Source organism: Acidicapsa acidisoli (assembly GCF_025685625.1).
In the GTDB taxonomy this organism is placed as follows: Bacteria; Acidobacteriota; Terriglobia; order Terriglobales; family Acidobacteriaceae; genus Acidicapsa; species Acidicapsa acidisoli.
On the sequence record NZ_JAGSYI010000003.1, the window covers coordinates 113,713 to 575,085 of the forward strand.

Sequence of the window (461,373 nt, forward strand, 5' to 3'; positions counted from 1 at the left end):
CAAGCCTGTTCAAGACTGGTTCCAGAGAGTCCCAACCGGTTACGTGGCTGTATACGGCCTTTTGCCCGTAAACTCCATTATCGGGATAGTCCCGGAAGCACAATTCGTCTCTGCAGAAAGACGCGCTCCGGTTCACAAACCTGACTTCGTACTCCGTATCGCGAGATGCCCGAAAGAATACCGCCTGCGGAGGTCCGAGATGCGAACACCACTTATCCAATGTCAATAGCCGCGGGAAATCATCTTTGTTACGGAGGGAACGAAGATATACATCGGGCAGCATGTCCCAAAGATGCTTCCTGTCTGCCTCACCCGCATAGTAAGCCCCGGGATGAAGGCTCGTTCCACGGTTGGAGGAAGAGCGTTTTAGATGCGATAACTCAGGTGTATTGTTTATCAGGAAATCGGAGACTTCAACGGTCACCGCCTCGGGAACCGGGAGCCCCAAGATCCTGGCGAGGCGCGAGCCGACGAAGGCGGAGATCAACTTCGGCTCTTGTACAGATGTCTGAAACCTGACGACGTAAAGGCTATTGTCCGTGCACAACATCAAATGGGCATCAGAGCGACAGCCCATAGGTCGAATGTGTTGAATAGCCCGAAGCGGCGAATTTAGCGATGTACTCATATCCCCCCAAAAGAATCAGCAGTAGAGTCAATTCGTGCTGAGACGCTCGGCTGCTCGTGGCAGCTTGACGTGTCTTCTCACAAATCCTTGATATGACAACGCACAAGTTTGCGCGATCATCATCCAGTCGCTTATCGAACTACGCAGCCATGGGAGGAAATTAAACAGCAAAAGCCGTTCGAAATTTGATGCAACATATTTGTGGTTTTGGTGTCTAGAGGGAGTTTACACGGCCTCGTGCAGATGTCAAATTTCATCAGTCGCGAAGACAGATAAACATGGATACCTCATCCTGAAGCGGGAATTGCTGCCAGCTGTAGTTCCGCATTCAGGAAAGGCCGCACGAGACCGCCGTTCAGGTCCGGATCTGCATGCTTCTTCCAGAAATTAGGCTCTGCAGGCTGATCCCATGCTTCGACAAACCTCAACTACTGTCTCACGGGCTCCCCGTCTCTCAGGACGCGCAAAATCTCCTCTTCGCTATGACCCTTCCTCGCCATCTCCAGGCTCTCCTCGATCTACATAGAACCACTACAGCCTTGAGTCTCTCAACTTCCAAATGGCTTAGCTTTTGGGGTTTTGGGTCTTTTCAGTACGCATCAATAGCGGACTCCCTGAAACGACAGACCGCTGCTCTCAGAGAATGTCCTACAGCCAACCTAAAATAACTGATTAAGCTGCAAAGTTGATGTCGCCCCCAACGGACTGACGACGGAGAACTCATGGATCGATTGAAGGTTAGAAATGTGCCAGCGATGTATCGGAGGGTGGATGGCCTCGTCAGTGTGATACAGGTACACATCGTTGCCATTTGAAACAGTTGTGAATCTCCTGATGTTTCCGGCTTGCCCGGTCGGTGGGTTTCCGACAGGGGTGTTACCGTAAGGGAACTGATTTCCAAACTGTCCAACAAGCAGGCCATCTTCCCAGTAATGGTAAATTTGGTCTCCATATGAGGCGTACTGGCCGTCATACATCAAGAATATATTTCGCCCCTCAGTTTGTTCGGGGCCAATTCCGTTGTGATCACCATAACTATTCGTACATGGGAAGCCGCCGTGATTGTCCGGAACTGTCATGCAGACTTCTGGCATTGTCGTCCACGCGTAGTTCTGCAGTCCAGATTTTATCGCTCCAAGATGAGGGTAACGTGTTGTTGATGATGAGTTGAATGGCGAGCCAGCCTGATATACAGGGTAGTAGCCACCCGTAGTAGGCTCAACTCCAGTCAAATTCAAACTCCATCCTGAGTTACCAACCGGTTGATTCGTCGAGTTAATTTCTGCGACAGCCACAGGAGTGAAACTACCCCACTGTGGATTGTCTTGACTGTCGAACCCTATCAAGGGTGCGTTATACACGGTGTCGATGATGTTGGGCGCTTGGCCAGACTTCTCCGTGTATCCCAGACTCCCATCGCGAAACAATTGTTTCCACCCCCAATTTAGAAATGACACGGAAGTCATCCTCATCGGAGATGTGCCGCTGGAGGGCAGTTCGTATACGAGGAGGTCGCCGGAGCGACCGATTTCAACATAAGCCTGTCCATTAGTCAGCTGCTCCGCAGTTACGATTCCTAACTCCTGTCCGGACGCGCTGAAACCTTCGTAGGTTGATCCACCAGCGCCGTCCGCGCACACACCCCAATTCTTTACCAAATTCCAACTGCCGTTTCCACCCAGATTCGGGTCGGGGTCGCCTGGCTGAAGCGGGGTCTCAGGATCATAACTGACGGCGTATTCAAAGAGACGCACAAAGAGCCTGGTGGGCATCGTCTTCGAAGTCGCCAATGCATAATTTGGAAAATGAAACTGTATCTGATTCACGTACTTGTAGGTGTTAATCCCATTGCTCGCGGAGGCCAGGGTGAGATGCAAAATACGGGACATATTTCCCCCATCCTGAATCCAAACATCCCCAGTAGTCTCTTCTACTCGAATCCATGATAGGTTGGAAGAATTCTGTCCCGTTATGGCTGAATTATCCAACATCAAATGATCGTTTCGAATCGTCGGGTTGCAATCGTTATATCCGCCAAGAACTCCGTAGGTTCCAACCAAATGAAAATTAGAGTCAAATTCCTTCATCTGCTGGCTCGTTCCACCGTCCAGAATAAAAACATGATCAGTGGCGGAGTTGGTGGCCAAGGAGACTGGATTCGAGAGCGACGGGATTGGTTGCGTTACCGTATTGCTCCCTCCAGGATTGCTGACAAGATAGACAGAACCATTGGAAAGGACCCAGAGCCCCTGCGAGTTGAAGGCCATCTGGGTTGGGTTGGAGATCGATGTAATGACTCCCAAAGATGTTCCCCGGCGCTTGTCAAACAGCCGAATCATATTTGATTGATAAGCCGTCAAATCAGACCCCATAAAGGATGTGCCATTCGAGGTGTAGTCGCCATGAGCGACGGCGAGAATGTTTCCATTTTTTTGAACGGCAATTCCCGTCGGAGGTAGTTGTCCGGCCGGCTCTGAATCGATGTAGCTCAGCGTCGTATTGAACCAAGCTGTGGCGCCTGGAGTTGTTATCCCACAAGAGCTTTCCGGATATAGAGAGCACGACGGACCGCTCGTGCTAGCTCCGTTTCCAAAAACAGCCGGAATCGCCGAATTGGGATCCGAGGCAGAGACGTCAAATGCGGTGACATATGACAACAGCCCTGACCACATGGGTTGTGATGCAAAATATAACCATTGTCCGTCCGTCGCAACGTCGACCAACATTAAATCCGAGTCGAAGTAGGGAGATGTCACGGCCCCTCCCGGGAGATTCGAGTTGGGTGGATTGACCATCATCGGCCTGTTGGGATCCGTGTCCTCAAAATATCCGAAATTGAACGGACCTTCTGCATATCCAGTGGAGAACCATCCGGTAGTGCCGACAAACGCCATCCGCAAATTCCCGTTCCAGGCGAACGATTCCCATCGCTCCGGAGTAAGCCAGTTCTCACTGGTCGAACCGATCATGCCGTCCCAGTTATAGTTGACGTTATTGGTAAGCAGTTTGACTGTATAAGAGCCGTTAATCGGTACCGGGGCGCCGAGATCCGTAGTTCCATCCCATCCACCGGTGTAAGTACCCGGGGCAAAGACGGTGTTTGCCCATAGCGTCTTGACCAAGACCCCGGAGGAGTTGTACACACCAGCACTTGTGTGAGTTTCTTGGTTGCTGATGGAAAATGAAAAGGTGATCTGGGCCTGGCTTACTTGAAGGTTCAAGTTTTGATTTTCTAAGAGGCCATCACCGGAGGCAGTCACGGTGATCGGAGTGGTGCCCAGTGCGGCGGAGGGCGCCGCGGTCAGCGCCAGCGTGCTGGCGCCGCCTGACGAGGAAAGCGTCACCGGATTGCTGCTCCAGGATGCGGTTACCCCAGCCGGCAAACCCGAGACACTCAGACTCACAGGCCCGTTGAACGAGCCACCTCCCTTGATGCTGAACTCGTCGCTGGCCATGGCGCCTTGCACCACCTTCATCTGCTGAGACGTCGAAGTGAAACTCAGAGTGGGAGGCGTGAGCTGCACGCTCAACGCTACATTCTGGCTGGCCGAGTAGACCATGCCACTGACCGCATCGGTCACCTGTGCGACCAGATTCAAGGTCGAGGAGCCGACCACCGCAGTGCTGCTCCCCTTCAGGTTCACGGTCCATGCGACGATCCCCGAGGAGTATATGGTTGGTGCACTAATCGAGAAGGTCACACCCGGGGGCAGTCCGGATACCAGGTTCAGCATCGCCCCGGCTGCGCTGGCCGGACCGTGCCCTCCATCTTGCGGATTTGAGGTCACGACGATCGAGGCCTGGCCTAGCGTTTGCAGAATCGGAGTTGCAGGCGAGACCGAAATCCGGATGCCCGATGGGATATTCAAGCTCACAGTCTGGATCTCCGTCAGGCCATCGCCGGAGGCAGTCACCGTGATTGGCGTGGTGCCCTGTGCGGCGGAGGGAGCCGCGGTCAGCGTCAGCGTGCTGGCGCCGCCACCTGACGACGAAAGCGTGACCGGATTGCTGCTCCAGGATGCGGTTACACCAGCCGGCAGACCCGAGGCGCTCAGACTCACCGGCTCGTTGAACGAGCCACCCCTCTGGAAGGTAAACTCGTCACTGGCCGTTGCGCCCTGCACTACCGTCATCTGCTGGCTCGCCGGAGTGAAGCTCAGCGTGGGAGGCGTGAGCTGTACATTCAACGCCACACTTTGACTGGCCGAGTAGACCACGCCGCTGACCGAATCGGTCACCTGCGCAACCAGATTCAAGGTCGAGGATCCGGCCACCGCCGCGCTGCTCCCCTTCAGGTTCACGGTCCACGCGACGATCCCCGAAGAGTATATGGTTGGCGCACTGATCGAGGAGGTCACGCCCGGAGGCAGACCGGCGACCAGGTTCAGCATCGCGCCGGCTGCGCCGGCTGGACCGTGCGCTCCATCCTGCGGATTCGCGGTCACGACTATCGATGCCTCGCCTGCCGACTGCATGGTAAGAGCCGCTGCCAGGGGAAAAATCTGGATGCCTGATGGTATTCTCAGGTTCACGGTCTGAGTCTCTGTTAGGCCATCGCCGGAGGCAGTCACCGTGATTGGCGCGGTGCCCAGTGCAGCGGAGGCCGCCGCGGTCAGCGTCAGCGTGCTGGCGCCACCCGACGGGGAAAGCGTCACCGGATTGCTGCTCCAAGATGCGGTTACACGAACCGGCAGTCCCGAGACGCTCAGACTCACCGGCCCGTTGAACGAGCCACCTCTCTGGAAGATGAACTCGTCACTGGCCGTTGCGCCCTGCACTACGGTCATCTGCTGGGAAACCGGAGTGACGCTCAGCATGGGAGGTGTAAGTTGCACGTTCAACGCCACACTCTGGCTTGCCGAGTAGATCACGCCGCTGACCGCATCGGTCACCTGCGCAACCAGATTCAAGGTCGAGGATCCGGCCACCGCCGCGCTGCTCCCCTTCAGGTTCACGGTCCATGCGACAACCCCCGAAGAGGATATGCTCGGCGCACCGATCGAGGAGGTCACACCTGAAGGCAGTCCGGAAACGAGACTAAGTGTCGCACCAGCTGCGCTGGCCGGACCGTGCGCGCCATCCAGCGGACTCGAGATCACTTTAATTGAGGCCTGTCCTGCTGATTGCATGGTCAGAGATTCGGACGAGGAAACTGTTATCCGCGGAACATCTGTCACGGCTAGATTCACCTTCTGAGTCTCCGTCAGGCCATCGCCGGAGGCAGTCACGGTGATTGGCGTGTTTCCCAGTGCGGCGGAGGGAGCCGCGGTCAGCGTCAGCGTGCTGGTGCCGCTCGACGAGGAAAGCGTCACCGGATTGCTGCTCCAGGATGCGGTTACTCTGGCCGGCAGGCCCGAGACACTCAGGCTCACCAGCCCGTTGAACGAGCCACCTCTCTGGAAGATGAACTCGTCACTGGCCGTTGCGCCCTGCACTACGGTCATCTGCTGGGAAACCGGAGTGAAGCTCAGCATGGGAGGTGTAAGTTGCACGTTCAACGCCACACTCTGGCTTGCCGAGTAGATCACGCCGCTGACCGCATCGGTCACCTGCGCAACCAGATTCAAGGTCGAGGATCCGGCCACCGCTTCGCTGCTTCCCTTCAGATTCACGGTCCACGCGACGATCCCCGAGGAGTATATGGTCGGCGCACCAATTGAGGAGGTCACACCCGGGGGCAGTCCGGAGACCAGTTTCAGCATCGCATCGGCTGCGCTGGTCGGACCGTGCGCTCCATCTTGCGGATTTGAGGTCACGACTATCGATGCCTGGCCTAGCGTTTGCAGAATCGGAGTTGCAGGCGATACCGAAATCCGGATGCCCGATGGGATATTCAGGCTCATGGTCTGTGTCTCTGTCAGGCCGTCACCGCAGGCAGTCACAGTGATCGGCGCCGTGCCCAGTACGGCCGAGGCCGCCGCGGTCAGCGTCAGAGTGCTGGCGCCGCCACCTGACGACGAAAGCGTCACCGGATTGCTGCTCCAGGATGCGCTTACTCCAGCCGGCAGTCCCGAGACACTCAGACTCACCGGCCCGTTGAACGAGCCACCCCTCTGGAAGGTAAATTCGTCGCTGGCCATTGTGCCCTGCACTACCGTTATCTGCTGAGACGCCGGAGAGAAGCTCAGCGTAGGAGGCGTGAGCTGTACGTTCAACGCCACACTCTGGCTCGCCAAGTAGACCACGCCACTGACCGCATCGGTCACCTGCGCAACCAGATTCAATGTCGAAGATCCGGCCACCGTTGAACTGCTTCCCTTCAGGTTCACGGTCCATGCGACGATCCCCGAGGAGTATATGGTTGGCGCACTGATCGAGGAGGTCACGCCTGAAGGCAGTCCGGCGACCAGGTTCAGCATCGCACCGGCTGCGCTGGCCGGACCGTGCGCGCCATCTTTCGGATTCGCGGTCACGACTATCGATGCCAGGCCCGCCGACTGCATGGTAAGAGTCGCTGCCAAGGGATAAATCTGGATGCCTGATGGGACTCTCAGGTTCACGGTCTGAGTCTCCGTCAGGCCGTCGCCGGACGCAGTCACCGTGATTGGCGCCGTGCCCAGTACGGCCGAGGCCGCCGCGGTCAGCGTCAGCGTGCTGGCACCGCTCGACGAGGAAAGCGTCACCGGATTGCTGCTCCAGGATGCGGTTACTCTGGCCGGCAGGCCCGAGACACTCAGGCTCACCGGCCCGTTGAACGAGCCACCTCTCTGGAAGATGAACTCGTCACTGGCCATTGCGCCCTGTACGACCGACATCTGCTGGCTCGCCGGAGTGACGCTCAGCATGGGAGGTGTAAGCTGCACGTTCAACGCCACACTCTGGCTCGCCGAGTAGACCGCGCCGCTGACTGCATCGGTCACCTGTGCGACCAGATTCAAGGTCGAGGATCCGGCCACCGCTGTATTGCTCCCCTTCAGGTTCACTGTCCACGCGACGATCCCCGAAGAGTATATGGTTGGCGCACTGATCGAGGAGGTTACACCCTGGGGCAGGCCAGAGATCAGGTTTAGCGTCGCACCAGTTGCGCTGGCCGGACCGTGCGCTCCATCCTGCGGATTCGAGGTTACTTCAATTGAGGCCTGTCCTGCCGATTGCATGGTAAGTGCCTCCGAAGAGAACACTGCTATTCGCGGTGTGTTTGCCACACTGACCTCGACGGTCTGAGTCTCCGTCAGGCCATCGCCGCAGGCAGTCACAGTGATCGGGGTAGTGCCCAGTGCGGCGGAGGGCGCCGCGGTCAGCGTCAGCGTGCTGGCGCCACCGCCTGACGACGAAAGCGTCACCGGATTGCTGCTCCAGGATGCGGTTACCCCAACCGGCAGACCCGAGACGCTCAGACTCACAGGCCCGTTGAACGAGCCACCCCTCTGGAAGGTGAACTCGTCGCTGGCGATTCCGCCCTGCAATACCGTTATCTGCTGGCTCGCCGGAGAGAAGCTCAGGGAGGGGGATGCAATCGAGTATTTGGCACTTGCAACGGGGCTAGTTAACGAATCGACGGTGATGGCTACAGCACTGAGCGTCACATTGGAGTTGACCAAGATTGGGCCCGAGTAAACTGCCGAGACCGCAGTGGGCGGGGTACCGTCGGTGGTGTAGTGGATTCTGGCTCCCTCGGCCGCATAGCGAATAGTTACTTGTTGCGAGTTCCCATAGGTCCCGCTCGCAGGAGAGAATACCGGTGTTACTGCAGGCGAGAAATGAACGAATCCGCACCCGGTCAAGGCAAATAAAGAACAAGACAAGATCTTCCTACCCCAGGGATTGAAGAATGCATCTAGGACAGATCCTTTTCCATAACTGTTTTTTCCCGAGACAGACCGCGCGAGATCGAATAGGACCATTCCGATAAACTCCCTGAGGCCAATGGCGATCACAACACCGGCGACTCTCGACTTATCGGAGATTGGGAGAAATGGTTTAACAGCAGAACTAACACCGGACGGCTCGGTACCCTACGGCTTGCGCCATAATGATTAACAACATCCAATGCAATCCACAGCGGTAACATCGATTAGAATCGCTTAATACCCTCTAATAACAATTGCAAAGTACATTAAGGCTATACTCAGTTCATCTTTTTGAAATACAGTGAACCTTCATTGATTGCCGTCCTGACAGGAAATACTTAACTAAATCTACAAACAGCGCCGTCGACTCCAAACAGTCGCCATTCTGAGATTGATCTGCGATGAAGTCCAGGCTACAGGCCTGATCAGATCCTGTCGTCCGGAACCGTTCTTCACGGTGCCGCACAGCTTTGCTTCGTATATATAGCCTTTTCTTCAGGGCGAGCCCTTCTTTCTTGTACAGCCGGTACAACAAGTTCTGCCCGCTTGAAGGGCCCGGAACACTTGTGCAGTCCGAGAGTTAAGAACCGGCTTGTTTTGGTGTCAATCAGATCGCTGTTAACCGCAATCTGACTGACGAACTCTGTTGGCGTACTCTCGACGAGAGCCCTGTGAGGGCGACTCTCATTGTGCCCCGTTCTATAACACCGTCAGGCCGCACTACGCGCCTGATTACATGCACCGCACCGGAGACTTGGCTGACAAACAACCTGGGGTGTGGAGAAGTGGAAACCGCTACACGCTTCCGACAAAGATAACTGCCCTGCACTACCAATCTCCATGGTACAAAAGATCGGCCAGATTAAGAGGGTTGCACATCGATAATCACCCGACGAGTGAGTCGTAACTTTAAAATCTTTTGAATCGCGGTGCGATGTTCACTACAATATCGAAAAATCATGGTTAGCGATAACGAAGAGCTTTATTCATTCCGCATCTACATCCGACAGGAAATAGCCACCCACGTCGCTACAACTATTTTTCTCTATTGGGACACGCGGTTCAAGGATCGCGCTCTCATTGGACCATGGTTTTATGAGCACGCAGCTTACAACGACCTCGAAGGCCGTTTGTGGATAGGTCGCATACTCGATTCTTGCAATGGCCAGTTTCGCTATGACTGGGCGGTTTTGAGGTCTGAAGAGATTGACCGAGTCATTAAAGATAAAATTCAGACTTTAAGCAACAGTCGAGCGTCCGAGTTACAGGACTTCCTCGAACACAGTTGGAAAATGGCAAACGACAACCCAAGCCGAGCTTCAAGAGCGGTTTTCATTTGCCAGACCGAGTTGCAGCCTCCGTTTGTAATCTCTTGAGTCACTATTTTCTTGTACACTCTCTGGCGTATGCTTCTTTGCTCGCGCCATAGATAGTTCCCTTCTGATGGACCTGGCGGCCCCTCTTTACCAAGCGCTTCGCCGGGAGGATCTGTGTAAGCTAGGGGTTTTGTGACTTTACGCATGAACGGCGCGGCAGGCCCCATCTCAAAGCGTCCACCAAAGGAGAAAAGACGCCCTACATCCGGCAATGAGAAGCGGGACGCAGGAGAGAAGGTAGCCACTCTCCTGTTGAAGCAGGGCAAGGCAGCTTCGCTGCCGAATGACCCCTTGCTTGCCCCACTCAGCTTTCAACCTTCTTATTGGCTCCAGAGTTTCGTGCTATTTGCTTGATTTATTTGGTGGAGCTGAGCGGGATCGCACCGCTGGCTTCCCCGTTGCGAAAACGATGATGAACGTATTTTCAAGAACTTAGCGCAACAAAACGAAGTGTTTTTGAACGGAAAAGAACGGGCCACAATCCTTATTGGACCCATATTGGACCCACGCTTAATCAGCAACGATCAAAACCCGGCATGACCGACAAAATCGACATTCCTCCGGCCTTCACACTCGTTGCATTTTCGTCAACCGATACCCTTCGGCTAACAGAGCAATAAACAACTTAGTATCAACGACTTACGCGAATCGGCTGGCAGCCTAAAGTATTGAAAAGAAACGATAGGTAGTTCTTGTTGAGGAGACATTGTGGGGTGAAAAAGAGCGAGTTCCCTGCCCTTCTTTGCACCGAAGAATTCCCGAATGGTCGCTGTCTACTGATTGAAGCGGTGCTTGGGCATTCGAGGACTCGGATGGCAGGCGCTTCAGCATACCTACGCACGCTGCTGTACGAGACCGGAGTTCCCGTAGGAGTGCGGCAAAAGCTGATGCGCGACGTAAACATGAGGACGACGATGAACGTCTACGGCTCGTCCAGTCTCAGAGCAAGGACAGAGGCAAATAGCCGCGTTGTGCATATGCTGGTGGCAAAAGAAAAGCTCACCGATTTTGCAGAATTCAAGGGCTTGGAGCAGACAGAACGCTTATTGTGGGGTCGTGATTTCCTAAGTGGTTGCGGGGATAGGGTTTGAATCAGCGACATATGGGTTATGAGAGCAACTAACAACGTAATATCAACAACTTACGGGGAGCGGTCGGCAACCTAAACCCTTGAAAAGTAATGGTAGGGAATCCTTATTGTGGGGCTATTGTGGGGTTGTATTTTCGTTTCCGGGGGCAGCATGATGGCCTTCCGAATCCCTGTGGTCATGCACGCTTTTCACTCGATATGCTGTTTTCAACATTTGCTGAAAGCATCACATTCGGTGAAAAACCTCAAATAGGCCTGGTCATTCCTGCGCAATAATAATTGTTCCCACGATTGGGAATGATTATAATGGAAGGCGAGGTGAAATGCCATGGTGATGACTCTCGAAACGCTCACAACGAACGAAGCGGCTGTGGTCGCGGGGGTCTCCGTCGATGACGTGAACCGGGCGATTGATCGCAAAATCTTACCCAAGAATCTCTACCGGACAACGGCGGTTCGCACACTCAAGAGAGACGCTTGTCTTTGGATTGCATTCTGGTTCGAGACCTCCGAGTCCCTTACGCCCACCGCCCGCCAACGGGTCATCGCGGCAGGTTCGCAACGCTGCCCATCTTGGGCAGCATTACGAAACTGCAAGCTGCAGGAAACGCGAAACATTGAGGTGGGAATTCAAGACATTTGGGAAGAAGTGAACAACCGGTTAGAGGAACTAGAGAGAGCGCAGCAAATGGTGATTGAAGATCCCGAAATTCTTTCTGGAACACCAGTCATACAAGGAAGCAGAATCCCGGTCTATGACGTTGCCAGTCTCGTAGAAGAAAGGACTCCGATGGACGAACTCAAAGAGCTCTACCCCAGGTTGTCCGAGGAGCAGTTTCGTCTTGCTTCTGTGTACGCAAAGGCTCGGCCTCTCCGAGGTCGGCCAAAGCGGAAATCGCTGCCTGACTCGAGTAGGATTTCCGTCTCGAAGAAGAATCTTCGAGAGGCCTCCATAGGAGGACCTAAACGTGCAAAAGTTGCTTCTCGATGAAAACCTTAGTCCAACGCTGGTTGATGTTGCCCACGCGATGGGATTCGTGTGCTCGCACATCAACTTTCTTGGTCTGAATTGCGCCAAAGATTGGGAGTTAAAATCTACGATCCTCGATGGTGATTACACGTTCGTCACGAATAACAGCGTCGACTTCCGTGGCCCCGCGAAAACCCCAGGAAGCCAGGGTGTTTATTCAAGCATCTCCCTCCATGCCGGCCTCGTCTGCATCGACGCTACGGGGGGTCTCAATCTGGATAGACAGAAGCGTCTGTTTGTACTCATTCTTTCCGACATCGAAAAGCATGGTGATCTGACAAATCAGGTGTTGCAGGTGACGCTTACACCCGATGGAGCAGTGGAACTCAGCCGTTATTCGATGCCGCGCTAGGGCACGATGGATCCAACGATGAATCCCTGTTCGTTAAGGACCCAAAAACAACGGTCGATTAAGATTAGCTAGATGGTGCACACGGCCAGCCGCGTCCTTCACGCAATAGCTGATCGTCTTCTTGTGAACATCCAGTCCAATGAAGTACATAGTCTGAGGAGCCTCCAAGGTCGTTCTCTGAATCAGCTTGGTGATGAGTTCAGCATCTTGCAACACCTCGTGCTCCTCCTCGACTTATCATTCAAACATTACAGCCAAGTGACTCGCTTTCCATTATCGATGAGCGCATTGGCGATAAATCACTCATCGATTGTGCGCTAGTCGAGAAAACAGGCGGCTCGACAAGACCGCTTACTCGCGAGTGCGATGCCGTCCTGCTTCACCTCCACTTGCTTTCCCAATGAAGCTGTGCCATACTCCGTTGGGCAACCAAATGGAACGCGTGGAGCGTAGCCTAATGAAGCAGAAGAGGGATGTACAGCAGGGGACATTAGCGTTGATGGTGCTGAAGACGCTTCAAGTTCTGGGCCCGCTGCACGGATACGCAATTGCACGACGCATCGCGCAGATCAGCAATGAACTTCTCTCAGTTAACCAGGGAACGCTCTATCCGGTCCTGCTGAGACTTGAGCAAGAGCGCGCGGTCGCATCGGAGTGGGGACCTTCAGAGAACAACCGGCGTGCCCGTTTCTACCGGCTCACTCGCGCCGGTGAAAAACTGCTCCAAACGGAGAAGCGCGATTGGGAACAGACAGCGGCGATCATTGCGCGTTTTTTTGAAGTGAAGGCAGAGGATTTGGCATGAGAATCCTGAACCGGCTCTTCGTGCGTCTGTGGAATTTCTGCCTAGGCATCCGTGATGATGAGCGCCTGCGTGAGGAGATGGGGACGCACGTCGCGATGCAGGCAGAGGAGAACGTCCGAGGTGGGATGACTCCGATCGAAGCTCACCGTCATGCGGTGCTCACACTGGGAGCTGTCGAAGCGATTCGAGAGCAATACCATGAGGAAGAAGGACTGCCGCTACTCGAAAGTCTGCTGTATGACTTCCGCTATGCACTGCGTCAGTTGCGCAGATCACCTGCCTTTACGCTGACGGCGGTGCTCACACTGGCGCTGGGCATCGGCGCAACCACGGCGATCTTCACGCTGGTCGAGCAGGTGATGTTGCAATCGCTGCCGGTCACGCGACCGGATCAGCTTTGGCGCATCGGCTTCCGGCCCCATTGCTGCGAATGGGCTGGATACAGCGAGGACCAAGACGACGACGCGCCGGGCAATTGGAATCTGTTTCCGTATGAGGCATACAAGCTATTCCGGGCAAACACGACAGGATTCCAGGATCTGGCAGCGCTGCAGGCGGGTAACCAGCCGGTGGCAGTGCGACGCGCCGGCTCAGCGGGACTGCCGGAGACGGCGAATGGCGAGTTTGTTTCCGGAAACTTTTTCCAGACGCTGGGTGTATCGGCGTGGCGCGGAAGACTGCTTGTCGACGTCGATGACCGAGAGGGCGCGCCTCCGGTGGCGGTGATGAGCTTTCACGCGTGGCAGGAGAAGTACGGCTCCGATCCTTCGGTGGTGGGAGCGACATACCAGATCAACGACCGTGCATTCACGATCGTCGGCGTGGCTCCGGCTGGTTTCATTGGAGCGAACATGACGAGCTGGGGCGTGCCGGATCTGTGGATGACGGTCGCGACGGAGCCGTTGATGCTCGGTAAAACGGCGCGAATGAAAAATCCGCGGGTCGACTGGCTGGACTTGATCGGACGTGCGCGTCCCGGAACCAATCCGAGAGCGCTTCAGGCAGAGCTGCAGGGCGAATTGCACGGCTGGCTGGCCAGCCACGTGGCGGATATGAGTCCGCAGGAAAGAGCTGTGTGGCAGAAGCAGACGCTTCGCGTGTCGCCTGGCGGTGCAGGTTTCTCCAGTTTGCGGAGGTATTACAGCGAGAGCCTCCTGCTGCTGATGGTCACGGCTTGCTGCGTTTTGCTGGTGGCTTGCGCTAACATCGCCAATCTGCTGCTGGCGCGCGGTCTGAGAAACCGGCAACAGACGGCGGTGCGCGTGGCGCTAGGAGCATCGCGCGGACGCCTGGTGAGGAATGCGCTGCTGGAAAGCGTTACGTTATCCCTGATCGGCGGCGTGGCCGGCTTGGCTGTGGCCTGGGCGGGGGCGCGCCTGATACTTTATCTCGCCTTCCACATGCTGGAGCGAAGCACCTGGATTCCAGTGCATGCTTCGCCCTCTGTTCTGGTCGTGCTCTTCGCGCTCGGAGTCTCTGTGCTGACCGGAGTGATCTTTGGCGTCGCGCCGGCGTGGATGACTTCGCACGCGGAGCCGGTGGAGGCGATGCGTGGCGCCAATCGCGAGGTGGGAGGCGGCCGTCATTGGGCACAGAAGGCGCTGGTGATTGCGCAGGTGGCGGTATCGCTGGTGTTGCTGAGCGCCGCTGCGATGCTGGGCGGCAGCCTGCGCAATCTGGAGCACCAGAACTTCGGGTTCGATCCGGAGGGGCGTTATCTGGTTTCCATCAATAGCCCCATACTGTCGGGCCATAAGCAGGAACAACTGGTCCCGTTCTATCGTGAGATTCAGGACCGGCTCAGCTCCATCCCCGGGGTGCGCGGCGTCAGCGCCACCACCTATGCGCCGATGGCCGGTGGTCAATGGGGTCACGACATTCGGATTCAGGGCAAACCAGAGCCCGGTCCGAAGGACGATGTATCCGCAGACTGGACCCGCATCACTCCGGGGTTCTTCGATTCGATCGGCGTCCGAATGCTGGCAGGGCGCACCATCAACGAAGACGACAACGGGAATGGGCGGCACGTGGCTGTTGTCAACGAAGCCTTCGCGAAGAAATTCTTCGGTAATCAGAATCCCATCGGCCAACACTTCGGACCGGGTCCTATAAAGAATTCGGGGACCTACGAGATTGTCGGCGTCGTCCAGGACATCCATTACGTAACTTGGAGTTTCGCAGATCCAGACCGGCCCATGTATTACGTCCCCGAGGCGCAGACCGTTGCCTTCGATCAGCGAGATCTCCAGAGTGACGAGCTTTTGTCGCAGAACCTCTTTAACATCGTCGTCTGGGCACCGGGGCAGCCGACCAACATTCCCATGCAGGTGAAGAAGGCCCTGGCTGCGGTCGATCCGAACCTGATGATCCGTGACATTCAGCCGTATATGAGAGTGATTCAGGGAACTTTCGACCAGCAGAACATGATCGCCAGCCTTACTTGGCTGTTTGGCGCGGTTGGCCTGGTGCTGGCTGCGATTGGCCTTTATGGCGTGACCGCATATGGCGTGGAGCAACGCAGGAGCGAGATTGGAGTGCGCATGGCGCTTGGGGCGGATCGCGGCTCGGTCGTTGCGATGGTGTTGCGCGGAGCGTTCTGGCAGGTTGGCATCGGATTGGGGATCGGGATTCCGGCGGCTATTGGAGCGGGATATCTAATGGCGAGCCAGCTTTTCGGAGTCACGCCGTGGAATCCATTATTGTTGGCGGTGGCGACGGTACTTCTCGGATTGGCGGCGCTGTTTGCTGCAATGATTCCCGCGCGGAGAGCTGCCAGCATTGATCCGATGCAGGCGCTGCGCAGCGAATGATCCACACATTTAATAGTCCCGATCATACTCATTGAATGTTGCCGATTCATTCACCCATACCGATCGTAAGAACCAAGTATTCAATAGATGCATTCAGGCTTTAGCGCTCATTGATCCTATCCAGGTTGGCTCACGTGCTCTCGTCGATGCTCCTGCGCAGACAGGAAAAAATCTGAGGTTAATCGAGATGTACCGTAACCATTCCGCGCAACGAGAACTATGGTTGGCGGATGAGTTGAGAGACTAGTCCAAGGCAACAACATTGCCGAGCTGTTTTCCATTGAAGGAAAGCTCGATCTCGATGAAGATCTATTCAGGCGAGCACTCGAGCATACCTTCCGCGAAGTTGAGTCGTTACGAATAAGGTATCTTCGGCGAAAGGGAGCAGTTCTTCAACGGTTAGATCACTCCTTAGTGCTGAATTATGCGGCCATTGATCTTCGGAGCCAGTTCTTCACCTCGGTTGGCAATGATGGAATGGATCTCACAGGATCTTCGCCAGCATGTGGACTTGACGGTTGGCAGGTTGCATGCGATAGCACTGTTCCGCTTGGCGGACACGAGATACGCTTGGTACGTACGAGCCCACCATATTTGTATAGACGGCTACAGTGGGATGCTGTGGGCTCACAGGGTTGCGGACGTCTATACAGCGTTCGTTAATGGCGATAATCCTTCTCCATCACCGTTTGCATCGCTTTGCGCTCTGCTTTCCGAGGAGGAATCCTACCGCAGTTCCGAACAAGTGCGGCGTGACCGTGCCTCCTGGATTGCTGAAATGGAGGGTGCACCGGATGCGGCGACGCTGGCCTCGCGGAAAGCCGCACCGTCCGTACGATGTATCCGAGTGCAAATAGAACTCTCTCCTAAGACAGAAGCGCACTTGCGCCAGTTAGCGCAGGAGTCCGGAGTGGAGATATCAAGCCTTCTATTTGCGTTTGTAGCGGTGTACTTGGCGCGGATGGAGGGCATGGGTGAGGTTGTAGTTGGGCTTCCGGTAACAGGGCGATTGACCGACTGGAGCGGAGAACAGTTGTGGCGTGCATACATCCAACTGACAGAAGCAGAGGAAGCCTTTCGACTCTACAAGAGCGACCTGGTCATGAGGCCTGTCTGGCACCAGAAAGAACGCCGCGTGCAAGCCCACATCCTGGTCTGCTTTCTTGCCTATGTGCTCTGGAAAACCCTGAGCCTATGGTGCCAGCGCGCCCAGCCGGGCTGGGCATCGCGAGTATGCTGGCGACCGACTTCCGCGCCTCGACAGCGTCGGAATACTGGTCCACCGTCCCGATGACGCGCTTCCGATAGACACGTCTTCCGTTCCCGCCTGTTTCTGACCATCGAAACTGCCAGACGTCCGGACCATGCTTTCGAATGCTTCTTATAAGGCTTCCATGTTGCATGTTTCCCTCCTGGATCGCAGTGGAGATCAAGAGGAATGTTCCGTGCGTCAGTTCTATTGAGTCCAGCATTTGCTGAGGTTCTACCTCATCGTGTCGCTTTGCGTCGACAGTGATGTAGATTGTTGAGCTGAGTTCGACTCTTGGGCCTTACCCCGTGTCTGGATGAGCACTGATGGCAAGAGTTGAGATTTCACGGCAAGAAGGACAAGTGCAAACCCAAACTGTCGTGCGTCTACTGCGACCAGCCACACTGCCCCAGAGCGGGGTTCACGGAAGTGGGGTAAGATGAGTGCGAATTCCACCTTCGACTCGACCCACGCTCTGTCACGAGGACGGCCGCGGGTTCGAGTCTCGTCGCTCCCGCCAGAACTTCTGAGTCTCGCTCTCTGGTGCCGCCGAATGGCCGAAGAACCCCCGAGGCCGGCCGCTCTCTTTCAGGCGAATCGCTCGATTCTGCGTGAGAGTTGTGAGTCCGGATCGGCTCAGAGTGGTCGACGCAAAGTTGAGACTATTGGAAGGGTGGCCCGGCGTCCTCTAAGGCTGTACGGGAGAGGCGAATTCCAAGCCTCCGCATTTTGTGCTGGAGCGTCGAACGCTTGACTCCGAGGCGATCAGCTGCTCCGTTTGGTCCTGAGACCACACCATTCGTCTCCTCAAGGGCGCGGAGGATTTGATTTCGCTCCGTCCACTCCACCATGTCCTGAAGGTTTTCCTGCCGGGCGGACCTGGGGCTGACCGGAGATGGACTGGGCACGGAGTTCGGCTCCGGTTTCAGCTCCGCCAGAGATACATTCAGGATGGGACTCTTTGAAATGAGCACCGCGCGCTCGATCACGTTTTGAAGTTCTCGAATATTCCCAGGCCAGTGATAGCGGATTAACGCCTGCATGGTTTCAGAAGGGATGGTGCCGATCACGCGCTGATTCCGGCGGCTGAATTCCTTGACGAAGTGACGCACCAGCACGGGAATATCGTCCTTTCGCTCGCGCAACGCCGGCAATCTGATGGGGAACACATTCAGCCGATAGTACAAATCGGATCGGAACATCCGCTCCTCTACCATCGATTTCAGATCGCGATTGGTTGCCGCAATCAGCCGGGCATCCGAGCGGAGAGTTCGTGTACTCCCCAGGCGCTCGAACTCACGCTCCTGCAGAACTCGCAAGAGCTTTGGTTGAAGCTCCAGGGGGATTTCTCCGACTTCATCAAGAAAGATGGTTCCACGATTCGCCAGCTCGAAACGGCCCACGCGCTGGTTGATGGCGCCGGTAAACGCACCCTTCTCGTGACCAAACAGCTCGCTCTCGAGCAACCCCGTCGGAATCGCCGCACAATTCAGTTTCACAAAGGCATTCGATTTACGAGAGCTGAGATTGTGCACGGCCCGAGCGATCAACTCTTTCCCAGTGCCCGTCTCTCCATAAATAAGCACAGTGGAATCGGCCGGCGCGACCGTCTCAATCTCTTTGAGAACACGGCGCAGTGGCTCGCTATCGCCTACGATATCCTCGAAGTGAAGCTCGTTGCGGATTTCGGATTCGAGATAGACGTTTTCTTGTGCGAGCTTATCCTTAAGTCCGGAAACCTTCTCATACTTGAGGGCATTTTCAATAGCGAGAGCGACTTGATTCGCGACTAGGCCAAGGAAGGTAACATCATCCTCGGTGAAAGCGTTCTCGCGCGAACTGGCAAAACCAAATACGCCGACCACGCGTTCCCGGACGGTCAGAGGGTAAATGCAGAGGGACATGTTCGGATTGGAGCCCTGGGGATCAGCAGCGACTTCCTCCTTGGTCGCGATAAGTGGCTTGCCCGTCCGGAAGACGGTCTGGGCTCGCCCGGATGCGCGCTCGCCAGAAAACTCCTCATACTCGGCATAATCTCGAGCATAGCGACGCAGTTCGCCATCTTCCGGATCGGGCAGAGCGACACTTACGTTGTCGTAATTTGTAAAATGACGAATACTCGCGGCAATTTCACGAAGCAGGTCGCACAACTCCAGCTTGGTCACAATCCGATTGGTGATGTCCAGCAGCAATCGCAATCGGGCCTGCGCACGAGCGTCGTCGATTGCGACGGCGATCTGATCAGCAACTACGGACAAGAACTGTTGATCTTCGTCGGAGAATGCATCGTCGAGATGGCTGGCAAAAGCGAGACTTCCAAGCCTCCGGTGCGCCGTGCTCAGCGGAAAGGCGCACAGCGAGCGAAGCCCTAGCCTGGCAAACCGCTCGACCACAGGACGAAAGCCCGTTTCGAGATCGATGTTGGGAATGACCAGAGGTTTTTGATTCTCGTACACCCACCATACAACAGTTTCTTCTTTTTTTATGCTGCTAACGGGGAGTGCCTCACGGGCACGGTCATAAGGGTCGCGTAAATGCCAGTGAACCCAATTGGCTGACGGATCGAACATGGCTACGCCGTCGAATGCAACCACTCGATGCAGTTCGCTCGCACAGGTCTGGAACAGATCCCTTTCCTCGGAGTGAGATCGGATGAGCCTCGTGAGACGGGCGAGCGCCTCACAACGGGCGACAGCCCCTCCTGCTTTTTGCGCATTTTCCGTGGATGACTCCGGCATACCTGAGGCCACTGACTTCCTAGGTTACAGGTCCTCCTAAATAAGATTCCCGCACTTCGCAGTTTGGTTCACGCAAGTGATCATTTGCCCATTTCTGGGCTGCATACTGCCCTGTTTTGGGCGCGCAATGGGGTGTCCTCGCTTGTAATCTCTGCTGTTCCTGAGGCTTAGCAATCCGCCGAATTTGGCGCGCGCCGTGCCTTACACCTTTGTGGCGCTATGTTACGCATCACGGTTCACGAAGACGACAAGGTGTGCAGGATGGAACTCGCGGGCAGGCTGGACGGCCCATGGGTAGCCGAAACAGAAAAAGCCTGGCGTGGCTCGCTTGGCACAGACCGAATGATCGAAATGGATTTGAGACAGCTGACCGGGATCGATGATGCCGGACGCGATCTTCTCGCCGCCATCCAGAGGGCGGGGGCCAGTCTCTTCGTCGAAGGCGTGTGGATGACCGCGCTCCTCGACGAACTTATTTCCCAGCAGCCCTGCGAAGGCGCCAAGCCGCAATCGCTGGCGAAAAGGGCCCGCCGGAGGCCAGCATCCCGGCAACAGGAGAACAGCAAATGAAGATCAATTCCGTTCTGAAAGTTAAGCACGTGGCATGGGCGTCAGCGGCTCTGCTGGCGATCATCCTGCTCATCGTGGTGACTCACTCAGCGGCCAAATCATCGACGCCGTCCTCGCCATTGGCGATGGTGGAAATCGCTGTCGCCGAACAGCGAGACGTTCCCATTTACGGAGAGTGGATCGGTACCCTCACCGGGCAAGTCAATGCCGATGTAAAAGCGCAAGTTACGGGGTACCTGCTTACGCGGAACTATAAGGAAGGATCGTTCGTCCACAAAGGACAAGTTCTCTTTGAGATCGATCCTCGCACATTCCAAGCGGCACTCGACCAGTCAAAGGGCCAGTTAGATCAGGCGCAGGCACAGCTGATTCATGCTGAGGCGCAGCTCGCTACTGCGGACGCAAATCAGCTCAAGAGCCAGTTGGATGTGGAGAAGTACGCACCGCTGGCCAAAGTCGATGCCGTAAGCAAGCAGGATTTCGATAATGCCTCGCAGACGAATCTTGCCAACAAGGCTCAGGTGCGGGCCGCAGAAGCAGCAATCGCTTCTGCGAATGCTCAAATTAGGACCAACCAGGCCGCGGTCGAAACCGCTGCAATCAATCTCAGTTTTACCCGAGTCGTTTCGCCAATCGACGGCATCGCCGGCATCGCACACGCGCAGGTGGGCGACCTGGTCAGCACCACCAGCGACGCACTGACTACAGTCTCCACACTCGATCCGATCCGAGACTATTTCACGGTCAGTGAACAGGAATATCTCGCGCTGCAAAAGCGGTTTTCAGACTCCGGAGTAGATCACTGGAAGCTGCAGCTCATCCTCGCCGATGGAACCACTTATCCCCAAGAAGGCCAATTCTATTTCGTCGATCGGCAGGTGAATCAAAACACGGGCGCGATCCAATTGGCAGCACTCTTCCCGAACCCTGACAACGTTTTGCGTCCCGGGCAGTACGGCAAGGTTCGTGCCGTGACCCGAGTGCAACAGAATGCTTTGTTAATTCCTCAGGCCGCTGTGAACGAGCAACAGGGAAGCTATCTCGTTGCTGTTGTCGATAAAGACAATCACGTCAATATGCGTCCCGTGCAAGTCGGAGAGCGTACTGGCACAATGTGGGTCATCCAGGGAGGCCTGAAGGCTGGTGACCGCGTGGTCGTCGAAGGACAGCAGAATCTCAAGCCGGGAATGACGGTACAAACCAAGCCATTCAAAAGCAATGTCGAGTAAGCGCTGACTCTGATTGCCAAAACGCAAAGGAATCGAAAATCATGTCAAAGTTTTTCATTAATCGACCCATTGTGGCGATGGTTATCGCGACCCTTATGGTCATCGTCGGCGCAGTCACCATCGCAACCCTGCCGATCGCGCAGTTTCCGAACATCGCACCGCCCGAAATCAGGCTGCAAGCCAATTACCCCGGCGCCGATGCCCAGACCCTGGAGGATGCGGTCGCGGTTCCCATCGAGCAGCAGGTCAACGGCGTGGACAACATGTCGTATATGTATTCCCTAAACGCCACCGCCAACCAGCAAACCACGTTGCTGGTTGATTTTGATCTCAAGACTGATCCCAACACGGACCTGTTGCTCACGCAATCGCGCGAGCAATTGGCAACTGGTCAGCTCCCACCCGAGGTGAACAGCTACGGGGTCACGCTGAAGAAGTCAGCTACAGCTCCGCTCATGTTGATCGCCTTATACTCGCCGCGCGGGACTCACGACGCGAACTATCTGGCTAACTATGCCTATATCAACCTTAATGATCCAGTCGCGCGTTTGTACGGGGTGGGCCAGACTCAGATTTTGGGTTCGGGCCAGTATGCGATGAGATTGTGGATCAAACCCGATCAGTTGGCCAAGCTGGGCATCACCGTGACCGACATCACCAACGCGATCCACGCGCAGAACACAGTGAACCCGGCAGGTCAAGTCGGAGGTGAACCGGCCCCAAGCGATCAGCAATTCACTTATGCCGTACTTGCTCAAGGGCGCCTGAAATCGCCCGAAGAGTTTGGCGACGTGGTCGTCCGCGAATCGCCGAATGGTGGCATCGTCCGGGTGAAAGACGTGGCCCGCGTTGAATTGGGCTCACAGGACTACAGCATGCACAGTCGCTTGAATGGCAAGCCCGCTGCAGTCATTGCCATTTACCAACTGCCCGGAACCAACGGAGTGCAAACGGTGCAGGGTGTCCGCAAGCTCATGGCCCAGATGAAACAACGCTTCCCCGGGGACATGGACTACGCCATATCACTCGATCAGACAGCATCGGTCACAGCAGGCATGAAAGAGATTCTCATAACACTGCTGATCGCAATTGTGCTGGTGATCCTGGTGGTCTATCTCTTTTTGCAGGACTGGCGCGCTACATTGATTCCATTGCTGGCCGTACCTGTCTCCCTGGTAGGAACCTTTATCCTCTTTCCGCTGTTCGGCTTCTCCATTAACACGCTTTCGTTGTTCGGGCTGGTGCTCGCTATCGGCCTGGTGGTCGACGACGCGATCGTCGTCGTTGAGGGCGTGCAACGTCACATCGAAGAGGGTCTCTCCCCCAAAGACGCAGCCCGGAAAGCTATGGAGGAACTTAGCGGACCGGTGATCGGCATTGCCTTGGTTCTCTCTTCGGTCTTTGTGCCGACAGCGTTCATACCGGGAATCACTGGAAGGCTCTATCAGCAATTCGCCGTAACTATCGCCATCTCGGTTGTGCTGTCCGCATTCAATGCGCTCACGCTCAGCCCAGCGCTGGCCGGACTCCTGCTGCGGCAAAAGAAAGAGAGCCATGGGCTCTTGCAGCGTTTCTTCAACTGGTTCAATCGCCTGTTCGAACGCGCTACGGGAGGCTATGTCCACTGGTCCGGTGTGCTACTTCGCAAAGGAGCAATGGTATTGGTGCTGCTGGTGATTTGCGGCGCGGCCGGATTTTTCTTTGCCAGCCGTCTACCGTCCAGCTTCCTGCCCGATGAGGACCAGGGATATCTCTACATCAATATGCAACTCCCCAATGCGGCCTCGCTTGAGCGAACCAGCGCAGCTGCGAGACAAGTAGAGCAGATTCTCGCCGACACTCCGGGCGTCCAGTACACCACCAGCGTGATTGGCTTCAGCCTGCTCAGTTATGAACGAATCAGTTACGACGGCTTCTTTTGGGTCAGTCTAAAGCCCTGGGACGAGCGCAAAAGTCGCGCTGAACAATATCAGACCATTAAGGCACGTTTGAACCAGGAGCTCAAGAACCTTCCGGTCGGAACGGTCTTCAGTTTCTCGCCGCCGGCGATCCCGGGCGTAGGCACTGCCGGAGGTGTCTCGTTTGTCCTCGAAGACCGCGCCGGGAGGGACGTCCCATTTCTTGCAAATAACCTGGCGAAATTCCTGGCAGCCGCTCGCAAGCGTCCTGAGATTGGCTCAATCTTCACCACATTCATACCGAGCGTGCCGCAAAAGTTCATCCAGGTGGACAAAGAGAAGGTGCTGAAACAAGGCGTTCCTTTGACGGATGTTTACGACACGATTCAGGCGAACATGGGCGGCTTGTTTGTTAACTATTACAACGAATTCGGCAGAACGTGGCAGGTGTACATCGAGTCCGAAGCTCCCTACCGATCGAATACGGATAACCTTGGGCAGTTCTACGCGCGCAATAACCAGGGCGAGATGGTGCCGTTATCCGCTCTCGCGTCGTTTGAGACGCGGTCGGGTCCTGAATTCACCATGCGCTACAACGAGTACCGGTCAGCGCAGATCAACGCCAGCGCGGCGCCCGGTTACAGCGCGGATCAGGCGACAGCGGCTCTCGAAGAGGTGTTCAAACAAACCATGCCTCATGAAATGGGCTTTGATTACATGGGCATGTCTTACCAGGAGCAAAAAGCAAAAGAGGGTGTTCCGTCATGGGTCATCTTTGGATTCTCGCTGCTCTTCGTCTTCCTGATCCTCGCGGCGCTCTATGAAAGCTGGAGTCTGCCGTTCAGCGTACTGCTCAGCACGCCAGTGGCGATCCTTGGTGCGTTTGGCGTGCTGTGGCTGCGCCGCGTCCTCCTGCGCCTGTTCCTGCCGCCTTACATGGTCCAGATGGAGAACGATATCTACGCGCAGATCGGCCTTGTGATGCTGATCGGCCTTGCCGCCAAGAACGCGATTCTGATCGTCGAGTTTGCCAAGGAGCAATTCGAACAGGGCAAACCGTTGATGGACGCGGCGCTGGAAGGTGCGCGTCTTCGCCTGCGGCCCATCATGATGACGTCTTTCGCCTTCATTCTCGGTTGCGTGCCTCTCTGGACAGCCTCCGGCGCGGGCTCGGTGGCGCGCCAGATTATGGGCACCACCGTGATCGGCGGCATGACCGCTGCAAGTGTGCTCGGCATCTTCACGGTACCGGCGATCTTTTACCTGGTGGAGCGATGGTCCGCTTCAACCCGCGAACGCTCTCTGTCGCCTGCAACTGAGTCCGGCGCAATTGCGGAGGGGGAACAAAATGCATAACAGTCTGCAAATAAAATTCGTCGCAAAAGTAGCGCCGATCCTGTTGACGGCACTCGCACTTTCGGGCTGCGCGGTTGGACCCAACTATCATCGGCCGGTTGTACAGACGCCGCCGGCCTTCCACGGCGCTGACGGATCTCCACAGAGTGAACCCCAAACCGCGTCGTTAGCTGATCTGCCCTGGTGGCAAGTCTTCCACGATCCTCAATTGCAGGAACTCATCGGCACGGCGCTGAAAGAGAACTATGACCTGCGAATGGCCGTGGAGCGTGTCAATGCCGCCAGGGCGCAGGTTGGTATTACCCGCTCGAATGAGTTTCCGCAGGTTTCACTCAACCCGACTTTCAGCGGTGGAAAGACCGATGAGAACATCAAGTCCAATGTTTTTCAGCTCGCTGGGGACGTTGTCTTTCAAGTGGACTTGTTCGGGCGATATCGGCGCGAAACAGAAGCGGCCCGGGCCCAGTTGCTGGGCACAAAGGACGCACAGCAGGCCGTAATCCTCACGCTGGTGAGCGATGTGGCGAGCGATTACTTTCTCCTGCGCGACCTCGACCTTCAGCTTGAGATCACAAAAGAGACCGTGCGGACACAGGAAGACTCTGTCAAGCTAACCGATGCGCGTCGCCAGCACGGGATCGCCACGACCCTCGACGTACTTCAGGCACGGCAAGTGCTCGATGCTGCCAATGCACAGATCCCGGATCTCGAGCGGCAAATCGGCCAGACCGAGGACGCGGTTAATATCCTCCTGGGCAAGTATCCGGACAACGTGCCGCGCGGAATGCCTTTGGGCATTGCGGCCCCGGACGGAGTGACGTGGAGCGAGACTCTTCCTCCACAACTGCCCGCCGGGCTGCCTTCGGAACTGCTCGAACGCAGGCCCGATATCCTTGAAGCGGAGCAAAACCTGGTTGCCGCGAACGCCAATATCGGCGTGGCCAAGGCGATGTACTTTCCGCAAATCTCACTGCTGGGCACTGGAGGCGGAGCATGGGGACACAGCGAATCTTCGGGAACGAATATTCCGGCTCCTATCGGAGTAGAAAGCTACGCAGCGAGCGCATCGCAGCCGATCTTTAACGGTGGCTACCTGCGCAACAATCTGCGCAACGCCAAGTCGCAGGAGCGGCAAGCACTAATCGACTACCAGCAGACCATACAGCACGCATTTGGCGATGTTTCTGACGCCCTGATCGGCTATGACAAATACCATACCGTCCGCGAGTGCCAGGAACAGTCAGTGAAGGATTTGCAGGAATCGGTCAACGTGTCGCTCATGCGTTATCGCGGCGGCACGTCGGATTACCTCGAAGTGCTTGACAGCCAACGGTCTCTCTTTAGCGCCGAACTAACGTTGGCGCAGGCACGAAACAACGAATATCAGAGCCTTGTCCAACTTTATAAAGCCCTAGGTGGCGGATGGAAATAACCCGGGCGTTCGAGAGGGAGAACTGATGCTGTTTCATCAAGTTGTCGCGGAGTTGCCTCTAATAACTCTAACCCTGTGGTTACAGTCTGCGGGAGTCGCAGCTCTCATAGCCTGGGTGCGACGCGCGTTGCAAAACGAGATGCGCACAGTGGGCGCCTTTCGGCTGGCTGTAGTCGTTGTGCGAGTCGCAATGGCCGTTGTCGTTTTGCACGGATTGGAAATTCTGCTGTGGGCCGGTTTCTATCGCTGGCGTTGTTTGCGGTCGTGGGAGTCCGCGATTTACTTCTCGGCAAGCAGTTATTCAACTCTTGGCTGCAGTGACGTAAGCCTCCCCTCGAACTGGCGCACATTAGCGCCCCTTGAGAGCGTCATCGGCATGTTGATGTGTGGCATATCGGTGAGTCTTCTGTTTGCGATCGTCACGCGGCTTATGAAAAGTGAGGAGCAATTGGCATGCCCGATGCTTTGCACCAGTGAGATTGTTAGTGTAGCGCAGCGTTTGGTTTAGTTATCTCGCCGCAGTCGGGGGTGTGGAAAAGTGGGAAGCGTTCTTTGCTTTCCACTTTTCCATACCCCTGGGATGTTTCGGTCGGCCATGCTTCTGGTGCTGGCGGTCTGTAGCCCAGCGAGGAGTGGGGCCTGACGGTGTTGTAGTGGACGCGCCAGCGTTCAGCAAGCACGCGGATTTCCTTCATGGAGTAGAAGATCTCGCCGTTCAGGAACTCGTCTCTTAGTTTCGAGTTGAAGCTTTCGCAGTAGCCGTTCTCCCATGGTGAGCCGGGTTCGATGTACAGTGTTTTAGCTCCAGTTGCGGCCAGCCATTCGCGCAGATCTCTGGCCACGAACTCAGGGCCATTGTCTGATCGAAGGTGTTCAGGAACTCCCTTCATGACCATCACATCAGCCAGCGCGGCGATCACTCGGGCGCTTGACCAACTCCGCTCACATCGGATCATCAGGCACTCTCGGCTGTGTTCATCGATCAGATTGAGCATCCGTACGGTGCGTCCATCGTGCGTCCTGGCGCTGACGAAATCGTAGCTCCATACGTGGCGCACACGCTCCGGCCGGAGGCGTACGCACGACCCATCGTTGAGCCACAACCGTCCTCTTGGCTTCTGCTTCTTCGGTACTTTCAGCCCTTCGCGACGCCAGATTCTCTCAACCCGATCCTTGCCTACTCGCCAGCCGGTTCGCTGCAGCAGAGCCGTGATTCGCCGATACCCATAGCGGCCATATTGGCTGGCCAATACGATGATGGCCTGGGTGAGTCGATCTTCGTCTTCCCGCTGTGTCGGTTGATAGCGTTGCGTGCCCCTTGGCTGGTTTACCAGTTGGCACGCACGGCGCTCACTCATGCCCTTCTCCTGCGCATGATTCACCGCACATCGTCGTCGTTCAGGGCTTAGAAACTTCCCGAGGCGATGTCCTTCAACACCAGCTTATCCAGGCTCAGTTCTGCCACCAGCCGCTTCAGCTTCGCGTTCTCCTGCTCCAACTCTTTCAGACGGCGAGCCTGATCCACCTGCAGCCCGCCGAACTCCTTGCGCCAGCGGTAGTAGGTCTGCTCCGTGATCAACGCCTCTTTGCTGGCTTGTGAAGTCGTCTTTCCGTTCGCCACCGCTACTTCAATCTGCCGAAGCAAGCTCACGATCTGCTCCGGACTATGCTTCTTTCCTCGTGCCATTCAAGGCTCCTCTCATACCACTTTGTCTCATCGACTCTGGTACAAAAGCAGCCGGGCATTCCAGCTCGGGGCACACCGAAATCCTGGCGCGAAGTTGTCGTCGCGGCTTCGGTGATCCTTCTCTTGGCGTTGGTGGGCTACATGTCCTGGCGGCACTATCAGTCCACGTCACTCCCCAAAGCGGGAAAGGTTATGCTCGCGGTCCTGCCGTTTGAGAATCTAACAGGCGACCCCAATAAGGAATATCTTGCGGATGGTCTGACGGAAGAGATGATCTCCCAATTAGGCCGGCTCAACCCTGAACAATTGGGCGTGATCGCGCGAACCTCAGTCATGCGGTACAAACACAGCGACGAACGCCTGGAACAGATTGGCCGTGATCTTTCTGTCCAGTACGTGCTGGAAAACAGCCTCCGCGAAAGCGGGGACCACATACGCCTTACTAGTCAGCTGATTCAAGTGAAGGACCAAACCCATCTGTGGTCCCACGATTACAACTATGCCGCGACAGACATTCTTAATGTGGAAGACGATGTAGCCAAGGAGGTTGCACGCGAGATCGAACTCCGTTTGACCTCACAACAACGAGCAGAGTTATCGCGGCCGCACCCAGTAAATCCGGAAGCCTTTGATGCTTACTTGCAGGGATACTACTTCTATCAGCGGGATACCGACAAGGATACAGACATGGCTGCAAGGTATTTCGAACGGGCCACTCAACTTGATCCGAGCTATGCGCTGGCTTGGGTCTGGTTGTCTCGGACTCGCAACTGGCAGGCAGAGGAGGGTCTTATCCCTCGGGAGGAGGGTCGCAGCCTTTCCCGTGAGGCGATCGAGCGGGCCTTGGCGCTGGACCCGAACCTGGCACAGGCATACTCCCAAATGGGACGAGTTAAGTTTGTTGATTTCGATTGGGTTGGCGCAGATGACTCCATCCGGCGGGCAATTGCTCTCGAGCCCGGATATCCCGAGTATCTGGATCAGGCGGCCTTTTCCGCAGCAAAATTTGGCCGTTCTGACGAGGCTCTGGCATTAGCTCGCCGAGCCGTCGAGTTAGATCCGCTCAATGCCTTCAGCTGGGGAACACGTGGAGAAATTGAATATTACGAGGGTCAACTTGCGGGAGCCGAAGCGGATGCCAAGAAGTCCCTTGAACTAAGTCCCGATGTGTGGCCTGGTCCTTTTCTGTTAAGCGAAATCTATTTGACGCAGGGGCGACCGGAGGATGCTTTGCCTGAAATCAAACTAGTGCGATCTGATTACCTGCGTACGTATTTATACGCTCTTGCGTACGCCGCGATTGGCAAGGAAAAACAATCGGACGCGGCTTTGAAAGAGCTGATTGCGAAATATAGTACACGCAAAGCATTTTTTGTCGCCTCGGTTTATGCGTTTCGAAACCAGCCATACGAAGCCTTCGAGTGGCTAGACCGGGCTTATGCTCAACGTGAAGATGACGTAGCCGACATGAAGTTCTGGCCGATGCTAAAGAACTTGCACGGGGACCCACGCTATAGCGCGTTCCTGAAGAAGATACACCTGCCGACCTGATACGCGCAGCTGAGGAACTTGATCTGGGTACAGACTGAATGGATCCACTCCATTAGCGGCCAGGTTCCACAACGTAACACATGTTCCGGTACACTCACCCCTTAGCCGCTTTTGCTGTTGCTTTTGCTTTTCAGGAAATCAGGGCCTGTATTGCGGATCGGGATAGCCAATCAGCAGACCGCTCAGTGAGGTGCTGGCGACAGACGCGATGCGACCGGAGACCAGGGGATCTATTCTCAAAAGGAAGGCGTTTCCTGATGAAGCGATTGTCGCCACGCTGTGGCGACAATGAGCTGGTCCCGTTTCGGGAACTTCTACCGTTAGCCAAGCCTCATCAGCCTGAGTTCGACTCCGAAATGTGTCGTATCGAGGGGTGGAGCGTCCGCACACTCCACGAACCGCCTACTTCAATCAGGAGTTTCTAAGAGAGACTCTAGCTCAGGAAAGCAGAGTTATCTCAAGTTCAGAGAGACGGAAGCGCGAGCAGACGCCCAGAGTTTACTCTTTCTGTCGAGGACACTCGCGCTGGGACACCTTTTACTCATTTGAAATCAAAACCTTGCATCCGTTGCAGGTGTTCACGCATCTTCAGGGAAGCTTGATTTCGCGCCGAGTTTTGGGACACAATTCCAGAAAGAGTTATCGAAGAGCAATAGCTCTCGCGGCAATTCGATCCTGATTTTCTGATTGTTGGTGAGTTGGCAACTCCTATGCCGAGATTCCGTTGAGGAGACCGTCTCATTGTGTACAAACCTGTCCCCCGTGGTGAAATTGCAGACGCACTCATTCATCTCCGCGAGTTGTTCCGGCAACGCAATCCTTCCAACGAGAGGGAGCACCTAACGCATGAACGGCGGGAGATCGTTACCAAGAACTTGTTGTCAAACCTGTTCCGTACCAAAGAACATCCCACGCTTCATGCTGTGCTGGAGTTGGCGGACATCTTCTCGTTAACCGTCGACGGAGCACACCGGCTTTTCGGCTATGACCTCGAAGAAATTCGCGAATACGACTTCCGGTTAAACGGCGGGCGCACTCACATCGTCGAGTCGTATCCATTTGGGCGCGATCTCTTGATTGACCTCCCCGTGCGTTTAGGAGGCCGCGAGGTGTTCGGCTGGAATGCGATGCTGCATGACCTGGTCCAGGAATGGCAAACCGATATCCCGATCCGTGCTTTAGAAGAGGAGGGATGGGATCGGCCCGGCGCATTTTACGTGCATGTCGGAACCGAAGACAGCCTCGGCTCCAGCCTTCCTCCAGGAGCGGTCGCGCTGGTCGAGTCGATCTCGGAAGAGGAGCAACAGCGTCCCAACCCAAGGGCAATCTACCTGCTGCAATACGGCAACGGGTACCGTTGCAGCCGTTGCGTGGTAACGCGAGGGAAACTGCTGTTGCTGGTCTCCGCCAGAAGCTACACGGGCCCACAGGAGTTTTCTTATCCGGGACAAGTACGCATTGCAGGCCGGATACGAGTCTTCGCTCTCAGTCTTCCTCTTCCGGAGTATCCGCTTTTGCGTTCCTTGCCGTTGTCATCGCAAGGCGCGCCTTTGGTTCTGCCTTGGGAGCATTCTTCGTTGGATAGATTGTTTGCAGCCAAACACCTGCGTTTCCAAAGATCGAGACAAGACGATCCGCTGGTTCGGAAGATTCTGGAGGACGTATTTCACACCACGTTCAGTCGGCGGACGGAGCGGCGTTACCGATCCCCCACGCTCTCGCAGCCTCATGTCGATACGCTCATTCAGTTAACAGTGATGAATGTCGCGCGATATACGGACTCTCTACGTGCCAAGCGCTCGTTGACTTCAGACCTGGGGCGTTTTTCTCTCGAAGCGCTTCTCAACGCGAGGCATCTCGCCGATATGCCAAACAGATCTCCCAGAGCACAGTTCCCTACGCCGGGAGATATTTGGGAGGATAGGCGCAAGGAGTTCGTAGAATGGCCGACGCTGTTGTCCTCGAAATTTCCGCAGCTGCGGTCGTGGAGCGGGAAGGTGATCCGCCTGGCACAGGGTAACGCCATCCGAGGCATCGAACCATCGCTCTCGCCTGGATCGCTGATGGTGCTCGACGAACTTTCAGGCATTCCCGATCTAGAAAAGGAAGCGAAGAAAACAGGTTGGAGTCGGTCTCTTTACGCACTTCGACGCGGCGCGGATTTTCTGTGCGGTCATCTCGACAAGGACGGTAATCAATTTGCGCTGCTTTCGAATCCTCCCAGCGGGGGACCGCCTGTCCTGTTCGGAGCTGAAGAATTTATTCAATTGAGCCGGGTTGCCGGTGTCGCGGTTCCTGTATAAACTCGGCGTGCCAATGCGGTGGAGAAACACTGTAAATTTGGCCACCGTCTTTCCCTATCGCCAACCAAATGAGGCGAATGCTGAATCACACAGCACTCATGTTTCTCCGCCTAAGAGTAAGTTTGGCCATAATGCCGATTCCTCCGTGCAATTCATGTTTTCGGCGTTAAGCTCACTCTCATTGCTGTGATGGTGCACCGACGACCGACATCCAGAGGGAGCCACAATGGCCGAGGCAAATCCTAATTTCCATTCGGTAGTTGACCAGGATGGCGCTGCCATCCTAGATATCGATCGTGGCCTGATCTCTACACTCAATCCCACTGGAGCCTATGTGTGGCAACGGTTGGAGAATGGCGAATCCCTCGCGACGATCATTGCCAATCTTGTGCGTGAGACTGGTGAAGAACACCTCGTCGTAGAAAAAGACGTACATGAGTTTGTGCAGGCACTCAGGGAAAACCATTTGGTGGCTCACTGATTGCGGAGGTGCCGAATGACACTCCAGGAAACAATTCTCGAAACAATCGAGTACAGGCTTGTTCTTGTGCAGCCTGAAACCCGCAAGATACTGGCGCTCGATTCAACCGGTGCTTGCCACCTGCCGACCGTACGCGTTCCGCCATGGACACGGCCAGCGGAGCAACTGTGTAAGGCAGCCAAGAACGCATGGGGTTTGCAAATCTTTGTGCTCGACCTGCTCATAGATGGGACCTCATCACCGAACTGCGCCGTCGCCGAAGTTCTATTCGCGAACCGCAGGACGGACTTGAAAGCGGTTCGGCTCGATATGATTGAAGATTCCAAGTTAAACGAAGAGGAGAGAGTCCAGGTTGCAAAGGTGCTGTCCGATAAGACCGAAAGCCCATTGTCGAGGGTTGGTTGGATCGATCAAGCGATCCTATGGATTGAAACTGATACCGGGAAAAAGCTTGCGTCGAGAAGCGGCATCGAGCAATACAATGCAGGCTTCGCATTTTCGCTCATCCGCTTTCGCACCGAAGATGACTGGCACTATTGGTTGAAGGCGACAGGGGAGCCAAATGCTCACGAGTTCGCAATCACTCGTCTCCTGTCAGAGCTGGGAGGAGCCTATCTGCCGGAGATGATCTCTTCCCGGTCCGAGTGGAACGCGTGGCTGATGTCGGGCGAAACGAATCCGGTCACGGAACTGCCGAGCAATCCGCTCGAACTCTTCCGACTGTTGGGGGATGCCGTCGAGTCCATGGCAGAGCTTCAAATGCGGACACACGGGCGCGGCGTTGATCTGCTCAAGGCCGGAGCCTACGATCAAGGCATCGGAGTCTTTCGCGGGCATTCCGAGGAGCTATTCGAATATATCGGCGAATCGATGGCCTCACAGACTTCGACGAAAGCAGCGCGTCTCGACAAGACCCGCCTCCAGGAAATTCGGAGCATCTTTGAAGCCGTCTGCTGCCGTGTGGAGGAACTCGACTTTCCTGAAACGATCGTGCACGGAGACATGAATGGCGGCAACATCCTGACAGGTTGCGGGCACTGCCAGTTCATCGATTGGTGCGAGGCGTATGTCGGCAATCCCCTCATCACTTTCCAGCATCTGCTGCTGTTCAACAGAATCGAGAATCCGGAACTTAAGGATTTCGTGACCGCCGTCCTGAAAGACAGGTACAGAAATGTATGGCTTGCCGCGTGTGATCCGACAGCAATAGACGAAGGGTTTCTCTATATGCCCATGATCGCCGTTGCCTCGTCACTCTACGGCAGAGGAAATTGGCTAGACAGTTCCACTCGCAATGCTTCTCATCGCCAGAAATACGCGAGGAACCTTGCGCGCCATATGGATCAGGCGGCAAGAGATCCGGAGTTACTTGAAGCATTGGGTTTTTGAAGCAGATGCAATCTGGTATATGACTCACACCTGATGGAAAGAGCCACGGGCTTGCGGAGATCTGCGCGGCAAGGAGTGTGCTGTGAAAAGAATGGTCCTTGAAAGCTGGCTAATGCTGTTCTATTTCGATTGTGTCATGCGGTTCCGTGACTTCAAACGGCTGCACACAGTTGTTCGCGAACAGACCGTTCATGCTGTTGCTAGGACCGAGGTCACCAGCGAGCAACTCTGTCATGCGGTCGATCTCGCATGTGTCTTCTACTTCAAGCGCGTGCAATGTCTGCAACGGTCGGCTGCAGCGGCTGTGGTATTGCGCCGCCGCGGGTGGGAGGCAGAGATGGTGATCGGCGCACAGTTGTTGCCATTTCTTTCGCACGCTTGGGTAGAGATCGACGGACGTGTAGTGAACGACAAGCCCTACGTAACCGAAATCTTCCATGTGCTGGAACGCTGTTGAGTGAGGGTTTGCCATGAGCATCATCTTCGGGTTGCTGAAAGAACGGAATGAGACGGTCTCCGAATCGGAATTGCTGCGTGCCTCAGTTGTCACCGAATGCTACGCGACTGGCCCAGGTCACACGTATGTGAAAGGCCGGCTTGGCATGGGCTTGCAGCCCTACTTCAGCCATCAGCGCTCCGAATTTGAACTTCGGCCTCTTGCAGATAGTCATCGTCGGGTGGTCAGCTTCGATGGTCGCTTGGACAACTACAAAGAATTGATAACCGAACTCGCTCTGTCCAATGCCGATCAACTCGATTCGCGGATTGTCCTTGCCGCATTCGACCGCTGGGGCGAAGAGTGCTTCTCCCGCCTCGTCGGTGACTGGGCTTTAGCACTGTGGTCTGAAGGGGATCAATCGCTCTATCTTGCCAGGGATCACGCGGGAGCCAGAACGCTCTACGTTCGTCAGGAGCACGGAGCCCTACATTGGTCCACGCACCTCGATACCTTTGGAGCCTTCGGTACTGAACTGTGCCTCGCGGACGAGTATGTGGCCCGTTATCTCGCTTTCGTACCGATGCGTGAAGTGACTCCGTACAAGGGCGTATCGTCTGTACTTCCGGGGCACTATGCAACTTTTCGCAATGGAGCGATCTCATGCCGTGCTCATTGGAACGCGATCGTTCGAACCACGACTCGCCACAAAAGCGACGAGGAGTATGAAGCCCACTTTCTGTCCTTGTTCCAACAATCGGTTGAGCGGCGCACTGGACCTGGCGCACCGATTCTCGCGCAACTGAGCGGCGGGATGGACTCAACATCGATCGTGTGCATGTCGTCCTCACGGAGCAAAACGCATGAGTTCAAGATCAATGCGCTTGTGAAGGCGCTCGCTGAATCCCACAGGCAGTTCAAAGACCCGATCGTCGGCAGTCAGGATGATGATGTTGCGCGTAGAGTCCAGTATCGCCGAGCAAATCTCACAGTGGTCAAGGTGCTTTTGCACCGTGACACGTATCTCCTCGGGAAGCGCTCCGTCGATAAAATCAGAGATGTAGTTCCAAACATGCTTGCAGTCTATAACCATGGGAGCAACCTCCTCTTCGGCGTTCGATTTACTGTCCTTAGCTGAGGGGCCAGTTGCTTTTGTAGTATCAAATGCGCTCGATGCAATCGGACCTTGACGCTCGGGATACTGATTTTCAGTGCTTCCGCCGCTTCGTTGATCGAGAGTTCCTCAACATCCCGCAGAAGGAAGACCTCCCGATAGATATCGGGAAGTCGGTCAACGGCCTGCTGAATCAACTTTCGGACCTCGTCCCGTTCAATGGCCTCGGAGGGTATTTCGTGCCAATCCCGTAACAAGGCGGGTGACAAGCCGTTGCCCTCGTCCGGCAATTGATCAAGAGACTCCATTCGAACCAAGACCTGCCGGCGCAAACGGGTTCTCGCTTCGTTGAGCGTGATGCTGATGAGCCACGTACTGAACTTTGACTCGGCGCGAAATGAAGAAAGTTTCCGGAACGCTCTGACGATGGCTTCCTGCGCGACGTCTTCAGCATCCGTTTCGTTCTTCATATACGACAGAGCCATGACGTAGACGCTACGTTCGTAGGGACGGATCAACTCGTGATAGAGCTGAATATCTCCCGCAAGAATAGCGGCTATCATTTCAGGTTCTGGGCGATTCATCACTTGAGGCACTTTCACTGCTCAACAGCTTTCAGCCGTCTCGCAATGTATGTGTCGACGGCAAAGTAACCTGCCCCAAAGATCAGAACCATCAGAGACGCAAACAGAAAGGTATAGGGATCAGCGACGTAAAATTTCCCCGGGTCTGAGAAGATCGCGGAGAGCGCCTCTCGGTCGGCGGTCCAATACGCCACGAACATATTGCATGCCAACAGAAGTGCTATCGGGCGCGAGCACAGGCCCAGGATTAAGAGGATACCGCCGACGAACTCCAGCATCGAGACACAAGGGGCTGCGATACCGGGAAGCGGAATATTAAGACTGGCGAAGAAGCCTGTAATTTTCGCAAGGTTATGTAATTTGCCCCATCCCGTCTGAGCGAACTGAAATCCCCAGTAGAGACGAACGAGCAGGAGCATCGGGGATTGAAGGGACGAAAACGCCGATGCAAGACGGCGATACAGGACAAACAGAGGGCTCATCGTTTCCTCGCGCATGGCTCGCTGACTGACTGCGGGCACATTGTTTTGCCTCGTTAGAAACGCGGAGGTGCGATTTGGTTACAGGGGTCTTTTCGTGCGAACTGTGTAACTGTTTCAACGCTCGCACGTCAGATGTTCACCGTCTGGCTGGAGGTACTCTCATGCAGATCCGTTTCGTTTATGCAGTCTCGATTGCTCTCCTGGCTGCCCCATTAAAGCCGCATGCCGCTGCTCCTGATAGTTCGGGGAGCACAGCGCCTTCGTCTGTCGCAATCGTTGAGCTCTTTACTTCAGAGGGATGTTCGAGCTGTCCGCCAGCCGACTCACTGCTGCGGCAGATCAATTTGAAGCAGACAGATGCCGGGCAACTCATCATCGGTATCAGCGAGCATGTAACGTACTGGAACGATCTCGGCTGGAAAGATCCGTACTCCTCGCCCACGTTTACGGAAAGGCAGAGCGCTTACGCGTCCCGCCTATCCTCTGAGGGTTCATACACGCCCCAGATGGTTCTGAACGGTCGCGACCAGTTTGTCAGGAGCGATGGGTCTGCGCTTGAACGGGCCCTGCGCGACGACACTCGAAGAGAGCATGTGGCGCTCCACATCGTCTCCTCCACGAATAGTTCCGATGGAGTCGATGTGAGATTCTCAGTGGCCGGAAAGCCCTCAAAGCCATTCGAAATCATCGCCGTACTTGCTGACGATACGGACCGCTCTAATGTCCTTCGCGGCGAAAACGGTGGAAGGCAACTCCAGCATGTCTCCGTCGCTCGCTCTCTGACGCGCGTGGCCACGCTTCGGGATGACGGAGAGCAATCTGTGCACGTTTCTCTCCCGGGAGGGTTTGCGACGAACGGCTCCGCAGGCCATCACCTGATTCTCTTCGCCCAGGAGCCGCACCAGGGAGCAATCCTCGGAGCGGCCACCATGCCTCTTTGAGAAAAGAGAGGCGCAATGTAACTATCCTTCTCCTCGTGCTTCAAACTGGCGGATCGGTAGGGGCACTCACTGAGGTTCGAATGCACTCATCCGGGCCAATCGCTCCATTTCGTAACCCATTTTCTGTGGCATAGGGTCTATGCCCAACCGAAGAAAGGAACTCTTCATGAAGAGCACCAACGTTAACAGCCTCGTCCTTGCGGCGGCCTTCGCCGGCCTTCTCGGCGGCACTTCCGCACGTCTCAACGCCCAGCCGGTCTCGGGTCAATCCACAACCGCCGCAAGCTCCTCCGCCTTCGCAGGTGTCATGGTCGCAGCTGACCAGAAGGACCTGCCCAAGCACGCCTGCAAGGGCCAGAACGACTGCAAGGGCCAGGGCGGCGGCGACAAGAAGCATGCCGGCAAGAACGCCTGCAAGGGTCAGGGCGCCTGCGCCACCGACGGTTCCAAACCCCCTAAGAACTAACCTCAACCGCGTGTAGGGGGTCCACTTTCTCAGGTGCCTCCTACACGGATTTCATGCTTCACTCAGCATCGGAGTACATATGCCTGCTAATCGTTTCAATGGGTACACCGACTACGGTATCGGCATCGGCTTGAGAGTTCCGCATTACGATCACATCCTCTCCAGGAAGCCGGTGGTCGATTGGTTTGAGATTATCTCGGAAAACTACATGGTGGACGACGGCCGTCCGCTGAGGATTCTCGATCAGATTCTCGACCAGTACCGCGTTGTGCAGCACGGTGTCTCCATGTACTTCGGAAGTGCGCAACCGCTGAACCGCGACCACCTGAAGCGGATCAAGGAACTGACGAAACGAACCAAGACGCCTTGGCTCTCTGATCACCTTTGCTGGGGCAGCGTTGATGGCCGCTATACGCACGACCTGCTGCCTCTGCCGTACACATTCGAAGCCATCCGCATTACCGCCGAGCGCGTGCGTATGGTGCAGGACTATCTTGAAATCCCCGTGGCTGTAGAGAATGTCAGCAGTTACGCGGAGTACCACGATTCGGAAATGACGGAGTGGGAGTTTCTGAACGAAGTGGTGCACGCAGCCGACTGTGGCATCCTGCTCGACGTGAATAACATTTACGTTTCTTCTCAAAATCACAACTTCGATCCGATGGACTACGTGAATAGCATCCCCGTCGAGCGCGTCGCTCAGATTCACCTTGCCGGCCACTCTAAGTTCGAGAAGTATACGCTCGACACACACGATCATCCTGTCCTTGATCCTGTATGGAGGCTGTACGCTCGTGCGATCGAGCGGTGCGGACCCACCGCAACCCTTCTCGAATGGGACGACAATATTCCGTCGTTCGAAGAGGTCCACGGCGAAGCGCTCAAAGCGAACCGATTCCTGTCGGCCGCGGAGTTCGAGAACGTACCTGCAGAATTGCCCCTACTCGAGGAGGCACACGTATGAGGCTCCTTGAACTGCAACGCCGGATGGCTGAGGATGTGCGACGGCCTCTAACGGCCGACTTCCTGATGCAGGAGACCGCGGACGACGGTGCGTCGGTCAGTTCCATCGCCGCAAGCTATATCAGGCCCAATGACCGGCTGCCCTCATTTGAGCGTCTGGAGATCTACAATCGGCAATACTGGTTCCGCCTCATCAGCGCGGTATCCGAGGATTTCCCTACGCTCAACGCCCTTCTTGGCTCGCGCCGCTTCGAACAGCTGATCCTCGCCTACATAAATGAGAACCCATCGACATCCTGGACGCTCCGGGACCTGGGCGCGAAGTTGCCGCAATTTCTGGAGTCGCATCCAGAGTTCGCGGGGCGGCGTCATCGCCTCGCGGTAGAGGTCGCGAGGCTTGAGTGGGCGTACGTCGATGCATTCGACCGAAAACACCGCACCCCACTGACGGCGGAAGAGGCGCAAAATATTAGACCGGACTCACGGCTGTCCCTTCAGCCGCATCTGCAGTTGCTTGAGTTGAGCTATCCGGTCGACACCTTGGTGTTGGCGGTAAAGAAAGGCGCTCCGGAGGCGGAGATCGTGAGCAGCGCTGCCACTCGGCTCGAAGCGAAGACTAGTCTAAAGCTACCCTCGATGAGACAGCAGCGGGTCTGGTTAGCGGTTCACCGTTATGAGGATTCCGTCTACTATCGGCGGCTTCGCCGCGAGGCTTTCCTGCTGCTGAGCTCTTTGCACTCCGGTGCGACTGTGTCTGAGGCCGTCGGGCATGCCTTCGAGAAGGCGAAGCTGAATGTCGAGCAACAGGCAGAAGTTTTGCGCGAAAGTTTTGTTCACGCCTCCGAATTGGGATGGTTTTGCCTTCCTGAGGCAAAGGAAGATTCCAGGCTTCTTGTCATGTGATCCAAGCGAGGGAATGGGTGATGAGTAATGAGCGAGATCAATGGTTGAAGAGCATAGGAATGTCCTATGCTCTTTTGCGTATCGCGTTGGGTTTGAACATCTGCCTACATGGCTTCGTTCGTTGGACGGTAGGACTTAGGAGCTTTGCTGATTCGCTGTTGCCGATGTTTCAGAAGACCCCTCTACCCGGATGGTCCGTCTACACCTTCGGCTATGTGCTGCCGATTGTCGAGACTCTGGTGGGCGCCTCGATGCTCTTTGGCTTCCAAACCCGACGCGCTTTGATCTCAGGGTCGGTTCTCATGCTTGTCTTGACGTTCGGTTCGACCCTGCGGCAAGACTGGCCCGCTGTCGGAATACAACTCACGTATTCCTGGGTTTATTCTTTTTTGCCGGCGGGGATTCGATTTGATTCCTACGGCATAGATCAGATGTTGGGGTCATCAACCCGAGGAGAGACATAACGATTCCCACGAGGGCAATGGATAAGTACCGAGCTTGACAGGCTGAGCAGTCCAAATAGGGATCAGTGTGCCTCATGGTCGCGCTTGACCTTGACAAGCATATAACTTGTGCCTTCACTCTTCCAGAACATCAACGGTTCATATTGGGCTGCAGTCGCTAAGTACTGCCTGCTATCAATGCTCCATTCTATCTTCCGTTATCCATTCGCTTATCAGCGTCACGAGCCAATTCAATTCAATCGTACCGCTCTACGATGGGGGGCAAGTGCAACACGAAAAATCAATGTAGCGCCGTGTTGCTGCGCAGACCACTTTGTAGACCAATTGACACGTGAACAGTTATTAACCGAAGTCATATATATCTACTTCACCCAGTACTGATCAACAGCAGATTAAATGTAAATATAGTTGCTATGTCATGTAACTAAATGTGGGCCGAATATTCCTATGGGCACACGGCCAGGTGTAGAGGTACTTACTCGACATCTCGCCGTGTATCCCCTAAGAAAAAGGAGTCCGACCATGGTTACTGCATTTCGCGGGTCCTCCCCTTGTGGAAGTGACCTTGATGTGATCGCTCTGCGCTCACGCATCTATTCCTCGACGAAGCTCTTCATTCTGGCCAGCGCCACGATGATGAGTAGCCTTTTACCTTCAACCCTCTTTGCGCAGAATGTTGTTGTGACGAGGCCGCCGGTGTCTCCGGAGGCGATGGCCCTGCATGTCCTCGCAAAGCGTCCTGTTGCAAAGTTGCCAAGGACGATAGACCTGGCTGAGAGTTCGTCCGGGTTCAACTCGGCACAAGGGTTCGGAGCCTTAGCGCGCGATCTGGGGCAGCCCGGGTGCGACCTGTTTCCTGCGCCTGCGAATATCGGCACGAATGTAGGCCTTTCGTACTTCGGTCCCCCGCCTTCCACAGTCAACCAGAGCCTAGTCGGTCCCGTGCAGTTGCTCAACACCGGACAAGTCGACGCCACTGCCGGCACGATTACCATTCCTCTGTATAAGGGAACGGTCAAGAGCACCGGCAAGACGGCCTGGTACATCCTCACCGATGTTTCTGATCCGGGGATTGCCGCGGAGCTAGGCCTGAACTTCTCGGCTAAGATGAATAACATCACCGCCGCCGCCAGGACCGGTAACTTGGGTCCCGATGGAAACATCATATTCGACAAGGGCACTGTCAATTTCGCTCCGAATCGGAATATTGTTCCCGGGCCGGAAGGTGACGAGTTTCCCCCCAAGTCTTTTACGCCCGGCGAAGTCGGGGATGCGAACTACAGCCCCTACGTCCGAATCGCCAATGGCGGAGGCGTGGTCTACAACGCACCGATGATAGCCTACAATGTCGATGCAAGCCAGATTAACTTCCCTAACGGCAACGTCGACTATACCAAGGTTCATGACGCGGTCCAGGCGATCGATCCAATCGGCATGACCGTCACCTTGGCACTCGTCAACGGCTTCAGCTTCGGCCGCCCGGTGTGGTACATCTCGATGGACGCCAGTATCCCCCTTGCGGCCGCGATCGAGCACAACACGTACGCTCCACTGATGGGTAAGCTTCTGCTGGGCAATGACGACAGCGCCGGCAGCCCGATCGAGCGCATCTTCATCGCCACCAATGGCCAGGAAGGTTGCGATAATCCTCAGCGTCAAGGGCTGTCCGCCGACCTGAACGACGGACACCGGCCGAACAACACTCTGGGCGGCATTCCCACCCTCGCGCTGGACTACAGCCCCGCATGGGACGCAAACCTGTACACCTGGACCGACGACGCCATTAACAAGGGTTATCGCCAGCAGCTTCGCGAAGAGTTCCAGATCCTCACCTACGCGGCAGACGGCCTGATCATGGGAGCGTCGCAAACGGCACCGTTCGGCAGTGCTGGTTTCTCCATCAATTGCCCGATCGTCCAAAGACTAGATTGATCAAAGGACTTCTTCAGGGATTGTTCAAGCCTGACTTCGTGACGCTTGAACAATCCCTGCTTTTCTTTCAACGGTCCATCTGACACAAGCTCTTTATCCTTTAAGCTCTTCGATTAGCGCCCACACTTTAACCTGCCCTGCTTTTATTCGCCACAAGGCGAATAAAAGCAGGGCGCTGTAACTTTTTCCGAACCGGCTTGTCAGATTGGCATTCTACAAGAGGAGTGCCTCGTCATGTCCGCTTTCACCCTTTCATCCAGTAGAGCCCAGAAGGCCGCCGGACTTCGCCTGAATCAAGCGTGGAGCGTGCTCCTCGCCATTACCTGTGCGTTGCTTTTGGGAAGATCCGTGCTTGCCGAGACTCCGGCGGTAGGTGCTAAGGCAGCCGATTTTACTCTGTTGACGCCTACCGGGAAGTCCGTAACGCTTTCCGCCGAGCGGGGAGGGCACCTTCTTGTGCTTGTCATCTTGCGCGGTTTCCCCGGCTATCAGTGCCCCTACTGCGTTAAGCAGGTTCACGATTTCGTCGAGCGTGCGTCAGACTTCAAAGCAAAGAACACGCGGGTGCTTCTGGTGTACCCTGGACCGCCGGCCGACCTCGATCAACACGCAAAGGAATTCCTCGAGAAGCAGGCTGAGTTGCCTTCTAACGTTGTTCTTGTCACTGACCCTGACTATAAGGTCACCAACCTGTACGGGCTGCGCTGGGATGCACCGCACGAGACAGCGTATCCATCTACCTTCATTCTCGATGGAAGTGGCACCGTGGTGTTCGAGAAGGTCACTCACAGCCACGGCGATCGCCTGTCAGCACTGGATGCACTCGATCACCTTTCCACAAACTAACGTGGGGGCTGCGCCGAGAAGTTTCCGGCGCAGGCTTTCCTCAACCGTCGCGGGTCGAACATGCAAAACCTTATCAAACGACTCTTGTTCCTCCTCCTCCCTGTCTTCATTGCACTTCCTTTCTTTTGCCAGCTCAGTTGCGTGAAGTGGGCACGGGTGCACCGGGCCCCGTCAAAGCCCCGCATCTCACCGCGGAACTGATCTCCGATTCCGGGACTATCAATCCTGGGGGGCTGGCTCCCTGGAAGACATGTGACTTTCTCGTCAGTCTCTGGAAGGAGTTCGATGCGGGTGAGTCTTACGAGGCCTGCTTCGCGAAAGCTATCGATCGCAGCATGCCCGTTCTGCTGAATCTCAACAATAACGGTGGAAGCTGGGGCGAGAACGGCGTCAGCTATGAGCGCGTAGTCAAGCGAGTGCAGCCGGAGATCGAGGGAGGGTGTCCTGAGCTCTGGGAATATCTGACACCTCAGCTGGAAGCGGGACGTCACAAAGGTTCCTTCGCAGCGTCCGCGTTGTAGTAAGGAGGCTTGCCTATGAATGGGTTAAGGCTATTATTCCTTGAACAGATGTGAGGCGTGCGTGATGGCGCCGCCGGCACGCATCGCGGCAGCAATGATCGCCGCTTCAACGAGCATTGCGTCGGTCGCACCTTCTGTACGAGCAGACTGAACGTGCAACTCGACACAGTATGGACACTGCGTCGTCAGAGCCACAGAGACCGCGATGAGTTGCTTATGGATGACGTCGATCGCGCCGGGCGCAAACGTCGCCTTGTCGAACACCCAAAACGCCTTCATGGCGTCAGGAGCGTTCTCATCAAGGCGCTTCAGTTTCGTGAGATTTGAGCTGTTATACATTGCTCTCTCCGGAAGAATTGGAAGCATTCGAGTCAGATCGCCAGCTTGCGACAACAAGTGAATCTTCGTTGAAAATCTGACGAGCCAGCTGGCCCGAAGTTACAGCTAAGGGAAGCCGTTCAGAGACAACCTCCCTCAGCCTGCGCGAACGTGTGAATTGAGTGGTGCCAGCATCTCAGCCCGGAGAACACCTATTGGAAAATCCGTGTCGCGCGACACGGCTCACAGAAGACCGTCCTGGTGCTGGCCTGTGACACTCAGAGTGCTCTGAGGTTAGAGCTTTTCGACAACGATATCCACGGTCTTAATCTCGGGGTGAGTAATGAACAGTTCGTCAGCCTTCGCGAAGAGCGCCTTGGCAATCTCCCCGTTGACGTGCGCATTCCTTCCGGCTTCATCCTGAAACGTATCGAATATCCCGAACGTCGCGGGGCCGATCCTGAAGGCGAACCACGCTGTCGTCCCTGTTTCCGCCTCGACAAGCGGGCCTGCAGAGCGCAGAAATTCTTCTACCTCAGCTTCCTTACCGGGGCGAGCCTGCAATGTTGCTAGTATTCCGACTTGGTTCACGCAATTTCTCCTTAATGGGTTGTGCGAATAGACTTTTTGATTCCAGTGGTGCTCGAGTGAATGGCGACCCGTCTGCCGAGTTGAGCACAGAGAGGCCCTCCCCCACAAACGAGGCTGAACATTAGAAGCAGACACGGGAAGAAAGTTACGCTAACGTCGAGTGAACAAGTTCGGTTCTGGGGGCGGCCATATTCCCTTCACTGATACGCGGCTGGGAGCGCTGATGTGATCACTTCATCCTCAAGGGAGATCGCTAGAAACGGATCAGCAATCCTCCGGTGAACGCAACGTTGTTCTGAAGACCGCCGCGAGTGTCTACTCCGTAGTGACCGACCTGCAGTTCACAGCTCAGTCCTTCAACGTGAGCAACACGCCCAGCTACATCATTCCTCTGGGCAGTGGAAACGCACAGCTTGGAAACGCCGCCTTCGGAACGGTCACCAACTACGATCCGAATTACAACCCTCGTCAGTATCAATTCGCTCTGAAGTTTCAGTTCTGATATCTCAGGCCAGACTGCAACGCAAAGGGTATGCCGCTGCAGCTCTTCCTTTTTGGGGGAGGAGTTGTAGCGGCATGGATTCGTGTACTGAAGTGCGCGTACACGCGACCGGCGTGCCTGGATTGATTCGTGCTCTGGTCTTCTCCTAGTCGATTGTCGGCAGGCAAGGCTTTGAATCGCCTCACAAGATCAGTGGCCAAGAGCGGAATTTAATTAGACTCCGCATATATTGCAAATGAAAGCGCCCCACTGCAAAAGAATTATTCATTTTTCGCAGTAGAACTTTTTCACCGATCGTTGTAACCTTCACCGACTCCGCCATTCATACAACCGCGCAACCTTAGGGTCATCTTGTGCATTGCTGATTCATCAATGCATGGAGGCTCCTGCGCAAAAGGGGTCTTACCCCCCAAAGAGGAGTAAGCAGCATGATGAAGTCGATTCCTGGTCTTTTGGCCGTCACGCTTTGTATCGGAGCATCCGCATCGCCTGTGCTCGCACAAGCCGGCGGAGGCAACACATCCGTTTTCGTTATGACGAACGATAAGGTCAAAAACGAAGTCCTGACCTATCAGCGCGGTTACGATGGACAGTTTGTCCTGAGAGAGCGCGCTGCAACCGGCGGCCGTGGCAGCGGCGGCGAAACCGATCCTCTTCAGTCTCAAGGCTCGCTGACCATCAGTGGAGATCACACTCTCTTGTTTGCTGTGAACTCGGCAAGCGGGTCAGTCTCAAGCTTCCACATTCTCAACGGCATTCCGGTTCTGGTCGACAAAGAACCTTCCGAGGGCGCCTTTCCCGTCGCAGTGACGGAGCACAACGGCACGGTTTACGTCCTGAACGCAGGCGGAAGTGGTGCGATTGTTGCATTCAAGGCAGATGGCTTCGGACGGCTCCACGAAATTCAGAACTCATCTGCTTTCCTCACTGGCACGAACTCCGGCGCTTCATCCATCTCGGTGAGCCCGAACGGCAAGTGGTTGATCGTGATAGAGAAGGCTTCGAACAGCATCGATGTGTTCCCGATCCTTGTGGATGGCACATTAGGCACTGTTGTTGCCAACAAGAGCGTCACTGCAGGAGTATTCGCAACGGTGTTTACTCCTGGTGGTCAACTCATCGTTTCCGAGAATCAGCCAAACAGCGGAACTGACACATCCTCGATTTCCTCGTATACGATCAACGCCAACGGCACGCTCACTGCGATCACCCAAAGCATTCCAACTTTTGGCAACGGCAACTGCTGGAATGCCATTACTCCCAACGCAAAATGGGTATTTGTCGATAACTCTGCCACATCCTCGGTGGCAGGATTCTCGATTAGCTCGGCTGGCGCGTTGAGCCCCATTGCCAACACTGTCGTTAGCACCCTTCCTGAAGGCTCGACCAACCTCGACATGGCTATCAGCGCTGATGGAAAGTACCTGTTCAACGTACTGTCCGGCGCCGGCGAAATTGGTGTGTTTTCCATCAATGCCAACGGCACCGTCAACCAACTCGGCAGCATCGAGGGTCTTCCCAATACTGTCGGTTTCAACGGCATCGCTGCTCTCTAACCCAAACAAAACGATCGCCCGCGCCAATGAGTGATCCAGGCGCGGGCGACACAATCTCTCCAATTGGCAGCTCATCGGGATTGTTGGGGCTGCGATGGCCTTGACGTGATGGCTCGCCGGAGCTGCGCAAGCGGCGCATCATCATCGAAGTCAATTCCGTTCGGCCTGGGTCGAACGCCCAATTCTTCCCAGAGTTGATCTAAATCCACACTCACTGGCATGTCTTTCCATCGCTGGTACAAGTCACTCAGCACGGTGGTCCCAGTGGCTTGGTCTCCTATGTGAAGAATGGGAGGCAGTGCGGATTCGGTATTGATCGTAGCCCTTGCCGCAACGATGGCACGAAGGGCATCCTGTAGCCCCTTGCGATTCTCAGTCGCTCGCCGGATCTCCACATCCGCGACCAAACAGAACATCGCGCCTCCCCAATACGTGCGGCCCCAGGTGTGGATCCGGTCGATTCCTCGATCGGCTCGTTGAGGCTCTCCCTGGGGCATTCCCGAAACCATGTCTTTCCATACTTTTTTGCAGGTAGTTGGCCATCCTGGGCTCTTGCGATTGGCTCAACGTAGGTTGCAATACCCTCCTCAAGTCAATGGTGCTCGTCGGCGAGTGAAGCGATTCCCATGTGCACCAGTTCATGGGTCATGGTCCAATCGGCCTCAAGATCAGTTTCCGATACCGCCGCCCCAAGGGGCATCCTCGAGACACCTTGAAAACCGTCAATATCGCCCCAGGTGGTCCCATGGATCGACTCATCATCGTCCTCGCTCTGAGTAACACTCACCCGGGTGCGTCGAACCGGAAATCGTCCATAGTACACGGCGACCGACTCAGCTGCTCGACGCACCCATTGAAGGACATCGTCCGCTTGGAGGGACGACGGCTGAAGCTGGATGTCGACCTCGATATCAGATTGCCCGATCTTCAGGAAATATCGAGGGCTTTGGAGCTGCTGTCGTCCGGCGGCGATGGGGTGAGACGAATCACGCTGGTACCTAGGGGATTCGCACCGAAGCTTAAGGCAGCTGTTAACAATAAAGTCGCCAACATCGCTGCCCCTGAGACCACCGATACAGGATTATGGTTACAGGCGGCGCCTGCACCTCAGGTATTGAAATTTTGCCTGTATCTTTGCCGGGATTCATGCGTCCAATGCAAGTGGCTATCGAGCGCGCATTGAACACCCGTCCTGAAGGTTCTGAAAGTAAGGTGCTTCAGCCTTCCAATGACCGCGGAGTTCGCCGTTGGGCCGTCGGTCTAACCAGCTTGGCCTTCATCGTGCTGCAAAGCGCCTGCACCATGATTATGGCGCTCAGCGGCTTCAGGCTGGCCATGGGATTAGGAGCCCTCGCCGCAGCTGCGGTGGGAGTGAAGGGTCCCGCAACTGGTTTTCATCAGGATGCGATCCGCATTCCGATGATGATTCTTGCAGTGGTAGGGTCGATCATCAATCTTTACATGATCTGGAGAATTCGCTCACTCCGGAAAAGGGCATCTTCTCAGTGGAGACGGCAGCCCGTTTCACCGCGTCGCTCGTGGGGAGAACGAGTGCAACTCACACTCGCGGTCTTGACTTTAGTTCTTGTCCTGGCCGAATTTCTCTCTCATCACTATGTCTTCCGTCTGGTTGGATAGTGCGCAGATTTATGTCTCGATCTGTGAGACGGGATGCGATATCGCTTCCAAGAGCTGTTAACAGAAGTCTGTTTTAATGCCATCCATGTCCACCTCCCGTCGCGCTTTGTGAAGTTTGCTGCTCTGCTTTCGGGCGCAACCGGCATCTCCGGCTTTGTGCCTTCCTCTATCCAGCGAGTCTTTGCCATTGAACCCACGCCGGGAACAAGCTTCGTGGACGCGGAACACATTGTGATCCTCATGCAGGAAAACCGTTCGTTCGACCACGCGCTGGGAAGCCTGAAAGGCGTGCACAGAGCCGATTAGTCCGGATAAGACTCGCCCCGATAGAAGGCAAAAGTCGGCCATTTTCACTGTGTGGGATTTTGTGGGTACACAGTCTCAAGATCCTGAGCAATTGTGGGCAATCTCCACGGTCGTACTGGCGAACCTAGCGACCGCAAACCGCTGAAAATGCGTAATATAGAGCACTCCTGAGCAATGCTGAAAACTGCAACTTCCTAGCTGTTAACCGAAGCGTCCTAAGCTGGAATTCTGTTCGAAGGAGCGAAGTCTAAAGGCTTCGCCAACGGCGAGTACTTCAACCGCCGAAGCAATTTCACGACGAGGACGCTGTCACCTGGGCAGAGGTCTGCGGGACAGAGGTCGCGGGTTCGATAAGGGTGCAATAAAGGCTTCCAATCGTGCCGCAGGGCGCTAAAAGGAGCCATCTGTTACGCCTGATTTCAATAAGTTACCGGTTTTTGATTTTTTGTCACGGCGGAGGTCAACAACCACATAAACGTGTAGTCGCCATCTCGTACAGCTGATACGTGTGCGTGATTCGATGATTGGGAGACCGTCTACTCGGAAAATGGAGCATTCGCGACGACATCGGCAAAGTTGGGGGATCTGTACCCCTCGACATATCGAACGCCGAAATCCCGAACTATGTTGTCAAAGGTGGACTCCGGCTTCAGACGAGCGATGTTGCAAAGGCACTCTTTGAGACCGTTTTTAAGTGCCAGGCGCGGAAATTCGGCTAGGATCGCGCTTAGTTTGTCCTGCGGAATTCGATCAAGGCCTACCCCCAAAATATCCGCCGTTATTCCCGAATGGGTCATAGCCACTTCGGGCTCTTTGTGAAGAGCGATAGATCGTGTGGTATGAAGCGCGATGGCATCCCAAACAACTTGCATCTGCTGCGTCGAGATGCCTCGCCCCTTCAGAAACGAGCGCGCCGCATTGGCGCCATCCACCTCGAAACGATTTTCCGCCGTATAGCGGTCAGTCAAGCCCAGATCATGCAGAATCGTGGCTACTGCCAACAACTCCGCATCCGGAGCACATTCAGCGCTTTCTGAAAGCAATACGCCGAATAGCCAGGAGCGCATCGCATGGTTGAAGAGAAATGGCTCTGACGCGCTGCGTGACAAATCAGTCGCATCGCGAACCAGAACTGTATCGGGTACTTTGATTCCTGCTAGGACCATTCCCTACCTCCCTCGCTTTCATATAGTCCGTGGCCGGCGATTGGCTTAATTCCGCTTGTCTCATCGGTGACAAGTGCGATCCTTCCATCGAGCTTGCCCGCCCTTTTTCTCGTCGGTCGTCATTCTGTGCCTCTTTCAGCGATGTCATCATCGCCAATCCGTTCGAGCTTTCTCTTCCTGCTGCTCCCTGGACATCCACTCCTGGATATAAGGTGAGCAATGCAACACCGAGATACCTTCGTCCTCGCGGGCGTTGAGGAACAGAATTGCTTCGATGTCCACGAGATCGACCTCCTCCAAATCAAGCGCGATCAGCTCTCCGCGGCTAATCTCTGCCTTTACCTGATCGAGATGGTGAGATCGAAACTCTCCGCTCAGCCGAAGTCGAACTTTACGTGAATCCCGAATTCGTTCGATCTTCAGAATCATGGCTCCTGACTCCTAAGCGCACTCTTCCATCAAGCAGCGAACTGTCTTAGGTGATAGTCCACGTGAATCTGCAGCAGTTTCCCCCACTCTTTCGGAGTCATGTTGCCGAACATAGGGTGAGGTTTCCAGGCATCCTCAGTTCTTGCGTTCCAATCAACCTCCAGAATTTTCAGCAATTGTGATTTCTCATAAGCAAACTCAAATCTCTGTGAATGGGGGATTTTGAAGCCGGTCGGGAGCCTTAACCCGACCGGCTGTTCTGGATACCAATCCACGAGAATCCATTTGAAAAGCGTCCTCGAAATCAGATAAACGATTGATCGACGCCGAGAACTCAAAGGACTTTGAAACCGTCAAGGCAATGGTATGGGAGTCCCCGTCAGCTCTGTTCGTCGCCAAGACCGCAACTGCCGCAGAGGGAAATTGGGCGGGCTTCTGGGGGCACGATGTTGTCGTTCAACATCTTCACGATGTTATCTACGGCGGTCCATTTCGCATCGATCCGGATTACACGAAGGCTAAAGCTGTACTGCTGAAACCGGATGTCGCCGAGACGTATGTGCCGGTGCAGATCACCGTTGGCTATGCGGGCCAGCAGGCGGTTCCGAAACCATTCCTGCTCCTAATCGATTGGGTAAAGACGTCATCAGGATGGAGAATGGCAAGCGACATCGCGATTCCCGTTCCGCCTGCTCCTACGCCGGAGCGCAAGTAGCAACACCGAACGCGCATCCACTCGTGGGTAACGCGCCGCATGGCCATCGCATCGCCAACAAGGCGGCCTAATTGCCACGCCGCGGTTCGATAACGAAAGTCGAAGCAACGACTTTAGCAAGAATGAGAAATGAAGGCTATCCAATATTCCGAGTTTGGCGACCGCGGTGTACTCCAATATCTCGATCTTCCAGAACCGGTGGCGAAGGAAGACGAATTTCTGATCGATGTTACAGCGTCTGGAGTGAACTACGTCGATATTCGTGAGCGGCAAGGGGTATATCAGCGTCCTGAGACCCACGTTGGATCCGACAAGATGCTTCCACGTATATCCGGGCTACAGGTGACTGGGCGGGTGAGGGCAGTTGGGCCGCAAGGGACGAAAGCCTAATAGGGAAGAAAGTTGTCGCGGAGTTGAGCGGAGGCGGATATGCCCAGGTCGTAGCGGCTCCGGCATACTCGACCGTTGTAGTTCCAGAATTCGTCGACGACGTCAAGCTCGCTGCTCTACCGACGCAGTGGCTGACGGCGTGGCTCATGCTGAACGCATCCACGCAGCTACTCCCAGGGGAGAGTGTTCTTGTTCATGGCGCCGCAGGCGGCGTCGGCTCAATTGCCGTACAGATCGCTAAGGTCATGAGCGCTGGACTCGTCATCGGTTCCGCGAGCACGGAGGAGAAGAGGGAATTCGTTCGCGGGTTGGGCGCCGACGCCGCCATCGACTATAGCGATCCCGCCTGGGTCGGCGAAGTGCTACGCATCACAGGCGACCTAGGAGTTGATGTCATTCTGGAGTCGATCGGGGGCGAGATATTTCAACAGAACTTCGAATGCCTCGCTAAGTTTGGCCGGCATATTATCTTTGGATCGACCCGGGGCCCCGGCAATCCTCTGCCGCCGAGACAGCTCATGGCGAAGTCTCAGGCTTTGATTGGTATCTACCTGCCGGTATACTTCGCGCGTCCAAACCTGATCCGCAAGAGCCTTGAGGAAATGGTCGAGAAGTTTATCGGCGGCGCTGTGCAGGCGCATCTAGCTTCTGTCCTGCCCCTGAGCCAAGTGGGCGAAGCCCATCGCCTGCTCGAGGAACAAAAGGTCTCCGGTGTTATCGTGCTCGATCCCCGCAACTAGACAAGGAATCTACCATTCTCGATGGCGGACCGCCTTGATCACATCATTTGACCAATTCAACAACCCAAGGACAATGCTTCCCATGATTCGAAACTTCTTAGCCTCAGCCATTTCCGTTCTATTGTTCACCGATTCCGGTGCTCTTGCACAAACCTCAACCTGGACTATCGATACAAACCAAACACAGGTTGAATTTCAGGTCCGTCGGGTGCCTGTCAGTAATGTGCGCGGATTCTTCAGTGGCATCACCGGGACCGTGAGCTGGGACGAAAAAAAACCATCTAAGTCCCACGTTGATGTCACTATCCCAACAACTTCTATCTCGACGAACAACGCGACGCGTGATGCGGACCTCAAGTCGCCGAACTTTTTCAATGTCGAGAAGTTCCCGACCATGACCTTCAAATCCACTACCGTCTCCGGTACACCCGGAAAGCTTCAGATCACTGGGGATCTGACGCTCGCAGGCATCACAAAGAGCGTTACGCTGATGGTCGATGGACCAACTCCTCCGACGAAGATGGGCAAGCTAATCATCGGTTTCGCTGCTACGGGCACCCTGAAGCGTAGCGACTTCGCCTTCGCCCCAAAATATCCGACGGTCATTTTGGGCGACGAAATCAGATTCACCATTGACCTTGAGGCTGATCAATAGTTGTTAGTCGCAACTGACCATTGAGCTAGAGTTCCTTCGTTAGACAATGCAGCCCTGACCACTTTTGCTGCCAGGTCTGAAGGAACGCACGAAGCCCGAAAGACTAGTGATTATAGCAGCGCTGCCCCTGTAAGCCCATTTGGTGCGCGGACCGCTCGACCGTCCCCTGCTGACCGAAGCTCCTGCTTCCTAATGGCCTATCGCTGCGACGTGGCTAACGCTTGTCAGCATCTTGTCGTCTGTGCCACGGAGCAGTTGTTGGGAGAGATTCGGATCCAGAAGTGGACATCGTTAGCAGGCGCCGCAAAACTGTGTATACGGCAACTGCGAAGAATTATGACCGCAACCCATTAGCTTGTCAGTTGTCCCGGTATGGAGCCTCATCACTGAGCGCTCTTACCGGTATCGTTGAGAAAGCCGTAACGAGCCAATTGGTAGCCATCACTTGTGCGGATAGCCGGTTATACAGCAACTTGCCCAAGACACAGAGCGATCTCGATAGGTCAATGAGCGCTAAGGCCTGATTGCGTCAGTTGACACACGATTTCCACGCAGACCGTAACCTCGGGAGGCTGTCAGTTGTTTTAGGAGCGCCGTTATCAATCTGGCAATGCGGTGAAGGTTGGAAATCTTACTTCCTGGTCCGTTGTAAGAAGCGACGGAAGGTTCACCCTTAAGGCGCAACAATCGTTGCCTGCCGAGCAATCAATACCCAATGACCACCCTCCATCTTCCATACATCGGTAAACCTCCGCCGGACCTCTTTCCCAGACATTGGAGAATCGCCCTTCGGCACTACCCGCTCGTCTCCCATCAGCAATACCATCTCGCCAAGCATCCCTGCGTACTCGATGGACCGCACATAACTGCTGTAACTTATCAGCCCTGAAGTGTTTCTTCGTCCCGTCGCCCCCCGGATCGAGACGGTATTCTGTGGATTGTTGACCACAAGATCCTTCGCCAGCAAGGCCGCAAATGCGGCATGGTCATCCTTTATCAGCGCCGTATCTATTCCATTGACGGCCTCCAGCACAGAAGCGATCTTCGGTTCTTTCGCGGCGGCGGCAACCTCTGAATTCGCTGCCTTCCACTCCGCCATCGCAGATGCCGTCAGTGTCAGCACAATCAGCGCCACACGAATTGCGTTCCTTGATAGACGTTCGTATGTCATAGCCAGTTCCCCTCAGGTGCCATCTTATCGCGGAGTAGCCGGCCCCTCTTTGTGCCAATTCTCATGATAGAGACTGCACACCAAAGAACGGAGCGAGGCCAAAGGGAAAAGCACAATCCTGGGCAGACTTTGAGGTTGTTGGGGCAGATCGAGGTCGAACCAGCTTCACTGATGCTGGACTCAACTCGTGAAAATCGCCAAGTATCAAATCGAGGTGGTCATCGAACCTGCCGCGCCTTAATGAGCGACTCGCCCTGAAGTCGACTGTTGACCACCACGCAGCCGTATGGTGCCAAAGAACGGCTTCATTGTACCCAGGAACCTCAAAGAGTTTTCAGGAATGCGATGAGCGCTCGGCGGTCCTGTTCGGACAAATCCAATCCAAAGGGATGGCCCTTGACCGGATAGCTCTTGGCGCCATAAGGTTTGAATCCTGTCGGCTCATAATTGTCATCCAGGCGTTTGGGATCGAACCAATCTTCGAGAGACGCGCACCAGCCGCTGTGGCCGAACATGCTGCGGTACCAGACTCCCTTCAGCGACGGCACCTTGTAATAGCCTGTACCTCGTCTCGTCTTTAAGGTCATATTTGGATCTGTGCCGACCGAGAAAGGTGCGATGTCGAACTGTTGCCGCGCCTCAGGAGGCACACGGAAGCCTTCAGCCGGAGTGAGCTTGTTGTTGGTGTAAAGAGGAGGTGTGTGACAGGTACCACACCCTTCGGTCTCAAAGATCTTCTTACCGCGACGGGCGAGTGCATCGAACTTGTTTGGATTGGGTGGCGGTTCGAGAGCGTACAGGTACATCGCCAAGGCATAAAGCTGCTCGTCACTATATCTGCCGCCAACGGCGATCGGATCGCCGGGTTCCGGACGCTTCGTCGAGTAGTGAAAATCGGCGGGCACAAATCCATCGTAGGATGCAAGATCGTCCGCGCCCTGATTTAATGCCGCGTAGCGCATCAGATCCGCGATCGAACCGTGCTGCTGCAGTCCGGTGTGATCCAGGTAGCGGCGATCTTTCACGCCAATCAGGTCCGGGATCTGGAGGGGGTCGAACAGGCCGCTTTGATGTCGAGCTGTGACCTCCGCAAGCATTGCCGCGTGCGCCGCGATCAACTGATCCGTGGTCATGCTGTCTATTTGCGCCGATGGATCAGGCTTTAGCCATGGAGCTGCGAACAAAGAATGGTCCAGGTGTCGAAGGTCGGCGTCAGCCTTCCGGGCATCATCGGGATTGGCCAACCTACTGCGGAAGAGCCACGCTTTGCTTTTCTCAAACGGGAAGTTCCCCTGGACACCCTCCAATACGCTTCCCTCCGGCATGACGCGCGTGTGGCAAAAGCCGCAGGCAAAATCGCCGAGTTCGACTTCGCCCTTCTTTCGAATGACATATCGGACAAACGGCACGGTCCCATCTTTGGCACCAGGAACTCCGGTCGCTTGATACCATTTTGGATTTCGCACGTCGTCCATGCTGACGATCCGGTGCGTTGTGTAATAGATCGGCGTATTGAAGACGATTCGTCCGGCCGCGATCCAGTCTTCCCTGGAGCTGAGATTGGGCTTGTAAGCCGATTCGTCCCACAGGACCTCGGGATCCTGTTGCCTGAGCCACTCCATATAATTCGGTGGTTCATGCCCCGGAGCGTAGACCGGGTAGCTCTTGTAAATAGGGCGAACGGGAATCCGATAGTAGTAGTCGGAGGATATGTGCCTGGGCGACCCCATGGGGTTCGCCAGCGGCACTTCCAGCGTGGCAATCGCTTCATCATCCCACACCCGCGGAATCGACGGTTCAAAACGGGAGCGTTTCTCCTGGGCAGGAGCGTGGAGAAAGACCCAGAACGTAGCCACACTCACGATCGAGAGATATGCGAGTTTCGTCTTCAGGATTGATCTGCTCATGAATGCCTCCGGGAAGCCGTCACTCGGATTGAGGGGTCCGCGATGACACATGCAGGCACATCTTCGTATCCCGTTGATTCTTTGGGCAATGGAGATTCCCTGTAGAAACCTGTATTTTTCCTTTATCACTTGATTGGGGTACGTTCGAATCCAGACGTGCCGGGTCACCGGAGGGAGCGATGGAAGTTCAACCGAAATCCGGCGTTCTGCAGTTTGGAGAATTCGAACTCGACGTCCGGAACTACCGGCTGCGCCGGTCGGAGGAAGAGTTGAAGCTCGAGCGTATCCCCATGGAGCTTCTGATCCTGCTGGCCAGCCGGCCGGGCGACCTGATCAGGCGCGAGGAGATCGTTCAAAAACTTTGGGGAGATGACATCAACGTCGACACCGAGAATGCGATCAACACCGCCGTCCGAAAGATCAGGCAGGTGCTGGGAGATGATTCATCGAACCCCCGATTCGTGCAGACTATCAGCAAGCGGGGGTACCGGTTTCTTGCGCAGGCAACACAACCAGCATCGCCGGCCCAGCCGCCGGCACCGGCCTTGAAGGCGATCCGAGTGACACGGGCCTGGCAGTTCCTCGCCGGCACCGCAGCTCTGTTTTGCATCAGCCTTGTCTTTTGGAGTCTTATTCGATCCGGGCAGGTAATGCAGGTTTCCCACTATCAGCCAATCACGCACGACGGTGAGCCGAAGCAAGGGCCACTGTTGTCGGACGGCGTTCGGATCTATTTCGTCTCCGGGACCATGAATCAGCGCCGGATCTCCGAGATTTCGATAAATGGAGGGGAACTGTCAACTCTCGCCAGCAGGCTTGAGTCTCCTCGACTCCTGGATCTCTCGCCGAATAAAGGCGAGTTGCTGGTGACCTCCTTCGGGCCTCATCCCGATCTTTCCATTGGAGAAGGAAAAGGTTTGAAGGAGTCGATGTTGTGGAGCATTTCGTTGCCTTCCGGAACCGCAAGACGCGTTGGTGACGCGATAGCGGATGCAGCCGCCTTCAGTCCTGACGGCCAGAAGATCGCTATTGGCTGGAACGATGGCCTGTCCCTGGTTAACAGCGACGGCACCAATCAAAGAACACTGACGCGACTGCCTGGAGCCATTTCAGCGATCCGGTGGTCGCCGGACGGAAGGCGACTGCGCATGACAGTGATGAGCGCAACGACGCTGCATACGTCGTTGTGGGAAGTTGCCGCAAACGGGACATCCCCGCATGAAGTCCTGGGCGGATCGAATCCATCTCCCGCTGAATGCTGCGGCCTATGGAGTCCGGATGGCCGGTGGTACATCTTTCAATCCACGCGCGACGGCAAGACGGACATATGGGTTCTCCCCGAGTCTTCGGGACTGATCGGGCGCAGGACCCACTCGCCGAGTCAGCTTACTGCCGGACAGATCAATTCTCTCGCTCCGGAGATGAGCCCCGATGGAAGCAGGCTGTTCATCATTGGCCAGCAACTTCGCGGAGAGCTGGACAGATACGATGCCCGATTGAAACAGTTCGTGCCGTATCTAAACGGCATATCGGCCGAATTCCTTGACTTTTCTCGAGACGGAAAGTGGCTTGCCTATGTCAGCTTTCCGGATCACTTGCTTTGGCGCTGCGACGTTCACGGGGAACAGTGCCTCCAGCTCACACAACCTGCCATGCAACCGGCTGCGCCGCGTTGGTCTCCGGACTCAACAAGGCTTGCATTTTTCGATACATCGCCGGGAAAGCCTTTCAAATTATTCGTTGTGCCTGCAAATGGCGGGTCGCCAGCGGCAGTGGTCGACCAGCCTTGGAACGAAATCGATCCCAACTGGTCCCCGGATGGACACACTCTTGTCTTCAGCCACTTTCACACGTTCGACCGGCAGCCAGAACTGGGTATCTATTCCATCGATCTCGACACGCACCGGCTCATCAAGCTCCCCAGATCGGATGGGCTCTGGATGCCACGGTGGTCGCCGGACGGGGCCTTCATCCTGGCGAGATCGGCTGACTCTCTCTCGCTGCTGATGTTCAACAAGCACACACAAAAATGGAATGTGCTCGCCGATGGCGAAAGCTTCGGCTACGCCAACTGGTCTTCCGACGGCAAATTCGTCTACGTGCTCAAACGAGGAAACGAACCGGCCATCGAACGCATTCGGATATCCGACGGAAAGACCGAGATAGTAGCTAGCCTCGCTGGTGTAAGGCAAACTGGGTTCCGAGGGGCCATTTGGACAGGGCTCGCGCCAAATGATGATCCCTTGATCCTGCGCGACACCGGTAGCGAGGAACTCTATTCTCTCGACACGACCGTTCACTGAATTGTGGACGAAATCGAATTAGAGGCAAAACGAAGGTCATCGAGCACGCACTTCCGACTCTGCGGATTATGGAAAAGTGGTAAATCTCTAGTGCAAATCGCCGATTCACGTTTCCAGCCGATTCGGGTCTGGAAACGCGAATTGCCCTGTTCCCGCCAATCCACGCGCGGAATCGGTGCAGATCCGTAAAAATCTAGCTGCGGCTTGACAATTTCCATTGATACCTGTTTACTCTAGGCTTGTAGCAAACATGCCTATGGCCAACAGCGGTACTCGCGATTTGTTTCCTGGGGCGCTCGAGATGATGATTCTCGAGTCGCTTCGACGTCAACCGGCGCACGGATATGCGCTGGTACAGCATATTCAACAGCGATCGAAGAACCTGTTGCAGGTGGAAGAGGGATCGCTATATCCGGCACTTCAAAGGCTTCTGAAAGCAAAGCAAGTCAAAGCCGAATGGGGTGTTTCCTCCACCAACCGACGGGTGAGAACCTATCAGATCACTGCATCCGGCCTTCGCCATCTGGAGCAGCAGATTTCCACTTTTGAACGCATGTTCGAGGGCATTACGCTTGTCCTCAACCCGGGTAAATCGCCAGCCTTTTAACTGGGGGCTCACATGCAATGGACCTCAAAGTTTCAAGTTTTCGGTAAATCTCGTCGCCACAAAGCTCTTGACGACCTCTCCGATGAGATGCGGCTCCATATTGAGGAACGTGTGGAACAGTTGCAGCGTGAGGGCTTAACCGTTAAGGAGGCTGAACGACAGGCGCGTATCGCTTTTGGCAATGTGGCGCTGGTGCAAGAGCGCAGTCGGGACGTATGGCACTGGCCCACGCTGGAGTCGATCTGGAGCGACGCACGGTTAGCGATGCGCCAGTTGCGGCGATCTCCGGGATTCACCGGTGCAGCGATCTTGACGCTGGCTCTGGCGATCGGCGCAAACGCTGTGGTCTTCAGCATTTTGAATGCATTTTTGCTGCGGCCTTTGAACGTGGCGCATCCGGAAAGGCTTTACCAGCTTCAGCATGGTGACGAAGCGTCAGCGTACCAGTCCTATCCCGACTATCTCGATTTGCGCGATCGCAATCGCAGCTTCGATAACTTGATGGCATACACAGTCGATGAAGTGGGGCTGGAGTCCGGCGGAGATCCAACCGAAGTTTGGGTGGAAGAAGCTACCGGGAATTACTTTGACGGGTTAGGACTGAAGCCCTACCTGGGGCACTTCTTCCATGCAGAGGATGAGCATGGAGCCGGAAGCGCACCGGACATCGTGTTGAGCTACGAGTATTGGCATACACACTTCCAGGATGATCGAAGCATAGTAGGCCGCGTAGTGCGGCTGAACAGGCATCCGTTCACGATTCTGGGCGTGGCTCCGAAGGATTTTAACGGTACGTTGCTGTTTTTCAATCCGGCGATGTGGGTGCCCCTGATCGAACATCCGGCACTTGGAGCCGCCGACAATCATGATTTGGAGACGCGCGGATCTCGCTGGATCTTCGAAACGATGGGAGAACTGAAACCGGCTGTGACAACGGCGCAGGCGACTGCTGATTTAAATGCGATCGGAGCCCAGCTGGAAAAGGCTTACCCCAAGGACGAGAGCAAGATGACGTTTAAGCTGGCTTCTCCAACCCTTTACGGCGACTATCTGGGTGGGCCAGTGAAGGCTTTCATGTCCGGACTGATGCTGCTGACCTCGCTGATTTTACTGGCGGCATGCGCGAACCTGGGCAGTCTGTTTGCCGCTCGGGCCGCGGATCGCTCGCGGGAGGTTGCCCTGCGGTTAGCGCTGGGCGCCACGCGAAGACGCATCCTGAGGGGCCTGTTTACCGAGGCGATCTTGATTTCGATCGTCGGCGGCTGTGTCGGCGTACTTGGAAGCGTGGCGCTGCTGAGGATGATGAGCGCCTGGCGGCCGTTCCCAAACTGGCCGATTCATCTGGCGGTAAATCCGGACAGTAAGGTGTACCTGATCGCGTTGCTGCTGGCGTTGGTGAGCGGGTTGCTCTTCGGTGCGGTTCCCGTGCGCCAGGTGCTGCGGACCAATCCTTACGAGACCGTGAAAGCGAGTTCAAGCGGCCGTGGGGGCAGGGGCGTGAATCTGCGCGAAGTGCTGCTCGTGGCGCAGATTGCGATTTGTGCGGTGCTGGTTACGTCTTCTCTGGTGGCAGTTCGGGGGCTGATCTATTCGCTGCACGCGCATCTGGGATTTGACACCGAGAACACCATGCTGGCGGAGACAGACCTGAGCATGGCCGGCTACGGCGAAGATCGAGCTTCGGCGATGCAGAAGGAAATGATCCACGCGATGGAGAGTATTCCGGGGGTAGAGGCAGTGGGACTGGCCGATACTGTTCCCTTCGAGACGGGTGCGAGCGATACGACTGTGTTTGCCGACAACACCACAGACCTGCGACCGAAGAACGCAACCGCGCACCCTGTAATCTTTCATGTTGCACCTGGGTACTTTCGCGCTGCGGGCACCGCCTTGCTGTCGGGTCGCGACTTCACCTGGCAGGATGACAAAAGTGCGCCGCAGGTTGCGGTGGTCAACAGCGAGTTCGCGCGCAGGCTGTTCGGGTCTGTCTCCGGCGCCCTCGGCCGATTTTACAAGACGAAAGACGGAAAGCGGATGCAGGTGGTGGGCGTCACGGAAGATGGCAAGTATGACCACCTTTCAGAAGACCCAAGCGCAGCAGTCTTCGTTTCCATCCTGCAGTCTCCGGTCGTAGCGACGACCCTGGTGGTTCGCGCTCGCTCACATCAAGGCAGCGCGAACAACACTGCGTTTGATGTTGATTCCTTAGCTGACGCGATGCGAAGCAAGCTGCGGCAACTGGATGCAGGGATGCCCGTGATCATTCAGACCCGGACCGCGTCGATCCAGGTGAGTATGTTCGCCCCTCGCATGGCGACGGTAGCCTTGGGCGTCTTAGGGATCATGGGCGCCATGCTGTCAATCACTGGAATCTTCGGCATGGCGGCCTACTCAGTGAGCAGGCGACTGAAGGAGTTGGGAATTCGGGTCGCCCTCGGCGCCCAGCACTGGGAAGTGCTGCAGGCTGCACTGGGGCGAGCGGTGAAACTGCTGGCGATTGGTTCGGTTGCGGGTCTGGTGCTGGGACTCTTCGCGACGCGTGTGCTGGCGTTCATTGTGTTCCAGGCAACGCCGCGCGATCCGCTGGTGCTGGCTGGAGTGGTACTGGCGATGGGGCTGGTGGGATTGGTTGCGACATGGATTCCGGCGCAACGTGCGCTGTCGGTGAATCCACTGGTTCTGCTCCGGGAAGAATAGACCAATTCATCTCAAATTCGACACTGAGCCTGTTGCATGCCACACTGACACTCCATCAGTTGGTGCATAATCGCCAAGTCACTCACCAACGATGGCAGCGAATTCACGTGTCTGTATAGTCGCCAACATGGACACTTGCCGGTTATACGGCGACTTGCTGAAGACGCGACGGCACAGAATTTCTAGCGGAGGATGCGGACTGATACCTGGGAGAAGTGCAACTTTTCAATTCGAGCTGCCGACCATGATTCCCAGTGGCAGCTGATTGCCACCCTGAACATGTGATTCGCAAACAATATCGGTTTTCTCATTGGCGGTTCTTTCACATCGTCAGCACAACACGAAACTCCGCGGTGCCGTTCATCATGCGAGCGCTGTTTCAGCAGCTCTTTCCAGTGGATAGGTTTCGATCATGGCGCTTACCCCGCGCGGTGCCGCAAAGCGAGGGTGTAACCCGAATCCGTCGGCGTACCCCTGCCCATCCTTCGATTGTCTTTCCGCCCCTGGACTAAGTGTCAATCGATACCAACGTCTTGGCCGATACCATAGTCCAATTGATTTCATCCCCATGTTTTGGTTTCATTTCCTAGTAGCAGCCTTAGCTCGTGCTGGCTCGCATCTGTCACGCGGTGCCGCGGATCAGAATTGCAAGTGAATGTGTGCGAAATCCAATCTAATGAGCGGTAGAAATCTCTAGAACTGACTGTAGGAGTATCGAATATGCCCACTTCATCGCAATCCCATACCGAAAATGTAGCACGCATGGTTTCACTCTCAGGCTTCGATCTGATCAATACTCCGCGGCTCAACAAAGGCACTGCCTTTACCGGTGAGGAGCGCGATGTCTTTTCCTTGCACGGACTATTACCGCCGCATGAGGGCACGCTTGAAGAACAGCTTGAGCGGCGCATGCAGGCGCTTGACACCGAGGCAACGCCGTTTACCAAATACGCATTCCTGCGTGATCTCCAGGACATCAACGAAACGCTTTTCTATGCATTGGTCGTGGGCAACGTGGAAAAGTTGCTGCCGCTCGTCTACACGCCTACGGTTGGCGAGGGCTGCCAACGGTTCAGCGAAATCTGGAGAAAGCCGCGCGGCTTGTTCATCAGCTATCCCAACAAAGACCGTATTCCGCAGATTCTGAGCCACTCGCGCTACGATGAGATCCGCTGCATCGTGGTCAGCGACGGTGAGCGTATTCTCGGGCTCGGCGATCAAGGGGCAGGGGGAATGGGCATTCCCATCGGAAAGATGGCGCTGTATACGGCGCTGGGTGGAATTCATCCCGAGCACTGCCTGCCCATCCTTCTCGACGTCGGCACAGATAACGAGGAACGGTTGAAGAGCCCGATCTATATTGGCTGGAGGAGCCACCGCGTGCGTGGCCAGCAGTATGACGACTTCGTCGATGCCTTCGTGCAGGCCGTCAAGGCGCGTTGGCCTCATGTGCTTCTGCAGTGGGAGGACTTTGCTGGCAACAATGCCGCGCGGCTCCTGGCGCGCTATCGCAATCAGCTTTGCACCTTCAACGATGATATCCAGGGAACCGCGGCCATAGCGACGGCGACGCTGATCTCCGCCATCAACGTCACCGGAGTTCCACTCGAAAAGCAGAAAATTGTGGTCTTCGGCTTCGGTAGCGCAGGCCTCGGCATCACCGAGTTGCTGACGCAGTTCATTGAGGACCGTGGCCTCGGAAAAGACCAGGCGCGGGCTTGCTTTTATGGAATCGATCAATACGGTCTCATCACCGGGCGCCGAGCAAACGTGAATGCAGAGCAGCTGCCTTACGCGCGCAACGAAGAGGAAGTGCAGAGTTGGCGGCAACCCAATGGAGAGATCACATTGATTGACGTGATTCGCCACGTGCAGCCCACCGTGCTGATCGGCGTCTCAGGACAGGCTGGTGCCTTTACTGAAGAAGCTGTGCGCGAAATGGCCAAGCATGTTGAGCGACCGGTGATCTTTCCACTCTCCAACCCTACATCGCGCAGTGAAGCCACTCCACAAAACCTGATGGACTGGACCGAAGGACGGGCGTTGGTCGGTACGGGCAGTCCGTTTGAGCCAGTGAATGTAGGCGGACGGCGAGTCCCTGTCGCGCAAACCAACAACTCCTACATCTTTCCTGGACTTGCCCTGGGAATCGTCGCCTCCCGGGCGAGGCATGTCACCGACACTATGGTCAAAGCCGCGGCGACGGAACTGGTGCGGCATCTGCCGACGCAGGAGAATAAGTCAGGGAGCCTATTGCCGCCTCTGTCGGACGCGCGAACACTCGGCAAGCTCATCGGCGAAGCGGTCGGCAGGCAAGCCATCCTCGACGGCGAGGCGCAGGTAACCAGCGACGAGGAACTTACGCGCGGGATCAAGGCCAACATTTGGGAGCCGGTGTACGAACATTACGTGCGCGAATCTTAAACAGGCAGTAGGAGAACCGGCGATATGGCGGAAAACGAAACAGCGGCACGTTCTTTTCGCATCGAAGAAGATGCTCTTGGAGAGGTCGAGGTTCCTGCGGACCATCTCTGGGGCGCTCAGACGCAACGCTCGCATTTGAACTTCACCATTGGCGTGGAACGATTCCGGTGGGGACGCCTGGTCATCCGCGCGCTCGGCATCTTGAAGAAATCTGCAGCGCTGGCCAACGGTGAACTCGGCCAGTTGCCCGAAGACAAAGTTGAGTTAATCGTGCGTGCGGCGCAGGAAGTAATCGAAGGAGAGTGGGATGCGGAGTTTCCGCTGGTCGTATTTCAGACCGGATCCGGAACGCAGACCAACATGAACGCGAACGAAGTGATCGCCAATCGTGCCATCCAGCTTGCGGGAGGCGTTGTGGGTTCTAAGATTCCCATTCATCCAAACGATGATGTGAATCACAGTCAATCGTCGAACGACACGTTTCCAACGGCCATGCACATCGCCGTGGTCGAAGCAGTCGAAAATTTGCTGGTACCAGCCGTCAGCGAGCTTCGTGCCACTCTGCACGCGAAGTCGCAGGCGTATCACGAAGTTGTCATGATTGGCCGGACGCACCTGCAAGACGCAACCCCACTGACTGTGGGGCAGATGATGTCGGGCTGGGTCGCGCAACTGGACGAGACTCTTGAGGGTATACACGGTTCGCTCGCCTTTATCTATCCACTGGCAATCGGCGGAACTGCGGTAGGCACAGGGCTGAACGCGCATCCTCGATTTGGTGAAGTGACTGCCCGGCGCGCAGCGGAGGAGACAGGAAAGCCATTTACTTCCGCGTTAAACAAATTCGCTGCTCTTTCTGCGCACGACGGCCTGGTCGCCGTGAGCGGCGCTTTGAGAACCCTCGCTGGCGCACTGATGAAGCTCGCCAACGACGTGCGCTGGTACGCTTCCGGACCGCGCGCAGGAATTGGCGAACTGAACATTCCGGAAAACGAGCCCGGCTCGTCGATCATGCCCGGGAAAGTAAATCCAACGCAGTGCGAAGCGATGACTATGGTCGCGGTTCAGGTATTTGGTAATGACCACGCTGTCGCCTTCGCCGGTTCGCAGGGCAACTTTCAACTGAACGTGTATAAGCCCGTGATCCTGCATAACGTGCTCACATCGGTCGAACTGCTCGCTGACTGCTGCCGAACTTTCAACGAGCATTGCGCCAAAGGAATCGAACCGAATTCGAAGCGAATTCGGGAGCACGTCGACAATTCGCTGATGCTGGTTACGGCGCTCAATCCACACATCGGCTACGAAAAGGCAGCCAGGATTTCCCGCACTGCTTACCTGGAAGACATCAGCCTTCGGGAGGCCGCTTTGAAGCTTGGCTTCCTGACTGCCGACCAATTTGACCACTGGGTACGGCCAGAAGACATGACCCATTCCCTTGACAAGAGCGAGTCCTCACACTGACGCGATCGGCGCGGATACCTTTCTTGATGGCCCCCGCATGGCGTTCAGATCCCCGCTGCTGACCGCTACTGCGAAAGTCTCCGATGCTTGGGAAAACTGAGCGTTCGCCCCAGGTTCTTAAGTCTATGGAAAAGCTCAAAGTGCATGACTATCACGGCGTGGGTTAAGATTCCACATCGACGAATAGTCGCCATCTCGGACATATGACTCCAAAACCTTCCGCCGGCTTGCCGCTAAGCAATGCAGGGGAGCACGTCTCATTCAAGACGATATAGTCCGGTCCAATATCCTCAGAGTTTCCATGCCTATACGTTATGCCAAACCAATTGTTCCTCACTTCATTTGCTGATTTGAATGCCCGAACTATCCGCGTGTGTGTTTTTCAGATGCCGCCATACCTCATACTGATCGTGCTTGGCTGGATCGGGATCTTCATACCCTTGCAACCAGAATCGAAGCCAGTCAACGTTTCCTTGTTGTGATTCAAGCCTTTCTAACGGCTTCTGATGTATATGCGTGCCTTCGGGAAAATAGATCAGGTCAACAGACTTGTGTTGGAGTCGGAGTGAAGTATAGAGTTCCCATTCCTGTAGCACTGACAAGGGATTGATCGCTTCTATTCGTACCGGCGTTTCCACTTTGTCCAGGTTGAATCCGGGTGCTTCCTCCACCCATCGTTTCAAGCCGTTTCCAAAAGGACTCGTCCCACGAATTGTGTCCATTTGCCGTTGGATATCGCCATCGAACAAGATGTATTGCATATAGCTGTTGTCCAAACCATCCGCGATTGTGGCCGCCGCGAAAAGCTTTGGATCTTTGATGAGAGCGTTCACCACATACCAGCATGTCCAACTAAAGCCCACCACACCCACACGGCTCGGATCAATGAGTCCGGCCTTATCCAAGGTCTCGATGGCACTTCGATATCCCTCCAGATGAGTTTGTGGATCAGCCTCGGACAAAGTGCTTGGCTTCTTCTTGATCTGCAGGACGACAAAACCTGCACTGGCGAGGTGTCTGGCAGCGAATGCGCTCGGAGCCACACCATCCGTCACGAATTCATCTTCCGTAAAGGAATACATCTGGAGGACCATAGGATATCTCTGTCCGGACATGTAACCGACCGGCTTCACGAGTACACCGTTCCACTCTCGCCCAGTGCTGTCTTTCCAGTTGTAAGAGGCGGCTTCGCCGAAACGAATATGAGTGAATTGGGGGTTGGGGTCCCAAAGTTGACGCAACTTCCCTGTAGTGAGATTGGACGCCCAAAGCATGGGAGGATCGTTGTAGCCTTGTCGGACAGAGACTTGGAGCTCTTCGTGCTCTAGTTTCTCAGGCGACGCTAACTCATGAAGCCGGTTGGTGATTGCATTGAAGTGGCTACTAGAGAGTAGATACCAGTGACCGTTTTCCCGACGATATCGCTGAAAGATCTGCTCATTCGGTCCATTTCTCAAAAGGACGAGGGCTTCGTTGTCGTCAGTTCCGAAGGACACGTCCAACACATGCTTATCTGAAGGTTGCTGCCCTTTGTCTTCGAAAAAGAGACAACTTGTCTGAAGTGACGGAAGATCTACGCTGGCAACAGCACATGGTGTATTGCTTTGGGCGGACACCGTGTCGGCAGACAAGAATGTGTTGGTCAGGAGAACGCGTTTTCCGTCTGCTGCCCACGCCAGCCGATTTCGATCATAGTATCCCAATATTCTCGCGTTCGGAGCATCGAAGAGCGCGATGCTCCGGCCGTTCATCAAATTGATCAAGGAATACCTTTCGGGCCGGAGAAGATTATCCACGCTGGTTCGACCTGGGACGTTGCCGTTCATCCGCAAATTCTCGTAACCGGAGGCGGGATCGTAGCCCTTCCACGCAACGGGGATACTGGAAACCGGGGTGAGCGCAATGAGTTGGTCCGCTCGCGGAGAAACCGCGAATGGAAATAAGTGAGACATGGTAGGGATCTCTTGGAGCGAGTATTGAGGTAAATGATTCGTGACCCACCGACCATGGGCGCGGTGCAGAACCGACAGCGTGAAAGTCTCGGGAGCAAGAGAGTTCATTTCTCCGGGGAAGAGCACATCTTCCAAGCTGTAGCCTGTCAGTCTTTGGGCGTCCGTGTTGATGATGTCGCCATGAGGAGTACGACCGACGCCAGCTCTTGAAGCCGAGTAGACAATCGTTTCCTTTACAACGTCGAAGCGGTTGACACTGATATTGGCTGGCGTCAGCGTTTGAAAGCCGCTTCCGTCAAGCCTAGCCTCGTATAGCTGATAAGCGCCCGTGGGACTCTCCCCTTTGAAGTAGACACTTGTCTTGTCTGGGGACCACGAGAGGTCTTGAATCACCGGTGCATATTCTTCGACCGGGGCGCGATGTGGAAATGAAACAATCTTCGCGATGAGCCGCGGGCTGGGCGCGTGCACAGAGTCGGTTTTAAGAAATGCCGCTACCTGCTCGACATCAAAGACGGAAATATCCGATTCGATTTGGTCGGACGCCAGCAGCCCTTTGGTAGTGACAACAACAACATATCGTCCATCCGGGGATTTGCGGGCGATCTCACTTCCAGGAATGCCGTGCTCAGGGTGTGGATCGCTAAACCGACGCATGGCAATATCGTCTTTGACAGAAAACAAATGCTCCTGCGAAAAGACGTGAGTTGGGGCGAGAACCGCCATGCCGGTGGCGGCCCAGTACACAAGGGATTTCATGATTTGACTCCGTAAGGTTGCGGGAAACGGCGAAGGACGCTTGTCTTCACTCCGGAATGGACGCTGGCTAGAAGGTGAGCCTCAGCGCAAACTGCATGGATCGAGCTCCACCCTGCTGATACTGGGAGGCCACGGTTCCAAGACTGGAATTCAACATCTTGGTCGCTTGACCGAAGGTGGCGTCGGTGTAGTCCGGATCGATGTATCCGAAGTTCGGATGATTCAAAAGATTGAATGCTTCGGCACGGAAGTGAAGCACTGCTCCATCATGGATTGGAAAGTCCCGCCTTGCCGCCAGATTGAGTTGGGTAGCCCCGAAACCCCGCACGAAGTTGCGTGGCGCATCCCCTTGAGAATTGCCCGCGGGCAAACTGAATCCGGCAGGGTTGATCGCTTTTCCACCTGGGAAGGATGACCCATATAAATACGTCGGCTCGCCTGGAACGAGGTTCAATCCGCCGGCATATATGCCACCGGTCGTAGGATTGATTTGTTGATTTCCTCCGAGCGTGACCGGAAAGGCGCCGCGGGTGTTGAGGCGTGCATCCAAGCCCCAATCGTTTAATACGAAACCGGTACTTCGCGGGCGGGAAAGAGAAGGTAACTCCCAGCTGACTCCGGCTTGGCCATTGTTTCTTACGTCAAAGTCTGAATCGCTTCGTTGCAGGGAGAGGGCGGTCGAGTTCGATCCGAAGTCGATCGAGTGCGACCAGGTATACGATCCGAGGGCTTGGATCCCCTTTGCAACTGAGCGCTGGAATTGAATTTGCAGAGCTTGGTAATTGGAAGTGATCCCGGTAGCAAAATACTCAACCGTCCCAAAATTCGGATTGAGGGCGGTCAGAGATTTTTCCTGTAGTTCAAGGAGCCGTCGCCCGGCCGCAGCCACATAGGAGAGAGTCAGCGACTGGTTTTTGCCGAGTGCCTGCTGCAGGCTGACATTCCATTGCAGCGTATAGGGAAGTTGCAGATGGGACGGGAAAGCCACAATCACGGAGCTTGTATACGGAGGAGTCACCGAAATCGGAACTGTCAGTTGACTCGTTGTGAAAGGAAGCATAGCCCCGGTTTCGACCGCATAAGACCCAAAACCCAGGTTGCTGTATCCCAGAGCCGCTACTTCATTGGCGGAATCGAAAAACACACCCCCACCGACTCGAACAACCGTTTCCGCGCCTTTTCGATCGTGCGCCGTCCATGCCATTCCAAGACGTGGAGCCAGGTTATACCAAGTCGTCCTCCACAAGGATGTTCCGCGTGGGGCTACGGACAGGGATGCCGGATCGTCGATGTTGCCTAAAAGCGTGTACGCATCGTCTCCGTGCTGTTCGGTAGGCGGCGGGTTTAGCTCCCAGCGAAGGCCCATAGACAACGTGAGCCGAGGATGAGCTCGCCATTCGTCCTGGGCGAACAGAGCGGTCTGGTTGAAGAGGGGTGTTGCCGGTAAGTAGTTAAAGACGTAAGGCACGCTCGGTGTATCGTTGAGGATCTCAGACGGGCTTAAGAAGATGACATACGGTTCCACGGTAGCCGTGGCGATCACGGATTTGATGTGACGGAAATCGATGCCGAACTTCAACGTGTGGTGCCCTGCAAGGACGCTGAGCGAGTCAACAAGATTCCACTGCCGGTTCAAGTTGCCGCCGGCATAGGTCGAAATCAGAGGCGTTCCGATACCCGCTATCGAAAAGACAACTGCTGGCAAGACTTCCCGGAAGGCGCCGGCTCCCATCGCTGCTGCCAGATTGATTGGTGTGGCTCCTCCAAATCTGTCCAGGACGCCGGTTTGTGCCGAATCGGACCGAGCATATCCCAATCGAAATTCGTTGGTAAGGTGATTCGAGAGCTGACTGGTAGCGCCAAGAGTGTAGCTCTGAGCATTGCTGCTCGTTGTATCGCGAGCAAAGTAAGGGCGCGATCCAGTAGCACTGGGCGTGTCTCCGAACCGAAAGAATAGGGATAACTTGGAGCCGAGGGTGTGATCGATACGCACGCTCGTCGAGTCGATCGAACTGGGGAGAGAGTAAGGGGCGATAAACTGGGCGAGATCGGGACTCTCCGCATTCCCGTAATCCAGTCCATTTGGCAACGGGAAAGCATTCAGAATAGGCTGTATTCCCGCCGCGGCCTGTTGCCTCATAAACAGATCGGGAACGTATTGAATGCTTGCTGCGATGGGTTGCGCTAAACGAAGTCCCTCATAGGAGGTGAAGAAAAATGTTCGGTCTTTTCCGTTGTACAGTTTTGGAATCCATATTGGGCCGCCGAAGGTCCCACCAAAGTCGTTCTGACGAAGGGCTGGGATGGGAGTACCGTAGTGATCATTGAACCAATCGTTGGCGTCGAAGAAATTGTTGCGAAGATAGTCAAATGCGCTTCCATGCGCGAAGTTCGTACCGGAACGAGTCAGAAGAGAAAACTGGCCTCCGGGCGATCGGCCGTATTCAGCGGAATACGTTGAGCTTTGGACTCGAAACTCCTGTAAGGCGTCCACTGAGAGCAGGGTCTGTGTCGTCCCAAGAGCGGTAGAACCAGGGAGTGTACCGCCTGTGGATGCCTCACCTACTCCCCCACCGTTGCCGGCGCCAATATTTGCGCTTATCCCGTCGACGGTGTAGTAGTTGGATTCGGTGCGTTGCCCATTCACACTAAAGTCGCCGCCGGTGCCTACAACCTGCAAGGAGCTCTGAGGACTTTGCGTGACCACTCCTGGAGTCAGAGAAATCAAATCCTGGAAGCTACGACCATTGAGCGGAATGTTTTCGACAAACTTCCGGTCGATCACCGTGCTCACCGATGCGTCGCTGGTGTTGATCGAAGACGAAGCCGCGTCGACGGTAATGCTTTCCGACTTTGCTCCCACTGGCAGAGAAAAATTCAACCCTACAGCACTCTGCACATTCAAGATGACATCGGGTTCGATGATCGTCTTGAAGCCTACCTTTGAAACCTGCACATGGTAGTGGCCAGGTGGCAGAATAGGGACGAAATAGATCCCTGAACTATTGGTTTTGACCGAATAGATGACGCCTGTCGTGTCGTTGGCTATATCGACTTCGGCATCCTCAATGAATTTTCCGGAGGAATCGGTTACGCCGCCACTGATGGTGGCGTTCGTGGATTGACCGAGCAGGCACGAGGGGACGAGACACAGGCCGAATAGGAGCAGACAGACAAGAGACTTCATGCAGCGGCACTCCAGGAGAGTGAGGATGAATTAGGTTCATCCTGTCTACGGATGACTGCCGAAATGTGTACCAACAGATGTGGACGATCACGGATGGTTCGGTTGCACCTGCAAGTAAGCCAGCAGGAGCGGCTTGCCTGTCGGCTTCGTGCTGCCGCCTTGTGGTTCGGCGGTCACGAAGACCATGTTCAATCGTGCGAGGGTCTTGGTGTCATTGAATCGCAACACCCATCGCTTGTGCGTATCGTCTTGATAGAAGAGGCCAAGGCTTACATTCTGTTTATCGTCGCCGCTCCCCCAAGCCTGGAAGGCGACCGATTGCTTGAGACCAGCTTCCTTGTCCAAATCATAGCCATAGAAGACCAGCGAGCGGTCTTTGGTATAGAAGATGCGGCCAACCGGAGGCTTGGTCTTTCCGTTCTGCCCCACGTCGTATATATCGACCATGTACAGGTTGCGGGCCGCGATCAGGTCCCGTATCTCTCGATCGTGGGCAAGAAACTCCTTATCGAGCTCCAGCATCCGGTCCTTCTCGTTAAGAGAGGACGTTAGATCGTGAATTCTTGTTTCGAGGGCGACCGTCCGGGTCATTTGCTGTTCCGTCTGGCTGCTGGCCTGGTCGGACTTGTCCCGAAGCGATTGCGCCTCGGACTGTGCGACGCTCAGTTGTTGGCTGAGTGCGTCTCTCTGATCGCTGATCTTCTTTTGCTCAGCCTGCTCTGACTCCAACTGCCGCTCCATGCTGGCCACGGTCGCATTTGACTGGCGGTATCGGCCCTCAGCAACGCTCACTTGCTGCCGTAGGGTTGCGACTTCCTTCAGGGCAAGTTCCAGCTTGGGTTGCAGGTCGGTTTCTGTTGGGGTCGATGCGGTCGGTTGAGCAGGGTGCTCAGGATTCTTGACCGTTTCCTGCCGTGACGCATTCTCCGTCTTGGGATGCATCCAGTAGAAGCCGACAAAGGACGCCAGGCCAACCGCGCAGGCGGCAATCAACCCCAACAATGGCAGGGTGAAGATCTTGCGCCGAACCGGGGATTGTTCTTTGGCTGGCAGGGAATCCAGTTGGTTCATGAGCTTTTTCTCGGCAGCCGCCAAAGAAAAAGGCAAAGATTCCGATTTGTCTTCTATTTCCGAGTAGGCGCTGGCTGCCAGGACCGGAACTACATCCGAGCTAAGCTGCTTGTATTGCTCGAACACCACGCGGCAGGAGTCGCAGTAGGCAAGATGTACTTGCAAGAGTGCCCACTCTTCTTCGGTAAGTTCTCCCGAGGGGAAGAGGGCGCATAGGGCAACGAACTCGTCATGCCATTGAGGGTTCACCGGTCCAGCTCCTGCTGGGAGCTATTGTGTATCAATTCTCTCACTTTGGGCGTGTTTTTCCGGGGAAGACAAAGGAGCGAAGCCGTTCCAGACCCCGATAATAATGATGCCTGACATTGCCGAAACCCTGCCCAGTCCTCTCCGCGATTTCGTGAAAAGTATAGCCCTCAAAGAAATGAAGTTCCAGCGTTTGCCGTTGCTCTTCGGAAAGCTCGTCTCTGAGTTTGTTTAGTAAAGTTCTGCCGGCAACGTCATCGATTGAGATATGTCCTTCGTTGGTATGCTGCCGCTCATCAACCAATTCCTGAGAATTATAGTGTTGGCGAAAAGCTAAATATCTTCGTCGATCGATGGCCCGGTGGTACGTCATTTGAATAATCCACGATATGGCAGAGCTCTTCTTTGCATCGAAGGTCCCTGCTTTTTGGAAGAGGAAGAGGAAAACGTCTTGAAGCAGGTCTTCAGCCTCCGCGTCGTCTCTCAGAATACGTCGAGCGACATGAAAGACTTGGCGGGCATGGCGCTGAAACAGATTTGACAGCGCCTCTTTGCTTCCGCCGCTGACCTGAAGCAATAGGTATTCGTTCGAGTGCTCCTCGGAATGTCTGTCGATTGTGCCGATTGCGGTTGATGAGTCCTTCTCAGAACGCGCCGCGGCGACGGATTCAGGCACAGGTAAGGCGATCTCTGTGGTATCCGGCAGTGCGTTCGAGAAATATGCAGCGGTCTCAGAACTCATACAGCATCCTTCAGCGCTGATCAAGCTGGCACAAATACGGCACCATGCATGTCTGATCAATCATTGCATGATTAGTCGATTTTGGACTATTCGAATTTCGGATTTATGGTTGAGCGTCAGTCGACGCCCATGCCTCGCGAAAAATCAATTTTTACTCGCGAATACGCAATCTTTTTGTCCACCCTTCGTCGTCTCCGAATAGAGGCCGGGGTGACACAATCGGCTGTGGCCAAGGCGATGGGTCGAACTCAAAGTGTCGTTAGCAAATGTGAGAGAAGTGAACGAAGGCTAGATCAGATTGAAACCATGTTTTATTGCAAAGGGATTGGAATCGACTACGAAGCCTTCGTTCAGATTTTGATCGATGATTTGAAAGGAACTCGGATTGGCAGAAGGTCTACGCGACCCAAGAAATAGTCACGGAACTAAAGCAGCTGGAATTCTCAAAAGTGATGTTTACCCACTAAACGTTACTTGGCGGCCTTCTTCTGGTTTGCCCACCGCCGTTTTACCGCTTCCGCAATCCGTGCTCGCCCTTCGGGACTCAGGTTCCGTTTTTTCTTAGCCGTTGACGAGTTAACTGGCGGCCTACCTGGTCCGCGCTTGACGGGAGCGTCCGACAAGAGATTTCTAGCTTGTTGAAGACGAGAAATCTCCGCGTCCAGTTCAGCGAGAATAGAGGTTAATTCCATAGAAAAAATTCTATCGCATGAATTTCCCGAATCCTTCGGTCTGGGTACTCGTGTGTAGTCACTCTCACTGTGCTGTGAGCAAAATCTATCGTTTGTATTTGGTTTTTTGCCCTCCCACGAACGGCACCTTGCTTCCCCTTTGTTTATTTTCTGCCTGCGCGCAACTCATTTCGGGACCTCCTCGTCTCCCGGTGCATACCATGGCACCTCCTTTTCAGGAAACAGTTCGGGGTAGCGGCCCGTGAGGTGGGACATGACAATCTTCGCAATACGAACACTGTGCTCAACCTCTTTTTCAAGATCGGCGTTCGCCAGGCCATCGCTGTGGGTCGGACTCCATCGCGCCGTCCTGATAGCCAGAACGAGACTCGACGCTATGAGCAAGGCGGGGCCGAGCTTCTGCTGATCCACTTCGCGACGAACCCCGCCAATTCGCATTCCGCCGTTAGTGGAAGACATGGGAACGGACCTCCAGCGTCTGATCGAACATCGAGCGGAGGCGAACAGCTTTCACATGAATTACGCCATCCTGATTCTGTAACAGGCCCTCAGCAATGATGAATTTGCAATTCTCCACGATAGCTCTCTCACGTTCGTAAAGAGACGGGGTCACGATGACACTTGCTACTCCGTTCTCATCTTCCAAAGAAATGAATATGAACCCCTTGGCCGTACGGGACGGCGTCGATCTATGACCAATCCGGCGATCTTTACATATTCACCGTCGTGCCCATGTAGCAATGCGTCTGAAGAGAGGACATGCTGACGCGAAAGCACCGCCCGGCGATAGGCCATCGGATGCTTTCCTATGGTCAGGCCTGTTCCCGAGTAATCTGCGGTCAAGCGTACGCTGATGCTCATTTGCTGCAACGGACGCACGTTGGATTCTTCATTCAAGAACTCGCTATTTTGTCGTAGAAGCGGACCTTCCAATTTCCCAGCGCGCTCGGCCTGCCAGAGGGCATCTCGACGATGCTCGACGCCTTGGAGGTTGTTCAGGGCACCGATCCGTGCGAGAAGAGTCAGTTCCTTCCGGTTGAGCATCGGCACCCTCAGTGCGAGGTCTTCCACCGATAAGAACGGTCCAGACATCAAACGTGATTCTGTAATGGCATCGGCGACTTGCCGACGTAGGCCTTTTGCATATCCAAGCCCGAGACGAAGCGATAGCGACGCATCCTCTTCATGCTCTACCGCACAGGCCCAATCGGATATTTGGACATCGATTGGTTTTACGCGGAGGCCGTGCCTTTGCGCGTCTTTGACTAGACTAGACGGGCTGTAATAGCCCATGGGCTGATTGTTCAGGATGGCGCAAGTGAAGGCTGCAAGATATTTGACCTTGAAGTAAGCAGAGGCATAAGCGATGAGGGCAAAACTTGCGGAATGGGACTCAGGGAATCCGTAGAGCGCGAATGCGCTGATGTGCTCGATGATATTGTTTTGGGTCTTGTGGTCTATTCCGTTTGTGGTCATACCTGCTCGAAGCTTGCCTTCGAGATTCTTCATCCTTTCCCACGAACGCCGCATTCCGACTGCCCGCCGTAATTCTTCGGCTTCAGCCCCCGTGAAATTGGCGACGACCATCGCCATGCGCAATAGCTGCTCTTGGAATAACGGTACGCCGAGCGTGCGTTTCAACGCTTCTTCCAGCAATGGATGCGGATACGTCACCTCTTCCTTCCCTTGCCGCCTTCGCAAATAGGGATGGGTCATTTTGCCAACGATCGGGCCGGGCCGAATGAGGGCAATCTGCACGACGAGATCGTAAAACCATCTTGGAAAGTTACGCGGCAGCGAGGCCATTTGCGCACGGCTCGCGGGTGTACGGTCAAGTTCGGTTGGGACGTAAATAACTCTTCTGCTGCGAGACGGAACCCACGCTTCTCGAGAATCTTCAGCAAATATCGGAAATGACGAAATTCGGCCCAATCGTACATATCCCTCCAGCTCAGCTAACGAAGAGCAATTCACTAGAAGTGGAAAACAACGATCTACCTGTGGAAATCTTGCCAGCGGATGCTAGAAGGCGCAATAAAAGTCGAGCATTTTGGCCAAATTTACGCCAATGATCGACGAGGCCTGGGTCTGTCCGACCATTCCGAGAACTCTAACTTCAATGCTTTATTACAATTAAGGGACCCCGATAACTGACAGCTATACCCCGATAAATACGAAGTATTGGACTTCGCTCTTATCGAGCGACAGTCTAGCTTTATTCATGCTGTCGCTAGGGACTCCTGGGACGACTAGACGCTGCAGCAAGAGAGGTGACTCTACATGGACAATGCCGAACACTTCGAACCATTGCTGACTTCAGAGGAAGCCGCTCATCATCTACGCATGCACGTAAAGACACTTCAGCGGTTGGCAAGGGAAGCCCGTATACCGTGTGTCCGCATGGGCAAATATTGGCGGTTCCGTCTCACGTCCCTTGACCATTGGGTAGCGACACAGCACAATCGGATCAGCCGACCGTTCCGCTTGGAAAGAGGTAGAGACCTTGAAATTCCCGCGTAACAGATACCAAGAAGGAAGCTTACGCAAGGTGCGCAGAAAATCTGGAGATCACGTTTGGGAGTACCGATTCCGCAATCACGCGGAGACCGGAAGCCCTATGCGCCAGATCACGCTGAGCGTCCTTGAGTATCCAACCACAACCACGGCACGTCTTCGTCTTCACGAAGAACTGCTCCGGATAAACGGCCCAGACTCGTTCCGGGCCCACGTTAAGCCAACCATGGGAGTCCTCATCAATAGATTCCGAACCGAGGAGCGCTTCGAGGAAATCATGAAACAGCCTCCAGGTCCGGCCCTTATCGCGGATGGACTCTCTTACAGTACCGTCGCGGGTTATCGATCTTACCTTGCAAAGCACATCGAACCTCGCTGGGCCGGAAACACTCTCGCCGATATCAAACCCCTCGAAGTGAGCGAATGGCTGAAAAGTCTGCCGCTTGCCGCCAAGACCAAGGGCCAGATCCGCGCATTGTTTCATCTGCTTTTCGAAAAGGCGATGCTGTGGGAGTTAATCGACCTTCAGCGCAATCCCGTTGAGCTGGTGAAACTGAAGGGCACGAGCCGGAGAACCCGCCGGCCACAAGTCGTCACACCTGAGAAGTTCCAGGACTTGATAACCGTGCTTCGCGAGCCATACCGAACGATGGCAATCGTCGCGATGTGTACCGGGCTCAGGGTTTCTGAGATTCTGGCCCTGCGCTGGGAACATATCGACTTTAAAGCCGGGCTGATGCTGGTCCAGCAAGGTGTCGTTAACGGGCGCATCGGGAAGGTAAAGACCGAAGCTTCCCAAGACGATATTCCGCTTGATCCCGTATTTGCTCATCTTCTGCTTGATTGGAGGGGAGACCCAAAAACCGGGCTCGTCTTCCCATCCCATGTCACTGGGCAGTGCTACTACTCGGGCATCATCCAACGGCAGATTCTAAAGCCGAAAGGCGAGGAAGTCGGGATCTTCGGCCTTGGGTGGCACACGTTTCGTCACACATACCGCTCATTGCTGGATGAGACCGGCGCGCCGGTGGGCGTCCAGCAGAAGCTGATGCGTCATTCCAACGTCGCAACGACCATGAACGTGTACGGAAATTCCACGCTGCGCGCGAAGCAGGACGCGAACAGCAAAGTGGTCCAGATGCTCATCAGCCCGAAGCCTGAAAACGGGGCTGCGGCAGGCGTTTCTGCTTAATGTGGGGTTCTGTGGGGTTGAGAAATTTGAGGAAGTCTGTAAGTTATTGATTTATTGGCTCCTCAGGTAGGACTCGAACCTACAACCCTTCGGTTAACAGCCGAATGCTCTGCCATTGAGCTACTGAGGAGTGTCTAGCGTCGATGTGCGACCTTCTAAAAATATCAAAGCCGGGCGCGCACGTCAAAGTGGCGCAGTGCCGGTTGGATAGCTTCGATCCAGCCGCTTGTCGAGCGAGCAACACTTGCGTTGATTCGGCGGCCTTCGCGCTTGAAATCCATGCGCGTCGGATCGACTCCTTAGCCACGGCTTGAATACACGGTCCGGTCCAATTCCGGGTTCCGGGGAGTGAAATTTGTCCCGGCAGTTGGCCGACGCTGCCTGTCAAAATTGGACGAGGAGACGACAAATACTACATAGGGGTGGGGGGTACGGCCGTTCCCCTTGTAACCCATTGCACGGGAATGATTTATGCACATAATTATGCCGTCAAAAGGCGCTTAAATGCGCTTTAAATGCGCACAAAATGCAGTACATTTCGCTCTTAAATTACGGCCGGAGCGGCAAAGGCAGTGTTTGTCTGTTTCGATTATGCGCTTTCGCGGGGAAATTCTCTGCAATCGAGTTGGCGGATTACCATAGGAGGGACAACTCAGGATCGCAATTGGGAGGAAATCCATGTCCCGCATCTCCAAGGTAGAACGCAGCGAAGTCACCCCCGACCTGGCCGTGCTCTTCGACAAGATCTATGCGCAACGCGGCAACGTGCCGAACATGTTTCGCACTATGGCTCACCGGCCTGAGATTTTCTCGACGATGATGGCCCACTTCGCCGCCGTGCTCAATACCGGCACTGTCTCGACAAAATTGAAGGAGCTGATCATCGTCCGCACCTCGCAGATCAACTCGACGCCATACTGCCTGGCTTCGCACACGATTCTGGCCCGCAATCTGGGCTGGAGCGATGACCAGCTCTCGAATCTCGCCCAGTGGCCGACCCGCGAAGACTTTACCCTGGCAGAAAAGGCAGCGCTGCGGCTCGCTGAGACCGTCACCCTCGACGCCAACAACGTGTCGGACGAGCAGTTCGCAGAGTTGAAATCCTACTATGATGACGGCGAGATCGTAGAACTGCTTTGTTCTATCGGACTCTTCAACTACTTCAACCGCTTCAACAATGCGCTACAGATGGAACCGACCAAGCCCGGCGAGGGCGGTTGCGCCGCTCTGAGCATTGAGAAGGAATCGACAGCGCCGCCGGTGGAGACGGTAGCTTCCTGTTGAATTCGGCCAGCTCACAACTCAATAGAGCAGCACCGCCACCCGATATCCGCTGAAGATCGGCCCGCCAGCCACCGTCCCGCTGCCCTTCGGCTCGCAGGCTCCCACCGCAGCCTGCTTGAACTGCCCGCCGGCCAGCAGCCGGTCCAGTTGCGGCGGCAGCTTCGAAATATCCGCGCTCTGCCAGCGCATGAGGGATCGCGCCTTCAGACCTAAACCCGCACCAGAAGCTCCATCATCCAGCGCGCAATACTGCCGAGCGCCTGACGCATCGGACAATAGGGTCAGCCCCTTGTCGGTAATGATTTTACCCACGGTGGCCTCCACCTGCGCCGACGTTAGCGACTGCACCGACTTTGTGAAATCCACCACCGCATACAGCGTCCCACGCGCAGCAATCAGCGCCACGCCGATGTGATCGATATTCACATTCATCAGATTGTCGTGATGTAAGCGCGATACCATCCATGCGCCATGAATCTGTTCCGGAGATGTGCCGCCGGCGATGTTCTCGGCGATCACGCTGAAGTGTGCCCCGGCGCTTGCAGCCCGCTCCGGCAGGTCGGCCTCTCCACTGTAACGGTGCGAAATTTGCCCCTGTTCGGCCATGAGGACAGCATGAGCATGGGCGGCAGCAGCCAGATTCGCATCCCAAACCACCGGCTTCAGACCAGCCTGGGCGCGCGCCTCGTTGGTCAGGTCCACCAGCCTGCGCTCATCCGTGTTCTGGGCCATCGCAGCGGCCGCGCTCAACACAATCGTCAACATCAGGGCAATCCACAAACGCGACCGGCGATCAAAACTCATATTCGCATCCATCCTGTATTCGTAACCATTTTGTCACCCGCCTCTCGCCGAGCCGATCCCCGCACCCCGCCAGACTCGCGATATGCTGTCCAGAGAGCAATGGCAACTGTCGCCTCCATTTCGCGCTTATCTCGCTCATCTGGCCGTTGGATGCGCCGCCAGCCCCTGGCGGCTATCGGACTGGCGCTCCTGAGCATCTTCGTCCTCGCCGGCCTGCTCGCGCCCTGGCTGGCTCCGGCCAATCCCGCCGCCATCGACCTGCTTCACCGCCTGCAAGGCCCCTCATCGGCGCACTGGTGCGGTACGGACGAACTGGGCCGCGACACACTTTCCCGCCTGTTGTGGGGAGCGCGGCTTTCGCTGGCCGTTTCGGTTTCGGTGGTCAGCATTTCGCTGGCGCTTGGCCTCGCCATCGGCGGCCTTGCGGGATACAAAGGCGGATGGATCGACCACGCCTTAACCATCTTTGCGATGAACACATTTCTGGCGCTTCCGGGCATCCTGCTGGCCATTGCCTTCGCCGCATTTCTCGGTCCCGGATTTCAAAATCTTGTGCTGGCGCTGGCGATTGGCGGATGGGCCGGATACGCGCGGTTGGTTCGCGCGCAGGTGCTGGCGGTGAAAGAGCGCGAGTTCGTCGAGGCTGCGCGCGCGCTGGGGGCCGGTGGACCGCGCATCTTCTTCCGCCACATCCTGCCCAACATGATGCAGCCGCTGCTGGTGCAAGCCGCCATCGGTATGGGCGGCGTCATCCTCGCTGAAGCCACGCTTTCGTTTCTTGGCCTTGGCATTCCCGCGCCCGCTCCCAGCTGGGGATCGATGCTGAACGACTCGCGTTCGCACCTGTTTGACTCGCCGCACCTTGTGCTCTTCCCTGCCCTGGCCATGGCGCTCGCCGTGCTCAGCTTCAACTTCCTTGGCGACGCGCTGCGCGACTATCTCGACCCGCATACGCGCATTCAGATGGGGTTGTAGATGCGCATTGGCGTAGTCTCTGATACGCATGGCCTGCTGCGGCCGGAAGTGCTTCCGCTGCTGGCAGGCGCGGATCACATTCTGCATCTCGGCGACGTGGGCGACCCGGAGATACTCGGCAAGCTGGCAACGGTTGCTCCAGTCATCGCGATCCGAGGCAATATCGACACACATGGCCCGTGCGCGAGGCTGCCTGAGACGGAGGTCGCAACCATCGCAGGACACAACTTCTACATGCTGCACAACGTGCAACGGCTAGACCTCAATCCAGCAGCTGCAGGATTTGCCGCAGTGCTCTATGGCCACAGCCACAAGCCGGAGATCCATTGGAAAAAGGGCATTCTTTATCTCAACCCAGGCTCCTGCGGACCAAGACGCTTCAAGCTTCCTGTCACCTGTGCCCGGATCACGATAGACGACAATGGGCGGATCGAAGCCAAAATCCTCGAACTGCCCATAACTCCCGTATGAAGTGCCAACCGTACCAGAGAATCAAACCACCGGTTGATCCGGCAACCGACGGCGCCATCGATACGCAGTAATCGAGTTCTTCCAAAAGTATTTCTCCATAGCAACCGCGCCTTTCTCCGAAACATATCGATGGACGATGCCAAGTGTTTCCGCATAACCTGCGACATGGTCGCTGTTCGGCCAATCACTGCCAAAGAGAATACGATCTTCCCCGAAGAGATCCCACAGCGCGTCCAGTCTGTCTCGGTAGAACGATGGGTCTGTCTGCAACCGATTGCCTACGCGAACAGGAACCTCCGATAGCTTCATGAACACGCCCGCGTTCTGACTCAGCGATTTAAGAGTTGTCCAGTACTGCCTGCGTGCGGTTGGTTCTGCTGGAATCACGGCATTGGGCAAGTGATCAATCACAATCCGCAGCTCTGGAACCTGCTGCGAAACGGCGAGAATAGCTTCGATCAATCGCGCATCGGGATTTGCGCTGTCAAGTTCAAGCCCTGCTGCGGCAAGCAGCCGAAGATCGGCAATAAATCCCGGCTTCTTCGCATCCGCATATAGATCTCGATCCCATAGGTTGCCATATCGAATTCCAACGAAGAGCGGGTTCGCATGTAGCCTCTCCAACTCTCGCGCAAAATCCGGAGTCCCCGGAACGAGATTTCCGACTACGCCAACAATCACAGGGTTTTCGGCTGCTTGTTTCAAAACCCAGTCATTATCAGATTCGATTGGGCTGGCTTCCACTGCGATAGCGCCGACCACTCCGAACTCCCGAGTGATCCGCTCATAGCGGTTCGGACTCGCCGGCTTATATAGAACCTCATCCGTCTTCGGCGGCCACGGCACGCCAGCTACTCGCGTGGTATCGAATAAGTGAATGTGGCTGTCGATGATTGGAATTGTGCGTTGTGCCTCTGCTATCACGCCAGCAGCGCGTGTAAGGGCAACTCCCGCCACTATTTTTAGAACTTCTCGTCTGTCCATTTGCCGCCCGAGAGAATATCAACCAGAGAGCTAAATATATCTCATGGAAGATAATTCTCTCGAAGCGTCAGTGAGGGTTGCCCTGCCTTGTCAACAAACAGAATCGAGATTCCGTATCACGATTGTCGATGCTGACCGGCTCCTAGAACGGCATGCGTGCCGTGAAAACCAGGAGATGATTCTGGCTGTGGAAGTGGGTTACGGCGATTTCCTCGCCGGCGCCAAAGGTCAGCCCCAACCTGCCGGGTTTGCCGCTTGCGTCATGCGTCAATGGAACGCGCCCAATGATCAAACCAGGGGTCACATAGGAAGTTGTTTTGCCGTCGCTTGATCCGCCCTTGAAGAAGCTCGTATTAGACTCGACCTCGGGCCAGAAGAGACGCGCAACGCCCGTGCTGGCCAGACGATATTGCGCCACGTTGTTCCAGGTGATGGTGTGCCCCAGTCCCTTGGAGTTGGTTACGGGCAGCGAGCCACCGGCCGTCGATGTCAGGTCGAACAGACCCCATCCCTTGCCCACCGCCAAAGTTGGAGTCACGACCGCGCAGCAGCTTCCATTGCCGCTTTGGCTGGTTGGCAGCGTGGCCGCGAAAAAGCCTGTGACGATGGCATTGCCGTGCTCTTCGTTACGCGCAAAAAATCGAAATTTTGAATTGAAGGAGACGTCGCCCCAGCCACTCTTATCGCCAGGCGCGTCGTGTGTTTCATACGGCGGAAGATTGAAGAGTAATTCGATGCGCCGCGCCGGAATGATCTCCAGTCCCTTGCTGTTGTCGTAGAGCCAGGTGGCATAGCCCGCGCCGTTGTACTGGCGCAGAAAGTCAGTGCGGAACTCCTGTTCGAGACGCGGCGTCACGGTCACGAGCGGCGTGATCCAATGCGGCTGCTCTGCCTGGGTAGCGCTTACGCGAGCCTGATAGCGGGCAAAAAAGGAATCCTGAGCTTGTGCGGAAGCAAGGCCGGAGGCGAGAAGCGCGGCTAGACCCAGCCGGAGGAAGAATGCTGGCCTGCAAATGCAGGCGACTGCGGGGCGAAGAATTGTGCTGCTCATTTAACGATTTTATATGCTTTGTATTATCGAATCTAGCTAAATGTTCGTAATACGATCCATCCGTGATCTGCGGATTACCTGGACGCTCGAAGGACACCTGTACCGCTTCGAACCGCAATCGGTATATTCTTCGGTCATCGCATCTCGCAGGGGCGCATTGCCTGTGAGTTTCGATACGAGGTGGTTCGATGCCGGATGTGAATCTTCTTCTCAAGCCCCGTGAGGCTGCCGCAGCTCTCGGCGTAAGCTACGCAACGCTCAAACAGTGGATTCTCGCCGGAAAGATCACAACAACCAAGACGCCGGGCGGACATCATCGCGTGCCGCAGAGCGCGCTTACGCCGATGCTCAAGTCCGCTCCGACCAAGCCTCGCATCGAGTCCCGCGAACGCTTCCGCAATGTCAGCGGGCGCAATCAGCTGATTGGCAAGATCGTTGAAGTGAAGTTCAGCGGACTGCTGGCGCAGGTCGTGCTGGCGATCGGCGATCAGCAGATCACCTCAATTATCACGGCTGACGCAGCCCGCGAAATGCAGTTGCGCAAAGGGCAGACTGCAGCGGCGCTGATGAAATCGACGGAAGTGATGATTGTGCGCGTATAGGATTGCGGCTTCGAGCTTTGCCTCGGCTCTGCTAAACTCCGCCCATGCGTCTCTTCCATTCAGCCAGCGCTGTTATTGCTATTGTTGTTGCGGTCTTGTCGTTCGCCGCAATGCCCCTCCCCGCACAACAGGCGCAACTCGACGTTACGGTCAAGGATGTCACTGGGGCGGTTGTGCCAGGCGCGGTTATCCAGATCGATCCGACACCTTGTGCAGCCGAAACCACCGAGAAGGCGGATGTCCAGGGTAAGGCGGTGATCGGCGCGCACCCAGGCAGGCATACGATCGTCGTAAAGGCGCAGGGTTTTGTGCCTTGGTCGCAGCAGATTGATGTGATGGATGGAACCAGGCAGCCCGTCATTACCGCGCTCGCGATTGGAGGGGGAAGCACCGTTGAAGTGCAAGTCATGCCAGAGCTGATCCTTTTCGGTGGGACGATTCTCACCGGGAACTGCCTTGCCGAAAACAAGCCGCAGATTGTTACCTCAATAGCCTTTGCAAATGGCAAAGTGCTGGCCGTCGGCTCAGACGATGACATCAAGCGAATCGCTGGGCCACAGACGTGGCTCCACGATCTCAATGGAGCATTTGTTATGCCGGGGTTGAATGATGCGCATGTGCACCTTGGCGGCGCGGGGCAGACCAAGCTCAATGTGGACTTGACCGGCTCGAAGTCGCTCGACGAAATGCTGCGACGCGTTCAGGCGAAAGCAAACGAAAGCCCGGCTGGACACTGGCTCACTGGCGGAGGATGGGACCATACGCTTTGGGCGAACAAGACACTACCCACGCGGCAGGATCTGGATCGAGTTACAAGTGGTCATCCGACGCTGCTGGAGCGGATCGACGGGCACATCGCCGTGGCCAATTCTGCGGCCCTGGCTGCGGCGGGAATCACGGGCAAGACGAAAGCTCCGCAGGGCGGCGCGATTGATCTCGACGCAAGCCGGGAGCCTACCGGCATTCTGCGCGACACGGCGATGGAAGTGGCAGAAAAGACCATTCCGCCGCCCTCGCATGAGGATCGGCGGCACGGACTGGAACTTGCCATTCAGGATGCCGTTTCGCATGGCCTTACTTCGGTGCAGGATTACTCGGATTGGCAGGATTTTCTCGTCTTCGAGGAACTTGAAAAAGAGAACAAGCTTCCGCTGCGCATCAGCGAATGGCTGACTTTCAATGATCCGATCGACGTGTTGAAGGAGCATCGCTCGCATCATGACGTGAACGATCCGATGCTGCATACGGGCATGTTGAAGGGCTTCATGGATGGCTCGCTCGGCTCGCACACAGCGGCGATGAAAGCGCCTTATGCCGATGAACCAAATAACTCCGGACTGCCGCGATACGACCAGGCGAAGCTGAATGCGATGGCCGTTGAGCGCGCTCAGGCTGGCTTCCAGCTTGGCTTTCACGCCATCGGCGATAGGGCCGCGGCCATGGCTCTTGACGCTTTCTCGCAGACTTACGACGCTTGCCCCGAACTTGCACCGCAGGACAAGAATCCATACAAGGTTTCGCGCTGCTGGCCTACCGTGTCGCAGGGCCACCGTGACCGCGTTGAACATGCGCAGGTCGTCGATCCGGCGGACATTGCGCGCTTCGCCAAACTTGGTGTGATTGCTTCGATGCAGCCGAATCACTTGCTCACCGACATGAACTGGGCGATGGATCGACTGGGCCCGGAGCGCGCTACGCATTCGTATGCTTGGAAAGCGTTTCTTGATGCGGGTGTGGTTGTAGCCTTTGGCACCGACTATCCTGTGGAGCCGGTCACACCGTTTCGCGGCCTTTATGCGGCTGTAACGCGAACCAACGAAGACGGGACGAAGAGCTATTTCCCCAAGGATGCGCTGACTCGCGCCCAGGCTCTTTATGCTTACACGCAAGGTTCTGCTTATGCCGAATTTGCGGAGAAGCGCAAAGGAAAGCTGGAACCGGGATACGAGGCCGACTTCATTCTGCTGGACCGCAATCTGCTCACAGTTCCTGCGCATGAGATTCTCGGAACCAAGGTGCTTGAAACCGTTGTTGGCGGCAAAACTGTCTACAAGGCACAACCGTGAAACTCCGCGCGTATCTTCTGATGCTCTTCACGGTCGCCGTATGGGGCACGACGTTTGTGCTGGTCAAGGACGCGCTTGCGGATGCAACGCCGCTTGCCTTCAACCTGGCGCGCATGGTGTTGGCGTTCCTGGCGCTTTCGATTGCTTATCGGCGTCACTGGCGTGAGGTGAGCCGAGGCCAGTTGATAGCGGGCGCGGTTGTCGGATTTTTCCTGGCGATGGGGTACCAGTTTCAGACGGCTGGTCTGGTCAAGACGACTCCTTCGAAGTCCGCGTTCATTACTGGCCTGGTGGTGGTTCTGGTGCCTCTGTTTTCGGTGATTCCGTGGCTGCGGCCGCCAGGCGCGAAGGCTCCGCGCTGGAATTCGTTTCTTGGCGCGCTGCTGGCTTTCGCGGGCATTTTGTTGTTAACTCTGCCAGCCAATGCTGTTGGTAAACAGGCCGGTCTGTTGCCGGATTTTACTTCGGTCAATATTGGCGATCTGCTTACCTTTGGCTGTGCGATTGGGTTTGCCTTTCACTGCCTGGCTCTGGGTCATGCTTCGCCGCGCATCCACTTTCAACCGCTGGCTTTATTGCAGGTGGGCTTCTGCGCATTTTTTATGGCGGTTAGTCTGCCGTTGATTGAGCATCCGCAGATGCATCTTACTTTGCGTCTTTGCGTGGCACTTGCAGTTGCGGCGGTACTGGCTACGGCTGCGGCGTTCTCTATTCAAAGCTGGGCTCAGTCGGTGCTGCCGGCGACGCACACAGCTCTGCTGATGACGCTGGAGCCGGTCTTTGCGTGGATCACCTCTTTCCTTGTGATGGGCGAACGGCTGGGTGTTCGTCCGGCGTCAGGCGCGATTCTTATCCTGGCTGGAATTGCGCTGACGGAGCTGGTTCCTCAGCCTCATGTGCCGACGGCGCATGAGGCTTGATGCGGGTGTGAAACATCGGAGTGTTCCACGTGGAACAATTCTCTTGTGTTTTTTGCCTCAAGAGATGTCAAGCGAGTCATGGTGGATGTGGTTGGATGCGAATGACTTATATTTGCAGGGAATTTCGGGTATTTGTGCCTCCGTTTTTATCGGCATTTGCGGATATCGCGCGCACGCTATATTCGCACTGAGCGGCCGAATGTCACGCCTCATCGATCGCCCCGGGCAATGATGTCTACGGAATGATGAAGGCTCCGGGAATCTTTGCGTCCAGGGTTGCCAAAGTCGCGCCGTGAGCCTTTGCCAGTTGCACAAGGTGACCGTCTGTGGTTTGGCTGGCGGTCTTGACCCATCCAGGAAGATGCGAGATATCCTGACCGTCCTCGATCAGGCTGATTGAGTAACCGGGAGCTTCTTTGAGTTGCACCAGGAGCATTTTTGCTTGTGCCACGGTAAATCCGTAGGCCTGTGCCTGCACAAGTATTCGGACAAACCCGAGTTCCGTGATCGAACAGGTAAGCAATTGCAACGACGGTTGCGCTCGCAGCCAGACAGCCACCCTTTCATGAAACGCGTGTTCCAAGAGGCCGAGGGCGATTAAGGCGTTCACGTCCAGCAGATACTTCACGGAAAGTCCGCTAGCATCTCTGCTACTTGTTCGCTGGTCAAAATCGGAGCGTCAGGACCAGCGGTCAATACGGGCAAGCCCGTGATCGGATCGGTAATGATCTTGAGTTCGCGCTTCCCCTGCCGCTGGGGCGTGAGAACAATGCGGCCTGACTCGATGCTGGCATCGAGCGGATCGCCGGCGCGAATACCGAGTTTTCTGCGCAGCGGGCCGGGGAGAACGATTTGGCCTTTAGTGGAAACGCGCGTCTGCATGGTAAGACAATCTTACCCTCGCGGGCTTCCTGCGGCAAGGAGCGGAGTTCGCGGGGAAGATTCCAGCACCTCGCAAGTTTCCGTTGCGAGATGCGGGCTTGTTATTTTTCCTCTGCCACCTGAACTGGCCGGTGGTCAGGAATTTCCTCTTAATCTGTGTCGGGCGGCCGGTTGGATGGCTTCTGGTGCAGGAAGTGATCGGTCGGAATGGTCTGAGTGATCGGTTCGAATGCCCGCGGCTTTTGCAAGAGATCGAAGCAGTCTCCGAGGTTGTTGGCGCGGCTGTCGGCGACTCCCAGGGTGGACAATCCAAAGATCGATTCGATGAATGCCGCGACGCTCGTGCTTTCGTACTGCACGTGAGAGACGTAGCCACGTTTTGCGTAGGGTGAGATGACCATCATCGGAACCCGGACGCCGAGGCCCCAGTCGTCGAGTTGCGGCGGCGGGACATGGTCGTAGAAGCCGCCCCAATCGTCCCAATAGACGACGATTGCGGTCGAGTCCCAGAACTGACTTTGGCCGATTTCGTTCACGATGGATGCGACCCAGGACGGCCCTGCGGGGCTGCTTGTGCCGGGATGATCGGAGTTGGCAAAGTCCGGCACGACCCAGGTGACTGGGGCGAGAAAGCCGCCCTGAACGTCGCTGAGGATCTGCGTTTCGGGAGAGATCACTTTGGTGGTCCAGTCGCTGCTGTAACGGATGGTGGAGAAAGCATCATAGGCGGACCAGATATCGCCTAAATCGTCGATGGCCGGCGCGTAGAATCTCCAGTCCATTCCTTTGGCATCGAGTTCGCTTCCGAGTGTCGCATCGCTGAAGCACGGAAATACGCCCGGCCCCAGTTGGCGATTGGGGAGGAGAGTCGGCACGGTAGTTCCTGGAGGAGCGTCGCAGCCCCAGATGCTGGAATTCGGCAGATTAACAATGCTTGACCTGGCGGCGACAAGAAACTGGTGTGCATCGAAGCTGGAGTCAATTTGCGATGTGAAGAATCTGTCTGCCAGGACGTAATTACTTGCCATGGCGAAGTAGGGCACGGTTTCGGATGGCTCGACGTAGCTGAACTCTGCGTTTGCCGGAATGCTGGTTGGACAACTCCCGCTATAACAGGCCGGCGTGGGGCCGCCGTCCTTGTCGAAGCCGTTCATTGCGCCGTTGTTCCAGTCGGTGAGGAAGTCATTCAATTCGTGGCCGAGATCGTATCCGCCTTCGATGGGCAAAGGTTGCAACGGGATTGTGGAGCCGGAGGAGAGAGTTGCAGTCGAGACAGTATCGGCGCCGGGGAAGCCATGGAAGAGGTTGTCGAAGCTTCGATTTTCCTGAACGATCACCACGACGTGCTTGATCTTGCTGGAAAATTCGGGGCTCAAGCTAGTCCTGGGGTTCAGGGTAGCAGTCTTCGTGTTACATCCCAGGCAAGTGGAAAGTAATGCTGTTGTAACCAGAAGCAGCGCGGGCCTTGCCGGGAAATACCGGCGCGCTTTGCTTTGTAAGTAAGTCAGGCAACTCAAGTTAGGTAATTCCTTTTTTTTGAATTTTTTTTGCATACAGGTACGACTTTCTTGCATGACAAATGCTGCGGCCGCGATTGACGAGCAGGGAATCACCGGGAACTCGCGAGCAAGGAGTTCCCTCAAGACGGTGATTGGGGGGAGAGTCACAGGGGAGTCCACTCCCCTGTGATGGGACGGGGAATGGGCTGGCGAGTTTACATGGCGCAGAACTAAATTTCTTCTGTATCTATAAGAAAGAGCGGGAGATGCCGAGACTTGCTGAATTACCTCGGCGCTGGCTCGGCTGAATCTGCGAGGGCGTAGGCGAGGACGGTCATGACCGCTGCGTTTTCGCTCAGTTCGCGGGGGTTGACCTTGTCGAAGGTGTCGGCCGGGGTGTGGTGATAGTTGAAGTAGAAGCGTCCGTCTTGCGATGGGGCGAAGCTGGGCACGCCTTTTTCGGTGAGAACGTTGATGTCTTCGCCGGTCTCGGGGGAGCTGCGGAAGGTGTTGGCGCCGATTGGTTCGAGGGCCTGAGCTACGGGGCGAAGCCAGTCTTCGAGGGCTGGTTTGCCTGCGAAGAGGACGCCGTCGGGGTGGCCTGCGCCGAGGTCGGATTCGATGGCTCCGATGTGATTGGCGGCTTCGGCGGCGTGCTCCTTGATGTAGGTGGCTGCGCCTTGTGAGCCTTCTTCTTCGCTCATCCATGCGATGAAGCGCACGGTGCGTTTTGGGTGAATGCCGAGTCTGGAGAGCAGATGGATGGCCTGCATGGAGACGACTACGCCCGCGCCGTCGTCGATGGCTCCGGTGCCGAGATCCCAGGAATCGAGATGGCCGGATACGATAACGACCTGCTCGGGATGCTCGGCTCCCTTCCAGTCAGCGATGACGTTGTAGCTGGGAGCGTCGGGGAGGGTTTGTGGTGTGAGGGTGAGGTGCAGTTTGACGGGGCCTTGGCTGGCGAGGTCGGCGAGTAGGTCGGCGTCTTCGGCGGTGACTGCTGCGGCGGGGATCTTCTGGATGCCGTCGGTGTACATGGTCATGCCGGTGTGCGGGATGCGGTAGTCGGCTCCGCCGACGGAGCGGACCAGGACGGCGGCGGCTCCGACGGATGCTCCGGCGATGGGCGCCGCGGCGCGGTACTGGACTGCATCTCCGTAGGCGTAGATGCCGCCTTCCTGGGCGGCGAGCTGCTTGTCGAATTTCTTGTTGAACAGGATGATCTTGCCCTTTAGCGATGTGGCTGCCGGGCCGTCGCTGAGGGCTTTGAGGTCGGCCCAGGAGTTGACGACTACGACCTCGGCTGTGATGCCGTCGGCGGGAGTGGCGACGCTGCCGCCGAGGGCGGTGAGGACGATTTTCTGCGTGGTTCCGGGCGTCATTCCTTTCCAGTCGACGAGGGAGCCGGTTTCGATGCCGCGAATCCAGTGGGGAACGCTGGTTTTTTCGAGGGTGACATCCGCGCCGAGGGAACGCATTTCGGCGGCGACGTATTCGACGGCCTGCTGGGCTTGTGGGGAGCCGCTGATGCGAGGGCCTATGTTGTCGGAGAGATGGCGGAGTTCGTCCAGAGCGTACGGATCGGCGATGGCGGCGTCGCGGAGGCGGGCCATGTTGGCGATCTGGGCGGGAGTCCAAGCGCTGGGGCCGGAGTTGAGGATGCGGGCCATGACGCGATCGCGGAGGGAGGTCGGAGCTGGTGCGGAAGCCGGGGCTGACTGCGGCATTTGGGCGGCAAGAATGGCCGGCCCCAGGGCGACGGCGCAGGCGATGAACCGGATGTGGCAGGAAAAGTTACGGATGGTGACCAAAACGAATCGGAAATTGGTTCGATTTGCAGAAAACATGCCAGATAGTAGCACGATGAAAGCCGGGCTTTGTGACGATGCGCCATCGGACGGGGTCAATTCCGTCTAACAGTAGGACGGTGTTTCGACTGGCGCATCAACGCCGGCACGACACTGGCTGAACCGAATCGCTATACTAAGGAATGGCCCAGCGCAAGTTGTGCCGCCATTTTTGGACCGCGTTGTACACCGGACTGACCCAGATGGATTGGGCAGAGGAAAGAACCCGAGGTTGAACGACTTTATGCCATCACTCCGACAGACTTTTGACCGGCTCCGCACGCGCCGGCTTGCTTCGACATTTGCAATACTTGCTACCATTTCCGCCGCCATTTTGGTGGGGTCCTATACAGCGCACGGCGTGCATGGGCAAGACAAGACAGACAACAGTACGGATGCTACTCCGCTGAAAATACCGACCTCTACGGTTGCGCCGAACGCTTTTGCGCAGATTGCGAAGCAGGTAGGTCCGGCAGTGGTGAATATCAACACGCGGACGCTGCCGAAGGATGCGGGCAACCGGAGACAGCGGATGAATCCGCACACGCGGAGCGCGCCTGTGCCGCAGAACCCGGATGACGACGATCAGGACGGCGGCCAGGGACCAGGGCAGGGGCAGGGTGTTCCGCAGGGTCCGGATAGTCCGGGGTTTCAGGACTTCTTCAACCGCTTTTTTGGCGGGCAGGTTCCGGGCGATGGGGACGATCAGGGAGCTGAGCGCGATTCACTTGGCTCTGGATTTATAGTCGACCCCAAGGGGTACATCATTACCAACAACCACGTAGTCGAGAAGGCGGACGAGATTTATGTAAAGCTCTCGACCGACCCTGACACCTCAGATCTTGGCCGGAAGGCGCGCGTAATCGGCGTGGACAAGGCTACCGATCTGGCTGTGATCAAGATCGACACCGACAAGCCGCTGCCGACGGTCAAACTTGGCAACAGCGACACGACATCAGTCGGCGATTGGGTAATCGCAATCGGCAGCCCGTTTTCGCTTTCGCAGACGGTGACTGCGGGAATTATCTCGGCTAAGAACCGCACGATTGAGCCGGGCGTTGCGGGGCAGTTCCAGCACTTCCTGCAGACGGACGCGGCGATCAATCCAGGCAACTCGGGCGGTCCGCTGCTCAACATGAATAGCGAAGTGATCGGCGTAAATACGGCGATCTTTACGCAGTCTTCAGGGTACCAGGGCATTGGATTCGCGATGCCTTCGAACACAGTGGTGCAGGTCTACAACGATCTGATCTCGCCTACGCACAAGGTTACGCGCGGAGCGATTGGCATCTCCTTCCGCGAAGGATTGTCGGGCGCGGTGGGCCGGGTTTACGGCTTCAAGAACGGCGTGCTGGTGCAGACGGTTTCGCCGGGTGGTCCGTCTGACAAAGCCGGCCTCAAACCTAGGGATATTATCCTCACGATCGACGGGCGACCAATCAAGGACGGGAACGATCTGGTGGAGGAGATTGCAAGCCGGCATCCCGGCACGACGGTCCGAATTGGATATCTTCGGGATGGAAAGCAGGCGGATACGGTTGTGACCATTGGCGACCGCGACAAGGTGACGGCGGAGCAGGTTGCCGACCAGGAAGAAGCGCCGACGGACAACCATGATTCGGGTCAGAACAAGCTCGGAATCGCGGTCCGCGAGATTACCCCAGCCACGGCGGCGAAGCTTGGAACGGGTGGCATGGTGATCCAAACCGTGCGCCCCGGCAGCTTTGCCGATCAGCAGGGTCTGGAGCCGGGATTGGTCATTACCCGCATCAACAAGCTGCCGACGACGACCAAGGAACAGTTCGATAAGGTCGTAGACGGCCTGAAGTCAGGCCAGGATGTGGTGTTCGAGGTCGTGAATCCGAAGCGGCCAGGCGATGGAATCAGCTTCCCGGGCGGAACTCTGCCATAATCTGGCAGTTTTTGCCGATAGAATGGAAAAAGGGGTTTGAACGTGGAAACGCGTCAAACCCCTTTTCCAAATTTCTCGAAAAGGTGACTTTTCCTTCGGATTTTCTTGTCGGCGGCGATTTCACGGCATAGACTATCCGGGAAAGCCCTATCGACCCACTCGAAGAGGTACACAACGGCGTGATTCTACGTGCGACTTTTACATTCGTATTGGCTGCCGGTTTGATGGCGGCTCCGGCCATAGCTTCGCGAGTCCACCGTGCTCCTACCAGTGGGCATTCGCATGGAAAGCGCCGCACCCCCACTGCCGCACCCAAGGCGCACAAAATACATGGGCAGCAGTCGATCGATTCCGACCGTGTAACCGCGATCCAGCAGGCCCTTATTCGGGAGCACTATCTTAGCGGCGAGCCCTCCTCCAAGTGGGACGCCGGAACCCAAGCGGCGATGCTGAAATTCCAGGCCGATCAGGGCTGGCAGACTAAGCTCACTCCCGACTCCCGCGCTCTCATCAAGCTCGGCCTCGGTCCTGACCATTCTGATGCGATCAACGCAGGAGATGGTGCAAATTTCAATCAACTGAATGCACCCGCCCCGATGCCATCGACCCAGGCGCAGGGCTTTACAGCCGCCTCTGGGATCAGCCACTAGATTCTGTATTCCTCTACTCGCAGAAAGGCCGAATGGCAGACGCCGTTCGGCCTTTCTGTTTCCAATTGGGTTATCCCTCAGTTCAGGATCTTCGGGTAGGATGCTTGTTGAGGTTTCCTTCCCAGTGAACAAGCTATTTGGTTTTGCCCTTTTGGTATTCGTCTGCCTGCCTGGCGGCTGCTTGTCCGCAACTGCTCAAACCCCAAAAGTAAATGTGGAAACAGGCGTGCTTGACAATGCGTCCTATCGCATTGACATGCCGGAAAAGTGGAATGGCATTCTGATCGTTTACTACCATGGCTATTCGGAAAAGCCGGTTGTTTTCGACAAGGACAAGCCCAACGAAATCAGCTCGTTGTTTGCTTATGCGGGGTATGCCGTTATCCAATCCGGCTACTCGGAGATTGGATTGGCCATCGAGCACGCGGTGCCGGAGACTGAGGCGCTGCGGCGATACGCGATTGCCAAATACGGCCAGCCCAAGGAAACGTATGTTACCGGCCACTCGATGGGCGGAGAGCTCACGATGATCACGATGGAGAGCTATCCCAACCGCTATGATGGCGCGCTGCCGCTGTGCGGGCTGCTGGAGCCGACGACCTGGGCAATCGGGCGGGCATCGGCGATGCGGGCCGCGTTTGACTACTACTATCCGGGGCTGCTGCCGGGGCCGATTGGCATTCCGGCAACGGTGGAACTGAACGATGCGCTGGCGGATAAGGTGCTGAAGGCGCTGCCGGGGAACCCAACAGGTCTCACGGAGATGATGGCTCTCAATGGATTCAAGACAAAGGAAGACCTGGCGTGGGGCGTGGTCTTTGCCACGTATATTCAAAGAGACCTGGAGGAGAAGATCGGCGCTTCAGCGATGGACAATCGCAACTTCATCTACACGGGCGGGCCGGACGATAATGCGCTCAATGACGGCGTGAAGCGCTATACGGCGAGCGATGCCGCGCTGGGCTACCTGAAGAGCTGGTACACGCCGACGGGCATTCTGCTCAAGCCGACGCTGGCGGTGCATACGACGTACGATCCGATCATTCCCGCGGACAGCGTACGGCTCTATGCCGATCTGGTGCAGCGCAATAGGAGTGCGGACAACTTTGTGCAGCAGTATGTGAAGGCGGATGGGCATTGCCATTTCTCCGACGTGGAGACAATGACTGCGCTGGATGAGTTGATCCAGTGGAACCACAGCGGCGTGCGGCCGGATGGCGGGGTTGTGCCGGTCAAGGCGAAGTAGGGTTCGGTAAGTCGATCGCTGGAAATGTAGAACGGGCAGCAGCACTTTCTATTGCGCGGCTGCCCTGCTTTGCGTTTGTGTATGTTGATTGAGGTTATTAGAGCTACTTCTTTTCCTGGGCCATCAGGAAGTCGTAGCGGGCGCGGTTCTCGTCGGGCCGTGAGGTGATCGGCGCATCGAGATGCAGGACTGGGTCGCCTTCGCCGTACTTAGGCCATGTGGGCACGCCAGGACCATTGGGATCGCCTGATCTGGCGAAGTTGGTCCAATAGGTCATCATCTGATCGCTCAGCTTGCGGTCTTCGTCGCGCCAGACTGCTCCGGGACGGGTATCGAGAGTACCGAAGATGTACTCGATGTCATCCGAGTGGAAGGCGAAGGAGCCGGGGTGGAATTTGCTGGGTGGGGCGGCGAGATCGAGTTTGTAGCGATAGATGTCGGGATTGCCCGTCTTTCGATCGATCTCGATCCACTTCCAAGTGCCGTAGGCGATGAACGAGTCGCCGCCGTAGTCGACAGCTGAACGCTGCGCTTCAGCATCGGTTGCTCCGGGATAGAGCTTGAGGAATTCCTCGGTCTTGTCGGGGAAGCGATCCGCGGCTGTTGTCTTCCACTTCTCGGCGGTCATTCCATTACCGAGGAAGAAGCCTTCATCGCGATTGAAGCCAGCAAGCAAGGGTACGTGGGCCTGTTTGCCTGCGTTGTAGGTATCCAGCGGCGACTCGGTGAGGAACTTGCCATCGATCACGGGGCCGAAGCGAACTATGCCCTTTTTCCCGGCTTCGTCGAGGACTTTGTCGGTGGGCAAGGCGCGCAATTCAGCGAGGGACTTGACACCGATCTCTTTGACCCAGTCTGCGTCTTTCGGGCCGACTATTGAAAGAGGCTGGATGGACAGCGTACCGGTGGCCAGTGCGCCGCCGCTTTCGCCGATGGCTCGTTGAAAGAGGCCTTGCGCGGAGGGCGCGGCCATCAGCGTGCTGACGGCGAAAGAGCCTGCGCTCTCGCCGAAGATGGTGACGTTGTTGGGATCGCCGCCGAATTCGCCGATGTTTTTCTTCACCCATTGGAGAGCGGCGACCATGTCCATGAGGCCGTAGTTGCCACTTGAACCGCCTTGTTCGGCGGCCAGCTCGGGCAGAGCGAGGAAGCCGAAGACGCCGAGGCGGTAGTTGATGGTGACGAGCACTACGCCCTTGGCGGGCAGGAAATCACCATTGTGGCGTGGCTCGGAGGAGCCTCCGCCGGAGTAGCCGCCGCCGTGAATCCAGAACATGACGGGGAGCTTGGTTTTGGATTTTTCATTCGCAGGCGCATAGACGTTGAGGTTGAGGCAGTCTTCTGAGCCGCGGTCATCGGGAGTGGCGCTGTCCTGAAAGATCATGTCGTCGAAGACGTGATTCTGCGCGCAGTGATGGCCGTACTTGGTTGCGTCTAGTTCGCCGCTCCATTTGGCCGCGGGCTGCGGGGCTTTCCAGCGAAGATCGCCGACTGGAGGAGCCGCGTAGGGAATGCCCTGGTATGCGCGAACCAGGCCATTGTTGATGAGTTTGCCGTGTACTTTGCCATTGTCCGTCTTGACGACCAGCGAATCGGCCATTGCCATTGTTCCCAGCGCCAGCGCCGCAATCGCAAGTGGCGCAGCTTTATACATAAGTCTGCCTGCAAACATGCTTGATTCCTCTCGAAGAACGATACAGTAAGGGTCTTTCTAGAGACTAGTAACGATTTGTAACGTCGTGCAGTTCGGGCGCGAGCAAATCGGCTATTGTTTCGCGGCGCCGGATGAGGGTTGCCTTGTCGCCGTGGAGAAGCACTTCGGCGGGACGCGGGCGGGTGTTGTAGTTGGAGCTTTGCACCATGCCGTAGGCGCCTGCATCGAGTATTGCGACCAGATCTCCGGGTTCCAATGGCTTCAATTTGCGGTCGCGGGCAAAGAAGTCGCCTGTCTCGCAGACTGGACCGACTACGTCGACCGCCGAGGCGCGTCCTGGGCGCGGCGACACTGGCACGATCTCGTGAAAGGCCTGATAAAGCGCGGGGCGGATAAGGTCGTTGGTTGCGGCGTCGGTCACGACGAAGGTCTTTTTGCCATTGCGCTTGACGTAGAGGACACGCGCCAGCAGGGCTCCAGCCTGTGCTACGAGAAAGCGACCCGGCTCAAGCAACAGCTGCACATCCAGACCGGTCAATGCGGCCTCCAACGCGGAGGTGTATTCCAGCACCTTGGCCTGCGGATCGAAGTTGCTTGCCGCGTGATAGTCGATGCCGAGGCCGCCGCCGGCGTCGACGGACTTGATGCGGATGCCGTCGCCGGCCAACTGCTGTACAAGTCTTGCGACGCGCTGCATGGCTGCACCGAACGGATCAGCCGAGCGGATTTGTGAGCCGATGTGGACGCTCACTCCATGAGCGCTGAGCCAGCGATTGGCTGCGGCTTCGTTGTAGATGCTGCGTGCCTGGCGAATGTCGATGCCGAACTTGTGTTCGCGGAGGCCGGTGGAGATATATGGGTGCGTTTCGGCAAACACGTCTGGATTGACGCGCAGGGCGAAGCGCGCCTTGCGCTTGCGTTTGGCGGCGCGGCTGGCAAGCAAAGCGAGTTCGGATTCGCTTTCGACGTTGAAGGCTAGGATGTTGGCTTCGAGGGCGAGGTCGATCTCGCTTGCGGTCTTTCCAACTCCGGAGAAGACAACGCGCGCGGCGGCTTCCGGAGCGACGGTAAGCACTCGCTGTAGTTCCCCGCCGGAGACGATGTCGAAGCCCGCACCGTGGGCTGCAAGGAGCTTGAGAATCGCGAGTGAGGAGTTGGCCTTTACCGCGTAGCAGACCAGATGAGGCCGAGCGGCGAGGGACTGCTGGAAGAGCGCGAGGCGTTCGAGTATCTGATCGGCGCTATAGACGTATAACGGCGTTCCATACTGCACTGCTAGGTCGGCGAGCGAGTGCGGGCCGCAACTTAATGGGGCGGCGGCTGATGGGTATTGGAAGGGGCGCGAGAGAGATTTGGACGATGAATGTGACACGGATTTGGACAAGGAAATCGCCTGGAATGACTGCGTGAATTCAAGTACAGGTCTGTCTGCTTTTGAGCCTAGCAGATCGTGCGGCATTCCAGAGCAGGGTGCGCGTTCCTTGTCTACGCGCACCCTCGGTTGCCACTCCGGTTGGGGTTGCGGGTCACGGCTGCGGCGGTGGTGGGACGTCTTGAATTTGCTCTTCTGGTATGCCGATCCAGCAGGCAATGTAGAAGATTTCGGGGAACGGGCAGAGGAAGATGCCGCTGATGACTGCGAGAATGCGCACCAAGCCCACATCCCAGCCGTAGGTTCGCGCGAGGCCTACGCAGACACCGGCGAACTGCCGTCCGAAGATGGGACGCACCAGACGCGGCGCGTAGGGCGGGAATCCAGCTGGCGGGAATCCTGCGATGACGTTTCCGCATACGGAACAGAAACGGGCCCCTGGCGGCAAGGCACTTCCACAATTGTTACAGAAGGCAGACATAACGCACTCTCCAAAATGGCCTTACTGCAGCCACTCTTTCATACGTTTGGGCTGGGCGGAAGGTTCCGTGGCTTTCGCCTAAGGCTCTCGGTAGGGGGTTTTCAGCAGGCGACGGGCGATTTCGCCCTGCGTGGTGTCGGAGCCGTTGGCGATTGCCCACTTGTAGTCCTGAACGGCCTGGGTTCGCTCGCCATTCAGGTCACGGGCTTTGCCTGCGGCAACGAGCGAACGGCGCTTCAGCTCCGCGCCTGAGCCTGGTGCGAAGGCTGCCTGTTCGTAGGCCTGGGCAGCGTCGGCGAAATGACGCTGGCCGCTAAGCGCTTCGCCGAGTCCGAAATACGCTAGTTCGAGATGCGCTGATGGAAAATATCCGGGTTTGCGTGCATCGTTGAGAAGATTCTCATACGCATTCACCGCGGCCATGCCTTCGCCGGCATCCTTGCGGAGATTGGCTTCTTCGAGGCAGAAGAGAAAATCGTGCGGATACTTTGCTTCCAGGCTTCGCACAACGCCGATCGCTTCTTTGTACTTCCCTTCCCTACGCAGGAAGAGCGCGATCACGGTTCCTGCTTCGACGGAGGTCATTGGTCCGCGGGCGAAATCGTCGTGCAGCATCTCCATACCTCTGGACTTGGAGCCAGTGATACCCGCGAAGCCGAAGAGCAGTTTGAATCCCCAGGGCAGCGCGCCGATCACGTACTGGTAGGTTCCTACGACAAGTTTTGCATCCACATAGTTGGGATCGATCTGCAATACCTTTGCTTCGTCGCTATGGGCTTGCAGCGCTATGTGAAAAGCCGCGCTAAAACTGCGTTCGACCATGGCCATGTAGGAAGAGCGCAGGCTGCGCGCCCAGCCACGTGCATACAAGGCATCGGCATCCCGAGAGTTCCTGGCGAGGCGAGCGGATGCTTCTCGCTCCACTTGCTCTTCGAGAGAAAAGATCTGGTCGCGCGTGGCGGGGTCTTCCGGCGTGGGATGCTTGCCGGTGAGAAAGCCGTCGTTGGCGTAGAAGGTGGTATCGAGAAGATCCTGCCGGTATAGCTCTTCGAAAACGCGGGCTTCGAGCAGCATCGCTGTCGCGCCGGGATCGCCGGGATGTGCTTCCTGAACCTTCTTCAGTTCAGCGACGCATGACGGGTAATCGAGCACGTAGAAGTGTTCGTAGGCATCGCGCACGGATGGATCGGCGTAGAGGGGATTTGCATGGACATCGGGTAGCAGCGCTGCCGCACCTGCAGACGAGACTGATTGCAGGACCAGAAACCCTATCAGGATCAGGAAAGACTTCCGAAGCAGCAAAACGCCTCCGTATGACAAACCGGCCACGTTTTGCGCAGCCTTGCCGAGTTTACTTCTGGATTCACTCCGCTTTCCCAATCCTAAACTCCACTGAGCGGCCGGATCGGATTCCCGAAGCGCCGGAGATTGCACAAGGATGCAGGCAGGTGCCAAAGTTTTCTTGACACTCAAAAGGAGGCCAGCATGGTTTTGACGTTAATACATGGCAGAGGCGGGTTTGTTTTCCAGAACCGAAACTTTTCCCTTTGCCTGGCCGAATTCTCCCCGATTGGCGTCAAAGGGCGCAGGAAATTTTGACTAGCACATACGGGAAAGGTCGAATGACACGCAAAGAGATACTGCTCATGCTGCTCAATCAGGCCTACTCCAACGGCTTTGAGTTCCGCCGCTGGTTTACGGCGAATTTTTCCACTGAGTGGCCCGGCGCCGAGGAAGCGGTTTCGCTTCTCACGACTGAAGGCCGCTTTTATGCCTTGGTTTTCTCACACGACTTTGCCCGCGCCTTTTGGAAGAAGGGCGCTCAAATGAATTTCATTGTGCCTGCTTCGACCTACTCCCGCATGAACGGAAAAGGCGAAGTGGTGACGATTAACCGAAAGCCCTTCACGCGGCGGACCATTAAGGCCGATGTGTGGAAGTACCACCTGCGCCAGATGGCCATGAGCGAAGATCCGATTCGCTATCTGAAACGGTTTCTGCCCACCCAGGAAGACTTCAATTATCAGCCTTCGGACGCTGAGAGCCTCTCAGCGGTCGGTTGATCCCCAAAAAATGGCGGTTCGATCCTCACAGCCGGCGGTTCTCCCAAAACCGCCAGTTGAGCTGCAAGGCGAGCCTATGTTGCAAATTACGCCAATATGCAAAACCTCTCTCCCAAAAGGACTTAGCTACCCCAAAAGTTGTATTTACTGTTTTTCTATTATCTTTTTAGTTACTATTTATGGACTATGGATCTCCTGTCAAGCAGCAATTTTCCCTGTGCAAAACTGGCCATAAAATGCTTCAAATCTTTGACTTGAGCATTCATCCCCGGTATGCTTGCAAGAGTTACTTATGCAAACAAACACACTATGCAACGCACGCAATCGTCGCCCATTTACCGCAGCCGCTTTTGTGCTGCTGGTAACCGTGGCCGGCGCAACGGCGCAGGGCAATGAGAGTTCGCATGCACAGAGTGACCCTCATGCGCCGAAAGCGCACAAGTGGATTCAGGTTGGCAAAGCCTCCTGGTACGGTCGCCGCTTTCAGGGCCATCGCACAGCAAGCGGCGAAGCCTTTGACCTGAACATGCTCACTTGTGCCCACCGCACCCTGCCGATTGGAACGCTGCTGCGAGTGACGAATGTGAGCAATCGCCGTTCCATCATGGTCCGCGTGAATGATCGGGGACCGGTGCCGGCTGGACTCATTGTGGATCTTTCTTACGCAGCGGCACGGTCGCTTGGTTTCAATGGAAGGGGAAGTGCGCGCGTGCGCCTGGAAAGGGTCGACGGCGCGGAGGCGGCGCAGTTGAACTGGCCTAACCTGGGCCGGCCGGAGTCTCTGCCTGCCAGTCGGTAGCAAACTGTCCCGCTGAATACACCAAAGACTCCGGAGTAGACGCGATGAGTGAGCAGGCTCCTGAAGCTTCCAAAGCATCGTCTCAATTCTCTCCGTTCGATCTGGCCAGACAGCGCCTGATCGTGGCTCTCGATGTGCCCACGGCAGACGCTGCTCTGACGCTTGCAGATCGACTGGAAAATCAATGCCAGTGGTTCAAGGTCGGCCTCGAATTGTATGTTGCCGCAGGGCCGGCGATCGTGGAGATGCTTGCAAGCCGCGGTCATTCGATCTTTCTCGATCTGAAGCTGCATGATATTCCCAACACTGTGGCGTCGGCGGTGCGGGCGACGGCCTCGCTCGGCGCTGGAATGTTGACCATCCACGCTGCGGGCGGCCCGGCAATGCTGGCCGCGGCGCATGAAGCTGCTTTGTCATTGGCCGCGCCGCCGCAACTGCTTGCCGTTACGGTGCTCACCAGCATGGACCAGCCGCAGCTCAGCGCCATCGGCGTCGCGAAGAGCCCGAAGGAGCAGGTTGCGTTGCTTGCCATGCTCGGGCTTGAGGCTGGAATTCGCGGGTTTGTCTGTTCCCCGCAAGAAGTGGCGATGGTGCGAGCCATGACTGGGCCCGAAGGCGTGCTGGTAACTCCGGGAATTCGACCGAGCGGTGCGGATAAGGGCGATCAACAGCGCATCGCCACGCCAACTTATGCTCTCGACCAAGGCGCAAGTTATCTAGTAGTGGGCCGCCCAATTACGCAGGCCGCAGATCCTGCGCTGGCTATGGAAGCGATCGTGCTGGAGATTGCGGAAGCTCTGGCGATTGCGCCTACGGAGTAATGTGCCAGTGGCTATCGCTTCGTGATGAAGCGCGTTACTCTGGCCACAATACTTACATTGCGCCTTTGCCCCACAGAACTGCCGGGACAGTGCCGATCAGGATCTTGAAGTCCAGCAGCAACGACCAGGAATCGATGTATTCCAAGTCCTGTCGAATCCAGTTATCGAAGTCGGTGTTGTTTCTGCCGCTCATCTGCCAGATGCATGTGATGCCAGGCAATACGCTGAAGCGTCGCAACTGCGCGGAGTCTTCGATCTTGAGCACGTCGCGCACGCTCAATGGCCTTGGACCAACCAGGGACATATCTCCAAGAAGAACATTCCAAAGTTGAGGTAACTCATCGATGGAAGACTTGCGTAGAAACGCTCCGATCTTTGTAACTCGCGGATCCTGGCGCATCTTGAAAGCCGGCCCAGCCAACTCATTGCGGTGCTCCAGTTGAGCCAGGAGCCCTTCTGCATTTACGACCATGGTGCGCAGCTTGAACATGCGGAAGCGCCTGCGATGCAATCCGTATCGATCCTGAGAAAAGAGGATGGGGCCGGGGCTGACGACTTTGATCGCAATGCCGGCCGCGATGAGAATCGGCAGCGAGAGAATCAGCAGAGTTGCCGCTCCGACGACATCGATGGCGCGCTTTACATAGCGCGTGGAATCGTCACGAACCATGCGAAGGATGGAGTAGTTCTTGCATGGCCTGCCGTCGAGTTGCGCGATCTTGGTCTGGAAGAGATGTGAAGAGTGCCGGACTTCTACTCCGAACTGTTCGCATACTGCGATGACCTGCTGGATCGGTTCATACATCGACTTCACAGGCAGAGAGCAGTATACGACAGACACGGGATTTTCTTTAAGAAGCGGATCAAGCAGTTCGAGGCCACCCAGGTAGCGACCTCTCATCTCCGCAGGTCCAACAAATGTATCGTCCAACACGCCAACCACGTTGTAGACAGGCGAATCGACCATTTCGTTGTATGCAGCCTGTCCGCCGCGACCGGAACCGATGATCAACACTTCTCGTTTGGGGATGATGGTGTCGATAGAGATCCAACCGATAACGCAGGCGACCGCGAGAAACACGAGGCTGGCCAACGATGTGGCAAGGAAGAATCCTGCATCGACGCGCAGCGCCTCTTGCCAGTCGAGTTTGGCCAGCAGGCCAGGATAGATAGCCAGGCCGCACAGAAAAGCCGCCAGAAATGTGGCAGACATTTCCTTGTGCAGTAACTCCTCTTTGGGGCCGCGTCCACGGCCTGTTGCAACACGAGAGACCAAGGTTACGCCTGCGAGCATGCCAATCTCCAGCAGGCTTATGCGCGGAATGTACCACCAGTCAGAACCGTGAAACATGAGTCCGGGGTGCTTGAAAAACCAGTATCCACTGAGCACCATCGCGGGCGCGAGGTCGCGCGCCAGCCGATAAATGCTCGTGTGCAGAGTTCCGATCTCCTGCAGATGCTGTTCCAGTTTCGTCCAGTCCAATTTGTTTTTCTCTGCTTTGGCCGAGATCGTTCTGGGACTCGCGTCAACCGTCCAGTTTCCCATGAGTTAGACCACCTGCTGAGCATTCCACAATTTCGAAGCTAACCACAAACCCGATGTCTTGTCCGGGTGAATCAGGACGATTTATTCCCCTTTGCCGCGATGGGCGTGGAGAACACTACTGGCTGTTCGCACTCATTCTCTCACTGGCGAAGGATAGAAAATACAAGAAAAGCAGGGACATCCCCCGAAAGCCGTAGACCGATACGACTTCAAGGGAAATCGTGTTCCTCTTCAGGAAGCGTTCCCGCAAGGTAAACGTTGCCAGTCTGGATTGAGCAAAATGGGGCTGCAACTTCAACACCTTGCGAGCACTATAGGCGTTGTAACTTGAGGTGCAGATTATGGAGACAGCAGTTGGACTTTTCGAGCAGGCAAGCACGGCTGATGCAGTGGTGGACGCGCTTCGCCAAAATGGCGTTCCATCGACAGGAATACGAATTATCGCGAAGCCCACATCTTTGCCGGTCGCCAGCGCAACCAGTACTCCCTCGATCGATTTTGCCGCTGGACTTGCGCGGGATCTGAGTTCCATGGGTATGACCAAGCCGGAGTGCGAGGCTTATCTTGCCGGCGTACAGAGTGGGAATGTGTTGGTGTTCGCTAGCGGTACCCCCGAACAGGCAGACACAGCTGTCAGTGTCATGAACTCCTATAAACCAATTGAAGTAGAAGAGTTCGCAGGCTCGGCGCCGAAGGTTCCCGCGGCCTCTCTTGGCGCAACGGGGGCAGGCAATGTCAGCGCCAAGGTCGATAACTCGCGCGCGACTAGCGAAGGCGTTCGCGTCTTCAGCTGGTGAGATAAGACAGTTCACGGCTGAAGTAACTCACTGGGTAGCTTGAGTTATATGGGAGTTACATCAGGCGAAGCGCATCCACGTCGATGACAAGGTTGCGGCGTGGAATGCCAACCTCTTCGGCGTGCGCAAGAGCGCCGCGCAGGGCCGTATTCAATGCCCGGCGTGAGCCGGCTTTCAGAATCATGTGAAAACGGTAGGTTTCTTTGATGCGCGCGATGGGTGCTGCGCAAGGACCGAGCACGCGAACGCCTTCGGGCGCGGTCTTTTGAAACCACTTGCCCAAAGCTGCAGACCATCCTGCTGCTTCCTCCAGCTTTTTGGATTGGATCAGGAGATTTGCGAGCACGCCGAAGGGTGGGTAGTGCATCCAGCGGCGATACTTCAACTCTCGCGCTACAAATCCCGCGTAATCGTGCGTAGAGGCGGCAAGAATCGCGTAGTGGTCGGGATGATAGGTTTGCACTACGACGCGGCCCGGAAGTTCGCCGCGACCGGCCCTGCCGGAGACTTGCGTCATCAACTGAAAGACGCGCTCGGCGGCGCGAAAGTCGGGCATGGACAGCGCATGGTCGCAGCCAACGACACCGACCAGTGTGACTCCATGAATATCGTGCCCCTTGGCGATCATCTGCGTGCCGACGAGCAGGTTGATTTCGCCGGAGTGAAGGCGGGCGAGCAGCCGTTCCATATCGTAACGGCCACGCACGGTGTCGCGGTCCATGCGACCGATGCGCGCTAAGGGGAAGATGGCCTGCAGGCGCTCTTCGCCTTGCTGCGAGCCTGCGCCGAGGTAGTAGAGATGTTCGCTGTCGCATTTGGGGCAGCGCTTGGGGACGGTGCGGCGGAATCCGCAGTAGTGGCATTCGAGGCGCTGGCCAGCGCTCGCGATCGCTTCGGGAGAATCGACCGGCTTGTGGTGCGTGAGGCTGATGGCGCAGTTCTGGCACTCAAGTTTTTCTCCGCAGGCGCGGCACATGGCTACGAAGGAATAGCCGCGCCGATTGAGCAGAATCACGGCCTGTTCGCCGCGATCGAGCGCTGCCTGAGTCTCGGTAATCAGCAAGCGAGAGAACAACTGTTCCTGGCCGGTTTGCTGGAACTCCTGGCGCATGTCGACGATTTCGACGCCGGGGAGCGGACGGTTGTTCACGCGCTCGGCCATGGTGATGCGCTTGTATTTGCCGGATTCGGAGTTTTGCCAGCTCTCGAGCGATGGCGTGGCTGAGCCGAGCACGACGGGTGCGTCGACAAGTTTGGCTCGCATGACGGCGACATCGCGCGCGTTATAGCGCGGAGTTTCTTCCTGCTTGTAGCTCTGGTCGTGCTCTTCGTCGATGAGAATGAGTCCCAGATTGGGGACTGGCGCGAAGATTGCCGAACGAGTGCCGACGACAATCGGAGCCTCGCCGCGGCGGATGCGATGCCACTGTTCGGAGCGCTCGGACGGAGTCAACGCGGAGTGCAGCAGGGCGACACGATTGCCGAAGGTTGCATCGAGCTGGGCGGCGGCGGCGGGCGTCAGGCCAATCTCTGGGACGAGAAGAATTGCGGCCATGCCGCGATCAAGTATGCGTTGCATGGCCGCGAGGTAGACAGCAGTCTTGCCGGAGCCGGTGACTCCGTGCAGGAGGAATGGCTGGAAGCCGGTCGCGGTGGTTATCGATGCGAGAGCGTCGAGTTGCTGCTCATTGAGCGCGTGATTGGGATTGACGTGCCCCAGGCCGCTGAGGCTGAAGCTCGCCGGGCGTTCGTCGATACGAATGAGGCCACGCCGGACGAGGGTTTGCAGCGTGCTAGGCGAGCTTCCCTTCTCGCGAAGGGCGGCGAGTGAGATTTCGCCGCCGCAGGCTGCCAATTCAGCGAGGATCGCCTGCTGATTGGCGGTAAGCGTGGGCAAGCGGGCTTCGGGGATGAGAACGGCGAATCGCTCCATACGGCGCGCATCGCGTTCTGTGGCTGAGGTTTCTCGCGCGATCCACTTTTTTCGCACCATTGCGGCAAGGAGGGGCAGACTGGCTGCTGTGGCGGTGCGTAGCGTGGAGAGCTTCACCTGTTCGCCATCGGCCAGGCGGGTGAGGACTTTGTGCTCCAGGTCCTGATCTTCGGCAGATAGCTTGCTTTGGCTGCGTTTTATGAGCGGGCTGCCCGGATGGCTATCGAAGCTGCCGGCCAGTGTGTCGCGTCCGGCGTCGGTGATTCGGTAGTAGACGGTTCGCTGCACCTCAGCGGTCAGCGGCAGCATTCCGCGCAGGACTTCGCCGAGTGGGGCTAGGTAATACTGGGCGATCCACGCGGCCAGTTCCAGAAGATGGGCTGAGATGAGCGGTTCCTCATCCAACACAGTTTCGACGGGCTTGGCTTCGAACTCTGTTGGAGCCTTGCTGTGAAGCTGCGTCACCACGCCGATGAGCTTCTCGTTGCGAAAAGGGACGATGACCCGCGCGCCGACTTGCGGCGTCGAATTTGAATTCGCGCTGCCACCTGCCAGGTAGGTGAAGGTGCGATCCAAGGGAACAGGTAGCGCGACTTCGCAGTAAAGGGGCATAGCGGCCAATCCCCAGTGTATGGGATGCCGTTGGCCGGACCCGGGCCGGATGGTTACCCCTGCATTCTCTGTACCGCCAGGCGTCTGTACCCGCCGAGGATTTTCGGAAACCGCCTCCATGTACTCAAAGTCAGCCACGGAATACGACGTCTGAGAGGTATCGCGGTCATTCGCAACTCTAAAAACCATGCCTTTGCATACGGGAGCAATGACGCCGCTCCCAGATCCCAGGGCTTAGGACTCCCGATGTAGTGCAGAACGGCCTCGGAGGGTATGTGCTCGCTCCGGCTGGTTATCGCTGTGTTGTATTGATTCGGCAGGTGTATGCAGCTCGTCGCGAAAAGGACGTTGAGAATGGTCTGATCAACGACCCGTATCTCGTTTCTATATTCAAGGCCAAATCTCACGCATTCTTTGAGTAACTGCTGCCTTCGCCACATAAGACAGTCGAAGAGCAACACTCCGGAATTGAATGCCGGATCTGTCAAGGATTGATCGAGCGATAAACGCAACTCCTTGTCCAGAGTGAACTCGGCAGTTCCGCCGACGATTGCACCTAAAGCCGAACCTTTCATATCCAGCTCAAACAACGGCGAAAGATCGCATCGAATCAGAATGTCCGAGTCAAGGTACAGGAGCCGATCCTCTTGCACTAACTCCGGCAGAAGCAAACGGAAATAACAGGATCTATTTCCGTGCAACGCGGGAAGGCTCGCAAACATATCCGGGTCCGGCTCCAGATATGTCAGGTCATATTTCCGGCCCGTGGCATCCAAAGTTCGCGCGAGACGCGCCCTGTCAGCACTGGAAAAATGCTCGACCATCGCGTAAATGTGAGGACAACAGCCGGGCTTGAGATTTACAAGTGCGGACCTCATTGCGACGTGGAGGGCGGACTCCATCATCTTGTCTGCGCAGAAAGCGATCGCTATGGGATGCAAAGTGATTCCTGTCTCGAGAGTGCCCTTGCCGACCTTGGCAATGGGTGACTTCTGGCTGACTGCATCTGATTCAGACAGTATCCCTCGTAACTGTCAGACAACTGTCTTACAAGCCGGACATCTTACAGTTATCTCAATCGGCAGACAAAGGAAGTCAACTCGATATTTGAAGTTTTTTGGCAACCGGGATTGTAGCATATGTTCTCTAAGAAACTATTAGCAGGCTTTGTAACTCTTTTAGAGTGTTATGTTCGACTTGCAATATTTTTCGAAACTCGCATTCTCCCGACAGAATCGCAATAGCTATCGGCTGCCGCGACTGGTATCCCATCAGACAGACCACCTTGCCAATGCTGTGCGCTTCTGCTTGTACCAGGGCCTTCCATAAGAAGGCTCTGCCTGCTCCCTATTCGTGCCCCCAAACGTACGGTCCGCACATTTACAATCTTGTCCTGATGAAAAAGCGCATCTCCAAGCCCACTCCAACCGCTCTCCAAGCAACAACTTCGCCTGCAACCCCGATTACTCTCTCCGTCGACATCGGGGGAACAGGCATCAAGATGATGGCCCTCGACGCTAGCGGTAAGCCGGTTTCAGAACGCTTCCGGGCTTTGACTCCGCCGGATCCAACACCGGATCGGGTTTTGGCGGTTCTGGACGATCTGCGCGCCCAGGTGCCGTCGTTCGACCGCGTTTCGGTGGGATTTCCCGGCGTCGTCAAGAACGGCGTCACGCTTGCGGCGCACAACCTGCATCCCAAATGGGTTGGATTTCCGCTACAGGAGACGCTACAGGAGCATTGGAAGAAGGTTGTACGTGTGGCGAATGACGCGTCGGTGCAGGGCTATGGATCTATCTACGGCAAAGGGGTAGAGCTTTGCCTGACGCTCGGGACCGGGCTCGGCTCTTCCCTGTTTACCGGCGGCCGCCTCTGCCCCGGTCTGGAGCTGGCCCATCACCCATGGCGCAAGGACAAGACTTACGAGGATTACCTTGGGCTGCGAGGACTCGAAAAATACGGCAAGAAGAAGTGGAATGATTTGGTTCAGCGGGCCATCGAACAGACGAACCAGCTCTTTAACTGGGATTATCTGCACTTGGGCGGCGGGAACTCCAAGCACATACGATTTGAGCTGGCGCACAACATTCGCATCGTGCCGAACGAAGAGGGATTGCTTGGCGGGGTGGCGCTTTGGCGGAATGAGTCTGGCTGCTGGTAGAGCATTCAATCGCCAGCGAAGTTGATCAGGCGCTTCTTACTACTTGCGCGCGGGTGAGGTTAAGCCGAGTTCGCGCATGGCGATTTGCAGGTCGGCCCAGGCGTGTTTTTTCTGATTAGGATCGCGGAGCAGAAATGCGGGATGGTAGGTGACGATGAGCTTTGCGCCTACTCGAAATGGATGCACCGTGCCGCGCCAGGCTGAGAGCGGACGCTTTTCGCCTGTGAGATACGTCACGGCTGTCTGGCCCAGAGCCACGATCACCTTCGGGCGAACCACGTCGATCTGGCGGAAGAGAAATGGCGAGCAGGTGTGCGCTTCGTCGGGCTCCGGGGTGCGATTGTTGGGCGGGCGGCACTTGACTACGTTGGCGATGTAGACCTCTTCGCGCTTGAGGCCCATGGCGCCGATCATGTTGTTGAGCAGTTGCCCGCCGCGGCCTACAAAGGGCAGACCGGAGGCGTCTTCGTCTGCACCGGGGCCCTCGCCGACAAACATCAGCTTTGCGTTGGGGTCACCGTCGCCGAAGACCAGCTTGTTGCGGCCTTTGGCGAGGGCGCAACGGGTGCAGTCTCCGATTTCTTCACGGATCAGTTTGAGCGCGGCGAAGTGCTGCTCGGGCGGCACAGGCTCAGCCTGCGCAGGCGCGGCGGGAAATGGCTTGCGGGGTGCGATGTCGATCTCCTGATTCAGTTGCGGAAATAGCTGCTCGGGTGGTGCTGGCGGCGTGGCCTGGGTTTGCGCAGGCGCGGGTTGTGGCTCGGATTGCGGGTTGGGCTGCGCCCAGAGAGCCGAGTCGACTTCGCGGCGGTAGAACTCGCCGATGCCCAGATCGCGATAGAAGCGCAGGCGTGCGTGCAGAGCGTCGCGCGTGGCCGGATCATTCAGATTGATGGGATTCGAAGGTGGCGTCACGATTCCCTATTCGATCATAATGCGCGGACGGCTGGCGACGGTCGACTCGCGCTCAGAGTCAAATGGCCCGGATTCATCCGGTTCGGATTCGAGAGACGAATCCATGCCGGAGAGTTCGACCAGAAGGGACTGCGGCCGGCGCAATCCAACTACCTCGTCCAGAATGCGGTCGGCTAGCTTGCGCTTGGACATTTCGGGGAAATCGATAGCGGTTGTCGCGGTCAGGAATGTGGCTCCGTTCCAATCGGAATCGAAGCCGACGCCTTCGCGGGAGACGTCGTTGACGACGATGGCGTCGACGCCTTTGCGCAGCAGCTTGGCGCGGCCATTTTCGAGCTGATTCTCGGTTTCGGCCGCGAATCCGACGATGAGCTGACCCGGACGGCGCTTGCGGACAACTTCGGCAAGGATGTCTTCGGTGGGCTGAAACTCGATAGTCATGGGACCGGTTCGCTTGAGTTTCTGGCCTGCGACGATGCTGGGTTTGTAATCGGCGACCGCGGCGGATTTGATGACCAGTGTGGCCTCGGGCATGCGGTTCAGGACGGCCTCGCGCATTTCGTCGGCTGTCGTAACCTTTACCAGCTCGCAGTGGGCCGGAGGGTACAGAGCGGACGGCGCGGAAACGAGAATGACTTTGGCGCCGCGGCTCTGAGCTGCCTCCGCAAGAGCGTAGCCCATTTTGCCGCTGGAACGGTTGCCGAGGAAGCGCACTGGGTCGAGGGCTTCGCGTGTTCCTCCGGCAGTGATGAGAACGACTTCGCCTGCGAGATCGTGGCTGCGTCCGAGGGCGTTCAGGACTGCCGTGGCGATGAATTCAGGCTCGGCCATGCGGCCGGGCCCAACCATGCCGCAGGCGAGTTGCCCTGAACCTGGCTCGATGACTCGGACTCCGCGCTGGCGCAGCGTCTCAAGATTGGCCTGGGTTGCGGGGTGCTCCCACATGTTCACGTTCATCGCCGGCGCTACGAGCACGGGTGCGGTGGTGGCGAGATACATCGTGGTCAGGAAGTCGTCGGCGAAACCATGGGCAAACTTGGCCAGGATGCCAGCAGTGGCTGGTGCTACGACGAGCGCATCGGCCCATTGGGCCTCGGCGATATGCTCGATGCTGGCGTCGAAGTTGGCGTCGCCTGAGCCGGTGCCGTCTTCGGGAGACGGCCAGAGACTTGTGATGACTTTGTGGCCGGTGAGCGCCGCGAAGGTGAGCGGTTGGATGAATCGCTGGGCTGAATCGGTCATCACGACGCGCACTTCAAGTGCTTGTTTCTGAAGGGCGCGCACCAATTCCGCCGCCTTGTATGCCGCAATTCCACCCGAAACGCCGACCATCACCTTCATGCTTCGATTGTAACGCGAATGCAGATCGCGAAATTGAACGCTATGCAAGGTGACGACGCCGCCGGATTTGACTCCTTGCGGCGCTGATGGAACGCCCGCAAAGGTCTTCTGAGTTGACGTTAGTGGCTATCGCCTCTGCCTTTACAGGCGAGTCATAGGAGAACGAGGTGAGCGTCAGATTGCTTCTTGATCAGAAAGGAAAGGGCCGGTTGGGAAACCGGCCGTGATCTTAGGCTATATACCTGGTGGGCGACGTTGTCGGGGTGACGCGGCAGCGATTAGATGGCGAGGATTGGGATTCCTGGATCTTCGATTGCCGGCTTTTCCGGTGGTGGACCGGTGTGAACGTAAGCGATCTTCCCCGCCTGAATCTCTTCCTGTGCCAGGCGGCAGGCCTTGTTCGATTGGCTGCGGACCAGGGGGCTGGCTCCGCTTTGTATTTGACGGGCGCGACGTGCCGCCACCATGACTTTGCGATAGTTGGAGTCGAACTTGGTCTCAATCGGTAGATCGGGTGTCATCAATTGTCCTCCAAAACTTTGCTTTGCTATGGTCACAAAAGTGGATATTGGTGTGGGCCATCTCCAGGATCAATGCCAAAAGATTCAAGAACCGGTCGCAGGCGCTCCCGGGAGTTCACTTCGCGGCAGCCTTCCGCAATCTCAAGCTCCCGCTTTGTGCGCGGGTCGAGCGGCATGCCGTCCTGTTTCATTCTCTCCACCTGGACGATTGCTTCCAGTTGCGCTACGGCTCGTTCCAGGACGTCGTTAATCAGAATATATCGGTATTGGCGGTAATTCTCAATTTCCTTGCTGGCCTCGTCCTGCCGCAGCTTCAGAACAGCTTCGTCAACGTGGCCCTCGGCACGGCTCCGATTGCGCAATCGCGTGCGTAAGACCTTTGGATTGGGGGGCATGACGAAGATACTGACGGCTTCGGGGATTTTTTGCCGCACCTGTTGCGCGCCCTGCACGTCGATATCGAGCAGCAGATCGCGTCCGGCGGCCGTTGCATCATCCAGCGACCGGCGTGCGGTTCCGTAGTAATTGCCGAAGACTTCGGCGTGCTCCAGGAACTCGCCGGCGGCGATCATTCGCTCGAACTCTTCGCGAGTGGTGAAGTAGTATTCCCGGCCGTTTTGCTCGGAGCCGCGCGGCTGCCGCGTTGTCCACGAGATGGAGAAATCAAGGCCGCCCAACTGCGAACGCAGCGCGTTCACCAGTGTGCTCTTGCCCGAGCCCGAGGGCGCCGAAATGATAAAAAGAATTCCTGCCACAGTCTCCTGATCTTTCTTACTAATCTTGTGATTCTAGCGAACCGGTTGTGCTGCGGAATGGGTGAAGAGAGAGTTGTCGTCCTACTCCAGGTTCTGAATCTGCTCGCGGGCCTTCTCAATCTCCGCCTTCATGGCCAGGCCCAACTCTGTTATGACAGTTCCCTTGCCCGCAATTCCAGCGGTTTTTGAGAGTAGTGTATTGGCTTCGCGATTCATCTCCTGCAAGAGGAAATCGAGCTTCTTGCCAGTTTCGCCGCCAGCTTCTAGAACGTCGCGGAAGTGCTGAATGTGCGTCTCCATGCGCGCAATTTCTTCGGAGATATCGCTGCGTTCGACCAGTAGGGCAACTTCTTCGAGCAGGCGCTGCCTGTTCACTCCAGCGCCGTTTCCGTCCGTGCCTACTGCTGCCTCGAGGCGTTCGGCGAGGCGCTGCTGATAGCGTAGTTCCACTTCGGGGCGCAACTCGGAGACGCGCTTGACCGCTTCCGAGAGCCGGTCAAGCGTAGCGTGGAGAATCGCAGCGAGCGCCGATCCTTCGCGGAGACGCATCGTCTTGAGAGATGCAATGAGCGGGAGCACCTCTTCGAGGACGCTTGCTGTCAGCGCTACGTTGTCTTCGTCGTTTGAACGCGACTCGGCTTGCATGACGCCAGGCATGCGCAGAATGACATTCAAATCCGGCTGCCCTTGCAGTTCAAACTCCTGCGCCGCGGCCTGGAATGCCTCGACGTAGCCGGCGACGAGTTCGCGATTGTAGCCGCCTTGCTGGTGGGCAATTCGATCGACGATGAGAGTAAGTTCGATGTGGCCGCGCAGCAGTTGCTCCTTGAGCACGCGACGCAACTCCATCTCGAGCGCATCAAGGCCCAAAGGCAGCCGCAGATGCAGATCGAGGAAGCGATGATTGACGCTCTTGATGGTGAGTGAGTAGTTCACGCGGCCATTCAACTCGACGGCGACACGCGCAAACCCGGTCATGGACGAGACCGGGGATGATCCAGCGGCTGCAACTTTGGGGGAAATGGGGGGAGTCGGCATAGACGTGTTTATGTGGCGGCCTCCATTGGCACTACAGTCTCCGGTAGGATACCTTCTACTCCGCCCAGGAATTGCAGCTCGTAGAGACGCTGGTAAGTCGGCGAAGTCTTGAGCAGTTCCTCGTGTGAACCGATTGCGGTGATGCGTCCACTTTCAAGCACCACGGTGCGCGTAGCGCGGCGAACGGTGGAGAGACGATGTGCGATCACCACGACCGTCCGGCCCTGCATGAGGTTGCTCAGGGCGGCCTGTACGAGCGATTCGCTTTCTGTATCGAGCGCGGAGGTTGCTTCGTCGAGGATAAGGATCGGCGCGTTCTTCAATATGGCGCGCGCGATGGCGATTCGCTGCTTTTCGCCGCCGGAGAGCCGGAATCCTTTTTCGCCGATGACCGTATCGTAGCCCTGCGGCATGCGTAGGATGAAGTCGTGCGCCAGTGCGTGCCGCGCCGCCTGCTCGACCTGATCGCGCGGCTTCTCGGGCTGGCCGTATGCGATGTTGTTGTGCACGGTGTCGTTGAAAAGAATCGTTTCCTGCGTAACCTGGGCGATCTGCTTACGCAGGGAGTCAAGCGTCAGCGAACGCACGTCGTGGTCGTCAATCACAATGCGGCCGCCGCTTACATCGTAGAAGCGCGGGATGAGATTGACCAGGGTGCTCTTGCCTGCGCCGCTGGGGCCGACCAGTGCCAGCATCTCTCCGCGGCGGACTTCGAGATTAATCTGATGCAGAATCTCGCATTCGCCCTCGTCGGTCGAATAGGCGAAGGTGACATTTTCAAAGGCGATCCTGTCGTGAAAGGGCTTGAGCGCGTGAGCAAAGGACTTTTCGCGCACGTCGTCTTCGATGTCCAGGAAGTTGAAGATCGAGAAAGACGCCCCCATGGCCTGCTGGAAGCTGTTATAGAAGAACGCGAACTTGCGGACCGGATCGTAGAGCTTGAAAAGCGCGATGATGAAGACGACGAAGGTCCCAACATCCATCCTGCCCGCTTTGATCTCGTTGCGCCCAACAAGGAGGAGCAGCGCAATCGCGACAGAGCCAATGACGTCCATGAGAGGTGAACTGATGGACTGAATGCGCACGGAGTGGAGGTTGGCGCGGAAGAGACGGCGCGCGGCTTTCTTGAAGCGCAGAATCTCCCATAGCTCGGTCGAAAAGGCCTTGACGATACGATTGCCGGTGATGGTCTCGTGAAGGATGTTCTGAATTTCAGCGACGCGGTCCTGACCGGTTCTTGTGCGCGTGCGGACGGAGCGGCCGATCTTGCGCGCGGAGGTGATGACGACCGGCACGAACAAGAGCAGGACCCAGCTCAGGCGGCCTCCGTAAGCGATGACCAGCGCGATGGTGAAGACGAAGGTGAAGGCCTGCTGCAGGAACTCGCCGAGCACGGCGGAAACGGCGGTCTGCACGCGCTCCACGTCATTGATGAGCGTGGAGAGAATCGTTCCGGTCGGGTGCTTCGAAAAGAAGCCGGCGGAACTCTTCATGATGGTTTCGTAGAGATGATTGCGCAGGTCGGTGATCATGCCGTAACCGGCGTAGTTCACCAGATAAGTGCCGATGTAATCGCAAATGCCTTTTAACACCGTGGAGGCAATCAACGCGAAGGCTACAACTGTCCACGGATTATGGAAGTGCGACGGAACGATCTTCATGAGATCGAACTGGTATGGACCGGGCAGCTTGGGAAACAGGGGAATGCTTGTGGTTCTGGCCCCTGGATTCAGGACGGGGCCGAAGATCGGCTGCAGAATGGCAAGCCGTAACGCCTCGAACAAGCCCACAGCGGCCAGCAGCACCACGCCAAGCAGCGACTGGAACCAGTACGGCGCCGCATAGAGGCCGAGGCGAAAGAATCGCTTCATTTCGCGCCGCTTTCGCCGGCGCTATCCCGGGGAACCGGTGGAATTGGCGCGAACTGTGCGGTTTGGCCCCACTGCATCTTTTTATTGTATCCGCGAACGGAAGATTCGCCGCAGCCGCCATTGGCAACAGGCCGCAAAACGGCGCGCCTCGCGGTCGCTCCGCAATATCTGCGGAGCGACCGCGAGGACAAAGGCGCTTTACACCTGCACCATTCCACCGTCTACGAAAAGTTCAACGCCCGCGACGTAGCTTGAGTCGTCGGAGGCCAGGAAAACAACGGCTTTTGCTATCTCGTCGGGATCCCCCATCCGGCCTAAGGGAACCTGGGAGACGAGCGCGGCCTTTATTTGTTTGGCCTGCTCGATATCATTTCCGGCCAGGCCGTCGATTGCCGGGGTGTCGATGGGGCCGGGGCTGACGACGTTCACGCGAATTTTGCGGTCCTTGAGTTCGTTTGTCCATGTGCGGGCAAAGGAACGGACAGCTGCCTTGGTTGCATTGTAGACGCCGAACGCGGGCATGCCTTTCACCGAGACGATGGAGGCGTTGAGCACAATCGTTCCTCCGTCAGGGATGAGCGGGAGGGCCTTTTGCACGGTGAATACAACGCCCTTTACGTTGACGTCGAAGGTCTTATCGAAGTGTTCTTCGGTGACCTGGTCAATGGTCGCGAATTCGCCGCTTCCGGCATTGGCGAAGAGAACATCGATGCGGCCGTGCTGCTGTTTGATTTCCGCATAGAGCTTATCGAGATCCGCCAGTTTTGCAGAGTCCGATTGAACTCCGGTTGCGCCGGGACCAAGCTGCTGGAGAGCAGCGTCGAGAGCCTCCTTGCGGCGTCCGGTGATGATTACTTGCGCTCCCTCGGTGAGAAAGCGCTTTGCGGTGGCAAGACCAATGCCGGAGGTCCCGCCTGTGATGAGTGCGATCTTTCCTTCAAGTTTTTTTGCCATGAAATCTTCTCTTTCCGGCTGGATGCCGCCTTCTCTGTTGAATTGTTGACCCATCGGACCTGCAAAAAGGACATCGGCCCGATATTTCTTTAGTTCTGAATTTATGAACTATTGAACTACTTGTCAAGCACGGATATGATGAAAATCCATGAGGCCCCTGTTTCATCCTTCGGTTGAAGATGTCAGCGTGGAAGCGATTCTCCACGCGCTCAGCGACCCTGTGCGCGTCGCCATCTTTGCCCAGATCGTGGGCTCGGATTGCTCGCACAATTGCTCGGAGTTTCTCAGCGTGAGCGAAAAGACTATCCCGAAGTCTACTCTTTCGCAGCACTTCAAGGCGCTGCGCGAGGCTGGGCTTATTCGCGGCGAGCGGAAGGGCGTTGAGATACACAACACCTCTCGCTGCACCGAGGTGGACAAGCGGTTTCCCGGCCTAATCGCCGCAATTGTAGATGCGCATAGGATTCAATCGCAGGACAAGCAACGTCCGATACGCCCGAATGGCAAAAAGACGGATTCGCCGAAGGTAAAGGGCTAGGAAACAGCGCCTCGCCGACCATTGAGGGAACGGGTCGGGGGATGGAAGCGTATAGGTCTCTGTTCAGCGGTCGAAGGACCGGGCGCGTTGTCGTGTTCGTTCGTGGGCACGAGTGTCCGTTCGCGGACAGCGGAAGGTGTTGGACCGATTCGTGGATCACGCCCGAACTATGCCAGATTTGCGCCATATCTATGCCATCCGACTGAATTCATGGGAGATGCGCTCCCGGACCATAACTTGATCGCAGCTGGGCCTTTGGAAGGCGACCTGCTGGAGGATGGAAGAGGAATTTGCCGGAGGTGCAGGGCTGGATGAAGCAGTTTGGGGAGTTTGAGCTGGACATGCTGAATGAATGCCTCGTGTGCAGCGGCGCGCAGATTGCGCTGCCGCCAAAGCCCTTTGCGGTGCTGCGATATCTGGTCGAACATCCCGGGCGCCTGATTACCCACGATGAGCTGATGGAAGCTCTCTGGCCGGAAACGTATGTGCAGCCCCAGGTGCTGCGGACTTACATGCTGGAACTGCGTAAAGTTCTGCGCGACGATGCCGGGCAACCTCGTTATATTCAGACGCTTCCCAAGCGCGGCTACCGTTTTGTCGCTTCCGTCATGGAGTTGGCGCATCCAGATACGCAGCCAAAATCCAATTCCGCCCCCATCACAGTCGTGGCAGTCGCGACGGCTGCGCCGGCGGAAATGGGAACCCGCATTGTAAATCGAGACGAGGAGATGGCTTGCCTGAAGACTCAGTTTGAGTTGGCGGCAGGCGGGCATCGGCAGGTGGTCTTTGTGACCGGAGAAGCGGGGATCGGCAAAACCGCGTTAGTGGATGCCTTTTGTGAGCAAACCAGCCGCGAGCAGACTGGACGCGATCAATCTGGACGCGATCAGGCAATTGCCACAGCTCGGGGGCAATGTGTGGAAGGGTTTGGCAGGAAAGAAGAGTATTACCCGGTAACTGAGGCGCTGAGCCAGTTGTGCGCCTCGCGGGAAGGCGACAACGCTTGCCGCGTTCTGGCGAAGATGGCGCCGGTCTGGCTGGCTGCGATTGGGAGGGAGTGCCTGGACCCGGCGCAACCGGCGGCGCGGGAACGGATGCCGGGCGACCTGTGCGCAGCGCTTGAGGAACTGGCAGCGGAGAAGCCGCTGATCCTGGTCTTCGAGGACTTGCAGTGGGCCGACGACTCGACGTTGCATCTGATTTCGGCTCTGGCGCGGCGCAGGGCGCAGGCCAGGCTGCTGATCGTGGCGACATGCCGGACGCAGGATGTGGCTGCCGAGCCTTCGCTGAAAGGGTTGAAGCAGGACCTGCGGCTGCGGCGATTATGCAGCGAGATTGCGCTCGCGCCGCTCGGCAAGCCGGCGGTGCGCGCGCTGTTGAGCCGCGAGTTGGGCCAGGAGGAGCTGCCGGCGGGGCTGGCAGGCTTTGTACACCGACGATCCGAAGGCAATCCGCTGTTTGCGATTGCGATTGTGGAGCATTTGATGGCGCAGGGCTTCCTGAAACGCGAAGAGGCGCGGGGCGAAAAGCAAGGTTTGGCCCGGTGGGTTCAGACTGCCGCGGTCGAAGAGATGGAAGCTGGGGTGCCAGACGGGCTGGCGCAGATGATCGAGATGGAGCTGGATGGCCTCGATGTAAGGGACCAGAGAATGCTCGAGGCGGGAAGTCTGATGAACGTTGCCTTTCCCACGTGGGCCGTGGCGGCCGCGTTGGAGATGGACCCGGCAGAAGCCGAAGAGGCATGCGAAGAACTCGCGCGGAGGTTGTATTTTGTCGAACCGGCCGGCACGGATGAGCTTCCGGACGGATCACGGTCCACGTTTTATGCCTTTGCGCACGGACTCTACCGCGAAGTGCTTTGGCGCAAACAAACGGAAGCGCGGCGCGCCAGGAGGCACGTCCGGATCGCGGAGCGGCTTGGGGGGCTTTTCGCGGGCCGCGTGGGCGTGGTGGCGCGCGAGATGGCGATGCATTACGAAGCGGCGAGCGACTGGCAGCACGCAGTGAGCGCATTGCGCATGGCAGCAGGACATGCGTTGGAGCGCCGTGCCCATACAGAAGCCGTGGAGTTGCTGGAACGGGCGCTCCGGATGGTGGAGAACGTGCGCGAGAGCGAGCGCGAAGCAGCTGCGTTGGAGATTTGTGCGGAGATTGCAATTGCGGGCGAGGCGATGAATCAGGCGCGGGAAGCTGTGGAAACAACGTCCACAAAAGCTTGACGAATTCTGGATGGGAACTTGACGACTTTAATTTTTGGAATCGCTAAGGTGATCTTCGTAAAGGGAGGACACAGATCATGCGATTCAATCTTCGTTCTATCATCCTGACGTCGGCAGTGATGGCGGCAGCAGCAGCTTTGGCAACCACTTCGGCGATGGCAGAGGCTATCGTTACCGTTCCCTTCAGCTTTACCGCTGCCGGCAAGACCTGCCCTGCGGGACGGTATATCGTTCTGAAAGACACAGGTCACAACTTCGTGATGCTGAGGGGCAAGGATGCTCCGGTCAGCTTCCAGTGGCTTCTTCAGGTCGGGGATGATTCACGGAAGAGCTCCGAAATAACGCTGCGCTTTGACGGACAGGACAAGAGCTACGCGCTGGAATCCGTTCAGTACGGACGCATGACAACTCACCGTCTGGATAAGACTTCTCCGCACTCCGAGCACAAAACAGTGCTTTCAGCGACAGGGGAGTAGGACGGATTCGGTTGCCCGCCTGCGGGCATTCGAACCAGAGTTGAGTAGCAAGCACGAGGGGCGCCGGGTTGCCGGTCGCCCCTTTTGTGTTTTTGGCTGAGCGGGAGTTGCGAAGCGCGTCTCAATTTTCTTTTTTTCATTCGGAATGCTTCTGCGTACTTGCGATCGCAAAGAGTGTTCCGCAGACGACTCCCACCGCATCTACCAGCACATCTTTCCACTCCAACCCGCTGTGGAAGATGAGGTGTTCTCCAATCTCTATTCCGAATCCAAAGATCAATGCGCCGAAGAAGACAAGGACACGCACCCAGAGCGAGTGAGATGTTCTACCGGCAACATACCCGACAACGCTGAAGGCAACGAAATGTCCCAGGGAATGCAGCCTGCCTTCGGAGTGGAGAGCCCGCTTGTCGGCGCCGGGAAGAAACGAGACAATCAATACCGCTGCCACGACAACGGCTGCGATGATTGCGGAGATGGTTCTTCGATTGCGCGCGTCGCGGTCGGGCGTCGGATGTGTAAGAGCAGTCACAGATTCATCCTAACGTCTGCAGAGTTTGCTTTGGTTGAGGGGCTTTGCTCTCTGCAACTTTGCATTGTTTTGTGCACTACGAACGGCCATAATAGGCGATGTTTCACCAAACTTAAAACTCGAGATATAACAAATGAGCCGGACTAGCGCCAGCAGTGCGTCCTTGATGAGCCGTAAACTCTGGAGGCAGCGCGGACAGGTGCTTCCCTGGCCGATGCTTGTGATAACTATGATCTTCGGGTCGTATGGGCTTGCGATGTGCATCGGTTGTACCGATTCCAGCAATTTCAACACCCAGACTTCAATGATCGCGGCCATGTTGCCCATCGAGCATGGGACTGTCGATCTACCGAATGCCTCTATCTATTGGCGGCGGAGGCCCAACAGCGTTCGCTAGTCTCTTCGGCAGGCGTCATTCAACGCATAATGTGGCAATTATCGTGGATTCGACAGCATCGATGAACGGAAGGAACTCCAGCCTCCCTGGCACATTGGCCAGTGTCCGGACTCTGCTAGGCGAGCTTTCACCATGTCGGTCAAGCGGATCAACCTGCCGCACAGCAAAAGATGGCAGTTCGACGGATGCCATCGACGAAATCAGCCTCTTCACGTTTCCAAACATAGACATGGAGACCATAGGGAACGAATACGACTGTGGGAAGAGAGCTTCCAGGACTTTGCCTTACACCTTCCCTGCTCCGACAGCAACGAGCTATTCGCCGATGACAGTGACCTACCCGACCAGAAGGAATCCGGGAAGTCAGCAAGCCAGTATGACCTTCCAGGCGACCTATCAAATCGTCCCATATTCAAACGACTACCGGACTTCCGATTCGGACAAGACGCTGAACCCGGATTCCGCTCTTGTGAGAGCTCTAGGCGGAAAGGAAGGATGCTACGGGTTGCGGGCTCCCGGCGGCGAGTCAACTTACCTTGCAGGCGCGATCTATGCCGCTCAGGCATCGCTGGTAGCTGAGAGAGCAGCGCGGCCTGGTTCGCAAAATGTACTCATTCTCATCAGTGATGGAGACGCAAATTCCAGCCAAAAGCAGATGCAGTCGGATGCGACTGGTTCGGGAGCCTACCCCTCCTGGTTCAACGAGTGCGGTCAGGCAATCACAGCAGGTAGAGCCGCCGCCGCTGCGGGAACCAGAGTGTATTCGGTCGCTAGAGACGCTGAGCCCACCGGATGTCCTTTCGATGTTTCCGGCGAAACCAAAGGCTATTCTCCATGCCAAACGATGCGCGCCATTGCGTCCTCTCCGGCATATTTCTTCTCGACTTCGGGCTCTCCTGATAATCCTTGCATCTCGTCTGCCAATCCTGACCTAGACGCGAAGCAGATCTTTGCGCAGATTGCGGAGTCGATCCAGTCCTACCGGTCAGTCTCAAAGAAACGCCCAAAGATCTGATCCCAAACAACTTCTATTTACGTGGTTCCTTGTTGCCTGCTTTACCGCGGCATGTCGCGATGGACGGCTTTTACGCGGAAGCCGGCTTTGCCGAGGCGTTTGGCCATCTCTTCGGCCATCATCACGGAACGGTGCTGCCCGCCGGTGCAGCCGAAGGCTATCGTCAGGTAGCTTTTGCCCTCTTTCTCGTAATACGGCAGCAGAAAGAGCATCAATTCCGTTACTTTGTTCAGAAATTCCGTGGTCTGGGGAAAATCGCGCACGTACTTGGCTACTTTGGGATGGCGGCCGGTGAGTTTGCGGAACTCGGGCACGAAGTGGGGATTGGGCAGGAAGCGCACATCGAAGACCAGATCGGCGTCAAGCGGAACTCCGTTCTTGAAGCCAAAGCTGAGGCAGGACACCAGCAATTGACCGATCTGCGTCGAGTCGCCATTCTGGGGGCCGAACTTGGCCTGAACATAGGCCCGCAACTCGTGGACGTTGAAGCCGGAGGTGTCGAGGATGAAATCGGCCACATTGCGGACGGCGTCAAGCATCTGGCGTTCGGAGGTGATAGAGCGCGCCACCATTTCGGAGCGGCTGAGCGGATGCGGCCTGCGCGTCTCGGAGTAGCGCCGCACGAGCACTGCGTCGGTTGCATCCAGAAAGACGACACTGGTATGCAGCGTCTTCTTGACCTTTTGGAGAATCGACGGCAGCCGGTCGAGCGTTGGGCCTTCGCGGACGTCCACCACAATCACGGCGCGTTCCATTTCGGGCGAGGCCACGACAAGATCGGCAAAGTCCGGGAGCAGCTCAAGAGGAAGATTGTCGACGGCGTAAAAGCCCAGATCCTCGAAGGCCTTCAGCGCCGAAGCCTTCCCCGAACCCGAGGTTCCGGTTACGATCACCAGTTCTTTCGCTGCTTTATCGTGTTCTCCAGGCTCTGGCTGATCCGCTTCGATTGCGACTCGCGTCATCTTCGGTCTAGATTTCTGCTTGCGGGCTGATTTGCCGTTGGACGCTGGGCTGGATTTGCCATTGGATTTGGAGATTCGGGGCATAGCCCCATGCTAACCGAATCCCTCCCATGATTCGATCCAGGATTCCATTCAGGATTCGATCCCACTTTCGTACGGTTCGTGATTGGGAATCCCCACGGGTAGATATAAGCCCGTGGAGATTGGCCTACGGTACTTCTACCAGTTCCATCTTCCCGTCCCGGCGGCGATGGAGAACAAACAGCTCTCCCGACATATTGCGAAAAACGAGGAGGTCGCGGTCGCGAAATTCAGCCTCTTTGACCGCCTCTTCTATGGTCATGGGGCGGATCGCGAGAGCCTCATGAGCGCTGAGTATATGCGGCTCGACGACGGCAGGCTTGCCCGGAAAGGAATGTACGGTGATTGCGGCCTTGGTTTGTTTTCCCGGCGGACGGGCGATTGCCGGGCGATGTCCGTTTTGCTCCGGCTCGGGTTCGGCGGCTACCGCTTCCAGTCGCGCCCGGGCCGTTTTGCGTGGAGCCCGCGCCTCGGCGGTAGGAGCGACTTTGGGGAGCCGCTTACGCGTCCTCACCCGGTCGCGAAAACGCTGCGCCTGCAACTCGGCATGCGCCAGTGCTTCGCGCAGGGCCGACTCCTGGCTCGCGGATTCGCCTTTTGACACGATGCTGTGATGGCGGCTTTGCAGCGCGATTTCGACGATCTGCAAGTGCCGCTCTGCCCGAAACGTTAGCGCGGCGGAGGTAATTCTGCCCAAAACCAAGGCAATTCGTTCAATTCCCTCTTCCGCGCCAGTCTTCAAAACCTTGGAAATCTTGACCTGTCTTGCTGTGAATTCGACTTCCATCGATCCCTCCCCGATTCTGTGTTGGGGTCGATCTTCGTGCGTACTCATCAGTCAGGTGCCTGCACTGCGGAGCGGCAGAAGACCTAGTGAAGAGATATTAAACCCGCCGGTTGCCATCCGTCTGTGAAGGACGGCACAAGTTGCGGCGTGCTCGTTCCGAAATGGAGACTAGTGGCCGCGGCGAACTGTTCCCTCAGGGGCGGGTTTCTGGGGAGCGGCAAGCGCCCTCCTCTGTCCTCGACGGCCCAGAATATACATCGTTCCGCCAAAGACCAGCAGCACCAGCCCCCAGTCGAGATTGGCGTTGATGCCGAGAGACCTGGCGTAGATGTCGCTGCCGGTGGTCGCCGCGCCGAAGACGGTAAGAATCAGCCCCACAAGGGTAAACATCAGGCCCATCGGTATGCGTAAGTCGAGATTCATTGGATTCTCCTCTACTGCGAATCATCTGGGAACAGCCGTCAGCGAATTCCTACCGGAAGATCAGATTCAGGGTGACGACCATAACAAGCAGCACCACTGCGAGCGTCTCAGGCCGCCGCCACCATGTGAGATGCCCGAGCTCCGGCTTTGGCGTCAACGAATGCACCAGTCCGACAAGTTCCGACTCGGGCTTTGGGGTTCCAAAGAGGCTGACCGCGATGGTTACGAGGAAATTCGTCGAAAAAGCCCAGATGGCGGTCCAGAAATTCTGGGCCATATCGCTCGGGTAATGGTGAAGCACTGCGATCCATCCGCCGTGCAGCCCCGGATGCGCCTCGATCGGCAGTGTCAGGCCGTGATGCATGATGGCAGCGAAGGTTCCAGAGATCAGGCCGATGAAGGCGCCATTGCCGGTGGCGCGCTTCCAGAACATGCCGAGCAGGAAGGTCGCAAACAGTGGGGCGTTCACGAAGGAAAAGACCAGTTGCAGCGTGTCCATGATGTTGTTGAAGCCGGTCGCGGCGTAGGCCGTCGCCATCGAGAGCAAAATGCCTCCGACGGTAGCCCAGCGACCCATGGCCAGGTAGTGCTTGTCGCTGGCTCCTTTGTGGATGTAGGACTGGTAGAGATCGTACGTCCAGACAGTGTTAAAGGCGGTGACATTGCCGGCCATGCCGCTCATGAAGCTGGCCAGCAGCGCGGTCAGCCCGAGACCGAGGATTCCAGTCGGAAAGTAGTGCAGGAGCATGGACGGGATGGCGAGATCGTAATCCAGGAGCGGCTTGCCGCTGGCGTCGAACACGATCTTGCCGGTGATGGGATCAGCTTTCGCGGGCACCAGGCCCTGGCCCATCCTCTCGACCTCGGTCGGAATGTTGGTTTCGCGGATGATCGCGCCGTTTACGGTCCTCTCGGTGGTGGTGATATGCGGAGTGGTCGCGCCGATGGCCAACAGGCCGGGCAGGATCACCAGGAACGGGAAGAACATCTTCGGGATGGCGGCAATCAATGGAACGCGGCGCGCATTCTCCTGCGTGTCGGTGGCCATGGCTGTCTGGATTACCAGAAAGTCCGTGCACCAGTAGCCGAAGGACAGCACGAAGCCAAGACCCATTGCCAGGCCAAACCATTCAACGCCCAGCGGATTTGTATTGGCGTGCGCCATGCCCTGCCATGAGTGAAGATAATGCGGGTTGGGCATCTTCGCTTTAAGACCTTCCCATCCGCCGACGCTTTTCAAGCCGATCAGTACCAGCGGCAAGAAGCCGGCGATAATGAGGAAGAATTGCAGAACCTCGTTGTAGATGGCGCTGGTGAGGCCACCAAGAAAGATATAGCCGAGCACGATGATGGCCGAGAGAAGGATCGAAAAGTGAAAGATCCAGCCCAGGGGCAGCCCGGCTGAGAGGAAGATGTAGTCGAAGACATGCAGGGTCTGGATGAGGCGAGCCATCGCGTACATCGAGATGCCGGACGAGAAGACTGTCATCACAGCAAAAGAGCAGGCATTCAGCGCCCGCGTCTTTTCGTCGAAACGCAGCCGCAGAAACTCCGGCACCGAGCGAGCCTTTGACCCGTAATAGAAGGGCATCATGAAGATGCCGACAAAGATCATCGCCGGAATCGCGCCAATCCAGTAGAAATGGCTGGTCGCGATGCCGTACTTGGCACCGGAGGCGCCCATGCCGATGACTTCCTGCGCGCCGAGGTTGGCGCTGATAAACGCCAGGCCGCAGATCCAGGCCGGAAGCGCGCGCCCCGCCTGAAAAAAGTCCTTGCTGGTCTTCATGAAGCGCTTGAGGGCAAAGCCGATGCCCAGCACAAAGACGAAGTACAGCAGCATGATCAGCCAGTCGACATAGGTAAGGTTGGTATGGGTCAAAAGAGGCAACTCCATGCGCCAGAGAACAAAGCGCCGATGTTCACTCTACTGAGATGGCTGGCCACTCGTCCAGTGCAAAATGAAAACATTTTCATTCCGGACGTCGCAATGCGAGAATTTTGGCTGGTTTCCGGTATCTGTGAAGTGCGCGGGCGTAAGGCAAGCACCGAAAACGGTCAATCCGAAGCTGCTGTAAAAACGGGCGCGGAGAAAACAGTTAAACTGAAAGAGCATGATTCTTACTCTCGAATGGACCTCCGAAGGCGTCCGGTTTATTGACCAGACCAAGCTCCCACTGGAAGAAACCTACGTGCTGGCGACCAGCTACCAGCAGGTGGCGGACATCATCGTCACCATGGTGGTGCGTGGAGCGCCTGCCATCGGCGTCTCCGCAGCCATGGGCATCGCCCTTGGCGCGAAGCAGACCAAAGCTGCGACGACCGAAGAGTTTGTTCCCGAGTTCGAACAGATCTGCTCCCTGCTTGCGGGAACTCGTCCCACGGCGGTCAATCTCTTCTGGGCGATCGACCGGATGAAGGCGCTTTTCGCAGAGTTACGCACGCAGGGGACGAGCCTTGCCGAAGTGCAGCAAGCGTTACTGGCCGATGCGCTCGCCATGTACGACGAAGACATCGCCGCCTGCAAGGCTATGGGGGCATATGGCGCGGAGCTGATGCCGGATGAGGGCGGAGTCCTTACGCATTGCAACGCGGGCGCACTGGCCACCTGCGGCTACGGAACGGCGCTGGGAGTGATTCGCGGAGCTGTCGAGCGCGGCAAGCAGATTCACGTGTACGCCGACGAAACGCGGCCGTTTCTGCAAGGCGCGCGACTTACCGCCTGGGAGCTGATGGCGGACGGGATTCCAACTACGGTCCTATGCGATAACATGGCGGCGAGCATGATGCGCCAGGGCCGCATTCAGGCTGTTGTTGTGGGAGCGGATCGCATCGCGGCCAATGGTGATGTGGCCAACAAGATCGGCACTTACTCGGTCGCCATCCTGGCTAAGGAGCATGGAATTCCGTTCTATGTGGCTGCGCCATGGTCCACGATTGACCGTGCGACCGCAACTGGTGACGCCATTCCGATCGAAGAGCGCAATGCGGTGGAGGTTACCCACCACGGCGGCAAGCAGCTCACGCCGCATGGCGTGGGCATCTGCAACCCGGCCTTCGATGTTACTCCAGCGAAGTATGTGACGGCCATCATCACGGAGCGAGGCGTGCTGCGCGCTCCATATTCGGAATCGCTCGAAACTATGGAAATGGCGACGCGATAAAGAGCCTGTGGCGGATTTACCGTAAGTGTCCCGTTCTCAAAGGAAAGCTGGTAATTGCTGGCAGTCAGGGTTCCAGCAGTTATCGCAATCGCGTAGGTGCCTGATTTCGTTGTATCCGCCGTGGTGGTCAGAGCAGGGACGCCGGTCGTTGCCGAGGCGAGCGTATCTCCGTTGACTAATCCACTTACGGTGTAAGTCAACTGCGGCAGCGGGGATGCAATCCGCGCGCTGAGAGCGTTCGCCTTCACGATCAACGGCGCTTTGTTCACTGTTAGAATTCCCGCCGCAAACAGAAAGCTGTAATTCTTCGAAGCCAACGTGCCCACGGAAACGTTGATCGGATACTTGCCAACCGAGGAAGCGGATGTTGCAGTTGTCGCAATCTTCAGCGCTCCCGTCAGTGCGGCGTTACTATCGCCATTCATAAATCCGCTGTAAGTGTAAGCGAGGGTAGGAAGTTTCCCTCCATAGGTCATCGAGAGCGCCGTCGGAGTGACCGTTAGTGCGGCTTTGCCAATTGTCAGCAGACCGTTCACAAAATCGAACGCATAGTTCTTCGAATTGAGCGACCCAAGGGAGGGGACGATGATGTAGCTCCCGGGAGCGGATTTCGCGTTGGCCGCCACGCTCATGCTGGGCGTCCCTTGAATCGCAGTCGCTGCAGCGTCTCCGTTCAAGAAACCAATCATGCTGTACGGTAGCGCCGATATGTTCGATCCATAGGTTGAAGAGACGTTGCCCGCCGTCACAACGATGGTCGCTTTGTTGATCGTGAGCACACCGGCTGCAAACGCGAATCGATAATTCTCGGCGGCCAATGTTCCCAGAGAGGCTTGAATCGAGTAACTCCCCGCTGCCGACTGGCTATTCGCGGTCGTGGCCAACATGGGCTGTCCACTTACTGCGCTAGATAGCGTGTCGCCATTCATGACTCCTGAAATGGTGTAGCTCAAGAGAGGAATAGAAGTTCCGTAGGTTGCAGATACTTTCGATGGTGTCACCGTAAGGATGGCGGGATTCACGGTAATGGACCCATTGATCGCGGTGAAGGCATAGTTCGCCGCACTCAGAGTTGCTACTGAAACAGAAATTGAGTACATCCCCACGGACGAGCCGGAGTTTGCAATTGTCGTCAGCATAGGAGTACCGGTGACAACGCTCTGGCTGTCCCCGCTCAAAAAGCCGCTCATCTTCCATGTCAGCGCCGGCATCGGACCGCCATATGTGCGCGAGAAGGATACCGCCTGCACTTGAACCGAAATCTTGTTCACGGTGAGTGTGCCGGGAAGGAAGACAAAGGTGTAGTTCGATGATGCAAGGGTCCCCTGCGCTATCGTGAGCGGATAAGTTCCGGCGTCAGAGGTGCTGGTCGCGGTACTGCTCACAATCGCCTGCCCTGTTACTGCGGAAGATAGCGTGTCCCCCCGGACGTACCCTACGACTGTGTAGTGAAAAGACGTTGGGATCGATCGATAGGCACAGGTCACGTTGACTGGTGATATCGTCAGGACTGCGGGCGTGACCTGGATGCTCATCTGCACATTTGGCGCGGGTGAGAATGCTGTGTTTCCAGCCTGGCTTGCCTGTAGCACGATTGTGCCTGCGCCCGTCACGCTCAACTCGTCTCCATGACTTATCGTCCCCGGCCCGCTGATAACGGACAGTGTTACAGGCAATCCGGAAGATGAGGTAGCGGCCACAACGAGCGGCGCCACGCCATAAACCACACTGGGAACCGATGGCAGCGTTATGGTCTGGGCGGTCCTGGCGAGGCTCGATCCGGAGAGCGACAAGGTGTGTTGCGCGCTCGTCGCTCCGAGGGAATTGTCTGCGATATCCACCGATTCGTTGAGCGGCGAACCAACTGACTGTGGCGTGAAATCGATGGCCACCTCACACGCCAGGCCTGGCCCCAGCGAAGCGTTGCTGAAACATGAGTTGGCTGTGGCCGCGCTTTCTGGAAAATCCACTGGAAATGTGAGGGAATCAAGAACCAGGGGCTGATTCCCGACATTCTCTATGCGAACCAGATGTGCGGTGTCCTGGCTAGTTGTTCCAAGAAAAGTATTGTCGAAGTTTTGCACGGCCGGAGCAGATAGTTCGATCTTCACAACCCGATTGTTGCCGGTATCTGCTACATATAGGTTTCCGTTACTGTCCGCAGCGAGACCGTATGGAGCGTTGAAGCCGGTCGCCACTGTGACCTGCGGTCCGAAACCCGTCCCTAGCCACGGAAGCATCACGACTTGATTGCGCACGGCGTCAAGCATATATAGATTCGAGTTCCCATCGACGGCAAGCGCTGGGGCAAAGGTGGCTGTCAAGCCCGGCACATTGCCCTGACCAAGATAGGCGCTCCCCGTCCACGCCACTTCTGAGACGCTGTACTGGTAAGGGTCGGAAAAGAATACGTTCCCGTTCCCACTGACGGGAATGCCCGTAGGACTCCAATGGGTATTGCCCAGGGATATCTCCGCGGCAAAACCAGTTCCCGTCCACGGCACCTTATTGACTCGTTCATTGAGGGTGTCTGTGAAATAGAGGTTGCCTACGGCATCTGCCGCAACTGCCGCGGGCGTGTTCAGTCCTGTTCCCACCTTTGACTGCAATCCGAAGCTGGCCCCGGTCCAGGCGAGCCGCACTACCTCGGCGTTTCCATTTGAGGCGATATACAGATTCCCCGCGCCATCCACAGCCAATCCCATTGGACTGCTCAATCCGGCAACGGCGACGGTGGTCTGCTGCCCGTACTCACTTCCTGTCCATGGAATTTCCACGATGCGGTTGTTTCCAGTGTCGGCGATGAAGATGTCCCCGTTGCCATCTACTGCGACGCCCTCTGGCCCGCTAAGTTGCGAACCGAGAGTCATGGTTGTCCCGGGGATAAATGCGATCTGTGGTTCGTCGCCTGCGCCGGAAGTAAAGGTCGATGCCAGGGGCTTTCCGGAAGCATCTGACAACACAACAGCCCCCATACGAGCACCCGATCCGAGAGGCCTGAAGAGCACGCTAACGCCGCAGACCGTTGCCGAGGAGTAAGTCTTCACCACGCATGTGCTTTGACCGGCGTCGACAAAATCCTTGCCGCTAAACCCTTGCGAGACGATGCCGATAGCGCCGAGCGTAGTACCCGCGGAAATGCTGAAGTTGTAAATCAGCGGCGACGCACTGGACCCGACGCCGGCAGAGCCAAAGGGCACGCTGGCTGCAACGAGTTTCACTACCTGGTCGTTTGCCGAGTCTGCAACATAAACATTTCCGCTGGGGTCCGTGACCACTCCAGCCGGCGAGACAAAGCCGCTGCCTAGAACGACCTCCCCGTTATAGCGATTGGCGCCCGCTTCCCAAGGCACTTCGATCAATCTTTCGCTCACACTATCGACAAAGAAAACGTCGTAGCTCTTGTCCACGTATACGGCGACAGGCGATATCCCCGCCCCTCCCATATACGTCGGCGTCGTGTAACCTCCCGCCAACAACGGTTCCTTGGCTATGCGCTTGTTGCCAGTGTCTGCAACATAGAGAGTCCTGGCAGCATCCACTGCTACGCCCAATGGATTGCTGAATCCGGAAGCGACCACAAAGGGCGCACCATATGCGCCGGCTGTGGACGGAATCTCGATGACGCAGTTGCTTCCGGAAACTGCGATATAGAGATTGCTACCTGAATCAATCGCCACTCCGCTCGGAGTGCTCAATCCGGTGGCGAGGGTGACAGACGAACCAAATCCGGAGCCTGTAAGAGGCAGCATCAAGATGCGGCCGTTACCGGTATCCGCAACGTACACATTGCCAGTCCAATCCGCCGCTACTCCCGCCGGGCCGGAAAGTCCACTTAGGATAGTCACCGGCGCGCCGAAATTGCTGCCCGAGGGCGATAGTTCAACCACGCGATTGTTGGCTCGATCGGCGATGAAAATATTCCCCGAACCATCTGAGGCCACTCCGGTAGGCGTGGCCAGCACGCCAGCATCGAGAGCAATCTGGGTTCCGCTGAACGTCACTTGCGCCTTGACGGTTGCTGACGAGAGGGCTATGGCAACGAGTATGAGCGCGCGGCCCAAACAAAACACTGCGGCCCCAATGCGCTGGTTATGGCAGCGCTGGCTATTCATTGGCAACGATGCACCCTTGGGTCTTTAGAATCAGTCCACGTAAGCCTGCCTGCCAGCAGCTTCTATGGTCACTGATTTCCTACATCGGCGACAGCGTCGGGTGACTTTAGACTGGCCCTTTGCGCGGAAAGAGCGGACTCGTCCACTAAGACTCGCCCTTCCTTTTTGCGTGATTGACGATCTGGCGATTTGCCTGCGTTTACCGGATCTCGCGCCCTAATTGGATTCCGCAGCGTGACCGCCGTGCCGTAGAGTAGAGTTCTGTGCTTCGCCGCCTCCCCATCCTCCAGTTGCGCAAGAAGTCTCTCATTCGAGGCACCGTTTTGGCTCTCGTTTCGCTTTGGGTGAGTTTCCGGCTCTCCGGCTTTCCTGAAGTGCATATTTGCCTGTGGCTGATCGCGCCCTTCCTAATCACCTGCGCCGCCACATGGGATACAACACGCTGCCTGCAAAAGCGATGGAGCTTTTACCATGGCGGCGTGATTCTGTTGATCTACGTCGATCTCATGATCCTGCTAATGATCTCGTTTCTGCTGATCGCGCCCTTCTCCGGCGTTCTTCTATAACTTCGGTCTTGACTCAATGTCGATCATGACAAAACTTAGCGTCCGTAGCGCCATACCGGCGTGTAAGATGGGCGAGTCAGGATTCTAGGGTTGAGAGGAGATAGATCAGATGCTCAAAGGATTTCGTGACTTTGTTTTTCGGGGCAACGTCGTCGACCTTGCGGTTGCCGTCATCATCGGCGCAGCTTTCAACGCTATCGTCGGTTCGATGGTGAAGGACATTCTGGGCGGATTTATCGCAGCCATCGTCGGCAAGCCGGACTTCAGTGCCCTGGCTCTCGATATTCACGGCGGTCACATCGCTTACGGTAACTTCCTGAATGCTCTGATCTCGTTTGTGACCGTTGCCGCCGTGGTTTACTTCTTCGTCGTGCTACCCATCAACAAAATCTCGGATCGAGCGAAAGCACTCAAGCCTCCTCCGCCGCCCCCGGAACCCACCACCAAGGTTTGCCCGGAGTGCCTCAGCGAGATTCCGCTGGCCGCGAAGCGCTGCAGCCACTGCACGCAACTCGTCGCCTGATTTCCAGCCCTGTATGTGGAACAGGGGTGGTGTTACGAACGTATCTGCTGGAACGGAGGCTCTTTGGTGTCTCGACAGGCTCTCACCTTCACTCTTCTTTCCGCTATCTGCCTGACAGTGCTGATGATTGTCGGATTGGCGAAGGCGCCAGTGACCGTCTCAGCCGCAGCACACGCCGGAAGCACTCCTGCTTACTCACCCACTTATACAAAGGATGGCGATCTCGTGCCGCCGCTTCAGTATCGAGAATGGGTGTACCTGACCAGCGGTCTCGATATGAACTACTTCCCTAAGACGAACAGCGATATGTCGAAGTTCGACAACGTCTTCGTCAACCCCGAGGCCTATCAAGCGTTTGTCGCTACCGGAACCTGGCCTGACAAGACAGTCCTGGTGCTCGAATCCCGTGGGGCCGAAAGCAAGGGCTCCATCAACAAGGCTGGTCATTTTCAGAGTGGCGCCGTCATGGGACTGGAGTTACACGTCAAGGACGAAAGCCGTTTCCCCGGAAAGTGGGCCTTCTTTGACGTTGCCAATGAGAGCAAGGCGACGCTGATTCCGTCGACTGCGACATGTTACTCGTGTCATACCGATCATGCTGCCGTGGATACTACCTTTGTCCAGTTCTATCCGACACTGCTACCCATTGCACAGCAGAAAGGTACCCTGAGTGCGAACTATCTCAAGGATGTTGCGACCGAGCCGAAACACTAAGAAAGACGCAATCCATGCCGCGACGGCGATTCCGTCAGCGAGTAATCGGAGATAAGGTCGTCCCGATCCCCTGGAACAGGATGTAGAGGTAGCAGGCAAGGCTAAGAGCGGGCGGAACAATCAGCAACGTATACTTGCGGATCAGATACTTAACCACCTTGCTGCTTGGATTTTCGGCCGGCTCAAACTTCCAGCGGTCTTCCCTCGAAGCGATGCGCGCAAAGTCAAGATTGACCTCGACTTTCAACAACGCAAAGTGCGCCTTATTTGGAAACCGGAGAATCCCCCGCAGCAGATGGTCTGAATCGATCCAGTAATTGCGGTCGCGATCTGCCTCCACCACCGCATATGACAGGGCGCGCTTGGCTTCCGCATCCAATTCGAGAGATTCGTCGATCGCCTTCGTTTGGAGGTCCGCGATCGGACGCACTTCCATGGCCGGCAATGCGGGCAAGCCAACCAGCCAGCGGAGATAGAGGGCATTCGCTTTAAGCGAGCCGACACGCTCTGCCCTGGAATCTTCATCGATGCTCAGGCCAACGAGAAGATCAGCTACCGAAATCTCCAATCCGCCCCGACGCATGGTTTCTTTCCACGCAAAGTCGACCGCCCTACGAGACGGATTGGTGAACCTCTCAAATACCGACGGATGATTCACACTCTTCCCGAGAGCCAGCCCCCCCCACTTGCCCATGCCTCTAATCTCCTTTGGAAACCCTCATCTAGATAGTGTTGGCAACCGCGAAAATGTAGCAATCCCACGTTTGGTGTGTCAATACCACCAAAAGGTCGCAAGACAGCCGTGGATGTTTTGAATTAGTCCAGATGCCGCGCCGGTGTTGAGAACAGAAAGGCCGACGAGGAACTCCAGGGCATGATTGCCAGAGCATGACTGGTGGGAATATGTCGCGATAACTCCCCTGTCATCAATGCGCCGAGTGGCGGCAGCCCCAGAAAGCAGGTCGCGTAGAAGCTCGCACACGGCCGCGCATCGCGTCGGAAGAACATTGCTGCATCGACAAATTGATTGCCGAGATAGATTAGAGTCATTCCGAAGCCTTCCAGTAGCATGCAACATTCAGACAGCAGAAAGCTCTGCAAATAGCAGAAGACCACCACGACGGCCATTACTGCATGCGCCGTAAAACGCGATAATTCGCCCACGATGGCGCAGCGAGCCATTCAACACTTTCCAGGCAGCCACCACTGCGCCCAATACCGCGATCATCAAGAGGAGCACTTCCACCTGAGGGCGGCTCCTAGACGACTGCTGCATTTCTGCAACATCAGCAGTTCCGGTGGATCTGCCCAGGGATTGGCCGAGCGGCTCCATCACTACTGCAGCCGAATCGGCGGCCTTTGTCCCTTGAATTCGGTCAGAAATGCCCTCCACGCAGAGATTGCGGCAGACCCTAGTGTAAGCTGATGCTCTTAGCGCTATTACGAACTACTGTTACCGAGGATTCCCGTCTATGACTCTGCAACGCACCGTTGGAGCCGCCCTGCTGCTGGCATCTGCCGCCTTGGTTCCGGCTCTCGCCCAGTCTCCATCTGTCTTTGGATATATCGACTTCACCCAGCAGTCCAGGATCGATTCTGAATTCCTCGCAGTTCCCGACGCGAAGCTTGCCGGGCAGGAGCTCAAAACGCTTACGGCGAAGCCACACCTCGCCAGTTCCAAAGAGGATCACGAGACCGCGGAATACGTGGCCCAGAAGTTCAAAGCCGCGGGCCTCGATACCGAGATCGTCCCGTATCGCGTCCTGCTCAACCAGCCGCGCAAGGTGAGCTTTGAAGCGCGCGATGACTCGGGAGCGGTGATTTCAACCGGCCCCACGCGCGAGCATGTCAGCAGCGATCCGTTTCAGGATGATCCCCGCGTGGTGATGCCCTTCAACGGCTCTTCGGGATCGGGCGATGTGACAGGCGAAGTAGTCTACGCCAACTACGGCCGGCTTGAGGACTTCGACGAGCTCGCTGCGCAGCACATCGATTTGCACGGCAAGATCGTGCTGGTTCGCTATGGCGCCAACTTCCGTGGCGTCAAGGTCTATATCGCGGAACAGCGCGGCGCCATCGGCGTGCTCATCTACTCTGATCCGCAGGACGATGGTTACTTCCAGGGCGATGCTTATCCCAATGGCCCATGGCGTCCAGAGACCGGCGTCCAGCGCGGCTCGGTGCAATATCTATTCAAATATCCCGGCGATCCGCAGACTCCCGGCGTGGCCTCGACGCCTGATCTGCCTGACTCGGCCCGCCTTGATCCACTCAAGACCGGCAATCAGCCGAGTATCATCTCCATCCCGATCAGCTATCACGACGCCTCGCCCATCCTGCAGGCATTGAAAGGTCCCAGCGTTCCAAAAGGATGGCAAGGAGCGTTGCCCTTCAGCTATCACATCGGCGGAACTGGAGCCAGCGTTCATCTCATCTCAGACCAGGATTACCAGGTGAGAACCATCTGGGATGTGATCGGAAAGATCAAAGGCACGCAGGCCCCCGACAATTGGGTCGTGATCGGCAACCATCGCGACGCATGGGTCTATGGCGCTGTCGACCCGAACAGCGGCACGGCGGCCATGCTTGAGGCCGTGCATGGCTTCGGAGCTTTGCTCAAGACGGGCTGGAAGCCAAAGCGTACCATCGTTGTCGCGAGCTGGGATGCGGAAGAGGAAGGCCTGATCGGTTCAACGGAATGGACCGAACAATATGAAAAAACACTGGAGCATGCGGTCGGATACTTCAACGTCGACGTAGCCGTGGCCGGGAGCGAATTCGGCGCGGAGGCCGTACCGTCTCTGAAGCAGTTCATCCGCGAGGTAACGAAAGAAGTTCCGAGTCCGAAGGGCGGCACTGTGTACGAACAGTGGAAGCTGGCTGCAGCGGGTGAAGCGCGCGACTCCAATACCGGCCACATCACCCATGCGAATGCTCCGTCGGAAGATGTTACCGTAGGCGATCTTGGCAGTGGTTCGGATTTCACGCCATTCTTGCAGCATGTCGGCGTCCCCTCGACGGACATCGGCTCCCACGGCAGCTATGGCGTTTACCACTCGGTCTTCGACAACTACGCATGGTACGTGCAGAATGCCGATCCGAGCTTTGTGTACCTGCAGGAGATGGCGCGCGTTCTCGGCCTCGAAGCGCTGCACATGGCCGACACGGACGTGCTGCCCTACGACTATGTGACCTACGGCAAAGAGATCTCTTCTTACCTCGACACCGCCAAGCACAAGGCGACGGCCAAGGGAATTGACTTCGCATCCGCTGAGGCTGCCGTTGCCCGATTCAGTAAAGCGGCAGAAGCGGTTCGAAGCCGTCAACTGGCTCCTGGATCCGATCTCTCTCGGCTCAACGCCACTTTGCGCGAAACGGAGAGCGACTTCATCTCCCAGGCCGGACTGCCGAATCGTCCCTGGTATAAGCACACGATCTACGCGCCAGGCGAATATACGGGCTATGCCGCAGTTGTCATTCCCGGCGTCAACGAAGCACTCGACGCTAAGAACGCGGCCGTGGCAACGCAGCAACTAGCCGTGCTGACACAGGCCCTGAACCACGCCGCGCAGACTCTCGAATCCGCGCAATAGGGGACGGGAGCAGAAAAAAGCCCCAGGTCTCAATGACTTGGGGCTTTTTCTGCGGATAGCACGAATCCCCCACCCGCATCTACAACTTTCGCATAAATCCGATTACACGAAAGTTTTTGAAAACCCAAATTTTTACTGGACTCTTTCTCAAAAAAGATGCACAGTAACATTACTAAAGATCTCCACAAGCGCTTTGGTAGGTTACCAACGAATCCGCCGAAATTCGTGTGTGCATTGGAGATGGAGAAAAGGCTTTTCATGCATGACTTTCTGATTGCTCTGGTCTTCGTCGCGATGGTTGCCTCCCCTGCCATCGTCACATCCTCCCCCAAATTTTCACAAAGCGAAGACCAGTAACATTTTTGTCCCTTCCGCGGCCGATATATGCGGAAGGGCCTCAACAAGGCGGTTCAGGTAGTTCCCTCCCCCGGTTCTTCCTGAAGACGTCCGCAGATGTAGTAATTCAACTTCCCTCCCCCTGGCTGCACGCAGAAATGTAGCACTCTGTTTGCAGCCAGATCTTTTTCTACCTCCTCTTGAATCTCCCCAATCATCCTGTCTCCATCCCGAGTTGACCCCGCCCACGCTGGCTCGTAGAGTAAAGAGTGGTGTCCTAATGGTCTTCAGGCAGTTCGGGATGCCCGGAATTTGGGGTTGCAATGAAACTCTCGAAACAGCAGATCCGCATCACCGTCGCTTCCGTCATCATCCTGGGCACCATCGGCTACCTCGCGTACACGGGCGCCGCAGCCAACAAGAGTTACTATGTGACCGTTGCTGAGATGCAGGGCATGGGCAACAAGGCTTACCAGAGCCATCTGCGCGTCGAGGGCTTCGTCAAACCGGAGAGCATCCAGCAGAGCGGCACGCATGTCACGTTTGTCCTGACCGAGTTCGAGAGCCACAACCCCAAGGCGACCGCCAATCCGCGCTCGATCATGGTCAACTATCAGGGTTCCGAGCCGCCGCCGGATACCTTCAAAGGCGACGCCCAGGCTCTGGCTATCGGCACATTCGGCCAGGACGGCATCTTCCACGCAACGCAGTTGCAGGCCAAGTGCGCCTCCAAGTACGCTCCCGCCGCTCCCGGCAGCACTCAGCCCGCCCAACCCGGTCAGGCTCCGGCAAATCCGACGCCGGGAGATAAGCGCGCCTCCTCTGACGCTGCTTCTACGGTCAAACCCGCCGCGTAAGAAACGCAGAATCCCGTCTCGCGTCTCTGGCTAGCTTATCCAGTGCGAGAATTCTTGCATTGACACCCCTATACATCTATGGGTACTCTCATCCATACAAAGACAGCTAGGGGATATCAAACATGGCAAAGAATGATTTGCAGGGTGCGCTGGATCTGCTCGTTTTGAAGACGCTCGCGCAGGCGGGATCTTTGCACGGCTATGGAATCGTGCTTCATGTGCAGCGCGCCTCCGATGACCTGCTGCGCGTTGAGGAAGGCTCGTTGTATCCGGCGCTCCATCGCATGGAGCAGGCTGGATGGATCCGCTCGGAGTGGGCTCTGACCGAGACAAATCGAAAAGCGAAGTATTACGAGCTGACATCTCCCGGACGGAAACAACTGGAGCAGGCAGAGTTGAGTTTCGAGCAACTCGTGAGGGGCGTTCGCGCCGTTCTTCGCTACGCGTGAGGTGATCTATGTCGGTTTTTCGCCGTATATCGAATCTGTTTGTACGTTCGCGGGTTGAGCGCGAGATCGAAGCCGAACTCAAATCGCATGTTGAGATGCGAATCGAGGACAACGTCGCGGGCGGTATGTCGCCGCAGGAAGCTCGACGCGATGCTTTGCTGCGATTCGGGAACCGGACTGCCATCCAGGAACTGGTCGCCGGCGAGGATGCCGCGCTGGTCCTCGAAAATATCTGGCGGGATATTCGTCTGGCCTTTCGGCAATTGCGCAAATCTCCCAGCTTCACCATCACGGCAATCGTCACTCTGGCGTTGGGAATCGGCGCGAATACCGCGACCTTCAGCGTTGTCGACGCAGTCATGTTACGACCGCTGCCGTACGACCATCCGAATCAGCTCGTGGATGTGGTCTCGCTGAACCGCCGCTTTCCGGATGGCGAAGGCGGGTCGCTCTCTTATCCAGATTACCTCGACATGCGCTCGGGCAATCACACCCTGTCGAATCTGGTCTCCTATCACGACAACTCGTATACGCTCACGGGCGATGGAGGGCCGGTGCATGTGGACGCGCAGGTCGTCTCATGGGACCTGTTGCCTGCGCTTGGGGTTCGTCCGGAGTTGGGACGTGGATTTGCGCATGAGGATGAGAAGGCTGGAACCCGTGTAATCCTGATCAGCCACGCGCTGTGGATGTCGCAGTTTGGCGGAGACGCGTCTGTAGTTGGACGGACCGTGCGCCTGAGCGGCGATTCCTTCCAGATCATCGGCGTCATGCCGTCGTCGTTCCGCTTTCCGGTTACCGCGCCTAAAACCGGCATGTGGACGACGCTGGCCGTGGATGACGTTCCGACCGACTCCATGTTCAAGCAGCGTGGCGCACACTTCTTGAACGCGATCGGAAGGATGAAGCCGGGCGTTACGGTCGCCGAGGCCAACCAGGACGCCACGGCGATTGCCGCGAACCTGGCCCGGCAATATCCAAAGACCAACATCCGGCACGACGCGGCCAGGGTGCGTTCGGAACTTTCCGCACTGGTTGGAAACACGCGAACGGCATTGATGATCGTGCTGGGAGCCGTGGCGCTGGTTCTGCTGATTGCCTGCGGCAACATCGCCAATCTGCTGCTGGCGCGGATGCGCGAGCGGCAACGTGAGATTGCGATGCGCGTGGCGCTCGGAGCGGGACGCAATCGCATCGTCCGTCAACTGCTGATTGAGAGTCTGACGCTGAGTGCGATTGGCGGAATCGCGGGATGCGCGCTGGCCTTTGCCTCCACGCCGGTGATGCTGTCTCTGATCGGAGACCGGGTTCCACGCGCCGCTGATGCCGGGGTGGACCTGCGCGTTCTGGCTTTCGTCGCGGGCGTATCGTGCCTGTCGGGGCTGATCTTCGGCATCGCGCCGGCTATCAGCGGCTCAAAGACAGACCTTGTGTCGGTGCTGAAGGAAGGCGGCCGAACGGAGATTGCAAGCCGCGACTGGCTGCGCTCGGGTCTGGTTGTCGGGCAGGTTGCTCTGGGTCTTGTGCTCGCTTCTGCGGCGGGATTGCTGATCACCAGCTTCCTGCATCTGCGAAGCACTGACGAAGGTTTCAATCCCAGCCATCTCTTGACTTTCCTCTTCGAGACACCCGACTCGCGGTATAAGGAGACGCGTCCGCAGTTTTATCGGGAGTATTTCGAGAAGGTTCGCGCAATGCATGGGGTGGATTCGGCAGCCGGGGTGATGATCATGCCGATGACCGATGACAGCGCGGACATCAGCTTCGAGGACCCGGAGCATCCGGCTCCCGAGGGCCAGCGCGCCGGGGCGAACGTGACTTTGATTACATCGGACTATTTTCGGACGATGCAGATTCCCTTCTTACAGGGCCGTGATTTCTCCGATCAGGACACTGCGGATTCGCCGCAGGTGATGATTGTCGATCAGGCCTTCGCGCAGAAGTATTTTCCGGGAGAGAATGTCGTCGGAAAGAGGCTGAAGCCGGGTGCGGGCAATGGAGGGGAGCCGGCGTGGCGCGAGATTGTTGGCGTAGTGGGCAGTGTGCGGCTCTCTGCGACGCAGCGCGAGATGCGTCCGGTGATGTACCTGCCCTCGTCCCAATTGAGCCACTGGTGCTGCCTGCATACGGTGTTGCGCACATCAGTCGAGCCACTCAGTCTGGAACCGGATGCGCGGCAGGTAGTGGCTTCGATGGACAAGGAGATACCGGTCACCGATGTTCGCACGATGCAGGATCTGGTCTTCGGCGAACTCGCGCAGCCACGCTTTGCGATGGTGCTGCTGGGTATCTTCGCAGGGCTTGCCGTGCTGCTCTCCGTCATTGGCCTTTACGGGGTGATGATGTACTCCATTTCGCGGCGAACCCGCGAGATCGGCATTCGCATGGCTCTCGGCGCCCGGCGCGGCAAGGTGCTCTGCGGGGTGATGCGCGAAGCAGGCGTGCTGCTCGCGGTCGGAGTCGCCATCGGAGTCGTCGCGTCACTGCTTTCAACTTCCGTGCTCAAGACGATGTTGTACGGCACAGGGGCGCGCAACCCGGCAGTGCTGGCGCTGGTCACAGCCATTGCGGCGGTCACCGGCATGATCGCTGCATTCCTGCCTGCGCGGCGCGCGGCATCGGTCGATCCGATGCAGGCGCTTCGAACGGATTGAGTGGACGCGGAACCGGACCTGTTGCATTCGCTTGGTCCTGCGGGGAAATTCATCGAACCAGGGGTTCCGATCAGGGACTGCGTCTGATATCTTCGCTCACAAATGAAGCGGCCTGGGCCTGACCGGGCCGCGCGTGAGGCGAGCCATGCCATGCAATCCCGAGGAGTTACGTCACATTCCTCTTTTTGAACTGCTGGATGACGATGAAGCGCAGATCCTGGCGGCGCAGATAGAGATCAGAAAGTTTGCTCCGCGCCAGCGCATTTACAAGGCGGGCGAGTCCGCGAACCATGCCTACGTGGTGATGACAGGCAAAGCGCGTCTGACAACCATGGACGAAGATCAGCAGGAAGTGGTGATCGACGAGCCGGTCCACGGAGACTTCTTCGGCTTTGCCTCCATGCTGCAGCAGGTGGAGCACCATACCACGGCCATGGCGATGGAGGAGACGGTTTGTCTCGAGGTCGGACGCGACGACATTGCCGCTCTGCTCATACGCAAGCCGATGGCCGGTATGGATATGCTGACGGTGCAGGCGCGTCAGTTCCACGCGGCGCAGAAGCTGGTGCGCACGCGCACGGCTCGCAATGCCAACGAGGTCATCGAGGAGCAATCGACCCTGGGAGAGCGCATCGCGGACACAGTTGCGCGATTTGGCGGCTCGTGGTCGTTCATCATCCTGTTTGGCATCGTGCTTGCCGTTTATTCGACCGCGAATGTGGCATTGCAGAACCGCGCGTGGGACCCATATCCGTTTATTCTGCTGAATCTTTTTCTGTCGATGCTGGCGGCGATTCAGGCTCCCGTGATCATGATGAGCCAGAACCGCCAGGATCTGAAGGACCGAGTTCGAAGCGAGCTGGACTACCAGGTAAATCTGCGCGCGGAATCAGAGATTCAGTCGCTCTCGAACCGAATGAACCTGCTCATGGAAAAGATGGACGACGTGATCGAGCAAACGGCGAGCCCAGAGAGCAGAAGCACCCATATTGAGAACGCAGCGGGGGTCAAACCCTGACGGCACATCCGCTGCGGTATTCTTTTCGAAGGCCTGCCCCAAGTCTGCGGGTGTCGTTTCGTTACGCCCGCAAGCTGGGCAGAATCCATACAACATGACCGATTCCGACCACGCAGCCCTTGTACCGACGCCAGAAGCACTCTCAACCCCGCTGGCCCGTCTGGAATCCGTTTCACGGCTCTTCGGCTCGTTCGCGGCATTGCGGCAGGTCTCCGTGGAATTCGCACCGGGCCGATGCTACATTCTGCTTGGGGAAAACGGCGCGGGGAAATCAACTCTGCTGCGAATCCTGGCCGGTCTGCTCCATCCTTCGACCGGGAAGGTTTCTGTTTTCGGCGATTTCGCCCCCAGCGCCGCACGCCATCGCATCGGCTACATGAGCCACGCACCGATGCTGTATGACGAACTCACTGGGGTTGAAAATCTCGCGTACTTCCGCAGCCTTTATCAGGGAAACGATTGTCTTGCCCCAGACGAAGCCCTGCGTCAGGTCGGCCTCGATCCGACGCTGACGCGCACCCTCGGCCAATACTCGCAGGGCATGCGTCAGCGCACTTCGCTCGCTCGCGTGCTGCTCTCGCAACCAGAGTTGTTGCTGCTCGACGAGCCGTTTTCCAATATGGATGTGGAGAGCGTCGGACAGATGGTGCAGCTTCTTGCCAAATTTCGCACCGGCAGCCGGACAATCGTAATCACCACACATCAGCGGGAACTCGCCGCGCCCATCGCCGACTTCGTTCTGACCCTCAAGGCCGGACGCGTCGCCTCGCTCGAACGCGGTGCTCCCACGCTCTAAACCTGATCCCGAGTGAACAGGTTCGGCCCGGATTCGGCCAAGGTTCGGCTTTCCCGTTCCAACAATCGCGCATCCTACAAAATGGCTCAACCTTTCGTCGATTCTGCGACAGGAAGGGTCCAGCAAAGGAGAAGCAATGGCAGACCCAAAGAAATGCGCGAACCCAGCCTGTAGTTGCGTGCCAGCCAACAAGGAAAAATATTGCAGTCCTCACTGTGAGGCCCTTCATGGTGCATCGGAAATTGTTTGCCGGTGCGGCCACCATACCTGTGCAGGCGAGGCGACACTTGCCTGATTGACAAATCAGCCGGCCGATAATCTCCGCCGCTCCTGACCTTACGATCTTTCGCCTTATCCCTGCCTCGGCGTCCTTCGATTCCGAGGCAGTTCTGTGTTTGTTGCCGTCTCACAGGTCCTGCTCTGCAAGCGGAAAGGATATTCTCAGATGAGCAACGATTTGCACTCAAATTGAACATCGAGAATTCCCGATCAGGCTTCATGAAGACCAACGGCGCACGTTTCCTCGACAGTCTCGGCATCCTCTACTCGTTGCGCGAGTATGAAGTCGACCCCGAAGATCTGACTGCCGTCACTGTCGCGAAGAAGATCGATATGCCGATCGAACAGGTCTTCAAGACGCTGCTTACGACGGATGGCGCAGGCAGCCATTTCTTCGCCGTTATTCCCGGTGACGCTGAACTAGATTTTAAGAAACTGGCTCGCGCAGCCGGCGTCCGTAAGACTGAGATGGTTTCGCTAAAAGAGGTGCAGCCGCTGACGGGATACATTCGCGGTGGCGTCACTGTCTTCGGCGCGAAAAAGGCGTATCCGGTTTTCGCCGACGAGACGATTGAATTGTTCGACGAGGTCAGCGTCTCAGCAGGCGTGCGCGGCACGCAGCTTATTCTTTCACCGGCGGATTACCTGCGCGCCGCGGAAGCCACCGTCGCCGACCTGACGAAAGAGGTAAAGCCACCCGAATCCCGCGAGGTTCACTCCTGATGCCGCAAACGGGAAACGAGCCGAGCTTGACCCCAAGCTGGACCGGATTGGTCTGGTCCCATCTGCGGAAAGACCTGCGCATCGAGTGGCGCTCCCGCGACGCCATCAACTCCATGCTCTTTTTCGCGCTGCTGGTCGTTGTGCTCTTCAGTATGGCCTTTGACCCGAGCGCCGACACTTCGCGCGAGATCGCGGGCGGCGTCCTCTGCGTGGCTACGCTCTTCGCCAGCGTTTCGGCGCTCAATCAGGCGTGGGCGCGCGAGATTCGCCATCAGGTGCTCGACGCGCTGCGTATGACCGAAGGTGGCGGCGCGGCATTGTTCTTCGCCAAGGTGCTGGCGAACTTCCTTTTCGTGAGCATCGTCCAGTGCATTCTCGGACCTATCTTCTTCATTTTCTATAACCTCCATCCTTTGGGGGATGCCTGGCTATTGACGCTGGTGATACCACTTGGAACATGGGCGCTGGTCGCCAACGGGACTTTTTTCGCCGCTCTGTCGATCCGCAGCCGCAATCGCGAACTGTTGCTGCCGTTAATCCTCTTCCCCATTTTTCTACCTGCGCTTCTGGCCATGGTTCAGTCCGTCAAAACGATCCTCACCGGCGACGGAAGCGACCCAAGCCTGGTTTGGATCAAAATGCTGGGCGGCTACGACATCATCTTCACCACCATCAGCCTGCTGCTCTTCGATACGGTTCTCGAAGCCGAGTAACGGCGGTTACGACAAACCACTTCCCTGCGCGATAAACTAAGCACGTCCGTCGAAGCATGTGAGGCACACAATACGATGAAAAAGTTGATGATCGCGCTGGGAGCTGTGGGTGTCGCGGCGCTCATGGCGTGGGGTTACTATCAGGCCATGTACGTTGCCCCAACCGAGGCGACGATGGGCGAGGTGCAGCGCATTTTCTATTACCACGTTCCCAATGCGATGCTCTGCTTCCTCTTTTTTGCAATCAGCTTTGTCGCGTCGATCCTATTTCTGGCATGGCGGCGCAGCGCCCCGGCCAAGGCGCTGGCTGCGGATGCCTGGGCGCTCGCAGGAGCCGAGGTTGGAGTCGTTTTTTGTACCGTCGTGCTGATTACTGGGCCGCTCTGGGGCAAGCCTGTCTGGGGAATCTGGTGGACCTGGGATGCGCGGCTGACAACGACTCTGGTTCTCTGGCTGATCTACGTAAGCTATTTGCTGTTACGGAAGTTCGCGGCTGGACCGCAAATGAAAACTTTGGCTGCTGTACTTTCGATCTTTGGCGCGCTGGATGTGCCGATTGTATACATGGCAAACCGGTGGTGGCGCACCCAACACCCCTCGCCGGTCTTCTTTGGCGGGGACGATTCCGGCATCAAGGACCCGCAGATGCTGGCGGCTTTTGGTTGGAATGTGCTCGCCTGGGGGGTTTGGGGACTGGCGGCATTGCTGATCCGTGTGTATGTTGAGCGGCGTCAGCAGACCATAGAAACAGCTGAAGCCTCGGCGGCTTTGATGGCCGATTGAGATCGGAGTAAAAGCGCCGGACTTCCCCAGTAAGTTTCATTTTTTCTGACACTTGCAAGCAAGCTCAATGACGATCGGCTTCCTGATGGAAGGCAAAAGGAAGCGCGAGAAAAGGTGGTTTCGAATGGGGCATAAATTTCTGGTAGCCGCGTATTGCGTTACGTGGGCTATCCAATTGGGATACGTTTTGTGGATGGTAGTGAAGTGGCAGGGGCAGCGGAGCAAACTCAAGACCGGTGCTGGTCGCTAACCCCAGGAGTCTAAACCAGATAACACTAAGGTGGGTACGGCAGTAACACGGATTTGATTACTATCGCTGTCTTCGTGGGATGTAAGAAAACTCTAATCGGGCCGATGATCAGGGTGTTGAGAAGTTCATGAGAGCTTCTACAGAGGAGACACCCCCATGCATGATGTTCTGATTTGCCTCGCCTTCATCGGAATGGTTGTAGCACCTGCAGTTGTCGCCGCAAAGTCCGGCAGCGCGGAATCGAAGTTCGACTAAGCTGGTCCGCGCACGCTACCCGGCCAGTAGACGTGACCGGCGATGATTCTCGTTTTCTGCATCGGTGAACATGCCCGGCGAGTAGTCTGTTCCGGTCAATTCCCTACAATTTCCGTTAAGGCCCCAAGATGGAAGCCCGGCTTGACCTGACAAGGTGGCGTTGAAGGATCTTCTCTTGCTGCTCCATTCCCCTCCAAATCTCCCGGAATTGCCAGTTCCCTCCCACTTTCCCGCTGAATCCTTCGGTTGTCTCCTTCATCCCTTTAGTAGCGGAATGGCGAGCAGTGCGATCGTGCTCCGTTTGAGATGCGACCGCGAAGGAGAGTAATGTCCGATACAAAAATTCCCCTAGTGCCGAGCGTAAACGGCGGTTTCGACTTGCAGGCCCTTGCCAAAACCCTGCCAGAAAGCGCCGATACGATGTTGCTGGATCTGCGTCTTACGGACGAACCGGCTGCGAGCGCGCGGCTTTTTCGCATCTACACCCATGTTCCGGCTCACTACCATAAGGGCTGTGACGAATATCTGGTAGTAGTCAGCGGACGGGCGAAGTTTATCGTGGGCGATGCAGAGCCGGTCGTGCTGTTACCGGGGCAGATGCAGTTCTTCCGTCGCGGCGTCGTGCACGGCTTCCCTGAAATTGTCGAACACCCCTTCGTTATCTTTTCCGTGGATGCTCCCAGACGGGAGCCGTCGGACGTGCACTTCGTCGATGTCAACGCAGGCACGCCGGAGAGCTTCATCCGGACGATTCCGGCACGATAATCCGATTACATGGTGGAAGCATACTGTTCGACCACCGCATAGTTGATTGGTGCGGAGCAGTGAGCGCAGGTTGTTTCCTGAAGCGAGTGGCGGGACTCCGATGCATAGGGAAACGCTCTTAGACATTCCGGGCAGCCGATGAAGACTTGTGAGATGTCGGGAGAATGTCTCTTGCTGAGCGGAACCCAAATCGGCGTTGCCTTGCGCGAGGCCCAAATTGAGAGGCGATCGGAGATCACCCCGCTTTTGACCGCCTCAAGCAGCGCAACCACGCCCGAGGCCTTCTCATAGAAGCCGTCTGCGGCAACTCCATTGGGAATATCGCTGCGCGGGTTGTCGCCGCTCATGGCGATGACGTAGATGGATGGAAATCTGCGCCGGACAACCGAGAGTAGTTCAAAGCCCGACATCCGAGGCATATTGAGATCAGAGAGCAGAATGTCCGGAAGCGACGCTCTCATCTCGTGTAGCGCGTGGAATCCGTCTTCCGCGGTGCGCACAAAGTGCCCCATGCAGGCGAACATCTCATACAGGTAATCGCGAATCGACGGATCATCGTCCACGATCAGAAGAGATGCTTTGACATCCGACACTTGTCACCCGCTTTTGATGTTGCTCTTGGATTCCGACAAGTATGGAGGCGTCGCGAGAACGGAGTCTGTGCAATTCTGCTCAGACCAGCCTCGCTCTTGTAGCCTTTCGCGCTTTGGGTAGCGGAGGTTCGAGAACTGTAGGCCTCATTGCGTTCTGTTCAGGCAGCAGGTCGTGCAGAACGACATTCAATAGCGCCTTGTGCACCTGAATGCGACCGTTGTAACTAATGTAGCCCAGCTTGCGGAAGCGGTTCATGAAGTAGCTTACCCGCGACCGCGTTGTGCCAATCATTTCGGCCAGCGTTTCCTGAGTGACAGCGGGGATCAACGTCTCCGGCTCGCCGGGTCTGCCGAATTCAGCCATCAACAGGAGCGTTCGGGCCAGACGCTTTTCGCTCGAATTGAAGAGCTGATCGATCAGATCGGCCTGCGTTCGCATGCCACGCGCCAGCATGAACTTCAAAAAGAAGTCGGAGAAGGCGTGCTCCTCGTGCAGGATCTTGAGCATATGGTCCCTGCCGATTCTAGTGACCACGCAAAGAGTAATGGTGCTGGCCGTAGCTATGCGAATCCGCCCGGTTCCGGCAATTGCCTCCTCACCTACGAAATCACCGGCAGAAAGCAGGGTCACTGTGGCTTCTTTGCCCCGCTTGGAAACCACGGTAAGCTTTGCGCGTCCGGAGTGGATATAGAACACAGTTTCGGCCACGCCCCCTTGAGAAAAAAGCGCGCGTTTCGGCTTGAATTGGATGATTGTGCGACCGACCCCCGGAGTGCGGAGAAATGTTGCGGAATCGAATGGTATCTGCGTTAACCCATCCATAAGGACGGCCTTGTCTGGAGGGCCCTCTCACCTCTACTTTCGGCGAGTGAGTTTCGAACTGTAGAACTTCCCCATATTTCCTGATACGAGCACGCGATGATTCGCACGCCTATAGAACATCTCAATTCGCGAAATCTTAAGTCTGAGCAATAATGCTCACATTATGTGTGCTCGCTACACGCATAGGTTTGGCAGCAGCGAGTTTTGGGCCTTCTTTCGACGTATCAATTCAAGAGGGGGAGGTTCTAAGAAACTCGAAATAGATCTGACACTTTCGTGGTATTCGGGGTAACACTGTCCTGATTTGGATCAAAGTATTAGTGCTATTTAGTAATCATGTGACTTGAGTCATCCTTAGGTTGTGGATGAGTTCAAGCGAACCCCACAGAAGAGGAAAACCAAATGCATGATCTTCTGATCGGTCTCACCTTCGTAGCAATGGTTCTCAGCCCAGCCATCGTAGCCGCCTGCTCTGGCACCTCTGAAACCAACGCCGACTAATTGAAATCTCCGGCCTTGAGCTGGTCCAGTAGACGTTCTGAGCTGGTTTAATAAGCATTCAGTCTTCATTTGGAACGTCATGAAAACAAATCTGATTCGAACGGCCCTCGCTCCTACGAGCGAGGGCCGTTCCTTTTGCCGATCAGCCTTGCAGTCCTGGCGAGGAAGTCTCAGAGCGCGGCTTACACCTAAGGGGTATCGTGAGGTAACACTGTCCTGATTCGAATCAGGGTAATAGTGCTATTTAGTAATCATGTGACTTGAGTCATCCTTGGGTTGTGGACAAGTTCCGAGGAACCCCACAGAGGAGAATCCCCCAATGCATGATCTTCTTATCGGCCTTACCTTCGTAGCCATGGTCCTCAGCCCCGCTATCGTCGCTGCCTGCTCCGGCACCTCTGAAACCAACGCCGACTAATCGCTGCTACGATCCGCAGGACCGCCGATCTTCTGAAGCGAAACTGGCGGCGGCATTTTGATCGAAGCATACCGCAAAATCCCCAGCATTGCCCCGATTCCCGGCACCCGTTACACTTAATCTTTGGGGGCAATGGCCATGCTGGTAGTCATGAAAGCGCATGCGACGCCTGAACAAGTGCAGGCAGTTTGCGAACACATTGAACAATTGGGATTTCGCGCACACGCACTGCCCGGAGCACAGCGCACCGCAATCGGCATCACCGGTAACCAGGGCGAAGTGGATCGAGGCAATCTCGAATTCCTGCCCGGCGTAGCCGAGGTCATCCGGGTCTCCAAACCATACAAGCTGGCCAGTCGCGACGTGAAGGAAGAGGATACGATTATCCGTTTCCCGGGCACGGATGCGATCATAGGCGGCGGCAAAAACGTAGCCATCGTGGCCGGTCCCTGCAGCATCGAGACGCGGGAACAGGCCTTTACCATTGCCGACCAGGTGGCAGCCTCAGGAGCGCAGTTCTTCCGCGGAGGCGCATACAAGCCGCGGACCTCGCCGTATGCCTTTCAGGGGCTTGGACTTGAGGCTCTGGAGATCATGGCCGAGATTCGCGAGCGCACCGGAATGCGGATCATCACCGAAGCCATCGACAACGAGACCCTCGAGCTGGTGGCCGAGTACGCGGACGTAATCCAGATCGGCGCGCGCAACATGCAGAACTTCTCGCTGCTCAAGAAAGCCGGGAAAACGCGCAAGCCGGTGCTGGTGAAGCGCGGCATGTCGGCGACACTGGACGAGTTTCTGATGGCCGCAGAGTACGTGATGAGCGAGGGGAACTATCAGGTCATTCTATGCGAGCGCGGAGTGCGCACCTTTGCCGACCACACGCGCAACACCCTCGACCTGAGCATTGTGCCGGCCGTGCAACGGTTGAGCCATCTGCCGATCCTCGTAGACCCGAGCCACGGCACCGGCAAGCGGAACAAGGTCGTTCCTATGGCGCGGGCCGCTGTTGCCGTTGGCGCGGACGGCGTCATGGTCGAAGTCCATCACGAGCCCGACAAGGCGCTCTCGGATGGGCCGCAGTCCATCTATCCCGACCAGTTTGCGACGATGATGGACGAACTCGAGCAGATTGCGGCTGTGCTGCACCGGCGAGTGCCGCGTGGCATCCATGTCGGAACCGCGACCGCGTGAGGGCCAAGCCTGTGCGCCGCCACAATACTGTTGCCTTTGGGTTGGCGATGGGAACTCTTGCCCTAATCGGCTGCCGCCATCGCGATTTTCCTGAATACCCGGCAAATTATCGGGAATATGCCTACGTGACGAATGGCGGCAGCGACACCGTCTCTGTTTTCGATGTGGTCAATGTACGGCTGGACCGCGTGGTTCCAGTGGGACAGAACCCGACCGGGGTGATCGCAAACCCGAAGCGCAACGAAGTGTATGTCGTTAATTCAGGAGCTACCCCTGCAAATGGGGCTAACGGTTCTGTTTCCGTCATTGACGCGGAAAAGAACGCTGTCGTAGCTACCATTCCAGTGCATCGCCAGCCTTATTTTCTGGACGTCGATCCAGCGGGCGACCTGGCGTATGTGGCGAACTCGGGGTCGAACTCGGTTTCGGTGATCGATCTGAAGACGCGCAGGGAGATTGCCGTGGCCGGAACCGGGGAAGGACCGGGCATGGCGCGAATCTCTCCCGATGGCAAATCCCTCATCGTGACGAATCGGCTTGGCAACAGCGTAAGCATCTTCAGTGCGGGCGGGCAGGATATTCCGCGCATTCGTAAAGTCATTGAGGGCTGCCCCGGCGCAACCGACGCCGTAATTTTGCCGGACTCAACCAAGGCTTTCGTGGCCTGTTCAGGCGGGCACCAGATCATGGCCATTGCGCTGGCGCGACCGGCCGAGGCGGGCGCCCCGGCACGAACTGATGCCCTGGAGGCTTTGCTGGACGTAGGTCGCTCGCCGGTGCATCTGGCGTTGAAGCCGGATGGTGGCGAGTTGTTTGTCTCCAATTTCGACTCGGACTCGATTTCCGAAGTCGTAACCGGCACCGATGAGGTCGGCGGGGCTTACCTGATGGGCTCGCACCCGGTGCGAGGCTTGGTGAGCTCGGACAATTCCCTGCTGTACGAGAGCAATTTTCGTTCGCAGGAGATCTCGGTCTACTCGATTGACGACGGCAAGCGCACGGCGTCGATTCATGTCGGCGACGGACCGGATGCGCTGGCGTTTTCCGCGACGGGAAATCTCCTCTTCGCCGTGGACGCGCTGTCTGGCGACGTAGCGGTGATTCGCACCAACAATAGTTCGACGACAGGAACAGGCCTCGTCCCACGATCCGTGTTTACACTGCTACCGACCGGACGAAGTCCGAACGCCATTGCTGAAAAAGCCTTCCGATTGCAGTAGTCAAGTTGCCAGAGTCTGGGCGTCAGCCGCGAATGCTCCCGTAATTCAATCTAAGGTAGACGATTCGTGCGGATTCCCAGTCCGGGCTCGATCTGCGAAACTCGGGTGCATCGATTTACTAATTGAAGACCGGAAATCCTTTTCTTAAGAAAGCATTCACAAACTCTATTGGTTGCGAGTAAAATTCAACTGCGGATTCAAACGCTTGAATCGCGTTCGCTACCTCGCCCGACTCGAACGGCAGAGGATGCAAATAGAGTAATTTCATTCGGTGTATCCCGGTGCTTCAAGGATTTTCTCCGCAGATTAATGCGCAATTGTTCGTGGAATAGCATAGGTATTTTCCATTACGCGAAGTTCGATACGCGAAAACATTGTGTACCATTTTATTGCCTTAGAGGTTCTGCATGAATGATGTGTCTCTCAGTGTCGCTGCCCCTCCCCACCAGATTGCGCTCTTTACCAATCATGCGCATGTTCTGGTGCTCATCGCCCAACAACCCGATCTCCGAATGCGCGAGATCGCAGCCACCGTCGGAATTACGGAACGAGCGGTACAACGAATTGTCGACGATCTGACCGCAACCGGGTATGTCACCGTCAAGAAAGATGGCCGCCGGAACCGGTACGAGATATTGCACAACAGCCCGGTGCAACATCCAATTGCAAAGCATCGCAATATCGGGGAGTTGGTCCGATTCGTGTATCCGCAATTTGCAACTCAGAGTTAAGCGAAATGATCGCGAAGTTTCACGGTTGACCAGATCTTGAGTTACCGCTGGATTGCATAGCTCTTGTGGTTAAACCCTGACTCGAAGGTCATGACTCAAAAACTGACTCAAAGACGCTGGCGGTGGCATCTCTTTCAGGAAAAGCCACCGCCAGAAGCGTCGTGAGCTACCTGACTCCGAGAAACTCCCTTGCGGCTGTTATGGCGCATTGCGCTGAATTGCGCACCGGCAAACAGCAGCAATCCCGAGACATAGGCCCAAAGCAGCAGTCCGACGGAGACGGAAAACGGCCCGTAGAGGCCGCGAAGATCCAGCTTCGGCAAAAGCGCCACGAAGACATACTTGGCCGCCACCCAAAGCAGGCCTGTGACAATGGAAACGCGCAGCACCGGCCGGGGTGGCAACTTGCGATTGGGCAGAACCCAATAGATCGAAAAGAAAAGCAGAATGCTTGCTGCTGCGGTCGACAGAGCCAGCCACGACTCTTTCAGAGCCCGATAGGCGAAGTTGTCGACATGTCCGAAGAAGAGCATGTTCAGAATCGTGCGTTCGCCTGCATTGAGAAAGATGCAGGTCAGGCCGAGAACCACCATCCACAGCGCGAGGCCAAGCGCAATAAGCTGATTCATCAAGTAGTTACGGCTCTGTGCTACTCCCCAGGAGCGATTGAGCGCCACCTCGAGCGGCAGAAAAATGCCGGTGCATGAGACCAGAATCATGAGGAGAGAAAGTGCGCGGACGCCCGATTTCGGAGCGACCGCAGCCAAGTGCGCTGCTACCCAATCCTGATTGGATGGCAGCAGATACTTGATGAAATCTCCGATGACATCCATCATCTCGTGGGAATGGAAGACGCTGTTTGCGATCGTGTACAGCATCACGATGAAGGGGATGCAAGAAAGGATCGCATTCGCGGCAACACTGAAAGCGAAGGTATGCACCTCGCTATCCATCAGGTAGTGCAGCAGCACCTTTCCGTCCCGCTGCCATTGGAAGCCGTAGATGGGCAGAGGACCTTCGTCGACGGCCCGGGCAGGGGACGATTCCCCTGACTGCGGCACGGTCATTTCCGGGGATTGGGCAAGCCCCTCAGTCTCGGATGTTGAAATAGAGGACATATCGAACTCTAGTTTCGATGCTACCAGAGGCATCGCGTTTGACCGCGTAAACACTGGGAAAGATGCAAATTCAAGGTAAGTGCGCCTTGAGAACGTGAGGTTTTTTCTTGCATTTTCGTCGGAATCCTGACATAACCAGAGCACAGTACCCCTTAGAGGCGGCGACGCCAGATTGCTGAATTGGTGAGCAGTCTCAAATTTATTGGACGCAGTGTCAGGTACATTCCGGGAGTCACTCCGAGCTGCCGCCGCGCCCAATAAGGGATCGACTGGTAGCTCTCGGTGTCTTGCAGGATAGTTGTCACCAAACGGTTTTCATCGGCAACGGACTCTTATCGGCAGTTCATGAGGAGTGTGGCAGTGAAGGAAAAAGGCATAGTGAAATGGTTCAACGGCGCAAAGGGATACGGATTCATACAGCGTTCCACGGGCGAGGATGTCTTTGTGCATTTTTCTGCAATCCAGGCAGATGGATATCGTTCGCTGAATGAAGGCGAGGCGGTCGAGTTCGAGTTACAGCAGGGCCCCAAAGGGCTGAATGCAATTGAAGTAACTCGACCGGCATAAACCCGGTCAGGCCCTAACTTCCGGCCTTTCCTGTCTCTCGATTACCTCCAGCCGGCGAAGAGCCCAATCGGCAGCTTCCCGTAAGGCGGCTTGAGCCGGATTCGGAACCGGATCGGGAGCCGAACCATCGCCGGTTTCGCGGCTTGGCTTGGGTTCGGACTTGGTTTCGGCTTCGGCGAGCGACCAGCGCTTCAGCCATGGCGCCCAGCGCGTCAGACCGCTGTTTCCCATGGCGATGGCGATGTTCCTGCGCAATCCCAGAAAACCAGCACGGCGGATTGGCGACCCGTTGAAGAGCCGCTCAAAATCCGCGTTCTCAAGGTCGGCCAGCCACGTCAGATCCGGATTGATAAGTTCCGGGCGAGGAGCGAGGTCCGGATTACCGAGAGTAATCGGGGCTTTTCGATTCCATGGGCAGACATCCTGGCAAATATCGCAGCCGAAGATCTGACGACCTATCCCGGCCTTCAGGTCTTCGGGAATCTCCCCGCGATGCTCGATGGTCAAGTAAGAGATGCAGCGAGTCGCATCCATCTGATATGGCTCGACGAGCGCCTGCGTAGGACAGGCGTCGAGGCAACGGCGGCAACTGCCGCAGCGGTCGGGGACGGTGAGCGCCGCTTCATCGGGCGGCAGTTCAAGCGCGGTCACGAGAACCGCCAGAAAATTCCAGCTCCCCAGCTTTGGGTGGATCAGGCAGGTATTTTTGCCGGTCCAGCCGAGGCCCGCAGCGCGGGCAACATTGCGCTCGACCACTGGACCGGTATCCACATAGGCGCGGGATTCAAACTCGCCGAAGGCCGCGTGCAGCGCGGCGTCCAGTTCGCGCAGCCGTTTGAGCAGGACTTTGTGGTAATCGCTGGGCCGAACTACCCCTTTTTCATCCCGGCGGCTCGACCACGCATAGCGGGCGATCCAGCCGGCTTCCGGCGGCGCAGGCGCGGTGGAAAGTGGTGCATCGGCATGGTAGCTGGCCATGCACACGACAACCGAGCGGGCCCAGGGGAACGGCAGGTCGACCCGGCTGCGCAACGGCTCCCCGCTCTCGTTGCGCCGGGCAAGGTAAGCCATGCTCCCGGCACGGCCTTTTTCGAGGAATTCGGCGAATCGGGCCGCATCGCGCCCAGTTTCGGGGTAGGGCAGGCTGACGATGGCCGCCTCGGTGAATCCAGCACGCAGTGCGAGTTCGCGGACGGCCTTTTGCGAGGGCACTCGACCAGTCTCTGCAATCGCGAAGGATTCGCGATCCGGCGAGAAGGAAGTATTACGAATGGAACCTCGGGGGGGCATCTTTGCGTATCCAATTCTCAAGACGGGTTCAGTAATCGGTGCAACATGGCAGAACGGCGTGGTCGATCTACCGTAGCTATTTCCACCCAGGCCCGATCTGGAGGACATTTATGAATGTATCGCCTTTTTTGAATATTTCCTCGGCTTCCAATTCCCCGGTCGTCGTGATTGCTGTGAATTGTGAGTTGGTGCGTGGTTCGGAAGCGTATGTGGTGGAGAAAGTACTGCCGCGTGTGAAGCAGGAATCTGTAGCGCTGGATCTTTCCGGTGTCGAACGAATTGACGCTGCGGGCATCGCCGCGCTGATTACGCTGTATTGCACATCGGTCGAAGCGAAAACGGACTTCTTCGTGGTCGACCCCTCGGCCCACGTGCTGGAACTGCTGCGTATTGTCGGTCTGGACTCGATCCTGGTCGCCGTAGACAGGCGGCTCGGTGCGGAAAGGATTCTGGTGAACTGCGCCGCAGCCTGAGACCGTGGCTAGTTCTGCGAGTAATACCCTTCGCGGGTGATCACCTGCAGCTTGTCATCCTTCGCCTTCAATGAGATTTTGTGAAATCCGTCGGAATCGTCGCTGCTCGCAGGCTTATCCGGTGTGTAGGTGAGCAGGTATTGGCCGTGCAACTCTTCGCCGATCTGGGCGTAGATCTCATCGAAGCTGTCTTTCTTCTTAGCTTCGAAAAACAGGCCGCCTGTTCGGGTTGAGATTTGCTCCAGGATCTTCTTGCCGTCGACCTTGGGCTCGCTTGACCCCGGCCTCTGTCCACCCCGCCCACCTGGATAACCTCCGCCGCCCGGGTAGCCGCCACCGCCTGGATATCCCCCGCCCATGCCGCCGCGTCTTCCCGAGCCGGGAAATCCGCTGCCGTCGTGTTCCTCTTCCCCCTTGAAGTAAACGGTGTACACGGTGAGGTTCGCCTTTTCCGCAGCGTCAATGGCGTCGTTCAGCGATTCCTTGCTGCCGCGGTCAACGCCGTCTGAAAGCAGGATGACTGCTTTGCGGCCATGCTCCTTGAGCATTAACTCGTTGGATGCCAGATAGATGGCGTCGTACATCTGCGTACCGCCGCGCCTCCGGCTGCTTCCGCCTCTGCCGTTGTCTCCGCTGCCGCTCTGGCCACTGCTTTGGCCGTCGTCCCCGCCCGAGGAGTTTGAGCTACTCATATCGTCGAGTTCGTGATGCAGCTTGGATTTAGAGGCGGTGAAGTCCTGAAGCAGCTCAACTTCGTGATCGAAATGGAGAAGAAACGCCTTGTCGGCCGGCTGGGAAAGCATCTGATCGATGAATTTTCCGGTCGCCGTGCGCTCGTCGGGCAGTGCGTTTTGCTGGCTGCGGCTGGTGTCGACCAGCAAACCAAGACGGAAAGGCAAGTTCGTCTCGTGAGAAAAACTCTTGATCGTCTGCGGGTGGCTATCTTCCGTGAGGGTGAAATCTTCCTGTTTCAGATTAGGCACGACCTGGCCCTTCTTGTCCCGGACGGTCACTGGCAGGATGACCTCGTTGACCTGGACCTTCAATGTCGTAGATGGCGTCGCCGAGGTCTGGGTCGGAGTTTGGGCTGACGTCTGGGCCGGGCTGGACGCTTGCGGAGCAGCCGCGAACGCTACACCGAGCGAGACGGGCAGGAAAAGCAGGGCGGCAAGATGCGTCTTTGAAAGCGTAGTCATAAGGTTGGATGAATCCAGTCAAATTCGGGATCGAGAAGCCTGACGGTTAGACGACGATGGGCCGATCTAGTTGACTCAATCGCCATCGAGAGCCGCAAAAACGCGGGCTTCCCCTAATGAGAGTTTTGACGATACGCTTGCAGGGAATATCCGTAGCTTAAATTCTTCCCGGAGAACCCAGTTGGCCGTCTGGAATCGGTTCCGATCCGCGCTTATTATCGCTGCAATCCCCTTTGTACTAGCTCTCGCTTTTCTTCTCGGCTCCGTAGCCGCGCAAGCGGATGCTCCTCCTGCGCAGCTTGCCGGTAAGCAGTGCCTTCCGGTCTCCGAAGCGGAACAGGACCAACACCGCAATAAGGACATTTGTGTCGCGGCGCATGTTTACGATGTTGTGGAACTTAAAGACGGCACGCGCTTTCTGGATGTCTGCCCCGCCGACCTGCCTGACGATCAGTGCCGGTTCACGCTGGTGAGCATGAATGCAGACCGCGACGATGTCGGCGACCTGCGCAAGTATCGCGACCAGAACATCGCGCTGCGCGAGTCGTTCGTGTGACGCATGGGCGAATGGGCATTGTGATCAGCCATGTACGCCAGTTCAACGGAGGACCGGAGAAGTTTCGGCCTAACCCCAAGCTGCTGCGCGACTTCAACGGCCAGTCGGATAGGATGCCGGTGCGCGATCCAAATCTGAACGCCGGGGGAAAGCACCGCAGCTTTATGAATACCGGCGACAAGGAGGCGCTTCCCAAGCGCTGAGCGGCGTCACTGCGGCTGTCCCCACATTTTCCCGGCGTGATCGCGAAGATCTTTGAGTGGATAAAGAGTTCCTCGCCACACGACTCCACCGCGCAGGAGAGCAAGTGTCATCGAGCGCAGCATGGCGAACAGAAACAGGCTCACAGCCAACGGATACACGAGCACATACATTGCCGAAACGCGTGTGACCTTGCGGCTAACGATGTAGATTCCGGCGACGCAAGCGTAGAGAACGATGGCTGCTATACGCGACCAACCCCCAGTCCAGATTGCGACGATTGGGAAGACAATCTGAATGGCGAGTCCAAGACACGATAGCAGCGTCAGTCCGATCCCGTAGCGATACAGGGCGAAGAGGTTTTTTTCGAGGTTTCGGACGACGCCCCAGGCTCCGTGCGACCAGCGGACGGAAGCGAGCCCCGCTCCAAGCGCGAATCTCTGGCGATACCCGGCCCGCTTGAGTTTCCAGCCAAATCTCAGGTCTTCGATTACCTCCATGCGCAGCGCAGCGAAACCGCCAAGCGCCTCATACGTGCTTCGCCGGACAAGGTTGAAAGCTCCCACGCCGATAAAATCACGCGCACTTGGATCAGCAACGCGCCAGGGGTGAAACGTCCACGTAGTAAGCGCGTGCATGGCTCCGTGCATCGCCGCTTCTCCATGAGAGGCCACGATCCAGTGGGGCATCAGCACTAGGTGGTCGGCCTGCTCCGCGAGCGCATTGCGCAGCGCCAGAGCTAACGCCTCAGGCGCGAAGAGGACATCGCCGTCGGTGAAGAGAATCCAGTCCGATTGAGCAGCTTCGGCAGCCATCGCCAGGGCATGTGGTTTTCCAAGCCAGCCATGCGGAAGTTCCCGGACGCGCACGACCTGAAGAGTGTGAGCGGCTTGCTGACTCGCCTCAATACCCACTCTTTCCATGATTGCGCCGGTCCGGTCCGTGGAGCGATCATCGACCGCGATGATTTGCAGGCGAATTCCCCGAGAAGCGAGGAGCGAACGAAGAGTGGCCTCGATGCAATCCTCTTCGTTGCAGGCGGGAACGATTACGGTCAGATCGGGGATGGAAGCCAAATCGACCGGCAGAGGGACAAGTTGCTCGATGGGAAGCTGTGTGAGATCGGTAAGACGGGGAGAATTGCGGACCCACTGAACGAGTTGCCAGAGCCATCCGAGGGCGAGCAGCCACACGGAAACGGGCAAAAACCAAGCCCAGATTGTCGAAAAAGTCACAATTCGATTAGAGCACCCTCACGGGCATCAGCTAATCGTTGGGCGGCTGCGGCTGGGCCTGCGGATTTTGCTGAGGCTGTCCCGGCTGTTGTTGCGGCTGTCCTTGCTGCTGCTGAATCTGCTGTTGTTGCTGTTGTATCTGCAGCTGCCGCTGTTGCATCTCGTTCATAATCTGCTCGGGGCTGCGGCCTTGCCCCGGCTGTGCTGCGGGCGAGACCCCGAAAGGCCGGTGCGGAACGGGATTGGTTTGCTCGGGGGGTTCCGGATCTTCCTGCGCTTCGTCGTCTGCGTTCTGTCTCGTCGGATTGTCTGCGGCGGAAGGCTTGGGGGCGGAATTGGTTCTGACCGTCAGCACCAGTTCTCTGGGCGTTCCTTCGCCCTTGTCGCCAACCATCAGGACGTTGTAGCCGGTGCCGTCAAGGAGTTTGGCGAGAACTTCGCGCGCGGGGGCCGGTCCATAGCTTCCGTAGATACGCTCATCTGCCGCTTCGCCCTCCACCTTGACGCCAGTAGCCGTCGAGACGTCGCGCAGAATCTGCTGCAGGCTGGAGTTTGTGGCGGCAATACGGAGGTTGCGGCCATTCCAATCCACGGAGGCCTCTTGAGCCTTGTCGTTGACTGGCCAGTCCGGCGGCGGAGGTGGTGGAGGCGGAGGTGGTGTCTCAGCGACCGGGGACAATGCTTTAGCTTTCGCCGCGCGGCGATGCGCCGGATGCTTTGCGGAATTCGGGGTGATCTGGGAATGCTGTCCCTGAGCCTGTGCTGGCGGGGTGGTTCCATTTGCGCTGGCCTGCGCGCCTACGGCAATGGGCATAACAGCAGCGCATAACGCCGCAACAGATATCGTCCTTGCCGCCAATCCGGTATGCCGAAGAATGGAATCCAATGCCATTGCAAACTTCCTGACCGATTGCCCGCGTCCTGAAAACAGCCGCAGCACCCACTGTACTAGACTAGCAAGAGTTGGCCAACGCTCACAGCATGCCGGGGCTGAAGTCATGGCGGGAGTTGAACAAATGGTGCCCGATTCGGGACTGGGATTGCAAGAACAAGGCGTATTCGCGAACGGGGCTCCTTCCCGTAGGACTCTTTCACACAGCTCGAAGCTGCACCGCCTCATTCTTCTGCTGGCCGTCGGCGTGCTCGCTGCGCTGCCTGCCTTCGCGGTCAATTGCACCACCCAGGCTTCGTTCAAGCCAGCCGACCGGGATGCCTTGCTCGCGGCAGGAAACTCCATTGCCGACGCCGTAGCAGTTCAAAACTTCGACGCTCTGCAAGCCTCCCTGCTGCCGGCTGTGATCGGGGATTGGGACAGCATTCGCGGTGTCGCCCAGAGTGCGGCGCCGATTCTAAAGGGTGGCAAAGCCTACTGGAGCGATGGCTATCTGCTTGATGCAACAGATCTGAAAGCCCCCGAAGACACCCAGTTTTTCTGCACAAATGCAGACAGCTCCGTAACGATGACCGTCAGCCTGCGCAGCCTGCCGGCGGGACGCTACGCCTTGCTGATCGCGGATTACGAAGGCGCACCGCTTGCTGGGCAACTGGCGCTGATTCTGGGAGCGGACTCGAACGCGGGCGGGAAATGGAAGCTGGGGGGAATGTTTGTTCGGGAGGGCGCGCTCGACGGGCATGACGGCATCTGGTACTGGCGCCATGCGCGGGAACTTGCCGCGAAAAAGGCCGTCTGGAGCGCCTGGTTCAGCTACGACACGGCGCGCTGGCTTCTGTTGCCTGTGGATTTTCTTTCTTCGCCGCATCTCGACAAGCTCAACCGGGAACAGTCCCAGCTCGGAACGAACCCCTCCGACACGCTGCCGTTGACGGTCAGCGGTGCCGGAGCCGATGCCGGAAAGATCTGGAGAATTACTGCGGTTCACCTCGACACGACTCTGCATAGCCCGGATCTCGCGGTCGTTTATGAAGGCACGGGTTTGACTGATCCCGCAGCCTCGCGGGCGGAAGCCACTGCGGTGATGAGCGCGTTCCTGAAGCTGCACCCGGAGCTGCGGGAGAATTTCCACGGTTTGTGGGCGTACGCCGAAAAAGATGGCCGTCGAAGCTTCGCCATCGAGCTGGCGATGCACGATATTCCCTGAGAAGCGTCTAAGCTTTCAGATCACAGGCCGACATCAGGAGTTGCTGTTTGGCGCAACGGGAGTTTCCCTCGAACCCGCTGGTCGGCGTGGGCGCCGTCGTGGTCGATGATCGCGGCCGGGTGCTGCTGATTAGACGCGGAACCGAGCCGATGAAGGGCCATTGGTCGCTTCCAGGAGGACTTCTGGAGCTGGGTGAGACCCTGATTGCCGGGGTTAAGCGCGAGGTTTTGGAGGAAACCGGGCTTATTGTGAGGCCTGAGGCTATCGTTGAGGTCATAGACCGCATCTATAGAAATAGCGATAGTAACGAATCGCTGGTTCGCTATCACTATGTAGTTGTGGATTACTGGTGTCGAGTGATTAGCGGCGAGATCCAGCCGTCAAGCGACGCGTTAGAAGTTGCCTGGGTAAGTCGAGCTGAGTGGAAGGATACGAATTTCTACTCGCTGGAATCCATTACTGTGCAGGTCATCGAAAAAGGATGGCAAATGGCACAAGAGGCAGGCAATTATGGCTAGGAAAAAGCTTTTTTGGACACTTTCCGTCGCGTTCCTCGCCGGTTTGACATGCGCAGGATCGGCCTTTTATTCGTGCCCGACCTGGGTGTTCGGCCATATTCAGGAACTGCGGATGCGCGCCACCGGCGCCGAAAGCCGCGTTGTGATGATCGACGGCCACCGCATTCACTACTACGTGAGCGGCCCGGTTTCAGGCTCGCCCATCGTACTGATTCATGGACTGGGCGGCCGATCCGAGGATTTCGTCAGCCTGACGCCGTATCTCGAAAAAAGCGGATATCGCGTCTACGCCCCTGATTTGCTGGGCTTTGGACAATCCGAAGAGCCGATCAATGCCACCTACTCGATCAGCGATCAGGCTAGTCTGGTTGCGAACTTTTTCGACGCCATGGGCTTGAGGCGAACGGACCTGGCAGGCTGGTCCATGGGGGGATGGATCGCACAGAAGGTTGCGGTTGATCATCCCGAGCGCGTGAGCCGCTTGATTCTGATGGATAGCGCCGGGCTGACGATGCCGCCCACGTGGGACACGCGGCTCTTCACCCCTACAACTCCTGCCGAGCTGGATCAGTTGGACGCTTTGCTGATGCCGCATCCCCCAGCAGTTCCCCGGTTTGTGGCGAAGGATATTCTGCGCATCTCGGCCAGCTATGCATGGGTGGTCAAGCGAGCCGTGGCATCGATGCTCACGGCGAAAGATGTGATGGATGAGGACCTGCCGTCGCTGAAGATGCCGGTACTGATTCTGTGGGGCCGATTGGACAGGATCACTCCGCTGAGCGAGGGCGAGGCAATTCACCTGTTGATTCCACAATCGCACATGGTGGTCGCCTCGGGCTGCGGGCATCTGGCTCCGCTAAGCTGCTCTAGTGTGTTTGGTCCGGCAATCACACGGTTTCTGGAGACTTCGTATTCCCGGCCTGCGAGCCAGCCCATGATAGTTGGGGAATAGTTATCGCGGAGACGAGTTGGATGCTACTATTCGCCGGGCTTCCAGATATACGCGTCCTTCTGCGGCAAACCGATGTGGGCGAGGACGCGATAGACAAATTGCCGCGCCATCTCGGTCGAATCGATGGGCCGATTATAGAAAGCCGGAATAACCGGAAATATCACCGCGCCCGCATCCGAAGCTAACTGCATATTGCGCAGATGAATCCGGTTGAAGGGCGTTTCGCGCACGCAGAGAATCAGCGGACGGCGCTCTTTCAACGTAACGTCCGCAGCGCGGCTGATGAGTGTGTCGGCGAAACCGCTGGCGATCGAAGCGAGCGTACCCATGCTGCACGGCAGCACGATCATTCCACTCGATGGATAGCTGCCGCTGGCAATCGACGCGCCGATATCGTGATCGGAAAGCTGGATGGTCTTCGCCGGCGCGTGGCCCAGCAGCTTTTCGACTAAGTTGTTGCGCCCGCTGATCTGAAGCTCTTCAGCAAGCACACGAAGCGAGTTCTCCGAGGGCAGAAAATGGACCCGCGCTGCGCGCGCATCTTTTTCTAAGACGCACAAAAGCTCGCGCGCAAAGACAGAACCGGACGCGCCCGTCATGGCGACTATGAGATTTGCGGCCTCCACTTACGCAACCTCCGCGTCTTCGATAGGTCTATCCAATTCCGGCTCTGGCAGCGGCTTCTTTAAGGAGTCTGATTTCGCCCTCACGACCCTGATATGGAGCTTTTCTGAGGTTAGCATTCGGTGGCCATGAGGGATGAGTAATTGCAGTACAGACCGCGACTCTACAGTCTAAACTGACCTCTGCCATTGGTATTTCATCCATGGAAGTGGTCGAATTACCTCCCCATGCCTCTAACTCTCTGGGCCATATTCGGCTCAGAAATATTGGCGCCCCAGTACCTAATGCCACTATGAGTCTAGGCTGAATCGTGGAAAGCGTCTCTTTGAAGAAACGGACACCTTCCTTCATAAGGGAATCATCTCGCAACCAAATAGAGATTAGCCCCTTCGTAAGATTGCTTTTACCCTCGTGCAAGTAGGGCCAAGCGTTCGTAAAGAAGCACTCGTCAAATTTGATCGGGGTTTTCGGAAGAATACTCCGTAACCCTTTCCATGTAGCACTGCTGAATGTCTCGTCAAGTCGCACTAGATTTCCAGCTTCATCGATGAAATCTGCAACGCAGCCAAAATTGGAACCGAGAACAAGAATCCCATCCCTAGGCAGAGTGCCTCCACTCCCCTCAAACAATCCGTTGCCACCGGGAAAGAATGCTTTATCCATCACCGGAAGCCCCTTGAATGGACGTATTTTTGTCCCTTTCAAGTCCAGCTGATCAAGTTTCTTTCGTAATGAATCAATTTCCTCTGGTGGCATAATTCCTTACTTTTGCGATTCGCCTTTAAGTACACGAATAAAGATAGCGTCTACATTACCGAGTTGCCGCGTCATGTCAAAAGTCTTGGCGAGCTGGTCGGTCGAAAGCAGCGCGGTAATCTCCGCATTCCGCGCTACTTCGTCGCGAAAGACGAGATCCTCTTTCCACGCGCGCATGGCGTGGCCTTGCACAAGGCGATAGGCATCCTCGCGCATCATGCCAGCCTCGGCGAGATCGAGCAGTAGTTGGCCCGAAAAAATGAGGCCGCCAGTGCTTTCCAGATTGCGCATCATGCGTGCCGGGTACACGAGCAGCCGGTCGATCAGCGATGAGGTCTTCGTCAGAAGATAGTGCGTGAGGATCGTCGAATCCGGGAAGATGACCCGCTCGACCGACGAATGCGAGATATCGCGTTCATGCCAGAGCGGAATGTTTTCAAACGCCGCCTGCGCATTGCTGCGCAGCACGCGCGCCAGGCCACTGATCTGCTCCGACGTGATGGGATTTTTCTTGTGCGGCATCGCCGAGGAGCCCTTTTGCTTTTCGCTGAAGTACTCCTGCGCCTCGCGAACCTCCGTGCGCTGCAAATGCCGCACCTCGACCGCAATTTTATCCAGTGTTGACCCGATCAGCGCCAGCACCGAAATAAATGCGGCATGACGGTCGCGCTGGATCACCTGCGTCGCTACCGGAGCCGGTTTGAGACCAAGCCGCGCGCAGATGCGCTCCTCATGTTCCGGCTTCAGGTGACCAAATGTCCCGACCGCGCCCGAAAGCTTGCCCACACGCATATCTTCCGCCGCGGCGTCGAAGCGCACCAGATTGCGCTGCATCTCGGCGTACCAGTTGAGGATCTTGAGGCCAAACGTGGTCGGTTCCGCGTGGATTCCATGCGTGCGTCCAATCGTTGGCGTGTGCTTGAACTCGATAGCGCGGCGTTTGAGCACTTCCAGGAAAGCGACCAGAGCTTCCCGAATCAGAATCGCAGCTTCCTTCACCTGCAAAGCCTGCGCGGTATCGACGATGTCATTGGAAGTGAGGCCGTAATGCAGCCAGCGGGACTCGGCCTCTAGCCCTTGCACCTTGAGCGACTCAGCGACGGCCGTGGTGAAGGCGATCACGTCATGCTTCACTTCAGCTTCGATGGCCTGAATGCGGCCTACCTCAAAGCTGGCGCGGGTAGCGATGGCCTCCGCAGCGGCGGCTGGAATGACGCCGTCCTCGGCAAGAATGGTGCTCGCTGCAGACTCCACCTGAAGCCAGCAGCGGTACTTGTTTTCTTCGGTCCAGATGCGGCCCATCTCGGGCAGCGTATAACGATCGATCAAAAGAGGTCTTCTCCCCAGGCCGGACGCATCCAAAGGCGACGCGGCAACCCTTTATTGTAGCGGCTTTCCGGAACAGAGACCTTCGACGGCGCGGGCGGCTTCTGTATTTTCATTGACAAATCAGCCTGCGATGGACCAGAGTACTGCCACACAATCCTCGGGCCTACCGCTGGTTTCAAGCTCGACCCCTGACTCAATCCAGGTCTTCGCGGCTTAAGCCGATTCGCTTCCGCCGCGCGCCGCGGAGACGCGCGCTCGTCCTCCCCCAATCGTTGCTTCCATCCTGCTTCCGTGAGTACATCCTCGGGTCGCGGACCTTGCTAACGAGTCCGGCATTTTAGGCAAACTGGGAGGTTTGCAAACATGAAGAAAGCAACATCCATTCTTTTGGGAATCTCGTTCGCGGCTGCCTGCGTTGGCATCGCTGCCGCACAGGAAACTACTCCGTCAACCGCGTTCGTACCCAAGGTCTTGCAGATTACGCGGGAGTTCACCAAACCAGGCAAAAGCGGCGCGGCGCATGACACCACTGAAAGCGCCTTCGTCCGGGCCTCGGCCAACGGCAAGATACCCGCTCACTACATCGCCATGAACTCGCTGACCGGCAAGAGCCGCGCGCTCTACCTCACCTCGTACGACTCGTATGAGGCTTGGCAAAAGGTCAACGATTCCGTCAACAAAAATCAGGCGCTCTCCGCCGAGTTTGACCGCGCTGCAATGGCCGACGGGGAGTTACTCGATAGCATGGACTCGATGGTCCTGACCTACCAGGAAGAAATGAGCTTTCATCCCATGGCTGACCTATCGAAAATGCGCTACATGGAGGCATCCGTCTATCAGGTTCGCCCCGGCCACGGCCAGGAATGGCGAGAGTTGGTCAAGATGGTCAAAACCGGCTATGAAAAGGCTAACCTCGGCGCTCACTGGGCCATGTTCGAGATGGAGTTCGGAGCCGACGCTGGCGAATATGTCGTGTTCACTTCAAGGAAGTCGCTCGACGAACTCGACAAAGGGCCGATGGAGGATAAGCAATTCGTGGCGGCCATAGGCGAAGACGGCATGAAAAAACTGGATGAGCTGGTCGCGGCATCGGTCTCGTCATCGCGCCACGAACTGTTTTCGTTTAACCCAAAACAGAGCTACGTCCCCGACGAGTGGGTCAAGAACGACCCATTCTGGGAACAAAAATCAGCCCCTGTGCAGGCGGCTAAACTCACCACCGAGAATAAGTAGGCCACGGCCTAAGCAGTCAATTTCGCCAGACCAGGCGGAATACGGAGCGGCTGTGGCCCATCCCAGCCGCCTTCCATTCCTGCGTCTGGATTGCCACGTCTGGATCGCCGGATCTGGGCCCTGGCTACAGTCTCGTGTTGATTCCAAAGCGAGCGTCAAGCTCGTCGTAGAGGATTCCGCGCCCCGGCTTGTACGGCTGAAACCACTCGCCGTCCAGCACAAGCTGCGGAATGGCGCGTTTGCCGACATGGCGCAACACCTCGGCGGCAGCGGCAGGTTCAGCCTCGATGTCGATCTCGGTAAAGGCGATGCCGTGCGTGTCGAGATAGCGCTTCGTCTCGCGACAGTCGCGGCACCACGGCGCGGAATACATGAGAATTTGCATGCCAGCAATTCTAGCCTGAGCATCAAGATTTCGTAATGGCCATGCGCGTCAAAGCCATACAACAATAGGATCAGACCATGACCACCCCACCCCATTTGACAGCCGCCCAGATCAAGGAGCTGCTACGGCTTAGTACCCACCCAATGGAAGGCGGCTTTTTCCGCCGGACCTACACCTCAGAGCTGACCGTCGAACTGGAACGAGGCCAACGAGCCGCAGGCACCGCGATCTACTACCTCCTCGAACCCGACACCTTCTCTGAAATGCACATGCTCGCATCGGACGAACTGTTCCATTTCTATCTCGGAGACCCGGTCGAGATGCTCCAGCTCTGGCCGGACGGGCGCTCCGAAATCGTGGCCCTGGGCCCCGACCTGGCCGCCGGTCAACATGTGCAATTGCTGGTTCCGGCGGGCGTCTGGCAAGGAACTCGCCTGATCGGAGACGGCAAAGTGGCGCTCCTGGGCTGCACCGTCGTTCCTGGCTTCGATTTTGCGGACTATACGCGCGGAAATTTTGCGGAGTTGGCTGAGCAATGGCCGGACCAGGCTGAGCGAATCCGGTATCTGACGCGGAGATGACTATCTACTGACTACCGCCGCTCGCGAAAAAACGCCCGCAGCAATTCACTCGACTCTGCCGCCAGCAGCCCCGAATCAAGCTGCATCTGGTGATTCAGCCGGGGGTGGTTGATCACCGAAAGCACCGAACCGGCAGCGCCAGCCTTCGGATCGGCGGTCGCATAGACCACGCGGTCCAGCCGCGCATGCACCAGCGCCCCGGCGCACATGGAGCAGGGCTCCAGCGTCACAAACATGGTGCAGCCATTGAGCCGGTGATTGCCCAGCGCCTGCCCGGCAGCACGCAGCGCCACGACTTCAGCGTGGGCCGTCGGGTCATTGTCGCGCAGAACGCGATTCTGTGCCCGCACCAGCACTTCGTCCTGATAGACAAGCACAGCACCCACCGGCACTTCGCCTGCCTGTCCGGCGGCAATAGCCTCATCGAGCGCAAATTGGAGATAGTCGAGATCGTTCATTCCGCTTCAATCATTCTTACATTTCGCCTGCGAAGCGAACGACGTCAGAACCCGGCGGGCTGCTGCTGAGTCATGCAGTGCAGCGTTCCCAGACCCCAGACGAGATCCACCGAGTGGATTCCGATGACCTCCCGATCCGGGAAAAGCTCGGCCAGAATGCCCAGCGCAACGCGATCATTTGGGTCATGGAAGGTCGGCACCAGCACCAGCCCATTGGCGATGTAGAAATTCGCGTAGCTGGCCGGCAATCGCTGTCCTCGAAAGACTACCGGGCGCGGCAGCGGCAGCTCGACAATCGTCCACTGCTTGCCGTCGGGAGTGCGTGAAGCCTTAAGCCGCGCCAGATTCTCAGCCAGCGGCGCGTGATTCTCGTCGGCCGTATTCGGTTCAACTGCGGTAACGATCGTCGAGGGACCGACAAATCGGGTAATGTCGTCGACGTGCCCGTGGGTGTCGTCGCCTGCAACGCCGCGATCCATCCACAGGACCTGCTCAATGCCCAGGTAATCGCGAAATGCCGCCTCAAGCTGCTCGCGGCTGACGCCAGGGTTGCGCTGCTGAACCTCGCTCAGCAGGCACTCTTCCGTCGTAATCAGCGTTCCCGCGCCATTGACGTCGATGCTTCCACCCTCCAGAACAAGGCGGTGCTTTGTTCCATCAGCGAGCGTCACCTTTGGCTGCCATCGCTGCATATCGAGCAGCTCTGACACGTGCCCCGGAACCTGATCGTCGAGCCGCCAGTCGTCATACTTGGCCCAGGCGTTGAACTTCCAGTCCGTGATCGCCAACTCGCCAGACGGGTTTTTCACAAAAATCGGCCCAGAATCCCGCAGCCAGACGCGATCGGTCGGCCACCGGTGAAAGCTGACCTGACCAAGATTAGCCCCGGCGCGCTTCAAAATCGAAGCCGCCCGCTGCTCCTGCGCCTCGCCATGCACCAGGATATGCACATTCTCCCGCTGCGAAAGCAGCCGAACGATCTCCGCATAGACCCACGGAATCGCCGCGAACTTTCCGGGCCAGTCCGACGCATTGTAAGGCCAGCCGATCCAGGTTCCCTCGTGCGATTCCCACTCGGCGGGCATCTTGTACCCAAGTTCGCGCGGCAATGACGCTGGCGTATCTCCCATCCCCATGCTTATTTCAGCTCCGCCAGCAAGGGATCGGGGTCCAGGAATCGTTGCGTAACGCCACCGTAGGCATCGATGCGGCGGTCGCGCAAGAAGGGCCAGTTGCGGCGCGTGTCTTCAAGCAGCGCAGGATCGATTTCTGCAATCAGCACTTCTTCGGCGTCGTGCGAGGCCTTGGCGATGATCCGTCCAAACGGATCAGCTACAAATGAACCGCCCCAGAACTCCAGCCCCGGTCCCTCGACGCGATTTCCAAGCACATCGCCCTGCTCATGTCCGACGCGGTTTACGCCCATGACATACACGCCGTTGGCAATTGCATGGGCTCGCTGGATCGTCTGCCAGGCGTCATACTGCGCCGCGCCAAACTCAGCCTTCTCCGCCGGATGCCAGCCGATAGCCGTCGGATAGAAAAGGGCTTCCGCGCCCTGAAGCGCAGTCAGACGCGCACCTTCCGGATACCATTGATCCCAGCACACGAGCGTCCCGATACGCCCGAATGCCGTATCGACAGCCTGGAAGCCCCGATCGCCCGGCGTGAAGTAGAACTTCTCGTAATACAGCGGATCGTCCGGAATGTGCATCTTGCGGTAAACGCTCGCTATGTTGCCATCCGTATGAAAGGTGACTGCCGTATTGTGATACAGCCCGGCGGCGCGGCGCTCAAAGAGCGAAGCAATCACCACGGTGCGCGTCTCTCGCGCCACTTCGCCGATGGCCGCGGTGCCGGGGCCGGGTATAGCCTCCGCGAGATCGAAAAGCCGAATATCTTCGCGCTGGCAGAAATATTGCGCCTGAAAAAGCTCCGGCAGACAGACAACATTGGCACCCAGGCGCGCGGCTTCACGAATGTGATTCAGCGCCGCAGCCAGATTGGCCTTGGGGTCAGGCCCCATGTGCATCTGGACCAGTCCGACGTTGTATTTTCTTGATTTGGTGCTTGCGAGGTGTGACATTTCCTGTATTTCTCCGGACGTTTCCGCTTGAAAACACGACAGCTCAGACCTTCGAGTTTATCGCATCGCTGATGAGCGGAACCTATCTTTAGATGCGAAGCCGGCGCGTTCGATGCGAGATTGACCCGGCGTTCACAAATACGACCCGTAAGACAGGTTTCCGTCGGAATTGCCACCTCTAAATTCAGAGTGTTAGCCTCTTCTTTCGGCTTAATAATGGCGTGTTTTTGTTGTGAAGAGCTGAATATCGAATCTGAATCGTCGAAAGGAAACGGGGAGATCAATGCAGAGTAGCTACAACGGATTGGCTTTACCGGCAGATGGCGCGCCGATCGAATATACAAATGGACAATTCACTGTTCCCGACAACCCAATCATTCCCTTCATCGAAGGCGACGGCACCGGCCGCGACATCTGGAAAGCATCGCAGCGAGTCTTTGATGCAGCTGTCGAGAAAGCCTACGGCGGCAAGCGGGCAATCAAGTGGTTCGAAATCTACGCAGGCGAAAAAGCCTTCCGTCAGTTCAGTACATGGCTGCCCGACGACAGCGTAAACGCAGCCCGCGACCTGCGCGTTTCCATCAAAGGACCGCTGACCACCCCCGTAGGCGGTGGCATCCGCTCTCTGAATGTGGCCCTCCGGCAGATTCTGGACCTCTACTCCTGCGTCCGCCCGGTCAAGTACTACTCCGGCGTGCCGTCGCCCGTGAAGCATCCCGAGAAGCTGGACATCCTGCTCTTCCGCGAAAATACCGAAGATGTCTATTCAGGCATTGAATTCAAGCAGGGTTCGGCCGACGTCGCGAAGCTCATCGACTTCCTCAACAACGATCTGCTGAAGGGCGGCAAAAAGCAGGTGCGCACTGATTCGGGCGTCGGCATCAAGCCGATCTCGATCTTTGGCACCAAGCGGCTCGTTCGCGCTGCCATTCGTGCTGCCCTTGATACCGGGCGCAAGACCGTCACCCTCGTCCACAAGGGCAATATCCAGAAGTTCACCGAAGGCGCATTCCGCGAATGGGGCTACGAGGTCGCGGTGCAGGAGTTCCGCGAGCAGACCGTCACCGAGCGCGAGAGCTGGATTCTGGGCAACGTCGAAGCCAACCCGTCGATCACCATCGAAGAGAACGCAGCGCTGATCGAGCCCGGCCTTGAGTTCGGCACCGATGACTTCCGCAAGGAGCTCTATGCCGAGATCAAAGCCGTTCTCGATTCGATCGGCTCAACCCACGGCAATGGCCAGTGGAAGAAGAAGATCCTCGTCAATGACCGCATCGCCGACTCGATCTTCCAGCAGATCATTATTCGCCCCGAGGATTACAGCGTTCTGGCCACCTCGAACCTCAACGGAGACTACATCTCCGACGCAGCCGCAGCGCAGGTCGGCGGCCTCGGTATCGCTCCCGGCGCGAACATCGGCGACGGCTTCGCCGTCTTTGAAGCAACCCACGGCACCGCGCCCAAGTACGCGGACAAGGACATGATCAACCCCGGCTCCGTCATTCTTTCCGGCGTGATGCTGCTCGAGTTTCTGGGCTGGAAGGAAGCCGCGAAATTGGTCGAAAGCGCGCTCGAAAAGACCATCGTGCAGAAGACCGTCACCTATGACTTCGCGAGGCAGCTCGAAGGCGCAACCAAGGTTGGCACCAGCGAATTTGCCACACGCATGATCGCGAACATGTAAGTGCACTTATAACTTGTGCGCAAAGCACAAATGAGGAGAAGTATGCGGAAGAAAGTAAGTATCGTAGGCGCCGGTAATGTGGGCGCCACAGCGGCGCATTGGATTGCCGCCAAGGAACTAGCTGATGTTGTTCTGATCGATGTCGTCGAGGGCATTCCTCAGGGCAAGGCGCTGGACCTGCTCGAAGCCATGCCCATTGAAAAACGCGACGTGCACGTGACCGGCGCGAACGACTACGCCGCCACGGCGCACTCCGACATTGTGGTGATTACGGCGGGCATTCCGCGCAAGCCCGGAATGAGCCGCGACGACCTGCTGCACACCAACTACAAGATCATGTCCGACGTGGTCGCAAAAGTCGTGGCGCAGTCGCCCGAAGCGATTCTCATCATCGTCTCCAACCCGCTCGACGCCATGGCGCAGGCTGCTTTCAAGCAGTCCGGATTCAACCGCGAGCGTGTCATCGGCATGGCAGGCATCCTGGACTCAGCCCGCTTCCGCACCTTCATCGCGGAAGAGCTGAACGTCAGCGTCGAAAACGTGACTGCCTTTGTCCTCGGCGGCCACGGCGATACGATGGTCCCTCTGCCGCGCTACTCAACGGTTGCTGGCATTCCCATCACTGAGCTGATCGCCGAGGATCGCCTCGCTGCTATCGTGCAGCGCACGCGCGACGGCGGCGCGGAGATCGTGAAGCATCTCAAGACCGGCAGCGCGTACTACGCTCCTTCCGCTGCCGCAGTCGAGATGGTCGAAGCGATTCTCAAGGACAAGAAGAAGATCGTGCCCTGCGCGGCTTTCCTGCAAGGCGAATACGGCATCGAGGGCTATTACATCGGCGTTCCCTGCAAGCTGGGCGCGGCTGGCCTTGAGCAGATCATCGAAATCAAGCTCACAGCCGAAGAAGATGCAGCCCTCAAGAAGAGCGCCGATGCAGTCAAGGAACTCTGCGCAGTGATCGGCGTCTAGCCTTTCAATATCTCCCGAACTGATTACGAAGGGGCTGCTCAATCCAAGAGCGGCCCTTTTCCTTTCTTCCTCGCATCTCTCCGCCTTTCGGTGGATGAAGGCGTGCACCTTTCGACCCAAGACAATCGCGCACTGCAACAGTAGCGTAACCCTCATATCTCTTTTCGGAAACGTGTCAGCGTTGAGCTTGTGGGAATGCACTCCCAAGCTGAAGTTCCGCGGAAAAATCGGACTTTGCACGAAGAGGATGCATATAGGCCAACACGTCAGGCCTTTTGGGAGGATCAATGCTACGCAGATGCCTGTTGTCCGTCCTCGTTCTGCTGATGCCGTTCGCGGCGCATGCTCAAAGCAATTACGGCCTGATTCGGGGTTCGGTCCTCGATCCGCAGCATCACCCGATTCCAAATGCACAGGTGAGGTTGACTGCGAACGCCACCGGTGCATCCCGTGAAGTTACCGCCAACGCAGTCGGACTCTTTGAAGCAGCCGGCCTGCAACCGGACAGCTACGAGTTAAAGGTGCAGAGCTCCGGTTTCAGCGACGCAATCCAAACGGTCAATCTCGAAGTTGGCCAACAAACGACGCTCGATATCGTCATGGCCATCGGCACTCAGACCCAGACCGTGAGCGTCTCCGAGCGGGGCGAACTTCTCAAGACACAGGACTCCAGCGTCGGCGAAGTGGTGGATGAGAGATCCGTGGAGAACCTGCCCCTGAATGGGCGCATGCTCATTGATCTCGTCCTCACCGTCCCAGGAGCCCACGTAAGTCACGGAGCAGCAACCGGCGACATGAATCCCCTGTATTGGCGCCCCGGACAACGATCGGCAGTGAGCATCGGCGGCAATCGCCCCAACGCCAACTACTTTCTGCTCGATGGCGCAACCAATACCGATCCGACATTCAGCACCCAGAACCTTAGCGCCTCTCCGGATGCCGTGCAGGAGTTTCAGGTGCAGACCGGTAGTTATTCAGCCGAAATGGGCGGGGCAGGAGGCGGCCAGATCAACATCGTCACACGCTCCGGTTCCAGCCATTTCCACGGCACCGCGTATGAGTTCCTGCGCAACGGCGCAATGGACGCGCATTCATTCAACCAGATGGGCGGATCGAATTTCCTCGTGCAGAACAACTTTGGCGCCTCGCTCGGTGGTCCCTTGTGGCACACAGGCAAGACCTTCTTCTTTCTGAACTACGAGGCGCTGCGAAACGTGGAGACCATGTCCATGGTGGACACCGTGCCCACTGCAGCCGAGGCCGCGGGAGATTTCAGCCAGAGCGGCGTCGACATCTTCGATCCGAATACGACGCGAGCCAACCCCGGCTATAACCCAAGCCTGCCAGTGAGCAAGAGCAATCCTCAATACATTCGTGACCAGTTCTCCTATAACGGAGTGCTGAACGTGATCCCGCCAGAGCGTCTGGGCTCGGCAGCCAAAATCATGCTGCAGAAGTACACTCCCCAGCCCAACACCTCAGGCATGATGGGCATGACGATGATGGGTCAACCCACCGTTGTGGGTGCGGGAAACGACGCCAATAACTACCTGGACGCGCGCAAGAGCCAGATGATGGACGACCAGGGCACAGTGCGCGTCGATCACGATTTCGCCGGGGGAGACGTCGCCTTTATCCGTTACAGCGCGGCCGGCGAACACGGTTTCATGCCAGAGAATCTGCCAGGCTTCGGCTTCTACCACGACGATCTGTCGCAGCAAGGAACAGGCGCTTGGACTCACCTCGTTTCGAACCAAATGGTCAACATTGCGTCGGTTGCCGTTTCGCGTCTGGTAATGATGCACACCACCGAGAGCGCGAACAAGAACGACATCGTGTCGGAACTCGGCATCACCGGCACGGGATTTGGAGGCCCCGGAGCGTGGGGTGCGCCTTACTTCACTGTGCAGGGCTATTCTCCGATGGGCGACAACTATCTGGGCACACCCATGCACGCCTGGGACACGGTAGTCGAAGGCCGCGACTCGCTGGGCTGGCAGCTTGGGCGGCACAGTCTGAAGTTTGGCGCAGCCTATCAACGCTTCATCTGGCCGATGTGGGGGTTCTTTCAGAATCGCGGCTACTATCAGTTCACCAACGGGTACACGACCAAAGACGCTCTGAACGACGGCACGGGTTCGGCGATGGCCAGCTTCCTCCTTCAACTGCCGGCAGCGCGCCAAGGCCAGGTGGGTGTTCCGCAGATGAACCTGCGGCAGTGGTATGCGGACGGCTTCGCGCAGGATGCATGGCGGCTGACGACCACAACTACGCTGAATTACGGCGTCCGCTACGAGTACATGAGCCCCCTGGTGGACATTCACTACACGAACAGCAATCTCGTGATTACAGACGGCACTCCCCAGGTATTCATCGGCGGCCAAAACGGATATCCCAGCGGATTGATGTACTCCAACAAAGCGAACTTCGCGCCGCGCCTTGGCCTCGCGCAGAGCCTGCCCCGGCTTGGACTGGTAGCGCACGTCGCCTACGGCGTCTTCTACACGCCGGTGGATATGAACACCTGGTGCAATCAGCGCCACAACGTCCCTTACGTCTTCCCGGAAACCTCGCAGAGCGATCCCTACATTCCTTCGATCACAACACTGAACTTCCCTGCCCCGGTTCTGGGCACCACCGCCGTGAGCTTCACCGGATTGCAGTTGCACGCTCCGGCCCAGTATGTCCAGCAATGGAGCGCCTCGCTTGAGAAGCAACTCGGCAAGGACACTACCGTAGAGGTCGGCTATCTCGGCGCAGGCGGCTTCCACCTGCAGCGCTCGCATCTGATCAACAACGCTTTGCCCGGCGCAGGGTTGATCCAGCCGCGGCGACCATTTCCCAAGATCAGCTTCGTTCCCAACACCGTCTTTCCGGCTACAACGAAAGTGACCAGTACCACGTTCCCAGTCAGCACCATCAACCTGCTCGAAAATACGGCGCAAAGCTGGTACGACGCAGGCTACATCAATGTACGGCGGCGCTCGTCTCATGGATTGAGCCTGCTCGCCAATTACACCTTTGCGAAGGCGTTGGAGAACGCACCGGATTTCCGCTCGCCGATGTTTGAGGCCGCCACGCCGCAAGACAACGACAACCTGGATGCCGAGAAAGGACCGGGCTGCGACATCCGGCACAGATTCTCAGCCAGCGCCGTCTACAGCACTCCAACCTGGTCGCAGTCGCGGCTGACCAGAGCTATCACCAGGGACTGGCGCACCTCTGCCATTTACCAGGTGGAGACCGGATTCCCCCTCACAATCTCCGTCTTTGGCGACACGGCAAATGCTGGAACGGTCGTGGGCGAGAACCCCATTCGCGCCAATGCGACCGGTGCCGCGATCTTTGGCAAGGGAACGCGAAATTCAAATACGTGGTTCAACCCCAGCGCATTCGCCGCCCCAGCCGCCTATACCTACGGCAATGTTGGACGAAACAGCGTGTACGGTCCGGGAATGCAGACCATGGATCTGGCTGTTGTGCGGGAATTCGGCATCAGTGAAAAGGCGAGGTTTGAAACGCGAGCGGAGTTCTTCAACGCATTCAACCACACCAATCTCGGCACGCCAAATCGCTTTGTAAACACGGCAAATTTCGGAAGCGTCACCGAAGTCTCAACCCCTGGCCGGGAAATTCAACTGAGCGCAAGGCTGTCGTTCTGAAATACTCCAGCCTTGAAGGTTTCACGCGCGTGTTCCTTCCCCAGATACACGCACGGCCTTTCCTCAAGGAAAGGCCATGCGTGGCTAATCTGCACACTTGTCACAGACGGATATCTATTAAGCGACGCGCTCGATCACGACAGACTCAAGCACTACCGGCTTGTGCGGCTTGTCCTGTGAGTTGCGCGGAACACCGGTGATCTTGACCGCGATGTCCTGGCCTTCTACGACTTCGCCAAAGATCGTGTGCTTGCCGGTCAGCCACAGAGTTTCCGCCGTGGTGATAAAGAACTGGCTGCCATTGGTGCCTGGGCCGGCATTGGCCATCGCCAGCTTACCGGGCTTGTCAAAGCTGTGCGGAGAACCCTTAGTCTCATCCTGGAAGCGATAGCCGGGGCCGCCCATGCCAGTGCCCGCCGGGTCGCCGCCCTGGACCATGAAGTTCGGAATCACGCGATGAAAGACCGTTCCGTCATACAGCTTGTTCTTCGATTTAACGCCGGTCAGCGGGTGCGTCCATTCGCGTGTTCCCTCCGCCAGCTCAACGAAATTGGCGACGGTGATTGGGGCGACTTCGGGAAAGAGGCGAACGGTGATCTTGCCTTCGGTGGTGTTGAAGATGGCGTAGGTGCCGGTGGTCAGTGCCATGGAATACTCCTGTGAAGTGTGTTTGCCTGTAGACGCATCCGTTCGCGTCGTAAGGGTTGAGTGATTACGGAAACGCACAATCGCGATGCCGGGAAATTCTGGTCTGTCTCTATTTAGTCTGCGGGGTGGGCTGTGCCGAGGGCTTGGAATCCGTCGCGCTGGCAGCCGGTGCAGGCGGAAGCGGCTTCCCTTCTGGCACAATCGTGACCTTGCGCAAAATCACCGGCGTATCCGGCTTGTCGTCCGAGTTGCGCGGAACGCGGGCAATTGCTTTCACTACCTCAATGCCATCCTGATCGCACTGGCCAAAGAGCGAATAATGCTGATTGAGCGATTCATAAGCCTGTTCAGTGATAAAGAATTGGCTCCCGTCTGTGTTGGGGCCTGAGTTGGCCATGGCCAGGCGTCCGGGAACGTCAAAATTCAAGTCGGGATCGAATTCATCTTCAAACTGATAGCCGGGGTCGCCCATGCCCGTGCCCGCCGGATCGCCGCCCTGGATCATGAACTCGGGAATCACGCGATGGAAAATAGTGCCGTCATACAGCGGCTTGTTGTGCATTTTCTTGTGGGTGGTCGGGTCAGTCCAGTCCTTGGTGCCCTCGGCGAGGGCAATAAAGTTGGCGACGGTCTTTGGAGCCTGCTTCTGATAAAACTGGCAGGTAATTCGCCCCATCGAGGTATCGAAGACCACTATTGGACCATTGGGATGAATCAGCGCCGCAGCCTGCGGAGTGGGCGAATCGGGCAATTCCTCAGCCGGTGGTGTAGCAGGCTTGGTCTCGGGAGGCGGCGGAGTCGACTGAGCCAGCGCGCCTAAAGTGGCGGCAAGGGTCAAAGCAAGGACAAGACTATTGCGGGCTTCGGCTTTCATACTCCTAACAAGGTAAATCACTGCAGCAGCCCTGTGCCAGTATGAGCACGGAACCTTCCAGCCTGTGAAATGGTCTTGCGAAAAGGCTTAATGGAAACTTAGCGGAAACTGGATGCGCTCAGGGTACAGCCAACACACTGGCCGCGATATAGATCACCTAAGCCCTGTTGAGCCGAAGCCCTCAGGCGCGATGCTTCCCCGTGCGATCCGGATTGATCGAGAGCCTGGGAAAAGAGAATCTCTCCCGTCAGATATCGCGGCGATTTGCGTCCCTCAGTTTGCTCCAGGATCGTAAGTCCCTCCCGCATATTCATCAGTGCTTCCTCTATCTGATCGTTTGCCGCATAAGCCCTGCCAAGAATCAGATAGGACCATCCGGTAAGTGGAAAGTGGTCCCCGTGACTATGTTTCCTCAGGTCGAGGGTATGCTGATACCCTGCAAGCGCCGATTTGCGGTCGCCCTTTGCGCTCACAACCCATGCCTGGATTTCGCAGATCAGGGCAAGATCGTCCTCGGTAAAACCCTTTGCCGCCTTTGCTTCGATAACTGCCTTTTCGATGGCTGATTTCGCGGCTCGGATGTGATTTTGCTCCATTGCAAGCCCAGCCAGATTGGCGTAAATTCTCGCAATCCCTCGGTGGTCATTCTGCTCCTTATAGATATCGAGAGCTTGCAACCACATCCTGGAGGCGGCTTCGGCCTGGCCGGTACTTCGGCTAAGTCCGGCGAAGCAGTAGAGTGCATTGGCGTAGTCTTTGCGATTTTGTCTATCTCCCTCGAAGATGCGTAGAGCGCGCTCGTACGCGCTCTGTGATTCTTGATAACGTCCAATTTCCTGATAGGCATATCCCAACAGAGTCCACGCTCTGCCTCGCTCCGGCAGGCTCAGAGCATCGGACTCGACGAGAGGTTGAAAGCCGCGAATAGCTGAATCGAATTGCCCCTGCTTCTCAAGAAGAAGCGTTTGACTGAGTTGCTCATGCACGCTCTCCTGACCTGAAATGGCTGGAGTGAGAATGCCTGCGATCAACAGAAGTAAGTAGATGCGCGCCATAATCGGACCCTCCTTGGGGGAAACGATTTCTCCGACATCGCTGAGGGCGACGCGGCACCGCATATCGCCTGCCGATTTCTCTATGCGCGCACCATGCCATAACGGCTGTCTATGTAACCCCTTTTATATGTTGGTCATCGACAAGCCGCATCGCCCGGCCAAAAGTCGACGCATGTTCGCTTCCGACCGCTTTATTCCAAAAATGAACATGCGACTAAGAAGACCTATCCAGTTATACCGATCTCGCAAGTTCCTGCGCTTCCGGTATACACTTGAGCAGAATTCCTTTTGAATCGCCGCTACAATCAGCAGGATTCGTCTATGCGCGTGACCGGCAAACGGAGCGATGCCTCCTTCTATGCAGACCATCTACCGGCGTTTTAGTGTTGTCTCTGGATTCTCCTTTTTGTTGATCTTGCTGGTCGCGAACGCCCTGATCGTGAGACGTCAACTCGCGGCCCAGATCAGCGATCAGGAATGGATGGCACATACTCGTCAAGTTCTTTTCGAGTTGTCGGAGACCGAGTCCCTTCTGAACGATGCCGAATCCGGCCAGCGCGGCTATCTCTACACCGGCGACACAAAATACCTCGTGCCCTACAACCAGGCCATCTCCCAGGTCATGCCGCACATCGATGAAATCGCGCGGATGACCATGGATAATCCACGCCAGCAGGAGCACATTCCAGTCCTGCGCAACCTGACGCGGGACAAATTGAGCGAGCTGGCCCGAACAATCGATCTTTACCGGTCAGGAAAAACCGAAGACGCCAAGGCTCTTGTAGTTGCCGACTCCGGTCTCTTTCTGATGAACGCAATCCGGGAACAGGCCGAAGCGATGGAACAGGAAGAGCGTTCCCTTGAAGCCATCAGAGAGCCAGCCTACCAGCGAAGTCTGCAGATCACCATCGCTTCCATTTACCTCGCCAGTCTTCTTGCGGCTATCGGCCTGATCCTGCTTGCATATTTCGTACTTCGAGAGATGGACCTTCGCGAAAGACACGCAGCCCAGATTCGTGAGCGAGAAGAATGGTTCCGCGTCACACTGACTAGCCTTGGCGACGCGGTCATTGCCGCAGACAAAGACGGAAAGGTGACCTTTCTAAACCCGGTCGCCGAGCGGCTGACAGGATCGTTCCTGGAGCAGGCCCGGGGCAAGGACATCGACGAAATCTTCCCTATCTTCAACGAGCTCACGTTCGAGCCGGCGGAAAATCCTGTCCGTAAAGTCATGGAAGAGGGCAACGTGATAGGCCTTGCCAACCACACCGTGCTCCGCCATGTGAACGGAAGCCTTACTCCCATCGAAGACAGCGCCGCGCCGATCTTCGACGATCGGAACAATTTGGTCGGAGTCGTTCTGGTCTTCCGCGACGCGACGCACGAACGCGAGTCGCAGGAGATTTTGCGCAAGACCGAAAAGCTGGCGGCAGCGGCGCGGCTAGCGGCAACCTTTGCCCACGAAATCAACAATCCGCTGGAAGCTGTCATCAACCTCGTCTACATCGCCAAAGAGACCGATGGCCTGCCGAACGCGGCTCTTCAACCGCTGGAACTCGCAGAACACGAATTGGATCGCATCTCGCATATAGCGCGACAGACGCTTGGCTTCTATCGTGAATCAAAGGTGCCGGGCTCCGTCTATCTGCCCACCTTGATCGAGAACGTTCTCAAACTCTATTCCAACAAGCTCAAAGCCAAAAACATCCGTGTAGAACGCGAATTCAGCCAATGTCCGCCGATTCAAGGCCTCGCCGGCGAGTTGACGCAAGCGGTCTCCAACCTCATATCCAACGCGGCAGACGCTGTCGCATTCGATGGAACAATTCGCATAGAGGTTTCTGCCGTCCAGGAATCCAACCGCGAATGGATAAGGCTGGTCATCGAAGATGACGGCCCGGGCATCTCAGCTCACTTGAAAGAGCGCATCTTCGAGCCCTTTTTCACCACCAAGATCGACGTCGGCACCGGCCTTGGACTGTGGGTAACAAAAGAGATCGTTCATCGTCACGGCGGAACAATCTCCGTTGAACGCCTAGCCGATGCTGAGCTCCCTGGCGCCGTGTTCAGCATCCTTCTTCCTGGCACTCCAGGCAGTTAGTCACCTAATCAAAGCGAATCGCGGTCCTGTTCACTACGGGGCAGCATTCGAGCCCCTCTCGTCTCATACTCGTCTGGTTGAGTTTGCTGTCTTTTTCGATGGATCTTGTCTTGTAGAGTCTTATGACACAGGACCGTTGCTGCGGCAGACTTGCCCAAGAGAGGAGACGGCAATGCCTATTGACTTTTCCAATCCCACAGTCGTCGCAGTTCTGGCAATAGTGGTTCTCGCCATTATGATTGCCATCGCTGTCATCTGGTACAGGCGCTCGACAGCCATGCGGCTTCGCAAGCGTTTTGGATCGGAATACGAGCGAGCCGTGCTTGAACAAGGATCGGAGCGCAAAGCTGAAGAAGTCTTGGCAGACCGGGAAACACGAGTACGCAAACTGAAGCTCCGCGAATTGGGCGCTGTCCAGCGGGATCGCTTTGCGGAAGATTGGAACACCGTGCAGGCCCGCTTCGTCGATCATCCCAAAGGCGCGTTGATTGAAGCCGATGAGCTGGTCACCGCGCTCATGCAGGCGCGTGGTTATCCGGTAACCGGCTTTGAAGAGAGCGTCGACGATATCTCAGTCAACTATCCACGCGTGACAGAAAACTATCGCTCGGCGCATACAGTCGCAGTCCTCTCTGCCAGAGGTCAAGTCAGCACGGAAGAGCTGCGAACAGCAATGATTCAATATCGCAACCTCTTCGATGAGATATTGAAGACAGACTCGTCCGTGGAGTCGTCCCACTCGTGGCCGGTTGCGCATGCCACAACTCGAAGCATCCGGTAGCAATCCCGGCGCGCTGCACGTACTGGCGGCTATCTTAGCCATCCCATGGAGATAACTGCCAGTGCGAGCATCGGCCTTGCCGGCCAATTTGCACGAAATTCCAGGTCCATTCTTGGTATCATCCGTTCATGCACGAGAATGGGCGCGACAAGGGTAAGAGGCCGCGGCAGTTCGCCTCTATCTGGCGCGCCGTAATAGAAGTTGCATTTATTGTATTTCTCTTCTATTCCAATCTGTTGATGGGCGAATTCACCGTCGCTAACGGCCGTGGGAAAACTCTTGCTGCCGCATTGACGGATATATGGACGGGCACAAACTTTCTGATTGCCGTCATCTCTGCCGTGATCGGCTATCTCATCTTCGAGCAACTCAGAAAGAGGCTGTGACTATTATTCCCAGTGGCCGATCAAGGAAAGGCTTGCCGAGCCTGGCGTTTCCGCAATAGAACTGCTGCTGCTCATGTAGTAGCTATGCATAATCAAAGTCACGCGCGTTCCTCCCATCACCGCCAGGTGCACAGGCTGCGACAGCACATAATGCGGATTCTGCGTTGCAGAGCCGACCCTCGCCGCCGCAAAGCCAGTCATCTGCTCATTGCCTCCGAGCACCGAGTCGAGGTACCACTCAGCATTCCCCGGCAACTCGGCATCATAGTCCGCTTCAGCAAACAAATGGTCGATAACAAAGGTCTTGCCCGTTGGGATAGCAATGCACAAATACCCTTTGCTAGCCGGCTGCGGATAGCTATCGAACTGTTGATACTGCTCGAATTCGCTGCGGGGGCCATCGGGATAAAAACACGACTGCGCCTGATCCGAAGGAATTTGCAACTGCGGATCGTTCGAAGGCGAATTGGGATATCGCGAATGACGCTGGTGAACCTGCGCAGAGAGCATAGAGGAGCAGAGCAGTATCCCCGGCAGGAATACTCGGGACAAGCAATTCCACATATTTTTGGTCGACCTGAGGTTGGAGATAGTCGCAGCTATATTCCTTGACGCAGCCGCTCGCCGCATCGCTTGTAAAAAGTCGCCGCACCTATATCAACCATACCGGAAGAACCCCGGCACTTCCATCCTGGGCACCCCGGCGAATTGACGCGCTGGCGGCGGCTCTGCGAGACTCCGGCTGTATGCGTTATAACGGAAAACTGGAATATGCCCATGAGCGAAAGATTCGAGAGCGAAACACGCGGCGTTACCGGCTGGCACACTGGCCGCTTTGGATTACCGTCTTCTTTCTGGCCCCTGGGCCGCTGACATTTTCCCTCTTTGCGCACGGTTTCGGGTGGGGCAACGCCACCTGGCTGGCGCTGGTTCTCGTTGGCACCGGCATCGCCGGCCTGCGGGCGCAGTTGCCGGGCGTGGAATTGCGTCCCTACATCCTGCGATTCGACGAGGATAAGCCAAATCCGCTCTACCGGCGTGTTTGCTACACCTTCGCATGGAACGCAGCGGTGAACTTCGCCCTGATGAATCTGATCGGCCTGGTCATCGCAGTCGCAACAAGCCACTGGTACATGAGCCAGATCTACCGGTACGCCTACTTCCCGGTCTGCGCTGTAATCCTGCTGCTGGGCCTCGCCGGTCTGCTGCCGCGCGTAGGGCGCTCGACCAAGGGCGAAGGCACCGAGCGGCGCTATTTCTACGGCACTGTCTGGGCAGTTACCATAGCGCAGACCGTTCTGCTGATCCTGTGGAAGACGCTGCCGCAGAATCAGACAACCAATCTCGAGAAGCTCGCGGTATTCAGCGCCGTCTTGCTGCTGATGGGCATCGCGACCTACCAGGGCAAGCTGCCGCGAACCCGCCCCATTGTGCCCGGCGAATTGATGGTGGACTGACGCACAAGAGTGTACTCCCGAATATGTCGAGAATCGTGTTTTGAACATGGTATGTTGGACAGCGGTGCAGAACGCCATCGCTCTCTGGCTGTGTCGAGCGAATGCGAGTTCTATTCCAGCGGCGCCGCTTTTTCTGACGCCTGATCTATCGGAGATCCATTGGAGCCCCATCGGAGTAATAGCCCCATGAATTGCTTAATTGCCCACTGCCCTACCTCCGGCTGCTACATGCGGGTCCCAATCTGCACTCTGGCAACGGACACAATGCCGGAGTTCGACCCGACTTTCTATGTCGTAGTAACCTGCCATAGCTGCGGCAAGGAATTTCGCGAGCTCGCCTCACTTCTGGATCTCGCTCCGCAGGCCACCGTCACGGGAAAATTCCAGGCCAGATATAAGCCCTTGAAACCACAGTTCTAGCAGCGCTTCACACGTTGTCCATAAAGAAAATTCCGTTCGTTGCAACGGTTATGGCCCTTCCTGCACTATTCCGCAGACGAGTTGCTTGAACTCGGACTTCACCTCAGGAAGTAGACTCCATGACCCCCTCCAAGTACTCTTGGCGCGCGCAAAACTCCCCGCGTGCGACGCTTCGCTTCCCCGCACTGACCGCCCTCTCTCTTATGGCGGCCTTCGCACTCTCAGCATCCTCGGCAATACAGGCCCAGACTGCTCCAGCCATGACAGCCGGTCAGACCGAAGTTTCGGACGCCATCGTCTTCGCCGCGCCGCCAGCCGAGTTCAGTCCGCTCACCGCATCGCGCACCGAGCTGGAACAATATGGAATTCCGCCGCGCCCCGATCCATCCGACACGGTTCCTTTCGCGCGCTGGAAGAAGCTCGTCATGTCCCCTCAGACGCGACTCAGCGACCTGAAAGTGACTGCGACGAATATCTTCCATGGTCCCGTAAAGAATGGACAGATCAAGGGCGCAACGAACAGCACGATCTCAGCTTCCTCCAATAACTGGAGCGCTTACGCAGTCACCAGCGCCAACGGTACATTTACCGCCAATAACAGCTACGTCTACGCGGAGTGGAACGTACCCGCCGCTGGCGTGGAGAACTGCAACGATACACCGTACATGTCCTCGCAGTGGATCGGCTTCGACGGCGCCTTCATCTCAGGAGACGTCCTGCAGGCCGGCACCGAGGTCAATGCCTGCCCCTCGACCTACTCCGCCTGGTACGAGTGGTATACCAACGGCTGCACGGTGAACTCGGCCTCTCAGCCCTGCTTCTCCTACAACCTGAGCCTGCCGATCAATCCCGGCGACTTGGTCGTAGCCGAAGTCTGGTACACCACCGCCGCCCCGCACGGCCATGCGTACATGTACAACTACACCACGCAGAAATCGGCCTCGGTCGCATTCAACGAACCCACCAGCAGTTCCACCCACTACCTCGGCAACACCGTGGAATGGGTAGTAGAACGGCCCAACGGAGGCGCACCGAACCTGACCAATTACGTTGCCGATCAGTTCAACTGGACTCTTGGATATGATGGCTCCGCCTACTTCTATCCTGGATCGAGCCCGGCGACCGCGAAAGTCTATAACATCAGCATGACCTGCCCGGGATGGATTCCAAGCTCCGCATGCCCCACAACCAGGGACATCTCCACCGTCGACCTCTTCGCCGATGGGACCTTGTGGTTCTACGCCAACGGACCAGCCTACCAGTAGGAACGCCGCGCAAAGCCACTCACCGGAAAAATCCCCGCCTCGGCGGGGATTTTCCTTTCATCGAAACCAGTGAATCGTCAAACCATCCCGATCGCAACTAAGAAGGCTTGTTACTCTTCGAATGCACGATTGAGATCCGCGTCTTCCCGCCATCCTGCGACGAATTCGCGGCGACCGTCACCATCACTGATTCCTGGCTTCCTTTGTTCAGCGTCAGCAATGCGCTATTCGTCGAATCATAGACCGACGCACCGCTTCCAAGCTTGCTCCGGTAGTACTCAACTACCTGCTCCTTTGAGTCCGAAGTGACAAATACGCCTGTCACCATCGAGCCAGTCGGCAGATCCATCTTCATGCTGCCGCGCATGCCCTGCGCGCCGGGGTAAATATCCGTCCCCAATTCGGATGCAGAGTATGTTTGCGCCTCATTCGCGGAGATTGTTCCACCCGGTGTATTGATGCTCACCTGGCCATTCGGGCCCTCCACGTGAATGGAGCGTGCAACCCGCCACACCGTAAACGCGAAGATCGCCGACCCCAGCATTCCCAAACCAATGATCACCGCCACGACAATTAGAATGATCTTGACCACGTTGCCGCCGGAAGTGGGCGGAGCGGTAGCAGGTGGAGGATAGGCCATAACCTGAGCTGGCATGTGTCCACCGGCGCTGGCGGCTACCGGCGCTCCGCATGACGTGCAGAATTGAGTATCCGAAGACAATGCCGCTCCACATTTCGTACAGAAGCTCGCCATTTTAGTCTCCTTATCGACGCATCACGTGGTGAATCTCAGTTCAATCACCTGATTTTGTTTTCGTGAATTTGAGCAAATATACCTCAACCTGACAACACCGGGCATTCTTTGCTTCCGGTTCCCTGCCGAAACATCCTGCGAAGGCGTGCGCTCCTTCGTCGGAAAACGAAGTTTGCGATAACACCCTGGCATTGACCGCTCATAAGCAGAAGGGAAAAGGAAGATGAATTATAGGAATTGGGCGAGGACCGGTTGTGCCTCGCTGACACTGGCCGCACTCACGATGCAGCCCTTCGCCGTAATGGCGGAACAGACGAAACCGGACGCAAACCAGAAGCCGCTCATTGAAATTGCGCCAAAATCCAGCGCCCTCGTCGCCGGTTACACGCGCCGCATCGAGAAAACGCCGTCGCTCTCCCACGCCCAGAAGCTGGCCCTGCTGCAAAAGAAAGTAAAGTACGTCTTCGTGCTCTTCCAGGAGAACCGCTCCTTCGACTTTTATTTCGGCACCTACCCAGGCGCGAACGGCCTCTTCACCCATTCCTCCGGCGAGACTCCGGGATTCAATCAGCCCATCGTGCAGGCTGACGGCTCTGTCAGTAGGATTTCACCCTTCCGAATTCCCCAATCCGTGACCGATGGAAACGGCAAGACCGTGCTCCTCTACCCCGAGGACACCGATTCCGTGAACCACGGCCACGCAGCCATCGACGACAAACTCCGCCTCGATGCAAACAACGTAGCCCGCAACGACCGCTACGCTTTCACCGAGCAAGCCCTCAAGGGCACACTGAACGCCGACGGAACCGCCTACACCGGCCCGGCGCCTACCGAAAAGCAAGTGCAGAAGGGCGAACTCGTCATGGGCCATGTGGACTGCGATACGGCTCCATTCCTCTGGACCTACGCCGACCGCTTCACCCTGTTCGACAACTTCTTCGACACCGTAATCGGCCCATCGACGCCCAACGCGATCGCCATGATCTCCGGCCAATCCGGACTGACCCAATGGGTCGAACATCCAGAACTGGGCAGCGACGTCAATAGCACCAACGCAGCGTTGCCCATGATCGCCGACCCGGAACCATTCTGGGGTTCCAGCCTGGACACGCTCACCCCGGCCAGCGACAAGCAACCAGTCAGGGATGGCCGCCCCAGCAAAACCCCAGCCTCGAATCTGACCTTTGCCGCGCTGCCGCTCTCCTTCATGGGTAACCAGATCCAACAGATCACCTCTCAGGACCGTAACCCGGCCTTTGACCTGCTCGACGTCCAAGGAGACATCAAGAAAATCGCAGGCGATGGCAACAAGCCTGTAAATTGGGGCTGGTTCCAGGAGGGCTACGATCATGAGCCCACCGACGCGGCCGGAGCGGCGCCCAACCACTCCTACATCCCTCATCACAACGGACCGCAATATTTCGGCTACGAGGCCAACAATCCCGCCGAAACGCATTCGCACCTGAAAGGCCTCGGCGACTTCTACACCGCGGTCGCCAACAACGCGCTTCCTGCCGAGGGCGGCGTCTTCTACGTCCGCGGCGGCTACGGCAACATCGACCACCTCGTCCCGCGTTCGCCCAGCGCGGCAGTCAAGGCCGCATTCGCAGGCAATGACGACCACCCCGGCTACTCCGACACGCAGATCAGCGAATCCCTGCTCGCGGACTCCATCAACGCCATCGCCAGCAGCAAGTATTGGCCAGAGAGCGTCATTCTCATCACCTACGACGAGTCGGACGGCCTCTTCGACCACGCCCAGCCCAGGATTCGCGCCTTCGATCCCAAAGGTCTGGCAATCGAACAAGGCCCGCGCATCCCGGCCATCGTGATTTCACCCTTCAGCGAAGTCCACGCCATCTCCCACGAAGCCACCGAGCACGGCTCGATCATCAAGTTCATCGACGAACTCTTCCATCTCACCCCGCTCGCCGATCTGCCCGACGAAGCAGCAGCCCGCGCACTCGGCGAAAAGAAGTATGGCCAGAAATACCTCGGACCGTCCGATGACCAGACGCCCGGCGTCGGCGACCTCTTTTCCGCCTTCGACAACGCCCGCCTCACCGGCACAGCCAAACCGCTGCCCGCCGAGTACGCGAAAATCCCCGCAAACCAGCTCACCAGCCTGCCGCACATGGACGCGCAAGGCTGCCGCGTCCTGCACATCACGCCCACCGATCTCGTGAACGGGAAGGTGATCGATCCCGCTCCCGCGGACTTCAACCCGCGCCCAAGCACGAACCCCGGCCTGCCCACCTCAGGCAACTGGCCAACCAACTAAGCCCATATGCCCTAGTACTACAGTTGTAGATCGCAGATTCCGGAGAGAGCCGGGGGCTTTAGCCCCCGGAACAAGAGTTCCTGAAATGAAGTGTGAGCGAGTGAGTAAACTTGTCCTACGGCCATTTCTGATCGCCTGCCTCGTTCTGGGCGCAGGCACAGCAGCTTCCGCCGGTCCCACGCTCGATAAGATCAAAGCCCATAATTCCCTGCCCTGCGGCATCAATACCGAAGAGCCCGAATACTCCACCGAAGATGCGCACGGCAACCACTCCGCCTTCGACCTCGATATCTGCAAAGCAATAGCCATCGCTGTACTCGGGCCAGACGCAAAATTCACCGTAACTCCCTACCGCGACGAGCGCGACGCCCGAAAGGCTTTGCAATCGGGTGAAATCGCAGTCCTGGCCACCGGATCGGCGAATTACCTCAACACTACCAATGCCGCCCTAGGCTTCGCGCGGCCCGTCTTCTACGACTATCAGGGATTTCTCGTCAACAAGACCATGAACATCGCTTCACCGCAGGATCTTACAGGGAAAAAGGTCTGCTTCCTGAGCGGAACCGAAATCGAAGACCAGTTAACTGCCTACATGAAGCGCGCACAGATCAAGTGGCTGCCGTTTCCCTTTCAGGAAGAGGGCGAGATGGAGGCTGCATTCATCACGCGCAACTGCGCCGCCGTGACAGCCGATGTTTCGCAACTGGCTTATGAGCGGATCGCTTTCAAAGCCATGGCGAAGGACTTTCAAATCCTGCCCGACGTGATCGCCAAAGACCCGCTCGCGCCCATGTATCGTCTGGACGACCCGCAGTGGGCCGCAATCGTAAGCTGGACCGTCGAAGCACTGATCCAGGCGGAAGAGAGCGGCGTAACGCAGGCAAATGTTGCCGACGGAAAGAATAGCGGCGATCTGGCAGCGCAACGCCTCTTCGGCAAGCTGCGCGGCTACGGCCAGTATCTTGGCCTCAGCGACTCCTGGGCTGCGAACATGATCCAGGCAGTCGGCAACTATGGCGAAATCTTCGACCGCGACCTTGGCTCTAAATCGCCAATGAAGCTGGATCGCGGCGCAAACAATCTCTGGACCCATGGCGGACTGATGTACGCCATGCCGATCCGCTGATCCGGCTATCCCGCCTCCTACCCAGCTTCGTTCAGTAACTCCCAAATCCGAGCCAGATGATGATCGTCATGCTCGGCCACAAAATATAAGTGGTCCACGAGACGCATCGGTATCTTCAGGCGCGGATGAGGAATAGCTCGCGTAAACAGGGATGGATCTAATCCATCCACGCGCTTCAGGAGCCTCTCTCTGGCAGCGCGAAACCCAGCCAGAATCTCTTCCAAAGGGTGCCAGTTATGATTCGCTTCGTCAGTCTTTCTGTTCTGCAAGTCCGTTGGAGTCAGCTCAAGGCTGCCCACCATGTAATCGCCCACCCGCGCCAGCCATAGCGGTTCGAGATCGAGCAGGTGCCCGGCGTGCTCCTGCGCCGACCATTTTTCCGGCGCTTTCTTCGCGAGGATCTCGTAAGTGCCGCCGCGAAGTGTCTCCTCCAGCCGCGCAGGAGTGCCGCGCAGACGCGCCCGAAGATTCGGAAGCAACTCCGCAGGAAACGAGAAATCAAATTTGCGCTCAAACCAGACAGGGACTTGACTCATAGATATCGCCTATCACCATCGCCTATCACCGCAGATTTATCCTACTGCTGAGGGAAGCAATTCATAGCATACTTCGTTTTGTCACGATTGCGTGTCGCCGGCCGTTAGATCACCTGGCCCCTTGCCAAGAGATCGGCGACAGGATTAGTTTGACTGGCACATGGAGGTTCTTATGCCAATCGATCCGACAATGACGAGTGAACTGGGAAGCGACCGATCGAAAAGGGGTGCGCCGATTGAGGTCAGCAGCTTTGGCTGGTATGCCGAAGACCCGATGGACGACTCCGTGCTCGGGCTGGACGATGAGGATGAGTTGGAAGGGCCAAGAGAACCGGAGGATGAGTAGATCCACTGGCCCGGAGGCGGCAGCAATTCCTGACGTCAATTGATGCGGTGTGGAGGATATGAGTGGAGGATATGCGAGAGCTTGAGTTGTGTCCCGTCGCAATTGCAGAAGGGGCCAGAGCATGAAGAAAACGATTGAGGCGCTCCAGCCGGAGTTGCGCACGGAATCGGGAGCCGTGGCGGAGAGCGAAGTCCAGCCGATGTCGATGGAGTCCTATGCCTGCAACGCAGCGCGAGGGGCATTTTACCGCCCGATCAAACACCCGCTGTCCCTGCGTCTGGATGCGGATGTGATTGCGTGGTTTCAACGGCAGGGACAGGGATATCAGACGCGGATAAACTCCGCTCTGCGGGAGTATATCGCCACGCACAGCAACGGGTCTGAGGTTTCAGGGTGAATTTGCGGGTTACGTCAGCGGCTTGGGTTCGGGTTGCTGCCCTCTGGGAGAGTCTATAATCGGCTCTTTCTTACGGAATGGAGCAGGGACGATGGCTACAGGAACGCAACCGGCAACCGAGCAAGTAGAACTCGCCGACGCTTTGCGGGAGTTTCACACGGAATCAGGCAGATCCCTGCTCGATCTGCTGGATGAATCGCCAGTTCTACTCGTCTTCCTCCGTCATTTTGCCTGCGCTTTTTGCGCGCAGACTCTGGATCGCGTCTCCCAGGTGAAAGAACAAATTGCCGCCCGGGGCGCGAGGCCGGTCTTTGTGCATCTTGGCTCCCCGGCGCGGGCCAAACCATACTTTGACTACTACCATCTCTCGGATGTGGAAAGAATCAGCAATCCCGACGCATCCCTGTATCAACTCCCTGCGTTTGCCTTGTCGCGCACCAATCCTTACCTGCATTTTCTGAATCTCACGGTTTGGAAGGGATGGCTCAAGGGCGCGATGCGCAAGTACGGCATTGGCATGATCAAAGAAGACGCCGAACAAATGCCTGGCGTGTTCTTCCTGAAAGACCGGAAGATCGTGCGGGCTTTCCGGCATCGAACGATTGCTGACGAACCGGATTACTTAAAGCTGGTTGGTGCAGGTTAGCCGCGTTCCTGATCTCCGGATGCGCGCGTATGCGTTGTTGAATAGGTGTTCTCCATGACCATTCCGGCGCCACTGCCTGTCATCCAAAGATTTCCGCAGTTTCCGAGAAGATTAAAGGGGACGAAAGATGTGAGCAAACATCCATCTAAACGGGCCTGGACGTATTAAATATCATCCGTAAATTCAAGAAAATACATCAGATATAGGAACAATCGGCCCGCGGCACAAAGCTTCTTCATCGCTGAACCATTTTCGGAAAATGTGTAGTCCCAGTTCGATGCTATAGACGAAGCGACCGGGCAGTCGAGGTCATCTAACCTGAAGATAGCATCGGAGAGCTTGAAGATGGCGCGAAACGAACCCGAAGATGGCAAGCAGAAAGCGCTGGCCAGACTGTGGGCGCAGTTCGAGGACCTACACGACCGGATCTTCTCCGACGAAAGCAAGACAGCTCTGAAGTACCTGGTGATTCGGGTAAGCATCGCCGGTTTCGTAATTCATCTGGCGCTGATCTTTCTTGCGCGGTCGCTTGCACACCCACCCATGCTCATCGCCGAGATCGGGCAAAACTATCTGGCCGCGATCTCCACCCCGTTCAGCTTCATTCTGTTTTATGAGGTGCTGACCCTGATTGCGGCGCTCCCCGCAGCGACGACACGCTCAATCGCCAATCAATACGAGATCGTGTCGCTGATCTTCATTCGCGAAGTCTTCAAAGATATTGCCTCGGCCGGCAATCTGTTCACGGAACACCGGCTCACGCCCGAAGCGCTGCCCGTCCTGGTCCATATGGGAACGGGCTTTGCGATGTTCTTTCTGGTCGCGGTATTTCGACATGTAGGTCTATCGCGTGTCCGGCACACGAGTTCGATATCCCCCTCTCGCGGATTGACGGAATTCATTGCGCAGAAGAAAGTGATAGCCATCGGGCTGGCCGCTCTGCTCCTGGGGATGGCCGCCTATAACGTTGGCATCTTCCTTCTCGCAGTTTTTCAGATAGCTCAAAACGGCGCTACCGTCGTTCCACCTACAAATACGTTCTATAACGACCTGTTTACGGTGATGATCTTCACCGATTTACTGATGCTGATTCTGTCGCTGGAAGTTTCGGGACGCTATGAGATGGTGTTTCGCAACGCAGCCTTCGTAGCATCGATTATCGTGATCCGCTTCGCACTGACAGAAGAGTATCCGTACGGCGCGCCGATTGCTTTGCTGGCGATGGTGTTCGGAATCCTGACGCTGGCGGTGTTCAACTACCATACGCGGATCAACGACATGTAAGGCTCCCGCTTGCCATCGGGATCTATACGCCCAATAGGACATGCGATGCCTTGATGATCGCACTTACTTTATCGCCCTGATGCAGATCCAGCGCCTTGACGCTTTCCTTTGTGATTGCGGCTACCACCGGGGTTCCGCCAGCCAGCCTGACTTCGACTTCGCTGTTCACTGCGCCGTCCTGGAGTTTCGCCACCTCTCCCGCCAGCACATTCCGCGCGCTCAGTTTCATTTCATTTCCCTTACCGATCATCACGTCCGAAGCCTTGATAATCGCATAGGTGGCTGTGTCCTGCCGCAAACCGAGCGTATCAACGCTGGAATTGGTGATGATCGCAACCATGTTCTCGCCACCTTGAAGGGTCAGCGTAACCTCGGAATTCACTGCTCCCTTGGTCACGTTTGTAACTTTTCCTGCAAGCACATTCCGGGCGCTGATTTTCATTCTCAGTACCTCCGCCGATGCACCACATCATACTCTTCAAGCGAATTCTTCGAATTGACCGTGTGACAATCTTTGTCAATCGGCCTGGATCGGCTTTGATCTGCCTAGGTGGCTTGAACCGGCGGCTACACGCAAAGGACAGTTGAAAATACGTTTGACTTCCCTGCCTTTATCCACTATCAATGGTCGCCATGAATCTTTCGCCAGTTACTGGGGACTCGATCGTAATCACGATCCTGTACACAACCCTGCTTTTGTGGGGAATGTGGGTTGGTGTGCGCCAGGTCTATCAGGGGTTTTTCCGTCCCCAGGACCTGCTGAACCCGCTCTTTGGAAACAGCCAGGCGATCAAGATCTTCACCTTTCATCTGATCGTCGTCTCACTTGATCTCTGGGTGTGCGGACCAGTCTCACTGCACTACAAGAGCCGGCTATGGTATTGGGGAGGACGCATTGCATTACTTTCGTCATCGCTGCCAGTGGCCTCTTACTTCAATCGCAATCCCCAATCCTTCGGCAAACTGATTGGATACTGGGTGCGATTCCGCAACTACTTTGAGATTTCGTTGCACGTGCTGGTCGCTTCGCTGGCTCTCAACTGGTTTTATTACTACGGACTGCTTTTCTGGCTCGTAGCATATCGCTATCTCGACGTAGGTCCCCGGCGGCTCTTGCAGACGCTTTACAACACTCCCGAAAAGAAAGCTGCAAGACCATGGGCTCCAATCCTGAACTGGGCGGTTATTACGACGATTTATGTACTTACCGCAATTGCTATCTATCATCGCAAAGTTATCTTTGCCGGACCACCGGACATGGATTTACCCGCCCACGTCGAGCAGATGTGGGAAGTCATCCTGGTGGGCGCGATCAATGTGGGCGTTGCACTTACCGCCTGGAACATGATGCGCACTTACACGGGGCCGGGCCCGGCAGCGGCGCTGATTCCCCCCAACGCAGAACCGTAACTCAAGGAAAGAGAATCTATGCCCCCTTATGACATTACCAAGTCCCTGCAGCCTGTCGAACAGCTTCTAGCTGCCACCACGAACCCGCGCCATCGCTACCTGCTCATGGCTTACCTCCGCCATCTGTATCTTGAAATGTCCGGGAGATATGACGAAGTGCTGGGAGACGACATGATGGTCGAGAATCCCGTCTATAACCTGCACGCGCTGGGCTTCAACACCACCATCAGCGGCAAAGAGAACGTGCGCAATCTTTACAAGTTCTGGGCCGAGACGAACCAGAGTGTCTTTTATGGTGAGAACGTACAGGTGGCCGTCGCGGATAACTTCATTGCGCTTACAGTTCAGGCTCATCAGCAGGTCTGGGGCGGTTCGATTCTGTCGTCGAAGGCGCTGGGATTGCTGCCGAAGGGGCTCTCTGCCGATGTGCTGATCGAAATGCTGAAGCTGAAAGGCGCGAAGGCCGATCCGAATTGCATGTATCTATACAGCAACTTTGAAGAGACGATCTGGCCGTATGACGACCGGGGCCGGTTGGTGCGAGAAGATGTGCTTGAGCCGAATCCGGCGGCGGCGCAGATTACGAAGCTCGATCCTTCGGAGGTGCTGACGACTGCGCAGGCGGCGGTGTTGCTGGCTCCGCTAATCAAGCCTTTGCCGGACTTCGATTCGTTTGTGCTGGGGAAGACGGCGAGTTAGGCGGCGTAGCCAGAGTTCCGATTTCAGAGGTGGGCCGAATGCCCTTGTTCCACGAATGTTCTACGTGGAACATTTTGGCGCTGTTTTTGGGGCAAACTCTGTCAACTATCTTTGCTGTAACTAATTGATTTGGATGGGCTTGAGTTTGCAGGGAATTAGGGCTATTTGTGCCTCAATTTTCGGCTCTGAAAGTGACATAGCGTTGACGGGCGTAAACATACTTGACTCATCAAGCAACTTTAGCTAAAGTTGCTGCATGGAACCAAAGCCCCTGCAACAGGCGATTCTCTACTTCGCCAATCCGGACAACTGCGTTAGCTACATCGTAGCGCGGCGCTGGCCGGATGGCGTGGTATGCCCTACTTGCGGGCGCACCGACGTTTCCTACGTTCCGGCCCGGCGCGTGTGGCAGTGTAAGAGCCGCCATCCTAAGTGCCAGTTCTCCGTCAAGGTCGGAACCATATTCGAGGATTCGCCCATCCCGCTGGATAAGTGGCTGATGGCGATGTGGATGGTTGCCAACTGCCGAAACGGAGTTAGCTCCTACGAGATTCACCGCACCATCAAAGTCACTCAGAAGTCGGCTTGGTTCATGCTGCATCGGATACGGCTGGCCATGAAGGGTGAGACTGACACTAAACTCGGCGGAGGCGGAGGCCCAGTCGAAGCCGATGAATCGTTTGTCGGCGGCGATCCTATGAACTGGCATTTGGGAAAGAGAGCAACCCGGAAGCGCTTCACCGATCCCGAACTCAAAGCCAAATCCGAAAAGACTGCCGTTATGGGGATGCTTGACCGGAGCACACGCGAAGTCCGTGCCAAGGTAGTTCCCAATGTAAACCGCGAAACCTTGCAGGATGCCATACTGAACAACATCGCCAGAAAAAGCGCCATCTATACCGATGGCTGGAAGGCTTACGACAACCTCAAGGCTCTGGAATTCGTCCACGAAACCGTGAACCATGTCGAAGAGTATGTGAGAGGCACGGTCCACACCAATGGATTGGAGAACTTCTGGTCACTGCTCAAACGCAGTCTGCGCGGTACATAGGTGTCCGTCGAGCCGTACAACCTGGACGCCTATATCGACGAGCAGATTTACCGATACAACAACCGGATCGGGAAGAAAGATGGGGATCGATTCTCCAAGCTGGTGTCCAAGGTAGTCGGGAAGCGGCTTACCTATGAAGAATTAACCGGCAAACTGGACGCGAGGCCTTTCTAAGCGCCAGCATCGCGGGAAGGGGAAGCCTTCTTCTTAGGACCGCGCCGGTTCGGGTTGGCCTCTGCCTGCTTCAGGTACTCTTCCTGTCGTTGTTGAATCTCGGCTTTCGGAACACTTAAAACCTTGTCCACCAAGCTGGTAAACCTGTCGTATTCTTCCGAGGTTGGCGGCTTCGCACCCATGCCAATATGATAGCGCCAACCTGCTTCCAAGGAGAATGACACATGCCCGATCTGACCAATGATGAGCAACTGGACGACTGGGATGAACCAGACTGGGGCGAACTCGCCCTGCGGGAAATGGGATGCTTTGAAGAGGGTAGCGGCGACGATGACGACCCAGCCGTCTTGGCATACATGGATGAGTACGCAGACGATTGGCTGGAGGCCCATCCACCCAAGCCGCTATAGTGGGAGCGAATTCGAGGAGAAACTATGGCAGAACAACAACAGGCTTATCAGGATTGCATTCGTGAACTTCTTCGAACGGTCGAGAGGTTAATGGCTGAGAATGTTGCCCTTCGGCGTGTAATCGCAGACCTTCGCGGACCCAAGATGCCAGACTTGTATGGCCGCGTGCTTCCAGAAATTGAACGAAACTCGGAACCCATGTTTCACACATTACATTCTTATCTTCGAGAAGGAAATCCAGAAGAGATTCGGCGTACTCTTGAGCAAGCCTTAAATAGCCACCAAGAACAGATGGCGAAGGCTCCCTTTCAGAGTTCAGATGAGTACCATTAGACAACTCTTGCATTGAACACACTCCAGATGTACCCTTGGATTGTCGATGCAAGAGTTTGGAAGGGCGGCCTGCCAGGGCCGCTTTTCTACGTTATGCCGCTACTGTAGCGCGAATCCCAAAACAGCGCTATGCACTTCCAATCCCAGAGCAGCTAAAATCGTGGTCGATGAATACGGAATATGAGATTAAGCTCGTGATGACCGAGGCTCGGCTGATGGCTGGGTTGACGCAGAAAGAACTTGCGCGACTGATGTGTACAACTCAATTGGCGATAGCGAGGATGGAGTCTGGGCGGAGTTTGCCAACCATCGCCACGCTTGAGAAATTGGCCGAAGTGACTGGGAACCGGCTTGAGGTTAGGTTGATTAAATGCCCTTCATAAACTCCGCTATCGACATTCCGAATGCAGTCGCCAGAGCTTGAATCGTGTTCAAGCAAACTTCCTTCCTGCCTAATTCCAGATCCGAAACATAGTTCTCGTTGATCCCGGCCTGCACTGCTAAATCCAACTGCCGCCATCCGCGCTTTCGCCGCAAACTTCGGATTCTCTGCCCGAGGGCTGTGCAGACTTCACTTGCCATCCCCACCATAGTCCGGTTAGGCTGGAAAGTTCATCCCTACTATAGTGGGGATTTCAGAAATTCCCGTTAGATCGGAACCAGCCCATGAACCGGCTAAAAGCGTTGCCCTGGACGCAGATTTTGCTCTTTTGCCTGCTGCTTACAAATCTGGTGAACTACGTCCAGATGGAAAGATTGAAGCGGTCAGTTGACGATGTATGGTCACAACTTCAAGATCAGGCATCCGCTGGCCAAATGGACGATATAGAGAAGCAGATCAAGGAATCCAACGAACATCTTCAGGAAGTCGAGTTTGGCCTACGCTGCATGTCCAGTCGTTTCGACGCGACGTGTATAGCAGCGGGACGTTCCCGTCTGAGCCCCATAGCACCATAGCGAAAGCACCTTTCAGCCTAAAGGATGGCTTCCAGTTGCTCCATGAACAGCTTTACTTGCCCAATCAGGTTGCCAGCTTCCTCCAAGGTGTATGTATCCTTTGGGTGCATCACTTCGTTCCGCCGAGCCAGCTTGACGGCGTAGAGGTTAGCTGAGGCTTGGCTCATCGCAACTCGATCAGACTTCGCTGGCAAATCTTTGATCGCCTTATTTACTTCCTCCAGAATGTTGTGCCAATACTTTTCGTTGACCAGAGCCACGCCGAGCTTAGTGCCGAATACCTGTACACCAACCTCCATGATCCGCATCAAGTGGAAGACGCAAGCTGTACTCCGGCCCATAGCGTAGCAGTTCCCGGCCTCAACCATGTCATACTGGATCATCGGAAATCTGGCAACAACTCCCTTCCCAAAGAGTTCTGGTTGATCGTAAAAATCAATCTGCTTCGATGGCATGTAAAAAAAACTGCTCTGCGTCCATCTCCAGGCGAATCACTCTTCGCAACGCCTCAAACCTGGCACGCACTACTTCTCTCGCTAGGATTAGTCCTGGCTCCAGCAATTCCGCTGCACAACCGCCCGAAATTTTGAGGTTAATTTCTTGGCAGCAGTCCCGTATTTTCACGAGTTTATTGCGGAGGTCGCTATCTAAGTCGAAGCTGACAACCTCCGAATCCGGATAGTTGGGAGCATAATGCTCCAACCACTCCTCCTCTTGGTGTAATTCAGAAATAATGCTCACATATGCAGTAGCCGAAAACCGTTCCATGTCCCACCATGAAATCAAAGAGTATGGCGAGGATACCCATGGCTGGCGAATGTTGTCGATAGGGGTGCTATTCATGCCGCACCCCCTTGATGAGCCAAGCATATTCTTGCCCGTTGACGCTGTGAACCCAGGTCTCAAAAGCGAGACCTGGGGCACCCCGATTTTAGATGTGGGCCACCCGGCAGTCAGTTATACGGGTGATTGGAAATTCTGAAAAGGAGCAGGTGGAATATTGATGGACAGGCGGAGATTCATCGAAGATTCCTTGTTGGTTACCGCGGGATCGGTGTTATTCGATCAGGCAATGGACGCGGCAATTGCCTCGTCACCTCATGACAACTTGTTTGCACGCATGACATGGATGAACGAACCCGCTTCTTCCAAGATCACCGGAGAGCAGATGGTGGTTCGGAGCCGGCCAAAAACGGATTTCTGGCAAAAGACATTCGATGGCTATGTCGCCGATAACGGCCACTTCTATCACCTCTCTGTGCCCGGAGAGTTTACCTTCACAGCCCGTTTCAATGGCAAGTATGCAACGCTCTACGATCAGGCGGGACTGATGGTCAGGTTGGACAGTGAAAACTGGATGCGATGCGGCACCGAGTTCCTTGAGGGAAAGCGATTCGCGAGCGTAGTTTTCACACGCACCTATTCCGACGGATCTACGATGCCGGATCTCTCTGAGACAGACCCTGTCTGGTGGCGGGTTATCCGCAAGAAGGATTCCATTGAGACGCTCTGTTCGCTCAACGGCGTTCAATTCACTTCTGTTCGTATGGGATATTTCCAGCCGAGTCGACCAGTAGAGGTGGGAATTATGTGCGCTGCTCCGAGCGGCCAGGGATTTGAAGCTACATTCGAAGATCTGAAACTGCAAACAGTCTCAACTTAGGCTGTACCGTGAACCCATGTCTCAAAGGCGAGACTTAGGACGTTCCGATTTCAGATGCGGACCGCCCGTCGAGTGTGGCTTAGTCGGCTAGGGCGGCTATTTCGCTCAAGGCTACCTGGAAGCTGCCGCCTGGAAGCTCGAAGGTGGTTGCCGGGGTAAGCTGGCCGCTTGAGTAGAGATAATAGGACGGTTTTTTCGGCTCGATAACCCAAATGGCTGGGATGCCCATCTGCTGGTAGTCGGCCAGCCGATCCAGCATTTCGGTCATCGTGTCTGTCGGGGAAAGGATTTCGAAGACGGCCAAGGGAGGCTGGGTGACGATCTGCTCTCGCGGGGCGCCTCGGCTGAGGATGGTGACGTCGGGAACGCGGAAGTTGTCGGCGGCTACCTGGACACGCAGTTCGGGGTAAACGCGGATGTTCCAGGCGGAGTTATGTTCGCTGAACCAGCGAACAAGGGCCGCCTGCCAGGATGCGTGATCGAGTTCGCCCACAGCGCGCTCCTTGATGACTCCGCGGACGTACTCGCAGTCGGGGTTGGCGGAGGTTTTCCGGTACTCTTCGACGGAAATCCGATTTGAGATCAGAGCTGTGGCCATACTCGGCCTCCGTGATGTGATTGTACTCGGATGTGCTCCACCCGCCCAATTGCGGCGATAGACCCATAAGGGCCTGTACCCTTCAACTGCCGGAGGGAGCGAGGGCTGCGAAGACGGCTGCGCTGACGGCTTTGGTGACAAGGCCGTAACCGGCGGTGGTGGCCACGGTGGCGAGGATTCCGGGGTTGGCGCGGCGGCCGAAGTAGACCAGGCCTGCGCCAAGAAGTCCGAAGGCTAATGTGGATGCGATGGATTGGTCTTGTCTGCCGGTCATTGAGGTCTCTCCGATTCGATTCTCAGATTGCGTGTCAGAAGTAGGATGCAGAAATTCGGCGCGGAGGGCGTGTTGCGCGAGAAGGCTGGCGTGACGTCGGAGATGTCGATCAATATCAGCGAGTCTATTGGGCAGGGTTCGCCGGATATCTGGTTCAGTTGCAGCATGATTACGATTTCTGGCAGGCGGCCCATGCGAAGGGTCGACGGAAGAAGATTGCTCCGCTGCGGTCGGCGGCGGCTTGATCTGCGGGCGGTACTTGGGCCTGCTGGTGCCACATGCCAGTTTGATATTATTGAGAAACAGGATCTGTACATTTTAAAGTGCAGTGGTACTATATAAGGTACGGCATCGTGGATGGTTCAAGGCAACAGAAGATTCCTCTTATTTTCTTCCGTTCACCGTCTGGGGTTGAGCCGGTGAGAGAGTGGTTGCTGGGGCTGCCTGAAGAGGAGCGTCAGTCAATCGGGCGAGACCTGCTGCGGGCGCAATGGCAGTGGCCAGTTGGAATGCCGCTATGCCGTCCGATGGGGAGAGGGTTGTGGGAGATTCGCACGGATATGCCGACGAAGCGAACTGCGCGAGTACTGATCTGTCCGCATCGCGATCACCTGGTCGCATTGCATGGATTCATTAAGAAGACGCGGACCACGCCGGAGGATGATTTGGAATTGGCGCGCAGGCGTCAGAAGGAGTTAGGGCAATGAGCGATCAACATATGGGTTCGAGCATTGATGATTTCATGAAGGAAGAAGGCATCTTTGAGGAGGCGCAGGCGCAGGCTGTGAAGGAGGTTGTTGCGTGGCAGCTTGCCGAAGCTATGCGGGTGCAGAAGATCTCCAAGAACAGGATGGCGACTTTGCTTAAGACGAGCAGGTCGCAGGTGGATCGGCTGCTTGATCCGACGAGTGATATTACGCTTGCGAGCCTGCAGCGGGCCGCTGTGATGGTTGGGCGGCGGGTTTCGATTGAGCTTGTTTAGTTATAGATAGATTTGTGGACGATCCAGCAGTGAACCCAGGTCTCAAAGGCGAGACCTGGGGCATCCGATTTTAGATGTTGATGGGATTTTTACTCTGCACAATGGTTCCTGCCGCTAGGCCAGAATTTCGACTGCAAGATAGGATCGACTGGGTAGTCAGACCACCAAACTTCTTTAAGGCCTGGAAGTTGTCTACGAATGTTTGCCAGTGCCGAAGATTGGTCGCATAGGTGCGGACCAATTACAAGCGTTCCGCCTTTGATCTGAAGGCTAGAACTCAGGTAGAAGGTTTCCCCATCGAAAAAGAACGTGCAATTCTCGAAGTGGCCACTAATGATTACAGTATTGTCCAGAAGTATCTTCCCGCCCTTCAAGGTGCCATTGCCGACACAACTATATTGAATGTAGACAGCTGAAGGCAGGCCGATTGGGAGAAGAGCGTCGTCGAAATTTGAGTTCATTACGATATTCTGCGCAAACACCTTTGGGTACTCATTCATGCCAACCGGCGGAGCGAAGGCCGGTTGTCCACCAGCAAAAACAGCCTCCTGAATGGGGCCACCGATAACCGGGGAAGGGTATGGGGGAAGCATCCCATTCTGGTCGGCGATGTGCCTTAGGTGTTCGGCCAATTCTTTAAGCTGCGCGGCTGAGAGCGTGTCCAGGCGATGCTGTGTCTTAGCACGTGCGTACGCACGAAGTGGAGGTTCATCCCTGAAGAGAACATCGTCGGGATGAGCGATCCTATCGGAGACAGCCTTTTCGGCATTAGGTGGGGCTGAGATGAGATAAAGTAAATCATCGTTGTGGTAGTCCTCAACTGACGAGATACTGGCACGAGGTCTGGCAGAAGTGCCTTCTGCTGGCGCCCTTGAGTACGAGATGACGCGCTTGGTACTTCTCATAGTACCGTCAACATCGTAACCCGCGAATATTAGGTCTAAATCAGTAGGTGCGTGGGACGCGATGCCTTCGCTTGCGATCCGTGCTGCGTTGAGATTATCGAGATAGTATCGAATGTATTCCGTCAAGTCACTTACCTTTTTATCAAACGTCAGGACAGACTCAGACTTTGACAACTCCTTGGAGTAGGCAAAAATCAACTGAGAGGTTGCGACAAACATGGGATACAGAGCATTCTCTTTATTACCAACGTTAGGCCCTGGGTCGGTAACCAGACCGGCAAGCGAAACCATTGTCTTTTTGTCAAGTCGAAAGAGTTTTTGCTCCAGGTCTTCATAGTCGCCATTGGGTTTAGTTCCTCTGCTATCGGTGATAAGCACCATTGCATTCTTGTTAGCGAGGAGAAGGTTAATCGTCCCATGCGAGGGTAGACTGGGCGCCGTTTGCGGTAAGGCATGCGTCGCTGCAAGCAAGCCAGACAGAACGGTGACAAGGAATGGCTTAACTTTGGCCCAAGTCTGAACAGCCTTCATCGGGATTCCTCCGGCGCTCGTTTTAAGAAATGTTAGCACCCGCCAAGACAAGCGCAGGAACAACTGCAACGGCAACAACAGATCCTTCGCTGCGCTCAGGATGACAAGTCGTGGGGTGGCGCGGAAATTTGTGAGTCCCACCCTTCCCGCAAAAGGCGCGGTAAGGATGGGGCACCCACTTTGGTGGTGATTTCAGGAGAAGGCGCGGGCTGTTCTTGCGCCGTAGGCGCGGTTGCCTAGGCGGCTAGCCTTCTTCGGATTCGCGGAGTTTGGCTATTACTTGGAAGTCTTCCAGTGTTGTTGTGTCGCCTTGGATGGTGCCGTGGGTGGCTAACTCGCGTAGGAGGCGGCGCATGATTTTGCCGCTTCTGGTTTTGGGCAGGGCGTCGGTGAATCTTATCTCTTCCGGCCGGGCGAGGGAGCCTATCTCTTTACTTACCCACTTTTTCAGTTCTTCTTTGAGAGCTGCCAGGGCTTCGGGGGTGGTGGCGGCTGAGTTATGGGCTGACTCCAGAGTTACGAAGGCTACTACGGCCTGACCTTTTAGGTCGTCGGGGCGGCCTACTACGGCGGCTTCGGCTACTTTGGGGTGGGCTACCAGGGCGGATTCCACCTCCATGGTGCCGAGGCGGTGTCCGCTGACGTTCAGGACGTCGTCGACGCGGCCCATGAGCCAGTAATAGCCGTCGGCGTCTTTGCGCGCTCCGTCGCCGGTGAAGTAGCAGCCGGGGACGTCGGACCAATAGGTTTTCTGGTAGCGTTCGTGGTCGCCGTAGATGGTGCGGGCCATGCTGGGCCAGGGTTTGCGGATGACTAACAGGCCTCCACTGCCGGCTGGGACTGGGTCGCCTTCGCGGGTGACGACCTCGGGCTGGATGCCGAAGAAGGGGCGCGTGGCGGAGCCGGGTTTGGTGGGGACTGCGCCGGGGATAGGGGCGATCATGATGGCTCCGGTCTCGGTCTGCCACCAGGTATCGACGATGGGGCAGCGACTCTGGCCGACCCGCTCGCGATACCACATCCAGGATTCGGGGTTGATGGGTTCGCCTACGGTGCCCAGGAGACGGAGCGAATCGAGCCCGTGCTTTTCTACGTGTTCGTTGCCCCACTTGATGAAGGCGCGGATGGCGGTGGGTGCGGTGTAGAAGATGGTGACGCGGTGGTCGTCGATGATCTTCCAGAAGCGGGAGAAGTCGGGGTGGTTGGGCGCGCCCTCGTACATGAGGACAGTTGCGCCGTTCTGGAGCGGGCCGTAGACGACGTAGGAGTGTCCGGTGACCCAGCCGATGTCGGCGGTGCACCAGTAGACGTCGTCGGGGTGGTTGGGGTTGCCGAGGTCGAAGACGTACTTGGTGGTGAGGTAGGTCTGGACGGCGTATCCGCCGGTGGTGTGGACGAGGCCTTTTGGTTTGCCGGTGGTGCCGCTGGTGTAGAGGATGTAGAGCGGGTCTTCGCTGTCGAGTGGCTCGGCGAGGCAGGTGGGGTCGGCTTTGGCTACGAGGTCGTGCCACCAGTGGTCGCGGCCTTGCTGCATGGCGACTTCAGCGCCGCTGCGCTTCAGGACGACTACGTGCTGGACGGATGGGGTGTTCGCGAGGGCTTCGTCTACGGTCTTTTTGAGCTGGATCTGGGCGCCGCGGCGGTAGCTGGTGTCCTGCGTCAGGATGGCGACGCACTGGCTGTCGTTGACGCGGTCGGCGATGGCGTTGGCGGCGAATCCGCCGAAGATGACGGAGTGGATGGCTCCGATGCGGGCGCAGGCGAGCAGGGCGATGGCCAGTTCGGGGGTCATGCCCATGTAGACGGCTACGCGGTCGCCTTTTTTGATGCCGAGGGATTTCAGGGCGTTGGCGAATTTCTGGACTTCGGCGTGGAGTTCGGCGTAGGTGAGCTTGCGGATTTGACTGGTTCCGTCAGAGCCATAGGGTTCGCCTTCCCAGATGATGGCCGTTTTATTGGCGCGGTCGCTAAGGGCGTGGCGGTCTACGCAGTTGTAGCTCAGGTTGATTTTGCCGTCGACGAACCATTTGGCGTTGGGGAGGTTCCAGTCGAGGACTTTGGTCCATTTTTCGAACCAGTGGAGTTCGCTGGCGGCTTCGGCCCAGAAGCTCTCGGGGTCGGCGATGGAGCGGGCGTAGAGGGATTCGTAGGCTTCGAGCGATGGGATGTTGGCTGCGGCGGCGAACTCGGGCGGAGGGGGAAAGACGCGGTCTTCGCGGAGGGTGGATTCGAGGTCCTGGCTAAGTACTTTGGTGACAGATTGCGAGGCCATTCATTGTCCTTCAAAGACGAAAAGTGTCGGAATAATCACAACTGCGCTAATGAGGCTGCATCATTCCCTTAAATGACACGATAGCCGCTGGGAATGGGATGGGCAAGCCAGAGCAGTTTTGGACACCTTCCTTGAAATGGTCGAGCTTACATTCAATTTTCGCAAGAACTGCTTGACAATGAGAGATTTCTAATTTCATGTGATTGCGAAGTTTTTGCGAGTCGCCGGATTCTTCCAAAATCAGGCAATAGCAAAGCGCCCGGGGTGGTCTTAGCGCAGTCGTCTCAAAGCCGGCAAGCAATGTGGAAGCCTCGCGTTCTACACGTGGCTGACATAAGGCAGGACAAGGAGAGATCATGCCAGAGCAAATTGCGAAAATGAGTAATTGGGGCCCTTCTGTTGCGGATGGCATCTACCCCCAGCGCGATCCTCTGAAACATCAATTCGGGATGACAACGCGATTGATTTTCCTATGTGCTGGGCTTTCCGCTGCTTCTCTGGTTGGATGTGGTGGCGGAAGCAAGGGTGACTTCACTCTGGAAGTCGCGCCTGCAACCATCACCGTCGTTCCCGGCGGCCCAGCGCAGACATTTACGGTTGGAGCTTCACCGGTGAATGGCTTCAAAGGAAGTGTCGCTCTTACAGTGGGCTCTCTTCCCACAGGCGTCACGGCATCGCCGACTAGTTTAACCATTACTCCGGGCACTCTAATGCAGGTCAGCGTCACCGCGTCTTCCACGGCTGTGGCCGGTTCCGCCAGCATTGCCCTCTCTGGAACTTCCGGAACTCTCACGCACAGCGCCTCCTCCTCGCTGACGGTCGCGCCACTCCCGCCGCCGGTCGTCGCTGACTTCGCGCTCGAAGTCGCGCCGTCGACCATCACTCTTGTCCCAGGCGGCGCCGCGCAGACACTTACGGTTGGAGCTTCCCCGATAAATGGCTTCACTGGAAGCGTTGCTCTTGCAGTTGGCTCTCTTCCGGCAGGCGTGACGGCAACGCCGACGACTTCAACCATTACTCCCGGCATGTTGATGCTGGTCAGCGTGACCGCATCTTCCACGGCTGCGGTCGGCACCACCAACATTGCCCTGAATGGAACTTCGGGGGCTCTTTCACACAGCGGCTTCTCTACCCTGACCGTCACGCCTCCGCCGGCCCCTGTCACAACTGCTGCCTTGAGCACGGCGTCGTTTAGTTTTGGCAACAATCTGGTCAACAACAGCCTGACCCAAACTGTTGTTCTAGTCACGAATACCGGGTCGGATACTTTGATGATGAGTCCGACCCTATCCGGGGATCCAAGCTATTCGATTGTCTCCAGCCAATCGTGCGGTAGTCAGCTCGCCGCCGCTGCCAGTTGCGATGTCGTGGTGAAATACACGCCTACGACGCCGTCCGCCCCCAAAACGCAGGATGCCGTCTTGAATATGGGCTTTGGAGACGTACCGGCTGGGACTCCGCAAACTGTGGCGATTACAGGAATATCGGCAGCGCTGACCGCAGGTCAGGTAACGGCTACGAATAATCCGCAGGTCGCGCTTTACACAATGACCTTACCTTTTCCGGGAAGCATGACGGTCAATTTCGGCACCACCACAGCCTACGGATTCACAACATGGTCGCAGTCCACTGACACGGCAGGCGGTAAGGTGAGCATTCTCGTTGCGGGCATGAAGGCCGTCACCGCTTACCATATGCAGGCCGTTGTGACACTTTCAAACGGAGTGACGGCGAGCGATGCGGACCATTCCGTCACAACCGGTGCTGTACCCGCGAATATGGTCATCAGTCTAACGGCGGGCGCCATGCCAGGAATGACACCACAACCGGGGCTCGAGATGTTGAACCCACTGAGCGGAACACCTACCGGAGTGATTGTGACCGATCTCTCCGGAAACGTGCTCTGGACTTACGCGAACCCTGGGAGCGGTGCGAATTTCATTGACGGCGTCAAGATGCTTCCAGACGGGGATCTGCTGATGACGATCGGCGCGAGTTCGGGAGCTCCGCTCAGCGGCCCAATACCTGATGGAACCTTCCTGGAAATGCGCGAAGTTGACCTGGCCGGAAACACGGTCCGCGAAATCAGCATTGCCGATCTGAATGCAGAATTGGCCACTGCAACTTGCGCCGAATGCGGAGTGGTCATTGATACCTTTCACCACGATGTGGAACCGCTGCCCAATGGCCATTGGCTGGTGTTGGGCAACACAATCCGGCAGCTATCGAGTACCAGCAAGCCGCCGTTGACGAATGCAGCGCCACAATCCGTGTTAGGCGATGTGATTGTGGATCTGGATCAGAATCTCCAGCCTGTCTGGGTCTGGAACGAATTCAATCATCTTGACCCCAACCGGCACCCCTTGCAGTTTCCCGACTGGACACACACAAATGCCATCGTGTACTCACCGGACGACGGGAACATCCTGGTTTCGATGCGGCATCAAAACTGGGTAGTAAAAGTGGACTACGCGAACGGCACGGGTAAGGGCGATATCCTCTGGCATTTGGGCGAAGGCGGAGACTTTACTCTTCAAGGTGGAACAGATCCGACCGATTGGGAATATGCTCAGCACGGTCCCGGATTTTTCAGCCCGAACACGAGCGGCGTTTTCTCGCTTGGATTGATGGACAATGGAGATGACCGCATCTTTCCATCGACTGTCAAATGTGGCTCTGCGGGAGCCCCACCGTGTCTCTACACAACTATCCCTGTCTTTCAGATCGATGAGACCGCAAAAACGGCTAATCTGACCTTCCATCAGATACTTCCCTCTACCCTCTACAGCTTCTTTGGAGGCAACACGGATCAACTCCAGAATGGGAACGTCGAATACGACCTATGCGGTCTTGGAACCCGTCACGGCTCCGATGTGTACGAAGTAACGCAAGAGAGCACTCCGCAGACGGTCTGGAGTATGCACGTCACCGGCACGAATCTGTACCGCGCCTTCCGCATTCCGAGCTTCTACCCAGGAGTGCAATGGTAACGCGCCCCCAAGGCGAATGAGCCAAAGTCGAAAGTCGCATGATTGGAAGTCGCTGTTCGTTGGCGACTTCCGACCAGTATTGTTGCGATAGCCGTTCGCGTGGAGCCTGGGCAAGTTAAGGATTGGTTGCGGGGGCGAGGTCGATCTTGTAGCCGGAGTAGTCGATGGTGAGGAGGGTGTCGCCGAAAAGGCGGCTGTGGGAGCGGGCTTCGGCGTGGGTGGCCATGGAGAAGCCGTCGATTTTGATGTAGTCGCGGGAGACTTTGGTTTCGCCGGCGAAGAAGGACGGGCTTTGGGATGGGGTGCCTTCAATATGTACGAGGGTGAAGTCGGAGGCGTCGATGAAGGCTTTGCCGATGAAAAGATGCGGGCTTTTGTGGTGCGGATGCAGGTCGACGATGATGCACTGACGGCCGTTCTTTTCGACGGTGCCGGGCTCGGGAGTGAGGTCGTAGTTGTGGGAGGTGATGAGGGCTGCTTCGCGATTGGCGGGGATATTGATTTCTTTTTCGCTGGCGAGGACGTGGTCGATGATGGCGCTGCGCATGAAGGCGGAGCCGCTCTGGGCGACGGCGGTGTATTGCTTGCCTGTGGAGCGGTCGTAGACGGTTTGGATGGTTTCCTGGGCGGAGGGCTCGGGCGCTCCGTTGCGGTAGAGAGCGTACTGTTCGCGGACGGTGTAGCCAGTGACAGCGTTGTAGCGCTGGTAGACGGCGGCGTCGATGCGCTGGATGATTTGCTGGTCTGTAGGGCGGTCTGTTTGCGGTGGAGGCTGGAATGCGTGGGCATTCGCTGCGACGACGGCCAGGGCGGCGAGGATGGCGATACTGGCGAAGGGACGGATTCTATTTGGCACTTTTTTCACTTGGGTTTGGACGATGCAATGCTGGAATTCGATTCAATGGGATGTGACTGAGGAAGTCTGAAATGCCTGGAGCTGGGCTAGATTACTACGCGTTTTTGACCACTTGGCGGGATTTTTGGCGGCGAATGCGGGCGGTTGCGGATCTTTGTAGAAAGCCAGGATGTTGGTCTGGAGATCGGGCGTGAGATTGGCGAAGTGATTGCCTGCGAGTTTATTGAGGAGATCGGCGTAGGTGGCATCGGTTAGAGCGTATTCGCCGGCTTTGGTTTCTTTGCCAGTGTCGAAGTCTTTGTTCTCCAGATTCAGAGCGTTGGTCTGGATTGCGGTCAGGTCGTCGCCATATTGCGTGGCTGAGTTATTGACGCTTTGCATATAGAGATTTTCGGTGGATGGGGTGGGCATTTTGAAATCGAGTGTCTTTAATGGACCGATTTTAGGAAGTATAGAAATGATAAAGGCCAGGAGGCGGTCGCCGAAGTTGGGGCGTTGGTAGGTTCTGCCCCATTCGCGGCGGTATTGGCTTACTTTGAGGTGATAGAGAAAGCGTTTGCGGGTCATGGTCGGATCTTCTTTGACTATTTCGTCTTTTTTCATGGCCAGGGCCACGCGGGTCATCTGCGGGATGAGGCGGCTGACGGAGTAGCGGAAGCTGCCGACCGCCATGTCGAAATTGGGGAAGATTGTCTCCAGGGGCAGGCCGTAGGTGGCGAGCACGGTCTTTTCGAGGAGGGGCTTTGAGACTTCGAACCCGATGAAGTCGTGAAAGGCCTGGGAGGTGAAGCGGTCTTTGGCGACCTGGACGACGTCGAACCCGAATTCGGTGCGGATGTGGGCGCTGTGGTTGTCTTCGTAGGTGACGATGTCGCCGTATTTGGCGCGGAGCTTGGGAAAGTAGTCTGCGACTGCTTTGTTGACGGCGGGATGGCCGGCGATGTCGGAAGCGTAGTGAGCGAGGGACCCGAGGGCGAAGGCGTACTGGTTGATGTCGCCTGATTTCTCGGCCTCAGAGAGCATGTTGCTGACGAAGTCGCCGCTGCGGACGTAGTGGGTGAGATCGCTGAAGAAGTGGTTGCCGAAGGGATAGTAGCCGATGTCCTGAATGAGGCAGCCGCCATAGGCATAGGCATGAGCCTGGCGCATCTGGTCGTCCGTGGTGCCGGGATAGCGGGCGAGAAGAATTGGGCGGATCTGGGATTTCCAGAGGAGATCGACGATTTGCTCGTGGGTCAGGACAGAGTAGGCCGGAGCATTCTGGCTTGCCGTGAAGAAGCACAGGATAACCAGGATGCGCACCAGTCTCCGAGGGAGTTTCTCAGTAAACTGACGGGTCGACCTGGGAAATGGAAGCACCGTAAAAGCATACAGTTTGCGAGAGGCCGGGGTCGTACCAGTTTGCTCATCCGAGTCTATTTAGACTACTTAGCGACTCGTTCAGGACTGGTTGGCTGCGCTGATAGGCTGGTTTGGATAGGAGTGGATGAAGGAGACGATGCAGGAATTCGAGAATGACTGGGTAATTACGGTAATCGGCCGCACCGATGTGGAGCACGCGCTGGGGCCGGTAGTGGACGTTGTGAAGGAGCAGGGGCTGGAACTGGACCGGATCGAAGCACTATCGAGTGTGATGCCGGGCGGACGGATTGAGACCGTTGAAGGCGAACCGGGATACGCGTGCGCGGAAATCTGGGCCTGCGGGACTGTCGCGAATGACGCCGGCATGAGGGCCGAGCTTATGGCGCTCGCGGACCAGTTGGCCGTAGATATCGCGTTTCAGCGTGTGAGCGAGTATCGCCAGGAGCGGCGGCTGTTTGTTTTCGATATGGACTCAACGCTGATTCAGGGGGAGACGATCGACGAGCTGGCCAAGATGGCTGGCGTAGGTGATCAGGTGGTCGCGATTACAGCTTCGGCGATGCGAGGGGAGATCCAGTTTCAGGAGAGCTTTCGGCGGCGCGTGGGACTGCTGAAGGGATTGCCGGAGGCGCGGGTGCTTGAGGTCGTGGATCGCATTCCGCTGATGGAGGGTGCGGAGCGGCTGTTTCGGGCGCTTAGGGCGCGCGGGGCGAAGACGGCGATTCTTTCTGGCGGATTTACTTTCTTTGGCGCGGTTTTGCAGGAGAAGCTGGGGGTGGATTTCGTCCATGCCAACGAGTTGGATGTGCGGGATGGAATTGTGACCGGCGAGGTGCGTGGGCGGATTGTGGATGGGGCTTATAAGGCTGAGCTGCTGGTTGAGATTGCGCGACGCGAGGGAATTCCGCTGGAGCAGGTGGTGGCGGTTGGGGACGGGGCGAATGATCTGCCAATGCTAGGGCTTGCCGGGATGGGGGTTGCGTTCCATGCCAAGCCGGTGGTGCGGGCGAGTGCGAGGTTTTCGATGACGCATGTTGGGTTGGATGGGTTGTTGTATCTGCTGGGCGTGCCGGATCGGGGGTGGGCGTGAGGCGGGGACCCAACCGGGGCGTTGAGGTTGCCTAACCGCCAAACCGTTTCACGACGTGGTCGCGGTAAGCGCGCCATTTACCGAAGCTCTCGATCGCCCGGGGGCCGGAAACGAAAAAATCGCTCGATTGTAAATCCGCAGCGCGGAGCTCCAGATGTTGCAGAATGGCGGCGACTACGCATACCGCGGCATCGCCGCCGCGAACATGGAAAACGAAGCTTTTGCAGTCTTCTTCGGAACTCATATTGACCTCGATCGACCAGCCCTCGCCTATGATAATTCCCCACGCAGGGTTGGTGAAGTCCGCAGTTGGTGCGACATCTTTGATCTTTTCGATGATCAGGGAACGTTTGCCTAACGAGGCAGGCTTAAAGTCCGGCGGAATTTCCTCAAGACGCTTTACATCGGCTGGAAAATCCTGGACGAATATGTCCCAACTCATATGGCGTTGCTCCTCAGGCAAACTCTTTCGTTCGATGTTCACCGCAGCCCTCAATGACGACGTTGAGTTCGCGGGCCGAGTGGGGGCTAGCCGCGATGGGCGAACATATATTCGCGGAGGGCGGCATTGATGCGGCTCTGGTAGCGTTTGCCGGTGCTCTTGAAGAAAGCAAGGATATCGGCGTCGAGGCGCAGGGTGATCTGCTGCTTGTTCTCTTCGGGAATTAGCTCAGAGACTCGACGCCACGCGGTGTTGTTGCTTTGATCGGGGATGTCGCTTAAGTCGATATTTTCATCGCTTAGATCACGCAACGCCTGGAGCTGCTCCGGCGTCATCGTCGGCGGATTCCTGGGATCGAGTTTAAACTTGACCAGACCAGTACCGGATGTACTCATTGCGAATTCCCTTCCTTGCTGAAATGATCCGAATGCTTTCATCGCGCAGGGTGAAGATGACCACCAGAACAAACTGCTCGACTCTGCCGGTTACTATCCATCTTTCCTCGTCGACGTAATTCTGATCCAGTTCCTCAATTCGGTCAGGATCAAGAAACACGGCAGTGGCGAATTCAAAGGTCACGCCGTGCTTGCGCAGGTTTGCTTCGGCCTTTGCCGGGTCCCACTCGAAATCTATCATTTGATCGTACGCTATTTGTAGCTATTTTTGTAGTGACATTCGCAATTTATTTGCTGTGTCGTTTCTGGTGCCAGATCCAGGCGGTGCGGATGATTTCGTCGATTTGGGGGTAATTGGGCTTCCAGCCCAGTTCGGCGATGGCTTTTTCGCTGCTGGCGATGAGGAATGCCGGGTCACCGGGGCGTCGGGGGCAGAGTTCGACGGGGATGGGGTGGCCCGTGGCGCGGCGGACGGAGTCGATGACCTCTTTTACGGTGAAACCGGCTCCGTTGCCGAGGTTGTAGATGAGTCGGTGCTCAGCGGCGCGATCGGATTCTAAGGCTTCGAGGGCTAGCAGATGGGCGTCGGCCAGGTCGCCGACGTGGATATAGTCGCGGACGCAGGTGCCGTCGTGGGTGGGGTAGTCGTCGCCGAAGATCTTGATAGAAGAGCGGCGGCCGAGGGCTACGTCGAGGACGAGCGGGATCAGATGCGACTCGGGCTCGTGGGCTTCTCCGCTGACGATGTTGCCGGTTCCCTTCCCGCCGACTTCAGGAGCGCCGGCGACGTTAAAGTAGCGCAGCGAGGCGGAGCGCAGTCCGTGGATGCGATGGAACCAGCCGAGCATGTGTTCGACAAGGAGCTTGGATTCGCCATAGGTGTTGGTAGGGCGAAGGGCGGCGGCTTCCGGGATGGGAACAGCTTCCGGTTCGCCGTAAACGGCGGCTGTGGAACTGAAAACAATGCGTTTAGGTCCAGCGGCGAGAATGGATTCGAGCAAAGCCAGCGTCGAGGCAGTGTTGTTACGGAAGTAAACTTCGGGGTATTTCATCGACTCGCCTGCTTCGATGAGCGCGGCGAAATGGAGCACGCCGTCAAAGGGAACGTTTTCAGCGGTTGCCTGGCGAAAGAGGCCCTCGATGCGAGGGCGATCGGCGATGTCGGCTTCAACGAACTCGACGCCTGCGGGAACCTGTTGGCGACGGGCGTGGCAGAGATTATCGACGACCACGACCTGATGTCCACGCGCCACTAATAGAGCCGAAACGGTTCCACCCACGTATCCGGCACCGCCGGTGACCATAATCTTCATAAAATATTTGCCCCTTTGTGCCGCCGTTTGCTGTAAGTTTAATCTATTGCACAGGCTGAACAGGTGGGCGGAAGATGCGAAACCATGTTCGTAGACTGTCTTCAAGACGGCACGCCTAATCTAGATTGATCTGAACTATTGTGGCGAGGGGAATGCAGGAAGTGACAATAAGTTGTTGATTTGTCTGCACAAACGGCTCCAGTCTCGGATGAGCCAAGTTGACTCGTTTTTCTTTAGCAACCGAGGCCTGCCTCAACTTGAGAGGCTTGTGCCGCGAACGAATCAAATTGCCATGCGTCTGAAGTTGTAGTGATTCGTGCAACTCTTGGCGAATTTCTTATGGAAAGAAGTGTGACAATTGCAGGCAGGACCACTCGCTTTGCTGCACGGATCCGCCTCCCCTACAGGGTATCCGTATCGGCCAATGCAACTCAGCCCGACTTTTGGGCAGGAGCAAGGGAGATTTGCTGAAAACTTCAGACAAGGGGTCATCATTTTCCGCTTCGGTGACGAAGATACGTTTACGGGGTTCTTTTTATCACTCCACAAGCGCAAACCTGTCGCCGACGGCTCAGTTTTGGGAAGTGACACCGTCTACAATGGTGTTTTTGAATTCAGCAATCTTGCTTCTGGAATAGTCGGTTAAACCGTGGTCAAGAATACCGCGATCGAGGACTGAGGACATGCCATCAACCCCTTACGCAGGACGTATGCGATTTGGATTGCTTCCGGAACCGGAGAGCAATCCAGCATCCTTTCTGACTAGTTGCATCATTAACGGTGCACTACTCGCATTGCTCATCGTGTTTGGCACGGTGGCCCATCATGAGTTGCAAGTTCGCAAGATGGAGTCGACGGAGATCACGTTTCCGACGACGCCGCCTCCGGAGATCAAGGTAAAGGTAAAGGTGCCTCCGCAGCCGAAACTGCCGGCCCCGCCTGAGCCGAAGATAGCCAAGCTCGAGGCGCCTAAGATCTTCAAGCCAAAGGTTGAACCTAAACCGGAAGTCAAGCAGCTTCCTGTAATACAGGAGAAGGTTGCTCTGCCGACGGTCGCGGCAGCGAAACCGGCGATCGTGCTGGCTCCGCAGCCCAAGGCCGCGTTGACGGCGGCTGCACCTGCGCTCACGCCACAGCTTCATCCGTCGGTGACGCCCGTGCATCTGGGCGACCTGAACGGTGTGAAGCCAAATCCTGAGGCCACGCGGCCGGCAACGATTGCAGCTCTGGGAAATCCGTATGGTGGAATGCAGGGCAAAGCGGAAGCGCCACGCGGTGTCGTTGGTTCAACCGGATTCGGAAACGGAACGAAGTCGGGCTCGAATGCCGGCTCGATGGGCCGGGTTGCTTCGGCTGGAATTCCGGGCGCGACTGGCACTGCTTCCAATGGCGGCAGCGGCAGCGGTTCGCAGGGCCGGGTGGTGGCGGCGGGCATTCCGGCGATGGCGACCCCTTCTTCGACCCCGGCTGCCGCAGTGGCGCAGGAGCCGAAGACCACTCCTCCGGTGTTGCTGAGCCACTCTGAACCGGAGTACACTCCCGAGGCACGTCAGCTCAAGATTCAGGGAGACGTGGTTTTACGCGTAACAATCACTACCAGCGGGCAGATGGTGGTGCATAATGTGATCCACGGGCTGGGCCATGGTCTCGACGAATCCGCGATGCGGTCGGCGCCGACCTACAAGTTCCGGCCAGCTACGCAAAATGGACAACCGGTGGAATATACCACCAACATCATCATCAAGTTCCAGACCGCTTAGCAAAGAACGCGAATGACGGATGCCTGGAGAATGCTCCAGCCGCAACCCCCCGGCCCAGAGAGGCAGGTGAAGGCGGCCAGAGAACGACTAGAGACGAATTCACCTTAGGAGCCTGCAATGAAGTTATGGAAGATCCCCCTCACCTTCCTGATGATCACGTTGAGTATTAACGTAGCCTTCGCCAAGAAGGAGCCCAAGTACGAAAAGGCGCATCAGCTTACCCCCGAACAGGCTGCTCTGGTGGAAAAGGCGATTGCTCGGGAAAAGGTGATCATCAAGAGCATTCAACAGCGAACGCCTCTGGTCGAAACTTACATCCAGGAGATGAGACCCGACGACAAGCTGTATCAGGTTCCCACCGGGGACACATACATGCTGAACCGGGTCGACTTCCGCAAGACCTTTGTCGACAAGCCGTATTCGGCTCGCAGCGAAAAGGGCCACGGGTTTTTCAAGGGGTCGCTGTCCGCATTTTCCAACATCGGCAAGGCGCTGCACCTGGACAAGGAAACCTTTAACGACCTCGGTTTCACGCAGATGATGTTCCTGGATCCAAACGGGTTTGACCAGCAGCACTATGTTTTCAGCTATGTGCGCCGGGAGTTTCTGGGAAGCGTGAGGACATGGGAGTTCGACGTTCACCCACGACCGGACGTGAAGGGCAACGGTCGCTTCTACGGACGTGTCTGGATTGAAGATCAGGACGGCAACGTGGTGCGGTTTAACGGCACCTATACCGAGAGCGCGAGCGAAGACAACAACAAGGAGTACTTCCACTTCGACAGCTGGCGCATGAATATGCAGCCGGATTTGTGGCTGCCGGTGGCGATCTACGTCGAGGAATCGCAGCGCATCGAAGGCGGCAAGACGGTTGGTTTGCGCGCCCAGACGCACTTCTGGGGCTACTCCCTGACGCTGCCGACACGCGACAGCGAGAATGTCTCGGTACAGGTGGAAGGTGCGGTCGATCAGAGCGGGGATTCGCAGGATGTAACTCCTTTGCAGGCAACGCGCCAGTGGGTTTCGCAGGCGGAAGATAACGTCCTTGATCGCCTGGTGCAGGCCGGATTGCTGGCTCCGCCCAGCGATTTCGACAAAACGCTGGAACAAATCGTGGTGAACCTCGCTGTTCCAAACAATCTGAACTTCCCTGACCCGATTCATTGCCGGATTCTGTTGACGACGACGGTTGAGGCGACGACGGTGGGCAACACCATCCTGCTCAGCAAGGGACTAATCGACACGCTGCCGAATGAGGAGTCGATTGCCTCTGTGGTGGCTCTGGAGCTGGCGCACATCGCGCTTGGACACCACATCGATACGCGCTATGCCTTCAACGACCGGCTGCTCTTCCCGGATGAGTCCTCGTTCCAACGCGTCAAGATGAATCATTCCGACCTCGACAATGCGGCGGCATCCAAGAGCGCCATTGCGTACATGCAGAACTCGATGTACAAGGACCGCCTCGCGAACGCCGGCCTCTACTTCGCCCAGTTGACAGATCGGGCCAAGGCGCTGAAGCAGCTCAACAGCCCGAAGCTGGGCGACTCGATGCTGAAAGCGGACGGCACTCCGTGGCTGGCCGACTTGGCCAAGGGCGCGCCCAAGCTGAACCAGGACGACACAACGCAGGTGGCTGCGCTTCCGCTGGGAAGCTGGCTCAAGACCGATCCGTGGGATGACAAGGAGCATATGTTGAACGCGAAGCGGTACGCTCCGTTGAACGCTCGCGACAAGATGCCGTTTGAAGTGACGGCGATCTACTACAAGCTGCAACGGTATGAGGACGCAGCGAAGGCTCCGGCGGATACGACGCCGGCGACTCCACCGCCTCCTGCTCCGGCTGCGGGTCAAGCCGCAAACCCCGCTCCTACTAGTAACAATTAACCGCGTACCGGGGAATAAAGTCCCTGGAATTTCGATCGAGGGATATATCAGCCGGGAAGCAACGGGCCGCAGGGTTCGGGGTTTCCCGGCTATACTTTTGTAGGTAGCCTGGGGAATTTCAAGTCTTTTCCCCTTTTTCGTTGCGTGCCGACGTCTAAGACCTGGCGGTGATCTTTTTGCCAAAGATCGCTGAGGTTTCGATGACCGGTTTGCACTTTCAGAGAAGATGTTTCTCTGCGCTGGTCCAACTAGACCCTCAGGACAATAACTAGACCCTCAGGACAAATCCGGAATGATCACAAAAACAACGACTTTTTCTTTTTTGCTCCTTTTGGCGGCAGTGATGGGCGCCGGTGCGGTTTCGATGCAGGCTCAGGTGGTTCCGTCGGCGATCAAGAGTCCCATTTCCCTCACGGTGGGCGGCACCGTTTCGGTATTTGACCCCAACTACATCCAGAACAAACTGGTGGGCGCGGGCGCATTCGTTGACGTGAACCTATTTCATGGCATTGGCGTGGAAGCGGAAGGGCGCTGGCAGCGCTTTCACGAGACCGAAGGCATCAGCCAGGACAATTACCTGATCGGGCCGCGTGTTCAGGTACTGCACTTCTGGCGTTTGCGGCCCTACGCGAAGGTACTCGGCGGCTTTTCGAATATGAACTTCGAAGAAGGCATCGGCTCCGGACGCTTTACGACGCTGGCTTTTGGCGGCGGAGTCGACATCAAAATGACGCGCCGGTTGAGCGTGCGGGCCTTTGACGCAGAGTACCAGTATTGGCCGTCGTTTCTGGGTGGAACGCTGACGCCTTACGGGGCTAGCGCTGGGATCAGCTATCGGATTTTTTAGGGAGTAAAGGACGAAAACCTGGCGTTTATTTCGACAGTCGGATCGGTTTGAAAAAGACAAACCCTCAGGGGCTAAAGCCCCTTGATATTGTAGGACTTAATGTACGGGCTGAAGCCCGTACCCTTCACCGTGCCCTCACGCTATTTGGCGATTACGTCGATGGCGACTGGGATGGTGTGCGGGGGCATGCACGTGTCGCTGTTGCAGGCCTGATAGCGGAGTTTGGCTTCTACGAGGTGCTCTCCCTTGGAAGCGACAAATTCGGTATGCACAATAAATTCGCCGGTGTAGACGCTGAGTTTTTCGTTGGGGCTTAGGGCAAAGGTGTAATCGGTTCCGGGTGGGAAGTCGGTTTTTGCCAGATGCACGCCTGGGGTCTCGGGCAGGCTCAAGGTGGTCGGAATCAGGTCTTCGGTACGCGGGGTGTGCGAATTGACGTGCAGTCCCTGGCCTACTTTGAAGTGCAAATCGACGGCCGAGGGCTTATCCGCCGCGACTGTAACCTGTTCCGGAAAAAGGTAGGTCACCGCGGTTGTTTTGGCGCCAGCAGGTCGGGGCTGGAGATCGCCGAGTGGATTCTGAGCCTGAAGCGGCGCGAGGGCCAAGGCGAAGGCCAGCAGTTTTGTTGCCGAGAGATACATCTAGTTCCCTTCTCCTAACGCCTTGCGGATGTTGGCTTCGAGATCGTCTTTGGAGGTAAGCCCGAAGGACGCAGCTACGATGGTGCCTTTGCGGTCGATGAAGAAGGAGGTCGGGAAGACGTCCACATCTCCATAGGGCTTGCCGATGCTGTCGCCGTCGATTAGCACAGGGTAATCGATGTGCAGATCCTGCGCTCCCTTTGCAATGCCCGCGATGTCTTTAGCCAATTGGTTTTTGTCATCTTTGTCGAGATCGTCGACGGAGACACCGAGTATTTCAAAGCCTTTGGGGGCGTATTGCTTTTCGAGCTCGACCAGCCACGGGGTTTCGATCTTGCAGGGAGCGCACCATGTGGCCCAGAAATTGATCTGAACTGCCTTGCCTTTGTAGCTGGCGAGAGAGACTTTTTCGCCTTTAACGTTGGTGAGGGTGAAGGCCGGGGCAGGCTTGCCGACGAGCGGCGAGCTCATGTGCAACGCGCCTCCGCTGTTGTCGTCCGCCACGAGGACGGCTTGTGCCTGCTGTGCCTGGAGACGGGCTGCGGCCTGTTTGCGGTTCTGCCAGTTGGCCCAGCCAGCGAGGGAGAGCAATCCCAGGACGAATACGACGACGGCGATTACGACGACATTGCGTTTCAAGGAATCAGTCACCCCGGGCTTTCATTATGCAGTTTCTGTCCAGTTTCATTGTAAGACGGACTTGTTATTGGATGGTGCGCAGCGTGCCGGGGTTACGGGAGATTGACGGGAAACTGCTACCATCGGAGTCGCATGAATGATGTTAACTCTGGAATAGCGGGATGGACGCCGGCGGAACTGGTTCGGACTGAGGCGGCGGCTTTGGAGGCGCTTGCGGTGCGGCTGGATGAGGCGATGGCCGAGACTTTTGGCCGCGCCGTCGAGCTGGTGGTGCGTTGCGGCGAGGGGCGCGGCCGTGTGGTGGTAACGGGCATGGGCAAGAGCGGGATTATCGCCCAGAAGATTGCGGCGACGCTGAGCTCGACCGGGAGCCCGGCGCTGTTTTTACATCCGGCGGAGGCGGTGCACGGCGACCTGGGCGTTCTGATGCCGGGGGATGTGGTGGTTGCGTTGTCGGCGAGCGGGGAGACGGAGGAGATTCTGCGGCTGCTCCCTGTGCTGAAGCGCAAGGGTGATGCACTGATCTCGTTCTGCTGCAATCTGCAATCAACGCTGGCAACGGCGAGCGATGTAGTGCTGGATGTTGGGGTGGAGCGCGAGGCTTGCGGGATGAATCTGGCCCCGACAGCGTCGACGACGGCGATGCTGGCGCTGGGAGATGCGCTGGCAATTGCGGTTTCGCTGCGCAAGGGCTTTCGGTTGGAGGATTTTGCGGAGTTGCATCCGGGTGGGAAGTTGGGGGCAATACTCGAAAAGCGGCTGGCGAAGGTGCGGGATCTGATGCATTCCGGCGAAGCGATTCCAGCGGTCGGTTCCCGGACGCTGATGACGGATGTGATCTATGAGATGTCGCGCAAGAAGCTGGGAATTACGACCGTTCAGGAAGATGGGCGGTTGCTTGGGGTGATTTCGGACGGAGATTTGCGGCGTTTGCTGGAACGCGAAGGCGGAGCGGCGCTAAGCAAGACCGCAAGCGAAGCGATGAATGCGCATCCGAGGACGATTGGCGTGGGAGAGCTGGCGGCGCGCGCACTGGCGGAGCTTGAGGAGAAGAAGATTACCTCGCTGGTGGTCGTTGATTCCGAAAGCCGCGTCGAGGGCGTGTTGCATCTGCATGATCTTTGGGGGATGGAGTTGATCTGACGCGGAAAGGTGCAAGCGACCATGGCACAGGAACGGGTTGCGCTGATTACTGGGGCATCCAGCGGTTTTGGGCTGCTGACGGCTGTCACCTTGGCCCGGCGCGAATGGCGGGTGCTGGCCACAATGCGCGATCTGACGCGGCGCGAACGGCTGGAGAGTGCAGCTCGCGCGGCGGGAGTGCTGGGGCGGATCGAAATTCTTGCGCTGGATGTGACTGATCTCGAACAGATTGCCGGAGTAGCCGCTACGGTTGCAGCTCGCGGGTTGCGGATGGATGCACTCGTCAACAATGCCGGCTTTGCGATGGCCGGGTTTGCCGACGATGTTACGGATGCGGAACTGCGACGGCAGTTCGATACGAACTTTTTTGGCGCGGCGGCGGTGACTCGGGCTTTTCTGCCGCAGTTGCGGCGTCAGGGTTTCGGGCATATTGTCATGGTTTCTTCGGTTTCAGGACGCAGCGCTTTTCCTGGGATGAGCAGCTACTCGGCATCGAAGTTTGCGATGGAGGGTTGGTCCGAATCGCTGAGACTTGAGCTCAAATCGCTGGGAATTCAGGTGGTCCTGGTGGAGCCGGGTGCATTTGAAACCGATATCTGGACGCGCAATGGAACGCTCTCCGAGGGAACGCTCGATCCGCGCTCTCCGAATGCGGCTCGGGTGGAGCGTTGGAAAAAAGGGATCGAAGGAGCGAAGAAGCAGCCCGATGCGCAAGTGGTGGCGGATGGGATTGCGGCGATTCTGGAAGATCCGAAACCGCGGCTGCGGTATGTCTACGGAAGAGACGCGAAAATGGCTCTCATGATGCGCCGGTTGCTGCCGTCTGACGTTTTCGAGCGGCTGATGGTCAAGTACAGCGGGATCGACGGCAATGCCGGTTGAGATGGCCAAGTGCATGTTGCGGTAAACTGGCCTCTGGTTGGGTTGATTCATAGCCCTCCTCAGCGAGGAGATCGAGCTTATATGCCTACCGCTTCCTTCCGTCCGCAGGGATCCGGCGTTCCTCTGGAACAACAGGCTGGAATCGACGCACGAAAAGCAGGCGGAGTGATCGCCTGGTCCAGCTTCGTTTTCGCGGTGCTGCAGAGTGTTTGCACATTCTTTGCGGCGGTGGATGGGCTGCGGGTGGCGATTGGGGTTGGAGCGCTGGTGCTTGGCGCTGGGGTGGGCGGATTTGTGCATCAATTGCACTCGGATCTGATCCGGTTGCCGATGATCGGGCTGGCTCTCTTTGGTTCTTTGCTGAATTTGGTGGTTTTATGGCAGGTTCGGCGGCTTCGCAACAATCCGGCGGCGCAGTGGCGGCAGCGGCCGTTGAGTGCGTCGAAGGTTCGCATGGAGCGGGTGCAGCTGGTTTTGTCGATTCTGACGCTGGTGCTGGTGGGGATTGAGGAATACTGGCATATTCGCTGGCATCATCACGTATAGGCCGCTTTCCCGGTAGCGGCTCTTGTCGAATTTGATTCAATGCAGAGAGCCAGTGCGGCTCTCGCTCCTTCCGATCCCAGAAGATCTCTCCCCCCGAACATTTAGAATGATGGCTACTGTCATTTGGTTTGCGCCGGGTTTTTGCTTTGGCGGGAAAGCACGTTGATCTCTACGTATGCATCGTTGGTCGAAACTGTTTGTTCCTACATTGCGTGAGGCTCCGGCGGATGCCGAAGTCGCCAGCCACAAATTCCTGCTGCGGGCCGGATACATCCGGCAGTTGGGCGCGGGAATTTACAACTACCTCTTCCTGGGTCAGCGGTCGCTGAACAAGATCATCGCCATTGTGCGCGAGGAAATGGACACCATCGCGCAGGAGTTTTATCTGCCGGCGATTCATCCGCGCGAGGTCTGGGAGCAGAGTGGGCGCTGGTCGGTGATGGGCGACAACATGTTTCGCCTGAAGGACCGTAAGGGCGCGGAGCTTTGTCTGGGCATGACGCATGAGGAGATCGTGACCGGGATTGCGCGGAATGAACTCCGCAGCTACAAGCAATTGCCGCAGATCTGGTATCAGATTCAGTCGAAGTTTCGCGATGAGCCGAGGCCGAAGGGCGGGCTGTTGCGAGTGCGGCAGTTCACGATGAAGGACAGCTACTCTTTCGATCTGGATGCGGCCGGGCTCGACCGGAGCTTTGACCAGCACGACGTTGTCTACCGGCGAATTTTCACTCGCTGCGGATTGACGTTTGTGGCCGTGGAAGCGGACTCGGGAGCGATGGGCGGGTCGCAGTCGCAGGAGTTCATGGTCTATACAGACGCAGGCGAGGACCTGATTGCGAGCTGTCCGGTTTGCGGGTATGCCGCGAATACGGAGAAGGCAACTTCTGTGCTGGAGCCCGTGACGGAGATGGAGCCGACCGGCGATGGGTTACCGGAGCTGGTCTATACGCCGGGGTGCGCGGCGATTTCCGATGTGGCTGAGTTTTTCAAGATTTCTCCGGCTTCGGATATCAAGTGCGTGGCGTATATGGCGCTGGTTCGAGGGCCAAAAGGAAAGCCGGATGTCTGGCATGGGCTGGCGGCGTTCCTGCGCGGCGACCACCAGGTGAATGAGACGAAGTTGATGTCTGCGGTTGGCGCGGCCGAACTGCGCACGATGAACGGCGAGGAGCTGGAAGCATTTCTGCACGCTCCGGCTGGGTATCTCGGGCCGGTTGGACAGACGCCTGCAGTGAAACCTCTTGCGGGCGGACTTACGGTCGTGATCGACAAAGGTCTGGAGGGACGCAGGAATCTGGTCTCGGGCGCGAACAAGCTGGATTATCACTTCCGCAATGTGACGCCGGGGCGGGATTTTACCTGGACGCTGGCGGCGGATATTCGCACGGTGAATGAGGGCGAGGCTTGCCCTACGCCGGGATGCGCCGGGAAGCTGGTTGTGGGCAAAGCGGTCGAAGTAGGTCACATCTTTAAGCTGGGGTACAAGTACACTTCTTCGATGGGCGCAACGGTGCTGGACCCGAATGGCAAGGAAGTTACGCCGATTATGGGCTGCTACGGCATCGGAATCGAGCGGATTCTGACGGCGGCGATTGAGCAATTCAATGATGCGAATGGATTCTGGCTGCCGGCGAGCATCGCTCCGTTTACGGTGGTGGTGACGGTGACGAATGTGACCGACGCGCTGCTGCGCGAGACCGGCGAAAAGCTGGCTGCGGAGCTGGAGGCGGCAGGACTGGATGTGCTGCTTGACGATCGCGATGAGCGGGCCGGGGTCAAGTTCAAGGATGCCGATCTTGTCGGAATTCCGTATCGCGTGAATGTGGGCAAGAAGGCGGTTGAAGGCAAGGTGGAGCTGGTGACGCGGGCGGTTCCGGGTAGTGAGGACGTGCTGATCGGAGAGCTTGTGGGGCGGTTGAAGGGGCTGATTGGGTAAGAAAGACGAAGAAGAAGCAGATTCCCTCGCGGGAATGACAGAAAGAAAAGCAAGAGTCTGAGCAGATTCGTAGAATCAGATTCTTCGCTTTGCTCAGGATGACAAGCTCTCCTGGTGTGCATAATTCGGTGGAAGCCCACATCTCAGAATCGAGATGTGGAGCACCCGGATTTTCCAGGGTGATGCCGCGGAGGCATTTGGAATGGCATTAAAAGTCCGGATCGCGAGACCGACCACGCGGCAGGGATGGAGCAGTCTGATCTTGCGGGCTGCTTTGGCTTGCGTAGCCCTGGTTGCGCTTTTTGTCTTCGCGGTGGGTGGGTATTACTACTTTCGCTATCAGGGGATTGTGGATGCGCGGCTGAAGCAGCCGCTGTTTGCTACCACGGCGAAGATTTACGCGGCTCCGCGTGAGGTACGGCCGGGCCAGAAGCTGAGCCGGGCGGCGATTGTCAATGAGCTGCGCTCCGCGGGATACACGGGGGATGGCACGGCCAAGGATTCTCCGCTGGGGACATTCACGGAGACGGCAAATAGCGTGACGGTACATCCTGGGCCGCAGAGCTACCACGCGCAGGATGGAGCGACGATCCACTTTGACAATGGGGTGGTGCAGTCGCTCACAGACGATCGCGGGCAGGCCCTGTCGAGCTATGAGCTTGAACCGCTGTTGATTACTGGACTGAGCGAAGGCGCAAACCGGACCAAGCGGCGGCTGATCACCTACGACGAGATTCCTCAGAACCTGGTGCACGCGGTGCTGGCCATTGAGGACCGGCAGTTTTTTGAGCACAATGGCGTGAATTTCTGGCGTTTTTTTGTGGCCGCGACGCGCGATGTTCGTTCAGGCAGGTACAAAGAGGGCAGCTCGACGCTGACGATGCAACTGGCGCGCGGGTTCTTCCTTTCTCCCGAGAAGCGGATTAAGCGCAAGCTGATCGAGATTGTCATTACCTTCCAGCTTGAGCATCGTTTTTCAAAAAAACAGATCTTTGAGATGTACGCCAACCAGATCAACCTGGGACAACAGGGCAGTTTTGCGATCAATGGTTTTGGCGAGGCTTCGCAGGCATATTTTGGCAAGGATGTGAAGGAGCTGAACCTGGCCGAAAGCGCGATGCTGGCCGGGATTATTCAGCGGCCGAATTACTTCAATCCTTATCGGCACCCCGAGCGGGTGATGGAGCGGCGCAACCTGGTGCTCGACTCGATGGTGGAGACGGGAGCGATCACCAAGGAGCAGGCGGAGCGGGCCAAGGATGAACCGCTGCATCTTTCGCAGCAGAGCGTGGATGCGAGCGACGCGCCGTACTTTGTCGACCTCGTTCGGGATCAGTTGAATCAGAAGCTGGGCGAGCGGGACTTTAATCGCGAGGGATTGCATATTTACACTTCGCTCGATCCTGACTTGCAGCGGGCGGCGACCTCGGCGGTTGAGAACACGGTTCATGTGGTCGACGAGCAGGTGGACAAGCTCTACGCGCGGCGACATCGCGGAAAAAATGGCAAGCCGGAAGAAACGACAGAGCCGCATACGTATCCGCAAGTGGCGCTAGTGGCGCTCAATCCGCATACGGGCCAGGTGCTCGCGCTGGTGGGCGGGCGCAGCTATGGATTGAGCCAGTTGAATCATGCGATTTCGGCCCGGCCGACGGGATCGATCTTTAAGCCGTTTGTCTACGCGGCAGCATTTAACACGGCGGTTGCGGGAACGCAGTTGCCGGGGCATGACGAGCTTTTTTCGCCGATTACGATGTTGAGCGACGAACAGACTACGTACGATGTGGGTAATCAGGAGTACACTCCGCGCAACTTCGAGGGTGAATATCACGAGCAGGTGACGGCGCGGTTTGCGCTGCAGAAGTCGCTGAACAACGCGACGATTGGACTGGCTTCTCTGGTGGGCTTTGACCAGGTGGCGGCGCTGGCCAGGTCCGCGGGAGTGAAGAGCGCGCGCGGGACGCCGGCGATGGCGATTGGAGCTTATGATGCTACTCCGCTGGAGATGGCCGGGGCGTACACGATTTTTGCCAATGGCGGGCTGAAACTCGAGCCGTGGATGGTGGCGAGTGTGCGTACTCCGTCGGGGGATGTAATCACGGATTACTCGCCGACTTCGAAGCAAATTCTTGATCCGCGAGTCGCGTATCTCACCACCAACATGCTGGAGAACGTGATCAACCACGGCACTGGATTCCCGGTACGGGCGCGTGGATTCACTGCTCCGGCTGCGGGTAAGACGGGCACTAGCCATGATGCCTGGTTCGCGGGCTATACAAGCAACCTGTTGTGCATCGTGTGGGTGGGCAACGACGATTACACCGACATCAAGATTCAGGGTGCAGATGCGGCAGCGCCGATCTGGGCCGAGTTCATGAAGAAAGCGGTCGCCCTGCCGCAGTACTCGGATACGCATGAGTTCAATGCGCCGGAGGGCGTGCAACTGGTGCAGGTCGACAAAACTACCAACCTGCCAGCGGACTCAACGTGTGAGAGCGATACATATACGGCGGCGTTTCTGGATGGGACGGTGCCGGCGCAGACCTGTTCGCATCCGAATACGGACAAGCGGAATTTTCTTCAGAGGATATTTGGGCTGGGGGAGAAGAAGCCTTAGCTGCTAGCGATCAGGATCATGCCGTGGCCGAGGCTGGCGCGGCTGCGTTATAACACTACGGCAATCGCAGTTCATGAACGATGTAGCCCGCGGGGGTTGGTACTGCGAAACGTCCGGCTCTCCGCGAACGATCTGTATCAATTCATTGCGCGTCGTTCCGCTGCGCGGATCATCATTGGTTTCGAGGATCACAAGTTTAAGTTCCGGGGAATACCAAACCTCGTGAACCACTAAAATGGGTTGGCTGTTGTGATCCAGTCCCGCCGGAACGGTATAGCTGCGGCGCGTGCCCTCCGCAACAAAGCCTTCGATAGTCTTTACACCAAGTTTCTCAACTGCGTCGAATAGCGTGTTAGTGGCAGATTCGAGGCATTCGGCGTGGCACTGTGAGTCATCATTCGACATCTTCTGAGACCAGTGGATTACCTTCGTCTCCTTTAAGCTTGAGTCCCATCTCGTATCTGTATTAGCAACGGGATCGTGAATTCGATATAACATTTCGCTTTTAAGGATGCTCTTATTACCTTCCATATAGGTCCACTTGCGTTCACCTGCGGTGTATGTGCGACCTTGAGAATCCCGCGCTTCATTGCCTCCCGATTCGCTTCGACTGAGCTTTCCATCGGCTACCTTGTCGATAGAAGTGAAACGGCGTTGCGCCGAGTAGGGGATATTCAAGACCCTATCGTCTGCAATGGTCGATTTAGTCCGAATGGACGGGGTCTCTGTTTGAGCTAGGAGCGCAAAGACAGACAAGATCCCTGATGCAGCTATTAGAAACATCGAACGTAATGCGATCATGGCTTAATCAGCTTAACGCTGCTAAAGCCTCGCGCAAAAGTATGATTGTTCGATTTCGCAGTTCTTAGTTGTTGTCCGAATAAAGGACTGCAATTAGGCCCGAAACTGCGGGATCGTTTCGGATTCAGGTCACGAGATTAGGTCAGCGGCTGACAGATTGGACACCAGTAAGTACTGCGGGCGTTTTTGCCCTGGAGACACCTCTGGATCGGCTCGCCGCAGCGGCGGCAGGGCTCTCCGTTGCGGCGGTAGACCCAGAGATTTTCGCCCGGATCGGCATTGCCAGTGGTACGGCGATTCTTGCCGCTGTAGGTGGCGATGGTGTCGCCCGAGTCTTCGAGGACGTTTGCGGCCATCAAACGACAGGCTGTGGCTACGAGCTTTTCGAGCTGTCGGTCCGACAGCGTGGCGACCTTTTGGAATGGGCTCAGTCCTTCGAGGAAGCAAATCTCTGATTTGAAGACGTTGCCTACGCCTGCGAGAACGTTCTGCCGCAACAGGGCTTCCGCAATTTCTTCGTTGGGATGGGCCTTTAAGCGTTCCATTGCTGCCGAGGCATTGAATTCTTCTTTTAGAACGTCGCTTGCAGGCTGCGGGATTTTGCGGTCGCGCGTGAGGGACTCCGGCGTATGCATGCGTGCGACGGGAATGCGGAAGCCTACGGCCAGGTAATCCGCCGTTTCTATGATGATTCGGGCGTTCGAATGGGGCTGTTGCCAGCGCTCGCCGGGGCGGTAGATGTGCCAGCTTCCACTCATGAGCATGTGGGTGGCCAGGATGGCTCCGGGCGTCTCTCCGCTTCCTGAGAAATGGATAAGCAGCCATTTGCCGCGCGCTTCGACTTGGGTAATGGTCTGGCCGACGAAAGGGTGGTCGTCGTTGGCGCGGGCTAGCTGGGCGTATTCGGTGGTGAATCGGGTAATGGGTTTGCCGGTAAGTGCGCGGCCCAGGGCGCGAGCAGTGCGGAAGATTGTGTCTCCTTCGGGCATTGGCTCCTTTCCGGGGATTGCGCTGCGGTCATTCGTTGGTCCCACCCTTCGCACACTACGCGAAGGATGGGGCACCCGGAGTTGTTGTTAATCAGGCCGGGTCAGGGCGGGGCGGTTCATTGCGGCCTGCTCTGGGCTGAGTCGGTTGGGTTGGAGTCCTTGAGTTGCTGGGCGGGGCGGCAAGTTTGTTGGCCGGCGCAGGTGCATGCCCAGCGGACCGGGATGGAAGCCGGCTTCTTGCAGGGCGCGGGCGATTGGGTGCGCGGCTACGGGAAGGCCGTTGATGGTGCTGATGAGGTAGCCGCTGTGATGGCTGCTCGATTGATCCTGCTGGAGGCGGGATTGGCCTAGTTCTGCGAGGAATCTGGCTAGTCCTTCGGCGATTTGGGAACGTTCTGGTTCATCTGCGGGAAGAAAGACGAGCAGATTGGGATTGCCACGGCGGAGCCAGGCTACGAGGCGTCCGGCGCAAAGGACTACCTGGGCGTAGGCGGCGCGGGTCAAGATGCGCGGGGCGGATTCGGTATCTTCGGATTCGGGCGGGAGTTCCGGCCATTTCAGGGTTGAGCCATAGGGGTTGGCTGGGTCTGTTGCGGCGAGGAGGACGAATTCGGGCTTGGTGCCTTCGGGAAGCTGCGGTGTGCTGCGGAGTGAGCGGAGCAGGTCGATAGCGGCGGGGAGGGCGAACTGGGTTGCTCCGAGTCCTGCTACAAAGTAGCCGCGGCGGATGCGGCCGCTTTCTTCGAGGGCTTTGAGGACGGGGTAGATCGCGGAGAAGCCGCCGGGGATGTTTTCGGCGGCGGCGCACTCGCGCAGGAGGACTCCGTAGCGGTTGAGGAGCTGGAGCGCGAGGGCGTGGGTGGATTCGGTAGTGGTGGGAAGGTTTGCCTCAGGGGCTAAAGCCCCGTCTGATCTTGGTTCCTTAACGTACGGGCTGAAGCCCGTACCCTTCGGGGATCTGGAATTCGGAGTGGACTCAGATGCCGTGGTAGATGGGGAGATCCCGGGTCTCAAAGTCGAGACCTGGGTCACCCGCGCTTGACTTTCGATGATTGACCAGCGGCCTTGCGCGGTGGCTGGGACGGTGCGGCGGGAGCGGAATGTCCCGTTCTGGTGTTGCTTGCGGTTGTTTCGGACTGATTCTGGGCGGGTGACGTAGGCGCGCAGCGGGTGCAGCGAGTCGTTGGTGACGAGACCGCGCCAGACGAGGCTCCAGAGAGCGTCGAGGGATTCGCCGGGATAGCCTCCTCCGACGGACTCGTGGAGCTGGGTGAAGAAGCTGGCGCCGGATTTCTGGAGCGATGCCAGTAGTTGCTCTTCCCTTTCGGAGAGGATGGTGTTGCTGGGGTGCGGGACGGCGAGGAGCGGCATCTTGTCGGCGAGGTAGAGGGCTACGCGGCCGTCGCGTTCGCCGAGGGGTTCGACGCCGGACCAGGAGATTTCTCCGGCGGCGATCAGTGTATCCAGATCTCCGGCTTGGTAGTTCGCGATGCGGGCGGGCAGGATGGCGGTCTCGATGAGCGAGGCTGGCAGAGGCGCACCTTGCAGGTTTTCGATTGCGTCCAGAAGAGCGTCCATGCCGCGGCGCGGGATGAGCAGGCCCTGCCAGTGGGTGAGGAAGCGAGCCAATGTTTGCTGCTCGACTGGCTCGACTTCTTTGCGCAGTTTGGCGAGGGATTTGCGGCGGATAAGGCGCAGGATTTCGGCGTCGCACCATTCTCTATGGAGGCCGCCGGGGCGGAAGCCACCTTCTACGATGCGGTTTTCAGTGGCGAGATGGTTGAGCGCCAGTTCGGCTTGCGCGGGGTCGAGTGCAAAGCGGCGGGCTACTTCTTCGAGCGTGAAGGGGCAGTGGGTGCGGGCGTATCGGCGGACGAGTTCGATGACGGGCTGGGCTACGGGTTCGAGGAGTGCGGCGGGGATGCCGGGCGGCAGCGGGATGCCGAGGCCGTCGCGGTAACGGGCACAGTCTTCGATGGCGATGAGGCGCTTTTCACCTGCGATGCGGACTTCTAACAGGCGGCGAGTGCGGATTAAGCGGTCCAATGATTCGAGGACTTCGGGACCGGTCACACGGAGGGCCAGTTCTTCGCGCGTCAGATCGCCGAGGCGGAGGAGCAGGTCGTGCAGGCCGTCGGCGGAACGGGCTCGATAGGGGTCGACAAGGCATTGCTGCTGCTCTTCGATTTCGGCCATGGCGTCGCCGTCGAGGAGTTCGCGGAGATCGGCTTCGCCGAGCAGTTCGCGGAGCTGGTCCTGGTCGATGGTGAGGGCCTGGGCGCGGCGTTCGGCGAGTGGGGCGTCTCCGTCGTAGAGGAAATTGGCTGCATAGCTGAAGAGGAGCGATGACGCGAAAGGCGACGGAGTGCGGGTATCAACGACGTGGACGCGGAGTTGGCGCTGTTCGATGGCGCACAGGGTTTCGATGAGCGCGGGCATGTCGAAGACGTCGCGGAGGCATTCGCGGTAGGTTTCGAGAAGCAAAGGGAAGCCGGGGTAGCGCGAGGCTACGCTCAACAGGTCGTAGGCGCGCTTGCGCTGCTGCCAGAGCGGAGCGCGGCCGTCGGCGCGGCGGCGTGGCAGAAGCAAAGCACGGCCTGCGGCTTCGCGGAAGCGGCCTGCGAAAAGAGCTGTGGCCCCGAGCTGACGCAGAACGAGGGACATGGCTTCGGCGGACTCAACCATGAACCAGTCGGAGGTGGGTGGTTCGTCGCTGTCGGGGAAGCGGAGGACGAAGCCGTCGTCTCCCCAGAGGGTTTCGACGTCGGGGCCGCCGGCTGCGCGGATGCGGGCAGCAACGGCCATGGCCCAGGGGATGTGGATGCGGCTGCCGAATGGGGTGAGGACGCAGACGCGCCAGTCGCCCAGTTCGTCGCGACAGCGCTCGATGACGATGTTGCGGTCGTCGGAGACCTGGCCGGTGGCCTCGTGCTGGTCGGCGAGGAAGCGCATGAGGTTTTCGGCGGCTCCGGGGTCGAGGTCGTGGGCGGTCACGAGGCGCGTCAGGGCGGCGGGCAGGGGCATCGCTCGCAGTTCGCGAACCATGGCGCCGATGCGACGGCCGAATTCGAGCGGGCGGCCGGGACCGTCGCCTTTCCAGAAGGGCATTTTGCCGGGTTCGCCAGGGGCGGGTGAGACGAGGACGCGATCGTGGGTGATTTCGTCGATGCGCCAGGTGGTTGCGCCGAGGATGAAGGTCTCGCCTTCGCGGGACTCGAAGACCATCTCTTCGTCGAGTTCGCCGACGCGCAGGCTTTTGCCTTCGCTGTTGGAGAGGAAGACACCGTAGAGACCGCGGTCGGGGATGGTTCCGGCGTTGAGAATGGCGAGGCGGGTTGCTCCCTGACGCGCGGATAGAACGTTGCGAACACGGTCCCAGGTGAGGCGCGGGCGAAGTTCGGCGAACTCGTCGGAGGGGTAGCGGCCACTGAGGAGATCGAGAACGCTTTCGAAGGTGGAACGGGTCAGGCCGCCGAAGGGTGCAGCGCTGCGGACGATTCGGAAGAGGTCGTCGAAGCTGACTTCCGTGGCTTGTTCTGGGATGAAATCCTGGGAGGTTTTGGCTTCGAATTCTTCGCCGTTCTGGCCTTCAAATTCGGCGAAGAGGGGTTTTCTGGTGGAGGCACGGGATTTTGGCTTCAGCGTTCGTTTGCGGGTGGTCTTCTCTGGTGGCGGAAGGTTGGGTGGGTGGGCGACGATGGCTACAATTTGCTGGGCTAGGACGTCGAGGGGGTTGCGCGGGAAGCGCGTGGATTCAATGTGCGCTTCGTGCATGGCGTGAGTCATGGCGGCGCAGGCGACGAGGTCGGCGCGGTATTTGGGGAAGATGACGCCTTCGCTGACGGCTCCGACGGAGTGGCCGGCGCGGCCGATGCGCTGCATACCGCTGGCTACCGATGGTGGGGATTCGATCTGGATGACGAGATCGACGGCGCCCATGTCGATGCCGAGTTCGAGGGTGGAGGTGGCGCAGAGGCCGCGGAGTTTGCCGGCTTTTAGCTGCTCTTCGATGATGAGGCGCTGTGGGGCGGCGATGGAGCCGTGATGGGCGCGGACGATGTCTTCGCCCGCCAGCTCGTTCAATGCTCCGGCGAGGCGTTCGGCTACCTGGCGGCTGTTGACGAAGAGGATGGTGGAGGTGCGTTCGCGGATGATTTCGAGAAGGCGCGGGTGGATGGCGTTCCAGATGGAGACGCGTTTGGGGGTCTGGCTGGCTGGGCCGGATGGGATTTCTTCCTGTTGGCCGAGGCGCGCCATGTCCTCGACTGGGACTTCGATGCAGAGTTTTAGTTGCTTGGGGGCGCTGGCGTTGACGATGGTTACGGGGCGGTAGTGGAGGTTGCTGATTTCGATGATGTCGGCGGACCAGGATTCGGTTTCGGAGGACAGAATCTCCTGCGAAAGAATAAGTTCATCTGGTGAATCGGCTTTGGAGTCATTCCCTCGGGGGCTAAAGCCCGCATTTTCTGGCTCGCTGGTGGCGCGGCTAAAGCCGCGCCCTTTCAAAGCATCTGGGTTCTTGGTTTCAGTCGCGGGAACTTCTACGCCGCCGAGGAAGCGGGCTACTTCTTCGAGTGGGCGCTGGGTGGCTGATAGGCCGATACGCTGGATGTTTCTTCTTGTGAGGGCTTGCAGGCGTTCGAGGGACAGGGCGAGGTGTGCGCCACGCTTGGTGGGGACGAGGGCGTGGATTTCGTCGATGATGACGGTGTCTACGGTGTGGAGGGATTCGGCGGATTGCGAAGTGAGGAGGAGGTAGAGCGATTCCGGGGTGGTGATCAGGATTTCGGACGGCGTGCGGCGGAAACGGGCGCGGTCTTTTTGCGTGGTATCGCCGGTGCGGATGCTGATTTCGGGGTCGTGGACCGGGACGCCCATGCGGCGGGCCATGTTGGCGATTCCAGCGAGCGGGGAGCGGAGGTTGCGCTCGACATCGACGGCGAGGGCTTTGAGTGGGGAGACGTAGACGATTCTGCAGCCAGGGCCTGCTGGGCGCTGCTGGAGCATCAGGCGGTCTAAACACCATAGGAAGGCGGTCAGCGTTTTGCCGGTGCCGGTGGGGGCGAGGATGAGGGTGCTTTCGCCGCGTGCGATGGCTGGCCACCCGAGACGCTGCGGTGCGGTTGGCTCTTCGAAGACTTCGCGAAACCAGGCTGCGGTTACGGGGTGGAAGCTGGCGAAGGGGTCGGTGGGTGCTTCGGGCGCTGGTTTCGGGATGGGCTTGCGCGGGGCCATCGGTATTTTCAAGGATAGACCCAACGGTGCTGCCTCTAATCTTGCTGCGTCATAGCGACGGTGTTGTATACGCGCATCGCAGTCCCTGATACTGATTGCATGACGATTTCCGAGCGGTGGATCACTGCGATCGAGGACGCTTGTACCGAGCCGGACCTGGCGCGATCCAACCAATCGATAACGAGGCTGCACTACTTACTCTCCGAGGCGCTCGCCGATAGGCTAGGGCGCGAGGGCGGGCCGAACTTCCACTCATGGGCAGTCTGGGGCTCGCGAAAAGCGGGCGTGACAATCAGACAAGAAGACCTCGACAGCGCGATCGTCAACGCAACCACGACGGCAGGCGTCGTGGGTAGCGTGATCGGTGCCGCGACGGGGGTTCTCGCCGGGCGTTGGCTCCACTGGGGTCCTTACTACTCCACAGCGGTGATCGGAGCGGGCATCGGAACGCTTACCGGCGGCTGGACCGGACGGCAGATCGCGATCTGGAGCCGCGAGAAGGCGGCGAGGCTTATTCTTCAGGGTAATCAAACTGTGCTTCAAGACATCGGGGAGCAGTCAGCGCGGTTTCTGGAATTGCTCGAAAATGACGCCACGAGAGAGGGACGAGAGGCGTTCTTTGCAGGTCTGCGGCCAGGCTCGACCGAACGGCATGGCCAGGATCGGCTCGCGACTGCATTTCGTTCTTACCTCGCGGCCTTCGACTCGAACGATTTGGAGACGAAGCGCGCGGAAATGATCGCGGGCAACTGCGAGATTGTCTACCATGAGCACATTCGGCTCGAGCCATACATACGGAGCGCGATGCCGTTCATCATAAGGCGTTGCGCAACCCGGAGATTGATGACTTATGAGATCGGCGAGAAAGTCTTAACTGTCGGCGAAGACCTTCCAGGCATCCCGACCCCGACCGCGGCGAAAAACTGGGCCAAGATCGAAGAACGGATGCGTTATGTCTTCGCCCTCTTCCGAAAGTTTCATAACTCACCGGAGGTGTTCTCAGCGCCGTACCCCGAGATGGAGATGCCACAATTCGGGAGGGACGGGCGATCGCCTTATGAGGCTAAAGCGCCGTCAACCTGCGAATGGCCATAAAGTCCAGCTTTTCGGTAGCTCCCTGCTATCGAAGCTAGTACAAGTTCTTAACTCGGCTGTCTTGGGCGGAAGTAGCAGGTGCCGCCGGATAAGTGGGAGGTCCAGATGGTGGGGTCGGCGGGTTGTTCGCTGGAGCCCAGGAAGAGAATGCCGTCTGAAGCTAACAGGCGGTGAATGTTGATCAGGAGCTTTTTGCGGGATTCCTGGGAGAAGTAGAGCATTACGTTGCGCAGGAAGATTACATCGAAGCGGCTGGAAAAGGGCAGCGTGTCGCTGCACAGGTTGGCCTGGCGGAAGTTGCAGAGGTTGCGCAGTTCGGGTTTCACTGACCAGTGTTCGCCGTGATCGCCTTGGCTGTGGTGTTGGAAGAAGCGGACGATATTGCGGGCGGGAAGGCCGCGGTTCATCTCGATTCGGTGGTACGTGCCTGCCTGGCAGCGTTGGATGACTTCGGCGGAGATGTCGGTGCCTTCAATTCTCACGTTCCAGTTGGCCAGGTGCGGGAAGTGCTCGAGGAGCAGCATGGCCGTCGAGTAGGCTTCCTGGCCGGTGGAGCAGGCGGCGCTCCAGATGCGGAGGGTGCGGGTGTCGCGGCGGTTTTCGATGAGCGCGGGGAGCAGTTCGGTGCGGAGCAGTTCGAAGGGGCGGCTGTCGCGGTAGAAGCTGGTTTCGTTGATGGTCATGGCCTCGGCTACCGCGCGTTCGAGTGCCGGGTCACGCTTGAGGCGAAGGTGCTGGATGAGCGCTTCGATGCTGGCGAGGCCGTGTGCGCGGACGAGCTTGCTCAGGCGGGTTTCGAAGAGGTAGTCACGCGAGGGGTCGAGGACGTTTTGCGTGTGTTCGAAGACGAGTTGGCGCAGGTAGGCGTAATCGATTGCGGCCGTATATGGCGACGACGCTGGCGCGGACGGTTCGGATAGAGGCTTCGCGGGAAGGGGCTTTGCGAACAGATTGGAATTCACGGTGTCACCCAGCCGATTCCAGAAGCTCCAGCTTCCCGAGGATCAGTTTCCCGAAGGTCAGGGGCTTCGCGTTGGCTCCGGGCTGAGAGCCGGAGGATCTCTGATGCGATTGCGTTGAGGGGCAGGATGCGGTTGGCGAGTCCGGCCTGGGCGACTGCGCCGGGCATTCCCCAGACGGCGCTGGTGGGCTCGTCCTGCGCGAGGAGGACGCCGCCGTGCTGACGGAGGATGCGGCTGCCGGCGAGGCCGTCGTGGCCCATGCCGGTGAGGATGACTCCGAGGAGGCGTCCGCTGTAGACGGCCGCGGCGGTGCGGAAGAGGACGTCGACGGAGGGACGGCAGTGATTTTCAGGGGCTTGGCGGGTGAGGCGCAGGACCGGCGCAGAGGATGAATGGTGATCCGGCATGGCACTGTGAGCGGAGACTTCCATGTGCCAGTCGCCTTTGGCGATGTAGATGTGGCCGGGGCGGACCGGCTCGCCTTCTGCGGCTTCGTGGACGCGGAGAGGACAGCGGCTGTCGAGGCGTTCGGCGAGATGTTTGGTGAAGAGCTCTGGCATATGTTGCACGATGAGAATTGGAAGCGGAAAGGCAGCCGGTAGACCGGGCAGCAGGAGATCGAGCGCGGCGGGACCGCCGGTGGAGACGCCGATTAGAACAGCTGCGGGCGCGAATCCGGATGGCGGTTGCTGGGGAGGGGTGGAGAACGCGAGATTTGCGGTGACTGGTGTGCGCGGAGGCGCGGCAGGAGATGATAAAGGAAATGCCGAGGCGTGTCCTCTGGCGGAGCCGTGCGATGGGCTGCCCAGTGCGGTGAGAGCGAGAATCTTTGGAACGAGATCCTGAGCCAGCGCTTGCACCGCTGCTTCGCGGGAGGGCTGTCCGGTGGGTTTTGCTACGTAATCGGAGGCGCCGCTGGCCAGTGCTTCGATGGTGACCTGGGCTCCGCGCTGGGTCAGTGAACTGCACATGATGACAGGAATGCGGGTAGGCCGAGCGCGAATTTGCCGGAGCGTGCTGAGGCCGTCCATGACGGGCATTTCCACGTCGAGCAGGATCAGGTCGGGACGCACCGAGTCGATGACGCGAAGCGCGGATGCGCCGTCGGAGGCGGTGCCCGCGACTTCGAGGCGCGAGTCGGAGCTGACGACGCTTCGCAGCAGGGCGCGCATGACGGCGGAGTCATCGACGATGAGGATGCGGGCAGGCCGTGGCGGCGCTGCGGGTGTCGGTTGGGGTATCAAGACGTCAGGCCTCCGCAAATCCGAGCATGGCCAGTTTTTCGGTGAGGGCCTGGTTATCGAATGGCTTCATCAGGTATTCGTCGGCACCGGCGTCGAGAGAGAGCGTGATGAATTCGTTCTCCGCTTCGGTGGTGACCATCATGACCTTGATGTCGGAAAAGCCCTCGGACCGCATTTTCTTGAGCATGGACAGTCCGTCCATGACGGGCATGTTCCAGTCGACCAGCGCGAGATCGAAGGGGGCGTCGTTTTGCAGTTGCATGAGGCCAGCCCAGCCGTCGGTGGCCTCTTCGCACTCGATTCCTTTGGCTTCGAGCAGTCCACGCAGGTAATCTCGCACGAAGCGCGAGTCATCGACGATCAATGCACGCATTGTTTCTCCTTCGCACGGGCCATAATTTGCGGATCTTGCTCGCGCATTCCATCTCCCTGAGGGGGCCGTTCAAAACCTTCTAAGCTGCAGTCGCGCCGAGGCGCATGGGATCTAGCTGCTCGGGATCGAGCATGACGAGCAGGCCTTGCGGGAGCTTGTAGGCTCCGGCAAAGAGAACGCTGCGGCGTCCTTCGAGCGTGGATGGGTTCGGTTCGTGGTCGGCCGAGGATACGGTGAGCACTTCGCCGACTGAGTCGACGAGGAGACCGAAGCAGCCGCCGGCGCTTTCGAGCACGAGAATGTCGTGGCGGGTGTCTGCGCCTTGCATTTCTTTGCCGGGAAGTCCGAGGAGTTGGCGCAGGCTGACGGTGGTGAGGACCTCGCCGCGATAGTGGACGAGGCCGCCGACGAATTCGGGCGCGAGGGGAACGGACTGCGAACGGGCGTTGCCGAGAATCTCAAGAATGTGCGTGATGGGAAGGCCGAAGAGCGTTGGCCCGACTCGAACGGAGCACATCTCCAGCATTACCGGCGCGGCGGCTCCTTTGCGAAGCGCCAAAGTTGATTTTGCGGTTGATCTGGCGCTCATGAGCGTACCTCCGGGAGGGGTTCTGCCTCGTAGCTCCATTCCGAATTCTGGTCGAAATCCGACTGGGAAGCGATGGGCAGCGGCTGAATGGATCTGAGATCGACGATGCCGGTGACGTGGTCGTTGAGCAGCGTAACGCCCGAGGCTGGTTGTTGCGATCCGGCCTCGAAGAGCTCTCCGCCTGCGCCGACATCGAGGACGTGACTGACGGCGATGCCGACCTGGCGATTGCCCTCGCGGCAGACTACGACGATGATCTCAGCGGTGGGATTGCCGGCGGTTGAGGCGATGACTCCTGCCGAGTCTTCGATGGGTAGCAATTGCCCCTGGAAGTTGAGGACCGGACGGTAGCCGATGTACTCGACGCGCGAGAATGGGATGCGCTCGATGCGGATGACATCGTCTAGCGGGATGGCTGCGCGACGCGGGCCAGCCTCGACGAGCAGGAACTTGGAGGCTGCGGCTTCGACTTCTTCGTCTTCCCGCGACAACTCCATTTTCACCTCGGCTTTGCCCATCGCCACGCCGCCTCGAGTGGCAATGGCGCCGGGATCAAGAATGAGGGCGAGGTCTCCGCTGCCGAGGACGGTGGCTCCGGAGTATATGCCGATGGATTTGAGGACGGAACTCAGGGGTTTCACGACGATCTCTTCGGGGTCGGCAAGGCCATCGACGACGAGGCCGTAGCGGCGGCCATCGGCATCGAGCACGGCGATGAACTGATCGTGTTCGGACATTGGCTCGTCTGATCTGGATTCGGCCTGGCGCGCTGCCTGCAGGTTCGGTGAAAGCAGGCGGTCGAGGAAGATGAGCGGCAGGAGTTGGCCGCGAAGGCGATAGAGCGGCGTGCCTTCGAGCCATTCGATGGCGGTTGCGACTTGTTCTGGAGCGATATGGACGAGTTCCGAGAGCGCGCCTTGCGGAAGCGCGAAGCTTTGGCCGAGGCTGCGGACGATCAATGCGGGGACAATGGCCAGGGTGAGCGGAATTCTGAGACGCAGGGTCGTTCCCTGACCTGCACGGGAGTCTATTTCGACTTTGCCGCCGATCTTTTCTACGTTGGTGCGGACGACGTCCATTCCGACGCCGCGGCCACTGACGTTGGTGATGGCTTCGGCGGTCGAGAAGCCGGGCAGGAAGATCAGTTGCAGCAGTTCGCGTTCGCCGAGTTGCGCGGCGCGCTGGGCGGTGATGAGGCTACGCTCCAGAGCTTTTTTGCGGACGCGGTCGACGCTGATGCCTGCGCCGTCGTCCGAGACCTCGATGATGACGTGGCTGCCCTCCTGGTAGGCGCGCAGCTTGAGCGTGCCCTCGGGGTCTTTGCCCGCGGCGGCGCGCACGTCGGGCATCTCGATGCCGTGGTCGAGCGAGTTGCGGACGGCGTGGGTGAGCGGGTCTTTGATGGCTTCGAGAAGGCTCTTGTCCAGCTCGGTTTCCTGGCCTTCCATGACGAGGCGGACCTTGCGGTTCAGAAGCTGCGAAAGGTCGCGGATGATGCGGGGAAACTTCGAAAAGACATTGGAAACCGGCTGCATCCGGGCCTTCATCACGGATTCGCGCAGGTCGGCGGTGACCATATCGAGCCGGCGGGAGAGCATGGTGAAGTTGGGGTCGAGCGAGGTGGCCTGGAGGATCTGGTTGCGGGTGAGGACGAGTTCGCCGACGAGGTTCATCATGCGGTTGAGCAGGACGACATCGACGCGCAGGGTGCTGTCGGAGGCTGCGCCTTTTGGTTTGCCGGTTTCCTGGCTCTGTTCGAGTGCTACCGGAGCTTCGGAAGCGGGAGGTGCTGGCGCTGTTTCCGGATCAGGAATGGCGGGCGGAGCTGTTTTGGAACCGGCGTGAATCAGATGGGCAGGAGGCTCGGCCAGTTCGGTTGGACCGGCTGAGATGACTTTGCCTTTGGCCGAGAGCGTGATGGCTGCGGCTTCAGGCTGTTGCAGTTCTTTGAGGAGCGCGATTAATGCGGCATCGACGTGCCCGTCTTCGGCTTCACCTTCGTGATTCTCGAGTTCGATGGTGCGGAGGATGCCGCGCAGAGCGTCGAGCAGTTGCAGGAGGCCGGTGATGATCGGCTGGTTGGCCGACAATTTGCCGTCGCGGAGCAGGCCGAGCAGGTTTTCTCCGGCATGGGCGAGCTTTTCCAGTCGCTTGAAGCCGAGAAAGCCGGTGGTGCCTTTGATGGTGTGGACAGAGCGGAAGATATCCGCCAGCAACTCGGTGTCGTGGGGGCGCTCCTCGAGATCTGTGAGGCAGCGCTCCATGCGGTCCAGGCCTTCCTGGCTCTCGATCAGGAACTCTCGTGTCAGTTCATCCATTGGGCATCCATCCGGGCCGTTTTAAGCACAGTGGCCTTATCGGAGGCGGGCGGACAAACTTGAGTGGGTAACGGGGGCGGTTCGTAATCGGGCGTTGGACTTAGAATGGGCGAAGAGAGGTTTCCGGAATGCAGGAACTGGAGAACGCAGCGATTGCCGCAGCGGAGCACTCGTATTCGCCGTATTCGAGGTTTCGCGTGGGCGCGGCGCTGCTGTTGACGAATGGACAAATTGTCACGGGGACTAATGTCGAGAATGTGAGCTACGGGCTGACGATCTGCGCGGAGCGGTCTGCGCTGGTGCGGGCTGTGGCGCAGTTTGGCCCAGAGATTCGAGTGCGGGCAGTGGCGGTGGTGAATCTCAATGATGCGCCGAGCCCGCCGTGCGGAGCATGCCGGCAGGTGCTGGCTGAGTTCATGGATGCGGATGCGCTGGTCCGTTTTCCCGGCGGCGCAGCCGGGGCGGTTGCGGCGGTGACATTGCCTATTGGCGAGATACTGCCCTATGGTTTTGATTTGCAGCTCAAGTAGTTCCCAGATCCGATTTGTGAGGTTCGCTTTTGTCTGATTCGTCTGGTCATCTTCATATGCCGATTCACATGATTGACCTGATCCGCAAGAAGCGGGATCGTGGTGTGCTTTCAGAAGCCGAGATCGGCTTCCTGGTGTGCGGTGCCGCAGGCGAGAGCATTCCGCTGGAGCAGCTTTCGGCGTGGCTGATGGCTGCGTGGCTGAATGGACTGGAGTTGGATGAGATTCGCGCGCTGACGGTGGCGATGCGCGACTCGGGGGCGAAGTTCGATCCGTCGCGGCTGGGCAAGGTCGCTGTCGATAAGCATTCGACAGGCGGCGTTGGCGACAAGACTAGCTTTCTTGTAGCTCCAATCGCCGCGGCTTGTGGCGTGGCGGTGCCGATGATCAGCGGGCGCGCGCTGGGGCATACGGGCGGGACGCTGGACAAGCTGGAGGCGATTCCCGCGTATCGGACAGCTCTGACACTGGAGGAGTTCGAGGCGGTGCTGCAGAAATGCGGGGCTTCGATTGTGAGCCAGACGCCTGCGCTGGTGCCCGCGGATCGCGTGTTATATGCGCTGCGCGACAGGACAGGGACGGTCGAGAGTCCGGGGCTGATCTGTGCTTCGATTTTGAGCAAGAAGCTTGCTGCCGGGTTGAATGCTCTGGTGCTGGATGTGAAGACCGGTTCCGGGGCGTTTCTGCGCAAGCGGGAGGATACAGAGTATCTCGCCGCGTTGATGGTGGCGACTGCTGAGGCTGCCGGAACGCGCACCGTCGCGCTGATGACGGATATGGGCCAGCCGCTGGGTGCGATGGCCGGGAATTGGATTGAGCTGGCGGAGTGCGTGGGGTTGATGCGCGGGAATCGCCCGGTTGAGAGCGAGGATCTGCGTGAGCTTTCGCTGATTCTGGCGGGATGGATGATCCATCTGGGCGGGCAGGCGGAGACGCCTGAGGCGGGATATGCGCGGGCTGAAGGAGCGATTGTCGATGGCTCTGCGCTGCGGATTTTCCTAGAGATGATTGCGGCGCAGGGCGGGGATGTTTTGGCTTTCGATGACGCGCACTTTCACAAACCGGGCGCGACGCGGGTGGTTGAGGCTTTGGAGACAGGCTTTATTTCATCCATGGATACAACGATGCTTGGATGGGCTGTGCAGCGGCTGGGCGCGGGACGCGAAAAGGCCGGTGAGCCGGTTGATCCTCATGCCGGGATTCACTTTCATGCGCGGCGTGGGGCGTTTGTCGAGAAAGGCCAGCCGCTGGCTACGCTCTATGCGACGCGCGAGGCGATGCTTGCCGAGCCGGAATCGCTGCTGAAGCGGGCGATTGTGTTTTCGGCAACCAAGCCGGAGACGGTTCCGCTGGTGAGCCGGATCTTTACCCAAGACGACGCCGAAATCTACCTGCGCAATGCTGTAAGGTAATAAGCAATCCATTCACAAGAAGCGCCCATAGTGCGTGTTTAAGGAGCTTGCCTTTTGGAGAGATTCACTGGGGTGCTGGGAATTGTTGCCGTGCTGCTTGCGGCGTGGCTGGGCTCGACTGACCGCAAGGCGATTCGCTGGCGGACGGTGTACTGGGGACTGGGGCTGCAATTCGCGTTCGCATTCCTTGTGCTGCGCTTCAGTTACGGACAGGCGTTCATGTCGAGCGCCGGCGGCGTGGTGCAGAATATGCTGGCCGCGACCTACAAGGGCACTGCGGTGCTGTTCGGAGAGCTGGGCCTGCCCAACGCGGGACGGTTCGGAGCGCTGATTTCTGACACGGCCCATCCTAACGCCGGGTCGATCTTTGCCTTTCAGGTGCTGCCGACGATCATCTTCATCTCCGCGTTTTTCGCGGTGATGTACCACATTGGTCTGATGCAGATCATCATTCGCGGGCTGGCGTGGCTGATGCTCAAGACGATGCGCATCTCGGGCGCGGAGAGTATGAATGTGGCGGCTTCGATCTTCATGGGCCAGACGGAGGCTCCGCTGACGATCCGGCCGTTTCTGGCCGGGGCGACGCGCAGCGAGTTGATGACGATTATGACGAGTGGGATGGCGCATGTCTCGGGGGGCATCATGGCCATGTATATATCGCAGGGTATCGACGCGTCGCATCTGCTGTCGGCGGTGATCATGACTTCGCCGGGAACGATTCTGATGGCCAAGATGCTGGTGCCGGAGACTGGCGTTCCCGCTACCGAGGGCCGTGTGGTGATGCCCAAAAACGAGGAGCACAAGGACGAGAATCTCATCGGCGCGATTGCCCGCGGGACACTGGATGGCGGCAAGCTGGCTTTCAATGTGGGGATCATGCTGATCAGCTTTCTGGCGCTGGTGGCGCTGCTGGATAGCATTCTGGGCTGGTTTCATGCGGGGCATCTCTGGTTTCCGGGGAGCCTGGGACAGATTCTTGGGTTTGTGTTTGCGCCGGTGGCATGGCTGATCGGAGTTCCGTGGCATGATGCGGGGGCGATTGGGAATCTGTTGGGCACGCGCATGGCGCTGAACGAAGTGATCGCCTATATTGCGCTGGGCGCGCAGAAGGCTACACTGGCGCCGCGCTCGTTTACGATTGCGACCTTTGCGCTTTGCGGCTTTGCGAATCTTGGCTCGGTGGGAATGCAGATCGGCGGCATCGGCGCGCTGGTGCCGGAGCGGCGCAACGATCTGGCCAGACTGGGGATTCGGGCGATGCTGGCCGGGACGATGGCGAATCTGATTTCTGCGTCGATTGCGGGGATGTTTCTGGGGTAGGCTCTTCGTGAGGGTTTCCCGATGAGCGATTCTGCGAAAGACCGTTGGTTGCTGGAGCTGGCCGAGGGGCGCACGGAACTGGTTTTCGATTTGCTGGAAGCCGGGTGTTCCGCAGACTTCACGGATGAAAACGGCGTCTCGCTAATGCAGCAGTGTGCGTATTACGGGGATGTCAGCGCGATTCATTTCCTGCTTTCACATGGAGCCAACCTGACGGCTCTCGGCGAGGATCTCGGCATTGGCGGCGCAAGCTATCACGGTCACTGGCGGCTTTGCCAGTTCCTGCTGGAGCAGGGTGCCGACGCAAACTGGACAGATGCGGAGACGGGCGAGACACCGCTGCACAATGCTTTGGCGAAAACTGACCGCGTGGTCTACGACCGTGTGCTGACGGTGTTGCTGGCGCATGGCGCGAATCCGAATGTGGCGACGAAGCCTGGTGTCGAGACGGGGGCTTTCATGCGGGATTGCCGGACGAAGGGCGAGACTCCGCTGCATCGGGCGGCTGCGTTTGGCAAGGTGGAGACGATCCGTATGCTGAAAGATGCCGGGGCCATTGTCGACGCGAAGGATGCGAATGGAGAAACTCCGCTGTCGTGGGCGAGCTGGTATGGGCGGCCTACTCCGGTGTTGCGGGAGCTACTTTATGGGAATTTTCGAATTCATCCGCAGAACCAGAGTATGCGGGCGAATCTGCTGGGGAAGCCGCTGATATAGGTACAGGAGATGGCGAATCTGATTTTCGGCGTCGACTGCCGGGATATTTCTGGGGTAGGTAGAGCAGGCTAGGCAGATTTCTTCCTAGGTGTCTTCCTGCTAGAATTTCGGCGGGGAACAAATATGATCGATATGAAACAAGCTGTCCAAACTGCCGTGACATCCGTCGAAAGTCTTTATCCGCAGGCGAAGGACATCCGACTTGAGGAAATCGAGCCGTATGGTGACTTACATTGGAGCGTCGTTCTGTCGTTCAAATCCGGCGAGCCGACAACCCTCGCAGCCGTTATGGGAGCGGAATCTCGCCTTTTCAAGAGACTTGAGATTGATAAGTCCACGGGTACGCTTGAAGCATTGAAAGTCTGGAAGCAATGAGTTCGTACGTCGAACTTCTTCTGCAAAGATATCAATCCAAAGGACTTCTGATCGACGCGAACCTTCTGCTTCTATATTTGGTGGGTTCTTATGATACGCGGTTAATTGGGGACGGCAAGTACAATAAGCTATCGAAATATACTCCGGAGGATTTCAATCTGCTGATCCGATTGAGGTCTGCATTTGCAAAGTCCGTTACGACGGCGCATGTTCTTACCGAAGTAAGCAATCTTACCAACGATCTTCCCGAGTCGACCAAGGGCGAGTGTTTGTCGGAGTTCTTGCAAGTCTTTGAAAATATCGAGGAACTGACCGTTGCGAGCTTCCAGGCGGCGAAGCGCCCTGAATTTCGCTATCTAGGGCTAACCGACTGCGCTCTTGCAGAAGTATCTACCCGCTTCCTGATTGTGACCGACGATGCGCGTCTGGTCGCAAAATTGGGAGAATCGGGGCTAGAGGCGCTGAATTTCAACCATTTAAGGGAGTATCTTCTGCCCAAGTAGCTCCGCGCGTTCAATGCGACGGAACCGCAACACCTGTCGGCGGATAAAGTATGTTCTATGACTTCCTCTCCACTTCCTTCCTATTTCGACCAAGCCAACAAAGCAGCGAACTTCCTTCGCGAAAAACTCGGCGCGCTCATGCCGCGCATTGGTATTGTGCTCGGCTCCGGGCTTGGGGCTGTTGCCGATGCTGTGTCTTCGCCTGTTTTCGTTGCCTACGGGGCGATTCCGCACTTTCCACAATCGACTGTCGAAGGGCACTCGGGGCGGATTGTCGCTGGGCTACTGGGCGGCGTGCCGGTGATTGTGATGCAGGGGCGGGTGCATTATTACGAGGGATATACGCCGCAGCAGGTTACGTTTCCCATGCGGGTGCTGGGCCGGTTGGGGATTGAATCGGTGATTCTGACCAATGCTGCCGGAGGAATCAATTCGAATTACCAGATCGGGCAGCTGGTGCTGCTGGCGGATCACATCAATCTGCTGGGGTTCAATCCGCTGGTGGGGCCGAATGAACCGCGTTTTGGTGAGGTTCCGGGATCGGGGCTGCGGTTTTTCGATATGACGGAGGCTTACTCGGTGCAGCTTCGCGGGCTGGCGCAGGAGGCTGCGCGGACCATTTCCGAGTCTGGCGGTGAAGCGCTGCATGAGGGCGTGTATCTGGCGACTTCGGGGCCGAGCTTTGAGACGCCAGCGGAGATTCGGGCGTTTCGCGCGCTGGGCGCGGACCTGGTGGGCATGTCAACTGTGCCTGAAACGATTGTGGCGCGGCACATGGGTATGCGGGTGCTTGGCATCTCCTGCGTAACGAACCTGGCCGCGGGGATTTCCGCGACGCAGCTTAGCCACGAGGAAGTCTTCGAGGCGGGCAGCCGGGTGCAGCACAAGCTGGCGCGGCTTTTTGAACGGCTGGTTCCGGCTATTGCCGCAACGCAGATGGAGACCGCTTCGTGATTGATCGAAGCGACACAACCGGGGAATCCGGCCGGCTTCCCTTCCCTCCGGTGATGCTGGCTGTGGCCGGCGCTTCGGGGTCGGGCAAGACGACGCTGGCGGCGGAGCTGGCGCGGACGCTGGGCGGCTTGCATTTCCCGCTCGACACGTACTACCGCGACCTGGCTCATCTTCCGGTGGAAGAGCGCGCGTTGCAGAACTTCGACGACCCGGCAATGATCGACGTTCCGTTGCTTGCCAGCAATCTCCAGGCACTCTCTCAAGGGCACAGCATCGAGCGGCCGCTTTACAGCTTTGCGGAGTTTACACGCATCCCCGGCAAGACGGAGACGATTCGCCGCGGTTCGCTGGTGGTGGTCGAGGGGCTGTTTGCGCTTTACTTTCCCGAATTGAGGCCCTTGTATCAGCTCAGCGTATTTGTCGATACGCCGGATGACATCTGCTTTGCGCGGCGGCTCAAGCGGGATATTGAGGAGCGTGGCCGCGATCCGGAGTCGGTGCGACGCCAGTATGCCGCCACGGTCCGGCCATGCAGTCTGGCGTTTGTAAGGCCGCTGATCGATTTTGCCGATCTGGTGGTGGATGGGGCCGATTCACTGGATTTCAAGATCGAATTAGTGGTGAATACGTTGAGGAAACGCGGGCTTCTTGGCAGGCTCGAGCCGGGGTTCGGATCGCGCATTGGATAAGTCATCGGGCTGTTAATTTCATCGGACTAACATTGGGCGTTCCAAATTGAAATGCCGGTAACGAACTTGGTCCGGATTTTCCTATTCAACGAATATTGACTTCCCGTCCAACGCAACTAAACTATGCGGTCCGTACTCTCATAGGGTATGCAGCGCATTCTGCAATCTGGTTCTCCGCTGTCGCGCCGTTTCGAGGCTGCGCAGGAGAAGATTCTGGAGTGGCTTCAGTGCGGATTGGCGCCGCGGCAGCTTGCTTTTACACTGGCTTTGGGCTTTGCCATTGGCTGCATTCCGCTGCTGGGCGTGACGACGGCCATCTGCGCGTTGCTGGCAATGATGCTGCGGTTGAATATGCCGGCGATCCAGGCAGCGAACTGGGTCGCGATGCCGCTCCAGGTCGTGCTGTTGATTCCCTTCCTGCGCCTCGGTCACTGGCTCTTCCGCGGCGAATCGGTCGCTTTCAATCCTGCTCAGCTCCTGCTCCAGATCGAGGCTGCGCCCTGGCACTCGCTGGTGCAGATGAGCGGCCTTTTCGGACATGCGGTAGTGGCCTGGATGATTACGGCAGGACCGGCGCTGGCGCTCTTTACCATCCTTCTGACTCCTTTAATGCACCGAATTTCAAGGCTTGTTCCGGTCGCGGCCGACTGAGGTTCGTCTGGTCGATCATTCGGATCGACTGGTCAGGCGCTGCGCAGGGTCATATGCAAAATCTCCGGTGGACACGCGAATCGTATTGGTAGCTCGACGGTGCCTATTCCGCGATTGACATAGAGCTGCATCCTTCCAAACCGGAACCAGCCTTCGACGTACTTCCGGCCCATCGGCGGGAGGCTCATAGGGCCGACAAAGGGCATGCGGATCTGGCCGCCGTGGGTGTGACCGCTCAACATGAGATCTACTGCCCGGCCCGCTGGAGTTGCGATAAGGTCGTCTACGTAATCCGGCGCGTGACACATCAGAATGACCGGTTCGTTCGGACGGTTGCGGATCGAAGCGGGAATAGCCAAATCGGGGTCCGGAAGGCCTTCAAATGGATCATCGAGTCCCGCGAGCCAGATTCGGCCGCCGGTTCTCTCCCCAAAGCGTTCAATCGGCAGGCACCCGTTGTTCAGGACGAGGATGCCGCTGGCCGTCAATGCCTCCGTGACGCTCGGCGCTCCGACGGCTACGTCGTGGTTGCCCATCACTGCGTAGAGTTGCCGGCAATGGAGTTCGCTGAGGATCTTCGCACACTCCCACGCTGCGCGGTTAGCAAAGGCTTTAGACCGAGGCTCATCGCTGACAAAGTCGCCGGTCAGCAGGATTGCATCGGGCTTCATGCTATTTATCTTGTCGACCACCTGGCGCAGGAAAAACGGCTCCGTGAATTCGTCCAGATGGATGTCGCTGATTTGTACGACACGGACGCCATCGAACGAGGCGGGCAGGCCTCGGAGGCGCACCTCGGCCTCGGTCACATCGATCCGATAACGCTCAATTTCGGTGGAATAGAGCATTAATCCAGCAGCGCCGAAAATACCTGTTTTCACTAAAGCGCGCCGGGTGACGATCTGGGGTGAAAAAAAGTGAGAAAAAGCCATACTTTCATGCTATCCGGCGTCTTGGTCCGCAAACGGTCCGGTTTGGGTATGTATTGGTATGAATTGGCCCAATTTTCGCTGCGGAACTGGCTTTGCGCTTTCCAGCCACGCGGTGTGGATCAGGCCGCGAGAACCCGCGCTTTTGCTCATGACCGTGCTTTTGGCTCCGCTGATGCACTGGATTTCGAGGCTTGCGGCGGTCTCAGCCGACTAAGGTTCAGCACTCAAATCGGCTCATCAGGCACTGCGCAGGGTTAGCTGTGTAATCTCCGGCGGGCAAGCGAATCGAAACGGCAGCCCGACGGTGCCTATGCCGCGATTGACGTAGAGCTGCATCTTCCCAAAGCGAAACCAGCCCTCGACATACTTCCTGCCCAGCTCTGGAAGAGCCAAAGGACCCAACGCGGGTATGCGGACCTGGCCTCCATGGGTGTGACCGCTCAACATGAGATCGACGGCCCGGCCGGCTGGAGTCACGAGCAGGTCATCGGCGTAATCGGGCGCGTGACACATCAGAATCACGGGTTCCTTCGCCTGATTGCGTATTGAGACGGGAATAGCTAGATCGGCGTCTGGATCGCCCTTGCACGGATCGTCGAGTCCCGCGAGCCAGATTCGGCCGCCGGTTCGATCGCCGAAGCGTTCGATCGGCAGATATGCGTTTCTGAGAACCGTGACGCCATGGGCGGTTAACGCCTCGATGATGTTCTGCTCACCGACGGACACGTCATGGTTGCCGAGCACGGCGTAGAGTTGCCTGCACCGCAGTTCGCTGAGAATGCTGGCGCATTGCCATGCTGCGCCAGCCGCAAAATGCTTCGATCGAGGCACATCGCTAACGAAGTCGCCGGTGAGCAGGACTGCGTCGGGCTGCATGCGATTGATCTTGTCTACCGCGTCGCGCAGGAAAAACGGCTCCGTGTACTCCTCCATGTGGATATCGCTGAGTTGTACGATTTGGACACCGTCGAACGCGTCCGCAAGGCCGCGCAGTTGCACTTCGGCCTGCGTGATCTCGATCCAATGGCGCTCAATTTCGCCGGAATAGAGGGCCAACCCGGCGGCGCCTAGAACTCCTGCCTTCAGTAAACCGCGCCGGCTTATGGGCCGACGGGAGAGAGAATCAAAAAAAGCCATAGTTTCATGCTATCCGGCTTCTTGCTTTGCGGATGATCCGGTTTTGGCTGAGTTGGTTTAATTCCGTTCGGGAACCGGTTTTGCGCTTTCCAGCCAGGCGGTGTAGATCAGGTCGCGCAGTTCGCTGGCTCCGGCGGCGATGCGCTCTGCGGTGAAAGCGCGAGACTCGGAAGTTCCTGCGTTATCGAATGCTCCGGCTTTATCGAAGGAGTAAACGGTGTCGATCATCGTGGCCGTGTGGCGCAGGTAGGCGACATAGCTGTCGAAGACATCGCCGGTGATCGCCTTGGGCTCGGTCATCTTCGGGGCCACATCGGCGGCTTTGATGTTGGCGGAGACGAACTGAGTTTCGAAGCGGCTGTGAATGCCGTGCGCCGTGGTGTATCCGTTGGGATTGTCTTTTAGCGTCCATCCGTCATAGTTGATCGTCGTATGAAGAGGCTGAGAGCCGTCGCCAACGTAGTGGCCGAGCCAACCGGCATAGAAGATAGCGGCTTCTTCCACGGCGTGCAGGTCGTTCTGATTCGCGGTTTTATCGGCGGAAAGGCGGCGGTATTCGCGAAGATCTGCTTTGAGACGCTGCCAGACTTCCAGGGTTTCCCAGGGCTGAAGGCCGATCTTTTCCGGACGCTGCCCGTGGGCGAAGGCCAGGGCTTCGAAGTCGAGGCGGTTGCGCGGAAGTGGTCCGAGCGCATCGGCCGGTTCCAGATCCAGGAAGTGCTCGGGGGCCTGGGCTGCGCTCAGTTCGGGTTCGGCACGGGAGCGCCAGCGGTCGGGTTCGGGACCGAGGTATTCGATTTCTGCAGCTGCTGTGTCAGTGCGCAGGAAAGCTGGCACATCGGCCGGAAGCGTGGTTGCGGCCAGTCGATTGATCATACGATGGCCATCGCTTCCCCAGCCAAAGCTGGAGAGCGGGGTAAAGGAAGTAAGAATCAGCGTGCAGGCAGCAAGACGTCGGAGCGGTTCAGTACGCATTATTCGAAGTATATCGAGGAGGGTCTTACGGAAGATGAATATAGCTTCACGAAAGTGATGAAAGACGAACGCAAACATGGCGTTCACGAGGGTTAGTTTATTACGGGAAAAAAGGGCACTTTCGTAAGAAGCTAAAAAATTAAATCGCTTGCGGGAGTTACCATCGTATACTAGGGTAACACTAAAGTTGTAGGTGTCTCCGGTCCACTGCCACGTTGCCAAGTGGGAGATAGGATCTGTGGGGCCAGTTGCGAAGACGTGGGCGAATTGATTTGAAAAAGACGAAGACAGTGATGATCCTTTCCGGATGCGTGGCAGGGTATCTCCTGTTCGGCGCAGCGGCTCGTCTTTATTGGGGCTCCTCTGTCAATAATTTAATCGCTGCGGCGGTGCTTGCCGGAGCGATTCCGCTGCTGCTCGTTCTGGTCGCCCAGATGCGTTCCGGTGACATGTCCAAGCAGAAGAGTCCGCGTGCCGAGCTCGCGGAAGCGCTGCTTCACTCCACAAGTCCCATGGTGCTGGCAACGGCGATGGATGGCAGCTTTACGTATCTGAATCCATCGGCCGAACGGGTGCTTGGAATGCGCGCTTCGGATCTCATCGGCAGAGCAAAGATGATGGAGATCTTTGCGCCGGGTGAGATGGAGAGAATCAGCCAGTGGCTGCGTAAACTGCATCCGGATGCCGCATCTGGGCCGGTTGTTCCGTCAGACCCAATGCGGGAATGCGTCAACTACGTCCTGCAATTCCCTCCCAGCCAACTTCGTGGGATCGATTTGCAGCTTCGCCGCAATGACGGGAACACGTTTCCGGCCACGCTCTATTTGTCGGCCATTCGTGGAACGGACGGAAAGCCCTCCGGCATATTGGCCGTTGCGCTGGACCAGACACTGAGCCATCGCCAGGAGCGGGCGCTGCGTGAGTCCCGAGAGCGATACCGGGATCTGTTTGAAAATGCAAACGAGATGATCGCCACGCTGAATCCGGCTGGCCAGTTTGTTTACGTCAATCCTGTCTGGAAATCATGCTTTGGCCTGGGTGATAGCGACTTCAACAAGCTTGAGTCGCTGGAGATGGTCTTCAGCGAGGATTGCCGCTCCGAGGTTGGCAGACTTTTCCGGCTGGCGATGGAGGGCGAAACAGTCGAGCGGGAGCCGGTTCGCACGCACACGTTGGATGGCCGGGTGCTGGACCTGGAACTGAGCCTGAGCCGCAGGCAAAAGGGCGACAATCCTCTGGCAATCCGCTGCCTTCTGCGCGACATCACCCCGCAGAAGCAACGCGAGCGGAGATTGGCGCTGCAATTAGTGGTGAGCCAGATTGTGGGCCAGAGCACTTCGCCGGAAGTCGCTTCGATGCGCATTCTGGAATCGGTTTGCCTCTCGCAAGGCTGGGACGCGGCGATTCTGTGGACGGTCAATGAGGAAGAGGAACGGCTGCAGTTCTACTCCGCCTGGGGTGCACCGGGGAAAAAGAGCGAGGCACTGATCCAGGAAAGCATGGGGCAGTCGATCGGCAAGGGTCCGGAGCTGCCAGGGCGCGTGTGGGTGCAGGGCCGCCCAGTATGGATGGAAGATCTGGCCGCCACGCTGGCTGCTGGGCCGGCTGCGGTCCGGCTGCAGGCAGCGTTGCGCCACGGGCTTGTAACCGGCTGGGCGATTCCGGTGCGCGTGGGCAACAACCTCATTGCAGTTCTCGAGTTTTACTGCCACCAGCGCCATCGCGAGGAACGCGAGACGATGGCGACGCTGGAAACTGTCTCTTCGTCTCTGGGCCAGATGCTGGCGCGTTCGCGCGAGCAGGGCCGAGTGGAGGAGCTGCATCGCACTCAGGAAATTCTGCTGGACACGATTGAAGATGGGATCTGCGGCGCGGACCGCAACGGGCTGGCCAGCCTCGTGAATCCTGCGGCGGGACGGCTGCTCGGAGCTTCGCCCGCTGAGCTTACCGGCGCTTCGGTTCACGATCTGCTGCATGGCTCTATGCCCGGCGGCAGCCGGTGCGGCGACGACTGTGTCTTGCTGCGGGCACTAACGCGCAAGCTGTCGGCCTCAGCGGAGATCACCGTGTATCGCCGCGATGGCAAGTCGTTTCCGGCGGAGTTTTCGCTGACGCCCATCCTCGAACAGGGCCGCTACACCGGATCTGTCCTTAGCTTCCGCGATATCAGTCAGCGGTATGCACTCGACCGCATGAAAGACGAGTTCGTCTCGACGGTAAGCCACGAACTGCGCACTCCGCTCACTTCGATTCGAGGAGCGCTGGGTTTGCTCTCGGCCGGATTGCTGGGCACCGTGAGCGACAAGGCTGCCAATCTGCTGCGGATTGCGCTTTCGAATTCGGATCGGCTGGTGCGGCTGATCAATGACATTCTCGATCTGGAGCGCATCCAGAGCGGTCGTGAGCCGCTCACCTTCCGTCCGATTGCCTTGAGCGAGATTGTGCGGCAGGCGATCGACGGCATGCAGCCGGTGGCCGATGCCGCGAATGTTCAGTTGATCCACGACTCCAACGTGGTGCAGGTCTCCGCCGACCCGGATCGGATGCTGCAGGTGATCACCAACCTGCTTTCAAACGCGGTGAAGTTCTCGCCCGAAGGCGCGACTGTTTCGGTGACACTACGCGAGGGCTCGAACTCCATGACGCTCTCGGTAATCGACCAGGGTCGCGGCATTCCAGCCGACAAGCTGGACTCGATCTTTGACCGCTTCCAGCAGGTCGATGCCTCCGATTCGCGGCAAAAGGGCGGCAGCGGCCTCGGACTGGCAATCTGCCGGACGATCGTGCAGCAGCACGGTGGCCGAATCTGGGCGGAGCGCAACAACGTCCGCGGCTCGACCTTCCGCGTGGTTTTACCGCTTCAGCCGCATGTGACGTCCACGCCGACGGCAACCCCTATCGACGAACCGGATCGCGGCCGGGTTTTGCTGGCCGACGCCAACCTCTCGACGCGACCCCTTGTCGCCAACCAGTTGCGCCGCCAGGGTTATCGCGTCGTGGAAACCGGCACGGTCGAAGAGACGCTTGCGGCGCTATCAACTGGCGTGGATTCGGAACATCCCGATGGGGTACAGGGCGGAATCGAAGCGATTCTGGTGGATATCTCGCTGGACGGGTTGAACGGATGGGAGATTTTGCCTCGCCTGCGTATGGAGCCATCGGCGGCTGGCGTTCCGATTGTGCTGCTGAGCGTAGACCATCCCAATCCTTCTCTTCCGATTCCTACCGGCGCGGATGGTTGGGTTTCGCAGTCGCCGAATGACGAAACGCTGTTGAACGAGCTGGCTCGGGTTCTTTCCAGTCCCGGGGAAAAGGCGCGCATTCTGGTGGTCGAAGACGATGTGGACCTCGCGCGCGTCATCGGCGCGGTCTTTGCCAAAGATGGCATCGACGTGATGCTGGTGCACACACGGCAGGCTGCGCTCGATGCCTGTGTCTCCTTCCTGCCGCAATTGCTCGTGTTGGACCTCTCGCTGCCGGATGGGGATGGTTTCAACGTGGTGGACTGGCTGCGCCAGCATGAGGATCTGGCTCATCTGCCACTAGTGGTGTATTCGGCCCGGGAGATTCCGCCGGCGGAACGATCTCAGCTGCAGCTTGGACCGACTCACTTCTTGACGAAGGCGAAGGTACAGCCGCAGCAGTTGGAGTCGCTGGTCTTGACGATGCTGCGCCGTTCGCGTCAGATGGAAGAATCCCTTTGCCTCGTACCTCCAAGCAACCCCGATCAGCCGCGAGGTTCTGCGACGGACTGAGTCTGCGCCAGTAATTGAAACTCGTGCGTTGCCATTTGTAAGTATGTATAGGAGTACCGCTTGTCCCGCCGAATTCTGATCATTGACGATGAAGACGATATTCGCCAGGTCGCCGCGCTCAGCCTCGAAACCGTAGCTGGGTGGGATGTGATCGTGGCTAACTCTGGCGCGCAGGGGCTGCTGCGTGCCGCCGAACACCAGCCCGACGCGATTCTGCTGGATGTCATGATGCCTGGGATGGATGGGCCGACGACTTTTCGCGAATTGCGCAAGAACCCGGCTACGGCAAAGATTCCTGTACTGCTGCTGACGGCCAAAGTGCAGGGCCCGGACCAACGGCGATTCGCGGATCTGGGCGTGGAGGCGGTGCTGATGAAGCCGTTCGATCCCCTGACGCTGTCGACCCAGATGGAGAAGATTCTCGGCTGGGAATGATGCAGTGTTGACGCACTGCCGTCCAGGCGCAAAGACATTATGGCCAGTACGCCTCCTGAAACTCGACCAGCCACGCCGCCATCCCTTTCAGACGCCCTGAATCGTCTGTGGGTGAAATTCTTGCCGGATATCGAAAATCGCGTCTCGATTCTGGAAGCTGCGGTTAGGGCGCACGCTGACGGCCACCTGTCGGAGGAGCATCGCGGGGCGGCTCACGCAGCGGCGCATAAGCTGGCTGGAACGCTGGGCACATTTGGGCTGCATCGTGGGACCGACCTTGCCAGGCAGATTGAGTTGGAGTTTGCCGATGAGTTGCCCAGCACCGCTCAGGTATCTTTGTGGATTGCGGAACTTCGCAGCGTGATCGAGCGTCGTCAATAACAGCGAGATGAATCACGGACCATTGGCGCGGATCGGCCTGAGTTTGATTGTGCTGGGTATTCTGTTTCTTGCCGCGGCTGGGCTTGCCCGATTGGGGTGGCCGCTGGGGCGGTTGCCGGGAGATATTTCGGTTCGCGGAAAGCACTTCGCCTTCTATGCGCCGATTGCCACCTGCCTGCTGTCGTCCGTCGTGCTTACGCTGTTGTTCTGGCTGGTTAGCCATTTCCGGCGATAAGATGCGCTACGCTTGTGAACGCTCATCGAGGAGTTACCGGGCAGCGCCTTGCACTGGCTTGGCCTGCGTGTAGTCGGCTGGAATAGCGAAGAACGCCGGGTTGGGTTCGTTGCGGTTCAACTGCGTGACAGTCATCGCGACACTGCCCGTCCGCGGATCGCTGTGCTTGACGATCAGGTTCATGTGAAGATCGTCCGAGTACCAGAACTCGTCTGTGACCGGGATTTCCTTGCCCATGCCGCTGGCTTCTGCTGGGATTTCCTGTGTCTCGCGAACGCCATGTGCGAGCACACCGGCGATTTCGCGCATTCCCAGATCTTCTTCCCGTGTGAATTGACTTTGCGGAAGGCTGCGGGCCGTCGGCGAGGCGAGCAGTTGCGGCGGCTCCGTTGACGGCGGGTGATTCACGATTGCTGTCGAGAATGTCTTGTTGGCTGGATCGAGATAAGCCGTAGTTCTGGATACGGGATCGTAGAGATGAATGCTTTGGATCGCAGGGATCACATTGTCCGAAACCGAAACGAGCATTCTCGACTCGTTGTGGATGCGGCCCTGACTGTCACGGCCAATCTCCCGAATCGTCCTGAGATTGACCAATGCGCCATCGCTTTGAACGATGGATCTCTCGACCTGCACAACGCCCTTAAAGGGAGCATTCGCCACTGGTGTGACGAAAATATCCGGCCGAGCTTGGGCAAAAACTGCCGGAGCGGCGATAGCGAAGCCGAGCAAAAGCGCGCCAGACCAGCCGGCGAGTGATTGGCGGGAAGGCACGAGCACCTCCAGAGAAATCCGTCGGGGCAAGAATAGTCCAATCCTGAAGGGCATTCAAGGACAAAACTGGCTGATCGGAACTGGCACCCGGTTTCAGGGAATCGGCTCATTGCGTAGGTACGAACGATTACACTTTGTGTTGGTGAGTGCAAAGACTTCATCCTCGAAACAGCCCGCGACGCCGCAACTAGACCTGCTCTTTGAGGTGGCTGCTCCGGTCGAAGAGGCGATCCCGAAGGTTGCCCCGCGGCGCAGCCGGGAGCGGCGAACGTGGCTCGTCCATCAGCTCGTCTCCGAGGCACGGGAGCTGGTCGAGGCGGAATTCGGCGATGTCTGGGTCGAAGGAGAAATCTCCAACTTCCGTCCGGCGTCTTCAGGCCACCTGTATTTCACGCTGAAGGATGCCGAGGCGCAGCTTCCTGTGGTGCTCTTCCGCCGCCAGGCGATGCTGCTTCGCTTCCGGCCGGAAGATGGCCTACAGGTTCGAGTACGCGGCAAAGCCAGCGTCTACGAGCAGCGGGGTCAGCTTCAGCTTGTGGCGGAAACGATGGAGCCTGTGGGCGCAGGCAGCCTGCAACTGGCCTTTGAACAACTGCGCGACAGGCTGAAAGCCGAAGGGCTATTTGACGCGGAGCGGAAGCAGCCACTGCCGGCATTTCCACGCACCGTTGCGGTGCTGACATCTCCAACCGGGGCAGTGATCCGAGACTTTCTGAACATTGTGAGGCGGCGCAATTCGGGATTGAATGTGCTGGTTGTCCCGATGGCCGTGCAGGGCGACAATGCGGCGGGAGAGATTGAGTCCGCAATTGCGATGACAAATGATTCTGGCCTTGCGGACCTGATCGTGCTGGCGCGCGGCGGGGGATCTCTGGAAGATCTTGCTGCGTTCAACAGCGAACGCGTGGCGCGGGCTGTTGCCGCTTCGGCTTTACCGGTAGTTTCAGCGGTTGGCCATGAAACTGATTTTACGATTGCCGATTTTGTGGCTGATCTGCGCGCTCCAACGCCTTCGGCTGCGGCGGAGCTGGTGACGGAAGCCCAGCATAAGGTCGAGGAGTTAATCGCGGTGCTCTCAAATCGTCTGATCCGGGCAGCGCGGTTTCAGCTTTTGCAGGCCCGGCAAAGTCTGGCGCATCTCCCCGTGGCATACACGCAGCAGCGCGTCGCATCGACCATCCACCGGCTCCAACAACGGCTGGACGATCTTGGCTTCCGTATGGAATCGGCGATGAATGAAATGCTCCGCGAACGCCAGCGGACAGTTGGCGAGCTGACGGCGGCTATTCTCAGCCATGATCCGCGACAAGAGCTCAGCGCGGCCCGCGAACTGCTCGCTTCCTGCCAGTCGCGCCTTGATTATTCGCTGCATCGGCGCTTGGCGGCGGCCAGGTTTCGCTGCGAGTCGGTGGACGCGCGGCTCTATCGCTCGACACAGATTTCCATGACCGCGCATCGGTCCGATTGGACCAATCTGCGCGGCAGGCTGCAGGCGCTATCGCCGGTGGCTGTACTGCAACGCGGCTACGCTCTCGTACAAAATGAGAACGGAGTTGTCGTTCGCTCGGCAGGCCAGCTTGTAGTTGGCGAGACGGTCCAGACGCGGCTGGGCGATGGTGGTTTCTCGAGCAACGTCACGGCGGTCAACGTCATGACAATCCAGCCCAACAAAAAGAAAAAGGACAAACCAACTTCCAAATGAGACAGCTTTTCGGCACCGACGGCATTCGCGGCATTGCAGGCACGGCACCACTCGACACAAACACGATCTACGCCGTCGGGCTCGCCCTGGCGCACCAACTGAGACCCGGCGCTCTTGCGAATGGATTGGTAGGTGCGAGGGTGATCCTGGGAAGGGATACGCGGGAATCGAGCCCTTGGATTACGAAGATGCTCGCCGCCGGGCTGCGCGCAGGCGGTGCCGAGGTTGAGAGCGCCGGCATCGTACCTACGCCCGCGATTGCGCATCTGGCGCACACGCACGGCTTCCATGCGGGAGTGGTGGTCTCGGCAAGCCATAATCCGTGGGAAGACAACGGGATCAAGCTCTTTGGTCCCGATGGAAAAAAGCTGCCCGATCAGACGGAACTTGCGATTGAAGAGGTGATCTTCAAGCATGCGATTGCGACGACTCCGCCGGATATGGCTGATGTGCCGGAGATCGAGGATCAGTTGCACTATGCCGAGGAATATGTGGCCTACTTGCTGGCTGCGGTTCCCGGTTTGCGTCTTGACGGGATTGCCGGGCATAGCATCGTGGTCGATTGCGCCAACGGCGCGGCGGCTGCGGTTGCGCCGAAGATTTTCGCTGCGCTGGGCGGGAATGTGACTTTGCTCAATATCTCGCCGGATGGGCGAAATATCAATGACCATTGCGGGGCGCTGCACCCGAAGACCGTAGCTGTCGAGGTTGCGCAGCGCGGGGCAAACCTTGGGATCACCTTTGATGGTGATGCCGACCGCTGTCTCTTTGCCGGGGCTTCCAACAATGTCATCAATGGAGACGCGATTCTGCTGATGGCTGCGCGCGACCTGCAGGAGCGAGGACTGCTAACGGACAACGTGATTGTGGCTACCACCATGTCAAACATGGGGCTGGAAGCTGCGCTGAAGCGGTCCGGGATTACGATGCTTCGCGCTCAGGTGGGAGATCGCTACGTACTGGAACTGATGCAGCAACGGAATGCGGCGCTGGGCGGCGAGCAGTCGGGGCACATCCTGTTTCCGCATTTGGCGACTACAGGCGATGGGTTGCTGACTTCGCTGGTGGTGCTGGACCTGATCGCACGCACCGGCAAGGCGGTCGAGGAATTAACCGCGGACCTCAAGGTCTTTCCGCAGGTAATTGTGAATGTGAAGGTGCGCGAGAAGAAGCCGCTTGAAGACATTCCCTCAGTCGCGGAGCGCATCCGTGCGGCAGAGGCTGAGTTGGCTGACTCGGGGCGCGTAGTTATCCGCTACTCAGGCACGGAGGCTTTAGCGCGAGTGATGATTGAAGCAGAGAGCGAAACCGCGATGAAGCACCATGCGGAAGCTATCGCCGGAGCTATCCGATCGGAGCTGGGCATCGAAACAAGTCAATCGTAGAGACACGAACGTGAGAATACCCTAATTTCTCATCGACAACACTTCCCTCTCCTGGCTACAGAATTGCTGGCTTGAAGTGAACCAGTGCAGGTAGCACTTCCCCGGGAGGTCGGTGTTGCAACGGATTAAGAGTTCAGAGCCTGTTCTCGATTTGTCTTCGGCTGCCGTTTCTGCCAAGCAACCCTTCCGCCTGATAGAAGAATTTCCTTACTTTGGGAAAAAGGCGTCCTGCTGGAACGGCCGGGCCGCAGTGGAGAAGCGCGGGACAACTGGATTGCTCTTCTGGAACTAGATTCCTCTCATTTAGGTGCTCTAAGCCGTCTTGGGGGGAATTCTCGCTGCTGCGGGAGAAAACCAGCTCGCGCTCGAGATCTTCTGGAATGCTGTAGCGCTGCATCTAGGCGATCCGATGTTCCTGGTGAACCTGGCTAACATACTGATCAAAGAGGATCAGTATGAGCTGGCGCGGGAGCAGTTGGAGCGGGCGCTCAGTCTCGATTCGAATTTCCGGCCTGCGCATGCTGGCTTGGCTTTTCTGTTGCCCCGCCTGGGTGAACCGGGGATGGCTACACGGCATGGACGCATTGCATTTCAAGGCCGATGTCTGGTTGGATCGCAATACCGGGGCGATGCGACGCCGATCACGGTTTTGGAGCTGATTTCGACGCGTGGGGGCAATGTTCGCATACAGAATTTCCTGAGCGGTCAAATCTTTCAACGTTATCTTGTCACTGCCGAGTTCTATGACACCAACACTCCGTTACCGCCGCATCAACTGGTGGTCAACGCGATTGGGGATGCGGACGCGGCTGGCGCGGCGCTGGCTGGGGCGAGCGCTTTGTTGGCGCACACGACGGCTCCGGTGATCAATCCTCCCGGAGCAGTGTTGGCTACGGGCCGTGCTGCTGTTGCACGGCAGCTGGCTACGATACCAGGGATTGTCACTGCCCGGACTGCTTCGGTACACCGTGATTTGCTCACCGGGCCGGATGCTTTGGTCAGTCTCGTGGAGATGGGATTTGCGTTTCCATTGTTGCTTCGATCGCCGGGATTTCATGGGGGCGAGCACTTTCTGCGGCTTGAAACTGGGGCGGAGTTGCCAGCTGCGCTTGATGCGCTGCCGTGACGCGAGTTGCTGGTGATGCAGTATCTCGACGCTCGCGGACCGAATGGAAAGTTTCGCAAGTATCGAGTGATGATGATTGATGGGCGGCTCTATCCGCTGCATTGCGCTGTTTCACATCATTGGAAAATTCATCACTTCAGCGCAGAGATGGAGGATTATCCGGAGCATCGCGCCGAGGATGCTGCTTTTCTGGGCGATATGCCCGCTGTGCTCGGACCGCGCGTGATGGCGGCGCTTGAAGCGATTCAGGCTGTTCTCAGCCTCGATTATGGCGGCATTGATTTTGGCGTCTATGCGGACGGCGATCTGCTGCTCTTCGAAGCCAATGCGGCGATGGTGATTTTACCGACCGTCGAGGATGCGCGATGGGATTATCGGCGGCCTGCTGTGGAGCGAGTTGGCCGGGCTGTCCATAGATTGCTGGTGGCGAGAGCGAGACCAGAAGCAAGAACTTAGTATGCAACGCACCAAGATAAGGCCAGTGATGCGGCCTTCGATATAGAAGCCTGCAGTCTGTGAATGGACGAAGAAAAACGCTCCGTTTCCACAACCTTTCTTCTACTCAGTGTTCCAGAAGATATGTAGGCGCCTGCATTCCGCAGTAGGGTCTTCACTTCCGGTATCTGGCAAGTAATCTATCTCGTCGCAGCTTTTCTCTGCGAAAAGCTCCTCTCAGATGTGCCTCAAAACCATAGTTGAAGTGGAGATAGTCCAGAGTAAACTCCCGGCAGAGCCGGCACACCCATGCAACGCAGGAGAATGCAACATGAACGGTTTGTTGAAGAAGCTCACCTTTGCGGCGCCTATCGTCGCCGTTGTACTTACCCTTACTCCAATTGCCGCTCAGGCGCAAGAGATCTTTCCGATTGAAGGCGGTCGGACCACGGTAACTCTGTCGAAGGCTTTCCTGGCTGATGTAACAGCCATCAAAGCAACTCCGACGTCCATTGTTCCCTCGCAACTCTACAACAACCAGATATTCTTCCCCATAACTTCGGGCGCAATCAGCCTCGATACGGCGACGGGGCAGATACTGCATTCCGGCGGCATAACCCTTACTGCCGGAACAAAGGTAGTGCGGTTGGATAGCTTCATTCTCAACACGCTGGGCGAGCAGCCTTATGTTACAGCCCTGGTTGTAGCCAATGGCAGGTTTCTCGGCCGCATCAATGTTTTTGACGCGGAACTTTCGAGCGACCTCAAGCTCCCGCTTGTGCCGGAAGACGGAGACTTTTTCCTTTCAGGCACCAAGCTGACCCTCGACCCGGCTGGAGCCGCCGCCTTAAATGATGCCTTCGGAGTCAAGACCTTCGAAGACAATCTTTATATCGGTTATGCTCTGTCTCTTGTGTTCGTCCCACTCAACGCAGACGGGATCTAACTTATTACGACCGAGGCATTCTGCGACCGGAGGAATGCCTCGGACTCACACTTAACATGATATTTCCCCGAACAGAGTCGACTTGCCTGCTATCTTGAAAATCAGGATTTCGGGAGACTCGCTTGAATCGACTTTTGCGCGCGGCTTCGTGGCTGTTTTTCGTTGGCATCATGTATCTCATTCTCACTGAGGCGGTTTGGCCCTGGCTGAAGCTGCCGGACCTGGGAAATATCGGATTCACGCTGGTTTTTGTGCTGTTTTCGATCACTCATTGCATAGTCATCGAAGGCGCTCGTCGTACCGCGATGTTCTTTGCGATCTCCGCAATTGTCTCTTTTGTGCTCGAAGAGGTTGGCGTTCGCACCGGCCTGGTGTATGGCGCTTATCACTACAGCGACATGCTAGGCGCGAAGCTTGGGCATGTGCCGATTCTCATTCCGCTGGCTTGGTTCATGATGATCTACCCGTCATGGATGGTGGCGCGGGCGCTGCTGTGTGGCGTCGACCAACAATCACTTGCTGGCAACACTGGTCGCGCGGTTGTGGCTGCGTGTGTGATGACTGGCTGGGATATGGTGATGGACCCCGGCATGGCCGCATCGGGCAACTGGATCTGGGAAAAAGGCGGCGCTTATTTTGGCGTTCCTATCCACAACTACTTTGGCTGGCTGTTTACGACTTTTCTGGTGTACTGGATCGCCGGTTTTCTCTGGCGGAAAGCGGATAAGCCAGTCGGCGTTGCTCGGATGTATGAGTCTCTGCCGGTGATTGTTTATGCGTTTTTTGCTGTGCGATATGTTGCTTCGAATCGAATTCCTGCTTTACAGGTGGTTGCAATGTTTTCGATGGGGTTGCCTGCATTGCTAGCGTTGATTCGGATTGGTGTGCCTGTAGACAAGAGTGCAAAGGCAGAATAGTGGAGGCAATTTCGAGCGTGAAGACGACGGTACTCTGTATCTCATTCATTCTTTTCGTTACAGTACTTTTTGGGGTATTTCGAACAATCCTTGAACGACGATGCCCGTTCGTTCGGGAGTTCAACGACACTACATGGCAAGCGTATATCGTCTTGATGGTGGTTGCCGCTGGACTGTTCGCTTGGGCTCGTCTCGATTTGCATGTCGAATCGGTGGAAATTGCTGGTGTGAAGGCAACGGTCGGACAGCTTCAGCAAAATGTCCAATCGCTCTCCCAACAAATGGAAGTATTCTTCAAGAACAAACGAATTGAAACATTTGACAAGACAAATTGGCAGCGCGTCCGAACGGTAAGTAACCCCGGACAGAGCTTGATGCTTGAGGTAACGCTTGATGAGGAACCGATTCCGGGGAGTGTTGAGGTCTTTGAAGGAGTCCTGCTAATGCCCGAACAGAAGTACAGTATCGAAGGGCGAGTGGTACGATTTCCAGCGAACACAAATAAGCCCGTTAACGGACTTACGATAAAGTATTATCCGCGCATTACCCAACATTAAAGATGATCTCTTAAATGATTTTCAATTCATTCCATGTCGCGCCAGTTATTGCCGAAGGCCTGGTCGGCTACTATTGGGACGCGTAACTGGATTACATTTTCCATTGCGTCTTTGACCAACCTGGTTATCACTTCTGTTTCGTCTTCGGGGACTTCGAATAACAGTTCGTCGTGGACCTGGAGGACCATGCGAGTCTTCAGGTTTTCGTTTGTTAGTTTTTTGTCGATGGTGATCATGGCGCGTTTGATCAGGTCGGCGGCTGTACCTTGCAGCGGAGTGTTGATGGCTGTGCGTTCGGCGAATCCGCGCTGGTTGGCGTTGCGGCTTTCTATGTCGGGGATGGGGCGCATTCTTCCGAAAAGGGTGCGGACGCTGCCCGTTCGGCGGGTTTCTTCGATGGTCTTGTCGATGAAGGCTCGGACGCCCTGGTAGCGAGCGAAGTAGCGATCAATATATTGCCGCGCTTCGCCCTGTGGAATGCCTAACTGCGCGGCAAGGCCGAAGGCGGAGATGCCGTAGACGATGCCGAAGTTGACGGCCTTGGCGCGGGCACGGACGTGCTTGTCCATATTCTCTGCGGGTACGCCGAAGACTTCGCTGGCGGTTAGGGTGTGGATGTCGCGGCCGGTCTTGTATGCCTCGGTGAGAAGCGGGTCTTCGCTGAAGTGGGCCATCAGGCGCAGTTCGATTTGGGAATAGTCTGCCGAGAGCAAGCGGAATCCGGGGGCAGCGGTGAAGGCGGCGCGGATTTCGCGGCCGAGTTCCGTCCGGATGGGGATGTTTTGCAGGTTGGGATTGACGGATGAGAGGCGGCCGGTGGCTGTGGCGGCGGCGTTGAAGGTGGTGTGGACTCGCGAGTCGGAGTCGACGAGGAGCGGGAGGGCGTCGACGTAGTTGGACTTGAGTTTGGCCAGATGGCGGAACTCGATGACGAGTTGGGCGATTTCGTGCTCTTCGGCGAGGTTTTCGAGGACGTCCTGCGCAGTGGAGATTTTCTTGCCTTTGCCGTAGATGAGCGGCTTGGGCAGGCCCATGTGGGTGAAGAGGACTTCGCCGAGCTGTTTGGGTGAGTTGATGTTGAAGCGGCGGCCTGCGTGTTCAAAGATTTTTTCGCTGACGCGCTGGATTTCGCTGCCGAAGCGCTGGGAGAGTTCGTCGAGTGCGCCGAGGTTGATGCGGACGCCGACTTTTTCCATTCCGTAGAGGACCGGGACGAGCGGCTGGTCGATGGTTTCGTAGACGGAGGTTAGTTTGTGCTCTTCGACCTGATTGCGCAGGGTGGGCAGCAACGTTTGGATGGAGTGGGCTGCGCCGGGGAGTGAACTGGGCACAGATTGGCCGCTGCGGGCCACGACATCGACCAGGGTCTGCGTGGCGTGGGTGGGGTTGAGCGCATAGGAAAACAGCATGGTGTCTGCTACGGGGCCGCGGAGGGTTACTCCGAGGGCAGCGAGGCGATGCAGGGCTGTCTTCCAGTCGTGGACGATCTTGGGAACTTTGGGGTCTTCTAGCAGGGATTGGAGTTTTGGCGTGAGTTGGAGGCGCAGGGCCAGTTCCGGCTCGCCCGGTTGCAGGACTGAGACTCCGACGAATTCGAGCGTGGGCATTGCGGGCGGCTGGGCCGAGACTTCGGCGGCGGCCATGATGTCGAGAAGAGATTGGACGGGCGGGAGGGATTCTTCTTCGGCGATTTCTTCGGCGGTACTCGATGCGGGTTGGGCTTTGGCGTCTTTTTCGAGGGCGAAGGCGAAACCGTGGGCTGGTGCGGCGGCGAAGAAGGCTGCGATCTGTTCGTCGGAGGGGTCGTCGATGAGTTCGGCGGTAGGCTTTTGTGCTCCGGGGGCCAAGTCGCGCAGCATGGAGGTGAATTCGAGCTCGGTGAAGAGTTCGCGGGCGGCTTCGAGGTCGGGGTCCTGCGTTTGCATGGCCGTCAAATCTAGATCGACGGGGACGCGGGTGTCGATGGTGACGAGTTCCTTGGAGAGCAGGACGGTTGCGCGGTTTTGCTGGAGGGATTCGCGGTAGGACTTGCGCTTGACCTCTTCCGCGCGATCAAGAACAGCTTCGACGCTGCCGAATTGCTGGATGAGTTCGACGGAGCCTTTGTCGCCGATGCCGGGTGCTCCGGGTACGTTGTCGATGGTGTCGCCGCGGAGGGCCATGACGTCGATGACCTGCTCGGGCGGGACACCGAGGAGTTCGATGACTTTTGGCGGGTCGATGATGAGGTTGTCTTTTTGCGGGTTGAGGACGCGGACGTGTTCGGAGACGAGCTGCATCATGTCCTTGTCGCCGGAGACGATGAAGACTTCGTGGCCCTGTTCGGAGGCCTGGCGGGCGAGGGTGCCGATGACGTCGTCGGCTTCGAAGCCGATGGATTCGAGGATGGGGATGCGGAGGACTTCGAGGGCGCGGCGAATGTAGGGGAGTTGGCGGGCGAGGTCTTCGGGCATCGCTTCGCGCTGGGCTTTGTAGCCCTCGTAGGTGGTTTCGACGAAGGCCTGCTCTTTGCTGCTCCACTTGCGGAGGGTGCCGATCTCCTGGGCTTTGGCGTCACGGAAGACGGCTCCGCTGACGTCGAAGACCGCGGCGAGGTAGTGCGGGGAGAAATCGGCGCGCAGCTTGGTGATCATGTTCACGAAAACGTAGGTGGCCGCTGTGGGCAGGCCGCCGCGCGTGGACATGGGGCGCGAACGCTGCATGGCGTGGTAGGCGCGGAAGATAAAGGACATCGTGTCCAGGAGGAAAACGGGCTGACGGTCGGGCGAATTGATTTCTTCGGGCATCGTCTGCGAGTTTAGCAGCGGGTTGGGTGGGAGTGCTAACGATGCCCCTGCCCGGTAACAGCTCAGTTTGATGCTGACGACTGAACTCGCGATAAATGAGCCTTCTGGGAGTTGCTTCAGTGGTGCGCGAAGTCGATCACCACGGCCGCTATCCAGACGACTGCTGCCAGCAGCCAGAACGGGCCACCTTTCCATTGTCGGCGAATGAGAATAATTGCTCCCCAAGTGAGATTGATCACCAAGAATAGTGCGGTTATCGGAAGAATGCTGAGAAACCAGACAAACGGCTCCCCCGTCGTCGTATATATTCCCGCTGCACGTTCCTCTGGTATTGCCCAACCACCGCGCGAAGCCGCAAACACGTAAAGAATTGTCCCGATTATGTTCAATACGAGTAGCGCTATTGATTGAGCATCAAAGGGCATCCTCGCCGGTGGCATTACTCGTCCTAATCGACTCCGTTCCTGCATTGGTCTAGCGTAGCACTGGATTAAGAGAGAAACATGCAGTCGCCGTAGCTGAAGAAGCGGTAACACTCGCGGACGGCGTGGGCGTAGGCTTCTAAAACTCGTTCGCGGCCTGCGAAGGCGCTGACTAGCATGATGAGGCTGGATTGGGGTAGGTGGAAATTTGTAAGCATTGCGCCCACCAAGCGGAATTGGTGACCGGGGGAGATGAAGATGGAGGTTTCACCGGTGTGGGGTTCCAGTTGGCGGCCTTGGGCGGCCTGGGCGCAGTGCTCCAGTGTGCGGACGGCGGTGGTACCTACGGCGACGATGCGGCGGCCTTCTGCGCTCGCGCGGTTGAGGGCTTCAGCTGTGGCGGCGGGGAGGGTATAGCGCTCGCTGTGGAGGTGGATCTGGTCGACGCGCTCGACACGGAGCGGAGCGAAGGTTCCCAGGCCGACGTGGAGGGTGACTTTGGCGATTTCTACGCCGCGGGCGCGAGTGGCGTCGAGGATTTCGGGGGTGAAGTGCAGGCCGGCGGTGGGAGCTGCGACGGAGCCTCGCTGGGAGGCGAAGACGGTCTGGTAACGCTCGCGATCTCCGGTCTGGTCTTCGCGCTTGATGTAGGGAGGGAGCGGCATGTGGCCGATTTGTTCGAGGACTGCGAAGAAGTCTTCTACTGGAGCGAATTGCAGGAGGCGTTCGCCAAATTCGCCGCTGGCGAGAACTTCGGCGCGCAGGAGGGGTTCGCGGCTTCCGGGGCTAAAGCCCCCAATAGCTGGTGGCTGATTCAGGGGCCTGAAGGCCCCTGCTCCCTCTTTGGCTTCTGTTCCCTCTTTGGCTGCTGCTTCCATCGAAGTTACTGGTTCCTGCGCGAAGAATTCGAGTTGGTCGCCTACGCGGACTTTGCGGCCAGGGCGGACGAGTGCATTCCAGTTCCCTGCTCCGTCGGGGCTGGTGAGGAGGACTTCGATTTGGCCGGTTGGTTCCTGCTTACCTCGTGAAGTTACGCGATGAGCGTAGAGGCGGGCGGGGATGACGCGGCTGTCGTTGAGGACGAGCAGGTCGCCGGGGTTCAGGAGAGATGGCAGATTGGCGAAGCTGCTGTCTGTGAGTGAATTTTCGGCGCGATTCAGGACCAGCATGCGGCTGGCGCCTCGTTCGGCGGGGGGCTGCTGGGCGATGAGTTCTTCGGGCAGGTGGAAATCGAAATCAGCGACGCGGAGTGATTCGTATTGAGGAGATGGATGGGGAGGGTTCATGCGGTTTTTCTCCCCAGATGATTGTTGGCGCGTTCGCGGGCTCGCTCCAGGGCGACGTCGAGTTGGTCGCGAAGGAGTTCCAATTCCTCGTTGGAGGTTTCTTCTTCGACCATGGTCCACACTCCCCAGCTTACGGTGATGCGGGTGAAGGGCTTGGGGACGAGGAAACGATCCCAGGAGCGCATGACCCACGCCTTTTTGGGTTCGAGATGGAAGGAGCCGATGGGGGCTCCGGTGAGCTGGGCCAGCTTGACGGGGCCCATTTTGGCGCGATAGATGGGACCGCGGGGGCCGTCGGCGGTGAAGATGGCCGGCATGCCGTCGTCGAGGACGCGGCGCAGGCCGATGATCCCCTGGTGTCCGCCGCGGGAGCTTGATCCGCGAACTGCCTGGTAGCCGAGGAGTTCGAGGGTGCGGGTGATGAGTTCGCCGTCGAAGCTTTGGCTGATGAGGATGGTTGCGTGGGTGCGGCGGAAATAGAAGGCGCACGGAAGCACACATTGGTGCCAGAAGCAGTAGATTTCGCGGCCAGGAGTGAAGCCGTGGAAGGCCGGGGTTACGCCTTCTTCGGCGATTACTTCAAAGCGCCAGGTGCGGCCGACAAGCATCAGCAGCGCCCAGACGAGGCGGGGGACGATGGCCAGTGTCAGGCGTTGGCTCAGGGTAAATCTGCCCGGCGATTTGGTCTTGTTGCGCGACTCGGTCACGTTTTTGATTGTAGTGGCCGGGATGCAGGAGGGTGGCTCGTTAGAATCCGCGCCCTCAGGGGCTAAAACCCCGCCAGTCTCCGTGCTCAAATGTACGGGCTGAAGCCCGTACCCTTCAAAGATCCTTAGTGACCTTCGGCGTTGCGAGGATACCTAGCTGTAGCGGATCCAGCGGAGGATCTCGGGCAATGTGGCGCGCTTGCCGTACATGAGGATGCCGACACGGTAGAGGCGCGAGGAGACCCATAAGACGCCCCAGATGCTTAGCAGCATCAGTGCGATGGAGACTGCGAATTGCCATATCGGCGGAATTTCGGAGCCCATGCGCAGGAACATGATGATAGGTGTGCAAGGTGGGAAAAAGGAGATGGCCACTGACCAGAACGAATTCGAGTCGTTGATGATGAGCATGATCATGGCGAAGCTCAGCCAGATCGGCACAGCGGCCAATGGGGTGTACATCTGCAGCTCCTGCTCGGTTTCGCAGGTGGCGGCAAGGCCGGCGAAGAGTGAACTGTACAGGAAGTATCCGAGGACGAAGTAGACGGGAAAGAGAATGCCTTCGGTCCAGGAGAAATGCACGGCGAAGTCGCCGGTCATCTGAGCGGCGGCAAGCGGCGTTGCGACAATGGCCGCAGCAGCGGCGACCCAGATGAGGATCTGGGTGAGACCGACCAGGCCTACGCCGATGAGTTTGCCGGAGAGGAGATCGCCGGGTTTGGCGATGGAGAGCATGACCTCGAAGATGCGCGAGGTCTTCTCCTGAATGATGGAGCGGGCCACGTTCAGGCCGTACATTACGGTGGTCATGGAGAGCAGAATCGCCATGACGTATCCCTTGTAAAAGGACGCGACAGCGTTGCTCTTGACGACGGTGCCGTCTTTTTTCACGGTGAAGGTGGCGATCTTGACGCCTTTGTTGAGAGCGTCAGCGTCGGCCTGCGTTACGCCGCCCTTCGTGAGGTGCTGGCTCACAATCGCGTTGTTCAAATCGTCGCGAAGGCGGCCCGTGGTCGTGAAATCGCCGGAGGATTGCGAAATATACTTCGCGACTGGCAGTCCGTTCGCTGAATCCGCTGGCGTTTCAATGGAAAGGTAGCCGTCGATTGCCTTACTCTGCACCTGCTTCAATAGCTCGGCGCGATCCGCATCGTTCGCCGGAGCGATCACGTCGACGGTAGTCTTGGCGTCTTTCTCGCTCATCATCTGGCGGCGAATGTCGGTGGCGAGAGCTGCATCGTTGGCTGCGATGACGATATGCTTGTGGGAGCCGAGTCCTCTGCTGGAGAGGTAGCCGATGCCGATGATCAAGGCGAAAGCGGCCGGCACGAGGATCGTGGTCATGCGAAAGGCGCGTCCGCGCACCTGTTCCAGATATTCGCGTTTGGCAATCAGAATCATGTCACGCATCGGCTTTGCCTCCCACGGTCTGAATGAAGATCTCTTCGAGCGAAGGTTCGACCAACTCGTACCGGTAGATGGTGGCTACGGCGGCGGCCTCGTGGAGAAGTTTCTGCGCGTTGCCGTGATCTTTGAGCTTGATTTCGACGTGGCCGGAGAAGTTTCTGGCTTCGGCGATCTCCTCGCTGTTGAGAAATGCCGAGCTGCCTTCGAATTCGACGATGACCCGGTTGCGCTCGTATCGGGACTTGATCTCGCGCATTTTTCCGGCGAGGACGGCGTGGCCTTGATTGATGAGGCAAATGGAGTCGCAGAGCTTTTCGACCTGATCCATGCGATGGGTGGAGAAGACGATGGCTTTGCCCTCATCCTTCAATTCGAGGAGTATGCGCTCGACAAGCACCGCGTTGACCGGGTCGAGACCGGAGAATGGCTCATCCATGATGATGAGGCCGGGATCGTGCAGCAGACAGGAGATGAACTGGATCTTCTGCTGCATGCCTTTAGAGAGTTCTTCGGTCTTCTTGGACAGCGCCTCAGCTATCTCCATACGGCCGGCCCAGTCGATGGACCGCTTGCGCGCCTCGGCGGCGGTCAGGCCGTGCAGTTCGCCGAAGAAGACGAGCTGTTCGAGAACTTTCATTTTCTTGTAGAGGCCGCGCTCTTCGGGAAGATAACCGACGCGCTCCAGGCTCTTGCGCTCGAAGGGGCGGTTGAAGAGGTTGATCGCTCCCGAGTCGGGAATCGTGATGCCCATCATCATGCGAATGGAGCTGGTCTTGCCTGCTCCGTTCGGCCCGAGAAGGCCGAACATCTGGCCCGCATCGATGGAGAGGCTGAGGTTGTTCACGGCGACTTTAGTCTCGTAGGCTTTGGTCACTCCCGCGAGTTCGACGACTGGCATGAATTCTCCCCGCACACTCTAAAATCGAACGCGATCTAGGGTGAAGTTTAACAAATGAGGTGTCTTGTTTCCGCGCGGAATCTGATACGCGAAAATGATGCTGGCGGTTCCTGTGCGACGCGTTCGTGGGTGAGGAAAGTCGCGTCTAGCGAATGGCGTTTGCAAAGGAAACGCGGACAAAAATGACCGAGTTGTTGTCTGAGTAGACGGACTTCCAGTTATGCATCAAGGGCAGCACGTGGGCCATTGCGGAGTCAGGATTGAGAAGGCAGAACTGAATTCCGTACTTGTCGAGAAGCTTGTTGGGATCGGTTTGGAGCAGGGCCCATTGGCCGAATTCTTCCAGTACTCCGGTCCACTCGAAGACATCGCCGCGGCCGTCGACGAAGACAGGATGCTCGGGCATGGCCCAGATGAGGTAGCCGCCCTGGCCGTAGTCATTGAGCATCGGCCCCGGAAGATGGTTGGCCTTGATGAACTCGACGGCTTTCACGGGACTGATCTCTTCGGTCTTCTGGATAAGGCTTTGGCGGCTGGGAAATGCCCAGATGGCGACGAGCAGCGAGAGCGCGATCATGACTGCGTTGGGCCAGATTCGATCGGTGTTGGCGTTGTAGCCTTCCCAGGAAGTGGAGAGGACGCGGGAGAGAATCGGCGCGGCCAGAATGCCGAAGACAAACAGCATCCGGTCGTGGCCGCCCGCCAGCCATGTGCCCATCGCAAGCAGAATCAGTTCGTCAAAGTGTAACTCGGCACGCAATTCGGCCTTGCGTGCGATCACTGTTAGGAAAATGCAGGCAAGCACCGCCATCAGGAGGATGCCGCGCAGGCTGCTTAGCTGAAGCGGCTGCCATTCCTGGACAAAACTCAGGCCGATCGGCTGGTGTATGAGGGTGTCGAGCGGGTACAGGATGAGTTTCAGGCCGACCGGATTGAGGAACAGCGCCGCGAGGGAAAGAACCATCGCGAAGAGGAAGATCTGTCTGCGCTGCGGCGCCCACTTCTCCGCGATCAGGCCGCCTGCTTGGAATTGAAAGAACGAAGTGAAGAAAAAGGCTCCGGCGAGAACGATGCCGAGGAAAAAAGAGCCGTGGCAGTTGACCCAGAGAGCAAAGAGCGGCGGCAGCCACCAGAACCATCGCGGGTTGCGGGTTCTGCCAAGGTGGATCAGGGTTAATTCGATGAGCAGTAAAAGATAGCCGAGCAGCTGTGGCCGGATTGAAACGCCGACGGTGGCGAAGACGAAGATGACGAGCGCGCCGAGGAAGCCGACTTTGGCGTTTCCTGAATAAAGAGAGCAAAGCAAGTACCCGGCAACGAAAAGGGCTGTGGTGAAGACGCACAGCCAGAGCATCAGGCCGGAAAAGCCGCCCCATCTATAGGCAAGGAAAAGTAAGGTCTGGGAGAGCCATTCATGCGGAATCCAGGCGTGGTGGTTCGTGGTGAAGGAGAAGATGTCGGTAATTGGGATGGTGTGGGTGGTCCAGACAATCTCACCCATTTTGAGGTGCCACCACATATCCGGATCATCGAACCGGGAGCGTACCGTCAGCGTGGCGAGCACGAGCAAGAGGCCCGCGAGCATGACGGGGAACGAGAATACTGACCTTAAATGCGGGAATCTGGAAACCGGAGATGGGACAGCCTGACTCAAGCGGTTCCCATCCCCTGGGCTTCCTCTTCAAATATCTGATCCGGCTCGGCGAGGCGAATCAGCCGATGCAGATAAGCTCTGGAAATGCAGAGACTGCGCGCCGCGAGGGTCTTGTTTCCGTGATTTTCGCGCACCGCTGTCTCGGCCAGCTTGATCTTGTAGTCGCGAAGCTGCCGCTCGAAGGAGCCTGCGGGATGGAAGTCGGCGATGTCGACGACGTTTTCCTCGCGCAGGTTGATGGGCAAGTCTTCGGCGCGAATGAACTCTCCGCGAGCGAGGATGATGGCTCGCTGCACGACGTTTTCGAGCTCGCGGACGTTACCGGGCCAGGCGTAGCTTTGGAGCATCGCGAGCGCTTCCGGATCGAAATCCTTGAGCGACTTCTGGTACATCTGCGAGTAATGCCTGAGAAAGTGGGTTGCGATCTGCGGAATGTCTTCGGGATGGTCCTGAAGCGGCGGGGCGTCAATTCTCATGACGTTGATACGGTAAAAGAGATCCTGACGGAACTTGCCTTGCGCTACCATTTCCGCCAGATCCTGATGTGTGGCGAAGATCAGCCGCGCGCGCAGCGGGATGAGGCGGTTGCTTCCGAGCCGGCTGAACTCACGCTGCTGCAGAACACGGAGAAGTTTGACTTGGGTGTAAAGGCTGAGCTCGCCGATTTCATCGAGAAAGAGCGTGCCGTCGCCAGCCTGCTCGAAAAAGCCTTCGCGGGCACCTACGGTTCCGGTGAACGCGCCTTTTTCGTGGCCGAAGAGTTCGGACTCGATCAGGGTTTCCGGGATGGCTCCGCAGGAGACGGCGACAAAGGGACGGCTGGCGCGGGAACCCAGATTATGGATGGCGCGTGCAATCAGTTCCTTGCCGGTGCCGCTCTCGCCGGTTACGAGGACAGAGGCATTGAGGTCCGTGACGCAGTTGACGAGGTCGTAGACCCGCTGCATCTGAGGGCTGGAGCCGATCATCTGGTCGCAGCTTACATTCTCTTCGAGGCGCTGCTGAACGCTCTGGAGCTGGCGCTTGAGGGACGAGTTCTCGTGAGCGCGACGCAGCATTGTTTTTAGGTCGCGGATCGAGGGCGGGCGGCGGCAGTAACCGTAGGCTCCCTGGCGGACCAGATCGACGGCGGTCGCGCGAAGGCCGTCATCGGCCATAACGACGGATGTAATCTGGGATGCGATGATGCGCCGTGAACCTTCAATCCGTTCCTGCAGGGAGCCGAGATTGGAGTTCAAATCGAGGATCACGACATCGCAGTCTCCTGCGGAAACGAGCTTGTTGACTCCATCCTCATTCGACTCCAGGAGGATTTGAAAGTCTCTCCCCAAAGCAGAGGAGAGAAGCGGTTGCAACGAGCGATCTTCTGAATACAATCCGATCCGTATCATCAGTTTCTGCACTCCATGTGCCTGTCGGGCGCTGGGGAACCCCCGGGGCATCTCTCGCCGACGAAGACTGTTGACGTTCGCAACGCAACAGAAATAGTGAGAGGAGACACCTCTGTTATCGGCTACTGCTCATTAATAGTGAATGGCACTTTTGAGTCATTTTTGGCACGATGGTGCAACAAGTGTCAATCAAGCATTGGTAATAAGGGTGAAATTACTAACCATAGTGTTACCCTATTAACTATATTGCTATTTACTTTTAAGTTTACTTTTCTCAGAGAAAATTACTTATTTGCACACACCCTATCCCGCCTCGGCTCCGTTGCGCGCATGCGCTTTAACGCTATTCGTTTCGTAAATTATGGTTCGTAATTGCTGACAGCAATTCATTTCATAGAAGGTTGCGGTGTCAACGCTGCTGGAATGCGGGTTTCGATCCTCGCTGGTACGGAGGAGGCAGCCAGCCGGCAACTCGTGGATTTGCTGATGCGTTGTCAGTTTACTACATAGATAACGTTAATGTGATTGAAGCGATTGAGAAGTCATGGGCACTCGGCGATGTTCTTACATATGTTGGCAGCTCCCGAGATGGACAATTTCCGTAATGTTTATCAGATGGTATTAACGCCAGTCTGACCGTCGACAGCCTGGATTTCGCACCCGAATCGAGGGACCCCATTGAAGCGGAAGAACGGGCCGATTGCGGATCGGGAAACAATGCGAGTCCTCCGTCCAAACAGAAATCACAGACCGGACGGGGTCACTCCGAACATTGGAATTGCTCATTCTTAGTCCGCTTTACGCATTTGGAGGGTGTATATGCACTGCTTCACTCGCGTGAACCGCCTGTAAACATCCGTGCACACCGACCGGAGATGCACCACCCTTAACTCACTGAAATCAGGCTTTCTGGAGGAGAACGGGTTTGGTTCGAGAATTGCACTACTCCTGATCGATCCCTTGGGAAGGGACGGAAGGAGTTTGGATGCACTCGTTCGCATGGTGGCCGACATTCGTGGTTCTTGCCGTGGCTACCTTTACGGATCTGCGCAGCCGCAAGATTCCGAACTGGCTGGTTTTGCCGTTTATGGTTGCGGGGCTCGTTGTCCCGGCGTGGATGCATGGCTGGCACGGATTTTGGCAGAGCCTGGAAGGTTTCGCGCTGGGTGCGCTGGTTTACGGCATGCTGTCCTGGATTGGCGGGATGGGCATGGGGGACGTAAAGCTGGTAGCGGCGATTGGAGCGTGGATTGGGCCGAGGCAACTGCTGATGGCCATGGTGCTGATCGCCATGGCTGGCGGATTGATGGCGCTGGGATTTGCCATTGTCGGGAGTTTCAAAGGAGAAGTCTGGAAGAGCCGCACCATACCTTACGCACCCGCAATCGCGGTAGGAACGCTGATTTCATTTTTTTCCCATTGAGGGCTCGTAGGGAATGCAGTGCCGGTTCGCTGGCACAGAAGAGTTTAAGGCTTTACGAACGAAGGTATTACAAATTCAGGGGAGTAACAATTTCGTGATGTCAACACCGACACAGGATCCCGACGCCCTAGGGGCAAATGTACTGACCATCGCCCTCATCGGCCCTGATCAGCAACGACGTGGTGCGGTCGCAATCGCGTTGACCGGATTGCAGGCTGGCGTGACCCGTGAGTTCAGCGCCTATCCTGAGCTGGACGAAGTACCGCGGATGCTGGAAGACAGCTACGATGTGATGATCGTCGACCTGGACAGCAACCCGGAATACGCGCTCGACCTGGTCGAGACGATCTGCAGCACCGGCTCGCCGACTGTGATGGTCTACTCGGCTCACACCGACTCGGAATTGCTGGTTCGCTGCATGAGGGCGGGTGCTCGCGAGTTCCTGACGCAGCCGTTTTCGACTGGCACGATCGCTGAAGCGATGGTCCGGGCCTCCGTTCGCCGCCCAACGGCGCGTCCTCCAAAGAAGACAGCGGGGCGGTTGTTTGTGTTCCTCGGAGCGAAGGGAGGCTCTGGAGTCACGACGCTGGCCTGCAACTTTGCTGTTTCGCTTGCTGCCGAGTCGGGACAGAATACCCTCCTGATCGATCTCCATTTGCCGCTTGGAGACGCCGCGCTCGACCTGGGAATCACGGCGCAATACTCAACGGTCAATGCGCTGCAGAATGCGAGCCGTCTCGATTCGAATTTTCTTTCGCGGCTCCTGACAAAGCACAGTTCAGGATTATCTGTACTAGCGGCTCCGGGGAAATTTACTCCGATGCAGACAAACCCCGAGGAGGTCGACAAACTACTGACGATTGCGCGTCAGGACTTCGATTATGTGGTTGTCGATGCAGGAACGAGGCTTGATCTCGCAGACACGACGCTTTTCGATCAGGCGTCGACGATTTACCTGATCACACAGGTCAGCATTCCAGAGCTTCGGAATTCCAACCGGCTTGTTTCGGAGTTCTTCACCAAGACCTCAAGCAAGCTCGAGATTGTGCTCAACCGGTTTACGCCGCGTTCTCTCGGCGTGGACGAGGAACATATTACCAAGGCGCTGACGAGACCAGCTACCTGGAGAGTTCCCAACGACTATGCGACGGCGCGCCGCACGCAAAACACAGCCACTCCGCTGTCGCTCGAAGACTCACCGATATCGCGAGTCATCCGCCAGATGGCGAGAGCCGCCTCGGGTCTGCCAGCAAACACGGAAAAGAAGAAACGCTTCGGCCTCTTCCGATAAATATCAGAACACCCGCACGAATTGCAGGGATGGGATAACGTGGAACAGCTTAACTTGGACGGTTTCAAAGCGGATGTACATCGGATACTGATCTCAAGACTTGATCTTGAGAAGCTGTCGCGCGTCAACTCCAACCAGGCGCGACAGGCCGTAGCCGGCCTCATCAACGACATCATCGCGGAACAGAAGGTTCCTCTCAGCTTTGAGGAGCAGGAAAAAGTTCAGTCGGACCTGCTGGACGAGGTCTTTGGCCTTGGTCCGCTGGAAGCTCTGCTCAAGGACCCCAAAATCTCCGACATCCTTGTGAATGGCAAGGACAGTGTCTTCGTGGAAAAAGGCGGAATCCTGAAGAAAGTCGATACGAGTTTTCGCGACGATCGCCATCTGCTGCAGATCATTGACCGCATTGTTTCGCGTGTTGGCCGCCGCGTGGATGAGTCCTCGCCGATGGTCGATGCCCGTTTGCCTGACGGCTCCCGTGTCAACGCCATCATTCCGCCATTGGCGCTCGATGGGCCTTCGATGTCCATTCGGCGTTTCGGCACGGGGCCGATTGCCTCAAACCAGTTGGTGGCATTGAAGAGCATCTCTGCGGAAATGATGGAAGTGCTCGCGGCTGCAGTGCGAGCGCGCATCACGATTCTTATCTCGGGCGGCACCGGCGCCGGTAAGACGACGTTCCTGAATATTCTGTCGCGCTATATTCCGCAGAGCGAACGCATCATCACCATCGAAGATGCCGCAGAGTTGCAACTGGCGCAGGAGAATCTGGTGCGCCTTGAAACGAGACCGCCGAACGTCGAAGGCCAGGGTGCAATCCGGCAGCGGCAATTGCTCATCAACTGCCTGCGTATGCGCCCCGATCGCATCATCCTTGGCGAGGTTCGCGGCGAAGAGGCATTTGACATGTTGCAGGCGATGAACACGGGCCACGAAGGCTCGATGGCAACCATTCACGCCAACACTACGCGAGACGCGCTCACCCGGCTTGAGTCGATGGTCGCGATGAGCAACTTGAATCTTCCCGAGAAGACGGTTCGCCAGCAGATAGCGGCGGCATTGACGATTGTCGTTCAGGTTTCGCGCCTTAGCGACGGAACGCGCAAGGTGGTGAGCGTCTCGGAGATCACAGGCATGGAAGAGAACGTCATCAGCATGCAGGAAATCTTCACATTTAACAAAAAAGGGATTGGGCCGGACGGCAAAGTGATCGGAACCTTTCAACCGACCCACATCCGTCCTAAGTTTCTCGAACGGCTGCGCGTTGCAGGTATCTTTCTGCCACCGAGCCTCTTTGAAGCTACGACCGAAGTGAACTGAAAGAAGTAAAACCGGATGAAGGGCTGAAGCTTATGAATCTGATCATACTGCTGGTGTTTGGGGGAGCATTCTCGGTGGTGGCGCTGCTGATGATCGCGGTCGGCACCGGCGCGTCTCAGCAAACGAAGAAGGTGCTGGCAACCCTTGATTCGGCTTTGGCTACCAGTTGGACGAACACTTCGGACCAGATTGTCGACCTGCGCAAACAGGAGCTTTTGAGCGCGATTCCCTGGATCAATCGCTGGCTGCTAAAAATCGAACTTGCACCGCGGCTTCGACTTTTGCTCTATCAAGCCAATCTCAAATGGACAGCAGGCGGTCTGATTCTGATGTGCGGCGCCGCTTCCCTGATCCCCGGCTACTTACGTTACCTGCAGAGCGGCGATCTCATATCTTCTCTATTGATTGGCGCGGTGTTGGGTGCGGCGCCACTGGCCTTTGTCTTCAACAAGCGCGGAAGACGCTTCAAAAAATTTGAAACGGAGTTGCCTGACGCGCTCGATCTTATGGTGAGCGCTCTGCGCGTCGGTCATAGCTTGAATTCAGCGCTCAGCCTGGTTTCGCGTGAATGCCCAGACCCGGTGAGCACCGAGTTTCGCATCTGCTATGACGAGCAGAACTATGGCCTGGAACTCAGAACCGCCATGGACAATCTCGTGACTCGCGTTCCCTTGCAGGACTTGAGGATTGTTGCGACTGCGATCCTGATTCAGAAGGAGAGCGGAGGAAACCTTGCCGAAGTACTGGAAAAGACAGCGCATGTGATTCGCGAGCGCTTCCGGCTGAAGCGGCAAGTGATGACTCACACGGCCCAGGGGCGACTTACCGGAATAATTCTGACACTTCTCCCCATAGTTCTTGGCGTTATGTTGTACATGATCAGTCCGGATAGCATGAGCCTCCTTTGGAAGCGAGATATCGGCATCAAGCTTCTTTACGCTTCCGCGATCATGACCACCATAGGCGGATTCATCATTCACAAGATCGTCAGTATGGACGTGTAGAGGAGACCTATGGGAATCGCTATTTTGGCTTTCGTGGTCGTGTTCCTGCTGATTGCAAGCGGCGGCGTTCTGCTGTTCTATCGCGAACAGATGATCCAGCGTCTCTCTGCGGTGATCTCTCCGGAGACAAAAAAACAAACGCTGATGGGCAGCATTCAGCAGTCGGGATTTTCGCTGAGCAGCGTGGTTGAGCACCTGGAGAAGATCATTCCGAAGAGCCAGGCGGAAGTGGGCGTAACGCAACAGCGGCTCATTCGCGCGGGTTATCGTTCGGAGTCCGCAATCAATGTCTTCTATGGCGCCAAGGTGTTGGTTCCGCTCTCGTTTTGTGCCGTGCTCTTTGCCAGCGGGTTCGGAAACGACAACCCGTTCATGTTCTATATCTGTGCGCTGGGCCTCGGTTTTCTTGCGCCGGATTTCTGGCTTGGGCGACAGATCAAGACCCGGCAAAACAAGCTGCGGCGCGGTTTGCCCGATGTGCTGGATCTGCTGGTGATTTGCATTGAAGCAGGCTTGAGCCTGGACCACGCCACCAAGCGGACTACCGAAGAGTTGAAGATGGCGCAGCCTGCCCTCTGCGATGAATTGGGGATCGTGGTGCTGGAACAGCGCGCCGGCCGCCCGCGCGCCGATTGCTGGAAGCATCTGGCCGAGCGAACCGATGTAGACAGTTTGCGTAATCTCGTTTCCGTACTGATTCAATCAGAGCAATTTGGAACGAGTATCGCCAAGACTTTGCGCACACATTCCGACACGCTGAGAACCCAGCGCATTCAAAAGGTCGAGGAGATGGCGGCCAAGACGACGGTGAAGCTGGTCTTCCCGCTCGTATTGTTCATCTTCCCCTCGCTCTTTATTGTTGTGCTCGGCCCGGCAATGATTACGATGTCGGAAGCATTCAAAACGTTTTTCAACCACTAAAAAGAAGGGAGATTCGACATGAACAATACACTGATCATCCAGGTTGTATCTGGCGTGTTGGCTGTGATTGTGCTGATCGTTCTGATCCAGCGTCGTCGCACTCGGGTCAAGTAACAGGGTTCATAGACAAAGGACAAGCGGCGCCGGACAGTTGAGCCGGCTCCTCTTTCCACCTGGCAGTGTCGATGGAACGGAGCCCCGCTGCTTCAAAGGGGAGACTTTTCCATCTGCAACTTGCACTGTGAGGTGTAAAGGTCCTGTTGGAACCCGGAGCATTGGCTAATCACGGAGTGGCCTCCCCCTGTTCATGAGGAATCATCGGCCATTTAATTCAATAATTCCAGGGAAAGGAATTTCAAACCGAATAGTTCAGGCCGGCAGCTGGAGATCCGTTTCAGCTCCAGTTGCCGGGTACCCGCCGAGGGCGAAAAGACGAAATGCAGAAACAAAAATATTGCGTATATAACCAGACCAGAGAGTCGTTCCTCAGCTTGGGGGTCGCGGCTGCAGACACTACACTTGCGCGTCTGAAGGGTCTGATCGGAAAGCTGACGCTCGGGTTGGATGATGGCCTCTGGATCGTTCCTTCCAGGGGAATTCACACGGTCGGAGTGCTCTTTCCTCTGGACCTGGTGTATCTGGACGAGGGACACAAGGTAATTCACGTTATAGAGTCTTTCCCAACTTTCCGTATATCTCCTCTTATTACTCAGGCAGCCAGCGTATTGGAGTTGCCTACGCATACGATTTACTCGTCGCAGACTCAGCCTGGCGATCAACTGGTGATATGTGTCGCCGAAGAGATGGAACAACGGCTGAAGATGGTCCCTCCGAACCTCTCCAGTCAGGCGAAATGAATATCTCGAAGGAAGGTTGGAGGTTATGAGCTCTTTGAAAGGTTTGTTCGGAAAGATGTTCTCCCGCGAGCGGCGCAAAGGCGACCGGCTTCCGGCTTCCGTGTTGTCAGCGTTCTATTGGACAGGCGCAGCTCCGGAACAACATGCCATCCGGGATATCAGTTCCACCGGGCTCTATCTGGTGACCGAGGAGAGATGGTACCCGGGCACGCTGGTGATGATGACATTGCAAAAGACAGACGGTGCACCGGGGGATTCCGAGCGCTCGATTGCTGTACAGTCGAAGGCTGTGCGATGGGGAACCGACGGGGTTGGTCTGGAGTTCGTCTTGCCAGACGGCAAGGATCGGCGCAGCGAAAACAAGCTCAGCGGGGGCGTTGACAGGAAATCGCTGGAGCGGTTCCTGGAAGGCCTTAGTGCGGAAAATGGCCGCGCTACCGTCGATCAGGTAGAAACACCGTCGCATTCCCTGGACGGGGCAAACAATGCCAAGCCGTGAATTGACAGATTGCAGCCTATGAAGAGAACTCCGACAGGCCGCTTCCCTCGCCCATTGGCAAAGACGAGGAAAGGTTCAGTTATCGGGTTCCTTAGTTGGCGAACTTACCCGGTTTCGGTGGTCGATTTAGCCTCTGGATGAAAGCCGGCGAGAGGGGCTGGAACTAATCGCGAAGGATAAGCTGGTGGGGAAATGCGTCTCATGGGCGTCACGCGATCCAGATACGACTTTAGTAATGGCGGGAGCCGGGTTGCCAGTAATCGGCGCGAGGCCGGGATCTTAATTGGCAGATAAAGGGTAATCGTTACCTCGATTTACTCTAATGTGCTATGGACAGTCGTTTCACGAAATGCGAGGATGGGTCAAAATGGTGGGAAATATGTTCTCGGTAAACCGCACAATAGCGTCGCGAGACGCGCGCGCTACAGCCCTGGGCAAAGGCCGGCTGGGTGTTACGCGGGTTGGCTCCGATGGTGAGCGTGGCTCATCGATTGTCGAGCTTGCGCTGGTGATGCCGATCTTTCTCATTATGGTGATGGGACTCTATAGTTTCGGACTTCTCTTCACGGAATATATTTCGCTGACAGAGGCGGTCAATGTTGGAGGCCAGCAGTTATCGCTCCAACGCTTTCAACAGGGAGACCCATGCGCCAAGATTGCGGCGAATGTTGTGGCGGCATCCCCGTTCCTGAAGGCATCCAAGATGGCATATACCTTCTCGGTCAATGGCGTGAGCACCGGTACCACATTCGGCGAGAACGTGACGCCGACCTGCCCTTCTCTGGCTACGACCCTCGCGGCTGAACCGAATCCTGGTACTTCTCAAACTTCGGTCACGCTAAAAGCTACTTACTACTGCACCGGCGTTACCGCCATCAAATTCGGAAATTTGGCCAATTTCAATCCCCTGCCGACAGCAAGTTGTACCCTCACCTCTCAGATTACGGAGGTTTTGCAATGACCCATACGAATGTATCCAAATGTGCCAGCGGAACGCAGCGACGGCGCGTGCCGCATCGGGAACGCGGACAGATCCTCTACATGACCGCGCTGGCGATGACCACCATCTTCGGCTTTGCCGGCTTTGTGATCGACTCTGGTCGCATGTATCTGAGCTATCAGCAGCTCCAGGCCACGACCGATGCGGCAGCGCTCGCGGGCGCACAGGGACTGCCCAACGGCACAACCGCGCAAACCATCGCGACAAAATACAGCGCCCAATCCGGGGACAACAACGCGTCAACAATTCTTAACGGAGCCACATTGGTGGGGACTCCGGCGGTGTCGTGCGTTTCTGCCCTTCCCATACCCTGCGGAGGCGGCACCGACAACGCTATTCAGGTGAAGCAGCAGGTGAAAGTGAATATGACCCTGGCTCAGTTTTTCGGAGCCAAAAGCATTACGATCCAAGCGACAGCGACCGCTTCTTCCAGAGGATCCGGTGGCAAGCCGTACAATATTGCGGTCATACTGGATCAAACGGCTTCCATGGCCTCGGGCGCGGACTCCTGCACCGACCAATACACGGGCACAAAATACACCACAAGAAACCAATGCGCGCTGGTCGGGCTGAAGGCGCTGCTGATGACTGCTCCGCCCTGCGCTGGAAGCTACACTGGCGCGTCGGGAACTGGAAACTGCCCCACCGGCGGTACCGATTCGATCGACATGATCAGCGTATTCACCTTTCCCAACTTTCAGTACAGCTCGGCCAGCAACGCTTATACCGGCACCTGCTCGGCCGTTACTACGGCCTCCACCTATTCGTTTCCTTACCTGGGAACGGCGTATACGTCCTATCCGGCTCCAACTCTGCCCGCGTTATCGGGGACAATTGCGGATTACCAGCTTGTTGGTTTTTCGAACGATTACCGCTTGTACGACGGGGCCACGACGCTGAACCCGGCCTCTAACCTCGTAAAGATTCTGGGGTCCATAGGAGGAACCACCTGCAAAGGACTGCAGGCTCCGGGCGGCCTTGGAACCTTTTATGCAGGTGCAATCGCGGCAGCTCAGGGAGCGCTTCTTCAGGAGCAGACTACAACGGGTCGCTCCGGGACGCAGAACGCGATTATCATCCTCACCGACGGCGCGGCGAACGCGGTGTCAGGTAAATTAGCTTCGACTTACTTCGATACTTCCCCGGCAGTCAATCTCCCGACAGCGGCATCGGGCAACACAACCTACCCTTACTACAACTCGAACGCCAACCTGATGAACCAGTGCCAGCAAGGGGTTAGCGCCGCGCAACAAATCGTGACCGATTGGCCAAGTACAAACAATCCAACTACGATTTACACGATTGCTTACGGCGCTTCCACTTCAGCATCGCAATGCACGACAGACAGCGGAAATATTTCGCCGTGCGCGGCGATATCGGGCATGGCCACGTCGCCTGCGACTTTCTTCTCCGACACCGCGGCGACCGGGGCCGACACTGCCTGCGTATCCTCGGAGAACTCAACCATCACGGCCCTGTGGGCAATTTTTCAAGCAATCGAATCGGATTTCACGGTTCCGAGGTTGATTCCCAACAGCGTCTTTGGTTAGCGCGACAGTACTGATTGAAGGAAGTTCGATAGCATTTTCCGGCAGGCACAGCTTACTCGTTCTGACCGGCAGAGGGCATGGGAGCAGCATCGCTCCCATGCCCTTTGTATTTCGTGAATCTGTGCAATCCGGAACGGGCGTCCGGTAACCAACTTGCATTTTTGCGGCAGCACGCCGCGCCGCGTATGTGTCGGAATGGGCCTCTTTTAGCGGCTTCTGTAAACGAGATGTCGCATAATCCCGGCAGTTGCGTACAGATGTTTACATTGTTAGGCCCTGATTAACCGCAAGTTACTGATTTATATGAAACCGAAGTAATCTTCGTCGTGGTACTCTACTTGCCTCCAATAAGACGACTTGAATCTACCATGAGGGATATAAACCAATGAGGCGTTATCGCACCGGGAATAACCTCTTGGGCACGGCCTTCTTGAGGGTGCACGGCCTGCTATATCGCGAAGAGGGCCAGGATCTGGTCGAGTATGCTCTTGCCGTCGCCGTGATCGCTCTCGCGGTGACGGCAGGCATGCAGTCGATTGCCTCTGGGCTCAACGATGTCTTCACGACGATTGGATCGACGATCAGTTCGGCTACAACCTGAGCCTCGACAGCCTCGTTTATTCCTTTCGAGTGCGGTAACTCGCAGGTGTAGTTTTTAGATAACTAAAGTTGCATAGACAATAGCCCTTAAATCGCAGAAGACTTCTACAGACCAGCAATCCGCTGGAAACTCAATATCGTAGGAGAAAGAATGAAAGACTTGATTCGAATGATGTCTATTGCGATCCATCGCCTGAAGAGCGAAGACGGCCAGGATCTCGTTGAGTACGCCTTGGTTGTTGCCTTGATTGCTTTCGCCGCCGTCGCCGGAATGCAGACTCTTGCCAGCGACATTAACTCCGCCTTCACCAATATCGGCGCACAGCTCACCACCCAAGTGTAAGCTGTTCACCACCGGTTGCAAAGCGTGAACAATAATTTGTTGTTCGAGGGAGACAGTGAACCTCTCCGCCAGTAACTCGTTCTCCCTCGAACAACACGACTTCAGAACGCGAGCGGACTCTTTCAGGCGACGCTTGTACAGCGAAACGCTACCGGAAGCGATCCCTCGCCTCGGGCTTATTGCGTCTGATCAGGAATGATGAGCAGTACTTCCGATGCCGTAAATATGCCATTCTGCCTGGCCGGCCTGAAATGCCACTGATTCAGGACATTCAGGACCATCGGAGCCTGGACGAACTGGGGCGGAAAGACGACTTCGAGCTTCTCGAAGCGTCCATCCTTGTTGACAAAGCCGTGCACGATGAGCGCATCGGTATCCATGTCTTCCAGATCGAGGTTGGGCCGCACGATCTCATACGGCCAGGGCGCTTCCAATGGGCCGCCGCCGCCCCCGGAAGCAGCATCGAGAAGACGCGGCAACGCGTATTGCAGTATCCAGCTCTTTGCGAGGCCGACACGCAGATAGACAGTGGCGGCCATCCTGCCGCTCCACAGCTCGGCCGTCTCGGGATATTTGTCTTGGATCGAAGCTCCCACGACGACTACGCCAAACTGGCCGTCTTTGGGAAGGCTGATATGCACGGACGAAAGCTGATTGCCTGAGCCCGTGCCCGAGCCTGCCGTTGCTCCGGGAACTGAGGGACCAGCCGGGCCGGGCTGGGTTGAAGCCTCGTTGTTGCCTTGGGACGCGGATGACGTTCGTCCGGAAGTCAGGCCGCCTTTGCCCTGATCGGAGGGATTTTGCCCTTGTCCGGAAGCGGCTTTTCCGTCCTTGCCGGCCTGATCGCCATTTTGAGCGTGGGCAGCGCCACCGCCTGAGGCCGTCGCATTATCGATTTGTTTTCCGGCGTGCTCTCCAGCTCCTTTACCGGCGCCCGCATCGCTCGTCTTGCTTGCTGCGTCTCCGGTTCCCGCTGGCCTGGGGTCTTTGAGCTGGCCGGGAATCAGGGTGCCGGGCGCGGCTTTCTGGGAAGTCTCATTGACCATTGGAATGGCTACGCTTCCCTGGGCTACGCGAATGTCGGACAGAGAGATCACGCGCGCGGGAGTCGGAACTGGCGGATCGGGCTGCTTGGAGGTTGTCTGAGGAACTTTCTTCGCTTCTTCGGGCCCATGAACGACGATCGGTGAGGTGGTGCTTGGCGGCGCTGCCGGGCTTTGAGTCACGAAGGCAGACGAGGAGATGCGAAGATCCGCGAGATTCTCTTCCTTGATGGGTATATCGAGCGAGGGATGCACGACGACGATTGCGGCCTGAGTCGGAATGGGTGGAACGATACGCTTCTTCAGCTCGACTTTATCGGGAGTCCAGAGCACGACGAGCGGCACTGTGACCTTGGGAGGCATAACGAGTTCGCGGGGGAGATCGGGCTGTACGAGGGTCTGAGGCGCGGGCATCAGTTGCGCGGTTTGTCTTAACGGCGCTGGCGACCCTGCCGGTGCTCCGCCAGTTGCCAGCATGTGCGCGGCTGACGGACTGGCGGAAGGACCGGGATAAGGAATGCCACCGCCCGATGCGCGCTGCGCCAGCGACTGAGGGCTACGAAAGTCCACAACTTTTAAGGAAAACCGGCTGGGAGGAAAGCTTTCGATGATGCGGTGATTTTCGATTGCCCGGATCGTCAGCAGACTGCAGAGTCCAGCGTGCACGATGGCGGAAATCAGAAAGGTTGAAGGAAACCAGCTCGATTGTGGCGGCTCCGAAAAGAGCGTGATCATGCTGGATGAACCCATGCCGGAATAGACTCCCTCTCAGATAACTCAAGGATGCTCGAAGCATCCGCAGTATGTGTTGCCGACTTTCTGTTAAGTCTCGAACAGAGAACTGGCTGCATTTTTCAGGCCAACTTTATCCCCTCTAAGTCTTTGAGAAATTGTGCGGTTCCCTTAGGGCGTGTCTACGCGGCTACACAAGGAGGGCGATTGGTATACATGCGTTCACACTTGAGCTTCGGTTTTCGATCTAAATCCATGATTCAGCGTGAAAAGAGCATGAATGAACTTTGGCAAGGCAATTGCCATACATAGACGGAAAGTGGAGCGGGCATCAACGCCTGTTCCCATAGGCCCAACGAATGAATCGAAGACTGCTCACTATCCTACTTAGCGCATTCCTCATTGCCGCTGTATGCGCTTTTCTGGTTTGGCGCGTGGTTGCGGCCCGTCTGCAGGCGGTTTCGCATCAGTCCAGCACAACGCGCGTTGTCGCAGCGGCGGCGGACCTGAAACTGGGAACGCTGATCACACCGGCCAATCTGACAACCATCGAGATTGGCGGTCCGTTGCCCAAGGGGGCGATTCTCAAGCCTGAGCTGGCTGCAGGCCGCGGGGTCGTCTCCGACATTTACCAGGGCGAACCGATTTTGGAATCCAGACTCGCCCCGGTAGGTTCCGGCGCAGGATTAGCCGCCACAATTCCAAATGGCATGAGGGCATGCGCGGTCAAAGTTGACGAGGTTGTGGGCGTCTCCGGATTCGCCACTCCTGGCATGCGGGTGGACGTTTTGATTTCGGGAACGCCTCCGGGAGAACAGGTGGCTTCGGCCGCGACCGGCCCCAAGGTCAAGACGCTGCTGCAGAATATACAGGTATTGTCGGCCGGTACGGATATTGAGAAGGATGCTCAAGGCAAGCCGCAGCAGGTCCAGGTCGTCAATCTGCTGGTGACGCCGGATGACGCAGAGATTCTGAGCCTGGCCACGAGCCAGGAAAAGATCCAGCTCGTGCTGCGCAATCCGCTGGATACGAAAATCTCTCAGACTCCGGGAACTGTCGTAAGAAATCTCTTTGCCGACAAGAATCCCCCACCGGTCAAGGCGAGGACGGTTTCCGCTCCAAAACCTGCAGCGCCTGTCTACACGATTGAAATCCTCAATGGAGCAACGAGGACTGATCAAAAATTTGCTACTCCCGGGGGAAAACAGTGAGAGCGAGAGTTGGTTTTACTTTTGCGTGTATTAGCGCGTTCACCATTGCGATCTGTGCCGGATCGCTCCTGGAAGGGCAGACGGCAGCGCCTCAAAACACCGGAGTTTCGACGCAGGACTCCACGAATGACCTGTCGGTTGCGGTAGGTAAATCTGTCCTCGTCGATTGCGCTCATCCCATCAAGCGCGTTGCGATAGGCCTGGGCGACCTCGCGGAGGCTTCTGCCGTAACACCAACAGAGATCCTTCTCAATGGCAAGGCTGCGGGCGAAACCAGCCTGATCATCTGGGAAGTGGGCGGCGAGCGGCAGTTCTTTAATGTCTCGGTTCGTGGCTCCTCGCCTATATCTACCGATCGGCTGGACATTCTTCGCAGAGAGCTCAGAACGGAGCTTCCGGGACAGACGTTGAAGGTCTCCTCGGATGGCGCCAACGTTTATCTCCGTGGAACGGTGAAAGATTTGTCCGCCTCGGATCGAGCCGTGCAGATCGCCTCGACCGCCGGGAAGGTGGTCAATCTGCTGTACGTCGCGGTGCCTCCGTCTGATCCGCAGATCCTACTGAAGGTGCGGTTTGCCAGCGTCGACCGGAGCCTCGAAAAGCAACTGGGCATCAACTTTTTCAGTACTGGCTTCGGCAACGTCGTTGGCGCTGCCAACACCGGCCAGTACAGTCCGCCTGGGTTAACACTTCCTACCGGCTCAGGGACATCCTCGACGGCGTCCATTTCCAACCAGTTGAACCTGTTCGCCTTTTTGCCAGGCCTGAATCTGGGCGCGACGCTCGAATCGCTGGAAAACAAAGGCATCGTGCAGGTTCTTGCCGAGCCGAACGTCATGGCGATTAACGGCAAGCAGGCGAGTTTCCTGGCCGGCGGAGAATATCCGTACCCTGTTGTGCAGGGAACCTCAGCCGGTGGCGCGGGTGCCGTCACGATTGAATTCAAAGAGTTCGGCGTGCGACTGAACTTTGTTCCGACTGTTACGCCGCGTGGATCGATTCGTCTCCAGGTGGCCCCGGAGGTCAGCTCTCTGGACTTCACCAATGCGATTCAGATTTCAGGGTTCGACGTGCCTGCCATCGATACGCGGAAGATGAAGACAGAGGTTGAGTTGAGCGATGGCCAGAGCTTTGCCATCAGCGGATTGCTCGACAACCGCGACACGGAAGCCTACTCGAAGATCCCATTCCTGGGGGATATCCCGATTCTGGGCAAGCTCTTCCAGTCGATGCAAAAAACACGGACTAATACGGAGCTCATCGTGATTGTGACGCCTGAGATCGTTTCTCCGATCCAGGCAGGCGCGCCGTTGCCTGAACTGCATTACCCGACCAAGTTCCTGCCGCCGAACTCCTCGATCCCGATGAACACTCCGGATGCGAAGACGGCAGCCAATACGATGGCTCCTGCACCGCCCAGCATGCCTGTGGAGCGGCTGATCGAAAGCATGAAGCCCGAAACTCCACTGGTGGTCGATTCGGGTACTGTGACCTTCGGCGGCGCGACGGCCGGCGCCGCAGGTTCCGCTACATCGAATTCGCCGGCGCCTGTCACAACCGCGCCTCAGTGATCTTCGAGCAGCCTCATCCAGTGACCACCTGAAGCTGGAATCAGCTATCCCATCCTGACAACAAAGACTCTTGTCAGGATGGGATTAGACCAAGAATCGCTGAGTCCGAAATATGCACGAACTGACGGTTCCATCGACGAAGATAGAGACTCACGAAAGGAAGCAAACGACCGCAGATGAAATCGCCAAGCTGGTCATTGCCGGACCTTTGGAACCGACTAGCGGGACAACGCGACGCTGCGGACACTCGCCTGCGGGTTTTGAATGTTACCCGCCAGACGGTGCTTGCCCATGCCCTTGAAGTGGCCGACAGCGGGTCCAAGCGAAACAAGGGCCTGCTTGGCCGTACGGGACTGTCAGCCGGCGAAGGTCTATGGATTGTGCCTTGTGAATCGGTTCATACCTTTGGCATGCAGTTTTCGATCGACCTTGTTTATCTGAATCGGGAGCTTCGCATCAAGAAAACGCGGAGCGATGTGCCACCGTGGCGGATATCTGCCTGTCTGAGCGCGCATTCGATTCTTGAGCTACCGGCTGGCACCATTCGCGAGACGCAGACAAGCCCCGGCGACATCCTGGAAATCACTGCCGCTTCGCCGCCCCTCGACACCGTCCATGACAATGCTAGTGACTCGTAGATTTGATGCTGCTCGTTGCGAGTTGAGAAGACGCGCACTGTGTTGCGAATGGCTTTGCATTCTGGAGACACCAGCCCAATGACACATACAGCCGAATCTAACGGAATCGCCACTTCCGAATCGGTTAATGGCGTACGTTGGCCATTTATCTTACTCTGCTGTTCGCCGCTTCTGATTGTAAGAATATGGATGATTTGTGCCCGCCCGCAGTTATACGATTTCATCACGTACTGGGCAAGCGGACACTTATTTTTGACCCGGGGGCATCCCTATTCCGCTGTGGCGATGCTTGCGACCGAGCGCCTGCAGGGTTGGACCTTTGCTAATCCGATGATGACGTTTTGCCCGCCGTGGTCGCTTCCCTTCTTTGGCGCCATGGCTATACTGCCATTTCCTTTGGCTCATGCCACATGGCTTCTCGCCTCATTAGCCCTCAACTGCTTTTCCGCCTTCGGTCTTTGGATCTATTTTGGTGGTGAAAAGCGTCGGGCCTGGATTGCCCTCCTAGTCGTTGCCACTTTCGTCCCGATGGGCGGCGCGGAACTCCTCGGTCAGATCACGCCGCTGATGTTGGCAAGCCTGGCAGGGGTGCTGCTCTTGTTAGAGTCGCGACGTTATTTTGCATCCGGTTTTTTGCTTCTCGGCATCGGATTTAAACCGCATCTTCTATACCTTTTCCTGCTGACTTTATTGATTTGGACGGCGAAAACACGTGTGTGGACAATGCTTGCGGGAGCTGCCGCGAGTTTTGGAATAGCGACGGCAGGAGCCGTTCTCTATAACCCAAACTCTATCGATTATTTTCGACACTCCTACGGGGCAGCAATTGAAATTTCATGTGGCTTGGGCGGGATTTTACGCAGCATCTTTGGCGTGCAGCATATGTGGCTTCAATTTGTACCAAGTGTCTTCGGGATGGTCTGGCTTATCTACTACTGGATCAAACATCGGCATGATTGGAATTGGCAAATGCGCCTGCCTTTGCTCCTGATCGTCTCCGTCAGCACCTCACCATACAATTGGTTTCATGATTTTGCCATGATACTTCCGTCCTTGGTTTTTCTGGCAGTCCGTGGTGGTTATCGCAACTTCTATACGCTGCTAAGTTATCTTGCGTTGCAGATAATCATTCTTGCTTCGTTTGGGCTGTCGGAGGCTTGGATGTCTGGCGTGAGCATCTTATGGGTTGCGTTCTATTGCTTCGCAATGGGTGAATTCAAGTCAAACTGTCGTTTGAATCATTTTGATTCTGGGATCAGCCAGCTTTCTTCTCAGCCGGGCGAGTCCTGTCAATGACTCTGCCAGGAACGCTCCGCATTATCATTGCAGGCTGTTGGCTTGGTCAACTACTTCGTGACTACGAACCCAGAAGATCAAGGATTGATCGGGCATCTTTGAGAACGAGAATCGGGAACCCCCGATGAGCCGCATTCCCACGCTAGACGGATGGCGGGGCATAGCCATCGCACTTGTTCTCTTCGACCATGTTCAGTATGCGTTCCTGGGTCGATTCTCACAGCCATGGATGCAGACGGGGCAGCACGGAGTTACGATTTTTTTTGTGCTGAGCGGATTTCTGATCACATCGAAGTTTCTGGAGGGTCCGATTGACCTGAGGAGCTTTTATATACGCCGCGTCTTCCGGTTGTTGCCCGTTGCGTGGACTTATCTCGCAGTGTTGCTCATTCTGGGTCTCATGTCCCATGCAACAATCGCAGCGCCCTCTGCGGTGCTGGCCAGCCTGATCTTTTATCGTAATTATGTGCTGGTCGACAACGGAGTGTCCACGTGGCATTTCTGGTCGCTCTCGCTCGAAGAACAGTTCTACCTCGTGTGGCCGTGTGTTCTGTTGCTCGCGGGACTACGACGCTGCCGCTGGATCGCGTTGGCGGGAGTCGTTTGCTGCGCAACATACCGTTTGCTGTTTTGGACGTACTACAACCGCGATTTCTTCAACTGCCGGAGCCAAGTGCGCGCGGACGCGCTTCTCGTCGGCTGCCTTTTGGCAATTGCCTTCCGTGAGCCCCGCATGTTGGCCTGGATTTCAAAATGGTCCAAGTCCTGGGCGCTGCCAGCTTTGGTGATGCTGAATTACTTCATTGCAAGATTTCACCTGTTGCCGCCGTTAGGTGAAATCCTTTGCATTGCGGCTTTGATTTCAAGTTCTGTGCTTCATCCCAACTCACTATTCGCTCAGCCTCTTACATCTCGGGTCCTCTCCACACTTGGCGTCGTTTCTTACAGTGTCTACGTCTGGCAGGAACTCTTCATGCTGTTCGCGCCAAAAAACAGTACAGCCGGCATCTTTTTTCATTTCGTCACGGTATCTCTCTGTGCGTTGGGGAGTTACGAATATATTGAGCGTCCGATGATTCGCCTTGGACACAAACTCACACACCAACATGCGACACAAACGAAGGAGATTTCGTCCGCGGCATGATCGCACGTCCTGGAAGATGCTTATGAAGACAATCGCACGACCGCTCAATCTTCGCGCTATCGTAGAGTTTTTCGTTGTAGCCGTCTGTACGGTGACCTTCGCGCTTACGGCGGTCGGCGTTTGCTCGTCCTTGCTGGGCCGCGACTCTGCAGGTTCGCGCGACTTCGTGGAGTATTGGGCAGCGGGGCATCAGTTGATCTATCACAAAAATCCATACGACGCAGAGGCTCTCCTGGGGTTGGAGCGTTCGATTGGATTCCCTCAACAGCTTCCCGCAATCATCATGGGCAACCCTCCGTCGGCTTTGCTGCTCGTGCTTCCACTTGGTTTCGTCGGGGCGAAGACCGGAGAGCTGATCTGGGAGTTGCTGCTGTTCGCGAGTCTTGCCGCGTCTGTTCAGATGATCCGCACCATGTATGGCACCACGAAGAATCTGCTGCATTTGCTTGCTTATTCCTTTGCTCCCGTGTTGTCATGCTTGCTTTCGGGCCAAATCACTATCTTCCTCCTGATCGGGCTCACACTGTTTCTGCGTTTGCATCGCTCTTACCCGTTTTGGGCAGGAGCTTCCTTGTGGCTCTGCCTGCTGAAACCGCATCTGTTTCTACCCTTTGGCGTTGTGCTGGCACTGTGGATCATTCGCACGCGAAGCTTCAGAGTCCTCGGTGGAACTGCGTTCGCTCTCGCGGTAAGCAGTGCCATCGTGACGATCATGAATCCCCTCGTTTGGATGCAGTATGCGGAGATGATGCGCCAGGAGAGACTCGACCGCGTGTTGATTCCCTCGCCCAGCACCATGCTGCGGCAGTATGTTTATCCGCATACGTTGTGGCTGCAGTGTCTTCCGGCTGGGATTGGCTGTGTCTGGGCGCTTGCGTACTTCCTCAAGCGGCGCACGGAATGGGACTGGGTCAGGGATGGTTCGCTGTTGATGCTTGTTTCTGTCTTTGTTGCGCCATACACGTGGTTCATGGATCAGGCGGTGTTGGTTCCCGCATTGCTGCGTGGAGCCTATCTCACACCTTCGCGAACACTGATCGCCATTCTAGCGTTGATGAGCGCCGTCATTGAAATCGCGCTGCTTCGCAAGGTGCCACTGCTGCACTCCGCGTTTTATGTCTGGAGTGCGCCGGGATTTCTTGTATGGTATTTGTTCGCGATCAGATCACAGTCCACGCGAGCTGCACTGGAAGTCGTTCCTGAACCAGTCGAAGCGCAGTAGATGTTTGCTCTTCTATTGAATGGCAAGCGCCTGCCGCTCACGCCGAGATGCACGACGGACCACCTGGTACAACCAATAGCTTTGGCATACGCCAAGAATCGCCAGTAAGACGGTGATCAGTTGAATTTCAATACTCTTGGCAAGCGCAACCGTGTTCCAGGAAACGGCGAAGATAAGAACTGCGAGGAGAATCGTCCACTCCACTTCGCGACGCCAGTTGAGATCTCTGAGTGTGGCCAGGGTCAGAATCAACGAAATCACTATCACGGTCGAATCGTAAATTGGCACATAGAGATTTACGAGCAGAGTCCAGGTGAGCGTGACAGCCCAGACCAGTGGTTGCACGGTCGTGCTCGCTCTTGCGGACTTCCACAACAATACTGCCAGTGCCGTCAGAATCAAGCTGGACAAGCCAATCAGAATGATCATGGCGGCTCTGGAACGGCCACCGGGCACCGCATATGAGAAAGATGTGAAGTCCACATACTTGTTGAGTTGCAACCTTGATTGGCCCTCAAAGACTGAGGCTTGCCGGAAATAATTCAGGAAACGCAGGTATGTCGGCCAGATTTCGATTCCTGTGAAGAGAGTAGTCGCAAGCATCAGCAGCGCCGAACCTGTGATGAATCCCAAAAACTGGCGGAGCCTTCGGGTAATCAGCAGCATTGGAAGGATCAGGAGCAGAAGAGTTGGCTTGTATGCGAGAAGCGAGAGCGCGAGACCGCAGGCGAATGGCCGCGCAACTCTTTCCTGATAGACCGCGAGCCCCAGCGAAAACACTGCCACGACGGAAAGTTGGCCGTTGACAATCGTTGACGGGCAGAACGGGTAGAAGCCAAGTGCATAACAAAAGATGAGAGAGGTCTTGAGTCCCTCTTTCGGGAAGAGACCTTTGACGCTGGCGGCAATCCCCGCAAGATACAGGATCAATGAAATGCTCACCCAGATCAGGTAAGCCTGCATGAAAGGAAGCCGGGCAAAGGGGCAGAAGAACAGCGCCACGAACGGCGGGTATGGGCTCGGTCCGTAGGTGTGTTCACCACTTAGAGGATAAATCTGGTTGAAGATCTTCAGTTGCAGCGAGTAGTCGTAAAGGCGGGCGAAGGAATACTCGTGCACGATGCGCCCGACGCCGTAGAGATAGGTGAAATCCACTGGCTGAAAGCTCTTCAGGACCGATCCGATTCTATGGTTGAGCCAAAGAGTGAAGATCAGCGGCGCAATCAGAAACCCGGCGAATAGTCCCCAGCATGCCAGGTTCAACTCTTTCAGTCCTGGCGCTGGGCCAAGGATTTTGACAGGCCATTGGAACAGAGGCCTCCTGTTGCTATCTGTGACTGAAATTCTCCCGGTGTCTCCCATTACCGAGTCTCCTGTCGATTTCCGCTCCCAGGATCGTATTCCACCATGCTTGAGCCGAGCTGGACTTGGATCAAGGAATTTATCCCCAGGAGACAAACGGAATCGACTCCGTGCATCAGGCTCCTCCGATCGATGCTTGATTCAATGTACGAACGGGTGGCACTCCGTCTGTGCGCGGGATGAGGATTGCACGGCGCAACAATAAGAGTTGCCCCAGTCCCACAAGGAACAAGACGATCGTTAAGAGCTGGACTCCAAAGCGCTTGGCAATGGATGCCGATATCGAGGCGATCGCAATAGTTAGCACAGCAAGAAACAAGATTCGCCTCCTGGCAATGCCCCATCCAAGTTCTCTGAGCGCCCCAATCGTCAGAATAAGCGCAATGATGACAAGAACCGAGTCGTAAATCGGGACGTAAACATTCAAGAGCAGAGTCCACGTAATAGTAGCTGCCCACACGAGGCATTGAGCAGGTTTGCTGGCGCCAGAGGACTTCCACAGCAGAATCCCAAGCCATGTGGCGCTCGCACACGCAACCAAAGCCAGAAGGACTCGCCCGATGCTGACTTGCCCGCCAGGAATCAAATGATACACGGAGCTGAAATCGACGTACTTCCAGCGCTGAAGTACAGCTTGACCGTCAACTCCCGACGCACGCCCAAAGTCACGCAGGAAGCCGAGGTAAAAGGACCAGATATGTACCCCCCCAAAGGCGATAGATATCAGCACCAGCGCCGCCGCACCAGTTAAGAAACCCAACATCGTCCGAAGTCTGCGCGTCAGAAACAGCATCGGAATGAGGACCAGCGTCAGGGTAGGCTTGTACGCCAGGATGGAAAGTGCAAGTCCGCTGCAAAACATGTTCGATCGTCTTTCTTGATACGCTGCCAGCCCAATCGAGAAGACCGCTGCCGCTGCCAGTTGACCATTCGCAAAACTGTTGATGACGAACGGATAGAAAGACAACGCGAAGCAGAAGACAAGCGATATTTCAAGACGCCTCCCCTGAAATGTATCCCAAACGGACACGCCAATGCCGATGAGGTAGAGAGTCAGCGAGATTCCCATCCAAAGCAGATATGCTTGTGCGAAAGACAATCTTGCAAAGGGGATGAAGAAGAGAGCCACAAATGGCGGATAAGGGCTTGGCCCGTACGTCTCCCCATGCAACAGAAAGACGTCATTGAAAGTCTTCAGTTGAAGTTTGTAATCATAAAGCCTAGCCAAAGGATATTCGTTGGCTAGGCGACCGTCACCATAGAAGTAAATAAAATCAACAGGGAGAATATTACGGATTCCACCCATTCCTCTGCATCGAACCCAAAAATATACGCCGAGCGGTATAGCTACAAAACCTAGAAACAGTCCCCAACTGACGAGATTGATTTCAATAAGGCCCGGTGCCGGTCCGAGGAGTTTCTCTGGCCACCGCAAGAAGACTTTTGTGGAGGCTTCCTGGCCTGGTTCCTGATTTGCCTCTAACATGCTTATTCCTCCTCTTAGCTCACTGGCCGAGCGAGCCGGCCGTTTATTTCAATCCGCATTCGAATGCTCCCAGGGCGCAAAAGCTCGCGTTCAAGAATTTGCGGTAGCTGGGTGCGAACACGATAACTCAAGTCATTACTGAATGAGCGGTATTGTCCTGTCTCGATGCTTGACCTGAGTCGTTGAATTTTTGGTCGAAACCGCGTACAAGTACCAGGCAAACCATGCGGGAACGGTCCATAGGTAGAAAGGTGAGGTCATTTTGACGACCGAGAGCACTTCAATCAGAGCCGCTCCGCCAAACAACGCGAGAGGCAAGACCGAACGGCCTGAGTTCAAAGCGCGATAAAGTCCCGCCAAGACAGCGGGGAGCAAAATGGCTTCGTCGCTCAACCACGAATAGGGGGCGCAAAGAGCCGAGACAAGGAGCAGCATCAGACCCTGATCGTTCCAATTCCACCGACTGCGGCGCGTCCAAAAATACCAGATTGCCCAAACACCACCACAGGCCGCGGGAAGAAATTGCAGCCACACGGCGTCGCGCCAGACAAGGAAACGGAACGTCTCGCTCAGGGTGGGGACATATATTTTCAGAAGCCCCGATTGACTCATTGCCTCGGAATACTGCGGCCAAACCTGTGCATTGAAACAGAGCGTGAGCGCGCAACTGGCAAGCAGCGTAACAGCGAAGCCGGCGAAAATGCGGAGGACCCGTCGGTCTACGGCCCAAAAGAGCAGCACGACAGCAAAAGGCAGGAACAGGTGTGGCTTCAGGGCGCAAGGCAGAAGCGCTGATCCGGCGAGGAACGGACGTGAATCATGAAGTAGAAGAAAGAGCACGATGCCGACAAGCAGAAAGGTTCCGATTTGACCAGCCATCTGACAGGCCAACACTGGCGCAAAGAGGTAACCTAGCAGGTGTAGCCGATTATCCGGGCGTCCATTGAGTATCCAGAGAATCCAATTCGCTACCGAGATACTGGCGAGAAGAGCTATCGACCAAAGAATAACTCCTGCCTTGGCGCCGACAAAGCCGAGCGGCAGTACAAGAAATGAGGCCACTGGGGGGTTAGGTGCGATTTTTGGTTCGTTACCATCGAACCCCACCGCTCTCTCAAGCCGGAGGATGGCCGCGCCATCATAAGGATTCGCTCCGTGAATGAGTTGTTGTCCGGCTGCCCAATATTCAATGAAATCGCGGTTGGCTGCGCTTTTCTCCGTCATGCCGAAGAACAGAATGCTGGCGACGAGGCAGGCTCCGGCTACGACGATGCACGCTGCGGCGAGTCGCCGGCGCGGGCTGCTTTTGGTCGGAATGTTCACTTCGCTTGCCGGACTGCTCGCCAATGCCTGCTCCTCTGGTCGTCTCAGGCGGTCAAGTTCCAGATCGCCAAGGCGGTTGAATCACTGATAAATAGCGTTCTTGAAATGCCCTCCCGAAGCTCAGTAGGGAGTACTTCCCATCGTCCTTCGGGTGCACGACCCCCCGCGAAGGAAGCGTACTCGCGGAACACCTTCTTGAAGTAACCAGTTCGATGATGCAAATAGATTACTGCAAATGCGACGGTTATATCCGTAATTGAGTAATGGTGAGCGTCTTGTACTCTTTCGTGTAATGGATCAGGCCGATTCCGTTGCCGAGGAGTTATCGACTGCAGGGCGGGCACCGGATCGTTTCAGCCGAGGGTATCCCCTGAATGGGGAAGCATGCAGCCTATCGGCGCTTTGACATGGGATCGTTGACGCCGGACTGTCTACTCCCGTGGTCTCGATGCGGATCAGCGGGATGCAATGGTGCATTCATGGCGGGATTCCGAGTCGATCGTCTCACCTGTTGGGATTGGCCCACTTAGGTCAGTAACCTGGTTCGACGCTCCGTGGGGAATACCGGTCACCTCTCCGGAGGGGCGTTTTGGCCGCGAATTCGGCCTCCCCCATTCCCGTCATAGCGCTCTCTAGATCGCTTTTTCCAATTCCCAATTTGGGTAATACACTTTCAGGTCATGTATACGAGGAGAATCTCCGTGTCTCGGGCGGTGTATACGGCGGTTCACACCCCTCGCCGAGTCGCTGGCCATAAGTCGTTGAATTATATAGACAGCTTCCGGAAGGAAAGTTGGCATATCGCTTGCTATATAGAGGGCAACCCCAGTCTGTGGCTGGGAAATCAATCTAGGGGAGAATACACATGAAGAACATTTTCGCTAAGCTTTCCGTTGTGATCAAGAGCCTGGGACGCGTTGAAGGTCAGGATCTGGTCGAGTACGCTCTGGTTGTTGCTCTGATTGCTTTCGCGGCCACCGCAGGCATGAAGACTCTGGCTTCGGACATCAACTCTGCCTTCACCAACATCGGCGCACAGCTCACCGGCGCAGTCTAATAGCCTCAGCCGGAACACGGTCGGGACCTGCGCAGACCAGTACGTATGTTCCGTTGCGGGAGAGTGACGAAGGGAAAACTTGCCCACGGCAGGCTCTCCCCGCAAAGGAATTCAACTGTAGCGAGCCTATTTCGACAGTCCTGGAGATCAACCTGAATGCGGTCCAAATTCTGGAAACTTCTTTCCCGAGTGCGGACCCTGAGGCGGGAAGATGGACAGGACCCGGTCGAGTGTGCTCATGTTGTGGAATTCATCGCCTTCGCGGCAACTTCTGGCATTCGAACTCTCGCCAGCGATCTCAATTTCGCATTCGATAATCTTGGAACAGAACTCACATCGGACGTCCTGTAAGCCCGCCCAAGCAAGATCGGGCATCGCATTCTACAAGCTCGCAACGATGCCGGCAGAGATATTCATAGCAAACCTACCGCCGCAATGAACTGTCCAGGCAAGTTTCACTACAGCATTCAGGATGGCCATTATGCTGCTCTCGATCGTAATTCCAGTCCTGAATGAAGCCGAGACACTGCCTCTGCTGCTCGCACGCCTTCGCGAATCTCTACGCAATATAGATTCTGAAGCCATCTTCGTAGACGACGGCAGCACGGACGACACTGCGTGGATGCTGGAGCAGGAAGCTCTGCAAGACCCCGCCATCAGACTGATTCGCTTCAGCCGGAATTTTGGCCATCAGGCCGCCGTAACTGCCGGCCTGGACTTTGCCAATGGAGACGCCGTCGTTGTGATGGATGCGGACCTCCAGGATCCACCGGAACTGCTTCCCCGTATGGTCGAACTATTCACTCAGGGCTACGACGTCGTATCGCCGCAACGAATTTCGCGCGATTCCGAGACGCTATTCAAGCGATGGACAGCCAAGCTCTTCTATCGCATCGTATCTGATCTCACAGGTCATCGTTTGACGCCCGAAGTCGGCGACTTCCGCCTCTTTAGCCGGAGAGCGGTGTTGGCGATTCGCTCTCTGCGGGAACAGCATCGATATATGCGTGGCCTAGCCGCATGGCTCGGACTTAAAGAGGCTTTCATTCCCTTTGACCGCGAGGCGCGTACCGGAGGTCGGACCAAGTATTCCTTTCTTAAAATGATGCGGTTTGCGTGGACAGCCATCTCTTCTTTCTCGGCATTCCCCTTGCGCGTCAGCATCAGCCTTGGCTGTTGTCTGAGTTTCTTCGGATTTGCCTATCTGCTGCGAGTCTTTTATCTGGCGCTCTGGTCCCATTCTCTGGTTCCCGGATGGGCTTCAGTCGTGGCCTTGCAATGTATATTCTCCGGGATGATTCTCTTGGCGCTTGGCGCTATTGGCGATTATGTCGCCCGCATTTATGAAGAGGCGAAAAACCGTCCTCTGTATGTCGTAGCTGAAACCTGTAACATCATGCTCTCAAGCAAGTCACGGGAATCGCTGACGCGAGCAATTATCCTGGCGAACTCTGCCCCACGCGATACCCTTACAATGCGCCAGGCTGCCTGCTCAAGCCCAGATAACGACGGCCACTCGGCTCAAAGTTCGCTTGTAGGAGTAGGAACGTAAATCAATATGCTGTTGCCCAATCCCCCAGATACGCAGACAACGCCAACACTAATCGAAGGTGGTCTCACGTTCATTGCAGTCGCCGTAGCGTTCATGTCACCTCGGCTTGGTTCGTCTTTTTTCTTGCGAGTTGAAGGCGCCTTCGGAAAATTGGCGCGGAGGCAAGGCCTGGCGGTCGTTGTGGTCGGCCTTGCTGCGCTGTTGCTTCGCTTGGCAATTCTTCCGCTTTGTCCCATCCCTGTGCCGTTCGTTCCAGATGACTTCAGTTTTTTGCTTGCAGGGGACACCTTTTTGCACGGACGATTGACCAATCCAACCCCGGCAATGTGGATCCATTTCGAAACCATCCACATCACCATGCAGCCCACCTACATGTCCATGTACTTTCCCGCGCAGGGACTGGTTCTGGCGGCAGGCAAACTGCTATTTGGGCATCCCTGGTACGGTCTCTTGCTGACCAGCGCTCTAATGTGCGCTGCCATCTGCTGGATGCTTCAGGCTTGGCTACCGCCAACCTGGGCGCTGCTCGGAGGATTGATCGCTGTCCTGCATCTAAGCCTCTTCAGCTACTGGATCAATACCTACCATGCTGCGGGCACAATCGGCGCTCTCGGCGGAGCGCTTGTGCTTGGCGCGCTGCCACGACTGATGAAAACCGCACATCAACGTTACGGCGTGTTGATGGCATCTGGGATCGCCATTCTCGTTCTCACTCGCCCATACGAGGGCCTACTTCTTTGCATGCCGGTAGCGATTGTTATGGGCCACTGGGCTTTCTTCGGGAAAAAGCGGCCAGCAATGGGAGTACTGGCCCGACGTGCTGTCTTTCCGCTGGCATTGATAGTTGCCACAGTAGGATGGCTGGGCTACTATGATTACCGCGCGTTCGGAAGTCCCTCTACCCCGCCCTACACTGTCGATCGCGCCACTTATGCCATGGCGCCATATTTCGTCTGGCAATCGCAGCGCCCGGAACCAGCTTACCGGCATGAGGTATTGCGATCCTTTTATTACGAATGTGAGTTAAAGTTCTTCCGGAAAATCCATACACCTGCCGGCTTTCTGCCTCAGACCCTCATAAAAGCGTTGACTGTGTTGATGTTCTTTGCCGGCATAGCGTTACTCACCCCGCTCATCATGCTTCGCCGCGCCATCATGGACCGCCGCATCCGCTTTCTTGTTATTTGCATGCTCGTACTAACGGCCGGAATGCTCGTCCAGATCTTTACTATTCCGCATTATGTGGCTCCTTTCACGTCGGCGTTTTATGCGATTGGCTTGCAGGCTATGCGGCACCTGCGGCTTTGGAGCCCCGAGAGTAAGCCTGTTGGCCTGGCGCTGGTGCGCCTTAGTGTGACGATCTGTGTCTTGATGGCTGGACTCAGGCTCTTTGCCGGTCCGCTCGCTCTTGCCCTTCCCGAGTGGCCATCTTACAACTGGAACTTCATCTGGTATGGGCCAGACCATTTCGGCACAGAGCGCGTTCGCGTTGAATCCGAACTGAATCAAATGCCCGGGAAACAACTCGCGATTGTCCGCTACGCATCAAAGCACAATCCCTTTGAAGAGTGGGTCTACAACTCCGCGGACATCGATGGCTCCAAAGTTATATGGGCGCGAGACATGGATGCGAGTGATAATTCCGAATTGCTCCGGTATTACAAGGATCGGCAAGTCTGGCTCGTTCAGCCCGACATTACACCTGCAACTCTGTTGCCGTATCAAGCACCAGAACTCTCCAATGCAGTAGCCTCGGTCGCGCATTGAACCATCTGCCTGAGCTTGTCTAAGTTCAGTCTTACGAAGGAGTCGAACCATGATCAACGGAAAACGAATCGCAGTTGTTATGCCGGCCTACAATGCCGAGAAAACTCTCGAACAGACCGTGCGCGAACTTCCCAGCGAGGTCGACATCAAGATCCTGGTCGATGATTCCAGCAAAGACGAAACTGCGCAGCTTTCCAGGAAGCTTGGCGTTCTTACTTTTGTGCACGATGCAAACTACGGCTATGGCCGCAATCAGCAGACATGCTACCGCGAGGCGCTTGCCGCAGGAGCAGACATCGTGGTCATGGTGCATCCCGACTACCAATACACCCCATTGCTTGTTGCGGCTATGGCCAGCATGGTGGCCAGCGGCATTTATGACATGGTGCTTGCCTCGCGCATTCTCGGGGGCGGCGCATTGAAAGGCGGCATGCCCAGGTATAAGTACATCGCCAACCGCTTCCTTACAGCCTTCCAGAACCTGTTTCTTGGAGTGAAGCTGTCGGAGTACCACACCGGATATCGCGCGTTTTCAAGAGAACTGCTGCAAACCCTGCCGCTGCTTGAGAACTCCGACGACTTTGTCTTCGACAACCAGATGATTGCGCAGGCGGTGATGTTTCAGTTTAATATCGGCGAGATTTCCTGCCCTACAAAATACTTCAAGGAAGCATCTTCGATCAATTTCCGGCGCAGCGTGAAGTACGGCCTCGAAGTTCTCGGCACAACCGTAAGCTTTGTCGCTCATAGACTCGGATGGATTCACGCGGCAAAGTTCGACTCCACCGGAAGAAAAGTTACTCAACGGTACTACTCAGACGTTGCGGGACGGTCGTGAGGTAACAGGATGAGCTCTACAACGACGTTTCCCGCAGCCCGAGCCTCGGTGCAGCCTAAGTTTGCACGCCACTACGTCGATTATTTGATTTTCGTCGTAGGTGCCACCTTGTATTTGTTGCCCTTCCTGCGAATCATGCTGGCTCCGCAGGCGGACGAGGGGATTCTGATCGAAGGAGCGGTGCGGGTTGCTCGCGGCCAACTCTTTGCGCGCGATTTCTTTGAAGTGATGGGACCCGGAACCTTCTACTGGCTAGGCGCCTTCTTCAAACTCTTCGGCGTAACCTTTTTTGCGACGCGACTATGCCTCTTCACTACTTCGTTGGGCACCGGCGTATTGATCTACTTCTTGTCTCGCAGAATTTCCGGGAGATTCCGGTACTTGCCGTGCCTCGTTGTGACCGCTACGTATTTTGGAACGCTTTGGCCCATGATCAGTCACCATGTCGACAGCAATTTCTTCGCATTGCTGACATTCGCCTGCGTACTGATTTGGCATGACCGGCACGTCGCTATTCTGTTGCCTGTAAGCGGGGCTCTGGCTGGAGCAACAACCTGCATCATGCAGCCCAAGGGCATACTACTTTTCTTTGCCATTCTGGCATGGCTGGTGATTCAGCGATGGAGGCATCAGGCCTCCTTTCGTGCCGTCGGCCTGCTTATGGCGGGCTATGCTTGCGTGGTGGGCTCCGTGGTGCTGTATTACTGGAGCCACGGGGCGCTCTGGGATCTTGCCTTTGCGACATTCATACATAATCTCCGCTACTACGGTCCAATGAATGTCGTCCCTTATGCCAGCGGCATCATTCAAGATCACTGGAGTCCATTGGCCTTCTCCAACTCTGGCTTGTTCTGGACAGTCCCATTTGCATCAATTCTATTAGTGCCGTTCCTCGTTATCGCTGCCCTTCCTGTTCTATTGCTCGTGCTGGCCATGGTCAACAGAACCAGCTTTATGAAGCCGACCCTTTTGCTCTATTGGATGTGCGGGTCTGCGTTGTGGCTATCAGAGTTCCACCGAAGAGACATCAGTCACCTCGTTATGGGATCTCCTCTGCTTGTCATCCTGTTTGTTCATTTCCTGAGTGAGGATAGGGGCAAGTTGAAGATCCGCGGGCTGCAACTTCTCGCAATTTGTGCCGCATTGCTGGCTGGATTCAACCTGCTGCTGGTCCTCTACACGCATCCCACTCCAACCAGGGTCGGAACTGTGGCCATGTTCGGAACTGATCCAGTGCTCACTTATCTCAATGAGCATGTAGCATCCGGTTCGGAACTCTTTGTCTATCCCTTCTATCCCATGTACTACTTCCTGACCGAAACCGACAACCCAACACGCTACTCAGGCCTGGGGTATAACTACAACACCACGGAGCAGTTCATGAACGCTATACAGACCCTGGAGCGGCGTCACGTACGGTACGTCCTTTGGAATACAGCTTACTTAGACAAGGTGCTCCCCAAGGCGTTTCCCTCATTGCCAAGAATCCCAAAGAGCCAATACCTGATGGAGCCTTACCTGGAATCGCACTACAAAGTTGTGTGGGAAAACAAGGGGACAGTCTTGATGGAGCGGATTGGGGAGAGCGGTGCAAAATGATGTCCCGCTTGCTATCTCTAAGTTGGGGTAAATACGGCCAATATCAGATATCGCTCCCAGTGATCCGGCTCTGTGTAGCCAGGGTCCTCTGGATCCCGTGCTACTCCATCGCTGATGTCGCCAACTCAAAAGCGAATACATCGGTCGCACTGGTGGACAATCGGAAAGTAGAACCCGTAACCATGTCGCTGAATCCGCTGCGGCGCATTCAATCGGCGTTTGGCAGGGCGACGATCCTCCAGAACCTGATGTTTGTCTTCTGCGTCCTATTCGGAGTGGCGATGATCGCCAACACTCAAATAGCAGGCGAAGGCGGGTGGTTCTGGTATGCCACTTTTCTTCGCAGCGGAAAGCACCTCTACTCGGACATGCATCTGGTCCTGCAGCCCTTGTACGTGCTGGAGACGGCATCCGTCATGACGCTTCTAGGCAAGGGGTGGCTTGCCTCCAAGGTCCCGGCCGTGCTGCACCTGGTGGCCTATTGCCTCGGGCTGCTACTGTTGGCGCGGCGTTCGAATCTCTCTGACGGCAAGAGGGGGATCGTTCTTGGGTGCGCTTTCTTCCTCTCCATCTATTTTGAGGCGTACCGGTTCGATGACTACCACGTACTCGCGGATTGCATTCAAGTGTATTCGTTGGTGGCGCTGCTCGTGATGCAGAAGACGACCACTGCTCGAACCAGCCTCGTCCTGGCCTCGATCCTTGGAATACTCTCTGGCCTCGCGTTGACCAACAGGCTCAACGACGGCGCGGCCTTGTCTGTCGGCGTAGCCATCGCCATTGTGTGCTTGGCGCAGGCAAGGAGACTTCTTTCGCTTGGGTTTTTCAGTCTCGCGGCAGTGCTGACGGTGGTCGTTGTCGTGCACCTAACGGGGGACTCGTTGCAAGAATACGCAATGTACTCCATCTTCCACGCGGCTGGGAGCAAAGGAGGAGCAGGCCACGTACTCGCTTACCCATTCCATCTGCCGATCAATACCTTCCTCTGGCTCAGAACCCACTCACCCCTCAATGTGATCGTCTACGCCTCCGGCATCGCCATTCTCGTGCTGCATGGCCTTTGCCTTATCGTCGTGGCGCGCTTTCTGCGCTGGCAGTTCACTACAGGTCAAGGGTACACGTGGGACCGGCGAGAGATTCTTCTACTGATACCACTCGGTCAGCTTGCCTCCGGTTCGATGTCGTCGGGAGGCACTAACGTCGGGTTATACGGGCCGGTGGGCATAATGATTGTGCTACTGTCCATCTGTCCGCCAATCCGATTTAAGGCAGAATGGCCTCGCGCTTGCCTTCTTGTAGTTGCCGCGTTTCTGATGCTCTGCACTGTCTACGTCAAGCTCGTGATCCCGTTCTCATGGCATACCTATCGGGAGCCACCCATGTTCGAGGGACGAACATGGTACCACCATCCTGAATACGGACCGATGATAATCGACAACGAGATGCTGAAGTTCATTCAACCGGTCTGCGAGCAGATTGGGCCGAGCAGTTCTCAAAGCGAGTTGCTCTCACTACCATTCCCCTTCGCAAACTATTTCTGCTCCGTCCCACCATGGCATGGCTATGTGCAGACATTTTTCGACACATCCGGCAAGGAGACTATCCTTGGTCTGATGGACGAACTCAGGACCTCGCCGCCGCAATGGATACTCTACCAAAGACAGCTCTACACTTTGAGTCTTCACGAGACCATATTCAACAAGGGTCAGCCCCTCGCGCAACGGTATCTCGATCAGTTGATCGAGCAAAAGCTCGCGGATGGAAGCTGGCACGCTGTTTATACCAGCGACTTTGGCAATAGATTCCCGTGGGACAACCACTGGATTCTGATACGAACCCGATAGCCACGCCGGCGTTTCACTCGCAAGGCTGGGCGAAAGAACCTGCCTTGCGGCTGCCGGGTCGCGAGAAACTTAGCCTTACCAACTTAGAACCACTTCAAGCCTCGAAAGTGGGAGATTGTCGATGTTGGCTACGGAGATATAATCGCGGCAACACTGTTGAGAACGAATGTCATTCTCAGACGAACGGATGATGACCACAGCCCCGGAGCGAGCCCATTGAAGCTGATCAGCGTAGTCAGTCCTTGCTATAACGAGGAGGGCAATGTCGAGCAACTGTATCTTCGGACACGGGAGACACTCGCGAGGTTCCCGCAGTATCGCTACGAGCATATCTTTATCGACAACGCTTCGACGGACAGGACGGTAGAGATCCTGCGCCGGCTGGCCGCGATGGACAAGAGCGTCAAGGTGATAGTGAATGCGAGGAACTTTGGCCACCTGCGCTCTCCGCAACACGCGCTGATGTGCGCCGAGGGCGACGCGGTCGCGGTATTGCTCTCTGATCTCCAGGACCCTCCTGAGTTGATCGGCGAGATGATTGAGGAGTGGGAGCGCGGAACTCCGATTGTCGCGGGCATCAAGAATTCAAGCGACGAAAACGGGACGATGTTCGGCATTCGCACCCTGTATTACCGCACCGTTGCGATGCTGACCAATATTCACGTGCTCGAGCATTTCCACGGCTTTGGTGTGTATGACCGGAAGGTCATCGATATCATCCGCACGCGCTTCCCCGATCCTTACCCTTACTTTCGCGGAATCATCGCGGAGATCGGCCTGCCTCACAAGTCCGTCTATTACAACCAGAAGCGGCGCGAACGCGGCATTACCAAGAACAACTTCTATACGTTGTATGACATTGCGATGCTTGGGATCACGAACCTGTCCAAGGTGCCGCTGCGACTGGTCACCTTCACTGGTTTTCTCTTTGCCTTGTTGAGTGCGTTGGTGGGCCTGGGTTATCTGATCGCCAAACTGGTGTTCTGGAATAACTTCTCCATCGGAATTGCGCCTGTGGTTGTGGGGCTTTTCTTCTTCGGATCGGTACAGATGGTGGCCCTGGGCGTAATCGGCGAGTACGTTGGCTCGATCCACACGATGGTTCAGAACCGGCCCCTGGTGATCGAAAAAGAGCGGATCAATTTTGATGACTCCGAAGAGAAGCCGAAGGAATGAGCTATTCCAGGTCAGACATAGAACCCCAGAGGAGCGGGATTGCAAGGCATATCCCGCCGGAGCAGTTCTTGCGCTATGTACTGATCGGCGGATGGAACACGGTATTTGGGTACTCATGCTTTTTCCTGATGAACCGATGGCTTGCGACAGTTATGCCGTCGTATTCCTACATCGCGGCCAATCTTTCGTCGAATCTTATCGCAATCACTGTCGCTTTCCTTGGTTACAAATGGTTTGTCTTTCGGACGAAGGGCAACTATCTGCGCGAATGGGTGCGCACGCTCGCCGTCTACAGTGGAAGCGTTCTTGTCTCTACGCTGGCATTGGCGCCGCTGGTGGGGCTGATCCGGCACACGACGCGATATCAGAGCGAGGCGCCATACATTGCCGGGGCGATCGTAGCAATCTTCACGGTCGTCAGCAGCTTTCTCGGCCACCGGCACTTTTCGTTCGGGGACAGGCCGGTCGCAATCGATAAATAGCTTGGCCCGGCGGGAGTCGCCCGCTTTTCAGAATAACTCTGTGCGACTCGACTGGCCTGACTCAAATGCATGAAACAGCTTAAGCAGAACAAACTATGGTTTGCAGATAGGTCTTGGAGGTAATCGACCCCGCAGCGAATACGGCCCAGACACCGGCTCGCAGCACGGCATCCGCGGCAGCATTGCGGACGGGCAGGTCCATGGCCTTCACCGGAGCATTGTGCATGAGGTGTTTTGAAACTGTGAGGCCTGACGACTCCAGAAGCCGGCGCAGTGAGGTAGGAGTGAAGTGGTGCAGATGATGGCGCGAATAGAGACGATTGAAGGCCAATGAAACCCCAAATGATAGTCCGGCTCGGCCCATGCCGTAGAGAATGCTTGCTTCGTTGGGCGTATTGACGATCATCGAACCGCCCTGTTTCGTCAGTTCGACCATGCGGCGGGCAAAGGCAACGCAATCAGGCACGTGTTCGATTACGGAGAGTGACACGACCACGTCGAAGCGTTGCGAAATGTCGAGCGTGATGACGTCGCCCTGGAGAAATCGAATGCTCTCATGCTGATTTGGAGCGAAATCGATCCCGGTCAGCTTAGCATCAGGCCGCATCCGGTGAACGTGCCGAAGAAAATCTCCACGGCCGCAACCGACGTCGAGGACCGATCCGCCTTGTGGAATGTAGGCCGCGACACGGTCGAAGAGCTGCGTATTCGGGTGCTCGAACCAGCGGCGGTGCGTGTCGTCGAAATAGTCTGCACCGTATTCCTCCTGCTTTGGCATGGATGCGATGTCGCTGAATGCGTGCGTACAGGATTTACAGCGATAGATATCGGCATCGGGATGCTTTCCCATTAGACTTGCGGAGGCGTGACAGATCGGGCAGTTGATCGGCATCAGGAGAGAAGTCTAACTCAAATTGCCTGCAGTTGAGAGTACCAATTTCGACCGCGACAAATGGCCGCGAACGCGTGAAAGGTTCTTTGCAGTGCAGTTAGGCCCGTGCCGTCGACGACGCCGCCTGAACCTGTGTCTTCCAATTCAGGATCAGTAGTCCGGCGACGACGACCGCCACTCCCAGATATGCAGTCCAACCGATGGTTTCATGTGCCAGAAGGCCCCAGAACAGACCCCAGATCGGGAGAAGATAGGTTACGGCCACGACATGGGTCGCAGAGACATGGGCAAGCAGGTTGTAGTAGAGCAGGTAAGCAATGCCGCTACCGGCAAGTCCCAGCGTTGCGATTGCTGCGATGGATGGAACACTGACAGCCACTGGGTACGCTCCGGCGAGTGCTACCGGTAACAGCATCAGGCTGGCGAGCGTGAGCTGCGTGGTTGCAAGTCCGATTGGGTCGATGCCTTTGAGCTTCGCTTTTGCCATGACCGTTGCGATGGCATAACAGAGGGAGGCCATCACGACCAGCGTAACTCCGAGCACCAGCCCCGCCCGCGCGGACGCGGTTTCTTCTCCCACTTCATGTCCATACACAACCAGTACGACCCCTGCGAAACTTAGCAGCACGCCTGCAATCATGCGTCCTGTAGCGTGGCCGCGCTGCACTGCGAGACTGATCAACAGGGTCCAGATTGGCGTGGTTGCGTTAACGACCGCTGCTGTGCTGCTGGGAATTGTGCGCTCGCCCCAGGCAAAAAATGTGAATGGAATTGCGTTATTGAAGAGCGCCACCAGCAAAAGCCACGGCAATAACTTGCGAGAGGGCAACGAGCGCCGCCCCAGGATCATCACACTCCACAGAAGCAACGCTCCTGATGAGCAGCGCAGCAATGCGACCCAGAGCGGAGGAAAGCTGTCCCCGGCGATGCGAATCTGCAGAAATGAAACTCCCCAAACGGCAGATAACAGCAGGAGTTGGAGCAGATGACCAGCCTTCATGCCTTAACCATTGCAAAGCACCGGCTGGCGAGTCCATCCGAATCTTGCCGCCAATTTATGCGCGGCTCGGGTAGACTCAAGTAACTAGAAAGAAAGGCTGGCGCAACTCTCCCATGCACGACGTGGATGACAAATTCAAAAGTCGCGTGAGCTTCACGCTCCTTGCCATCGCGGCGCTTGCGCTGGCCGTGTTTCTGATCTGGATTGGCCGGGTCATCTTTCTGCTGCTCTTCGCGTCTGCGATTGGCGCGATTTTGCTTACAACTGTATCCAACTGGCTGCATAGCCGCTTCAAGATCAAACAGGGCCTCGCGCTGGCGCTGTTTCTGTGCGTGACATTTGCCGTGACAGCCCTTGTCGTATGGAGTCAGGGACCGAACATTGTCCAGCAATTCGCCGATCTGGAAACAGATTTGCCGGTGGCCGCTCACTCGCTTCTGACGCAGATGCGGAGCCAACAATGGGGTCAATGGATTCTGCGGCAATCTCCCGGCTCTGAACAGATATCGAGCGGCTTCAGCTTTGCGCTAACACGCATCGGCGGCATCGTCGTCAGTTCAGCCACCATACTTGCTGGACTAGTGATCGTTTTCAGTCTCAGCATCTATTTTTCCGCTGAGCCGGAGATGTATTACAACGGCATCCGGCGCGCCGTGCCGGAGGAATATCGCGGAAAGATGGATGCGTGCGCTGCCAGCGTGGCGCAGATTCTGCGTTGGTGGGTGCTAGCCAAACTCATCTCGATGACTTTGGTTGGCGCGCTCATCAGCATCGGATTATGGATTGTCGGCGTGCCGCTGGCGGGCACGCTGGGGATCATTGCCGCGGTGATGACATTCATTCCGAACGTCGGACCGTTGATCTCGGTAATCCCGGCAGCGCTGCTGGCACTGGCCATCAGCCCCACGAAGGGATTGCTGGCCCTGCTGGTCTTCGCCATCGTCTTTACGATCGAGGGCTATGTAGTGACCCCACTGCTGGAGCGCAACATCGTCCGATTGCCGCCCGCTCTCACGTTAACGATGCAGCTGCTCCTGGCGGCCGTCGCGGGACCCGTCGGTGTAGCGCTCGCTGCGCCGGTGGCTGCGGCAATCCTTGGCATTCTCTCCGTGCTGCTGCCAAAAGCGCCTGACGTTCCCGTCCCGACGTCGAAACGAGTGGCCTGAACAGCAAAGATTGGGCAATGGATCGGCTTATTTGTCTCGCGCTACGACGAAATCCGGCACCCACAACAACGCCCGCTTGAACTCGGAGTCTTCAATCGGAACCAGCGCCTCGCGGCCTTGCTCAGCATAGCGGTCCGCAGCTGCCATGGCATACTCGACCGATCCGTTGCGGTGCAGAATCTCCTGTACCTGCTCGCGCGAGGAACGGACGAAGCCGCCATCTTCGAGTACGTGGCGGATGACCTCGCGCTCGGCGGCCGTGCCGTGCTCCAGGGAATGGATGACCGGCAGCGTCGTCTTGCCCTCGCGGAGGTCGCTTGCCACGGGCTTGCCCAGGACTTCTTCGGTGGCCGTAAGATCGAGCACGTCATCGACGATCTGAAATGCCAGTCCGACGCCGCGCCCATAGCAGGCGAGAGCCTCTTCCTGCTCAGCGCTTGCGCCTGCAAGGGTTGCGCCCAGTTGCATTGAAACAGAAAAGAGGCAGGCGGTTTTGCGGAAAATCAGATCGTAATACTCGGCCTCGGAGACTGGCCGACCCAGCTTCTGAATCTGAAGCAGTTCCCCCTCGACCATCTGCTGGGTGAGGCTGATCAACAGGTCGAGCACCTTGAAGTTCCGCTCTTCCAGAGCGATGTGGAAGGCCTGCATGTACAGCCAGTCGCCCGCGAGCACGCATTTTTCGTTGCCCCATGTGGTGTTGGCCGAGGGGCGTCCGCGGCGGGTGTCGGCGCCGTCGATGATGTCGTCATGGACGAGGGTCGCGGTATGCACCAATTCAACGACCGCGCCAAGACGGATCATTCCCGATCCGTCATAGCCCAGGCAGCGCGCCGCCAGCAAAAGGAGCGATGGGCGAATTCTCTTACCGCCGCCGCCTCGCAAATACTCGGCGATCTCTGTGATCGTGTCGACACTGGAGACGGCGTCGCGCCCCAGCTCCCGTTCAATGGCCGTGAGGTCATCGCGGAGCAAATCGAAGACTTCTCTTGCCGTTGCTATCGCCAATGTGCTCAAGATCTGGGAGTTCCTGCTCTTTCCTCTTGCCAGCCGATGCGGCTTGCGATTTTGCTGTTGCGCCTTCAGTATCCGCTCTTTGGATGTTGCTGCGGCGAAAGAAGTACCGGTCAATTCGTCCGATAGTTGGTGAACTGTAATTCGATGCCCAAATCTTTGCCACGCAACAGTGCGATCACCGACTGAAGACTATCGCGATCCTTGCCGCTCACTCGTACCGAATCGCCCTGAATCGACGCCTGCACCTTGAGCTTCGAGTCCTTCACGATCCGGACAATATCCTTGGCCTTTTCCACCGGAACACCCTGTTGCAGAGTAATCTTCTGGCGGACGCTTTTGCCCATGGCCTCTTCCAGTTTGCCGTAAGTGAGGTTTTTCAGCGACACACCCCGCTTGACCAGTTTTTGCCCGAGGATTTCCTTCACTGCTTCCAGCTTGTATTCATCCGCGGAGGCAAGTTGAATAGCATCATTGCCCTCCAAAGTGACCTCAGACTTCGAGTCCTTCAGGTCAAACCGCGCCTTGATCTCCTTGAGCGCCTGATCGATGGCGTTGCGCACTTCCTGGATGTCTACCTTGCTGACGATATCAAACGAATTGTCCTGCGCCATGGGTTTTTCCTATCCTTCATTGGCTGGCTTCGAAGCCGCCGCGAGACCGGAGTTCGGCTCCGGCTCCCAATTCACTGCAAATTCAAGTTTCACACGTCAGGGGTCAGACGAAACAGCCGTTCGAAGTTTTTCGTGGTGATCGAGGCCATTTCTTCGGCAGATATTCCCCGCAGTTCCGCCAAAACCGCTGCTGTGTGCGCCACCCACGCCGGCTCGTTGCGCTGTCCGCGGTTCGGGATCGGCGCCAGGAACGGCGCGTCCGTCTCCACTAACAGCCGGTCGAGCGGCACCTTTGCAGCCACATGGCGCAGCGACTGCGCCTTCGGGTAGGTCAGATTCCCGGCGAAACTAATCAGAAATCCGAGCTCCATTGCCCGCTGGGCATGTTCCCAGTCACCTGAAAAGCAATGGAGAATACCTCCCAGGCCATTTGAGCCCCAGTGCCCATCGAGAAGCGCGAGCGTGTCGTCCCAGCACGCATTGTCGCCGTCTTTCGGGCGGCAATGGATGATGATCGGGCGCTTGCGGGCGGCGGCAATCTCCATTTGGCGGACGAAAACCCGCTTCTGTGTCTCATGCGGCGAGCCTTCGTGGTAGTAATCGAGGCCAATTTCTCCGCAGGCGATCACCTCCGGCTCGGCAAGAAGACTATCCAGCTTTGCAAGGGCAGCATCATCCGCCTCGTGCGTGTTGTGCGGATAGATCCCTGCGCTGGCATAGAGCCTTGGCAGTTCGCGCGGTTTGTACGCCTCGCCGGATCCATTGAACTGGCGGCAGATATCGAGCGCCTGATGCATTTCAGACGGCCCCTCGCCGATGCCAATGGCTATTACCGCACCCACTCCCGCGGACCAGGCGCGACGCAGCACTTCGACAAGCTCGCCTTCATAGCGTTCGCTATCGAGGTGCGCGTGCGAGTCAATTAACAATTTAGCTCCTCCGAGGCAGTGCAAGACAGTCTGGATGCGACTGAAAACGAGAGTTGGTCGATTTCTTGATGATGTTCCGGAGTGTCGTCATCCAATGCGATGTCGGCTAATGCAGCAAGGTTTCCGGCGGATGCAGCACACGAAGATTGAGGTTTTCCTCAAACGCGTCAAAATCACGGTCATTATGCAGTAATTCGTGTCCATTCTCGATGCAAAACGTTGCGATCAAACAGTCGATCGTGCTGCGAATCGTAATACCTGCCCGGCGCAACATTCTGTAATTTCGCGCGGAGGCAATCGCCAGAGCGCTGCTGCCAGTTTCAAAAATCTCAAAGCAATTCAGTGCCGCCACTGCCGCGAGGAACTGCTCCTCCGCACGAATTCCCTGCAAAACTTCTGTCTGGATGAGGGTGGTAATTCCGATCCGCTGTAAACTTCGTTGTCGGTCCAGCCACTCAGTATGGCGATTCACCCGATCGTCGAGATACGCGATTATCACGGAAGTATCGACGATGACCATCAACGCAGGCCTTGCTCTCCCGCCAATCGACTCTGCTCCTCGGATGCTGAATCCATCTGCTCTCCCGCGGGAGTCCTTTTTCGCTCGGCCTGGACCTCCTCATCGGAGGCGAACCAGTCGTCGTCGTGGCCTCGCCAAACGATTTTGCCGCGAAGACTTTCGATTGCATTCCCCTGATGCTCGAGTTGCACCATCAACTTCAAGGCGGCTTCCACGGCAGCCTTCTTGGTGGTCGCCTTGCTGGCCACCATCGCCTGCTCCATCAGCTTGTCGTCTATATCGATGTTGGTCCGCATCGCAAATCTCTCAATGTGTAAGGATCGCACATTTTATGTGTATTGCGCAATGCGGTGACGTATTCAGGCGGCCTACTTCAACCGCGCTCCGATTGGAACATCTTCGAGGAAGCCAGCCAGCACGGGCGCCCCGTGATCGCCGATCGAGGCTGCTACGACCATGCCGTTCGACTCCAGGCCGCGCAGTTTCCGCGGAGCCAGGTTGGCCACGATAACGACCTTGCGCCCGATCAGCTTCTCCGGCTCGTAGTACTGGGCGATTCCGGCCAGAATCTGGCGCTTCTCATAGCCGAGATCGACTTCCAGACGCAGCAGTTTGTCGGCTTTTGGAACTCGTTCAGCCACCAGAATCTGCGCCACACGAAGTTCCACTTTGGCGAAGTCCTCAATGCCTATCTGCGCGATTCCCTCTCGGGCCGCGTCGGAACCGGCAGCAGTCGTCTCCAAGGCAGAAGCTGCCGGCACGGCCGGTTCGGATACAGGAGCATGAACCGGCGCCTCGGTGCTCCCGGAGCATGGCGCAGTTGCTTCGCTGATAACTGGGGACGAACTAGCTTCCCCGCTCGAACCGCTGACCGCTGCTACGGCGCTTAGATTGTTTCCACTCTCAAGACTTTGCATACGCTCAATCGCATCCTTTTCTGCGCGAGGGAAGAGCGGCGCAGGCTCGGCAAAGCTTGTGCCTGCCCGCAACCCTCCCCATGCGAGATCTTTCAGATCGCCACGCTTGGCGGCTTCTTCGATATTGCCTAAACCTAGCTGCAGCCATACCTTACCCGTAGATTCCGGAAGTATCGGATGCACCAAAGCCGTGATGATTCGGATCGCTTCCGCTGCGGTTGCAAGCACCCTCGCCTGAGTCTTTGCGTGGGCTTCGTCGGAAACCTCGGCTGGTTTCTTCCAAGGAGCAGAAGCAGTCAGATAGCCGTCTACAGCAGCGACCAGCGCCCAGAGCGACTCAAGCGCACGCGAGAAATCCATCGCCTCGAATTGGGTATTGAACTCGACAATGGTCAGCCCCGCATCATTCTGAATCGATGTTTCTGCGTCCCCCATAGGTCCGGTCTCGGGCAACACACCGCCGAAGTACCTATGCACCATATTGACCACGCGGCTCACCAGATTGCCGTAGCCGTTAGCCAGATCGGCGTTGTACCGCTGCACCAGAGCTTCGAAGGTGAAGTTGCCGTCGTGACCGAAGCTGATTTCGCGCAGCAGGAAGTAGCGCAGCGCATCCGCGCCGAGCACTTCGAGCACTGTTTCAGCTCGCACGATGTTACCGACCGACTTCGACATCTTCGTCTTGTCGAAGAGCAGCCAGCCGTTGGCGATGACCGACTTCGGCAGCGGCAGACCTGCAGCCATCAGAAACGCGGGCCAGTAAACGCAGTGAAAGCGGATGATCTCTTTGCCGACGAGATGCACGTTTGCCGGCCAGAATTTTTCGAAGCGAGCCTTATCTTCGGGCGCGTCTGAGCCATAGCCGAGCGCGGTGATATAGTTGACCAGCGCATCGAACCAGACATAAATCACATGCTTCTCGTCACCCGGCACGGGTACGCCCCAGGAGACGCTCGTGCGGCTGACCGAGACGTCCTTGAGTGAGCTGCGCACGAAGGCGGTCACTTCATTGCGGCGCGCTTCAGGCTGAACGAACTCAGGATGTGTCTCGTACAGTTCCAGCAGCTTGCGCTCAAAGGCTGAAAGCTTGAAGAAGTAATTCTCTTCGCTGATGGTTTCCGTGATGCGTCCACAATCGGGGCAGGGCGCACCGGGTGGCACATCGACAAATGCCTCGTCGGAGACGCAATACTGGCCGGTGTACGAGCCTTTGTAGATGAAGCCTCTGTCGTGCAACTCGGCAAATAACCGCTGCACTCCGCGCTTATGGCGGTCTTCTGTGGTGCGAATATAGTCGTCGTATGTGAGACCCATGCGATCCCAGAGCGAGCGAAACTCTCCGGAGATGGCGGTCGCGAATTCGGCGGGGCTCTTGCCTGCCAGCTTCGCGGAACGCTCGATCTTTTGCCCGTGCTCGTCTGTGCCGGTCAGGAACCACGTGGCAATTCCCTGGCTTCGCTTGCGCCGCGCGACGGCATCGCAAACGATCGTCGAATAGGCGTGACCCAGGTGCGGCCGCGCGTTGACGTAATAAATCGGCGTGGTGATGTAAAACGAGTTGCGAGCGTCCTGCGACGGATTGGGCAGAGTAGGCATAGATGCGATGAGGGAATCTTCAGGAGCGCAGCATAACAACTTTGCTGAACTTGAGCTGACGTACCGTATCTATCTTAACTGATGCCCGGCGAAGAGCTTGCAAGGCGTTCGACGTGCTTGTAGTTCCCGTTCGCATTTCGTAGAACGACTCCTGGATGGCCAGTCCCCTGATAAAATCACCTAGGAAATCAGGGATTTTCAGAGGTTTCAGCCCGTGTATCTCGAATTGCAACAACGCCTGCTTACGCGGGTTCGCGCACTGATCCAGGACCAATACGGCATCGAACTCGGCCCCATCGCCATCGAGCAACCGCCAGACCTCAAGCTCGGCGAATTCGCTTTGCCGGTAGCTTTTGAGCTGGCTCGTAAGCTGCGCAAGGCCCCAAAGATCATCGCCGCCGAGCTGGCGACGCTATTGAATAACAGTCTCGAAACGGTCGCTCTCTTGCTGCCTTCGGAGTCCGAGGGAACCGCGCAGGGGCTTGCCATTTCGCGCTTTGAAGCGGCTGGGGCGGGTTATCTCAACGTCTATCTCAATCGCGGCTGCCTCGTTTCGGCTCTCGCTCAATTCGATATTCGTCCTGCGCCCAACTCAGGGTTGCATGTGCTGGTCGAGCACACCAGCATCAATCCCAACAAGGCTGCGCATGTTGGCCATTTGCGCAATGCGATCCTTGGCGATACGTTCGTCCGCATCCTGCGCGCGAACGGGCAGAAGGTCGATGTGCAGAATTACATCGACAACACGGGCGTTCAGGTTGCCGATGTGGTGGTTGGCTTTCTGCATTTGGAAGGCAAGTCGCTGGCCGAGATTCGCTCTCTGATCGCGGGATTCGAGACAAACGGAGAGAAGTTCGATTATCTCTGCTGGGATGTCTACGCGCGCGTTTCGCAGTGGTATGACTCCGGCTCGGAAGAAGAGAACAAGCAGCGCAAGAGCTTGCGTTATGCAACCTTGCATGAAATCGAGGCGGGTGGAAACGAAACTGCTCTCGTTGCCGAACTAATTTCGATGGCGATTATTCGCCGCCATCTGGAAACCATGCTGCGCCTCGGCATCACGTATGACTTTCTGCCGCAGGAGAGCGAGATTCTGCATCTCAAATTCTGGGATCTGGCCTTCGAGCAGTTAAAGCAGACGGGGGTTCTCTACTTCGAGACGGAAGGCAAGAACAAGGGCTGCTGGGTGATGACGAGGCCGGACGCGAAGGCTGTCGAAGAAGGCGAGACCGACGAAGACGCCAAAGTCATCGTTCGATCGAACGGAACGGTGACCTACGTCGGCAAGGACATCGCATATCACCTGTGGAAGTTTGGCCTGCTGGGACGGGACTTTGGCTATCGTCCGTTCTTTGAGTATCCGGATCACACCTGCTGGATATCGACGGAGCACGGCGAAGAAACTCATCCGCACTTCGGCGGCGCGCAGGCCATCTATAACGTCATCGACTCGCGTCAATCCGACCCGCAGGCGAACGTGATTCAGGCGTTGCGCGGCATGGGCCACACGGCTGAAGCGGATCGCTATACCCATTTCAGCTATGAGATGGTCGCACTGACGCCGCGATGCGCTCTCGAACTGGGCTATACGGTCGCGGAAGAAGACCTGGGCCGGCCATACATCGAAGTCAGCGGGCGCAAGGGCTTTGGCGTGAAGGCGGACGACCTGATCGACAAGCTGATCGCGGCCACACGCAAGGAGACGGGCGCACGGCAACCGGATCGCTCAGAAGAGGAACGGCAGCTCGTTGCCGAGCAGATTGCCATCGGCGCGCTGCGCTATTTCATGCTCAAGTTCACGCGCGGCACGGTGATCGCCTTCGATTTCAAGGACGCGCTTAGCTTCGAGGGAGAAACCGGCCCTTATGTACAGTACGCGATCGTGCGCATCCGCAATATCTTTCGCAAGGCCGAAACGAGTCCGGAAAAAGTGCTGGCCCAATTCGCAACGCTCGATGCAGCTTCGCTGCTCAAAGATGCAGACGATATCTGGGGTATCTGGCTGCGCGCGAGCAAGCGTTCACTGACGCTGGACCAGTGCATTGCGACTTCAGAACCGGCGTATGTGGCGCGACATGTTTTTCAATTGGCACAGGAATTCAACAACTTCTACCATCGGCACCACATTCTCACCGAAGAAGATCCGGCGCGAAAGACGCTTCTGCTCGCTACGGCCGCTATCACGCTACGCGAGTTGGTGACCGTGCTGAGTTGGATGGGGATCGAATCGCCAGAGGTGATGTAGGAATCGGAGGGACGCCAACATCTCTCGCCTGTTATAACTTTTGGACGTTATGACAAGCGCGGAACAGACGAATTTACAGGTCATCCGACACTACCTGTCCGCACTGCAGGATGGTTCTGTTGGCGAGAAAATGAAGCGCTTCTTTACAGAAAGCGTCCGGCAGATTGAATTGCCAAACAAGTTGAATCCGAACGGCCAGGAGAGCGACCTGGCAAGCATGCTCAGACGCAGCGAGCAAGGAAAAAAGGTCCTGTCCAACCAAAGTTACGAGATAGTATCGGAGGTCGCCCAGGGAACTCGCGTCGCGGTTGAGGCTCGATGGGTTGGAGTTCTCGCTGTGCCCTTCAGAACGATTCCGGTTGGAACGGAAATAAAAGCGCATCTTGCGATGTTCTTCGAGATGGAAGATGGAAGGATCGCTCTTCAGCGCAACTACGATTGCTTTGAACCCTGGTAGTCGTCTCTCGAAAGCTAAGTTAACGATCCTAAATCTTAGTCCTGACCATCCATTTCGCCCTGCTCGTCGCGAGCGAAAATGCGGATTGCGGAGCGAATCGGCGCGGCGTAGCGCTCCGGCATAAGGCATTTCTGCATGCTGGCGTCGCAGACAAGATGCGCCGTCTCACCCTCGGCCAGCAGCAGTTGACCCTCTCGCGCGTTTGAGGCGCGGATAATGCGATAGGCAAACTTGAGCAGCGAGCCGCGCAACAGGATCGGCCCGGCTTCAATCAGGATCAGATCGTCATAGCGCGCCGGAGCCTTGTAGCGGCAGGTGGCTTCGACGACTGGAAGAATGCAGCCGTCCTCCATCTCCATCTGCTTGTAGTCAAAGCCCAGCGAGCGCATGAACTCCACGCGCCCAACCTCAAACCACACCAGGTAATTGGCGTAATAGACCACGCCCATCTGGTCGGTTTCCGCATAACGCACTCGTAGTTCGGTAACGACGGACATGGGGCAACTTTCTTTCGATCTCAGACGATTCATGTTCTACGGCTTGGATTGAGCGAATATCGATAACTTGGAGATGTCGTTGAAGACGATATAGCCGAAAAACACGATGATCAGAACGAATGCCACCTGATAGATACGTTCTTTGAAGACCATGTTCACGTCGCGCCGCAGGATGCTCTCAATGATCAGGAAGAGAATCATGCCGCCGTCCAGAATCGGGAATGGAAGCAGATTGAGGATGCCCAGATTCAGGCTAAGCGCGGCCATGATGCGGAATTTGGCTTCCCAGCCGGGGGTCTCGGCGGCCATACCGGTCTGCTGCGCGATTCCAATGGGCGAGGAGAGCGTGTTGACCGACATCCGGTGCGTCAGCAGCCGCTTGAGGACTTCGAGAATCAGCAGCGAGTTTTCGCGGCTGAATTTGACCGAAGCCTTCACCGCCTTTGGAAAAGGCATCTGCTCGATGCGCGACGGCGGCGGCGCTCCCATGAACCCGATGTGCCAGGCAGAGCCGTCCGGTCCCTGATCCAGCCTTGGCTGAATCACGACCGAGGATGTATTTCCGGCGTGCTCCAGTTGCACGGTGACCGATGCGCCTTTGCGATCCTGTAGATAAGCGACGATTGTCGGGGTACCGTGAAATTGGTGTCCGTCAATGGAGAGAATCTGGTCGCCGCTCTGCATTCCCGCCTTCAACGCAGGGGAAGCGTCGCTGACCGAGCTGACCTTGACCGGCCCCGGTTGGATTACTGGAAGCAGACCGATCTTGTCCAGCGTGAAGTCAGCCGCCGCCTTCGACGCAGGCGTTCCATCGGAAAGCGGCAAGGTCGCGGTGATGCGCTGTCCGTTGCGTTCGACGACGACCGGAACGCTATGACTGATGTTCTCGCTTTGCAGGTTCAGCGCGGTGTGCTCGTAGACCTCTTCCCAGGAGGGCTTCTTCTGGCCGTCAAAACTGACGATCGTGTCTCCGGCCATCAACCCAGCGTTGGCTGCCGTCGATCCCGGAATCACCCAATCCAGTTGGATTGGCTGGTCCTCATAGAGCGGCACCTCATTGTGCAGCATATAGAAGCCGGTCATCAGGCCCAGGGCGAGCACAAAATTTGCGAATGGACCGGCAAACCCGATGATCATCCGCTGCCAGCGCGGATGCGAGGTCAGGGCTCCTGGATCCTCCTTCTGCTCAGCCAGCGTTTCGCCATCTGCGCCCTGAAGGGACAGGTTCTCCCCCGGCATCGACTCGCCGGTCATCTTCACGTATCCGCCCAGCGGGGTTGCCGAGATGCAGTAATCCGTCTCGCCGATCTTGATGCCAAAGAGCCGTGGCGGAAAACCAATCGAAAACTGCTCGACACGCACGCCGCAGAGTTTGGCCGCAAGAAAGTGGCCAAATTCATGGACCAATACCAGAATGCCGAGGACAATTACGACGGAAACGAGATCGACGAGAAATGTGTGCATAAATGCGCGTGCAATACCTCTGAACTTCTGTGGGGCTAAACGCGAATAGCAGCTGCGGAGACAACCTCGCGAGCCCGTTCACGCGCCTGAGAATCGGCTTCCAACACCCCGGCAATCGTCTCCGGATGATGGGCAGGGGTCCGTTCCAGGACCTCTTCTATTGTACGCGGGATACCAAGAAACGGTATCCGGCGGCCTAGAAAAGCGTCTACTGCGACCTCGTCGGCGGCATTCAGGGCGATGCAATGCGCTCCGCCCATCTCCGCCGCCTCGTAGGCCAGACGGAGGCAGGGGAAGCGCTCGAAGTCCGGCGGAGCGAAATCGAGGTGCGAAAGCGCAGCCAGATCGAAGGTCAGGGACGACGCGGGTCGCTCCGGGTAAGCCAGTGCGTAGAGAATCGGAAGCCGCATGTCGGTGACGGAAATCTGCGCCAGAATCGACCCGTCGATGTACTCGACCAGCGAATGCACCGTCGACTGCGGATGCACCGTCACCCGGATCTGTGACGCAGGCAGGTCGAACAGGCGGCAGGCCTCAATCACTTCAAGGCCTTTGTTGAGCATCGTGGCCGAATCAATCGTGATCCGCTGGCCCATCACCCAGGTCGGGTGCTTGAGCGCCTGTTCAGGGGTGATCCCGGCAAATTGCTCGAGCGGCCACTGGCGAAATGGACCGCCTGAGGCTGTCAGCCAGACTTGCTTGACCTCGGCGGTTGTTCCTACCCGCATGCACTGATGCACGGCGTTGTGCTCGGAGTCGATGGGCAGTAATGGCACATTCCGCTCACGGGCAGCGGCGGTCAGGATCTCGCCGGCGGCGACCATGCACTCCTTGTTGGCCAGCCCGACTGGCTTGCCCGCCAGAATTGCAGCGTGCGTCGCTTCGAGCCCCGCGACGCCAACGATCGCGGAAACAGCGAAATCCACATCCGGATGCGTCGCGCAAACCACGCTGCCGGCCGTGCCCCACAGCACTTCGACGCCTGTCGTGCCTGCGGCTTTGAGGCGGTGGGCCAGCTCTGCGGCCAGCTCTTCCGTGGCCAGCGAAACGACGCGCGGACGCCACCGCCGGGCCTGCTCAAAGGCCGCGTCGAGATTGCGTCCAGCCGCCAGCGTGGCGACCGAGTACCGATCCGGATAGGAGGAAACTATCGATAGGGTGCTCTGGCCAATGGAGCCAGTGGAACCGAGAATTGCCAGGCGCTTCAAGTAGTTATTCGATCCTTGCACAGCACTAAAAGTGCTGGATAACCTGAGCGTACCACAGCACGGGAGCCGCAAACAGCAGAGCGTCGATGCGGTCCAGAACTCCGCCGTGGCCCGGCAGGAGCGCTCCGGAATCCTTGACCCCCGCCGACCGCTTGAGCGCCGACTCTGCCAGATCGCCCACCTGCGCCGCCACATTCACGAGCAGGGCCAGAAGGAGCCAGTGCGAGATCGGACCAGGAAACGCCAAAACCAGAATTTCGCGCCGGGAAAGCTGTACCGCCAGAACGATCAGCAGGAATGTGACAAGCAGGCTGCCGAAAACTGAGCCGATTGTGCCTTCCCATGTCTTGTTGGGGCTGAGCTGCGGAGCGAGCTTGTGCCGTCCCAGGCTCCGCCCCACGTATAGTGCAACGATATCGCCGGCCCACACCGCGCAGAGAAGAAACGCCACCAGCGATTTGCCATCTTCCGAACTTCGCAACACGGGCAGAGAGATCAGAGTAAAACCGGTATAGAGCAGGCAAAAAACCGCGTTCGACGCATCCTGCAGCACTTCGGCAATGGGCACCGCGAAGGCGCAATAAACCAGCAGCCCGAGCGAAAGCGCGCCGAGCGCGGCCACCAGCTTATCCGGCCAGAGAAAATTGACTGCGAAGAGAATAGCGATAGCTGCCAGAACGGGAATCCGCGGCACCCGTGAGCCAGTTGCCTGCGCGATCGCCAGATACTCCCACGCCGCCAGCATGGCGACCGCGCCTACAGCGACCGTCACAAGCCAATCGGGCCCCAGAAATACCAGGACTATGACCAGGGGAATAAGAACCAGAGCTGTAAGTATTCTTTTCATGCAGGCTAGAGAATACATCAGTGGCCTGCGAGGCATCGACGCGGGAAATCGGCTGAGGAAGCAGGAGTTCTAGCCGGCTGCTGAGCGAACCTCTGCGGTCATATCCTGCTCATCGGCCGACCCTTCCCGTTCAGCCTCACCGAGGCCGCCATAACGCCGTTCGCGACGCTGATAGGCCGCAATCGCTTCCAGCAAATGAATTCCTCGGAAATCCGGCCAGAAACGCTCGGTGACAAAAATCTCCGTATACGCGATCTGCCACAGCAGATAGTTCGAAATCCGCATTTCGCCGGAGGTGCGGATCAGCAGGTCCGGGTCGGGCATGTGCGCGGTGTAAAGATGGCGATGAATGTCTTCCTCGGTGACACGATCCGCACTTAATCCCTTTTGTTTCAACTCCAGCGAGAGCGCACGAAAGGCGTCTACCATTTCTGAACGGGCGCCGTAGTTGAGCGCCAGGGTCAGAGTCGTTCCGGTGTTGCGCGCAGTCGCTTCCGCTGCCCAGTGCATCTTGTCCTGAACTTCGGGCGGAAGCTCGTGGGTGCGTCCGATGTACCGGATGCGGACATTGTTGTCCATCATGCGCTGCAGGTTGCTCTCCAGGTAGCTGCGGAGCAAACGCATCAGAAAGCTGACCTCAGCGCGGGGGCGGCGCAGGTTGTTTTCGAGAGAAAACGCATAGAGTGTCAGCCAGGGAAGACCGATACGCGAGGCCGTTTCCGTCACGAGCTGGACGCTTTTGGCGCCCTGCTGGTGCCCCAGAAAACGCTTCAGAGATCGTGCTCCGGCCCAGCGCCCATTGCCATCCATGATGATGGCAACATGCTCCGGCAATCGCGCAGGTGTGAGGGTCGCGTAGATCGCCCGTTCCTCGGGCGTAAGTTCATGAATCCGCGACGTAGCTGTCAGGTACAAAGATTTGCCTCGTGCAACCACTTCTGGCAACTTCTGCCAGCAACATTGACGCTAGCACATGCGCCTACGTGTCGCAACGATTCGCCCGAAGCACTTCGGAATCAGCGAGGTACAAGGGACGTCCGGCGACAACGCAATTCGTTTTTGAAAAAAAACGCCGTGTACCTACGCCGTGCGCCGCTTCCCGGCTGAGGCTTCGCGCATCGCATCGCGAGCCCGATCCCGTGCATGATTCATGAGCAGAGAGCGCTGTAACGCCTCCAACCTGGGTAGATACTCGGCCAACTCGGCCAGAAAGGGATCGGCAAGGATCTGCGCAACCTCTTCGTCGCGGCGGCTTCTACCGTCCCGGACAAGCTGGCAGATATCGACGTCCAGGGCCGAGGCCAACCGCTCCAGGGAGCCGAGCGTTGGAATCGCCTTGCCGTTTTCGATCTTGGAGATGTAGGTCCGAGGAACCTGCATGCGGCTTGCCAGTTGACGCTGGCTCAGGTGGCGCGCCTTGCGAATGTCCTTGACCTGCGCCGCGACCCTCAGACCCGCATCCGTATTGCTGGCGGGAGTTTCGCTGATCGCCACAGCTTCGAGAGGGGCTGGAGCTTCTTCCACATCCAGCGGCTTGTGGCACCGCCTGCACATGGAGTTGCTGGTTCTGAACTGCATCAGAAGGCAGTGCTCACAGCGCAGAACCTCGCGCCCAGAACCCGCGCCTAGACCCGCGGTGGATTTCACAACGGGCATCGATACCAGTGTTGTTGCCATAATTCGTATGCGGAGGCCAGAGCCAGGCTTCCGGTGGTGCCTGTTCCACCACGTCAAGTGTTACTTTCACTGGGAGGAACCATAATTGTCAAGTGAAAAGTAGGGGTCATTCCGGAATAACCGGGAAGATTCCCAAGAAAACACGGAAAAACGCGAACCACGGGCGTAAACATCCCTGTTTGGAACAATCGAATCGAACCAAAATTCGCCCCTTTATGGCTGATAATAAGTTCACCACGATGAACGCAAACCAGCCGAGCACAAATCTGCCAACCGCAACTGAAGCCCTTCCTTACACTTACGACCGTGCCGCCGCATGGGCGCTCCTGATCGAATGGACCCAGAGCGAGAGCCTCCGCAAGCACGCCCTTGGCGTGGAAACCTGCGTCTTGGCTTATGGCGAAGCCGAAGCCGACCGCATTGATTTGACTGAGTCCGCTCGCGAGGAGTTTCTGACGCTTTACGCCACCACTGCCCTGCTCCACGACTTCGATTACGAGCGGCATCCTTCGCTCGAAGAGCATCCCTTCGTCGGAGTGCGCGAGCTGGCGCGTTTGGGCTGGCCGCAGGCGACGCAGACCGCGATTCTAGGCCACGCTACTTATTCCGGTGTCCCGCGCGAAACCCATATGGACAAAGTGCTCTTTGCCTGCGACGAGCTTTCCGGATTCCTGACGGCGTGTGCCTTGGTCAAGCCGTCCAAGGCCATCGCCGATGTGGAACCGTCCAGTGTCCGAAAAAAGCTCAAGGATAAGGCTTTTGCCCGTGGGGTCAACCGGCAGGATGTCATCCAGGGCGCTGAGGAGCTGGGCGTGGATCTGGATGCACACATCGCTTTCTGTCTGGCGGCGATGCAGCGCCGGGCCTCTGAATTAAGCCTCTGAGTTGAGCCTGTAACGAGGCTCTTGAGTGAATTCATGCGCCGGGGCCACGGGTTGTTTCTCTCATGCTCCGATCTGACTATCCGCATGACCCATTCGCGTCATTGAGTGCGCCAATCGGTAACATTACTCTACGGGCATGAACCAGATCGCAGCCACCATGCCCGAAGCAAAGTACCGGACCACCAAGAAGCATGTGCAGCCGGTTCGCTCCATCCGCACCTCGGAATTTGCCCAGGAATTGCAGGCGATCAAGCCGGCGCAACCGAAAGCGGCGGACAAAGCCGCGAGGGCCACGAGCAAGAAGAGCGGCATCAACTTCGCGGCCATCTGGCCAGCCGCCGTGGGCTTGTTACTCACCGGCTTCGCGCCCGAATGGCAGGCAATGGCGAGCCAGATCGGAGTCTGGGCGGTGCGTTTCGCCTTCCCCTTCGCACTCCTTGCGACCCATCGCGAGGTTGGGATCGATGCCCAGATGGCGACAGTATTACCGCAAATGGCTCTCTATGCCCAACTGCCTCTGGATGGTCTGCTGGTTGCGGTCATGCTGACGCGAAGCAAGTCGCTGAAGGCCACCGTGGTTCAGCTCTTGCTGGTGCACGCGGTCTGTGCCTTCGTCCTCTGGCTGTTAACATTCAGCGCCAAGTAATAGGTAGCATTGAACGCAAACGGCGTGTGACTCCAGTCACGGACATTCATACACCAGAGTGCGTATCATCCGCATTCATAAAGGGTGTATAAAAGTCGTCAAGCGCAGGAGGTTCTCCCATGAGCCGTTTACGTTTCATTGAAGTCGATTCCGCACACGGAGTACAAACCATCACTCTCAACCGGCCGGATAAGCGCAACGCGCTGAGCCCCGAGTTGATTGATGAGTTGACTCAAGTACTGAACGAAACCTCGGAGTGCGACTGCGGCGTGGTGATTCTTACTGGCGCCGGTTCAGCCTTTTGCGCGGGCCTGGACATGGAGCAACTTGAGACCATGCATGCCCGGACGGTGGAGCAGCACCGGCGCGACTCGGAGAACGTGGCCCGGGTATTGCGAACCCTGTATGAATTCCCCAAGCCCGTCATCGCCGCTGTCAACGGACCGGCCATTGCGGGAGGGATGGGCCTTGCGACACTCTGCGACTTCACCTACGCAGTACCCGATGCGCGATTCGGCTACACCGAGGTGCGCGTGGGCTTCGTTCCTGCGATTGTGGCATCTTTCCTGCTGCGGCAGGTTGGCGAAAAGCGCACTCGCGAGCTTCTCCTGAGTGGCCGCATTCTTAAGGCCGACGAGGCGTTGCGGCTTGGCTTGGTCACGCGCATTACGCAACCGGAAGATCTGCTTGCCGAGGCCCATGCGCTGGCGCAAAGCCTGCTGCAGAACAGCCCGCAGGCCATGCGCGCCGTGAAAGAACTGCTCGCAGGACACTCCGCGAATCAGCTTGACGAGGAGATCGAGGACGCAATCTCCGCCAACGCGATGCAACGCTCGACGGAGGATTTCCGCGAGGGTGTGCGAGCCTTCCTCGAACACCGTCGCCCTGAATGGCCCAGCTTGCACCTGCATACGCACGCCAAGATTTAGGACGCAACAGACTAGGGAGTAGGAACGTTCACAGCGGCGCCTCCGGGCGCCGTTGCCACAGCGACAAAGGAATCCGCGCAGCCGTAGTACAAAAACCACTGACCCCTGAAAAAGACCAGCCCTTCACCAAAGGTGGTTCCCGCGGCGTATTGCCCGCTGCGCTCATACGATTTTTCCGGATGCAGACTGGGCTGGTCGAGCCGATGCAGAAGTCGCGTCGGATGGTTGACATCGAACAATGCCTGCCCGACCGAGTACGCTCCCGCGCCCAAATCCGGATCGGGATTCTTACCCAGCTCTGCGTTCTTTCCGTTGTATAGAACGAGAATTCCCTGCCTAGTCAGGACGGGCGGTGTGCCTACCTCGGGAAATCCGCTATCGAAGAGGTCGGGCCGGTTCTCAAGAACAACCATTGGCTTACCGGGGCTCTCTTCCACCGGCGTCCAGTGAATCAGGTCCGGTGAGCTTGCTACGCGGACTTGGATTTCGCCCCAGTACATCCAGAATTTTCCGTGAATCCTGGCCGCGATCAGGCGTCCATGATCCGGCCTGGTCACAATTCCGCTGGATTTGTACATCAGGTTCGCGTATGGTCCGGTTTCGCCAAGCGCCGGACCGTGCTTGGTCCAGTGAATCAAGTCGCGGGAGGTTGCTACGCCTATGGTGTATGTCTTGCGATTCCACTGCGTATAGGTCAGGACATACGTGCCGTCCGGAGCTTCGACGATGCGCGGGTCTTCGACTCCGCCGGGCCACTCGCGGGATTTCTGACTGTCTTCGGCCGGATAAAAGACCGGCTCGGGCCGACGAGTGAAGTGGATTCCATCCTCGGACTCGGCCAATCCGAGGCGCGAGGTATGCATGCCGATCTGCATCGTCCCGGAGTCATCTTCAGCCCGATACAGCACAAAAACCTTGCCATCCCGGACGACAGCAGCAGGATTGAAGGTGTGCAGCGCCTCCCAGTGCACCGGCTCCTTGCGCAGAGGATCTTGAAAGACGCTCTCGGGGCGAGGTTTGAGAATCGGCTCATCAACCGGGCGGGTAAATGGCCCCAGCGCCCAATCCTGCGGAGCGGTTGGAGGGGTCTGCGAATTACCGCGGGATGCAATAGCAACGGCAAGCGCTGAAATCAACAGCAGGCGAAGACGCATTAGGCACCCCGATCTTATCTACAGAGCGGACTATTTCGCGGAGTTCACTGCCCCGGAAACGGATTCCGCGCCCGCAACTCAGCCACGATTACACGTGCGGCTTCGCGCGCTTCGTCGCTGCGGTCGGGCGGAAAGCTGATCGCGCCGACCCGCGCGTGGCCGCCGCCGCCGTACCGCTCGCAAACTTGCGCGAGGTTCACCATCTCCTCGGGTCGCGCCTTGGTCCAGGGATTGGACCCCACAGCGACCTTGGTCCGGAAACTCGACTTGGAAAGCCCGATAGAGTAAGTCGCCTTCGGATAGAGGTAGTAGGGGATGAACTTGTTGAAGCCTTCCAGCAGATGATCCGAAATATCGAAGAAGATCGTGCCGTCGTGGTATTCGGCCCGCTCGCGGATCAGCGCAATCGCGCGCTGGTGTTGTTCGAGCAGCGGCGGCAGCAGGCTCGCCACGAAAGGTTGTTCGAGCACCTCGGCCAGCGGCAGTTCGGTCAACAGCGGAATCAGCCTGGGGATAAACTCCGGGTCCTGCGTAGCCTCGATGATCAGCGTCAGCTTCATCGCCGGAGCCGCCATCTCCACCGCCGATTCGGGGCTCTCGTAGAGAGCTCCATCGACGATGTTGGCCCAATAGATCAACTCTTTGACCGGTTTGGTATCGAAGCTAAATCGCGTCTCGGCGATGTGCGCCAGATAGCTGGTGCAGGAGGTGTAGGTTGGATCGAAAAACTTCCGTCCTGCGCACTCCGCGTCCCGCTGACAGGCCAGAAAATTCTCGTGATCGGCAGGGGTGAGAAATGCGGAGAGATGGTGGTCGAACCACCACGTAATTTTTGGCGAGGAGGAGTATTTGAAGTCGACGATGGCATTTTCGTCGCCGGTGAAATCGCTCTCATTGAAAAGCGCGCCCGCGCGATGCACCAGCCCATGAAATTCGTAGGAGACTTCCGAGCCGGCCTTGGGAGCGATGCATTCGCGATAGAAGCGTGTGAACAGCGAAGCGGAGCAGGCCCCGTCAAAACATTTGTCGTGATAGAAAACGCGAACCCGCAAGCAAACTGCTCCCAAAATCAAGATCCTTTGCGGCAACGCATGACTGCGCCCGCCACAATAGCCGAAGTGTTTAGCATCAGCGTCCGCAGCGCCTATGTCAAGCGCCCGGCTCTGCCGCCCGGGGAAGTCGCGTCAAATTGGTCCTCACTTCAAACGATGCCGGAACGGGACGCCGCCAGGAACTATTCCGCACTTTGCCGCGTAGGCTATCGTGAAATCAGCGCCAGACGATCGCTGCATTCGCACTCAGAGGACGAATTGTGAACCCTGAAACACAACTTCCGGCAGCCGAAAAGAATCCTGAATCAAGTCCGGATTCGAGGCCGGACTTGCGGCCAAATTTGCGTCCAGACCTCCGAATTACTTCCGAACATGGGTCCGCGCGGACGCAACCGCAGCTTTTCCCGGAACCGGCGGAAACGCGCTTTCTGAAATGGATGCTCTTCGGCCCAAAGGGCGTTCGCGTCGGTTGGTCCGTTGCCCTGTTTCTGGTTCTTACCTTCCTTTCCATGGGAGTTCTGGGATCGGTAGCCGCGCTGCTCCTGCCCAATGTCTTCCATGTCAAGCCGGGCGTATTTACACCTGCCAGTGCGATCACCGAAGAACTGCTCCAGTTCCTCGGACTTCTCGCCGCAGCCGCAATCTGCGCACTCATCGAGCGCCGGCGAATTCTCGATTACAACCTACGCGGCCCTAACCGCGCCTTGCATTTTTTCGCAGGGCTATTGGGCGGATTTATCGCCCTGACCGCTCTCGTGGGCGCGCTTTACGCCGGAGGTTGGTTGCATCTGGGCGCGGTTTCCCTCAGCGGCATAGCCATCGTTCGCTTCGGCGCACTCTGGGCCCTCGTCTTTCTGCTCACTGGCCTCAGCGAAGAAGGCATGACACGCTGCTACATGCTATTTACCCTTGCGCGCGGGATGAACTACTGGTGGGCGCTGGGCTCGGTTACCTCATTCAGCATGTTGGCGCTTTGGAACAGCCATGGGAGCGGCTCAGGCGGCGTCTACCTCATGGCGCTGCTCGGGGTTGCGCCTTGCCTGGTGTTGCATCTCAAGAAATCGGCCTCTGCAGGGTTCTGGCAGGCTGCGTGGCTAACCTCCACCTTCTTCGGCTACGTCCACACCTTCAACAAAGGCGAAACCTGGGTAGGAATCTTTTCCGCCGCAGCCATCGGCTTTGTTTTCTGCGCTAGCGTCCGTCTGACCGGCTCGGCATGGTGGGCGATTGGATTTCATGCCGCGTGGGATTGGGCGCAGACTTTCTTTTATGGCACCGCAGACAGTGGCATTCAACCGACGGGCCATCTCCTGAACACCAGTCCCGCTGGCGCGGCGATCTGGAGCGGTGGCAGTGATGGACCGGAAGGCAGTCTCTTGGTGATTCCTGTCATCCTTTTCGTCCTCATCGTCTTAATTCTGATCTACGGCCGCCGGGCCAGAGTCGAATCCCCTTCCCCGGTTGCGCAGCCCCAGCTATCCTAAGCAAGCTGATTGAAGACATTTGGCAACATCCGGCAAATCGGATGGAAAACCTGGAGATAAACGCTTTGACACGAGTAAGTCGCTGGCTGCGTCGCACCCTGTGGGCCTTGGGTGGAATCATCGCCATTGTGCTCCTGCTGGCTGGCAGCGGACTCTTCTGGATTCACCACGCGATGGTGACGTCGCTTCCGCAGTTAGACGGCAACCTGAAACTAGCCGGACTTTCCGCTCCCGTAACTGTCCGCCGCGATGGCCACGGCGTACCGCACATTGAAGCCGCGACGCAGAACGATCTGCTGCTCGCTCAGGGATACATCACAGCTCAGGACCGGCTCTGGCAGATGGACATGCTGCGCCGCAATGCGGCTGGCGAACTGGCCGAGATCCTGGGGCCTTCACTGGTGGAGCACGATAAGGCCATGCGCGTCTTCCAGTTCCGCAACGTGGCCCAGCGTGTCTATAACAGCCTTCCGGACGCCGACCGCCATCGCTATGAGCAATACGCCGCCGGCGTAAACCAGTTCATGAATCAAAGTCAGGGTCACTTTCCCTCGGAGTTCCGATTCCTGCATTACCGCCCGCGTCGGTGGTCCCCGGTAGATTCAATCCTGATCGGCCTGAATATGGTGGAAAGCCTCGACTCCCACTGGGATGTCAAACTCTCCCGCGAACGCATCGCACGCCGCCTGCACGATCCCAAACTCGAAGCGGATCTCTATCCCACCGGCTCCTGGCGCGACCAGCCGCCGACAGGAGCAGTCGCGGACATGACGCAGCCACATCCCCCACCGCCGCTGCCTGACGACGAAGACGACGACAAGACCGAGACGAAAACTGCCGCGCCCGCCCGTTTTTATCCAGACAATCTCTATCCCGACCACCCTTATGAAGACGCAAGCAACTTGAAACAAATTCGGCAAATCGAAGGGCTTCCCTCCTGCGACGGCTGCACCCCGGGCTCGAATAACTGGGTCATCGCCGGAAAACACACCGCAAGCGGTAAACCGCTGCTTTCCAATGACATGCACCTCGGCCTTTCCGTTCCGAACATCTGGTACATGGCCGATCTCAAGGCTCCCGGTCTGCATGTCGCCGGGGTTACGCTGCCAGGAATGCCGCTGGTCATCGCGGGCCATAACGACCACGTGGCATGGGGTTTTACCGCGCTCTATGGAGACGTGCAGGATCTGTACGTGGAAAAGCTCGACGGCAAGGGCAACTACGCCGGTCCTCAGGGCAACTGGCTGCCTCTGGCGCACTCGGAGGAAACGATCCACGTGCGCTTTAACAAAGACGTCAAGGTGGATGTGCAGCTCACGGCGCACGGCCCCTTGCTGAACCCGATCTTCAAGAACGAAACCCGGCCCATCGCGCTGCATTGGACACTCTATGACCCGGCGATCGGAACCATCCCGCTCTACGAGATGAACACCGCACAGGACTGGCCGCATTTCTCGAATGCCCTTGCCGCCTGGTGCTGGCCGACGCAGAATGTCGTCTACGCGGACGACGCAGGGCACATCGCCTATCATGCAGTCGGCAAGGTTCCACTGCGCCCCGCTGGCCTGATGGGCATTCCCATACAGGATTGGCAGCATGAGTGGCAGGGGTATATTCCCTTTGACCAGCTTCCCTATTCCGTAGATCCACCCTCGGGACTGCTGGCCACGGCCAATGCCCGCGTCACTCCCAATGACACCAAATTTCCCCTCACGCTGGAGTGGCCCGACCCCTACCGCGCCGAGCGTGTCTATATGGACCTTCGCGGCCGCGACAAGCTCACACGCGAAGATATGCTTCCCGTCCAGACCGACATTTACAGCGAGGTCGATCAAGAGCTGGCGCACCGTTTCGCCTACGCCATTGACCAGACCTTGCAGAAATCTCAAAGCAACGGAGCCGATGCCCGCCTCAAGCAAGCTGCCGACATACTGCGAAGCTGGGATGGCCGAATGTCCGCCGATTCGCCGGCGGCATCGATCATTTATCGCGCGCGCCAAGCCTTCTGGCATCTTATTCTCGACCCCAAGCTGGGCAGCGACTTCGACTCCTACGACTGGGCGGAGAAGGACTTTGCCGAGGAAGAGATCATCATGCACGGCTCCGGTGCAGCGACGCCCAGTCCATGGCTTCCCGCCAATTACAAGGATTGGGACGCACTGCTCACCGAGGCCGTTCGCAAAGGATTGCAAGACGGCAAAGCGCCGGAGAACGTGTCGCACTGGAACTACGGCTCCTGGCATGTCATCGACCTCGAACACCCGGTCTATCAGTTGCTGCCAATCGTCAAAGGCTGGTCCGGAACGGGCGAGCAGCCTCTGAGCGGAGGTCACACAACCATCAAGCAGGTCGGCCGCGCCTTTGGCCCGAGTCAGCGCTTCACCATGGACTGGAGCGCTCCGGACGCCTCAACCGAAAACATCGTCCTCGGCGAGAGCGGCGACCCATCGAGTCAGTGGTTCGAGGACCAGTGGCCTGCATGGTACGGAGGCACGACCTTCCCGCTGCCTTTTTCTCCGTCAGCTGTAGCCGCACAGACCACCCACACGCTTGAACTGGTGCCGTAAGTGGGCGCAATTCGCAAGCTTCAACCCGCCGCGTTGTCCGTCGATTCTCTGGCAAGCCGGTTTCACTTTCGCAACGGCATCCTGCTCATCCCGCTCGCAGCCCTGCTCGCATCGAGTCCGAGGATGATTCGCGGTGTCTCCTGCGGCCACGATTTCGGATTTCATCTGATTTCATGGTTCGAGACACAGCGAAGCTGGAGCCAGGGAGTTCTCTATCCCCATTGGGCGCAAACACCCAACTGGGGTGCCGGCGAGGCCCGTTTCCTCTTCTACCCGCCGATCACGTGGATCGTCGGCGCGCTTCTCGGCTATCTCATTCCGTGGACGTGGGTTGCGGCCGCGTTCACATTCCTGTGCCTGACCGCCGTTGGACTCTCAACCCGCGCTCTCGCTCGCAGTTTTCTTCCGGCCCCTGCGGCCACGCTCGCCGGAGTAATTGCGACCAGCACTCCCTACACACTCTTCACCGCCTACGAACGCACCGCCTTTGGCGAACTCGCCGCCGCGTTCTGGATTCCCTTGCTGCTGCTCTTCGCCTGGCATCAATCCGAACCTGGCGAGCCTCGAGTCTCGCAATTTGGTCGAGCTATAGACGGCTCGACGGCACCGCTGGCCCTCCTTCTCGCAGGCACGTGGCTCACCAACGCCCCCGCCGGAGTCATGGCCAGCTACCTGCTCGCCTTCGCGGCACTCGCGGCGGCTGTTATCCAGCGGCAGTTGTGGCCGATCCTGCGCGCTTCGATTGCGGTAGTAATTGCCTTGGGGCTCGCAGCTTTCTACCTGGTTCCCGCCGCCGTCGAGCAGCGCTGGATCGCAATTCAGCAGGCTGTGGACGTCGGCATGCGCGTCAGCGATAGCTGGCTCTTCATGCGCCACGCCAGCCCAGACCTAGCGCTACACGATCAGGTTTTGCATCTCGCGTCCACCATCGCCGTGCTCACTACAGCCCTTGCCCTGGCGGCGCTGATCTTCTGCGCGATGCGACGCAAACTGCTGTCCTCTAGCCGACGCCTCTCGCTGCCCCTGGCCCTGCTCATCCCGATTCTTTTCCTGCTTCAGCTGCCCCTCTCCGCGCCGGTGTGGAATCTGCTCCCCCGCTGGCAGTTTCTCCAGTTTCCCTGGCGCTGGCTCTTGGTTCTCGACCTGCCATTCGCAATTTTCCTGGCAGCAGCGACTCCGTTGGGAAGCCGTCGTTCTCGAATCTGGTCGGCAATCGGCTGGATCGCCGCTCTGCTCCTTGTCGCCGGAGTAGCGACGCAGGTCTTTTTCCAATCCTGCGACGAGGACGACAACGTCGAAAACCAGGTTGCCGTCTTCCGCGCCGGAACCGGCATCGAGGGCACCGATGAATACGCGGCTGCGGCCAGCGACAACAGCCTCATCGCCTCCGGCCTGCCCGATGGCTGCCTCGTTTCCGACGCAACCCAGGAGTTGGGCGACAGTGACTCAGGTACCACGCCTGTCTGGTATCCCGAGCAAGGCTCCTGCGATGACACGTTCACCGCCCAATTGTGGCAAAACGAGCATAAACTCCTTCAGATCGACAGCGATCATGACGGATTCGTCGTTCTACGCCTCAGCCGCTACCCCGCCTGGCTCATTACGGTCAACGGAAAGCCCCCAAAATCGCTCCCAAATCGCGAAGACGGCCTGATCGCAATTCCGGTCGTTGCCGGACCTTCCATGATCGACGTGCGCTGGAGCACGACAACCGATGTCAGTTCGGGCCGCTGGATCAGCCTCGCGTCTCTGGTTTTGCTGGCCGGCTTATGGATCGTCGAGCGTCGCAGGAAGGCGATTCGTTTATCATCAAGAGAATGTATGTAGACCTGAAGCTCGATGTGAAGTCGCTCATCCGGGAGGGCGCAGAACTCATCGATCAAACACTCGAATCGCTGATTCCGGCGGCGACAACCGTCCCCGCGTCAATTCATGGCGCCATGCGCCATTCTGTCTTCGCCGGCGGCAAGCGCCTGCGCCCCGTGCTCGCCATCCAGTCTGCGATTGCAGTAGCTGGAAGAGCGCCTGCCGGTATCGCCAATCTTGGCGCAGCCCTCGAAATGCTGCACACCTACTCGCTCATCCACGACGACCTGCCAGCGCTCGACAACGACGATCTCCGCCGCGGAAAGCCTACCTGCCACGTAGCCTTCGGCGAGGCTATCGCCATCCTGGCAGGCGATGCGCTACAAACGCAGGCCTACGAAGTCCTCGCGAAGCTGGAGTGTCCGGTCGCGGCGATTGTCGAGATCATTCGGCTCGTTGCACAGGCCACCGGCACGGTCGACGGCATGATCGGCGGTCAGGTGCTCGACCTCGAAGGCGAACACCAAAAACCGACCCCGGCCCTCGTCGAAGCGATCCATCGCGCCAAAACCGGGGCACTGATCCGCGTCAGCGTCGTCACCGGAGGCATTTTCGCAGGAGCCAGCGCCGAGCAGGCCGCCCGCCTCGACATCTTCGGCCGCAAAGCCGGCCTCGCTTTTCAGATCGTAGATGACGTGCTCGACGTCACGCAGGACTCCGAGCAACTCGGCAAGACCGCCGGAAAGGACCTGACCAGCGACAAAGCCACCTGGCCAGCGGTCTTCGGTCTGGAACAGAGCCTGAAGGACGCCGATCGCCTCATTACCGAGGCATTTGAAGCGTTGCAAAGCTTTGGACCCAATGCCGAGGGCTTGAAAGCAGTGGCCCGTTACCTGGTCGAGCGCAAGAACTGACAATGGCCGTTCGATTCGCACCGATGAAGTTGCAGCCCCTCACCGCTGAGGACATCTGGGCCGCGCTGCGCGATTGCTTCGATCCAGAAGTAAAGCTGAATCTCGTCGATCTGGGACTGATTTACGACGTCGCCATTGAGCCCGATCCGAACTCAACTCCGGCCTTCCCTCGCCAGCGCGTCAAAGTCACCATGACTCTGACCACTCCGCAATGCCCGGCGAGCGGCCTCATCTTCGAACAGGTCCACAACCGGCTAGCCGGGATTCCGCAAGTGAGCAAAGTGGAGGTCGACTTGGTCTGGGAACCCAAATGGTCACCGCATCGCATCAGCGAAGCTGGCCGAAAGCAGTTGGGAATCTAGGGCCGACGGGACCTCAGTCTACTTTCGCAAAATGCTCTGAATTCGTTGCCCCTGCACGGACGCCTCCTTCAGATATCCCTCAATCTTGTCCAGAAAGTGCTGGGCATCGTTCAGATAGCCGGGAAGGTTCTTCCACCAGGTCCTGACTGTTTCCTGCTCCTCCAGAAGCGCCATTGCAGTTCCGGCTGCAGCGACCGCGACACCAGCCCGGCGACGGCCAGTTGCGATCAACACTCCGCCGGCCAGGAGCGTGCCAGCCGCTACATAATGTGTCCAATCGGCCGAAGCAGATTGCGGCGACGGCGCGGGCGCTGGCAGTGAAGCGGAACCCGCTGCGGGCACTTCAGAATACGACGCAAACGCCTGCGGATAGCGGGATTGTGACGAAGCGCCGGAGCGAGGAATAGGAACTGCGACCATAGACTTTCTCCTTGCTTACTCTGATGCCGTTTTGCGGCTCACGAACAAAAGCAAATGGAATTCGGATTTTTAATCGAGATCGAACTCGCGCAACGGCTTGCCCTCGGGTGCGTCCTTGGCCTTGCGCAGAGCCTCAGCGAACTTCTTCTCGAGCAGATCGCCCTTGTTCTTCTCGGCTTCCATCGATTGCCGGAAAATAGACTCCTTGCGCTCATCCTGGTCGCGCATCGCCTGCGCCGCCGTGGCCAGATCTTCAAAGGTGCGCTTGCGAGGCGCGGATGTGTGGCTGATCAGCGCGCCAGTCTCCGCATCGATTCGCAGCATCGCGGAGCAATCCGGACATGCAACCTCAAATACCCGATTTGTCTTGCGGCCAGTCATTTCTAAATGGAATTGTAGGAGCAATGATCCCGGCTTGTCGCGCGACAGGGGCAAAAATCCGCCAGCTACCTCGTTATATATCAGGTTACTGGTGCTTCCCGAAGAACGGACCGGGGGCCAACCTCAGGTCAAGAAAAAACGCGTCCCGGCCGATTTGGCGAGGACCCGTTCTTTTCTACTTCATTTCTGCTATTCCTTGGCCTGTGCGCTGGCCAGCTTCGCCTCGGCCTCGTTGATCACGCGCTCGGCATCCGCATAAGCGTCCGCGCTGTCGCCAGCCTTATCCCAGAGTTCATGACCGTGTTCAAGCTGCCTCTGAGCGCTGGGAATATCGATTGCAGAAGGGACCTGCGCATCATTAGCCAGAATCGTCACCCGATCCGGCAGCACCTCGACGAAGCCCCAGCTTACGTTGTAGCGCGTTCCATCGCCCAGATTTGCGGCACCTCCGGACACGCCATGCAGCGTCACATCTCCCGCGCCGAGTTCGGCCAGCAAAGGAGCGTGCCCGTAGAGCACCTCCATGTAGCCGTTCTTCGCGGGAAGCTCGACCGCGTCAGCGAGTTCCTCGAAAAGGATGCGCTCGGGCGTTACCAGCCTGACCCGGATTTTGTTGCTTTCCTCAGCCATAACGCCCTCTTAAGCCGTCGCCTTCATCTTCTCGGCGGTTTCGAGCACTTCTTCAATCGTGCCCTTCATGTAGAAGGCCTGTTCCGGCACATCGTCGTGCTTGCCTTCGATGATTTCCTTGAAGGAGCGAACGGTATCCGCGATCTTGCAATAACGTCCGGAGATTCCGGTGAACTGTTCGGCCACGTGGAAGGGCTGCGAAAGGAACTTCTGGACCTTGCGGGCGCGTGCAACGGTGATCTTGTCGTCGTCGCTCAACTCGTCGATGCCGAGGATGGCGATGATATCCTGCAAGTCCTTGTAGCGCTGCAGGATGCGTTTGACGCCCTGCGCCACATCATAGTGCTCCTGCCCGACCACACGCGCGCTCAAAATACGCGAACTCGAAGCGAGAGGATCGACGGCGGGATAGATGCCAAGCTCGGAAAGCGGCCGGCTCAAAACCGTCGTGGCGTCGAGGTGGGCAAAGGTCGTGGCCGGCGCGGGATCGGTCAAGTCGTCGGCGGGCACGTAAACGGCCTGCACCGAGGTGACGGAACCCTTCTTGGTCGAAGTGATGCGCTCCTGCAGCTCGCCCATTTCCGTGGCAAGGTTCGGCTGGTATCCCACAGCGGACGGCATACGGCCCAGTAGCGTCGAAACCTCGGAACCGGCCTGCGTGAAACGGAAGATGTTGTCGATGAAGAGCAGCGTGTCCGCGCCTTCTTCGTCACGGAAGTGCTCGGCGACGGTCAACGCGCTCAGCGCCACGCGCAGACGGGCTCCTGGCGGCTCGGTCATCTGGCCGTAAATCAAGGCGGCCTTGGAATTGGCCGGATCGCCCGGCTTGATCACGCCCGACTCGCTCATTTCAAGCCAGAGATCGTTGCCCTCACGGGTACGCTCGCCCACGCCGGCAAAGACCGAGTAACCGCCGTGCTTGGTCGCGACATTGTTGATCAGCTCTTGAATGATGACCGTCTTACCCACACCCGCGCCACCGAAGAGGCCGATCTTGCCGCCCTTCAAAAACGGCTGGATCAGATCGATGACCTTGATGCCCGTTTCGAACATCTCCTCGCGCGTCGATTGCTCTTCGAACGACGGCGCGGGGTGATGAATCGGCTTGCGCTGCTTTTCGCCAACAGGGCCAAGCTCGTCCACCGGCTCGCCAACGACGTTGAGCACGCGGCCCAGAGTCTCGCGGCCCACCGGCATGGTGATCTGCGAGCCCAGATCTTCTGCATTCATACCGCGAACCATGCCGTCGGTGGCCGTCATGGCCACGGTACGCACCCGGCCCTCGCCAAGGTGCTGCTGCACCTCGAGGATCACATCGATCGGCCCGGGGACGGTGAAGCCTTCACTGGTCACGCGCAGCGCCTGATAAATAGGCGGCATGTGCACCTCTTCAAACTGCACGTCCACTGCGGGACCGGAAACCTGAATTACCTTGCCAATATTCTTCGCCATAATCTGCCTTCCGAAATTCTCAAACCAATCTGGGTGCCCCATCCTTGTCCCCGCTGTTGGGACAAGGGCGGGATGGCGCTAAACCGCTGCCGCGCCGCTGACAATCTCGATGATTTCCTTGGTAATCGCCGCCTGACGCAGCCGGTTCATCTGCAAGGTGTAGCTGTCAATCATGTCGGTTGCGTTGTTCGTCGCCGAATCCATCGCCGTCATTCGCGCTGCGTGCTCGGCAGCCACCGACTCCGCCAGCGCGTGAAAAAGCATTGCCGAAACATATTGCGGCAGGAGCCCGTTGAACAGCTCTTCGGCGGGCTGCTCATAGATGTAGTCCACACCAGCCGTACCGAACTTCTTCGCCTCTGTGTCAGCTTCCGCTGTATCCTCCGGGCTCAGCGGAACTCCAGCGGAAACTGCAGCTTCCGCAGCGCGTTCCCGCTCCTCGGCCGTAGGCTCAATCGCACTGGTAATCTCGTGCTTGCCGATCTCGATCAACGGCAGCAGGCGCTCCACAACCACGCGCTGTTGAATCACCGACTTGAACTCGTTGTAGATCACGTAGCAGGCGTCAATCTCTTCATGCACGTAGCGCGAAACCACGTCACGAGCCAGTTCGAACACACCTCCGGCAGTCAGTTTTTCCAGCATTCCAACGTGATCGCCGATTACCTCGATCTGCTTCTTGCGCTCGCGATGCCGCTTGGTAATCGTCGAGCCCATTTCGCCTTCCACCTGCTCTTCAGTAACCACAGCAGCCGGGTAGCGCCGGCGGAATTGGTCCGTAGCCTTGCGTCCTATCGCCTCGAGATCGAACTCCTGGTCTTTGTTCGCCTCCAGAAACTGGAAGCTGGCTTTGAGGATGTTGCTGTTGAATGCCCCTGCAAATCCACGGTCGCCGCTGACCACAATCAGCAGGATTTTCTTCTCCGGCCGCGTGGCAAAGAGCGGATGACGCAGATTTCCCGTCACTGAATCGATGATCTCGATACGGCGAATCAGCGACACCAGTACGCTGGTGATCATTTGCACATAGGGCCGCGCCGCCATTGCCCTGGCCTGCGCGCGACGCAGACGGGCAGCCGAGACCATTTTCATGGCCTTGGTAATCTGCCGCGTGCTCTTCACGCTGCGGATGCGTCGCCTTAGATCGAGTACACTTGCCATCGTTTATTCCGTTCCTGGTTTCCTTATGCCTTCGCCGCAGCTTCCTGATTGGCCTTGAAGTTCGCCGAGTATTCCTTCAGCGCCTCGTGCAGCCGGTTCTTGATGTCATCGTCCAGCTGCTTCTTCTTGGTCAAGTCATCCATCAAGGCACTCTGCGCCGAGGTGAGATAGCTGTACAGACCGTCCTCAAAAGCCCGAATCTCTGAAACCTGCAGCGGATCAAGATATCCCTGCGTGCCGGCAAAGAGAATCGCGACTTGCTGCTGCCAGGTCAACGGGTCAAACTGCGGTTGCTTGAGCAATTCCGTCAGCCGTTGGCCGCGGCTCAACTGCTTCTGCGTCAGCGGATCGAGGTCCGATCCGAACTGTGCAAAGGCAGCCAGTTCGCGGTACTGCGCCAGATCCAGCTTCAGCGTCGATCCAACCTGCTTGGTCGCCTTGATAGCAGCCGAGAATCCGACGCGGCTTACCGAGAGGCCCACGTTGACGGCGGGACGAATACCCGAGTTGAAGAGATCGGTTTCAAGGAAGATTTGACCATCCGTAATCGAAATCACGTTGGTCGGAATGTACGCGGAAACGTCGCCGGCCTGGGTCTCGACGATCGGGAGAGCGGTCAATGATCCGCCGCCGTTCTTGGCGCTCAGCTTCGCCGAACGCTCGAGCAGACGCGAGTGCAGGTAGAAGACGTCGCCCGGATACGCTTCGCGGCCTGGAGGACGGCGCAGAAGCAGAGAAATCTCGCGGTACGCCATGGCGTGCTTGGACAGATCGTCGTAGATCACCAGCGCATGACGGCCCGAATCGCGGAAGAACTCGCCAATCGCGGTCGCCGCGTAAGGCGCGAGATACAGGAGCGGCGCAGGCTCAGAAGCCGAAGCAGCGACGATGATCGTGTGGCCCATGGCGCCGGCCTCGGTCAGCGTCTGGACAACCTGGGCAATCGAAGACCGCTTCTGCCCGATCGCGCAATAGATGCAGATCAGGTTGTTCTTGGCGTTGTTGATGATCGTATCCAGCACCACGGCCGTCTTGCCGGTCTGGCGGTCGCCAATGATCAGCTCGCGCTGTCCGCGGCCGATGGGAATCATCGAGTCAATGGCTTTGATGCCCGTCGCCATCGGTTCCCGCACCGGTTCGCGGTCGATGATTCCGGGAGCGAGGCGCTCAACGGGCAGCGTCGCCGTCGTCGCAATCGGTCCCTTGCCGTCGATGGGCGCTCCGAGCGCATTAACTACGCGGCCGATCATTGCCTCGCCGACAGGGACACTCAGAATCTTCCCGGTCCGCTTGACCTCGTCACCCTCGCTCAGTTCGGTGTAGTCGCCCAGAAGCACGGAGCCAACCTGGTCCTCTTCGAGGCTCATTGCCAGGCCTGCAATGCCATGGGGAAACGAGAGCAGTTCACCCGCCATGGCCTTGTCCAGACCGTGAAGGCGCGCAATGCCATCGCCGAGGGAGATGATGGTGCCAACTTCATCGACCCGGACCTTCGAGTCGTAATTCGCGATTTGCTCGCGAAGAATCTGCGAAATCTCGTCTGCCTTAATCTGAGCCATGCCTGCGTTTCCTGTTCTTTCCTTAATTCCTATTCAAAATTTCAGGGTCTTCCAGCCTTGCCGCAGCGTGGAAACAATGAATTAACTGGCGAGTTCTTCCTTCAATCGCTCTACCCGTCCCAGCACCGAGCCGTCATAGACTTTCGAGCCGATTCGAACCACGACGCCGCCCAGAATCGACGGATCGAGCTTGAATGTTGCGTCTACACGTCCCTGGGTCAGTTCGGCAACATGCGCCAGCAGCGCGGCCTTGTCCTCCGCGTTCAATTCGCGGGCTGTCGTGACCTCCGCCTGGTGCACACCCAATCGCCGCTGCAGTTCCGCGTGGTACTCGGCAACCACCTCATGCACCGCGCCGATCCGGTCGTGATCGATGAGCACCGCGAGCAGATTCCGCACCTGCGGAGCAAGCCCAAGCTTCGACTTCATTCCGTCGAGCACTGCAATCTTCTGCACCGCCGGAACCGACGGATCCTCGAAGACCTCACGCAAGTCACCGCTTGCGTCCCATGCGGCCAGAAAATCCCGCAACTGCTGGTCAACGGAGTCCGCGCCAAGATGAAACTGCGCCACCACATCGGCGAAAGCCTGCGCATAGCGGGAAACAAAAGCAGCCATCAGTTTTGCCCTCCCGCGCTGGCTTTGCTATCTCGCGCAAACTCGGCGATGAGCGCCCTATCGGTATCCTCAGTTAGCGTCAACTGACTCAGCGCCCGGTCAATCGCCAGATCGGCGGCGTATTCCTTCAGACCGTGTCGCGCCTGGGCTGCGGCAACCTGAATCTCCTGCTCAGCCGAGGCGACAATCCGCGCGCTTTCCTCGCTGATCGAGGCCTTGATCCGCGCCTCATCCTCGCGCATCTCTTCCTCTAGCCGCTTACGAATCGCGGCAATCTCCGCGTCCAGCCCGGCCAGTTGGGCCTCAACGGCGCTCATCCGAGCATTGGCGTCTGCCGTGGCCGTCCGAGCCGTCTCCAAGTCCTTGCTCAGCTTTTCGGAACGCTCTCGCATGGCCTTGGGCAGAATCCGAAACAGGGGAATGCCGATGGCGAGCAGAATGACCGCAAAGTTGATGTATTCAAAGCCCGTAGCCGCAGTATCTACATCCATATGAAGCAGCTTTGCGAGCGCCTGCACCGAAGCCGAATGGCGGTATTCCTGGGTCTCGTCCGCCTCGGATTTTTTGACTTCCTTATGGGCGTCTTTGAACGGCGAATCGGACGCGGAGGGAACAGGCTGCGTCGGCGCCGTTGAGTCAGAGGCCTGCGCCGTGAGGGTCAAAGGTGAGAGGGAGACTCCAAAAATGAGCACCGCCAAAAAGATCGAGCCGCTCACACTGCGAGGAGATAACTTGCGAAGAATCAACGGGAACCCCCGGCAGTCGCCGGCAACACGGCACGTATCACCTGTTCAGCCAACTGGTCGATCCCGGCCAGCAATGCCTTGCGAGCAGCGGCGGCTTCGGCCTCCAATCCAGTTCTGGCATCGAGCACCTGCTGAAGCGCCGATTTGCGCGCTGCGTCAAGCGCAGAATCTCGCTCCTGCGCCCATTGGTGTAGACGCTGTTCTCGCACGCGGAAGACCTCGGCGCGAGCCTGGCGTAACTTGGCGGCGTAATCGGCGGCTTTGGCTTCCGCCGCGGCAATCGCCTTGTTCGCTTCTTCAATTGCACCCGCAGTGCGCGCACGACGCTCTCTCAAAGTGCGGCTCAATGGCCCTTGAACCAGAAACTGGTAGGCCAGCACGAGAACGATAAAAAGGAACAGAGTCGGCAGGGATGAGAGCAGAAGATCGCCGAGTTGTCGAATGGTTTCTTGCATGTTGGTATGGAACGCCTGCCCATCGGTTTTTGCGCATTTCACGCGGGAACACTCTTTTGTAACAGGGGCAAAACTCTATGTCAACGAATCCGCAGGTCTTGTTTCGGAACCGGAAGGAGAGTGAATGGAACCTTCGCTCCGAGGTGAAAATCGGCAAAAGATTTGTGTTGCATCAACTGGAAACAGGCTTACACTTAGGTTATCACCTCGACCCGGTTCAGGGTCCAGCGGGCTGCAGGCTTCGGGAAGTATCTCCACTCCCGGGGTCGGCAGCCCACCTTATTTTGCGAGAAGTTCCAAGGCTCAAGTCGCAGATCTTACATGCATTACCTGCCTCAATCCCTGTTTCCAAGTCCTTGCTTCACCCGTCCCACCAGGGAAGCCGGGCCGCGCACCGAAAGATGGACTCGTTCGTCGTCAAATGCCCTGCTATGAATCACCATTCCCGCTTCAATCGCAGCGAGCGTCGCGCCATCCGACTGCGGCACCACCAACTCAGCCTCCACCAGCGGGTCCGCGACCAGCGCCTCGTCAATCGCCTCAAGCAGCCCACTCAGCCCGTCTAAGCCCTCACCGGTCCGAGCAGAGACCGCAACCATGCCTCTTGAACCCAGCCCGGCGCGCTCGTCCGGCGTCAGCAGATCGATCTTGTTCAAGACCTCGATGCGCGGTTTATCCAGCACTTCCAGCTCGCCGAGAACCTTTTCGACCTGTACCTTTTGCTCCTCGCCATACGCAGAGGAAGCATCCCGTACATGCAGTAGCACCTCGGCCCGCTCGACTTCTTCGAGCGTCGCGCGGAAGCTGGTTACCAAAGTGTGCGGCAGATTGCGGATGAATCCTACGGTATCCGAGAGCAGAATGCGGCGGCGGCTGGGTAACTCCAACGCTCGTAGCTTGGGGTCCAGCGTAGCGAACATGCGCGACGAAGCGAGCACTCCAGCCCCCGTCAGCCGGTTGAACAGCGTGCTCTTGCCAGCATTTGTGTAGCCCACCAGAGCTACAGTCGGCACCGGAACCGCCTCACGCCTCTGCCGTTGCTGCCGCCGGATCTTGCGCACCGAGTCCAGTTCGCCTCGCAGATGCACGAGCCGCCGCTGAATCCTGCGCCGGTCGGTTTCTAACTGCGTTTCGCCGGGGCCGCGTGTGCCGATGCCGCCCCCCAACTGGGACATCGCCTTGCCCCGGCCAGTCAGGCGCGGCAACATGTATTCCAATTGCGCCAACTCCACCTGCAATTGGCCCTCGCGAGTCCGTGCATGGCGGGCAAAAATGTCCAGAATCAACTGCGTCCGATCCAGCACCAGGCATGGCAATAGGCCTTCGAGGTTTCGCAATTGCGTCGGCGTCAGGTCGTGATCGAAGACCACCAGATCGGCGTGATTTGCCGCCGCAATGCCGGCAATCTCCTCGACTTTGCCCGCGCCAATCAGGGTTGCCGGGTCGGGCCGGCTGCGCCGCTGCAACACCTGGGCAATCACCAGTGCGCCGGCACTTTCCACCAGCTCGCGAAACTCCACCAAGGAAGCGTCGGCGCTCAACTCGGTCGAAATTCCCGAAAGCGGCCCGGCAGTCAACAATGGGGCCTGCCCGAATGGAAGCTGCCCGGTCTCGTCCTCGGAGTCCGCGCCGGATGCGGCTAGCGCGGCAGCCCGCGCGCTGTCTGCACCGGGACGGCGAACCGCACTTCGGCTGGAAATCTCCACCCCAACCAGCACGGCGCGCTCCTGCCGGCCACGCACACCTTCCGAAGAACCAAGCGCAGCTCTCCCGGAAGGGACAAAACCAGAACCGGTTTCGTCCCTCGGAGCATCTCCAACGGCTTGACTTTGCTTGTTGCGAATAACGTGCCTACGGATGGCTCAGCAAAGGATTGCTTGCGGGATTGCTCGCGGGAGGTGACGCAGGACCCGCTCCCGGCGTGGCCGGTCCACTGGCGGCTTGCCCAGCGGGCCTGAAATCGGGCGCGTGCATGACGCTCCGGTTGCTGACAACCGTCGAGATTGCATGCTTGAAGATCAGTTGCTCCTGGCTGTTGTTTTCCAGCAGCACCGAATACTTGTCGAACGACCGAATCTTCCCAGTCAACTTAACGCCGCTGACCAGATAGATGGTGATGGGGGTTTTATCCTTGCGGACCGTGTTCAGGAATGTGTCCTGAATGTTTTGTGCCGGCTTGTTCTCCATGTGCCGATCTCCTGCTTTCTTGTTCTCAAATTGTGTTCATTCGACCTGGAGCCAGCCCGGCAGAAATCGCTTGTCAGCGCGGATTGCGAACCTGAATCGAAAAACGTCAGGTTCTGTCTGCAAGCAGAATCACCTTTTACTGCCTGTGAATGGCTCACGCTCATTGCTCAACCGGTTACCCCAGAGATACGCATGCTCAACTCTGCGGTTCCCGCAATATACCAATCTCACTATAGGCTTTGTGGCCTTGGTTCAACAATCCCTTGTAGCTCACTGTCTCAAATTGGACTCTTTTGCATACCGTCTGGATCTTCCATTCGCAATCGACCTTGCGGCTGGCAGTGGTCGCGCTCCGAACAGAATTCTGTTTACGTATTAGACGAGAGACGATGTTGATAAACTAATTAAGTGGCAAATTCAGAAACATCCGTAGCCAATCCAGCAGCGATTCCGCATTCCGCTCCGACGCCTGGTCAGATGCCTATTCCGATGCTTGACCTGTCGCGCCAGTACACTCCCATTCGTGAAGAAGTCTTGGCCGCGTTGGCGGAAGTGGTCGACCGGCAGCAGTTCATTCTGGGCCAGCCAGTGGCAGCATTCGAGCGTGCCGCAGCGCAGGCTCTTGGCGTAGCAGAAGCGACGGGCTGCTCCTCTGGCACGGACGCGCTTTGGCTGGCGCTGGCTGCCGCGGAGATCGGCCCGGGATCGGCTGTCATCACCACGCCGTTCAGCTTCTTCGCCTCGGTCAGTTCAATCGTGCGCGCGGGAGCTACACCGGTTCTCGCCGATATTGACCCGGTTACGTTCAACCTCGATGCGGCGGGGGTTGAAAGGATTCTTCAATCGGCGCAGCCAGTGCCGGTGCGGGCGCTGCTGCCGGTGCACCTCTATGGCCAATGCGTCGCCTGGAATGAGTTTGCGCGCATAGGCAAGGATTACTCGCTCACCTTGGTCGAAGACGCGGCGCAGGCCTGGGGTGCGCGATATAACGGCATATCCGCCGGGGCTCTTGGCGATATAGCCGCATTCAGTTTCTACCCGACGAAGAATCTCAATGCCGCTGGCGATGCGGGGCTCGTCACGACAACACGCCCTGAGCTTGCTGAGCGCGTGAGGATGCTGCGCCAGCACGGTATGCGCCAGCGTTATCACCACGACGAAATCGGCTGGAATGCCCGCATGGACGGCTTCCAGGGTGCTGTGCTGCAGGTGAATCTGCGCCATATTCCTGAGCGCAATGCGCTTCGCCGCGAAGCCGCCATGCGCTACCACCGGCTCTTCGAGGCTGCAGGGCTCGCGGAGAGCGGTATTTACCCGAATCACAGTGTTGTTCTGCCCAAGGAAGTTGAGCCTAACCACCATATCTGGCACCAGTATGTGATTCGCACGGTTCGGCGCGATGCTTTGCGCCAACACCTTACTGCTCAGCAGATTGGGAGTGAGATCTATTATCCGGTCCCGCTGCATAGGCAGAAGGCGCTGGAATTTCTGGGTTACAAAGAAGGCAGCTTTCCGGAGGCAGAGCGGGCGGCAAATGAGGTTCTGGCGCTGCCGATCTTCCCGGAAATTCGGCTGGATGAGCAGGAGCGGGTGGTTGGTGCGATTGCGGAATTCCTCAGTTAGTCCGGACTAAACACCTGATTTTGGCTGAGCGCACAGGCGAGACCGGCAATATAGATTGCGGGATTTACTAGATAGAATGCCGGATATTCAACGCAAGCTACAGGATTTTTAACGTTAGTTGCGGGACGTTTCGTGCGATTTATCGTTTCTTCCTCTTGGCTGCGGCTTTGGCCTTTGCGGCTTCATCCTGATCGTGGGTCAGGACGATCGGGGCCTGGTCGGAGCCGGTTCGCTTGACCATATTTCCTTCCAGGCGGAAGGCCAGGGTTCGCGGTGACACCGGCCGGGTGATGCCCGTTTCCGGATCGACACTGACGTCGGGACCGTTCGCAATCGCGAAAGAGAAGACCGGCTCCGCTACTCCGTTCACGGTCTCCTGAGAAATCTTCACCGGAAGATAACCTTGAATGCCGTGTAGACGATAGGCCGTCTCATAACGGTGATGATTCAGGCTCCAGGTGAACACGCGGATCTGGTCGAAGTCGTAGGGCAGGCCGCCACGCGGTGGCGACAGGACAGTCACGAATTCAGTGATCTCTTTGCTGACCGGAGGGGTCGTAGCGTCGCTTGCGTCGCTGATCGTATCTGTGCTGGAGTTGCTTTTTGCAGCAGAGGCAGCGCTGGGGTGGGATTTTCGGGGCATTTTCCCAGGTTTGCCGTCCTTCCGAAGTTCACGGCCTGATCCGTCGTCGACTACTTTGGCGATTGGATAGGCTGCGACCATTCGCTGGCCCTCGGCGTATTGGCCTACTTCGTCGGGAACGTCCACATCGACGCGGTTGGCCAGCAGCCAGCCGGTATGTCCGGCGCTGTCGCGCACCAGCCACCAATCCTCCATTGGCACTGGCATTGGCGTGGGAGGCGTTGCGGGTTCTGTTTCGGTCGTCGAAGCGGTTGAGGAAGCGGCTGCCGGGGTCTTGACCTTTACTGCGGGCTTCGCTGGAGGAGCTGTGCCGGGAGCGGGCGCTTTGGCTACTGTCCCGCGCTCCAGCAACTGTACCTTCGCATTGCCTGAGATGAGCAGGAAATGCGGGGTCTCGCGGCCTGGGAGCACATGCATATATAAGTCGTCGCGAAGCTCTCCGTTGGCGACGACGGGGTCTTCTGCGTGCTTCTTAGAGAGATCCTGAAACTGCGCGTAGAGTTTGTCGTCGATGATGGCGTGATCTTCGAGCCAGCCGATCTCGCCTTTGGGTGTTCGCACCTTGACGAAGCGTTTACCCTTTTCCACCACTTCGAGCGCTTCGCCGTTCGTCACCAGTGCCGTGCGGTTCGAGACGGCTGCGACGCGGTCGTGAAGATAGACCTGACGCGCGGAGACGTAGACGAATTCGTGTTGTTCGTGATGAAAGCGCGAGCAGCCCGCGAGAAGCGCCGCAGGCAGCAGCAGCCACAGGGGAGCTAAAGATAGACGACGCGTGGGCACGGGGGACCGCAATCTACTAAGAGGATAGCATCGCAAGGACAGGGAATAGGGACTACGGAACAGAGGACAGGAAATGCGGATTGGGAGCTAGAACGTATTTGTCGCTCGAAGCAGAGAGTGGCGGTAACCCATCCTTGTCGCAAAATACGCGCCAAGGATGGGGCACCCAGTTTGGTGGTAATTCTTAGTCCCTAGCCCCTGTTCCCTGTCTTGCTTAGTGGGTGACGGCGATTGCGTTGGCTAGCGATGGATTGACGCTGGCAGTGGATTTCGTTGAACCGACATCGAGAGCGCCGAGCGTAGAGGCATCAAAGCTGTAGAGCCACATATTCGGATTGGCCTTGTCTCCGACATCCATCACGTAGCTCTTGGTGCTGTCTTCGACGATGGCCACCGGGGACTGCTCGGTTGGGAAGGCTGCTCCGAGAGAGGCCAGCTTCTGCGTGGTGAGATTGAGGGTAAAGCCTGAGATTGTGCCATCCGAACCGTTGGCGACGTAGAGGTATGCGCCGCTCAGGTCAGCGAGCAGCGCCGTGGGGCCGACACCGACGGCTTCATCGTCCAGATCTGTGCCAAGCGCTGCGGTGCCGATCATGCGCACGGTGCCGGCAATGGCGCCGGAGGAATTGCTGTTCTGCTCCGCGATGAAGAGATACTTCGATGTCGGATCGACAGCGACAGCAGTGTCGGCGGTAGCACCGCCAGTGGGAAGTAACTTGATGCTCACCGCGGTGCCCCATGGTCCGTTGGGTGCGGCGGTGCCGGTGGGGGTAAAGCCGAAGGCCTCGACGCCGCCTGTGCCGAGAGCCACAAACACCTGGCTGTTGGCAGGAGAGATGGCAAGCGACGGTGTCGGGTCGGCGAAGGTTGTGGTGAGGGAGAATACGGCTCCAGTGGGAAGGCCGGTGGTGGGGCTGATCTGAACCGCATCCAACTCGGTTTGGCTCTGGTAGGCGATGATCAGCCACGAACTGGTGGGATCGATGACCATGCTCTGCGGAACGAACCCGTTCGGGTTGACATAGGCGATATTGTTGCTGTTGCCCTCGGTCAGTGTCCCGTCCGAGTTGATCGTGTATTCGAAGGCTCCCGCGGTTGTACCGATGTACACAAACTGGTTATTGGGCGCAACGACGATGGAGGTCGGAGTTTCGGTCAACGTGACGGGGCTTCCGTTGAGCGCCGCGAGCGTGCCGCTGGTGAGGGAGTATTCGGCCAGAGTGCCGCCGCTGTTGGTGATGTAGGCGAAGGTCGATGTGCCGGTGCCGATGGTGCCGGTGGTGCTGACTGCGGTGAAGAAGCCGCTGCAACCGGTCAATCCCATCGTGCCCAAGGTGAGAACTGCAGCTCCGAGCATAAATGCTTGTGTCAGACGCAAAAATCGCACTTTACTTCCCTGCCTCATCGGTAAGACTCCTCGCTGACATTTGCGTTGACACGGAACGACGGTGGCTGACTCGTTTCAGTCTGGGCTGGATTGGCCAAATTTCGGCGCCACTTTAGGTTAACCCGTCGGGACGCCTGCCGGCAGCGTGGATTCTTCAGACAAAATGACGCAGGAGGGGCGAAGATCGCTTGCCGAAGCGGGATTTAGAATTGCCCAATGCACTTCAGGCTCAGTCTCTTTGCATTTTTGGTTCTTTTCAACGTTCCTCTGAATTCCCCCGGCCAGACTCATTCCACTCATCCTGTTTCTGCTCTCTGCAATGCCTGTGTCCGTGCTGAGCTTGGATTCCTTGCCAGCGATGAACTGCATGGACGAGGCTCGGGCACGCGCGATGAACATCTGGCTGCGCTGTACGCCGCTTCGCTCTTCCAGTCTTTCGGGCTCCAGCCGGCGGGGGAAGATGGAGGCTACATTCAACGGGCTCCGCTGCCGAACCCGTTCCCTGCGAAGCTGGCGGAGTATCTGAAAAAGCATGGATTCGATCAGAATCAGCGCACGGATACATGGAACGCGCTGGGGATGCTGCCGGGCTCCGATCCTGTCGCCGGCAAGGAGGTCGTGCTGCTGACGGCTCATCTGGATCATCTTGGAATCGGGGAAGCTGTCAACGGAGACAACATCTACAACGGAGCGGATGACGACGCAAGCGGCACAACGGCTGTGCTGGAGTTGGCGCGAAGCTTGAGCCGAGGACCGCGCCCGCGCCGGTCGATTCTCTTTGTGCTCTTTGGCTCTGAGGAGTTAGGAGGGTATGGCAACCAGTACTTTCTGGAGCATCCGCCGGTTGCGCTGACCCAGATTGTCGCCAACCTGGAGTTTGAGATGATTGGGCGGCCCGATCTGGCGCTGCCGAACAAGACGCTTTGGCTGACTGGCTACGAGCGCTCTGACCTTGGGCCGATGCTTGCGAAGCATGGCGCTGCGATTTCCGCCGATCCGCATCCGGATCAGCATTTCTTTCAGCGCTCGGATAACTATGCGCTGGCGAAGAAAGGGATCGTGGCGCAGACGGTTTCGAGCTTTGGGTTGCATAAGGACTACCACCAGCCTTCGGATGAGGTTTCGAGGATTGACTTTGATTTTTTGACGCGGTCGATTGGGTCGATGATAGGGCCTGTGCGGTGGTTGGCGGATACTAGCTGGCGGCCGGAATGGAATGCTGGGGGGGAAGCCGTAGTTGTTGCGCGGGCCTGGGTGGTTCCCACCCTTGTCGCGATGAAACTGTGACAAGGATGGGGCACCCATTTCTTTGGCGTACGCCAAAGGAAAAAAGCAGATCCTTCGCCGCTTTGCTCCTTAGGATGACAACTGCTGCTTAGGTTAGGGGCTTGAGGTCACCCAGGACTGTCGGGATGAGTTCCGAGACGGTTGGATGGATGTGCATGGCGCGCTGGAGTGTCATGTAGGGGCGGCCTGAGTACATGACGTCGAGGATGCAATGGATGGCTTCGTCGCCGCTGGTGCCGAGAATCGATGCGCCGAGGATCTTCTTTGATTCGGCGTCTACGAGGATCTTCATGAAGCCCTGAGACTCGCCTTTTTCTACAGCGCGGCCTACTTTGGTCATGGAGCGGGTGCCGATGAGAGCTGGTTTGCCTGATTTGCGCACCGCCGCTTCGGTCATGCCGATCTGGCCCAGGGGTGGGTCGGTGTAGAGTGCGTGGGCGTGAATTCTGTCGCTGACGCGCCGGGGGTCGTTGTCTAGCAGGTTGGCGGTGACGATTTCGAAGTCGTTATAGGAGGTGTGCGTGAAGCCGCCCTGGCCGTTGCAGTCACCGAGCGCCCAGATGCCGGGAATGTTGGTTTTGAGCTGGTCGTCGACGACGATGTAGCCGTGGTCGTCGGTGTGGATGCCGGCTTTGTCGAGGCCGAGGTCGCTGGTGTTAGGTATGCGGCCTACGGCTAGCAGCACATGAGAGCCGTGGACTTTGGGATCGCCATCATCACAGGTTACGTGCACCCAGGCGCCTGTCTGCCCAGCGGCTGGAGGCTCGAAGGCGATGCACTCGGCGTTGAGGCGGATGTGGATGCCTTCGGCTTCGAGGATCTCTTTGATCGATGCGGATACGTCTTCGTCCTCGTGCACGACGAGGCGCGGACCTTTTTCGACTACCGTGACTTCGCTGCCGAAGCGGCGGTACATCTGGGCGAATTCGAGGCCGATGTAGCTGCCTCCGACGACGACCAGGTGTTGCGGCAATTCGTCGAGGTTGAGGATGGTGGAGTTGGTGAGGTGGGAGATTTTTCCGATGCCGGGCATGTTGGGAACGAGCGCTCTGCCGCCTACGTTGAGGAAGATTTCGTCTGCGCTGAGTGTTTCTGTTCCGGCCTGAATTTCATGGCTGGAGAGGAAGCGGGCGTGTTCGTGAAAAACAGTGCAGTTCTCCATTCCGCGCAGCCAGGCTTCGATGCCGTCGCGGGACTTGGCCAGGATGGATTCCTTGCGGGCTTTGACGACCTTCATATCGACGTGGATGGAGCCGTCGATGCGGACGCCGAAATCGGCGGCGCGGCGGGCCATGTGAGCTGCGTAGGCGCTGGCGACGAGGGTTTTGGTGGGGATACAGCCGGTGTTGACGCAGGTTCCGCCGAAGAGATTGCGCTCGATGAAGGCTATACGGCGGCCGCTTTTGGTGAGACGGCCGGCGAGAGATGGGCCAGCCTGTCCGGCCCCGATGATGATGGAATCGAATTGCGTGCCCATGCTAATCCGCCTTGCAAAACAGGAATGTAGCGGTTAGATGCGCGTGGGCACGCAACGGTAACTAGGCAAATGCGGGAACTTCGGCCTGGGCTGAGACTGCGTCGAGGACAGGGCCGAGGGCGTGAATGACGGAAGCTACCCGGACGATGGCGAGGATCAGTTCCTCCGATGCGCCTTTTTCGCGAACGACCTTCTCGTGCGCGTCGACGCACTTGCCGCAGCCGTTGATTGCGGAGACGGCCAGCGACCAAAGCTCGAAATCCACCGCATCGGCTCCGTGAGAGCGCAGCACGTTCATGCGCAGGCGGGCGGGCATGGTGGCGTATTTTTCATTCGAGCTGAGGTGGTGGAAGCGATAGAAGATGTTGTTCATTCCCATGATCGCCGCAGAGGCTTTGGCTGCTTCCAGCGCGGTTGGGGCGAGTTGCTTTGCGCCTTCCGCCAGAGCTGCTGCGGTGAGGCTGGCGTTGCGGGTGGCGATGGCTGAGGCGACTACGGTGCCCCAGAGCTGCTGGGAGGTTAGTTCCGTGTTGTTGCGGATCAGGGAGGAGTAGTTCAGCTTGAGATCCTTCGCGTAATCGGGAAGGGTGTCGATGATGGCGTCGAGGGTCATGGGGACTCCGTTCTTTTGCAAAATTTGGCGCGAAGATCCGTGAGTCCCACCCTTTGCGCACAGAACGCGCAAAGGATGGGGCACCCGGCTAACAGCAGATTCCCTTCGGGAATGACAGACAAGAAAAGCAACGGCAACTGCTGAAGCAGATTCCTGCTGGAACGACAAACAAGAATGGCAAAAGCAAGTCTTTTGCAGTACCTGTCTCTACTTGGCGGTCAGGGTTTCTTCGCCCTTCTTCCAGTTGCAGGGGCAGAGCTCGTCGGTCTGCAGGGCGTCGAGAACGCGCAGGACTTCCTGGGGATTGCGACCTACGGAGAGGTCGGTGACGTAGACGAAGCGGATGACATTCTGCGGATCGACGATGAAGGTGGCGCGCTGCGAGACGCCGGCTTTCAGGTCAAGGATGCCGAGTTGCTCGGAGAGATCGCGCTTGATGTCGGAGAGCATCGGGAACGGCAGGTCCTTGAGGTCGGCGTGGTTGTTGCGCCAGGCGAGGTGGACGAATTCGGAATCGATGCTGGCGCCGAGAAGCTGGGCGTCGCGGTCGAGGAACTCCTGATTGAGCTTGCCGAAGGCGGCGATTTCGGTGGGGCAGACAAAGGTGAAGTCCTTGGGCCAGAAGAAGACGACCTTCCACTTGCCGGGGAAGCTCTGGTCGGTAATCTGTTCAAAGGCTTTCTGGGGATCGAGATTGACGACTGCGGTGAGGTCGAATGAAGGGAAATTTTCGCCAACTGTGAGCATGAAAAATGACTCCTTTATCAGGTTGGAAGTGGTTCGTCGTGGTTTGCAGACACAACTGCGAGCGCCTGCCGGTATGAATTGAAAAAATGTGTTAAAAAGTGCCGGTTGCCACTTATGACATCGGTACTGCTTCCTGCATGGGGATGCGGGACGGCATAACTGCGGGCTGGCAGCGGGCGCACAGGCCCAGCACATCGACGGAGATCCGCTGGGCGAGGAAGCCGCCGGGAAGCATCTGCTGGACCGGGTGGCTGCCGCCGAAGCCGATCAGCTCAGCTTCGCTGATGTCCTGAATACTGCGGCACTGCGTGCAGACCAGGTGATGATGCGGATGGCTGTTCATCTCAACGCGCAGGGAGCCGTGGTGGGGGCTGACTTCGCGCAGGATGCCGCTGGCGAGAAAGATATGGATGTTCTTATATACGGTTGCGAGCGAGATGGCCGGTATCAGCGCCTTGACTTTGCCGAAGACCTCTTCCGGGCTGGGATGGCCGGGCATGGATTGCATGACTTCGTATATCACCTGGCGCTGATGCGTCAGAGCTAGCCCCTGCTGCATGCATAGTTCGCGGAATGCCTGGGCTGTCTGTGTGGTCACAAAACTTATTAAACGATAATTATTATTCTTTGTCAAAGCATGTGGTGCGGATGGGCACGGCGAACTTTGTCATGCGAGATTTTTGAGTTCCGGGTAGTGGGCGAGGATGCGGTGCTGGTCGTCGAGCGGAAATTGGCGGAAGGGGATGGGTTTGTCCTGGGGGCGGGTGCCTTTCTGGTTGAGGACGTTCATGAGGCTCCATTCGCGCTGGAGGGTTTGGGGTTCGTGGGCTGGGAGGTCATAGCGGGTGAAGTCGATGACGGAGGGGGCGGCGCCGGATTGCCAGTGGCGCAGGAGGGCGAGGCGGAATTCAGTGTTCATGAACCACTGGATTTCCAGCTCTTTTTCGGAGCCGGGTGCGCCGGTGCCTTTGGCGTCGAAGCGGTAATTGAGGCCGGCGTTGGAGGGGTGGTGGCTGCGCCATGCGAGGCCGAAGGCTCCTTCGGTCATGACCTGGGTATCGGGCCAGCGGTTTTTGATCGCCTGGAGGGACCAGGTGAGGTCGTCGTCCTGTCCGATGGAGACTTCCCAGATGGAGGTGACGAAGGCGAAGCCGTTGAGTGCGTACCCCTGATCGAAGTGCTGGGCGACGGTGTCGATGGTCTCCTTGTGGCCGGCTTCGACGCCGAGACGGCCTGTTTCGATGGGGCCGACTCCAAGACGGGAGTTGAAGCCGCCTTCGAAGCCTTCGCGGCGGGCGGGGAGGAAGTCGCAGGTCCAACCGTCGAGACAGACGCAGTCGATGAAGTCGGACTTACCCTGGGCGGGCTTGAGGTAGTGTTCGCGGCTGGGGTAGTAGGGGTAGCAGATGCCTCCGTCGCCGTCGCCGTTGTCGATGCCGTGCTGGCTCCAGATCTGGCCCTGGCAGACGTGAATGCCTTCCTGGGTAGCGAGGTAGTGCTGGCTGTCGGCGTCGAGGTAGCCGGCGACGAGAGATTGTGGGCGGTAGTGATTGCCAACCATCTTGGAGATCATTTCAAGCGCGTCGTGGATGGTCTTTTGATTGTCTGCGCGGGTTGCGTACATGGGGGCAAAGTAGCCGCCGGGGATGAAGGTGATTTCGTCGCCGTATTGGTGATGGTATGAGACGAGGAGTTGGCGGGCTTCGCGGTATTCGGGGCGGGTATCGATGAGGGCCAGCCAACTGATGGCCCATGTCATCTGGCCGCCTGGCCAGCCTGCCGCGAAGGCTTCGCGTCGATGGCGGATGTGGTCGGGGCTGTTGAGAGGCGCTTCGTCTTCGCCGATGTTTTTGGTGGGGGTGACTTCAATCTGGTTGACGCGGACTATCGAGACGTGGGTGAGGAAGCGGCCTTGCATTTTGGGACGCGTCGAGACTGTGTCCACAAGGGCGAAGGCGTTTGGGTTGGCCAGGGCGAGGGATGTTGCGGAGGCAGCGGCAGCGGTGAGAAATTGGCGACGGGTCTTCATTCGGAGGCTTCCTCTTGTACGGCAAATCACGACGGAGAAATTTGGCCTGATAAGTATCGCAGGGCTGATCAGAGATGCTTGAGAGGATGTTTGAGAGCGTGCCAGACCTGGACTGCCCCGGTAAGGTCTTCGATGGCCATGCCGAGGGATTTGAAAACGCGGCGACCTGCCGCAGGCATTGGCGCGGTTCCGGCAAGGATTTCGCCGATTTCGGCCTGGACTTTGGCTCCTGAGAGGATTACATCGCCAGATTCGTTTTCTGAGCCTTGACGGGATTCCGCGATTAGGTAGCCTCGCATTGTCTCGTCATCGAGTTCTCGTAGATTGGGGCCGATTGCGCCGACGGCGATTACCAGAGACTCTGGCGCGAGCCATTTTCCGTGCAGGACTGGCTCGATTGCGGAGGTGACGGTGACGACAACGTCGGAGGCTGCGGCTTCTTCGATGCTCGTGGCGTTTGCGCCGAGTTCGGCGGCGATTGCGGCAGATTTCTCCGGATTGCGGCTCCAGATGCGGATGCTGCCGGGTTCGCGAAAGGCTGGCTGTACGTGGCGCAGGGCTTGAATGTGAGCTCGGGCTTGAACACCGCTGCCTAGGATGCCGAGGGTTTTGGCGGATGGCGCGAGGGCGGAAGCGGCTACTGCGGAGACGGCTGCGGTGCGCATTTCGGTGATGAGGCGGCCATCCATGACCGCGAGCGGTTCGCCGGTTGCGCGATCGAGAAGTTCGATGGTTGCGAGGTGAGTGTGCAGATGGCGGCCACCCAGGCTGGCGTTGCCGGGGTAAAAGGTGACGGTTTTGACGGCCATGTATTCGCCGGAGATGACGGGCATGACGGCGAACCAGCCGATGGGCTTGCCTGCGGTGTCCTTTACGCGGAGAACCTGACGAAGCGGCTGCTCGACTCGTCCTGCGGAGTAGTCGATGAGCGCCTGGCGGATGGCCGGGATGAGCGATTCATAGGTCAGGACTTGGCGGATCTTCTCTTCAGGAATGTACATTGGAGGCCGGTTCCAGTGTATGCGTGCGCGCCAGGGTCCGCAGCGTATAGACAACACTGGCGGCTGCGAGCATGGTTACTCCGAGAACGGCAAGGCCGTTCTGATAGCTTCCGGTGAGGTCGCGCGCCCAGCCCATGAGCGGGGGTCCGATGACGCCACCTAGAATGCCGACCATGTTGATCGTCGCGAGACCTGCGGCCGCTCCTTTGCCTTTCAGGAAGGTGCTGGGGAGGGCCAGCAACGGACCCTGAATCGCGTTGTGAGCCAGATACATTACCGCAAGGACTGGGACGGCGACCCATGGATTGACCGTGAAGGCAACAACCATCAGGCAGATCGCCTCAAGAACGCTGGGAACGATCATGTGCCGGTATGCTTTGCCGCTGCGGTCAGAGAGCCAGGCGTTGAAGATCATGCCGAATGCGCCGAGAAGTCCCATGCCGGAGATGATGTAGCCGACGATGCTGACGTCGAAGGAGGTCAGGTTTTTGACGATCGACGGCAGCGAGAACGAGTAGGCGTAGTTGACGCCGAGCATGAGCAGATTGGTGAGGCCGAAGAGCCAGACGCGCACGTCTTTGAGCGCCGCCGAGACGCCTGTGGCGTGGCTGCTGATGGGTTGACCTCCTGGAACGTCGTGGCCTTCGGCGGCGAGGCTGGCTTCAATCCAGTCACGCTCGGTTTGCGTCAGCCATCCCGCTTCCGCTGGATTGTTGGGCAGGCACCGGAGAAAGACAGCGCTCAGAAGGACGGCTGGAAGTCCTTCGACCAGAAAGAGCCATTGCCAGCCGCGCAGGCCAAGTTTGCCTTGCAGATTGAGCAATGCACCGGCGACCGCGCCCATCAAGACAGCGGAGAGCGGAAGCGAAACATAGAAGCGACTGATTGCGCGGGCGCGAATGTTGCTCGGGAATCACTGAGTGAGGTAGTAGAGGACGCCGGGGAAGAATCCAGCCTCGGCCATGCCTAGCAGGAAGCGCATGGAATAGAACTGAAGCGGCGTCCTGACGAACATCATGCCCATTGCGAGCAGGCCCCAGGTAAGCATGATGCGGGCCAGCCAGCGGCGCGCTCCGAAGCGGTACAGGAGCAGATTGGAGGGGATTTCGCATACCGCGTAGCTGACGAAGAATATGCCCGCGCCTATGCCGAAAATGGTTTCGCTGAAGTGCAGGTCGCTGTTCATCTGCAGCTTGGCGAAGCCTATGTTGAGGCGGTCCATGTAGGCGATGCCGTAGCCGAGGGCGATCAGCGGAATGAGACGCCAGGTCACCTTGTACATGGCAGAGCGGCCTACGTATTCAAGATTGCGCGGGTTTGCAGGTGGGGAGTCTTCAGGGAGATCGATCGCTGAGTCGATGGACGACAAATACAGGTCTCCGTTGGGTCAGAGTTCGAACTGGCTCAGGAGCGGACGCTGGAATCTTCGGGGAGGCAGTATGAGTGGAGCCTACCACAAGGCACGGACGACGCTTGCAGTTTCCGGTTCGTTCGGTTGCGGATCTGCCCTCAGGGGCTCAAGCCCTTTGACGTTGCCTAGTCTATGTACGGGCTGAAGCCAGTACTCTTCAAACTGCCCCACTTGTGGCGGGCGCGGCTGAACGGCTGTCGAGATTGTCCCTGATTCAGTCCGTTTAGTTCGGGCGATTGCCCGAGCCGATGTTGCCGGAGCCGGTGCGGCGGCGGAAGCGGTCGTCGATTGGCTGGCGGCCTTTGAAGCCGGACTCCATGGTGTGCCAGTGCTCGATGGCTGTTTCGCCGCTCTTCCAGCAGAGCAGGACGATTTCGTCGTCCATGCGGCATGGAAAATCGAGCAGGCCGGAGTCGAGATCCTTGACCTGAACGCCGATTTCGTCGATTTCGGCGACGGATTCGCGGGCGCGCTGGATGTGCTTTTCCATTGCGGAACGCTGGCCTGCAACCTTTGCCACATTGACTGTCATGCCACCTGAGAGATGGATGCGCCGCGCAAGGGCGGACAACTCTTCATCGATCTCTTCCGCAGCCTGTTTGCTGTCGATGGCGCGCTTCAGTAACGACTCCACGAGCGGGAGCATGGATTGTGCTTCTTCTAAGGTGAAAATTTTCATCTGTGGAAACTCTACCAAATAGTCTAACGCTGGACTGGGCAGGCCGATTTTCGTTTTCAACAAGATCGTGGGTCAGTTTGATGAAGAGCATACCCCTCAGGGGCTAAAGCCCTGCTATATTGGGGACCTAATGTACGGGCTGAAGCCCGTACCCTTCAAACTGACGCCACCATTTTCAACAGGAATTGGCTCGCCGGACCCAGGCATACGCTTCTTCTTCGGCAGCCTCGATTTCGGCTTCGGTGAGAAGCGAATCCTCTCCGCGATTGAGGCTGCGTGTGGCCTTGGCGCTCAAGCGCGGGGAGGATTCTTCGGCCAGATCAGGAGCTGGCCGTACCTCCTTGATGATTGGACTCGAATTATCCTTCAATGGCGTCATTCCGGGTTGTTGATCTGGTCCACATGACGTCAGCCGATCTCCAACATGCGGTCGAGGGCGATCCTGGCCCAGTGCTTGACGCTGCGCTTGACGCGGATCTGATTGACGACGCGGCCTTCGACGAGGTTTTCGAGCGCCCATGCCAGATGTTGCGGGCTGATGCGGTACATGGTGGTGCAGAGGCAGCCGGAGTCGTCGAGGGTGATGATTTTTTTGCCTTCGGCGGCGAAACGCTTCGCGAGACGGTTGACCAGGTGGATTTCGGTGCCGATGGCGAATGTCGAGCCGGATGGGGAGTCTTCGACGATTTTGATGAGGCGTTCGGTCGAGCCGAGCGCATCGGCTTTCTGGCAGACTTCCCAGCGGCATTCGGGATGGACGATGACCTGGATGCCGGGATATTTGGCGCGAACCTGATCGACGTGGCTGGGCAGGAAGCGCTGGTGGACGGAGCAGTGGCCCTTCCAGAGAATGACCCGGCTGGCTTCGAGCGCCGACTTTGTCTGGCCGCCCTGCAATGCCCAGGGGTCCCAGACAGGCATCGCTTCGAGCGGGATGCCCATGGCGTGGCCGGTGTTGCGGCCGAGGTGCTGGTCGGGAAGGAAGAAAATGCGCTTGCCTCTGGCGAACGCCCACTCGAAGGCTGCGCGGGCGTTGGAGGATGTGCAGACCAGGCCGCCGCGTTCGCCGCAGAAGGCTTTGATGGCCGCAGTCGAGTTCATGTAGGTGAGTGGGACAAGGCCGTCGGTGAGGCCGAGCTTTTCGAGAGCTTCCCAGGCGGCTTCGACTTGCGAGATCTCCGCCATGTCGGCCATGGAGCAGCCGGCGTTCAGGTCGGGAAGGATGACTTGCTGGATGGTGTTGCCGTCTGCGTCCTGACGGCCGAGGAGGTCGGCGCTTTCAGCCATGAAATGAACGCCGCAGAAGACGATGTATCTGGCTTCGGTCTGAGAGGCGACTTTGGAGAGCTTGTAGCTGTCGCCGGTGAAGTCGGCGAAGCGAATGACTTCGTCGCGTTGGTAATGATGGCCGAGCATGAGCACCTGGGAGCCGAGTTTGGCCCGGGCTGCTGCGATTCGGTCGTCCATGGTGTGATCGGGCAGGGCGAGATAGTTCTCGAGACTGCAGGTTTCTGTACTTGCTACATCCTGAGTGTCTACCTCGACGCCAGGCAGTTCCTCTACGAAAGAATTCACCTTATACTCCGCCTTCAGCCCTGCGTCTGCCCGATGGGTCTAATCCCAGAGACAGCGCGGACGGGGATGTTGAAAGCAATTACTGGTTGCAGTGGATTCACTACTGGGCAGATCGGCGGGATTCTCAGAATTGATAATCCAACCGAAACGCCCGGCCCAACCCACGGGGATGTTGCAACCTTCTAACTAACGATGCTGGATGAGGCGGAAACGATCAGGAAAACTGTTCGCCTCGCCGGCACCTGTTCAAAGTATTGTAACGTGCGGCGGGCGGAGGACCAAATGGATGCGGGAGACGACAATGTGGAGTTTCTATAAGCTAACCCTTGAAGACAGAAGGCGATGCGTGGGAGCTGTTTGGCTCCCACGCTCGGTGGCCTGGGCGCGGATTATGAGTTGGCGGTGGAGTGTTTGCCCGGCTTGACTTCGATTTCGTTGACGACCTGCTGGACGTTCGGTACGTGCTTGGCGAGGTCTTCCGCTTCCTTTTTCTGCTTCAAGGTCTTCACGGTTCCTTTGAGCAGCAAAGTTCCGTTCTTGGCGGAAGCGCTGATGCTCTGGTCGTTCAGGTTCTTGTGTTCTTTGATCTCTGCCTTGAAGTTGTCTTCGATGGCTGAATCGCGGTTGGATGCGACCGATCCGGCCTGGCTGTCTCCGGGAGGACGAACCCCTATCTCATCAGCAATGGTGTAGTCGGGGGCGGCCTGCCGGGCGAGGGTTTCGGCCTGGGTCTTTTGATCCGGGGAGTCAACGTTGCCGGTGAGCGTCATTACGCCCTTGTCCCGGTCCTGAGAGACGCTGACGGCGCTGAGCTGGTTGTTATTGAGCTGGGTGGTCACCGCGGATTTTTCGTCGGGATGGGAAGAGTTGCAGCCTGCTATGGCGATGGCTCCGAGCAGTACAGCCGTCGAACCGAGCAGAAATTGATGCCTTACACGGGTGTCTTTCATGTTTTTCCTTTCTCTTTGCTGAATCAAATTGCAGGATTGGATTGGAGAATCGGATTTGAAATTCGAACAACTCCTACCGCAAAGTGGGATGCTGGCCTTTGAAGCGCAGTTGTTATTGACCAAAACAGCACTGGTCGAAACAGCACAGGTTTTGCCCGGATTTTGACTGGGACGTTGCAGTCCCGTTCGACGCGGGTTGTGCGGCGTGCTTATGATTTGAGCCTGAGGAGCGAGGCCGATGATCGATGACGTGGAACTGATTGCAAGCGCCTACCAGGCTTTCAATGCGCGGAAGATGGATTCGGCACTGGAGACTATGCAGCCAAATGTGGATTGGCCGAATGGGATGGAAGGCGGACGAGTTCATGGCCATGGCGGAGTGCGGGAGTATTGGACGCGGCAATGGGCGATGATCGACCCGCTCGTCGAACCGGTGGGGTTTGCGCGCGAGGGCGATGGACGGGTTGCGGTCACTGTGCACCAGACGGTGCGGGATCTGAAGGGAACGCTTCTGCTCGATCAGATGATCGAGCATGTTTACCGGATTGAGAATGGGTTGATTCAGAGCATGGAGATCCGGGAACTGGCGGCGAAGTAGAGGCTGTGTGGGGCCTATGTTGGCTTTGGGCGGCGGTGGGTCAGTTTGAAAAAGGCCAACCCTCAGGGGCTAAAGCCCCAAAGATTGCAAGACTAAATGTACGGGCTGAAGCCCGTACCCTTCCAACTGAACCAACACACTTTGGGCCGGTTCGTTGTTGTTCGTCGCGACGGACAGGTATCATTAGGTTTAATTGGATTTATGCGCGGCAGGGACGGCGATTGCATTGATAGCAGCTTTGGAAGTTCCACTGACAATTCAGGTTGCGAGCATCGGGATTCCAGATACGTTGTTTCTGATGCTGCTGGCGCTCGTGGTTTTTGGGCCGCGGCGGCTTCCGGAGATCGGGCGTCAGATCGGCAAGCTCATGTACGAGTTCCGCAAGGTCTCGAACGACTTCAAGTTCCAGATGGAAGAGGAGTTGCGAGCCAGCGAAGAGGCGGACCGGCAGCGCAAGCTGCAGGCGGCTGCCGCAGCCGACGAGGCAAAGACTCTTTCCGAGCCGACGCCTGTGGCGCAGCTTGAGCCTGGGGCTGGAACAACGGTGATCGATCCCAGCTACGCTGCAGCGTTGGAAGCCGAAAATGCGGCCAAGATTACGGACGACAAGGCATCGGCGGAGGAAGCAGTCGCCCCCGCTGTTGCGGGCGAAGTGCGCGGGGAGCCGCGGCGGTTTCCTCATATCCAGCCGCCTGTGACCGGCGAGACCATCGCCGCGCAGAAGCCATTTCGCGGACGGGTTGAGGAAGCAGCGTCAGAAACCGGCGATGGCCCGAAAGAGACTGCACAGGCCCCGGATGCGCCGGCCGGCGTGAATGCGGGAACGGAAGAGGAAGCGCATCATGCCTGATTTCCCGAATGTCCCCGACGCTATCGATCGCGCGAAGGCCGCAGTCTCCGAGCGGGCCGAGTTGCCGGGCATGAGTCTCTTCGAGCATCTGGATGAGTTGCGCAAGCGGATCATTCACTCGGCGATCTACCTCGTAGCGGGATATGTGGTTGCGGTCTTCTTTGCGCCGCAGTTGTACTCGCTGATGCAGGAGCCGCTGAACAAGATCCACATCCAACTCAACTTTACGCATCCGGCGGATCTCGTCAATCTGCGCTATATCCAGATTCCGCTGGTTGGAGGCGCGATTCTTGCTTCCCCGTTCATCCTCTTTCAGGTCTGGCTTTTCATTGCGCCGGGGCTGTATCAGCGGGAGCGGCGGTTTCTGATTCCGTTTATGACTGCGGCGGTGGGATTGTTCCTGCTTGGCGCCTTCCTTGGCTATCACTTCGTCTTTCCGGGCCTGCTCAAATTTCTGATTACCGACCTGGGCTCGCAACTGGGCATTCATCCGATTATCAGCATCGAGGAGTACACCAGTTTCTTCCTGTCGCTGATTCTGGGGATGGGCGCGACCTTTGAGATGCCGGTGGTCATCATCTTTCTGGCGATGTTCGGCGTGGTAAGCCCGCGCTTTCTGTGGAAGAACTTTCGCTACGCGATCCTCATCATCTTCATTATTGCGGCGATCATCACGCCCACCCCGGATATTCCAACGCTGTGCGCCTTTGCGATGCCGATGCTGCTGCTCTATCTCATTGGGATTGGCGGAGCGTGGTGGGTACATCCTGACCGGCGGAAGAAGAAAGAGGCGGTTGCGTGAGGTTTGGGACTTTTGCTGTATCCCACCCTTGTCGCGATAAGGCTGCGCCAAGGATGGGGCACCCAGTTTTTTCTCCAACCGACCCGGTTTTGTGGGTTCTGTTTTTGCTGATGCTTCCTGCTTCAGGGTTGGCGCAGCAGCATTTTCGTGGGGATCGGGCGCTGGAAATTACGCGGGAGTTTGTGGCCATTGGGCCGCGCTGGTGTCTTAGTCCTGGACATGCCAAGGCGGAAGCGTTCTTGCGGAACGAGTTTAAGCACGACCAGCTTGAGGAAGACACCTTTACTGCCAATACGCCGATTGGGCCGGTGCCGATGCGCAACTTCATTGTGCGGTTTCCCGGCAAGAAGGATGGAGTCATCGTTCTCACGACTCACTATGAGACCAACTATCCGCTGCGGAATATCGGGTTTGTGGGCGCGAATGATGGCGGATCGACCACTGGACTGTTGATCGAGATTGCTAACGAGTTGCGGGGGAAGGTTCTGGACGGCTACAGCGTCTGGCTGGTCTTCTTTGACGGAGAAGAGGCTATCGAGCGCTGGCAGGGCACGGACAACACCTATGGCAGCCGCCATCTTGCGGCCAAGTGGGGCCAGGATGGGACGCTCAAGCGGATCAAGGCCTACATGCTTGCGGACATGCTCGGCGACAAGGATCTGAATGTGCAGAAAGAGAGCCAGTCTACGCCGTGGCTGATCGATCTGGTGGCACAGGCGGCACGGAATACCGGACATTCGAAGTATTTCTTTCAGACCGAGGGCGCTGTCTCGGACGATCATCTGCCATTTGTGCAGCGCGGCGTGCCGTCCATCGACGTGATCGACATTGACTATGGGCCGCACACACAGGAGCTCCCGGACGGATACCATCACACGGCGCAGGACACGATGGACAAGATCAGCGCGAAGAGCCTAACGGTTGCAGGGGATGTGTTTCTGGAGAGCATCAAGCTGATCGATCAGAAGTAAGGCAGAGATAGTCTTACGGCGTGGCTGAGGTCACGCCCTTTCAAGACGCTTCGACGCTGGGCCTATTCAAAGATTTGCGTGGGCTCGCGCTGGGCTTCCGGGTTTGCGAAGAGATAGCGGTTGCGCCCGTTTCGCTTGGCCTGGTGCATTGCGCCGTCAGCCAGACGCATCAGGGTTTCCGCGTCGCTTGCGTCGCGCGGATAGGTGCTGATCCCGAGACTGCATGTGGTTTGCAGCGTATGCTCGCGAATTGCGAAGGGCGCGGCGATCTCGGTGAGCAGCTTTTCGGCCACGGCATCCACGTCCGCGAGGGATTTCACGCCGGTAATCAGGATGACGAATTCGTCTCCGCCAAGCCGGCAGACGCTGTCGGACTCGCGCAGGCAGGCGTTCATGCGCGCCGCGGCTTCCTTGATCAATTCGTCCGCTACAGGGTTGCCGCACGCTGCCCTGATTTCGGTGAAATGATCCAGATCGACGAACATAATCGCAAGTTGATCGCTGTTGCGATCCGAGACGCGAGTTCCCTGCTCCAGCCGATCCATGAACAGGATGCGATTGGGAAGGCCGGTGAGCACGTCCTGGTTGGAGAGGTAGGATATGCGCTCGGCAAGCTGCAAAGCCTCGCTCACGTCATGAAGAGCGATTACGCAGCCCTCGATCATGCCAGCGGAGTCTTGCAAAGGGGAGGCGGTAATCTGGACAGCGGTTCGTTGACCGCCCTTGCCTATCAGCATGACCGGTTGCGAGATGTCGACGCGGGCATTTTCCCGCAGGACCTGATGCGCTGGATTGGGCAGGGCCGGACCGCTCCCGGTCGTTTGAAGATCCACGATCTCGTCGATTGCCTTGCCGACGGCCTCGGAGCTGATCCAGCCGGTCATTACTTCCGCGGCTGGGTTGAGCAGTTGGATGCGCGCATCCTGGTCGGTGGCGACGACCGCATCACGAATCGATTGCAGCGTAACACGCAGCAGATCTGCGGAATTCGGCATCTCGCGTTCCTTCTCTCTTTGCCTGAATCATAGACAGGGAGTTCCCGCTCCGCAAGATGTTCTTGGCAATGGCATTGCCGGAATGCACTGGATCGGAAGATGCTCTAGGATCGGAGGATATGGTCGATTTGGGGTTGGGGCACAGAATCGCCGGGGCGCCGCTGCTTTGGTGGATTGGCTTTCATGTGGCGGTGCTGGCGCTGATTACCGCCGATGCGCTGCTGCCCCTCAGCCGCGCACGTCAGGGGAAAGAGGACGAGCCAAGCCCGAAGCTGGCGTGGCTCTGGAGTCTCTTTGTGGCGCTGGTGGCGGCTGGCTTTGCCTTCTGGCTGAACTATGAGCAGGGGCGCCAGACGGCGCTGGAATTCGTTTCCGGATACACCATTGAGACTTCGCTGAGCATCGATAATCTCTTCGTATTTCTGGTTCTTTTTCGCGGCTTTCGGATCGGCCATCGTCAGCAGCGCCGGGCGCTGCTCTGGGGCGTTGGCGGAGCGATCATTCTCCGCGCGTGTTTTATTGCGCTTGGGGTTTCGTTGCTGGCGCGCTTTGGATGGGTCAGTTATCTCTTTGGCGCGATTTTGCTCTATGCGGCTTATCGGCTGGTGAAGGGCAGCTCTGCCGCGGATGCGGTGCCAGCCTGGGTCACCAATCTGCAGAAGGGACACCGCGGGTTGCTCTTTGTAATTCTGGCTGTGGAGGCGACGGACCTGATGTTCGCGATCGATTCGATTCCCGCTGTACTGGCGATCTCGCGCGATCCGTTTGTGGTTTACACGTCGAATATCGCGGCCATTCTCGGGCTGCGGTCGCTCTACTTCGCCTTATCGAGCTTGCTGGACCGCTTTCATTATCTGCACTACGGGCTGGGCGCGCTGCTTGGCTTTGTGGCGGCGAAGATGCTGATGGCGCGGTGGATTGATATTCCGGTGACGTGGTCGCTGGCGATCATGGCCGTGATTCTTGGAGTTTGTGCTGTGGCGTCGGTGGCGAAAGGACCGGGGATCAAGGATCAGGGATCAGGGATCAGGAAATAGCGTTCGTGCTGCGCTCCTTTGCTGAAGAACGCGGCAAGGATGGCTATTCAGTCGAGATTTGCACCAGGCTGGTTTGGCGCTTTGGCGACGCCTGTTCTCGTTCGCGCCATGCGGGCTGCGTCACGTCCTGAAGGCGCGCGACGGCGTTGCCGATGCGCATGGAGCCGTGCAACATGTGCTTGACTTTGAGTGGTCCGGCGAGCTTCATTTCGGTGATCCAGTGAGCGGCTGCGCTGGCCGAACAGCCGCATTGCGAGCAGTCCGGGTCGCCGCCGAGGACGCAAGGCTCAACTCGTGTTGCCAAGTCGGCCGAGTAGTTTTTCGACAGGCGCGAGAAGGTGCAATCGCGTGGCGATGCAGGCGGGTTGAGCAGAGCCTCCGCGTATCCTTGCGGCGTGAGCAGTTTGGGATAACGCTGGCGCAGAGTGGGCAACTCGCGTGCGACGTGCTCGCGTTGAGCTGCCGTTAGCATTTCTGCGCTTTGCTCGCCGCGTTGAGGTGAATAGATGCTGACCCAGATGGAACGCACTTCTTCGCGCTCGCTCCAGAAGCGCACGTATTCCTCCATATAGCCGGGGCGCTCCAGCATGGGCGCGGTGATGGTCCAGTGAATGTTGACGAGGCGGCCGGCGAGGTTGGAAAGAATGCGTTCGTAAGTGGCCGGATGGCGGCGGACATTGTGGTGCTCGGGCAGTCCATCGATGGAGACAGCGACGATGAAGCGGGGCAGCTGCATCCACTCGATGGGGATGGGAATGATGGCGCTGGTGACGACCATGGTGTAAATGCCGCGACTGCTAAGCTCGGGAAGAATGCGGCTCAGTTCGCGATGGCGCACCATGGGTTCGCCGCCGACCAGCGTGACCTGCAGGGGTTTGTGGCGGTCGACGAGGCCGAGGACTCCGCGAACCAGATCGTCGCCCCTTTTGTCGCTCAACTCGCGCAGCGTGACCTCGCCGCCGAGGTGGTTGTCTCCATACGCGTAGCAGCCCGGGCAATGCAACGGGCACTCACGCGTGATTTCGATGGAGAGCATGGGAGTGTGGCCGCGCAGGACCTTACTCCACGACTGGAAGACGTTTTTAGTCCGCAAGCTGTCACCCCATGGGGATTGGAATCAGTGACTTTCCAGCGCGCACCTAAGATTGGACGCACCCATTAGACGCACCGGTGCGGGAAGCGATTCATGATTGGTTCATCTTCGACTGTGGAACGCTGCGCGGTTGGTGCATCTGTCCGCCGCTACCAGGCTGCGAAGGATGGCTGCTCCGCTCCATTCGTGGTTTGCGTGAGGATGGAGTGCTTGCGGAAGTTTGCGTCGTCGCGGCGGGGGTGGTCTTCGCGGAAGTGCGCGCCTCGGCTTTCAGTGCGGGCCAGGGCGGAGAGCAGGATGGTTCGGGAGACGGCGAGCAAGGATTGGGCTTCGATGAGGGCACGGCTGCTCCTGCTCTGCTGCGCGATGCTGCCTACGGAAGTTTCGATGGTTTGAATTTTGCTTAGGCCTTCGCGCAGGGTCTGTTCGTGGCGGAGGAGGCCGGCGGTTCGCCACATGGTGCGCTGGAGATGCTGGATGAGTTGGGTGAGTTGCGTCTCATCGTTTGTATTGATTGAATTGGGTGGCAGGGTGGGCGCGGGGCCGGAAGCCTGGACCGGCGCGAGGCTGGCGGCGTCTTCCAGCATTGCCTTGGCAGCGCGAGCGCCGAAGACCAGGCCTTCGAGGAGAGAGTTCGATGCCAGGCGGTTTGCGCCGTGGACGCCGGTGCAGGCGGCTTCTCCGGCGGCGTAGAGGCCGGGGACCGAAGTGCGTCCGTCGAGGTCCGTTCGGATGCCGCCCATGAGGTAGTGTGCCGCAGGGCGCACCGGGATGAGATCGGCGCTGAGGCTCAGGCCGTGCGTCGCGAGGAACCTGCTGATGCCGGGAAAACGATGGGACAGATCCACGCCTTGCACGTGGCGCATGTCGAGATAGACGGGGCGGGACTGACTGGGTTGCGGCCCCATGCCTTCGCGTGCAATGGCTCGGGCGACTACGTCGCGGGGAGCCAATTCGAGGCTGGCGTGGTAGCGCTCCATGAAGCGCTCGCCGCGATCGTTGCGCAGATACGCGCCCTCGCCGCGCAGGGCTTCTGAGAGCAGAAAGCGGGGAACGCCCGGCAGCGACAGGGCCGTCGGATGGAACTGGTAGAACTCCATGTCGGCCAGTTCCGCGCCAGCGTGCGCTGCGAGTGCGATGCCGTCGCCGGTCGCGACCGCTGGATTGGTGGTATCGCTGTACACCTGGCCGGCTCCGCCGGAGGCGATCAGTATGGCGCGGGCGCTTATGCGGCGAGAGGTTGCGTCTTGATCTGTAAGATCGGCGGCGATGGCGCGGCCATCGGTGATTACCAGATTCGTCGCCATCGTCCATTCGGCGAAACGGATGCGGGGGTGGTTGCGGGCGAAGGCTACGAGCGAGCGGCTGATCTCCGCGCCGGTCGCGTCGCCGTTGGCGTGGAGAATGCGCGGGTGGGAGTGGGCGGCTTCGCGGGTGCGCAGCAGTTGTCCGTTGAGTTGGTCGAAGCCCGCGCCCCACTCGATCAGTTCGGCCACGCGCTGCGGGCCTTCCTCCACTAGAACCGCTGCGGCGGGTCGGTGCACTAATCCATCGCCTGCCGCTACGGTGTCTTCAAGATGCAGGGCGATGTCTTCCGGGCCTTCCGTTGCGACCGCGATGCCACCCTGCGCATAATGCGTGTTCGATTCGCCGAGCGATTCCTTGGTGACGACTAGAACGTTGCCGTGGTCGGCGAGTTCGATGGCTGCGCGCAGGCCTGCTACGCCTGCTCCGATGATGAGATAATCCGTAAACTCCACTTCAGACATAACCTTTGAGGCTAACACTTCGATTGGATGACGCCCAAGATGGGAAGTTTCGGTTCCTATTGCTCAGACTTGGGTGTTTCTGACCGCTAGTGTCAAGAACGTAAGGATAGATACATGGCAGCCTCCTCGAATGCGAGGGAAGTTTATCGACTGAGCTGACGGATTTTTCGGATCTATAAACCTTATGTTCGCTGCAGTTGCTTGACTCGACTGAATGGCAACACGGCATCCCACGCACTTTCCACGCGATCCATCCCAGGCGCCATCACGCGTGGTGCGGGGAACTGGCCTCAAGGAGGTCACTTATGCGCGGACTCAAAACTTTCTTCCCATCAAAGACACTGCTCGCGATTGCGTTGCTTGCGTTCGGGGTTCTGGCAGCGAATGCGCCAGCAGCAAATGCGCAGGTAGTCATCGGCATCGGGATTCAACCGGTGTGTTCGTATGGCTACTATGACTACGCGCCGTACTCCTGCGCGCCGGTTGGATTTTACGGGTCCGGGTACTTCTACAACGGCATTTTCCTGGGCATGGGTCCGTGGGCAGGCTGGGGCTATGACCATGGCTGGGGTGGTCATCGTTTCAGCGGCGGTGGTGGTGGACGCTATAACGGCGGAGGCGGTGAAGCGGCCAATCGTGCTTACATCAGCCGCGGAAACGGCGGCCACGCAGCGGCAGTTCGCACCAGCGGTGGCGCGACACACGTTGGCGGCGGCACTGAGCATCAGGGAGGCGCGCGACCGGCGCCAGGGCATGTCGCAGCGTCGCACAGCGCTCCGCATGAAGCAGCACCTCATGCCGCAGCGCCTCATGCCGCGGCAGCACATGGTGGTGGTGGGGCGGCACACGGCGGTGGTGGAGAACACAAGTAGCTTCCGGCTGCTGAAACAGGCGGCGCAAGGCAAATCCAAGCGGCGGAGCGGAACTGCTTCGCTGCTTTGTGTTTTTCTGCGGAGACGCACACTTGCGGGTTGCGCCGGCTCTGATGCTCCAACTGCCGTGCGATACGATTGAAGAGATGCAAATCGTGCGGGTTCAAACTCCAACAGCCAAATATTCGGTGTTCACTGGCAGCGGGCTCATTGATTCTCTTGAGCCGCGAATGATGCGAGTTCTTGTTGATCTCAATGGCCGCGGAGCCAAGCTTCCCAAGCGGGTCTTTGTGCTTACTTCGCCGGAGATCTGGGATCTCTGGTCGAAGCGCTTTCTCGCTTCGTTCACCATCGATCCGGTTGTGCTATTTCTGGCGCCGGGCGAGACGCACAAGACACTGAAGTCTGTGGAAAAACTGCTGCGCCAGATGGCCGCAGCGGGCGGAGATCGCAGTTCCCTGCTGATTGCATTTGGCGGCGGAATTGTGGGCGATGTAGGCGGATTTCTGGCGGCGATTTACATGCGCGGTATTGATTTCTTTCAGGTTCCGAGCACCTTTTTGTCGCAGGTCGATTCTTCGGTTGGCGGCAAAGTGGGCGTGAATCTGCCTGAAGGCAAGAATCTCGTGGGCAACTTCCATCATCCGCTGGCTGTCTTCGCGGATATGGATCTGCTGAGCACCTTGCCGGATCGCGAATTGCGCGCAGGGCTGTTTGAGAGTGTGAAGGCGGGCATGATTCGCGACCGGGCACTGGTTCGCTTTATGGAGGAGAATTCGGCGCGGATTCTGGGGCGCGATGCTGCTTCGCTCGAAAAGGTGATTGCTGCATCGATTCGCATGAAGGCGGACGTGGTGAGCAAGGACGAGCGCGAGACCGGTTTGCGCATGATTCTCAACCTTGGGCATACCCTGGGCCACGCCATCGAATCCGTCACTCGTTATCGCGTGCTGTTGCATGGCGAGGCGGTTGGCTGGGGATTGATCGCATCGCTGTATCTGGGCTGGAAGCGGGGAACGATCACCGAGCCGCAATTTGACCGGCTGATGCGGCTGGTTTATCTGTACGGTCCTCTGCCGGCGCTGAAGATCAACGCGCAGAAGCTGGTGAACGCTACGGCCAAGGATAAGAAGCATCTGGGAAATCGCCGGCGATTTGTGCTGCCGGTTGGGATCGGCGACGCCTGTGTGGTCGAGGATGTCTCGGGCGAGGAGTTGCTCGAAGCAGCCAAGTACATGCTGGCGCTGGCGAAGGAACTGCCGTCGGAGCCCCCTGCTGCTTCGGCTGGAAACGGGGCTTAGGGCCATGCCTCCACGAACAAGCGCGGGCGGGATCGGCAACGCTGCTGCAACTGGGGCAACGCCCGAGGGTGCGGCGGACGAGCAAAGCGCTGCGGCGGCTGTCCAGTCGATGTTCAACTCGATTGCGCCGCGCTATGACCTTGTGAATCACGTGCTCTCAGCGAATATCGACCGGCTGTGGTGGTGGCGGACGGCACGGCGTTTTCGCGAAGTGCTGGCCAATCCCGATGCGGCGATTCTGGATATCTGCTGCGGCACAGGCGATATGACGATGGCGCTGCTGAAGCGCCGTCCTGCGGGTGCGCGACCGGTGATCGCTGCGGACTTTGCCCGCGAGATGCTGGCGCGCGGGGCGCGGAAGTTTACCGGGCCGTTCGCGGCGCATGGGAGCGCGGTTGCGCTCGAAGCAGATGCGCTGCATCTGCCACTGCGCAGCGATTCGCTGGATCTGATCACAACTGCCTTCGGATTTCGCAACCTGGCTAATTACCGGGATGGGCTGGCGGAGTTTCACCGCGTGCTGAAGCCGGGTGGGCAGGTGGGAATTCTGGATTTCAGCGAGCCGGACGGGGTGTTTGGGAAAATCTATCAGGTTTACTTTCGGCGCGTGTTGCCGGAGATCGGCAAGCTGATCGGCGGCAAGGACAGCGCCTACAATTACCTGCCTGCTTCGGTCAGCAAATTTCCGCCGCCTGCGGAGATGCTGGAAATGATGCGCGAGGCTGGATTCCGCGAGGTTCGGTGGACTCCGTATACCTTTGGGATCGCTGGACTGTTTACTGGTGTTCGCGGACCGGTGGAATCGTGAGCAACTGGCTCGAATCGGCTCGGCAATGTAGGCTGGAGTTCGGTAGATGACCGGTTTGGAAAAACAAACCCTCAGGGGCTAAAGCCCCATTCTTTTTGCGTGATTTATGTACGGGCTGAAGCCCATACCCTTCAATCCGTACCTTTGCAACTGAACGGCTACCTGGAGTTCCCATGAGTGCGACTGCTTCGCTTGGCCACAATTCGGAAGAGATGACCGCGGCCAAGCGGCGCGTGGCGCTGCATTCCGTGCTGGCGGCGCTGACGATGACGCTGCTGAAGCTGGCTGCCGGTCTGCTGAGCGGGTCGCTGGGTGTACTTTCGGACGCGGCGCACTCCGGGCTGGACCTTGTGGGCTCTGCGCTGACTCTTTTCTCGGTGCGGGTTTCGGACAAGCCAGCCGACGCGAACCACACATATGGCCACGCCAAGTTCGAGAATCTCTCTGCTTTCGTAGAAGCTGGACTCATGGCTGTCTCCTGCGCGTGGATTATCTGGGAGGCGATGCAGCGGATCTTTCTACATGAGGCGGTGGTTCGGCATTCGTTCTGGCCGGTGCTGGTGCTGGTGACTTCGATTGCGGTCGACTGGTGGAGATCGCGAAAGCTGGCTGCCGTGGCGCAGCAATTCAAGAGCACGGCGCTGGCGGCGGATGCCTTTCACTTCGCTTCGGATATCTGGTCGACGCTGGCGGTTCTTTGCGGGCTGGGATTGAGCTGGCTGGGCTCGATTACCGGCGTCGGCTGGCTGAGCTATGCCGATCCTGTTGCGGCGATGCTGGTTTCGCTGATGATTCTGCGGCTGACGTGGAAGCTGACCAGGGAGACATCGGAGGCGCTGCTCGACGCGGCTCCAAGCGAGATTCGCGAGAGCATCCTGCGAGAGGTTGCCGGAGTCGATGGCGTACTGGGGATCGAACAGGCGCGGGTGCGGCGGGCTGGGTCGCTTACTTTTGCCGATCTGACGTTGGCGCTGCCCCGCAGCTACACCTTTGAGCACACCAATGAGCTGGTGCGGGCGACAACGGATGCGGTGCAACGGGTGGTTCCGGAAGCTGACGTGGTCATTCACACTGTACCGCGGCAGAGTTCGACGGAGAGCATCTTTGACCGGGTACGGTCTGTGGCGGCTCGCAACAATGTCTCGGTGCATGAGGTGAGCGTTCAGTCGATTGAAGGAAAGCTAAGGGTCGAGCAGCATGTGGAGCTGAACGAGGCTATGACGCTGGCTGAGGCGCACAACTTCGTGACGGCGATGGAGGCCGAGATTTTGCGGGAAGTGCCCGAGTTGAAGTCGGTGCTGACGCATATCGAGAGCGAGCCGGCTACGATTGAGCGGACTTTGAAGGTTTCCGGAAAGGCTGCTGGGGATGGCCAGGTGGAGAGCGAGACGGAGCGTATCCGGCGCAATCTGCGATCGGTGGCCGCGGATTTTTCAGAGGTTGTGGATGTGCATGAGATCCTAGTCGGGCGCACCGGCGAGCATATTCATGTTTCCTGCCACTGCACTCTGCCCGATGAACTGACAATGCAACGGGTGCATGAGGTGATTACCGCCCTCGAAGACCGGCTGAAACTGGAGTGCCCGGAGGTATATAAAGTCCTCATCCATCCCGAGCCGGAGACGGATAACCATCGTTAAGCATCTATTGAGATGGAACGAAAAGGAATCTCACAATGATTGCACGCACGGAATGGGCAAGCACGGAACCTAGCCCTGATATTTACGTCGGACATTCGCAATCCGGCCATACTATTCGCCTGGATGCGACGAAGGAACACTCCGAAGGCCCCAGCCCGATGGAGGTTGTGCTGGTGGCGCTGTGCGGATGCACCTCAGTGGACGTCGTGCATATTCTGCAGAAGAAGCGGCAGCCGCTGGCGCATCTGACCGTTTCGGCAACGGCAGAGCAGCGGACAGAGCCGCCGAATTACTTCAACAAGATTCAACTTGTGTATGCCGTAACGCCCGAGGCTGGCGGGCAGCTCAGCCGCAAGGCTGTCGAGGATGCGGTCGCGCTGTCGAAGGACAAGTACTGCTCCGTTTCCGCGATGCTAGAAAAAAGCGCGGAGATTGAGTTTGTGATCGAGTATGTTGGCGGGGAGCCGCTGCCGTGAGAGTTCGCCTGCGGCCCATCCAGAACTTCTTTCAGGGCGCGATGGTGCTGATGGCGCTGGTTCTCGTGGCGCTGGCTGCGGCGATCACGACGATGCAGTTCGCCATTCATGGGGCCGAAGTGCGCGTGCCTGCGCTCAAGGACATGACGGTGGCGGAGGCGAGAAGCCAGACGTCCGGACTGGGCTTGAATCTGGAAGTGGACAACCGGTACTACTCTTCGGATGTGGCAGCGGGGCACATCCTTTCGCAATCTCCCGTTCCCGGAGCGGTGGTGCGGCGCGAGTGGCGGGTGCGCGTGGCCGAGAGCCTGGGGCCGCAGAAGGTTGAAGTTCCGAACGTTGTCGGCAGCCAGGAGCGTTCGGCGGCGCTGAATCTGCGGCGGGTGGGTCTCGAAGCAGGGATGGTCGCCGAGTTGCCTTCCGCGAAGATCGAAGCGGGTACGGTGCTGGCCCAGGACCCTCCGGCCAAGGCTCAGGGAATTGAGAAGCCGAGCATCAATCTGCTGGTGGCTGCTACGGACGACTCCCCGCCGGATGGATTTGTGATGCCGGATCTGACCGGGTTGCCGATTGTGACGGCGCAGAGCTTTCTTACCCGCGTGGGAATCAAGTTTGGCGAGCCGAAGTATCAGGATGTGCCGATTCCGCAGGTTTCTTCGGCGGGCTACGCGCCAATAGGATCGCCTACTACCGGAGCTGCGGTAGCGTCGGCGGACGCGCCACCTATGGCAAAACCATCGGCTGTGCCTGGAGCCGTGCTGGCTCAGTCGCCGCCTGCTGGATATCGCGTGGATGTGGGAGCGATGGTTTCGCTGACTGTGGCGAAGTAGTGCTTACTTCTGCTTTTCCAGCACGGCGATAAAGAAGCCGTCGGTTGGAGCTTCCGGACCTAAGCTGCCCGGCAGGAGCGTGAGTGAGCCGTCCGGAGCGACCGCGTTCTTCAATCGCTCTGAGCCTTGCGACGTCAGGCGGCCTTCTTTTTGCAACTTCTTGATAACTTCGGAGACGGGTATCTGCCGCCAGCCGGGCGATTGAGCAAGAACCTCAGCAACGACTGCGCTGTTTTCTTCCGGCTCCAGCGAGCAGGTGGAGTAGATGACCCTGCCCGTGCTCGCTCTCAGTGCACCGTGCAGGATGGCGCATTGGCGCTCGTGATGGCGAACTAGATCAGCGGGCTGAAGACGATGGCGAATCTCCGGATTGCGGCCCAACGTGCCGGTGCCGCTGCATGGAACATCGGCGAGGACGAGATCGTAGGAATCGATCTCTTCCGGTTCCGCCGCATCGGCCTGGCGCACTTCGATCCTGGTTGCGTAAGGACTTGCGCTGATTCGGGCTTTGAGTGCTTCAAGCCGGGCGAGATTGATTTCGCAGGCTGTGATCTGCGCTTGCGGGTTGAGTTCGGCGAGGATCAGCGTCTTACCGCCGGGAGCTGCGCAGCAATCCAGAATTCGCCTCGGAAGCGGGGTGACGCCGCCGCTCAGTTCCGCGATGAGCTGCGAGCCTTCTTCCTGAATTCGCACGCGACCGGATTGGAAGGCCTCCGTAGCGGTTACATCGCCGTTCAGGATGCGCCGTGCATCGGTCAGAATGGCGCCGGGAGCGAGCTGCATTCCATTGACGGCTAGCTCCGCTTCGGCTTCTCGGCTTTCTAGACGGAGAGATAGTTCTGGCTGTTGCTGACCGTGTTCGCAGATGGCGCGGGCCTGTTCGAGGCCGTAGTTCGCGGCCCAGCGCTCAACGAGCCAAAGCGGGTGGGCAGTTGCCTCGGCCAACTGCTCTGGAGATGGACTGGACGGCAGCGATGCTGGCCGCGGACGCTCCGCAATTCTCCGCAAAACCGCATTTACCATGCGCGAGGCGTGCTGATGTCCGGCGATTTTTGCGAGGTTTACACTTTCGCTGATGGCCGCGTGGGCCGGGATGCGGTCGAGATAGTGAAGCTGAAATGTGCCGAGACGAAGCGCAATCTGAATAGCTGAATCGAGGCGGGCGTTCGGCTTCGACAGCAGAGTTCGAATTGCGGAATCGATGTGGAGCTGCCAGCGCAAAGTGCCCATTACGAGCGTTGTGCAGAGGTTTCGATCAAGGGTCGAAAGTTCTGAAAGACGCGGACGGCGAAGCAGTTCATCGGCGTGGGCGTGGGAGGAGTTTTCCATTTCCAACAGAAGCATGAAGGCTTCGTAGCGGGCGGGTGTTATGCCAGCCGGGGCCTTTCTGGGGAGTTTGCGCATGATCAACCGGGCAACCCAAGTTTTGCGCCAGCGTGGATCGGGTTGCCGCGCAGAAACTCGGCTGCGGTCATGCGATTCTTGCCTTCCGGTTGGACTTCCAGCAGTTCGAGTGCGGTACCATCGGCGCAGACAACCAGAAGCCGCTTATCTTCGATGAGAATCTGACCTGGTTGTCCTGATTCCGGCGCAGTAACAGGCCGGAGTTGATGGACGATGAGCTTTTTGCCTTCGAAGACAGTGAAGGCACCCGGCCATGGCTGGAAGCCGCGCCAGCGATTCCAAAGTTCAGTCGCGGTCTGCGTGGCGAAGTCCATGCGGCCGTCTTCGCGGTCGAGGATGCGGGCCAGCGTGGCCTGGGAATGGTCCTGCGGCTGGGGTAGGATGCTGCCGTCGGCAAGGCCTGCGAGGGTTTCGACGACCAATGGCGCGCCGAATACGGATAGCTCTTCGAAGAGATCGACGGCGGTCTGTTCAGGCCGGATGGCGATCTGTTGCTGAAGCAGGATTGGGCCGGTGTCGAGGCCCTCTTCGAGCAGCATCGTTGTGTTGCCGGTGACTGCTTCACCCATGGCTACTGCCCATTGGATGGGCGCGGCGCCACGGTACTTTGGAAGCAGCGAGCCGTGCAGGTTGATGCAGCCAAGCCGGGGCAGATCGAGCATCCAGCGAGGGATGATGCGGCCATAGGCGACGACGACAATCGCGTCGGGAGCGATGGATTCGAGGCTGGAGCGGAACTCCACGTTGTTTTTGATCTTTTCCGGCTGGGTAACTTCAAGACCACGTGTCAGGGCTATTTGCTTGACCGGAGGAGCGGTAAGAACCTGCTTGCGCCCTACCGGGCGGTCGGGCTGCGTGACCACTAGCGCGATTTCATGACCTGCTGCGATCAGAGCTTCGAGTGTGGGCACGGCGAATTGCGGCGTTCCGCAGAAAACCAACCGCATTGGAGCAACGCCCTCAGTCACGGCGCCCTACCACTCGCCGGCGCGTTGCATCTTGCGGATTTTGCGCAGGGCGAGGTCGCGTTTGAGGCTGCTGATGCGGAAGATGAAAAGCATGCCGTCCAGGTGGTCGATCTCATGCTGCATGCAGCGGGAGAGCAGTTCTTCGCCCTCGGCCTCGAACCACTTGCCGTATTCGTCCTGAGCGCGGATGCGCACCTTTGCCGAGCGGACGACCTTTTCGCGAATCTCGGGGAAGCTGAGGCAGCCTTCTTCTTCGTAGAGTTTGCCCTCGCGCTGGATGATCTCCGGATTGATGAGCACCATCTTTTTGGCTGGGTCTTTGCCGTTGCTGAGGTCGATAACCGTGATGCGCTTGGAGATGGAGACCTGGGGCGCGGCGAGGCCGATGCCCTGCGCGGCGTACATGGTTTCAAACATGTCGGCTACGAACTTGCGCAGCTTATCGTCGAACTCGGTGACCGGTTCGCCGGGCTGCTGGAGAACCGGGTCGGGATATTTCACGATGGTGAGAATCATGGGCCTTGAACTGACACGTGCCTTTCCGAAGTGCTTACCTAGTAGTTCCTGATTTGTTGGATGTAGCCATCGTAGTTGCGCTTCAGCTCTTCCGCTGAGTCGCCGCCGAATTTCTCCATCACTTCCTTGGCGATGATGAAGGCTACCATGGCTTCCGCGGCTACGCCGGCGGCTGGGACGACGCAGATGTCGGAACGCTCGTAGCTGGCACTCGTTGCCTCGCGGGTGTCGAAGCGGACGGATTCGAGCGGGCGGCGCAGGGTGCTGATCGGTTTGAGGTAACCGCGCACAACTACGTCTTCGCCGTTGGAGATGCCGCCTTCGATGCCACCGGCGTTGTTTTGATGGCGCGTGAAGCGGGTTGGCTTGTCGGTCTCGGTTACAAGTTCGGGGGGGCCGTAGTGGATGGCATCGTGGACCTGGGAGCCAAAGGATTCGGCGGCGGTGACTCCGCGACCGATTTCGACAGCTTTCACTGCCTGCAGGCTCATTACGGCCCAGGCGAGCAGGCCGTCGAGGCGTTCATCCCAGTTGGCGTAGGTGCCGACGCCGGGAGGAAGGCCGTGAACGACGACCTCGAAGACTCCGCCGATGGTGTCGCCGGTGCGGGAGGTCTCTTCGACTTCGGCTTTCATGCGGGCCTCGGTCTCGGGGTCGACGCAGCTCAGCATGATCTCCGATTTTTCGGTGACGGCGACGATTTCATCCCACGCGGCTGGACGCTCCAGTTCGATGCGGCCCACGCGGATCACGTGGCTTGCGACCTCGATGCCGAGATGACGCAGGAGCAGCTTGGCGAAGGCTCCGGCGGCCACGCGCGACGTGGACTCGCGGGCCGATGCGCGCTCCAGCACGTATCGCGCGTCTTTGAAGTTATATTTCAGAGCGCCGGGCAGGTCGGCGTGGCCGGGACGCGGCGAGGCGACAACCTGATGCTTGCTGAGGTCACCAGCTTCGACGGGAAGCTTCTCTTCCCAGTTCTTCCAGTCGCGGTTGGCGATCTGGATCGCGATGGGCGAACCGATGGTCTTGCCGTGGCGAACTCCTGAGAGAATGTGGACCTTGTCGGTCTCGATCTTCATGCGGCCGCCACGGCCATAGCCCTGCTGGCGGCGCCAGAGCTCGCGGTTGATGAAGTCGAAATCGACAGTTAACCCGGCAGGTAAACCGGAAATGAGCGCAATGAGAGCTTCGCCGTGCGACTCTCCGGCGGTTTCGAAACGGATCATGGCTTTTTAATTGTAACGAAAGCGGCGAGTTAGCGGGTTAGCGCCGCTTCGCGGCATTGGCGGGTTGGCGAGTTAGCAGCATTTGCTCAGTCTACGAACCAACGCCATTGATCCTCGGTTAGTGGAACGACCGAGAGGCGGCCTATGATGACCAGCGGCGACTGGGCGAAGAGTGGCTCGGCTTTGATGGCTGTGAGTGTCTTCGGTGTTTTGAGGCGTTTGCCTACTTTGACTTTTACTATGGGAACTTTGGGGTCGGCGGGGTCAACACTCACCACAGTCCCGGTGCCGACGGCGGTACGTTCTTCGCCGGTGTGGTAGAAGATCCACTTTGTTCCTTTGGGCATTTCGCGCAGGTATTTCACCGCGGTGGGATTGGTAACGCCGTCCCAAATCGTCTCCTGATCGCGGAGGAAGTTGTCAAAGGAATATTTGTCGGGTTCGGTTTTGAAGAGGAAATAGCTCATGTCGGTTCCATCGTACGGCCTGGACCGGCGAATAGGGAATAGAGGCGCGAAAACGGAGATCGCCGATTGTAAGGAATCCTTGTTTCCGTATATTCTTGAATCATAGTGAGGACACAATGCTTGCGAAGATGACGGTTAAGAATCAGGTCACGCTCCCTAAAGCAGTTGTTTCGCATTTCAATGGAGTGGAATATTTCGACGTCAGCACGGATGGAGCGAGCATTACCCTTCGTCCACTTCGGAGGAGCCGCGCGGATGAGGTTCGCCAGCAACTGGCCGAGCTTGGAATCGAGGAACAGGACGTGGTCGACTCCATTCGCTGGGCGCGGAAGACGCAGTGAGGCAGCGGGTTGTCTTTGACACAAATACCGTTATCTCCGCTCTGCTTTTCGTGAACGGCAGATTGGCCTGGCTGAGGGCGCATTGGCGAGATGGTGGCTGTGTGCCGCTGGTTTCACGCACAACCGTTGCAGAACTGAGCCGGGTTCTGGCCTATCAGAAGTTCCGGCTCTCGCCGGACGACCGCCTGGAGCTGCTGGGCGATTATCTGCCTTATTGCGAGACCATTGAGGCAATCGGTCATTGTGCCTTGATTTGCCGCGACGCGAACGATCAGCAATTTATGGATCTCGCTCAGAGTGGAGCTGCTGACGTGCTGGTGAGCGGCGATGAAGATCTGTTGGCCTTCGCTGGGCGAACAGCATATTTCATCGAGGCTCCTGAAGCATATCGGTTCAGAGTCGCCGGCGCTGAAAACGATTTGTAGACTCGTTTACCCGTTTCCAGATTCGGCCAGCCACGCTCGCGAATTCAGCATCGTGCGTTGATCCAGCGCCCAGATGCGGTCGGTCATCTCATCTGCGGCCTTGCCCTGCCGTGTGGCTTTCTGGAATTCGCTGGCGAGGGTCTGCATCTTGGCGTCCATGTCGTCGAGGAAGTTGAGCATGAGGGCTTCCGGGATCATTGGAAGTTTCGGCGAACCGAACTCCAACTTGCCGTGGTGCGAGAGGATCACGTGGAGCACCAGCGTCTTCAGGCGTGGCGGGAAATCGGGCAGGCTGTCGATGGTTCTCTCGACCATGGCTGCGCCGATCTGAATGTGGCCGAGCAATTGGCCTTCGAGGGTGTATTCGAAGCCGGTTTGCCACGAGAGCTCGTGAATCTTTCCGATGTCGTGCAGGATGACGCCCGTCAGAATCAGGTCGCGCATCAGCATCGGATAGTGCGGAACGACGCGGTCGGCGAGGCCGATGAGGCTGACGACGTGTTCCAGCAGGCCGCCCAGCCACGCGTGATGAAGCTGCTTCGCTGCCGGGGCTTCGATAAAGGCTTCGCGGACAGTGGGAACGGCCATTACGGCAATGACCAGCCGCTGGAGATCGGAATCGGTGAAACTGGCTACCGCGGCTTCGAGCTTCCGCCACAGCTCGCCGATGTCGCACGTAGTTGCCGGCAGGAGATCCGCGCGGTCGAATTCGGTGCTCGCCAGTTTGCGCAGGCGTTCGATTTTGAGCTGCAAGACGCCTTCGAACTTTGAGACTGCGGCGCGGACCTTGATGACGTCGCCTTTGCCGAAGTCCTGGGCAATGCGATTGTCGGTGGGGTCCCAGACACGGGATTCGATTTGACCAGAATTGTCGCCGAGAATCAGGCTGAGGTAGGGTTTGGCGTTGCGCGTTGTCCGTTGTTGCTTGCTCAGGACTAAAAATTGGCTTTCTATGAGCTGGTTCTCTTCCAGCTTGACCAGGTCGGCGATGTAGTTATCTTTCATGCTGGGGGAAGATTACAGCATTTGATCCGCTCCAGAAACTGCCCCTTCAGTGGCAGTCCTACCTTGGAAGGCATTTTCTCCAGAACAAAGGCGCGGCCTAAGCCGCGCCTTTCAGAGCAATGGAACGGAACTACTGCTGCTGAGGAGCCGGTGCAGGAGCAGGGGTCGCGGTCTGATCTGGCCTGGGAGCGGTAGCCGGGGCAGGAGCACCCGCAGCTGGCGCGGCCGGCGTCATCTCCACCGGTGCCTTGGGAGTCTCGTCCTTGGGGCGGTCCTGCATGCGCTGCTTCTGTCCAGTGGTGGCGGTCGCCGTCTTTTTCTTGGTCTTCTTCGAGGTATCTCCCTGAAGCCCGAGCGGCGCGGACTGAGTTTGCCGGTCAGCTACCTCGCCAGAGTCGGGAGGTGCGGGGGTGAAGTTATCAAGCTGCGGTCCCTTCGACTTTGCCGCCTTGGGCAGCTTGGCGCGTGATGCGAAGCGGGTCTTCTTGACTGGAGGAGCGGGCTGCAGCGGATTATCCGCGGCATCGTCGTTGTTCTCAGCTTCCTTCGGCAGTGCGCCTGCGTCTTCCGTCTTGGTTTCGGCGGCATTCGGGAGGGTTTCGCGCGGAGCCTGGCCGTAGCGGATCTTTTCCTTCTTGCCTGGCTTCATCGTAATCGGCGCCGCAGCCTTTGCGGTGCTGGCTGCCGGCTTTGCCGGAGTCGTGTCCGCAGAGACCGGAACGAGGGCCGGTTTGGACTTGTTCCGGAATCCGTGCTCGGTTTCGCGGAATCGGGTGCGCTGCACCTTCTTCTTTTTCTTCGGCGCTGGCGGGGTGTACGCGCTGTAAACCGGCTTGGTTTCTTTCAGGCTGGCTCCCGTATCGACGTATCCGGGTTTGATGTCGATGAAGGCCTCTTCTCGCATCGTGGTCAGATAGGAGCGAATGGCTGGCTCCATGCGGCTTTCGAAAAAGGCCTCTTCGACTTGCTGCTCCACGTCCTTGTACTGCGGAGTGCCGCCGGGATTATGCTCGACGACCTTGAAAATGACGTATCCCTGCTTGGTGCGGATCGGCTCGGTGACGTCGCCGGTCTTGAGCGCGAATGTCTTGTCTTCAAAGATCTTATTGAGCTTGCCGCGCTCGAACTTGCCCAGATCGCCACCTTCAGCTGCCGTCTGACCGTCGCTCGAAGTGCGCGCGAGTTGGTCGAAGCTGGCTCCGGCTTTCAGTTTGGCTTCGATGTCGTCTGCTTTTGCCTTGGCAGCAGCCAATTTCTGCGGATCGTCGGATCCTGCGCCGTCTGCTCCCGAGCCGGTCCCGACCAGAATTTCGCTCAAGTGAATGCTTTCCGGCTGGGCGTAGTCCTGCTTGTGGGCTTCGAAATAGCGCTGCGCCTCGCCCGGCGTGACGGAAACTTTGCGCCCAACCTCTTCGCGCATAACCTCCTGCGTGATGATCCGGTTACGGATGCCGGCCTTGAAATCCTCGTAGGAAACACCCTGGTCCTTGGCCGCCTTTTCCAGATCGTCCATCGACGCAAGATTGTACTGCTTACGGATTTCGTCGAGCTGCTTGACCAGCTCGGTATCGCCCGTGATGCTCAGCTCTTTACCCTTGGAAAGCCAGAGCTGCTGATCGATGAGGTTGCGCAGGAGATCCCGGTGCCCATCCGCAATCTGCTGCATGGTGGCCCCGCGCTGGCGGGCCTCATCGTCCATCTCTTTCATTGCCCGGTCATAGTCCGAACGAGAGATGATCTGGTCGTTAACGCGAGCCAGAATATCCTCGACCGTGACGCCGCCGTAGGGGCTTTCGGGAGCGGCGCTGGCGGGTTTGGTCTGCGCAGGTGCGCCGGGGACGACAAGCAAAGCGCCGAGCATCAGAAGTGCGGGCAGGCGGAGCGCAGAAATTTGGGCAAAGATTGGATCAGGTCGCAAGGTCATAGTGGGCAATAGGAACATCCGCAGAAAAAGCATTTGTTCCCGGTTCCTTAGACGTAATTGTAACCGCCCGGAAAGCAGCGAGCCAAAAGTAGAACCGGAGAGCCTGGTGCCGAATCGGGCGACCGTTACGAGCGAATAAAAGCTATCCACTCTCTCCTCCCGCGCGTCCAATTGATACGATGCTATACTTTCGGTCAAGACGGCTCCGCCTGCGCCCCCTTTTCGGGCTCCGCTTCATTGCGGAAATCAGGTTCGGCAAGCGCCTCGGCAGGTAGCGTCTGGAGGTCTCTCAGACAATGAATCCCCGCGCCCGCCGGGCCATTTTTTCTCTCGCACTTTTCTTCAGCGTCTGCGCAATTGTCGGCACCCTGCTTCAGGGGAGGGTCGGCGCTCAATCCGCCGCAGACGAGTCGCAACTGCGCGACAGCCTGAAGGAATTCACCAACGTCTACGCTCTGGTGGAGCAGAACTACGCTGAGCCGATCAAAGGCGACAAGGCGGACACGGTCATCTATGACGGCGCGATCCCGGGAATGCTGCGGGTGCTCGATCCGCACTCCAGCTTCCACGATCCAAAGGACTACGCCAAGATGCAGGAGGATCAGCGCGGCCACTATTACGGTGTGGGCATGCTGATCCAGCAGCAACAGAACAAGATTTACGTCCGCACTCCGTACGAGGGCACGCCGTCTTTTCGCGCCGGACTGAAGCCCGGCGACATCATCGCGTCGGTTGACGGCAAGAGCGCCGACGGCATGACCTCGGAGATGGTCGCAAAGGCGCTCAAGGGACCCAAAGGAACGCACGTCGCGATCACCACGATCCGCGAAGGGCAGAGCAAGCCGCTTTCGTTCGACCTGGTGCGGGATGAGATTCCGCATCCGTCGGTCGATCTGAAGTATGAAATTCGTCCTGGCGTCGGCTATATTCACCTGACCAACTTCCAGCAGACCACCGCGAAGGAAGTGGAAGAGGCAGTGGACAGCTTCGGCGATCTGAAGGGACTGGTCTTCGACCTCCGCGGCAATCCCGGCGGGCTGCTCAGCCAGGCTGTCGAGGTCTGTGACCATCTGCTGGCGAAGGGTCAGAACATCGTCTCGCAGCGCGGACGCGCCTATCCCGATCAGGTGTACACGGCGACCCACGGTAACGGCGGACACACCTTCCCAATCGTGGTTATCGTCAATCGCAACACGGCTTCGGCTGCGGAGATCGTCTCTGGCGCGCTGCAGGATCATGACCGCGCTCTGATCGTCGGCGAAACCACCTTCGGCAAGGGCCTGGTTCAGACCGTTTACAACCTCTCGGAAAACACCGGCCTCGCGCTGACGACGTATCACTACTACACTCCGTCGGGACGGCTGATCCAACGGGATTACCGGGGCGTCTCGCTCTACGACTACTACAACCACGCCAACGCGCTGCCGGCCGACAACACCAACAAGGAAGTAAAGCTGACCGACTCCGGGCGCACCGTCTACGGCGGCGGCGGCATCACTCCGGACGAAAAGATCGAGCCGCCGAAGTCCAATCCCTTCATGGATACGCTGCTTTACCGCGACGTCTTCTTCCACTTCGCCCCGCATTATCTGGTCAATCACACGGTCGGACCCGATTTCAAGGTGGACGACGCCGTAATCAGCGACTTCAAGCAATTCCTTACCAGCGAGAACATCCCCTGGACGAACGAAGACCTGACCGGCCCGATGGATTGGATCAAGACCAATATCAAGGCCGAGCTTGAGACAAGCCAGAGCGGCCAGTTGCAGGGTCTACGCGTCCGCGCCGACTGGGACCCGATGATCCAGAAGGCCGTAAGCTATCTTCCCGAAGCGCAGGCGCTTGAGGACAATGCACACAAAGTCCTGGCGCAGAAAGCTGAAGCGAGAAGCGGGGCAACGAATTAACCTCTGCTGAAACGAATCTGAGTTACAACACAAAAGCCATCCCGGTCGGGATGGCTTTTGTATTTCCAGTCGAATGCGTTCTCTTTGGAAGAAGCGATTCTCTGCCGTACGATAGGCAAATTGATCATGAAAATTCTGCGCATTCTTCCCTGCTTTCTCGCACTTCTCTTCTCTTCCGTTCTTTTCGCGCAAACTGCGGTCAAGGCGGTTTCCGCTCCGATTCCTGTCAAAGTGGTGGTCGTCACCATGTTCGAGGTAGGCGCTGACACCGGCGATGCGCCCGGAGAATTGCAGTACTGGGTCGAGCGCGACCATCTCGACCGGGTGTTTCCGCTTCCGGCTGCGTATCACGATGCGCGCATGAATTCCGATGGCGAGCTGGCCATCGTCACTGGACAGGGCACGGCGCACGCTGCAGCCACGATCATGGCGCTGGGGCTCGACCCGCGCTTTGACCTCTCGCACGCCTATTGGCTGATTGCCGGGATTGCCGGGGGCAGTCCGGAACAGGCGTCGCTCGGTTCAGCCGTATGGGCCAACTGGGTCGTTGACGGCGATCTTGGATACTAGATCGATGCGCGGGAAATGCCGCCCGACTGGCCGACCGGGATGTTGCCTTTGCGCAAAGCGGCTCCGTTTGAGGCTCCCGCTACTCCGCTGCCCGGTCAGGTCTACCAGACCAACCGCGATCTGATGCTTTGGGCTTATGGGCTTACAAAAAACACGGTGCTCCCGGACTCGGACCACTTGAAGGAGATTCGCACGCGGTTTGACGGAGCGGCGGCGCACAATCCGCCGCAGGTGCTGCTTGGCGACGAGGTTTCGTCCTCGACTTACTGGCACGGCAAGCGGATGGATGACTGGGCCACGCGCTGGATGAGCTACTTCACCAATGGCGAGGGGCGTTTTGCGACTACAGCGATGGAAGATACCGGGACGTTGCAATCGCTGCAGTATCTGGCCAAAGCCGGGAAGGTCGATTGGCAGCGAATTCTCGTTCTGCGAACGGTAAGCAACTACGACCAACAGGCCAAAGGAATAGATGCCGCTACCAGCCTCTCAAATCAGCGCATCGGGCAGTACGGAGCTTATCTGCCTTCGCTTGAAAGCGCGTATACGGTGGGGCATGTCGTAGTTTCCGAGTTAATCAGAAATTGGGACAAGTACAGCGCGCAGATTCCGTCTGGTTCGCCAAATAAATAAACCCCAAGGCCCGCCTGGAAGATTCCCGGTAGGACATGGGGTTCACACATAGCTTGATTCTGCCGGGATCGCCTAGCTGAACAGGTCCTTCATCTTGTTCAGCATATTGCGCGAAGCGGGTTTGTTCTCGACTTCCATGCTTTCCGCGAGCTGGCGCACGAGTTCGCGTTGTGTGCGGGAAAGCTTCTTTGGGGTCTGCACCATTACTTCGACGACCAAGTCGCCGCGACCGCTTTCGTTCAGGTGAGGCACGCCGTGGTTGCGGATGCGGAACTCCTTGCCGCTCTGGGTTCCTTCTGGCACGCGCAAGGTTACTTCGCCATCGAGAGCGGGAATCTGAATCTCCGCGCCGAGCGCTGCCTGTGGGAACGAGATCGGCACAACACAGTGCAGATCATAGCCGTCGCGCTCGAAGAAGTCGTGAGGACGAACGGTCAGCACTACATAAAGATCGCCGCGCGGGCCGCCGAAGCGTCCTGACTCGCCCTCGCCAGAGTAACGAATGCGCGTTCCGTCTTCGACGCCAGCGGGCACCTTGACGTTCATCTTGAACTCGCGCACAACGCGTGTCTCGCCCCGGCAGGTGGTGCAGGGGTCGGTGATCACAGTGCCCGATCCGCCGCAGTTGCTGCATGCGCGCGCCACGGAGAAGAAGCCCTGCTGGTAGCGCAACTGGCCGCGTCCCTGGCAGGTGGCGCAGACCGACGGTCCGCGGCCGGTGCTTGTGCCTGTTCCACGGCATGCGGCGCAGTTTTCACGGCGGCGCACCTTGATCTCGGTCTCTTTGCCGAAGACCGCGTCCTCGAACTCGATGGTGATGTCATAGCGCAGATCTTCGCCGCGTTGCACCCGCGAACCACGCCGCTGTCCGCCCCCGCCGAACATCTCGCCGAAGAGATCGCCAAAGATGTCGCCCAGATCGGTCGCGTCTCCGAACGGAGAACCGCCATTGAATCCGGTGCTCGTCGAGGCATGGCCATAGCGATCATAGGCTGCGCGCTTCTCCGCGTCGCTCAGTACGCCGTAGGCTTCACTGGTTTCCTTGAAGCGCTCTTCAGCCTTGGGGTCGCCGGGGTTGCGGTCGGGGTGATATTTCATCGCCAGCTTGCGATAGGCGGCCTTCAGCTCTGCCTCGCTGGCCTCTCGCGTGACCCCGAGGACTTCGTAGTAGTCTGCTTTGCTCACAGTATTCCTGGTTGCCATTGTATTTGGGTGTCTTCCCTGTGCTTGCGCGACTTATGCTTCAGTCTGTTTGGGATTGGAAACGATGCGCACCATGGCTGGGCGCAGCAGGCGCTCGCGAATGCGGTAGCCCTTGCGAATCTCCTCGGCTACGGAATGGTCCGGCAGATCGTCGCGCTCGACCGAACCAAGCGCCTCGTGCACGCGCGGGTCGAACTGCTGGCCGACCGTCGGAATCGCCTGCACCTGGAGCTGCTTCAGCGCCTCATCCATTTGCTTCACAATCAACTCGACACCGGTGCGCAACTGCTCGGCGGAGCCAGTCGCATTCAGCGCCAGCGCGAAATTGTCCAGGACGGGCAGGAACTGTTCGACGACCGAGCCTGTCGCGTAGTCGCGAAAATCCTGCTTCTCACGCTCCTGCCGCTTACGGGCGTTGTCAAACTCAGCCTGCAAACGCGCCAGCCGGTCGAGCAGCTGATCCCGCTCAGTTTTCAACGCGGCGAACTGCTCCGGGCTAATTGACGGCGCCGCTTCCGCGATCTCGACCACTCCGGCCTTTGCCTCGCTCTGCGTGCCCTCTTCCTGGGTCAGCACATCCGAATCCACTGCCTGCGTTACTCCGTACTCATTTTCCTGCTCTGCCATATGACTCCAACTTACTCATCCCCGATTTTCAGGGATGGATATCATGACTGCCTACTCTGTTATTAAACCTGATTTTGTCGAATCGCACGCGGCTCGCCTCGAAACGCCTGACTACACGAGCCTCTATTGCGGAGGCCCGTCCGAAACACGATCCAGCGGCGGCCGCTCCGAAAGCACGCGATCCGAGAGCCTCGCAATGTAGCTGACCGCCTGAATCATTTCCTGATATTGCATACGCGTTGGTGCAATTACAGCTACTGTGCCCATGTTCTCCGCACCAAACCGGGCAGGAGCGCCCACCAGCACTAAATCCTGCATCGCAGGCATTGCTTCATCCAGGCCGACCACGACCCGCACCTCGTGCTGGCGCGCATCCACATAGGCATTCAGAAGTTCTACCAGCCGCTGCTTCGCTTCCATCGCCAAGAGCATCTGGCGGAGCCGCTCGCGATCCAGTTCTCCCGCCAACAGATTGGCCATGCCTTCGACATAAATCATCGGACCTGCTGCTTCTCCGGCCAGCGCTCCCTGGCGGCAAAGTTCATCGAGCGCGCGCAGGCGATTCTGATACTCGGCCTGCTCGGCTTCTATGCGCCGCGCCACTTCGACGCGAATCCGATCCAGCGGCCAGCCCCGGAAATTCTCGTTCAGATACCGCGCTGCGATCTCGAGATCGTCGTAACTCAGCTCCCGGTCGATCGTCAGCACGCGGTCCTGCACCGCGCCGGCCTTGGTCACCAGCACCGCGAGGACACGCCCGGTCGACAGCCGCGAAAAATGAATATGCTCCAGAATCTGCTGCACAGCCGACTGGGCATTTGCCACGGCGACGCCCAAGCCGTTTGAAATCAGCGCCAGCACGTGCGATGTGCGCTCCAGATACTGCAAGGGAGAGTTCACCCCGGCAAAGCTGTCGTCGATCTGCTCGCGCCGCTGTTCGCTTAATTGATTCAACTGGCTGGCGGGCGCCGTCGAAGCGCCACGCGAGGACTGCTGCAATTGGGCGACATGGTAGCGGAAGGCTAGTGGGGTCGGGACGCGGCCCGCGGAGGTGTGCGGCTGGTCCAGTAGGCCGGTATCGCCGAGCACGGCCATCACATTCCGAATGGTCGCGGAACTCAGCCCATCCTTGTTTTCGAAATAACGGGCCACAGCCTGGGACGAGACCGGTTCGCCGGTCGCGATGTAGATCTCGATGATGGCCGTGAGCACCAGCCGCTCTCGCGGACTGACGCGAAACTCGTGCATTCGAGCGAACCCTCTAGGTAACTTACTGTTTCCCTTGGACTTATTTCTGAAAAACAGAGCTAACTACCCTCTTTTATTCTAGGCAGAGGCAGTAGGGGTGTCAAGAATGGCTCCGGACGCTGCTCACTGCACTCGTGTTGAGATATCTTCTAAACGTATGAGAATAATCGCTGCGGCCATGCCATTTTTCAAGATTGAGGCCGGAAAAAAACTGCATCTCGCCAAAGCGGCGCTGTTGTCCTTGGCGGTTTTGATTGCCACCATGCACCCGGCAGCGAGTTACGCGGCGGCGCACGGCAAATCGACTGCAGCCGCTGGGAATTCGCCTGCATTGCGGGAAGAAGCGGAATGGCGCGCGGATCGCGCGCGGAAGCTTTCCGCTCCGGATGGCTGGCTTACGCTGGTGGGCCTGGAATGGCTGAAGTCTGGCGCAAACGCGGTGGGACTGGCTGCGGGCAACCAGATTCACTTGAAAGGCCGAGCGCCGGAGCATCTCGGAGTTATTCAGGTCGATGGAAGTCAACTGAGACTGGTTGCCCCGGCAGATGGTTTCCCAAAATCTCTCATGGTCGATGGCCAGCCTGCGCACGAAGGTCCGCTGCAATCCGACGATACGAAGCCATCGGTGCTTTCCACTGAGAATCTGACCCTTGTCGTGCTGCATCGCGGCGACCGTTTTGCCTTGCGCATCAAGGACGCTGAGTCGCCGACGCGCACGGGGTTTAAGGGCCTGCACTGGTATCCAGCGGAGGCGAAATACCGCGTCACCGCGAAATGGATCCCCTTTGTGCCGGCTCATACAGAGAAGATTCCCACGGTCATTGGCACGACTCTGGATATGCCGGCGCCCGGGCTGGCGGAATTCACGCTGGATGGCAAGACCATCCAGATCGAACCGGTCCTCGAATCCGCCAACGCCAAGGAACTCTTCTTCATCCTGCGCGACGCCACGAGCCACACTACAACCTACCAGGCAGCGCGCTTTTTATACGCGAGCTTCCCCGATCATGGCCTCGATCAGCCCGGTACTGTCGTGCTGGATTTCAACCGGTTGCAGAATCCGCCCTGCGCTTATACGCCGTATGCAACGTGCCCGCTGCCGCCTTACATCAATCGACTAGCCATCGCTATCCCGGCGGGCGAACAGAGGTATAAAGACAGGGAATAGGGAACAGAAAATCTCTTTTTGCGAAAATTCGTCTGGGCGCCAGCAGGAGCCATCTTCCTATTCCCTATTTCCTAGTCCCTATTCCCTGTTCTTAGCTGATTTCGATCACTTCCCCGCTGCGCGATGCAGCATCTTCGGCCCGCTCCATGAGTTTTTTTGCAACCACATAAAACTCGATTGCCAGTGTCGATTCCGGTCCGGCCAGCGCTACCGGCATTCCTTTGTCGCCGCCTTCACGGATCGCCGGAACCAGCTCGATAGAACCGAGGAAAGGGACATTGAACTGATGCGCGGTTCGCTCAGCTCCCCCCTTGGAGAAGATGTCGATGATTTCGCTGCAATGCGGGCAGGTGAAGTGGCTCATGTTCTCGACGATGCCGAGGACTTCGACATTGACCTGTGCGAACATCTCAAGCGCTTTGCGCGCGTCCTGCAAGGCGACGTCGCTGGGTGTCGAAACCACGACGGCGCCGGTCAGCGGAACCGTCTGCACCAGCGAAATGACCACGTCGCCGGTGCCCGGCGGCAGATCGATGATCAGATAGTCGAGTTCGCCCCACTCTACTTGCTGGAGGAACTGGCGGATGATCTGGTGCAGCATTGGTCCGCGCATCACCATGGGCTTGTCGCCCGGCGAGATGTAGCCGATTGAGATGGTCTTTACGCCATGAGTGAAGTTCGGCTCGATCTGGTTGTTCGGGCCGACTTTGGGCTGCGTGCTTGAGCCCATCATCAGCGGAATATTGGGGCCGTAGATGTCGGCGTCGATCAGGCCGACCTTGTTGCCCAAGCGAGCCAGCGCGATGGCCAGGTTGACGGCGACGGTGGTTTTGCCTACGCCGCCCTTGCCTGAGCCGACTGCGACGATTTTGCTCACGCCGGGCAGTGGGAGTGGCGCCGGGGGAATCGAGTGTCCATGTGCCATGAGATTTCTTCCTTCCAAAAGCTTTTTGTCTTGCTGGTAAATGCAGTCTTATCTTCCGGGGCGGACGCTGCCGTGCCCGGGCGGGGCCAGCTTGGCGCGCTTGCGGCTCTCCAACTCGGTTTCGCGGTTTGCCCGGCGGCGCGAGGCTCCTTCGTAGCGGCGAAGTTCGTCAGCGGTTTCGGGAATCAGCTCCGGAACCCGCGCCGGGACGCCGGAGGAGTCGATGGCGACGAAAACCAGGTACGCGCTTGCGACGTGGCGGTATATGCCCGCCCGCGTATCCTCTGCCCAGACTTTGACGCCGACCTCGACGGACTTTGAAAACGCCCGGTTCACGCTGGATTTGAGATTGAGCAGATCACCGACGTGGACAGGCTGAATAAAGTCGATGTGGTCCATAGAAGCGGTGACGACGTGCGTGCGCGTGTGACGATATGCGGCCATCGCTCCCACGAGATCGATAAAGTGCATCAGCCGCCCGCCGAGCAGATTGCCCAGGGTGTTGGTGTCGTTGGGCAGAATCAGCTCGGTCATCTCGGATTGCGATTCGGAGACGGTCCGCGGAGCCAGGTTTGCCGGGACGGCTATGGTTTCGGTTGCTTCGGTTTGCGTCATGCGGAGATTGCCTCGTTCCTCGTGCCTTTGCTTGAACCGCTACACTGGTAACGGCAGCCGCTCGAAATCAAACGGCTACTTCCAGTTTCGGCAATCGCACTGGTTTTCGCAAATGGGGTGGTTCAAACTCTGACGGGCCTGAACGTGCGAACCAACAGCTAAGGAGTCTTCCGGGCATTTATGGATAAGATCGCTGGACTCAAGGAAATTCTGAACATCGACCCGAATAACGCCTTTGCACGCTATGGGCTGGCGATGGAGTACGTGAATCGCGGTGAGATTACGACCGGGCTGGCCGAGTTCGACACGCTGCTGGCGGCGCATCCAGACTACACGGCCGGGTATTTCATGGCGGCGCAGACGCTAGCCAAGGAAGAGCGCGTGCCGGAGGCAATCGCACGCCTTCATGCGGGCATCGCCTGTGCACGGCGCACGGGCAACAACCATGCATTGAGCGAGATGCAGGGGATGCTGGACGAGCTGGACAGGTAGAGCCGGACCGGTAAAGCTGCCGGTAACTTACGGGTGCAGCGCCGACGATGGCAGGGTGACCGACCCCATCTTGCCGGAGTTTCCATCGACGACAATTACTCGCACGGAGCCGAGACGGGATTTTACCTGCACGGCGCGCTGGTATGGAATCCCCTCGGGCATTCCAGCCTCGTAGGTGGTTTGTTTCAGCGAAAGGCGCAGGGTGTCGCCGGAGACTTCGGCTTTCTGTGTCCCGTCGTCTCGAACGGCAACGAAGATGTATAAGCGGTCGGTCCAACGGTCTGGCCGTTGCCCCTCCTTCTGCTGCAATGCAATGCCGTGAAATGCCACGTGAAGTTTGACGATGCTCTCGCCCGAGGGACCTGTGGCGGGTACGGCCTGAGCGGTCAGAGTAAGGTCGCCCACGTCCTGCGGACTCCAGATGGCTTGCTGAAAACGCTCCTTCGTCGTCGTGGACTCTTCGGCATACAGATAGCCGGTTCGATAGCGCAACTTGATATCTTTGCGGCTCGGAACTCTGACCACCAGGGTGTGAAACATGCCGTCCGCAGGCGTGTCCGGATCGAATCCAAGCTCGTACAGGGAGCTAGAATCCCGGTCGATGCCGTCCAGCGTAGCCTTGAGGTCGCCGCCTTTGTTGATGGCCCGGCCACCGGTCGACTCCGCAAGCATCCGTACCGGGCCCTGGATGCCGTGAAGATCCTGCTCCATCTGGGCCGTGGTGCGGCCCGCGGTGTTGTTGCGCGGCAGGGCGCCGCCGCGAAGGGTGGCGACATCTGCGGCGGCTTGGTTCAGTTCAACGTTGCGAAATTGCAGGGATGGATCGACGCCATCGCCTGACACTGCTGAAGCGTCAACGGCGTAGAGCGCGATACGGGCTTCGTTGAGCGCCTCTTTGGCGTGCTGCAGGGCAGCATCCATCGTCTTGCTTCCCTTTTCGGTAGCAACCGCCTTGTCCTCCCAGTCGGCCAGCACGCTGTCGCCGGAGATCCACGCCAGGCTCTTGTGTCCCGGAACCGGAGAGAAATGCCGGGCGATCGCAGTCATGCTTTCCAGCACTGCGCGCAAGGGATTCTGACCCATCTGCATCAGTTCCGGATCGATCGTCTGATAGCTGTCCGGGACCGCGGTATAGTTGCCGTTGACGTTGTTCAAGTCTTCAACATTGTGAACGGTGTCGAACTGCTGGCGAATGCGGCGATCCAGATCCTGGGCCTGCGAAACAGAGCTGGCGGTTGGCATCCAGGCGGTAAGCTTCTGCATCATCAGCGCGTGGTCCTGCGTAACGTCCTGGATAACACGAAATCCATGTTCGTTCACCGCGTAGAGGGCAATGCGGGATGTGGGCCGGGTGGCCTTGAGAAAGCGCAGTAACTCTCCGCGAGCCCGGTTGAGATCGAGATAGGCTAAATGGCTTTCATCCAGCAGCAGGATGAGCAGATCCGGCGCGTCCTGAACTTCGCGGAAGGTGGTGACAGTGTTCGTAAATGTAACTTCCGTAGGACCGGCTTCTGGAGGCCCCGAAGGCTGGCTGGGCTCGGCAGCCGGAACGGAGTGGTGGAAGGCGCTGAGTTGTTGCCTCCGGCCGTTGTCGTAGATTTCGATTTGATCCCGCGTCAGGTCGGTGATCGGCTTGCCGTGCTTGTCGAATGCGACCAGACCGATATCAACCGAACGGGTCGTCGAGTTCAGGGTGAGATTGTCGGCGTTGCTGCCGGTCCCGGCGTCTTCCTCTCCAGCGGGTTCGCCCGGCATGCTTTCGATGGCGCGAATGAGAATCTCTTGATCAGCCTCGGTTTCCTCGGCTGATATTGGCTGGCTCGACGTCGGCGAGGTTGCATCGGCATTCGAATCGCCTGTTGGCGCGGGTGCTTCTGTTTCTGCGGCGACCTCGGGTTCTGCTGTCGCCGCACTCGCAGGAGCGGATGAAGATGCCGGGGCTGTCGACTCGCCGGCTCGATTTGACACCGGTTGCGTGGCGGCATAGACCGTGGCGTCCGAGCCGAAGCGGCGATAGCCGGAGAAGGTGGTTTCATTCACCTGCAATTCGACGAGATCGACGAATGGGCTCTTGACGGTCGGCTGGTACACCTCGTCGGATGCTGAGACGGCGAGGCTGTGGACGGGACAGATGTAATTGCGCGTCCCCATCGAAACCGGGCCGTAGTCGACCAGCATCGATGCCCGCTGGATGGGGCTTCCGGGCTCCATATCCGCGTCAACGACGATGCGTAGAACAGCTCCGGAGCCGGGGTCGATCGCCAGGGAACCGTGATATCCGGTTGTCTGACGGAAGATGTAATTGGATTTGGCTGAGTTCTTCGATGGCCGGTTGCGGTTGAACTGCACTTCGTAGTGCGAATCGGCCCGGGCAATCTGAAATTGAAAGACGGCTGCTGTCTTTCCATCGATTTGCTCCCACCGCAACCAGTCGATTTTGCCCTTCGCGGCGTCCACGAGCGGAATGCCCAGGATGGTCCGGAACTCGCCCCAGGAGTTTAAGCCCGATGTGCTCAGGCCAGACCCGATGGCGGCCTGCTTCGCGTCTGTCTTCCCCCTAGTGGAACCAACCTTCTTCAACGCTGACGTAGAGAATGAATTTTGGAACTGAGCATTCTTTTCCGCGCCATCGACAAACGTGATTGGCGCCTCAAAGCTGCCTTCCAGATGGAAGCCGGCCCGCACTGGCCACGCTCCTGGCTGGAGCGCCTGCGGGCTGTCGTCGAAGTGCTCCGTCGTGCGGGTTGCCATAAAATCCGGCAGCGTGGGGAGGGTGCGCGCCACGTAGTGGATGGTCCTGGCAAGGATCGCCTTTTGGGCCGCGAAGTCGGGAGCAGGCGTAGATGGGATTTCGTTCGCTGGCGGGTCGAGGAAGGCGGAAAGACCTGCGAGGCCGCGCAGCGCCTGGGTCGTCTTCTGCCCAGGACTGATGGCAACGAGCCGCTGCAATACCTGAGGTCCGGCCTTCGCCGACAGTTCTACATCCGCCAAGTGGCGTGCCGTCTCGCTGTCGGACTGATGCGTTGCCTGCGCCTTCGTCAGAAGCTGCTGCAACTGCTCAAGCGTGATCGGCGTGGCCGCATAAGCGGGCAGCGATATAGCGACTACGAATGCGAGTGGCATCAGCATCTTGCGCATGAATCTACCCCTCTTGCTCACGACTTGCCCATTCGACAGGTTCTGGAACAACCCGGTTATGGAAAACATCCGTGAATATTGTCAGATCACGGATGGAGCGCCGAAGACGGAAGTGTGACAGAACCCATCTTGCCCGAGTTTCCGTCGACTACTATGATGCGCACAGTACCCAGCTTGGATTTCGCCTCGACCGCGCGCTGATATGGAATTCCGGCCGGCATGCCCGAGTCGTAGGTGGCTTGCTTCAGCGACAGGCGCAGGGTGTCGCCGGAGACTTCGGCCTTTTGCGCGGCATCGTCGCGCTGCGCTACGAAGATGTAGAGCAGGTCCGTCCACCGCGCCGCCCCTGTATCTGCCTTCTGCTGCAACGCCAGGCCGGGAAACGCAATGCGCAGCCTGACCATGCTGCTGCCCGACGGTGAGTCGGCGGCGGGTACAGCTTCGGCGGTGAGAGTGACAGCGGTCGCGTCCTGTGGACTCCAGATGGCCTCCTGGAAGCGCTGCTTCGTGCTAGTGGACTCTTCGGCGTACAGGTAGCCGGTGCGATAACGCAGTTTGATGTCTTTGCGGCCGGGAACTTTGACGAGGAGGGTGTGAAACTTGCCGTCTGCCTGCGTATCGGGATCGAAGCCGACTTCGTACAGCGCGGCGGAATCGCTGTCGATGCTGTCGAGCAGGGCTTTCAAATCGCCGCCTTTGTTGATTGCCCGACCTCCGGTGGACTCGGCGAGTTGGCGGACAGGGCCCTGAATACCATGCAGATCCTGCTGCATTTCTGCCTGAATGCGGCCGGCGCCGCCGTTGCTGACACGGCCCGCGCCGCCGCCTGAGCTGGCGTTCTCCTGGGCTATCGGATTCAGTTCCACGTTGCGATTCTTCAGGGACGAATCGATGGCAGCGCCTTCGACGCTGGAAGCATCTACGGCATAGAGCGCGATATGAGCCTCGTTGAGAGCCTCTTTGGCGTGCATCATCGCGTCTTCCATGTGATTGGTTCCCTTTTCCATCCCCACGGCCTGGTCCTCCCAATCGGCCAGCACACTGTCGCCGGAGATCCACGCCAGGCTCTTGTGGCCGGGAACGGCGGAGAAATGCCGGGCCAGGGCCACCATCACCTCCATCGAAGATCGCAGGGGAGTCTGGCCCATCTGGCGCAGCTCCGGATCGGCGGAAGTGATGTAATCCGGCGTGTCGATGTAGTTGCCATTGACGCTGTTCAAATCCGAGGCGTTGTGCACGGTGTCGAACTGCTGGCGAATGCGGCGGTCCAGCGCCTGCGCCTGCGACACTGCCTGCGCATTGGGCATCCATGCGGCGAGTTTGGCCATGACCAGGGCGTGATCCTGCGTCACATCCTGGATGACGCGGAATCCATGCTCGCTGACGGAGTAGAGCGCAACGCGGGAGGTTGGCCGGGTCGCCTTGAGGAAGCGGAGCACCTCACCGCGTGCACGATTGAGATCCTGAAAGGCGAGATGGCTCTCATCCATGAGCAGAATGAGCAGGTCGGGCGCGTCCTGAACTTCGCGGACCGTGGTGACGGTGTTGGTGAAGGCGCCACTGTCGGTACCGGACGGCTGGGAGGGTTCCGCAGACTGCGCGGGCTTTGCCGCTGTTGCGCCCGGAGTTGCGTGTTGGAAGGCGGCTACCTGCTGCTTGCGGCCATTGTCGTAGATCTCGATCTCGTCCTGCTTGAGATCGGTGATGGGCTTGCCGTGCTTGTCGGTCGCGATCAGGCCAAGATCGACAAATCGCGTGGTGACTTTGAGCGTAAAGCTGCTGTCTTTTGGGTTCCCTGTGTGAAGGTTCTCCGAGACTGAGGTTGCGGTGTCTTCTACGCCGGGAAGACTGTCGACGGCCTTAACCAGAATCTCTTCATCCGACGACTCAGCAGGAACTACTGCCGGCGCAGACGTTGGAGACGCGCTGGAAGCTGTGAGGTTGGCTAGCGGAGTCTCCGGGGCGGTTTCCGGTGCGTTCGCCGGGATCTTTACGCTGGCTGCTATTGCCGAGTTGGACTCGGATGCCGGTTGCGTATTCGGGGTCGAAGCCGAAGCCGGATCGGATGCACCATGCGCTGGAGGCACATCGGTGATCATCGTCGATTCAGAGCCGAAGCGCCGGTAGCTGGTGAAATCAACATCGTTCCACTGCTGTTCGCGAATCAGGACGATAGCGCTGGTCGGGGTCGACTGGTATTGCTCGTTGGAGGCGGACACGGCAACGCTGTGTGTGGGGCAGGTGAAGACTCCGTCGCCGATCTTCACTGGACCATACTCGACGGAAATCGCGGCTCGCTGGATCGGGTCGTCCGGCTTGAGATCGGCCTCGATCGAGATGCGCTGAATGATGCCCGTCACAGGGTCTACGGCAATGTAGCCGTGATACCCGGTGGGTTGGCGAATGAGAACCAGCGCTCTATCTCTCACTTCGCCGGCCGAAACACCGCTTGCCCCGCCGTGCTGGTCATCCTGTCGGGCTCCGTAGTGGCTATCGATAATCTCGCCGCGATTCTCATGCCAGTACTGCACGATGTAGTGAGAGATCGAGCGATCGACAGCAAACTGAAAAACGGCGACAGGCTTGCCGTCCTCCTGCTCCCAACGTGCCCAGCCCAGCTTGCCCTTCGCAGCGTCCACGAGCACGATTCCGAGGATTGGACCGAATTCTCCCCAGGATGCCAGCCCGAGGCTTGCTGTCGAGAGCGTTGGCGCTTTGGAGTCTTTGCTTTGGCTTGCCTTCTTCAACGATGCGGCGGCATCGGACGCCTGGGTTGGGTCATCCGTTTCGCGGCCGTCCCGGAGGGCAATGGGAGTTCGGTTGGTGCCCGACAGGTAAAGGCCGCCGAGCAACTCCGCCGACTCGCTGTTCAGGTCCTGGCTTCCGGTGAGCTTTAGGCCCTGAATGGTGTCCACGAAGTGCTGCGTGACCCGCATTGCCGTCAGATTCGGCAGCGTGGGAAGAGTGCGCGCTACGAAGTGGACAACCTGGCTCATCATGGCTTTTTGCGTGGCAACGTCTGGAGCCGGTTTGGACGACAGATCCTCCGGCGCCGGTTCGAGGAAAGCGGAGCTGTCGGCGAGCGCCCGGATAGCCAGCACGCTCTTCGGACCGGGGCTGTCTGCGATTAGTTGCCGCCGCAGCGAAGAGTTGAGGCGCACCGTCAACTGGACGTCGCCAAGTTGCCGCGCCACCTCGTTGTCGGTCCGGTGAAGACTGGAGTCAGATGCGAGAGCTTGCATCAACTGCTCGATCGTCATCCGCCTGGTAGCAAGCGCGGGCAGCGATATGGCCGAAAGCGCCAGGATCGTCCCGAGCCTCAGGTTGAGCCTGATGTCGAACCTGAGTCTTATCCTGCTCAATCCGCAGGTTTGGGTCCTGTCACGGTTCCAGTTACGCATCGCCCAACCACCGTTTCGTCCGCATGTGGAACTCTACATCTCACGCTGCAAGACAGACAACCGGTTTTCGATGGGACGGAAAAAACGATTTTCTGCCTGGAATCCTGTATCCGGTAGCAGCTTTGTGCCTGCCGCAAACTTTCACAGGTTTTCATACGACGGGAACGTATTCCTGAATTTGAACCGCATCGCATTCCCGGCTCGTCTACTCTAAGAACAATCTTTGGGAGGACTGATGTCCCATTCCGCTCCGTTGCCAATGACCCTTGGCGAACTTCGCTCGAGCAGGCTCTACTCCGAAGCCCGCCTGGCCCACCGCACCGTCAAGGACGAGATGCGCGAAAACCTGATCGTCCGCCTGCGAGAGAAGCAGCCGCTCTTTGAGGGCATTGTGGGCTATGACGACACTGTCGTGCCGCAGGTGGCGAACGCTATCCTTTCGCGGCAGAACTTTATTTTGCTGGGACTGCGCGGACAGGCCAAGAGCCGCATCTTGCGCGCGCTTACAGGACTGCTGGACGCGCAGACGCCGTACGTTGCCGGTTGCGAGATTCGCGACAATCCGTATGCTCCGCTTTGCAAACGCTGCAAGAACCTGATCGCGGACGAAGAAGAAGCTACGCCGATCGCCTGGATGACGCCGCAGGACCGCTATGTGGAAAAACTCGCGACGCCGGATGTGACTGTCGCCGATCTGATCGGCGACCTCGACCCGATCAAGGCTGCGCGTGGTGGTCATGATCTGGCCAGCGAGTTCACGATGCATTACGGGCTGCTGCCGAGGGCCAATCGCGGCATCTTTGCGGTGAATGAGCTGCCGGATCTTGCGGGCAAGATTCAGGTTGCGCTCTTTAATATCCTGCAGGAAGGCGATATTCAGATCAAAGGCTATCCGGTTCGGTTGGCGCTGGATGTGGCCCTGGTCTTCAGCGCGAATCCAGAGGACTATACGGCGCGAGGCAAGATCGTAACGCCGCTGAAGGACCGCATTGGTTCCGAGATTCGCACGCATTATGCGTCGACGGTTGAGGAAGGCATCGAGATCACCCGTCAGGAAGCTTGGACGGATCGGCGTTCGGGGCATGAGCCGCACGCCAGCACGGGTCCACTCGACATTCCGTTCTTTTTGCGCGAGACGGTGGAGCAGGTGGCCTTTCTGGCGCGCGAGGACCGGCGCGTGGACAAGCGCTCCGGGGTAAGCCAGCGCTTGCCGATTTCGACGCTGGAGCTGGTGGTTTCGAATGCCGAGCGGCGGGCGCTGATCCATAGCGAGAAGATGGTGGTGCCTCGCATCACCGATCTCTACGCGGCGTTGCCTGGGATCACCGGCAAGCTGGAGCTGGAGTATGAGGGCGAGCTGCGCGGGGCGGACACGATTGTGCGTGAGATTCTGCGCAACGCCGTAGCGCGGGTCTACGACAAGTACCTTAGCGAGACGAACACGCAACAGATTGAGCAATGGTTTCACCTCGGCGGGACTTTGCAGGTGGACGATTCGGATTCGTCGAAGACGATTCTCGATCACCTTCGCGAGATTCAGGGGCTTGTCGAGAAGCTTGGACCGCTGCAGATCAAAGGAACCGAGTATCCGGCGCAGATTGTCGCGGCTGCTGAGTTTCTGCTGGAGGGCCTTTACGCACACAAGAAGCTGAGCCGCAGCGAGGAACGCGGATTCAGCGCTCCGGACAAACCGGCGCGACGAGAGCAGCGGCAGTCAGCAGGCAACGAAGAGGAATACGAGGACTGGCAGCAGCGGCGTTCCGGTCGCAGAGGCAGTTTCAACTAGCTGTATGACTCGTCGAAGGTGAGACAAGAAGGATCTGAATGAAGCGGATTCGCTACACCAAATATAACGGGGAGCTGGCGGACGAGATCGGTCTCGAAGACCTGATGCAGCAGCTCTCCGATTACCTGCTCGACTCCGGTTTTCAGGACCCGATGATGCGGTTTCAGGAACTGAACGGAGAGCATTCGCTGGAGAATCTGCGCGAGGCTCTGCGGCAGGCGCTGGAGACGGGAGAGTTCGAGCAGCATATTCGCGAGCAGTTGGACCAGATGGCGGCTGAGGGCGAGTTGGAGCAGTTGATCGAGCAGCTTATCGAGCGGATGGAGCAGCAGGATTACATTCGCATCGATCAGGCGAATGACCCTTCGCGCATGGCGACTACGCCGGGTTCGGCGGGGGAAGGCGAGACGCAGGCGCGATTTGAAGTGACCGACAAGTCGCTCGATTTTCTGGGCTACAAGACGCTGCAGGATCTGCTTGGCTCGCTGGGCCGGTCGAGCGCGGGAAGGCACGATACTTTCCATCAGGCAACGGGGGTTGAGACGAACGGGTCGACGCGGCAGTATGAGTTTGGAGACACGCTGAATCTTGACGCGAATGCCACGCTGGCTGCTGCGATTACGGCGCAGGCGGAGCGGTTCATCGGTGAAGGTGGAGAAGGCTCAACTTCAATCTGGCCGATTGAAGTTGATTATCCGCATCTGCATGTGCAGCAGAGTGACTACCAATCGAGTTGCGCGACTGTGGTGATGCTGGATTGTTCGCATTCGATGATCCTGTATGGCGAGGACCGGTTTACGCCTGCCAAGCGCGTGGCGATGGCGCTCTCGCACCTGATCCGAACGCAGTACCCGGGCGACACGTTGAGCCTGGTGCTGTTTCACGACTCGGCGGAAGAGGTGCCGGTGTCGCAGATTGCGCGGGTTAAAGTTGGTCCGCATTACACGAATACCCGCGAGGGATTGCGGCTGGCGCGGAGCATTCTCAACCGGCAGCGCAAGGAGATGCGGCAGATTGTGATGATTACCGACGGCAAGCCTTCCGCGCTCACGCTGCCGGATGGGCGGATTTACAAGAATGCCTTCGGGCTGGACCCGCTGGTGTTATCCGAGACGCTGGAAGAAGTGGCGCGCTGCCGTCGTGCGGGGATTTTGATCAATACGTTCATGCTGGCTTCGGACCCGGGGCTGGTGCAGTTTGTGCAGCGGGTTTCGGCGATGTGCCGCGGGAAAGCTTACTTCACTACTCCGCAGACACTGGGCAACTACCTGATGATGGATTTTCTGAATCGGAAGATGAAGACAGTGCACTGAAAACCAGCGCGAAATGGGTCCCGAGACGGCGAATTTGTCCCAATTTTTCGTGGGGGGGGTAGGGAGTACCCATTTCTTGCCGTATCGCGCACATTCCAGGCAGGTTAGGTCCGTTTCAAGGTGCGTTAAATGGCGTTTTTATGCCGTTTTTGGGCACTTTTTTGACCGCATTTTTTCTCTCCTGCTGGTGTGGATGAAGCTGGGCTATCGCTCTTCTAGATTGTGCGCCTTTGGATGGTAATTCCACGCAAAACCATGCCGTGATGCCCTCCCCTTCTATCTGTGGTAGCATCTGCCATGCTTCCAGAACTTCCAGAAGCGGACCTAAAAGTGTTCCTTAGCCATTCGCATGTGGACAGGCGTGTAGCTCGTCGGCTTGTTCGACGCCTGACTGCGCATGGGGTCAAAGTCTGGATCGATGAGCGGGAACTTCAGCTTGGGTCGGTTCTCACTTCATCGCTTCGCAATCAGATCCAAGCCGCAAACGTCGTGCTGGTAGTCGCCTCACAGGCATCAGCCACGTCGCAGTGGGTTAAGTTAGAACTCGAGTTTGCTGAACAACAGGACAAGGCAGTTGTCCCGATTTTCATCGAGCCCGTTGCCGAGCATGAGCGCTTCCGGAACCGCCTCGGAGTTGACGCTACGTGTCCCCAGACATTTGCCGATGCAATCCACGGACTAATGCGTAACCTGTTCCTGCAGATCGATCTTCAGGTGCCGGCTGTGGATACCGCCCTACTCGCTGCGGGGTTGCGAGAACTCGCCCACGAAGAACCAGATCTTGCGCCCCTTATCCTCGGCTGCCTGGATTCTCAGGGCCTCCATCAAGAGAACGTGGGGTCTCTTCAGGCAGCTTTTCACCCGCTCGATGAAGCGCTGAATGCGTTGTTCGACCTGATGCCAAATCGTTCGACGGCTTATCATGCGGCATATGGATTTTGTTGCGCGGGGGCCGGAACCCGTGCCCTGGCCTCATGGATCGCAGCGACTGGAGATGGCGATCTGCCTCTTGTGACTGCACTCGGGAATCGGCGTCTTGAAACTGTATTGATTCCGACCGCAATTAAGCTTTTGACAGCTTGTGACCCGCCGAATAACCACGCCCTTTACCAGTTCATTCATGAAAATGCCGGACAACTCGATTCATCGCAGCGTCGCGCAGTTCTTCAGCTCGTCACGTGGCCATTACGGGAAAATACAGATCGCCTGGCCGACGTTCTTGGCTCGGTGGCGCTTAAACACTTTCCCGATGCTGTCGAGATACAGCAAATGTGGAGCCGATGGATTCACAATGGCGTCTTCGACGGCAAACCCGATACGCCTTCCACTCTTGCCCGTTACCTTGCTGACTCGCACAAGGAGGGGCTACCGGGTTGGGAGCATGTCGGCGAGGCTCTCCGAAGTCATGTGCGTGAGTACTTGCGCTCCGGAGACAAACAGAAGGTCGTCATCTCGGTAGATCATATCCGGGCTGCCGCGGACCAGGGCGCGCCCGTTCTGGCGGACCTGCTTGGCGAAGCCAATGGAGTTTCGGGTACAGCGGAATGGAACGATTGGAAGAGCCGCGATCCAGCGACCGCCGAATGGATGCGCTGGTATGTTCGCCTGCATGCTCAAGAAGCTTCAAAAGAACGAAACTGGCTCCGGGCATTGAATGAAACCGAAGCAATGGCCGAACTCGAGAAGGTGCGTCAGCAGAGCTTAAGAAACGCTACCGAAAACGAATCTTAAGCGACAGTGTCTAACACGAATTTGGGCGCCTAGTACCATCGAGCGCATTCTGAACAGCCAGAATTGTTGCACACTCTCGCCGCCTGTTCCGGGAAGAGTCAAATCCCGAGTGGCGAACTCAGCACCAGAGTTTGCTATTTTCAGTAATCTCGTTTGACATGAATGCGCTTGGTCGTCCGTCTCCGATTTGCGGAAGAAGCTGGGCGGGAGAGTGGCCGGTGAAATCTTTGAAGTCGTGGATCATGTGCATCTGATCGTGGTATTCGAGCTCGTGCGCGATTTCCAGCCAGGTTCGGTGGGGAGCGCTGATCTTAGCGTCCACGGCGCTTTGGAACCGGGCGACGCGCGCGAAGAGCTTGGGGGTGGTTCCAAGGCCCTCGCAAAACCTGCGCTCGAACTGACGAAATCCCAAGCCAGTGGTTTGGGCTAGCTTGTCGATAGAAACCGCGCCACGTCTGGCGAAAGCGAATTCGGCCACATCCAGGATCTGGTTTTTCCTGGCGCTGCGCGCGGCGAATCGCAACAGCACATGTTCCACCAAGCGAACGCGATCAGCGAACGATCCAGATTCGCCCAGACGGGTCCGAAGCTCGCGCAGGCCGGTCAGGACGAGAGTTGCATCAAAATTTCTTCCTGTGAACTCAGAGACCGGGATTCCGAAAAGTCTTGATAGTCCCGTAGGCAGAAAGAAAACACAGAAGGAAAGCACGCCAGGCACAAGGCGGATGAGGGCGCATCGGCCCAGGTATGCTCCTACGATGACCACCTGTGGCGCCGAGATGAGGGCTTTGCCAGGGATTGCAACGTCAAAGGATTTCCCGAGCTGGAATTCAAGTGTCTGCTCAAGCCGCGCGGGAATGGCTTCGACGTGGGCGTCGACCGATGGTTCTGAACCGCTCACCGTGCGTTGGGCATAACAGCGCACGAAGGGACGCAGTGCCGGACTAGGCGGAAGCATCCTAACCTCAAGCATGAGGCATGATACACCCGCCAGCCCCGCCTTCATTGAACTTCTGCTGAAAGCTACCCGACCGGGCTCCAGCTCACCAGTGCCCAGTCAGCCCTCGTGTAGGAAAGATTCTCGGCGCGTATGTAGCGGATTCCGTACGAGATCCTTTCGTGGTCTGCGAGTTGATATTCGTACAGGCAAAGGGTAACGCCCTGTGCCGGCAGTTGAAGAACATTCACGGTATCAAAGAAATCACTTACGACATTGCGTGAGTTGATGCCGGATGGCAGGCTCGAGAACTGGATCGGCGTAGTAGACGAGGAGCTGACGGGCACTGAGTTCTGCCAACCAAGGGTGAATGCATACCTGGGCGGTGTTTTTACGGCGGACTCCGCCTGGGCTTCCAGGGTCGCAGTTCTGCCGCCTGCGCCGGAAGACACTCGCGTCTTGCTCTTCCCGGCGCCGGCGGCAACCGAGGAAGCTGCACCGATGCCGAGCGCTGTCGCGGTGAGCTCAGTAGGGCGCAGCGGGCGGCTGATCCACGAGCGCACCGTACCGGGAGTGTTACCAACAAACGAAACCACACGGATGGTGCTGACGCGGACGTTGATTGCCGATGCCTCGAACACCGCGTCAAATCGTGGGTCCACCTGCTCCTTGACGCTTACCGTGTAGAGGCCTGATCCTGCCCTTACATCCAGGGAAGGCGCGATGGTCACCATGACGATCGGATGAGAAGACGAGCTGTCTTCTACCGCGGGGCTGATCCAGTCCGATTTCGATTCGGAAGGAACAAAGAAGACTTGAGGGGAGGGCGTGTTCGGGAATGACGGGGCCACGTCTAACTCGCGATGGAGAGTTCGGCTGACGTTTGTCTTCGCTGGAAAACCGCAGCCAGTGACGGAAGATGCGGTATAGGTGGTAGAGGAACTGGCATCCGGTATCGGCTGATCGGGACGATATACGGCGGTGTCATAGAAAACGGGACCGTTGCAGTTGGGATCTCTTAAGATCACCTGAATCTCGTTGACAAGGTCGTTGAGCAGCGGGATGACGACGTCTTCAAAGGCAGCTCCGACGGATTGCACGATCTCCGGAGCGAAGTTAGAAACCTGGTCCGAAAGCAAGTCGCTGAAAGGAATGTCACTGAAATACTTAATGTAGAGCTGCACTGCTTCGAGGTATGCCTGCGTCAGCTTCTCGGACACGTTCTCTGCAATCTGTGCAGCGGCATCTGCTTGCTGGGTCCCATCGGTTGAACCCAGATTCATGACGACGTATGCGACGGTCGCAATGGACGCGTCGGAACACTCAACCTCGGAACTGAAGGGCGTAATACCATCCCCGCTTTGCAGGCCAAGGCCGCCGTGGAGACTGTAGAGGGGAAATTTATCGGTCCGGATGACCTTGTCATCCACAAACCAGGTGACGATGAACCAGTCGTTATCAGAGTGGTTGGAGTCGCTCTTCTGGTTGACGATCTCGATCTGATCGAAGTTTAAGACACACTTTCCCATTTTGAGGACCTCCTTTTGGCGTGCGAGAGCCTGATAGAAGGAGTGTCATGAGCAACAAGGGCGGCTGCCTAGTAAGAATGCGACATTCGCAATTCTTTGGGGCGTTGAACGCGGCGAATCAAGCGTTCAACGCCTGGCGCTTTCTGGCTGATCCAGTGGGCGTGGTTCGTGTCAGGCGTTTAGCGCTTTGCGAACGGCTGGGGCTACTTTTGTGCCTAGGATTTCAATGGCATGCTGCATCTTGGCGTGGGGAAGCGTAGCTGCGGTCATCTGGAAGTCGAGGCGCGCTATGCCGCCGAGGACTTCGTTGGTGTAGAGGACTTTTTCTACGACTGTTTCCGCGTCGCCGATTAGGAATGCGCCGGTGGGGCTGCGCGTGAAGTCGTATTGGGCGCGGGTGGTGGGTGGCCAGCCGCGTTCTTTGCCGATCTCGGTCATCATGGTGGCGTAGCCGGGGTAGAAGTCGTCGGCTGCCTGCTGGATGGTGTCACCGAGGAAGCCGAACATGTGCAGGCCCACTTTGAGCTTTTCAGGGGCGTGGCCAGCGCGTTCGCCTGCTTCGCGGTAGAGGTCGATGAGCGGACGGAAGCGGTGATGCTGACCGCCGATGATGGCGACCATCAGCGGCAAACCGAGATAACCGGCGCGGGCGAAGGATTGCGGTGTGCCTCCGACGCCGAGCCAGATGGGCATCTGTTCCTGATATGGGCGCGGGTAGATGCCCTGGCCGTTGAGCGCGGGGCGGTGCTTGCCGGACCAGTGAACTTCCTGGCTGTCGCGAATCTTGAGGAGCAGGTCGAGCTTTTCGATGAAGAGGTCGTCGTAGTCCTGGAGCTTGAGGCCGAAGAGCGGATAGGCTTCGGTAAACGATCCGCGGCCTACGACGATTTCGGCGCGGCCCTGGGAGATGAGGTCGATGGTGGCGAATTCCTGAAAGATGCGGACGGGATCGGCGGCGCTGAGGACGGTGACGGCGGAGGCGAGGCGGATGTTTTTTGTGCGCGAGGCGGCGGCGGCGAGGATGATGGTCGGCGCGGAGTCGAGGAATTCGCTGCGGTGGTGTTCGCCGACGCCGAAGGAGTCGAGGCCGACCTGATCGGCCAGCTCGATCTCTTCGATCAGGTTGCGGAGGCGTTCGCTGGGCGCGATGGTGTTGCCGGTCTCCGGGTCTCTGATGGCGGCGGCGAAACTGTCGATTCCGATCTGCATGGGGCGATTCCTTCCGGGGAATAGTTGTTTGAACAGGTATTTGGATGCCGCGAAAAGCGCTTCCGATTCAGAGGCTCAATCCGTGCAACTCGCATTTGGTGCTGCCGGTGGATTGCTTGACTAACTTGCTGTGATGCCGCCGCCGGGAGGAGAGATTCTGCGGGGATGTTCTTCGTGAAGCTCGTGGTGCAGTTCGTCGACCTTCGATCTGGCTTTGTCGAGGGCTCTCTGGCCCGCTGGCGTGATCCGGTAGACTCTCCGCCTTCGGCCTCCAACGATCTTGCTGGCAGAGGCCAGGAGCCCATTGCGTTCCAATCCGTGCAGGAGTGGGTATAGAGTGCCGGGTCCGATGCGGTAGCCGTGATGTGTGAGCTCCTCCATCATTGCCAGGCCAAAGATCGGCTCGTGCGAGGCATGCAAAAGCACATGGATACGGATGAGGCCGAAGAAGAGCTCTTGCTGGTGATTCAACACAAGATCAATATACTGCGAATCGCTTGAAACCTTATTGCTTGTTATCGAACTTCGATATATGCTCATTTCCGTTAGTCATCGGCAAAGAAGAGGTCAATTGCGATCCCTGTGAAAGGGCAAGGTCATCGATGACGTCTTATGGAAAATCTTTAGAGATTACGCTGTTCCTCTTCTTTTTGCTTGTCGCTCCAAGGGTTTTGGCGCAGGCGGGACCACCTTTTCAGACCGATGATCCAACGCCGGTCGATCCTGGGCATTATGAGTTTTATGTCTTCGGAACAATCGATGGAACGCCGGCGGAACTTGATCCGGTGGGACCGGCTTTCGAGTTTAACTGGGGAGCAGTCCCAAATATACAAGTGCATGTGATTTTTCCATTTGGCGCCGTACTGCCCTCGAATAATCCGGCCTATCGACCGGGTGGAACCGGGCCGAGCGCATTTGGAGTTACAGATACGGAGCTGGGCGTTAAGTACGGATTTATCAAGCAAACGAAACACAGGCCGCAGATCGGTTCGTTTACGATGTTTGAGCTACCGACCGGGAGTTATACGAAAGGACTTGGCGTGGGAAGGGCGTGGTACAAGCTGCCTATCTGGGCAGAAAAGGAGTTTGGGCCATGGAGCCTTGTGGGTGGTGCTGGATATGCGGTCGTTCCGCAGAAACAATATCGTAACTACTTCTATGGCGGATACCTGGTAAAGCGGACGGTCAGCGAAAGGCTGGAGCTTTCGGCTGAGGTCTTTTCTCATGCAAGGGAGGGATTTGCTGCCGCACAGACCGAGGCCTCTACTCTGCTGGACGCGGGCGGCTATTACCACTTCAAGACTCCCGGCCTGCAATTGCTTTTTGCTTATGGGCATTCGATTGCCGGGCAGACGGAGAACTACGGTTACCTTGGACTTTACAAAACGTGGGGAAAAGACAAAGACGCGGATCAGAAGGCTCCTGCGGATGCGAATTTTGCAGGGCATTGGCAGACGAGCGGATTGCCGTGAAAGAAGAATAGTTATTCGAGGTTACTCGTTTTGAAAGGAAGTTATTGATGGAGATCACGGAGCGCAGCCTCTGGACGCTGACGCATGGCATGGGATTTGGAACGCTTTATCTGCTGGCGTCTTCGGGGGCGCTGGTGGAACTGTATCGTCGATACTCGCCGAATGAGTCTGGGCCAGTCAGCGAAACGGATGAGCAGTTTCTGAAGATATATCTGGTCGTAATGGCTGTGCTGGCGTGGCTTGCGGTGTTGAGCGGTGCGTATGTGATTTATCCCTGGTATCGCGCCGCGGCTCCGGCTGGAACGGCGAATCTGGCGGGGTTCCCACAGAGATTGCTGCTTTCGAATCCTGCAACGAGTGAGTGGCATTCGATTGGTATGGAGTGGAAGGAGCATGTCGCGTGGCTGACGCCGATCTCGATTACGATGGCGGCCTCGGTTGTTGTGAGGTATGGGCGCGACCTCAGGAATCATCGTCAACTGCGCGACGCGGTGCTGTGTTTCACTGTGGTGGCTTTTGTCGCGGCGGGCATTGCCGGATTTTTTGGCGCGATGCTTAACAAGAACGCTCCGGTTGAGGGCGGCGGGACGATTCGTGCTTTGCATGGAGAAACTCTTTGAAGACGCAGGCTAACGTCTATTCTTTCACGGGAGCGGCGGTTACAAATGGCTCCGGTGCGGCGGCGATTCTGGCTGCGGGCATCGGTTCATTCTTCCTTGGTGTGTTGTCGATTGCAGCGGATAAGTCTGTCTTCCTTAAAGATATGTTTCGCTTCTACGGACCCACCGGGCCTCTCTCCGGCGTTACAACCACAGCGATTCTGATCTGGCTGGTTGTCTGGGGGATTCTGGAGTGGCGATGGCGGAGGAGAACGGTCGCAGCGGCTCGCGTCTGCGCGGCTGCGCTCGTTTTGCTGGGATTGAGCCTGCTGCTGACTTTTCCGCCTGTCGGCGATCTTTTCTGAACTGACCTTTAATCGAAGACGACGGTTTTGTTGCCGTAGCAGAGGATGCGGTGTTCGAGGTGCCAGCGGACGGCGCGGGAGAGGACGATGCGTTCGAGGTCGCGGCCGCGGGCGATTAGGTCTTCGACCTGATCGCGGTGAGAGATGCGGGCTACTTCCTGTTCGATGATGGGGCCGTCGTCGAGTTCCGTGGTGACATAGTGGCTGGTTGCTCCGATGAGCTTGACGCCGCGTGCGTGGGCGGCGTGATACGGGCGCGCGCCGATGAAGGCGGGTAGAAAAGAGTGATGCACGTTGATGATGGCTGCCGGGTAGCGGGCGACGAAGGTTTCGGTGAGGATCTGCATGTAGCGGGCTAGAACTACCAGCTCGACTTTGAGGGATTCGAGGAGTTCGAGCTGCTTTGCTTCGGCTTCGGCGCGGGTGGCGGGAGTGACGGGGATGTATTCGAAGCGGATGCCGTGGAAGGCGGCTAGCTTTTCCACTTCGCGATGGTTGGAGATGATGACGACGATTTCGCAGGGGAGTTCGCCGGAGCTGGAGCGGTGGAGCAGATCGGCGATGCAATGCAGATATTGCGAGCAAAAGATGGCGACGCGGGTGCGCTGGTGGGCGCGATACAACTGCCAGCGCATGTGCAGTTCTTCGGCGAGAATGGCGAAGTCTCGAGCGAAGGTGGAGATGACGCTTTTTGCGCGCGTGTCGGATAATCCGGTGGGGCTGGTGGAGTTCGGGAGGCTTGCCTGTGCCCACTCGACGCGCATGAAGAACTGGCCCAGTTCGTGGTCCTGATGCTGCTCGGCATGGAGGATGTTTGCGCCCTGGCTGTAGAGCAGGACGACGACGCGTGCGACCAGGCCTTTCTGGTCGGGGCAATCGATGAGCAGGACTGCGCGTTCTGTGTCGGGAACGCGAGGTTTGATGGTGCCAGTTTGCTGATTCTGAGGCATTGGTATCAGCTTAACCGACTTAACCGGCTTAACTGGCTTAACTCGCTTAACTGGCGCGTCAGGCGTGGCTGTGCGGCAAAGTTCTGGACGAGGCTGCGTTCGAGGCGGCTATTCGCAGCGGAGCGCTACTACTGGATCGACACGCATGGCGGCGCGGGCTGGGACGAGTGTTGCGGCTAGCGCTACCAGGACCAGCAGCAAGGCAACAGCGGCGAAGGTCAAGGGATCGTGCGGGCCGATGTTGAATAACAGACTTTTGAGGAGCTGTGTAACTCCGATGGCAGATGCGAGTCCGAGTGCGCCGCCGAGCAGGATTAGGCGCAGACCTTCGGTGGCGATGAGGCGCAGGATATCGGCTCGATCTGCGCCCAGAGCCATGCGGACGCCGATTTCCTGGGTGCGGCGCTGGGCGATGTAGGCGGTGAGACCGTAGAGTCCGATGACGGCCATGGCGAGGCCGGTGAAGGCGAAGAAACCTAGCAAGGCGGCTTCAAAGCGCGGGGCGTCGGCGAGCTTGTTGACGCGCTGGTCGAGGGTTTCGATTTCGACGGGTAGGATGGGGTCGATGTGGGCGATCTCGGATCGGACCCACGGAGTGAGCACTTGAGGTGTGAGCGAGGTTTCCAGGATCAGCGTTGAGGACTGCGCTGAGGACTGGGTCCAGTCTTCGGGGAGATTGCGGCGAAGGCGGTAGTATTCCGGTTCGTCGCTGCCGGTGAGGCCGGCGTTTTTGACGTTGGCCGCGACACCGACGACGGTGTAGTAAGGGTCGTTGGGACTGGGGCGAATCTGCCGGCCAATCGGATTCTGGCCGGGAAACAGACGGTCGGCCAGAAGCTTGCTGAGTATCAGCAGGTGTTGCGTAGAAGTTCTCTCTTCTTCGGTGAAGTTCTGGCCTTGTTCGATGGGGATTTCCAGAGCGCGGAAGTATTCGGGCGTGACCCAGCGCCAGGCGACCATGCCGCCGGTGCCGCTCTTCTCGCGGGATGAGCCGGAGACGGCCATGACGTTGAGGACGGATTCGCGATGCCAGCCGGAGGGCGGGAGGGAATCGCTGACAGCGACCACTGTTATGCCGGGCAGGCGGCGCAGTGCGGATTCAGCCTGCAGGAAGAATTGCATCTGCTTCTGGTTGGTGTCGTACTTCTGCCGCCCAAGGGAGATGCTGGCGGTGAGCACGGAGCGGGTGCGGATTCCGAGGCTCTGGTTTTGCAGATTCCAGAAGCTGCGTACGAGAAGGGTGGAGGATGCGAGAAGAACGATGCTCACAGCGATCTGCGCTACCACCATGACCCGGCGCAGCCAGGAATGAGAGGTTGACCCGGTGGAGCGCGTGACCATGGCAAGGTCACGCGGCTTCTGGACAGATGCAAGCATGCCAAAGACTCCACCGCATAGACAGGCCAGCAGCATGGTGAAGGCTGCGACGCGAAGGTCGAGTTGAGCTTTGTCGAGAAATGGTATCGCGGCCGGAGCCATCGCGACAAAGAGATGCAGCAACAGTTCCGCGAGCGCCCAACCGGCGGCTGCCGCTGTGAGCGAGAGCAGCATGGATTCGGTGAGGGTTTGGCGAAGGAGGCGGCCACGGCTTGCGCCGAGTGCCGAACGCACGGCGAGTTCGCGTTCGCGGGCAGCACCGCGCGCCATCATCAGGCTGGCCACGTTGGCGCAGGCGATGAGCAGGACGGCAAGCACTGCTCCGAGCAGTACCCATGCGGTGAGATACGCGTCCTGCATCTGGCGGTCGCGCAGGGAGCGGACACGGAGATGGACTTCCTTACGAAAGGCAGGCGGGGCGAGGCTGAGCGAATACTGGAAGACAGGATCGAGCGCGGCGCTGGCCTGCGCGGCGCTGACGCCGGGCTTGAGGCGAGCGAAGGCGTACATGACGCTGTCGGGAGCTTCCCTGCGCTCCCCTGCCTCGTCCAGGGCCTGGGGAACAACGATGTCCGCGGGCTCCATGGTTGGCATTTCAAATTCTTTGGGGAGGACGCCTACGACGCGGGTTTGCACGCCATCGATTTCGATGAGCCGATTGAGAATCTTTGGGTCGGAGCCGTAATGCGATTGCCAGAGTGCGTAGGAGATCAGAGCGGTCTTTGGTCCGTGAGGGCGGTCTTCTTCGGGGAGGAAGTTGCGCCCGAGCAAGGGCGATATGCCGAGAGTAGGCAGGAAGCTGGCTTCGACGCTGGCGCAGCTCAGCCTGGCTGGATTGCGCTCGGTGAGGTCGCAGGCCGAAACGCCGGTCTCTGAGGTGAAGGCTTCAAATGGCTTTTGATTGTCGCGCCAGACGTAGTAGGAACCGCCCAGCATGAACTCCACGGGAATAATGGGAGCGGTGAGGCCAACGGAGACGAGGCGGTCGCCATGGGCGTAGGGCAAGGCTCGAAAGAGAATGCGGTCGACGACGCTGAAGACGGCGGTGGTGGTTCCGATGCCCAGGGCTAGCGTGGCGATGACTGTGATCGTAAAGCCAAGGTTGCGGCGGAAGCCGCGCAGAGCGTAGCGCGTGTCCTGAAGGAGCGTTTCGACGAAGTAGCTGGGGCGCTGACGCCAGGTTTCTTCCCTGGCCTGCTCTACGCCGCCGAAGTCGATGAGCGCTCGGCGGCGGGCTTCCTCGGTGGAAACGCCGGAGCTGGCCTGAATCGACTGTGCCGACATCTCGATATGGAATTGAAGCTCCGCGTCGAGTTGGGCTTTCCGGCCGCGGCCCAGGAAAGCGCGGATGCCCTGAATGAACCGGTTGAAACCAGATCTGATGCCGCTGCCGACCATGATCCACCTCCGTTATCGAATTGCCTCTATTTACTCTCTGGGCAGATTACTCGCTGCGCAACGCCACTGCGGGGTCGACTTGCATGGCTGTTCGCGCTGGAATGAGCGTGGCCAATAACGCCACCGATCCGAGCAGAAAGGCTACGCCCGCAAAGGTCGCCGGATCTCGCGGCCCGACGCTGAAAAGCAGGCTGCGCAGGAACTGCGTAAGAAGCAATGCGGCACACAGGCCGATTGCGCCGCCGAGGAGAATCAGGCGGAAGCCTTCCCGGGCGATTAGACGCAGAATGTCGGAACGGCCGGCTCCCAGGGCCATGCGCACGCCGATCTCCTGTGTGCGCTGAGTGGCCAGGTAGGAGATGACTCCGTAGAGGCCGATCACTGCCATGACAAGGCCAGTGAGAGCGAAGAATCCCAGAAGCGCAGTCTCGAAACGAGGGCGGCCGGCGAGCTTGCCGACATGGCTGTTGAGCGTCTCAATGGTGAAAGGGACGGTGGAGTCGACTTGCGCAATCTGGGAACGGATCCAAGCGGCAGTTGTGTCCAGGGGCAGATCGGACTGAACGATCATGATGGGCACCGGGGAGCCCCAGTCTTCGGCTACGCTGCGGCGGAGGGTGTAGACCTCCGGGATGTCCTGCTCGCTGAGTCCGCCGTTCTTCGCGTTTTCCGCGACTCCCACGACCGTGAGCATAGTGCCGTCAGAACCCATCCGGATGCGCTGGCCGATAGGTTCTTCGCCGGGAAACATCCGCGACGCCATGAGCCTGCTGAGGATCATCGATCGCTGGGTTGAGTCTCGTTCAGCCTCGGTGAAATTGCTGCCGCGAAGGATAGGAATCTGCATTGCGCGGAAATAGTCGGGGGTCACCGATCGGGTGCGGACGGAGCCTCCTGTTCCGGGTGCTGGCGGGGTTTTGCCTTCAACAGCCATGTCCGAGAAACGATTGCCATTTTGAAAGCCTCCACCGGGCGGCAGAGACTCGCTCCAGGCGACGGCGCGAACGCCCGGCAGCCGGCGCACGGAGTCCTCGACCTGGGCAAAGAATCGCATTTGCTTCTGGCCTCTACGGCTGACAAGGCCGCCTACCGATTCACTGTGGAACTCCGCACTGGCGATGCGTACGGTGAGCACGCCATTGGTTTGGATGCCGAGATTCTGCTCCTCCATGTTGTGAAGGCTGCGGAGGAGCAGTCCCGCGCCGGAGAGAAGAATCATGCTGACGGCAATCTGGCCAGCCACCAGGCTTTGTCGGAGGAAAGCATGTTTTCCGAAGTGCTTCGTTCGCGCTGCCGTCGCAATTGCGCGGGGCTTTTGCAGAGCGGGGAGCAGACCAAAGAGACCTGCCGAGACAATGGCGAGAAGAACGGTGAAGCTGGCAATACGGAAATCCAGATGCGCTTTTTCGAGGAATGGGACGCCATTTGGAGCCATTGCGATGAAGATACGCAGAAGTCCCGCAGCCAGGGCCAAGCCGAAGGCTGCTCCGGCAAAGGAGATCAGGACGGCCTCCGTAAGCGTCTGACGAACCAGACGGCCCCGGCTTGCACCCAATGCGGAACGCACCGCCAATTCTCGCTCCCGCGCAGCCCCGCGCGCCATCATCAGACTGGCTACGTTGGCACAGGCAATCAGCAGCACCGACAGCACGGAGCCGAGTAGAACCCAGGCCGTCAATTGCACTTCCTGCGTCTGCCGGTCGCGCAGGGAGCGGATGCTCAAGTGAAAATCGTTGCGGAATGCGGATGGAATCAGGGTCTGCTCGGTATGACTAAAGAGCGGCTCCATTTGCGCATGCGCCTGGGCAATGCTGATTCCGGGGCGAAGGCGCGCGAAGCTTCGCATCGGATGCCCGGGTGAGGGTGCGGACCTGCGCTCTGCCGCCTCATCCATGGCCATCGGAAAAACTACGTCCGCAGCCTGCAAGGTCGGAAGCTCAAAGTCTTCGGGCAGGATGCCGATGACTCTGGCGGGACTTCCGTCGACGTCGATGAGCCGATTGAGAATCGAAGAGTCGCGGCCATAGCGGCTTCGCCATAGGCCATAGGAGATGAGCACGACGTGCGGCCCATTGGGCTTGTCCTCTTCCGGCAGAAAATTGCGCCCCAGCGCGGGTGAAATACCCAGCATCGGGAGAAATCCGGCTTGGAATGTGGCGCAGTTGAGTTGCGAGGGGTTCGCGTCGAGCAGCCTGCACGCATAGGAGCCGGTGCCCTGGGCGGCGATAGCGTCAAAGGGCTGCTGGCTGTCGCGCCACTCGTAGAAGAAGCCGCCCATCATGAATTCCTGTTTTTCTAGCGATTGGACCAAACCGATGGAAACCAAGCGGTCGCCATGGGCGTAGGGCAAAGCTCGGAAGAGGATGCGGTCGACTACGCTGAAGACGGCGGTGGTGGCGCCGATGGCGAGGGCGACCGTTGCGATTACGGTGATCGTAAAACCGAGGTTGCGACGGAAGCCGCGCAGGGCGTAGCGCGTGTCCTGGAGGAGTGTTTCGGCGAAGTAGCTGGGGCGCTGACGCCAGGTCTCTTCCCGGGACTGCTCCACGCCGCCGAAGTCGATGAGCGCCTGTCTGCGCGCCTCGCGTGGCGTCATGCCGGCGTCTACGTTGGCTTCGGTAGACCGATCGAGATGGAACTGAAGTTCGTTTTCCAGATCGGATTTGTTACCGGAACGGATTGTTCGCTGCATCCATTGAGCAAGTTGGTGATACATCTGGCGAAGACGTTCCAGGCGCATACTCCCCTCGGCAATCGACAATAGAAGTAGCGCCTTCTCTTGTCGATTGTCAAGGGGAGACTTTTTGGTTCTCTCTTGCCAACGCAGCGTCGTGATTCAATTGCGGGCCTGGCTGGACGCGGGAATCGCCAGCTGCTCGCGCAGACTGCCTGCCAGATCGGCTACGACTCGCAGCTTTTCGGCCAATGGCGGAGAGAGTTCGCGGTGAGCCAGGGCGAGTTGCGAGTGCAGAAGCAGGCCGGCCACGGTGGACTTAAGCTCGCTTTCTATAGCGGCAGCGGCGGCTTCCCGGGCGAGGGCTCGCTCGCGTTCGCGGCGGTTCAGAGCCATGCGGATCTCGCGGGCCAGCCGTTGCGCTCCGGAAAGGGCAAAGTTCACCTGCATGGGGACGGCGAGACCTGTGTTTTCCCAGATCAGCTCGGCTCCGGGAGCGTCGGTGTCGATGATGCCTTCGTCGACTACGACGGCGGCAAATTCGTTGCGCTTCAGAGCGGTGATTGCAGCTTTGCGTCCCTGGGCTACCTCGCATGGGAGCCCAACCAATTTTGTCAGGGTCGCGGCACAGTTCTCCGCGCCTTCCATTCCTGTAACGATCAGTATCCTCATGATTTCCTCTCGCTTCGCGTTGAACCAGATCTGGCAGGAAGGCAACTGGTGGCGCTGGGCGGCAGCTTTGTTGCCTGCTCGCCCGCAGGATTGACGGATGAAACGCGCGACTACGCGTCTATTGTCCTACGTTGTGTGCGACTTTATGTTGTAAGCATCCGGAGGATTCGGATCGTCATTCTTCTTCGAGAAGAGGGTCGGTGATGCCGTATTCCTTCAGCTTGCGGTAGAGGGTGGTCTTGCCGATTCCGAGCAGCCGCGCGGCGAGGAGCTTGTCTCCACCGAGCTTGCGGATTGCGCTGAGGATGGCCTGGCGCTCCAGCTCGGCGAGCGGCACGACATCGGCTGCCCCTTCGGCGGAGACTGTCTCCGCCTTGGCGGCAACGCGATGCGCATCTAGGCCCTGCTGCTGCAACTGCGTGGGCAGGTCGCCCAGTTCGAGCACCGGACCCGAGGACAGGGCGCAGGCTCGCTCGATGCAGTGCTCCAGTTCGCGGATATTTCCCGGCCAGTCGTGCTGCATCATGGTTCGCAGCGCTTCGTTGCTCAGGGAGAACTTGACTGGCTGGCCCTTGGACATCCGCTCCAGGAAGTGCGCGGTGAGCAGGGGGATGTCTTCGCGGCGGTCGCGCAGCGCAGGCAGGCGAAGATTGACGACATTGAGGCGATAAAAGAGATCTTTGCGGAAGCTTCCCTTTTCGACCATCGCGGCGAGATCGCGGTTGGTGGCGGCGACGATGCGGGCCTTGATGGGCACCCGGTGCGTCGCGCCGACGGGACGCACTTCCTTTTCCTGCAGGGCGCGGAGCAGCTTGGCCTGAAGGTCCAGGGTTAACTCGCCAATTTCATCCAGGAAGACGGTTCCACCCTCGGCGCTGACAAACAATCCGTCTTTGGATTTCGAGGCGCCGGTGAAAGCGCCCTTGACGTAGCCGAAGAGTTCGCTCTCGATCAAGGTTGGCACCAGCGAACCGCAGTCGACGGGAAGGAATGGCTTATAAGCGTTGGGGCCGTAGGCGTGGATGGTGCGAGCGACGAGTTCCTTGCCGGTGCCGCTCTCGCCGAGCACCAGGACCGGATGCGTGCTTTGGGCGACTTTGGAGAGGATGCGGTAGAGCTTCTCCATCTCGGCGGAGCGGCCAATCATGGAGCCGAGTCCCTGGCTGAGGCGCAGGCGCTCGCGCAATTGGCGGCTCTCTGCGTCAACGGCGACGGTGGCTGCCGCCCGCTCCAAGACAGCTGAAAGCTCGTCGACGGCGAAGGGTTTGGTCAGGTAGTCGGACGCGCCGCGCCGCATTGCTTCGACGGCGGCGTTCACCGAACTGGATGCGGTCATGGCGATGACTGCCGTGGCCGGATGCAGGACCTTCACCTCGGAGACAAGATCGAGCGCGTGATAACCGCCATAGGGCAGGTTGACGAGAAGAATGTCTGCGGCGCGGCTGCTGACCAAGCTCTTGGCCTGGGCGAGATCCGCCGTGGATTGGACGGCATAGCCCAGCGAAGTCGCGATTTCGGCGCAGGCGGAGCGTACTGCGGCGTCTGTGTCGACGACCAATAGGTGCATGCGAACCTTGCGGTTCGAGGGCCCTTGTGACTCCTGAGTTTCCTGGGTCTCGAGATTTTGCGGGAAATACTCCATTATGGTTGACTGCAATACTGTTTCGAGCATTGTATTCGCCTTTCCAGCTCTTTGCTTGGGAGTTATTAGTTCTTTTGTCTACAACGAATTCTGAAGAGACATTCAGACTCAGTTTCAAGACCAAACAATTGTGTGTTTTCGGGGATTCGACGGCTTAGGAATGGAGATTCGGAGATGCCCGGCAGGGTAACTCGATCTGGAGGATTGCTCCTGGGTTGCCTTTCCGGTTGAAGGCCTTTACGCTGCCCCCGGCTGCGGTGACAACCGAGCGAACAATGGATAGCCCGAAGCCGCGATGGCGCACGGGGCCAGAGGCCGAAGCATCCGAGCTGGAAACCGAACTGGAGATTTTGTTGGCATGGGTCGAATAGCCGGATGAAAAGATGAGTTCCAGGGCGCCTTCCGGGATGCCGGGCCCGCTGTCTTCGACGCTGAGCAACAGGCTTCCGCCGTCCTCGCGGAGGAATATGTGTATGTGTCCGCCGTGGGGCATCGCGTCGGCGGCGTTTTTGACGAGGTTCACCATGATCCGGGTGAAGTCGTCTCGCGTCATGGAGACGGGACGGTGGCCTCCTTCGATGGAGAGAGCTATCGTGATTCCGGGGCCGGCCATGGCGGCCAGCAAGTTCTGGTTGGCTTGCAGCTCGTCGGCGAGGCTTTCCATCGGATGGCCGTCGAGGAAGACTCGGAGGCGTCCGGGGCGATCGAGACGTGGGTCAAGACGTGGGTCAAGGCGTGGATTGGGACGTGGCGGCGCGGGCTGACGGTTGTGAGGCCAGCGGACCGGCGAAGGCCAGGAGCCTGTGTTTGAGGAGAGATCGGCGTCGGGCTGGGCTTCGGAATTCGCCATCTTGTCCAACAGGCTGCGGCAGGCTGTGGCGATTAGTTGCAGCTCGCCTGCGTAATGCCGAAAGGGAGCGGAGAGGACGTCCGGCTCTGCCAGCAGGCCGCAATAGAGATCCATTGCGGAAACCATGTTACGGGTGTCGTGAATCAGGCTGGCTAAGTCTGGCGCGAGTGCTGTTTCTTGCCGATTGGGTCTGGTAAGCGATGCGGTTTCAGGCTGCCAACTATCCGTCTGCAAAGCAAACTCCTCCTATGGCGCCAGTAGTGGGAACTGGCGGCTGATGGCACGACTTCCTGGCTTCTTATTGCGGCGTTTGCCGATTTGGGCCAGGAGATTGAGTTCCGATATTGACCTCCTAAGTAGCATTCGGCGTGCCAAACTAGGACACGTTTATTAAGTCCCTGATAAGGAAAGGACTTCAGGTCGGGATTCCTCCATGCGCCTCTTAGTCGGGCAGCTTTGAACTGTTCCGAATCGGGACACCGAGACGGCCATTGGTTCGTATCTAGTTGATTTATATGGGGCTAATTGCGAGTTCCGGTTTTGGGGCTGGAGTGGGTTGTTCCCGATTTGGGATTCCCCTGCCGGGAACGGGACTCTCGGCCACTCTCGTACAATCGCTCTATGGCAAACCTTTCCCCTGGCACTTCGCTGGCCGGCTCCACGACGAGTTCTAAGACGAGCGCTGGCACAGCTGACTTCTTTCGCGCGGATGGCCGCGCTACCAATCAGCTTCGCCCGCTGACGCTGACTCCGGGCTTTGTGCGCACGGCGGAGGGCTCGGTTTTGATTTCGGTCGGGGCTACGCGGGTGCTGTGCAATGCGACGATTGAAAACGGCGTTCCAAGCTGGCTGCGCAACTCGGGGCGGGGATGGGTGACGGCGGAGTATGCCATGTTGCCGCGATCCACAGTGACGCGGACGGCGCGGGAGAGCGAGCGGGGCAAAATTGGCGGACGGACGCATGAGATTCAGCGACTGATTGGGCGCAGTCTGCGTTCGGTGGTGGATATGCAGGCGCTGGGCGAGCGGACGGTGATTCTGGACTGCGACGTGATTCAGGCCGATGGCGGGACGCGGACGGCGGCCATTTCTGGAGCCTGTGTTGCGCTGGCGCTGGCGTTTAATGCGCTGGTGAAGGCTGGAAGCCTGAAGGCTTCTCCGCTGCGGCAACTGGTGGCTGCTACTTCGGTCGGGATTGTGGAGGGCGCGGCGTTGCTGGATCTCTGCTACGAGGAGGATTCGCAGGCTGAGGTGGATATGAATGTGGTGATGACTGCGGACGGCGGGCTGGTGGAGACGCAGGCTACGGCGGAAAAGGGCAGCTATTCGCGGGCGCAGCTTAACGAGTTGATTGATCTGGCTGAGGGCGGGTTGCGGGAGATCTTTGCGGCGCAGAAGTTGGTGCTGGGCGGGGCTTAGGGCTATTCGTTCCTGAGTTTGCGGCAGAACGATTAGAGCGCTCTTATTCTGAGTATTAACGGTCGCGGAAGGGTTGGTGCTCCATGAGCGCTAACTTAAGAATTAGTTTCGGTTTGGCGGTGGTACAGCTTGAACCAAGGCCCGGTTCTCAATCGCCCTTTTCTCAGCCTTGAAGGCCGCTCGAAATTGAGTCCAATTGAGATTTACCTAACGCTTCCCCAGCGGATTACCTCTACTTCTGCCGAGGAGATCGTTGTTTGCGAACCAAAGGAATGGGGTTTTGCTTCCCAATTGTACCCAGCCTCCTGCAACTTCACATCTCCGCAGTTCTCGAAAGTTCGAGCCATCCACGGATCGCCGTACTTATCGAGTGCTTCGATCAGAGCATCTTCCGACCCTGGTTTGCCCCGACTTAGAAAGAAGCGATAAGCTCCGGCGATTGCGGGCGCATCGCTTTTCTTCAAGGCTGCCAGTAGGGCATTGACGGCGCTATGGTCTTCTATTTCGCTCAAGGCCCAGGCCGCTGTTTTCCGAACACGTGGGTCCGAATCCCGCATAAGCACAGTCAGAGGGCTGACCATCACGGGATTGTGGATGGTGATCAGCCAAGCAGCCATTCTCCAACGAACGTTGGTATCCGAGTGGTTGAGAAAAGTGATGAACGGCGTAACCACGCGTTTGTCCTTGCTTCTTTCCAACGCGTGGGCCACTTTCAGCCGGACGTCCTCATTCGCATCGTTGAGGGCGGATAACAGTGGGTCAATTGCGTGGGGACTGTTGGTGTCGACCAGCGCCCTGGCTGCATCGCTCCGGACTTTTGCTTCCGGGTCTTTCAGGGCCGCAATGAGAGGTTCGACTGCGCGAGGATCCCCCGTCTTGCCCAAAGCACGAGCGGCATTCCTCCGGACATCTTCCATTGGGTCTTTCAGTGCAACGATCAGTGGTTCGGCGACCCGCGGGTCTTTTGTTCCGGCCATCGCGCTAAGAGTGAATGCAGCACTGCTTCGGACATTTGCTTCCGGGTCACTCAGGGCGGCGACCAGAGGTTCAATCACGCGAGGATCTTGAATTTGGTTGAACAAGGCAAAGGCTGCGTTCTGCCGGACGTCGGATCGAGGATCCTTGAGAGCCGCTACGAGAGGCTCGACCGCGCTGGGGTCATGGATGATGGCCAATGAATTTGAAGCGTGAAGTCTGAGTTCATTGTCCGGACCTTGAAGGACGTCGAGCAGCGGCTTGACGGCTCGTGGATCCTGGGCTTGACCCAACGCATCGACCGCGCCAATCCGGACCTGCTGATTCGAGTCGTTGAGAGCAGCGATTAGGAGTTCGACCTTGCGCGAATCCTTGGAATCAGCGAGCGACAGGAGAGCGTGTTCGCGGAGGTGAGATTTTGAATCCTTCAGATCCGCAATCCACTGGGTCGATGGATCAGTTTGCCCACTCCCAAGTGGAACGAATCCGAATCCGCAGAAATATAGCAGCATTCCTCCAGCGAATCCGCAAGGAGTTCTCTTGGTGCGGCGACTTCTCAGATGAGTCATGAGAACCTCCTTAGTTGGAAAGCAACCGAAGGATACCACGGATCTATAACGAGTCACCTCTGCGCGGTCTGGCCGATCTGGGCTGCGGCCGGTTTCTCTTGGCTCTGGACGGCGGATCGCCTAACAGGAAGTTACCGCCCAGAAACCGACAGAGGGTCACCTTTTAGCTCGTGCTGCTTAAATTGGTGCTTATAGGGTTATGCACATCCTTTGTACGAGCTGCGCACGAGGGATGGGCACCCAGAGTTTTATTGTCACTTGAGTTAGAGATGGACTATCGTTTTTGCCAGCGGGCGGCCAGGGCTGCGATTTTGTCTTCCATCGTTGCCGGGGGTGCTGGGGGGGCTGGCGGTTTGGGTGGGGTGTTGGGGCGTTTGCCTGCTGGGCGTGGGCCTGCGCTGTTGTCCAGCAGGGCTTTGATCGACAGGGAGACTCGTTTGGTTCGGGCGTCGGCGCTTAGGACCTTTACCTTTACGATCTGTCCGGCTTTTACGGCTTCTGACGGGTCTTTGATGAACTTGTTGGAGAGTTCGCTGATGTGTACGAGGCCGTCCTGATGGACGCCGACGTCGACGAAGGCTCCGAAGCGGGTGACGTTGGTGACGACGCCTTCGAGGACCATGCCCGGCTCCAGATCGGAGATTTCGTGGACCGATTCGAGGAAGCTGGGGGCGACGAACTTGTCGCGGGGGTCGCGGCCCGGCTTGCGCAACTCATCAAGGATATCTTGCAGGGTGAATGTTCCGGCCTTGAGCTGGCTGCGGTCGACTTTTTCGAGCAGTTCCGGCTGGCGGATGATGCTGTCGATGGGGCTGGCGGCGAGGCGGGCGATCTCTTCGACGAGCGCGTAGGACTCGGGATGGACGGCGGTTGAGTCGAGCGGGTTTTCGCCATCGCGAATGCGCAGGAAGCCCGCGGCCTGTTCGAATGTCTTGGGGCCGACGCCGGTGACCTTCTTCAGTTGCTCGCGGGAGACGAAGCGGCCGTGCTGGTCGCGGTGGGCGATGATGTTCAGGGCCGTGCGCTCGGTGATTCCGGCGACGTAGCGGAGCAGCGCCCACGAAGCGGTGTTGAGGTCGACGCCGACGCGGTTGACGCAGCTCTCGATGACCTGGCCGAGAGACTCCTGAAGCTGGCGCTGGTCGACGTCGTGCTGGTACTGGCCGACGCCGATGGCCTTGGGGTCGACTTTGACCAGTTCGGCGAGGGGGTCTTGCAGGCGGCGGGCGATGGAGATGGCTCCGCGGACGGTGAGGTCGAGGTCGGGGAACTCCTGGCGGGCGAGGTCGGAGGCGGAGTAGACGCTGGCTCCCGATTCGCTGACGGTGACGGTGAAAATGTCCTTGAGTTCCTTTTCGCGCAGGAATTCACGGACGAGGGCGTCGGTTTCCCGGGAGGCGGTGCCGTTGCCGATGGCGATGGCCCGGCAGTTGTGCTGGCTGAGGAAGCGGTAGAGAGTAGCCTTGGCTGCTTCTGTGTTGCCCTTGCCGGTGTGGGGGTAGATGACGTCGTGGGCGAGGAATTTGCCGGTTTCGTCGACGACGGCGACTTTGCAGCCGGTGCGCAGGCCGGGGTCGATGCCGAGGACGGCGATGGGTCCGGCGGGGGCTGCGAGGAGCAGGTTGTGCAGGTTTTCGCGGAAGACCTGGATGGCTTCGGCGTCGGAGCGGCGTTTGAGTTCGAGGCGGATTTCGGCCTGGATGGAGGAGTTCAGCAGGCGCGACCAACTGTCATCGACCGCCAGCTCAAGCTGAGGGGTCCAGTCGCCTTTGGCCTTCAGGACGCGGGAGCGTAGCATGGAGCCGGCGCGGTCGGCGTCGGTTTCGATGAGGAAGAAGAGGACGTTTTCGGTTTCGCCGCGGCGGATGGCCAACATGCGATGCGAGGGGATGGTCTTCACCGGCTCGCGGTACTCGTAGTACATCTTGAACTTCTCTTGTTCGTCGACGGCGTCGACGGCCTTCTTGCTGATGACGACGCCTTCGTCGAAGACCCACTGGCGCAGCATCTTGCGCAGATCGGCGTCTTCGCTGATACGCTCGGCGACGATGTGGCGGGCACCTTCGAGGGCGGCCTCGACAGTCGCGACGCCTTTTTCTTCGCTGACGAAGGTTGGCGCGAGATCGGCGAGCGAGGTTTCGCCGGGCTGCTGCGCCCAGAGGTAGTCGGCGAGAGGTTCGAGGCCCTGTTCGCGGGCGATGGTGGCCTTGGTGCGGCGCTTGGGCTTGTAGGGCAGATAGAGGTCTTCGAGGACGTTGCGGTCGAGCGTGGCCTCGATGCGAGCCTTCAGCTCATCGGTCAGCTTGCCCTGCCCGGCGATGGTTTCGAGCACTGTCTGCTTACGCGAGACCAGTTCGCGGAAGTAGGCGAGCTGCTCTTCGATGGCGCGAATCTGCACCTCGTCGAGATTGCCGGTCGCTTCTTTCCGATAGCGGGCGATGAATGGGACGGTGCCGCCCTCGTCGAGGAGTTCGATGACGGCGACCAGGCCGCGCAGTGGAAGAGTGAGTTGCTGGGAGATATGGAGGAGAATTTCGGGGGATAGAGCCTGCGGAGTAGCCATGATGTGACTTCAGTTTACCGGGACGGGCTGAGGAAATCGCAGCGGGGATTCCGCACTCCCCGTTGCCGCATACCGAGGTTTACGCCAGCCGCGCCAGAAACTGCTGCGCCTTTTCGATTGCCTGATCTCCGCCTTGCGCAGTTTCACGTGCAGCATAAAAAAGATCGCTGTACAGCCTGAAACGCGTGATCTTGTAGTCATCGATTGGCTCTTGCTGCAAGCCGAAGCGTTCCAGGATCGTCCGCCCCTCTTCCAAAACTCTCCGCAGGTCGCTGGATATCGGGAAATTGCTTTCCATATCCGACAGGACAACTCTCCCCGGCTCGGTCAATTCGAAGGTAAGAACTTTATTTTCGCCGAATGTCTTTCTCTTGATGATGAACGAAATTCCGCCTTCGGCATCTGACTTGTAGGTCTCTAGCTCAGGATCGGCTACGAAATACCACTTCAGCTTGCCGTCTCTGGTCTTTTCAAGGAGTTGGGTTGCAAATTCCTCGGCCTTCGCGCTCATCGTCCCTCCTCATCTTGGCGTTTCAGCAAGCGCCCGCATATTTCGCTCAAGTCGCGGCTGGCCCCCAATGCTGCGTCAGTCGCGACACGGCGTGCGTCACTATCGTCCCACACTGCTGGTTCGGCCAATTTTCGAGCCAACTCCTGATATCGAGACTCCAATGCCAGTAGTTTAGCGGAATCGCTGCCAAGATACCGCTCAAATCGGGCGCGATCCTTTGGGATTCGTGCCAATATGTCTCTAACCCGAACCGCCGCCTCGGGCTGCCGCTCGAACTGTACCAGTTCCGATATGCTCTCCGCGATGTGCAACAAATCCGAAAAGGAGTCGGATGCCTCGCGTTGCCAAATCGCCTCTCGCGTCTCTTTAGCGGCTTGCTTGGCGCCGGTGGCTTGCCGAACAGCCCAAAGCGTGAAGACCAATCCGACTAGCCCCACCCCGAAATTTGTGTAGTCGAACCAGTCACGCGGAATCGGAATCATTGGCGCAAGCATAACGCAAAACACCATGGCAGCTATAGCTTACGCCGCGCCTGTCTTCAGCATCTGAGACGCACGATTTGGAACGCGCGAGAATGACGTGCGAAGTGAAGTGTAACGATGAGCCAATCGCGCGGTAAGCCTTCTGCGTGGTGCTGACTTCAGTTGGCTCTTGGCAGACGGTCCAGATTGGCGCGGGCCTGGGCGTGGCCGGGTTGGAGCTGCAGGGCGCGCTGGAAGTCGCGGCGGGCGGATTCGGTTTTGCCGGTGCGGGCTTCGAGGACGCCGAGGTTGTTCCAGCCGTCCGGGTCGTTTTCCTGTAATTTGAGGGCCTGGCGCTGTTCTGTGGCTGCTTCTTCGAGATTGCCGGTTCCGGCGAGGACCTGGGAAAGCGCGGAATGGATGGCGGGGTCGTCGGGCTTGAGTTGGGCGGCTTTGCGAAGCTCTGCCTCGGCGTGGGCTAAATCGCCGGATTGCGCGTAGGCGCGGGCAAGTTGGCCGTGCGCTTCTTCGGAGGATGGATGGATGCGGATGGTTTCGTTGAGGCGCTGGATGGCGCTGGCGTTTTCGCCTGTGTCGAGTTCGATGGACGCCAGGCCGAGCAGCGACGGAAGGTTTTGTGGATCGAGTTGCAGGCTGCGACGGTATTCGTCCTCGGCGGGTTTGGGCTGGCTTTCTGCTGCGAGGGTCGCCGCGAGGCCGGAGTGGGTTTCGGCGTCTTCGGAACAGGCGGTCAATTGCACACGAAACTCCTGCTCGGCGGAGGAGAGATTCTGTTGGCGGAGATCTAGATTCGCTAGATCGAAGCGGGCGTCGCAGATTTGCGACTGCGGTGCGCCAGTGGCGGCGACGGCGCGAGCGAAGGATGCGCGCGCGGATTGCCAGTCGCCGGAGCCTTCGAGGGCTGCTCCCAGAGCGGTGAGGGTGCGGGCGTCGTCTGGATGCGCTTTGCTGTCGCGTTCATAGACTGCGACGGCTTCTTTGAATCGGCCTTCGCCGGTGAGCGCTGCACCGAGGTTATAGAGGCTTATGCGGTCGCCGGGGGACTTGCTGAGCCTGTTGCGCATCCATGCTTCCTCTAACAGAAGGCGCGGATCGGGACTGTTTGGGTCGGCGTGAACGGGCAATACCTGAAGCCAGAGGTGCGCCATTTCGTCTTCGGAGCGGTTGCCTGCGTGGACTCGGATTGGCGGATTGTGCGGGTTGCGCGGATTGGACGCCGAGTTGTCATAGAGATAGCGCATGTGCAGGACTGTGCCCTTGGGCAGTTGCACCGGTTCGCGATAGCGGTAGACGGATTGGCGGTCGATGTCCCAGTCGCAAATCCAGACCAGCCATTTTTTCTCGCCTGTGGGGAGCGTGGCCCAGGCCTGCATGTCTTTGCCGAGGTAGTGGGCGTGGGGGTAGACGCCGAGTGCTTCGACATCGACTGGCAGGGTCAGGGAGTCTTCGACGAGGAACTTGTTGTCGCCGGGAGGAATGTCAAGTGCGTCGTCGCGATCGAGTTGCAGCAGCATGGGCTGCCTGGTGGGCGGCTGGTCGGTGAAGTAGAGGCCGATTTCTGTGTCGATGACCTCGGATTTGCCGGAGGGTTTGAGGTGGATGTTGAGGATGAGATCGTTGCCGGGATCGAGCCGCCAGGGCATGCCTTCCGGCTCGATGAGCGCGGGAGTATCGGGCTTCCAGAAGAGGAAATGGCTGTCGGGATCGAAGGTGTTGCCGGCGTCGAGGAGAATCTCCATGCCGGGGATTCCGGACTGCCAGTCGGCGGGATGCTGACGGCGGAAGCTGCCGGTGCGGTCGATGAGCACGTTGGCGTGGTGGACGACCTGGGGCGCGCCGGGGCGAATCTCCATTGCGCGGATGTAGTGTCCTTCTTTGAGCGGATAGGGGAGGATGAAGTTGCGGAAGACGTCCGTGCCTCCGGCTGGAAGCGCGAAGCGCTGCGCCTGTTTGAGAATCAGGTCGGGTTTGCCCAATTGCCAGGTGGCGTCGTAGGCGGGAGCTTTTGGGGCTTCGGCGAGGTCGCCCTGTGGCATTCCCGCTTCGAACCACTTGCGCAGAGTTGCGAGGTCGGCGTCGGGCAGGCGGCGATTGTCGGCGAAGTCGCCGTGGCCGGGTTCGGGCAGCCATGGGGGCATGTAGCGGGAGCCGGTTACTTTCGCGACCTGTGCGCCCCAGCGTTTGGCGTCGGCGTAAGTCAGCAGGCTGAATGGGCCAGCGCCACCGGGATGATGGCAGGTTGTGCAGTTTTTATAGAGAATTGGCGCGATGTCATGGGACCAGGTCGGGTTTGGAGTAACTTGCGCCGTGGTGGAGTTAGAAGGCGAAGTTATTTTGGCGCTCGCGACTTGAGTATTTAGAAACGGAGGGTGGGCGATGGCTGCCAGGGTAACTCCGGCGATACACAGTGCTAGGCGTAAAAGCTCCACGGGTACCGATGTTTTCATGGCTTTTGCGCTGCCGGGATGATAGAGCAACCAACCGGGCCTGCGGCGGGCTTGGATGCTGGACGGCCAGCGAGTGTGGCCTCGATTGCCTCTTGCAATTCATGGCGCGTGGCTTGTGGTCGCTCCTGACCGAAGGCGATGTAGCGGTCGTCGATGCGGCCGTGATAGACCTCGCGAAGTGTGCCACCGTTGACGGCGAAGACAGCTGCTTCGGGAGTCACGGAGGCGTGGGCCATTTGCACCAGTTCTTGATGGGAATCAATCAATGCTGGCGTGACGATAGAGAAATCCTGTATGTGCCGTTGCACTATGGGAAGCGTGTCGCCGGGGTTTGGAAAGACCCACCATATTTTGATGGACTTGGCTGCATACTCCCGATTGAGTCTTGTGATTTCGGGGATATAGCGATTGGAGATCGGGCAGTCTGTGGCGGCGAAGATCAGCACGACTACCTGTGTTCCGTCGGCGGCCAGCTTTTGGATGGGATTGCCTTGCAAGTCAGATACGTGCAGCGTCTGCGCGACGGCGTGCGAAGCAGTGAAGATAAGGACGGCAGCCAGACAGTGCGCGACTATTCGACGCATGATAAAGGGCATCCGACAGGGCTCCCGGTAGAACCCTCCGATTCTACTTGAATGCCCGGTAGTGGGTCAGTTTGAATAAAGGCCAACCCTCAGGGACTGAAGCCCTTTGATCTTGCGGACTTAATGTACGGGCTGAAGCCCGTACCCTTCAAACCGACCCACCACCGAAGGCCTGGTTTATCTGCTCATTTCTGGCTGAGCCGTTTATTTGCGGTCGATCTCCAGTTTGCTCCAGATGGTGTCGATTTTGGCCTTTGTCGCACGGTCCATTTCGAGCATGGCAGGCCAAGGGCGGTCGAAGCCTTCGGCTTTCCACTTTCGGGTGGCGTCGATGCCCATCTTGGAGCCGTAGTTGGGCATGCGGCTGGCGTGGTCGAGCGAATCTATGGGGCCCAGGGTGAACTGGATGTCGCGCTCGGGGTCGATGTTGTTCGTCACTCGCAGGGTGACTTCGCCGATGTCCTGTACGTCGCAGTCTTCATCGACGACGATGATGCACTTGGTGAACATGGCCTGGCCGAGCGACCAGATGGCGGACATGACTTTGCGCGCCTGGCCGGGGTAGCTCTTGCGGATGGACACGAGCATGAGGTTGTGAAAGACACCCTCGGCGGGCAGGTTGATGTCGATGATTTCGGGGATGGTCATCTTCATCATGGGCAGGAAGATGCGTTCGACGGCCTTGCCCATCCAGGCGTCTTCCATGGGCGGTTTGCCGACTATGGTGGCGGCGTAGATGGGGTCTTTGCGGTGGGTGATGCAGGTGATGTGGAAGACCGGGTATTGGTCCTGCATGGTGTAGAAGCCGGTGTGGTCGCCGAAGGGGCCTTCGGTGCGCAATTCGCCAAGTTCGACGTAGCCTTCGAGGACGATCTCCGCGTTGGCTGGTACTTCGAGATCGACGGTTTCGCATTTCACGATCTCGACGGGCTTGCCGCGCAGGAAGCCGGCGATCAGGTACTCCTCGACCTCGGGAGGGGCGGGGACGATGGCGGAGAATGTCGTGGCCGGGTCGGTGCCGATGGAGACGGCGACCTCCATGCGCGAGCCTTTGAGGTTGCCGAACTGGACCTGCGGCAGTCCGCCGACGGGGCCATCGGGGACAGCGTAGGCACCGCCGGAAGACTCGGCCATGGCGGCTACGCGGGCGGCTTTGGGGTCGGCTTCGGCGTTGGCGGCGGCTACTGTACGCAGGGCTTCGCGATAGTGCTCGGCGGCGACTTTTTGGCGCTGCCAGTGCATGCCGGTGGTCTGACCGTCGTAGATCTGCATCCGGTACATGCCGATGTTGCGCTTGCCTGACCTGGGGTCGCGGGTATGGACGCACGGCAGAGTGATAAATGGGCCGCCATCGTGGGGCCAGCAGGTAAGGACGGGAAAATCGAGGACGTTGAAGTTTTCGCGCAGGATGAATTGTTTGCAGGGCGCGTCTTTTGCAGAGACGGTCTTGGGAAAGGAACGCGTCAGTTCGCCGACCTGGGGCAGCATCTTGAGCTTGTCGAGCAGGCCTTCGGGGGCTTTCATGTTCATGAGGCCGTGGATGCGTTCGGCGATCTGCTCCAGCCGGTCAACGCCGAGGGCCATGGCCATGCGACGTTCGGAGCCGAACTGGTTGATGAAGACTTTGTGGCCGGGATGGCCGATCACGTTTTCGAAGAGCAATGCGGGGCCACCGGGAGCGTAGCCTTGCGCGCCTTTGACTGTTCGCGAAGCGCTGCCGGATTTGGAGGCGCGGTCGGTGATTTCCGTGATTTCCAGTCGCGGCGAGACTGGTTCCTTGATGCGCTTCAGTTCTCCGGCTTTATCGAGAACCGCTATCCATTCGCGAAGATCGTTGTAGGCCACGCACTGCTCCTCGTGCTGGACCAGGCGCGCCTGATCGGGGTTGCACGAGTTCTAGTGTATCGGGCGGGGCGACAGTGGCGCCGATCATTGCGACTTGTGCTCCAGTGCGACCAAAACACTTGCTTATTGCTGCGTTGGTACGGCCATCTCGATTGCGTCGAGGGGGAAGCCTAGGCGCTTCCATTCGTCGAAGCCACCCCGCAGAGGACGGACGCGGGCGATGCCGAGCTTGTTGAGAGTCATGGCTGTCTTTGCTGCCGTGGCTTCGCTAGGGCAGGTGCAATAGAGGACGATGTCGCGGTCGAGGGGAATTTCGCTGCTGCGCTGGGCCAGAGCATCCGGCGATAAGTGATGCGCGCCCGGCAGGGTGTACGGGTCGGGAACCAGTTCCAGCGGGTGGCGAAGATCCACGATGTAAACGGGCTCGCCCGCATCCAGCATTTGCTTGAGGGTTTCCGGTTCGAGTCGAGCGGTGCGGAACTTCCTCAAATAGCTGTAGCGGCGGTAAATCCTGCTGGCGAGGAAGGCAAGAATGCCCAGAATCAGGAGCGCTCCGCCGAAGCGTCCCAACCAGTTGAGTACGCTGGGGTCCTTGGCGATCAGGTCGCCGAAGAGCCGCCCGGCAAGGAGCAGCGAACCCGCCCAGGCGATGGAACCACCCGCATCGAAGACCAGAAAGCGGCGCAGGCTCATCCCGGTCTGCCCGGCGACAGGCGGAGCGACTACGGAGAGTCCTGGAACAAACTTGGCGAAGAGCAGGGTGTAAGCGCCGCGGCGGCCAAACGACTCATGGGTGCGGCGAACGCATGTGCTGGCTTCAAGCGAGAAGCGGCAGAGGAGACGGAGCACATAGTGTCCGTAACGTCTACCAAACAGGAACCAGCTCAGGTCCGCGACGAGACAGGCTGTGGCTCCGGCAAGCAACGCGGCAAAAAAATTCATGTGCTCAGTCGCGGAGAGCGCGCCGGCGGCCAGAAGAACCGGCGTGGCGGGCAGGGGCAGTCCGATCTGCTCCAGAAGAACCCAGCCGAAGATCAGGAAATAACCGTATGTCAGGAGGATCGCGGTAGGTAATGGCATAGGAGAGACCTGGCGCCAGTGTAAATGTAGCTGCTGGCGTGTGGCTATAAGATGCCATTGCTGCCAGACAGTCGCAGGAATATGCAACGATCTCGGGAAGATCGTGTTCGTGGCGCGGGAAAGGCCGGGTTTTACAGGGCCTAGCCGGTCAAGATTTGTGTTTTCAGCTGGTTGAGCGCCCGTAGATCAGATCGAAGCTATCGGTGGCAACAGAAGCCATGAATCCCTAGTGGGCCACTCCGCTCGAAAAATTCGGGGAAAGCAATGAGCCGGTCTGGCCATGATTTTGAACCCCGGCTTGCACTGGTCCCTTTTCTGCGAAGTAATTCCTATCCCATAGGCTGCGATAGAAGAGGCCAGTCAGCTCGGCAGCGCGTGGGCCGAAGACGGGACGCCCGCCTTCGAGGAAGAAGACAGTGACGAGGCTTCCCATGGGGGAATCTGAATAGGAAGCAAACCAGCCGAAACGGGTTCCGTTGTTGGAGCAGGTGCCGGTTTTGCCGAATACGGGAAGTTCGTGGAAGTTGACGCGCAACCTGCGGGCCGTTCCGTACTCGACTGCGCCGGCCATGCCGTCCTGCAGGTCGGGAACGAAGCGAGCGATGTCGAGGGTGCGCTTGATGCGCGGCTCAAAGCTGGCGACCTCGTCGGGAGTGGTCGGATGTTGCAGATAATAAAGGGTGCCACCGTTGGCGATGGCGGCGACGAATGCGCCGAGTTGCAGCGGAGTCATGGAGACTCCCTGGCCAAAGCTGCACATGCGGCCTACGCCACCTTCGGCAGCCGGAATCTCGTGATCGGGATAGGTACCTAGTTGTTCGCCGGGAATGTCGTAACCGGCCAGTTCGCCGAGGCCGAACTGCGTGGCGTAGTGGCGAACGCGCTCAAAGCCCAGTTCCCTGCCCATCTCCTCGAAGTAGAGGTTGTTGGAGTGCGCCAGAGCCTCGGTCATATTCATGCGGAAGCCGCCCAGATTGACGGGCGTGTCACGGGTCACGAGGCCTTCGGAAAGCGCGGCGAGACCGACGGAGAGCTTGATGGTGGAGCAAGGCTCGGCGCCGGGCGAGAGCGCAAGCTTCTGATTGACCATGGCCAGAATGCGACCGTTGGCGGGATTGATGACGACGGCTGTGCCGTTCATGTTGCCGAGGGCGTCGATAACTGCGGCGCGGATGGTCGGGTCTTCGCCTGCGGTGATATCGCCGTCTCCCTGGCTGGTAACAAAAGAGCTGGCGGTGAAGCGCTCGTAGGTGACGTGATGGCGGGAGGCCAGCGTCGTCCGCCGCAGTCTTCCGTGAACTGTGCGGGGGGTAGTGGCTGCGGCAACTTTGCCTGCCGCGTGAGTCGCGGGAGCGTGCGCGACAGCATGAGCGGTTGTGTGACTGGTTGCGGTTCGGTGCGCTACGTGCTTGGCAGACTTGGTTTCCGTGATGTGCGGCTGTGCGGTCTTTGCATGGTGGACGCGATGGGTCGCAACATCGGCGCTGGCCGCGGTAACGAAGACGGAGGTGTAAGCCAAGGCGAGTGCTGCGGCACAGTGCGGAACCAATCTCATCGGGAAAGCGACCTCGGATTCAGTGAATTGAGACTCCACCCCGGTTAGCTTTCCGTGCTACGTGTTCCCTGGGGCGGCATACGACAGGTGCAGATCAGGTGGTTCAACCTTAAATCGGCCTTATTGGCACGACGGCAAAAAGTTGATTTCTTCGTCAATACCAGATTAGCAAACTAATCCGTTGACAAATGGAAACGCCGTCTTAATTGCAAATTTCATTCAATGGGCTAACCATAATTCCCTTGGGGGCTTAACGGCACTCTACAGAGCAACGTATTAAAAAACAACCCCTCTTTTTGGGCAGCTTCCCAGTTCGGGACTCACTTAAACCCTGCTAAAACTGGCCTCTGCGCAGAAATGCCGGGACATCGAGATCGGTCTGCTCCGGTTCGGGAGTGTGGCCGAAGAACGGCGAGGACTCGCTCGGAGTGGTTGTGACGGGACGAAGCTCGCTGGCGTAGTCCCTGGGCAAGGGTGCGTAGGTTGGTGGCTCGGCCAGTTCGGCGAAGCGAGGCCGCGCGGGAACGGCCGGGTGCTCTGGCTCATAGGCGAAGCGGCTGCCAAATTCCCGGTAGGGTACGACTTCCTGATGTGCCTCAGGCGTGGCGGCGGGGTGTTCTGCAACCGTTTCCGCAACTACGGCTTGCGCGACGACGGATTGGGCTGGTTCCGGCTCTGCGACGACGGGAACGCCGACAAGGACAAGTTCTGCCTCGACGGGTGCAACTGGCTCGGAGGTGCCCGCCCAGCTCTGGAGTTTTGCTTCCTGCGAGAGATTTTCGATCTCTTCCTCTTCCACTTCGCTCATAAAGCGAAGCGGCGCGGGCGCGGATTCCTTCATCCAGTTATCGGGCGCAACCACGGGGACGGAAATGACCGGCGCGGACTCGACATCGAGCATACGGGCGCGGCGTTCCGGCATCTGGTCGCGGAAGCCGGTGGCGATGACCGTGATCTTGACGTCGTCGCCCATCTTCTCGTCGAGGACTGCGCCGAAGATGATGTTGGCGTCTTCGTGGGCGGAGGTCTGGATGAGCGAAGAGGCTTCGTTGACTTCGGAGAGTTTGAGGGTGCTGGAGCCGGTGATGTTAATGAGGATACCGCGCGCTCCGTCGATTGCACCTTCTTCGAGAAGCGGTGAGGCCATGGCTGCCTGTGCCGCCTCGACGGCCCGGTTGGCTCCGGAACGGACTGCGGTGCCCATGACGGCGTGGCCCATGCCGGCCATCGTTGTTTTTACGTCGGCGAAGTCGCGGTTGATGATGCCGGGGATGGTGATGATATCTGAAATGCCCTGGACTCCCTGGCGCAGGACGTCGTCGGCGATGCGAAAGGACTCGAAGAAGCCCGCGTCCTTGGCTACGGCGAGCAGCTTTTCGTTGGGAATGACGATCATCGTGTCGACGCTTTCGAGCAGCTCGGCCATGCCGCGCTCGGCCTGTTGGAGGCGGCGCTTGCCCTCGAAGGCGAAGGGGCGTGTGACGACGGCGACGGTCAGAATGCCCATTTCGCTGGCGAGCGAGGCGATGACGGGAGCGGCGCCGGTGCCGGTGCCGCCGCCGAGACCGGCGGTGACGAAGACCATGTCCGCGCCTTCGAGGGCTTCGATGATCTTGTCGGAGTCTTCGAGAGCGGCGCGGCGGCCAACGTCGGGATTTGCGCCTGCGCCGAGGCCGGCGGTGAGGCGGACGCCGAGTTGGAGCTTGACGGGAGCCTGGGAGAGCTTGAGGGCCTGGACGTCGGTGTTGGCGGTGATGAACTCCACACCCTCGACCTTGGCCTCGATCATGCGGTTGATGGCGTTGCCGCCGCCGCCGCCCACGCCGATGACCTTGATGCGGGCTCCGTGCGGAACCTCATCGTGAAACTGGATGCGGATGGCCTCGCTGCGGTGCGCGTCGGTTCCTTCGGTCCGGTTCTCGATTTGGTATGCACCGATTGCGGGCTGGTTCCCTATTGGCTGGTCCATGTGTCTGTTGCCTCCGTCCGACTCTGCTACATCAAATACTACAAACTTGCTGCGAAAATGGCGCGTAGTTTAGCGCGCAGACTGTTGTTCTCTGCGGTACGTGTCACTCTTTTTCGGTGCGCGTAGAGCAGCATTCCCACCAGGGTGGCGTATGCGGGGTGGGTTAGCTCGGACGGCATCCGGGAAAGCTGCACGGGCTGGCCGATTCTGGCGTGTACGTGCAGGATGCTTTCGGTGACGTCGAGCAGACCGGGAAGGATCGAGCCGCCGCCGGTCAGGACGCATCCGGCGCCCAGCGCGCCGAGCACTCCGCCATCGCGCAGACTGCGCCGCACCATGTCGAGAAGCTCGCGGGCACGTGGTTCGAGGATTTCGGCGACCATTCGATGCCGGATCATGGTCGGGTGGGGATTGCGTATTTCGATCTCGTCCATCTGCGGGATGGCGGTAACGACGGCGTGGCCGTAGCGGAGCTTTAGTTGCTCGGCGTGGGCTACCTGCATCTGCAGAACTACTGCGAGGTCGTTGGTGAAGTGCTGGCCGCCGAAGGGAATGCTGCCGGTGTGGGCGACTGCGCCCTCGAAAAATACGACCAATTCCGTTGAATGCGCGCCGATATCCAGCACGCAGACGCCGAGCTCGCGCTCGTCGGCGCTGAGGGTGGCCTCGGCTGCGGCGATGGCTTCGAAGACGGTGTCGGTGACTTCGAGGCCGGCGCGATTGGCGCAGGTGACGATGCTTTGCTGCGCGCTGCCGGAGCAGGTGGACATGTGAAGATCGACTTCGAGGCGACTGCCGACCATACCGACGGGGTCGTGGATTCCCGGCTGGTCGTCGAGGACAAACTGGCGCGTGAGCAGATGCAGGATTTCGCGATCGGGAGGAAGCGAGACGCCGCGGGCGCGCTCGACGGCGATGCTGACGTCGTCTTTGCTAATTTCGCGCATGCGTGCGCCGAAGTTAAGGCCGGCGGTGGTGTTGACGCCGATGACATTGGGGCCGCCGACGCCGACCATGCATTCGTCGATGTTGACGCGGACCATCTGTTCGGCGCGATCGCTGGCGGCTTTGACGGCGCGCGCCGCCGGGCCGAGATCGGCGATGAGTCCCTTGCGCATTCCTGCCGACTCGACCTGCGCGTGAGCACGGTAGCGCAGTGCGCCCTCGTTGAGATCAGCCGCAAGCACCCGCGTGAAGGCTGAGCCTACGTCGAGGACTACTATCAGATTTTCCTGCTTCTGGCTCATCGTTCGGGTTCCGGTTTTCGGCCTTGTTCTCGGTCTGCCTGACTGCTATTGCCCTTGTTTCAACTGCGAAGAGGAATCGGTGTTGCTGTGCGCTGCCTGATTCGCGGCTTTTTGACTGACTGCTCTTTCGTGCGCGAGCTTTTCCCACGCCAGGCGGGCTTTCGCGGCCTTTAGCCTTGCTGCTTTCTTTTTGGCTTCGAGCGCCTTGCGGGCGGCCTCTTTTGTCTTGCCGGGGGTGGCTTTTGCCGTCAGGGTTGCCGTCTTTGCCGTTGTGGGCTGGTCCGGTTGGGCTGAGGGTTTTGCAGGATCTGTGGCGGATGGCGTTGAAACTGCGCTTACGCTGTCGCCCCCGTTCGACGTGTTCGACATTTCGAGCGGAACCTCGCCGTTGTAGCGCAGATCGACGCCGATCAGTTTGGGGTAACGCTGACGCCACTCGGCGATGTGGGATTTGTAGACCTGAAGGCGATGCAGGAACTGGTCTTCTCCGAAATGCGCGAGGATATCCGCGCCTTGCTCGGGCATGGTGGCGCGCAGATCTTCGGGATCGGAGAGGTCGATTTCGGAGACCTGCTCGGTGAGGTGCTGGTTGTTCTGGTCCAGTTCGGCGATGAATCGCTGGTAGACGGCCATGCGCGCGCGCCGGGAGGCCAGCGAATCCTTGGCATCGATGCCGGTGATGACCGGGAAGGAATAGTGATGCTGGGCCATCATGACCGGAGGCATGGACAGGATGACGCCGTCGGCGTCGGCTAGCTCAACCTGCGGGCCTTGCCGCACAAAGGCGACTGGGGTGCGCTCGACAATGCTGACGCTCAGGCGGTTGGGCAGAAAACGCATGACCGTGGCCTGCTGCACCCAGGGGATGGATTCAAGCTGTTTGCGCCGCTGGGAGAGCGGGACAAAGAAGATGTTGCGGCCGATGTCCTCGCCAAAGACGGGGAGGATTTCTGTCCGATTGACTTCGCTCAGGCCGCTGGATTGAATGCTGGATACACCGGGGATGCGGAAATGCGGGTCCCGGACGAGAAACTGTCGCACGACAACACCCCCGGCAATGGCACTGCCGAGGACGAGGAGCATTGCCGTTCCGAGCAAAACGCGTCCGAAGGTGCTGCGCGGACGCCACCAGGGAGTTCGCGCCGGGGCGAACTTTGCCCGCCTTGGGATTGGACCGCGGGTTTCGATTTCGGCGTCTTCTTCGGCGACGGGTGGCATGGCGGAAACCACGCGCCTGCCGCCGCGATCTCCTGAAAGTACGGCCGAAGGCGCCCGCCACGCGCCGCGCGATTGAGGCGCAGCAGGGTCTACGGGGTCCTGATCGTCCCACAGGGTCGTTCGACTTGGATAGCTTTTCGAGGTCACGCCCGAGCCAGGTCGTGAGAATCGCCAACTTTGACTATAGCTTCGCCGCGCCGGGAAACGAGAGCTATCCGGCTCGGGGAACCCGACGGGTAACGGCTCATCCGGAACTATTTGGTGTCGGAATAGGACTCGCAGCGGACGTCGGAGGACTTTTCGTGCAGATCTTTTACCTCGAAATCCGATTTGGGCGCGGATTCGATGTGCTCGATAGCTGCCTCCATGTGTTCCTGGGTCCAGACGCCGCCCAGTGGAGGTTCCAGGAATTCAATGCCATTCTTCTTGCGGACAAAGCTGGCGTTGTTTTCCGCGCGGAAGACGCGGCGGCGCTCCTTCTCGCGGACGAAGAAGACAAAAGCCAGACCCCTGAGCGGATTCGAGTCTTCGTAACCGACCACATAGAGAGCCTCTTCGCCGGGATAGGCGGTGGTGTCGAGGTAGGAGCCGAGGCTAAGTATCTTTGGTTTGTGGCGCATCAGTTTTTTCGATTCCGCTCCTTCGACGAGGCAATGGGCCGCCTGATGAAGCAGCGTGATCGATTGCGCGGTAGACGGTTCCTGGGGGCAGGCGGAGGCGGTCAGGCTCAGACAAATCGAGATGAGGGCCAGATTCCTTTTCATTGCGTTTGTCCCGATTCGCCGGTGGCGAAGCCCGATAGTAGACCGACGGAAGATCATAGCCCAGAAACACATCTTTGTCCGATCATCGTCGGACTGGAAAGACTTTTGGTTCGAATACCTGGTTCGAACCCTGTAGCTGAACTGAGGGACGGATGCGGGCAGGAGATTGTTGCCGTACTTGTCACGCAAGGGGCACAGCCTGCTAAGCCGTCTCAAGCGCTGCGAGCACCTGCGGAGCCAGTTGGCTTACGTTGCCCGCTCCCAATGTGAGAACCAGATCGCCGGGATGGGCCAGTTTCGCGACTCGGGCTATCGCACCGGCGAAATCCGGCTCAAAGTGTGCGTGTGCGCTCTCCATGCGCCCAGCCAGCAGCTCGGCGGTGACTCCCGCGATCGGCTCTTCGCTGGCTGCGTAGATGGGCAGGACGGTGACAGTATCCGCCAGCGTGAATGCTGTGCTGAATTCGGCAAGAAGGTCGCGGGTGCGTGTGTACCGGTGGGGCTGGAAGATGACGTGAATTTGTCCATAGCCGCATTCGCGGGCTGCGGCGAGGGTGGCGGCAATCTCTGTTGGGTGGTGGCCGTAGTCGTCGACGACGGCGATGCCATTGGCCCGGCCACGCAACTGGAATCGGCGGTCGACGCCGTTGAAACTGGCCAGTCCTTCGGCGATCCGATCCTCCGGCACATCCAATTGGCAGGCGATTGCGACTGCGGCTGTTGCGTTGAGGATGTTGTGACGGCCGGGGACGCGCAGTTCGAATGGCCCGAGGACGCCTTTTGCCGTTACTACGGTGAAACGGCGGAATCCGCTGATGGCGCAGTTGGGACGGTCTCCGAGAGAACTGCTTTCTGCCGGTTCATCGATGATCTGCAAGCGATAGTCGGCGGCTGCGGCCACGCCGTAGGTGAATACACGGCGCTGCGTTCGCGACAGAATCTTTGCGAGCAGTGGATTGTCGATGCAGGCCGTGATTGCGCCATAAAACGGAACCTTGTCCATGAAGGAGAGAAAGGCTGTTTCAACATCGGACATGTCGCGATAGCAGTCCATGTGCTCGCGGTCGAGATTGGTCACGATGGCGAGGATTGGAGAGAGCTTCAGAAACGAACGGTCGCTCTCGTCGGCTTCTGCAACGAGATATTGCGAGCTGCCGAGGCGGGCATTGGAGCCGAGCGCATCGACGCGGCCACCGACGACAACGGTCGGATCGAGGCCGCCTGCGGCGAGGACGGAGGCGACCATCGAGGTGGTGGTCGTCTTGCCGTGCATTCCTGCAATGGCGATGCCGTACTTGAGGCGCATCAGCTCGGCCAGCATCTCGGCGCGCTGAATGACGGGGATTTTGCGCGTCCGCGCTTCTAGCACCTCTGGATTGGCGGAGTTCACGGCGGAGCTGGTCACGACGACGGTTGCGTCGCCGAGGTTGCCCTGCGCGTGGCCTTCGTGGATTGTGGCTCCCATCTGCGCCAGCCGGTCGGTGATGGGACTACGGCGAAGGTCGGAGCCGGAGACGCGCATGCCGAGCGTCAGGAGAATCTCGGCGATGCCGCTCATGCCGATGCCGCCGATACCAATGAAGTGTGCGTGCTGCTTCTGAATGAACATGCGTAAAGGGCTAGGTTACCACCCGAGGGCATCATTGAATTCAGCTCGAAATTTCGGCGGAACATTCCCGAGAGGTAGCCCGTAAAGCGAAGGGCACGATGAGGGCGGAGGCGAGATCGAAGACCATTTTTGCGACCTGCTTAATAACCAGGGCGACATCATCTCTACCGTTGTGCTCGACCGCAATTCTTACAGAGCACTCAAAACCCGATGGATGCGCTGCCGAGTTGCCCCCAGATAGAAAACTTACGGCCAGCGAAAATGATACGACGATCACTTTCTTGCAACTACTCCGGTAGTCCGGAGGATGCCGACTGCAAATCAACGATCTTGTAGTCGGGCGGAATCCGAAAAAGGGATGGGTTTGGCTCTTCGCGGCGAAGGTCTTGGATTTGGACTGTATAGGTCTCATTAGGGCCTGAGAACTTTACTGCTCCAACAAGCTTCAATTCGTTGGAATGCCAGCGCTCGACTGTGCTGGTCATGCCAGAATCATCTTCGGCGGTCTGTATGAGCCTTGTACTCTCAAACTCGACACCGCCGATGGTCTGGTTGTCTCCTCTTTCCGTCCTGACCTTCCATTTGCGCGATGAGTCGGGTCCGTCCGGCAGATCGAAGAAGACGAATTTGCCTTCACTCGAAGTTTTAAACGGCATCCGATACGCGACTCTCTCGGCGCTTAAGAGAACTACCTGAGAGCCACTCACTGGATCAATAAGCATGGTATGAGTGGCTAGTATCCGGCCAGACGGGTCGCGGCTCTCGGATTCAAACCGTAATCTTCCGGCTGCATCTCGGTAGGTTCTCGCCTGTATTGTGTATACGACAAAAGTTGTGCCATCCAGACGCCTGCGCGAATGTTCTTCAATCTGCTTATACGAGAGTGGAACCCCTGGCAGCGGAAGTATGAGGGATTGAGCGACCGAAGGGGCCGGAAGGTGGTCACCCTGCCCCGCCGCAATTCCTGTGACCATAACGACTCCACATAAGAGTGATAACGTTTGTCGAGTCATTGCACCCTCCTCAATTGCATAGTCCAGGACCTGTCGCCTCTTGGACATCTACGGCGAGACCTAGACATGCCCCGTTGACCACTAAGAACTGGGCTTTGAGGTATTGCGGACAAGCCGGAACGAAATTAACGCCTCCTCCCTGGATGCACGTCGGCTTCCCAGTCGAACACGCCAGAATGGTGTAGTGACAAGTGTCGTTCACTATCGTAGGGGAGGCCCATAGTACGTCTGCGAGATCCTGATGAGAGTCGATCCCTCGCTGTTGTACAGGCCTCCTGCGGAACTACAGTTGACAAACCCCTGCCAATTAAAAGTCCACTCGTCATCAGTGTCAATCGCTATGCTTTGATTGTTAGAACTAGACTGATAGCAACCTGCGCAGACTATTGCAAGTCCCCCTATATAAGGTTCCCTTGGTGCCGCGATGATCGAAACTATGAATTTTGTGCTGGCTATAGCAGTTTTTCTTTCTGTAGCAGTCAGCTACTTTGCAATTAAAATCATCCAGCCTTCTTCAATTGAAAAGCACTTAGAACAAGGCTCAGTTCTGTTTTCCCAAAGTCAATACACATAGCCCAATTCCTACTAAAGGTAATGTCCATCATTTCCTGTTTTGTGCGATCTACGGAGGTTTCTTTCTGTATTAACACCACGAAATGACCACGTTGTAACGACCATCCTTATGCCTTCTTCAGCTTCAGATTCTCTCAGGTAATCAGCTTCGACCACAATGCGCCGGTGAAGGAACATGCAGCCGCAAAGTAGGGTAGGCCCCCTGCGTTCGCAAGAGGCTCCAGCCAACACTGCGAGTGCCGGAAAGTTGCGGATATTTATTTCGCGCGGCTCCCACAAAGGGGCCACAACCTTTCTCAAACGCCGTGTTTGCACCTTACAAGAAAGGCGAGTTGAAGGTAACAGCAGTAGACAAGTTACCCCAAACAATTCGCAGTCCCTAAGTTGAGTCGACGGGACAAAAGGAAGGTTGCCATGCGGAACGTGATGCGTAATTGGATGCTCGGAACGGCTCTGGTTGCTGGATTGTTAGGAACGGGCGCGGTTGCCGCCAATGCTGCCCCGCAGGAGTTTCGCGGGCGGCCGGAACAGAGATTCGATCGCGGTTATGGACGGGGATTTGAACGGCCCGTTGTACGCGGATATGGATATGGCCGGCCCGGCTACGGCGTTGTTGTTGGAGGCGGCTACGGCGGTTATATTCCTCCCTGCCCCGGCGATGGGTATGTCTGGCTCAACGGCGGATGGGTTTTTCGCGGACGCCCGGAAGTAGCCGGCTTCGGATATGGACGGGGTGTACGCTACGATCGCGGGTTTGACAGGGGTTTTGACCGTGGCCGTGGGTTTGACCGCGGGGTTGACCGAGGCTTTCACGGCCGCCGCTAACCTGTAATTCTTGCTTCTGCTTCTCTCGTAATTGCTCCTGCCCTGACGGCTCCTTCACAAACCGGTGAAGGAGCCGTTTTTTCCTTGCATTCAGGGATTCATTCAGGGATTGCCGCACCGAATACTGCACCGAATTGTCATTTCGAAGAATCTTGAAGAATGCACCGCAACTTCGCGCGGCTGGATGCGTTAAACGTATCAGAGACGCCGAAAACGGCGTAGGCTAACCGGAAGAGCTGAAAACGCTCTCTCTCGCCAATCCCAGCAAGCCGGGGTCGAACGAATTCCGGAAGGCAATTGGAGGTTCAAAATGCGGCATCTTCGCTTGGTTATCTTCGCAGCGTTGCTGGCGGTGGGATTATCGTTCGCAACACAGGCTCATGCAGCCGTGTTCGTCGGCATAGGGATTGGCCCGGCCATTGCGCCGGTTCCTTACGCTTATGGGCCGCCGTCTTGCGACTACGGCTATTACTCGTACTACCCGTATGATTGCGCGCCGTATGGATACTACGGTCCCGGATGGTTCGATGGCGGCTTGTTCCTCGGCGTAGGCCCCTGGTATGGATGGGGTTGGGGTCGTGGCTTCTACGGACGCGGATTCGGTTATGGCCGTGGATTCGGGTATGGCCGTGGAGGATACGGCTACGGTCGTGGGGGCTACGGTTACGGCGGTCGCGGTGGCTACGGGTATGGCGGTCGTCCCGGATATGGTGGTGTACATCCTGGATACGGTGGCCGTCCCGGTGGCGGATTTGCCGGTGGACATGCTGGTGGATTCGGCGGTGGTGGTCACGGCGGCGGATTCGGTGGCGGCGGTCATGGTGGCGGTGGTCACCGGTAAGAGTAAGTCCACGCAGGTCAGATGGGGACGGGCTTCGGCTCGTCCCCTTTTTCTTGTCTTGAACTTCCCAGGTTCATGGATCAGCTATGGTTTTGCGCGGACAATCTGCACAAGACGATCTGCAATGCGCTCTGCTGCTCCAAGATGTGCCTGTGTGCGGGCTTGCGCGGCCATCGAGTGCAGTCTTGCCGGGTCGCTTAGCAGGGTTCGAAGGGTCTCCGATAACAACTCAGGCTGAATGAGCTGACGCTCTTCGATCATGGCGGCTGCGCCTGCCCGCACCATCACTTCTGCGTTGCTGCGCTGGTGGTCGTCAGCGGCTGCGGCAAACGGGATCAGCAGAGAGGGTTTTCCGGCGGCGGCGAGTTCGGCTACGGTGGAGGCGCCGCTGCGGGCCATTACGAGTTGCGCGGCCTGAAATCGCTCTGCCATGTTTTCCAGAAACGCCTCGACCCGCCATCGCGTGGGGTCTGCGCCGGATGCCTTGTAGGCTGCATGGGTCGATTCCGCGTGGCGCGCACCGGCCTGATGCAGAATCGTCAGCCCCGGAATGGCTTCGAGCAGAGCCGGAGCCAGTGGCGGCATCAGGGTATTGAAGATGCGCGCTCCCTGCGAGCCGCCAAAGATGAGCAGGTGTGGCGCGGCGTCGGCTGGCGGCGAAATCAGGGCGAAGAATTCCTGGCGTACCGGAATGCCTGTAACTTCGGCATTGCGAAACCATTTGGCCGCAGGAGGGAAATTGACTGCGGCGGCCTGGACCCATCTGCCCACCAGCCGATTGGCCATTCCGGGAACAGCGTTGGGCTCGAAGGCCATCGCCGGAACGCGACGCAGAATTGCGGCTCCCATGGCCGGACCGGATGCGTAGCCGCCTACACCGAAGACGGCATCGGCCCGGAAATCGCGGATGATGCGGGAGCAGGTGAGCAGACTCAGCGGCAGCTGCGCAAGCGTGCGGATTCGTGTGGCTAGCGAAACCTGGTTGAGCGGACCGACTTCGATCAGTTCAAGCTCGAATCCAGCGGCGGGGACCATCCGCGACTCCATGCCGCGGGCTGTTCCGATAAAAAGGATCTCTGCGTTGTGGCTGGCGACAAGTTCCCGGGCGACAGCAAGCGCGGGAATGATGTGTCCGCCTGTGCCGCCGCCAGCGATGATGATCCTTGGTGCTTTTAAGTTCGAGCCGGTCAAGTCAGTCGATCTCGCGGGTCAGATTGAGCAGGATTCCGATGCTGGCCAGCATAATGCACAGCGAGGTTCCTCCCGAAGAGATGAACGGAAGCGGAATGCCCTTGGTGGGCAGAAGCGCAACTACCACGCTCATGTTGAAGAAGGCCTGGATGAGGATCGTCATGGTGATGCCGAAGGCGAGCAGGCGCGCAAAGGGGTCGCGCAGGAGGAAGACGGTGCGCAGTCCGCGAATGCCGAGCACGGCGAAGAGCAACAGGATGAAGATCGCGCCAAGGAAGCCGAGTTCTTCGGCGATGTTGGCGTAGATGAAGTCAGTGTGCGGCTCGGGCAGATAAAAGAGCTTTTGTACGCCCTCCATGTATCCGCGACCGGTCCAGCCGCCGGTGCCGACGGCGATCAGTGACTGATTGATGTGAAAGCCCGCGCCCTGCGGATCGGCCTCGGGATGTAGAAAGACCTTCATGCGGGCCAAACGCCAGGGAACGAAGATCAGCAGAGCAGCGACGATGGGACTGACCGCTGCAACGATGCCGAGCAGATAGCGCCATTCCATGCCTGCGAGCACAAGGGTGAGAACGGTCATGCCGAGCAGGACAAGCGAGGTGCCGAGATCGGGCTCTTTGACGATCAGCGCAAGGAAGATGAGCGCGGGGAGCACGGCTGGAAGCAGTGTGTGTTTCCAATCCCGCATGGCGTTGAGACGGGTGTGCAGGAACCACGCCAGATACATTGCAAGCATCGGCTTGGCGATCTCCGATGGCTGGAAGGTGAAGAACGGCCCGAAGCGAATCCAGCGATGCGTGGCGTGCGAGCCGGGCACGACAAAAACCGCCAGTAGGAGCAGCAGTGTAACGCCCAGCGCGGTGTAGATGAAGAACTTCGAGTTGTAATGGCGGTAATCGACGCGCATCAGCACGACCATGGCGATGACACCGAGCAGCGCCCACAGAGCCTGACGGCCCAGAAATGTGTAGGGCGAGCCGAATCGAGCCTGGGCCATCACGGCGGAGGCGGAAAAGACCATTGCGAGTCCCACCACCACCAGCGAAAGCGTGGTGAAGAACAGCCATTTGTCGACTCCCACGCGCTTTGCCATCGACTGCTACCTCACGCCTTTCGCGCCGACGTAGTCCAGAACTAGTTCCTTGAAGACCTGCCCGCGATGCTCGTAGTTCTCAAACTGGTCGAAGCTGGAGCAAGCCGGAGAGAGCAGCACGATGTCGCCGGGATGGGCTGCCTTTCTGGCTGCCGCTACGGCTTTATCGAGGGTTTCGCAGGGGACGATCGGCACCACTCCGCGAATCTGAGACTCGATCTTGGCTGCCGCCGAGCCGATTGTGTAGACCGCTTTCACGCGCTTGCGCAGCAGGTCGGAGAGATCGGCGTAGTTGGAGTTCTTGTCCTTGCCGCCGAGAATCAGATGGATGCAGCCCATGAAGGCCGCGATGGCCTTGGCCGCAGCATCGACGTTGGTGGCCTTGGAGTCGTTGTAGTACTCGACGCCGTTGTCGGTGGCCACGTATTCCAGACGATGCTCCACTGCGTGGAAGCCTTCGACGGCCGAGGCGATCCCTTGAGCCGACGCGCCCGCGAGACGCGCGGCGCAGACGGCGGCGAGGACATTTTCGATGTTGTGCGAGCCTTTGAGCGGGATCTCATCGAGAGACATGATCGGTTCGATGGGAGCGTCGCTTGCGGCTCGAAAAACAACCTGTTCGTCCTGCACCCAGGTTCCCTGCGCGACCGGGCCTTGCAGCGAAAACCAGTAGACCCTGGAGTTGGCGCGGGCTGCTGCGGCGGCGGTACGGGGATTGTCCGCGTTGAGCACCAGTGCATCGTCGGAGGTTTGGGAGACGAAGATGCGCTCCTTGGTCAGGGCGTAGTTCTCGAATGTCCCATGGCGATCGAGATGGTCGGGAGTAATGTTCAGGATGACGGCGATGCTGGGATGGAAAAGTTCGGTGCTTTCCAGTTGAAAGCTCGAAACTTCGAGGACCGACCAGCCGGTTTCTGTGCTTTTTGAGATCAGATCGATCACGGGAACGCCGATGTTTCCGCCGACCTGCGTCTGGATTCCCGCGTGGGCGAGGATTTCGCCGGTGAGCGCGGTCGTTGTGGTCTTGCCATTCGAGCCGGTGATGGCGAGGATCTTGCCCTTTAGATGCTGCGCAGCAAGCTCCAGTTCGCCGATGACGGGAAGACCGAAGGCCTTTACCTGCACCAGTTCCGGGGTGTCCATGGGAACGCCGGGGCTGACGACAATCAGATCCTGGCGGCGAAAGGTGAGCAGACCGTGTCCGCCAGTTTCGACCATGATGCCGTGCTCAAGTAGGGCCGGAATCTCTTTGGCCAGGGCTGCGGCAGAGCGCATATCGGAGACAGTCACCTGCGCACCGCGCTGGCGGAGAAACAGCGCGGCGGCCAGGCCGGACTTGCCTAACCCCACGACCAGAACTTTCTTGCCCTTCAATTCCATCCAGACTCCCGCGCTGATTGGTCCCGATTGATTCGTAAATCCGCCAACTCCAATTGTGGCATTCAAATGCGCTCCGGTCGTCCTCCGTCAGCGGAGTTTGAGCGTGGTGAGTGCAAATAGTGCAAACACCAGCGCGGCGATCCAGAAACGCGCAATAACCTTCGATTCCTTCCAACCCAACAATTCAAAGTGATGATGCAATGGAGCCATCTTGAAAATGCGCTTCTTGCGTAGCTTATAACTGCCCACCTGCAGCAGGACTGAGACTGCTTCCAGGAGGAAGATTCCGCCGAAGAACGGAAGCAGCAACTCCTGGCGAATTATGACCGCGACCGTCGCAATCGCTCCGCCGAGAGCCAGCGAGCCCACGTCGCCCATGAACACCTCGGCCGGATGGGCGTTGTACCAGAGGAAGCCGATGGACGCGCCTACGATGGCCCCGCAGAAGACAGTCAACTCCTCCACCATCGGCATGCGCTGGAGTTCCAGGTAGTTGGAAAAGATGATGTGGCCGCTGACATAGGTGAGCACGGTCAAAGCGCCGGCGGCGATGATGGTGCAGCCGATCGCGAGGCCATCCAGGCCATCGGTCAGATTCACTGCGTTGGACGAACCCACGAGGACAAAGATCACGAATGCGACGAAGGGCACGAAGGCGAAGAGCGACATGTGAGGCAGCATCGCCGGCCACAGGTGCCAGAGAAGATCAGGCCGGAACGACTTGAAGAACGGCACGGTAAGCTGCGTCGAAAACATGCGGAACTGTTGCAGCACCACGAGCGCAATGGCCACGAGCGCCGCGACGATCCCCTGCCAGGCCAATTTGGCCCGCGCGGTAAGGCCCAGATTGCGCCGCTTGACGACCTTGATGTAGTCGTCCGCAAAGCCTATGGCGCCGAAGGCCATCGTCGAAAAGACCACCAGCCAGACAAACGGATTCGCCGGATCGGACCACAGGATGGTGGGCAGCAGGATTGCGATCACGATCAGCACGCCGCCCATGGTTGGCGTCCCCGACTTTTTCTGGTGCGACTCCGGACCATCTTCGCGGATGTATTGGCTGATCTGGAACTGGCGCAGCTTTTCAATCACAAATGGCCCGATCAGCAGAGCAATCAGCAGGGCCGTCAGCGAAGCGAATGCCGTGCGAAAGGTCACGTACCGGAAGATGCGGAAGGGATGGAAGTACGGAAAGAGCTTTTGATACAGCAGCCAATAAAGCAAGTGGCCTCCGAAGCCTGATTACGACAAGGTTTTCTTCACTAGAGCTTGATTCTATCGCGGCGAGGTTTCGAATTCGTTGCCCGGAAGTTCGGACGCATTGCAGCGAACCTCACTTGGAACCCGACGCGGTATCTGGCCGGCGCACGGCTTCAATTGCACGCTCCAGGCGCACGCCGCGCGAGCCTTTGACGAGGACTACGTCGCCGGGCTTCAGATTCTCCCGGAGCCAGAGACCGGCGGAGTCGGCGTCGGGAAGGAAAATCGCTGCTACTCCGGTGACTCCGGCATCTGTCGCAGCCATTACCAGATGCTGCGCGTTGCCGCGAACGCCTACGACGATATCGATGCCGGCTTCGGCAGCGGCTTTCCCGCAAGATTCGTGGAGTGCCTGTGCGTGGCTGCCGAGTTCCAGCATCTCTCCGGCAATGAGAATCCTGCGCTGCGCCGGTCGCGCGGCCAGCGCATGGATCATCGATTGCAGCGCCTCGGGGTTGGAGTTGTAGGAATCGTTGATGATCGTGGCTCCGGCGTGTGTGAAGACTTCGCCGCGCTTGTCTCCGGCGGTCAAAGTCTCCAGCGCTTTGATCGCGGCGGCGAGCGGCACGCCTGCTTCGCGCGCTACGGCCAGCGCAGCGACGGCGTTGCTGGCGTTGTGCCGTCCGAGCATTGGCAGATTGAGGGTCGCGTTTGCGCCTTCGGAAAGTACATCTATTTGAAGACGATCCTCTTCGCGGATGGCTGCAATCTGCGGATCGGCGCACGGGCCGGCGCCAAAGTAGACGACTTTTCCGGCGAAATCCCGGCCGAACTGGCCCACATACGGATCGCTGCAGTTCAGAAATGCCACGCCGGAGGCAGGCAGAGCTTCGACGAGTTCATATTTGGCTCGGGCGATGCCGCCCTGTCCGTCGGGGAAGTTCTCGATGTGGGCAACGCCGACGTTGGTGATCACGCCCCAATCGGGAGCGGCGATGCGCGCCAGTTGCGCGATCTCACCGGCGTGGTTCATGCCCATTTCGAGGACGGCAAACTGATGTTCCGGCTCAAGACGGAGTAGTTGCAGCGGGAGGCCGAAGCCGTTGTTCAGATTTCCCAGGGACTTCAGCACGCGGAAGCGAGCGCTCAACGCCGTGGCAATCGCGTCTTTGGTGGATGTCTTTCCGGCGCTGCCGGTGACTGCGACCACCCGGCCGCCCCAATGACGGCGGACATGCGCGGCCAATGCCTGCAACGCCTGCAACGGGTCTTCGACGATCAGCAGAGGCGCGGCCAGCACGGCATCAGGCAATGCTGCAACGCGGGCCAGCGAAACGACTGCGCCGATTGCGCCCCGTTCCAGTGCTCCGGCAATGAAGTCGTGGCCATCAAGGCGTTCGCCGCGTACGGCAAAAAACAGCTCGCCCGCGCCGACGGTGCGCGAGTCGATGGAATAGCCCACGGCCAGGAGCGCACCGACTCCCACAGCGCTCGCTGGAGCTTCCAGCTTGGCGCCACAACCCAGAGCGGCTTCGGCTAACGTTAACTTCATCGCCCTCCACCATATCCGAGCGCGCGCAAAGCGGAAAGAGCAACCTCGGCGTCATCGAAAAAAATTGTACCGCGGCGCAGGATTTGCTCCTTCTCGTGGCCTTTTCCGGCGAGGAGGACAACGTCTCCCGGCGTGGCCTCTGTCAATGCAAGTGCAATCGCCCTTGTGCGATCGGCTTCAACAATGTAGCGAGTTCCGGTTGCTGCGAGGCCCGGCAGAATCTCCGCGATGATGGCCTCGGGATCTTCGGAACGGGGGTTATCGCTTGTCACGACGACAAAGTCGCTGCCTTCTCCGGCTGCCTGTCCCATCTTCGGACGCTTGGTGCGGTCGCGGTCGCCGCCGCAGCCGAAGAGGGTGATGACGCGGCCCTGAGTTCCCGCAATGAGTTGGTGGGCGAGTGCCGTGAGGTTCCTGAGCGCATCGTCGGTATGTGCGTAATCGACGATCGCCGTAAATGGCTGGCCGGCATCGACTGGCTGAAATCGCCCCGGCACTGGCTTTAGCGTCGGAATGGCGTTTGCTAACTGATCGAATGGGACGTCGCGCGCGTTTGCCGCTGCCAGAGCCGCAAGCAGATTCAGCACGTTCACTTCTCCTGCCAGGCCGGATTTGATTCTGGTTGAGCCAAATGGTGACGCGAGCGAGAATTCAGCGCCTGCGGGAGTAAGCCGCACGTCGTCTGCTCGCCAATCTGCATGGATGCCCACGCCGTATGTCACCACCTGAGAGCTGGCCTTCGCTGCCGCTTGCGCCAATGCCGGGAAATACGGATCGCCTGCGTTCAGGACTGCCACGCGAGGAAACGGATACTTGGTTCCATCAAATAAAAGACGTTTGGCGGCGAAATACTGCTCCATTGTGCCGTGATAGTCGAGGTGGTCGCGGGTGAGATTGGTGAAGACTGCCACATCGAAACCGATGCCAGTGACGCGCCCCTGATCCAGTGCATGGCTTGAGACCTCCATGACCAACTCCGTTGCCCCGCGATTCGCTCCATCGGCCATCAATTCAAAGAGATCCCGCGATTCAGGCGTGGTATGTGCCGAAGGCCGCACTTCCCCGGCGACGTGGTACTCGATGGTGCCGACAAGAATGGAGGAACGAGCTGCCGCGTTCAGCAGGGATTCGATCAGAAATGCTGTCGTCGTCTTGCCGTTGGTTCCGGTTACGCCGGTTGCGCGAAGCTTGCGTTCGGGATGTTCAAAGAAGGCCGATGCAAGCTGCGCCAGCGCTGGGCGGCCATGCTCGACCAGCAGGCGCGGCGTTTTAGGATCATCGGCGGCAAGCTGCGCAAAGGCTTCCGGCGAATCGGTAACGATTCCTGCTGCGCCTTGCCGAATTGCTGTGTCGATGTAGAGATTACCGTCGGTCGTGCCGCCGCGCATGGCGACGAAGACTGATCTGGCTCCCACGCGACGTGAGTCGTATTCGATACCAGTGATTGTGATCTCAGAAATTGCGTTTTCAGCGGAGATTGGACCGCGTGAAATAGCAGTTACGTCGCGAATCAGTTCATTCCATTGCATTCCGGATTCGATTCTATCGTCTGGGATTCGGTGAGTGCGCCGGTCAGCGCGCGCAGTGTACAACAATCTGCGCGCCGGGCTGCACCTGGCTGCCCGCAGCCGGTTCCTGTGAACGCACCAGTCCGCGGCCCTCGACCTGCAGATTCAGCCCAGCCGTTGCTACTTGCTCCACCACCTGACGAACCGGCATTCCGATCAGCGAGGGTACTTTGATCGTTTTGCCCGCAGGCAAGGAAACTGCGACGACAGTGGGTGTCGGCGATGGGTTTGCATTTGTGGCCGGTTGCGGTTCGGCGGATTTGGTCTTCGTTGAAACAACGATGCTTGCGGTCTTCTTGTCACTGTCCTTTGTGGTGGCGGGCGTGCGCGCGTTGCTCACTGCCTGGCGCAAAGGATCGTCCGCGGGCAGATCGTTGACCGCCGACAGCAGCGCGTTCACATCGCCCGTGTGCTCCTGCTCCGGCTCCGCATCATGAGCTGTGAGATTTTTAGCCGGTGCATGGTTCGGGCGCACCTCGATGTCGTGCGGGACGCCCAGATATTCGAGCGTGTCCTGTGCGACCTGTGCGAAGACCGGAGCCGATGCCGCGCCGCCGTAATAGGAGATTCCTCCGCCCTTGGGATTATCCAGAACCACTGCAACCGCGATTACCGGCGAGTTGACCGGCGCGATGCCTGCAAAGGACGCGATATGCATGGTCTTCGAATAGGTGTGTGTCGCCGGGTCGATCTTCTGTGCCGTGCCCGTTTTGCCGCCGGAAGAGTATCCGTTCAACTGAGCCTGCTTGCCGGTGCCGTAAAGCACTACGCCTTCCATCATCTTGCGCATCTCGGCGGCGGACATTGTGCTGATGACGCGATGCGCCCCTTGCGGCAATGGATTGGGCAACTCCTCGCCTGCGTGGAAGGGTAGCGCGACGAGCTGCGTATTCTGCTGGCCCGCAGCATGGCCGCTGTTCTGCGAGTTTGGGTCTTGCGTGTTCAGCACCACATGCGGCGGAAGATAGACTCCCCCGTTGGCGATTGTGGAGACCATCGAGACGAGTTGCACGGGCGTTACGGCGACTTCCTGACCGATCGCAATGGAGCCTATCGACGTGGCTCCCCACCGCGCCGGGGGACGCAGCAGGCCGCGCGTCTCGCCGGGCAATTCCAGCCCGGTTTTTGAACCGAAGCCAAAGTTGCGGATGTAGTCGTAGAAGTGTTCCGGTCCCATCCGCAGCGCGAGTTTCACGGCGGCCACGTCGCTGGAGTGCTCCAGCGCTTCATGCACTGTGATCACGCCGTAATGATCGGATTTGTCGTCGTGGATGGTGCGTCCGTTGAAGGTGATCGCGCCTCCCTGGCAGTCGATCTTGTCGTCCGGCTTGACGATGCCCTGATCGATGGCGGAGGCATAGGTTACGAGCTTGAATGTCGAGCCGGGCTCGTAGACATCGCTCACCGCGTGGTCGCGAAGCAACGCGGGCGTGGTGTGGCGAAAGTCATTTGGATTGAAGGTGGGGCGAATGGCGAGCGCAAGAATCTGCCCGGTGTGCACATCTTGAACCACTACCGTACCATTGTCAGCACGAGTGCGCTGCATCGCCGCATCGAGAGCTCTTTCGGCGATGAACTGGATGTTTTCGTCAATCGTCAGGACCAGATTCGCGCCCGGCTCGGGTTCGCGTTCCGTGGACCCCATTACATGGCGGCGCGCATCCATTGCCGCGTACATGCGGCCGGGCTGGCCGTGCAGGCGGCTATCGAATTTCTGCTCCATGCCGCCGAGGCCGTTGTCGTCCACGCCCACATAACCAAGCACCTGCGCTGCGATTTCGCTGTCGGGATAGAAGCGCTGAAATTCTTTTTGGAAGTAGATGCCTTTGAGATTGAGAGCCTTCACTTTCGCAGCGGTTTCAGGGCTCAGGCGGCGGGCGATCCAGGCGAAGCCTCGCGAGGCGTTGACGCGTTCGGCGATCTGATCTTCGCTGGTCCATGTATCTTCGGCGCTCGTATGCACGATCTGCGCTAGTGCATGGACTGTGGCTTTCTTGTCTTCGATCTCAGAGGGCACCGCAAAGACGGAGTCGGCCTGCACGGTCATGGCCAGTTCGCGCAGATTGCGGTCATAGAGTACACCGCGACGCGGAGCTACTTCAAAGGTGTGCTGCTGTTGTTTCTGGGCCTTTTCAACGAATTCCTTGTGGCGAACGACCTGCAGCCAGAAGAGCTTCGCGACGATCAGCGAGACCCAGATCAGAAATCCCAGGCACACCAGCCAATAACGCAGTCGAAGCAGAGGCATCGCGGTTTGCGCGCCTCTGCTTCGATTGGCTCTGGGATTGAGTGGGTTGAACTGGTTCACGCAGGGTACTCCGAACAGCGGTCCCTAAGGTTGAGGCGCCGCGCAGCCTTATCGAGTTGCGCCCGAAAGCGGCAGAACTCCGGCGGAAGGAGAAACCTGCGCCAGAGCAGGAGTACCTGCATCGAAGCGATCGGTTACGCGCACCACCTGATTCGGCTGCAATTCGACGAGGCCCATCTGCCGAGCCATGGCGTCGATGCGGCGGGGCTGCGAAAGCTGCGCTTCGGCCAGGCGAAGCTGCCGGTTCTGTTCGCGCAGAGCCTCAACCTGCTGCTTCTTGGCTTCGACGTTGTAGCCAATTTCGATGGAGCTGAAATGCTGCAAACCGTAGAACATGATGAGCGAGAACAGGACCGTGACCGCTGCGGTGAAGATGCGCATCTCGCGAATCCGCACTGTGTCGGGAGCCTTCACGAGGCGCGAATTGTCGATTCGCTTGGGAAAGAAGACCTCGAGCGTGGCACCCCGGCGCAGACGCTGCTGCTCGGCAAAGAGACGCGCGTTGCGCTCCTCAATGCGCCGGGTGGAGCTTCGTCCACTGTCGAAATAGGTTGCTACATAGGCTGCCATCGTCTCTCCCTTTACTTGCGCAGTCTCGGTTTCTTGCCCGGTCTCTGCGCGATTATCTTCTTCCCGGCTTTTTTCGTCGCTAACTGGGCAAATCCTGTCAATTGCCTTACCGAACCTGGGTCCTGATATTCCGTTCTTTCTTTCGGCCCAGCGCCTTCCGGTCCGTTCATCTCGGCGGCTCTGAGCTTGGCGCTGCGCGCTCTGGGATTGCGATCCGTCTCCGCTTCGTCTGCCACGACCGGCTTGCGCGTAAGCACTGTCCAGATGCCTTTTGCGCTTACTTCCCGTAAAACATCCTTGGCGATGCGGTCTTCGAGGGAATGAAAGCTGATGACTACGATTCGACCTGGGGACTTATGCGGTCCGCTCTTCAACAAGCCGGGCGCGGCCTCCAGCAACTGGCGAATCTCATCCAACTCACGATTTACGTGAATACGAAGCGCCTGAAAGGTTCTGGTCGCCGGGTGAATGCGCTCGGACTTCATGGTCGGGGCGCTGCCTGCAACGATGCGGGCTAACTGCCCCGTCGTCGTTACCGGCCGCGCCCTGACAATGGCTCTGGCGATTCTCCGCGACCTCCTCTCTTCTCCGTATTCGTAAATGAGATTGGCAAGATCGCTCTCGTCCATCTCATTTACCACTTGTGCGGCGGTTAGACTCTGGCGCGTATCCTGTCGCATGTCCAGCGGTCCGTCCGCCTGAAAACTAAATCCTCGCTCGGCCTCGTCAATCTGCATGCTGCTTACGCCGAAGTCGGCGAGCAAACCATCGAGACTTCCCGGCTCTACATGTTCGGCGACCTTGCTGAATGCCTCGCCGACCAGCGTCAGCTTCGGCATTCTTTCCCCCAGTTCTTCGGCAAGAGCCATCAATCTCTGCAATGCCAGCTCCAGCGCCTTGGGGTCCCGGTCGAAACCGATCAGATGACCGGTAGGCCCGATCAGCCGCGCAATCTGGCTGGCGTGGCCTGCAAAACCCAGCGTGCAGTCGAGGTATATACCACCCTCGCGTACATCGAGGTATCGGATCACATCCTGAGAAAGAACCGGCGTATGGCGTCGTTTATCTTGCGTCATACGATCCCCCTCGGGGGTTGCGCGAATAGTGATCCCTAGAGATTCGGGGATTCCCTCTTCGCCAGAATCAGCCTTGCTTCCGCAATGCTCATCAGCTTCGCGGATTCATCTTTGGGAGCCAGCAGACCGGCGATCTCCTGATCGGCTTCCTGCTCCGTCTGTACCTTCAAAAACCTCTGCTGCCCGGTGACGACAACTTCCGCGTTCACCAAGCTGAACCGTTCCCGAACTTTCTTCGGCAGCATCAGCCGGTCCTGCTTGTCGATCTCTACAACCCCGCCGAAGTGGTTCACGATCCGCATCCACGTAATCTTGGCCGGGTCGTCTTCGGGCAGAACCGCTTTCTTTGCCTCTTCGATCTCCCACTCCTGCATGGGCCAGACTTCGGTTCCCTGGCCGTCCCTCGAAGTGATGAAGAAAGTGGGGCCGTAATTCTTCTCCGCTATCAGCTTCATGAAATCAGCCGGCAGCTTGAGCCTCCCTTTGTCATCGACCTTCGCTTCGTGGGTGCCGCGAAACATCTCGAACCTCGAATCTGCACCCGCTCCCTCGAAAAACCGCTCAGAAGGAATGGATCAGGACTAATAGTACCCGAGATTGCAAGAATTTGCTCCACTACACTCCAAAAATCTCCACCAGAGTAGCCGACTTTTCCCTGCCTCCGCATCGGATTTTTGAAAAATTGCACTTGATTTCAGGCAGGTTGAGTCGCTACAGAAGAAGATCGGCAGATTCGCCCCTAGGGAGAGGCTTTCAGATCATACGAACACAATATCTGGTGTTTACTGAGTTGAGTCACAAAAGCTTGCCCGAAACGGTCCTGCGGCGAATTAAATGCCAAACGAGGTAGGCCAGCACCGCCAGATTTGCCACCAGAAAGCCGATGCGCACCGGGGTGACACGATGCATCAGCTCAAAAATCTCTAGGGGAAGGAAAGAAGCGGTGATGATGGCCGTCAAATATTCTGCCCAAACCTTCTCCAGCATCAGGCCAAGGCCTTCGAGTAGCCCCAGCGCCGCATAGCCGAACATGAACAGGCTGATCCGACGCAGCATGTGGTCGTCGACCAGCGCCGCTTTGTCGATCAGAAAGCTGACGAGGCGTCCTTCCGGATTTCGGTGCAGGGCCATGACCAGGTTGGTCAGCACATCCGCAACGTCTTTGTGCAGGAGCTTCAGCGCGCCCACACCGACGCTTACCAGCAATGCGGCCTGCAGCAGCTTGTAAACGGCAATCAGTTCCAGCCAGCGATTGCGCTTCTTTCGATTTCGAACCCGTGCCAAGGACAATTGCAATTCGCTCCTGAAGTTCTATCCGCCGCCCGTTCATTTAGGACTTTCGCCGGCCGGCTGCCAAGGGGCCGAGCGGTCGAAAAATCGGAATGAGTGCTTTTACGTTAATTGACCAAGGGCAGTTCCTACTAATCCCGGCAGCCGCGACACGATACTCATGCCGGGTGCGGAGCGGAAACTGGCTACACAATCGTGCCTTCAGGCTTATTGGCGGACCGTTGTCAGCAGATTCATTTCGCTGGGTTAGTCTGGAACCAAAGCAGCGGAGAAAATCTCTTCACCATGCCAGAGACTTTGCGCACAAGCCATTGGACCGCCTTCCCTGTCGAGCTGGTCTTCGCTTTCTTCGCGAATCCAGGCAATCTTCCGCACCTGATGCCGAAGTGGCAGCAAGCCAAGATCGAGAGTTCCCGATTCCTTGCGCCTCCGCCGAGGCCGCTTGCGCCAGATCCTGCGCTGCGATACCAGAGTCCCGCAGCCGGGGAGGGTTCCGAGATGGTCCTCACCTTTCGCCCGATCCATCGTCTTCCATTCCGGATCAGCTGGCTGGCTCGCATTACCGAATTCGTCTGGAACAGCCACTTTTGCGACGAGCAGCTCACAGGCCCGTTCCGCTCCTGGAAACACCGTCACGGAATTGTTGCCGAAACCCGGGATGGGGTAAATGGAACGCTGATTTCAGATAAGGTCGAATACAGCCTGCCGGGCGGTCCGCTGGGCTCGCTTGCCAATGCGCTCTTTGTCCGGAGGCAGATGGAAGCCGCGTTCGCTTACCGGCTGAGGCGGATTGAAGAGATCCTTCCGGTCGCCGCGAGACAGGCGACGCGGAGAAATTAGAGGCCACAAACGAAGACGACCCCCGGCAATGCCGGAGGTCGCTGGCCGAAACGGATTCTCGGTTTATTAGAAGTGATACGCGACGCCAATCACAGGATTGTTGATGTTGTAGAGACGATTGGTCGAGAGCGGGCTGTAGCCAAAGTTCGGGACTTTGGACAGGAATGCGCGGTATTCGGCCCGGATATCGAAGCTGGGGCTGATTTCATAAGCGATTCCGCCGCCGTAAAGTCCGACGATCGTGGTCTGGGACTTGACGTCCAGCGTGGTCGTGGCAAGATTCCGGATGTTGCCCCACAGCAGTGCGCCGCCGCCCGCTTCCACAAAGGGATTGAAATTATGGAAGTTGAAGTTGTAGACGTACGCAGCCGTTACCTCCTGCGTGCGCGCATTCACCTGATAGTTGAACGAGGGAGCTACGTAATGCAGGCTGTTCTGCGAGTACGAGTAGTTTGCCTCGACCGCGCCGCGGGGCGTGAGCATAAAGCGGTAGCTAAACAACGCGCCCAAGCCACGCTTGGCAGCGACTTTGACGTCGGTGGAACTCGTGACATACGGCTCGAAAATACCCGATCCGCTGATGCTAACGTCCTGACGGCTTTCCTGGGCTCGACCTGCGACCGTACCGATGGTCAACAGGAGTGCAAGTAGGGCAATTTTCTTCATTCGGTCGTGAACCTCTGGGACTGTCCGCACTGCCTCACGGCCAAACGGAGCATGTCAATCTTGTCGATCCTGTCGCTTTGAGCGCAATCTGCGCACTCTTACTCAATTCGTAGAACGAAAGAAATCGGAGCTGGATGGACGTTCTGGTGAACAACGGCCACGCGAACCTCAGTTCCTGCCTCTACACCGTGAGTATCAATGCTGTAAACCTGCGCCGCTTCAAGAATTGTAAATGGCCGGAACGGTCCAAAAGGGTTACTGGAAGGCTCCGGAAGAGTTTGCGAGCGAATTTGACGGCTGTGGCAATAGACGCAGACGGCGCTGCAACGAAAGCCGAGGGGTAAAACGTCGGGGCGGGTCTTAGACAAATTGAGGCCGCATTTGCTTCTGTCGCCTCGTGACTTTCGCAAACCCGCTTAAATGTGGAGAATGCTGAGGTTAACCAAAACAGATCCGCATCCGTTCGCTCGCTCGTTGCGGACCGGCGCGCGAGACACCCGAAAAGCGGGACAAAGGGAGCTGAATGCATCCAATTGCGCCTCACTCAGCCTTACTGGGCGAATTCATGGGAACGTTTATCCTCATTCTTCTGGGCAACGGCGTAAACGCCAGCGTGAACCTGCGCAAGACATATGCGGAGGGTTCCGGCTGGATGGTGGTCGTCACGGGCTGGGCGATTGCGGTACTTTGCGGGGTTCTTACCGCGCAAGCCTTTGGCAGCCCTGGCGCGCACCTGAATCCGGCAATTACTTTCTCGAACGCGGTCATGACGGGAGATTTCTCCCAGTTGGCAGTCTTCTGGCCGGCCCAGGTGCTTGGCGCGATGGCCGGGGCCACGCTGACCTGGCTCTTCTTTTATCCACATTGGGCCGTAACGCCGGATCAAGGCGCCAAATTGGGGATATTCTGCACCGGACCGGCTATTCCGCATCTGCCTGCGAACCTCTTAGGCGAAGTGACGGGAACATTTGTGCTTGTGCTGGTCGCTGGGGCCATCTTCTCGCACGGAGTTTCGGCAACCGGACCGTCCGCGGGACTGGGTCCATGGCTGGTCGCCAGCCTGGTTTGGGGGATTGGGCTGTCGCTGGGATCGACGACCGGCTACGCCATCAACCCGGCGCGGGATTTCGGACCGAGGCTGATGCACTTTCTGCTGCCCATCGCCGGCAAAGGCGGCTCCAACTGGGATTACGCATGGGTTCCGATTGTGGGGGACCTGACCGGCGCAGCGCTTGCCGGTCTGCTATTGAGGTGGGCGCACTTCCAGGGCTAGCGTCCGGAATCGGGCCGGGCGAATTCACATGGCGTCCTGATCCCATATGCGGTAGCTCTGGGCCGTAAGGACGCTAACTCTTCGCGAAGAGTCTGGTTTTGCCGAAGGAGATCGCAAACCAGCGCTTCGAGATCCGCAAGTCGAATCGAACTCTCTGTTTGCGAGCCGGTTTCGTCATTCCGATTGAACGCGCGCACAATTGCCTCCATAGGTTCACGCAAAAGATGCAACAGGCTAGGAATCGCTACCGGCGCAGTCAGCAGGCCTTTCTGCGCCGGTCAAATTCGGCCAACTTCGGCCAACTTCGGTGAGGCTGCTTTCATCGATAGGTTACGAATCATGCTCGCCGGAGCAGCACTGCGAGCTGGAGCTCTTCTGCGCGACTTCGGGCTGCACGTAGGACCGGTTGGGATCGACAAAATAGCCCTTGTCATAACGATCATGGTGGCGAACCCAGGCCATCGTGAAATTCAGGTCGTCTTCGTCGCGGCCTTTGGGGACAAGGTCGAGGAAGTTGTACGTGCCCACGAGGATGTCGAGCCCACGCGCGAACGTGGAATAGGTGTGAAATATTTCCCCCGCAGCGTCTTTCGCAAAGACACTGACTCCGGGGCCTTCTTCACTGGGAAATTCAGTAAAGCCGTAGTTGTAGTAGACCTGGCCGCCGGTCCGCTCCTCAGACTTGAATGACACGTGATAGTCGTAGTTGAAATCGCTGCTGAAAGAAGAAACCCACTGGAACTTCCAGCCCATGCGCTTCTTGAATGCTTCGATTTCAGGCATGGGGGCACGCGAAACGACTGCCAGCGTTGTATCGCGATTGGCCAGATGCACCGTTGCGCCGTCATAATGATCGGACAGGTAGGAGCAGCTTGGGCAACCTTCCTTCCATCCGGGGCCGAGCATGAAGTGGTAGACGATCAATTGGCTGCGGCCGTCAAACAGGTCGGCCAGCGGGACCTTGCCGTTCGGCCCATCAAACACATATTGCTTCTCAACCCGTTCCCAGGGCAGATTGCGGCGCTGGCGGCTTAGCTCATCGCGCAGCCGGGTAAATTCCTTCTCTTTGACGAGGAGTTCCTTGCGAGCCTCAAGCCACTCGACGTGGGAGGCGACATTGAGATGCCCAACTTCAA

General features: G+C 57.8%; 413 protein-coding genes, 1 tRNA gene and 4 pseudogenes (2 of these 418 cut by a window edge). 211 read left to right on the forward strand and 207 right to left on the reverse strand.

What is annotated here, in order from left to right:
• On the reverse strand, positions 1-628 hold the 5' portion of the coding sequence (locus tag OHL23_RS28930) for a HipA family kinase (protein ID WP_396127384.1). 272 nt of this gene lie to the left of the window's left edge; 628 of the gene's 900 nt are visible here — the first part of the coding sequence; it begins with the start codon at positions 626-628; the stop codon falls past the left edge of the window.
• Positions 629-1,287: 659 nt separating this feature from the next.
• Positions 1,288-8,373 carry a chitobiase/beta-hexosaminidase C-terminal domain-containing protein gene (locus tag OHL23_RS18175; RefSeq protein WP_263353384.1) on the reverse strand — a complete coding sequence of 2,362 codons (7,086 nt, stop codon included), beginning with the start codon at positions 8,371-8,373 and terminating at the stop codon, positions 1,288-1,290.
• 1,004 nt (positions 8,374-9,377) lie between these two features.
• Here OHL23_RS18175 and OHL23_RS18180 point away from each other — a divergent pair.
• The 4 genes from OHL23_RS18180 (at position 9,378) to OHL23_RS18190 (ending at position 12,266) form a co-directional block, all read left to right on the forward strand.
• The gene (locus tag OHL23_RS18180) at positions 9,378-9,794 is read left to right on the forward strand and encodes a hypothetical protein (protein WP_263353385.1); all 417 of its coding nucleotides are present in this window, start codon (positions 9,378-9,380) and stop codon (positions 9,792-9,794) included.
• An 812-nt stretch (positions 9,795-10,606) separates the two neighbouring features.
• On the forward strand, positions 10,607-10,885 hold the full coding sequence (locus OHL23_RS18185; RefSeq protein WP_263353386.1) for a hypothetical protein: 279 nt from the start codon (positions 10,607-10,609) through the stop codon (positions 10,883-10,885).
• Positions 10,886-11,572: 687 nt separating this feature from the next.
• Complete coding sequence (locus tag OHL23_RS28935; protein WP_396127397.1) at positions 11,573-11,875, forward strand: DUF433 domain-containing protein; 303 nt, start codon at positions 11,573-11,575, stop codon at positions 11,873-11,875.
• Complete coding sequence (locus OHL23_RS18190; RefSeq protein WP_263353387.1) at positions 11,853-12,266, forward strand: DUF5615 family PIN-like protein; 414 nt, start codon at positions 11,853-11,855, stop codon at positions 12,264-12,266. The genes OHL23_RS28935 and OHL23_RS18190 overlap by 23 nt, the downstream gene beginning before the upstream one ends.
• Positions 12,267-12,299: 33 nt before the next feature.
• Here the strand turns inward: OHL23_RS18190 and OHL23_RS18195 are convergent, their stop codons facing one another.
• Entirely contained in the window at positions 12,300-12,482 is a 183-nt protein-coding gene (locus OHL23_RS18195) for a hypothetical protein (RefSeq protein ID WP_263353388.1), read from the reverse strand.
• A gap of 241 nt (positions 12,483-12,723) precedes the next feature.
• On the opposite strand from OHL23_RS18195, the gene OHL23_RS18200 reads away from it, so the two are divergent.
• The 3 genes from OHL23_RS18200 to OHL23_RS18210 all read left to right on the forward strand — a co-directional run bounded on the left by OHL23_RS18200 (position 12,724) and on the right by OHL23_RS18210 (position 17,175).
• A complete protein-coding gene (locus OHL23_RS18200; protein ID WP_263353389.1) occupies positions 12,724-13,071 on the forward strand; it encodes a PadR family transcriptional regulator in 348 nt (115 codons plus the stop codon).
• Positions 13,068-15,881: an ABC transporter permease gene (locus OHL23_RS18205; protein ID WP_263353390.1), complete on the forward strand. Its 2,814-nt coding sequence runs from the start codon at positions 13,068-13,070 to the stop codon at positions 15,879-15,881. The genes OHL23_RS18200 and OHL23_RS18205 overlap by 4 nt, the downstream gene beginning before the upstream one ends.
• Before the next feature lie 472 nt (positions 15,882-16,353).
• Entirely contained in the window at positions 16,354-17,175 is an 822-nt protein-coding gene (locus OHL23_RS18210) for a condensation domain-containing protein (RefSeq protein ID WP_263353391.1), read from the forward strand.
• 617 nt (positions 17,176-17,792) lie between these two features.
• Here OHL23_RS18210 and OHL23_RS18215 read toward each other — a convergent pair.
• Positions 17,793-19,868 (reverse strand): sigma 54-interacting transcriptional regulator, encoded by a 2,076-nt coding sequence (locus tag OHL23_RS18215; RefSeq protein WP_263353392.1) that lies wholly within the window; start codon positions 19,866-19,868, stop codon positions 17,793-17,795.
• 219 nt (positions 19,869-20,087) lie between these two features.
• Between OHL23_RS18215 and OHL23_RS18220 the strand changes: the two genes are divergently transcribed.
• The 5 genes from OHL23_RS18220 to OHL23_RS18240 are packed head-to-tail and all read left to right on the forward strand — an operon-like array spanning position 20,088 to position 26,861.
• Positions 20,088-20,438, forward strand: a complete 351-nt coding sequence (locus OHL23_RS18220) for a hypothetical protein (RefSeq protein ID WP_263353393.1) — start codon at positions 20,088-20,090, stop codon at positions 20,436-20,438.
• Positions 20,435-21,667, forward strand: a complete 1,233-nt coding sequence (locus tag OHL23_RS18225; RefSeq protein WP_263353394.1) for an efflux RND transporter periplasmic adaptor subunit — start codon at positions 20,435-20,437, stop codon at positions 21,665-21,667. The genes OHL23_RS18220 and OHL23_RS18225 overlap by 4 nt, the downstream gene beginning before the upstream one ends.
• 41 nt (positions 21,668-21,708) lie before the next feature.
• Positions 21,709-24,921: an efflux RND transporter permease subunit gene (locus OHL23_RS18230; protein ID WP_263353395.1), complete on the forward strand. Its 3,213-nt coding sequence runs from the start codon at positions 21,709-21,711 to the stop codon at positions 24,919-24,921.
• Positions 24,914-26,353 (forward strand): efflux transporter outer membrane subunit, encoded by a 1,440-nt coding sequence (locus OHL23_RS18235; protein WP_263353396.1) that lies wholly within the window; start codon positions 24,914-24,916, stop codon positions 26,351-26,353. The genes OHL23_RS18230 and OHL23_RS18235 overlap by 8 nt, the downstream gene beginning before the upstream one ends.
• 25 nt (positions 26,354-26,378) lie before the next feature.
• Positions 26,379-26,861: a potassium channel family protein gene (locus OHL23_RS18240; protein WP_263353397.1), complete on the forward strand. Its 483-nt coding sequence runs from the start codon at positions 26,379-26,381 to the stop codon at positions 26,859-26,861.
• On the opposite strand, the gene OHL23_RS18245 is transcribed toward OHL23_RS18240, so the two are convergent.
• Positions 26,836-28,040, reverse strand: a protein-coding gene (locus OHL23_RS18245) for an IS3 family transposase (protein WP_263353398.1) whose coding sequence is annotated in 2 segments (ribosomal slippage) — positions 26,836-27,773 and positions 27,773-28,040 — 1,206 coding nt in all. Because the reading frame shifts where the segments join, the coding sequence is not laid out codon by codon here. The genes OHL23_RS18240 and OHL23_RS18245 overlap by 26 nt on opposite strands.
• A 306-nt stretch (positions 28,041-28,346) precedes the next feature.
• Between OHL23_RS18245 and OHL23_RS18250 the strand changes: the two genes are divergently transcribed.
• The 6 genes and pseudogenes from OHL23_RS18250 to OHL23_RS18275 all read left to right on the forward strand — a co-directional run.
• Positions 28,347-29,591 (forward strand): tetratricopeptide repeat protein, encoded by a 1,245-nt coding sequence (locus tag OHL23_RS18250; RefSeq protein WP_263353399.1) that lies wholly within the window; start codon positions 28,347-28,349, stop codon positions 29,589-29,591.
• A gap of 743 nt (positions 29,592-30,334) precedes the next feature.
• Positions 30,335-31,894, forward strand: coding sequence for a hypothetical protein (locus tag OHL23_RS18255; RefSeq protein ID WP_263353400.1), 1,560 nt, complete (start codon positions 30,335-30,337; stop codon positions 31,892-31,894).
• Between the two features lie 226 nt (positions 31,895-32,120).
• Positions 32,121-32,375 (forward strand): PqqD family protein, encoded by a 255-nt coding sequence (locus OHL23_RS18260; RefSeq protein WP_263353401.1) that lies wholly within the window; start codon positions 32,121-32,123, stop codon positions 32,373-32,375.
• Positions 32,376-32,390: 15 nt separating this feature from the next.
• Positions 32,391-33,764: an aminoglycoside phosphotransferase family protein gene (locus tag OHL23_RS18265; protein WP_263353402.1), complete on the forward strand. Its 1,374-nt coding sequence runs from the start codon at positions 32,391-32,393 to the stop codon at positions 33,762-33,764.
• A 91-nt stretch (positions 33,765-33,855) separates the two neighbouring features.
• Positions 33,856-34,221: a lasso peptide biosynthesis B2 protein gene (locus tag OHL23_RS18270; protein WP_263354116.1), complete on the forward strand. Its 366-nt coding sequence runs from the start codon at positions 33,856-33,858 to the stop codon at positions 34,219-34,221.
• Between the two features lie 145 nt (positions 34,222-34,366).
• Positions 34,367-35,023, forward strand: a pseudogene (locus OHL23_RS18275) (hypothetical protein); the annotation flags it as partial.
• Positions 35,024-35,047: 24 nt separating this feature from the next.
• On the opposite strand, the gene OHL23_RS18280 reads toward OHL23_RS18275, so the two are convergent.
• The 3 genes from OHL23_RS18280 to OHL23_RS18290 are packed head-to-tail and all read right to left on the reverse strand — an operon-like array spanning position 35,048 to position 36,380.
• Positions 35,048-35,293: an anti-sigma factor family protein gene (locus OHL23_RS18280; protein WP_263354117.1), complete on the reverse strand. Its 246-nt coding sequence runs from the start codon at positions 35,291-35,293 to the stop codon at positions 35,048-35,050.
• Complete coding sequence (locus tag OHL23_RS18285; protein WP_317891700.1) at positions 35,284-35,910, reverse strand: sigma-70 family RNA polymerase sigma factor; 627 nt, start codon at positions 35,908-35,910, stop codon at positions 35,284-35,286. The genes OHL23_RS18280 and OHL23_RS18285 overlap by 10 nt, the downstream gene beginning before the upstream one ends.
• Positions 35,911-35,912: 2 nt before the next feature.
• On the reverse strand, positions 35,913-36,380 hold the full coding sequence (locus OHL23_RS18290) for a DoxX family protein (RefSeq protein WP_263353403.1): 468 nt from the start codon (positions 36,378-36,380) through the stop codon (positions 35,913-35,915).
• Positions 36,381-36,541: 161 nt separating this feature from the next.
• Between OHL23_RS18290 and OHL23_RS18295 the strand changes: the two genes are divergently transcribed.
• The 8 genes from OHL23_RS18295 to OHL23_RS18330 all read left to right on the forward strand — a co-directional run bounded on the left by OHL23_RS18295 (position 36,542) and on the right by OHL23_RS18330 (position 43,416).
• A complete protein-coding gene (locus tag OHL23_RS18295; RefSeq protein ID WP_263353404.1) occupies positions 36,542-37,321 on the forward strand; it encodes a DUF1223 domain-containing protein in 780 nt (259 codons plus the stop codon).
• Positions 37,322-37,460: 139 nt separating this feature from the next.
• Complete coding sequence (locus OHL23_RS18300) at positions 37,461-37,787, forward strand: hypothetical protein (RefSeq protein ID WP_263353405.1); 327 nt, start codon at positions 37,461-37,463, stop codon at positions 37,785-37,787.
• 79 nt (positions 37,788-37,866) lie between these two features.
• Positions 37,867-38,751, forward strand: coding sequence for an MNIO family bufferin maturase (bufB, locus tag OHL23_RS18305; protein ID WP_263353406.1), 885 nt, complete (start codon positions 37,867-37,869; stop codon positions 38,749-38,751).
• On the forward strand, positions 38,748-39,653 hold the full coding sequence (locus tag OHL23_RS18310; protein ID WP_263353407.1) for an HvfC/BufC N-terminal domain-containing protein: 906 nt from the start codon (positions 38,748-38,750) through the stop codon (positions 39,651-39,653). The genes bufB and OHL23_RS18310 overlap by 4 nt, the downstream gene beginning before the upstream one ends.
• A 59-nt stretch (positions 39,654-39,712) precedes the next feature.
• Positions 39,713-40,117 (forward strand): DoxX family protein, encoded by a 405-nt coding sequence (locus OHL23_RS18315; RefSeq protein WP_263353408.1) that lies wholly within the window; start codon positions 39,713-39,715, stop codon positions 40,115-40,117.
• Positions 40,118-40,639: 522 nt separating this feature from the next.
• The gene (locus OHL23_RS18320) at positions 40,640-42,049 is read left to right on the forward strand and encodes a hypothetical protein (protein ID WP_263353409.1); all 1,410 of its coding nucleotides are present in this window, start codon (positions 40,640-40,642) and stop codon (positions 42,047-42,049) included.
• 234 nt (positions 42,050-42,283) lie between these two features.
• On the forward strand, positions 42,284-42,895 hold the full coding sequence (locus OHL23_RS18325) for a peroxiredoxin family protein (protein WP_263353410.1): 612 nt from the start codon (positions 42,284-42,286) through the stop codon (positions 42,893-42,895).
• A gap of 146 nt (positions 42,896-43,041) precedes the next feature.
• Positions 43,042-43,416, forward strand: coding sequence for an HD domain-containing protein (locus OHL23_RS18330; protein ID WP_263354119.1), 375 nt, complete (start codon positions 43,042-43,044; stop codon positions 43,414-43,416).
• A 33-nt stretch (positions 43,417-43,449) separates the two neighbouring features.
• On the opposite strand, the gene OHL23_RS18335 is transcribed toward OHL23_RS18330, so the two are convergent.
• Positions 43,450-43,755: a carboxymuconolactone decarboxylase family protein gene (locus tag OHL23_RS18335; RefSeq protein WP_263353411.1), complete on the reverse strand. Its 306-nt coding sequence runs from the start codon at positions 43,753-43,755 to the stop codon at positions 43,450-43,452.
• 273 nt (positions 43,756-44,028) lie between these two features.
• Positions 44,029-44,325: a putative quinol monooxygenase gene (locus OHL23_RS18340; RefSeq protein ID WP_263353412.1), complete on the reverse strand. Its 297-nt coding sequence runs from the start codon at positions 44,323-44,325 to the stop codon at positions 44,029-44,031.
• A 325-nt stretch (positions 44,326-44,650) separates the two neighbouring features.
• Between OHL23_RS18340 and OHL23_RS18345 the strand changes: the two genes are divergently transcribed.
• Together OHL23_RS18345 and OHL23_RS18350 are read left to right on the forward strand one after the other, a co-directional pair.
• Positions 44,651-44,827, forward strand: coding sequence for a hypothetical protein (locus OHL23_RS18345; protein ID WP_263353413.1), 177 nt, complete (start codon positions 44,651-44,653; stop codon positions 44,825-44,827).
• 428 nt (positions 44,828-45,255) lie between these two features.
• A complete protein-coding gene (locus OHL23_RS18350; protein WP_263353414.1) occupies positions 45,256-46,383 on the forward strand; it encodes a lactonase family protein in 1,128 nt (375 codons plus the stop codon).
• 71 nt (positions 46,384-46,454) lie between these two features.
• Here OHL23_RS18350 and OHL23_RS18355 read toward each other — a convergent pair whose 3' ends face one another.
• Together OHL23_RS18355 and OHL23_RS18360 are read right to left on the reverse strand one after the other, a co-directional pair.
• On the reverse strand, positions 46,455-46,799 hold the full coding sequence (locus OHL23_RS18355; protein ID WP_263353415.1) for a hypothetical protein: 345 nt from the start codon (positions 46,797-46,799) through the stop codon (positions 46,455-46,457).
• 176 nt (positions 46,800-46,975) lie between these two features.
• Positions 46,976-47,233 carry a hypothetical protein gene (locus OHL23_RS18360; protein WP_263353416.1) on the reverse strand — a complete coding sequence of 86 codons (258 nt, stop codon included), beginning with the start codon at positions 47,231-47,233 and terminating at the stop codon, positions 46,976-46,978.
• A gap of 296 nt (positions 47,234-47,529) precedes the next feature.
• Here OHL23_RS18360 and OHL23_RS18365 point away from each other — a divergent pair, with 296 nt between their 5' ends.
• Together OHL23_RS18365 and OHL23_RS18370 are read left to right on the forward strand one after the other, a co-directional pair.
• On the forward strand, positions 47,530-48,021 hold the full coding sequence (locus OHL23_RS18365; protein ID WP_263353417.1) for a hypothetical protein: 492 nt from the start codon (positions 47,530-47,532) through the stop codon (positions 48,019-48,021).
• A 33-nt stretch (positions 48,022-48,054) separates the two neighbouring features.
• Positions 48,055-48,327 (forward strand): alkaline phosphatase family protein, encoded by a 273-nt coding sequence (locus tag OHL23_RS18370; protein ID WP_263353418.1) that lies wholly within the window; start codon positions 48,055-48,057, stop codon positions 48,325-48,327.
• A gap of 536 nt (positions 48,328-48,863) precedes the next feature.
• On the opposite strand, the gene OHL23_RS18375 is transcribed toward OHL23_RS18370, so the two are convergent.
• The 3 genes from OHL23_RS18375 to OHL23_RS28940 all read right to left on the reverse strand — a co-directional run bounded on the left by OHL23_RS18375 (position 48,864) and on the right by OHL23_RS28940 (position 50,197).
• Positions 48,864-49,493 carry an HD domain-containing protein gene (locus tag OHL23_RS18375; protein WP_263353419.1) on the reverse strand — a complete coding sequence of 210 codons (630 nt, stop codon included), beginning with the start codon at positions 49,491-49,493 and terminating at the stop codon, positions 48,864-48,866.
• A 147-nt stretch (positions 49,494-49,640) separates the two neighbouring features.
• The gene (locus tag OHL23_RS18380) at positions 49,641-49,922 is read right to left on the reverse strand and encodes a hypothetical protein (RefSeq protein WP_263353420.1); all 282 of its coding nucleotides are present in this window, start codon (positions 49,920-49,922) and stop codon (positions 49,641-49,643) included.
• Between the two features lie 29 nt (positions 49,923-49,951).
• The gene (locus tag OHL23_RS28940; RefSeq protein WP_396127385.1) at positions 49,952-50,197 is read right to left on the reverse strand and encodes a DUF1569 domain-containing protein; all 246 of its coding nucleotides are present in this window, start codon (positions 50,195-50,197) and stop codon (positions 49,952-49,954) included.
• 41 nt (positions 50,198-50,238) lie between these two features.
• Between OHL23_RS28940 and OHL23_RS18385 the strand changes: the two genes are divergently transcribed.
• From OHL23_RS18385 to OHL23_RS18400, 4 genes are all read left to right on the forward strand, one after another.
• Positions 50,239-50,637, forward strand: a complete 399-nt coding sequence (locus OHL23_RS18385; protein WP_263353421.1) for a hypothetical protein — start codon at positions 50,239-50,241, stop codon at positions 50,635-50,637.
• A gap of 129 nt (positions 50,638-50,766) precedes the next feature.
• The gene (locus OHL23_RS18390; protein WP_263353422.1) at positions 50,767-51,027 is read left to right on the forward strand and encodes an alcohol dehydrogenase catalytic domain-containing protein; all 261 of its coding nucleotides are present in this window, start codon (positions 50,767-50,769) and stop codon (positions 51,025-51,027) included.
• 23 nt (positions 51,028-51,050) lie between these two features.
• Complete coding sequence (locus OHL23_RS18395; RefSeq protein ID WP_263353423.1) at positions 51,051-51,767, forward strand: quinone oxidoreductase family protein; 717 nt, start codon at positions 51,051-51,053, stop codon at positions 51,765-51,767.
• A gap of 82 nt (positions 51,768-51,849) precedes the next feature.
• The gene (locus OHL23_RS18400; protein WP_263353424.1) at positions 51,850-52,422 is read left to right on the forward strand and encodes a YceI family protein; all 573 of its coding nucleotides are present in this window, start codon (positions 51,850-51,852) and stop codon (positions 52,420-52,422) included.
• 673 nt (positions 52,423-53,095) lie between these two features.
• On the opposite strand, the gene OHL23_RS18405 is transcribed toward OHL23_RS18400, so the two are convergent.
• Both OHL23_RS18405 and OHL23_RS18410 read right to left on the reverse strand, forming a co-directional pair.
• The gene (locus tag OHL23_RS18405) at positions 53,096-53,593 is read right to left on the reverse strand and encodes a nuclear transport factor 2 family protein (protein WP_263353425.1); all 498 of its coding nucleotides are present in this window, start codon (positions 53,591-53,593) and stop codon (positions 53,096-53,098) included.
• A gap of 323 nt (positions 53,594-53,916) precedes the next feature.
• Positions 53,917-55,500, reverse strand: coding sequence for a c-type cytochrome (locus tag OHL23_RS18410; RefSeq protein ID WP_263353426.1), 1,584 nt, complete (start codon positions 55,498-55,500; stop codon positions 53,917-53,919).
• Positions 55,501-55,679: 179 nt separating this feature from the next.
• Between OHL23_RS18410 and OHL23_RS18415 the strand changes: the two genes are divergently transcribed.
• The 5 genes from OHL23_RS18415 to fumC all read left to right on the forward strand — a co-directional run bounded on the left by OHL23_RS18415 (position 55,680) and on the right by fumC (position 64,995).
• Positions 55,680-57,803, forward strand: a complete 2,124-nt coding sequence (locus OHL23_RS18415; protein WP_263353427.1) for a winged helix-turn-helix transcriptional regulator — start codon at positions 55,680-55,682, stop codon at positions 57,801-57,803.
• 250 nt (positions 57,804-58,053) lie between these two features.
• Positions 58,054-58,410, forward strand: a complete 357-nt coding sequence (locus OHL23_RS18420; protein ID WP_396127386.1) for a PadR family transcriptional regulator — start codon at positions 58,054-58,056, stop codon at positions 58,408-58,410.
• 12 nt (positions 58,411-58,422) lie between these two features.
• Positions 58,423-61,107, forward strand: coding sequence for an ABC transporter permease (locus tag OHL23_RS18425; protein WP_263353429.1), 2,685 nt, complete (start codon positions 58,423-58,425; stop codon positions 61,105-61,107).
• A gap of 720 nt (positions 61,108-61,827) precedes the next feature.
• The gene (locus OHL23_RS18430) at positions 61,828-63,531 is read left to right on the forward strand and encodes an NAD-dependent malic enzyme (protein WP_263353430.1); all 1,704 of its coding nucleotides are present in this window, start codon (positions 61,828-61,830) and stop codon (positions 63,529-63,531) included.
• A 24-nt stretch (positions 63,532-63,555) separates the two neighbouring features.
• Complete coding sequence (fumC, locus tag OHL23_RS18435) at positions 63,556-64,995, forward strand: class II fumarate hydratase (protein ID WP_263353431.1); 1,440 nt, start codon at positions 63,556-63,558, stop codon at positions 64,993-64,995.
• A 338-nt stretch (positions 64,996-65,333) separates the two neighbouring features.
• Here fumC and OHL23_RS18440 read toward each other — a convergent pair whose 3' ends face one another.
• The 4 genes from OHL23_RS18440 to OHL23_RS18455 form a co-directional block, all read right to left on the reverse strand.
• Complete coding sequence (locus OHL23_RS18440) at positions 65,334-67,706, reverse strand: alpha/beta hydrolase family protein (RefSeq protein WP_263353432.1); 2,373 nt, start codon at positions 67,704-67,706, stop codon at positions 65,334-65,336.
• 67 nt (positions 67,707-67,773) lie between these two features.
• Positions 67,774-70,893, reverse strand: a complete 3,120-nt coding sequence (locus OHL23_RS18445; protein WP_263353433.1) for a TonB-dependent receptor — start codon at positions 70,891-70,893, stop codon at positions 67,774-67,776.
• Positions 70,894-70,980: 87 nt separating this feature from the next.
• Entirely contained in the window at positions 70,981-72,213 is a 1,233-nt protein-coding gene (locus OHL23_RS18450; RefSeq protein WP_263353434.1) for an anti-sigma factor, read from the reverse strand.
• A gap of 40 nt (positions 72,214-72,253) precedes the next feature.
• Positions 72,254-72,952: an RNA polymerase sigma factor gene (locus OHL23_RS18455; RefSeq protein WP_263353435.1), complete on the reverse strand. Its 699-nt coding sequence runs from the start codon at positions 72,950-72,952 to the stop codon at positions 72,254-72,256.
• Between the two features lie 129 nt (positions 72,953-73,081).
• On the opposite strand from OHL23_RS18455, the gene OHL23_RS28945 reads away from it, so the two are divergent.
• Positions 73,082-73,369 carry a helix-turn-helix domain-containing protein gene (locus tag OHL23_RS28945; protein WP_396127398.1) on the forward strand — a complete coding sequence of 96 codons (288 nt, stop codon included), beginning with the start codon at positions 73,082-73,084 and terminating at the stop codon, positions 73,367-73,369.
• A 440-nt stretch (positions 73,370-73,809) separates the two neighbouring features.
• On the opposite strand, the gene OHL23_RS18465 is transcribed toward OHL23_RS28945, so the two are convergent.
• Positions 73,810-74,103, reverse strand: coding sequence for a hypothetical protein (locus tag OHL23_RS18465; protein WP_263353437.1), 294 nt, complete (start codon positions 74,101-74,103; stop codon positions 73,810-73,812).
• Between the two features lie 165 nt (positions 74,104-74,268).
• Positions 74,269-75,450 carry a helix-hairpin-helix domain-containing protein gene (locus tag OHL23_RS18470; RefSeq protein WP_317891701.1) on the reverse strand — a complete coding sequence of 394 codons (1,182 nt, stop codon included), beginning with the start codon at positions 75,448-75,450 and terminating at the stop codon, positions 74,269-74,271.
• 474 nt (positions 75,451-75,924) lie between these two features.
• On the opposite strand from OHL23_RS18470, the gene OHL23_RS28950 reads away from it, so the two are divergent.
• Together OHL23_RS28950 and OHL23_RS18475 are read left to right on the forward strand one after the other, a co-directional pair.
• On the forward strand, positions 75,925-76,164 hold the full coding sequence (locus OHL23_RS28950; protein ID WP_396127387.1) for a helix-turn-helix domain-containing protein: 240 nt from the start codon (positions 75,925-75,927) through the stop codon (positions 76,162-76,164).
• 97 nt (positions 76,165-76,261) lie between these two features.
• Positions 76,262-77,350, forward strand: a complete 1,089-nt coding sequence (locus OHL23_RS18475; RefSeq protein WP_263353438.1) for a tyrosine-type recombinase/integrase — start codon at positions 76,262-76,264, stop codon at positions 77,348-77,350.
• 55 nt (positions 77,351-77,405) lie between these two features.
• Here the strand turns inward: OHL23_RS18475 and OHL23_RS18480 are convergent.
• Positions 77,406-77,480 (reverse strand) — tRNA-Asn (locus OHL23_RS18480).
• A gap of 548 nt (positions 77,481-78,028) precedes the next feature.
• Here OHL23_RS18480 and OHL23_RS18485 point away from each other — a divergent pair.
• Positions 78,029-78,634, forward strand: coding sequence for a carboxymuconolactone decarboxylase family protein (locus OHL23_RS18485; RefSeq protein WP_263353439.1), 606 nt, complete (start codon positions 78,029-78,031; stop codon positions 78,632-78,634).
• Between the two features lie 18 nt (positions 78,635-78,652).
• Here the strand turns inward: OHL23_RS18485 and OHL23_RS18490 are convergent, their stop codons facing one another.
• Complete coding sequence (locus OHL23_RS18490) at positions 78,653-79,438, reverse strand: CAP domain-containing protein (RefSeq protein WP_263353440.1); 786 nt, start codon at positions 79,436-79,438, stop codon at positions 78,653-78,655.
• Between the two features lie 99 nt (positions 79,439-79,537).
• Here OHL23_RS18490 and OHL23_RS18495 point away from each other — a divergent pair, with 99 nt between their 5' ends.
• On the forward strand, positions 79,538-80,413 hold the full coding sequence (locus OHL23_RS18495; RefSeq protein WP_263353441.1) for an ABC transporter permease: 876 nt from the start codon (positions 79,538-79,540) through the stop codon (positions 80,411-80,413).
• Positions 80,414-80,884: a metallophosphoesterase family protein gene (locus tag OHL23_RS18500; protein WP_263353442.1), complete on the forward strand. Its 471-nt coding sequence runs from the start codon at positions 80,414-80,416 to the stop codon at positions 80,882-80,884.
• 21 nt (positions 80,885-80,905) lie between these two features.
• On the opposite strand, the gene OHL23_RS18505 is transcribed toward OHL23_RS18500, so the two are convergent.
• Together OHL23_RS18505 and OHL23_RS18510 are read right to left on the reverse strand one after the other, a co-directional pair.
• Entirely contained in the window at positions 80,906-81,841 is a 936-nt protein-coding gene (locus tag OHL23_RS18505) for an amidohydrolase family protein (protein WP_263353443.1), read from the reverse strand.
• A 169-nt stretch (positions 81,842-82,010) separates the two neighbouring features.
• On the reverse strand, positions 82,011-82,919 hold the full coding sequence (locus OHL23_RS18510) for a hypothetical protein (RefSeq protein ID WP_263353444.1): 909 nt from the start codon (positions 82,917-82,919) through the stop codon (positions 82,011-82,013).
• Positions 82,920-83,107: 188 nt separating this feature from the next.
• On the opposite strand from OHL23_RS18510, the gene OHL23_RS18515 reads away from it, so the two are divergent.
• From OHL23_RS18515 to OHL23_RS18525, 3 genes are read left to right on the forward strand one after another with little or no spacing between them, the layout of a single operon-like run.
• Entirely contained in the window at positions 83,108-83,521 is a 414-nt protein-coding gene (locus OHL23_RS18515) for a TOBE domain-containing protein (RefSeq protein WP_263353445.1), read from the forward strand.
• A 44-nt stretch (positions 83,522-83,565) separates the two neighbouring features.
• Positions 83,566-85,587 carry an amidohydrolase family protein gene (locus OHL23_RS18520; RefSeq protein WP_263353446.1) on the forward strand — a complete coding sequence of 674 codons (2,022 nt, stop codon included), beginning with the start codon at positions 83,566-83,568 and terminating at the stop codon, positions 85,585-85,587.
• Positions 85,584-86,507 carry a DMT family transporter gene (locus OHL23_RS18525; RefSeq protein ID WP_263353447.1) on the forward strand — a complete coding sequence of 308 codons (924 nt, stop codon included), beginning with the start codon at positions 85,584-85,586 and terminating at the stop codon, positions 86,505-86,507. The genes OHL23_RS18520 and OHL23_RS18525 overlap by 4 nt, the downstream gene beginning before the upstream one ends.
• A gap of 235 nt (positions 86,508-86,742) precedes the next feature.
• Here the strand turns inward: OHL23_RS18525 and OHL23_RS18530 are convergent, their stop codons facing one another.
• The 4 genes from OHL23_RS18530 to OHL23_RS18545 all read right to left on the reverse strand — a co-directional run bounded on the left by OHL23_RS18530 (position 86,743) and on the right by OHL23_RS18545 (position 90,702).
• Entirely contained in the window at positions 86,743-87,135 is a 393-nt protein-coding gene (locus OHL23_RS18530) for a PIN domain-containing protein (RefSeq protein ID WP_263353448.1), read from the reverse strand.
• A complete protein-coding gene (locus OHL23_RS18535) occupies positions 87,132-87,389 on the reverse strand; it encodes an AbrB/MazE/SpoVT family DNA-binding domain-containing protein (RefSeq protein WP_263353449.1) in 258 nt (85 codons plus the stop codon). The genes OHL23_RS18530 and OHL23_RS18535 overlap by 4 nt, the downstream gene beginning before the upstream one ends.
• Positions 87,390-87,538: 149 nt before the next feature.
• Positions 87,539-88,765 (reverse strand): alkaline phosphatase family protein, encoded by a 1,227-nt coding sequence (locus tag OHL23_RS18540; protein WP_263353450.1) that lies wholly within the window; start codon positions 88,763-88,765, stop codon positions 87,539-87,541.
• 407 nt (positions 88,766-89,172) lie between these two features.
• A complete protein-coding gene (locus tag OHL23_RS18545; RefSeq protein WP_263353451.1) occupies positions 89,173-90,702 on the reverse strand; it encodes a M20/M25/M40 family metallo-hydrolase in 1,530 nt (509 codons plus the stop codon).
• A gap of 280 nt (positions 90,703-90,982) precedes the next feature.
• Between OHL23_RS18545 and OHL23_RS18550 the strand changes: the two genes are divergently transcribed.
• From OHL23_RS18550 to OHL23_RS18560, 3 genes are all read left to right on the forward strand, one after another.
• Positions 90,983-92,650 carry a trypsin-like peptidase domain-containing protein gene (locus tag OHL23_RS18550; protein WP_263353452.1) on the forward strand — a complete coding sequence of 556 codons (1,668 nt, stop codon included), beginning with the start codon at positions 90,983-90,985 and terminating at the stop codon, positions 92,648-92,650.
• A 179-nt stretch (positions 92,651-92,829) separates the two neighbouring features.
• On the forward strand, positions 92,830-93,300 hold the full coding sequence (locus OHL23_RS18555) for a peptidoglycan-binding domain-containing protein (RefSeq protein WP_263353453.1): 471 nt from the start codon (positions 92,830-92,832) through the stop codon (positions 93,298-93,300).
• A gap of 226 nt (positions 93,301-93,526) precedes the next feature.
• Positions 93,527-94,546, forward strand: coding sequence for an alpha/beta hydrolase family protein (locus OHL23_RS18560; RefSeq protein ID WP_263353454.1), 1,020 nt, complete (start codon positions 93,527-93,529; stop codon positions 94,544-94,546).
• A gap of 103 nt (positions 94,547-94,649) precedes the next feature.
• On the opposite strand, the gene OHL23_RS18565 is transcribed toward OHL23_RS18560, so the two are convergent.
• The 4 genes from OHL23_RS18565 to OHL23_RS18580 form a co-directional block, all read right to left on the reverse strand.
• Complete coding sequence (locus tag OHL23_RS18565) at positions 94,650-96,218, reverse strand: carboxylesterase/lipase family protein (protein ID WP_263353455.1); 1,569 nt, start codon at positions 96,216-96,218, stop codon at positions 94,650-94,652.
• A 46-nt stretch (positions 96,219-96,264) separates the two neighbouring features.
• On the reverse strand, positions 96,265-97,584 hold the full coding sequence (lysA, locus tag OHL23_RS18570; RefSeq protein ID WP_263353456.1) for a diaminopimelate decarboxylase: 1,320 nt from the start codon (positions 97,582-97,584) through the stop codon (positions 96,265-96,267).
• Between the two features lie 142 nt (positions 97,585-97,726).
• Complete coding sequence (locus tag OHL23_RS18575) at positions 97,727-98,053, reverse strand: PspC domain-containing protein (protein ID WP_263353457.1); 327 nt, start codon at positions 98,051-98,053, stop codon at positions 97,727-97,729.
• A gap of 78 nt (positions 98,054-98,131) precedes the next feature.
• Positions 98,132-99,433 (reverse strand): tetratricopeptide repeat protein, encoded by a 1,302-nt coding sequence (locus tag OHL23_RS18580; RefSeq protein ID WP_263353458.1) that lies wholly within the window; start codon positions 99,431-99,433, stop codon positions 98,132-98,134.
• Positions 99,434-99,675: 242 nt separating this feature from the next.
• Here OHL23_RS18580 and OHL23_RS18585 point away from each other — a divergent pair, with 242 nt between their 5' ends.
• From OHL23_RS18585 to pyrF, 3 genes are all read left to right on the forward strand, one after another.
• Positions 99,676-100,116: a hypothetical protein gene (locus tag OHL23_RS18585; RefSeq protein ID WP_263353459.1), complete on the forward strand. Its 441-nt coding sequence runs from the start codon at positions 99,676-99,678 to the stop codon at positions 100,114-100,116.
• A gap of 292 nt (positions 100,117-100,408) precedes the next feature.
• The gene (locus tag OHL23_RS18590; protein WP_263353460.1) at positions 100,409-100,915 is read left to right on the forward strand and encodes a septal ring lytic transglycosylase RlpA family protein; all 507 of its coding nucleotides are present in this window, start codon (positions 100,409-100,411) and stop codon (positions 100,913-100,915) included.
• A gap of 44 nt (positions 100,916-100,959) precedes the next feature.
• Complete coding sequence (gene pyrF / locus OHL23_RS18595; protein ID WP_263353461.1) at positions 100,960-101,736, forward strand: orotidine-5'-phosphate decarboxylase; 777 nt, start codon at positions 100,960-100,962, stop codon at positions 101,734-101,736.
• A gap of 52 nt (positions 101,737-101,788) precedes the next feature.
• Here pyrF and OHL23_RS18600 read toward each other — a convergent pair whose 3' ends face one another.
• The gene (locus tag OHL23_RS18600) at positions 101,789-103,282 is read right to left on the reverse strand and encodes a sugar transferase (protein ID WP_263353462.1); all 1,494 of its coding nucleotides are present in this window, start codon (positions 103,280-103,282) and stop codon (positions 101,789-101,791) included.
• Positions 103,283-103,623: 341 nt separating this feature from the next.
• Between OHL23_RS18600 and OHL23_RS18605 the strand changes: the two genes are divergently transcribed.
• A complete protein-coding gene (locus OHL23_RS18605) occupies positions 103,624-104,079 on the forward strand; it encodes a general stress protein (RefSeq protein ID WP_263353463.1) in 456 nt (151 codons plus the stop codon).
• A gap of 55 nt (positions 104,080-104,134) precedes the next feature.
• On the opposite strand, the gene priA is transcribed toward OHL23_RS18605, so the two are convergent.
• Positions 104,135-106,624 carry a replication restart helicase PriA gene (gene priA, locus OHL23_RS18610; protein ID WP_263353464.1) on the reverse strand — a complete coding sequence of 830 codons (2,490 nt, stop codon included), beginning with the start codon at positions 106,622-106,624 and terminating at the stop codon, positions 104,135-104,137.
• Positions 106,625-106,677: 53 nt separating this feature from the next.
• Positions 106,678-107,565, reverse strand: coding sequence for a glycosyltransferase family 8 protein (locus OHL23_RS18615; RefSeq protein ID WP_263353465.1), 888 nt, complete (start codon positions 107,563-107,565; stop codon positions 106,678-106,680).
• Positions 107,566-108,020: 455 nt separating this feature from the next.
• Between OHL23_RS18615 and OHL23_RS18620 the strand changes: the two genes are divergently transcribed.
• On the forward strand, positions 108,021-108,785 hold the full coding sequence (locus tag OHL23_RS18620; protein WP_263353466.1) for an ROK family protein: 765 nt from the start codon (positions 108,021-108,023) through the stop codon (positions 108,783-108,785).
• A 39-nt stretch (positions 108,786-108,824) separates the two neighbouring features.
• Here the strand turns inward: OHL23_RS18620 and OHL23_RS18625 are convergent, their stop codons facing one another.
• The 7 genes from OHL23_RS18625 to OHL23_RS18655 all read right to left on the reverse strand — a co-directional run bounded on the left by OHL23_RS18625 (position 108,825) and on the right by OHL23_RS18655 (position 116,180).
• Positions 108,825-109,700: a uracil-DNA glycosylase gene (locus OHL23_RS18625; protein WP_263353467.1), complete on the reverse strand. Its 876-nt coding sequence runs from the start codon at positions 109,698-109,700 to the stop codon at positions 108,825-108,827.
• A gap of 6 nt (positions 109,701-109,706) precedes the next feature.
• Positions 109,707-111,089, reverse strand: a complete 1,383-nt coding sequence (coaBC, locus tag OHL23_RS18630; protein WP_317891702.1) for a bifunctional phosphopantothenoylcysteine decarboxylase/phosphopantothenate--cysteine ligase CoaBC — start codon at positions 111,087-111,089, stop codon at positions 109,707-109,709.
• Positions 111,090-111,319: 230 nt separating this feature from the next.
• Positions 111,320-111,562, reverse strand: coding sequence for a DNA-directed RNA polymerase subunit omega (gene rpoZ, locus OHL23_RS18635; RefSeq protein ID WP_263353468.1), 243 nt, complete (start codon positions 111,560-111,562; stop codon positions 111,320-111,322).
• 32 nt (positions 111,563-111,594) lie between these two features.
• Positions 111,595-112,317 (reverse strand): guanylate kinase, encoded by a 723-nt coding sequence (gmk, locus tag OHL23_RS18640; RefSeq protein WP_263353469.1) that lies wholly within the window; start codon positions 112,315-112,317, stop codon positions 111,595-111,597.
• Positions 112,318-112,398: 81 nt separating this feature from the next.
• Entirely contained in the window at positions 112,399-113,355 is a 957-nt protein-coding gene (locus OHL23_RS18645; RefSeq protein WP_263353470.1) for a YicC/YloC family endoribonuclease, read from the reverse strand.
• A gap of 8 nt (positions 113,356-113,363) precedes the next feature.
• Positions 113,364-115,226, reverse strand: coding sequence for an ABC transporter ATP-binding protein (locus OHL23_RS18650; protein ID WP_263353471.1), 1,863 nt, complete (start codon positions 115,224-115,226; stop codon positions 113,364-113,366).
• A gap of 198 nt (positions 115,227-115,424) precedes the next feature.
• Entirely contained in the window at positions 115,425-116,180 is a 756-nt protein-coding gene (locus OHL23_RS18655) for a glucose 1-dehydrogenase (RefSeq protein ID WP_263353472.1), read from the reverse strand.
• A gap of 148 nt (positions 116,181-116,328) precedes the next feature.
• On the opposite strand from OHL23_RS18655, the gene OHL23_RS18660 reads away from it, so the two are divergent.
• The 3 genes from OHL23_RS18660 (at position 116,329) to OHL23_RS18670 (ending at position 119,413) form a co-directional block, all read left to right on the forward strand.
• Entirely contained in the window at positions 116,329-116,718 is a 390-nt protein-coding gene (locus OHL23_RS18660; protein ID WP_263353473.1) for an ArsR/SmtB family transcription factor, read from the forward strand.
• A 311-nt stretch (positions 116,719-117,029) separates the two neighbouring features.
• A complete protein-coding gene (locus OHL23_RS18665) occupies positions 117,030-118,937 on the forward strand; it encodes an AAA family ATPase (RefSeq protein WP_263353474.1) in 1,908 nt (635 codons plus the stop codon).
• Positions 118,938-119,014: 77 nt separating this feature from the next.
• On the forward strand, positions 119,015-119,413 hold the full coding sequence (locus tag OHL23_RS18670; protein WP_263353475.1) for a hypothetical protein: 399 nt from the start codon (positions 119,015-119,017) through the stop codon (positions 119,411-119,413).
• A gap of 136 nt (positions 119,414-119,549) precedes the next feature.
• On the opposite strand, the gene OHL23_RS18675 is transcribed toward OHL23_RS18670, so the two are convergent.
• Entirely contained in the window at positions 119,550-119,945 is a 396-nt protein-coding gene (locus tag OHL23_RS18675; RefSeq protein WP_263353476.1) for a hypothetical protein, read from the reverse strand.
• A 133-nt stretch (positions 119,946-120,078) separates the two neighbouring features.
• Here OHL23_RS18675 and OHL23_RS18680 point away from each other — a divergent pair, with 133 nt between their 5' ends.
• Both OHL23_RS18680 and OHL23_RS18685 read left to right on the forward strand, forming a co-directional pair.
• Entirely contained in the window at positions 120,079-120,342 is a 264-nt protein-coding gene (locus OHL23_RS18680) for a hypothetical protein (protein ID WP_263353477.1), read from the forward strand.
• A 325-nt stretch (positions 120,343-120,667) separates the two neighbouring features.
• Positions 120,668-121,357, forward strand: coding sequence for a hypothetical protein (locus OHL23_RS18685; protein ID WP_263353478.1), 690 nt, complete (start codon positions 120,668-120,670; stop codon positions 121,355-121,357).
• 41 nt (positions 121,358-121,398) lie between these two features.
• Here the strand turns inward: OHL23_RS18685 and rapZ are convergent, their stop codons facing one another.
• From rapZ to OHL23_RS18705, 4 genes are all read right to left on the reverse strand, one after another.
• Positions 121,399-122,319: an RNase adapter RapZ gene (rapZ, locus tag OHL23_RS18690; RefSeq protein ID WP_263353479.1), complete on the reverse strand. Its 921-nt coding sequence runs from the start codon at positions 122,317-122,319 to the stop codon at positions 121,399-121,401.
• Positions 122,320-122,527: 208 nt separating this feature from the next.
• Complete coding sequence (locus tag OHL23_RS18695) at positions 122,528-123,187, reverse strand: ribosome hibernation promotion factor (protein ID WP_263353480.1); 660 nt, start codon at positions 123,185-123,187, stop codon at positions 122,528-122,530.
• 168 nt (positions 123,188-123,355) lie between these two features.
• Entirely contained in the window at positions 123,356-123,610 is a 255-nt protein-coding gene (locus OHL23_RS18700) for a hypothetical protein (protein ID WP_263353481.1), read from the reverse strand.
• A 49-nt stretch (positions 123,611-123,659) separates the two neighbouring features.
• Complete coding sequence (locus OHL23_RS18705; protein WP_263354121.1) at positions 123,660-125,453, reverse strand: sodium:solute symporter family protein; 1,794 nt, start codon at positions 125,451-125,453, stop codon at positions 123,660-123,662.
• Positions 125,454-125,724: 271 nt separating this feature from the next.
• On the opposite strand from OHL23_RS18705, the gene mtnA reads away from it, so the two are divergent.
• Entirely contained in the window at positions 125,725-126,774 is a 1,050-nt protein-coding gene (mtnA, locus tag OHL23_RS18710; RefSeq protein WP_263353482.1) for an S-methyl-5-thioribose-1-phosphate isomerase, read from the forward strand.
• Between the two features lie 32 nt (positions 126,775-126,806).
• Here the strand turns inward: mtnA and OHL23_RS18715 are convergent.
• A pseudogene (locus OHL23_RS18715) lies at positions 126,807-130,889 on the reverse strand (MBG domain-containing protein); the annotation flags it as partial.
• 263 nt (positions 130,890-131,152) lie between these two features.
• Here OHL23_RS18715 and OHL23_RS18720 point away from each other — a divergent pair.
• The 3 genes from OHL23_RS18720 (at position 131,153) to OHL23_RS18730 (ending at position 132,692) form a co-directional block, all read left to right on the forward strand.
• Positions 131,153-131,455: a permease gene (locus tag OHL23_RS18720; protein WP_263353483.1), complete on the forward strand. Its 303-nt coding sequence runs from the start codon at positions 131,153-131,155 to the stop codon at positions 131,453-131,455.
• A 109-nt stretch (positions 131,456-131,564) separates the two neighbouring features.
• Positions 131,565-131,978, forward strand: coding sequence for a large conductance mechanosensitive channel protein MscL (mscL, locus tag OHL23_RS18725; RefSeq protein ID WP_263353484.1), 414 nt, complete (start codon positions 131,565-131,567; stop codon positions 131,976-131,978).
• A 66-nt stretch (positions 131,979-132,044) separates the two neighbouring features.
• On the forward strand, positions 132,045-132,692 hold the full coding sequence (locus OHL23_RS18730; RefSeq protein ID WP_263353485.1) for a cytochrome P460 family protein: 648 nt from the start codon (positions 132,045-132,047) through the stop codon (positions 132,690-132,692).
• 34 nt (positions 132,693-132,726) lie between these two features.
• Here the strand turns inward: OHL23_RS18730 and OHL23_RS18735 are convergent, their stop codons facing one another.
• Positions 132,727-133,386: a hypothetical protein gene (locus tag OHL23_RS18735; RefSeq protein ID WP_263353486.1), complete on the reverse strand. Its 660-nt coding sequence runs from the start codon at positions 133,384-133,386 to the stop codon at positions 132,727-132,729.
• A 122-nt stretch (positions 133,387-133,508) separates the two neighbouring features.
• On the reverse strand, positions 133,509-133,874 hold the full coding sequence (locus OHL23_RS18740; RefSeq protein WP_263353487.1) for a hypothetical protein: 366 nt from the start codon (positions 133,872-133,874) through the stop codon (positions 133,509-133,511).
• Between the two features lie 290 nt (positions 133,875-134,164).
• Between OHL23_RS18740 and OHL23_RS18745 the strand changes: the two genes are divergently transcribed.
• The 10 genes from OHL23_RS18745 (at position 134,165) to OHL23_RS18790 (ending at position 146,163) form a co-directional block, all read left to right on the forward strand.
• Positions 134,165-136,285 (forward strand): M28 family metallopeptidase, encoded by a 2,121-nt coding sequence (locus OHL23_RS18745; protein ID WP_263353488.1) that lies wholly within the window; start codon positions 134,165-134,167, stop codon positions 136,283-136,285.
• Between the two features lie 659 nt (positions 136,286-136,944).
• On the forward strand, positions 136,945-137,478 hold the full coding sequence (locus tag OHL23_RS18750; protein ID WP_263353489.1) for a cytochrome c maturation protein CcmE: 534 nt from the start codon (positions 136,945-136,947) through the stop codon (positions 137,476-137,478).
• 122 nt (positions 137,479-137,600) lie between these two features.
• Positions 137,601-137,927, forward strand: coding sequence for a PadR family transcriptional regulator (locus OHL23_RS18755; RefSeq protein WP_263353490.1), 327 nt, complete (start codon positions 137,601-137,603; stop codon positions 137,925-137,927).
• 8 nt (positions 137,928-137,935) lie between these two features.
• Entirely contained in the window at positions 137,936-140,581 is a 2,646-nt protein-coding gene (locus OHL23_RS18760) for an ABC transporter permease (RefSeq protein ID WP_263353491.1), read from the forward strand.
• A 145-nt stretch (positions 140,582-140,726) separates the two neighbouring features.
• The gene (locus tag OHL23_RS18765; RefSeq protein ID WP_263353492.1) at positions 140,727-141,599 is read left to right on the forward strand and encodes a DUF1003 domain-containing protein; all 873 of its coding nucleotides are present in this window, start codon (positions 140,727-140,729) and stop codon (positions 141,597-141,599) included.
• A gap of 94 nt (positions 141,600-141,693) precedes the next feature.
• Positions 141,694-142,395: a heme ABC exporter ATP-binding protein CcmA gene (gene ccmA / locus OHL23_RS18770; RefSeq protein WP_263353493.1), complete on the forward strand. Its 702-nt coding sequence runs from the start codon at positions 141,694-141,696 to the stop codon at positions 142,393-142,395.
• Positions 142,396-142,893: 498 nt separating this feature from the next.
• A complete protein-coding gene (locus OHL23_RS18775; RefSeq protein ID WP_263353494.1) occupies positions 142,894-143,397 on the forward strand; it encodes an aminoacyl-tRNA deacylase in 504 nt (167 codons plus the stop codon).
• A gap of 26 nt (positions 143,398-143,423) precedes the next feature.
• On the forward strand, positions 143,424-144,110 hold the full coding sequence (locus OHL23_RS18780; protein ID WP_317891703.1) for a heme exporter protein CcmB: 687 nt from the start codon (positions 143,424-143,426) through the stop codon (positions 144,108-144,110).
• Positions 144,111-144,185: 75 nt separating this feature from the next.
• Entirely contained in the window at positions 144,186-144,893 is a 708-nt protein-coding gene (locus OHL23_RS18785) for a cytochrome c biogenesis protein (RefSeq protein ID WP_263353496.1), read from the forward strand.
• Positions 144,894-145,725: 832 nt separating this feature from the next.
• Positions 145,726-146,163 carry a cupin domain-containing protein gene (locus OHL23_RS18790; RefSeq protein ID WP_263353497.1) on the forward strand — a complete coding sequence of 146 codons (438 nt, stop codon included), beginning with the start codon at positions 145,726-145,728 and terminating at the stop codon, positions 146,161-146,163.
• A 5-nt stretch (positions 146,164-146,168) separates the two neighbouring features.
• On the opposite strand, the gene OHL23_RS18795 is transcribed toward OHL23_RS18790, so the two are convergent.
• Together OHL23_RS18795 and OHL23_RS18800 are read right to left on the reverse strand one after the other, a co-directional pair.
• Positions 146,169-146,756 (reverse strand): response regulator, encoded by a 588-nt coding sequence (locus OHL23_RS18795; protein ID WP_263353498.1) that lies wholly within the window; start codon positions 146,754-146,756, stop codon positions 146,169-146,171.
• Positions 146,757-146,835: 79 nt separating this feature from the next.
• On the reverse strand, positions 146,836-147,579 hold the full coding sequence (locus tag OHL23_RS18800) for a Crp/Fnr family transcriptional regulator (protein ID WP_263353499.1): 744 nt from the start codon (positions 147,577-147,579) through the stop codon (positions 146,836-146,838).
• Positions 147,580-148,636: 1,057 nt separating this feature from the next.
• On the opposite strand from OHL23_RS18800, the gene aroF reads away from it, so the two are divergent.
• The 3 genes from aroF (at position 148,637) to OHL23_RS18815 (ending at position 151,643) form a co-directional block, all read left to right on the forward strand.
• The gene (aroF, locus tag OHL23_RS18805; protein ID WP_263353500.1) at positions 148,637-149,692 is read left to right on the forward strand and encodes a 3-deoxy-7-phosphoheptulonate synthase; all 1,056 of its coding nucleotides are present in this window, start codon (positions 148,637-148,639) and stop codon (positions 149,690-149,692) included.
• Positions 149,689-150,912 carry a beta-propeller fold lactonase family protein gene (locus OHL23_RS18810; protein ID WP_263353501.1) on the forward strand — a complete coding sequence of 408 codons (1,224 nt, stop codon included), beginning with the start codon at positions 149,689-149,691 and terminating at the stop codon, positions 150,910-150,912. The genes aroF and OHL23_RS18810 overlap by 4 nt, the downstream gene beginning before the upstream one ends.
• Positions 150,913-151,319: 407 nt before the next feature.
• Positions 151,320-151,643: a helix-turn-helix transcriptional regulator gene (locus OHL23_RS18815; RefSeq protein WP_263353502.1), complete on the forward strand. Its 324-nt coding sequence runs from the start codon at positions 151,320-151,322 to the stop codon at positions 151,641-151,643.
• Positions 151,644-151,777: 134 nt separating this feature from the next.
• Here the strand turns inward: OHL23_RS18815 and OHL23_RS18820 are convergent, their stop codons facing one another.
• Positions 151,778-152,761 carry a YihY/virulence factor BrkB family protein gene (locus OHL23_RS18820; RefSeq protein ID WP_263353503.1) on the reverse strand — a complete coding sequence of 328 codons (984 nt, stop codon included), beginning with the start codon at positions 152,759-152,761 and terminating at the stop codon, positions 151,778-151,780.
• 360 nt (positions 152,762-153,121) lie between these two features.
• Here OHL23_RS18820 and OHL23_RS18825 point away from each other — a divergent pair, with 360 nt between their 5' ends.
• Entirely contained in the window at positions 153,122-153,328 is a 207-nt protein-coding gene (locus OHL23_RS18825; protein WP_263353504.1) for a cold-shock protein, read from the forward strand.
• Between the two features lie 6 nt (positions 153,329-153,334).
• On the opposite strand, the gene queG is transcribed toward OHL23_RS18825, so the two are convergent.
• A complete protein-coding gene (gene queG, locus OHL23_RS18830) occupies positions 153,335-154,618 on the reverse strand; it encodes a tRNA epoxyqueuosine(34) reductase QueG (RefSeq protein WP_263353505.1) in 1,284 nt (427 codons plus the stop codon).
• A 110-nt stretch (positions 154,619-154,728) separates the two neighbouring features.
• Between queG and OHL23_RS18835 the strand changes: the two genes are divergently transcribed.
• The gene (locus OHL23_RS18835; protein ID WP_263353506.1) at positions 154,729-155,091 is read left to right on the forward strand and encodes an STAS domain-containing protein; all 363 of its coding nucleotides are present in this window, start codon (positions 154,729-154,731) and stop codon (positions 155,089-155,091) included.
• An 8-nt stretch (positions 155,092-155,099) separates the two neighbouring features.
• On the opposite strand, the gene OHL23_RS18840 is transcribed toward OHL23_RS18835, so the two are convergent.
• Complete coding sequence (locus OHL23_RS18840; RefSeq protein ID WP_263353507.1) at positions 155,100-156,287, reverse strand: VWA domain-containing protein; 1,188 nt, start codon at positions 156,285-156,287, stop codon at positions 155,100-155,102.
• Positions 156,288-156,468: 181 nt separating this feature from the next.
• Here OHL23_RS18840 and OHL23_RS18845 point away from each other — a divergent pair, with 181 nt between their 5' ends.
• Together OHL23_RS18845 and OHL23_RS18850 are read left to right on the forward strand one after the other, a co-directional pair.
• Positions 156,469-156,843 carry a hypothetical protein gene (locus OHL23_RS18845; RefSeq protein ID WP_263353508.1) on the forward strand — a complete coding sequence of 125 codons (375 nt, stop codon included), beginning with the start codon at positions 156,469-156,471 and terminating at the stop codon, positions 156,841-156,843.
• Positions 156,840-157,046: a hypothetical protein gene (locus OHL23_RS18850; protein WP_263353509.1), complete on the forward strand. Its 207-nt coding sequence runs from the start codon at positions 156,840-156,842 to the stop codon at positions 157,044-157,046. Before OHL23_RS18845 ends, OHL23_RS18850 begins: the two co-directional genes overlap by 4 nt.
• A gap of 6 nt (positions 157,047-157,052) precedes the next feature.
• On the opposite strand, the gene OHL23_RS18855 is transcribed toward OHL23_RS18850, so the two are convergent.
• Entirely contained in the window at positions 157,053-158,249 is a 1,197-nt protein-coding gene (locus OHL23_RS18855) for a glycosyltransferase (protein WP_263353510.1), read from the reverse strand.
• A gap of 61 nt (positions 158,250-158,310) precedes the next feature.
• Positions 158,311-159,171, reverse strand: coding sequence for a hypothetical protein (locus OHL23_RS18860; protein ID WP_263353511.1), 861 nt, complete (start codon positions 159,169-159,171; stop codon positions 158,311-158,313).
• Between the two features lie 124 nt (positions 159,172-159,295).
• Between OHL23_RS18860 and OHL23_RS18865 the strand changes: the two genes are divergently transcribed.
• From OHL23_RS18865 to OHL23_RS18875, 3 genes are read left to right on the forward strand one after another with little or no spacing between them, the layout of a single operon-like run.
• Entirely contained in the window at positions 159,296-160,378 is a 1,083-nt protein-coding gene (locus OHL23_RS18865) for a hypothetical protein (protein WP_263353512.1), read from the forward strand.
• Positions 160,379-160,425: 47 nt separating this feature from the next.
• On the forward strand, positions 160,426-160,896 hold the full coding sequence (locus tag OHL23_RS18870; protein ID WP_263353513.1) for an NUDIX hydrolase: 471 nt from the start codon (positions 160,426-160,428) through the stop codon (positions 160,894-160,896).
• Positions 160,889-161,848, forward strand: coding sequence for an alpha/beta fold hydrolase (locus OHL23_RS18875; protein ID WP_263353514.1), 960 nt, complete (start codon positions 160,889-160,891; stop codon positions 161,846-161,848). The genes OHL23_RS18870 and OHL23_RS18875 overlap by 8 nt, the downstream gene beginning before the upstream one ends.
• Before the next feature lie 26 nt (positions 161,849-161,874).
• Here OHL23_RS18875 and OHL23_RS18880 read toward each other — a convergent pair whose 3' ends face one another.
• The 3 genes from OHL23_RS18880 to purB are packed head-to-tail and all read right to left on the reverse strand — an operon-like array spanning position 161,875 to position 164,557.
• Positions 161,875-162,474 carry a UbiX family flavin prenyltransferase gene (locus OHL23_RS18880; RefSeq protein WP_263353515.1) on the reverse strand — a complete coding sequence of 200 codons (600 nt, stop codon included), beginning with the start codon at positions 162,472-162,474 and terminating at the stop codon, positions 161,875-161,877.
• 28 nt (positions 162,475-162,502) lie between these two features.
• Positions 162,503-163,228: a uracil-DNA glycosylase family protein gene (locus OHL23_RS18885; protein ID WP_263353516.1), complete on the reverse strand. Its 726-nt coding sequence runs from the start codon at positions 163,226-163,228 to the stop codon at positions 162,503-162,505.
• A 6-nt stretch (positions 163,229-163,234) separates the two neighbouring features.
• Positions 163,235-164,557, reverse strand: coding sequence for an adenylosuccinate lyase (purB, locus tag OHL23_RS18890; RefSeq protein WP_263353517.1), 1,323 nt, complete (start codon positions 164,555-164,557; stop codon positions 163,235-163,237).
• A gap of 363 nt (positions 164,558-164,920) precedes the next feature.
• Between purB and OHL23_RS18895 the strand changes: the two genes are divergently transcribed.
• The gene (locus OHL23_RS18895; RefSeq protein ID WP_263353518.1) at positions 164,921-165,790 is read left to right on the forward strand and encodes a hypothetical protein; all 870 of its coding nucleotides are present in this window, start codon (positions 164,921-164,923) and stop codon (positions 165,788-165,790) included.
• A gap of 124 nt (positions 165,791-165,914) precedes the next feature.
• On the opposite strand, the gene OHL23_RS18900 is transcribed toward OHL23_RS18895, so the two are convergent.
• Positions 165,915-166,175, reverse strand: coding sequence for a glutaredoxin family protein (locus tag OHL23_RS18900; protein ID WP_263353519.1), 261 nt, complete (start codon positions 166,173-166,175; stop codon positions 165,915-165,917).
• Positions 166,176-166,252: 77 nt separating this feature from the next.
• Between OHL23_RS18900 and OHL23_RS18905 the strand changes: the two genes are divergently transcribed.
• Complete coding sequence (locus tag OHL23_RS18905) at positions 166,253-166,756, forward strand: cupin domain-containing protein (protein WP_263353520.1); 504 nt, start codon at positions 166,253-166,255, stop codon at positions 166,754-166,756.
• Between the two features lie 11 nt (positions 166,757-166,767).
• Here OHL23_RS18905 and tadA read toward each other — a convergent pair whose 3' ends face one another.
• Genes tadA through OHL23_RS18920 form a run of 3 tightly spaced genes read right to left on the reverse strand, consistent with a single transcriptional unit; the run spans position 166,768 to position 169,300 of the window.
• On the reverse strand, positions 166,768-167,214 hold the full coding sequence (tadA, locus tag OHL23_RS18910) for a tRNA adenosine(34) deaminase TadA (protein ID WP_263353521.1): 447 nt from the start codon (positions 167,212-167,214) through the stop codon (positions 166,768-166,770).
• A 44-nt stretch (positions 167,215-167,258) separates the two neighbouring features.
• A complete protein-coding gene (locus OHL23_RS18915; protein WP_263353522.1) occupies positions 167,259-168,350 on the reverse strand; it encodes an agmatine deiminase family protein in 1,092 nt (363 codons plus the stop codon).
• A gap of 2 nt (positions 168,351-168,352) precedes the next feature.
• Positions 168,353-169,300: a carbon-nitrogen hydrolase gene (locus OHL23_RS18920; RefSeq protein ID WP_263353523.1), complete on the reverse strand. Its 948-nt coding sequence runs from the start codon at positions 169,298-169,300 to the stop codon at positions 168,353-168,355.
• A gap of 283 nt (positions 169,301-169,583) precedes the next feature.
• On the opposite strand from OHL23_RS18920, the gene OHL23_RS18925 reads away from it, so the two are divergent.
• The 3 genes from OHL23_RS18925 (at position 169,584) to OHL23_RS18935 (ending at position 175,615) form a co-directional block, all read left to right on the forward strand.
• Positions 169,584-170,984 (forward strand): NADP-dependent isocitrate dehydrogenase, encoded by a 1,401-nt coding sequence (locus tag OHL23_RS18925; RefSeq protein ID WP_263353524.1) that lies wholly within the window; start codon positions 169,584-169,586, stop codon positions 170,982-170,984.
• Positions 170,985-171,026: 42 nt separating this feature from the next.
• A complete protein-coding gene (mdh, locus tag OHL23_RS18930; RefSeq protein ID WP_263353525.1) occupies positions 171,027-171,953 on the forward strand; it encodes a malate dehydrogenase in 927 nt (308 codons plus the stop codon).
• Positions 171,954-172,240: 287 nt separating this feature from the next.
• The gene (locus OHL23_RS18935; RefSeq protein ID WP_263353526.1) at positions 172,241-175,615 is read left to right on the forward strand and encodes a TonB-dependent receptor; all 3,375 of its coding nucleotides are present in this window, start codon (positions 172,241-172,243) and stop codon (positions 175,613-175,615) included.
• A 117-nt stretch (positions 175,616-175,732) separates the two neighbouring features.
• Here OHL23_RS18935 and OHL23_RS18940 read toward each other — a convergent pair whose 3' ends face one another.
• From OHL23_RS18940 to OHL23_RS18950, 3 genes are all read right to left on the reverse strand, one after another.
• The gene (locus OHL23_RS18940; RefSeq protein ID WP_263353527.1) at positions 175,733-176,263 is read right to left on the reverse strand and encodes a peptidylprolyl isomerase; all 531 of its coding nucleotides are present in this window, start codon (positions 176,261-176,263) and stop codon (positions 175,733-175,735) included.
• A gap of 109 nt (positions 176,264-176,372) precedes the next feature.
• On the reverse strand, positions 176,373-177,137 hold the full coding sequence (locus tag OHL23_RS18945; RefSeq protein WP_263353528.1) for a peptidylprolyl isomerase: 765 nt from the start codon (positions 177,135-177,137) through the stop codon (positions 176,373-176,375).
• Positions 177,138-177,235: 98 nt separating this feature from the next.
• The gene (locus tag OHL23_RS18950; protein ID WP_263353529.1) at positions 177,236-178,192 is read right to left on the reverse strand and encodes a tetratricopeptide repeat protein; all 957 of its coding nucleotides are present in this window, start codon (positions 178,190-178,192) and stop codon (positions 177,236-177,238) included.
• A gap of 358 nt (positions 178,193-178,550) precedes the next feature.
• Between OHL23_RS18950 and OHL23_RS18955 the strand changes: the two genes are divergently transcribed.
• The 3 genes from OHL23_RS18955 to OHL23_RS18965 all read left to right on the forward strand — a co-directional run bounded on the left by OHL23_RS18955 (position 178,551) and on the right by OHL23_RS18965 (position 181,460).
• Positions 178,551-180,293 carry a CHASE3 domain-containing protein gene (locus OHL23_RS18955; RefSeq protein ID WP_263353530.1) on the forward strand — a complete coding sequence of 581 codons (1,743 nt, stop codon included), beginning with the start codon at positions 178,551-178,553 and terminating at the stop codon, positions 180,291-180,293.
• Between the two features lie 172 nt (positions 180,294-180,465).
• Positions 180,466-181,074, forward strand: a complete 609-nt coding sequence (locus OHL23_RS18960) for a hypothetical protein (RefSeq protein ID WP_263353531.1) — start codon at positions 180,466-180,468, stop codon at positions 181,072-181,074.
• Positions 181,075-181,202: 128 nt separating this feature from the next.
• Positions 181,203-181,460: a hypothetical protein gene (locus tag OHL23_RS18965; RefSeq protein WP_263353532.1), complete on the forward strand. Its 258-nt coding sequence runs from the start codon at positions 181,203-181,205 to the stop codon at positions 181,458-181,460.
• Positions 181,461-181,463: 3 nt separating this feature from the next.
• Here the strand turns inward: OHL23_RS18965 and OHL23_RS18970 are convergent, their stop codons facing one another.
• Complete coding sequence (locus OHL23_RS18970; RefSeq protein WP_263353533.1) at positions 181,464-182,012, reverse strand: hypothetical protein; 549 nt, start codon at positions 182,010-182,012, stop codon at positions 181,464-181,466.
• Positions 182,013-182,068: 56 nt separating this feature from the next.
• Here OHL23_RS18970 and OHL23_RS18975 point away from each other — a divergent pair, with 56 nt between their 5' ends.
• The 3 genes from OHL23_RS18975 to OHL23_RS18985 all read left to right on the forward strand — a co-directional run bounded on the left by OHL23_RS18975 (position 182,069) and on the right by OHL23_RS18985 (position 184,602).
• Positions 182,069-182,917, forward strand: a complete 849-nt coding sequence (locus tag OHL23_RS18975) for a hypothetical protein (RefSeq protein WP_263353534.1) — start codon at positions 182,069-182,071, stop codon at positions 182,915-182,917.
• A gap of 186 nt (positions 182,918-183,103) precedes the next feature.
• Positions 183,104-183,337 (forward strand): hypothetical protein, encoded by a 234-nt coding sequence (locus OHL23_RS18980; RefSeq protein WP_263353535.1) that lies wholly within the window; start codon positions 183,104-183,106, stop codon positions 183,335-183,337.
• Positions 183,338-183,456: 119 nt separating this feature from the next.
• Positions 183,457-184,602, forward strand: coding sequence for a G1 family glutamic endopeptidase (locus OHL23_RS18985; RefSeq protein WP_263353536.1), 1,146 nt, complete (start codon positions 183,457-183,459; stop codon positions 184,600-184,602).
• A 97-nt stretch (positions 184,603-184,699) separates the two neighbouring features.
• Here OHL23_RS18985 and OHL23_RS18990 read toward each other — a convergent pair whose 3' ends face one another.
• On the reverse strand, positions 184,700-185,356 hold the full coding sequence (locus tag OHL23_RS18990) for a zinc ribbon domain-containing protein (RefSeq protein ID WP_263353537.1): 657 nt from the start codon (positions 185,354-185,356) through the stop codon (positions 184,700-184,702).
• Between the two features lie 223 nt (positions 185,357-185,579).
• Here OHL23_RS18990 and OHL23_RS18995 point away from each other — a divergent pair, with 223 nt between their 5' ends.
• Together OHL23_RS18995 and OHL23_RS19000 are read left to right on the forward strand one after the other, a co-directional pair.
• Entirely contained in the window at positions 185,580-187,637 is a 2,058-nt protein-coding gene (locus OHL23_RS18995; RefSeq protein ID WP_263353538.1) for a phospholipase C, read from the forward strand.
• 100 nt (positions 187,638-187,737) lie between these two features.
• Positions 187,738-188,763, forward strand: coding sequence for a type 2 periplasmic-binding domain-containing protein (locus OHL23_RS19000; protein WP_263353539.1), 1,026 nt, complete (start codon positions 187,738-187,740; stop codon positions 188,761-188,763).
• Positions 188,764-188,780: 17 nt separating this feature from the next.
• On the opposite strand, the gene OHL23_RS19005 is transcribed toward OHL23_RS19000, so the two are convergent.
• Positions 188,781-189,299, reverse strand: a complete 519-nt coding sequence (locus OHL23_RS19005) for a DinB family protein (RefSeq protein WP_263353540.1) — start codon at positions 189,297-189,299, stop codon at positions 188,781-188,783.
• Positions 189,300-189,471: 172 nt separating this feature from the next.
• On the opposite strand from OHL23_RS19005, the gene OHL23_RS19010 reads away from it, so the two are divergent.
• The 4 genes from OHL23_RS19010 (at position 189,472) to OHL23_RS19025 (ending at position 191,972) form a co-directional block, all read left to right on the forward strand.
• The gene (locus OHL23_RS19010; RefSeq protein WP_263353541.1) at positions 189,472-189,645 is read left to right on the forward strand and encodes a hypothetical protein; all 174 of its coding nucleotides are present in this window, start codon (positions 189,472-189,474) and stop codon (positions 189,643-189,645) included.
• A gap of 121 nt (positions 189,646-189,766) precedes the next feature.
• A complete protein-coding gene (locus OHL23_RS19015; RefSeq protein WP_263353542.1) occupies positions 189,767-190,042 on the forward strand; it encodes a BrnA antitoxin family protein in 276 nt (91 codons plus the stop codon).
• A gap of 91 nt (positions 190,043-190,133) precedes the next feature.
• Positions 190,134-190,688, forward strand: coding sequence for a SelL-related redox protein (locus OHL23_RS19020; protein ID WP_263353543.1), 555 nt, complete (start codon positions 190,134-190,136; stop codon positions 190,686-190,688).
• 345 nt (positions 190,689-191,033) lie between these two features.
• Positions 191,034-191,972, forward strand: coding sequence for a hypothetical protein (locus OHL23_RS19025; protein WP_263353544.1), 939 nt, complete (start codon positions 191,034-191,036; stop codon positions 191,970-191,972).
• Positions 191,973-191,994: 22 nt separating this feature from the next.
• Here the strand turns inward: OHL23_RS19025 and OHL23_RS19030 are convergent, their stop codons facing one another.
• A complete protein-coding gene (locus OHL23_RS19030; protein ID WP_263353545.1) occupies positions 191,995-192,414 on the reverse strand; it encodes a TOBE domain-containing protein in 420 nt (139 codons plus the stop codon).
• Between the two features lie 191 nt (positions 192,415-192,605).
• On the opposite strand from OHL23_RS19030, the gene OHL23_RS19035 reads away from it, so the two are divergent.
• From OHL23_RS19035 to OHL23_RS28955, 7 genes are all read left to right on the forward strand, one after another.
• Positions 192,606-193,382: a hypothetical protein gene (locus OHL23_RS19035; protein WP_263353546.1), complete on the forward strand. Its 777-nt coding sequence runs from the start codon at positions 192,606-192,608 to the stop codon at positions 193,380-193,382.
• Positions 193,383-193,400: 18 nt separating this feature from the next.
• Positions 193,401-194,081 (forward strand): hypothetical protein, encoded by a 681-nt coding sequence (locus OHL23_RS19040; RefSeq protein ID WP_263353547.1) that lies wholly within the window; start codon positions 193,401-193,403, stop codon positions 194,079-194,081.
• Positions 194,082-194,337: 256 nt separating this feature from the next.
• Positions 194,338-195,132, forward strand: coding sequence for an IS1595 family transposase (locus OHL23_RS19045; RefSeq protein WP_263353548.1), 795 nt, complete (start codon positions 194,338-194,340; stop codon positions 195,130-195,132).
• A complete protein-coding gene (locus OHL23_RS19050) occupies positions 195,133-195,306 on the forward strand; it encodes a hypothetical protein (protein WP_263353549.1) in 174 nt (57 codons plus the stop codon).
• A 224-nt stretch (positions 195,307-195,530) separates the two neighbouring features.
• The gene (locus OHL23_RS19055) at positions 195,531-195,716 is read left to right on the forward strand and encodes a hypothetical protein (protein WP_263353550.1); all 186 of its coding nucleotides are present in this window, start codon (positions 195,531-195,533) and stop codon (positions 195,714-195,716) included.
• 24 nt (positions 195,717-195,740) lie between these two features.
• Positions 195,741-196,049, forward strand: coding sequence for a hypothetical protein (locus OHL23_RS19060; RefSeq protein WP_263353551.1), 309 nt, complete (start codon positions 195,741-195,743; stop codon positions 196,047-196,049).
• A gap of 215 nt (positions 196,050-196,264) precedes the next feature.
• A complete protein-coding gene (locus tag OHL23_RS28955) occupies positions 196,265-196,432 on the forward strand; it encodes a helix-turn-helix domain-containing protein (protein WP_396127399.1) in 168 nt (55 codons plus the stop codon).
• Here OHL23_RS28955 and OHL23_RS28960 read toward each other — a convergent pair.
• Positions 196,416-196,640, reverse strand: a complete 225-nt coding sequence (locus OHL23_RS28960) for a helix-turn-helix domain-containing protein (protein ID WP_396127389.1) — start codon at positions 196,638-196,640, stop codon at positions 196,416-196,418. The two genes, OHL23_RS28955 and OHL23_RS28960, sit on opposite strands and share 17 nt — an antisense overlap.
• Before the next feature lie 75 nt (positions 196,641-196,715).
• Here OHL23_RS28960 and OHL23_RS19065 point away from each other — a divergent pair, with 75 nt between their 5' ends.
• Positions 196,716-197,006, forward strand: a complete 291-nt coding sequence (locus OHL23_RS19065) for a hypothetical protein (protein ID WP_263353552.1) — start codon at positions 196,716-196,718, stop codon at positions 197,004-197,006.
• Positions 197,007-197,023: 17 nt separating this feature from the next.
• Here the strand turns inward: OHL23_RS19065 and OHL23_RS19070 are convergent, their stop codons facing one another.
• Positions 197,024-197,461, reverse strand: a complete 438-nt coding sequence (locus OHL23_RS19070) for a hypothetical protein (RefSeq protein ID WP_263353553.1) — start codon at positions 197,459-197,461, stop codon at positions 197,024-197,026.
• Positions 197,442-197,849 (reverse strand): hypothetical protein, encoded by a 408-nt coding sequence (locus OHL23_RS19075; protein ID WP_263353554.1) that lies wholly within the window; start codon positions 197,847-197,849, stop codon positions 197,442-197,444. The genes OHL23_RS19070 and OHL23_RS19075 overlap by 20 nt, the downstream gene beginning before the upstream one ends.
• Before the next feature lie 160 nt (positions 197,850-198,009).
• Between OHL23_RS19075 and OHL23_RS19080 the strand changes: the two genes are divergently transcribed.
• On the forward strand, positions 198,010-198,669 hold the full coding sequence (locus OHL23_RS19080) for a DUF1349 domain-containing protein (RefSeq protein ID WP_263353555.1): 660 nt from the start codon (positions 198,010-198,012) through the stop codon (positions 198,667-198,669).
• A 79-nt stretch (positions 198,670-198,748) separates the two neighbouring features.
• On the opposite strand, the gene OHL23_RS19085 is transcribed toward OHL23_RS19080, so the two are convergent.
• Both OHL23_RS19085 and OHL23_RS19090 read right to left on the reverse strand, forming a co-directional pair.
• Entirely contained in the window at positions 198,749-199,267 is a 519-nt protein-coding gene (locus tag OHL23_RS19085) for a Uma2 family endonuclease (RefSeq protein ID WP_263353556.1), read from the reverse strand.
• Between the two features lie 82 nt (positions 199,268-199,349).
• Complete coding sequence (locus OHL23_RS19090) at positions 199,350-199,541, reverse strand: hypothetical protein (RefSeq protein ID WP_263353557.1); 192 nt, start codon at positions 199,539-199,541, stop codon at positions 199,350-199,352.
• A gap of 419 nt (positions 199,542-199,960) precedes the next feature.
• Between OHL23_RS19090 and OHL23_RS19095 the strand changes: the two genes are divergently transcribed.
• Both OHL23_RS19095 and OHL23_RS19100 read left to right on the forward strand, forming a co-directional pair.
• The gene (locus OHL23_RS19095; protein ID WP_263353558.1) at positions 199,961-200,248 is read left to right on the forward strand and encodes a type II toxin-antitoxin system RelE/ParE family toxin; all 288 of its coding nucleotides are present in this window, start codon (positions 199,961-199,963) and stop codon (positions 200,246-200,248) included.
• Positions 200,245-200,523: a helix-turn-helix domain-containing protein gene (locus OHL23_RS19100; RefSeq protein ID WP_263353559.1), complete on the forward strand. Its 279-nt coding sequence runs from the start codon at positions 200,245-200,247 to the stop codon at positions 200,521-200,523. The genes OHL23_RS19095 and OHL23_RS19100 overlap by 4 nt, the downstream gene beginning before the upstream one ends.
• Positions 200,524-200,612: 89 nt before the next feature.
• Here the strand turns inward: OHL23_RS19100 and OHL23_RS19105 are convergent, their stop codons facing one another.
• Together OHL23_RS19105 and acs are read right to left on the reverse strand one after the other, a co-directional pair.
• Positions 200,613-201,959: a hypothetical protein gene (locus OHL23_RS19105; protein ID WP_263353560.1), complete on the reverse strand. Its 1,347-nt coding sequence runs from the start codon at positions 201,957-201,959 to the stop codon at positions 200,613-200,615.
• A 244-nt stretch (positions 201,960-202,203) separates the two neighbouring features.
• Complete coding sequence (gene acs / locus OHL23_RS19110) at positions 202,204-204,231, reverse strand: acetate--CoA ligase (RefSeq protein WP_263353561.1); 2,028 nt, start codon at positions 204,229-204,231, stop codon at positions 202,204-202,206.
• Positions 204,232-204,587: 356 nt separating this feature from the next.
• On the opposite strand from acs, the gene OHL23_RS19115 reads away from it, so the two are divergent.
• Positions 204,588-207,221 carry an aryl-sulfate sulfotransferase gene (locus tag OHL23_RS19115; RefSeq protein WP_263353562.1) on the forward strand — a complete coding sequence of 878 codons (2,634 nt, stop codon included), beginning with the start codon at positions 204,588-204,590 and terminating at the stop codon, positions 207,219-207,221.
• Between the two features lie 115 nt (positions 207,222-207,336).
• Here the strand turns inward: OHL23_RS19115 and OHL23_RS19120 are convergent, their stop codons facing one another.
• Positions 207,337-208,077 carry a hypothetical protein gene (locus OHL23_RS19120; RefSeq protein ID WP_263353563.1) on the reverse strand — a complete coding sequence of 247 codons (741 nt, stop codon included), beginning with the start codon at positions 208,075-208,077 and terminating at the stop codon, positions 207,337-207,339.
• A gap of 42 nt (positions 208,078-208,119) precedes the next feature.
• Entirely contained in the window at positions 208,120-209,379 is a 1,260-nt protein-coding gene (locus OHL23_RS19125) for a zinc dependent phospholipase C family protein (RefSeq protein ID WP_263353564.1), read from the reverse strand.
• A gap of 184 nt (positions 209,380-209,563) precedes the next feature.
• Here OHL23_RS19125 and serB point away from each other — a divergent pair, with 184 nt between their 5' ends.
• On the forward strand, positions 209,564-210,529 hold the full coding sequence (serB, locus tag OHL23_RS19130; protein WP_263353565.1) for a phosphoserine phosphatase SerB: 966 nt from the start codon (positions 209,564-209,566) through the stop codon (positions 210,527-210,529).
• 31 nt (positions 210,530-210,560) lie between these two features.
• Here the strand turns inward: serB and OHL23_RS19135 are convergent, their stop codons facing one another.
• From OHL23_RS19135 to galE, 4 genes are read right to left on the reverse strand one after another with little or no spacing between them, the layout of a single operon-like run.
• The gene (locus OHL23_RS19135) at positions 210,561-211,013 is read right to left on the reverse strand and encodes a hypothetical protein (protein WP_263353566.1); all 453 of its coding nucleotides are present in this window, start codon (positions 211,011-211,013) and stop codon (positions 210,561-210,563) included.
• A gap of 44 nt (positions 211,014-211,057) precedes the next feature.
• On the reverse strand, positions 211,058-211,366 hold the full coding sequence (locus OHL23_RS19140; protein WP_263353567.1) for a BrnA antitoxin family protein: 309 nt from the start codon (positions 211,364-211,366) through the stop codon (positions 211,058-211,060).
• Positions 211,332-211,607 carry a BrnT family toxin gene (locus OHL23_RS19145; RefSeq protein ID WP_263353568.1) on the reverse strand — a complete coding sequence of 92 codons (276 nt, stop codon included), beginning with the start codon at positions 211,605-211,607 and terminating at the stop codon, positions 211,332-211,334. Before OHL23_RS19145 ends, OHL23_RS19140 begins: the two co-directional genes overlap by 35 nt.
• Positions 211,608-211,653: 46 nt before the next feature.
• On the reverse strand, positions 211,654-212,679 hold the full coding sequence (gene galE, locus OHL23_RS19150) for a UDP-glucose 4-epimerase GalE (protein ID WP_263353569.1): 1,026 nt from the start codon (positions 212,677-212,679) through the stop codon (positions 211,654-211,656).
• Between the two features lie 424 nt (positions 212,680-213,103).
• Here galE and OHL23_RS19155 point away from each other — a divergent pair, with 424 nt between their 5' ends.
• The 4 genes from OHL23_RS19155 (at position 213,104) to OHL23_RS19170 (ending at position 217,173) form a co-directional block, all read left to right on the forward strand.
• Positions 213,104-213,325: a hypothetical protein gene (locus OHL23_RS19155; protein ID WP_263353570.1), complete on the forward strand. Its 222-nt coding sequence runs from the start codon at positions 213,104-213,106 to the stop codon at positions 213,323-213,325.
• A 64-nt stretch (positions 213,326-213,389) separates the two neighbouring features.
• On the forward strand, positions 213,390-214,439 hold the full coding sequence (locus OHL23_RS19160; protein WP_263353571.1) for an energy transducer TonB: 1,050 nt from the start codon (positions 213,390-213,392) through the stop codon (positions 214,437-214,439).
• Positions 214,440-214,556: 117 nt separating this feature from the next.
• Positions 214,557-216,326 carry a M48 family metalloprotease gene (locus OHL23_RS19165; RefSeq protein WP_263353572.1) on the forward strand — a complete coding sequence of 590 codons (1,770 nt, stop codon included), beginning with the start codon at positions 214,557-214,559 and terminating at the stop codon, positions 216,324-216,326.
• 292 nt (positions 216,327-216,618) lie between these two features.
• Positions 216,619-217,173, forward strand: coding sequence for a porin family protein (locus tag OHL23_RS19170; protein ID WP_263353573.1), 555 nt, complete (start codon positions 216,619-216,621; stop codon positions 217,171-217,173).
• 140 nt (positions 217,174-217,313) lie between these two features.
• Here the strand turns inward: OHL23_RS19170 and OHL23_RS19175 are convergent, their stop codons facing one another.
• Complete coding sequence (locus tag OHL23_RS19175) at positions 217,314-217,814, reverse strand: protein-disulfide reductase DsbD domain-containing protein (RefSeq protein WP_263353574.1); 501 nt, start codon at positions 217,812-217,814, stop codon at positions 217,314-217,316.
• Positions 217,815-218,465, reverse strand: coding sequence for a TlpA family protein disulfide reductase (locus OHL23_RS19180; RefSeq protein ID WP_263353575.1), 651 nt, complete (start codon positions 218,463-218,465; stop codon positions 217,815-217,817).
• 120 nt (positions 218,466-218,585) lie between these two features.
• On the opposite strand from OHL23_RS19180, the gene OHL23_RS19185 reads away from it, so the two are divergent.
• The 5 genes from OHL23_RS19185 to OHL23_RS19205 all read left to right on the forward strand — a co-directional run bounded on the left by OHL23_RS19185 (position 218,586) and on the right by OHL23_RS19205 (position 225,580).
• Positions 218,586-219,596 carry a KpsF/GutQ family sugar-phosphate isomerase gene (locus OHL23_RS19185; protein WP_263353576.1) on the forward strand — a complete coding sequence of 337 codons (1,011 nt, stop codon included), beginning with the start codon at positions 218,586-218,588 and terminating at the stop codon, positions 219,594-219,596.
• A 21-nt stretch (positions 219,597-219,617) separates the two neighbouring features.
• The gene (locus OHL23_RS19190; RefSeq protein WP_263353577.1) at positions 219,618-220,478 is read left to right on the forward strand and encodes an SDR family oxidoreductase; all 861 of its coding nucleotides are present in this window, start codon (positions 219,618-219,620) and stop codon (positions 220,476-220,478) included.
• Between the two features lie 81 nt (positions 220,479-220,559).
• Entirely contained in the window at positions 220,560-221,024 is a 465-nt protein-coding gene (locus OHL23_RS19195; protein WP_263353578.1) for a hypothetical protein, read from the forward strand.
• A 175-nt stretch (positions 221,025-221,199) separates the two neighbouring features.
• On the forward strand, positions 221,200-222,963 hold the full coding sequence (locus OHL23_RS19200; RefSeq protein WP_263353579.1) for a proline--tRNA ligase: 1,764 nt from the start codon (positions 221,200-221,202) through the stop codon (positions 222,961-222,963).
• Between the two features lie 202 nt (positions 222,964-223,165).
• A complete protein-coding gene (locus OHL23_RS19205) occupies positions 223,166-225,580 on the forward strand; it encodes a PBP1A family penicillin-binding protein (RefSeq protein WP_263353580.1) in 2,415 nt (804 codons plus the stop codon).
• A 3-nt stretch (positions 225,581-225,583) separates the two neighbouring features.
• Here the strand turns inward: OHL23_RS19205 and OHL23_RS19210 are convergent, their stop codons facing one another.
• The 3 genes from OHL23_RS19210 to OHL23_RS19220 all read right to left on the reverse strand — a co-directional run bounded on the left by OHL23_RS19210 (position 225,584) and on the right by OHL23_RS19220 (position 232,605).
• Positions 225,584-226,258, reverse strand: a complete 675-nt coding sequence (locus tag OHL23_RS19210) for a hypothetical protein (protein ID WP_263353581.1) — start codon at positions 226,256-226,258, stop codon at positions 225,584-225,586.
• Between the two features lie 260 nt (positions 226,259-226,518).
• Positions 226,519-227,370, reverse strand: coding sequence for a DNA-formamidopyrimidine glycosylase family protein (locus OHL23_RS19215; RefSeq protein WP_263353582.1), 852 nt, complete (start codon positions 227,368-227,370; stop codon positions 226,519-226,521).
• Between the two features lie 87 nt (positions 227,371-227,457).
• Positions 227,458-232,605, reverse strand: a complete 5,148-nt coding sequence (locus OHL23_RS19220) for an Lhr family helicase (RefSeq protein ID WP_263353583.1) — start codon at positions 232,603-232,605, stop codon at positions 227,458-227,460.
• Between the two features lie 99 nt (positions 232,606-232,704).
• Here OHL23_RS19220 and OHL23_RS19225 point away from each other — a divergent pair, with 99 nt between their 5' ends.
• Complete coding sequence (locus OHL23_RS19225; protein ID WP_263353584.1) at positions 232,705-233,700, forward strand: hypothetical protein; 996 nt, start codon at positions 232,705-232,707, stop codon at positions 233,698-233,700.
• Between the two features lie 47 nt (positions 233,701-233,747).
• On the opposite strand, the gene OHL23_RS19230 is transcribed toward OHL23_RS19225, so the two are convergent.
• The 5 genes from OHL23_RS19230 to OHL23_RS19250 all read right to left on the reverse strand — a co-directional run bounded on the left by OHL23_RS19230 (position 233,748) and on the right by OHL23_RS19250 (position 239,186).
• Positions 233,748-234,662, reverse strand: a complete 915-nt coding sequence (locus tag OHL23_RS19230; protein ID WP_263353585.1) for a CheR family methyltransferase — start codon at positions 234,660-234,662, stop codon at positions 233,748-233,750.
• Positions 234,659-235,906: a protein-glutamate methylesterase/protein-glutamine glutaminase gene (locus OHL23_RS19235; protein ID WP_263353586.1), complete on the reverse strand. Its 1,248-nt coding sequence runs from the start codon at positions 235,904-235,906 to the stop codon at positions 234,659-234,661. The genes OHL23_RS19230 and OHL23_RS19235 overlap by 4 nt, the downstream gene beginning before the upstream one ends.
• 4 nt (positions 235,907-235,910) lie before the next feature.
• Positions 235,911-236,279 carry a response regulator gene (locus OHL23_RS19240; protein WP_263353587.1) on the reverse strand — a complete coding sequence of 123 codons (369 nt, stop codon included), beginning with the start codon at positions 236,277-236,279 and terminating at the stop codon, positions 235,911-235,913.
• Between the two features lie 79 nt (positions 236,280-236,358).
• Positions 236,359-236,868 carry a chemotaxis protein CheW gene (locus OHL23_RS19245; RefSeq protein ID WP_263353588.1) on the reverse strand — a complete coding sequence of 170 codons (510 nt, stop codon included), beginning with the start codon at positions 236,866-236,868 and terminating at the stop codon, positions 236,359-236,361.
• Positions 236,865-239,186, reverse strand: coding sequence for a chemotaxis protein CheW (locus OHL23_RS19250; protein ID WP_263353589.1), 2,322 nt, complete (start codon positions 239,184-239,186; stop codon positions 236,865-236,867). The genes OHL23_RS19245 and OHL23_RS19250 overlap by 4 nt, the downstream gene beginning before the upstream one ends.
• 128 nt (positions 239,187-239,314) lie before the next feature.
• On the opposite strand from OHL23_RS19250, the gene OHL23_RS19255 reads away from it, so the two are divergent.
• The 9 genes from OHL23_RS19255 to OHL23_RS19295 all read left to right on the forward strand — a co-directional run bounded on the left by OHL23_RS19255 (position 239,315) and on the right by OHL23_RS19295 (position 246,337).
• On the forward strand, positions 239,315-239,716 hold the full coding sequence (locus OHL23_RS19255) for a cytidine deaminase (protein WP_263353590.1): 402 nt from the start codon (positions 239,315-239,317) through the stop codon (positions 239,714-239,716).
• Positions 239,717-239,745: 29 nt separating this feature from the next.
• A complete protein-coding gene (locus tag OHL23_RS19260) occupies positions 239,746-241,128 on the forward strand; it encodes a thymidine phosphorylase (RefSeq protein ID WP_263353591.1) in 1,383 nt (460 codons plus the stop codon).
• 54 nt (positions 241,129-241,182) lie between these two features.
• A complete protein-coding gene (locus OHL23_RS19265) occupies positions 241,183-242,448 on the forward strand; it encodes a NupC/NupG family nucleoside CNT transporter (RefSeq protein ID WP_263353592.1) in 1,266 nt (421 codons plus the stop codon).
• 21 nt (positions 242,449-242,469) lie between these two features.
• Positions 242,470-243,165 (forward strand): ankyrin repeat domain-containing protein, encoded by a 696-nt coding sequence (locus tag OHL23_RS19270; RefSeq protein ID WP_263353593.1) that lies wholly within the window; start codon positions 242,470-242,472, stop codon positions 243,163-243,165.
• A 123-nt stretch (positions 243,166-243,288) separates the two neighbouring features.
• The gene (locus OHL23_RS19275) at positions 243,289-243,540 is read left to right on the forward strand and encodes a hypothetical protein (RefSeq protein WP_263353594.1); all 252 of its coding nucleotides are present in this window, start codon (positions 243,289-243,291) and stop codon (positions 243,538-243,540) included.
• Complete coding sequence (locus OHL23_RS19280; RefSeq protein WP_263353595.1) at positions 243,537-244,043, forward strand: PIN domain-containing protein; 507 nt, start codon at positions 243,537-243,539, stop codon at positions 244,041-244,043. Before OHL23_RS19275 ends, OHL23_RS19280 begins: the two co-directional genes overlap by 4 nt.
• Positions 244,044-244,100: 57 nt before the next feature.
• Positions 244,101-244,997 carry a purine-nucleoside phosphorylase gene (locus tag OHL23_RS19285; protein ID WP_263353596.1) on the forward strand — a complete coding sequence of 299 codons (897 nt, stop codon included), beginning with the start codon at positions 244,101-244,103 and terminating at the stop codon, positions 244,995-244,997.
• Positions 244,994-245,686: a uridine kinase gene (gene udk / locus OHL23_RS19290; protein WP_263353597.1), complete on the forward strand. Its 693-nt coding sequence runs from the start codon at positions 244,994-244,996 to the stop codon at positions 245,684-245,686. Before OHL23_RS19285 ends, udk begins: the two co-directional genes overlap by 4 nt.
• 147 nt (positions 245,687-245,833) lie before the next feature.
• Complete coding sequence (locus OHL23_RS19295) at positions 245,834-246,337, forward strand: DUF2062 domain-containing protein (protein ID WP_263353598.1); 504 nt, start codon at positions 245,834-245,836, stop codon at positions 246,335-246,337.
• A gap of 32 nt (positions 246,338-246,369) precedes the next feature.
• Here OHL23_RS19295 and OHL23_RS19300 read toward each other — a convergent pair whose 3' ends face one another.
• From OHL23_RS19300 to OHL23_RS19310, 3 genes are all read right to left on the reverse strand, one after another.
• Entirely contained in the window at positions 246,370-247,185 is an 816-nt protein-coding gene (locus tag OHL23_RS19300; protein ID WP_263353599.1) for a metallophosphoesterase, read from the reverse strand.
• A 321-nt stretch (positions 247,186-247,506) separates the two neighbouring features.
• Positions 247,507-248,406, reverse strand: a complete 900-nt coding sequence (locus OHL23_RS19305; protein WP_263353600.1) for a metallophosphoesterase — start codon at positions 248,404-248,406, stop codon at positions 247,507-247,509.
• Between the two features lie 57 nt (positions 248,407-248,463).
• The gene (locus OHL23_RS19310; protein WP_263353601.1) at positions 248,464-249,381 is read right to left on the reverse strand and encodes a S1/P1 nuclease; all 918 of its coding nucleotides are present in this window, start codon (positions 249,379-249,381) and stop codon (positions 248,464-248,466) included.
• A 272-nt stretch (positions 249,382-249,653) separates the two neighbouring features.
• Between OHL23_RS19310 and OHL23_RS19315 the strand changes: the two genes are divergently transcribed.
• From OHL23_RS19315 to OHL23_RS19330, 4 genes are read left to right on the forward strand one after another with little or no spacing between them, the layout of a single operon-like run.
• The gene (locus OHL23_RS19315) at positions 249,654-253,136 is read left to right on the forward strand and encodes a PAS domain S-box protein (RefSeq protein WP_263353602.1); all 3,483 of its coding nucleotides are present in this window, start codon (positions 249,654-249,656) and stop codon (positions 253,134-253,136) included.
• Positions 253,137-253,196: 60 nt separating this feature from the next.
• Entirely contained in the window at positions 253,197-253,571 is a 375-nt protein-coding gene (locus OHL23_RS19320) for a response regulator (RefSeq protein WP_263353603.1), read from the forward strand.
• Between the two features lie 39 nt (positions 253,572-253,610).
• Positions 253,611-253,952: an Hpt domain-containing protein gene (locus tag OHL23_RS19325; RefSeq protein WP_263353604.1), complete on the forward strand. Its 342-nt coding sequence runs from the start codon at positions 253,611-253,613 to the stop codon at positions 253,950-253,952.
• A 7-nt stretch (positions 253,953-253,959) separates the two neighbouring features.
• Positions 253,960-254,187, forward strand: coding sequence for a DUF2905 domain-containing protein (locus tag OHL23_RS19330; RefSeq protein WP_263353605.1), 228 nt, complete (start codon positions 253,960-253,962; stop codon positions 254,185-254,187).
• A gap of 33 nt (positions 254,188-254,220) precedes the next feature.
• Here OHL23_RS19330 and OHL23_RS19335 read toward each other — a convergent pair whose 3' ends face one another.
• Positions 254,221-254,961, reverse strand: a complete 741-nt coding sequence (locus OHL23_RS19335) for a hypothetical protein (RefSeq protein ID WP_263353606.1) — start codon at positions 254,959-254,961, stop codon at positions 254,221-254,223.
• Between the two features lie 142 nt (positions 254,962-255,103).
• Here OHL23_RS19335 and xseA point away from each other — a divergent pair, with 142 nt between their 5' ends.
• The 7 genes from xseA (at position 255,104) to OHL23_RS19370 (ending at position 262,029) form a co-directional block, all read left to right on the forward strand.
• A complete protein-coding gene (gene xseA / locus OHL23_RS19340) occupies positions 255,104-256,663 on the forward strand; it encodes an exodeoxyribonuclease VII large subunit (protein ID WP_263353607.1) in 1,560 nt (519 codons plus the stop codon).
• Entirely contained in the window at positions 256,660-258,048 is a 1,389-nt protein-coding gene (gene glmM, locus OHL23_RS19345) for a phosphoglucosamine mutase (protein ID WP_263353608.1), read from the forward strand. The genes xseA and glmM overlap by 4 nt, the downstream gene beginning before the upstream one ends.
• A 322-nt stretch (positions 258,049-258,370) precedes the next feature.
• Positions 258,371-259,174 carry a tetratricopeptide repeat protein gene (locus OHL23_RS19350; RefSeq protein WP_263353609.1) on the forward strand — a complete coding sequence of 268 codons (804 nt, stop codon included), beginning with the start codon at positions 258,371-258,373 and terminating at the stop codon, positions 259,172-259,174.
• Positions 259,175-259,186: 12 nt separating this feature from the next.
• Positions 259,187-259,630, forward strand: coding sequence for an ATP-grasp domain-containing protein (locus OHL23_RS19355; protein WP_263353610.1), 444 nt, complete (start codon positions 259,187-259,189; stop codon positions 259,628-259,630).
• Positions 259,631-259,940: 310 nt separating this feature from the next.
• Entirely contained in the window at positions 259,941-260,555 is a 615-nt protein-coding gene (locus tag OHL23_RS19360; RefSeq protein WP_263353611.1) for a hypothetical protein, read from the forward strand.
• Positions 260,556-260,677: 122 nt separating this feature from the next.
• Positions 260,678-261,472: a carotenoid biosynthesis protein gene (locus OHL23_RS19365; protein WP_263353612.1), complete on the forward strand. Its 795-nt coding sequence runs from the start codon at positions 260,678-260,680 to the stop codon at positions 261,470-261,472.
• Positions 261,473-261,489: 17 nt separating this feature from the next.
• Positions 261,490-262,029 carry a hypothetical protein gene (locus OHL23_RS19370; protein ID WP_263353613.1) on the forward strand — a complete coding sequence of 180 codons (540 nt, stop codon included), beginning with the start codon at positions 261,490-261,492 and terminating at the stop codon, positions 262,027-262,029.
• Between the two features lie 26 nt (positions 262,030-262,055).
• On the opposite strand, the gene polA is transcribed toward OHL23_RS19370, so the two are convergent.
• The 7 genes from polA to OHL23_RS19405 all read right to left on the reverse strand — a co-directional run bounded on the left by polA (position 262,056) and on the right by OHL23_RS19405 (position 272,544).
• Complete coding sequence (polA, locus tag OHL23_RS19375) at positions 262,056-264,815, reverse strand: DNA polymerase I (RefSeq protein ID WP_263353614.1); 2,760 nt, start codon at positions 264,813-264,815, stop codon at positions 262,056-262,058.
• Positions 264,816-265,305: 490 nt separating this feature from the next.
• On the reverse strand, positions 265,306-266,523 hold the full coding sequence (gene queA / locus OHL23_RS19380) for a tRNA preQ1(34) S-adenosylmethionine ribosyltransferase-isomerase QueA (protein WP_263353615.1): 1,218 nt from the start codon (positions 266,521-266,523) through the stop codon (positions 265,306-265,308).
• On the reverse strand, positions 266,520-267,230 hold the full coding sequence (locus OHL23_RS19385) for a lysophospholipid acyltransferase family protein (RefSeq protein ID WP_263353616.1): 711 nt from the start codon (positions 267,228-267,230) through the stop codon (positions 266,520-266,522). Before OHL23_RS19385 ends, queA begins: the two co-directional genes overlap by 4 nt.
• Before the next feature lie 153 nt (positions 267,231-267,383).
• On the reverse strand, positions 267,384-268,640 hold the full coding sequence (locus tag OHL23_RS19390; RefSeq protein WP_263353617.1) for an ABC transporter permease: 1,257 nt from the start codon (positions 268,638-268,640) through the stop codon (positions 267,384-267,386).
• Positions 268,633-269,535, reverse strand: coding sequence for an ABC transporter ATP-binding protein (locus tag OHL23_RS19395; protein WP_263353618.1), 903 nt, complete (start codon positions 269,533-269,535; stop codon positions 268,633-268,635). The genes OHL23_RS19390 and OHL23_RS19395 overlap by 8 nt, the downstream gene beginning before the upstream one ends.
• Before the next feature lie 145 nt (positions 269,536-269,680).
• On the reverse strand, positions 269,681-271,120 hold the full coding sequence (locus OHL23_RS19400) for a hypothetical protein (RefSeq protein ID WP_263353619.1): 1,440 nt from the start codon (positions 271,118-271,120) through the stop codon (positions 269,681-269,683).
• A gap of 65 nt (positions 271,121-271,185) precedes the next feature.
• Positions 271,186-272,544, reverse strand: coding sequence for a sigma-54 dependent transcriptional regulator (locus OHL23_RS19405; RefSeq protein ID WP_263353620.1), 1,359 nt, complete (start codon positions 272,542-272,544; stop codon positions 271,186-271,188).
• A 1,021-nt stretch (positions 272,545-273,565) separates the two neighbouring features.
• On the opposite strand from OHL23_RS19405, the gene OHL23_RS19410 reads away from it, so the two are divergent.
• From OHL23_RS19410 to OHL23_RS19460, 11 genes are all read left to right on the forward strand, one after another.
• A complete protein-coding gene (locus tag OHL23_RS19410; protein ID WP_263353621.1) occupies positions 273,566-274,003 on the forward strand; it encodes an A24 family peptidase in 438 nt (145 codons plus the stop codon).
• A 97-nt stretch (positions 274,004-274,100) separates the two neighbouring features.
• Positions 274,101-275,294 carry an AAA family ATPase gene (locus OHL23_RS19415; RefSeq protein WP_263353622.1) on the forward strand — a complete coding sequence of 398 codons (1,194 nt, stop codon included), beginning with the start codon at positions 274,101-274,103 and terminating at the stop codon, positions 275,292-275,294.
• Positions 275,295-275,333: 39 nt separating this feature from the next.
• Positions 275,334-276,614 carry a CpaF family protein gene (locus OHL23_RS19420; protein ID WP_263353623.1) on the forward strand — a complete coding sequence of 427 codons (1,281 nt, stop codon included), beginning with the start codon at positions 275,334-275,336 and terminating at the stop codon, positions 276,612-276,614.
• A gap of 32 nt (positions 276,615-276,646) precedes the next feature.
• Positions 276,647-277,618, forward strand: a complete 972-nt coding sequence (locus tag OHL23_RS19425) for a type II secretion system F family protein (protein ID WP_263353624.1) — start codon at positions 276,647-276,649, stop codon at positions 277,616-277,618.
• A gap of 9 nt (positions 277,619-277,627) precedes the next feature.
• Positions 277,628-278,539, forward strand: a complete 912-nt coding sequence (locus tag OHL23_RS19430; protein ID WP_263353625.1) for a type II secretion system F family protein — start codon at positions 277,628-277,630, stop codon at positions 278,537-278,539.
• Positions 278,540-278,976: 437 nt separating this feature from the next.
• Positions 278,977-279,396 carry a DUF192 domain-containing protein gene (locus tag OHL23_RS19435; protein ID WP_263353626.1) on the forward strand — a complete coding sequence of 140 codons (420 nt, stop codon included), beginning with the start codon at positions 278,977-278,979 and terminating at the stop codon, positions 279,394-279,396.
• A gap of 25 nt (positions 279,397-279,421) precedes the next feature.
• Positions 279,422-279,895 (forward strand): PilZ domain-containing protein, encoded by a 474-nt coding sequence (locus OHL23_RS19440; protein ID WP_263353627.1) that lies wholly within the window; start codon positions 279,422-279,424, stop codon positions 279,893-279,895.
• A 367-nt stretch (positions 279,896-280,262) separates the two neighbouring features.
• Positions 280,263-280,856, forward strand: a complete 594-nt coding sequence (locus OHL23_RS19445) for a TadE/TadG family type IV pilus assembly protein (protein ID WP_263353628.1) — start codon at positions 280,263-280,265, stop codon at positions 280,854-280,856.
• Entirely contained in the window at positions 280,853-282,445 is a 1,593-nt protein-coding gene (locus OHL23_RS19450) for a pilus assembly protein TadG-related protein (protein ID WP_263353629.1), read from the forward strand. The genes OHL23_RS19445 and OHL23_RS19450 overlap by 4 nt, the downstream gene beginning before the upstream one ends.
• 385 nt (positions 282,446-282,830) lie before the next feature.
• On the forward strand, positions 282,831-283,046 hold the full coding sequence (locus OHL23_RS19455) for a Flp family type IVb pilin (protein WP_263353630.1): 216 nt from the start codon (positions 282,831-282,833) through the stop codon (positions 283,044-283,046).
• A 150-nt stretch (positions 283,047-283,196) separates the two neighbouring features.
• Positions 283,197-283,388 (forward strand): Flp family type IVb pilin, encoded by a 192-nt coding sequence (locus OHL23_RS19460; RefSeq protein ID WP_263353631.1) that lies wholly within the window; start codon positions 283,197-283,199, stop codon positions 283,386-283,388.
• Between the two features lie 176 nt (positions 283,389-283,564).
• Here OHL23_RS19460 and OHL23_RS19465 read toward each other — a convergent pair whose 3' ends face one another.
• Positions 283,565-285,181, reverse strand: a complete 1,617-nt coding sequence (locus tag OHL23_RS19465) for a hypothetical protein (protein WP_263353632.1) — start codon at positions 285,179-285,181, stop codon at positions 283,565-283,567.
• Positions 285,182-285,522: 341 nt separating this feature from the next.
• On the opposite strand from OHL23_RS19465, the gene cpaB reads away from it, so the two are divergent.
• The 6 genes from cpaB (at position 285,523) to OHL23_RS19495 (ending at position 292,245) form a co-directional block, all read left to right on the forward strand.
• Complete coding sequence (gene cpaB, locus OHL23_RS19470) at positions 285,523-286,374, forward strand: Flp pilus assembly protein CpaB (RefSeq protein ID WP_263353633.1); 852 nt, start codon at positions 285,523-285,525, stop codon at positions 286,372-286,374.
• On the forward strand, positions 286,371-287,945 hold the full coding sequence (locus OHL23_RS19475) for a type II and III secretion system protein family protein (protein WP_263353634.1): 1,575 nt from the start codon (positions 286,371-286,373) through the stop codon (positions 287,943-287,945). The genes cpaB and OHL23_RS19475 overlap by 4 nt, the downstream gene beginning before the upstream one ends.
• Positions 287,946-288,121: 176 nt before the next feature.
• A complete protein-coding gene (locus OHL23_RS19480) occupies positions 288,122-288,583 on the forward strand; it encodes a DUF192 domain-containing protein (RefSeq protein ID WP_263353635.1) in 462 nt (153 codons plus the stop codon).
• Positions 288,584-288,661: 78 nt separating this feature from the next.
• Complete coding sequence (locus OHL23_RS19485; RefSeq protein ID WP_263353636.1) at positions 288,662-289,879, forward strand: glycosyltransferase family 87 protein; 1,218 nt, start codon at positions 288,662-288,664, stop codon at positions 289,877-289,879.
• A 124-nt stretch (positions 289,880-290,003) separates the two neighbouring features.
• The gene (locus OHL23_RS19490; protein WP_263353637.1) at positions 290,004-291,023 is read left to right on the forward strand and encodes an acyltransferase family protein; all 1,020 of its coding nucleotides are present in this window, start codon (positions 290,004-290,006) and stop codon (positions 291,021-291,023) included.
• Positions 291,024-291,045: 22 nt separating this feature from the next.
• Positions 291,046-292,245, forward strand: coding sequence for a glycosyltransferase family 87 protein (locus tag OHL23_RS19495; RefSeq protein ID WP_263353638.1), 1,200 nt, complete (start codon positions 291,046-291,048; stop codon positions 292,243-292,245).
• Between the two features lie 12 nt (positions 292,246-292,257).
• On the opposite strand, the gene OHL23_RS19500 is transcribed toward OHL23_RS19495, so the two are convergent.
• The 3 genes from OHL23_RS19500 to OHL23_RS19510 form a co-directional block, all read right to left on the reverse strand.
• Entirely contained in the window at positions 292,258-293,607 is a 1,350-nt protein-coding gene (locus OHL23_RS19500) for a glycosyltransferase family 87 protein (protein WP_263353639.1), read from the reverse strand.
• A gap of 115 nt (positions 293,608-293,722) precedes the next feature.
• Positions 293,723-294,835, reverse strand: a complete 1,113-nt coding sequence (locus tag OHL23_RS19505) for a glycosyltransferase family 87 protein (protein ID WP_263353640.1) — start codon at positions 294,833-294,835, stop codon at positions 293,723-293,725.
• Positions 294,836-295,228: 393 nt separating this feature from the next.
• Positions 295,229-296,440 (reverse strand): glycosyltransferase family 87 protein, encoded by a 1,212-nt coding sequence (locus OHL23_RS19510; RefSeq protein WP_263353641.1) that lies wholly within the window; start codon positions 296,438-296,440, stop codon positions 295,229-295,231.
• Positions 296,441-297,281: 841 nt separating this feature from the next.
• Here OHL23_RS19510 and OHL23_RS19515 point away from each other — a divergent pair.
• The 8 genes from OHL23_RS19515 (at position 297,282) to OHL23_RS19550 (ending at position 306,731) form a co-directional block, all read left to right on the forward strand.
• Positions 297,282-297,473, forward strand: a complete 192-nt coding sequence (locus OHL23_RS19515; protein WP_263353642.1) for a Flp family type IVb pilin — start codon at positions 297,282-297,284, stop codon at positions 297,471-297,473.
• A 481-nt stretch (positions 297,474-297,954) separates the two neighbouring features.
• Positions 297,955-299,025 (forward strand): glycosyltransferase family 2 protein, encoded by a 1,071-nt coding sequence (locus tag OHL23_RS19520; protein ID WP_263353643.1) that lies wholly within the window; start codon positions 297,955-297,957, stop codon positions 299,023-299,025.
• A 150-nt stretch (positions 299,026-299,175) separates the two neighbouring features.
• The gene (locus OHL23_RS19525) at positions 299,176-300,792 is read left to right on the forward strand and encodes a hypothetical protein (protein WP_263353644.1); all 1,617 of its coding nucleotides are present in this window, start codon (positions 299,176-299,178) and stop codon (positions 300,790-300,792) included.
• Positions 300,793-300,841: 49 nt separating this feature from the next.
• Positions 300,842-301,630, forward strand: a complete 789-nt coding sequence (locus OHL23_RS19530; protein WP_263353645.1) for a glycosyltransferase family 2 protein — start codon at positions 300,842-300,844, stop codon at positions 301,628-301,630.
• Between the two features lie 9 nt (positions 301,631-301,639).
• Positions 301,640-303,229 carry an ArnT family glycosyltransferase gene (locus OHL23_RS19535; RefSeq protein WP_263353646.1) on the forward strand — a complete coding sequence of 530 codons (1,590 nt, stop codon included), beginning with the start codon at positions 301,640-301,642 and terminating at the stop codon, positions 303,227-303,229.
• Entirely contained in the window at positions 303,226-305,073 is a 1,848-nt protein-coding gene (locus OHL23_RS19540) for a hypothetical protein (protein ID WP_263353647.1), read from the forward strand. Before OHL23_RS19535 ends, OHL23_RS19540 begins: the two co-directional genes overlap by 4 nt.
• 216 nt (positions 305,074-305,289) lie before the next feature.
• Positions 305,290-306,249 carry a glycosyltransferase family 2 protein gene (locus tag OHL23_RS19545; RefSeq protein WP_263353648.1) on the forward strand — a complete coding sequence of 320 codons (960 nt, stop codon included), beginning with the start codon at positions 305,290-305,292 and terminating at the stop codon, positions 306,247-306,249.
• Positions 306,246-306,731 (forward strand): GtrA family protein, encoded by a 486-nt coding sequence (locus OHL23_RS19550; protein ID WP_263353649.1) that lies wholly within the window; start codon positions 306,246-306,248, stop codon positions 306,729-306,731. Before OHL23_RS19545 ends, OHL23_RS19550 begins: the two co-directional genes overlap by 4 nt.
• A gap of 79 nt (positions 306,732-306,810) precedes the next feature.
• Here the strand turns inward: OHL23_RS19550 and OHL23_RS19555 are convergent, their stop codons facing one another.
• Both OHL23_RS19555 and OHL23_RS19560 read right to left on the reverse strand, forming a co-directional pair.
• Positions 306,811-307,581, reverse strand: a complete 771-nt coding sequence (locus OHL23_RS19555; protein WP_263353650.1) for a class I SAM-dependent methyltransferase — start codon at positions 307,579-307,581, stop codon at positions 306,811-306,813.
• 139 nt (positions 307,582-307,720) lie between these two features.
• Positions 307,721-308,623, reverse strand: coding sequence for a DMT family transporter (locus tag OHL23_RS19560; protein ID WP_263353651.1), 903 nt, complete (start codon positions 308,621-308,623; stop codon positions 307,721-307,723).
• Positions 308,624-308,736: 113 nt separating this feature from the next.
• On the opposite strand from OHL23_RS19560, the gene OHL23_RS19565 reads away from it, so the two are divergent.
• Positions 308,737-309,789, forward strand: coding sequence for an AI-2E family transporter (locus OHL23_RS19565; RefSeq protein WP_263353652.1), 1,053 nt, complete (start codon positions 308,737-308,739; stop codon positions 309,787-309,789).
• 27 nt (positions 309,790-309,816) lie between these two features.
• Here the strand turns inward: OHL23_RS19565 and OHL23_RS19570 are convergent, their stop codons facing one another.
• The 6 genes from OHL23_RS19570 to metG all read right to left on the reverse strand — a co-directional run bounded on the left by OHL23_RS19570 (position 309,817) and on the right by metG (position 315,379).
• Positions 309,817-310,806: a polyprenyl synthetase family protein gene (locus OHL23_RS19570; protein ID WP_263353653.1), complete on the reverse strand. Its 990-nt coding sequence runs from the start codon at positions 310,804-310,806 to the stop codon at positions 309,817-309,819.
• 110 nt (positions 310,807-310,916) lie between these two features.
• Positions 310,917-311,417 carry a YajQ family cyclic di-GMP-binding protein gene (locus tag OHL23_RS19575; protein ID WP_263353654.1) on the reverse strand — a complete coding sequence of 167 codons (501 nt, stop codon included), beginning with the start codon at positions 311,415-311,417 and terminating at the stop codon, positions 310,917-310,919.
• Between the two features lie 89 nt (positions 311,418-311,506).
• A complete protein-coding gene (locus tag OHL23_RS19580) occupies positions 311,507-312,286 on the reverse strand; it encodes a TatD family hydrolase (RefSeq protein WP_317891717.1) in 780 nt (259 codons plus the stop codon).
• Between the two features lie 166 nt (positions 312,287-312,452).
• Positions 312,453-312,866: a type II toxin-antitoxin system VapC family toxin gene (gene vapC, locus OHL23_RS19585; protein ID WP_263354122.1), complete on the reverse strand. Its 414-nt coding sequence runs from the start codon at positions 312,864-312,866 to the stop codon at positions 312,453-312,455.
• On the reverse strand, positions 312,866-313,162 hold the full coding sequence (locus OHL23_RS19590) for a type II toxin-antitoxin system VapB family antitoxin (RefSeq protein ID WP_263353656.1): 297 nt from the start codon (positions 313,160-313,162) through the stop codon (positions 312,866-312,868). The genes vapC and OHL23_RS19590 overlap by 1 nt, the downstream gene beginning before the upstream one ends.
• 72 nt (positions 313,163-313,234) lie before the next feature.
• Positions 313,235-315,379: a methionine--tRNA ligase gene (gene metG, locus OHL23_RS19595; protein WP_263353657.1), complete on the reverse strand. Its 2,145-nt coding sequence runs from the start codon at positions 315,377-315,379 to the stop codon at positions 313,235-313,237.
• Positions 315,380-315,593: 214 nt separating this feature from the next.
• Here metG and OHL23_RS19600 point away from each other — a divergent pair, with 214 nt between their 5' ends.
• Together OHL23_RS19600 and OHL23_RS19605 are read left to right on the forward strand one after the other, a co-directional pair.
• Positions 315,594-317,624, forward strand: coding sequence for an arginine--tRNA ligase (locus tag OHL23_RS19600; protein ID WP_263353658.1), 2,031 nt, complete (start codon positions 315,594-315,596; stop codon positions 317,622-317,624).
• A 49-nt stretch (positions 317,625-317,673) separates the two neighbouring features.
• Entirely contained in the window at positions 317,674-318,081 is a 408-nt protein-coding gene (locus tag OHL23_RS19605; RefSeq protein WP_263353659.1) for a nuclear transport factor 2 family protein, read from the forward strand.
• A gap of 35 nt (positions 318,082-318,116) precedes the next feature.
• Here the strand turns inward: OHL23_RS19605 and OHL23_RS19610 are convergent, their stop codons facing one another.
• The 6 genes from OHL23_RS19610 to OHL23_RS19635 form a co-directional block, all read right to left on the reverse strand.
• Positions 318,117-318,578: an acyl-CoA thioesterase gene (locus OHL23_RS19610; RefSeq protein WP_263353660.1), complete on the reverse strand. Its 462-nt coding sequence runs from the start codon at positions 318,576-318,578 to the stop codon at positions 318,117-318,119.
• Positions 318,579-318,614: 36 nt separating this feature from the next.
• Positions 318,615-320,042, reverse strand: coding sequence for an RIP metalloprotease RseP (gene rseP / locus OHL23_RS19615; protein ID WP_263353661.1), 1,428 nt, complete (start codon positions 320,040-320,042; stop codon positions 318,615-318,617).
• A gap of 35 nt (positions 320,043-320,077) precedes the next feature.
• Positions 320,078-321,250: a 1-deoxy-D-xylulose-5-phosphate reductoisomerase gene (locus OHL23_RS19620; protein WP_263353662.1), complete on the reverse strand. Its 1,173-nt coding sequence runs from the start codon at positions 321,248-321,250 to the stop codon at positions 320,078-320,080.
• Positions 321,251-321,275: 25 nt separating this feature from the next.
• Complete coding sequence (locus OHL23_RS19625) at positions 321,276-322,133, reverse strand: phosphatidate cytidylyltransferase (protein WP_317891704.1); 858 nt, start codon at positions 322,131-322,133, stop codon at positions 321,276-321,278.
• Between the two features lie 33 nt (positions 322,134-322,166).
• Entirely contained in the window at positions 322,167-323,012 is an 846-nt protein-coding gene (locus OHL23_RS19630; protein ID WP_396127390.1) for an isoprenyl transferase, read from the reverse strand.
• Between the two features lie 165 nt (positions 323,013-323,177).
• The gene (locus OHL23_RS19635) at positions 323,178-323,774 is read right to left on the reverse strand and encodes a helix-turn-helix domain-containing protein (RefSeq protein ID WP_263353664.1); all 597 of its coding nucleotides are present in this window, start codon (positions 323,772-323,774) and stop codon (positions 323,178-323,180) included.
• A gap of 215 nt (positions 323,775-323,989) precedes the next feature.
• On the opposite strand from OHL23_RS19635, the gene OHL23_RS19640 reads away from it, so the two are divergent.
• The 3 genes from OHL23_RS19640 to OHL23_RS19650 all read left to right on the forward strand — a co-directional run bounded on the left by OHL23_RS19640 (position 323,990) and on the right by OHL23_RS19650 (position 326,233).
• Positions 323,990-324,658, forward strand: coding sequence for an HAD family hydrolase (locus tag OHL23_RS19640; protein ID WP_263353665.1), 669 nt, complete (start codon positions 323,990-323,992; stop codon positions 324,656-324,658).
• Between the two features lie 136 nt (positions 324,659-324,794).
• The gene (locus OHL23_RS19645) at positions 324,795-325,304 is read left to right on the forward strand and encodes a hypothetical protein (protein WP_263353666.1); all 510 of its coding nucleotides are present in this window, start codon (positions 324,795-324,797) and stop codon (positions 325,302-325,304) included.
• A gap of 119 nt (positions 325,305-325,423) precedes the next feature.
• Positions 325,424-326,233 (forward strand): enoyl-CoA hydratase/isomerase family protein, encoded by an 810-nt coding sequence (locus OHL23_RS19650; protein WP_263353667.1) that lies wholly within the window; start codon positions 325,424-325,426, stop codon positions 326,231-326,233.
• Between the two features lie 11 nt (positions 326,234-326,244).
• Here the strand turns inward: OHL23_RS19650 and OHL23_RS19655 are convergent, their stop codons facing one another.
• Positions 326,245-327,387 carry a glycoside hydrolase family 130 protein gene (locus OHL23_RS19655; protein ID WP_263353668.1) on the reverse strand — a complete coding sequence of 381 codons (1,143 nt, stop codon included), beginning with the start codon at positions 327,385-327,387 and terminating at the stop codon, positions 326,245-326,247.
• Between the two features lie 44 nt (positions 327,388-327,431).
• The gene (locus tag OHL23_RS19660) at positions 327,432-328,439 is read right to left on the reverse strand and encodes a phosphoesterase (RefSeq protein ID WP_263353669.1); all 1,008 of its coding nucleotides are present in this window, start codon (positions 328,437-328,439) and stop codon (positions 327,432-327,434) included.
• A 260-nt stretch (positions 328,440-328,699) separates the two neighbouring features.
• Between OHL23_RS19660 and OHL23_RS19665 the strand changes: the two genes are divergently transcribed.
• The 5 genes from OHL23_RS19665 to OHL23_RS19685 all read left to right on the forward strand — a co-directional run bounded on the left by OHL23_RS19665 (position 328,700) and on the right by OHL23_RS19685 (position 335,572).
• On the forward strand, positions 328,700-329,923 hold the full coding sequence (locus OHL23_RS19665; protein WP_263353670.1) for a CPBP family intramembrane glutamic endopeptidase: 1,224 nt from the start codon (positions 328,700-328,702) through the stop codon (positions 329,921-329,923).
• 65 nt (positions 329,924-329,988) lie between these two features.
• Positions 329,989-332,490: a penicillin acylase family protein gene (locus OHL23_RS19670; protein ID WP_263353671.1), complete on the forward strand. Its 2,502-nt coding sequence runs from the start codon at positions 329,989-329,991 to the stop codon at positions 332,488-332,490.
• Positions 332,491-334,317, forward strand: coding sequence for a hypothetical protein (locus OHL23_RS19675; protein ID WP_263353672.1), 1,827 nt, complete (start codon positions 332,491-332,493; stop codon positions 334,315-334,317).
• The gene (locus OHL23_RS19680; protein ID WP_263353673.1) at positions 334,260-335,210 is read left to right on the forward strand and encodes a polyprenyl synthetase family protein; all 951 of its coding nucleotides are present in this window, start codon (positions 334,260-334,262) and stop codon (positions 335,208-335,210) included. Before OHL23_RS19675 ends, OHL23_RS19680 begins: the two co-directional genes overlap by 58 nt.
• Before the next feature lie 2 nt (positions 335,211-335,212).
• Positions 335,213-335,572, forward strand: coding sequence for a metal-sulfur cluster assembly factor (locus OHL23_RS19685; RefSeq protein ID WP_263353674.1), 360 nt, complete (start codon positions 335,213-335,215; stop codon positions 335,570-335,572).
• An 18-nt stretch (positions 335,573-335,590) separates the two neighbouring features.
• On the opposite strand, the gene OHL23_RS19690 is transcribed toward OHL23_RS19685, so the two are convergent.
• From OHL23_RS19690 to hfq, 11 genes are all read right to left on the reverse strand, one after another.
• Entirely contained in the window at positions 335,591-335,992 is a 402-nt protein-coding gene (locus OHL23_RS19690; protein WP_263353675.1) for a hypothetical protein, read from the reverse strand.
• 69 nt (positions 335,993-336,061) lie between these two features.
• The gene (locus OHL23_RS19695; protein ID WP_263353676.1) at positions 336,062-336,316 is read right to left on the reverse strand and encodes a hypothetical protein; all 255 of its coding nucleotides are present in this window, start codon (positions 336,314-336,316) and stop codon (positions 336,062-336,064) included.
• 246 nt (positions 336,317-336,562) lie between these two features.
• Positions 336,563-337,003 carry an ATP synthase F1 subunit epsilon gene (atpC, locus tag OHL23_RS19700; RefSeq protein WP_263353677.1) on the reverse strand — a complete coding sequence of 147 codons (441 nt, stop codon included), beginning with the start codon at positions 337,001-337,003 and terminating at the stop codon, positions 336,563-336,565.
• Positions 337,004-337,012: 9 nt separating this feature from the next.
• Positions 337,013-338,455, reverse strand: a complete 1,443-nt coding sequence (gene atpD, locus OHL23_RS19705; protein WP_263353678.1) for a F0F1 ATP synthase subunit beta — start codon at positions 338,453-338,455, stop codon at positions 337,013-337,015.
• Between the two features lie 78 nt (positions 338,456-338,533).
• Positions 338,534-339,616: a F0F1 ATP synthase subunit gamma gene (locus OHL23_RS19710; protein WP_263353679.1), complete on the reverse strand. Its 1,083-nt coding sequence runs from the start codon at positions 339,614-339,616 to the stop codon at positions 338,534-338,536.
• Positions 339,617-339,639: 23 nt separating this feature from the next.
• Positions 339,640-341,175 (reverse strand): F0F1 ATP synthase subunit alpha, encoded by a 1,536-nt coding sequence (atpA, locus tag OHL23_RS19715; protein ID WP_263353680.1) that lies wholly within the window; start codon positions 341,173-341,175, stop codon positions 339,640-339,642.
• 81 nt (positions 341,176-341,256) lie between these two features.
• Positions 341,257-341,793, reverse strand: coding sequence for an ATP synthase F1 subunit delta (atpH, locus tag OHL23_RS19720; RefSeq protein ID WP_263353681.1), 537 nt, complete (start codon positions 341,791-341,793; stop codon positions 341,257-341,259).
• A complete protein-coding gene (locus OHL23_RS19725; protein WP_263353682.1) occupies positions 341,793-342,539 on the reverse strand; it encodes an ATP synthase F0 subunit B in 747 nt (248 codons plus the stop codon). The genes atpH and OHL23_RS19725 overlap by 1 nt, the downstream gene beginning before the upstream one ends.
• A complete protein-coding gene (locus OHL23_RS19730; RefSeq protein WP_263353683.1) occupies positions 342,536-343,036 on the reverse strand; it encodes a F0F1 ATP synthase subunit B family protein in 501 nt (166 codons plus the stop codon). Before OHL23_RS19730 ends, OHL23_RS19725 begins: the two co-directional genes overlap by 4 nt.
• A gap of 293 nt (positions 343,037-343,329) precedes the next feature.
• Positions 343,330-344,712, reverse strand: a complete 1,383-nt coding sequence (gene hflX / locus OHL23_RS19735) for a GTPase HflX (protein ID WP_317891705.1) — start codon at positions 344,710-344,712, stop codon at positions 343,330-343,332.
• 133 nt (positions 344,713-344,845) lie between these two features.
• Positions 344,846-345,181 (reverse strand): RNA chaperone Hfq, encoded by a 336-nt coding sequence (hfq, locus tag OHL23_RS19740; RefSeq protein WP_263353685.1) that lies wholly within the window; start codon positions 345,179-345,181, stop codon positions 344,846-344,848.
• A gap of 408 nt (positions 345,182-345,589) precedes the next feature.
• Between hfq and OHL23_RS19745 the strand changes: the two genes are divergently transcribed.
• Positions 345,590-346,804: a DegT/DnrJ/EryC1/StrS family aminotransferase gene (locus OHL23_RS19745; protein WP_317891706.1), complete on the forward strand. Its 1,215-nt coding sequence runs from the start codon at positions 345,590-345,592 to the stop codon at positions 346,802-346,804.
• 139 nt (positions 346,805-346,943) lie between these two features.
• Here OHL23_RS19745 and OHL23_RS19750 read toward each other — a convergent pair whose 3' ends face one another.
• On the reverse strand, positions 346,944-348,230 hold the full coding sequence (locus tag OHL23_RS19750) for an SH3 domain-containing protein (protein ID WP_263353686.1): 1,287 nt from the start codon (positions 348,228-348,230) through the stop codon (positions 346,944-346,946).
• Positions 348,231-348,444: 214 nt separating this feature from the next.
• Positions 348,445-349,635 (reverse strand): lactonase family protein, encoded by a 1,191-nt coding sequence (locus OHL23_RS19755; RefSeq protein WP_263353687.1) that lies wholly within the window; start codon positions 349,633-349,635, stop codon positions 348,445-348,447.
• A 198-nt stretch (positions 349,636-349,833) separates the two neighbouring features.
• Here OHL23_RS19755 and OHL23_RS19760 point away from each other — a divergent pair, with 198 nt between their 5' ends.
• Positions 349,834-350,904, forward strand: coding sequence for a M28 family peptidase (locus OHL23_RS19760; RefSeq protein ID WP_263353688.1), 1,071 nt, complete (start codon positions 349,834-349,836; stop codon positions 350,902-350,904).
• Positions 350,905-350,992: 88 nt separating this feature from the next.
• Here the strand turns inward: OHL23_RS19760 and OHL23_RS19765 are convergent, their stop codons facing one another.
• The 11 genes and pseudogenes from OHL23_RS19765 to OHL23_RS19815 all read right to left on the reverse strand — a co-directional run bounded on the left by OHL23_RS19765 (position 350,993) and on the right by OHL23_RS19815 (position 361,386).
• A complete protein-coding gene (locus OHL23_RS19765) occupies positions 350,993-352,381 on the reverse strand; it encodes an FAD-containing oxidoreductase (protein ID WP_263353689.1) in 1,389 nt (462 codons plus the stop codon).
• 61 nt (positions 352,382-352,442) lie between these two features.
• Positions 352,443-352,994, reverse strand: a complete 552-nt coding sequence (locus OHL23_RS19770; RefSeq protein WP_263353690.1) for a carboxymuconolactone decarboxylase family protein — start codon at positions 352,992-352,994, stop codon at positions 352,443-352,445.
• 207 nt (positions 352,995-353,201) lie between these two features.
• The gene (locus tag OHL23_RS19775) at positions 353,202-353,741 is read right to left on the reverse strand and encodes a peroxiredoxin (RefSeq protein ID WP_263353691.1); all 540 of its coding nucleotides are present in this window, start codon (positions 353,739-353,741) and stop codon (positions 353,202-353,204) included.
• Between the two features lie 112 nt (positions 353,742-353,853).
• Positions 353,854-354,339, reverse strand: coding sequence for a Fur family transcriptional regulator (locus OHL23_RS19780; RefSeq protein WP_263353692.1), 486 nt, complete (start codon positions 354,337-354,339; stop codon positions 353,854-353,856).
• A 69-nt stretch (positions 354,340-354,408) separates the two neighbouring features.
• A complete protein-coding gene (locus OHL23_RS19785; RefSeq protein ID WP_263353693.1) occupies positions 354,409-355,770 on the reverse strand; it encodes a DUF3863 domain-containing protein in 1,362 nt (453 codons plus the stop codon).
• 68 nt (positions 355,771-355,838) lie between these two features.
• Positions 355,839-356,771 (reverse strand): ornithine cyclodeaminase family protein, encoded by a 933-nt coding sequence (locus OHL23_RS19790; protein WP_263353694.1) that lies wholly within the window; start codon positions 356,769-356,771, stop codon positions 355,839-355,841.
• Positions 356,758-358,053 (reverse strand): annotated as a pseudogene (locus tag OHL23_RS19795) (MFS transporter). The gene OHL23_RS19790 and the pseudogene OHL23_RS19795 overlap by 14 nt, the downstream one beginning before the upstream one ends.
• A 352-nt stretch (positions 358,054-358,405) precedes the next feature.
• Positions 358,406-358,861, reverse strand: a complete 456-nt coding sequence (locus tag OHL23_RS19800) for a DUF2203 domain-containing protein (RefSeq protein WP_263353695.1) — start codon at positions 358,859-358,861, stop codon at positions 358,406-358,408.
• Positions 358,862-359,036: 175 nt separating this feature from the next.
• Complete coding sequence (locus OHL23_RS19805; RefSeq protein WP_263353696.1) at positions 359,037-359,231, reverse strand: hypothetical protein; 195 nt, start codon at positions 359,229-359,231, stop codon at positions 359,037-359,039.
• Positions 359,232-359,269: 38 nt separating this feature from the next.
• Positions 359,270-360,436 carry a quinolinate synthase NadA gene (nadA, locus tag OHL23_RS19810; RefSeq protein ID WP_263353697.1) on the reverse strand — a complete coding sequence of 389 codons (1,167 nt, stop codon included), beginning with the start codon at positions 360,434-360,436 and terminating at the stop codon, positions 359,270-359,272.
• Positions 360,437-360,825: 389 nt separating this feature from the next.
• Positions 360,826-361,386, reverse strand: a complete 561-nt coding sequence (locus tag OHL23_RS19815) for a BON domain-containing protein (RefSeq protein WP_263353698.1) — start codon at positions 361,384-361,386, stop codon at positions 360,826-360,828.
• 238 nt (positions 361,387-361,624) lie between these two features.
• Between OHL23_RS19815 and OHL23_RS19820 the strand changes: the two genes are divergently transcribed.
• The 4 genes from OHL23_RS19820 (at position 361,625) to OHL23_RS19835 (ending at position 364,607) form a co-directional block, all read left to right on the forward strand.
• Positions 361,625-361,984, forward strand: a complete 360-nt coding sequence (locus OHL23_RS19820) for a nuclear transport factor 2 family protein (RefSeq protein WP_263353699.1) — start codon at positions 361,625-361,627, stop codon at positions 361,982-361,984.
• Positions 361,985-362,210: 226 nt separating this feature from the next.
• A complete protein-coding gene (locus tag OHL23_RS19825; RefSeq protein ID WP_263353700.1) occupies positions 362,211-362,834 on the forward strand; it encodes a Sec-independent protein translocase subunit TatA/TatB in 624 nt (207 codons plus the stop codon).
• Positions 362,827-363,636 carry a twin-arginine translocase subunit TatC gene (tatC, locus tag OHL23_RS19830; RefSeq protein WP_263353701.1) on the forward strand — a complete coding sequence of 270 codons (810 nt, stop codon included), beginning with the start codon at positions 362,827-362,829 and terminating at the stop codon, positions 363,634-363,636. Before OHL23_RS19825 ends, tatC begins: the two co-directional genes overlap by 8 nt.
• Positions 363,637-363,689: 53 nt before the next feature.
• Entirely contained in the window at positions 363,690-364,607 is a 918-nt protein-coding gene (locus OHL23_RS19835; RefSeq protein ID WP_263353702.1) for a M28 family peptidase, read from the forward strand.
• A 62-nt stretch (positions 364,608-364,669) separates the two neighbouring features.
• Here OHL23_RS19835 and OHL23_RS19840 read toward each other — a convergent pair whose 3' ends face one another.
• Entirely contained in the window at positions 364,670-365,602 is a 933-nt protein-coding gene (locus tag OHL23_RS19840) for a diguanylate cyclase domain-containing protein (protein ID WP_263353703.1), read from the reverse strand.
• A gap of 68 nt (positions 365,603-365,670) precedes the next feature.
• Between OHL23_RS19840 and OHL23_RS19845 the strand changes: the two genes are divergently transcribed.
• On the forward strand, positions 365,671-366,639 hold the full coding sequence (locus OHL23_RS19845; RefSeq protein WP_263353704.1) for a TerC family protein: 969 nt from the start codon (positions 365,671-365,673) through the stop codon (positions 366,637-366,639).
• Positions 366,640-366,682: 43 nt separating this feature from the next.
• Here OHL23_RS19845 and OHL23_RS19850 read toward each other — a convergent pair whose 3' ends face one another.
• On the reverse strand, positions 366,683-367,732 hold the full coding sequence (locus OHL23_RS19850; protein WP_263353705.1) for a radical SAM protein: 1,050 nt from the start codon (positions 367,730-367,732) through the stop codon (positions 366,683-366,685).
• Positions 367,733-367,881: 149 nt separating this feature from the next.
• Positions 367,882-369,501 carry an L-aspartate oxidase gene (gene nadB / locus OHL23_RS19855; protein WP_263353706.1) on the reverse strand — a complete coding sequence of 540 codons (1,620 nt, stop codon included), beginning with the start codon at positions 369,499-369,501 and terminating at the stop codon, positions 367,882-367,884.
• 305 nt (positions 369,502-369,806) lie between these two features.
• Here nadB and OHL23_RS19860 point away from each other — a divergent pair, with 305 nt between their 5' ends.
• The 6 genes from OHL23_RS19860 to OHL23_RS19885 all read left to right on the forward strand — a co-directional run bounded on the left by OHL23_RS19860 (position 369,807) and on the right by OHL23_RS19885 (position 375,428).
• Positions 369,807-370,373: a hypothetical protein gene (locus OHL23_RS19860; protein ID WP_263353707.1), complete on the forward strand. Its 567-nt coding sequence runs from the start codon at positions 369,807-369,809 to the stop codon at positions 370,371-370,373.
• A 230-nt stretch (positions 370,374-370,603) separates the two neighbouring features.
• Positions 370,604-371,674, forward strand: coding sequence for a 3-dehydroquinate synthase (gene aroB, locus OHL23_RS19865; protein ID WP_263353708.1), 1,071 nt, complete (start codon positions 370,604-370,606; stop codon positions 371,672-371,674).
• A gap of 4 nt (positions 371,675-371,678) precedes the next feature.
• A complete protein-coding gene (locus OHL23_RS19870) occupies positions 371,679-372,482 on the forward strand; it encodes a ubiquinone/menaquinone biosynthesis methyltransferase (protein ID WP_263353709.1) in 804 nt (267 codons plus the stop codon).
• A 173-nt stretch (positions 372,483-372,655) separates the two neighbouring features.
• Positions 372,656-374,122 (forward strand): cation-efflux pump, encoded by a 1,467-nt coding sequence (locus OHL23_RS19875; RefSeq protein ID WP_263353710.1) that lies wholly within the window; start codon positions 372,656-372,658, stop codon positions 374,120-374,122.
• 35 nt (positions 374,123-374,157) lie between these two features.
• Positions 374,158-374,598, forward strand: coding sequence for an OsmC family protein (locus OHL23_RS19880; RefSeq protein WP_263353711.1), 441 nt, complete (start codon positions 374,158-374,160; stop codon positions 374,596-374,598).
• Positions 374,595-375,428: a PASTA domain-containing protein gene (locus tag OHL23_RS19885; protein ID WP_263353712.1), complete on the forward strand. Its 834-nt coding sequence runs from the start codon at positions 374,595-374,597 to the stop codon at positions 375,426-375,428. Before OHL23_RS19880 ends, OHL23_RS19885 begins: the two co-directional genes overlap by 4 nt.
• A 3-nt stretch (positions 375,429-375,431) precedes the next feature.
• On the opposite strand, the gene OHL23_RS19890 is transcribed toward OHL23_RS19885, so the two are convergent.
• The 5 genes from OHL23_RS19890 to OHL23_RS19910 form a co-directional block, all read right to left on the reverse strand.
• Positions 375,432-376,832: a transcription antitermination factor NusB gene (locus tag OHL23_RS19890; protein WP_263353713.1), complete on the reverse strand. Its 1,401-nt coding sequence runs from the start codon at positions 376,830-376,832 to the stop codon at positions 375,432-375,434.
• Positions 376,833-376,834: 2 nt separating this feature from the next.
• Positions 376,835-377,779: a methionyl-tRNA formyltransferase gene (fmt, locus tag OHL23_RS19895; RefSeq protein WP_263353714.1), complete on the reverse strand. Its 945-nt coding sequence runs from the start codon at positions 377,777-377,779 to the stop codon at positions 376,835-376,837.
• A 27-nt stretch (positions 377,780-377,806) separates the two neighbouring features.
• Positions 377,807-378,316, reverse strand: coding sequence for a peptide deformylase (gene def, locus OHL23_RS19900; RefSeq protein ID WP_263353715.1), 510 nt, complete (start codon positions 378,314-378,316; stop codon positions 377,807-377,809).
• A gap of 38 nt (positions 378,317-378,354) precedes the next feature.
• On the reverse strand, positions 378,355-379,545 hold the full coding sequence (gene aroC, locus OHL23_RS19905; protein ID WP_317891707.1) for a chorismate synthase: 1,191 nt from the start codon (positions 379,543-379,545) through the stop codon (positions 378,355-378,357).
• Between the two features lie 86 nt (positions 379,546-379,631).
• The gene (locus tag OHL23_RS19910; RefSeq protein WP_263353716.1) at positions 379,632-380,012 is read right to left on the reverse strand and encodes an EVE domain-containing protein; all 381 of its coding nucleotides are present in this window, start codon (positions 380,010-380,012) and stop codon (positions 379,632-379,634) included.
• 116 nt (positions 380,013-380,128) lie between these two features.
• Here OHL23_RS19910 and OHL23_RS19915 point away from each other — a divergent pair, with 116 nt between their 5' ends.
• A complete protein-coding gene (locus OHL23_RS19915; protein ID WP_263353717.1) occupies positions 380,129-380,353 on the forward strand; it encodes a hypothetical protein in 225 nt (74 codons plus the stop codon).
• Positions 380,350-380,778 carry a putative toxin-antitoxin system toxin component, PIN family gene (locus OHL23_RS19920; RefSeq protein ID WP_263353718.1) on the forward strand — a complete coding sequence of 143 codons (429 nt, stop codon included), beginning with the start codon at positions 380,350-380,352 and terminating at the stop codon, positions 380,776-380,778. The genes OHL23_RS19915 and OHL23_RS19920 overlap by 4 nt, the downstream gene beginning before the upstream one ends.
• Before the next feature lie 6 nt (positions 380,779-380,784).
• On the opposite strand, the gene OHL23_RS19925 is transcribed toward OHL23_RS19920, so the two are convergent.
• Together OHL23_RS19925 and OHL23_RS19930 are read right to left on the reverse strand one after the other, a co-directional pair.
• Positions 380,785-381,783: a 3'-5' exoribonuclease YhaM family protein gene (locus OHL23_RS19925; protein ID WP_263353719.1), complete on the reverse strand. Its 999-nt coding sequence runs from the start codon at positions 381,781-381,783 to the stop codon at positions 380,785-380,787.
• A gap of 130 nt (positions 381,784-381,913) precedes the next feature.
• The gene (locus OHL23_RS19930; RefSeq protein WP_263354126.1) at positions 381,914-383,707 is read right to left on the reverse strand and encodes a peptidylprolyl isomerase; all 1,794 of its coding nucleotides are present in this window, start codon (positions 383,705-383,707) and stop codon (positions 381,914-381,916) included.
• 296 nt (positions 383,708-384,003) lie between these two features.
• Between OHL23_RS19930 and OHL23_RS19935 the strand changes: the two genes are divergently transcribed.
• Positions 384,004-385,614 (forward strand): S41 family peptidase, encoded by a 1,611-nt coding sequence (locus OHL23_RS19935; protein ID WP_263353720.1) that lies wholly within the window; start codon positions 384,004-384,006, stop codon positions 385,612-385,614.
• A gap of 126 nt (positions 385,615-385,740) precedes the next feature.
• A pseudogene (locus OHL23_RS19940) lies at positions 385,741-386,817 on the forward strand (purine nucleoside permease).
• Between the two features lie 72 nt (positions 386,818-386,889).
• Here OHL23_RS19940 and dnaJ read toward each other — a convergent pair.
• From dnaJ to hrcA, 3 genes are all read right to left on the reverse strand, one after another.
• On the reverse strand, positions 386,890-388,020 hold the full coding sequence (dnaJ, locus tag OHL23_RS19945; protein WP_317891708.1) for a molecular chaperone DnaJ: 1,131 nt from the start codon (positions 388,018-388,020) through the stop codon (positions 386,890-386,892).
• Positions 388,021-388,053: 33 nt separating this feature from the next.
• Positions 388,054-388,647 carry a nucleotide exchange factor GrpE gene (gene grpE, locus OHL23_RS19950; RefSeq protein WP_263353721.1) on the reverse strand — a complete coding sequence of 198 codons (594 nt, stop codon included), beginning with the start codon at positions 388,645-388,647 and terminating at the stop codon, positions 388,054-388,056.
• A gap of 123 nt (positions 388,648-388,770) precedes the next feature.
• Entirely contained in the window at positions 388,771-389,895 is a 1,125-nt protein-coding gene (hrcA, locus tag OHL23_RS19955; protein ID WP_263353722.1) for a heat-inducible transcriptional repressor HrcA, read from the reverse strand.
• Between the two features lie 178 nt (positions 389,896-390,073).
• On the opposite strand from hrcA, the gene OHL23_RS19960 reads away from it, so the two are divergent.
• A complete protein-coding gene (locus OHL23_RS19960) occupies positions 390,074-391,063 on the forward strand; it encodes a DUF1684 domain-containing protein (RefSeq protein WP_263353723.1) in 990 nt (329 codons plus the stop codon).
• Between the two features lie 91 nt (positions 391,064-391,154).
• Here OHL23_RS19960 and OHL23_RS19965 read toward each other — a convergent pair whose 3' ends face one another.
• Positions 391,155-391,988: an Mrp/NBP35 family ATP-binding protein gene (locus tag OHL23_RS19965; protein ID WP_317891709.1), complete on the reverse strand. Its 834-nt coding sequence runs from the start codon at positions 391,986-391,988 to the stop codon at positions 391,155-391,157.
• A 48-nt stretch (positions 391,989-392,036) separates the two neighbouring features.
• Positions 392,037-392,603 (reverse strand): acyl-CoA thioesterase, encoded by a 567-nt coding sequence (locus tag OHL23_RS19970; protein WP_263353724.1) that lies wholly within the window; start codon positions 392,601-392,603, stop codon positions 392,037-392,039.
• 180 nt (positions 392,604-392,783) lie between these two features.
• Between OHL23_RS19970 and OHL23_RS19975 the strand changes: the two genes are divergently transcribed.
• Positions 392,784-393,095, forward strand: a complete 312-nt coding sequence (locus OHL23_RS19975) for a hypothetical protein (protein ID WP_263353725.1) — start codon at positions 392,784-392,786, stop codon at positions 393,093-393,095.
• 27 nt (positions 393,096-393,122) lie between these two features.
• Here OHL23_RS19975 and OHL23_RS19980 read toward each other — a convergent pair whose 3' ends face one another.
• A complete protein-coding gene (locus tag OHL23_RS19980; protein WP_263353726.1) occupies positions 393,123-396,233 on the reverse strand; it encodes a VWA domain-containing protein in 3,111 nt (1,036 codons plus the stop codon).
• A gap of 86 nt (positions 396,234-396,319) precedes the next feature.
• On the reverse strand, positions 396,320-399,634 hold the full coding sequence (locus OHL23_RS19985; RefSeq protein ID WP_263353727.1) for a VWA domain-containing protein: 3,315 nt from the start codon (positions 399,632-399,634) through the stop codon (positions 396,320-396,322).
• Between the two features lie 235 nt (positions 399,635-399,869).
• Here OHL23_RS19985 and OHL23_RS19990 point away from each other — a divergent pair, with 235 nt between their 5' ends.
• The 3 genes from OHL23_RS19990 (at position 399,870) to OHL23_RS20000 (ending at position 404,464) form a co-directional block, all read left to right on the forward strand.
• Positions 399,870-401,420 (forward strand): sigma 54-interacting transcriptional regulator, encoded by a 1,551-nt coding sequence (locus tag OHL23_RS19990; protein WP_263353728.1) that lies wholly within the window; start codon positions 399,870-399,872, stop codon positions 401,418-401,420.
• Between the two features lie 38 nt (positions 401,421-401,458).
• The gene (locus OHL23_RS19995; protein ID WP_263353729.1) at positions 401,459-402,733 is read left to right on the forward strand and encodes a vWA domain-containing protein; all 1,275 of its coding nucleotides are present in this window, start codon (positions 401,459-401,461) and stop codon (positions 402,731-402,733) included.
• 297 nt (positions 402,734-403,030) lie between these two features.
• On the forward strand, positions 403,031-404,464 hold the full coding sequence (locus OHL23_RS20000) for a toll/interleukin-1 receptor domain-containing protein (RefSeq protein ID WP_263353730.1): 1,434 nt from the start codon (positions 403,031-403,033) through the stop codon (positions 404,462-404,464).
• Between the two features lie 118 nt (positions 404,465-404,582).
• On the opposite strand, the gene OHL23_RS20005 is transcribed toward OHL23_RS20000, so the two are convergent.
• The 4 genes from OHL23_RS20005 to OHL23_RS20020 form a co-directional block, all read right to left on the reverse strand.
• The gene (locus tag OHL23_RS20005; protein WP_263353731.1) at positions 404,583-405,422 is read right to left on the reverse strand and encodes a helix-turn-helix domain-containing protein; all 840 of its coding nucleotides are present in this window, start codon (positions 405,420-405,422) and stop codon (positions 404,583-404,585) included.
• 65 nt (positions 405,423-405,487) lie between these two features.
• Positions 405,488-406,930 (reverse strand): hypothetical protein, encoded by a 1,443-nt coding sequence (locus OHL23_RS20010; protein ID WP_263353732.1) that lies wholly within the window; start codon positions 406,928-406,930, stop codon positions 405,488-405,490.
• A gap of 171 nt (positions 406,931-407,101) precedes the next feature.
• Complete coding sequence (locus OHL23_RS20015; protein WP_263353733.1) at positions 407,102-408,139, reverse strand: LLM class flavin-dependent oxidoreductase; 1,038 nt, start codon at positions 408,137-408,139, stop codon at positions 407,102-407,104.
• 120 nt (positions 408,140-408,259) lie between these two features.
• On the reverse strand, positions 408,260-408,679 hold the full coding sequence (locus tag OHL23_RS20020; RefSeq protein ID WP_263353734.1) for a PadR family transcriptional regulator: 420 nt from the start codon (positions 408,677-408,679) through the stop codon (positions 408,260-408,262).
• 62 nt (positions 408,680-408,741) lie between these two features.
• Between OHL23_RS20020 and OHL23_RS20025 the strand changes: the two genes are divergently transcribed.
• From OHL23_RS20025 to OHL23_RS20035, 3 genes are read left to right on the forward strand one after another with little or no spacing between them, the layout of a single operon-like run.
• A complete protein-coding gene (locus OHL23_RS20025) occupies positions 408,742-409,611 on the forward strand; it encodes a transporter (protein ID WP_263353735.1) in 870 nt (289 codons plus the stop codon).
• A gap of 47 nt (positions 409,612-409,658) precedes the next feature.
• Positions 409,659-410,231 carry a hypothetical protein gene (locus OHL23_RS20030; protein WP_263353736.1) on the forward strand — a complete coding sequence of 191 codons (573 nt, stop codon included), beginning with the start codon at positions 409,659-409,661 and terminating at the stop codon, positions 410,229-410,231.
• A complete protein-coding gene (locus tag OHL23_RS20035; RefSeq protein WP_263353737.1) occupies positions 410,228-410,575 on the forward strand; it encodes a hypothetical protein in 348 nt (115 codons plus the stop codon). Before OHL23_RS20030 ends, OHL23_RS20035 begins: the two co-directional genes overlap by 4 nt.
• 8 nt (positions 410,576-410,583) lie before the next feature.
• Here the strand turns inward: OHL23_RS20035 and purU are convergent, their stop codons facing one another.
• The 6 genes from purU to OHL23_RS20065 all read right to left on the reverse strand — a co-directional run bounded on the left by purU (position 410,584) and on the right by OHL23_RS20065 (position 420,372).
• Positions 410,584-411,525, reverse strand: a complete 942-nt coding sequence (purU, locus tag OHL23_RS20040) for a formyltetrahydrofolate deformylase (protein WP_263353738.1) — start codon at positions 411,523-411,525, stop codon at positions 410,584-410,586.
• A gap of 108 nt (positions 411,526-411,633) precedes the next feature.
• On the reverse strand, positions 411,634-414,300 hold the full coding sequence (locus OHL23_RS20045; RefSeq protein ID WP_263353739.1) for an ABC transporter permease: 2,667 nt from the start codon (positions 414,298-414,300) through the stop codon (positions 411,634-411,636).
• A 46-nt stretch (positions 414,301-414,346) separates the two neighbouring features.
• Entirely contained in the window at positions 414,347-417,040 is a 2,694-nt protein-coding gene (locus OHL23_RS20050) for an ABC transporter permease (RefSeq protein WP_263353740.1), read from the reverse strand.
• Positions 417,041-417,136: 96 nt separating this feature from the next.
• On the reverse strand, positions 417,137-417,646 hold the full coding sequence (locus OHL23_RS20055; protein WP_263353741.1) for a hypothetical protein: 510 nt from the start codon (positions 417,644-417,646) through the stop codon (positions 417,137-417,139).
• Between the two features lie 175 nt (positions 417,647-417,821).
• Positions 417,822-419,318: a sigma-54-dependent transcriptional regulator gene (locus tag OHL23_RS20060; protein WP_263353742.1), complete on the reverse strand. Its 1,497-nt coding sequence runs from the start codon at positions 419,316-419,318 to the stop codon at positions 417,822-417,824.
• A gap of 124 nt (positions 419,319-419,442) precedes the next feature.
• On the reverse strand, positions 419,443-420,372 hold the full coding sequence (locus OHL23_RS20065; protein ID WP_263353743.1) for a sensor histidine kinase: 930 nt from the start codon (positions 420,370-420,372) through the stop codon (positions 419,443-419,445).
• A 387-nt stretch (positions 420,373-420,759) separates the two neighbouring features.
• Between OHL23_RS20065 and rph the strand changes: the two genes are divergently transcribed.
• The gene (rph, locus tag OHL23_RS20070; RefSeq protein ID WP_263353744.1) at positions 420,760-421,557 is read left to right on the forward strand and encodes a ribonuclease PH; all 798 of its coding nucleotides are present in this window, start codon (positions 420,760-420,762) and stop codon (positions 421,555-421,557) included.
• A 203-nt stretch (positions 421,558-421,760) separates the two neighbouring features.
• On the opposite strand, the gene OHL23_RS20075 is transcribed toward rph, so the two are convergent.
• The 15 genes from OHL23_RS20075 to OHL23_RS20145 all read right to left on the reverse strand — a co-directional run bounded on the left by OHL23_RS20075 (position 421,761) and on the right by OHL23_RS20145 (position 441,949).
• Positions 421,761-423,101 carry a HEAT repeat domain-containing protein gene (locus OHL23_RS20075; protein ID WP_263353745.1) on the reverse strand — a complete coding sequence of 447 codons (1,341 nt, stop codon included), beginning with the start codon at positions 423,099-423,101 and terminating at the stop codon, positions 421,761-421,763.
• A gap of 274 nt (positions 423,102-423,375) precedes the next feature.
• The gene (locus OHL23_RS20080; RefSeq protein WP_263353746.1) at positions 423,376-425,664 is read right to left on the reverse strand and encodes a Tex family protein; all 2,289 of its coding nucleotides are present in this window, start codon (positions 425,662-425,664) and stop codon (positions 423,376-423,378) included.
• A gap of 79 nt (positions 425,665-425,743) precedes the next feature.
• The gene (locus OHL23_RS20085; RefSeq protein ID WP_263353747.1) at positions 425,744-426,175 is read right to left on the reverse strand and encodes a hypothetical protein; all 432 of its coding nucleotides are present in this window, start codon (positions 426,173-426,175) and stop codon (positions 425,744-425,746) included.
• Positions 426,172-426,669, reverse strand: coding sequence for an EAP30/Vps36 family vacuolar-sorting protein (locus OHL23_RS20090; protein WP_263353748.1), 498 nt, complete (start codon positions 426,667-426,669; stop codon positions 426,172-426,174). Before OHL23_RS20090 ends, OHL23_RS20085 begins: the two co-directional genes overlap by 4 nt.
• 146 nt (positions 426,670-426,815) lie before the next feature.
• On the reverse strand, positions 426,816-429,104 hold the full coding sequence (locus OHL23_RS20095) for a tetratricopeptide repeat protein (protein ID WP_263353749.1): 2,289 nt from the start codon (positions 429,102-429,104) through the stop codon (positions 426,816-426,818).
• On the reverse strand, positions 429,101-429,688 hold the full coding sequence (locus OHL23_RS20100) for a redoxin domain-containing protein (RefSeq protein ID WP_263353750.1): 588 nt from the start codon (positions 429,686-429,688) through the stop codon (positions 429,101-429,103). Before OHL23_RS20100 ends, OHL23_RS20095 begins: the two co-directional genes overlap by 4 nt.
• 204 nt (positions 429,689-429,892) lie before the next feature.
• A complete protein-coding gene (locus tag OHL23_RS20105) occupies positions 429,893-431,533 on the reverse strand; it encodes a UbiD family decarboxylase (RefSeq protein WP_263353751.1) in 1,641 nt (546 codons plus the stop codon).
• A 123-nt stretch (positions 431,534-431,656) separates the two neighbouring features.
• Entirely contained in the window at positions 431,657-432,613 is a 957-nt protein-coding gene (locus OHL23_RS20110) for a VTT domain-containing protein (protein WP_263353752.1), read from the reverse strand.
• A gap of 226 nt (positions 432,614-432,839) precedes the next feature.
• On the reverse strand, positions 432,840-434,168 hold the full coding sequence (locus OHL23_RS20115; RefSeq protein WP_263353753.1) for a penicillin-binding transpeptidase domain-containing protein: 1,329 nt from the start codon (positions 434,166-434,168) through the stop codon (positions 432,840-432,842).
• Between the two features lie 334 nt (positions 434,169-434,502).
• Positions 434,503-436,137, reverse strand: coding sequence for a cell division protein FtsZ (ftsZ, locus tag OHL23_RS20120; protein ID WP_263353754.1), 1,635 nt, complete (start codon positions 436,135-436,137; stop codon positions 434,503-434,505).
• Positions 436,138-436,175: 38 nt separating this feature from the next.
• Complete coding sequence (gene ftsA / locus OHL23_RS20125) at positions 436,176-437,384, reverse strand: cell division protein FtsA (protein WP_263353755.1); 1,209 nt, start codon at positions 437,382-437,384, stop codon at positions 436,176-436,178.
• A gap of 45 nt (positions 437,385-437,429) precedes the next feature.
• Positions 437,430-438,749, reverse strand: a complete 1,320-nt coding sequence (locus tag OHL23_RS20130) for a cell division protein FtsQ/DivIB (RefSeq protein ID WP_263353756.1) — start codon at positions 438,747-438,749, stop codon at positions 437,430-437,432.
• A gap of 107 nt (positions 438,750-438,856) precedes the next feature.
• Entirely contained in the window at positions 438,857-439,366 is a 510-nt protein-coding gene (locus OHL23_RS20135; protein WP_263353757.1) for a hypothetical protein, read from the reverse strand.
• Positions 439,367-439,568: 202 nt separating this feature from the next.
• Positions 439,569-440,975, reverse strand: a complete 1,407-nt coding sequence (murC, locus tag OHL23_RS20140) for a UDP-N-acetylmuramate--L-alanine ligase (RefSeq protein ID WP_263353758.1) — start codon at positions 440,973-440,975, stop codon at positions 439,569-439,571.
• A gap of 287 nt (positions 440,976-441,262) precedes the next feature.
• Entirely contained in the window at positions 441,263-441,949 is a 687-nt protein-coding gene (locus OHL23_RS20145) for a hypothetical protein (RefSeq protein ID WP_263353759.1), read from the reverse strand.
• A 1,026-nt stretch (positions 441,950-442,975) separates the two neighbouring features.
• On the opposite strand from OHL23_RS20145, the gene OHL23_RS20150 reads away from it, so the two are divergent.
• Both OHL23_RS20150 and OHL23_RS20155 read left to right on the forward strand, forming a co-directional pair.
• Entirely contained in the window at positions 442,976-443,386 is a 411-nt protein-coding gene (locus tag OHL23_RS20150; RefSeq protein WP_263353760.1) for a hypothetical protein, read from the forward strand.
• A gap of 310 nt (positions 443,387-443,696) precedes the next feature.
• Positions 443,697-444,227, forward strand: a complete 531-nt coding sequence (locus OHL23_RS20155; protein WP_263353761.1) for a hypothetical protein — start codon at positions 443,697-443,699, stop codon at positions 444,225-444,227.
• 84 nt (positions 444,228-444,311) lie between these two features.
• On the opposite strand, the gene murG is transcribed toward OHL23_RS20155, so the two are convergent.
• From murG to OHL23_RS20210, 11 genes are all read right to left on the reverse strand, one after another.
• On the reverse strand, positions 444,312-445,418 hold the full coding sequence (gene murG / locus OHL23_RS20160) for an undecaprenyldiphospho-muramoylpentapeptide beta-N-acetylglucosaminyltransferase (protein WP_263353762.1): 1,107 nt from the start codon (positions 445,416-445,418) through the stop codon (positions 444,312-444,314).
• Between the two features lies 1 nt (position 445,419).
• A complete protein-coding gene (gene ftsW / locus OHL23_RS20165; protein WP_263353763.1) occupies positions 445,420-446,514 on the reverse strand; it encodes a putative lipid II flippase FtsW in 1,095 nt (364 codons plus the stop codon).
• Between the two features lie 6 nt (positions 446,515-446,520).
• Positions 446,521-447,894 (reverse strand): UDP-N-acetylmuramoyl-L-alanine--D-glutamate ligase, encoded by a 1,374-nt coding sequence (gene murD, locus OHL23_RS20170; protein WP_263354129.1) that lies wholly within the window; start codon positions 447,892-447,894, stop codon positions 446,521-446,523.
• Between the two features lie 87 nt (positions 447,895-447,981).
• Positions 447,982-449,118, reverse strand: a complete 1,137-nt coding sequence (gene mraY, locus OHL23_RS20175; protein WP_263353764.1) for a phospho-N-acetylmuramoyl-pentapeptide-transferase — start codon at positions 449,116-449,118, stop codon at positions 447,982-447,984.
• 109 nt (positions 449,119-449,227) lie between these two features.
• The gene (locus OHL23_RS20180; RefSeq protein WP_263353765.1) at positions 449,228-450,646 is read right to left on the reverse strand and encodes a UDP-N-acetylmuramoyl-tripeptide--D-alanyl-D-alanine ligase; all 1,419 of its coding nucleotides are present in this window, start codon (positions 450,644-450,646) and stop codon (positions 449,228-449,230) included.
• Positions 450,643-452,175: a UDP-N-acetylmuramoyl-L-alanyl-D-glutamate--2,6-diaminopimelate ligase gene (locus OHL23_RS20185; protein WP_263353766.1), complete on the reverse strand. Its 1,533-nt coding sequence runs from the start codon at positions 452,173-452,175 to the stop codon at positions 450,643-450,645. Before OHL23_RS20185 ends, OHL23_RS20180 begins: the two co-directional genes overlap by 4 nt.
• A 43-nt stretch (positions 452,176-452,218) precedes the next feature.
• Positions 452,219-454,462: a penicillin-binding protein gene (locus OHL23_RS20190; protein ID WP_263353767.1), complete on the reverse strand. Its 2,244-nt coding sequence runs from the start codon at positions 454,460-454,462 to the stop codon at positions 452,219-452,221.
• Positions 454,463-454,570: 108 nt separating this feature from the next.
• Positions 454,571-455,092, reverse strand: coding sequence for a cell division protein FtsL (locus tag OHL23_RS20195; protein WP_263353768.1), 522 nt, complete (start codon positions 455,090-455,092; stop codon positions 454,571-454,573).
• 11 nt (positions 455,093-455,103) lie between these two features.
• A complete protein-coding gene (rsmH, locus tag OHL23_RS20200; protein WP_263353769.1) occupies positions 455,104-456,168 on the reverse strand; it encodes a 16S rRNA (cytosine(1402)-N(4))-methyltransferase RsmH in 1,065 nt (354 codons plus the stop codon).
• Positions 456,169-456,203: 35 nt separating this feature from the next.
• Complete coding sequence (locus tag OHL23_RS20205) at positions 456,204-456,689, reverse strand: division/cell wall cluster transcriptional repressor MraZ (protein WP_263353770.1); 486 nt, start codon at positions 456,687-456,689, stop codon at positions 456,204-456,206.
• 274 nt (positions 456,690-456,963) lie between these two features.
• Positions 456,964-457,464 (reverse strand): DUF2127 domain-containing protein, encoded by a 501-nt coding sequence (locus OHL23_RS20210; protein WP_263353771.1) that lies wholly within the window; start codon positions 457,462-457,464, stop codon positions 456,964-456,966.
• Between the two features lie 279 nt (positions 457,465-457,743).
• Between OHL23_RS20210 and OHL23_RS20215 the strand changes: the two genes are divergently transcribed.
• The gene (locus OHL23_RS20215) at positions 457,744-458,298 is read left to right on the forward strand and encodes an SRPBCC family protein (RefSeq protein ID WP_263353772.1); all 555 of its coding nucleotides are present in this window, start codon (positions 457,744-457,746) and stop codon (positions 458,296-458,298) included.
• 66 nt (positions 458,299-458,364) lie between these two features.
• Here OHL23_RS20215 and OHL23_RS20220 read toward each other — a convergent pair whose 3' ends face one another.
• Positions 458,365-458,964: an outer membrane protein gene (locus OHL23_RS20220; RefSeq protein WP_263353773.1), complete on the reverse strand. Its 600-nt coding sequence runs from the start codon at positions 458,962-458,964 to the stop codon at positions 458,365-458,367.
• A 523-nt stretch (positions 458,965-459,487) separates the two neighbouring features.
• On the opposite strand from OHL23_RS20220, the gene OHL23_RS20225 reads away from it, so the two are divergent.
• Positions 459,488-460,237, forward strand: a complete 750-nt coding sequence (locus OHL23_RS20225) for an MIP/aquaporin family protein (RefSeq protein WP_263353774.1) — start codon at positions 459,488-459,490, stop codon at positions 460,235-460,237.
• Positions 460,238-460,567: 330 nt separating this feature from the next.
• On the opposite strand, the gene OHL23_RS20230 is transcribed toward OHL23_RS20225, so the two are convergent.
• On the reverse strand, positions 460,568-461,373 hold the 3' portion of the coding sequence (locus tag OHL23_RS20230; RefSeq protein ID WP_263353775.1) for a DUF899 domain-containing protein. Its footprint extends 16 nt past the window's final position; only the last 806 of its 822 coding nucleotides appear in the window; its start codon lies beyond the right edge, outside the window; it ends in the stop codon at positions 460,568-460,570.

Bases quoted from the DNA above. Each gene is read 5' to 3' on its own strand.
- OHL23_RS20155 (WP_263353761.1), top strand. From the start codon at position 443,697: ATGCGGCATCTTCGCTTGGTTATCTTCGCAGCGTTGCTGGCGGTGGGA.
- OHL23_RS19330 (WP_263353605.1), top strand. From the start codon at position 253,960: ATGAATCACGGACCATTGGCGCGGATCGGCCTGAGTTTGATTGTGCTG.
- OHL23_RS18820 (WP_263353503.1), bottom strand. From the start codon at position 152,761: ATGTCCTCTATTTCAACATCCGAGACTGAGGGGCTTGCCCAATCCCCG.
- tatC (WP_263353701.1), top strand. From the start codon at position 362,827: ATGCCTGATTTCCCGAATGTCCCCGACGCTATCGATCGCGCGAAGGCC.
- OHL23_RS19080 (WP_263353555.1), top strand. From the start codon at position 198,010: ATGGACAGGCGGAGATTCATCGAAGATTCCTTGTTGGTTACCGCGGGA.
- OHL23_RS18575 (WP_263353457.1), bottom strand. From the start codon at position 98,053: ATGTCTGCCTTCTGTAACAATTGTGGAAGTGCCTTGCCGCCAGGGGCC.
- mdh (WP_263353525.1), top strand. From the start codon at position 171,027: ATGCGGAAGAAAGTAAGTATCGTAGGCGCCGGTAATGTGGGCGCCACA.
- OHL23_RS18415 (WP_263353427.1), top strand. From the start codon at position 55,680: ATGGAAGTTCAACCGAAATCCGGCGTTCTGCAGTTTGGAGAATTCGAA.
- OHL23_RS18790 (WP_263353497.1), top strand. From the start codon at position 145,726: ATGTCCGATACAAAAATTCCCCTAGTGCCGAGCGTAAACGGCGGTTTC.
- OHL23_RS19840 (WP_263353703.1), bottom strand. From the start codon at position 365,602: ATGCCGAATTCCGCAGATCTGCTGCGTGTTACGCTGCAATCGATTCGT.
- OHL23_RS20180 (WP_263353765.1), bottom strand. From the start codon at position 450,646: ATGAAGTTAACGTTAGCCGAAGCCGCTCTGGGTTGTGGCGCCAAGCTG.
- OHL23_RS20115 (WP_263353753.1), bottom strand. From the start codon at position 434,168: ATGAGATTGGTTCCGCACTGTGCCGCAGCACTCGCCTTGGCTTACACC.
- galE (WP_263353569.1), bottom strand. From the start codon at position 212,679: ATGAAGATTATGGTCACCGGCGGTGCCGGATACGTGGGTGGAACCGTT.
- serB (WP_263353565.1), top strand. From the start codon at position 209,564: ATGAAGGAGACGATGCAGGAATTCGAGAATGACTGGGTAATTACGGTA.
- vapC (WP_263354122.1), bottom strand. From the start codon at position 312,866: ATGGTCATCGTCGATACTTCCGTGATAATCGCGTATCTCGACGATCGG.
- OHL23_RS18700 (WP_263353481.1), bottom strand. From the start codon at position 123,610: ATGAATCTCGACTTACGCATACCGATGGGCCTGATGTTTACCCTTGTG.
- OHL23_RS19565 (WP_263353652.1), top strand. From the start codon at position 308,737: ATGCACGACGTGGATGACAAATTCAAAAGTCGCGTGAGCTTCACGCTC.
- OHL23_RS19605 (WP_263353659.1), top strand. From the start codon at position 317,674: ATGACAAGCGCGGAACAGACGAATTTACAGGTCATCCGACACTACCTG.
- rseP (WP_263353661.1), bottom strand. From the start codon at position 320,042: ATGCACACATTTCTCGTCGATCTCGTTTCCGTCGTAATTGTCCTCGGC.
- OHL23_RS19200 (WP_263353579.1), top strand. From the start codon at position 221,200: ATGCATCGTTGGTCGAAACTGTTTGTTCCTACATTGCGTGAGGCTCCG.
- OHL23_RS19240 (WP_263353587.1), bottom strand. From the start codon at position 236,279: ATGCGTGCATTGATCGTCGATGACTCGCGCTTCGTGCGAGATTACCTG.
- OHL23_RS18265 (WP_263353402.1), top strand. From the start codon at position 32,391: ATGACACTCCAGGAAACAATTCTCGAAACAATCGAGTACAGGCTTGTT.
- OHL23_RS19310 (WP_263353601.1), bottom strand. From the start codon at position 249,381: ATGCGTACTGAACCGCTCCGACGTCTTGCTGCCTGCACGCTGATTCTT.
- OHL23_RS18800 (WP_263353499.1), bottom strand. From the start codon at position 147,579: ATGGATGGGTTAACGCAGATACCATTCGATTCCGCAACATTTCTCCGC.
- hfq (WP_263353685.1), bottom strand. From the start codon at position 345,181: ATGGAGAACAAGCCGGCACAAAACATTCAGGACACATTCCTGAACACG.
- OHL23_RS28955 (WP_396127399.1), top strand. From the start codon at position 196,265: ATGGCTGGGTTGACGCAGAAAGAACTTGCGCGACTGATGTGTACAACT.
- OHL23_RS19975 (WP_263353725.1), top strand. From the start codon at position 392,784: ATGGATAAGATCGCTGGACTCAAGGAAATTCTGAACATCGACCCGAAT.
- OHL23_RS18535 (WP_263353449.1), bottom strand. From the start codon at position 87,389: ATGCAGACGCGCGTTTCCACTAAAGGCCAAATCGTTCTCCCCGGCCCG.
- OHL23_RS19490 (WP_263353637.1), top strand. From the start codon at position 290,004: ATGAGCCGCATTCCCACGCTAGACGGATGGCGGGGCATAGCCATCGCA.
- OHL23_RS19225 (WP_263353584.1), top strand. From the start codon at position 232,705: ATGACGATTTCCGAGCGGTGGATCACTGCGATCGAGGACGCTTGTACC.
- bufB (WP_263353406.1), top strand. From the start codon at position 37,867: ATGCCTGCTAATCGTTTCAATGGGTACACCGACTACGGTATCGGCATC.
- OHL23_RS19175 (WP_263353574.1), bottom strand. From the start codon at position 217,814: ATGTATCTCTCGGCAACAAAACTGCTGGCCTTCGCCTTGGCCCTCGCG.
- OHL23_RS19655 (WP_263353668.1), bottom strand. From the start codon at position 327,387: ATGCGTCTTCGCCTGCTGTTGATTTCAGCGCTTGCCGTTGCTATTGCA.
- OHL23_RS20045 (WP_263353739.1), bottom strand. From the start codon at position 414,300: ATGGTCGGCAGCGGCATCAGATCTGGTTTCAACCGGTTCATTCAGGGC.
- OHL23_RS19765 (WP_263353689.1), bottom strand. From the start codon at position 352,381: ATGGGCACGCAATTCGATTCCATCATCATCGGGGCCGGACAGGCTGGC.
- OHL23_RS19195 (WP_263353578.1), top strand. From the start codon at position 220,560: ATGCCTACCGCTTCCTTCCGTCCGCAGGGATCCGGCGTTCCTCTGGAA.
- OHL23_RS18940 (WP_263353527.1), bottom strand. From the start codon at position 176,263: ATGGCACTGACCACCGGCACCTACGCCATCTTCAACACCACCGAAGGC.
- murD (WP_263354129.1), bottom strand. From the start codon at position 447,894: ATGGAATTGAAGGGCAAGAAAGTTCTGGTCGTGGGGTTAGGCAAGTCC.
- OHL23_RS18350 (WP_263353414.1), top strand. From the start codon at position 45,256: ATGATGAAGTCGATTCCTGGTCTTTTGGCCGTCACGCTTTGTATCGGA.
- OHL23_RS19785 (WP_263353693.1), bottom strand. From the start codon at position 355,770: ATGAAGACCCGTCGCCAATTTCTCACCGCTGCCGCTGCCTCCGCAACA.
- OHL23_RS18760 (WP_263353491.1), top strand. From the start codon at position 137,936: ATGTCGGTTTTTCGCCGTATATCGAATCTGTTTGTACGTTCGCGGGTT.
- OHL23_RS19760 (WP_263353688.1), top strand. From the start codon at position 349,834: ATGCACTTCAGGCTCAGTCTCTTTGCATTTTTGGTTCTTTTCAACGTT.
- OHL23_RS19425 (WP_263353624.1), top strand. From the start codon at position 276,647: ATGAATCTGATCATACTGCTGGTGTTTGGGGGAGCATTCTCGGTGGTG.
- OHL23_RS20060 (WP_263353742.1), bottom strand. From the start codon at position 419,318: ATGCTCGAAACAGTATTGCAGTCAACCATAATGGAGTATTTCCCGCAA.
- OHL23_RS19305 (WP_263353600.1), bottom strand. From the start codon at position 248,406: ATGGCTTTTTTTGATTCTCTCTCCCGTCGGCCCATAAGCCGGCGCGGT.
- OHL23_RS28950 (WP_396127387.1), top strand. From the start codon at position 75,925: ATGGACAATGCCGAACACTTCGAACCATTGCTGACTTCAGAGGAAGCC.
- OHL23_RS18695 (WP_263353480.1), bottom strand. From the start codon at position 123,187: ATGGAAGTCGAATTCACAGCAAGACAGGTCAAGATTTCCAAGGTTTTG.
- OHL23_RS18510 (WP_263353444.1), bottom strand. From the start codon at position 82,919: ATGAGCAGCACAATTCTTCGCCCCGCAGTCGCCTGCATTTGCAGGCCA.
- OHL23_RS18660 (WP_263353473.1), top strand. From the start codon at position 116,329: ATGAGGCCCCTGTTTCATCCTTCGGTTGAAGATGTCAGCGTGGAAGCG.
- OHL23_RS19695 (WP_263353676.1), bottom strand. From the start codon at position 336,316: ATGCTGCGAATCGATGCGGAGACTGGCGCGCTGATCAGCCACACATCC.
- OHL23_RS18550 (WP_263353452.1), top strand. From the start codon at position 90,983: ATGCCATCACTCCGACAGACTTTTGACCGGCTCCGCACGCGCCGGCTT.
- OHL23_RS18295 (WP_263353404.1), top strand. From the start codon at position 36,542: ATGCAGATCCGTTTCGTTTATGCAGTCTCGATTGCTCTCCTGGCTGCC.
- OHL23_RS19650 (WP_263353667.1), top strand. From the start codon at position 325,424: ATGAGCCGTTTACGTTTCATTGAAGTCGATTCCGCACACGGAGTACAA.
- OHL23_RS20020 (WP_263353734.1), bottom strand. From the start codon at position 408,679: ATGAGCATATATCGAAGTTCGATAACAAGCAATAAGGTTTCAAGCGAT.
- OHL23_RS19100 (WP_263353559.1), top strand. From the start codon at position 200,245: ATGAGCGATCAACATATGGGTTCGAGCATTGATGATTTCATGAAGGAA.
- OHL23_RS18955 (WP_263353530.1), top strand. From the start codon at position 178,551: ATGCAGACCATCTACCGGCGTTTTAGTGTTGTCTCTGGATTCTCCTTT.
- OHL23_RS19085 (WP_263353556.1), bottom strand. From the start codon at position 199,267: ATGGCCACAGCTCTGATCTCAAATCGGATTTCCGTCGAAGAGTACCGG.
- acs (WP_263353561.1), bottom strand. From the start codon at position 204,231: ATGGCCTCGCAATCTGTCACCAAAGTACTTAGCCAGGACCTCGAATCC.
- OHL23_RS19190 (WP_263353577.1), top strand. From the start codon at position 219,618: ATGGCACAGGAACGGGTTGCGCTGATTACTGGGGCATCCAGCGGTTTT.
- OHL23_RS18495 (WP_263353441.1), top strand. From the start codon at position 79,538: ATGGCAACTGTCGCCTCCATTTCGCGCTTATCTCGCTCATCTGGCCGT.
- OHL23_RS20190 (WP_263353767.1), bottom strand. From the start codon at position 454,462: ATGCCTCTGCTTCGACTGCGTTATTGGCTGGTGTGCCTGGGATTTCTG.
- OHL23_RS20015 (WP_263353733.1), bottom strand. From the start codon at position 408,139: ATGCAGATCGGAATCGACAGTTTCGCCGCCGCCATCAGAGACCCGGAG.
- OHL23_RS18990 (WP_263353537.1), bottom strand. From the start codon at position 185,356: ATGGCGAGCTTCTGTACGAAATGTGGAGCGGCATTGTCTTCGGATACT.
- OHL23_RS18215 (WP_263353392.1), bottom strand. From the start codon at position 19,868: ATGCCGGAGTCATCCACGGAAAATGCGCAAAAAGCAGGAGGGGCTGTC.
- OHL23_RS18985 (WP_263353536.1), top strand. From the start codon at position 183,457: ATGACCCCCTCCAAGTACTCTTGGCGCGCGCAAAACTCCCCGCGTGCG.
- OHL23_RS20135 (WP_263353757.1), bottom strand. From the start codon at position 439,366: ATGAAAAGGAATCTGGCCCTCATCTCGATTTGTCTGAGCCTGACCGCC.
- OHL23_RS19635 (WP_263353664.1), bottom strand. From the start codon at position 323,774: ATGGCAACAACACTGGTATCGATGCCCGTTGTGAAATCCACCGCGGGT.
- tadA (WP_263353521.1), bottom strand. From the start codon at position 167,214: ATGAACGATCTCGACTATCTCCAATTTGCGCTCGATGAGGCTATTGCC.
- OHL23_RS18670 (WP_263353475.1), top strand. From the start codon at position 119,015: ATGCGATTCAATCTTCGTTCTATCATCCTGACGTCGGCAGTGATGGCG.
- OHL23_RS18515 (WP_263353445.1), top strand. From the start codon at position 83,108: ATGCCGGATGTGAATCTTCTTCTCAAGCCCCGTGAGGCTGCCGCAGCT.
- OHL23_RS18885 (WP_263353516.1), bottom strand. From the start codon at position 163,228: ATGCCACCAGAGGAAATTGATTCATTACGAAAGAAACTTGATCAGCTG.
- OHL23_RS20005 (WP_263353731.1), bottom strand. From the start codon at position 405,422: ATGCTTCCGCCTAGTCCGGCACTGCGTCCCTTCGTGCGCTGTTATGCC.
- OHL23_RS19555 (WP_263353650.1), bottom strand. From the start codon at position 307,581: ATGGGAAAGCATCCCGATGCCGATATCTATCGCTGTAAATCCTGTACG.
- OHL23_RS18745 (WP_263353488.1), top strand. From the start codon at position 134,165: ATGACTCTGCAACGCACCGTTGGAGCCGCCCTGCTGCTGGCATCTGCC.
- OHL23_RS18645 (WP_263353470.1), bottom strand. From the start codon at position 113,355: ATGCCGACTCCCCCCATTTCCCCCAAAGTTGCAGCCGCTGGATCATCC.
- OHL23_RS18915 (WP_263353522.1), bottom strand. From the start codon at position 168,350: ATGGGGATGGGAGATACGCCAGCGTCATTGCCGCGCGAACTTGGGTAC.
- OHL23_RS20010 (WP_263353732.1), bottom strand. From the start codon at position 406,930: ATGGGAAAGTGTGTCTTAAACTTCGATCAGATCGAGATCGTCAACCAG.
- OHL23_RS19625 (WP_317891704.1), bottom strand. From the start codon at position 322,133: ATGCCTCGCAGGCCACTGATGTATTCTCTAGCCTGCATGAAAAGAATA.
- OHL23_RS18935 (WP_263353526.1), top strand. From the start codon at position 172,241: ATGCTACGCAGATGCCTGTTGTCCGTCCTCGTTCTGCTGATGCCGTTC.
- OHL23_RS19015 (WP_263353542.1), top strand. From the start codon at position 189,767: ATGAAGAAAACGATTGAGGCGCTCCAGCCGGAGTTGCGCACGGAATCG.
- OHL23_RS19880 (WP_263353711.1), top strand. From the start codon at position 374,158: ATGATTGCACGCACGGAATGGGCAAGCACGGAACCTAGCCCTGATATT.
- OHL23_RS18750 (WP_263353489.1), top strand. From the start codon at position 136,945: ATGAAACTCTCGAAACAGCAGATCCGCATCACCGTCGCTTCCGTCATC.
- OHL23_RS19925 (WP_263353719.1), bottom strand. From the start codon at position 381,783: ATGAAAGATAACTACATCGCCGACCTGGTCAAGCTGGAAGAGAACCAG.
- OHL23_RS19395 (WP_263353618.1), bottom strand. From the start codon at position 269,535: ATGCCAGTCGTCGAACTCGCGGGAGTGACCAAAGCCTACGAGACTAAA.
- OHL23_RS18835 (WP_263353506.1), top strand. From the start codon at position 154,729: ATGAATGTATCGCCTTTTTTGAATATTTCCTCGGCTTCCAATTCCCCG.
- queA (WP_263353615.1), bottom strand. From the start codon at position 266,523: ATGAACCCTCCCCATCCATCTCCTCAATACGAATCACTCCGCGTCGCT.
- OHL23_RS18815 (WP_263353502.1), top strand. From the start codon at position 151,320: ATGAATGATGTGTCTCTCAGTGTCGCTGCCCCTCCCCACCAGATTGCG.
- OHL23_RS18925 (WP_263353524.1), top strand. From the start codon at position 169,584: ATGCAGAGTAGCTACAACGGATTGGCTTTACCGGCAGATGGCGCGCCG.
- OHL23_RS19870 (WP_263353709.1), top strand. From the start codon at position 371,679: ATGCCTCCACGAACAAGCGCGGGCGGGATCGGCAACGCTGCTGCAACT.
- OHL23_RS18980 (WP_263353535.1), top strand. From the start codon at position 183,104: ATGAATTGCTTAATTGCCCACTGCCCTACCTCCGGCTGCTACATGCGG.
- OHL23_RS18765 (WP_263353492.1), top strand. From the start codon at position 140,727: ATGCCATGCAATCCCGAGGAGTTACGTCACATTCCTCTTTTTGAACTG.
- OHL23_RS19455 (WP_263353630.1), top strand. From the start codon at position 282,831: ATGAGGCGTTATCGCACCGGGAATAACCTCTTGGGCACGGCCTTCTTG.
- OHL23_RS19390 (WP_263353617.1), bottom strand. From the start codon at position 268,640: ATGCGTGACATGATTCTGATTGCCAAACGCGAATATCTGGAACAGGTG.
- OHL23_RS19445 (WP_263353628.1), top strand. From the start codon at position 280,263: ATGGTGGGAAATATGTTCTCGGTAAACCGCACAATAGCGTCGCGAGAC.
- OHL23_RS19915 (WP_263353717.1), top strand. From the start codon at position 380,129: ATGCTTGCGAAGATGACGGTTAAGAATCAGGTCACGCTCCCTAAAGCA.
- OHL23_RS20145 (WP_263353759.1), bottom strand. From the start codon at position 441,949: ATGGTCACAGGAATTGCGGCGGGGCAGGGTGACCACCTTCCGGCCCCT.
- queG (WP_263353505.1), bottom strand. From the start codon at position 154,618: ATGCCCCCCCGAGGTTCCATTCGTAATACTTCCTTCTCGCCGGATCGC.
- OHL23_RS18755 (WP_263353490.1), top strand. From the start codon at position 137,601: ATGGCAAAGAATGATTTGCAGGGTGCGCTGGATCTGCTCGTTTTGAAG.
- OHL23_RS18225 (WP_263353394.1), top strand. From the start codon at position 20,435: ATGAAGATCAATTCCGTTCTGAAAGTTAAGCACGTGGCATGGGCGTCA.
- OHL23_RS19465 (WP_263353632.1), bottom strand. From the start codon at position 285,181: ATGGGTTCATCCAGCATGATCACGCTCTTTTCGGAGCCGCCACAATCG.
- ftsZ (WP_263353754.1), bottom strand. From the start codon at position 436,137: ATGGACCAGCCAATAGGGAACCAGCCCGCAATCGGTGCATACCAAATC.
- OHL23_RS19205 (WP_263353580.1), top strand. From the start codon at position 223,166: ATGGCATTAAAAGTCCGGATCGCGAGACCGACCACGCGGCAGGGATGG.
- OHL23_RS19020 (WP_263353543.1), top strand. From the start codon at position 190,134: ATGGCTACAGGAACGCAACCGGCAACCGAGCAAGTAGAACTCGCCGAC.
- OHL23_RS19520 (WP_263353643.1), top strand. From the start codon at position 297,955: ATGCTGCTCTCGATCGTAATTCCAGTCCTGAATGAAGCCGAGACACTG.
- OHL23_RS20080 (WP_263353746.1), bottom strand. From the start codon at position 425,664: ATGGCTACTCCGCAGGCTCTATCCCCCGAAATTCTCCTCCATATCTCC.
- OHL23_RS18705 (WP_263354121.1), bottom strand. From the start codon at position 125,453: ATGCTGCTGTACTTCGTCTTTGTGCTGGGCATCGGCTTTGCCCTCAAG.
- fmt (WP_263353714.1), bottom strand. From the start codon at position 377,779: ATGCGGTTGGTTTTCTGCGGAACGCCGCAATTCGCCGTGCCCACACTC.
- OHL23_RS18400 (WP_263353424.1), top strand. From the start codon at position 51,850: ATGATTCGAAACTTCTTAGCCTCAGCCATTTCCGTTCTATTGTTCACC.
- OHL23_RS19360 (WP_263353611.1), top strand. From the start codon at position 259,941: ATGAACGGTTTGTTGAAGAAGCTCACCTTTGCGGCGCCTATCGTCGCC.
- OHL23_RS18210 (WP_263353391.1), top strand. From the start codon at position 16,354: ATGGAATGGATCTCACAGGATCTTCGCCAGCATGTGGACTTGACGGTT.
- OHL23_RS20205 (WP_263353770.1), bottom strand. From the start codon at position 456,689: ATGTTTCGCGGCACCCACGAAGCGAAGGTCGATGACAAAGGGAGGCTC.
- OHL23_RS19800 (WP_263353695.1), bottom strand. From the start codon at position 358,861: ATGAAAATTTTCACCTTAGAAGAAGCACAATCCATGCTCCCGCTCGTG.
- OHL23_RS18230 (WP_263353395.1), top strand. From the start codon at position 21,709: ATGTCAAAGTTTTTCATTAATCGACCCATTGTGGCGATGGTTATCGCG.
- OHL23_RS18775 (WP_263353494.1), top strand. From the start codon at position 142,894: ATGAAGACCAACGGCGCACGTTTCCTCGACAGTCTCGGCATCCTCTAC.
- aroC (WP_317891707.1), bottom strand. From the start codon at position 379,545: ATGATCCGTTTCGAAACCGCCGGAGAGTCGCACGGCGAAGCTCTCATT.
- OHL23_RS19090 (WP_263353557.1), bottom strand. From the start codon at position 199,541: ATGACCGGCAGACAAGACCAATCCATCGCATCCACATTAGCCTTCGGA.
- OHL23_RS18270 (WP_263354116.1), top strand. From the start codon at position 33,856: ATGGTCCTTGAAAGCTGGCTAATGCTGTTCTATTTCGATTGTGTCATG.
- metG (WP_263353657.1), bottom strand. From the start codon at position 315,379: ATGCCTACTCTGCCCAATCCGTCGCAGGACGCTCGCAACTCGTTTTAC.
- OHL23_RS19550 (WP_263353649.1), top strand. From the start codon at position 306,246: ATGAGCTATTCCAGGTCAGACATAGAACCCCAGAGGAGCGGGATTGCA.
- OHL23_RS19845 (WP_263353704.1), top strand. From the start codon at position 365,671: ATGGCATTGCCGGAATGCACTGGATCGGAAGATGCTCTAGGATCGGAG.
- OHL23_RS19890 (WP_263353713.1), bottom strand. From the start codon at position 376,832: ATGCGCAAACTCCCCAGAAAGGCCCCGGCTGGCATAACACCCGCCCGC.
- OHL23_RS19540 (WP_263353647.1), top strand. From the start codon at position 303,226: ATGATGTCCCGCTTGCTATCTCTAAGTTGGGGTAAATACGGCCAATAT.
- OHL23_RS18425 (WP_263353429.1), top strand. From the start codon at position 58,423: ATGCAATGGACCTCAAAGTTTCAAGTTTTCGGTAAATCTCGTCGCCAC.
- OHL23_RS18490 (WP_263353440.1), bottom strand. From the start codon at position 79,438: ATGAGTTTTGATCGCCGGTCGCGTTTGTGGATTGCCCTGATGTTGACG.
- OHL23_RS19645 (WP_263353666.1), top strand. From the start codon at position 324,795: ATGAACCAGATCGCAGCCACCATGCCCGAAGCAAAGTACCGGACCACC.
- OHL23_RS19075 (WP_263353554.1), bottom strand. From the start codon at position 197,849: ATGAATAGCACCCCTATCGACAACATTCGCCAGCCATGGGTATCCTCG.
- OHL23_RS19430 (WP_263353625.1), top strand. From the start codon at position 277,628: ATGGGAATCGCTATTTTGGCTTTCGTGGTCGTGTTCCTGCTGATTGCA.
- OHL23_RS19450 (WP_263353629.1), top strand. From the start codon at position 280,853: ATGACCCATACGAATGTATCCAAATGTGCCAGCGGAACGCAGCGACGG.
- OHL23_RS19995 (WP_263353729.1), top strand. From the start codon at position 401,459: ATGAAGCGGATTCGCTACACCAAATATAACGGGGAGCTGGCGGACGAG.
- OHL23_RS19055 (WP_263353550.1), top strand. From the start codon at position 195,531: ATGCCCGATCTGACCAATGATGAGCAACTGGACGACTGGGATGAACCA.
- rsmH (WP_263353769.1), bottom strand. From the start codon at position 456,168: ATGACGCAAGATAAACGACGCCATACGCCGGTTCTTTCTCAGGATGTG.
- OHL23_RS18365 (WP_263353417.1), top strand. From the start codon at position 47,530: ATGCGTCCAATGCAAGTGGCTATCGAGCGCGCATTGAACACCCGTCCT.
- rpoZ (WP_263353468.1), bottom strand. From the start codon at position 111,562: ATGACACCCGATCTACCGATTGAGACCAAGTTCGACTCCAACTATCGC.
- OHL23_RS19860 (WP_263353707.1), top strand. From the start codon at position 369,807: ATGCGCGGACTCAAAACTTTCTTCCCATCAAAGACACTGCTCGCGATT.
- OHL23_RS18290 (WP_263353403.1), bottom strand. From the start codon at position 36,380: ATGAGCCCTCTGTTTGTCCTGTATCGCCGTCTTGCATCGGCGTTTTCG.
- OHL23_RS18740 (WP_263353487.1), bottom strand. From the start codon at position 133,874: ATGGCTCGCTGCGCCATCGTGGGCGAATTATCGCGTTTTACGGCGCAT.
- OHL23_RS19770 (WP_263353690.1), bottom strand. From the start codon at position 352,994: ATGACCCTCGACGCCATCATCGACACCCTTCCCGATTACGCGAAGGAT.
- grpE (WP_263353721.1), bottom strand. From the start codon at position 388,647: ATGGCAGAGCAGGAAAATGAGTACGGAGTAACGCAGGCAGTGGATTCG.
- OHL23_RS18320 (WP_263353409.1), top strand. From the start codon at position 40,640: ATGGTTACTGCATTTCGCGGGTCCTCCCCTTGTGGAAGTGACCTTGAT.
- polA (WP_263353614.1), bottom strand. From the start codon at position 264,815: ATGCCCGAAGAAATCAATTCGCCCGACCGTCAGCCCGTTTTCCTCCTG.
- OHL23_RS19640 (WP_263353665.1), top strand. From the start codon at position 323,990: ATGGCTGATAATAAGTTCACCACGATGAACGCAAACCAGCCGAGCACA.
- aroF (WP_263353500.1), top strand. From the start codon at position 148,637: ATGCTGGTAGTCATGAAAGCGCATGCGACGCCTGAACAAGTGCAGGCA.
- mtnA (WP_263353482.1), top strand. From the start codon at position 125,725: ATGATTCTTACTCTCGAATGGACCTCCGAAGGCGTCCGGTTTATTGAC.
- OHL23_RS18325 (WP_263353410.1), top strand. From the start codon at position 42,284: ATGTCCGCTTTCACCCTTTCATCCAGTAGAGCCCAGAAGGCCGCCGGA.
- OHL23_RS18355 (WP_263353415.1), bottom strand. From the start codon at position 46,799: ATGTTCTGTTTGGTCGCGGATGTGGAGATCCGGCGAGCGACTGAGAAT.
- OHL23_RS18390 (WP_263353422.1), top strand. From the start codon at position 50,767: ATGAAGGCTATCCAATATTCCGAGTTTGGCGACCGCGGTGTACTCCAA.
- OHL23_RS19980 (WP_263353726.1), bottom strand. From the start codon at position 396,233: ATGCGCAAGATGCTGATGCCACTCGCATTCGTAGTCGCTATATCGCTG.
- OHL23_RS18920 (WP_263353523.1), bottom strand. From the start codon at position 169,300: ATGTCACACCTCGCAAGCACCAAATCAAGAAAATACAACGTCGGACTG.
- OHL23_RS19005 (WP_263353540.1), bottom strand. From the start codon at position 189,299: ATGAGTCAAGTCCCTGTCTGGTTTGAGCGCAAATTTGATTTCTCGTTT.
- cpaB (WP_263353633.1), top strand. From the start codon at position 285,523: ATGAATCGAAGACTGCTCACTATCCTACTTAGCGCATTCCTCATTGCC.
- OHL23_RS19535 (WP_263353646.1), top strand. From the start codon at position 301,640: ATGAGCTCTACAACGACGTTTCCCGCAGCCCGAGCCTCGGTGCAGCCT.
- OHL23_RS18860 (WP_263353511.1), bottom strand. From the start codon at position 159,171: ATGGCATTGGATTCCATTCTTCGGCATACCGGATTGGCGGCAAGGACG.
- OHL23_RS18180 (WP_263353385.1), top strand. From the start codon at position 9,378: ATGGTTAGCGATAACGAAGAGCTTTATTCATTCCGCATCTACATCCGA.
- OHL23_RS19680 (WP_263353673.1), top strand. From the start codon at position 334,260: ATGGATCGTCGAGCGTCGCAGGAAGGCGATTCGTTTATCATCAAGAGA.
- def (WP_263353715.1), bottom strand. From the start codon at position 378,316: ATGATTCTCACCATCGTGAAATATCCCGACCCGGTTCTCCAGCAGCCC.
- OHL23_RS20100 (WP_263353750.1), bottom strand. From the start codon at position 429,688: ATGCGTCGAATAGTCGCGCACTGTCTGGCTGCCGTCCTTATCTTCACT.
- OHL23_RS19270 (WP_263353593.1), top strand. From the start codon at position 242,470: ATGAGCGATTCTGCGAAAGACCGTTGGTTGCTGGAGCTGGCCGAGGGG.
- OHL23_RS20075 (WP_263353745.1), bottom strand. From the start codon at position 423,101: ATGACTCATCTGAGAAGTCGCCGCACCAAGAGAACTCCTTGCGGATTC.
- OHL23_RS18650 (WP_263353471.1), bottom strand. From the start codon at position 115,226: ATGAAGCGATTCTTTCGCCTCGGCCTCTATGCGGCGCCGTACTGGTTC.
- OHL23_RS19275 (WP_263353594.1), top strand. From the start codon at position 243,289: ATGATCGATATGAAACAAGCTGTCCAAACTGCCGTGACATCCGTCGAA.
- OHL23_RS18620 (WP_263353466.1), top strand. From the start codon at position 108,021: ATGAAAAAGCGCATCTCCAAGCCCACTCCAACCGCTCTCCAAGCAACA.
- OHL23_RS19970 (WP_263353724.1), bottom strand. From the start codon at position 392,603: ATGACGCAAACCGAAGCAACCGAAACCATAGCCGTCCCGGCAAACCTG.
- OHL23_RS19930 (WP_263354126.1), bottom strand. From the start codon at position 383,707: ATGACCTTGCGACCTGATCCAATCTTTGCCCAAATTTCTGCGCTCCGC.
- OHL23_RS18260 (WP_263353401.1), top strand. From the start codon at position 32,121: ATGGCCGAGGCAAATCCTAATTTCCATTCGGTAGTTGACCAGGATGGC.
- OHL23_RS19155 (WP_263353570.1), top strand. From the start codon at position 213,104: ATGCAACTCAGCCCGACTTTTGGGCAGGAGCAAGGGAGATTTGCTGAA.
- OHL23_RS19245 (WP_263353588.1), bottom strand. From the start codon at position 236,868: ATGAGCGCCAGATCAACCGCAAAATCAACTTTGGCGCTTCGCAAAGGA.
- rph (WP_263353744.1), top strand. From the start codon at position 420,760: ATGGCAAACCTTTCCCCTGGCACTTCGCTGGCCGGCTCCACGACGAGT.
- OHL23_RS28945 (WP_396127398.1), top strand. From the start codon at position 73,082: ATGCCTCGCGAAAAATCAATTTTTACTCGCGAATACGCAATCTTTTTG.
- purU (WP_263353738.1), bottom strand. From the start codon at position 411,525: ATGCCTCAGAATCAGCAAACTGGCACCATCAAACCTCGCGTTCCCGAC.
- OHL23_RS18235 (WP_263353396.1), top strand. From the start codon at position 24,914: ATGCATAACAGTCTGCAAATAAAATTCGTCGCAAAAGTAGCGCCGATC.
- OHL23_RS19280 (WP_263353595.1), top strand. From the start codon at position 243,537: ATGAGTTCGTACGTCGAACTTCTTCTGCAAAGATATCAATCCAAAGGA.
- OHL23_RS19165 (WP_263353572.1), top strand. From the start codon at position 214,557: ATGAAGTTATGGAAGATCCCCCTCACCTTCCTGATGATCACGTTGAGT.
- OHL23_RS19065 (WP_263353552.1), top strand. From the start codon at position 196,716: ATGAACCGGCTAAAAGCGTTGCCCTGGACGCAGATTTTGCTCTTTTGC.
- OHL23_RS19960 (WP_263353723.1), top strand. From the start codon at position 390,074: ATGCCATTTTTCAAGATTGAGGCCGGAAAAAAACTGCATCTCGCCAAA.
- OHL23_RS20030 (WP_263353736.1), top strand. From the start codon at position 409,659: ATGGAGATCACGGAGCGCAGCCTCTGGACGCTGACGCATGGCATGGGA.
- OHL23_RS28960 (WP_396127389.1), bottom strand. From the start codon at position 196,640: ATGGTGGGGATGGCAAGTGAAGTCTGCACAGCCCTCGGGCAGAGAATC.
- OHL23_RS19820 (WP_263353699.1), top strand. From the start codon at position 361,625: ATGATCGATGACGTGGAACTGATTGCAAGCGCCTACCAGGCTTTCAAT.
- OHL23_RS19875 (WP_263353710.1), top strand. From the start codon at position 372,656: ATGAGTGCGACTGCTTCGCTTGGCCACAATTCGGAAGAGATGACCGCG.
- OHL23_RS19415 (WP_263353622.1), top strand. From the start codon at position 274,101: ATGTCAACACCGACACAGGATCCCGACGCCCTAGGGGCAAATGTACTG.
- OHL23_RS18865 (WP_263353512.1), top strand. From the start codon at position 159,296: ATGGTGCCCGATTCGGGACTGGGATTGCAAGAACAAGGCGTATTCGCG.
- OHL23_RS18205 (WP_263353390.1), top strand. From the start codon at position 13,068: ATGAGAATCCTGAACCGGCTCTTCGTGCGTCTGTGGAATTTCTGCCTA.
- OHL23_RS19710 (WP_263353679.1), bottom strand. From the start codon at position 339,616: ATGGCAAGTGTACTCGATCTAAGGCGACGCATCCGCAGCGTGAAGAGC.
- OHL23_RS18370 (WP_263353418.1), top strand. From the start codon at position 48,055: ATGCGATATCGCTTCCAAGAGCTGTTAACAGAAGTCTGTTTTAATGCC.
- OHL23_RS18590 (WP_263353460.1), top strand. From the start codon at position 100,409: ATGCAAACAAACACACTATGCAACGCACGCAATCGTCGCCCATTTACC.
- OHL23_RS19105 (WP_263353560.1), bottom strand. From the start codon at position 201,959: ATGAAGGCTGTTCAGACTTGGGCCAAAGTTAAGCCATTCCTTGTCACC.
- OHL23_RS19220 (WP_263353583.1), bottom strand. From the start codon at position 232,605: ATGGCCCCGCGCAAGCCCATCCCGAAACCAGCGCCCGAAGCACCCACC.
- fumC (WP_263353431.1), top strand. From the start codon at position 63,556: ATGGCGGAAAACGAAACAGCGGCACGTTCTTTTCGCATCGAAGAAGAT.
- OHL23_RS18995 (WP_263353538.1), top strand. From the start codon at position 185,580: ATGAATTATAGGAATTGGGCGAGGACCGGTTGTGCCTCGCTGACACTG.
- OHL23_RS18685 (WP_263353478.1), top strand. From the start codon at position 120,668: ATGACAGTGACCTACCCGACCAGAAGGAATCCGGGAAGTCAGCAAGCC.
- OHL23_RS18280 (WP_263354117.1), bottom strand. From the start codon at position 35,293: ATGGTTATAGACTGCAAGCATGTTTGGAACTACATCTCTGATTTTATC.
- OHL23_RS19025 (WP_263353544.1), top strand. From the start codon at position 191,034: ATGGCGCGAAACGAACCCGAAGATGGCAAGCAGAAAGCGCTGGCCAGA.
- OHL23_RS20055 (WP_263353741.1), bottom strand. From the start codon at position 417,646: ATGAGGATACTGATCGTTACAGGAATGGAAGGCGCGGAGAACTGTGCC.
- OHL23_RS19775 (WP_263353691.1), bottom strand. From the start codon at position 353,741: ATGCTCACAGTTGGCGAAAATTTCCCTTCATTCGACCTCACCGCAGTC.
- OHL23_RS18895 (WP_263353518.1), top strand. From the start codon at position 164,921: ATGAAGAAAGCAACATCCATTCTTTTGGGAATCTCGTTCGCGGCTGCC.
- OHL23_RS19935 (WP_263353720.1), top strand. From the start codon at position 384,004: ATGAATCCCCGCGCCCGCCGGGCCATTTTTTCTCTCGCACTTTTCTTC.
- OHL23_RS18335 (WP_263353411.1), bottom strand. From the start codon at position 43,755: ATGTATAACAGCTCAAATCTCACGAAACTGAAGCGCCTTGATGAGAAC.
- OHL23_RS19965 (WP_317891709.1), bottom strand. From the start codon at position 391,988: ATGGCACATGGACACTCGATTCCCCCGGCGCCACTCCCACTGCCCGGC.
- OHL23_RS18470 (WP_317891701.1), bottom strand. From the start codon at position 75,450: ATGGCCTCGCTGCCGCGTAACTTTCCAAGATGGTTTTACGATCTCGTC.
- ftsA (WP_263353755.1), bottom strand. From the start codon at position 437,384: ATGAGCCAGAAGCAGGAAAATCTGATAGTAGTCCTCGACGTAGGCTCA.
- OHL23_RS18410 (WP_263353426.1), bottom strand. From the start codon at position 55,500: ATGAGCAGATCAATCCTGAAGACGAAACTCGCATATCTCTCGATCGTG.
- OHL23_RS19755 (WP_263353687.1), bottom strand. From the start codon at position 349,635: ATGAGGCAGGGAAGTAAAGTGCGATTTTTGCGTCTGACACAAGCATTT.
- OHL23_RS18735 (WP_263353486.1), bottom strand. From the start codon at position 133,386: ATGGGCAAGTGGGGGGGGCTGGCTCTCGGGAAGAGTGTGAATCATCCG.
- OHL23_RS19250 (WP_263353589.1), bottom strand. From the start codon at position 239,186: ATGGATGAACTGACACGAGAGTTCCTGATCGAGAGCCAGGAAGGCCTG.
- OHL23_RS19185 (WP_263353576.1), top strand. From the start codon at position 218,586: ATGAATGATGTTAACTCTGGAATAGCGGGATGGACGCCGGCGGAACTG.
- OHL23_RS20085 (WP_263353747.1), bottom strand. From the start codon at position 426,175: ATGAGCGCGAAGGCCGAGGAATTTGCAACCCAACTCCTTGAAAAGACC.
- OHL23_RS19590 (WP_263353656.1), bottom strand. From the start codon at position 313,162: ATGCGGACCAACATCGATATAGACGACAAGCTGATGGAGCAGGCGATG.
- OHL23_RS18520 (WP_263353446.1), top strand. From the start codon at position 83,566: ATGCGTCTCTTCCATTCAGCCAGCGCTGTTATTGCTATTGTTGTTGCG.
- OHL23_RS18220 (WP_263353393.1), top strand. From the start codon at position 20,088: ATGTTACGCATCACGGTTCACGAAGACGACAAGGTGTGCAGGATGGAA.
- OHL23_RS18565 (WP_263353455.1), bottom strand. From the start codon at position 96,218: ATGTTTGCAGGCAGACTTATGTATAAAGCTGCGCCACTTGCGATTGCG.
- OHL23_RS20225 (WP_263353774.1), top strand. From the start codon at position 459,488: ATGCATCCAATTGCGCCTCACTCAGCCTTACTGGGCGAATTCATGGGA.
- OHL23_RS19515 (WP_263353642.1), top strand. From the start codon at position 297,282: ATGAAGAACATTTTCGCTAAGCTTTCCGTTGTGATCAAGAGCCTGGGA.
- OHL23_RS19255 (WP_263353590.1), top strand. From the start codon at position 239,315: ATGCAGGAACTGGAGAACGCAGCGATTGCCGCAGCGGAGCACTCGTAT.
- OHL23_RS19115 (WP_263353562.1), top strand. From the start codon at position 204,588: ATGCCAGAGCAAATTGCGAAAATGAGTAATTGGGGCCCTTCTGTTGCG.
- OHL23_RS19215 (WP_263353582.1), bottom strand. From the start codon at position 227,370: ATGCCCGAAGGAGACACAATCTTCCGCACTGCTCGCGCCCTGGGCCGC.
- OHL23_RS19400 (WP_263353619.1), bottom strand. From the start codon at position 271,120: ATGCTCGCGGGCCTCTTGCTCGTGCTCGCCACGCTGACGGTACGCTCC.
- OHL23_RS19435 (WP_263353626.1), top strand. From the start codon at position 278,977: ATGCAGAAACAAAAATATTGCGTATATAACCAGACCAGAGAGTCGTTC.
- OHL23_RS18950 (WP_263353529.1), bottom strand. From the start codon at position 178,192: ATGGCGCGCATCTACTTACTTCTGTTGATCGCAGGCATTCTCACTCCA.
- hrcA (WP_263353722.1), bottom strand. From the start codon at position 389,895: ATGCACGAGTTTCGCGTCAGTCCGCGAGAGCGGCTGGTGCTCACGGCC.
- OHL23_RS20150 (WP_263353760.1), top strand. From the start codon at position 442,976: ATGCGGAACGTGATGCGTAATTGGATGCTCGGAACGGCTCTGGTTGCT.
- OHL23_RS19815 (WP_263353698.1), bottom strand. From the start codon at position 361,386: ATGAAAGACACCCGTGTAAGGCATCAATTTCTGCTCGGTTCGACGGCT.
- rapZ (WP_263353479.1), bottom strand. From the start codon at position 122,319: ATGACGCGAGTCGCAATCGAAGCGGATCAGCCAGAGCCTGGAGAACAC.
- OHL23_RS19560 (WP_263353651.1), bottom strand. From the start codon at position 308,623: ATGAAGGCTGGTCATCTGCTCCAACTCCTGCTGTTATCTGCCGTTTGG.
- OHL23_RS18680 (WP_263353477.1), top strand. From the start codon at position 120,079: ATGAGCCGGACTAGCGCCAGCAGTGCGTCCTTGATGAGCCGTAAACTC.
- OHL23_RS19140 (WP_263353567.1), bottom strand. From the start codon at position 211,366: ATGAGTACATCCGGTACTGGTCTGGTCAAGTTTAAACTCGATCCCAGG.
- OHL23_RS18445 (WP_263353433.1), bottom strand. From the start codon at position 70,893: ATGAAGTCTCTTGTCTGTCTGCTCCTATTCGGCCTGTGTCTCGTCCCC.
- nadB (WP_263353706.1), bottom strand. From the start codon at position 369,501: ATGTCTGAAGTGGAGTTTACGGATTATCTCATCATCGGAGCAGGCGTA.
- OHL23_RS19485 (WP_263353636.1), top strand. From the start codon at position 288,662: ATGACACATACAGCCGAATCTAACGGAATCGCCACTTCCGAATCGGTT.
- OHL23_RS19575 (WP_263353654.1), bottom strand. From the start codon at position 311,417: ATGGCGCAGGACAATTCGTTTGATATCGTCAGCAAGGTAGACATCCAG.
- OHL23_RS19300 (WP_263353599.1), bottom strand. From the start codon at position 247,185: ATGCTCTATTCCACCGAAATTGAGCGTTATCGGATCGATGTGACCGAG.
- OHL23_RS19325 (WP_263353604.1), top strand. From the start codon at position 253,611: ATGGCCAGTACGCCTCCTGAAACTCGACCAGCCACGCCGCCATCCCTT.
- OHL23_RS19685 (WP_263353674.1), top strand. From the start codon at position 335,213: ATGGCCGTTCGATTCGCACCGATGAAGTTGCAGCCCCTCACCGCTGAG.
- dnaJ (WP_317891708.1), bottom strand. From the start codon at position 388,020: ATGGCAACCAGGAATACTGTGAGCAAAGCAGACTACTACGAAGTCCTC.
- OHL23_RS18380 (WP_263353420.1), bottom strand. From the start codon at position 49,922: ATGATTCTGAAGATCGAACGAATTCGGGATTCACGTAAAGTTCGACTT.
- OHL23_RS20220 (WP_263353773.1), bottom strand. From the start codon at position 458,964: ATGAAGAAAATTGCCCTACTTGCACTCCTGTTGACCATCGGTACGGTC.
- OHL23_RS18200 (WP_263353389.1), top strand. From the start codon at position 12,724: ATGAAGCAGAAGAGGGATGTACAGCAGGGGACATTAGCGTTGATGGTG.
- OHL23_RS18240 (WP_263353397.1), top strand. From the start codon at position 26,379: ATGCTGTTTCATCAAGTTGTCGCGGAGTTGCCTCTAATAACTCTAACC.
- OHL23_RS18600 (WP_263353462.1), bottom strand. From the start codon at position 103,282: ATGGGAAACTGGACGGTTGACGCGAGTCCCAGAACGATCTCGGCCAAA.
- OHL23_RS19410 (WP_263353621.1), top strand. From the start codon at position 273,566: ATGCACTCGTTCGCATGGTGGCCGACATTCGTGGTTCTTGCCGTGGCT.
- OHL23_RS18960 (WP_263353531.1), top strand. From the start codon at position 180,466: ATGCCTATTGACTTTTCCAATCCCACAGTCGTCGCAGTTCTGGCAATA.
- OHL23_RS19010 (WP_263353541.1), top strand. From the start codon at position 189,472: ATGCCAATCGATCCGACAATGACGAGTGAACTGGGAAGCGACCGATCG.
- OHL23_RS19035 (WP_263353546.1), top strand. From the start codon at position 192,606: ATGAATCTTTCGCCAGTTACTGGGGACTCGATCGTAATCACGATCCTG.
- OHL23_RS18405 (WP_263353425.1), bottom strand. From the start codon at position 53,593: ATGACATACGAACGTCTATCAAGGAACGCAATTCGTGTGGCGCTGATT.
- OHL23_RS19460 (WP_263353631.1), top strand. From the start codon at position 283,197: ATGAAAGACTTGATTCGAATGATGTCTATTGCGATCCATCGCCTGAAG.
- glmM (WP_263353608.1), top strand. From the start codon at position 256,660: ATGAGACAGCTTTTCGGCACCGACGGCATTCGCGGCATTGCAGGCACG.
- OHL23_RS19690 (WP_263353675.1), bottom strand. From the start codon at position 335,992: ATGGTCGCAGTTCCTATTCCTCGCTCCGGCGCTTCGTCACAATCCCGC.
- OHL23_RS18420 (WP_396127386.1), top strand. From the start codon at position 58,054: ATGCCTATGGCCAACAGCGGTACTCGCGATTTGTTTCCTGGGGCGCTC.
- OHL23_RS19835 (WP_263353702.1), top strand. From the start codon at position 363,690: ATGGGGCACCCAGTTTTTTCTCCAACCGACCCGGTTTTGTGGGTTCTG.
- OHL23_RS19440 (WP_263353627.1), top strand. From the start codon at position 279,422: ATGAGCTCTTTGAAAGGTTTGTTCGGAAAGATGTTCTCCCGCGAGCGG.
- OHL23_RS18875 (WP_263353514.1), top strand. From the start codon at position 160,889: ATGGCTAGGAAAAAGCTTTTTTGGACACTTTCCGTCGCGTTCCTCGCC.
- OHL23_RS19295 (WP_263353598.1), top strand. From the start codon at position 245,834: ATGCAGCGCATTCTGCAATCTGGTTCTCCGCTGTCGCGCCGTTTCGAG.
- OHL23_RS19610 (WP_263353660.1), bottom strand. From the start codon at position 318,578: ATGTCCGTCGTTACCGAACTACGAGTGCGTTATGCGGAAACCGACCAG.
- OHL23_RS18665 (WP_263353474.1), top strand. From the start codon at position 117,030: ATGAAGCAGTTTGGGGAGTTTGAGCTGGACATGCTGAATGAATGCCTC.
- pyrF (WP_263353461.1), top strand. From the start codon at position 100,960: ATGAGTGAGCAGGCTCCTGAAGCTTCCAAAGCATCGTCTCAATTCTCT.
- OHL23_RS18605 (WP_263353463.1), top strand. From the start codon at position 103,624: ATGGAGACAGCAGTTGGACTTTTCGAGCAGGCAAGCACGGCTGATGCA.
- OHL23_RS18375 (WP_263353419.1), bottom strand. From the start codon at position 49,493: ATGGTCCTAGCAGGAATCAAAGTACCCGATACAGTTCTGGTTCGCGAT.
- OHL23_RS19170 (WP_263353573.1), top strand. From the start codon at position 216,619: ATGATCACAAAAACAACGACTTTTTCTTTTTTGCTCCTTTTGGCGGCA.
- OHL23_RS18440 (WP_263353432.1), bottom strand. From the start codon at position 67,706: ATGAAATCCCTTGTGTACTGGGCCGCCACCGGCATGGCGGTTCTCGCC.
- OHL23_RS20195 (WP_263353768.1), bottom strand. From the start codon at position 455,092: ATGGCAGCCTATGTAGCAACCTATTTCGACAGTGGACGAAGCTCCACC.
- OHL23_RS20110 (WP_263353752.1), bottom strand. From the start codon at position 432,613: ATGCCATTACCTACCGCGATCCTCCTGACATACGGTTATTTCCTGATC.
- OHL23_RS19160 (WP_263353571.1), top strand. From the start codon at position 213,390: ATGCGATTTGGATTGCTTCCGGAACCGGAGAGCAATCCAGCATCCTTT.
- OHL23_RS19145 (WP_263353568.1), bottom strand. From the start codon at position 211,607: ATGATAGATTTCGAGTGGGACCCGGCAAAGGCCGAAGCAAACCTGCGC.
- OHL23_RS19910 (WP_263353716.1), bottom strand. From the start codon at position 380,012: ATGAGCTATTTCCTCTTCAAAACCGAACCCGACAAATATTCCTTTGAC.
- OHL23_RS18785 (WP_263353496.1), top strand. From the start codon at position 144,186: ATGAAAAAGTTGATGATCGCGCTGGGAGCTGTGGGTGTCGCGGCGCTC.
- OHL23_RS19480 (WP_263353635.1), top strand. From the start codon at position 288,122: ATGAAATCGCCAAGCTGGTCATTGCCGGACCTTTGGAACCGACTAGCG.
- priA (WP_263353464.1), bottom strand. From the start codon at position 106,624: ATGCCCCTTTACTGCGAAGTCGCGCTACCTGTTCCCTTGGATCGCACC.
- OHL23_RS19530 (WP_263353645.1), top strand. From the start codon at position 300,842: ATGATCAACGGAAAACGAATCGCAGTTGTTATGCCGGCCTACAATGCC.
- OHL23_RS19500 (WP_263353639.1), bottom strand. From the start codon at position 293,607: ATGGGAGACACCGGGAGAATTTCAGTCACAGATAGCAACAGGAGGCCT.
- OHL23_RS19990 (WP_263353728.1), top strand. From the start codon at position 399,870: ATGTCCCATTCCGCTCCGTTGCCAATGACCCTTGGCGAACTTCGCTCG.
- OHL23_RS18965 (WP_263353532.1), top strand. From the start codon at position 181,203: ATGCACGAGAATGGGCGCGACAAGGGTAAGAGGCCGCGGCAGTTCGCC.
- murC (WP_263353758.1), bottom strand. From the start codon at position 440,975: ATGTTCATTCAGAAGCAGCACGCACACTTCATTGGTATCGGCGGCATC.
- OHL23_RS18310 (WP_263353407.1), top strand. From the start codon at position 38,748: ATGAGGCTCCTTGAACTGCAACGCCGGATGGCTGAGGATGTGCGACGG.
- ccmA (WP_263353493.1), top strand. From the start codon at position 141,694: ATGACCGATTCCGACCACGCAGCCCTTGTACCGACGCCAGAAGCACTC.
- OHL23_RS18905 (WP_263353520.1), top strand. From the start codon at position 166,253: ATGACCACCCCACCCCATTTGACAGCCGCCCAGATCAAGGAGCTGCTA.
- aroB (WP_263353708.1), top strand. From the start codon at position 370,604: ATGATGCGAGTTCTTGTTGATCTCAATGGCCGCGGAGCCAAGCTTCCC.
- OHL23_RS19060 (WP_263353551.1), top strand. From the start codon at position 195,741: ATGGCAGAACAACAACAGGCTTATCAGGATTGCATTCGTGAACTTCTT.
- atpH (WP_263353681.1), bottom strand. From the start codon at position 341,793: ATGGCTGCTTTTGTTTCCCGCTATGCGCAGGCTTTCGCCGATGTGGTG.
- OHL23_RS18900 (WP_263353519.1), bottom strand. From the start codon at position 166,175: ATGCAAATTCTCATGTATTCCGCGCCGTGGTGCCGCGACTGTCGCGAG.
- OHL23_RS18430 (WP_263353430.1), top strand. From the start codon at position 61,828: ATGCCCACTTCATCGCAATCCCATACCGAAAATGTAGCACGCATGGTT.
- OHL23_RS18585 (WP_263353459.1), top strand. From the start codon at position 99,676: ATGACACGCAAAGAGATACTGCTCATGCTGCTCAATCAGGCCTACTCC.
- atpD (WP_263353678.1), bottom strand. From the start codon at position 338,455: ATGGCGAAGAATATTGGCAAGGTAATTCAGGTTTCCGGTCCCGCAGTG.
- mscL (WP_263353484.1), top strand. From the start codon at position 131,565: ATGCTCAAAGGATTTCGTGACTTTGTTTTTCGGGGCAACGTCGTCGAC.
- OHL23_RS20185 (WP_263353766.1), bottom strand. From the start codon at position 452,175: ATGCAATGGAATGAACTGATTCGCGACGTAACTGCTATTTCACGCGGT.
- OHL23_RS18485 (WP_263353439.1), top strand. From the start codon at position 78,029: ATGTCCCGCATCTCCAAGGTAGAACGCAGCGAAGTCACCCCCGACCTG.
- OHL23_RS20050 (WP_263353740.1), bottom strand. From the start codon at position 417,040: ATGCGCCTGGAACGTCTTCGCCAGATGTATCACCAACTTGCTCAATGG.
- OHL23_RS18300 (WP_263353405.1), top strand. From the start codon at position 37,461: ATGCCCAACCGAAGAAAGGAACTCTTCATGAAGAGCACCAACGTTAAC.
- OHL23_RS18465 (WP_263353437.1), bottom strand. From the start codon at position 74,103: ATGTCTTCCACTAACGGCGGAATGCGAATTGGCGGGGTTCGTCGCGAA.
- OHL23_RS19790 (WP_263353694.1), bottom strand. From the start codon at position 356,771: ATGTACATTCCTGAAGAGAAGATCCGCCAAGTCCTGACCTATGAATCG.
- atpC (WP_263353677.1), bottom strand. From the start codon at position 337,003: ATGGCTGAGGAAAGCAACAAAATCCGGGTCAGGCTGGTAACGCCCGAG.
- OHL23_RS19285 (WP_263353596.1), top strand. From the start codon at position 244,101: ATGACTTCCTCTCCACTTCCTTCCTATTTCGACCAAGCCAACAAAGCA.
- OHL23_RS18840 (WP_263353507.1), bottom strand. From the start codon at position 156,287: ATGACTACGCTTTCAAAGACGCATCTTGCCGCCCTGCTTTTCCTGCCC.
- OHL23_RS18945 (WP_263353528.1), bottom strand. From the start codon at position 177,137: ATGAAAGCCGAAGCCCGCAATAGTCTTGTCCTTGCTTTGACCCTTGCC.
- OHL23_RS18315 (WP_263353408.1), top strand. From the start codon at position 39,713: ATGTCCTATGCTCTTTTGCGTATCGCGTTGGGTTTGAACATCTGCCTA.
- OHL23_RS18185 (WP_263353386.1), top strand. From the start codon at position 10,607: ATGGCAGGCGCTTCAGCATACCTACGCACGCTGCTGTACGAGACCGGA.
- OHL23_RS19070 (WP_263353553.1), bottom strand. From the start codon at position 197,461: ATGCCATCGAAGCAGATTGATTTTTACGATCAACCAGAACTCTTTGGG.
- atpA (WP_263353680.1), bottom strand. From the start codon at position 341,175: ATGGCTCAGATTAAGGCAGACGAGATTTCGCAGATTCTTCGCGAGCAA.
- OHL23_RS20215 (WP_263353772.1), top strand. From the start codon at position 457,744: ATGCCAGAGACTTTGCGCACAAGCCATTGGACCGCCTTCCCTGTCGAG.
- ftsW (WP_263353763.1), bottom strand. From the start codon at position 446,514: ATGGCAAAGCGCGTGGGAGTCGACAAATGGCTGTTCTTCACCACGCTT.
- OHL23_RS19045 (WP_263353548.1), top strand. From the start codon at position 194,338: ATGGAACCAAAGCCCCTGCAACAGGCGATTCTCTACTTCGCCAATCCG.
- OHL23_RS18455 (WP_263353435.1), bottom strand. From the start codon at position 72,952: ATGAGTTCTGAGACCGCTGCATATTTCTCGAACGCACTGCCGGATACC.
- OHL23_RS20090 (WP_263353748.1), bottom strand. From the start codon at position 426,669: ATGCTTGCGCCAATGATTCCGATTCCGCGTGACTGGTTCGACTACACA.
- OHL23_RS28935 (WP_396127397.1), top strand. From the start codon at position 11,573: ATGGTGATTGAAGATCCCGAAATTCTTTCTGGAACACCAGTCATACAA.
- OHL23_RS19495 (WP_263353638.1), top strand. From the start codon at position 291,046: ATGAAGACAATCGCACGACCGCTCAATCTTCGCGCTATCGTAGAGTTT.
- OHL23_RS19030 (WP_263353545.1), bottom strand. From the start codon at position 192,414: ATGAAAATCAGCGCCCGGAATGTGCTTGCAGGAAAAGTTACAAACGTG.
- OHL23_RS20000 (WP_263353730.1), top strand. From the start codon at position 403,031: ATGCTTCCAGAACTTCCAGAAGCGGACCTAAAAGTGTTCCTTAGCCAT.
- OHL23_RS18655 (WP_263353472.1), bottom strand. From the start codon at position 116,180: ATGGCAAAAAAACTTGAAGGAAAGATCGCACTCATCACAGGCGGGACC.
- OHL23_RS18500 (WP_263353442.1), top strand. From the start codon at position 80,414: ATGCGCATTGGCGTAGTCTCTGATACGCATGGCCTGCTGCGGCCGGAA.
- OHL23_RS19040 (WP_263353547.1), top strand. From the start codon at position 193,401: ATGCCCCCTTATGACATTACCAAGTCCCTGCAGCCTGTCGAACAGCTT.
- OHL23_RS19985 (WP_263353727.1), bottom strand. From the start codon at position 399,634: ATGCGTAACTGGAACCGTGACAGGACCCAAACCTGCGGATTGAGCAGG.
- OHL23_RS20095 (WP_263353749.1), bottom strand. From the start codon at position 429,104: ATGAAAACATCGGTACCCGTGGAGCTTTTACGCCTAGCACTGTGTATC.
- OHL23_RS18475 (WP_263353438.1), top strand. From the start codon at position 76,262: ATGCGCCAGATCACGCTGAGCGTCCTTGAGTATCCAACCACAACCACG.
- OHL23_RS20025 (WP_263353735.1), top strand. From the start codon at position 408,742: ATGACGTCTTATGGAAAATCTTTAGAGATTACGCTGTTCCTCTTCTTT.